Raw genomic sequence first — 461,373 nt, 5'->3', positions numbered from 1 at the left:
GTGGCTCCAACTGGACCGGGTGGTCGTAACCCTCACGGGGGATCTGGCGCCCGCGCTTGCGGAGGCCGTCGCCAGGACAACCAGCGCGGTATCCGCTGTGAGGGAACAGGCGTAGCGGCCATGCGTCTCTCCCGTAGACTAAACACGCCAGAATTCGGCAGCTTGAGACTGGGAGCATCTTCACGTGGCATCACTTATTGAAAAACTTCTCCGCACGGGTGACAAAAAAACCCTGAGGCAACTGCGGAACTATGCCGATTCCATTAATGCCCTTGAAAGCTCCTTCAAGACCTTCACCGACGCCGAACTGCGCGAGGAGACGGACAGGCTCCGCGCACGCCACCTCGACGGCGAAAAGCTGGACGACCTCCTGCCCGAGGCATTCGCCGCCGTCCGCGAAGCCTCTTCCCGCACCCTTGGCATGCGCCACTTCGACGTCCAGCTGATGGGCGGCGCCGCGCTCCACCTGGGCAACATCGCCGAGATGAAGACCGGTGAAGGCAAGACCCTGGTGGCCACCGCTCCGGCCTACCTCAACGCCCTCACCGGCAATGGCGTGCACGTCATCACCGTGAACGACTACCTCGCCGAATACCAGTCCGACCTCATGGGCCGCGTGTACCGCTTCCTGGGCCTGACCAGCGGCTGCATCCTCGCCAACCAGGATCCCGCCGTGCGCCGCGAGCAGTACGCGGCCGACATCACCTACGGCACCAATAACGAATTCGGCTTCGACTACCTGCGCGACAACATGGCGTGGGACAAGTCCGAGCTGGTCCAGCGCGGCCACAACTATGCCATCGTCGACGAAGTGGACTCCATCCTGATCGATGAGGCCCGCACGCCGCTCATCATCTCCGGTCCCGCCCAGGGCGACACCAACCGCTGGTACAGCGAGTTCGCCAAGGTGGTGCTGCGCCTCAAGCCCGAGACCGACTACGAGGTCGATGAAAAGAAGCGCACGGTGGGCGTCCTCGAGGCCGGCATCGAAAAGGTGGAGGACTACCTCGGCATCCACAACCTGTACGAGTCGGCCAACACCCCCCTCATCGGCTTCCTGAACAACGCCATCAAGGCCAAGGAACTCTTCAAGCGGGACAAGGACTACGTCATTCTCGATGGCGAAGTCCTGATCGTCGACGAGCACACCGGCCGCATCCTCGCCGGCCGCCGGTACAACGAGGGCATGCATCAGGCCATCGAAGCCAAAGAAGGCGTCGAGATCAAGGCCGAAAACCAGACGCTGGCCACCGTCACGCTGCAGAACTACTTCCGTATGTACGGCAAGCTTGCAGGCATGACCGGCACGGCCGAGACCGAAGCCGCCGAGTTCATGAGCACCTACAAGCTCGGCGTTGTCGCCATCCCCACCAACCGCGACATGACCCGCATCGACCAGGCGGACCTCGTCTACAAGAACGAAGCCGTCAAGTTCGATGCCGTCGTCAAGGACATCGCCGAACGGCACGAAAAGGGCCAGCCGGTCCTGGTCGGCACCACCAGCGTCGAGAAGAGCGAGTACCTGTCGCGGTTGCTGGCCAAGGAAGGCGTCCGGCACGAGGTCCTCAATGCCAAGAACCACGCCCGGGAAGCTGCGATCGTGGCCCAGGCGGGCCGCAAGGCTGCCGTCACCGTGGCCACGAACATGGCCGGCCGCGGTACCGACATCATGCTCGGCGGCAACGCGGAATTCACCGCCGTCGCGGAACTCGCGAAGCGCGGCCTGGATCCGGAGGAAAACTCCGTGGAATACGAAGCGGCCTGGCCCGAGGCTTTCGAGGCTGCCAAGCAGGCTGTCAAGGACGAGCATGAGGAAGTCCTCGACCTTGGCGGGCTGTACGTCCTCGGCACCGAACGGCACGAGTCCCGACGCATCGACAACCAGCTGCGTGGCCGGTCCGGCCGCCAGGGGGACCCGGGCGAATCACGGTTCTACCTGTCGCTGACCGACGACCTGATGCGCCTGTTCAACTCCGGCGCGGCCGAACGCCTGATGAACAGCTCCGTGCCCGACGACGTCGCGCTGGAATCCAAGCTGGTCTCCCGCGCCATCGCCTCGGCCCAGGGCCAGGTGGAGGGGCGCAACGCCGAACAGCGCAAGAACGTCCTGAAGTACGACGACGTCCTGAACCGCCAGCGCGAAGCCATCTACGGCGACCGTCGCCGCATCCTTGAGGGCGACGACCTCCACGAGAAGGTCCAGTTCTTCCTGGAGGACACCATCACAGCCTTCATCGATGAGGCGACTGCCGAAGGAACAGGCGACGACTGGGACTTCAATCTGCTGTGGTCGAACCTCAAGACCCTGTACCCGGTGAGTGTGACTCCGCGGGATCTCATCGACGAGGCCGGCGGCAAGTCGCGCATCACGGTGGACTTCCTCAAGGAAGAGATCCTCTCGGACGCCCGCCTGGTCTACCAGGCGCGTGAAGAGGCGATCGGCGCCGAGAGCATGCGTGAGCTCGAGCGCCGCGTGGTCCTGTCCGTGATTGGACGAAAGTGGCAGGAACACCTCTATGAGATGGATTATCTGAAGGAAGGCATCGGCCTTCGCGCGATGGCCCAACGCGATCCCCTGGTCGAGTACCAGCGCGAGGGCTTCATCATGTTCCAGGCCATGATGGAGGCCATCCGGGAGGAGAGCGTGGGCTTCCTGTTCAATCTCGACGTCGAGGTGACCCCGGCCGAAGACGTCGTGGTGGCCGACGCCGCCGGGGAGCACACAGAGCACCACGAGCCGCAGATCCGCGCCGCCGGACTGGAAGCCCCGGAGAAGCCCGCGCAGCTCCAGTACACCGCCCCCGGCGAGGACGGCGCTGCCCAGACCCGGGTCGAGGCCAAGACCTCGGGCCGCTCCGGCAACCCGGCCAAGGCCGCGGCGCAGGACGCCCCGCGCCGCGCGAACAAGAAAAAACGGCGCTAAGCCTGCCGGCCCACGAGCAACCTGCAGCAATGAAAGAGGACCGGAACTGTCGTTCCGGTCCTCTTTCGTTGCACGCTATCCTCCTTTCCTGTACCCCCCGCAGCTTGGATCAGCCGATCTCCAGCACGGTCACCCGCCAGAGGAGCTGGCTCCGTTCCAGCCGGAGCGCCACGGCCCGGACCCGCAGCTCATCGACCACCACGGCACTGGCCTCATAAACGTCCTCGGACACCTTGCAGGCCCGGACCGAGCGCACCGACGGGTTCCGGTGCAGCCGCCCGGCTGTGGGTGAGCTCCCGGACGCCACCCGCCGTGTCAGCGCCGCACGGTGCTGCAGGGCGGCGAGACAGCGCTCGTCGAGCCGCCGGGCGAGTTGCTGGGCCGGTCGGGTACCGGCCAGGACCTCGATCGCGGCCTGGACAGTGCCGCGGCAGATCGTGCAGATCTCCCGGCCCTCGTCCACGAGCTGCAGCGGCACACGACGGGGCCTTCGTGCCGGGGCCGTCGTGTGCTCGCTGGCCCGTGGCGGAGCGGCACCGGCGTCCACCACGCGGAGGGGCGGCCGGAGTGATGCTGGGGGTGCCGCAAGGGCGCGACTCCCGGGATGTGCGGTCATGACGGTTCCTTTGCTGGTGGGGGCTACTGGATTTTGGCTGAACTGTGGCATGTCGGTTGAAGGGTGGCGCTGCGGGGTTGTGGTGGCGGAGTCCGCGTCCTGGCGTCGGCCGTCACTCGCCGGCGGGAAGCTTGAGGACCTGGCCCGGACGCAGGAGGTGGGGGCTCTCGCCGATCACTGTGCGGTTGGCCTGGTAGAGCCGGGGCCATTCCCTTGCGATGTCGACGTCCGACGCCAGGGGCCCGAGCCGTGCCGCGGCCAGGCTCCAGAGAGAATCCCCCGGCCGGACGGTCACTTCGGCCACGGCCGTCGGCCGGTTCCTGGGGGCGGAGCTGCCGGGCCGCCAGGGTGCCGGGCTCCACTGCCGGAACCCGTGGCGTCCAGGGCGGAGTGATGTCAGGGCCCGTTCCGGAGCTTCCCAGCTCGGGAGTGGTCCCGGACTCCGGAAGGGGCGCGGGGGCGGCAAGGACCCGCAGGGGTCGGGGGAGAACCAGACCGTCGACAGCCGCCGTTGTCGGCGTCCAAAGTGCGGAGACAACCGGGCGGGGTACGGGATCCGGGCTCGGCGGTGTGGCGGCGGTGGCCAATGGTGCGGCGAGGAGCTGGAATCCGATGGCGGCGAAGGCGAGGCGGCGCATGAAAGCCGGGCTGAACCTGCCCGTCACCGTGGCGGCACCGGTTCTTCCGCTGCGCTCCAGCAGCGCCGAGGCCACCGCGACGGTGAGGGACATGGCCCACCACGTGATCACGATCAGGCCGGTCGTGTTGGCGGCGATCCCGAGCTGATCCTCGAACGACAAGGACTGCTGCCGCGCCGCGGAGGAGCGCCAGCGCTGCGCCAGGCTGCCCCCGGATCCCGCCAGGGACAGACCCAGCAACAGAATCACGACGGCCATGGTGGCGTCGGCCGCCGGAAAATACCGCGCCCCGGATTGCTCGGGTGCAGTCTGCCCACCGCCCATGATGCTCTCCTCCGCTTGATTTAATGGTGTGTGATACATTTTGATGCCATTTGATGTTGTTATTCGAGTGTGATCCTAACGATCACGATTTGTCTAGGCCCTTGCGGGAGGGTGTGGATTGACCCCGGATCATGCCGCGCCTACGCTGGCGCCATGCGTTGGGACGCCCTCTTCACGGACTTGGAGGCACAGTTGGCCGCCGGCGGTCGGCTGAATCTCGACGCGGAGATCGCGGAGCGGATGCGCGCCGAGGCATCGGGGGTGGAACTCGCGGACAGGCTCCGCGGATCGTTGGGCCTCCGGATCGGCGTCCACGTCTCGTCAGGGTCGGTGTTCGAGGGCACGCTGAGTCATGCAGGGAGCGAGGCGCTGGTCCTGCACGACGCGCGCCACCAGGTTTTGGTCCCCTACGCGGCCGCCGTCAGGTACGTGGGGCTCGCCCGCCTGGCCGTCGGGGAGCCCTCCAGGGTGCGACAGCGGCTCGGCCTCGCAAGCGCGCTGCGGGGCCTGGCGAGAGACCGCACGCGGCTGTCGGTCCTGGCAGTGCGCGGCGCCGGGGCGGAAACCACATTGCACGGGGTGATCGACAGGGTCGGGCGGGACCACCTGGACCTGGCCGTGACGGAGGACGGGGAGGACCGGCGGCCGTCCAACGTCCGCGGGATTGTCACGATTCCGCTTTCCGCCGTGGCGGCCCTCAGATCAGCCCGGAATGCGGAGGACTAGGGGTTCAGACCGTCTTCGACTTGGACTCGGCGATCATGCGGCTGGCTTCGGCGTAGCGTTCCTCGATGTATTGCTCGAGCATCTTTTCCTCCACACGCCACTGGCCTCGGCCGCCGACCTGGATGGCCTTGAGCTGGCCGCTGCGCACCAGCGCATAGGCGGCCGGAGCATTGATCTGGAGCTGCTCGGCAACATCTGCCAGGGTGAGGAATCGGGGCATGACTCCATTTTGCCACCGATGGGTTTGCCTGGTGTGGTTATCCACAATTTGCATGCGTTTGGCCGCGCATCTTCCCGACCGGGCCGGAAGACGTCACAATGATGTTTCCCGGCACCACTGGCCGGACGGTGACAACGAGGGGGCGGCGCATGAGCGTGGGCACGGTGACCGCCGGTGCGCGGCTGAAGAAACCGTCCTGGAAGGACCCCCGGCTGGTGGTTGGGATCCTGCTTGTGCTCGCCTCGATGGCGGGAGTCATCTCCCTGCTCGGGGCCGCCGACCAGACCATGGAGGCCTATGCCGCGCGGGAGTCGATCGCCGTCGGCGAGCAGTTGACGGAGGACAAGCTGCACCGGGTCAAGGTCCGTCTCGGCGACCTGGAGCAGCGTTACCTGACGCCGGAGGCCGGCCTGGCCGGGGGGCTGGTCGCCGTTCAACGGATCGGCAAGGACCAGCTGGTCCCGCGCGACAGCCTCGGTGAGCCCGACCTGCTCGACCGCAAGCCGGTGGCGGTCACCATTGACGAGGTCTTACCCGGCCAGGCCGTGGCGGGCTCGCGGGTGGACGTCTGGGTGGCCCTGCCCGACGCCCGCAACGGCTTTAGCCCACCCACCCTGCTGCTCCCGGGAGCGGAAATCGCCCAGATCACCGCCGGCAGCACCGCACTGGGGTCGGCACGGTCAACCGTCGTGCTGGTCCTGGTCAGCGACAGTCAAATGCCGCAGCTGCTGGGCGCTCAGGCCAACAAGGCCAAAATCTCGGTGGTCTGGAATCCCGGTGGCCCGTCCCGATGAGCATTCCGGTCGTGACGGTAGGTCATTCGAGGGACGACCTGGTCGGCGGGCTGGAGCGCCTCCATGGTCCGGTGTCCGTCGTCAGGCGATGCCGTGAGCTGGCGGAACTCCTCGCCGCCTGCCAGAGCGGTCTTGCTCGGGCAGCCGTCGTGGCCGAGGGAAGCCAGGAGCTGACGGCGTCGCTGGTGGACCGGCTGTCCGCGGTGGGGGTGGCGGTCCTGGCTCTGACGGACAGTCCGGAGGAGGCAGCCAGGTTGCGGGGGATAGGGGTGGCCGCCGAGCTGCCCGGTGTTGATGCCGCCGCCCTCGCCGGCAGCATTATGGGTGCCGTGGCGCAATTGGGCGGGGCTGTACAGCCGGCCCTGGGCGCGGACCTTGCCTTTGGCGCCGGAGCCGACTTCCGACCGGCCGGCGGCGGCCCCGGGCAGGGACCGCCGGACGCGGGAACGGGGCAGATCATTGCCGTCTGGGGTCCGGCCGGCTCGCCGGGCCGGACCCTCGTGGCCGCCAATATCGCCGGCGAACTGGCCGCCACGGGAAAGTCCGTGCTGCTGGTGGACGCGGACAGCTACGGTGCCAGTGTCGCGGGCGTACTGGGACTGCTGGACGAAACGGCCGGGCTGGCACAGGCCTGCAGGCTGGCGGATCAGGGCCTCCTGGATGGTGACGCGCTGCGCAGGGTCGCCACTCCGGTGGCGACCAAGGCAGGGACCTTCCTTGTGCTCACCGGGATCACCCGGGCGGACCGCTGGACCGAACTTCGCGCCGCCGCCCTCGGCCTCGTGCTGGACCGGGCCCGCGCGGTCGCCGACGTAACGGTCATCGACACCGGATTCTGTCTGGAAGCCGATGAGGAGCTGAGCTTCGATACGATGGCTCCACGCCGGAACGCCGCCACCTTGCGAAGCCTCGACGTAGCGGACACCGTATTTGCCGTCGGCGCCGCGGACTCCATCGGTGTGCCGCGGCTGGTCCGCGGCCTGGCCCAGCTGGAAGCCGCCGTCCCACAGGCGACGCCGCGGGTGGTGATGAACAAGGTCCGAACCGCGGCTGTGGGCCGCTCCCCGGAGCGTCAACTACGCGACGCATGGGATCGCTACGGGCCCGGAAGCACCCTGTCCGCTTTCCTTCCGGCGGATGCGGCGGCAGCTGACGCGGCGCTGCTGGCGGGCGCGTTGCTGCTCGAAGCGGCACCGGAATCCCCGCTCCGGAAAGCCATCGCGGCGTTGGTTTGTGCACCTGCCCAGCGAAAACCGAAATCCTCTGTCTTTTCTTCCACAGCAAAGCTCTGGTCAAAGAGTTAGGCTCGCCATAAGAGCCGCAATGATGCGGCCAGCAACTTTTTGATGGAGGCGTTTGTCGATGTCGTCTGGGTCCAGCGTGGAGGATCAACCCGTTTCGATCGGTGCCGGGGAAGGGTATCTCGGGGATTACTACGAGCACCTGGCCGAGGAGGATGCCCGGGCGTACGCGCCGGAGGTCCTGACAGCCAGGGCCGAGACACACCGGCAGGTCGCGGCCCAGCGGCAACCGGGTGCTCCCAACATCGTGGTCGTTGACGAACCCGACTGCAGCGTCGTCTACATCGTCACGGACGATATGCCGTTCCTGGTGGACTCCGTCAACGCGGAACTGGTCCGGCAGAAGTCGCCGATCCATCTGGTGATGCACCCGTTGTTCGTCGTCACGCGGAACGGCGCCACCGGTGAGCTGGTCAAGATTGCCCGCGTTCCCTCACACCTCGGTTTCTCCAGCGGCGATACTGCTGCGATGCCGAACCTCTCCCACCTGATTGCCGACGGTGACAACGCCTCGCACATGGAATCGTGGATCGCCGTCGAAATCGACCGGGCGGACGAGGCCAGGCATGCGGACCTCGTGGAAGGCCTCGGCCGCGTCCTGGGCGGAGTCCGTGCCGCCGTCGAGGACTGGCCGAAGATGCGGAATAAGGCGCAGGAGATCGCCCAGGACCTGGACAAAATCGCCAACCCCGCCCAGATCGTGGAACTGCGCCAGGCGCAGGATCTCCTGCGCTGGCTGGACGACGGGAACTTCACCTTCCTGGGCTACCGCGAATATGACCTCATCAACGAATCCGGCGAAGACGTCCTCGAACCGCGCGATGAGAGCGGCCTCGGGCTGCTGCGCAGTGGAACTGCCACGCCGCACCAGATCCAGCACCTCACCGAAACGGGGCGCAAGAAGGCGCGGGAAAAGCGCGCCCTCGTGATCACGAAGGCCAACTCCCGGTCCACCGTGCACCGCCCGGCTTACCTGGACTACATCGGCGTGAAGAGCTTCGATGCGGCCGGCAACGTCAATGGCGAGCGCCGCTTCATCGGGCTCTTTGCCACGACCGCGTATGCAGGCTCCGTCCGCGACATCCCGGTGGTCCGCGAGAAAGTGGCCGCGGTATTGAGCGATGCCGGCTTCCCGCCGGACTCCCACTCCGGCAAGGACCTGCTGGGCATCCTTGAAACTTACCCCCGCGACGAGCTGTTCCAGATTGAAATCCCGGACCTGGCCGCCATTGCCACCGGCATCCAGCGGCTGCAGGAGCGACGCCGGACCCGGCTGTTCCTCCGCCCGGACATCTACGGCAGGTTCATGTCCGCCCTCGTTTATCTCCCGCGGGACCGTTACACCACGAACGTGCGCCTGCGCATCGAAGAGGAACTACGGGAGACGTTCAATGCCGTGTCCATCGACTATGAGGCCCGGATGACCGAGTCCGCGCTGGCACGACTCTTCTTCCGCATCCGGCTCCCCAAGGGCGCCGACGTCAGCAACATCAGCAGCGACGAGCTGGAGAAGCGTCTTGTCCGGGCCGCACGCTCCTGGAGCGAAGGCATCTCCGAGGTCCTTCGTACCCGGGGCGGCGGTGCCGGGCTCGCTGCGGCTGCCGCAGGCGAAACGGCCGCCGGGCTCGAACCCGCTGCCGCAGGCGAAACGGCCGCCCAGGACTCCGCGGCCGGTGACGTCACCGCGAAGGAACTGGCCGCGATCTGGGCCGAGGCCTTCCCGGCCAGTTACCGGGTCGACTACGAAGTGGAGGATGCCCTGCAGGACATCGCCCGCTTCGAGAAGTACGGTGCGGCCGCCGAGCGGGCCGGCAAGGGCGTCCGGGAAGAGCCCGGCGTCCACGTATACCTTCCGGATGGCGCCGGCGCCACGCTGGAGGAAGACGCCCGGGTCAAGCTCTACATGCTGGAGCCCAAGAGCCTGAGCCAGATTCTGCCCTACTTCCACAACCTCGGCCTGGAGGTGCTGGACGAACGTCCCTTCGAGATCGAGACGGCAGACCAACGGGACTTCTTCCTGTACGACCTGGGCCTCAAGTACCCGGCCGGGGTGGACCCGCTGACCACGGGCCAACGGCTCGCCGAGGCGTTCGGGGCGGCCGTATCCGGGGCCGTGGAATCGGACAGCTTCGACCGCCTGGTGCTGCGCGAGGGCATGCACTGGCGGCAAGTCGTAGTGCTGCGTGCCTACGCGAAGTACATGCGTCAGATGGGCAATACGAACTCCTTTGAATTCATTTCGGATACCCTCTTGGGCAATCCGGAGGTCACCCGCGCGCTCAACGCCCTGTTCGCGGTCCGCTTCGACCCCTCGCTGGACGAAGCGGAACGCAGGACCGGGCAGGACGAGGTGCGGGCCGAACTGGACGCGGCGATCGATCAGGTTGCGACCCTCGACGCCGACCGGGTGTTGCGCACCTTCGCGAACCTGATCCAGGCCACGTTGAGGACGAACTACTACCAGAACAAGACCCACGTCAGCTTCAAACTGAATCCCGCCGTCATCGACGGCCTGCCGTTCCCCAGGCCGATGTTCGAGATCTGGGTCTACTCGCCACGGGTCGAGGGTGTGCACCTCCGCTTCGGCAAGGTGGCGCGCGGCGGGCTGCGCTGGTCGGACCGCCGCGAGGATTTCCGCACCGAAATCCTCGGCCTCGTCAAGGCACAGACGGTCAAGAACGCCGTCATCGTCCCAACCGGCGCCAAGGGCGGGTTCTACGCGAAGCAGCTGCCGGACCCGGCCATGGACCGGAGCGCCTGGATGGCCGAAGGGATCGAAAGCTACAAGACTTTCATCCGCGGCCTGCTGGACATAACGGACAACCTCATCACGACGCCGGACGGGGAGACGCTCGTTGCGCCGGCCGACGTCGTGCGCCACGACGACGACGATTCCTACCTTGTGGTCGCAGCAGACAAGGGCACGGCGTCGTTCTCGGACATCGCCAACGGACTGGCCGCCGAATACGGCTTCTGGCTCGGCGACGCCTTCGCATCCGGCGGCTCGGTCGGATACGACCACAAGGCCATGGGCATTACCGCCCGCGGCGCCTGGGAATCGGTCAAACGCCACTTCAGCGAGCTGGACCTCGACACCCAGTCCGAACCGTTCACCGTAGTAGGCGTCGGCGACATGTCAGGCGACGTTTTCGGCAACGGCATGCTCCTCTCCAAGCACATCCGCCTGCTCGCGGCCTTCGACCACCGGCACATCTTCCTCGATCCGACCCCGGACGAGGCGGCATCCTTCACGGAGCGCCAGCGGCTCTTCGAGCTTCCCCGCTCGTCCTGGGACGACTACGACAAGTCGCTCATCAGCGAAGGCGGCGGCGTGTTCGCACGCCAGGCCAAGTCGATTCCGGTCTCGGCACAGGTGCGCGAAGCGCTGGGGCTGCCGGACGGCACCACTCGGCTCAGCCCGCCGGAACTGCTCCGCGCGATCCTGCTCGCCCCGGCCGACCTGCTGTACAACGGCGGCATCGGCACCTACGTCAAGGCCAGCACCGAAACGAACGCCGAGGTCGGCGACAAGGCCAACGACGCCATCCGCGTCGACGGCCGGGAGCTGCGGGTCAAGGTTGTCGGCGAAGGCGGCAACCTGGGCATGACGCAACGCGGGCGCATCGAGGCGGCGCTGCAGGGCGTCATCCTCAACACCGATGCGATTGACAACTCGGCCGGTGTGGACTGCTCGGACCACGAGGTCAACATCAAGATCTTCGTGGACCGGATGGTGGCCGCGGGGAAGCTCGAGCCCGCCGAACGCTCAGGATTCCTGTCCTCCATGACTGACGAAGTCGGGCGGCTGGTGCTTGAGGACAACATCGACCAGAACATCCTGCTGCTCAACGACCGCATGCGGGTCTCCGAGTGGAGCCCCAGCTACGAGCGCCTGATGGACTGGCTCGAGAAGTCGGCTGACCTCAAGCGCGACCTGGAGGCACTGCCGACCACGGAGACGCTGAAGGAACGCCTCGAACAGGGCCAGGGACTGACCTCCCCGGAGCTGTCCGTGCTGGCGGCCTACGCCAAGATCGAGCTCACGACGGCGCTGCGCGACAGCACACTGGCCGACGATCCATGGTTCCGCGAGACGCTCCGGGCATACTTCCCGAAGCAGCTGCGGGAACGGTTCGACGCCGAACTGGACACCCACCCGCTGCGCCGGGAAATCATCGCGACCGTGGTGGCGAACGACATGATCAATATGGGCGGCATCACCTTCGCATTCCGTGCGATGGAGGAGACCTCGGCCACCGAGGCCGCCGTCGCGAAGGCGTTTGTGGCGCTCCGCGAGGTCTATGAACTGGACATCATGATCGGCGAGCTCAATGAGCTGCCGGCGTCCTTCCCGACCGAGCACTGGAGCACGGTCCACCTCGACATCCGCCGGCTCCTGGACCGGGCCGTGCGCTGGGTCCTGAGCCAGAGCAACGCGTCCCGGCCGATCGCCGAGACCGTCGCGGAGTTCAAGCCGCTGATGGACCCGATGCGCGCACGGCTCCTCGACTACCTGCGCGGCGATGACCGTGCCCGGGTGACCGCATGGCTGGAGAAGGCGCGCGGCTGGGAACTGCCCGAAGACCTCGCCCACCGCTGGGCGGAACTGTTCGAAAGCTTCGTGCTGCTGGATATCGCCAAGATTGTCCACGTCAGCGAGGAGCCCGTGGAGAACATCGCGCATGTCTACTACACCGTCTTCGACCGCTTCCACGCGGATTCCCTGCTGGAACGAATCACCAAGCTGCCCAGGAATGACCGCTGGCAGGCACTGGCGCGCGCGGCCCTGCGCGACGATCTGTACTCAACAGTGTCAGATATGACGATTGCCGTGCTCGAGACGACGCCTGCCGAAGCACCTGCCGAGGAACGGCTGACCCTGTGGGAGAGCCAGAATGCCGATCAGCTGGACCGGGCCAAGAGCATGTTCGACGAGGTCAATGCCCTCGAAGCCGATGACATGGCCTCCCTGTCGGTAGCATTGAGGCTCTTGAGGTCAATCGTTCGACGCTAAAGCACCCTGGTGCCGGCCGCGTCGCAAATGGAGGTGCTGTGGCAATCTTTACGGACCCTATCAGGGAGCATGCCGATTTCGGTCCGGGGGATGCCGAGTGGCTGCACCTCCTGGTCGGCGACTGGCAGATGGTCGCCGACCTGGCGTTCGCGGACCTGGCGCTTTGGTTCCCGCACCCCGAGTTCGGCTACGTCGCGCTCGCGCACGTCCGCCCCTCCACCACGCATACGGTGTTTCACGCCGACTTCGTGGGGGAGGGGATCCGGTCGGACCTGCAGCCGTTGGTCGACAAGGCCTGGGAGAGCCGCGCGATTGAGCGCTCCAACGAGACCAACTGGAGCAGCGACATGGCCTTGCGAGTTGAGGCCGTACCGATGGTCCGCAACGGCCGGACGCTCGCCATCGTCACGACGCATATGGATCTGTCCAGCTCCCGCATGCCATCCCGGCTGGAACTGACCTACCGGCAGTGCGCCTACGACCTGTTGCGGATGGGAACGCTGGGGCTGTGGCCCGACTTTGCCTCGCCCACGGGCTCCCGCCGGGGCGCGCCCCGGGTCGGTGACGGCCTCATCCGGCTCGACGCGGAGGGAATCGTCCAGTACGCCAGCCCTAATGGCGTGTCTGCCTTCCGGCGCCTCGGCGACGGCGAGTCCCTCGAGGGCCGGAGCCTGGCCGAGGTGACGGCGGGGCTCCTGAAGGACCGGCGCCTGGTCGATGAAACGCTGCCTCTGGTGGTCACGGGACGGATGCCGTGGCGCAGTGAAATCGAATCCCGCGGGGTCAGCCTCTCGCTTCGGGCGATCCCGCTGCGGGACGAGGAGCACCGGTTCGGGGCGCTGGTGCTGTGCCGCGACGTTTCGGAGCTGCGGCGGCGGGAGATGGAACTCGTCACCAAGGACGCCACGATCCGCGAGATCCACCACCGGGTCAAGAACAACCTGCAGACCGTGGCGGCGTTGCTGCGGATGCAGTCCCGCCGCATGGTCAGCGACGAGGCCAAGCAGGGGCTCGAGCAAGCCATGCGCCGGGTGGCGACGATCGCCCTGGTGCACGAAACCCTGTCCCAGGGCCTGACCCAGAGCGTGGATTTCGATGAGCTGATCGGGCGGCAGTTCCGTCTGTCCGCCGAGGTGGCGTCTCCGTCGCAGCAGGTAAAGACGCAGCGCTCCGGCCTGTTCGGCGAGCTGCCGAGCGACTTCGCCACCCCGCTGGCCCTCGTGATCAACGAGTTGGTGACCAACGCCGTCGAACACGGGCTGGAGGGACGCGCGGGCACCGTCTCACTGATCGCGGACCGCTCGGAAAGTGAGGACGGCGACGAACTCCTGACCGTGACCGTAGCAGACGACGGTGTGGGCATTCCCGAGACGCCCTACGTGGAAGGCCTGGGCCTGCAGATCGTCCGCACCCTCGTTACGAGCGAGCTTGGTGGAAGCATCCAGTGGACAGCACGGGACGGCGGCGGCACGGCCGTGCAGATCGTCCTGAGCTTGGCCACCAACTAGGCCGGGCGACAAGAAAAAACAGCAAGGGCCGCAGACCTGGGGTCTGCGGCCCTTGCTTCTGTCCCGCCCGCGGCGGGACCTCTGGCCCGAAGGCCGAAAAATTTAGGAGGCGCGGCGGGCGCGTGCTGCGCGGCGCTTCAGGGCACGGCGCTCGTCTTCGCTCATGCCGCCCCAGACGCCGGCATCCTGGCCGGACTCGAGGGCCCACTGCAGGCACGTGTCTACCACCGGGCAACGCCGGCATACGCTCTTGGCTTCTTCGATCTGCAGGAGGGCAGGGCCGGTGTTTCCTACCGGGAAGAACAGCTCCGGGTCCTTGTCAAGGCACGCTGCGCGGTTACGCCAATCCATGCTGATCAGTCACTCCATTCGTGGGAACACATCAAGGGGCTTTGTGAAATTATTCACTAGAGGCTTCATAAGAAAGGGGCCCTCTGGGGCCCCCTCGGTCATCTGAATTAAGCGTGTCATGTTAACGCTGTGTAAACAAGGGGTAATAGGCCTTGAAATGCCACGGAATCGTGAGCGATGCATCACATTGGCTGGCGGCGCCTTTACCGTTAGTCGACTATGTCCGGTACTGTGCCAGTGTGTCAAGACCCCCTGAGACCCCCCCCGCAGCTCCCGGACCAGGCGTTGACGGCCCGGAAGGCCCAGGCAGGCGGGGTGTCGAGCGGCCGGCTGGCATCGTTGTTCTGACGGTAATCGTGGCGCTGGAAGCCGCCGCCCTGCTTACTGCTGCCGGTTGGTACGGAAGCCAATTGCTGACCGGTGCCCCGGTTCTCTCTTTCTGGGGTGCGGTATTTACTTTGGGCCTGCTCCTCGCTTTTGCCGTGTGGCTCTTTGCCGTAGCCCGGTTCCTTTTCCGCGGGTACCGCTGGCCCCGGGCGGGTGCCCTCGTGGCCCAGCTGTTCGTCCTCACCATCGGCTTTCCCACCCTGACGGGCGGATACCCGCTGGCGGGCCTGGCCATGGTCGTGCCGGCGGCCGCGGCGATCGTGCTGCTGTTCGACAAACGGGTCATCGCCTTCGCTTCCAGGCTCGGCGGCTCACCTCCGGCCCTGTAGCCGGTTGCCGTTACTTCGCAGCATCCGGTGCGGCGCTGCCAGCAGCGGGGTCGGCCAGCTGCACGGCCAGGGGCTGTCCGTCCGAAATCAGCACAGCCCGTCCCGGCGGCGGGCTGGCCTCCAGTTCGAACCGGACCCCGAAGAGATCGCCATCCAGCAGGCTTCTGGGGCAGATCAGGATTCCTGTTCCCTGACGACGCGCGCACTGCGCGAGCGGGACGCGTTGCTGAAGCGCCGGACTGAAGCCGGCGGTCAGGACCACTGTCCAGCCGAGGCTGTTGAGTCCGAGCAGTTGACGGTTGGTGTCCTCGGACTGAAGATCGACGTCGTCGGCCAGCAGCACCGCCCCGGGATTTAAGGCGCCGGCGCGGGCCCTCGCGTGGAGGTCGGCCCAAAAGTCCGCCGGATCCGTGCCCGTGGCAGGCCGCAACCAGCCGCCCGCCGGGGAATTCAGAGCCGGCAGGGCTGCCAGCAGAGCCGTCTTGCCCGAGCCGGGACCGCCCAGAACGGCCAGGACGCTGCCCGCCCGGAGCGTGATCGAGACCGGTCCGAGCTCATCTCCTCCCACTCCGAAGCACAGGGGCACGTGCGCCCGCTGCTCCCGGATCCCGGGGGCAGTCTCTTCCCGGGCAGGTCTGCCCAGCCCGGCGAGCACTTCGGATACGCTGATCCGCTGCGGCAGTGCCTCGACCCTGAAGGGCGCCTGCAGCACAGGCGACCGGGGACGCGCCTGGAGTCCACGCGGCGGCGGTCCATAAAGCTGGGCTACGTGCACCAGCGCCGAGGTGGTCCCGAGGAAGGGGCCCAGGACGGCCACCCGGCCGGGAAGAAATTCCAGAGCGGGCAGACGCGGCCAGGCGATCCGTTCGTCATCGGAGCTTCCGGCGGGAAAGAAGATTCGGTTGGCAATGCCGCCGAAGATCCGTGACGTGGTCAGTTCCCGTTCGCCGGCGATCAGGACTGCGATCCCTGCCCTGGCGCCGTCGCGGACGATGTCCTGGAGCAGGTCTTCGCCGCGGGCCAGCGGGCCGGAGCGGAAGGCCGAGACCCAGTAGCCCCAGCCGCACACGGCCAGCACCAGCCGAGGGCGGGGAATGCCGGGCGCGCCCAGCCGGCGGATCATTTCGCCGGCCACGCGTTCCAGCACCCGGACCGCACGCCGCAGTTCGTGGGGGCCCGCGACGGCGCCCACCCGGGGTGACGCGACGGTCCGGCTGGATGAGCCGGCAGCATCGAGGATGTAGAGGTGCGTTTCGTGCTCCGCGGCCAGCAGCTGGTCCACCACCAGCGCCAGGGCCGCGTCAACGCCACCCGGGTCCGTGCCCGATAGCCCGCCGCCCGCCAGTGCGCTGCCCGAGACCGTGCCCGCTGCTCCGCCGACAAGTCCCAGGTGGCCGTGATCATCCGGGCGCCAGCACAGCTCGGCGAGACGCTGCTGTTCGGGCATGTCCAGCCACCCCAGCCGGACTGCGCTGGCGGCCGGTGTATCGACACCGGGATCCGCGGACGGAAACGGCAGCAAAGCAGGGAGCGTCCCCGCGACGGGCCGGCGGGGCAGGGTGCCGCAGCCCGCCGTCCACAACCTTCGCGTGACCCCGGCGAGTGCTGCCGCTTCCTGAGCCTGGGTCCGGGCGGCCTGCTCACTTGCCGCGCTGCCCTCCGCGGGTGGGCGGCAGAGCCGCTCTGCGGCTGTCAGTACAGTCACTGTTCGTCCGACGGGCGGGGACCGGTCCGGCGTGAGGGTAGCCGACTGGAACTCCTGCGGCGGTTCGGTCCCTTTGACCAGAAAGGCGCGGCCAGGCGTGGCGATCGGGATGTCCGCCGCGTGCGCCGAGTTCATCACGTCGATCGATTCCATCCCGGACTGGACCCGCAGGACGACGCGGCTTGTGACGTTTGCCCGGATGTCGGCGGTGATGGACCCCTGCGGACGCTGGGTGGCCATGATGAGGTGGAGTCCCAGGGACCGGCCGATGGCCGCGATCCTCATCAGCTCGGACAGGGCGCGCGGGGCTTCGTCCACCAGCATCCTGAATTCGTCGATGACGATGATGAGGTGGGGGAGGGCGGGAAGGTCCCGGTCCAGTGCACGGTATGCGATGAGATCGCGGGCCCGGGCGGACGCGAGCAGTTGTTCCCTGCGGCGGACCTCGGCCCGCAGCGAAACCAGGGTGCGGTCGATTTCCTGCAGCCCAAGGTCGCTGAGCATTCCCACGCAGTGCGGAAGCCCGGTCAGGGGGCCGAGCCCCGAACCGCCCTTGAAGTCCACGAACAGCAGGTTGATGCGGTCCGGCGGGTAGCTGGCAGCCAGGGCGGCGACCATCGTGCGGAGAAACTCAGACTTGCCCGAGCCGGTGGTGCCTGCCACCAGGAGGTGGGGGCCGTCCCGCTCGATGTCCAGGTGGACGGTTCCGTTCCTGCCCAGGCCGACCGGAACGGCCAACCCGGTGGTGTCCGCTGATGGTGACCAGCGGCGGGCGACCTCGGCGGAGCTGAGCGGCAGGATTCCGGCCAGGGCAACGACGGCGGTCATGGCGGCCTGCGGATCCGTGTGCGGGGTCCCGGCCGATCCCAGCCGGCGGCAGATGTTGTCAAATACCGGACTGGGGACAAGGTCAGGGAGGAAGGGGACAACATCGCGGCCGCGTGTCAGCCGGGCGGCCCGCCCTCCGAGGACAATGGCGTGGGTGTCCGGGGGACCGGCGTGGGGCACGCAAAGGATCACCTGCCAGCCATGGCTGGCCGCCTTGGCGCTCAGAGCGGCGGCCCCGGAGGCGTCAGGACGAGGCCCAGGGATGGGTCCGCCGGCAGAGCCGAGGATGATCAGCACGCCACGGTCGCACCCCGGACCGGGGCCGGCGCCCAGCCGGGCGGCGGTTCCGGACTCGTGGCAGGAAAGCGTCAGGCGGGGAAGGAACCGTGCGGCGAGAGGAAGGTATTCCGGGGGGCCGTGGACCAGGACATGCGTCCGGTGTGCGGCGGGATAGGCGGCGAGCTGCACGAGACAGGAGCGGACCAGCCCGGCAACTGCTGCGGGCGGCCCGAGGACCGAGGTGACCGCGGCGGCCGGGTCCAGCGTGAGCGGCATCAGACCCAGCGGGGGTGCGCGGAAAGCTGGATCCGCCGGTTCCGACCTGATGTTGGCCAGTTGCTCGGCAAGCCCGAGTCTCAGCCAGACGGCACCGGACTGAGCGACCTGCGGCCCGCAATCCGGCTCCGGCCGGGCGCTGCCGGCGCATAGCTCGGCCGCGGACGGCGCTGACCGCCGTCGTCGGTCCCTGTCCTTCCGCAGGGCCGCGCCGAGGGCCGCCTTCAGCCCCCGGCGTTGTTTCCGGCCCGCCACGGCCGGGATCAGGAGGGATGCCGCCGAGGCCAGGCTGAAGGCGAGGAACATCCACAAGCCGGTGGTGACAGCCAGGCCGACGCCGATGGCCAGGGGCAGGGCCGCCACCAGCAGGACGGTGGCGCGGCTGCCACCGGAGTGGGAGCTGATCACGGGGCTGCCAACGGGGAGCGGCTCGGCCACGCTGCGGCCCGCGGCGTCACACACCCCGGAGGACGCGGAATCACCGCCGAAGAGGAGGGACATCGTGGAATGGCCGCACCGGATGACCGATCCGGTGGTCACGACCGCCCGGTGCACGCGCTCGCCGTCGACCGTGGTTCCGTTGGCGCTGCGCAGGTCCTCAAGGGTCACCGCCGAGTCAGAGACGTCCAGTTCCGCGTGCTCACGGGACAGCTCGGCGTCGGGAAGGACGAGGTCCGTCCCGCTGCGCCCGATCCGGAACCGCCCGCGTCTTAGCGGGACGATGGTGCCGGCGCCGGGCCCGCTGTGCACGGCGAGGAAGAGTTGCGGAGCCGCCGGGCCGCCCCCGGCGGTCCCGTGGCCAGGGACCGCCCGGGCCGCCGCCGCGCCGTCGACCAGGACCGCGCCGTTCCGCAGCGGCGCGTCACCGGCGCGCAGGGTCCGGACGGGGATCCCGCCCACGCTCAGCTGACCCGTCCCGTAGCGGCGCGAGATGGCTTCCTGGAGGACCGTACCGGGGCACTCCGCGGGCACCTCGACGGCGAGTTCGATCGGGCCGGCCGGGAGCGTGGAACCTGGTGCCGGCAGCAGGGTGCAGTGCAAGATCACCGCGAAGAATCCTTTCTGGAGAGCGGGCTGTACTCCACGCTAGAAGCGGCATCGGGGCGACGATCCGGGGATTACGTGCCATGTGGATAAGACCTCCCGTCCGCGGTGCCGATCGAGCCTCGGGTAGGCTAGAGCAGCAGACAATGCGCAACATTGGGCTGCCCGCATTCGAACCAGGAGAGTTTGTGACCGCTGACCTCGTCATCGTAGGGTCGGGCTTCTTCGGCCTGACAATCGCAGAACAGGCCGCCACTGAGCTGGGCTTGAAGGTCGTTGTCCTCGACCGCCGCCACCACATCGGCGGCAATGCCTACAGCGAAAAGGAAGAACAGACCGGCATCGAGGTGCACCGCTACGGTGCGCACCTTTTCCACACGTCCAACGAGCGCGTGTGGGAGTACGTGAACCGGTTCACGACCTTCACCAACTACGTGCACAAGGTGTATGGCGTGCACAAGGGCGAGGTCTACTCGCTGCCCATCAACCTGGCGACCATCAACCAGTTCTTCCGGGCCAACCTCACCCCCGGGCAGGCGCGCGAGCTGATCAAGGAACAGTCCGGCGAACTGGCCGGGACGGATCCGCAGAACCTCAACGACAAGGGCATCCAGCTCATCGGCCGGCCGCTGTATGAGGCGTTCATCAAGCACTACACCGGCAAACAGTGGCAGACGGATCCCAAGGACCTGCCCGCCGGCATCATCTCCCGCCTCCCCGTGCGCTACAACTACGACAACAGGTACTTCAACGACAAGTACGAGGGCCTGCCGACCGGTGGCTACACGGCCTGGATCGAGAAGATGGCCGAACACCCGAACATCGAAGTCCGGTTGAACACCGACTTCTTCGACGAGTCGCACGAGTACAGCAAGGACAAGGTCGCCGGCAACATCCCCGTGATCTACACCGGGCCCGTGGACCGCTACTTCGACTACGCCGAGGGCGACCTCTCCTGGCGCACCATCGACTTCGAGGAGGAAGTGCTCGACGTCGGTGATTTCCAGGGAACGTCGGTGGTCAACTACAACGACGCCGACGTGCCCTACACCCGGATCATCGAGCCGCGCCACTTCCACCCGGAGCGCGACTACCAGAACGAGAAGACCGTCATCATGCGGGAATTCTCGCGGGCCGCGGAAAAAGGCGACGAGCCCTACTATCCGATCAATACGGCCACAGATCGGGAGCGCCTGCTCAAGTACCGTGACCTGGCGGCGGCCGAGCAGGATGTCCTCTTCGGCGGACGGCTCGGTACCTACAAATACCTGGATATGCACATGGCCATCGGCTCGGCCCTGACCATGTTCGACAATCAGATCCGCCCGCATTTCGAAAGCGGCGCCAAGCTGGAAAGCGGAGGAGTGGACGCATGAGCGCCGCAGAAGTAACCAACCCCTGGAAGACGATCCAGCGGGTCATCCTTCCCTCGGCGGACCAGCCGGACACCATCTCGCTCTACGCCGACGCCGGCAGCGCCAGCGGCATCCGGCTGCGGGAGAATGACGAACTGGCGCGCACCCCCAAGCTTCCCGAAGAGAAGCTGCAGATGCTCAGCTCGGGCGACCGCGAGGCGCACTTCGAGGACCTCCTCACGAGGCATTCCATGCGGGTCCGTTCCGGTGAACAGATCTCGTTCGGGACGTACTTCAACGCTTTTCCGGCGAGCTACTGGCGGCGCTGGACCTCGGTCCGGGACATCCGGCTCGTAGTCCGGACCAGCGGAACCGGCACTGTCACCGTCTACAAGTCGAACGCCCGCGGATCCATCCAGCGCGTTGACGGCAAACACGTCGACGGTGACACCACCTCGGTGTTCGAACTGTCCCTGAAGCCGTTCGGCGACGGCGGCTGGTACTGGTTCGATCTGGCGGCCGGTGCGGACGGACTCGTGCTTGAGAACGGCCAGTGGGAGACCGCCGGAGGACTCGGCGCCAGCGGCCAGGTGACGCTCGAAATCACCACCATGAACAAGCCCGACTTCTGCCTCAACAACGCCCGCATCCTGTCCGAAAATCCGGATGTCCTGGAAAACGTCCGGGAAATCCTGATCGTGGACCAGGGCACGCAGAAGGTCGAGGACCAGGAAGGCTTCGCGGAGGTCCGGGATGCCCTCGGCGGGAAGCTCCGGATCATCAACCAGGCCAACCTTGGCGGCTCCGGCGGCTTTGCCCGGGGCATGTACGAGGCAGTGGAAAACGGCAGCGACTACGTCCTGCTGCTGGACGACGACATCGTCGTGGAGCCCGAAAGCATCGTCCGGCTCGTCGGCTTCGCCGACCATTGCCGCAAGCCCACCATCGTGGGCGGCCACATGTTCGATCTCTACAACCGCAGCATCCTGCACACCTTCGGCGAAGTCGTCGACCCGTACCGGATTGTGCCGACCGCACCGCACGTCGACATGGAGGTCAGGCACGACTTCAGCGTCGCCAACCTGCGTCAGACGCCATGGCTGCACCGCCGCGTGGACGTGGACTACAACGGCTGGTGGATGTGCCTGATACCCACCAAGGTCATCAAGGAAATCGGCCTGTCGCTGCCGCTGTTCATCAAGTGGGACGACGCCGAATACGGGCTGCGCGCCCGCGAGGCCGGTTTTGCGACCGTGTCGATGCCCGGTGCGGCCGTGTGGCACGTGTCCTGGATCGATAAGGACGACCTCGTGGGGTGGCAGGCCTACTTCCACGAGCGCAACAGGCTCATCACCACGCTGATCCACAGCCCCTACCCCAAGGGCGGGCGCGTCCTGCGCGAATCCGTGCAGGCCGACGTCAAACACCTCGTGTCGATGCAGTACTTCACGGAGCACGGCCGGATCGAGGCCCTCCGCGACATCTTCGAGGGACCGCACGAGCTGCACCGGGTACTGGCCTCGAAGCTGCCCGAAATCAACGCGCTGAAATCCGAGTACCCGGATGCCCAGCTGAAAGACGACGTGGACGACTTCCCGGCGCCGAAACTGGGACGCGGCCCCATGGGCGGCACCGTCGTCGGCATGCCGCGCAAGAAAGACCTCATTCCGTGGGGCATCAAGACAGTGGCCCGACAGCTGATCAAAGCCCCGGGCCCGGACAGCGCCGTGCGCCCGCAGGGCTACCTGGCGCACCGGGACAACCGCTGGTTCAGGGTGGCGCACTACGACAGCGTCGTGGTGTCCAACGCCGAGGGCACGGGTGCGTCGTGGTACCAGCGCGACCCCAAAAAGCTTAAGTCGATGCTCACCGAAGCGACCCGGCTGCACCTGCGGCTGTTCCGCGAGTGGGACCGGCTGGCCGAGCAGTACCGGAGCGCGGTGGCCGATATCAGCTCCATCGAGTCCTGGAAGAAGACCTTCGAGGCGCATTCCAAGGATGGCAACTAGATGGCGGGTCCGGCCGACCAGCTGGTCAAGCCCGGAAGCGGGCGGGGTCTTCTCGACGTCTACGGTGACCGGTTCCTGCTGAAGCTGCTGGTGCGCAAGGAAATCAAGGTGCGCTACCGGGGCTCGGTGCTCGGGCTGCTCTGGTCCTACGTCAAGCCGCTCGTGCAGTTCCTGATCTACTTCGTGGCGCTGGGCATCTTCCTCAATCTCCAGCGGGGCACGCCGAACTACGCCATCTACCTGTTCGCCGGCATTGTCCTGGTGAATTTCTTCACCGAGTCGCTCTCAAACGCCACCCGCTCGGTCGTGGACAACCGTGACCTGATCCGGAAGATCTACCTGCCGCGGGAGCTGTTCCCGGTCTCCACGGTCTGGGTGTCGGCTGCCCATTTCCTGCCGCAGCTCCTGGTCCTGATCGGCGCCTGCCTCGTGGTGGGCTGGACGCCGTCGCTCCTGCAACTGGCGGCCGTGGTCCTGATCTTCTTCATGGTCGCGGTGCTCGCCACCGGCCTGGGCCTGATGTTCGGGGCGGTCAACGTCTACTTCCGCGATTCCGAGAACATCGTGGACATGATCGTCATGATCGTCACCTGGGCGTCCCCGGTCCTGTACGTCTGGTCGATGGTCGAACGGGTAATGGGGCCGTGGTACTGGCTCTACCAGCTGAACCCGATGACGGTCGCCGTTGAGGTCTTCCACTGGGCCTTCTGGGAACCGACCCTCAAGGCCGACCAGTTCGTGGCCGACACCATGCCCCCGGACCTGCTGACGCTCTGGCTCCCCGTCGCCATGCTCATAACGCTGGTGGTGCTGTTCCTGGGACAGCTGACGTTCCGCCGGCTCGCCGTCCACTTTGCACAGGAGCTCTGAGATGACAGCGCACGGCCACGTCGCGATCAGCTGCGAAAGCCTCCGGAAGCAGTTCGTCCTGCGGCACACCCGGTCCTTAAAGGAAGCCCTCGTGTGGCTCGTGAAGGGCCGCAAGGGGGACCTGTCCAAGAAATTCCTGGCCCTGAAGGACGTCTCCCTCGAGGTCAAGCAGGGCGAAACGGTCGCGCTGCTGGGGCTCAACGGCTCCGGCAAGTCGACCCTCCTGAAGCTGATCTCCGGCGTGCTGCAGCCCGACGGCGGGACCGTGCGGACCAGGGGCCGCGTCGCAGGCCTGATCGAGGTCGGTGCCGGCTTCCACCACGACCTCAGCGGCCGCGACAACGTCTACCTCAACGGCGCGATCCTCGGCATGAGCGAGAAGCAGATCGACGAGAAGTTCGACTCCATCGTGGAATTCTCCGAAATCGGGGAGTTCATCGATACGGAGGTGAAGTTCTACTCTTCGGGCATGTACCTGCGGCTGGCGTTCTCCATCGCGGTGCACACCGACCCCGAAGTCTTCCTCATCGACGAGATCCTGGCCGTGGGCGACGAGCCGTTCCAGCGGAAATGCATCGCCAAGATCAAGGAACTCTCAGACAAGGGCAAGACGCTGTTCGTCGTCAGCCACGACCTTGACCTGGTCGCCACCGTCTGCGAACGCGGCGTGCTCCTGGAGCACGGCGAGATCATCATGGACGGGGAAGTGCACGACGTCGTCGGCGAACTCCGGCGCAGGTCCGTCTCACTGTAACGGCGTGGCCGGTTCCACTCCGCGCGGTATCCGCTAGGCTAAGGCCGAAACGGGGACTGAGCCCCGTCCTTGGGGGAGGCGGGAGCAAAGATGGCAGCTGTGGGTCCGAGCGAGCGAGAAAACAGGCGGCGGAGGTTTGCCTGGCCGGTATCGCTGAGGTGGGTAACGAAAGCGGCGGCGATCACGGTCACGGCCGGCATCGTGGCGGCCAGCCTGGCGCAGGGCGCCGTGGCGGCCGACACCACGGACCCCTCACCGACGCGTCAGGCCACCGGCCAGCCGGCCGCGGTGACACCGGCGGCGGTGACACCGGCGGCGACGCAGCCGGCCCGCGTGCCCGGTCCGGCAGCGACGCCGACGGCGGTGGCGCCGACAACCGCCCCGCCGACATCCGCCCCGACGACGACCGCCGCGCCGACTGCCGGGCCCAGGACAACAACGCCCGCAGCACCTTCCGCCAAGACCACTCCGGCCGCGGCGACTCCGGCGCCCACCGCTTCTGCCGTGGCTGAAGCCGGGTTCGCCGTGCCCGGCGCCATCGGAGCCGAATACAAACGCCTGGGAGGCGCCCCCGGCGCCGTCGGGCCCGCAACCGCCGGCCAGGAGTGCGGGCTGACCGGGGGAGGCTGCCTGCAGACCTTCGCCAACGGCACGATCGTCTGGAGCGCCGGCACCGGAGCCCACCTGCTCGCCGGCGCCATCGAGACCGGCTGGCTGAAGTACGGCGGCTCGAAAAGCTACCTGGGCTACCCGCTCGCCGCTGCCGGTTGCGTCGGGACCGCGGCGGGCTCGGTCTGCCACCAGAAGTTCCAGCGCGGCAGCCTGTACAACGTCCCCGGCACCGGAACCTACCCGGTGTGGGGCGGTATGAACGCCACCTATGAATCCCTCGGCGGCATCAAGGGCTACCTCGGCTACCCCAAGGAAGCGGAGAAGTGCGGGGAGCCCGCAGCGGGCCACTGCATCCAGCACTTCCAGCGCGGCCTGATCTATTACGGCCCCGGCGGTACCTGGCAGATTTGGGGCGCCGTCGGCGCAGCCTACGACAACCTGGGCGGCCCGGGCAGCTATCTCGGCTACCCCACCGCCGCCGAGCAGTGCGGGCTTCCGGGCGGGGCGTGCCGCCAGACCTTCCAGCGGGGAGCCGTCTACTTCGCGCCCGGCGCCGGAACCTTCCCGGTCTGGGGCGCCATCAACGCAAAGTACGAGGCCCACGGCGGGAGCCGCGGCTACCTCGGCTACCCGACCGGCGCAGAGAAATGCGGACTGCGCGGCGGCGGCTGTTCCCAGTCCTTCCAGCGCGGCAACGTCTACTACGCGGCCGGAGCCGGCACCCAGGCCGTCTGGGGCGGCGTCGGACAGTTCTACTCGGCACGCAAGGCGCAAAACGGGGCCCTGGGGTACCCCACCACGGCCGAGGCGTGTAACGGGAGCGGCTACTGCAGCCAGTCCTTCCAGTACGGTGTCCTGCAGTGGATTCCCGGAACCGGGGTCCGGTACCGGATCAACACCGCGGCCTACTGCCCGGCCATCTCCACCGGCGCCGTCAAATACCGCACCGCCGACGCCTCACGGGTCACCTTCGCCATCGCCGACGAATACGGTTCCACCCGCATCAACTTCATCACCTGCGTCCGCCAGGCCGACGGCTCCTACGCGAAGGAATGGGGAGCGCTGGGCCACGCGGGGGAATCGGGCTTCGCCGGCCCCGGCGCCGCCACCGGACCGACCTGGCAGAAATACTCGCCCACGGGATCCTTCACCGTCACGGAAGCCTTCGGCCTCGGCAACCCGGGGACCAAGCTGGCCTACCGCCAGCTCAATGCCTACTCGCGCTGGGGCGGGCGACTGAACGGAAACTATAATAAGTATTTCGAGTCCAGCGCCGACGTCTTCCCCGACGAGAACATGTGGTACTTCGCCACACGGCCGTCCCACGACTACCGCCAGGGCGTCGTCATCAACTACAACCGGCCGCCGGATGCGCCGATCACGATGAATGCAGGGTTCGCCATCTTCCTGCACGGGAACAACCTCCCGACCTGGGGTTGCATCTCGCTCAACGACGGCGACCTCCTGCAGTACCTGCGGACCGCGAACCCCGGAGACCGCTTCGTCATGGGAGTCGCGTATGACATCTTCAACTAGCTCCCGGCGCCGCGCCGCCGCCGGCACCTGCCAGGTGGTGCTGCTCGGCAGCCTTTTCCTGGGCGCCTGCACGGCCGCGCCGGGCCCGGCCCCGGAGACAACAGCGGCCGCCCCGACGACGGCCCCGACGCCGACCGGGACGTCCGGTGTCGCCCCCGGCGGGGAGCCGCTCACGCACGACGGCCGCACGGTGCTGCCGTCGGCCGGGAACGACTGCACCCGCCCGGAAGTACCGGAAATCCAGCGCGTGCTCGGAGACACCGGCCGGGGCGCGCAGCCGGCCGAAGTGGCGGCGTCGTCGAAGGATGGACTCGCCCAGCTCGACTGCACCTTCGCGCTGTCACCGGTCGGGGCGGGGCAGGCCGCCGACCCGGGGAATTCCCTGATCGTGGCCACCACGACAGCCAAGGACCAGGCCGTGCTCGACCAGCTGGGACTGCCGCGGCTGATGATGGCGGCCGAACCCGTTCAAGGTTTGGGCAGCAAGGCCTGGTATTCGCTCAACAAGCTCACGGACACCACCGAGTACGTCCTCGAGGTGCTGGACGGCCTGACCGTCGTGCGGGTCACGCTGGCCCTGCCGGCGGACGCCCCGGCAGTTGATAATCCGAAGGACAAACTGGCCGCCCTGGCCCCGCTCGGCTGACCCGCAGGCATGACCCCTGCTAGCGGCAGGCGGTCACTTCATACAGCCGGGCTGGGCCGTCCGAGAGCACGAGCCGCACGGCGAGCGAGTTGTTGAGGTTCTGGAGGCCGGGGAACGGATGTTTTCCGAAGTGGACTTCGTTGGCGCCGAAGTCGAGGACGTACCGGACACCGGTGGCGGCCAGGGCCGCGCACACGGCCGGATCGTGGTCGGCGTCGCGCAGCTTCTGGTTCAGCGTCTCGACGTCGGCGGTGTTGGCGGTGAGGATGTGCTTTGCGGTGGTTTCCCGGTGCGCGAGGGCGTAGGCAAGCGCTCCTCCCGTCCATGGGTTGACGGCGATGGCGGCATCCTCCGGAACGATCTCATCCAGCCGGTCGATGACGCGCTGTTCCGCCGCCGTGACAAGCAGGGAGTGGTCCGTCACCCGGTACGCCTTCTGGGCCGAGCCGATTGCTGTCCTCATGGAGGGGACCTGCGCTCCAACAAACACCGCCACGAGCACGCCTCCAATAATCCCGAAGGCAATCCTGCCGCGGCTCCCGACCGGCCGGCGCGCCGTTCCGGCCCGCCGTGAGCCTGCCAGTCTGTCCGCCGTCCGCCGGAGCCAGACGGCAAGGGTATCGACCGCGACGGCGGCGAACGGCAGCGCAGTCAGCGGAAGAAGCGCGGCGATCCTGTTGCTGTCGTTGTACCAGACACCGGTCAGCGCGCTGCGGACATCGCCCTTCAGGGTGCCGGAGACGATGACGTAAAGCACCGCGGTGATGACAAAGCCGGCGAGCATCCACGTCCGGCCGCCGCGCCGCCAGCACAGGAACAGGCCCAGCAGCATCAGGACGCTGACGCCCGCCGCTGCCGGGCGGTCAACGGCGCCGTTCGTGAGAAGGTCCAGCACGGCCCCCCGCGGTGTCTGGGGCGGAGGCCAGAAGGCGGCATCCTCCGGAGGGCGGACAAGCGACCACAGCACATACAGGGCCGCGGCCCCGGCGGCCAGGCCGGACGTCGCGAGAATCCACTGCGTCCGGTGCCCGCGCCGCTGGTTCCCGGGCCCCAGATACGTCTGGACGTACGCCTGCAGGGCAATCGGCACGGCGAGAATCACGAGGGACATGAAACCGTTGGGATGGGCCAGGGCAAGTCCCGGGATGATCAGCACCGGCAGCACGAAGCGGGGCAGCGGCGGCCATTCCAGCTCGCGTGCGACCCGGAACAGCAACGCGACGCTGGCCAGGGCGGCCGGCAGCATGCTGATGGCCAGGAAGTTCGGGTACAGGACGCCGAAATCCAGGAGCAGGATCGGGAAGGCCGCGAACATCGCGGAGAGGATGCCGGCGGCGCCGACGGCGACGGGCCGGTTACCTGCCACCGTCCGGGTCAACAGCATGCAGCCCAGCGGCCATACGACGGCGGCGATCGCCATATTCAGGACGTTGACGGCCACCGCAATGGGAAGGCCGGTCAGTTGGATCAGGGCCGCGGCCAGGCCATGCCAGGCGGCGGGATAAAAATAGGGTGCCGCATCCCCGCTGGTCATTTTCGACATCGTCAACGAGGAGGCGCTGCCGGTGTCGAGGATGTACCGCACGCCGTTGAGGTGGAACACGTTGTCGAACGTCTGAGAGATGCTGTCCGGCGTCACGAAGGCCAGGGCCAACTCGATCAGGATCAGCCCGGCGCCCGCGGCGAAAGCAGCAGCAACCCAGCCGGCCGTCCGGGGCCGGCCATTCCCTGCCCGTGTTCCCGGCCGCGGCAGCAAGTCCGCGAAGGAACCGCGCAGGCTGGTGCCCTCCTTGGCGCGCCGGAACGCGAGGGACAGGGCGGACAGCAGGATACCGCCGACCAGGACGGCGGCCGCGGACCAGGGGAGGCCCGCAAACGGCATCAGGACGGCCAGCACGGACGCGATGGACACCGTGACGGGCGCGGCGAGGGCTGCGGCCGGCAGGCCCCGGAGGCCCAGGGACGCAGTGACCAGCCCGCCGGGCAGCAGGAGGAACAGGACCGCCGCGAGCACGAAGGGAAGGGTCTGCAGCCAGCTCAAGATTTTGGCCGCAGGGTAGGAACCGCGCGCCGCACCGGCGGCGCGTTCAATGCGGGCACGTCAGATGGTCTGGTCGAGAAGCCCCAGCAGGTAGGCCCCGTAGCCGCTCTTGACCAGGGGTTCAGCGCGCTGGCGCAGTTCATCGTCGGTCAGGAATCCCAGGCGCCAGGAGATTTCCTCGGGGGCCCCGATCTTCAGGCCCTGGCGGTTTTCCACGGTGCGGATGAAGTTGGAGGCGTCGCTCAGGTCGTCAAAGGTGCCTGTGTCCAGCCACGCGGTGCCGCGGGGGAGGATCTCGACGTGCAGCTTGCCCCGTTCCAGGTACGTGCGGTTGACGTCCGTGATTTCGAGTTCGCCGCGCGGAGACGGCTTGAGGTTCTTGGCGATGTCAATGACGTCGTTGTCGTAGAAGTACAGGCCGGGCACGGCGTAATGGCTGCGCGGCTTCTCCGGCTTCTCTTCGAGCGAGAGGGCCTTGCCGTCGTCGTCGAACTCGACCACACCGTACGCCTTGGGATCCCGGACCCAGTAGCCGAAGACGGCGCCGCCGTCGATGTTGGCGTGCCGGCGCAGCTGCGTGCCCATGCCCTGGCCATAGAAGATGTTGTCCCCGAGGACCAGCGCCACCGTCTCGTTGCCGATGTGCTCGGCCCCCAGGATGAATGCCTGGGCCAGGCCGTCAGGTGAAGGCTGCTGGATGTAGGTGAGGTTGACGCCGAACTGGGAACCATCACCCAGGAGCCGCTTGAACTGCTCCGCGTCATGGGGTGTGGTGATGATGAGGATGTCCCGGATCCCGGCCAGGATCAGGGTTGACAAGGGGTAATAGATCATGGGCTTGTCGTAAACGGGTACGAGCTGCTTGCTGATCCCATGGGTGATGGGGTGAAGCCGGGATCCAGTCCCGCCGGCCAAGATTATTCCACGCATGCGCCCAATCCTCCCGTACCCAGGCCCCGACAGCAAACCAGGGGCAGGGCGGCAGAGGGCCAGAGGGTAGAATTGTCGACTGGACCAACTGATGAAGGAAGCCCGGGCTTGAGCGCAGCTGTACTGACACCAAAAGCACTTCCGACCCCGGACATCGGGAGCCGGCTGGACCCTCGGCGGAACAGCCTGAACCTGATCAGGCTTGTCCTGGCGTTCTCGGTCCTGCTCGCCCACAGCTGGCATATCGTCGGAGACGGGGCGGGCTGGGGCTTCCGCGGGGAGAACCTCGGCGGCTGGGCGGTGGCCGGATTCTTCGGCATCAGCGGCTACCTCATCACGGCCAGCCGCTTCGGAAACAGGATCGGTCCGTACCTTGTCCATCGTGTCGCCCGGATCTTCCCGGCCTTCATCGTGTGCCTGCTGGTCATGGCCTTCGTGTTCGCCCCGGTGGCCTACCTCATCCAGCACGGTTCGCTGAGCGGCTTCCTGCAGACGCCGACGACGCCGCTGAACTCGGTCTTCGCGAACCTGTCGCTGCGGATTGTCAGCTACGACATCGCCGGAACCCCCGCCGGCGTGCCCTACCCCGGAGCCTGGAACGGTTCGCTCTGGACCCTCTATTTCGAGTTCCTGTGCTACCTGCTGGTGGGGCTGATGGGCTTCCTGCCGATCGTGAAGAAAACCCCGTGGCCGGTGATCGCCGCCTTTGCCGTCAGCGTTCTTGTGTGGGCCAATGTGGGCCTGATCAAGCCCTACCTGCAGTCGAACCTTGACTTTGAGCTCGCGGCCCGGCTCGTCCCGTTCTTCCTGGGCGGCGCCGTGGTGCAGGTCCTCAGCCACCGGATCGGCATCCACAAGATCGCCGGACCGGTTTCGCTCGCCATTGCCGCGCTGTCCATTTTCTTCGTGGACGGCTTCGGCGGACAGCTGGCCGCCCCATTCATCGCGTACGGCCTGCTGTGGATCTCCACCTGGCTGCCCCAGCCCGCCATCGTGGCCCGCCATGACATCTCTTATGGCGCCTACATCTACGCGTTTCCGGTCCAGCAGCTGCTGGCCGTTTTCGGTGCCTATCACTGGGGCGTCTGGTGGTTCACCCTGGCCGCGACCCTGTGCACCATACCGCTGGCTGCTGCCAGCTGGTTGTTCGTTGAGCGGCCGGTCATGCGGCGGGCCAGGAAGAGCTAGCGCTTCGGTCGGGGTCCGGAGATGCCGCGGACGCCGTCGGCGATGCCCTGCAACGCGTTGGCCAGGCGGACACGCCGGCCGGGGGCCAGGAGCGTGACGATGGCCAGATGCCGGTAGTCGGCCAGCAGTCCTTTCGCGGTCCACAGCGGAAACCGCCGGGCGTACTGCCGCGCAAGCAGCAGCCGGTTCCGGAACAGGTAGTAATACCGCCAGTCCGCGGCGGTGCGGATGCTCAGCGTCTTGTGACCGAGCGACAGTTCCTTGCCGAACATGCTGGCCGCGGACTGACTGCCCAGTGCATGGTTCAGGGAGGCATCGGCGGCGAGGACGGTCCGCAGGCCCTGGTCCTCGCAGCGGAGGTAGAACTCGCTGTCAACCCCGTCGATGAACAGGGTGCTTTGGAACAGGCCGAGCCGCTCGAGCACCGGGACGGGGATGAGCAGTCCGGACTGGATGGGCTCCCCGCCGAGTTGGATGCCGTCCAGGACCGGCCCGCGGCGGACCGGGAGCCCCCGCACGGAAGCCGGGGCGATCATGCCCACGGGCACTCCGGCATGCTGCGCGGCCGTTGCGGCGGAGAGCAGCGCGTCCACATACCCGGGGTCCAGCAGGGAATCCTGGTCCATGGTCAGGACGTAGTCGGGCTTCGGTCCGGCCGTGAGGGCCTTCTCGATGCCCGCGTTCAGCGCCGCGGCGATGCCGGAATTCTCGGGGAGCCGCTCAACGATGCAGCCCTGCTCCGCCAGCTCGGCCAGGATCCGGGCCGGATCCTGCGGGCTGCCGTCGTCGACGACGATGACCGAGTCGACCTGGGCCAGCAGCGCCGCGGTGTTCGCCAGCACACCGTCGGTGGGGTTGAAAAGGGAAACGACGGCGGCAGTGGAAGGCATGCTGGTATCCGTTCCCGTCAGGCAGGCTTGACGTCTGGCTGGGCGTCGATCCAGTTGGCGAGGCGGTCGATGCCCTGGGCCAGGTTGTATTGCGGAGTCCAGCCGAGGACGTCCTTGGCTGCCGTGATGTCGGCCCAGGCGTGGCGGACGTCGCCCTGGCGGTACTGTCCGGTGACGTGGGGCTCCGGTGCGTTGTAGTGCGCCGCGATCAGCTGCGCGGCCGTGCCGATGGTCTGGTACTCACCGGAGCCGATGTCCATCGGCTCGCCCTGGACAGTGGGGGAGACTGCGCCGGCGACGATCGCGGAGGCGACGTCGTCGATCAGGATGAAGTCGCGGCGGACCTCGCCGTCCTCATACAGCGGAATGGACTTGCCGCCCATGGCCATCCGGCAGAACAGGCTCATGATGCCGGTGTACGGGTTGATCAGGGACTGGCCGGGACCGTAGACGTTTTGCAGCCGCAGGATGACGGTCTCGACGCCGTAGGACTTCGCCCACGCCTGCAGGACGTGTTCCTGGGCGAGCTTGGTGGCACCGTAGACGCTGACCGGGGCCGGGAAGGTCTCCGAGGCTTTCATGGCCAGGGGGGTGGCGCCCGGGAAGTCCCACTGCGACTGGTCCAGGGTGGCACTGGTGCGCTGGCCCGGGTAGAACGGCTTGCCGCTGGAGTCGCTCCACGCGCCCTCGCCGTACACGGCGCGGCTGGAGGAGAGCACGATCCGGCGCGGCAGCTTGCCGTGGCGGTTGAGGCCATCGAGCAGCTGGGACGTGCCGACGACGTTGACGTGCGTGTGCCGCGTCGATTCCTCCAGTGACTGGCCCGTTCCGGTCTCGGCAGCCAGGTGGATGACGACGTCGGGGGTGACGTCCGCAAGGACGTTGTCCCAGGTCGCGGCTTCGGCCACGTCGGCCACGATGAGCTCGGCCCGGGCGTCGAGTTCGGCAGGCCGTTCGCCGGTGGCGTGGATCTGCGGGTGCAGGCTGTCCACCACCACGACGCGGTCGAAGGCGTCAGCCAGCGACGCGGAAATGGCGCAGCCGATGAAGCCGGCGCCGCCGGTGACCAGGACGGTCCCGCCGGGGCGGGCAGAGGTTACGGGAGAAGTCACGGCGGACCTTTCGTAGCGGGGAGGTTACTTGCCGAAGGTGTGGCGCACGAGCGCGCCGACGGCTGTGGAATTGCGGGCCAGGATGGCCTGGGGCAGCAGGGAGGCGGCGTGGGCGCGGGAGGTGAGCCTCAGCCGCGCGGAGCGGGCCGCCCGGTGCCAGCCGAGGTCCTCGGCCTGGGCGGCCGCGACGGCGAAGTACTCGCGTTCGCCGTCGAACCGTGAACCGTCGATCAGCTTTGACGAGGAGGCACTGTTGGAGTGCCGGCGGTACCGGAAGCAGACCGTCGGTTCAATCAGCAGCTGGTCACCCTTGTAGATCATGTCCATGATGAGCGCGAGGTCCTGGATGATGGGGAAACCGTCGCGGAAATCGACTTCGCGGATCTTGTCGGTGCGGAATGCCAGCGAAGGCCAGTACAGCCAGTCCCCGTGCATGAGGTTCGTCGCGATCGCCTCGCCCGAGATGAGCTGATGGCCGCCACCGCGGGGCCGGATGACCTTTTGCTTGACGGAGTCGACCAGGGTGGCGACAACCTGGCTCTTCTCGTCGATGACCTGCACGCCGGGCTGGATGATGGCAGCGTCCGGGAACCGCTTGTGCGCGGCCAGGATCGTGTCGACGTAGTTCGGCAGGAGGACGTCGTCGCAGCCGAGGATCACCAGGACTTCCTGGCTGGCCATGGACACGCACGTGCGGTAGTTCGCCGTGATGCCGGCGTTGACGTCCTTGCGGATGTACGTGACGCGTTCGTCCTGGATTCCGGCCATGTACTCGGAAATTTCAAGGCCGGGGTAGGCGTCGTCGACGACGGTCAGCAGCCAGTCCCCGTTCTCCTGGGCCAGGACACTTTCGACGGTTTCCTTCATGTAGCCGGGGTCGCCCCAGTAGGGGATGAAAATATCGAGGGGCATCTAGGAATCCGAGCTTTCAGTGGGACGGTCGGTGGTCGGTGCGGGGCAACCGGAACGGGGTTCCTTGCCGTCCGCGCTCAGGGCGGAAAGGCTGGCCCGGTGCTCCAGGGCTTCGAGCTGGGTCCGGAGAATCGCCACTTCCTCCGCGAGGGTCCGGGTTTCGTCCTCGACGACCGAGATCTCCCAGGACAGGTGCAGGCAGACACCGAGCAGCATCAGGATGCTCATGGCGAAGAGCAGGTTGGAGGGGACCTGCACGCCCACGTATTCGGCGACGATGTTCAGCAGCCGCGGAAAGGCGGCAAGGACCAGCGTGGCCACGCCGACAACGAGCCACAGCACGGCGTACTTCTCCCGAAGCTTTTTGCGCCGGAGCATCTCGATGACCAGGGCCACGATGACGAGCGCCAGCAGGAAGGCTGCGAAATTTCCCATCCCTAGGCTCCTGTGTGCTGGGTGGCAGGGACGGCAAGCTGGGTGGGTTTTCGGGTCAGGGCAAAGAGCAGCGCGAACACGGACCTTCCAAGGTAGATCGCGGCCTTGAGCGGGTTATGGCTCGGCTTGCCGCCCTGGCGGGCGCGCATTTCCACCGGCACCTGGGTGACGGTGCAGCCGGAGCGGATCGCGACGACGAGCGAGTCGATGGTGTCTCCGAGGTATTCGGCCGGATAGTGGTCCAGGTACTGGACGACGGCCCGCTCGTTGGCGGCCCGGAACCCGCTGGTGACATCGGTCAGCCGGGTCTTGGCAAGGGAGGAGATGACCTTGGCGAGCAGCTGCATGGCCCACTTGCGGGGTCCGGTGACCTTGTAGGCACCGCGGTCGGCGAAGCGGGCACCGATGGAGATGTCCGCGTGCTGCAGGCCTGCCAGTACCTCGTCAATGTTGCGGGGATCGTGCTGGCCGTCAGAGTCGACCTGGATCACCTGGACGTAGCCAAGGCGGCGGGCGTACTTGAAGCCGGCCCGCATCGCACCTCCGACGCCGAGGTTGAAGGGCAGGTTCAGGACGGTTGCGCCGGCGGCCGCGGCCTGCTCCGCCGTCGAGTCCGTGGAACCGTCGTTGACGACCAGCACGTCGTAGCGGGCGTTCGTGTCGAGGACCTCTCGCACCGTGCTGCCGACGACGTCGCCTTCATTCCAGGCAGGCATGATGACCAGAACGCGCGGTGAGGGTAGGGGTTCCATATTGTCCAAACTATATCAATTGCCTAAGGGTGCCCCGGTGGCAGCCGCCGTCCCGGGTCGCGCCGTCCACCGCGGTGGTCAACGCAGGCGCCGCTCCAGATCCGCAGGGATGCGTCCGGTGGTGCCGCGGAAGGCGTCCCTGAATCCGGCGGCGGCGGCCTTCAGGAGGCTTGCCCGTCCGGGGCTGAACGCGAACCGCAGCAGGTGCGCCTTGCATTCCTCGAGGAGGCGCCGCAGCACCCAGCGGGGGTCCTTCAAAAGATAGCGCCGGGTCAGCAACGTGCCGTTCCGGGCGATGTAGTAGACCCGGCTGGGCGAGTGGTAGTTGTAGGACATGTCGCGCCCCAGGATCTTCACCGGCCGCCCAAAGAGCCGTCCGGGCCGGCGCTGGCCCAGGTCGTGGGCAATGTCACAGCCCGGGCCGACGAGGACCGCGAGGCCCGCGGTGCGCGTGCGCATGGTGAATTCCGAGTCGACGCCGTCGATGAACAGGTCCTCTTCGAACGGCCCGACCTTTTCCACTGTAGTGCGCGGAATCAGGAAGCCGGACTGCATCGGATCGAAGGCGTGGACAAATTCGCCGTGCCCCTGCAGCACCGGGATGGGATGGCCGCTGTAGGAGGCCGCCGTGACGAATCCGACCGCGACCCCGCCCGACATGGCCCGGTCGAAGGCCGCCAGGCCCCGACGGACGTACTCGTCCGTGGGCTGGGAGTCCTGGTCCAGGGTGAGGAAGAAATCGGGATTCCACCGGGAGGTCGCGGCCGCGACGCCGGCGTTCAGGGCGGCGGCGATGCCGGTGTTCTCCGGCTGCCGGACGACCGTTGCGCCGGCGTCGGCCAATGCTGCCAGCACCTGGTCCGAACCGGCGGGGGACCCGTCGTCGACGACGACGACGTGGGAGACCTGCTCGAGGAGGGACCTGACGGTGCCCGTCAGGGACGGGTCCGGCCGGTAGGCGGCGACCACGGCCACGACTGTCCGGGTGGGGTCATTCAGCGTCAACGGATTCCTTGCTTTCTTTTTCGAGTAGCTTCGTCCCCGGGATCAGCAGGGTCAAAAAGAGAATAGCCTCGCTCAGGGCCATGCCCAGGGCGATGCCGGGGGCGTTGCCGCTGGCGCCCGCCCAGATCATGACGGCGACGCCGAAGGCGGCGGAGATGAGGGTCCAGCGCAGCACCAGGTTCTGCTGGCCTGCCGGGATCAGCAGGTTGCGGATGAACGGGGTGCTGGCGCTGAGGAAGAGGAAGGCGAGCCCGTAGTAGAAACACAGCTCGGTGGTTGCCTGGGCCTTGCCCGCGAACAGGAGGCCGCTGACGAACGGTCCGGCCGCCGTCAGGATCGCGGCGCCAAGGACGCCGAGGCCGGCGTGGGCCCAGATCGCGGCGAGGTGGCGGCGACGGCGCCCGGTCACGCCCCGTTCGATCGTCCAGCCCTGGAAAGCGTTGCCGAGTGCCACGACGGTGAACAGCCCGAAGCGGTAGAGCGTGTCGGCCGTCGCCAGGCTGCCGGAGGCCGCCGGCGCGGTGGTGGCCGTGGCGATCGGCGTGGGGGTGGACGCGTAGGCGTTGCCCGCCAGGCTGATGCCGGCGGTCCGGCCCTGGGCCGCAAGCTCCCGGAGGGTTCCGCGGAGGTCCCGGGGCACCCAGCTCCCGCCAGGGGAGAAGGCCCGGTGGAACATCATCAGGGACGCGACGCCGGTGGCCGCCATCAGGCCCGTGTAGTACCAGAGGTGGTTGCTGAGCAACAGCAGCGGGACCGCGAGGGCGGTGGCGATGAACCGCGGCATGGTGTCGTAGAGAGCCAGCAGCTTCGGCTGCCCCAGGCCGATGCAGAACCAGGCGGGAGACATCCCGGCGATGGCGACCGCCCAGGCCATCGCGACGGCCTGCCACCGGAACCCGGGGACGGCAACCAGCGCCGCCACCGCGGCGGCGGCCGGAAGGGTGACGGCAAGCAGGACCAGGCGGGTCCGGACGCTGCGCAGATAGACGGCGGCCCGCTCGGCGGCGCCGGCTGCCCGGGCTACGGCAACGGGCCCGTCAACGTTCCAACCCCACATCAGGACCGTGGCGGCAAAGGTGCCGATTGCCTGTCCCGAGATCACGCTGGAGATCCCTGCCCCGCCGACGACGTTTGCGACCACGGGGAGGAGCAGGAGGGGCGTTATCAAGGACAGCAGGGGCAAAACCGTGAACCCGGAAAGTCGAAGCAGTACGGTTTTCATGCGTGCTGGAATCCTTGGTTCAGTAACATCGTCCCCCGATCCTACGGGATTCCCGGGCCCTGACGGGGGTCGCCTAGGATGGTGCAGATGACCTGATCCGCCGTCGCCCCGGCGGAGCGCACCCGCCGACAACCAGAAACCCGAGGCCATGAAAGATCAGAACCAGCAGGCCGAAACGCCGCTCCGGGCCAGCATCTGCATGGCAACATACAACGGCTCGCAGTACGTCGGGGAGCAGCTCGAATCGATCCTGGCGCAGCTGGGTCCCGAGGACGAGATCGTGATCGTGGACGACGCTTCCACCGATGACACGGTGGCGCGGATCCGGCGCTTCGCCGACCCCAGGATCCGCCTGATCGCGGCCGGCGCCAACCAAGGCTACGTGCGGTCCTTCGAGCAGGCCGTCCTGGCCAGCCGGGGCGGCGCGATCTTCCTGGCCGACCAGGACGACGTCTGGGTGGAAGGGCGGCTGGAGGCCATGCTGGCGGCGCTGGAAACGCACGCGGTGGTGGCGAGCAACTTCGGTGTGCTTGGCGGCGGCGAGCGGCCCCGGATCCCGCGGCTCCGGGCGGCGGACAGCAGCCGCCACCGGGCGAACCTGTTTGGCATCCTGGTCGGCTACCGGGCCTATTACGGCTGCGGGATGGCCTTCCGCCGGGACGTCCTGGGCAGCTTCGCCCCGGTGCCCGGCTACCTCACCGAGTCCCACGACCTGTGGCTTGCCATCCTGGGCAACACCGGAGGGTCCATCGGGCATCTGGACCGCTCAACCCTGCTGCGGCGGCTGCATGACACGAACGCCACACCGCGCGGGTGGCGCTCGCTTCGCGTCATTCTGTCCGCCCGCGTGGTCCTGCTGCGCCTCATGCGCGAGGCCCGCCGGAGGCTCCGCGCGGCGGCCGGCTCCTAAGTTCCCGCCCGGACCCGACCGGCAAAGCTCCAGCGGATCAGAAGTAGGAAATATCCACGGTCCGCGTGGCCAGGCTGTTTGTCAGCTGCCAACTGTTTCCCCGCACGATGCCGACGGTCGTCAGCTTGTCGCCGTTCCAGTCGCCGGTGACGGGGCGGTCTGTGCCCACGCCGAAGGCGATGAAGTGCGACACAACAGGCGACGTGATGCGGTTGCTGAGCCACCACTCGCCATTGCGCCAGACGCCGATGCTGGCCCTTCCGTTGCCGTCCCAGTCGCCGATGATCGGCGTGTCCGACGGGATCCCGAAGCCGGTGAACTCGTTAACCACCGGCCGGTCGATGTTGTAGCTGACCTGGAAGCTGGAGTTCCGCCAGATGCCGATGCTGTCGCGGCCCGCGCCGCTCCAGTCGCCGACCAGCGGTTTGTCGGAGCCGACGCCGAAGGCCACAACCTTGGTGATAGCCATGGTGTTGAGGTCGTCGACCAGCCACCACATGCCATTGCGGAAGATGCCGATTCCGGCCCGGCCGTCCCCGTTCCAGTCGCCGACGACGGGCTGGTCACCCGGGTTGCCGTAGCCGAAGCAGCGCCGGGGGGCGAACGGCATCTGGAGGCACCAGAAGCCGTCCTTGAACCAGCCGGTGTAGGACCTGCCGTCACCGCCCCACTTGCCGGTGAGCAGTGTGGCACCCGGGATCAGGCCGATCGGATAGTTGTCCGGCGTGGAGGCGAGCCGCCGCAACTGGTCAATGGAGCCGTTGAAGACGTTCTGGTCGCCGGGGAACGTGGCTTTGACGGTCTGGGAGGCGTTGGCGTAGTCATTCGCGTACTGCCAGGCCGTGTACGTTGGCCAGCCGCCGGGCACCAGGGGCGAGTTGGTGTAGTAGGACGCGAGCCACAGCGGGTTGGTTTGGCTGAATTCGCTGGTGTTGCCCAGGCAGTCGCGCCAGAAGTAGTAGCTCGTGTAGATCATGGCCTGTTTGTTGGTCAGGCGGTAGACGGTCTGGGTGAAGTCCCGCACCCAGGTTGCGAGCTGTCCGGGCGTCTTGCCGTAGCACCGGTTCAGGCCCGCGTACGGGTTGTCCTCGATGTCCAGGACGGGCGGCATGGTGATGCCGTCCGCTGACCAGCCGCCGCCGTTGTTGACGAAATAGCTGGCCTGGGCTGCCCCGCTGGCACCATCCGGTCGGCCGAAGTGGTACGCACCGCGCAGCAGCCCGACAGCCGCCGCTCCGGAATATTGCGCACCGAAGCTGGCGCTCCGGTAGCCGGTCCCTTCGGTGGCCTTGATGTAGGCGAAGCGGGCGCCGTTGGCCTTGACGCTGGGCCAGTTCACGCTGCCCTGCCAGTTGCTGACATCGAGGCCGAGGGGCTGACCCCGGGTGGCGAAGGGCTGTTCTGAGACCCAGGGCTCCGTGGCCTGCGTGGCGTTCAGCTGCTCCGTCACGGCCTGGGCCGCGGAGCCGGACGCGGGGTTGAGCCCTGCCCTGCCCATGCGGGCCTCGCCCTGTTCGGGTGCGGCCGCCGTCGTTGCAGGAGCAGGTACCGGGGCCGTGCTGGCGGGCGCCCTGGGAACGGCAGCGGTGCCGGTCGGGGCGGGCGCCGCAGTCCGGGTGGGCGCAACGGGCGCAGTCGTGACGGGCGCGGACGTGGTGGCCGCCGGATCAGGAGTGCTGACCGCAGCGGCGGGTGACGGGGTGGGTTTGGTATCCGCGTAGGCGGGGTTTGCCAGGGCCAACGCCAGAACAAGGGGAAGGGAGAGAGCCGCCGTGGCGCGCAATCTGGAGGCGGTGGTTGTCATCACGATTACTCCGGACGGATCTGGACAGAGGCCACAATCACCCCCGTAGGTGGGTAAAGAGTACCCAATTGCCTTCAGTGTTACCAGTGGGGCCATTGGTGCGGAAGGTGTGCCGAGACGCCGAGGGGGAGGGTTTTCGCCAGCCGGTAAGCTGGCTTAATGCAGAAACTCCTCGTCACCGGCGGTGCCGGCTTCATCGGTTCCAATTTTGTCCACTACGTCCTGGAGAACACGGACCATCAGGTCACGGTCCTCGACAAGCTCACCTACGCCGGCAATGTGGAGTCCTTGACCGGCCTTCCCGAGGACCGCTTCCGGCTGGTCGAGGGCGACATCTGCGATGCCGGCGTCGTCGACGCGCTGGTCGCGGATGCGGACGTCGTGGTCCACTACGCCGCGGAATCCCATAACGACAACTCGCTGCACGATCCCCGGCCGTTCCTGGACACGAACATCATCGGCACCTACACGCTCATCGAGGCGGCCCGGAAGCACAACAAGCGCTTCCACCACATCTCCACCGACGAGGTCTACGGTGACCTCGAGCTGGACGATCCGGAACGCTTCACCGAGGAAACGCCGTACAACCCGTCCAGCCCGTACTCGTCCACCAAAGCGGGCTCGGACCTGCTGGTCCGCGCCTGGGTGCGTTCCTTCGGGCTGCAGGCGACCATCAGCAACTGCTCGAACAACTACGGCCCCTACCAGCACGTGGAGAAGTTCATCCCGCGCCAGATCACCAACGTGATCGACGGGATCCGCCCCAAGCTCTACGGCAAGGGCGAGAACGTCCGCGACTGGATCCACGCCAACGACCACTCCTCCGCCGTCCTGGCGATCATCGACAAGGGCCGGATCGGCGAGACCTACCTGATCGGCGCCGACGGCGAGAAGAACAACAAGGACGTCGTCGAACTGATCCTCAAGCACATGGGCCAGGCTCCCGACGCCTACGACCACGTCGTGGACCGGCCGGGCCACGACATGCGCTATGCCATCGATTCCACCAAGCTCCGCGACGAGCTCGGCTGGGAGCCCCGGTTCTCCAACTTCGACGCCGGCATCGAGGACACCATCGCCTGGTACCGGAACAACGAGGACTGGTGGCGCCCGCAGAAGGCCGCCACGGAAGCCAAGTACAAGGAACAGGGCCAGTAGATAATGTCGATCGAGTTCTCGAAGAAGCTCACCGCGCACCAGACCGCCATTCCCGGCGTCGTCCTCTACGACCTTCCGGTCCACGGCGACAACCGGGGCTGGTTTAAGGAGAACTGGCAGCGCGAAAAGATGGGGGCCCTCGGCCTGCCGGACTTCCGCCCGGTGCAGAACAACATCTCCTTCAACGAAAAGGCCGGGACCACCCGCGGGATCCACGCCGAACCGTGGGACAAGTTCATTTCGGTCGCCACCGGACGGATTTTCGGCGCCTGGGTTGACCTGCGCGAGGGCCCCTCGTTCGGCGCGGTCTTCACGGCCGAGCTGGATCCCAGCCAGGCCATCTTCATCCCCCGGGGCGTGGGCAATGCCTTCCAGACCCTCGAGGACAACACCGCCTACACCTACCTGGTCAACGACCACTGGTCCGCCGACGCGCAGGGCCAGTACACCTTCCTGAACCTGGCGGACGAGACAGCGGCGATCGCCTGGCCGATCCCGCTGGAGCAGGCCGAACTGTCCGACAAGGACAAGGCGCACCCCCGCCTGGCGGACGTGGTGCCGATGCCCGGCAAGAAGATCCTCGTGGTCGGCGCGGACGGCCAGCTCGGCAAGGCCCTGCGGAAACTGTACGACGGCGACGCTTCCGTCGAGTTCGCCGGCCGGAGTGAGTTCGACCTCGCCAGCGAGGATTCCTTCGCCGCGCGGAACTGGAAGAACTACTCCACGGTCATCAACGCGGCCGCCTACACCGCCGTGGACGCGGCGGAGACGCCAGAGGGCCGCGCCGCCGCCTGGGCCGTCAACGTCACCGCCGTGGCACGGCTGGCCCGCACCGCCGTCGAACATGACCTGACGCTTGTCCACGTTTCCTCGGACTACGTCTTCGACGGTACCCGCAGCGTGCATCCGGAATCCGAACCCGTCGCGCCGCTGGGCGTCTACGGCCAGACCAAGGCGGCGGGCGACGCCGTCGTCAGCGTGGTTCCCCGGCACTATATCGTGCGCACCAGCTGGGTCATCGGGGAGGGCAACAACTTCGTCCGGACCATGGCCTCGCTTGCCGAGCGCGGGATCGAACCGTCCGTCGTCGACGACCAGGTGGGCCGCCTGACCTTCACGGCGGACATCGCGGCCGCCATCCGGCACCTGCTGGAGAGCGGCGCGGAGTACGGCGTCTACAACCTGAGCAACGACGGCGAACCGCAGTCCTGGGCGGATATTGCCGCGGACGTCTACGAGCTCTCGGGCAAGCCGCGCGCCGCGGTGACCGGCGTCAGCACCGAGGAGTACTTCAAGGGCAAGGACGTCTCGCCGCGCCCGCTGAACAGCGGCCTGGACCTGAGCAAGATCAAGGCCACCGGGTTCCCGGTTCCCAGTGCCGCCGAGCGGCTGAACGAGTACCTCGGCTCCTAGCGGCCGCGGTCCTCGAAGCAGGCCATGCAAAGAGTCCGGCCCACCGCTTGCGGTGGGCCGGACTTTCTGTCGAGCTTGGCTACCGGCGGAAGCGCGCCGGGAGCCGGGCGAACGTCCGGCCCGGGTAGAGGTAGCCGAAGAGCATGGCGGCTGCCACGATCATCACGCCGGCGTAGGCCAAGGTCAGGACCTCCCAGGTGAACGGCGGCTGCCAGCCGGGAACGGTGATCATGGTCTGCCAGTTGCCGGAATCCGGAATGCCCACAACGTAGCGGCGGAGAACGTAGAGGAAGCCGTAAACGTGGGCCACGATGGCCGCCACCAGCAGCAGGCGTGCCAGCGCCTCCGAGGACCGGCCCAGCGGGAAGCGCCGGAACCGGAAGCACATGCCGGCGGCGATGACCGCGATCATGAACAGCGGCATGCTGTAGCGGCCCTGCCAGATGAAGCCAACACTGGACACTAGCGCTGCCTGCATGACGGCGGGCACCAGGACCAGCATCGCAAGGGCGACCAGGAAGGCCATGCGGAGGCGCCAGTGCCGGATCAGGAAGACCATCAGAAGAGTGAGGATCAGGAGCAGGTTCCAGAACATGAAGACGGCCTGGGGGAGGGAGGATTCGAGCCAGCCCATCACGCCGATGTACTGGGCCACGTAGTCGAAGCTGCGGTCCAGCATGGTCAGGAAGGCGTTGTAGGGCCGGATTTCCCCCGTCGCGTTCGAGATGCCCAGCGGCGCCTCGCCGGCCGACGGCGGCGCGTTGAGCATGAGCACGTTCCAGACCAGGCCAAGGGCCACACCCACGGCGGCCAGGGCGATCGCGATGACCACCGCCTTGTGGCGGAACAGGGCAGTGAAGTCCTTCCAGCGGTAACAGAGGCCGGCGACGATGAAGGCGCACAGCAGCCAGACCAGGGAGACGCTGCGGGTATTGGCCAGTGCCGCGCAGGAAACGGCCACCGCGATCACAGCGGGCCGGACCACCCTGAGCTGCCCGGAATTCTCTAGCACCACGAGGAAGCCGCAGAATGCGGCCATGGTGGCCGCGACTTCCAGCGAATTGGGGTTGATGCCGCTGGAGAGGAAGAAGACCATGGGTGTCATGGCGATGGCGGCGGCGACGATCGGCCACTTGGGGTGCCGGAGCCGGCTCAGCGCGGTGAATCCTGCGGCGTAGAATGCCGCCGAGATCAGGGCGCTGAGGATCCGCATGGCGAAGATGGCCGGGGCCCCGGACATGAACAGGCTCGGGAAGCCCACGACCCAGTAGTACATGGGGTTGTACAGCCCGGCTGACGTTACGCCGATGGTCAGGTAGTTGTCATCGGCCGCGACGGGCGGTGCGCAGCCGGCGGGCTTGTCCCGGAGGAACGTAAAGCAGGTCTGGGCCTGCAGGTTGGCGATGTAGGAAGGCACTTGTACGTGCACCCCGTGGCCGAACGAGGTTCCGGGAGCGGGCAGGATCTGTCCCCTCGCCACTGCCGCGGCCTTCACGGTGTGGACGGGCTCGTCGGGGTAGGCCATGAGCGGCGTGGCGAGGGACCAAAGCACCGTGATGGCCGAGAGCAGGAGGAAGATCCGCCAGAAGATCCGTGCCGCAGAGCGGGTACGTTGCGTCTGGTCCGCGGGGGTTCCCGGAATGATGCTGCTCATGGGGGCCTTTCGTGCTTCCTGCCGCCGTCCGAAGACGGTCTGGCGGCTCATCGGGCTGCCGTGATTTCTGCGACACGGCTGCTGGCCCGCTCCAGGGCGTCCTTGCTGGGGGCGGAGACCCCCGCGAAGTAGCTGGAGTTTCCCTGCCCGCCGTCGCCGAGGACGAACTCGCCCCAGGAGCGGACCAGCCGGGCCAGTGGCTCGTTCTGGTATTCGCTGCAGAAGGCCTGGTACGTCACGGTGGTGAGGCCGTAGCCGGAGTCCGGACTGTCCGGTGTCCGGAAGATGATGCTGCCGCCCGGGCCGGTGCTAACGGTGCCGGCAGCGATGGACAGGCCCAGGGTGTCGTCGTTGAGCCGGACGAAGCCCTGGCCAAAGTCCAGCAGGGCCGTGTCGAAGCGGGTCCCGATGGCGGCCTTGTCCATGAACGCGATCGCGCCGGCGGTGTCGTCGACCTCGTTGCCGAGGTCGGTGTAACGGGGGACCTCTTCGCCGGCCGTGGACTCCGGCCAGGTTTTCCCGGCCGCGTCTTCCCAGCCGCCGCGCTGGAGGTACGCCGTGGTGGCGACCGTCAGCGCAGACTCTTCGGCGGCCCGGAGCGGGACGATCTCCGTGTCCGGCAGGTCGGCTTCGGGGTTGAGGCGTTCGATCTCGGCGTCGTCCCAGGAGGTGACGTCGCCGGCGTAGATGGCGGCGAGGACGTCGGGGGAGAGCTTGAGGTTCTTGACCGAGGGCAGGTTGAAGGCGACGCCGACCGGAACGACGGCGACGGGCACCGAGAAGGCCCCGTCCGGGCCGCAGGACTGCCGGGCGGCCTCGGCGTCGGCGGCGCTCAACGGCTCGTCAATCGGGGCGAAGTGCGCCTGTCCGGTCTGCAGGGCCTTGACGCCGACGCCGGCCCCGTCGGGTGAGAAGCTCAGGGAGGTCTCCGGAAAGTCCTTGACCCAGCCGTTGCGCCAGGCGGCGATGGCCGCGCTCTGGATCCCGGTCCCGACGGCCGTGATGGAGCCACGGATCTGGCTCCCGTTGGAGGCCGGGGAGCAGGCAACCAATAGTGCGGAGGCTGCGGTGAGCGCCGCCAGGGACCTGATGCCGCGGTGTTTCAATGAAAAAGCCTTTCGGTCGCGGCGTCCGCCCGACTCGGCGACGCCAGCACACGGCGGACCCGGATCCGCCACAGATAAGACTACTTTGGGATTGCCAAAGCACCTGCCTGCGACAAACCGGGTGCCATGAGTTTTCCACACAGCGCCCTGTGACCTTGTACAACGCGGGACGCTCCCCTAGCTTTAACCCAATTGCCCTGCCTCGGCGACAGGGTGGCAGTCCTATCGGGGGCCCACATGGAGGCTGTACGCATTGTTGAGGACGAAGTCCGCGAGCTCATTCGACGCCGCGGGCTGGACCCGCTGCGTCAGGCCGGGGAAGTCCGGCGCCTCGTGGAGGCGGCCGTCAGCGACTACGACGAGCGTGCACTGCTGGCGCCCTTGCCCCCGATCGGCCCGCTGGAACCCGCCCGGCGGTTCGTCTTCGACGCCGTGGCCGGCTTCGGCGCCTTGCAGCCGCTGCTGGACGATCCCGGAATCGAAGAAGTCTGGCTCAACTCACCGCATGAGGTCTATGTGGCCCGCAACGGCGAATCGGAGCTCACCTCCATCTCCCTGACGGACCAGCAGGTCCGGGACCTGGTGGAGCGGATGCTCAAGAGTTCAGGGCGGCGCCTTGACCTGTCCTCGCCCTTCGTCGATGCCGCCCTTCCCGATGGATCCCGGCTCCACGTCGTCATTCCGGACATCACCCGGCGGCACTGGGCCGTCAACATCCGCAAGTTCATCGTCAAAGCCAGCAGGCTCGAACACCTGGTGGAGCTCGGAACCCTCACGCCGCAGGCCGCACGGTTTCTCGGAGCCGCGGTGGCCAGCGGCCTGAACATCCTGGTGTCCGGTGCCACTCAGGCAGGCAAGACCACCATGCTGAACTGCCTCGCCGCCGGGATCGGCACCCGTGAGCGGGTCATCACTGTGGAGGAAATCTTCGAACTGCAGTTTCCGCTCCGCGACGTTGTGGGCCTGCAGTGCCGGCAACCGAACCTGGAAGGGGAAGGCGAGATTCCCCTGCGCCGGCTCGTCAAGGAGGCCCTGCGCATGCGGCCGGACCGGCTGGTGGTAGGCGAAGTCCGGGAGGCCGAGAGCCTCGACATGCTCATTGCCTTGAACTCAGGTCTTCCCGGGATGTGCACGATCCACGCCAATTCAGCCCACGATGCCGTAACGAAACTGTGTACGCTTCCGTTGCTGGCCGGTGAGAACATCTCCAGCGCCTTCGTCGTTCCCACCGTGGCATCGTGCATCGACCTGGTGGTGCATTGCAGCAGGCACGCCAACGGTCGCAGGCAGGTGACCGAGATCCTGGCTCTCGGACGCAGAGTCGAAAACGGCATCATTGAATCCTCCATGGTGTTTGCCATGGCCAACGGACAGCTCCAGCCCAAAGCCAATTCCATGCCCGCGGTGGAGAAATTCGCCGGGTCCGGGTACGACGTCGCCGCCTTGCTGGAGCCGCGCTGATGGCGCCGCTGTTGGGCGTGGTCGCTGGCGCCGGGCTCTTGTTGATCTGGTGGTCCGCATGGGAGCAGCCACCAGGAATACAGCGTGCGCCGCGCGTCCGCAGGCTGGAGGACCTCTTGCTGACGGCGGGCATCGAAAAAGTCACCGGGCCGGGTCTGGTGGCAAGCTGTCTCGGCGTCGGAGCATTTACTACCATCGTCTTCTTCGCGCTGACCCGGTCCTGGCCGATCTCGGGTTGCTTCGGCTTGTTCGGCGCCTGGTTGCCGCTTGCCGTCGTTCGCTGGCGCGCCCGGAAACGAACTGCCGTCCTACGTCAGCTCTGGCCGGACGTCGTGGACCATCTGAGATCCGCCATCCGGGCGGGCCTGTCGTTGCCCGAGGCCCTCATCCAGCTCGGAGACAACGGCCCGCTGGAGCTCCGGCCCGTATTCCGCGACTTCGGTTCCGATTACCGTGCGGGAGGCCAGTTCGATCCGTCGCTGACCAGGCTGAAGGATCGGCTGGCCGACCCTGTGGCCGACAGAATTGTCGAGGCACTCCGGCTGACCCGCGAAGTGGGCGGCTCAGACCTGGGCCGCCTGTTGGGAACGCTCGCCGAATTCCTGCGGGAGAGTGCCCGCACACGCAGCGAATTGGAGGCCCGGCAGTCCTGGACAGTCAATGCGGCACGCCTCGCGGTGGCCGCGCCGTGGATCGTGCTCGTGTTGTTGGCCAGCAGGCCGGAAGCCGTCGCGGCGTACAACACGCCAACCGGGGCCGGTGTCCTGCTGGGCGGTCTCGCGGTCTCCCTCATCTCCTACGCGGTCATGCTGCGAATCGGGGCCCTTCCGGAAGACGAGAGGGTGCTGCGATGAGCGGGCTCATGGCCAGCGCCGCGGCCTGCGGGCTGGTCCTGGGCGCCGGACTCTGGCTCCTCCTCGGAAGGCTGCCGTTTCTGCGCCCCACCACGTTCACCGAGCGCATCGGGCCGCAGCTGAAGTCGCACAACCTGGAATCGAGGCTCCTGCGGCCGGCCCCGCGCAATGTCACGCCATTCGGCCCTCTTGGGCGGATTCTGCGACCTGTGCTCCGCGACGCACTCGCCTCCTTGGGCAAGATCAACCCCGGGACCTCGGCCTTGACGCGCCGGCTGGCCCGCGCCGGGACCACCAAGCCGCCAATCGACTTTCGGGCGGAGCAGCTGTTGTGGGGCGCGGCCGGCTTTGTGGTGGCTGTCGGCGCCGTGGTGCTGGCCGGCGCTTCCGGGCGGTTCAGCCCCGCCGCTGCGGTCGTGGTCGTCCTGGGCGGCGCCGGATCCGGTTACCTGCTGAGGGACTACGTGCTGTCCGTGCAGATCAGGAGACGGGAATCCCGCATGATGGCGGAATTCCCCAGCATCGCCGAACTCATGGCGCTCGCCGTCAGCGCGGGTGAGAGCGCCACCGGCGCACTGGACCGGGTCTGCCGCAGCGCGCGGGGCGAGTTGTCGAAGGAATTCACCCGGGTTCTCGCGGAAACCAGAGCGGGAACGCCGCTGGTCGACGCCTTGCAGGAGTTCTCAGCCCGGACGGATCTGGGACAGCTGATCCGTTTCGTGGACGGAATGATCGTGGCAGTCGAACGCGGTACCCCGCTGGCCGATGTGCTGAGGGCGCAGGCGCAGGACGTCAGGGACACCGCTAAACGCGAGCTGATGGAATCGGCCGGTAAAAAGGAAATCGGGATGATGGTGCCGCTGGTTTTTGGCGTATTGCCGCTCACTGTCGTCTTTGCCGTGTTCCCTGGTCTGGCTGCCATCAGCCTCGGACTGTAGGAGGAAAATGGCACACCAACGCAGCAGCACGGACCAGACAACAGCACGGACCAGACAACAGCAGGAACAGGAGCACGGCCAGCACAAGCTCCGGCTCCACACTCAAAGGGGACACAGTGAAACTCATCGGTATCCGCACGGCGTTGACGATCTTTATCTTGGGCACGCTCCTTCGGCGGCCCCCGGCCCCCGCTGGACGAAAATACCGCGGCCCGGACCACCATGAGCGCGGGGACGTGCCGGGTTGGGTGATGATCACCCTGATGTCGGCAGTCCTCGTCGCAGCACTGCTTGCCCTCGCGGGGCCGGCGCTCGAGGGACTGTTCAACCAGGCGATGGACAAGGTCGGGCAGTAGCAAGTGGCGGCGCCCGGCGAACGCTGGGGATGCCCCCGGCGGGACAACGTCCGGAAAGCCGGGGAACGGGGCGCGGCCGTGGTGGACTTCGTCCTCGTCGGCGGCCTGCTGACGCTGTTCTTTCTGGCCATCATCCAGCTCACCCTGGTCCTGCACGTCCGGAACACCCTGATCGACGCAGCAGCCTCCGGTGCCAGATACGGCACTCTCGCGGACCGCAGCGCCGCTGATGCCCGCGCCCGGACGGCACAGCTGATCAGTGTTGCGCTCAACCCCGGCTTCGCCAACGAGGTGAGCACCACCGAGACCATCTACCAGGGCGTCCCCACGCTGGAGGTAACCGTCCGTGCCCCGCTGCCGGTGATCGGTCTGATCGGACCGCGCGCAAGCCTGGAGGTGAAGGGGCATGCCGCCATCCGGCCCTGACAACGGCTCCGAGGACAACCGCGCCGAGGACGACGGCGCGGAGCAGGGAAGCGCGGTAGTGGAATTCACCTTTCTGTCACTGCTTCTGATGGTCCCGCTCGTCTACTTCATCATCACCGTCGGACAGATCCAGGCAGGGTCCTTCGCCGTGGTCGGCGCTGCCGACCAGGCCGCCAAGGTCTTCGTTGCCCAGCCGGACGCCGCGAGCGGCCGGGCCGCAGCGGAGCAGGCCGTCCTGCTGGCGCTCGCGGACTACGGGTATGAGCCGGCCAACGCCAGGCTGGACACGAGCTGCCAGCCGGCGGACTGCACGGCCGCCGGTTCTGCCGTCACCGCCACCGTCCAGCTCACCGTGCCCCTACCGTTTGTTCCGTTCAGCGAAGCCCTGCATCTCAACGCGAGCCAGCTCACCGCCTCGGCCACCCAGCTGGTCGGGCGCTTCCGGTGAGCCGGCGCGCCCCCGCCAGCGACGACGGCCAGATGATGGTGCTCATCATCGGCTACATCCTGCTCGCCCTGCTCCTCGCCACTGTCGTGATGGCAGCTTCCAGCGTCTACCTCGAACACAAAAAGCTGCTTTCACTGGCCGACGGCGCTTCCGTGGCCGCGGCGGACAGCTTCACCCTGGGCCAGCTCGGCAGCTCCGCGGGAACGCCCACCGCGGTGCTTGACGGGGGAAGGGTCCGCAGCGCCGCCGTCGACTACCTGGAGCGCAACGGTGCCTTCGCGCGGTTCAGCGATCTCGCCGTCGCGCCCGGAACGGGAACCCCGGACGGTGCCACCGCCGTCGTGACCCTGAGCGTCGCCGTCCACCCGCCGGTGGTCAACTTCCTGGTCCCGGACGGCATCCGGGTGGAAGCCAGTTCGACGGCGCGCTCGCGGCTGAGCCGCTAGGTACCAGTCCCGGCCTGCCCGCTTGGGCCGCAGCCCCGGGGCGGGCCGGATTGCGCGGATAGCGTAGGGTTAAAAAACCATGGCTAACATCGATTTTCCCGCAGAAATCCGCGCGCTGCGCGCCACCTACGTCTCCATCGAAAACGTTTCGAATGTCGAGGCGCTGAAGGAAGACATCGCGGAGCTGAGCGAGCGCGCGGGCGAACCCAACCTCTGGGACGATCCCGCAGCCGCCCAGGTGATCACCTCCCGGCTCTCGCACCGCCAGTCCGAACTGGCGCGCCTGGATTCCCTGGTCTCCCGGATCGACGACCTTGAGGTCCTCGTGGAGCTGGGCCAGGACGAGGACGACGCCGCCTCCATGGGCGAGGCCGCCACGGAGCTGGAATCGATCCGGAAAGCCCTGAAGGACCTCGAAGTGGTCACCCTGCTCTCCGGCGAATTCGACGTCCGCGAAGCCGTGGTCACCATCCGCGCCGGCGCCGGCGGCGTGGACGCCGCCGACTTCGCCGAAATGCTGATGCGGATGTACCTGCGCTGGGCCGAACGCCACGGCTACCCGACCACCATCATGGACACCTCCTACGCCGAAGAGGCCGGGCTCAAGTCCGCCACCTTTGAGGTCAAGGCGCCCTACGCCTACGGCACCCTGAGCGTCGAGGCCGGTACCCACCGCCTGGTCCGGATCAGCCCCTTCGACAACCAGGGCCGCCGCCAGACCTCCTTCGCCGCCGTCGAGGTCATCCCGCTGATCGAGCAGACGGACTCGATCGACATCCCGGACAACGAGATCCGCGTCGATGTGTTCCGCTCCTCCGGCCCGGGCGGCCAGTCGGTCAACACCACCGACTCCGCGGTGCGCCTGACGCACATCCCCACCGGCACCGTCGTGTCCATGCAGAACGAGAAATCCCAGCTGCAGAACCGCGCGGCGGCCCTCCGGGTGCTGCAGTCCCGCCTGCTGCTGCTCAAGAAGGAGCAGGAGGACGCCGAGAAGAAGGCCTTCGCCGGAGACGTGAAGGCTTCCTGGGGGGACCAGATGCGCTCCTACGTGCTCAACCCGTACCAGATGGTCAAGGACCTCCGCACCGAACACGAGGTGGGCAACACCTCCGCCGTGTTCGACGGCGAGATCGACGACTTCATCGACGCCGGCATCCGCTGGCGGACCGACAACCGGAACGCCGAGAAGTAGCCCGACGCCGGCAGCGGCCGGCCGCCCAGCTGGGAGTGTCCCGGCAATCCCGCGACACGCCCCGATGCTCCGGCCCAACCGCACTTGCCCGTGCGTATAGTCAAGAAGCCGGAGCTCTCTGCCTCCCCACCGAAAGCCCGCGCACCGGCAGCAGGACTGGCCACGAGCCACGCCCCGCAGGGTACTTAGGGCCATGATCCGATTCGAAAATGTCACCAAGGTCTATGACCAGAAGGCGCGTCCCGCGCTGGATTCGATCAACCTTGAGATCGACCGTGGCGAATTCGCCTTCCTGGTCGGAGCTTCAGGCTCCGGCAAGTCGACCTTCCTCCGGCTGGTCCTGAAGGAGGACCGCGCCTCCTCCGGCGCCGTCTACGTCGCCGGCCAGAACGTGGCGAAGATTTCCAGCTGGCGCGTGCCCCGGCTCCGCCGCGGGATCGGCGTCGTGTTCCAGGACTTCCGGCTTCTGCCGCAGAAGACCGTGTTCGCCAACGTCGCCTTCGCCATGCAGGTCATCGGCAAGAGCCGCAGCGTCATCCGCGACACAGTGCCCGAGGTCCTGAAGACCGTCGGCCTGGAGGGCAAGGAGAACCGGCTGCCCCACGAACTCTCCGGCGGCGAGCAGCAGCGCGTGGCAATCGCGCGCGCCGTCGTCAACCGCCCCGGAATCCTGCTGGCCGATGAGCCCACCGGAAACCTCGACCCCACCACCTCGATGGGCATCATGGGAGTGCTGGACAAGATCAACCAGAACGGCACCACCGTGGTGATGGCCACGCACGACGACGACATCGTCAACGAGATGCGCAAGCGCGTCGTCGAGCTGAAGAACGGCGTCGTGATCCGTGACGAGGCCAGGGCCCTCTACACGTCGATGATCCCGATCGTGGGACAGTCCCGCCGGCTGCGGGACGCCAGCGGCCGGGAAGACCCGCAGCCGGTCACCGCCTCCGTCGCGTCCAGACGCAGCGGCGCCACGAACATCCCTGTCGTAGGGGAGGGCCAGCTGTGAGGCTTGCATTCATCCTCGGCGAGATCGGCAGCGGCCTGCGCCGCAACCTGTCCATGGTGGTTTCCGTCATCCTGGTGACCTTCGTGTCCCTGACCTTCGTCGGCGCCGCCGGCATGCTGCAGCTGCAGATCAACCAGATGAAGGGCTACTGGTACGACAAGGTCCAGGTGGCGATCTTCCTCTGCAGTGACGGCTCGACGGCGGCCGGCTGCGCCACGGGCCCGGTCACCCCGGAGCAGCAGGACAACCTGCGCGCCCTGCTGGAGTCGCCCGCGGTGGCCCCGTACGTCAACGACTTCCAGTTCGAGTCCAAGGACGACGCCTACAAGCACTTCAAGGAACAGTTCTCCAATTCCCCGATCGTCGATTCCGTGACGCCGGACCAGCTGCCGGCGTCTTTCAGGATCAACATGAAGGACCCGGAGAAGTACCAGATCATCAGCGAGACCTTCTCCTCGCAGGCCGGCGTGGAGACTGTGATCGACCAGCGCCAGCTGCTTGAACGGCTGTTCTCAGCGATGAACGCCGCGTCACTCGTGGCAGTCAGCATCGCCGGCGTGATGATCGTCTGCGCGATCCTGCTGATCGCCACTACCATTCGGCTGTCCGCGTTCAGCCGCCGCCGCGAAACGGGCATCATGCGGCTCGTCGGTGCGTCCAAGATGGTGATCCAGCTGCCGTTCATCCTCGAGGGTGTGATCGCGGCCGTCATTGGTGCCGCCCTGGCCTCGGCGACGCTCTGGGCCGTGGCGCAGTTCTTCCTCGGCGACTACCTGTCCCAGCAATATCCGGACACCGCCTTCATCTCACCCGGGCAGACCCTGATCCTGGCCCCGGCCCTGATCGGAACAGGTGTCCTCCTGGCAGGCATCTCCTCTCTGCTCACCCTCCGCCGTTACCTCAGGGTCTAGCGTGCGCAACGAAACGGAATCGCACATGACACCGAAGGATCGACTGGAGCGGCGGTCCCGCCAGGCCGGAGCCCGGCCGGCCGGAGCCCGCAGCCGCATGATCAGTGCCGCGCTGGCGCTGATCCTCGCGGCGAGCCTCGGCACGGCGGCACCGGTGGCCTTCGCCGATGAACTCGAAGACCAGCAGGCGGCCCTCCAGGAGGAAGCCGCCAAGGTCCAGCACTCCCTCGAATTCGTGGACGCCCGCATCGCCCAGGCCGCGGGCGACCTGGTCCTCTACCAAGGCCAGCTTCCCGGTGCCCAGCAGGCCCTGCTCGATGCGCAGGGCCGGGTGGCCGGCGCCGTCCGGGAAGTCGAGGCCCTCGCGGCGCGGGTGGACCTCGCGCAGCAGAACAAGGCCAAGATCACCCAGCAGCTGGAGACCGACAAGCAAAAGATCGCGGACACCAAGAAGCTGATCGGGCAGATCGCTACCCAGGCCTACAAGTCCGGCGGCGTACCGTCCAACCTCTCGCTGTTCTTCGGCTCCAACAACGGCAGCCTCACGGACACGATCGACCTCGCCGACCAGGCGATGCGCAGCCAAAATGCGGCGATGGACAAACTCAGCCAGCAAAGCGCCACGAACACAAACGCCCAGGCCCGCCTCGAGGCCGTGGAAGCCGAAATCCAGGACCTGAAGGCCAAAGCCGACGCCGCGCTGGCGCGGGAGCAGGCCGCCCGCGACGAAGCCGAAGCAAAGAAGGCTGCGGTGGACAAGCTCATCGCGGACACCACCCGGCTCGACGCCGAACTGCAGGCCGCAAAGCCGGGCATCCAGAGCCAACTGGCCCAGGTCAAGGCCCAGCAGGACGCCGTCGCCGCCGAAATCGTCGAGCGCGACCGGAAACTTCGCGAGGCCTGGGAAGCCGAGCAGCGGCGTATTGCCGAAGCCGCAGCGGCGGCAGCCCGCGCCAAGGGCCAGGCAGTCCAGCCGTACGTCGCACCCGCCCAGGGTCCGCCGTCGGCGTTCGGGCTGCGGAGTCCCTTCTCGGGGACCCGGATCACCTCCGGCTTCGGCTGGCGCGCCACGCCGCCAGGCACCGTCGACTTCTACGGCCAGGGCGGCTACATGCACACCGGCATCGACTTCGGCGCCGCCTGCGGCACCCCTGTCTACGCGCCGGCGGCCGGCACCGTCTTCTCGGCCGGCTGGGCCAACGACGGCGGCGGCAACAACGTGAAGATCTCGCACGGCGTCGTCCAGGGCAATTCACTGACCACGATTTTCTACCACAACTCCAGCGTGGTGGTCTCCCGCGGGCAGCAGGTCAGCCAAGGCCAGCTCATCGCCTATTCCGGCACCACCGGAAACTCCACCGGCTGCCACTCGCACTTTGAGACCTGGCTGAACGGCCGGGCCGTAGATCCGATGAACCTGCTCTGATCCGCCGCAAGCGAAGCCTCGCGGTTTGTACCGCGGCTCTGCCGTAAACTGGAGGAAAGCCGCGCCGGAGTGGTGGCGGACCCACTGGCCCTTGGCGCGCAGCCGGCCTCAACACGAACCAGGAGTTCTACCGTGCCTAAAGAAAGTGGCCGTAAGGTAGTGGCCACCAACCGCAAGGCCCGGCACGACTACCACATCCTCGACACCTATGAGGCCGGGATCGCCCTGATGGGGACGGAAGTGAAGTCCCTCCGCGAAGGCCACGCCTCCATGGTCGACGGCTTCTGCACCTTCTACAACGACGAGCTGTGGATGGAGGGCATCCACATCCCCGAGTACCACCAGGGGAGCTGGACCAACCATGCCGCCCGGCGGCGTCGGAAGCTTCTGCTGCACCGCGACGAGCTGACCAAGATCTCGCACAAGATCCGCGAATCGGGCTTCACGATCGTTCCGCTCCAGCTGTACTTCCTGGACGGGCGCGCGAAGGTCGAAATCGGCGTCGCCCGCGGCAAGAAGGAATACGACAAGCGCCAGACGCTGCGCGAGCAGCAGGACAAACGCGAGGCCCTCCGCGTGATGCGCGAACGGAACCGCCGCTAGCGGGAATGATTCTGCGGCAGCGTGCGTTATGCTTGGTAGTCCGGGAAGGAACCGACGGGAATCCGCAAGGAGACTCCGAGGGGCTTGACCGGTTTGATAAAAAAATACGGGGATGATCGGTTTCGACGATGTTAGTCGCGACAGGTGAAGCGGGCCGAGGATGCAGAATTATCTCGTAAACGCTGTCTGCAAACCAATAAGTGCCGAATCAAAACGCACTGACTTCGCTCTCGCTGCCTAAGCAGTAAGACAGTCCGTCAGCCCGAGGTTGCTATTGCCCCGGATCCTGGCGTCATTTAGATAGCCACTGCTGTTTACCCCCGTCATCGGGGTGAACGGGACTCTTAGATGACTGGGCCCGGATCAGCCAGCTGTTTGCAGCGTGGCTGGGGCCGAGAAACTCCAACGCAAACTGCGCCCGGAGAAGCCCTGACAACACGACATCGGACGGGGGTTCAATTCCCCCCATCTCCACATGGGATCGCCGGCAACGGTGCTCCACCCCGTATGAGCCCGCAAGGGCTCGAACCAGAAAGGCCGGAAGCTTCTGCTTCCGGCCTTTCTGGTTTTTTGCGGCGTCTTCGTCCGGCGCTTTCGCAGTGGGCCGTCGTTGACCGGCCCGCTGGATCAGCGCTTCTTGATGTGCGCCACCGGGTCGGCGTGGGTGTCCGCGATGTTCTTGGACTTCTTGTCGGCCCGTTTTTCCTTGATCGTCTTGACCGGCTTCTTGGCCTGGTTCTGGTGTGGAGTTTTGTCAGGCATTGCGCCCTCCTAAGGCGGAGGGGCCGGGGTGGCCCCGTGCTCTTAAGTTACGCCTCAGGCACCGCGACGTCCACGATGCCCACGAAGCGGCTGCCCACGCCCTCGTACTCGCTGCGGACCAGCCCCGCGGCCACGCCGGGGACCTCGTAGGGGGCGTGATGGGCACAGCAGACGTAGGTGAATTCCGGCCACCACTTCTTCGGCCGGGCCGCCTCGGAGAACCCGCAGACAGCGCAGGTCAGCTGGACCCAGACCGGGCGTTTGCCCGTCCGGTTGGCTTTCGACTGCACCAGCCACTGCGGCGGGTGGTCCAGGAGTTCGCCGAGTTCGGCGTCGGAAAGGCGGGAAGGAATGCCGTGACGGTGCGCCATTTCCAGCGGAATATCGAGGATCTGGGCTGCTTCACGTCGGGTAACCATCCTTCAACTTTACGGGACTCGGGAACCCCGGCGCCCCGATGTTAGCGCGGTCACAGCGCGAGGCCGAGCGCGGCGGCCGCGAGTCCGGCCAACAGATTGACGGCGACATTGAGCCCGGCGGCGCGGTAGCGGGCCTCGCTGACCAGCCGCACCGTAGCGGTGGTCCAGGAACTGAACGTGGTCAGCCCACCCGCAAGGCCGGCGCTGAGCGCGGTGTGCCATTCCGGTGCCAGGCCCAGCAGGTCGGTCAGGCCGAGGGAGACGCCGATGAGAAAGGAGCCCACGATGTTCACCGTCAGGGTGGCCCAGGGCCAGTGCGGCCGCGGCCCGGGGCGGTGCGCAAACCAGGAGTCGACGGCGAACCGCAGCAGGGCGCCGGCCACCCCGAAGACGCCGACCAGCACCGCGGTGATCATTCAGGCACCGGCTTTGAGGTTGGCCAGCGCTTTGCCGGTCTTCCAGCCGGCGGCGGCGGCCCCAAGTCCCAGCACCAGCGAGAGCCCAAGATACGCGAGCCAGGTGCCGTGCAGCCCGCCCCGGAACTGCTGGTCCACCGAGAAGACCACCGCGGAGAACGTGGTGAAGGAACCCAGAAGCCCGGGTCCCAGACCGGCGCGGAGCCAGAAGGCCGTCCGGGGCCGCGCGATCCAGAGAGTGGTGAGGGTGGCGAGGACAAAGCTTCCGACGACGTTGATTCCCAGGGTGGTCCAGGGCACCGAGCCTGCCGTCTCAGGGAACGCGAGGCCCGCACCGTAGCGCAGTTCCGTTCCCAGCAGCCCGCCCGCCGCGACGGCAGCCCAGGCCCGCCAGTCCGGCAGGCGGGGGCGGTTTTCAGTCCTGGCCCCGCCCGGTGCGCCAAGCATTCAGCGCGCTTCGACGCTGCAGCCAGCGTGGGCAACCTCGCTGTGGACCCAGAGGGCCGAGGCAACCTCTTCGGCGAGGTCAACCTCGCGCCCGCCCGGACCGGGCCCGATCCGGACAACCAGGGCGCCGCCGAAGGGCCGTCGGCCGATGACCTCAATTGCCGCGTCCAGGTCGATTTCCTCGGCGGCAAGGTAGCGCAGGAGCTCCGGGTTCTCGTCGCTGATCCGGGTGATCCGGCCGGTGTGGCCGTCGTCGAGCTCATTCATCCGGTAGGCCGTGGGCATCAACACGGAGCCGTCAGCGGCGGGGATCGGGTCGCCGTGCGGGTCCCGGACCGGGTTGCCCAGTTTGGCGGCCATCCGCTCGATAAAGGTGTCCGAGACCGCGTGCTCCAGGAGTTCGGCCTCATCGTGGACCTCGTCCCAGCGGTAGCCGAGTTCCTGGACGAGGAAGGTCTCGATCAGCCGGTGACGGCGGACCATCAACAGGGCCAGCCGGACGCCGTCGGCCGTGAGCGTGATTGCGCTGTAGGGCTGGTGGTCCACCAGGCCCTGGTCCTTGAGCTTGCGGACCATCTCGGATACCGAGGAATTGGCGACCCCGAGCCGTTGTGCCAGCTGCGAGGAGGTGATGGGCTTGTCCTGCCACTCCGTGAAGGAGTAGATGACCTTGACGTAGTCCTCAATGGAGGAGGATGGCGGACTGGTCTTCACAGCCACAAGCCTACCGTCCGGCAGCCCGGGATCAGGCCCGGACGGCCCGCCAAGTCTGGGTCAGGTAGGGGAGCGGGAGCACCTCGTCGGGGGCGTGCCCCAGATGATCGTGCAGGTACCAGCCGAGGTTGGCCAGCACCTTGGCTCGCGTCGCCTCGCCGGCGGCGAGGTAGTAGCTCCGGGACTTTGCCAGTTCCAGGATGTCGGCAGGGGTCACCGGATCTTCCCAGCGCGTCAAATGGCTTTCGAGGCTGGTGAATTCCGGCCCCAGAGGCGGCTTGAAGTGGGGCTTGTGAACGTCGCCGGCATGCATGATCCGGGAGAGCCGGTGAACCCACGGCACGGAGGTGTCCAGCTGGTTCCAGATCAGCCCCAGGACGCCGTGCGGGCGAAGGATCCGGGCCGCCTCGGTGCTGGCCCGGAGCGGATCGCACCAGTGCCAGGCCTGCGCGACGGTCACCAGGTCGAACGCTGCCGCGTCCAGCCCGGTGTCTTCGGCGGTGCCTTCAATGGTGGCCACCCCCGGCAGCGTCTGCCGGAGCTGGTCCAGCATGTCGGCGGAAGGGTCGACGGCGACCGTGTGCAGACCGCGTTCGACCAGGAGGGCGGTGAACTTCCCGGTCCCCGCCCCGATGTCCGCTGCGTCGCCGGCGCCGGCGGGAATCAGCCAGTCGGCCGACTCGCCGGGATAGCCCGGCCGGACGCGCTCGTAGTGGGCGCCGCCGTCCTGGAAACTCTGCCCGAGCTCCTGCCGCCGTACGTGGTGCAGTTTGGGTCCGCCGTGCAGTTTGGGAGCATTCCCCAGTTTGGGGACACCGTGCAGTTTGGGAACACCGTGCAGTTTCACCTTTTGAATTTACCGCATGCGGACCTGCCCGCGTTTCCTGCCTTAGTCCACCACGGCGCACGGCGCGGCGCCGGCGGTACCCGGGGTGTTCGGTGCCCAGTGCGGGTAGCTGCGGGTGTCATTTGACGGGACCCAGCGCCCGGCGTCGACGACGTAGTCCCAGCCGAGGCCGGTCTGCCGCAGTTCCTGGATTCCGGCCAGGAGCCGTTGCGCGTCCTCGAGCCGCGAGCCGAGGCCGAAGCTGGCCCGCAGGGAACCGGAGGGCAGGCCCAGCCGCTTGAGCAGCGGGTGGGCGCAGAACCGGCCGTCGCGCAGGCCGATGCCGTGTTCGGCGGACAGGTACGCGGCCACCAGGCCGGCGTCGTAGCCTTCCACGGAGAAGTTGACGACGCCGATCGTGCCGGCGCCCTGGCCGCGGTCTTGAGCGTCGGTGTCCGCGAAGATCTGGTGCACGGTCACGCCGTCGATCCGCCGAAGGCCCTCGACGAGGAAGGAACGGATCGCGTTCTCGTGGGCGTGCCACTGGCTCTGGTCCAGGGCCGCGATCACCTGGGTGGCCCTGGCCAGGGTGGCGGCGCCCAGCACGTTGGGCGAGCCGCCCTCGTGCCGTGCCGGGCCGGTGGTCCAGCTGACGGTGTCGAGCCGTGCGTCGCTGACCGCACCGCCGCCGGCCAGGTGCGGGGTGCCGGCGTCCAGCCAGTCGGCCCGGCCCACCAGCACGCCGGCGCCGAACGGCGCGTAGAGCTTGTGGCCGGAAAAGGCGAGGTAGTCGACGCCGTCCGCGGAGATGTCAATGCGCCGGTGCGGGGCAAGCTGGGCGGCGTCCACGACGATCCGGGCGCCGTACTCGTGGGCCAGTGCGGCCAAGGCGCGGACCGGCAGGATCTCGCCGGTGACGTTGGAGGCGCCGGTCACGGCTAGCAGGCTGATGCCGCCGTCGGCCAGCTGCCCGCGCAGTTTCTCAAGGGTTTCCGCTATGGTCGGGGCGGCCACAACGCTGCGGTGCGGCACGGTCTGCCATGGCAGCAGGTTGGCGTGGTGTTCGATGTCGAGGTAAAGGACCTCGCCGGTGTGCCGGCCGTTTTCGATCGGCAGGCAGCCGGCCAGCAGGTTCAGCGAGTCGGTGGTGTTGCGGGTGAAGATCACAGAGTCATCCGCGCGGCCGCCGACAAACTCACGGACGATGTTGCGGGAGTTCTCGTAGACCGAGGTGCTGATCTGTGAGGCGTAGCCGGCGCCGCGGTGGACGCTGGCGTAGAACGGAAGGATCTCGTTCAGGTAGGCCGACACCACGGACAGGGCCGGGGCCGAGGCACCGTAGTCCAGGTTGGCGTAGCGGACGTGGCCGCCCTGGATCAACGGTGCCTGGATCTCCGCTCCGGTGACCGCGGCGAGCGGCCGGCCGGCAAGGGCGAAGCTGTCGGTCACGGCCGTCCCGGACGGAGAGGTGAAATTGGGGGTGGTGGGAAAAGTTGCAGTCGTCATGGGACCTCGCTCGAGAAAGGACCCCGTGCACCGGGGGTCCGCGCTTGCCGGGTCCATTCCGGACCGGCCAGGTCGTCACCCGGGGCACCCCACCGCGAATGGAGGGTTGCCGGCCAGCAAACCGGGGTTTAGCGCTGGCACTCGTGACCTGCTTCGAGCGTAAGACATCCCTGCTGCCGGGGAAAAGACGGGCAGGAATGTGAAGCGTTTTGTTACGGCCCGATTCGGCCTCCCGCTACAGCAGGTCGTCGAGGCCCGGATTGAGGCGCTTGAGGACCTCCGAGTGAAGGATGGAGTTGGTCGCCAGCGCGTTGCCGCCGAACGGCCCGTCCTCGCCCTCCAGGGAAGTGAAGCGGCCGCCGGCTTCCGTGACGATCGGCACCAGGGCTGCCATGTCGTACAAATTCAGTTCGGGCTCGCAGGCGATGTCGACGGCGCCCTCGGCCACCAGGCAGTACGACCAGAAGTCGCCGTAGGCGCGCGTGCGCCAGACTTCCTCGGTCAGGCCGATGAACTCGTCGAGGTTTCCGCGTTCCTTCCAGCCGCCCAGGCTCGAGTAGGACAGGGAGGCGTCGGAGAGCTCGGAAATGTTGGACACTTTCAGCCGGGTCGCGGAGGCGAGCGAGCGGCCGGTGTAGGCGCCGGCGCCCTTGGCCGCCCACCAGCGCTTGCCCAGTGCCGGGGCGCTAACGACGCCGACGACCGGCTCGCCCTCGTCCACGAGGGCGATCAGGGTGGCCCAGACGGGGACGCCCCGGACGAAGTTCTTGGTCCCGTCGATCGGGTCGATGATCCAGCGCCGGGAGCCGTGGCCGGAGCTGCCGAATTCCTCGCCCAGGACGGCGTCGCGCGGCCGGGAGCGGGACAGCTGGCCGCGGATGGCTTCCTCGGCGGACTTGTCGGCGTCGGTGACCGGAGTCAGGTCGGGCTTCGTTTCGATCCGAAGGTCGAGCGCCTTGAAGCGGCTCATGGTCTGGGAATCTACGGAATCTGCCAGTACATGGGCAAGGCGCAGGTCATCGTTATAGCTCGAAGCGGGTTGACTCATGGTTCCAAACTACCGCCAAAGCTGCCGCCCCGCCGGGAGGCCACGTCCCCGGTGGCCTAGGAAACGGTGCCGAGTTCCTTGACGTCCTGCGCTTCCATCCGCGGGTCCGTGCCCAGCAGGCGCCGCAGCGACATGAGCCGGGCCGGGCCCGACGGTCCCGCATGGCCTGCCGCCACCCAGGCATCGACCCCGCAGTTGACGGCGCTGGAGTCGTGCTTGCAGCCCCGCTCACAGGCGTCCGTGCCGGGCTCGAGGTCCGGGAAGGACCGCAGGATCCGGTCGGGATCCACATGGGCCAGGCCGAAGGATCGGATGCCGGGGGTGTCGATGATCCAGCTGCCGGCCGGTGCATCGTTGACCTTGAGCGCCAGCGCGGAGGAGGAGGTGTGCCGGCCCCGGCCGGTCACGGCGTTGACGCCTCCGGTGGCGCGTTCGGCCCCGGTCAGGGCATTGACCATGGTGGACTTGCCGACGCCGGAGTGGCCGAGCATGACGGTCACCTTCCCGTCGAGGTAGCCGCGCAGCTGGGACACCGCGTCCTTGTCCAGCCGGGCGGACAGCCCGTCGTCCGAGCGGGCGTCGATTCCAGAGGCGGCCGAATCCGCCGTCTTGCTGATGATGACCGGGAAGTCGAGGTGCTGGTAATTGGAGAGCAGCTCGGCGGGATCCTTGACGTCGGCTTTAGTCACCAGCAGCAGCGGCTCGATGCCGGCGTCGTACGCCGCCACGAGGGCGCGGTCGATGAACCCGGTCCGCGGCTCGGGATTGGCGGCCGCCACCACGATCACGAGCTGGTCGGCGTTGGCGACGACGGCGCGTTCGATCGGGTCGGTGTCGTCGGCACTGCGCCGCAGCAGCGTCCTGCGGTCCTGGATCTTCACGAGCCGGGCCAAGGTGTCCGGCTCCCCGGTGACATCACCCACGAGCGAGACGTAGTCGCCGGCCACCACGGGGTTGCGGCGCAGTTCGCGGGCGCGGGCGGCGATGATGGTGCGCTCAGTTCCGGCGCCTTCGTCGACGACGGCGGTGTAGCGGCCCCGGTCAACGGTGATGATCCGGCCGGTGACGGCGTCGTCATGGCTTGGGCGGTCTTTGGTGCGCGGCCGCGTGCCCTTCTTGTTGGGACGGATCCGGACGTCGGATTCGTCCCAGGAATCAGTGCTGCGGGCCACGGGCCGCATCCTTGTTCGAGGCGCCGGGCTCTGCAGGCGCTGCCGTGCCCGCGGCGGCGCTGCCCTGGGCCAGCATGGCTTCCCAGAGCCGGGGGAAGTCAGGCATTGTTTTGGCCGTGGTGGCGATGTCCTCGACCTCAACGCCGGGTACCGCCAGGCCCAGGATGGCCCCGGCTGTGGCCATCCGGTGGTCGGCATAGCTGTGGACGACGCCGCCGTGCAGTGCGGCCGGGCGGATGATGAGCCCGTCGCCGGTTTCCTCGGCGTCTCCGCCGAGGCGGTTGATCTCGGCCACGAGCGCGGCCAGCCGGTCCGTTTCGTGCCCGCGGAGGTGGGCAATGCCGCTGAGCCGGGACGGGCCCGTGGCCAGCGCACACAGGGCCGCGACGGTCGGCGCGAGCTCGCTGGTTTCGTCGAAATCGCCGCCCAGGATGGCCGGGCCTCCCGTGACGGTCAGCGTCCCGTCCTCGAGCGTGACGGTCGCTCCCATGGTGGTCAGGATGCTCCGCCAGAGGTCGCCCACCTGGGTGGTCTCGGCGGGCCAGTTTGGGATCCGCACGGTGCCGCCTGTTGCCAGAGCGGCCGCCAGGAACGGGCCGGCGTTGGAGAGGTCTTGTTCGATCCGGCGGTCGAAGGCGCGGATGCTGCCGGGGGAGACAACCCAGTGGTTGGGACGGGAGTCATCGACGTCGACTCCGACCGTGCGCAGCACCGCGACCGTCATGTTGATGTGGTCAAGGCTCGGCACGGATTTGCCGGGGTGTTCCACGCTCGCGTGTTCCAGGTGGAGCCCCTCGGCGAAGCGCGCGCCGGCCAGCAACAGGGCGGACACGAACTGGGAGGAGGCGCTGGCGTCGATGACGAGATGGCCGCCGCGCACGGTGCCCGTGCCCCGGACGGTGAACGGCAGGGACGAGGCCGCTCCGCCGTCCGGCCCCCGGACCTCAACGCCCAGGCCGGTCAGCGCCTCGATGATGGTTCCCATTGGCCGCTTGCGGGCGTGCGGGTCGCCGTCGAACAGCGTCCCGCCGCGGCGCAGGGCCGCCACCGCCGGGACGAAGCGCATGACGGTGCCCGCGAGGCCGCAGTCGATGCTTCCCGCGGACGCCGGCTCGTCCAGGCCGATCGGCGTGATCTCCAGGTCCGGGCCAAAGGTGCCGTCGCCGGGAACCTCGGTGATGGTGGCTCCGAGCTGGCGGAGCGCCTCGATCATCAGTGCCGAGTCACGCGAATGCAATGGAGCCCGCAGGCGCGAGGGGCCGTCCGCGAGGGCAGCGAGCACCAGGTACCTGTTGGTCAGGGACTTGGACCCCGGAACGGTGACTGTCGCGTCGACGGGCCGTCCGGCATGCGGGGCCCGCCAGTGCGGAGCCCCGTCGGCCGGAATGGGGTGAACAGCTGCTGTGGGGGTGGCGCCTGTCATTGCTCTCTTATGCTCCGGCCGTGTGGGGTACGGCCTTGCGGACGGCTTGGTCGGCCTTCTTCAGCTGCTTGCCCGTGGTCCTCTTCACGTCCGAGGCGAGGTGTCCGGCCGTTTTCCTGGCATCGGCTGCGAGGTGCTCCGCGCGCCAGGCCAGGCCGGGCTTTCCGTTTGTGTCGACGGAGGCGAGCAGGACGCCGCCGGTCAGTGTCACGTTCTTGAGCAGCTGCCTACGGCGGGAACCGCGGCCCTCCTTGGAGGAACTGTCCGCGCTGCGCCACTCGACGTAGCCGTTGAGGGCCGAGATCACGGCCAGCACAGTGGCGGCCAGGCGCGACCCCTTGCCCAGGGCGAGGCAGATTCCGGCGCCGACCTGGGTGCCGCCCAGAACCCGGGCGAGGACCTTCTCGTCGGTCTGGAAGGGCAGCGATGCGGCCGCGCGGCGCAGGAGGGGGGAAAGCTGTGTCGCAGTGGCGTCCGCGTTCTTCAGCTTGTCCATGCCGGCGAGGACGAAACTGGAGGCGAGCATGGGCCGGGCGAGAAAACGGACAAAGGACATGAATTTCCTCCTGGATGAACGAACCGCGGAATCGAAGCGGGAGAACCGGTTCTAGTCTTGCACTTTTGCGGAATATTTGCCTGTTGCGCGTGGTTGTGAATTGCAGGTTCCCGGGCGCATAGCGCGGCCGGATTTGGAGTGGCATCTGGCCCGGCAGAACGGGCCGGACAGCAGCATTCCAGAACAGCAGGAGTCCAGAACAGCAGCGGTGCAAAGAGGGCGACGCCGTAACGGCGGGGCTTGCCGCGGCGCGATGAAGGCATGGAGGGCGGAAATGTGTTGCTCGTGAAGGAAAGCGTAAAGCTGAAGGTGGGGCCCGGAAATCCCTGGGTCAAAGCGAAGCCTGTCCGCCGGGTTGAATCCCTGGACGCTGGTTCCGAAAGCCCGCGCCACGTGACAGTAGACTTGAAGGCAATGAGTTCCATGGATCCGGCCGTTGCGGCCACGCACGAGGTTGCCGGAAACGACGCCACGCCCAGCCCGACACCCTTAGCCAGCCCGGTTGGCGCGTCTCCTGACCCTGCCCAGGAGATGATCGTCGACGGGCAGCAGGTGGACACCACCACCGAAACGGGAGAAGAGCGCCGGGTCCGCTTCGAACGTGATGCCATGCAGTACGTGGACCAGCTGTATTCCGCCGCCATGAGGATGGCCCGAAACCCGGCAGACGCCGAGGACCTGGTCCAGGAGGCTTACACCAAGGCATTCTCGGCTTTCCACCAGTACAAGCCGGGAACCAACCTGAAGGCGTGGCTGTACCGCATCCTGACCAACACCTACATCAATCTTTACCGCAAACGGCAACGCGAGCCACTGCAGTCGAATTCGGACACGATCGAGGACTGGCAACTCGCCCGGGCAGAGTCGCACACCTCTGCGGGCCTGCGGTCGGCCGAGGCGGAAGCCCTGGACCATCTACCGGACACGGACGTGAAGCGGGCCCTGCAGGCAATTCCGGAGGAGTTCCGGCTGGCCGTCTACTTCGCCGACGTCGAGGGCTTCGCGTACAAGGAAATTTCAGACATCATGAACACCCCGATCGGGACTGTCATGTCCCGGCTGCACCGCGGCCGGAAGATGCTGCGCGACATGCTCGCCGATTACGCGGCCGAACGGGGATTCAAGGCGGCCGAACCCAAAGCAACAGCCGGAAGCGACAAACAGGAGAACAGGAAATGAGCGACTGCCAGGGACTGGGCGACTGCGACGACGCCCGGATGCAACGGATCTACGAGTATCTGGATGGGGCGCTCACACACGATGACATCGCAGAGATCAAGGACCACCTGGACGGCTGCCCGGAGTGCTTCGAGCAGTATGACCTCGAGTGTGTCATCCGCGTAATGGTGAAGCGTTCGTGCACCGAGGCTGCCCCAGAGAACCTGAAGAACGCGATTCTCGACCGGATCCACGCCAGCAACCCGGTAGAGGCCTGACCGCCAGGACCGCACAAAGCGAATGACCCCGGAATCCGTGAGGACTCCGGGGTCATTCGCTTTAAAGCTGTAATCCAAGCTTTTGCTTAGGCGTTGGGGCGCTTACCGTGGTTCGCGCCGCCACGCTTACGGTCACGACGTTTACGTGCACGTTTGCTCATAGCTGGCCTCCTTAATCTGGGTACTCAAAAGAGCTGCCCTCAAGTCTCCCACATCACGGGTTAAGCCGCGAACCGGGCCGACAATCACTACGGCTCAGCCCTCCAGCGAATTGCGGATGGAGATCCGCGCCTGGTCGAGTACGGTCTTGACCGTCTCCAGCGTCACCGGCGTGATCGGGCGGACGCTGCCGTGGCGGCGCAGTTCGATGCGGATGTCATCCCGGAAGGCCTGGACCAGCATCTCAGCTTCCCGCAGCCGGGCGTCCCCTTCCTGGGAGTAGCGGGGAACGGTCGCTGACCCCGCTACCGGTGAAGCGGAACGCGCGGCGGACCGGGCCGCCTCGGCCGTCGCAGCCAGGTCCGCCCGCAGGCCCTGCATGTTGACCCGGATGTCCTGCCGCAGGTTGTCGGCGAGCCGGCGGACCGAGGCGGAGATCTCGTTTTCGACGCCCGCAAGCTCGTCCCGCCGGCGGTTGAGTTCCACAAGCCCCGCCGGGGTGATGCTGTAGTTCGTCCTGCGGCCCTCGGCCTCAGTGGCGACGAGCCCCTCCTCCTCAAGTTTCCCGAGCCGGGGGTAGATCGTGCCGGCGCTGGGGGAGTAGGTGCCGCCGAAACGTTCGCTGAGTGCCTTGATCAGCTCGTAGCCGTGCTTGGGGCCGGACTCGAGCAGCGCGAGCAGATACAGCCGCAGGGCGCCGTGGGCAAAGACGGCGGGCATCAGCGTGCCTGTCCGGTATCGGCGGATGGCTGGCCGTGGAAGATGGAGGTCTTTCCGGAGACGGAGTTGGTCCGGACCAGCATGAGCTGGGTATCCGGGCCCGCGATCGTCTGAACGGTGCCGCCGGGCTGAATGTATTTCTGGTTGTCGATGATGACGGCACCGCTGGCGGATTTCGCCACGATGTCGACACCGACGTCGTGCGGGAGCCGGATGGTGACGTCGCCCGAGACGGAATTGGCCCCGAAGTCATGCGTGAAGCCGTGCAGGTCAAAGCTGAGGTCGCCGCTGACCGTGTTGGCCCGGATGTTGCTGAACTCGCCCGAGGCCGTGACTTCCCCGGAGACGCTCTTGGCCGTCAGAACGCCGCGGTGGTTGCGGGCGATCACTTCCCCGCTGACTGTGTTGACCGCGAGCTCACCGGAGGTGCCGTCGGCGAGGACCGAGCCGGAGACAGTACTGAGGCGGCTGTGGCCGCTGATACCTGACACCAGGCCGTCGCCGCTGACCGTGCCCGCTTCGACCTCGACGCCGGCGGGCAGGGCGATGCTGATGACGACGGCGTTGCTGCTGTTGTTGTTGACGGTCCCCATCAGGTTCTTGAACCAGCCCTGGGCCCCGTGCAGCTGGTGCCGTACCTCCAGCCGGCCGTTCACCAGCGAGACGGTGAGCGGGTCCCCGGAGATCTCAGAGACTTCGATTCGGGCCACGGCCTCCTCATGGGTCACGATGTCGAAGCGCCCCCGGACGATGCCGAGCTTAAGCGAGCGGACGCCGTCGACGTCGATGACCTGCGGGCCGGTGACGGTCCAGGTGTTCTCTTCCATGGTTCCTCCGGAGATAGGCTCTCTGTGCACAATTGCGATATATCGCGACTGTGAAACTCACGCTATATCGTCTCTCCGGTGCGGTCAAGATATATCGCGGCAGAGTTCCGGGGCCCGGCGAGGACGTGGGTCCGTCTATTCGGGTGCTTCGATCCGCAGCCACTGGAACCACCCTCGGTGCAGCACCAGCCATGCCATCAGGCCGTAGCCGGCCTGGCCCGGCGTACCGCCGTTCGCCGCGAGGTCCTGGCGCCACTGTTCGTGGTTCAGCAGCGGTGAGAAAGTGTCCACGTAGAGGTGCTTGCGGCGCGTGGTGACGTCGGCGAACGCCGTGTTGAGATCGCCCAGCCGGCGGTTCTGCGCGGGATCGAGCGTGGGCGGCGGCCCGACCACGAAGACCTCGATCTTGTTCTGCGAGGCCGAGTCCAGGATGTTCGCCAGGTTCAGCCGGCTGCGGGCCGTGGACAGGCCGAACTCGATGTCCCGGCTGGAGAGACCGATGACGAGGCGGTTCTCGTGGTGGGGGCCGAAGCGGCGTCCGGCCTCCTCAAGCCAGCGCGCGGCCAGCCCCTCGGTGCCTTCCTGCGGGCAGGGCAGGGAGTAGCTCTCCACCGCCACGCCGTCCTGCGGGGTACGGGCCAGCACCCGGCCCAGCCAGCCCAGCGCGCGGGGATCACCGAGCCCGGCCAGCAGCTCATCGCCAACGGCTGCGATCCGCAGCTTTCGATCTTCCACGACTACCTCTTCAGTCCACCGCGTCAATTAAACGGAACCAATTGAATACAGACGATTAAACAAAGCTGCCCGGCCGGAGTTGCGTTCTTCCATCTCCGGCCGGGCAGCTATGTACTTACTTTCGTGCGAACGCCTGCTTGAGCAGGGCGTCCTGCTCGGCCGCGTGCCGCTTCATCGATCCGGCCGCGGTGGACGCCGAGGCGGGACGGGAAACGAGGCGCACACGCCGGTCAATGGCGTCCGGCAGGTTGAGTCCCATGAACGGCCACGGACCCTGGTTGGCCGGCTCGTCCTGGGCCCAGACGACCTCAGCGTTCGGGTACTTGGCCAGCTCCGCGGCGATCTCGGCGGCGGGCAGCGGGTAGAGCTGCTCGACGCGGACGATCGCCGTGGTCTTGTCCTCGGTCTTCTGCCGGGTGGACAGCAGATCGTAGTACAGACGGCCGGAGACCAGCAGCACGCGTTCGACGGCGTCGGCCTGCAGCTGCTCGGAATCGGGGATCACCGTCTGGAAGGTGCCCTGGGTGAAGTCCTCCACGGAAGACGCTGCGGCCTTGAGGCGGAGCAGCTGCTTCGGCGTGAAGATGATGAGCGGCTTGCGCGGCCGGCTGTAGGCCTGGCGGCGCAACAGGTGGAAGTGCGAGGCCGCCGTGGTGGGGTTGGCGACGATCATGTTCTCTTCGGCGCACATCTGCAGGAAGCGTTCGATGCGGGCGGAGGAGTGATCCGGTCCCTGGCCTTCGTAGCCGTGCGGCAGCATCAGCACGAGCGAGGAACGCTGGCCCCACTTCTGCTCGGCCGAGGAGATGAATTCGTCGATGATGGTCTGTGCACCGTTGACGAAGTCGCCGAACTGGGCTTCCCAGAGGACGAGGGCGTCGGGGCGTTCCACCGAGTAGCCGTATTCGAAGCCCATGGCGGCGTATTCGGACAGCAGGGAGTCGTAGATCCAGAGCTTGGCCTGGTCCTCCGAGAGGTTGGCCAGGGGCAGCCACTCGTCGCCGGTGGCGCGGTCGTGGAAGACGGCGTGCCGCTGGACAAAGGTACCGCGGCGCGAGTCCTGTCCGGCGAGCCGGACGGGAACGCCCTCCATGATGAGCGAGCCGAACGCGGCAAGTTCACCGAAGCCCCAGTCAATGCCGCCCTCGCGGGACATCTGCTCACGCTTTTCGAGCAGCTGCTTGAGCTTGGCGTGGACGGTGAAGCCCTCAGGGATGTCGGTGTGGGCCTTGCCGATGCGGGCCAGCATTTCCGCGGAAATTGCCGTGGAGGCCGGTGCATTGATGCCGCTGTCCGACTGCTGCGCAATCGGGCGCTCGAGGTCCGAGATCGCGGCGGAATCCGCCGTGATGATCGGAATCGGCGAGGTCTGGGCCGCGTGCGTTTCGGCGAAGACCCGCTCGAGGCGTTCCTGGTAGTCGCGCAGCAGCTGCTCGGCTTCTTCCTCGGTGATGTCACCGCGGCCGATCAGGGATTCGGTGTAGAGCTTCCGGACCGAACGCTTGGCTTCGATCAGGTTGTACATCAGCGGCTGGGTCATCGAAGGGTCATCGCCCTCGTTGTGGCCACGGCGCCGGTAGCAGACCATGTCGATGACAACGTCCTTGTGGAAGCGCTGGCGGAACTCGTAGGCGAGCTGTCCGATCCGGACCACTGCCTCCGGGTCGTCGCCGTTCACGTGGAACACCGGGGCCTGGATCATCTTGGCGACGTCCGTGGAGTAGGTGGACGAGCGCGAGGAGGACGGTGCGGTGGTGAAGCCGACCTGGTTGTTGACCACGATGTGGATGGTGCCGCCGGTGCGGTAGCCGCGCAGCTGGGACAGGTTGAGCGTTTCCGCCACCACGCCCTGGCCGGCGAAGGCTGCGTCGCCGTGGACCATGATCGGCAGGACTGGGAATGCCTCGCCCTGGTCCAGGCGGTCCTGCTTGGCACGGACGATGCCTTCGAGGACCGAGTCCACCGCTTCGAGGTGGGACGGGTTGGCAGCGAGGTAGACCTTGGTCTCCTTGCCGTTGTCCGAGGTGAAGGTGCCTTCGGTGCCGAGGTGGTACTTCACGTCACCGGAGCCCTGCACGGAGCGCGGGTCCTGTGTGCCCTCGAATTCGCGGAAGACCTGCGCGTAGGTCTTGCCGGCGATGTTGGTGAGCACGTTGAGCCGGCCGCGGTGGGCCATGCCGATCGCCACTTCGTCGAGTTCGTCGTCGGCGGCGTCCGAGATGATGGCGTCCAGCAGCGGAATCAGGGACTCGCCGCCTTCGAGGGAGAAGCGCTTCTGGCCGACGAACTTCGTCTGCAGGAAGGTCTCGAACGCCTCGGCGGCGTTGAGCTTGGAGACGATGCGCAGCTGCTCGTCACGGCTTGGCTTGGAGTAGGGGTGCTCCAACTGGTCCTGGAACCACTTGCGCTCGGCAGGGTCCTGGATGTGCATGTACTCGATGCCGGTAGTGCGGCAGTAGGCGTCCCGGAGAACGCCGAGGATGTCGCGGAAGGCGAGCATCGGCTTGCCGCCGAAGCCGCCCGTGGGCCATTCGCGGTCCAGGTCCCACAGCGTGAGGCCATAGGTAAGGACGTCGAGGTCCGGGTGCTTGCGCTGGACGTACTCCAGCGGATCGGTGTCCGCCATCAGGTGCCCGCGGACGCGGTAGGAGTGGATGAGCTGCTGGATCCGGGCAACCTTGTTGATCTGGTCTGCCGGATCTACCTGCAGGTCCGGGCTCCAGCGCACGGGCTCGTACGGGATGCGGAGCGACTCGAAGATCTCGTCGTAGAAGTTCTGGCCACCGAGCAGGAGCTGGTGCACGAGCTTGAGGAACTCGCCGCTGCCGGCACCCTGGATGACGCGGTGGTCATAGGTGGAGGTCAGCGTGAGGACCTTGCTGATGGCGTTATGCGCGATGATCTTCTCGCTGGCGCCCTGGAATTCGGCCGGGTAGTCAAGGGCGCCGACGCCGATGATGGCGGCCTGGCCCTTGGACAGGCGCGGTACCGAGTGCACGGTGCCGATGCCGCCGGGGTTGGTCAGCGAGACCGTGGTGCCCGAGTGGTCGTCCGCGGTCAGCTTGCCGGCGCGGGCGCGCTTGATCAGGTCCTCGTAGGTGTGCCAGAACTCGGAGAAGTTGAGCGTCTCCGCCTTCTTGATGTTCGGCACCATGAGCAGGCGGGTGCCGTCGGGCTTAGGCATGTCGATGGCGATGCCGAAGTTCACGTGGGCGGGCTGGACGGCGACCGGCTTGCCGTCTACCTCGTCGTAGAACACGTTCATGGACGGGAACTGGGACAGGGCGCGGATGACGGCGTAGCCGATCAGGTGCGTGAAGGAGACCTTGCCGCCGCGGGCACGGGCGAGGTTGGAGTTGATGACCACGCGGTTGTCGATCAGCAGCTTCGCCGGGATGGCCCGCACGCTCGTGGCGGTCGGAACCTCCAGGCTGGTGATCATGTTGGTGGCGATGGCCTTGGCCGGGCCGCGCAGGACGGAGACGACGTCCTCTTCAGGCGCCGTCGGGGCCTTGACGTTCTTGGGGAGCTGGGCCGGGATCGGCGTGGTGCCGGGTCCGGCCTCGGGGGTCCGGGAGCGGTCGCGGGCGACCGTGGCAGGCGCCTTCGGGGCCGCAGCAGGAGCCGCCGCGGGGGCCGTGGCCGGGGCCGTGGCGGCAGGTGCCGCCGGCGCTGCCGCAGGAGGAGCTACTACGGGCATCTCACGGGTGGCCGGGTGCACGGCAGGCGATGCGCCCGAGGCCCCGTTGGAGGAAGAACCATCACCGGCGTCGAAGGATTCGAACAGCGGCCACCATTTGGCGTCCACGGAGTTCTTGTCCTGCTGATACCGCTCGTACAGTTCGTCAACGAGCCACTCGTTTCCGCCAAATTCCTCTGGTAGACGGTGGCTAGGCTGCTCTGGCACTTGAAATACGCCTCTTCCATGAGTTTGATTCCCACTGATTTCCACGGTGCCTTAGCACGACGGTGGACCAGTCTCCGCGTCCAGTGAACCCAGACCTTTGCCAGTCTAGTGACGATTCTTGCCAAACCGCCAATAAGGGTGACTCAAATCATGTGGTCATCGGAAACCTTCGCCGCGGCGTCCGGAACGGCGCCTCCGGGGGCGGCTTCTGCAGCCGCTCCACGGGCCGTCAACCTCGCCTAGAATCGCTCTGAGAACCCTAAGAGCACCGAGAATGCCTATCAAGGAGCAGCGTGCGATTCCTGAACGAGCCCACCACCGACCTGACGTATTCGGACATCTTCCTGGTTCCCTCCCGCTCCGATGTCACCTCGCGGCTGGACGTCGACCTCGCCGCGGACGACGGAACGGGCTCGACGATTCCCCTCGTCGCCGCGAATATGACGGCGGTCACCGGCAAGCGCATGGCCGAAACGATGGCCCGCCGCGGCGGGCTCGCCGTCCTGCCGCAGGACGTGCCGCTTGACGTGATCCGGGACGTCACTTCCTGGATCAAGGCCCGCGACACGGTACTCGAGACCCCGGTGACGCTCGCGCCCTCCGACACGGTCATCGATGCGTTGCACCTCATGGGCAAGCGGCCGCACGGCGCCGTGACAGTCGTCGATGACGCCGGTGCCGTAGTCGGGGTTGTCCGCGCTGCTGACTGCGACGGCCAGGACCGCTTTGCGTCCCTGGCGTCGGTGCTCCGGCACCAGCCGCTCGTGCTGGACGCGGCCCTCTTTGACGGCGCGTTCGACGGCGGGAGCGGCGTCGAACGCGCCGTCAAAGAGGCCGCGCTCCGCCGCGCGTTCGACGCGATGGACTCGGCCGGTACCGACTACGTGCCGGTGCAGCAGGGCGGCTCGCTCCGCGGTGTCCTGACCCGGAGGGGTGCCTTGCGCTCCACCCTGTACCGGCCGGTTCTGGACGACGCGGGCAGGCTCAAGGTTGCCGCCGCCGTCGGGATCAACGGTGATGTTGCAGGACGGGCCGCCGAACTTCTCGCCGCTGGCGTGAATGTGCTGGTCCTCGACACCGCGCACGGCCACCAGCAGAAGATGTTCGACGCGCTGGGCGCCGTCAAGGGCATCAACCCCGGCGTGCCGGTGGTAGCGGGCAACGTGGTCACCGCGGATGCGACCCGGGAGCTCATCCAGGCCGGGGCAGACATCGTGAAGGTCGGTGTGGGGCCCGGCGCCATGTGCACCACGCGGATGATGACGGCGGTAGGCCGTCCCCAGTTCTCCGCCGTCCTGGAATGTTCCGCGGCGGCACGTGCGGCCGGCGGCCGGGTTTGGGCCGACGGCGGTGTCCGCTACCCGCGTGACGTGGCCCTTGCCCTGGCGGCCGGGGCAAGCCAGGTCATGATCGGGTCCTGGTTCGCCGGCACGCACGAGAGCCCCGGGGACCTGCAGCTGGATGCCAGCGGCCGGCAGTTCAAGGAAAGCTTCGGCATGGCCTCGGCCCGGGCGGTCCAGAACCGCAACCAGCGCGAGGGTGCCTTCGAAAAGGACCGCAAGGCCTTGTTCGAGGAGGGCATCTCCACCTCACGCATGTTTGTGGACCCGGCCCGGCCCGGCGTCGAGGACCTGCTCGACATGATCACGGCAGGGCTTCGCAGTTCGATGAGCTATGCCGGCGCGGCGGACCTGGCCGCGTTCCGCGAGCGGGCCGTTGCCGGGATCCAGTCCGCCGCGGGCTACGAGGAGGGCCGCCCGGTCCCGCAAAGCTGGTGATCGCCGCCGCCGGTTGCGTGTCCGTCTGAGGCCCCGTCGCCGGGCGTCACCGAACGTCCGGCGGCAGGCGCTCCTGTAGACTGACATTCTTATGGACAGTAAATCTAGGTGCCGGCCTGGGGGCTGCCAGCGGAGAACGGAAACCGTTACCGCGCAGTCCACCCGCAGAGCCGGCAAACCCCGTTCACGCGCCCATCGCTCACCGGCAGCCCACGAGCCCGGAGCCTTTCAGGAAACAGGGTCAGCGCACGCCGACCGTCCTCCGCCGGGCCGATCCCACCAGCACGCCGCAGCGCCGGAAGCAGGCCGCTAGATGGAGTGGCTCCTGCTCGCAGCCGGCCTGCTGCTCATTCTCGGCACCGGCTTCTTCGTAGCCGTTGAGTTTTCCCTTGTCGCCCTGGACCAGGCCACCGTCCAGCGTGCCGTGGACAACGGCGATACTGCCGCCGCGCCGCTGCTCAAGTGCCTCAAATCCCTGTCCACCCAGCTCTCCAGCTGCCAGCTCGGCATAACCATGACCACGCTGCTCACCGGCTACGTCATGGAACCGTCGGTCGGAGCGCTGCTCGAGGGGCCCCTGACCGTACTTGGGTTCCCGGATGCTGCCGCAGCCTCGGTGTCCCTGGTGCTCGCGATGTCCCTGGCCACGCTGCTGTCGATGCTGATCGGCGAGCTGGTGCCAAAGAACATGGCCATCGCCTTGTCCTTTCCGATCGGCCGGGCCCTCGCGCGCCCGCAGCTGGTTTTCACCGCCATCTTCAAGCCCGCCATCGTGGTGCTCAACGGCTTCTCCAACAAGGTCCTTAACGTCTTCGGGCTCGAGGCCAAGGAAGAGATCTCGGGTGCCCGCACCCCGGCCGAATTGGCGTCCCTGGTGCGCCGTTCCGCGGCGATGGGAACCCTGGACCCCGGAACCGCCAACTTCGTGGCCCGAACCCTCAAATTCTCGTCCCAGACGGCCGCGGACGTCATGACGCCCCGCATCCGGGTGGAAACGATCGACGCGGACCAGCCTGTCACTGACATCGTGGAGGCCGCCAAACGCACGGGCTATTCGCGCTTTCCCGTCATCGGCGAGTCCTCCGACGACATCCGCGGCGTGGTCCACGTCAAGAAAGCCATCGCCGTTCCCTCGGGCAGGCGGGCCAACCTTGAAGCCGGTGCCATCATGACCGACGTGCTGCGCGTACCGGAAACCATCCACCTCGACGCACTGCTGGCCGAGCTGCGCGAAGGCAACCTGCAGCTGGCCGTGGTCCTCGACGAATACGGCGGAACCGCCGGCATCGCCACCCTGGAGGACCTGGTGGAGGAGATCGTCGGAGAAGTCGCGGATGAACATGACAAGGTCCGGCCCGGGCTGCTGCAGAGTGCCTCGGGGGACTGGTACTTCCCGGGACTGCTCCGGCCCGATGAGCTCTCCGAACAGATCCCCGGCCTCAGCGTGCCCGACGAAGCAGCCTACGAGACAGTGGGAGGCTACGTCATGAGCAAGCTGGGCCGCATCGCAACCGTCGGAGACACCGTCGACGTCGGCGTCGGATCCTTGAGCGTCACCCGCATGGACGGGCGACGGATCGACCGGATCTGCTTCAGGCCCGCCCGCGTCAGCGGCGGGGAGCATGGGGACAATCAAAAGTCCGGCCAGGTTGGTGCCGCATGAGCGACTGGGTAGGAATTCTCTGGCTCGTCGTCCTCCTGATCGGCAACGCCTTCTTCGTGGCCGCCGAGTTTGCGGTCATGTCCGCACGGCGGAGCCAGATCGAACCGCTCGCCGAGGCCGGGTCCAAGCGGGCCCAGACCACCCTGCGGGCAATGGAGAACGTCTCCCTGATGCTGGCCTGCGCCCAGCTCGGCATCACGGTCTGCTCGCTGCTCATCCTGCAGGTCGCGGAACCTGCCATCCACCACCTGATGGCGGTGCCGCTGGAAGCCGTGGGCATGCCGATGGAAATCGCCGACGTCGTTGCGTTTGGAGTCGCGCTGCTGGCCGTCACCTTCCTGCACGTCACGTTCGGCGAGATGGTGCCGAAGAACATTTCGGTTTCGGTCGCGGACAAGGCAGCCCTGCTGCTGGCCCCGCCGCTGATGTTCGTCGCCCGGGTGGTGAAGCCGGTCATCGTGGCCCTTAACTGGTCCGCGAACCACATCCTGAAGCTGATGCGGATCGAGCCGAAGGATGAGGTCACGTCCTCCTTCACGCTCGAGGAAGTCCAGTCGATCGTGCAGGAGTCCACGCGGCACGGCCTGGTGGACGACGACGCCGGGCTCATCACCGGCGCGCTGGAGTTTTCCGAGCACACGGCCTCCCGGGTGATGGTCCCGCTGGAGAAGCTCGTGATGCTCAAGGCGGCCACCACGCCGGTGGAGTTCGAGAAGGCCGTGAGCCGCACCGGGTTCTCGCGCTTTCCGATGCTGGACGAGGACGGCATGCTCTCCGGCTACCTGCACATCAAAGACGTGCTCTCGATCCCCGACGCGGCGTACGGCCAGCCGATCGCCGAAAGCCACATCCGGTCGCTGGCAAACCTGGCGATGGACGATGAGATCGAGAAGGCCATGTCCGTCATGCAACGTACAGGCTCGCACCTGGCCCGCGTGATCGGGCCGGACGGGAAGACCCAGGGCGTGTTGTTCCTCGAGGATGTCATTGAGGAACTCGTCGGGGAGATCCGCGACGCCACCCAGGCGACCGGCTACCGGAGGCTCGGACAGGACTAAGCATCTACGGGACGTAGCCCTAAATAGGAACCATTCCTATTTAGGGCTACACTTTTAGCTGTTGCTATTGCTCCTGATTCTCATTACCAGATCCGAGGTTTCCCCATGCGTCGTCCTGCCGCCCGTGCCCTAGTCACCGCTGTAGCCGGCCTCAGCGTGCTGCTGACAGCCTGCAGCCCGACGGCGGAGAGCACCCGGGCGAGTGCCGGTGACGGTGTCATCGAGGTCGTCGCCGCCACGAGCGTCTACGGCGACATTGTCGGCACCATCGGCGGCGACAGGGTGCGGGTCAACTCCATCATCGCGCGCACCAGCCAGGACCCGCACTCCTACGAAGCCACCACCCAGGACAAGCTCGCGGTGTCCAAGGCCGAACTGCTCGTGGAAAACGGCGGCGGCTACGACGACTTCATCCACAAGCTCGCGGACGATACCGGGCTGGACCACGCTAAGGTCCTGAACGCCGTCGAGCTTTCCGGGCTGGCTCCGGAGGAGGACGCCGGCGCCCACACCGAAACATCCGACGCCAGCGGCCATGCCCACGGCCACGAGGGCTTCAACGAGCACGTCTGGTACAGCCTGCCGGCAATGTCGCGGCTGGCCGACGCCGTCGCCGCTAAACTCGGCGAGCTGGATCCGGCCTCTGCCGGGACCTTCACATCCAATGCAGCATCCTTCAAGGAATCGCTCGCCGGTCTTGAAGCCAAGCTGGCCACCACCAAGGCCGCGGCAGGCCACGCGGCGGTCGCCGTCACTGAGCCCGTACCCTCGTACCTGCTGGCTGCTGCCGGTCTGGAAGACGAGACCCCCGCCGAGTACAAGGCTGCCATTGAATCCGGTTCGGACGTCCCGCCCGCAGTGATGAAGGCCGCCGTCGACCTTGTCCGCTCCGGCGGGGTCAGGCTGCTGGCGTACAACCCGCAGACCGAAGGCCCCCAGACGCTGGCGCTGAAGGAGGCCGCCGCGGCGGCAGGGGTTCCGGTGCTGGACTTCAGCGAGACCCTGCCGGACGGCAAGAGCTACCTCCAGTGGATGGCGGACAACGTCGACGGGATCAGCAAGGCGCTGGCCTAAGATTGTCGGGACAGCGTGAGCAGAACGACTTTGCGCAGAAATCGAGGAAATCCACGTTGACACCGGCAGTGAGCCTTCGCGGCGCCTCCCTCTCGTTCGGCAAACGGACACTGTGGGAAAACCTGGACCTGGACATCAACCCGGGTGAGTTCTTCGCCGTCCTCGGCCCCAACGGCAGCGGGAAGACCACCTTTCTCAAGGTGTTGCTTGGTCTGCAGGAGCTCACCTCCGGGACGGCGGTACTGGACGGACACCCGGTAGAACGGGGCAGCCGGCGGATCGGTTACATCCCGCAGCAGAAGTCCTTTGACCCGGACACGCCACTGCGCGCCCGCGACCTCGTGGGGCTCGGCATCGACGGCCACCGCTGGGGAGTCCGCCTCGGGGCTGCCGCGGCTAACCGCAAGATCGACCGGCTGCTCGAACTCGTCGGCGCCGAAGAGTATGCCAAAGTACCGGTCGGCCAGCTCTCGGGCGGCGAGCAGCAGCGGCTGCGGGTCGCCCAGGCCCTCGCCACGGACCCGAAGGTATTGCTCTGCGACGAGCCGCTGTTGTCCCTCGACCTCCAGCACCAGCAGGCCGTCAGCGGCCTGATCAATGACCAGTGCCGTGAGCAGGACAGCGCCGTGGTGTTCGTGACGCACGAGATCAACCCCATCGTGGATTACGTGGACACCGTGCTCTACCTGGCCGGCGGACGTTTCCGGGTTGGCCGGCCGGAGGACGTCATGACCACCGAGGTCCTTTCCGATCTCTACGACAGCCATGTCGAAGTGATCCACGCCAACGGCCGGATGGTCGTGGTCGGCGTCCCCGACGCCACCACGCACCACCACGAGGATGCGCACGCCGTGGCAGGGGAGGTGGGCTAGATGGACCTCGACAGCCTGCTCAACTCGATCTTCAACTTCGAAAACTACGGGGAATTGCTCGTGCTGGTCCAGAACTCGATCTGGGCCGGGGCTGTCCTGGGCCTGCTGGGCGGCCTGGTCGGGACCTTCGTGATGAAGCGGGACCTGGCGTTCGCGGTACACGGCATCTCCGAGCTCTCGTTCGCGGGCGCTGCCTTTGCCCTCCTGGTCGGCGTGGACGTGATGCTCGGTTCCCTCGCCGGGTCGGTCGTGGCGGCGCTGCTCCTGGGACTGATGGGCGTCCGTGCCCGGGACAAGAACTCGACCATCGGCGTGCTCATGCCCTTCGGACTGGGCCTGGGCATCCTGTTCCTGTCACTCTATGAAGGCCGGGCCGCCAACAAGTTCGGTCTGCTCACCGGACAGATCGTCTCCGTCGGAACCGTCCAGCTCCAGGTGCTGGCCGGTGCCGCCGTCGTCGTCATGCTTGCCCTGATTGCCATCTGGCGGCCGCTGACCTTCGCCAGTGTCGATCCCGACGTCGCCGCGGCCCGCGGGGTGCCGGTCCGGGCCCTCGCCCTCGGGTTCATGCTGCTGCTGGGCGTCAGCGTCGCGCTCTCCATCCAGATCGTCGGAGCGCTGCTGGTGCTCGCGCTGCTGATCACGCCCGCCGCCGCCGCGTTGCGGGTGACGTCCTCGCCCCGGCTGGTGGTGGCCCTCAGCGTGGTCTTCGCCGTAACCGCGACGGTGGGCGGCATCCTGCTGGCCCTCGGCGGCCGGCTCCCGATCAGCCCCTACGTGACCACCCTGTCGTTCCTGATCTATGTGGTCTGCCGGCTGGTCGGCGGAGTCCGGGCCAAGCGCGGCATCAACGGCCGCGTGCTGCGGAGCGAGCCGGTCCCGGTCTCCTAGCAGGCGGGGAAATTCCGCGGGCATGCCGCTACCTGTCCGTGCATTTGCGCCGTAGGGTGCAGCTATGGGGGTTCGAATCACGACGGCGGCGCGTCGGCTGCTGTTCCTCGCCGCGCTTTTGCTGGTATCGGTGCCGTCCGTGACGGCGTGCGTCCAGGAGGATATCCCGCCGGATCTGTCCAGCCGGGAGGCCTTCGCCCGCAGCGTCATGACCGCGGCAACCTCCGGCTCGGTGGAACAGGTCGAGAAACTGGTCCTCGATGACCGGCTCAACGTTGGGCCCGAGGCTCAGCAACTGGTCGAGTCCACCCGCGACTGGGCACCGGGTTCCTGGCAGCTCCTGCTCAGCAACGACTTCCCGGCAGTTGCCACCGTCGAGGCGTCGCGGAACGGCCTGTCTCCGACGGTCAGGTATCAGATCTCCTGGAGCCAGGGGCGTTGGGTATTGATCCTGGGCGAAACAAAGAACCCGCCGCCGGGAGGCGCCGGCCTCGGAATCGGCAAGGATCCCAATCCGAAAATCCTGCCGGACGAAGGGCAGGGCGACCCGGTGCCCATTCCCTCGACGGGTCAACTTTCACAGGGTTGTACCGATGCAGTGGACAGCTCGAGCAGCGGGAGCAGTGCCGGCACGGGCGGCGGCGCCGGGGCGCTGGCGTGTCGGCAGTTCACGTCAACGGCGGGCAACGCCCGCGGTCAGAACCTCTCCTGGCTGGCGTCCACGCCGCTTCACCTGAGTTTTGACCTGGTGAATGCATCGTTGACCATGGTGGTCCGGATGCCGTGCGGAGTCTTGAATGTCCCGGTGTCCGCCGATGCCTTTTCGCTGACACCCGTTCCGGGCGGCCTCGTGGAGTCCGCAGACGGCTGCACTGGTCCGGAGTCGGACCAACGAAGCTGGACCACGGCCTATTTCCGGGAGCCGCTGATCTACCGACTGGACCCTCAGACGTTGACCGTCACCAATGGGTCGGGCCAGATCAGGTTCACCAGGGACTGAGTTGCTTTGGAAGGGGAGGCTTGGCTATCCGGCGGTCTGCCTGGCCGTGCACTCCGGGCAAAGGCCGAAAATCTCCACGGTGTGCTCCACAGCCGTGAAGCCGTGCTCCTCGGCGATCCGCGCGGCCCACGCTTCCACGGCAGGCGCCTCGACTTCAACGGCCTTTCCGCAGTTGCGGCAGAGCAGGTGATGGTGATGCCCGGTAACGGCGCAACGCCGGTAAACGGCCTCACCGTCGGCATTCCGGAGCACGTCCACGAGTCCGTCGTCGGCAAGGGACTGCAGAATCCGGTAGGACGTGGCAAGCGAAACCGAGGTACCCCGCTCGTGCAGGATACGGTGAAGCTCCTGCGTGCTCACGAAGTCCGCCAGCTCGTCGAGGGCGGCTGACACTGCGAGGCGCTGCTTGGTGACGCGCTGCTCCTTGCCTGCCGGGGGAGCCGGGGCAGGGGTCCTGCTGCCGTCGGCGGGGGCGCCCTGGGACATTGAGGAACTCACTTCACTGTCGGTTTCGTTGGCTAGCTGGCAATGTCCAAGATTACCAGCCGGGGGTCGTGGACACCGCGACGCCGGATCCCTAGGCTGGCCCGATGAAGCTGACGAAATTCACTCATGCGTGTGTCCGCCTCGAAAAAGACAGCAAGGTCCTGGTGTTCGACCCGGGCAACCTCTCGGAGACGGACAAGGCGCTGGCTGGCGCGGACGCCGTGCTGATCACCCATGAGCATCCGGATCACATCGACGTCGAAGCCGTCGTTGCCGCCCTGCTGGGCGATGGCTCGTTGCAGCTCTTTGCGCCGGGCGGAGTGGCGGCGCAATTGCGCGAGAAGGCGCCCGACGCCGGGGCCCGGATCCATACCGTGGCGCCAGGGGAGACGTTCGACGCCGCGGGGTTCGCGATTCAGAGCTTCGGCGGCCAGCACGCCCTGATCCATCCCCAGATTCCAGTGGTGGCGAACGTCGGCTATCTGGTGGATTCCAATGTCTACCACCCGGGAGACTCCTTCGTCGTGCCCGACGGCGTCGGGGTCCAGACCCTGCTCGTGCCGATCCATGCGCCCTGGAACAAGGTGGGTGAGGTAGTGGACTTCGTGATCGGCGTCCGGGCGCCCCACGCGTTCCCAATTCATGACGGCCTGCTCAACGAGGGCGGACTGGGCCTCGTCGAGGGCCATGTCACGAGGATCGGGGCGAAGTACGGCACCGAATACCGGCACCTCTCCAGCGGGGACTCGGTGGAGGTCTAGGGCCTAGGCGGGCCACACGCCGGTCGCGAAGAACTCGCCGAGCGTGGCTTCGTGGGGGTCCGGGTCAAGCTTTTGGGACTGCAGCCACTCCGGGTTGTAGTAGTTGCCCGCATACCGGTCGCCGCCGTCGCAAAGCAAGGACACCACGCTGCCGCGGCGGCCCTCCGCGATCAACCCGGCGATGAGCTGCCATACGCCCCAGAGGTTCGTGCCGGTTGACGGGCCCGCGTGCAGCCCCGCATAGCGCTGAAGGTGCCGCATAGCCGCCACCGACGCCGCGTCCGGGACCTGGATCATGTGGTCGATCACGGCCGGGACGAAGCTTGGCTCCATTCGGGGCCGGCCGATGCCCTCGATCCGCGAGGGAAGTCCGGTGGCGTTCGAAGAAACCGCCCCGCCGTCGCGGCACTCCAGCCACGCCGGGTAGAACGCGGAGTTCTCCGGGTCGACGACGGCCAGCCTCGTGTCGTGCCGGTGGTAGCGGAGGTACCGGCCGATGGTTGCGCTGGTTCCGCCGGTCCCGGCGCCGACGACGATCCAGCTGGGAACCGGGTGCTCTTCGAGCGCGAGCTGCCCGAAGATCGACTCGGCGATGTTGTTGTTGCCGCGCCAGTCCGTGGCCCGCTCGGCATAGGTGAACTGGTCCATGTAGTGGCCGTTGCGGCTCCTGGCCAGGTCGGCGGCGGCCTCATAGACCTCGGATGGGTGGTCCACCAGCAGGCAGGAGCCGCCGAACTGTTCGATCAACGCAATCTTTTCCCGGCTTGTGGTCCGGGTCATGACGGCGACGAACGGCAGGCCCAGCAGCTGCGCGAAGTAGGCTTCCGAGACGGCCGTGCTGCCACTCGAGGCCTCAACGATCGTGGCGCCTTCCTTGATCCAGCCGTTGACCAGGCCGAAGAGGAACAGTGAGCGCGCCAGCCGGTGCTTGAGGCTGCCGGTCCGGTGGGCGGACTCGTCTTTCAGGTACAACTGGACGCCCCAGTGTTCCGGGAGCGGTACGGAGTACAGGTGGGTGTCGGCGGAGCGGTTGTTTTCGGCGTTGATCCGGCGGATGGCCTCGTCGGCCCAGGCCCGGTCCTGCATGGTCTCTCTGGTCACGGCACCAAGCCTACCGGCGGCCGCCAGATGCCAACGATGCCCTGAGGAATGCCCGGCCCGCATGGATAGAGTTGGCAGATGCAGACTCTTATGGACGCAGCTTCCCTGAAAGAGCGGCTGGACTGCGGCCGCCGCACCGTATTGCTGGACGTTCGCTGGGCCCTCGGCGATCCGCATGGACGCGAACACTATTTGAAGGAACACCTTCCCGGCGCAGTCTTCGTGGATCTGGCCACAGAATTGGCGGGCCCCGCGGACCCGGCCCGCGGCCGCCACCCGCTCCCGCCGCTGGAGCAATTCCTAGCGTCGGTCAGAGCCTGGGGCGTCCGTAACGGCGACGTCATCGTCGCGTACGACGATAGCGGCAACATGGCCGCAGCGCGGCTCTGGTGGATGCTCCGGAACGCCGGTCTCACGGACACCTATCTTCTCGACGGCGGACTGGCGGCCTGGCGCGCCGCCGGCTACGAGACGGAAACCGGCGAACAGCCGGCGGAGGCCGGGGACGTCGTTCTCTCGGACGGCGCCATGCCAGTGATCGACGCCGGGCAGGCGGCCTCCTGGGCCCAACAGGGCGTGCTGCTCGACGCCCGGGCCGGCGAACGTTTCCGCGGTGAGATCGAGCCTGTGGACCCGCGCGCCGGCCACATCCCGGGTGCGGTGAGTGCCCCCACTACCGGCAATCTCGGCGACGACGGCCGGTTCCTGCCGGCCGAACAGTTGCGGACCCGCTTCGCCAGCCTGGGCGTGCGGCCCGGCGTTCCCACTGCTGTCTATTGCGGGTCGGGTGTCACGGCCGCCCATGAAATCGCGGCACTCACCGTCGCGGGGTTCCCCGCCGCGCTCTACCCAGGATCCTTCTCGGAATGGTCCAACAATCCCTCGAATGAGGTCGTGACCGGGGCGGCACCTTATGCCGACGGCACCGCGGCGGACTAGATGCCTCCGGGCTGGGGAGCCGCCGGAGTTGGGGAACACCATCGAGCCGCGCACTGTTATGCCGCCGGCTGTACTGCGGGGCGTGGCCGTCTTCGTGTCTTTGCGCGGTGCCGGACTTCCTTCCGGTGGGAGTGGGCGGAGAGGTCGGGCGCATCCCCGGTCAGTGGCGTGCCGGGTAGGGGTGGCGCGGTGGAGTGGTAGCTGTGGCCGGTGGGGGTGGTGAGGACGATGGTGTGGCGCGGTCCGCGGCGTGGGCGGCTGGTCCAGCCGGGGATTTCTTTGGTGTGGTTGCAGGCTTCGCAGAGCCCGGCGCCGTTGGCTGCGGTGGTCTGCCCGCCGTCGGCCCAGGGGAGAACGTGGTCCATGTGGCGGATCGGTGCGTCGCAGTAGGGGGTGCGGCAGGTCTGGTCGCGGGTCTGGAGGAAGCGTCGGAGCCCGGTGGGGAAGAGCCGGGCGCGGGAGTCCCTCGCGACGAGGTCGCCGGTGCCGGGTGCGGTGTAGAGCCGCCGCAGCCAGGTCTGGGGGTTGCCCGAGCCGGGGCCGGAGCCGTCACCCTTGATCAGTTCGCGGGCCCAGCCGGCGGGGACGATGCCGTAGCCGGGAAGCCGTGCGGGTTCGGAGTCGCCCTGGAGGAGGGTGCGGTCGGTCAGAACGAGCTGGATTTTCGATGCCGCTGATCCCGCCTGCCTTGCCGGTGGTGCGTTCGACCAGGGCGTCCGCCATCAGCTGTCCGCGGCTACGTGGGTCCCCGCCGGCGCGTGCCGCGTCGGCGTGCCGGGACAGGGCGGCGTAGGCCGCGACGCCCTCCGCGACCGGCAGCAGCGCGGTCAGATAGGTCATGGTGTCCGGCGCGGGACGGAGGCTGACATGCCGGTCGGCGGCCGCATGCGCTGCCCGCTGGGTGACGGACCGCGGGTCCCGCCGGTATGCCGCGGCCCGGGCCGCGGCCACGATCGCGCGGTCGCCGGCGCCGGTGAAGGTTCCGGTGTCGGCGGCCAGTTCCTCGTCGACGGCGGCCCGGTCCGCCGCGGGCAGGCACGCTGTCTCGCGCACCAGAAGGGTGGCGCGCCATTCGTTGAACTGGCCGGTCTCGAGCGCGGCGAGGGTGTGCGGCATTTCGATCACGAGGGCCTTTGCTAGGCCCAGCAGCCGGCCGCCCTTAGCGGGGGATTCACGCCGGGCGAGCGCGATCTGCGCGGCGACGCCGGCACCCAGTTGGTTGGCGGGGATGCCTTGCGCGAGCCGGGCCCGGCGCTGGACCAGGTCCAGGGTGACCGCGATCCGGGCCTGCTCCGCGGACAAGGCGGACTTCCGGTCCTCGAGCTCGCGGAGCCGATCGATCAGCCCCGCAGCGGCCTCGGCGTAGTCGTCAGCGCAGACGGCGTCAAGGTTCGCGTCGGGACGGGAAGGGCTCAAGGTAGCAGGCCGCCGGGCGGCTTCGGTCACGGTCGCGCCGCGTCCAGCGGTGGCGAGTCCCGTGCCGCCGCCTGCTGCCCGAACCACTTCGGGCCTCCGATTGCCGTCCATGGTCATAGTTAATCAGGCACCTCAGACAAAAAGCGGCGTCGCCAGCCTGCGTCGGAATTGAAGCCGGAGTCGCCACGGGTCGGGAAGGAAAAGGCAGTCCGTTGCGGGCAGGCGGGTACCATCTTTGATGGTCGCGCCGCGTCCAGCGGTGGCGAGTCCCGTGCCGCCGCCTGCTGCCCGATCCACTTCGGGCCCCGGGCTGCCGTCCATGGTGACAGTTCATCAGGCACCTCTGACAAAAGAGATTCGGCCTCTGGGCTCATTAGGGATGGATGATGCCGCGTGGGAGGGGTCGATAGCCAAGGATGGCGACCCGCCCCGCGCCACCCGCCGCTTCGCATCTGACCGGGCGCTGAAAATTGGCCATGTTCCGGATACCGGGGGTAGCGTCGAGGCATGACTCCTGGAAGCCCCGTACCGCCGCCCCTCGCCAAGCCGCTGCCCACCGTCGACGCCCCGTCCGAGGCTTTCGTCGCCCCCCGCCTTGCCGCCGCCTATGGTGCCACTGCCACCGGCAGCGGTCTTGTTCCGTTGACCATCACGCGGCGCGCGCCGAAGGAAGACGACGTCGAGATCGCCATCGAGTTCTGCGGGCTGTGCCACTCCGACGTCCACGCCACCCGCGGTGAGTGGGGCACCCAGAACTACCCGCTGGTTCCCGGGCACGAGATAGTAGGCAGGGTGAGCCGTGTGGGTTCCGCCGTCGACGACTTCACGCCGGGGGAGCGGGTGGGCGTCGGCTGCATCGTCGATTCCTGCCGCGAGTGCGACAGCTGCCTGGACGGGCTGGAGCAGTACTGCGAAAACGGCATGGTCGGGACCTACGGCGCAAAGGACCGCCGCAACACGGACACCATCACTCAGGGCGGCTACGCCAGCTCCATCGTGGTGGACCGCCGCTACGTGTTGCGGGTCCCGGAAAGCCTTGACCCCGCCGCCGCGGCGCCGCTGCTTTGCGCCGGCGTCACCACTTTCTCGCCGCTGCGCCACTTCGAGGTCGAGGAGGGCGACGTCGTCGGCGTGGTCGGCCTGGGCGGGCTCGGGCACATGGCGGTCAAGCTCGCCAAGGCGATGGGCGCCGAGGTCAAGGTCTTCACCACCTCAGAGTCCAAGTTTGCCGCGGCCCGGGAACTCGGTGCCGACGACGTGATCTTGTCCGGCGACGCTGCCGCGATGGAGGCCGCGAACCGGAGCATCGACGTCATCATCGACACCGTGGCCGCGTCGCACGACCTGAACCCGTTTTTCCGCACCCTGCGCGTGGACGGGGCACTGTTCCAGCTCGGTCTGCCCTCGGAGGACATGCCCCCGGTGAACCCGGGCGCCCTGATCAGGCGCCGGATCGCGTACGCTGGATCGCTGATCGGCGGGATTGCCGAGACCCAGGAGATGCTGGACTTCTGCGCCGAACACGGCGTGGTGTCCGACGTCGAGGTGGTCCGGGCGGATCAGCTCAATGAGGCCTACGACCGCATGGTGGCCGGTGACGTGAAGTACCGTTTTGTACTGGACGCCAGCACCCTGGGGTCACCTTCGGAAAGGGCGGACGTATGAGCACTCTCTTCACCAAGATTATCAACGGTGAGATCCCGGGCCGGTTCGTCTGGCGCGAGGACGACGTGGTGGCGTTCCTGACCATGGGCCCGCTGGCCGACGGCCACACCCTCGTGGTGCCCACCGAGGAAGTGGACCGCTGGACGGACGCTCCTCCGGAGCTGCTGGCGCGGGTCATGGGGGTGGCCCAGAAAATCGGCGCCGTCCAGGTGGACGTCTTCGATGCCGCCCGCGCCGGGCTGATCGTGGCGGGCTACGAAATCAACCACCTCCACGTGCACGTCTGGCCGTCCAACACGATGGCGGACTTCGACTTCGGCTCCGCGGACCACCACCCCGAGCCCGCAAAGCTGGATGCCAACGCGGAGAAACTCCGCGAAGGCCTCCGCAAGGCGGGCCACGCGGAGCACGTACCGGACGCCTGAGGCGCCGCGCACGCCTTAGGAACCTGGGAGGCTAGACCGGCGCCAGCGCCTTATTAAGCACTGCCCGGATCCGCTTTTCCGAGACCGAATAAGCCGTGCCCAGTTCGACGGCGAACAGGCTCACCCGTAGCTCCTCGATCATCCAGCGGACCTGGGTTAATTCCGCCCCGGCCCGGCGGCCGGGCAGCAGGGCGGACACGGCGTCGTCGTAGTCGTCTTCCAGGGCCTGGACCGCCGCCATGTGCTGGGCATCGCGCTGCAAGTTGGTCGGAAGCTTCTCGAGGCGCTTCTCGATGGCTGCCAAATAGCGGGGCAGCTGACTGAGCTGGGCGTAGCCCGTGCGTGCCACAAAACCGGGATACACGAGCTGCTCGAGCTGGCTCTTGATGTCATTGAGGGCGCTGATCAGGGCCAGGCTCGTCGTGCCCTTGAGCTGCTTATCAATCCGCCGGGTGCTCGCCAGGATGCGCTCGACGACGGCGGTGACGGTAAAGACGGTGTCGATGAGCTCGGCGCGAACCCTTTCATAGAGGGCCTTGAATGAGGCCTCATCCCAGGGCAGCTCCGCGGGCGTCAGCTTGTCGATGGCGGCGAGGGCGCAATCCGCGATCAGGGCGGACACGGAACCGTGCGGGTTCTGGCTGAAGGTCAGCTTCTCGGTGTTGTTCAGGTGCTCCAGGACGTAACGGTCCGGCGGCGGGACCTTCAGGGCCAGCAGGCGGATGACGCCGCCGCGCATGGCCTGCTCCTGCTCGGAGCTGGTCTGGAAGAGCCGCAGGGCGACGGAGCTGCCAGCGTCGACGAGCGCGGGATAGCCCGTGACGGTGTGGCCCTTGACGGTGCCCTGGACCTGGCGCTGCACGGTACCGACAGTCCAGTCGGTGAGACCGGACTTCTCGGTGAACCCGGTGGAGCCGACGGCGTCTGCCCCGTTCGCCGCCACGGCTCGGCCGTCGGGCCCCGCGTTCCGGGACGGACCGGACGGTCCGCCTTTCCCGCCCGCTTGCGTCCCGGCCTTCGGTGCGGTGGTGCCCGGGGTGGCACCGAGCGACTCGGCGATCGCCCGACGGGTGGCCGGGGCCAGCCGCTCCTGCAGCGCCGAGAGGTCCTTGTCCTCGTCCAAGACCTTGCCGCGCGGGTCCACCACCCGGAAGCTGACCCGCAGGTGCGGTGGCACGGCGTCCCAGTTCCAGGAATGCGGCGGGATGACCTGGCCCCGGATCCGGCGGAGGACCAACTCCAGCGAGGGCTCCAGCTCATCGGTGGCCGGATCAAAGTCGGCCTCCAGCGCCGCCACGGCCTGGCGCGCCACATCCGGAGCGGGCACAAAGTTCTTGCGCACTTGTTTGGGCAGTGACTTGATCAGGGCTGTGACAAGCTCCACGCGCTGGCCCGGGATGAGCCAGCGGAAGGCGGCGTCGTCGAGCTGGTTCAGGAAGAGCACGGGAACCTCGGCGGTGACGCCGTCGGACGGGTTCGGCGGCGAGCCGGGGGCCACCGGGTGGAATTCGTACGTCAGGGGCAGCTCGAAGCCCTTGTGCAGCAGGGTCTGCGGGTAGGCCGAGTCGTCCAGGGCGTCGGCGTCTTCGCTGATCAGCAGCGCCTGGTCGAAGTCCAGCAGCGCAGGGTCCTGCTGGCGCGCTTCCTTCCACCACTTGTCGAAGTGCCGTTCGGAGACGACTTCCTTGCCGATCCGCGCGTCGTAGAACTCAAACAGCGCCTCGTCGTCCACCAGGATGTCCCGGCGCCGCATGCGCGCCTCGAGCTCCTCGATCTCATGGAGCAGGGCGCGGTTGCGGTGGAAGAACTTGTGGTGCGTCTGCCAGTCGCCTTCGACGAGTGCATGCCGGATGAAGAGCTCGCGGCTCAGCTCCGGATCCACCTTGCCGTAGTTGATGCGGCGGCTCGGAATGATCGGCACACCGTACAGGGTGACCTTCTCATGGGCCATCACCGAGCCCATCTTCTTGGACCAGTGCGGTTCGCTGTAGCTGCGCTTGACCAGGTCCGGCGCCACCTGCTCGACCCAGAGCGGATCGAACTTCGCAGCCACCCGGGCCCAAAGCCGGCTCGTCTCGACGAGTTCCGCGGACATCACGAACGTGGGGGACTTCTTGAACAAGGCCGAGCCGGGGAAGACCGCGAAGCGGGTGCCCCGGGCGCCGACGTACTCGCGCTTGCGTTCGTCGAGGATGCCGATGTGGCTCAGCAGGCCCGAGAGCAGGCTGATGTGGATGCTCTCATGCTTACCCACCGGATCGGCCAGCCGGGTGTTGTCCAGGCTGATGCCCAGCGGCCGGGCGAGCTGGCGCAGCTGGGCGAACAGGTCCTGCCACTCCCGGACGCGGAGATAGTTGATGAACTCGGTGCGGCAGAGCCTGCGGAACTGCGTCGAGGAGAGTTCCTGCTGCTTTTCCTGGATGTAGTTCCACAGGTTCAGGAAGCCGGTGAAGTCTGAGTTCTCGTCCCGGAAGCGCGCGTGCTTCTCCGCGGCGAGCTGCTGCTTGTCCGTCGGGCGCTCGCGGGGATCCTGGATGGTCAGGGCGGCCGCGAGAATCATGACTTCCCGGACACAGCCGCGCCGGCCGGACTCCACGATCATGCGGCCGAGCCTGGGGTCCACGGGGAGTTGGGCCAGCTGCTGCCCGACGGCGGTCAGTCCGCCACCGTTTCTTCCGGCAGCGGCGCCCGCCGGACGGCGGCCGGGGCGTCCGGCGTCGTCGTCCGCCTGTTCCTGCGGCCGGGCTGCGGTGAGGGCGCCGAGCTCGCGGAGGAGGGTGACGCCGTCGTTGATGGCGCGCGAGTCCGGCGGTTCCACGAACGGGAAGTTCTCGACGTCCTTGGGGCCGCGGGCCACGCCCATGGCGGTCATCTGCAGGATGACGGCGGCGAGGTTGGTGCGCAGGATCTCGGGATCGGTGTACAGCGGCCGGGACTCGAAGTCCTCCTCGGAGTAGAGCCGGATGGCGATCCCGTCCGACACACGGCCGCAACGGCCGGAGCGCTGGTTCGCCGACGCCTGGGACACCCGCTCGATCGGCAGCCGCTGGACCTTGGTCCGGTGCGAGTAGCGCGAGATGCGGGCGGTACCGGTGTCGATGACGTACTTGATGCCCGGGACCGTGAGCGAGGTTTCGGCGACGTTGGTGGCCAGCACAATGCGGCGTTTGTTGCCCGGGTGGAAGACCTTGTGCTGCTCCTGCAGGCTCAGCCGGGCGAAAAGCGGCAGCACCTCGGTGCCGGCGAGCCTCCGGTTGGACTGGATCCTGCCGTTGAGCGCCTCCGCCGCGTCCCGGATCTCCCGCTCGCCGGAGAAGAAGATCAGGATGTCGCCGGGGGCTTCCAGCGCGAGTTCGTCGACGGCGTCGCACACCGCGTCCAGCGGGTCGCGGTCTTCTTCGAGCTCGTCGTCGGAGGCGGGGATTCCCTCGTCGTCGGCCGCGGGCCCGGCGGCAGGCTGGGAGAGCGGCCGGTAGCGGACCTCGACCGGGTAGGTGCGCCCGGAGACCTCGATGATCGGCGAGGGTTCCTCGTCGCTGCCGAAGTGCTTGGCGAAACGCTGCGGGTCGATCGTCGCGGAGGTGATGATGATCTTCAGGTCCGGCCGCTGCGGCAGGATGCGCTTGAGATAGCCGAGGATGAAGTCGATGTTCAGGCTGCGCTCGTGCGCTTCGTCGATAATGATGGCGGCGTATTTGCGCAGCAGCTTGTCGCGCTGGATCTCGGCCAGCAGGATGCCGTCGGTCATGAGCTTGACCTTGGTGGACCGGCTGACCTCGCCGGTGAAGCGGACCTGGAATCCCACTTCCTGGCCGATTTCGACCCCGAGTTCCTCGGCAATGCGTTCGGCGACGGTGCGCGCCGCCAGCCGCCGCGGCTGGGTATGGCCGATCAGGCCGTTCTCGCCGAGGCCAAGCTCCAGGCACATCTTCGGGATCTGAGTGGTCTTACCGGAACCGGTCTCGCCGGCGATGATGGTGACCTGGTTGGCCGCGATGGCGGCCATCAGGTCCTCGCGGCGCTCGGAAACCGGCAGTTCGGCGGGGTAGGAAATATGCAGTGTCATGGCTGGGAACAGTCTACTGGGCTTGCCGACGGCGACAGTTGCCGTTCCGCCGGCAGGCCGGGCCCGCAACCCCCGGGAAACATAACGCTGCCCGGACCCAAGGGGCCGGGCAACTGGTGGCGGGGTCCGGACGGGCCGGACGATTTCGGGGGCGGCGCTCAGAAGATCCGCAGAGTGTAGTTGGTGCTGGGAAGGTCCAAAGCGGACCAGGGGTCCTCCGAGCGGACCGGGGGGATGTGGCCCCGGCCGTCGTTGCGGAGGACCGAAACGGTGGCTGCAAGGCCGGCGATGATGAGGATGATGAGGGCTATTCCGAGGAGTTCCATACCTCCATGGTTCTCTTGTCGGCCAGACAAAAAAAGTGGCAGAAATGCCCAAAAAGGTACAATTTCTGCCACTGTTTCTGTCAGAATGGAGTCATGATCAATTCAGTGGCGATGATCGTGGTCCCCAACTTCTCGGTCTTCGAGTTTGCAACCGCCTTTGAGGTTTTCGGCATCGACCGTTCGGCCCGCGGAAGCGGGGTCCCCGCGTTCGACTTCCGCGTCTGCACCCCGGAGCCCGGTGATGTCCCGCTCAAATCCGGGCTGACGATGCATGTGGGGCTGGGTCTCGAGGCCGCCGCCGACGCCGACCTGGTCATCATGACCCCCTACGGACGCGACGAGGACCTCTCCGAATCCGTGCTGGACGCCCTGCGTGCCGCGCACGCCCGCGGCGCATGGGTGATGTCGATTTGCTCCGGTGCCTTTGCCCTGGCCCGGGCGGGACTGCTGGACGGCCGCCGCTGCACCACCCACTGGCATTACTCCGAGGAGCTCGCCAGCCAGTACCCTGCAGCCCTCGTGGATGAAAACGTCCTCTATGTCGAGGACGGCCGGATCATCACAAGCGCGGGAACGGCCGCAGGCATCGACGCGTGCCTGCACCTGGTCCGGGTGGAATTCGGTGCGAACGTGGCGGCGAGCATTGCCCGGGACATGGTGGTTCCCCCGCACCGCGACGGCGGCCAGGCGCAGTTCATCGACCGGCCGATCCCGGCCTGCGGCTCCGAACCAATGGAGCAGCTGCTGCAGTGGATGGTCCGGCACCTGGAAGAGGATCATTCCGTCAACGAACTCGCCGCCCGGGTCCATATGTCGCCCCGGACCTTCGCCCGGCGATTCCGGTCGGAGACAGGTGCAACTCCCGCCGCCTGGTTGAACTCCCAGCGCGTCCTGCGGGCCCAGGAACTGCTGGAGACCACGGACCTCAACATCGACGAGGTAGCCCGGGAATCCGGCTTCGGTCACTCCGTGCTGCTGCGGCACCACTTCGCAAAGGTGCTGGACACCAGCCCGCAGTCCTACCGGCGCACCTTCCGGGGCCATCTGGTCGAGGCGGTTTAGGCCCCCGGATCCAGCAGGCTGCCCGACGGCGGCCGGCCGCCCGGCCGCCCGCCGGGTGCAGACGGCGTTGACTCCGCGGCCGCCCGGGCGTGGTCGACGAGTTCGCGCCACGGTCCGGTGACCGCCCGCTCGGGCAGGGTGGCGCGGCGCTGGCCGGCGCGGATGTTGTACAGGAAGCGGTCAGCCTGGTTCCCGGCGGCTTCCCGGGCGGTCTTGGAGGCTTCGTCCCAGGGGCACGCCTCAACGAGCGGCTGCCAGAGGTCCTTGTCCTCCGGGGGCGTCGCGAGCACGGACCAGGTCCGCTTCATTCCTGCGATGCCGCCACTGCGCTGGACGGTGATTTTCATGGAAACTTCCCATTTTCATGGAGCTGGGACTCTCAGAGCTTTACCTTCACAGTTTCCCACGCCGAGCGTACGGCGTCATGCTCTTTCGATTCGGCTCCGAAGAGTTCCGCGGCGGACGTTGCGGTGGACTTGGCGAACGCGCGGAAGGTCGCATTTGGCGCCAGCGCTCCGCCCGTCAGGGTCTCGTACCAGATCTGTGCCGGCGCATCCCAGGCGTTGCCGCCGAGGGCCGTGGCCACGAGGCAGAACGCGCGGTTGGGGATCCCCGAGTTGATGTGCACGCCGCCGTTGTCGGCACTGGTGCGGACGTAGTCGTCCATCGAGTCCGGCTGGGGATCCTTGCCGAGCACGTCGTCGTCGTACGCGGTGCCCGGTGCCTTCATGGAGCGCAGTGCCTTTCCCTGGACCTGATCCGTGAACAGACCCTCGCCGATCAGCCAGCTGGCCTCCGCCGTCGACTGTTTCCGCACATGCTGCTCAACCAGCGCTCCGAAAACGTCGGACAGGGACTCGTTGAGGGCGCCGGCCTGGTTCCGGTAGACCAGGCCGGCGGAGTACTGTGTCACGCCGTGGGCAAGCTCGTGGCCGATGACGCTGAGGGACTTCGTGAACCGCTCGAAGACCTGCCCGTCGCCGTCGCCGAAGACCATTTGCCGGCCGTCCCAGAAGGCGTTGTCGTACAACCGGCCAAAGTGCACGGTGGCGACGAGCGGAAGTCCCTGGCCGTCGATGGAGTTGCGGCCGAATGCCTCGGCGTAGAGCCGGTGGGTGTGCCCGAGACCGTCGTAGGCTTCATCCGCGGCGGGATCGCCGGTGGCTGGCTCGCCCTCTTTGCGCACCACGGAGCCGGGCAGCTGCTCCGAGAATTTCGCATCGTAGACCGTCCGATCGGGCGCCGCGGGCTTGAGCTCGCGCATGCCCGGCGGAGCAGCGGGGGCGGGGGCGGTGCGGGACGACTGAATGCTCTTGACATGGAGCAGTGCCTCCCGCGCGGCCCGGGCCGCCCCGGAGAATGCTGGTTCACGCTGCGCCGCCAGCCGGCGCAGCAGGTACGGAGGGATGATGGAGCAGTACATGTGAGACCCCTTTATGCTTCGCTGCCGATGCGAACAGCCTACGAGCGGGCTCCGACATTTGGCAGTGGCGGTCCCGGCGCGGCGCCCGGCCCTGTTCCGATCCGCTGGCCCGGACGTAGAATCGCGCATGGAAAAATTGCGGTATTCGGTGAAGATCAATGCTCCCGCCCCCGACGTGTGGTCCACGATGCTGGACGACGCCAGCTACCGGGAATGGACCAGCGTGTTCAACAGCGGTTCCTACTACGAGGGCGGTTGGGACAAGGGTGGCGAAATCCGCTTCCTGGGCCCGGACGACGACGGCAAGCTCGGCGGGATGATAGCGACCGTTGAGGAATGCAGGCCGCACGAGTTCATCTCTCTTCGCTACACCGGCCAGATCATCGACGGTACCGACGACACCAGGAGCGACGCGGCGAAGTCCTTCATAGGGACCCACGAAAGCTATGCCTTCAGGGAAGCGGACGGCGTAACCACCGTGGACGTGGAGCTTGACAGCGAGGATGAGTTCGTTGCCGAGTTCAACGCCGCCTGGCCCTTGGCCCTGGCCAGGCTCAAGAAAATCACGGAGTCCCGGAGCTAAGCCTTCTCTGGCGCCCGCGGGTCGAGGACGAACTGCTGCGCCATGGTCCACAGGTTGGTGGTGGTCCAGTAGATCAAGACCCCGATGGGGAAGATGATGCCGCCCGCGCCGAAGACGATCGGCAGGATGTAGAGCAACATCTTTTGCTGCATCGCAAATGGGCCGGGCAGGGGCTGATCGGACCAGTTCTTGGCCATGATGTGCTTCTGGGTGACGAATTGCGCTGCCGTCATGGCAAGGATCATCAGAATGGTCAACACCGTCACGCTGACGGGATTCCCGCCGCTTCCGTGGAGCAGGGAAGCGGACAGCGGGGCGCCGAAGATGCTCGACTCCTCGAACTGCACCACCTGCTCAGGGCTCATCGCCCCGAGGCCCTCGCCCCTGGCGGCAGCGGACGCAATGCCTGACAGCACCGTGAAGAGCGCGAAGAAGAACGGCACCTGGATCAGCAGGGGCAGGCACGCCGAGAACGGGTTGGTGCCGTGCTTCTTGTACAGGGCCATCTGTTCCTGGGCCATGGCCTGCCGCGACAGCGGATCGGATTGCCCCTTGTACTTGTCCTGCAGCTCCTTCAGGTCCGGCTGCAGCAGCCGCATGCGCCGTTGGGCCTTGAGCTGTTTCAGATAGACCGGAATCAGCGCGGCACGGATCACCAGCACCAGGCCGATGATGGCGAGGGTCCAGGTCCAGCCGTCGGCCGCCGGCATGCCGACGGCGTCCAGGGCGTCATGAAGTCCCACCATGATGGCGGACACCAGCCACCGGAACGGAAACAGCATCTCGTTAACCCAGTCCATACGGTCCCCCTCCGGCGGCCCGCGGCGCGGCCTTTCCACCAGTATGGGCAGTCAGGTACACACAAAAGAACCCCCAGGAATCCAGTGGATTCCAGGGGGTTCCTGGCTGTGCCCTCGATTGGAATCGAACCAACGACCTTCTGCTCCGGAGGCAGACGCTCTATCCCCTGAGCTACGAGGGCAATCAGGGGCCCTGCCGTTACCGGCGGGACGTCCTAGAGCTTAGCAGGAAGGAGGGCCCCAAGGGAAAATCGGCGCGTTCATGTCGCGTGGAGCGCCCTTCCCGAAGGCGGTTCAGTAGCCCGCGAAGGAATCCACGTGAACCCTGCGTGCGCCGGCCGCCCGCGCGGCGCCGCGGAGCGAGCGGACGCTGGCCGGCGAACCGGAAACCAGGACTGTCCGGTCGCCGATGTCCGGCACGAGCGCCTTCAGGGCCTCCCCGTCGATCCTGCCCCTCCCGGCATCCTGCATGAACGACGGCGGCGCCGAACCGTCCGCGAGACGGGCCAGGATCCGGGCGCCGGAGCGTTCCAGTTCCTCGGTGTAGGCGAGCTCCCCGGCGTTTTTGGCGAGATACAGCAGCACAACATCCCGCTCCCGTGCTGCCCCCGCGGCAAGCTGGGCCAGGAAGGGAGTGATGCCGATGCCGGCGGCAATCAACAGCACCGGCGACGCCGGATCCCGGGGGAGGACAAAATCCCCGCCCACGGTCGTCGCGGTGAGTTCGGCGCCGCGTTCCAGGGTCATGAGCGAATGCTTGGCGGAGGACAGCGGCTCGGCCGTTCCGACGCCGATCCTCAGCACCGGGGAGCCCGGCGCGCTGGTGAGGCTGAAGACCCGGCGGCGGCCCTTTCCGTCGTGCTTGCCGCCCGCCTTGTCAGTGGGCAGGTGCAGTTCGAGGTACTGGCCAGGGCTGAAGCGGACGGGACGTTCCGGCTGGAAGCTGAATTCCGTCGTCGTCGGGGTCAGCGGCCGGGAGCCCTCGAAGCGGAGCCGGACGCCGCCGCGCTGTCCCGCGGCGAAGGCCAGGGCGTTACCCACCAGCAACGCCAGCTCGGGGGAATTGGCGATGAAGCCCAGGTTATAAGGGATGGCGAAAAGCAGCCCGACGACGGCGCCAAGCGCCAGCTGCTGCCAGCGCCGCGGCGGCAGGGTGAGCGGCTCCGTGAGCATGAAACCGACGAAGAAGAGCACCGGCCGTTGGGCCAGCGGCTGCCACAGTGCCTCGCTGAGGGCAGCGCCGGACCGGATCAGCTCCAGCGCCACGATGGACACGGCGACCACGGTGAATACGGCCGCCATGAGCAGTTTTCGCACCCGGTACAGCACCAGCAGCACGCCCGGCAGCAGCAGCCACAACATGGCGGGGGTGGCCGCCCACCAGGTGGCGATGTTCAGTCCGGTCAGCCCGGTGATGAAGGCGCCGGCCGCCGCCGGATTGAAGATATGGCGGCCACGCCAGGCGAGCGCGTACTTGGAAGCGGAAGCGAGCACGCAGGCCAGCGCCACGCCGGCGAGGTCCAGCAGCTGGATCCCGGCGGAAAACTGCGTCGGCCAGAACAGGAAGTACAGCAGAAGGCCGGTGATCAGGGACGACTCGCTGTGCGGCTGCACCCGGAACAGCGCGGCCAGCACGCGGTTGGAGCCGTACGTCAGGGCGAGGCAGAGCGCCAAGTGAGCCAGCATCTCCGGCAGCCCGAAGGTCAGCCAGCCCAGCACGTTCAGCAGCATGCTGTAGGCGGCGAGCACGGCAAGGACCCAGAGCACCAGCCGGTACATCGTGAGCCGGCCCAGCGCGGTGTCCAGGCGCGAGCCGATGGGAGTCGAGATAACGGCGGTCATGAGAACAGCGCTCCTTCAAAATCGGCCGAATACTCCGCGTGTCCGTCCGAGTAGACGGTCAGCCAGGAAAACTCGAACTCCTCCCGCAGCCGGGCTCCCTCAACAAAAAACAGGGCCGTGGCCAGTGCATCTGCCAGCATCGCGGTGCCGGCCATGGCCCAGCTGGCCACAATGGTGTGCACCGGCGCTCCCGTGGTGCCGTCCAGGACGTGGTGCAGCCCGTCGCCCCAAGTGCGCCGGTTCGCCGCGGACGCGCACAGGGCGCCCGCGCCAAGCATCACGACGCCGATGGCGCGGGAAGCGTCATACGGATGTTCCAGGGCCACCTCAACCGGGGCGGTTCCGGGGTTCAGCAGGTCCCCGCTGGCGTCGATGAAGTGGTCGGTGATCCCGCTCGCGAGGAGCTCTGCGGAGAGCAGATCAGCCAGCTGGCCCTTCCCGGCGGCACCGACGTCGATCACGACGGCAGCCCGGGTGGTCAGTACCGTCCCGTCCCACTCCAGCGCGTCCTCCCAGTGGGGGGCGGCAAGCGGAGGCCCCTCAGGGCGCAGCGAATAACCGGCGCCGTAGCCGAGGTGCGCCAGGCTGCCGCCGATCAGCGGGGTCATGGCGCCCTTGCTGAGCCGGTACAGCGTCCCGTAGAGCGGGCCAAGGTCGGCGGCCCCGGCAGGGAATTCATAGCTGCCCGGCTGACTCGCTGCCCTGGCGACCAGCGAGTCCGGCCGGAAACGGGACCAGGCGGCGTCGTAATCCGCTACGACGCCAAGCAGCCGCCGGCGGTGCCCGTCGGCAATCGGGGAGGGCGTGGAAATCTGCCAACGGGTACCGATCCCGTCGAAACTGAAATCAGTCCAGCCCGGATGGGCCACCTGGCCTCCCTTACCGCCGGGCCGCCGGCCGGCTATGCGGCATCGGTCTTGATCTTTTCCACGGCCTGGTTGAAGCCGCCGCTGGTGAGCGAAGAACCGGCCACCTTGGAGACCTTGATCTCATCGAGTTTCTTGCCGACGATCTGCGCCTTGATGCCGCTGGCGAACTCGCCCTGGAACTTTTTGGTGTTCGGGTTGGAGGGATGCGGTGTGATTACGACGTCGGACACGGCCCCCCCGGCCAGTGTCAGCTGCACGCCGACAGTCTCCTGGCCGTTCGGTGACACGTAGTTGCCGTCGGCGGAGTAGGTGCCGTCCTTGTAGTTGCCGGCGGGGGCTGCGGCTGCCGCCGAAGTTGCGGGCTGGGTGGCGGGTGCGGGGGTGCCCTGCGCCCCGGGGGCGCAACCGGCGGCGGTCCCGGCCAAGGACAGGCCGGCGATGCCGACGAGGACGTTTTTGCGGAGGGAGGTATGCATGCCGCGACTCGTTTCGATAGTGGATCGGTGGGGCAGTAACTCAGGGGGTCGCCAGGTCCGGCCGGCTACAGACTTCCGCCGGCTACACCCAAGACAACGTTTCCTTCAGCGTAATGGTTCACCTTGGACGCAGACTTGGAAAACCTTGAAGTATTACCCCGCATGGCCGGGCCGTCTTCCCGGGCGCGAAATTCCGCCGGACTGCGGGCCGACGGTAGGCTAGAGCCGTGACCCCAGAAGAACTCTCCCTCGCCATTTCCGCCTGCCTGAAGGACGCCGTCGCCGCCGGTGAAATCGGGCTTTCCGCATCCGACGTCCCGGATGAGGTGCGCGTGGAGCGGCCGAAGAACAGGGACCACGGCGACTGGGCCACCAACATCGCCCTCCAGCTGGCCAAGGCCGCCGGCACAAACCCGCGGGAATTTGCCGCGGTCCTCAGCGCCCGGCTGAAGTCCATCGACGGCGTCTCGGCCGTCGATATCGCCGGCCCCGGATTCCTTAACATCACCGTGGACGCCGCCGCGGCCGGTGCTCTCGCCAGGGCGATCGTCGAGGCAGGACCGGCCTACGGCACCAACGCCGCGCTCGCAGGCCACACGGTCAACATGGAATTCGTCTCCGCCAACCCCACCGGGCCGCTGCACATCGGGCACACCCGCTGGGCCGCCCTGGGCGACTCGATCGCCCGCGTGCTCCGGGCCTCCGGCGCGGAGGTCACGGCCGAGTACTACGTCAACGACGCAGGCTCGCAGATGAACGTTTTTGCCCACTCGGTGCTGGCCCGGATGCACGGCCGCAGCGTCCCGGAGGGCGGCTACCCGGGCGAGTACATCGCGGATCTGGGCCATGAGGTCCTGACCCAGCACCCGGACATCCGCGAACTCACCGACGTGGCCGCGCTGCCGGTCATCCGGGGCGCCGCCTACAAGGCGCAGCTGCACGACATCAAGCAGACCCTCGCCGGGTTCGGCGTCGACTTCGATGTGTTCTTCTCCGAACAGGAACTCCACGACGCCGGAGCGATCGAAGATGCCGTGGCGCGGCTCCGCGAACAGGGCCACGTCTACGACGACGGCGGCGCCGTCTGGCTGCGCACCACGGACTTTGGGGACGACAAGGACCGGGTAATGATCCGCGCGAACGGGGAACCGACCTATTTCGCCGCCGACGCCGCCTATTACCTGTCCAAGAAGGACCGCGGCTACACCGAGAAGATCTACCTGCTCGGGGCCGACCACCACGGCTACATCCACCGGCTAAAGGCAATCGCAGCCGCAGCCGGCGACGACCCCGAGGTCAACATCGAGGTCCTGATCGGGCAGCTGGTCTCCGTCAACGGCGCCAAGCTGTCGAAGCGGGCCGGTAACATCATCGAGCTCAAGGACCTCATCTCCTGGCTGGGCAAGGACGCGGTCCGCTACTCGCTGGCGCGTTTCCCGGCCGACTCGCCGCTGACCCTGGACCCGGAGCTGCTCAAGAAGCACAGCAACGAGAACCCGGTCTTCTACGTCCAGTACGCCCACGCCCGGTCCCGCGGCACGGCCCGCAACGCGGTCGCGGCCGGCGTCGAGCGCCGTGTTGACGGCAGAGACAGCTTCGACGCCTCGCTGCTGGACCACGCGACGGAAAACGAGCTGCTGTCCTACCTCGGAAGCTACCCCTCGATTGTCGCCAAGGCCGCCGAACTCCGCGAGCCGCACCGGATCGCCCGCCACCTGGAAGTCATTGCCGGCGCCTACCACCGCTGGTACGACGCCTGCCGCGTGGCGCCGCAGGGCGAGGAGCCCATCACCGACGTGAACCGTACCCGGCTGTGGCTCAACGACGCCACCAGCCAGGTGCTGGCCAACGGACTCGACCTGCTGGGCGTCTCGGCGCCGGAACGGATGTGACTGTCATGACCGAAAACGCGCCAAACTCAGCCAGCGCCGCCTCCCCGCTGGCCCCCGAATGGCTCCAGGTCCCCGCGGACCTGAACGTGCTGCATGAGCCGCTGTGGGCCGCGGGTGTGGCACGGAACGACGACGGCGAACTCGCCCTCGACGGCATCCCGGTCAGCGAGCTCCAGCGCCAGTTCGGCACGCCCCTGTTCGTGATGAGCGAGAACGACTTCCGCGCCCGCGCCCGGGCCTTCAGCGACGCGTTCAATGACGCCTTTGCCGATATCTGCGGGGGAGTGGACGTCTACTACGCCGGGAAATCCTTTTTGTGCACCGCCGTGGTCCGCTGGGTGGAGGAGGAAGGGCTGCGCCTCGACACCGCTTCGGGCGGGGAACTTGCCGTGGCGGCGCGGGCCGGGATCCCCGGCGCCGACGTCGCGCTGCACGGGAACAACAAGTCCGACAGCGAGATCCACCGCGCCCTGGACATGAAACTGGGCCGGATCGTCGTGGACAGCCTGGCCGAACTCGACCGCGTGGCCAAGATCGCAAATGCCCGCGGCGAGACGGCGAAGGTCATGCTGCGGCTCACGCCCGGCGTGCACGCGCACACCCACGAGTTCATCGCCACTGCGCACGAGGACCAGAAGTTCGGCCTCTCCATGGCGCCGGACTCCACTGAGGTGGCCGGCCTGTCCGCGGCCGAAGAAGCCGTCGCGGCGGCCTCGGGGTACGGGAGCGTTGAGCTGCTGGGCCTGCACTGCCACATCGGCTCGCAGATCTTCGAGCCGGACGGCTTCGCCCTCGCGGCCGAGAAGCTGCTGGACTTCCTTGCCGCGATGCAGGCCAAGTACTCGATCGTGCTCCCGGAGCTGGACCTGGGCGGCGGCTACGGCATCGCCTACACGCCCGTGGATACCCCGCGCCCCGCCGCCGAGATTGCGCAGGCGATGGCCGCCGTCGTCCGCTCCAAGTGCGCAGAGCTCGGCATCAGCGCACCGCGGATTTCGATCGAACCGGGCCGCGCCATCGTGGGTAGCTCCACGTTCACGCTGTACGAAGTGGGCACCCTCAAGACCGTGCGGGTGGACGCCCCGGCCGCCGGAACAGCCGGAACAGTCGAAACCGCACCGGAAAACGTTACGTACCCGCGCCGGTATGTGTCAGTGGACGGCGGCATGAGCGACAACGCCCGCCCGGTGCTCTATGACGCGGATTATTCGGCAATTGTGGCCTCCCGCACCTCGGAGGCGGCTGCACAGCTGGCCCGCGTAGTGGGCAAACATTGCGAGAGCGGCGACATAGTTGTTAGAGATGTATATCTGCCCGAGGACGTGGCAGCCGGTGATCTGCTCGCTGTACCGGGGACCGGCGCCTACTGCTGGGCCCTGTCCAGCAACTACAACTATCTGGCCCGGCCGGGCGTTGTCGCTGTGCGCGATGGATCTGCCCGGCTCATTGTCCGCGGGGAAACCGAACAAGATCTGCTGAACCGCGACATGGGAGTCTGAATGACCGAATTGCGAACCCTGAAAGTAGCCCTGCTGGGCTGTGGCAACGTTGGGGCCCAGGTTGCGCGGATTCTCATTGACGACGCCGAGTCGCTGGCCTCCCGCACCGGGGCCCGGCTTGAGCTGAGCGGGATCGCCGTCCGCAACGTCGATGCCCCCCGCGACGTCGAACTGCCGCACGAACTGTTCACCGCCGACGCCGAGACTCTCGTCAAGGACGCCGACGTCGTGATCGAACTGATGGGCGGCATCGAGCCGGCCCGCAGCCTGATCCTCAGCGCCTTCCGTCACGGCGCCTGCGTGGTCACGGGCAACAAGGCCCTGCTCGCACTGGACGGCCCGACGCTGTACGAGGAAGCCGACAAGGCCGGCGTCCAGCTGTCCTACGAGGCTGCCGTGGCCGGGGCCATTCCCATCCTGCGCCCGATCCGGGACAGCCTGTCCGGTGACCGGATCACCCGCGTGCTGGGAATCGTCAACGGCACCACCAACTTCATCCTGGACCAGATGGACTCCACCGGGGCCCAGTTCGCCGATGCCCTCGCCGAGGCCCAGCGCCTCGGCTACGCGGAGGCCGACCCGACGGCCGACGTTGAAGGCCACGACGCCGCCGCCAAGGCCGCCATCCTCGCCTCGCTCTCCTTCCACACCCGCTTCGCGCTCGAGGACGTCTACTGCGAGGGCATCAGTTCAGTCAGCGCGGCGGACATCGCCGCCGCGAAGGACGCCGGGTTTGTGATCAAGCTGCTGGCGATCGCCGAGAAGCTCCCTGCCGCAGGCACGGACACAGATGGAAAGCCGGGCGTTTCCGTGCGCGTGCACCCCACGCTGCTGCCGCGCGAACACCCGCTCGCCGCCGTCCGCGGGGCGTTCAACGCCGTCTTCATCGAGGCAGAAAACGCCGGTGAACTCATGTTCTATGGCCAGGGTGCCGGCGGAACACCGACGGCATCGGCCGTGATGGGTGACCTCGTGTCCGCTGCCCGCAGGCTGGTCCTCGGCGGCCCCGGCCGGACCGAAACGACCACCGGCCACGTCCCGGCCCTGCCCATCGACGCCGCCATCACCAGCTACTACATCGGACTGGACGTCGCGGACCAGCCCGGCGTTTTGGCCAGGATCGCCCAGCTCTTCGCGGAGCACGGCGTCTCCATCGAAATCATGCGGCAGACCATCCACCGCGACGCAGACTCCAAGGTGGAGTCGGCGGAACTGCGGATCGTCACCCACCGCGCAAGCGAGGCTGCACTGGCAGCCACCGTCCAGGCCGTCAAGGGCCTGGACGTTATCAATTCCGTTACATCCGTACTGCGGGTAGAAGGAGTCTAAGTGGCTCACCAATGGCGCGGGGTCATCCGCGAATACGCCGAACGTCTGCCTGTCACCGAGGCCACGAAGGTGATCACCCTCGGCGAGGGCGGCACGCCGCTGGTCCACGCCCGGAAGCTCTCCGAGCTGACCGGCAGCGACGTCTACCTCAAGGTCGAGGGCATGAACCCCACCGGGTCCTTCAAGGACCGCGGCATGACCATGGCCATGACGGCGGCCGTCGCCTCCGGCGCCAAGGCCGTGGTGTGCGCCTCCACCGGAAACACCTCCGCTTCCGCGGCCGCGTACGCGACGGCCGCAGGACTGCAGTGCGCCGTGCTGGTGCCCGAGGGCAAGATCTCGCTGGGCAAACTGAGCCAGGCGATCGCGCACGGCGCCACGCTGCTGCAGGTCGACGGGAACTTCGACGACTGCCTCGACATCGCCCGCAAACTGGGGGAGTCCTACCCGGTGTTCCTGGTCAACTCGGTGAACCCCGCCCGGATCGAGGGGCAAAAGACCGGCGCGTTCGAAATCGTTGACTCCCTTGGCGATGCCCCCGACATCCACGTGCTCCCGGTAGGCAACGCCGGCAACATCAGCGCGTACTGGAAAGGCTACAAGGAGTACTCCGCGCCGTTCGAGTCGGCCACCGCCGGCACCCTGGCGCCGGTATCCACGAAGACCCCCATCATGTGGGGCTTCCAGGCCGCCGGCGCGGCACCTTTCGTCGCCGGCCACCCGATCACCGAGCCCGATACCATCGCCACGGCGATCCGGATCGGCAACCCGGCCTCCTGGGACACCGCAGTGGCCGCCCGGGACGAATCCAAGGGCCTGATCGAGGCCGTGACGGATGAGGAAATCCTCTCCGCCCACCGTTGGCTGTCCGCCCGTGAAGGCGTGTTCGTGGAACCCGGCTCTGCCGCCGGTGTGGCGGGGCTGATCAAGAAGCACGCCGCCGGCGAAGTCCCCGTCGGAAAGACCATCGTCATCACGGTCACCGGCCACGGCCTGAAGGATCCGCAGTGGGCCCTGCGCACCGAGGACGGCAGCGACGTTGAGCCGGTCAAGGTCTCCAATGACGTGGTCACCGTTGCCGCAGCCCTGGGACTGGAAGAAAAGTAGCCTTGGAAACCACCCTCACCGTCCCGGCCGAGTTCCCCGCCGACACTCCGGCAGTCCTGGCCGGCCAGCTGGTGACCGTGCGGGTGCCGGCCACCAGCGCCAACCTCGGCCCCGGCTACGACAGCCTGGGGCTGGCGCTTTCGCTGCATGACACCCTCACCGTGGAGACCCTGGCCAGCGGTGAGCTCGAGTTCGAACTCAGCGGCGAGGGTGCCGCAACGCTGCCGCGGGACGCGAGCCACCTCGTGGCTAAGGCCGTTACCGAGGCGCTGCACCGCCTGGGCTTCCGGCATGAGGGATTGCGGATCACGGCCGAGAACGTCAATCCGCACGGCCGCGGGCTGGGCTCGTCGGCCTCGGCCGTCGTCGCCGCCGTAACGGCGGCCAATGCGCTGGTTCCGGCGGCGTCCCGGCGCACCAAGGACTGGATCCTGCAGCTGACCAGCGAGATGGAGGGTCATCCGGACAACGTCGCACCGGCGATTTTCGGCGGACTGGCGCTGTCATGGCAGGACAGTGACCAGTACAGCAGCACCTGCGCGACCGTAGCGGCCTCGGTCATTCCGGTCGTAGCAGTGCCTGATTTTGAGCTGTCCACCGAAGCGGCCCGCGCGCTGCTTCCTGCCTCCGTAGGGCACCACGCCGCGGCCATGAACTCTGGCCGGGCGGCCCTCCTGATCCACGCGCTCACGCAAAAGCCCGAATTCCTGCTGCCCGGCACCGAGGACTACCTGCACCAGAGCTACCGGGCGCAGGCAATGCGGCCCAGTGCCGAGCTGATCGCAGTGCTGCGGCGCGCCGGCCACGCCGCCGTCGTGTCCGGAGCGGGACCCACCGTGCTGGTTCTTGCCAATGGCGAAGCGGAAGCCGGGAGGATCGTCGACCTCATCGGCTCCCATACGGCGGGCAACACGCCGGAAGTGGCCTGGCGTGTGATGAAGCTGGCCGTGGACGTCGAAGGTGCTAAAGTGGAAGTGCACCGGCAGTAATCACGCAGGCGGTAAATTCGGCAACTGTTTATAAGACCGCGATGTTGGCCTAGTTGTCTTTCTCATCTTTCACTGCGCAATATTTTCCGGTGCCACCTGCTTTTGGTCTGATGCAGGATTCAGCAGAAACTACCTCTGCCCCCTCAAGTGTCAGCCCGCCGTTCATTAATTTTCGAACGCGCCAGGTGTAAGCAACCACCCGGCCGTGCTGGCAGAAATCCATCCGGCAGGGCCGAAATCCCGGCTGCAGATCTGAACTGCAGCCCAGATCAAATCATCGCGTCCAGCTCCTAGTCTGGACGCCGTCGAGGGGGAAGGATCCTTCGTGACCGAAACCACTGAGCTGTCTTCAGCTGTGGAAACATCATCTTCTGCTGCCGGATCGTCAACGGCAGCACCCGCCAAGAGCAGTGGCCTCGCCGGCCTCAAGCTCGCCCAGCTGCAGGCACTTGCCAGCCAGCTGGGTATTTCCGGCGGATCCCGCATGCGCAAGGGTGATCTGGTCTCAGCCATTTCCGCCCACCGCGCAGGCACCCCGGTGAGCAAGGCTCCGGCCCGCGCCGCAGAAACGGCCAGCGACAACGGCAGCGTTGCCCAGGCAGCGGCCCCCGCCGCAGCCCCGGAAGCCGCTGCCGATTCCGAGGCCCCTGTCCAGGAAAACGCCCGGGCCCGAGGCCGTGGCCGCAGCCGCCGTGCAGGCAGCGACGGCGTCATCACGGCTCCTGCCGCCGAGGCTCCGGCTGCCGCAGCTCCCGCAGCCGAGGCCGCTCCTGCCGAGCAGGCAAGCGAAGGCAGCGACCGCACCCGCCAGCCGCGTACCCGTAACCGCCGCCGCGGCGAGTCCGCAGGACAGAGCACAGCGCAGTCCACAGCTCAGGCCCCCGGGCAGAACGCAGAGCAGCAGGCCGCAGGCCAGGGCTCCGTAGCAGTCGAGGCCCCGGCCGAGCAGCCTTCCGGCGATCAGCGCCAGGCCGAGCGGACGGAGCAGCGTTCCGAGCAGCGCCAGGCCGAGCGCACGGAGCAGCGCGCCGAACAGGGCAGCGACGACGGCCAGCGCCGCGACAATGCCCGCACCCGTGGGGGACGCGACAGCGCAGACACCCGCGAGACCGCAGGCAGCCGCGACACCGCCGGCCGCGACAACGCCCGCGACACCGATGACAGCGACGGCGGCAGCCGCCGCAACCGCCGCAACCGGCGCGACCGCAACGACCGCTCGGGTACGCAGGACAGCCGCGACGGCCGCGACAGCCGTGACAGCCGCGACAACACCTCCCGCAACGACCGCTTCCGCGACCGCAACGACCGCCGTCGGGGACGCGCCCAGGGACCGGACGTCGATGACGTCGAGGTCACCGAGGACGATGTCCTGCTGCCCGTCGCCGGTATCCTCGATGTGCTGGAGAACTACGCGTTCATCCGCACTTCCGGCTACCTGCCGGGCCCGAACGACGTATACGTGTCCCTCGCCCAGGTCAAGAAGTACAACCTGCGCAAGGGCGACGCCGTCGTTGGCGCCATCCGTGCACCCCGCGAAGGCGAGGACCGCAGCCAGCAGTCGGCCCGCCAGAAGTTCAACGCCCTGGTCCGCATCACCTCGGTCAACGGCAAGACCCCCGAGGAACTCAAGGACCGCGTCGAATTCGCGAAGCTTGTCCCGCTGTACCCCTCCGAGCGCCTGCGCCTCGAGACGGATCCCAAGAAGATCGGGCCCCGCGTCATCGACCTGGTTGCCCCGATCGGCAAGGGCCAGCGTGGCCTGATCGTCTCGCCGCCGAAGGCCGGCAAGACGCTCATCCTGCAGTCCATCGCAAACGCCATCACCACCAACAATCCTGAGGTCCACCTCATGATGGTGCTTGTTGACGAACGCCCCGAAGAAGTCACGGACATGCAGCGCACCGTCAAGGGTGAGGTCATTGCCTCCACCTTCGACCGTCCCGCCGACGACCACACCACGGTCGCCGAACTTTCCATCGAGCGCGCCAAGCGCCTCGTGGAGATGGGCATGGACGTCGTCGTGCTCCTCGACTCGATGACCCGCCTGGGCCGCGCCTACAACCTGGCAGCACCGGCCTCCGGCCGCATCCTGTCCGGTGGCGTGGATTCCGCAGCGCTGTACCCGCCCAAGCGCTTCTTCGGTGCCGCCCGCAACATCGAAAATGGCGGCTCACTCACCATCCTGGCAACCGCTCTCGTCGAGACCGGCTCCAAGATGGACGAGGTCATCTTCGAAGAGTTCAAGGGCACCGGCAACATGGAACTGCGCCTGTCCCGCCAGCTCGCGGACAAGCGCATCTTCCCGGCCGTGGACGTCAACGCGTCCGGTACCCGCCGCGAGGAAAACCTGCTTTCCCCCGAGGAAGTCAAGATCATGTGGAAGCTGCGCCGGGTCCTGTCCGGACTCGAAACGCAGCAGAGCCTTGAACTGCTGACCAACAAGATCCGGGAGACCCAGAGCAACGTCGAGTTCCTCATGCAGGTGCAGAAGACGACGCTTGGTGCGAAGTCCGATAACGACAAGTAGCTGGGTCCAAGGCGGGGTGCCGGAAATCTCGCGCGGTTAGCCGTGCGGGATTCCGCCCCCGCCTTCGCCGTTCGGTTTTTGCCGCCCCCGCCCCTACGCTGGGAGGCTTGCGATCTTCGATCGCTGGCCTCCCAGCTCCGGCAGGCCCGCAAGGGAGATGACGAGGGACCCGACCTGAGCATGCGAAGGTTGGGAGTCATCGATCGCACTCCCGGGGCGGCAGAAAACCGGACGGCTTCGCTGTTTGCCCACCTTCGCTGTCGCGTTACTAGACTTGAAAGAGTCGAAAGAGGTTTGAAAAATGTTTGAGTCCGTACAGGGGCTGTTGGATGAGCATGATGCTATCCAGGCGCAGCTTGGGGATCCTGCTGTTTATGCTGACCAGCGGCTGGCCCGGAAACTGGGGCGGCGTTCTGCTCAGCTGAACGGCATTGTCGAGGCCTACCATGCCTGGCATGGCATCGAGGATGACCTGGCGGCGGCCCGGGAGATGGCGGGGGAAGATCCGGAGTTTGCCGCGGAGGTGCCGGAGCTTGAGGCGGCGCTGGAAACGGCCGCGGCAAAGCTGCGCCGGCTGCTGATCCCGCGGGACCCGGACGATGCCCGCAACGTGATCCTCGAGGTCAAGGGCGGTGAGGGCGGCGACGAGGCGGCCCTGTTTGCCGCGGACCTGCTGCGGATGTACACCCGCTATGCCGAATCCCGCGGCTGGAAGACCGAGATGATCTCGGCCAACGAGTCGGACCTCGGCGGGTACAAGGACGTGCAGGTGGCCATCAAGGGCAGCTCGAACGACCCCGCCGAAGGCGTCTACGCGCGGCTTAAGTTCGAAGGCGGCGTGCACCGCGTGCAGCGCGTTCCGGTGACGGAATCCCAGGGCCGCATCCACACCTCGGCCGCGGGCGTGCTGGTGCTCCCCGAAGTGGACGAGCCCGAGGAACTCGAGATCAACCAGAACGATCTCAAGATCGATGTCTACCGTTCCTCGGGACCGGGCGGGCAGTCCGTCAACACCACCGACTCGGCCGTCCGCATCACCCACCTTCCCACCGGGATCGTGGTGGCGATGCAGAACGAGAAGTCGCAGTTGCAGAACCGTGAGGCGGGAATGCGCGTGCTGCGCGCCCGGATCCTGGCGCACCAGCAGGAGCAGATCGACGCCGAGAACTCGGCCCAGCGCAAGTCGCAGATCCGCACCATGGACCGCTCCGAGCGCATCCGCACCTACAACTACCCGGAGAACCGGATTGCCGATCACCGCACCGGTTACAAGGCCTACAACCTGGACCAGGTCATGAACGGTGACCTGGAACCGGTCATTCAATCGGCGATCGAACTGGACGAGCAGTCCCGGCTCGACGCCATCGGCGAATAAGCCCGCGGAAAGCGCAGCGGATGACTGAGGGCCCCGGGCCGAGCCTTGCCGAGGCGGTCCGCGCAGCAACTGCCGTGCTGGCTGCTGCCGGCGTGCCCAGTCCGCGGGTCGACGCCGAACTCCTGGCCGAGCACCTCCTCGGCGTCGGGCTGGGCCGGCTCCGTGCGCTGATGCTGGGCGACACCCCGGCACCCGAAGGCTACGCCGACCTCGTGGCCGAGCGCGCCCGGCGTATTCCGCTGCAGCACATCACCGGTGTGGCGCACTTCCGGTACCTGGAACTCGCCGTCGGCCCCGGCGTCTTCATTCCCCGCCCGGAGACCGAATCCGTGGTGCAGCTGGTGCTCGACTGGCTTAAAGCCGGCGACCGGCTGCCGGGGACGGCGCGCCCGAAGATCGTGGACCTGGGTACCGGTTCCGGTGCCATCGCCGGGTCGATCGCGCACGAACTGCCCGGCGCCGAGGTCTACGCGGTGGAGTTCAGCGAGTTTGCCCACGCCTGGGCCGCAAAGAACCTGCTGCCGCTCGGCGTCGTCCTGGTCCGTGGCGATCTGCGGGACGCCCTCCCGGAGCACAACGGCAGCTTCGACGTCGTCGTCTCCAACCCTCCGTACATTCCCGCCGAAGCCATCCCGAATGAACCGGAAGTGGCACTGCATGACCCGCCCGAAGCGCTGTACGGCGGGGGAGCGGACGGCATGGAACTTCCGACGGCGGCGGCGGCCTCAGCCGCGCGGCTCCTGGCTCCGGGGGGCTACTTTGTGATGGAACACGCGGAAGTCCAAGCGGCCTGGATAGCCGGCATGCTGGAGCGCACCGGACTGTGGACCGAGGTGGCCACGCACCTGGACCTTAACGGGAAGGAACGGGCCACGAGCGCGGTCCTGGCGCCCCGGGCCCCGGGGGACAGAGCAGCCCCGAAGTGATGAAAGAATAGGGCAGTGACGACTAGCTACGATTGCACGGCAGCTGAGCAGCGCGCCGCAGGACTTGAACACGCCCAGCGGGCCATCCGGGAACACAAGTGCGTGGTTTTCCCCACCGATACCGTGTATGGGATCGCCGCCGACGCTTTCTCACCCGTGGCCGTGACACTGCTCCTTGCGTCCAAGGGCCGGAGCCGGAAGATGCCGCCGCCCGTGCTGATCCCGCGCCTCAACGCCCTCGACGGACTCGCCACCGACGTCCCGGCGGAGGCCCGGCGCCTCGCCGAAGCCTTCTGGCCGGGCGGACTGACCCTGATTCTGCATGCCCAGCCCTCGCTGGATTGGGATCTCGGCGAGACCAGGGGCACCGTGGCGCTGCGGATCCCCGCCGACGACGTCGCCCAGGACCTCCTGACCATCACCGGACCGCTGGCCGTCTCCTCGGCCAACCGCACCGGACAGCCAGCAGCGCAGACCGCAGCCGAGGCCGAGGCGCAGCTCGCCGAGTCCGTCGAGGTTTACCTGGAAGACGGGCACCGGCCGTTGGAGGGTTCCGAAGCACTGCCTTCCACCATCATCGACGCCACCGCCACGCCGCTGCGCGTGGTCCGCCAGGGTGCCATCAGCCTGGAACGCCTGCGCGAAGTGGTCCCCGGACTGCTGGACGTCGACGGCAACACTGCGCCCGAGGCGGACACCGAGGTCCCGGACCGCGACACGGCAGGCTCCGGCGAACCAGCCGGTACGGCATGACCCTTCCGCGCCAGCACGTCCCCTTCCTCGAGGTGGACGCGACGCCCATGACCGTTGACGAACTGACGGACGTCCTCGACGGGTTCATCGCCGAGGGCGGTACGAGGACCATTGTGGGACACAACCTGCACAGCGTGACCCTGCTGCATTCCGATCCCGGATTCCGTTCCTTCTACGAGCAGAGCGATGTGGTGCTCATCGATGGCGCCCCGGTGCTGTGGCTCTGGGCCAAGAGCCTCGAAGGCGATGGCGCAAAGGAACGCTCGATGGATTACCGGTTGGGCTCCACGGACTGGATCCCCGCGCTGGCAAAGATCAAAGGGCTGGAGCGAATCGCCGTCATCGGTGCCGGCAGCCAGGCCAACGCGCAGGCCGTGGCGCGGCTTCAGGACGTTGTCCGCCACGCGCAGGTGGAGGGAATGCCTGGCGAGGGCTGGAACGACGAACTGGAAGCCCGGGCCGTCGCGTGGCTGGGGGAGCAGCGCCCGCAGCTGGTCCTGCTGGGACTCGGGATGCCGTTGCAGGAACATGTGCTCCAGCGCAACCGGGCCGCCCTGCCGCCGGCGGTCTACTGCACTGTGGGCGGAGCCATCGAACAGATCGCTGGAATCCAGAAACTGGCCCCGCGGTGGATCGGCCGGGTCGGCCTTGAGTGGGCCTGGCGACTTCTGCTGCACCCGAAGCGGGTGGCCTACCGGGTCTTCGGCGAACCCTGGGTGCTGATGGGACTGCTTGTCCGGCGGCAGCTGCGCCAGCGCCTGCGGGAACGCCGGCAGCGCTAGAACTTCTGGTCCTCCAGCGGTCCGAAGCCCTTGCCGCGGAGGCCGGTGGAAAAGGCCCGGAACCAGCCGGCCAGGCCGCGGAAATCACCGCGGCGCAGGAAATACCCGAGGTACCCGCCGACGTCGGCCACGAGGGACTTGACCCGGAAATAGCGGCGGATGAGGTATCCGCGGTTGCGGTAATAGTAGTAGCGCTTGAAGGCGGAATCCGGAACGATCACATGCCATCTGGCCCCGAAGACGTGCTTGGTCTCCGAAAATGCGTGCGGATGGGTGATGGCAGCCGTGGTCACAGTCCCGAAGCGGATGCCCGCCTTCCGCAGCCGGATCGTAAAATCCACTTCGTCGCCGCGGATGAAGAGGCGCATATCGGGCAGCCCGACCTTGAAGAAAACGTCCGAACGGATCAGGGCGCCGTTGAAGAAGTGTCCGTCGTCCGGGAGGAACCCGACCTTTTCCAACTCGGCCCGCTCATGCGTGACCTTGCCGTCCAGCCGGAAGAAGAAGGACAGCCGGTCGGGGTGCCCGGGGGCAACCACCAGCGGGACAACGGCGTCGAGGTCCCGGGCTTCAGCTTCACGGAGCAGCGTGGCGAGGCACTCCGCGTCGGCGGGTTCGGCGTCGTCGTCCATCATCCAGATCCAGTCAGCGCCGCTGGCCACCGCCTTCAGGACGGCGAGGGAGAAGCCGCCCGCCCCGCCAAGGTTCGCCTCGCTCCTGACATAGTCCACGTTGCCGTGTTCTTCGGCGACGTCCTTGGCGGGCGACGTGCCACTATCGACGAGGCAAATGGAGCGCACCGGAGCCGTCTGGTTGTTGATGGCGTTCAGCAGAACAGCCAGCTCGCGGGGACGGTCAAACGTCACGGCAGCAACTGCAACCGACTGGGTCATCGCGGGGGTCCTTTCAGCGGGCCGTGCGTGGTTTTCCCGCCGGCGATGGGCCGTGTGACGCGAAGACAGGTGGCCGTTGGCATTAGTATCTTGACTAGAGTCCACTGTAATACAGCCCTGTCAGGCACTACGCACTGCCTGCCCTGAGCACGGCGACGGAGAAGTTTCATTTACCGAAAGACAAATCCACGGCAAGTTGCGCCACCCCTCTCCCCATACCCGCTGCGGACACCGTGGCTGCGGAATGTGCAGCCGGGTGCCGCTTGCGCTGACGTCTTCGGGCAGGTGGCTTCCCCGTGATCATGTACCTGCTCATGATGCTGACAGCGGCGGTAGTTAGCTACGCGGCGACGTGGGGCGCCCGCATGGTCGGCAACAGGCTGGAGCTGTTCTCGCCCATCCGCAGCCGCGACATGCATTCCACCCCGATCTCCCGGCTCGGCGGCCTGGGCATCTTCGCCGGCATCCTGGTGGCCCTGCTCCTGGCGAGCAACTCGTTCTTCGTCAAGGACATCTTCCGGAACAACGACGGGCCGTGGGGGATCCTCGCCGGTGCCGCCCTGATTGTGCTGGTGGGGGTGGCCGACGATCTGCTGGACCTGCGGTGGTGGGTCAAGCTGATCGGCCAGAGCGCCGCCGCGCTGGTGGTGGCCACGTGGGGCGTTCGGATGACGATCATCCCCTTCATCCCCGAGCCGTTCGTGATCGAGAACCACGCCCTGAGCATCGTGCTGACCGCCGGGCTGATCGTGACGACCATGAATGCTTTCAACTTCATTGACGGGTTGGACGGCCTCGCCGCCGGCGTCGCGATCATCGGGGGAGCGGCGTTCTTCCTCACGGCCTACTGGGTGCACCGCAACTCAGACGTGCTGGACAAGTCCGATCTCGCGACGCTCCTGACCGCAGTGGTGGTGGGCAGCTGCGTGGGTTTCCTGCCGCACAACTGGTTTCCGTCGAAAATCTTCATGGGCGACTCCGGCGCCATGCTGATAGGCCTGCTCATGGCCTCTGCGGGCATCGTGTCCACGGGGCAGATCACCTCCGGCCTCTACGACCGCGCCAACGGCATCCCCACCATCATCCCCATCCTGTTGCCCTTCGCCGTGCTGTTCCTGCCGCTGCTGGACCTGTGCCTGGCGGTAGTTCGGCGCACCGCCCTGGGCCGCTCGCCCTGGTCGGCCGACCGCGGACACCTGCACCACAAGCTCCTCGACATCGGCTACTCGCACCGCGGGGCCGTGGTGCTGATGTACCTGTGGACGTGCATCCTCGCCTTCGGGGGACTGGCCTTCGCCATCTTCCCCTGGCAGATCGTGGTGGCCGTCGACGTGGCTGCCACCGCCGTCATGGCGGTCGTGACCGCCTGGCCGTACCTGCGCACGCTTCCCCCCGGCGCGCGTTCCGAATAATTTCTATCTCATGTAGAATTCATGTGCGGCTTCCCGCCGCACCGCTGACTCCTGCATTCCGCCCTGCCAGCACCAACCCTGCGACGATTGGGATCTCATGACCTCCAACGCCGGTTCCGGACGCACGTCCGGTAACGGACCCGTTGGCGTCTCGGGTCCCACTAAATCCCTGTGGCTGCGGCTCCTGGCCCTGAGCTCGGCGGCAGCCGGCGGCGGACTGCTGCTGGCAGGCGTGGCCGCACTCCTGATCGAAGGCATGCCGGCCGCGCTGTCCTGCCTGTTCGGCGGAGCCCTGGTGATGGCATTTTTTGCGATCAGCCTGCTGGTTGGCCACTACGCCGGCCGCAACAACCCGTCCGGCGCCATTGGCCTGTTCGTGGCTACCTATTTCATCAAGGTCGTCGGCTTTGCCGTGGTCCTTTTCGCAATCGGCGCCCCGGCATGGCTGAACGGGAAGTGGTTCCTGGGTGGCGCCGTCGTGGCCGTAGTGCTGTGGCAGGCCGCTGAGGTTTATGGCTTCAGCAAGGCCCGGCTTCAGATTTATAACGACCCCGAGAGCACAGAAGGCGGCACCAATGTTTAGCCGCAAAGACGGACGCAGGCCCATTAACAAGGCTGCCGCGACCCCCAAAACCACCGCCGGTGCCCCCGGTGTATCCGAGAACGGTAGGGACGGCGGATACAACGCCGGAATCGCCGTCTTTAGCTACATTGTTGGCGGAATCATCGTCTGGAGTTTGATAGGGTGGGGTCTGGATAATCTGTGGGGAACCCGCTGGATTGTGCTCGCAGGCGCCCTGCTTGGAGCCGCAGGAGGGTTCTATCTTTCTCATATGCACGGCCTCACCAGTTCGGCTAATTCGGCTGGCGGGGACAATGCTGCACGTGGCCCGTCCTCGGACGAGGATCAGTAATGCCAAATAATTTCACATGGGGAGATGCGGTCCGTTACGTCGCCGCTCCTCTACCAACGCCCAATGATGGACACTGCAGAGAGGAAACGCGTTGATCGCGCTTGCGCTCCCGGCCCAAGATTCAGGACCTTTTACGCCTCCTGGAATTGAAGAAATGCACCTGCCGGCAATCCTGCCGTGGGGGGCTGCCGACGGATTCTCCAAGCAGATGCTGCTGGTAATCCTGTCGGTCGTTATTATCGCCACATTCTTTCTGCTAGCTGCCCGTAAGCAGCAGCTTGTTCCCGGCAAACTGCAGTTCGCAGGCGAGATGGCCTATGGCTTCGTCCGCAACAGCATCGCCAAGGACATCATCGGCGGCAGGGACTTCATGAAGTACGTCCCGCTGCTGTTCAGCCTCTTCTTCTTCATCCTGGTGAACAACATCTACGGCGCGATCCCCGTGATCCAGCTGCCGAGCTTCTCGCACGTCGGCGGCGCCTACGTGCTGGCCGCGATCGTGTACGTCACCTGGATCGGCATCGGCATCAAGAAGAACGGACTCAAGTACTTCAAACTGGCCACCGTGCCGTCCGGAGTGCCGGTCTACATCCTCCCGATCGTTATCCCGATCGAGATCATCTCAAACTTCCTGGTCCGCCCCGTCACGCACAGCCTCCGTCTGTTCGCGACCATGCTGGCCGGCCACCTGATCGTGATGATCGCCGGTTCCGGCATCGAGTTCCTCGTCATGCAGGAGAACGTGCTCCTCAAGGGCACCTCGGTCCTCGTGCTCGCCGGTGCGATCGCCATGTACATGCTGGAAGCGCTGATCATGGCGCTCCAGGCCTACGTCTTCACCCTGCTGACCGCCATCTACATCGAAGGCGCTCTGCACGCGGACAGCCACTAGGCACCCACAAACTTCCCCTCGCGGGGATAGAGCAAACCAAACAACCTGCCACATAGATGGCATCTTGAAAGGAAAAAAATGGAAGGCAATCTCAACCTCGTAGGTTACGGTCTGTCCGCAATCGGCGGTGGTATCGGTGTTGGTCTCGTGTTCGCCGCTTACATCAACGGCGTCGCACGTCAGCCGGAGGCACAGCGTGTGCTTCAGCCGATCGCATTCCTCGGCCTCGCGCTGACTGAAGCCCTCGCCATCCTCGGCCTGGTCTTCGCTTTCGTTCTCTAGTTGCGAACTTCAGAACAAGCGAACATCCAGAACCGAGTAGATAGGACGGGTGAATTATGAATCAGACGATCATCTCAGCCGCCACTGAGGGCACTAACCCTCTGGTTCCCAATGTCTGGGAAATGGGCGTCGTCCTCGCCGGCTTTGCTGTCCTCATGTTCATCGTGGTCAAGTTCATTGTCCCGATGTTCGAGAAGACCTTCGCAGAGCGTGCCGAGGCCATCGAAGGCGGCATTGCCAAGGCTGAAAAGGCCCAGGCAGAGGCTTCCGCCGCACTCGAAGAGTACAAGCAGCAGCTCACTGATGCCCGTGCCGAGGCCAACCGCATCCGTGAGGAAGCACGTGCCGAAGGCGCCCAGATCCTCGCGGACCTGAAGGAAAAGGCGGCTGCAGAGTCTGCCCGTATCACCGCTCAGGCCCACACGGCGATCCAGGCCGAGCGTCAGGCGGCCGTTGTGTCGCTGCGCGCGGAGGTCGGTTCGCTGGCCACCACCCTGGCAGGCCGCATCGTCGAGGAGTCTCTCAGCGACGACGAGCGTTCCCGCCGTGTGGTTGACCGCTTCCTGGCAGATCTGGAGAACCAGAACGCAGGTGCAGCTAAGTAATGGCAGGTGTATCGAGCGAATCGCTGGCCGCAGCCCTGGCGTCCCTGGAAGCCAAGCTTCCGAACGCCTCGCTGCAGTTGGCTAAGGAACTCTTCGGAATCCTGGGAACGGTGGACAGCTCTGCTGGCTTGCGCCGCGCCCTGACTGATCCGTCCCGCAGCGGTGACGAAAAGTCGGCGCTGGTCAAGCGGCTCTTCGGCGGAAACGTCTCCGCGGATGCTGTGGAAATCGCGAGCGGACTGGCCGGCTCACGCTGGGCATCGGCACGGGATATCGGCGATGCACTCGAGACTCTTGCCGCTACGGTGGTCATCGCCGTTGCTGAAAACAAGTCTGCCGTCTCTGCCTCGGGAATCACCGGCCTGGAAGCGCTGGAGAACGATCTGTTCGCCTTCAGCCAGGCCGTGGAGTCCAACCACGAGGTGCAGCGTGCTCTGTCCGAGCCGCAAGCGAGCCCGGCAGCCAAGATAGCCCTCGCCGAAAAGCTCGTTCCCGGTGCAAGCGAGGAAGCAAAAGTCCTCATTGCACAGGCCGTTACTCAGCCCCGTGGCCTCAAGGTAACCAGGCTCGTGCGTCGTTTCGCCGAGCTGGCAGCCAAGCGGCAGCAGCGCTGGATTGCCGTTGTCAGCGTCACCCGTCCGCTGACGGAGGCACAGACCGGTCGCCTGCAGGCGGCGCTGAACGGCCTCTACGGGCGCGACCTTAAAATCAACATGAACGTTGACCCGGCACTGATCGGTGGCATCCGGATCCAGGTAGGTGACGAAGTGGTTGACGCTTCGGTCGCCGCCCGCCTGGGCCAGCTGCACCGTCAGCTTGTCGGCTAGCCGGACAAGCACAACTTAACTGATAGAAACCCCGGTCATCGTGAGCAACGATGATCACGAAAACAGGAGAGCAGGGACTGCAGATGGCCGAATTGACCATCAACGCCGACGACGTCCGTAATGCGTTGAACGAGTTCGCGGCGTCCTACGAACCCGGAAACGCAGAGCGCGTAGAGGTCGGCCGTGTAACAACCGCAGGTGACGGCATCGCCCGTGTTGAGGGCCTTCCCTCGGTCATGGCGAACGAACTGTTGCGCTTCGAAGACGGCACTCTGGGCCTGGCCCAGAACCTCGACGTCCGCGAGATCGGTGTCATCATCCTCGGTGACTTCACCGGGATCGAAGAAGGCCAGGAAGTCCACCGCACCGGCCAGGTTCTTTCCGTTCCGGTAGGCGACGCCTTCCTCGGCCGCGTGGTTGACCCGCTGGGCATGCCCATCGACGACCTCGGCGACATCAAGGCCGAAACCACCCGCGCCCTGGAACTCCAGGCGCCCGGCGTGACCCAGCGCAAGTCGGTTCACGAGCCGATGCAGACCGGTCTCAAGGCTATCGACGCCATGATCCCGATCGGCCGCGGCCAGCGTCAGCTGATCATCGGCGACCGCCAGACCGGCAAGTCGGCCATCGCGATCGACACGATCATCAACCAGAAGGCCAACTGGGCTTCCGGGGATGTCACCAAGCAGGTGCGCTGCATCTACGTGGCCATCGGCCAGAAGGCATCCACGATCGCTGCCATCCGCCAGACCCTCGAGGACAACGGCGCACTGGAATACACGACCATCGTGGCTTCCCCCGCATCGGACCCCGCAGGCTTCAAGTACCTGGCACCGTACGCCGGCTCGGCCATCGGCCAGCACTGGATGTACGGCGGCAAGCACGTCCTCATCGTCTTCGATGATCTCTCCAAGCAGGCCGAAGCCTACCGCGCCGTGTCGCTGCTGCTGCGCCGCCCGCCGGGACGCGAAGCCTACCCGGGCGACGTCTTCTACTTGCACTCCCGCCTGCTGGAGCGTTGTGCCAAGCTCTCCGACGAGCTCGGCGCAGGTTCGATGACCGGCCTGCCGCTCATCGAGACCAAGGCAAACGACGTTTCCGCCTACATCCCGACCAACGTGATCTCCATCACCGATGGCCAGATCTTCCTGCAGTCGGACCTCTTCAACGCCAACCAGCGCCCCGCTGTTGACGTGGGCGTGTCCGTCTCCCGCGTTGGTGGCGCCGCACAGGTCAAGTCCATGAAGAAGGTCTCCGGTACCTTGAAGCTGGAACTGGCCCAGTACCGCGACATGCAGGCTTTCGCAATGTTCGCGTCGGACCTCGACGCCGCATCGCGCCAGCAGCTGACCCGTGGTGCCCGCCTGATGGAACTGCTGAAGCAGGGCCAGTACTCGCCGTTCCCGATTGAGGACCAGGTCGTCTCCATCTGGGCCGGCACCAACGGCCACCTCGACGAGGTTCCGGTTGAAGACATCAACCGCTTCGAGACCGAGTTCCTGGAGCACCTCAAGCACAAGTCCTCCATCCTGACGACGCTGGCCCAGACCAACGTCATGGACGATGACACCGCAGAAGCACTGAAGACCGCGATCGTGGACTTCAAGAAGGGCTTCTTCGGCGAGGGAGACAGCTACCTGGTAGGTGCGGGGCACGAAGAGCACACCCCCATCGACGAGGCGCAGGTCGACCAGGAAAAAATCGTCAAGCAGAAGCGCTAGTTTCGCTGGCGGGGACTGCCGGAACCCTCGCGGGTTCCGGCAGTCCCGGCCACCGGGATCTTAGGAAAGGATAAGTATGGGAGCCCAGATTCGGGTCTACCGCCAGAAGATCAGCTCGACGACGTCGATGCGCAAGATCTTCAAGGCGATGGAACTGATCGCTACCTCGCGCATCGGCAAGGCCCGCGCACGCGTAGCGGCTTCACTGCCTTACGCGAACGCGATCACGCGTGCCGTTTCTGCTGTCGCAAGCCAGAGCGAAATCGACCACCCGCTCGTCACCGAGCCGGCGCAGATCCGTCGCGCCGCCGTCCTGGTTATCACCTCGGACCGCGGCCTGGCCGGATCGTACTCGGCAACCGTGCTCAAGCAGGCGGAAGGTCTCATCGAGCTGCTCCACGGGGAAGGCAAGGAAGTCAAGACCTATGTCATGGGCCGCAAGGCGCAGGCGTACTTCGACTTCCGGAACCGCCCCTACGAGCGCGCTTGGACCGGCAACACCGACGCACCCGTGTTCGAAACAGCCCAGGAAGTCGGCAGCGCACTGCTGGAAGATTTCGCGACGGCGTACGAAGAGGGCGGCGTCGACGAGATCCATGTCGTCTACACCCGCTTCAAGTCCATGGTGACGCAGGAGCCGACGGTTGTGCGTCTCCTCCCGCTCGAGGTTGTCGAAGAGCAGGCCGCGTCTGAATCGGACCTCCTGCCGCTCTACGAATTCGAGCCGGAGACGGAACAGGTTCTCGATGCCCTGCTGCCGCGTTACATCGAATCACGAATCTTCGCCGCAATGTTGCAGGCAGCAGCTTCCGAGCTCGCCGCCCGCCAGCGGGCCATGAAGTCCGCCGGCGACAACGCCACGGACCTCATCAAGAAGTACACGCGTCTGCGCAACACTGCCCGTCAGGCTGAAATTACGCAGGAGCTTTCCGAAATCGTTGCCGGTGCAGACGCGTTGAGCGCCTCCTAGCCAGCACGATCCGGACCCGGCTGTACCTGCACCAAAGAACAACAAACCCCCACGCCATCTACTGAGTGAAGTGAGAGAGATGACTGCCACTGCTACCGATCACGTAGCCGCAACGTCCGGTGCTACCGGCCGTATTGCACGTGTCATTGGCCCGGTTGTCGACGTCGAATTCCCGGCTGACGCAATCCCCTCGATTTACAACGCACTCACCACGGAGATTACTCTCAACGGTGAGACCAAGACCATCACGTTCGAAGTTGCGCTGCACCTCGGCGACAACCTCATCCGCGCCATCTCCCTGCAGGCCACCGACGGACTCGTCCGCGGCACCACTGTGGTTGACAGCGGCGGACCGATTACCGTTCCCGTCGGCGACGGCGTCAAGGGCCACATCTTCAACGTCCTGGGCCAGCCCCTCGACGTGGAGGAGTCGGAACTCCAGATCAGCGAACGCTGGCCGATCCACCGCAAGGCTCCCGCCTTCGCGACCCTCGAGGGCTCCACCGAGATGCTGGAGACCGGCATCAAGGTGATCGACCTTCTCACCCCGTACATCAAGGGTGGCAAGATCGGTCTGTTCGGTGGCGCCGGCGTCGGCAAGACCGTGCTGATCCAGGAAATGATCACCCGTGTTGCCCGCAACTTCGGCGGCACCTCGGTGTTCGCCGGTGTCGGCGAGCGTACGCGTGAAGGTAACGACCTCTGGGTCGAAATGGAAGAAGCCGGCGTCCTCAAAGACACCGCCCTTGTATTCGGCCAGATGGATGAGCCGCCGGGAACGCGACTGCGCGTGGCGCTGTCCGCCCTGACCATGGCGGAGTACTTCCGCGACGTGCAGAACCAGGACGTGCTGCTGTTCATCGACAACATCTTCCGGTTCACCCAGGCAGGTTCCGAGGTTTCCACCCTCCTCGGCCGTATGCCGTCGGCCGTGGGCTACCAGCCCAACCTGGCAGATGAGATGGGCCTCCTCCAGGAGCGCATCACCTCCACCAAGGGCCACTCCATCACCTCGATGCAGGCCATCTACGTCCCCGCAGATGACTACACCGACCCGGCCCCGGCCACGACCTTCGCACACCTCGACGCGACCACGGAACTTTCCCGTGAAATCGCTTCCCGTGGTCTGTACCCGGCCGTTGACCCGCTGACGTCGACGTCCCGCATCCTGGATCCGCAGTACATCGGTAACGACCACTACAACACGGCCGTCCGCGTGAAGCAGATCCTGCAGAAAAACAAGGAACTCCAGGACATCATCGCCATCCTCGGCGTTGACGAGCTCTCCGAAGAGGACAAGATCGTCGTGTCACGTGCACGCCGCATCCAGCAGTTCCTCTCGCAGAACACCTACACCGCCAAGCAGTTCACCGGCGTCGAAGGCTCCACCGTTTCCATCAAGGACACGGTCGAAGGCTTCACCGCGATCTGCGACGGCGATCTCGACCACATTGCCGAGCAGGCGTTCTTCAACATCGGCGGTCTGGATGACGTCGAGCGCCAGTGGGCCAAGATCCAGGAACAGACCAAGTAATATGGCTGAGCTTGAGGTTGAGATTGTCGCAGCGGACCACTTCGTGTGGTCCGGAGCGGCCAAGATGGTCAAGGCCCGCACCAGCGATGGTGAAATCGGAATCCTGCCCGGCCACTCGCCCCTGCTGGCGATTCTGGCCGAAGGTGAACTGGCAATCGAGCCGGTGTCCGGTAGCCGCATTGCTGTAGTCGTCGACGGCGGATTCTTCTCCGTCGACAACAACAGGGTGGTCATTGTTGCTGACAACGCCCAAATGGGCGACGCGGCTACTGCGGGGATCCGCTAGCACGACCTTGATGAACGTTACTGGTTTTCCGTTCATCGTCCTGGCAACTGTCTTTGCGTTGCTGGTCTTAGCACTGTGCCTTTCGGGGGTGCGCCGCTTCAATCTGCGGCGTGCCCTCGGCACGGTGGACGCCTCCATTTGCACGGCTGGAAACAGCTGGCAGATGGGGGTTTGTCGTTATCAGGACAACGACCTTGAGTGGTTCCGCCTCGCCTCCCTCAGCATGCGGCCCAAGCACACGTTCCGCCGCAGCTCGCTGGAGCTGCTGGGACGGCGCAAGCCGACGGAATCCGAACTCGTCAAGGTCCAACCCGATGCCGTGATAGTAGAACTCCGGTATGAGGGGCAGGAAGTCCTACTCGCGATGCGGTTCGACGCCTACACCGGGCTCTCCTCCTGGCTTGAGGCGGGACCGGTCATCGGCGTCGGCACCTGGCGCTAGCCCCGGTGGACTTTCTCGAAGACATCCGGCTGGTGGACGGCCCGGTCCTGTGGATCGCCTGGGCCGCGGGCGCCGCCGGGTTGGCCTATCTGCTCTGGTGGCGGGACGGTCTGTCCCGTTCCCGGCGAGTTCTCCGCGCCGCCGCCGCCGCCGTGCTTGCGGCCCTGCTCGCTGCCGCCCTCGTGGCCGGCGGGCACTGGCTGCTGATCTACGTCTTCTCGGCCTTCCCGGAGGTACTTCCGCTGGAGGTCCTGGCGTGGAGCGTTCCCGCCGTCGCCGCGCTGCTGCTCCTGATCCTGCGTCTCCGGCGGATCTGGGGAGCACCGCGCCCCGCGCACCCCTGGCGGAAGACCGCCGCCGCGACGGTGGCTGTGCTCGGCGTGGGAACGCTCTCCGCCGTCCAGATCAACGACTATTTCGGCCTGAACCACACCGTGAGCGACCTGACGGGGACGGCGGTGGCCCGGATCCAGCCGCTCGAGGACGGCCTGAAGCGGGCAGCGGGCGCCGCGCCCGGGGTCAGCCTGGCCGGCTGGTCGGCCCCGGCAGGCCTTCCGGATGGCGGTGAGCTGCGGAGGGCCACAATCCACGGCACGAACTCGGGCTTCCAAAGCCGCGAGGCGTACATCTACCTTCCGCCCGCGTACCAGGCGGCCCCGCGGCCGGCCCTGCCCGTGCTGGTGCTCTTTTCCGGACAGCCCGGGGCGCCGGCGGACTGGCTCACCGGAGGCGCGCTCCGCAGCCGGATGGACCGGTTCGCTGCAGCGCACCACGGCGTGGCGCCGGTGGTGGTCGTGGTCGATCCGAACGGTTCGGCCTCGGGCAACACGATGTGCCTAGACAGCAGGATTGCGCAGGCCGACACGTTCCTGTCCCAGGACGTCCCGGCGTGGATTGACCGGACGCTGGCCGTTGATCCGGACCGCCGCCAGTGGGCCGCCGGCGGGTTCTCCTTCGGAGGCACCTGCGCGGTGCAGATGGTCACCCGCCACCCGGAGATCTACCGTTCCGCACTGGCCTTCTCCAGTGAGAAGGAACCGGCCATCGCGAAGGAACGCGAGAAAACCATCGACGCCTCTTTCGGCGGCGACACGGAGGCCTTCGAGCGGCTGACGCCGTTGCGGCTGATGGCCGAGCGCCGCTTCGAGGGGCACGGCATCTACTTCGCCGCCGGTGTCCGGGACCCCGAGTTCATGGGCTATCTGGCCGTGCTGTCCGCCGCCGCGCGGGATGCCGGCTTCACCGTGGAGACCCGCAGCATCGAGAACGCGGGACATTCCTGGCTGGCGGCCTCCAGCGGCCTGCCCGGAGGCCTCGATTTCCTGGCCGCCCGGTGGGGTATCAGGCCGTGACGCCGGACGCAGCAGCCGGAGCGCAGCCGGCGACCGGGCAGGGCAGTACCTCGCCGCGGGGAGTGGTGCGGGAGTGGCTCGGCGGTGTCCTGGCCCATTTCCGGGCCATTCCGTTCACGCTCGCGGTGCTCGCCGTCTTCCTGGTCACCGGGGCGGTGACCGGCAGCTTCCTCTCCGGTCCACCGGAGCAGCTGCTGGACGTGGCCTCGGTCAGCGCCCCGGGCCTGAAAGCGGGCCACTGGTGGTCCCTGTTCAGCTCGATGTTCTTCGCGACCAACCTGCTGGCCTACTTTTCCGCGTCACTGATGATCCTCCTGCTGCTGGGCCTCGCCGAACGGCGGCTCGGCTCGAGGCGTGCGGCCGTGTTCTTCTTTGCCGGCCAGTTTGCCGCCATCACGCTGTTCCTGCTGTTCACCCAGCTCGCCCGGTATGCCGGCGATGGCTGGTTGGGCCTCATGGTGGACGCCCGTCTGATCGGTCCCTACGCGGCGGTCCTCGCCGCGTCCCTCGCCTCCAGCGGCCTGCTGCCCGCGCTCTGGCAGCGCCGGCTGCGGACCGCCGTCGTGTCCGGTTCGCTCCTGCTGGTGCTGTACGTGGGACACCCGGAAACCGTCGTCGGACTGGCAGGAGCGCTGGCCGGAATGGCGGCGGGCTGGTGGATCCAAGGCGACAAGGGCACGCTGCACCGGCACCGCTCCACCGGGCGTGAAACCCGCAACCTGCTGGCCCTCACCGTGGCGATCTTCGCGGTCGGGCCCATCCTCACCGCCGCGGTCCGCAGCCCCACCGGGCCGCTGGCACTGCTGCGGGACGTCGTCCTGAACCCGCTGCCCACGCTCAGCCAGCTGGAGCAGAACTGCGGCGGCACGATCGACGTCGGGTGCCTGGAGGTGGGCCGGGCTGGCTTCGCCGGGCCGCTGGGCCTTGCGCTGTCCGTGGTGCCGGTGGTGCTGCTGCTCATCTGCGCGGACGGCATGCGGCACGGCCGCCGGCTCGCCCTCCGCATTGCCGTGCTGGTACAACTCGCGGTGACGGCGATGGCAGCGGTCTATCTCACCCTGTTCGCCCGGATGCCGCACGGCCCCGGCGGCCGTCCGCATACCGCGGTGATGGGTTCCGGTTTCGTCCACGTGCTGCCTCTCGTGGCGGTTCCGCTGCTGCTGGTCGTGCTGCTGTGGGTCAACCGCCGGCAGTTCCGGGTGGAGACGACGCCGCGGGCCCGCCGTACGCTGGGCGCCGTGGTAGGCGGCACCTGGCTGGTGCTGGCGACCGGCTACACGGCGGCCTGGATTGCCGCCGGAGGGATGAGCCGCGACGGCGGACTGCAGGGCCTGGCCGCCGAACTGGCGCGGCAATACCTGCCGCTGCCTATTCCGGGGGGCTACAGCCGGGTCTTCGAGAACCGCAACCCCCTCGAGGCCTTCCTATTCGCCTACTCCGGCATCTTCTTCTGGATCGTCGCCCTGGCTGCCGTGTGGCTGGTCCTGCTTCGACGGCTGCACCGCACCGACGCCGGTGCGGGGGACCGCGACGTCGCCCGCAGCCTGATCCGGCAGGGTGGCGACTCCCTGTCCTGGATGGCGCTCTGGGAACCGAACAAGTACTGGTTCGCCCCGGAACGGCGCAGCGGGGTGGCATATCAGCAGCACGGCAATGTCGCACTGACCCTGGCCGGGCCGTTCGGCCCGGCGGCGCTCCACGAGGACGCCGCCGCAGGATTCCTGCGGTACTGCGCAGAGCACGCCCTGATCCCGTGCTTCTACTCCTGCACGGACGGGCTGTGGCCGACCTTTCAGTCGCGGGGCTTCCGCCGGGTGGCGGTGGCCCAGGAGACCAGGCTGGCCGTGCGCGAGCTCGAATTCAAGGGGAAAGAGTGGCAGAACGTCCGGACCGCCCTGAACCGCGCCGCCAAGACGGGCGTACAGGCGGTCTGGGGCCGCTACAGTGCCTTCCCGGCACCGCTGCGCGCCCAGCTGAGCGAGGTCTCGGAAGAATGGGCCGCGCAGAAGTCCGTCCCGGAAATGGGCTTCACCCTCGGGGGCATTGATGAACTCGAGGACGAAGACGTGCTGTGCTGCCTGGCGGTGGATGCGGAGGGCCAGGTGCTGGGCGTCACCAGCTGGCTGCCGGTGTTCGAGGACGGACGCCTGGTGAGCTGGACCCTGGACTTCATGCGGCGGCGCGGGGAGGCCTTCCCCGGCGTCATGGAGTTCCTGATCGCGTCGGCGGTGCAGGAGTTGCGGAGCTCGGTGGAGATCATCTCGCTCTCCGGGTCCCCGCTGGCCAAGGACGGTGCCGCCAGCAAGCCCGAGGGCCTGGCGGCCATCCTGGATGTGGTGGGCCGGGCGCTGGAACCGGTTTATGGATTCCGGTCCCTGGCGACCTTCAAATCGAGGTTTAAGCCGGAGTACCGGACGCTTTACCTTTATTACCAGGACCCGCTGCAGCTGCCCGCTATCGGGCGCGCCCTGAGCCGCGCCTATCTTCCTGGGCTCTCGGTGCGCCAGAGTGCGCGCCTGCTTCGGACGCTCGTCGGCTAATTGCCGAACAGCGCGATTGCGCGGGCTGCATTCCGGCCGCCTGGCGGGAATGCGTATTGGGGCCATACCGGTCAATGCCAAAGAAATGATCCCCGGCACTAATGCCGGGGATCATTTCTTGCGGAGGGTTGCCTCGGGCAACCCCCAACGGGTGACTAGACCAGCGTGACGCCGGTAGCCTGGGGGCCCTTGGCGCCCTGGCCGATTTCGAACTGAACGCGGGCGTTCTCGTCGAGGGTCTTGAAGCCACCGGTCTGGATCTCAGAGTAGTGAACGAAGACATCGCCGTCGGAGTCATCCGGGGTGATGAAGCCGAAGCCCTTTTCAGCGTTGAACCACTTCACGGTTCCCTGTGCCATTTGTTTCTCCTCATTGTGGATCTTGAATAAGGCCGGCACACTTCGCGCCGGTCTTGGTCACTCTGCGAGAAGAACCTTGGCTTTCGCACCGGGACACCCGGGCTTGGGCGGCAGGAGCTTCACGCTCGCAACATGTCTTGCGAGCATGAAAAAACACCTACACAAAGACTCGTATAAGAATTTCATGCCGGTTGCGTCTGGTCAACGGGCACGACGGACAATTCTCCAGATTTTGCCCAAAGAACGGATGAAACCTGCCGGAGCCGGCGAATGCAGCTATGGCCCGCCCGCGTCAGGAATGCGGGGCCAGCCATTGCCCGCCGCGCATTACTTTGCGAAGTCCGAGCCCGGCGTCGACCACCAGAACGTCGGCCCGCAGCCCGCGGCGCAGGCTGCCGACCTCTCCGGCGAGCCCAAGGACGGCCGCGGGAATGGCGCTGGCGGAGCGGACCGCATCCTCGAGCACCACCCCGGCCGCCACCGCACGGGAAACCACGGCCAGCAGCGTGGCCGTGCCGCCGGCCAGGGCGCCGGTGGCGTCCAGCGTGGCGACCCCGTTCCTGACGGTGACAGCGGCGGGGCCGAGCCGGAACGGGCCGTCGGGCAGGCCGGCGGCCGCCATCGAATCGGTGACAAGGGCGATGTTGCCCGCGCCCACGAGCTGGAACACGGTGGACACCATGAACGGGTCCAGGTGGGAGCCGTCGGCGATCAGCTCCACCACCGCCGCCCCGGACGCGGCGCTGCGCAGGCAGGCACCGACCGCTCCGGGAGTCCGGTGGTGCAGCGGAGGCATGGCGTTGAACAGATGCGTGACCGTGGGCCGTGCCCGAACGCCGTCGAACCCTGCCTCGAGCAGCCCCTCCCGCGCCGCTGCGAGCGAGGCGGAGGCCGTAGCCCCGTCGCAGTCCGTGTGCCCGAGCGAGGGGACTATGCCGTGCCGGGCGAGGAACGCGACCAGGGCCGCGGCGCCCGGAAGCTCCGGGGCATAGGTCATCGTGGCCAGGGTTCCGTGGCCGGCAGCCACCAGCTCGGCCAGGAGCCCGGAGTCCGGTTCCCGCAGGAAGGCCGGGTTCTGCGCGCCGCAGCGCAGCCGCGAGAGGAACGGGCCCTCCAGATGGATTCCGGCGAGCAGCCCCTCCGCGCTCAGCGCGGCGTGGACGCCGACCCCGCGCAGCAGGTCCTCCCGGGACGCGGTCACGAGGCTGGCCAGCAGGGTGGTGGTGCCGGACCGGTGCAGCAGATCAATGGCCCGGCGCGAGGCCGCCTCGGCTCCGGAGGGGAAATCGCCGCCGAACGCGCCGTGGCAGTGGAGGTCGACCAGTCCCGGCAGGATCAGGGACCCCGGCGGCAGCTTCTCCACCCGGGCGCCGGGTAATCTCCCGGGGTTGAACCGATCCGCCGGTCCGGCATAAACAATCCGTGCGCCGTCCACGGCGAGGACTGCATTCGCGGTGCGGACACCGTCGCTGACGATCGTGCCGTACAGGAGCCGGCGCCCGCCGGGCCGCGGCGGCGCGGCCGGGGCGGGGATCGTAGGGCTCATGGACCGAGTCTAGGACCGGCCCTGCCGTTCGGTCCTAGAAGAGCCGGGACTCGATGTCGTCAACGCCGCGCATGGCGTCATAGTCGAGGGTGATGCAGTCGATGCCGCGGTCCTTGGCGAGGACTTTGGCCTGCGGCTTGATCTGCTGGGCGGCGAAGATCCCGCGCACCGGGGCCAGCAGCGGGTCGCGGTTCAGCAGTTCCAGGTACCGGGTGAGCTGTTCGACGCCGTCGATGTCGCCCCGGCGTTTGAGCTCGATGGCCACGGTGGCGCCATCGGCGTCGCGGGCCAGGATGTCCACCGGTCCAATGGCGGTGAAGTACTCGCGGCGGATCAGGGAAAAGCCGGTGCCGAGAAGTTCGATCTGGTCGGCCAGCAGGCGTTGCAGGTCCGCCTCGACCCCGTCCTTGATCAGGCCCGGGTCCAGGCCCAGCTCGTGGGAGGTGTCGTGCAGCTGCTCATGGATGTTGATGATCAGCCGGTCATCGGTCTTGGCGGACTGGACGGTCCACTGCTCCACCACGCCGACTTCGACGTCGATCTCCTCCGGGGTGGAGACCCGCAGCGAGGCCGGGGGGCTCATCCAGTTCAGCGGCTTGTAGGATCCCCCGTCCGAGTGGACCAGGACGGAGCCGTCCGCCTTGACCAGCAGGAGGCGGGTGGCCAGTGGAAGATGGGCTTTGAGCCGGCCGACATAATCGACGGAGCACCGGGCTATGACTAAACGCACCCGGTCAACACTACCGTCTGAAGGGAGCGGGAGGCATCCTGACTGGGGCAGAATGGAAGCATGCCCCGTTCCAACCGACCCCGACGCGCCGTCTCCGGAAGAACAGGCTCCGGAAGAACAGGCGCCGGCAGGTCGGGCGCCGGAAAGCCGGCCGGGCAGGGAGCCAAGGGCGGGCCGCAGCCCGAGCTGGACCTGGAACGGGCACGCTCCGGATTCGCCCGGCGGGAGCGCGCACCGGACGGCGAATGGATGGTCCGGCCCATTACGGCCAGCCGGGCCGAGAAGAGCTATATCTGCCCGGGGTGCTTTACCGCCGTGCCGCCCGGAGTGGCGCACCTCGTGGTCTGGTCGCAGGACCATATCTTCGGCGAGGCCGCAGGGCTGGCCGAGCGCCGGCACTGGCATTCGAACTGCTGGACCTCGCGCAGCTACCGGTATCGCTAAGCTGGTCAGCATGACTCCTGAGCCCGCCGGTTTTGACCCGGCGTCGTACGTTTTCAGCCAGCCGTCCGCGTCGACGGCGATCCGCGCGTCCACCGTGCTTCCGGCCCACCGCGAAAACGTGGAGCTCCGCACCGCGGACGGCCACAAGCTGGTCGGCGAACTGGCACTGCCGGAATCCGGTGAGATCCGGGCGACCCTGATCACCCTGCACCCGCTGCCCACCCACGGCGGGTTCATGGATTCCCACGTCTACCGGAAGGCGTCCTACCGCCTTCCGGCCCTGGCCGGGATCGCCGTGCTCAGGTTCAACACCCGCGGCACCGTCTCGCCCCGGGGCACCAGCACGGGCGAATTCGAGGAGGGCATCGGCGAACGCCTCGACGTCGAGGCGGCCGTACGCTTCGCGGTGGACCGCGGGCTGCCGAACCGCTGGCTGGTGGGCTGGTCCTTCGGAACGGAGTTGGCCCTGATGTACGGTGCGACCGAACCGGTGGCTTCCGAGGTGGAGGGTGCCATCCTGCTTTCGCCGCCGCTGCACCGGGCCACCGACGTGCACCTCAAGGAATGGGCGGATGCCGGCAAGCCGCTGAAGGTGCTGGTGCCGGAGCATGACGACTACCTGCAGCCGGCCGCCGCGGCGGAGCGGTTCAGCCTGGTGCCGCAGGCCCGCGTCGTGGGGGTCGACGGCGCCAAGCATCTGTGGGTGGGGGAGAAGTACGCCGGCCGGGTCCTGAACGAAATCGTGGACGAGGTCCTTCCCGGCGGAGCCGGCAGCGCCGACGGAACGGCTGCCGGGCTGCCGCAGGAGTGGGACGGTCCGGTGGCGACGGCCCACGCCTGAGGGCAGGTCGAAAAGTGCGACGAAAAAGGACAGCCGCTGCGGGGATCCACGCAGCGGCTGTCCTTTTTCGTAGCGAAAAACGTCAGGGCAGCGTCAGTGGTTGTCCTGGCGGACGATGAAGATCTCCTTCACTAGCAGCATGATCGCGGCGGCGGTGGGGATCGCGATCAGGGCCCCGAGGACGCCGAGGACGCTGCCGCCGGCAATCACCGAGATGACGGCTACGGCTCCCGGGACGGCGACGGCCTTCTGCATGACGCGCGGCGAGATGAAATAGGCCTCGAACTGCAGGTAGGCAAAATAACAGATGGCGTAGACGACCGCCGTCTGCCAGCCGGCGGTCAATGCGATCAGGGTCACGATCACGCCCGCGATCATGCCCCCGACCAGCGGGATGAAGGCCAGCAGCGCCACGACAAACGCCAGCAGCACGGCAAACGGTACGCCGATGATCGTCATCACGATGAAGGCGAAGGTGGCATTCAGCAGGGCGACGACGGCCTGGCCGATCACGTAGTTGCCGACCGAGCCGGTGATCTCCTCGGAGAGTGCCTCGACCCGGGCGCGCCGGGACCGCGGCGCCAGCCGGTAGCCCCACTTCTTCATGGCGGGCAGCGCCGCCAGGAAGTAGAGGCTCAGGACCAGCACGATCAGCGCGCCGAACAACCCGTTCGCCACGGTGGAGCCGAAGCCCACGACGCCGCCGAAAATGCCGCCCATGGCCTCCGGGTCATTGACGAACTTTTCGAGTTCCTGGGTGATCCGGTCCCGCACGCCGAACTGGCTGTCCACAGTGCGGAAGAAGTCCGAATCGATGAAGTCCTGGATCCACCGGGGTGCCTGCTGCACGATCTGGGTCACCTGTTGGACGATCGTGGGGATGAGGGTGGCGAAGAACCCGGCCACCGCCAGGGTCAGCGTGGAGACGGCGAGCACGATGCCGGCGGCGCGGGGAACCTTGTTGCGTTCCAGCCAGCGAACCACCGGGTCGAGGCCGAGGGCAATGAACAGCGCCGCCACGATCCACAGCAGCAGCTGGGTGGTGTTGGAGCCGATCCAGTACAGGAGCAGCGCGGCGCCGACGCCGACGGTCCCCATGAACCCGACATACAGCGGGTGCTGGGACGACATGCGGGGTCCCGGGTTGCCGAAGCGGGTGCTGGTCTCAGTGTCCGGGGCGGGTTCCTCCAGCAGATCCGGCGGCATTTCGAACCGGAGCCGGGGCTGGGCGCCGGGGAGGGGCTGGCGCAGGCGGTGGGCCACGGTGCTCAGGACCCCGGCCAAAGCGGCCCGGCGGTCCGAAACCTGCCTCTGGGGTGCGCGTCCGTTTTTGTGTTTCACGGGGTCGGATTCTTGGCTTTCTTCCTGTCCTGCGGGGGACGAATCCGTATGTTCACTCACTGCGCTGAAAGCCCTTTATCTCTGGTTATCCCCTGTGGAGCCGCGGTCGCGGGCCGGATGTGATGATCAACGCAAACACTATCAGCAGGCTTGTTACCGCGCGGTTCTTCGGCGCCGCAGTCCCGGGGCGGAGGGCTTGACAAAAGCACCTGACCTGACTGATGGGTAACAAAATGGTTACCATTGAATCTAAGTGTCCGCTGATGATAGGTAATATTTTGCGTTTCAAGACTGCAGTTGCACTAGTGCTGCTCGGCCTCCTGACACTGCTGGCGGGAATCGGCCAGAAGACATTCTGGGCCCCGGCCGAGACGGTCACGGCCACCGCCCCCACTGATGCCGCGGCCGCGCCGCTGACCGTTTTCGACGAGAAGCTGCGCACGCGCCAGGGCGGCACGGTCAAGATCAACGTCAAGGGGGAGGGCAGCTTCCTGCTGGCCGCCGGCCGGCCGGACGACGTCGACGCGTGGGTCGGAGCGACGGCCCACAACACCGTTTCGGGAGTGTCCGACGACGGCAAGGCACTGCAGCTCACGCATACGGACGGTGAGGCCACCGCGCCCTCGCCGGCCGGGTCCGACCTCTGGGTCACCACGGAGAACGCCAGCGGCGAACTGAACTACTCGTGGACGCCGCCCGCGGACGGCGACTGGTCCCTTCTGCTCGCGACGGACGGCACCAAGCCGGCCCCCGCGTCGATCACCATGACGTTCCCGAATGACACCACGACCCCGTGGGCCATCCCGTTCATGGTGCTTGGCAGCCTGTTGATTCTTGGCGGCGGCGCCCTGCTGGTCCTGAAGCCCAAGCCGGGCGCCGGCAACGGCAAGGGCGGTGCGCTCGGCAACCTGCTCGGCCGCCGCCCGGGTGCCAAGTCAGCCGCGCGCCCCGCCGCCGGGGATACCACCGGCGCCGGCACGACCTCCGAGGTTCCGGCAGCCAAGCCGACCACCCCGGCCGAAAACAGCTCTGCCGGGAACAGCCTTGCCGGATGGCGCAGCGCGGGACACCGGTGGCGACGGTCCGGCGCAGTCGTGGCGGTGCTGACGGCTTCCGCCGTCGCCGTTACCGGCGTGGCCGCCCAGGCCAGCCAGACCCCGGCGCCGGCCCCCAGCACGTCGACGAGCGCCGCGCCCGCCGCGACCCCGCCGGCTGCCGAGCCGGCCGCCGATGCCCCGGTCCTCATCGATGCGCAGTTCCGCCGGATCCTGGAACAGGTTGCCGGTGCCGTCGATGCTGGCGACGCGGCGAAGGACGCCGCCAAGGTCGAGCCCCGCGTCGCGCAGGCCGAGCTCGAAGTCCGCACGCAGAACTACAAGATCCGTTCCCAGGTGGGCGCCTATGAGGCCCGGATGCCGGTGCGGGCCACCAAGCTCCTGACCACCGTTGTCACCAAGAAGCGCAGCTGGCCGCGCTCGGTCCTGGCCGTGACGCAGGGTGAGGGCAACGTCGTTCCGCAGTTGCTCACTCTGACGCAGGCGTCACCGCGCGAGAACTATAAGCTCGTCGCCACCACGCCGCTGCAGCCGGGCACCACGTTCCCGTCCATCCCCCGGGACGGCACCGAGACACTCGCCCCTGCCGACAAGACGGGGCTCCTCTACAGCGGTGAGGAAGCACTGGCGGGCCTGGGCGACCGGCTGACCAATGCCGAGTCTCCGTTCAAGGACAAGCTCGCGGAGGGACAGTCCTCCCCGTACATTGCGGACACGCTCGCCTACCAGGCGGATGTGGTCACCTCCGGCGTCAACGGCACCTTCGCCTTCACCCACAAGGTGGTGCCGGAAAGCATCGTCGTGTTCCGCGCCGCCGACGGCGGGGCCCTGGTCCTGGGCCGGCTGAACTTCTCGTTCGACGGCACGCCCAAGGCGGCCGGGGACAAGCTGACGATCGGCGACGACGCGGCAGCCCTGGCGGGCGGCAAGGAAACGAGCACCGGCATGGTCCTTAACTTCGCCGAGTCCATGGCCGTCTATGTTCCGCCGGCCGGGTCCGCCGATCCGATGAAGCTCGTGGCCGCCACCCGTGGCCTGGTCGGGGCAAGCTTCAAGTAGCCCCGCAGCAGCAGCAGCAGCAGCTTCCAGCGGCCCGGCCGCAGCGGTTCCGCCGCTGCCGCCGGGCCGTCGGCTTTTCCGCTGGTAGCGGTACCGCCCCTTTGTGGTGGCACCGGTCAGGGCCGCAGTGGTTAGAGTGGAGCTATGACTTCGCCAGCTTCCCGCCCGGTCCCGCCAGCTGCCGCCAACCCGCTTAACCTGCGGGGCGCCGTCGACCTGTCCGCCCTCAAGCAGCGGCCCCCCGCGCCGTCCGCCGCCGGACCAGGCACCCCCGGACCAGGCGCCCCCGGACCGGGCGCCCCGGGCCCGGAGGCCGGCGACGCCGAACGTCCGGCCCACCCGCTGCGGGTGGACGTCACCGAGGGCAACTTCCAGGAACTCGTGGAGCTCTCCGCCCAGGTTCCCGTGGTCATCGCGCTCTGGGCCAGCTACTCGCCGGGATCCGGCGAGCTGGTGGACGCCCTGGCCGAAATCGTGGACAGCTACGCCGGCCGGCTGGTGCTCGGCGCCGCGGACATCGAAGTCTTCCCGCAGCTTGCCCAGGCCTTCCAGGTGCAGGCCGTTCCGACCGCCGTCGCGGTGGTCAAGGGCCAGCCGGTGCCCCTGTTCCAGGGCGGCGCCGAGGAACAACAGATCCGGAGCCTGCTCGATGAACTGCTCAAGGTCGCCGCCGCCAACGGTGTGACCGGACGGATCGGCGCCGGCGGGCCGGGGGCGGACGAGGCTGAGGCTCCGCCGCTGCCGCCGCTGCACCAGAAGGCCTTCGACGCCATTGAAACCGGCGACTACGCCACGGCGGCCGCCGCGTACCGGCAGGCCCTGCTGGAGATGCCGGCCGACGCCGATGCCAAGGCCGGACTGGCCCAGGTGGAACTGATGGGCCGGCTCCAGCCGCTGTCCGCCGCGGACAGCGACGCCCTGCGGCGCCTGGCTGCCGACGAGCCGGACAACCTCGAGGCCCAGCTCAGCGTGGCCGATCTCGACGTCGCCGGCGGCCACGTCGAGGACGGCCTCGGCCGGATCGTCTCCTTCATCGGCAGGAACTTCGGGCCCGAGCGCGAGACGGCCAGGGTCCGCCTGCTGGAGCTGTTCGACGTCGTGGGCACCGGCGACGAGCGCGTCGCGAAGGCACGCCAGAATCTCGCCCGGGTGCTGTTCTAGTGGGGTCAGCCCTCTTCGCCCCGCTGGAACTGCGCGCCCTGCAGCTGCAGCACCGCGGCTGGGTGTCGCCGATGTGCCAGTACAGCTGCGGACCCGAGACCGGGGAAGGGGTGCCCAACGACTGGCATCTGATGCACCTGGGCTCCTTCGCCACCGGCGGGGCCGCCCTGATCCTGACCGAAGCCGCGGCGGTGAACGCCGCGGGCCGGATCAGCCCGCGGGATGCCGGCCTGTACAACGACGAGCAGGCCGCAGCGTGGGAGCGGATCACCGCGTTCGTGCACCGCCACGGGGCCGCGGGGACCAAGATCGGCACCCAGCTGGCGCATGCCGGGCGCAAGGCATCCTCCTATTGGCCCTTCTCCGGTAAGCACGGAACCGTCCCGGCCTCCGACGGCGGCTGGGACACCGCCGGGCCCGGTGCCGGTGCCTTCGACGGCTATGCACCACCCACGGCCATGACGCCGGAAGAGATTGACGGCGTGATCGCCGACTTTGCTGCCGCTGCGGTCCGCGCTGTCGACGCGGGCTTCGACACGATTGAAATCCACGGCGCCCACGGCTACCTTTTGCACCAGTTCCAGAGCCCGCTCGTCAACGACCGGACCGACGCCTGGGGCGGCACCGAGGAACGCCGCAACCGGCTGACCCTCGCCGTGGTGGACGCCGTCCGCAACGTCATTCCCGATTCCATGCCCCTGCTGCTGCGGATCTCGGCGTCGGACTGGGCCGAGGGGGGCATCGACGTCGAGGCCTCCGTGCGGATGGCCCGGTCTGCCGCGGAACACGGCGTGGACCTCGTGGACGTCTCCAGCGGCGGGGCCGTGGCGCACCAGCAGATCCCGGTGGGGCCCGGTTACCAGACCGGTTTCTCTGCCCGGATCCGGCGTGAAACCGGGATCCGCACCGGCACGGTCGGGCTGCTGACCTCGGCGGGCCAGGCCGAGCACGCCGTGGCCACCGGCCAGGCTGACGGGGTGTTCATCGCCCGGGCCGCGCTCCGGGATCCGCACTGGTGGCTGCGCGCCGCGTTTGAGCTGGGGCACGAGCTGGCCTGGCCACCGCAATATGAACGGGCCATCCCGCGCCACTCGTTCTAGCGAATCGGGGCGTAGCCCGTTGCGGCAACGACCGTGCGGAGTACGCCTTGCGGACGATCCGAAAGGCAACCGGCGGCAGTTAGTCTAACGACATGACTATTCAGCCACCGGACCCTTCTCCTTCCGGGAATCAGCCGCTGCCGCCGGTTCCCGCTCTCGCGCTCCGCGGGCTGGCCAAGCGCTTCGGCGACAAGATCGCCGTCGACGGCATCAGCCTTGATGTCCCTGCCGGATCCTTCTACGGGATTGTCGGACCCAACGGGGCGGGCAAGACGACGACGCTGTCGATGGCCACGGCGCTGCTGCGGCCGGACTTCGGGACCGCACACGTGCACGGTGTGGACGTCTGGCAGCGCCCCCTCGAGGCCAAGAAAATGCTGGGGATCCTGCCGGACGGCGTCCGTCTCTTTGACCGGCTGACCGGCGAACAGCTCGTCAGCTACGCGGGCCTGCTGCGCGGCATGGACAAGGAAGTGGTGGCCTCCCGGGTCTCTGAGCTGCTCTCCGCCCTGGACCTGGGCCAGGACGCGGGCACGCTCGTGGTGGACTACTCCGCCGGTATGACCAAGAAGATCGCGCTCGCCTCGGCGCTGATCCACGCCCCGCGGCTGCTGGTCCTCGATGAGCCCTTCGAGTCCGTGGACCCGGTCTCCGCGGCAAACATCCGCGAGATCCTGGACCGCTACGTCGCCTCCGGCGGCACCGTCATTGTCTCCAGCCACGTCATGGACCTCGTGCAGCGGATGTGCGACCACGTCGCCGTCGTGGCGGCGGGCCGCGTGCTCGCGGCCGGGACCGTGGACGAAGTCCGGGCCGGCGAGTCCCTGGAGGACCGCTTCGTCCAGCTGGTGGGCGGCCGCAACCACACGGAAGGGCTGGAATGGTTGCGCACCTTCTAAGGCTGAAGCTCACCCTGCTGCGCAACAGTGTCCGGCGCAGCCCGTGGCAGCTGGTGGGCCTCGGCATCGGCGCCCTGTACGCGCTCGGCCTGGTCGGACTCGCCATCTCCGGGCTGGTGTTCCTCCGCGGAGCCGACGCCGGGCTGGCCCAGACCGTCGTGGTGCTGGGCGGCGCGGCGGCGCTGCTGGGGTGGGCGGTTGTCCCGGTGGCTGCCGCGGCCGCGGACATGACGCTGGACCCTGCACGGTTCACCACCATGGCCGTGCCGATGCCCCAACTGCTGACGGGCCTGGCCCTGGGCGGGCTGATCGGCATCCCCGGCATCGCGACCTCGCTCGTGGCCCTGGCAACCGTCGCGACGTGGTCCCGGAGCGTCACTGCCGCGGGAGGAGCCCTCCTGGGCGCGGTCCTCGGCGTGCTGAGCTGCGTACTGCTGTCCAAGGTGGTCACCACGGCCACGGCCGGGCTGGCCAGCTCCCGCCGGTTCAAGGACGTCAGCTCCGTGGCCTTCCTGATCCCGTTGGTCCTGCTGGGCCCTATTCTGGCGGGGATCTCCGAGGGGATTGCCGGCTCCGGGGATTTCCTGCCCGAGCTTGCCGGTGCGCTGTCCTGGACGCCGGTCGGCGCGGCCTGGTCCCTTGGCGGTGAGCTGGCGGCTGGCGGCTACGGTGCTGCAGCCGTCAAGCTGGCCATTGCCCTTGCCACCCTCGCCGGCCTTGCTCTGTGCTGGAAGGTCCTGCTGCAGCGTGCCCTGGTCACCCCGCCGTACGCCGGCAGCTCCAAGAAGCGCGCCTCGGGACTGGGCCTCTTCGGGCTGTTCCCGGCGACCCCAACCGGCGCGGTGGCCGCGCGCTCCCTGATCTACTGGCTGCGGGACCCCCGCTATGCCGGCGCACTCGTCGTCGTTCCGCTTCTGCCGGTGCTCCTGCTGTTCCAGGCCGGTCAGACCGGCTCCTACGGCCTGCTCGTCTTTGTCGGGCCGCTGACGGCCTTCCTGTTGGCCTGGTCCATCTCTTCGGATGTTTCCTACGACAACACGGCCTTTGCCCTGCACCTTTCCACCGGCGTGCCCGGGGTTTCCGACCGCCTCGGCCGGGCACTGGCCTGCCTGCTGTTTGCGCTGCCGGTGGTGCTGGCCTTCAGCGTCCTCCCGTTCCTGTTCAGCGGGGACTGGGCCGGGCTGCCGGGATTGCTGGGGCTTTCCCTGGGAATCCTCTTCAGCGGCATGGGGCTCTCCTCGGTGGTCTCGGCGCGCTACACCGTGGCCGTTCCGCTCCCGGGGGACAGTCCCTTCAAGAAGCCGCCGGGGAACGTGGCGCAGACTCTGGCCGTGCAGTTTGGCGGCATGGGCGTGCTGCTGCTGCTCGTCGCGCCGGAAATCGCGCTGGTGGCCGCACAATTCATCACCGGCAGCGCCGTCCCCGGCTGGATCAATCTGGCCCTCGGCCCGGTCCTGGGCCTGGCGCTGTTCGTTGCCGGGGTGCGGCTGGGCGGGAAGTGGCTGGACGCGCGCGGGCCGGAGCTGCTGGCGCAGCTGGTCGTCAACCGGTGACCTGACCAGGACGGGCCGGAGTGGGATAGCCTGCCAGTAACGGCACGGCACCCGGCGCAGCAGCGGACACGAGGAGAAGGGCACGGAGATGGAAGTGGTTATCCTTCCCGGCAGCAAGGCAATTGCCGCGCTCGCCGCGGACGCCATCGAGGCGCTGCTGGAGCGCAAACCGGACGCCGTGCTGGGCCTGGCCACCGGCTCCTCGCCGCTGCCCGTCTACACCGAACTCGCCCGCCGGCACGAGCGGGACGGCCTGGACTTCAGCCGGGTCCGGGGATTCGCCCTCGACGAATATGTCGGGCTGCCGGCCGGGCACCCGGAGTCCTACCGTGAGGTCATCCGGCGCGAATTCACCGAGCAGGTGAACATCAGCCCGGCCAACGTGCACAGCCCGGACGGCGCGGCGGCCGACATCCCCGCGGCTTGCCGGGCCTACGAGGACGCGATCCGGGAGGCCGGGGGAGTGGACCTGCAGCTCCTCGGCGTCGGCACGGATGGCCACATCGGCTTCAACGAGCCGGGATCGTCCCTCGCCTCGCGGACCCGGATCAAGACGCTGATCGAGCAGACACGCCGGGACAACGCGCGGTTTTTCGGCAGCCTGGCGGAGGTACCCCACCACGTCGTCACCCAGGGGCTGGGAACCATCCTGGACGCCCGGCATGTGATCCTCATCGCCACCGGGGCGCAGAAGGCGCAGGCCGTCCGGGACCTGGTCGAAGGCCCCGTTGCCGCGATCTGTGCGGCCTCGGTGCTGCAGCTGCACCCGCACGCCACGGTCCTCGTGGACGAGGCCGCCGCCTCCTCGCTGCGGCTGGCCGACTATTACCGGCACAGCTATGACCACAAGCCGGACTGGCAGGGCCTGTAGCACACTGGCATCAGGATCCTGCCGCTGTCCTGTCGCAATCCGGTCCGTTCCAGCGGCTAAGATGGGTCCCATGACAAGCATGACCGATCCTCTCGAAAACGACCCGATGCGCGAGCTCTCCGGAGCCGGTACGTCGACGGCAACGATCGAGCGCGAGGAACTGCGCCAGGAAGTGGAACCGGGCGACCGGGAACGCTTCTCGCACTACGTGCGCAAGGAAAAGATCATGGAATCCGCACTGTCGGGCGAGCCCGTCATCGCCCTCTGCGGCAAAGTGTGGACGCCCGGCCGTGACCCGAAGAAGTTCCCCGTCTGCCCTGAATGCAAAGAGGTCTACGACGGCCTCCGCCCGGGCAAAGACGGCGGTTCCGGCGACAAATAGGCGGACCCCGCCGCAGGGTGGCGTAGCCCGCCGCCCTGTTCCCGTGGCGTGATCAAGCTGCCCGCCCCCGGCCGCGGGAAGCCCGCGGTCTGAACGTAATTTTCCGTGCGCTGACTGCCTACAGCGCCGTGCGTTCCACGGTGCCCGGGGCAGGCTCCCGGTTCTTGTTTTCCGGTTCATCCGAAAAAGATTGGTGTTTTTGTGCATATTTCGGTTTCTTCGGCAGCGGACGACGTACGCGGAATGGAGGGCCTGTAGATGACGGAGACACTTTTCGGCGGACCCACCCTTCCCCCCGCGTATCCCGAGCGGGCAGCCTGGGGCACCGCACCGAAGCTCCGTGCGTGGCAGCAGGAGGCGCTCGACAGCTACTTCAGCACGAACCCGAAAGACTTCCTCGCGGTTGCTACGCCGGGGGCCGGCAAGACGACCTTCGCGCTCCGGGTCGCAGCCATGCTGATCGAGTCCGGCGCCGTCAACCGCGTCACCATCGTGGCCCCGACCGACCACCTCAAGCGCCAGTGGGCGGACGCCGCAGCCAGGGTGGGGATCGCCATCGATCCGAACTTCAAGAACGCCGACGGCCAGCACGGCCGCGGCTTCATCGGCGTCGCGGTCACCTACGCGCAGGTGGCCAGCAAGCCGATGCTGCACCGCGCCAAAACCGAGGCGGCCCGGACACTTGTCATCCTCGACGAGATCCACCACGGCGGTGAGGCCCTGTCCTGGGGCGACGGACTCCGCGAGGCGTTCGAGCCTGCGGCCCGCCGGCTCTCCCTGACCGGCACGCCGTTCCGGTCCGACACCTCACCGATCCCGTTCGTGGAATACGTCCAGGACCGCGACGGCATCCGTCGGTCCAAGGCGGACTACACCTACGGCTACGGCAAGGCGCTCCGGGACCACGTGGTGCGTCCTGTCATGTTCATGGCGTACTCCGGGCAGATGCGCTGGCGCACCAGCGGCGGCGAGGAAATGGCCGCCTCGCTCGGCGAAGCGGCAGTCACCAAGGATGTCACCTCGCAGGCCTGGCGCACCGCGCTGAACCCCACGGGCGAATGGATCCCGGCAGTGCTGGCCGGAGCGGACAAACGGCTCAGCGAAGTGCGCCGCACCGTTCCCGACGCCGGCGGCCTGGTCATCGCCACGGACCACGACGACGCCCGCGCCTACGCCGGGCAGCTGAAACGCATCACCGGCGAGTCACCCACCGTCATCCTTTCCGACGATGCCAAGGCATCCAGCAAGATCGAGGAGTTCACTGCCAGCGAGAAGCGCTGGATGGTGGCCGTCCGGATGGTCTCCGAAGGTGTGGACGTTCCGCGCCTGTCCGTCGGGGTCTATGCAACCTCCACGTCCACGCCGCTGTTCTTCGCCCAGGCGGTGGGGCGCTTCGTGCGTGCCCGCAAGCGCGGCGAGACGGCGTCGGTGTTCCTGCCCTCCGTGCCGCAGCTGATGGCGCTGGCAAACTCGATGGAGGCGGAGCGGGACCACGCCCTGGACCGCCCGGAGAAGGAGGACGGCGACGGCCTCTTCAACCCGGAAGATTCGCTGCTGGACGAGGTGAACCGCGAGGAGAAAGCCTCCGACAGCCTCACCAAAGGCAAGTTCGAAGCCCTGGATTCGCAGGCTTCCTTTGACCGCGTTTTGTTCGACGGCGGCGAGTTCGGCACCGGGGGAGAGGTCGGCTCCGAGGACGAGCTCGATTTCCTCGGGATTCCCGGACTGCTCGACGCCGAACAGGTCGGCACGCTGCTGCGCCAGCGCCAGCACGAGCAGCTGAACCGCAAGAACCAGCGCGGCCCGCAGGCGGGGGCCGTACCCGCACCCGGTTCTGCTGCTGGCGCAGCGGTGCCGGACCACCGGCTGTTGATGGACCTCCGCACCGAACTGGCCAAGAACGTCGCGGCTTGGTCCGCCCGGACCGGCACGCCGCACGGCGTTGTCCACACCAAGCTCCGGACGGTCTGCGGCGGCCCGCCGGTGGCGCAGGCCAACGAGGAGCAGCTCCAGACGCGGCTGCGGAAGCTTCAGGACTGGTTCATCGGCCGGAAGTAGCCCGCCCGGGCTGCGCAGGTCAGGATGGAGTGATCAGGACGGAAAACAGAAAAGGACCGGAGTGAACCGGTCCTTTTCTGCGTACTGCGCGGCTTCTGCGTACTGCGCGGCGCCCGGGGGGCCGCTGCGTTACTGGCCGCCGGCGCCGCAGACCTCGTTGAGGGTCTGGCCGGCGGCGGTGTACGGGGCCTGCAGCTCCGCGAGCTTTCCGGCGTCGGGGGTCGGCTGCGCCGACTCATCGAGGTATTCGATGATCGAGTGCAGCGGAGCCTGCAGCTCCTCGGAGGCGGTTGCTTCGATCGGCCGGATGCGGTTGGCGAGTCGGATCATGCCAGCCTTGTCCGAGTTGGACGTCGGGCCGGCCCCCACGGACTGGATCCGGGCGCACGTCTCCTCATTGCTCAAGGGCGGGGCCGCGGAGCAGCCGGCGGCGCCGAGCAGGGCCCCGGCAGCGATGAGGACGGTGAGGGTCTTTTTCATGATGTACTCCGGGGTTTTGCGGGTCAGACGATACGTGCAGTTTTCGAGTCTACGGCCTCAGGCGACGTCGACGCCGCCGAGTTCCATCTCGGCGACGGCATCGTCAAGGTCCTCCGCGATGCCCACGGTCAGGCCGCGCAGGACAGTCACCGAGTAGCCGGCCTGGACGCCGTCCAGGGCGGTGGCCTTCACGCAGTGGTCGGTGGCGATCCCCACCACCACGACATCCTCGACGTCGTGGCTCTGCAGCCAGTCGTCGAGTCCGATTGCGTCCTCGCCGTCGGCGAAAGCACTGCCGGCTAACGCGTCGGCGCCTCCGGCGCTGCCGGCCTCGTCGTCTCCGGCAGTCTCCCCGCCTGTGGCGGGGTCCGCGCTGCCGGCCAACGGCATGGCGCCGGGCTTGCGGTCACCGGTGGGGACGGCGTCGTCGGGCGCCAGAAGCCCCTCGAAACCGGAGTAGGCGGCCGTGTACTGGCCCTTGCGGAAGTAGGCCTGGATGTATTCCGTGTCGAGATCCGGATGCAGCTCTGCCCCCCGCGTTCCGGCCACGCAGTGGCGCGGCCAGCTGTCCACGAAGTCCGGGTCCTCCGAGAAGTGCGGGCCGGGATCGATATGCCAGTCCTGGGTGGCAACAATATGGTCGAACTGGCCGTGGTGGGCGTCGACGTACTCGCTGATCTCGGCGGCCAGGTCCGCGCCGCCTTCGACGGCCAGCGGACCCCCTTCGCAGAAATCGTTCTGCACGTCAACGATGATCAGGGCGCGGGACATTCAGTACTCCTCGTAGATGGTGGGGATGGCTGGCTCGCCGCGCTGCAGCCGGTTGACCACGCCCGGAAGCTCCTTCATGGTGTCCGCGTGGCGGCGGCGGGCGCGCAGGACGCCTTCCGGGCCGGTCCAGCCGGGCAGGAGTTCGCCGTTCTTGATGAACTGCTGGAGCAGCGGACGGTCGTTCCCGTCGTCTTCCGGCCGGTGCCCGACGCCGACGATCTCCTGGGTCGCGGTGCCCCGTTCGTTCAGCTTGCGCAGTGCGTACTTGCGGCCGCCCTTGCTGGTCTTGTTCTTGGCGGCCTTGGCCACCGAAACGAAGCTGCCGTCGTCGTCCGTGCGGCTGACCAGTTTGTAGACCATGCTCGCCGTCGGCGCGCCGGACCCGGTCACGAGGGAGGTGCCCACGCCGTAGGAGTCCACCGGGGCGGACTGCAGCGCCGCGATGGCGAATTCGTCCAGGTCCGAGGTGACGATGATCCGGGTCCGCACATTCCCGAGCTCGTCCAGCAGCTGGCGGACCCACTGTGCCTGCGCCACGAGGTCGCCGGAGTCCAGGCGCACCGCGCCGAGCTTGTCCCCGGCGAGCTCGACGGCCGTGCGGACGGCGCCCTCGACGTCGTAGGTATCCACGAGCAGCGCGGTACCGGCGCCCATCGAGGCGATCTGCGCCTCGAAGGCCTCGCGTTCGGTGTCATGGAGGAGCGTGAAGGAGTGTGCGGCGGTGCCGACCGTCTTGAGGCCGTAGCGCAGCCCGGATTCAAGGTTGGAGGTGCTGTCGAAACCGGCGATGATGGCGGCGCGGGCCGCCGACACCGCGGACTCCTCGTGGGTCCGCCGTGAGCCCATTTCCACGCAGGGCCGGTTGCCGGCCGCCGTGACCATGCGCGACGCCGCCGAGGCAATCGCGCTGTCGTGGTTCAGGACGGACAGGATGTATGTCTCGAGGATGCAGGCCTCGGCAAATGTGGATTCGACGATCAGGATGGGGGAGTTCGGGAAGTACGCCTCTCCTTCCGCGTAGCCCCAGATGTCACCGGAGAAGGAGTAGCCGGCCAGGTAGTCCAGGGTTTCCTCGTTCACCACCTTGGTACGGCGCAGGAAGTCGAGCTCGGTATCGCCGAACCGGAAGTCAGCAATGCCTTCCAGCAGGCGCCCGGTGCCTCCCACGATCCCGTAGCGGCGGCCGTCCGGCAGCCGCCGGGCGAAGGCCTCGAACACTGACTTGCGGTGGGCGGCGCCGGAATGCAGCGCGGCCTGCAGCATGGTCAGTTCGTAGTGGTCGGTGTACAGGGACGTGCGGGGACGCTCCCAGCCAGCTGAGGTACTCACAAAATTCACTCTAGTGCGCATCCCCATAGAATGGACAGATGACCCTTAGCGTTGCGCTCGGCCCGGACACCCAGGCCGGCACCCAGACCGGAACAGCGGCGTCCACCGACGTCCTGTCGGCCCCGGACATCCCCTGGAACCTCGTGATCTGGAACGATCCGGTGAACCTGATGAGCTATGTGAGCTACGTCTTCCGTAGCTATTTCGGCTATTCGGAGTCCAAGGCGAACAAGCTCATGATGGAGGTCCACAAGAAGGGACGCTCCATCGTGGCGCACGGGAGCAAGGAACAGGTGGAGCAGCACGCGGTCGCCATGCACGGCTACGGGCTCTGGGCCACCGTGGAAAAGGCCAGCGGCGGCGACGGCGGAGCTGGGTCAGGCGGAGGATCGGGCAAGGGCAAGGGAAAACGTGGCTAAGGCATTCAAATACGGGCTCAAGGGCATCACCGGCTACCTGGAACCGGCTGAACGGGAACTGCTGCGCAGCCTCTTCGACGACGTCATGGCCATGCTGGAGCCGGAGGAACGCACCAACCAGGACCCCCTCGCGGCCATGGTGGGCCTGGACGCAGAGGCCCGTGAACCCTCGGACCGCGCCCTGCGCCGGCTGCTACCGAACGTCTCGAAGAACGACGACGACGCCTCGCTCGAGTTCCGCCGGCTCACCGAACGCTCACTGCGGGAAAGCAAGATCGGCGCGCTGAAGGCCGCCGCCCTGGGCCTGGACAAGGACGAGCTCCTGTTGACCCCGGCCGACGCCCGGCATTGGTCCACGGCGCTCAACGACGTCCGGCTGGTGCTCGCCGAACGCCTGGACATCCGTGACGACGCGGACGCTGAGCATGTCCACCTGATGCAGGACTGGTCCCAGGCCGAAGACGTGGAAAGCTACCTGGCCCTCGTCTACAACTTCACCACCTGGCTGCAGGAGTCCCTGGTCCAGGCCATGCTGCAGTCGATCGACACCCGCGGCTGACCGGAGCCTGCGGGAAGTGGAGTACCGGACCGGGTGTGACACATTAGACACGAGTTGCACGACACAATGTGATGGCCGCGCCCCGGGCTTACCCCTATCCTCGAATAATCATGACAACAGCTTCGAACACTGATCCCACGGCGGAAGCTGTTGCGGACTCCCCGGCGAGCAGCACCGCTACCAGCCAGCTGGCTTCGCGGCCCATCGGTGTTTTCGATTCAGGCGTCGGCGGGCTCACCGTAGCCCGCTCGATCATCGACCAGCTGCCGAACGAATCCATCCTGTACGTCGGCGACACCGCCCACGGCCCCTACGGCCCGCTGCCCATCGCCGAGGTCCGGGCCAACGCTCTGGGTGTGATGGACGAGCTGGTGGATTCCGGCGTCAAACTGCTGACCATCGCCTGCAACTCCGCGTCCGCCGCGGTGCTGCGGGACGCCCGGGAACGCTACACCGCCCGCTACGGGATCCCCGTGATCGAGGTGATCCAGCCGGCCGTGCGGCGTGCCGTCGCAGCCACCCGCAGCGGCCGTGTGGGCGTGATCGGCACCTCCGCCACCGTCGGTTCCCGCGCCTACGAGGACACCTTCGCGGCTGCTCCGGACCTCGCGATCACCTCCGTGGCCTGCCCGGCGTTCGTGCCGTATGTGGAGGCCGGCATCACCACCGGCCCGGAGCTGCTCGCGGTAGCCCGCGAGTACCTCGAGCCGCTGAGGGCCGCCGGAGTGGACACCGTGGTGCTCGGCTGCACCCACTACCCGCTCCTCACGGGCGTCATTTCTTTCGTTTTGGGGGACGACGTCACCCTGGTGTCGAGTGCCGAGGAGACCGCCAAGGATGTCTACCGCGCCCTGGCCTCCCGCGGCCTGGAACGGCAGGACGCCGCCGCACCCGAGCACAACTTCATCGCCACCGGGGACGCCGCACAGTTCGAGTCCCTCGCCCGGCGCTTCCTTGGCCCCGAGGTCCTCAGCGTCCGCCACGTGGACCACGTCGCGGCGCAGTACCCCACCGGAAGCCTGGCCAGGATTACGCCGGAGATGATCGCTGCCGCGCAGGCCGGCACGCGCCGGCCGCGGACCTCGAACTTCGTCACTTCTACCTCCCTCCCTTCCTCCCTGCGGGGCGCGGGCCTGTGAAGCTGACCATCGTGGGCTGCACCGGATCCTTTCCGGGCCCGGGCTCGCCGGCGTCGTGCTATCTGCTGACCGCCAACGACGGCGAGCGGAACTGGAAGATCGTCCTTGACCTCGGCAGCGGCGCCTTGGGCGCCATCCAGCGGTATACGGACCTGGAGGACATCGACGCGATCTTCCTCACCCACCTGCACCCGGACCACTGCATGGACCTGTGCGGGCTGCACGTAGCGGTGCGCTGGAAGCCGGGCGGCTGGGGCCGGGGCCGGATTCCGGTCTGGGGACCGGCCGCGACGGCGGACCGGATGGCCACCGCCTACGGCCTCGAACTGGACCCGGGCATGCACGAGGAGTTCGACTTCAGCAACTGGTCCGAGCGCAAACCCGTCTCCGTGGGTCCCTTCACGGTGACGCCCTACGCCGTGAACCACCCCGTCGAGGAGGCCTACGCGCTCCGCGTCGAGGTCACCGAACCGGCCAAGGACGGCAGCCCCGTCACCCGCGTGCTGAGCTATTCGGGTGACACAGACTCCTGCAGCGGGCTGGAGGACGCGGCCCGGGACGCGGACCTGTTCCTGTGCGAGGCAGCCTTCGAGGAGGGCCGCGACGACGGCATCAAGGACGTGCACCTGACCGGCAAGCGGGCGGGCGAGGCAGCGCTGGCCGCCGGTGCGCGACGCCTGCTCCTGACGCACATTCCGGTCTGGACGTCCCCCAGCACGGTCATGGCCGAGGCCAAGCCGGTCTTCGGGGGAGACGTCGCCGTGGCCGTCGCCGGAGTGCACTACACGATCTGAGCCGTACAGTAGCGCCGAGTCGATAAGCTAAGGGCATGACTTCCGAAGCACTTACCGCCCCCGTTCTCCGCGCCGATGGCCGCACCCCGGACCAGCTCCGGCCGATCAGCATCACCCGCGGCTGGTCCAAGCAGGCCGAAGGTTCGGCCCTGATCGAGTTCGGCAACACCCGGGTGCTGTGCACGGCCTCCCTGACCGAAGGCGTCCCGCGCTGGCTCAAGGGCGAGGGCCGCGGCTGGGTCACTGCCGAATATGCCATGCTGCCGCGCGCCACGAACACCCGCTCGGACCGCGAATCCGTCAAGGGCAAGATCGGCGGCCGCACCCATGAGATCTCCCGGCTGATCGGACGCTCGCTGCGCTCCATCATCGACACCAAGGCCCTGGGCGAGATCACCATTGTGCTGGACTGCGATGTCCTGCAGGCCGACGGCGGCACCCGCACGGCCGCCATCACCGGCGCCTACGTGGCCCTGGCCGAGGCCATCCGCTTCGCCCGCGAGAACAAGATGCTCGCCCGCAACGCCCAGCCGCTGGTCGACACCATCGCGGCCGTCTCCGTCGGCATCATCGACGGCATCCCGATGCTGGACCTGCCGTACGTCGAGGACGTCCGCGCCGAGACCGACATGAACGTGGTGGTCACGGGCTCCGGCAAGTTCGTCGAGGTCCAGGGCACCGCCGAAGGTGCCCCGTTCGACCGCGATGAGCTGAACAAGCTGCTGGACCTGGCCCTGCTGGGCACCGAACAGCTCGCCGCCATTCAGCGCGAAACCCTGGCCGAGGCCCCGTGACGGGGCGTCCCACGGGGGACAGCCCCGTACCTGAGCCGGTGCTGGTCCTCGCCACGCACAACAAGGGCAAGCTGCGCGAGCTCCGCGAACTGCTGCGCGGCCAGGTTCCCGGGCTCGACGTCGACACGCAGGTGGTGGATGCCGGCGCCGTCGGCGCGCCCGACGTCGTCGAGACCGGCGTGACCTTCGCCGAGAACTCCCTGCTGAAGGCCCGGGCCGTGGCGCAGGCGACCGGTCTCGTGGCGATCGCCGACGATTCCGGGCTTTCCGTGGACGTGCTGGGCGGCGCGCCGGGCATCTTTTCGGCCCGGTGGGCGGGCCGGCACGGGGACGACGCCGCGAATCTCCAGCTGCTGCTGGCCCAGCTGGCCGACGTGCCGGACGCCTACCGCGGTGCCGCGTTTGTCTGCGCCGCGGCGCTGGCCGTACCCGGCACCTCTCCGGAGGACGGACGCGAAGTCGTGGAGTACGGACAGCTGGAGGGGACGCTGCTGCGCGAACCCCGCGGCGCCGGCGGCTTCGGCTACGATCCGGTGCTCCAGCCGACCGGCCTTGACCGCAGCTGCGCGGAACTCAGCCCCGAGGAGAAGAACGCCATCAGCCACCGCGGCCACGCCTTCCGGGCCCTGCTCCCGGCCATCGTGGAAGCCCTGGCCGGACGGTAACGGCGCCCCGGCCCTGGAATTCCCGCCGCGGTCCCACATTAACAGAGGAAGGCGCCCCACTCAGTGGGGCGCCTTCCGCATTTTGCGCTTTAGGGGGTCTTGCGGTCTTCTTCGGGCTCGTGTTCTTCGATGAACTCTTCGACGACGTCCGTGCCGTACTTCTCAGCCTGGCGCTTGGCGATGAAGCCCCGGGCGACCTCGATGCCGATCGGGATGACCGAGACCAGCACGATCACGATGAAGATGATGTCCAGGTTTTCGCGCACCCACGGCACCCGGTCGCCGAGCAGGTAGCCCAGCAGGGTGACGCCGCCGCCCCAGAGCAGGGCCCCGATGACGTTGAACAGGAAGAACTTGCGCTTGTTCATCTGGGCTACGCCCACGATCACCGGGACAAAGGTCCGGATGATGGGGACGAAGCGGGCCAGGATCAGGGCCTTGCCGCCATGCTTCTCGAAGAAGGCATGGGCACTCTCGACGTTCTCACGCTTGAAGAGCCGGGAATCCGGCTTGTTGAAGATCGCCGGGCCCGCCTTGGAACCGATCAGGTAGCCGGCCTGGTTGCCGATGATGGCCGCGACGATGATCAGGGCCGAGAACGCCCAGATGTTGAACTTGATGGTGTCGGTCGCAACGAGGAGTCCGGCCGTGAACAGCATGGAGTCGCCCGGCAGGAAGAATCCGACGAGCAGGCCCGTTTCGGCGAAAATGATGCCGCAGACCAGCAGCACAACCCAAGGCGCGAGGGCCGGATCGGCCAGGAAGACCTGGGGGTTGAGCCAGTCGGGCAGGAAGGAGGCCAGGCGTGGCTGCACCGGGCCCGCACCGCCGATCGTGGACACGGCGAAGTCGCTGATAGCTAAAGGGTTCACCCGTTAAGGGTACTTGACGGCCGCCGTCGGACCTTGTGCCGGAATTGGCAGCAGGGGCGGCGTGCCGGAGGCGGTACGGGCGGGAGGAGAACCGGGCGGTAAAGTTTGGGGCGTGGGTTTGGACTTTACAGCGATCGATTTTGAGACCGCGAACGGCTTCCGCGGTTCACCGTGCGCCGTTGGCCTGACGAAAGTCCGCCGCGGCGTCGTGGTCGAGGAAGCCTCCTGGCTGATGCGGCCGCCGGAAAACCACGACCGCTTCGACCACCACAACGTCCGGATCCACGGCATCCGTCCGGACCAGGTCGCAGGCTTGCCCCGCTTCGGCGAACTGTTCCCGGAAATCGGTGCCTTCATCGGCGGGGACGTGCTCGCGGCTCACAACGCCGCCTTCGATCTCGGCGTCATCCGCTCCGGACTGGAAGTCTCCGGGCTGCCGGGTCCCGCCTACGACTACGTCTGCACGGTGATGCTGTCCCGGCGCTGCTACTCGCTGGTGTCCAACTCTTTGCCCTACGCGGCGGAGGAAGCCGGCGTCCCGCTGGTCAACCACCACGACGCCGCCGAGGACGCCCGCGCCTGCGCCGGAATCCTGATCGACATCGCCGCCCGGAACGGTGCCGGCAGCATCGCGGAACTCTACCTGTCCCTGGGCCTGACCGTGTCCCGCCAGCCCGCCTTCGACCCGTTGCGGGATCCGCTGTCCAAGGCCAGCCGGTCCGCCCTCGACGCGCTGGCGGCCGGACCAGGAGCGGGGCCCAGTTCGCCAGGTGCGGGCCGGCCGTTCCAGTCCGGCTGGCCGGACGAAGGGGCCAACCCGGTGCCGAACGCCCTCGCCGAGCCCGGCCACCCGCTGTTCGGCCAGACCGTGGTGTTTACCGGCGAACTGGGAATTTCCCGGCCCGAGGCCAAGGTCCGCTCCGCCGAGCTCGGCGCGCAGCCCGAGAGCCGGGTCACCGCCCGCACCACGGTCCTGGTGGTGGGCGACGGCTTCGTGGCTGCAGATTTGCGCTCCGGACGGCTCACCGGCAAAGCGCGGCGGGTGCTGGAGTTGCACGAGCGGGGCCAGCGGATCGAGGTCCTCTCCGAAGGCGAATTCCTGCAGATGGTCGGAGGCCATCTGGCCCCGGCAGCCGTCGCCTGACGCCGCCGTCGAAAGTGCCGCGACGGGTCACACGGCGCAACAATCATTTCGCCCGGCCGCGGCTGTACCTAGCCTTGGACGATGACCATCCCGAGCGGTACCTGGCGGAAAGTTTTCGCCTTCCCCAACCCGGTGAACGAGTACGCGGCGCGCGTCACGGCCGCGCTGGTGGTGGTGCTTGCCGTGGTCACCCTGTTGACCGGCTTCGGCTGGGGACTGGCCGTGATCGCCGTCGGCTTCTGGCTTCGGCTGCTGTTCGGCCCGCGGGTCTCGCCCCTGGCTGTGCTGTCGGTTAAGGTCCTGACGCCCCGGCTGAGGAAGAAGCGGCTGGTGCCCGGGCCGCCGAAGCGCTTCGCGCAGGGAATCGGCGCTGCCGTGTCCACCGCCGCCGCCATCCTGCTCGCCGCCGGCCTGGCGCCGGCCGCCTGGATCCTGCTGGCGGTCCTGATTGTGGCCGCCTCGCTCGAAGCCTTTGCCGGCTTCTGCCTCGGCTGCGTGATGTTCGGCTTCCTGCAGCGGCGCGGCCTGATCCCGGACGACGTGTGCGAGGCCTGCAACGACATCTCCCTGCGCGCTTAAGGTAAAGACGCGTCCTCAGTGCCCATATTCAACCCGTACAGCGTCGTTGTCGGGCAGGACCACCACGGGCCCGCTCCGCACGGTCCAGCCGTCGGGGAGGAAGAACAGGCGACCGCCGCTGACTGCCAGCAGGTGCAGCCCGTCGTAGCGGTAGAGCGGTTCGGCGTCAGTGCCGAGCTTTGTTTCGGTGACGGCTGGGGCGCTGATGGCCAGGGGGCTGGGGCTGTACAGTTCCACGCGCGGGAGTGCATCGAGGTTTTGCTCGATGTCCATCGCGGCGCGTCGTCCGACATCGTCGGCATGGTCCCCTGCGCCCCAGAGCAGCAGCAGTGTCACCAGCCCGAATATGAGCGCGCCCTGGCCGACGCGATGTCCGACGGAGAGAGCCTCCGGCTTGCCGGGATGCGCCAGCCAGTGCAACCTTGTGGCCCATGCGGCGAGCAATACGCCGGCGGCAACAACGTAGGGGGCGTACAGGACGGTCCGGCCGGGCTGGAGTGCCACCACCAGCAGCGCGCCGCCGGCCACCAGGACGCCGACGGCGGCCGCGGCGCCCGCTATTCGCCGCACGGCAGGTCTGTCCCCGGTCTCAATGCGGCCGCGCAGCCACTTTTCCAACCCCAGCACGCAGAGGCCGACGGCGAGGAGACAGACCAGCGGTGTGAACAGGTTGCCCACGCTGAAACGGACATAGTCCTGGTCGGAAAAGTCGAACAGGGCCACGTTTAGGCCCATGTACTTCGCTTGGGCGGCGGCCTGAGACCAGCCGAAGTAGGCCAGTACCGTGCTGATTACGGCGATCGGCGGTCCGATGGACGCGATAACGTCCAATAGGCGGGTCCTGCTAGCGCCCCCGGCGCCTGTGGCCTGCGTCACGGCACTCCTCCTGGCGCGGTTCGCTGCAGTGGCGGTGCAGTCCAGTGGCCGGCCAGCGCTTCGTCCTTTGGCCAGTAGAGGCGCATGGCCATCATGAACGGCCCGGCGGGGGCGGGCAGCCAGTTGGCTTCCAGGTCCGGGCCCGGGGAAGCACTCTGGATTATCAGGGTCAGGCCACCGTCGGGATCCCTAGCTAGCCGGGGCAGCATTGCCGAGTTGATCAGGTAGCGGTCCAGCGGATTGGCTACGAGCAGGCTTTGGGGCATGTTGTACATCGTCAGGGACCAGAATGCGTTCACCGGCGGCAGCCCGCCCGGGGCAAACCGCAGGGTGTACCGGTGGGCGCCGTCCAGCGGTTGGCCTTCGGCGTCGGTGCCGTAGATGGGGTACATGGCCTCGGCTTTAGAATTGCCGTAAATGCCCAGCTTCGCGGCGGTCATGCGATAGAGGTAGTTGTTCTGCAGGTACTCGCGGGTTCCGAACAGCTGTCCCGACGTCACCTCTCCGGCGTCCACTTGCTTCTTCAGGTCGGCGAAGTCCTGCCAGGCGTCCCGGATGCCCTGCCCGAGTCCTTCCCCGATGCCGGGGTCCAGCTTGTCGACGTCTAGGGTCTGCCCAGGGCCGATGCCGATCCGGGCGAAACGCTTCATTAGCTCCCCTTCTGTGGGGTGGGTGGGGCAGAACTGGAGGAGGAAGTTCAACAGGTTGAAGATTTCCAGGGAGCTCTTCTCCTCTTCCTGCGTCAGCGGCTTCGGGAAGTCGATGGGCGGTGCGGCCGGGGCCGAGGGTTGGCTGAGGAAGGCAGAGAGGGGCTGTGCCGTGTAGCCTGCCTGAATCTTTTGAACGTTGTCCAGGTCGTCCGGTTTGAACAGCTGGGTGCGGTAGACGGCGAGCATCAGCGCGGTTTCGGCGCGGATCACTTTGGTGACACCCTCGGGGGTTTCGCCCGTCCAGCCCGGTCCGGCGATCAGGAAGCTGCCGCCGTCGTTGCCCGTGACGCGGCTGCCGAGGTAGGCGAAGTTGTGCGTGTACAGATCGATCAGCTGGATGCTGAAATACCGTTCCTTCTCGATCTTGGGCACGGAGAGCACCATCGGTTCGGCGCGTAAGTCCAGGCCGATCATCGAATACGGCGTGTCCGAGTTCGGCGTTTGGACGGCCTTGTCCTCGGGTGTGTACACCCGGGGTATGTTCTTGAGCTGGTTCCAGGGCGCCTTGAACTCCGGGTTCCCGCGGTCCACGTAATAGGCGTACATGATGCGGTAGCCGTCCACCACCGGAAAACCGTAGACGTAGGCTTCCTTGGCGACGGCGCGCGCCTCGGCGGGACTGAGCCCGGATGGGGCCGACGGTGTTGAAGGTTGCGCGGTGTTCATGGGTTTCACCTCTTGGCACTACGCAGGGTGAAGGGGGCCGGTTACTTGTCTAACCGTGGAAGATGGGCCGGTCTTTGGTCACGACCGGCCGACCGATTTGATTTTGCGGCAGTATTTCCTCGCGCCGTGGGTCCGCCGTTTACGCGGATCATCAGGAGGTGGGAAGTCCTCGTCGTTTACATGGTACTCAGGGCACTTCCGGAAGTCAGGGCCCTCTGGCTGGGGCACCCGTGCTTATGCAGCAGCCTGCCTGGCGCGCGGGACGGATGGGCAGGGTGAGGACCGGGCAACGCCTGCACTGTTTCGGGACGCCGCCCGGGCGTAGTCTTGCCTGACCTTCTGCGCCAAGACCTGGCTGCTGTCCGTCGGGGGTACTGATGAATCTTGAGATCAGACTGCAGTTCTTTCAGGCTGCCGCTACGGTCCTGCCGTCCATATTTATCGCCTTTGCCCTCACCAGCCATTTCCTGGACCCCGTCAGCAGGCGGAACCTGAAGGTCCAGTTCGTTGGGTTGTCCGGAAGAACCGGCGTCGTCTCGGTAGCCATCATGATCACGGGCTTCATCGGCGCTGAGTTGCTGACCCTGATCGTCCTCGCGACGGACACGCCCACCTTTCCGGCATTTGTGGTGGTCATTTTCTATGTTTTTCTGTTTGCCTGGTTTGTCGGAATTCAGGCCTTGAATCCAATGTTCCAGGCCGCGGCTGCGGCGGCGGAAGAAGCCGCCCCGGATGAGAAAGCCAAAGCACAAGTGATCCGGGCATACCGGCGCTTCGGGAACGCGATCATCATGGGTTCGCTGGTCTTCCTTGCCGGCGCGGCGGTGGTCTTGTACGCGCTAAGAGCAGGTTGATCACAACAAACAGGACCACTGCCGGCGGCTGTGATACTTACTGGGGCTCGGCGGACATACCTGTAGCGGGTTTCTGCCAGGGCCACCGACCGGTCATTTCAAGCTCCAGCGTGAAACTGAGGAAGGTGCGGATCAGGACGATGAGCGCAAGGACACCCACCGATTCGAAAGTGGGGGTCACCGCGACGGTGCGGATAATATCGGCGGCGACCAGCAGTTCCAGGCCCAGGAGGATCGACCGGCCCAGACGTTCCCGGTAGCTCGTGTAGATTGTCCCATCCCGGCTGCGCAGCAAAGCCATGGCTGCCAGGAGCGTCGCCACGGCGGCTCCAATGACTATTGCGAGGACGCCGGCGGCGTCGACGGCCCTGCCAAAGCCGTCCATGACCGATTCAATCTCCATGGGGTTCCTTCCCTTCCGCCGCGCGCTTTTGCATCCACTTCAGGTAGGGGATGCACACGATCGTGCCTATGATCAGGTACAGGGCGATGACGGCCCCGAAGTGCAGTGACGGGAAGTTAGTGGTGGCGATTGCCAGGGCGATTCCGGGATGCCGGAGTGCGCTTGCGAGGGCCAGCACCCTTGCATCACCGGGGTCCGGGCCGGCCATGATGTGGCCGAAGGACAGTCCCAGCACCGTGAAGAGCATAAAGGCCACGACAGTGCTTGCCGTGAGGACCTGCACGAACTGGGGGAAAGCCACGACGAGAACAAACGCGACCGCGGCCAGCAGGACGATCTTTGCCGCAAGGGAGAACGGCTTCTCCACCCGCGCTGCAAGGCGGGGCAGGAAGGCGCGCACCAGCATGCCTGCCGCCAGTGGCAGCACCACGGCTGACAGAACCTGTCCCGCGACGGCTGCGAAGCCGATGTTGAACGGATTGTCGGTGAGGCCGCCCAGAAACACCACGAGTGCGGGGATGATAACGATCGAAAGTACGGAGACGGCCACCGTGAGCCCCAGCCCGTAGGAGGCGCGCCCGCCTGCGTCATGTTCTTTGCCCAGCAGGGTTGGCGGAACGGGCGACAGGGACAGAGCCACCAGCGCCACCAGCGCGACCTGCGGCGGAGCGATCACCAAAGCCAGGGCCAAAGCGATGAAGGGCATCACGATGAACATGGACACCAGTGAAATCACCAGCATTCGCGGACGGCGGATGACATAAAGGACATCATCGACGGTGGCCCGCAGGCCGAAGCCGAAGACGGTCAGCATGATGCTCCCCTGGAAGGCCAGGACCAGAATCCGCTGGGCATCCACGCTAGCCCCCGCATCCATGGAGGTCGGCACTCATCATTGGCTCCTGCCCGGGTTCCATGACTGGATAACCGGGAGTTTAGACCGTCGCAGGATTCGCGGCTACGGTCAGCCGGTTGCCCGTGAAAGCACGGACAACGGACCGCAAGACAGCATTCTGCCCCGAGCCGGGGATCGTACCTGCGGTACTTACCAACAGGCGGATCGTTGTGCTACGGTGACCGCAATATCCGTGGCTGGGGCCGGGTCGCCACAGGGCTTTCGGGGAGGGCCCGGAGCGGAGCAGACAATGGCCGAAGTGTCTCTTGGCCAAAATTTCACTACGGCGTCGAGCATGGCCTGGGTTCCCGGCGGCACCTTCCTGATGGGCTCCGACGACCACTATCCCGAGGAGGCACCCGCCCACCGGGTGACGGTCGGCGGGTTCTGGATGGACCGGCACGCGGTCACAAACCGCGAATTCTCCCGGTTCGTCGCCGAGACCGGTCACCTGACCGTAGCCGAACAGGCACCGGATCCGGCTGCCTACCCTGGCGCCCGGCCCGAGTTGTTGGTACCCGCGGGGTCGGTGTTCGTTCAGCCGGCTCAACGGGTGGACCTGGGTGACCCGTATAACTGGTGGACCTACGTGCCGGGAGCCGACTGGCGGAAGCCACGGGGGCCCGGCAGCCCGGTGCACCGGCTGGCAGACCACCCCGTGGTGCAGCTCGCCTGGGCCGACGTCGAGGCGTACGCGGGCTGGGCGGGAAAGTCGCTGCCCACCGAGGCCGAGTGGGAGTTCGCCGCCCGCGGCGGACTCGATGGTGCTACCTATGCCTGGGGCGAGGAGTTGACCCCCTCCGGCCGGTGGATGGCAAACACCTGGCAGGGCGAGTTCCCCATCGAGAACACTGAACAGGACGGGTACGCCGGCACCGCCCCGGTCGGCTCGTTCCCGGCCAACGGCTATGGCCTGCTGGACATGATCGGGAACGTCTGGGAATGGACCTCCGACTGGTACCAGGCACATGCCGAAACCTCGCATGCCTGCTGCACCCCGGCGTACCCGCAGGGTGGCGGACAAGACCGGAGCAGTGACCCGTCCGACCCCGCCCGGATTCCGCGCAAGGTGATGAAGGGCGGTTCGCACCTGTGCGCACCAAACTATTGCCGGCGCTATCGACCCGCGGCACGGATGCCGCAGGCTGTCGACACCGCTACCTCGCATCTGGGCTTTCGCTGCATCATCCGGACTTGAGAGTCCGCCACCGGCCAAGCTGTCTGGAAGGAATATCGATCATGAACAAAATTGTGGTCCTGTACCCCGAACCCGCCGACCGGGTGGCCTTCGAGGACTACTACGTCAACAAGCACCTTCCCCTGGCCGCCAGGCTGCCCGGACTGAAAGCCGCCCGATACTCATTCAGAGTGTCCGGCCTGGGGGATTCAGGCACCGGTTCCCCCTATTTCGCGGTGTTCGAGGGTGATTTCGCTACCCAGGCGGACATGGCCGCAGCCGTAGCCTCCCCCGAAGGCCAGGCCCTTTTAGCAGATGTCCCCAATTTCGCGACCGGAGGGGCGGTCGTCGTGAATTACCCGGTGGAAGCGCTGCTCGGGTAGAGCGGGTTGGACCCAAAACCTAGGAAGCATAGACATGAAAAATCAACAGCCAACGTCGGTCTCCCTTCCCGTGCCGGATCGCGGATACCGTGGATTCCTGCCCTACGATGCCAAGGATCCGGACTCGAAATTCGAGCCGATCCAACCCACGCAGCCGCCGCCCGGGGCCCCGAATGTGCTCATCGTCCTGCTGGACGATGTTGGTTTCGGCGCCTCGAGCGCCTTCGGCGGTCCCTGCGCGACTCCGACGGCCGAGCGCCTGGCAGCCGGCGGCCTGAAATACACGCGCTTCCACACCACAGCGCTGTGCTCACCGACGCGGGCGGCCCTGCTGTCCGGAAGGAACCACCACACGGTCGGGATGGGAGCCATCACCGAGACTGCGACGCCGGCGCCCGGCTACACCTCCTCGCGGCCCAACACGACGGTACCGCTGGCCGAGATCCTCCGGGTGGCCGGCTACTCGACCGCGCAGTTCGGCAAATGCCACGAGGTTCCCGCCTGGGAGACGAGCCCGGTGGGTCCCTTTGACCGGTGGCCCACCCGCTCGGGATTCGACTACTTCTACGGCTTTATCGGCGGCGAAACCAACCAGTGGTACCCGGCCGTCATAGAAGGGACCACTCCAGTGGAAGTCGGCCGGCCGGAGGACGGCTACCACTTCATGTCGGACATGACCGATAAAGCCATCACCTGGAGCCGCCAGCAGAAGTCGCTGGCCCCGGACCGGCCGTTCTTCATGTATTTCGCCCCCGGCGCGACCCACGCACCGCACCACGTGCCGGCGGACTGGATCGCCAAGCAGAAGGGACGCTTCGACAAGGGCTGGGACGCGGTCCGGAACGAAACGTTCGCGCGCCAGAAGGAACTCGGTGTGATTCCCGCCGAGGCGGTCCTCACCGACCGGCATGCCGAAATTCCAGCATGGGACGACATGCCGGCGGAGCTCAAGCCGGTCCTCGCACGCCAGATGGAGGTCTACGCGGCTTTCCTTGAATTCGCCGACCACCACGTGGGACGCCTGATCGATTCCCTGGAAGCGGACGGCCACCTGGACGACACGCTTGTCTATTACATCGTCGGAGACAACGGGGCTTCCGCGGAGGGCTCGCTTAACGGCACCTTCAACGAGATGACCTACTTCAATAAGGCCAGTGCACTGGAAACTCCCGAATTCCTGATCGACCATCTCGACAAATTCGGCGGCCCCGAGTCCTACAACCACTATGCTGTCGGCTGGGCGCACGCCATGGACACGCCCTATCAGTGGACAAAGCAGATCGCCTCGCACTTTGGCGGAACACGCAACGGCACCATCATTCACTGGCCCGGGGGCATCACGGCCCGCGGGGGGATCCGCCATCAGTTCCACCATGTAATCGACATTGCCGCCAGCGTCCTGGAGGTCATCGGACTGCCCGAACCTGACACAATCAACGGCATCACCCAGAAGCCCTTCGAAGGCATGTCAATGCGTTACTCCTTCGACGACGCAACGGCCGCTGACACGCACACCACCCAGTACTTCGAGATGATGGGCAACCGCGGCATCTACCACAACGGCTGGACCGCGGTGACCCACCACAGCAGCCCGTGGATGCCAGGCCAGCTGCCTGCCTTCGACGACGACGTATGGGAGCTCTACGACACCACCACTGACTGGACCCAGTCACACAACCTCGCCGGGGAGCAGCCGGACCGGCTCCACGAACTGCAGCGGCTCTGGCTCATCGAAGCGGTCCGCCACAATGTGCTGCCGCTCGATGACCGTGTCGTGGAGCGGGTGAATCCGGACATCGCGGGACGGCCCGAGCTCATCAAGGGCACTACCCAGCGGTTCTTCCGCGGCATGACAGGCCTGAACGAGCACTCAATCATCAACACCAAGAACAAGTCGCACACCGTTACCGCAGCTATCTCCGTCACGGAGTCCAATGCGAGCGGCGTCCTCATCGCCCAAGGCGGCCTGGGCGGCGGATGGGCGCTGTCCGTGGACGACGGGAAGCTGAATTACACGTACAACTTCCTTGGCCTGAACACCACGCACATCACCGCCACCGAACCGCTGAGTCAAGGGGGCCACGAGGTGCGCGCGCAATTCGCCTACGACGGCGGCGGCCTGGGCAAGGGCGCGGAGATCACGCTATATGTGGACGGCAACCAGACAGCCAACGGGCACATTGAGGCCACCCACCCGATCGCCTTCTCGGCGGACGAAACCGCCGATATCGGGGTCGATCACGGATCCCAGGTGTCCGACCGGTATTCGGACAGCGACAGCAGCTTCACCGGTGACATCGAATGGGTGCAGATCGACCTCGGCGATGACAGCCACGATCACCTCATCACCCCCGAAGACCGAATGCGGGTGGCGATGGCGAAGCAATAAGGCGCCGCCGGGTCAGGGCCCGGTGACCGCAGCCAGCCGCGACGCCATGCCCCGGATGACCTCCGGTGCTTCGAGCGCCTCCAGCCAGGCAGCCGGCAGGCATTGCTCGCCGTACAACGTGCCCAGGACGTTCCCGGCAATCGATGCCGTGGAATCGCTGTCCCCGCTGTGGTTAACCGCGAGGGCGATGGCCGCCCGGAAGTGTGCCTCCGGAGCGGCTGCCGGGGCCTCCGGCTGCCCCGCGGCCGGGGCTGCCGGAGCCGCTGCCGGACCGTCCGGAGCCGTGGCCAGCACCGCATAGAGTGCGACGGCGAGCGCCTCCTCGGCCACCCAGCCCTCGCCGAGTTCCCGGACCAGTTCCTCCGGGCCCAGCACGGGCCCGTCGGCGCTGAGCCGCAGGGCCGCCTTGAGCCGTGCCACGAGGTCCGGGTCGGGTCTTTCACCTTTGTGCAGGACAGCCTCATCGAGCCGGCCGAGCGCGTATTCGGCGGCCTCGCGCAAGCCGTTGCCCGAGGCCAGCGCCTGGATGATGAGGCTGAAGACACCGGAACTCTGCCGTGCCGCGGGATGGCCATGGGTCAGCGAGGCGGCGTCCGCGCTGAGCTTGTAGACGGCGTCGGCGGGAATGTAGGGAACCAGACCGAACGGGGCCGACCGCATTACGGTACCGCAGCCCTTGGAGTCCGGGTTGACCGGCCGGTAGAAGGTGCCCATTTCACCGGTGGCCAGGCCGCTCAGGCACGCGTTCCCGGGAGCGCGGCGGTGCTTGAGGACCTCGTGTGCGTCGATCCAGCGGGGAGGCTGGAACGGCGCCGCCTCCGGGACCGGCACGCCCTGGGTTGCCAGCCAGCGCAGGTAGGCGAGCCACAGGCACGCGTTCGTATCCGCACCGACGCCCGTGTTCGCCCATTCCAGGGCTTCCAGCAGTCCGTCCACGGTGTACAGCGTCAGCTGGGTGTCATCGGAAAAGTGGCTGCCGCCGTCGAGCGCGGAAAAATCCTGAAGTCCCGCGGGGCCGAACCTGCCGCGGATCGCGGAAATGTCCTCAAACTCCACCGCGTAGCCCAGGGAATCGCCCAGCGCACCGCCCAGCAGGCAGCCGTGGATCCGGGATGCGTGGGTCGGCGCGGGGATGGTCGCGGGGGTGCTGGCGGGTTCGCTGCTCATGGGTTCAAATTTACCCCGGCGGTGTGACCGTCCGGCACGGAGGTCCGGCGGGGGTACAGCGCCCTCGGGACCCTGCTCGTGGTCGTGGCGGGCCTCGGCGTTCCGCTGTTCTCGATTCCGGACTCGAACCCGCTCTCCGCCTCCCTGGCCGCGGGCCTGGCGCTCACCGCCGCGATGCTCGCCTTCGGCTACCTCTCCGGAGGCCACTTCAACCCGGCGGTCACGCTGGGCAATGCGATCGCCGGCCGCCTCCGCTTTCCGGAGGCCGCGGCCTATCTGGGCGCGCAACTCATCGGGGCGCTGCTCGGCGTCGTTGCACTGTTGGGCATTCTGCGCACCGTCCCAAGGATCAGCGACACCCGGGCAGCGTTCGACACCGTTGCTGCGGGATTCGGCGAGCAGTCCATCATCCAGGCGCCGATGGCCGGCGCGCTGCTCGTGGAGTTCCTGGGCACTGCCCTGCTCGTGGCCGTCTATCTGGGCACCACCTCTGACCGGAACCCGTCCCGGGCCGCCGCTCCGTTTGCCGTCGGTCTGACCATGGCCGTCCTGCTGCAGCTCGGCCAAACCATCGGCAACACCCCCTTCAACCCGGCCCGCGCCACGGCTTCGGCCCTGTTCGGCAACGCGGACGCGCTCGGCCAGCTGTGGCTCTTCTGGGTGGCCCCGATCGTCGGCGCGGTGCTCGCGGGCCTGGTGTACCGCGGCTTCACGCAGGGCACCCCGGTGCCGGCCGCGGTGGTTCAGGATGAAGATGAGGATGACCTCGACGCCGAGGATAAGCTCGACGCAGGGGACGACGAGGCGTCGGCCGGCGCTGCTCCGGCCCGGCCCGCGCGTCCGGTTACCGCGGAGCAGCCGCCCACCCCGGGCGGCGACGAGGCCCGGGACTTCTTTGACAGCAGCCGCGGACGGTAGCCCCGGGGCGGTGGCACAATACTGTCGGCGCCAGCCGATACCGTAGGAACATGCGGTTATTGCACACCTCGGACTGGCATTTGGGCCGGTCGTTCCACGGCGTCGGGATGCTTGACGCCCAGCGCGCGTTCATCGACCAGCTCGTCGCCTTCGTGCGGGACGAGTCGGTAGACGTCGTCCTCATTGCCGGCGACGTCTATGACCGTGCCCTGCCCGGCGTCGACGTGGTGGGCCTGCTCGACGACGCCCTTGTCCGGCTGACCGGTGCCGGTGCCCAGGTGGTTCTCACCAGCGGCAACCACGATTCCGCCATCCGGCTGGGCTTCGCTTCGAGGCTGCTGGAGCGCGGGGGAGTGCATTTGCGCACCCGGCTGGCAGATCTGGACACCCCCGTGCTGTTCCCGCTCGACGGCGGCGCCGGCAGCACCGCCGGTACGGACCCGGGCACCGGTCCGGTGCTCGCGGTCTACGGAATCCCCTGGCTGGAACCCCGGCTGGTCGCCGGACAGCTCGGCGTCGAAACCGCGAGCCACTTCGAGGTGACCAGGGCCGCCACGGCCCGGATCCGGACCGACCTCGCAGCCCGCACCGCCACCCGGACCGTCCACTCGGTGGTCCTGGCGCATACCTTCGCCAGCGGTGGCATCAGCTCCGACAGCGAACGGGACCTGAGCATCGGCGGCGTGGGCGCCGTCCCGTTGGATCTCTTCGACGGCTTCGGCTACACGGCCCTGGGCCACCTGCATGGCCGGCAGGAGCTGTCGTCCTCTGTGAGGTACTCCGGATCGCCGCTCGCGTACTCCTTTTCCGAGGCCAAGCACAAGAAGGGCAGCTGGCTCGTGGAGGTGGATGCCGCCGGAATCGGCGAGGTCCGCGAAGTGCTGTGGGAAGCGCCGCGAACCCTTGCCGTGCTGCGCGGAAAACTCGACGAGCTGCTCTCGGCCGAAGACTTCGCCTGGGCCGAAGGCGCTTATTGCCAGATCACGCTGACCGACGCCCAGCGCCCGGCGCAGGCCATGGACCGGCTGCGTGCCCGCTTCCCTGACACCCTAGTGCTGGGATTCGACCCAGACGGCACCGGCAACGCCGCCAAGGCCAGCTACAGCAGCCGGCTCGCCGAAGCCGACGACGATCTGTCCATCTGCTGCGGCTTCCTGGAACACGTCCGCGGCCGTAGCGCCGACGACGCCGAATCGGCCGTCCTTGCCGACGCCCTGGAAACTGTGCGCCTGGAAGGGGTGTCACTGTGAGGATCCACCGCCTCGAGATCTCGGCCTTCGGCCCCTTCGCCGGCACCGAACAGATCGACTTCGACCGCCTGAGTACGCACGGCCTGTTCCTCCTTAACGGCCCCACCGGTGCCGGCAAGACCAGCGTGCTGGACGCAATTTGCTTCGCTCTCTACGGCTCGGTTCCCGGCGCCCGCCAGGACGGCAAGCGGCTGCGCAGCGACCACGCCGCGGCGGCCGCCGAACCCCGCGTCACGTGCGAGTTTTCCGCCCGAGGCCGGCACTTCGAGGTGTCCCGCTCGCCCGCGTGGGACAAGCCGAGTGCCCGCGGAAAGAACGGATTCACCGTCCAGCAGGCCAACACAGTGCTGCGCGAGCGCGTCAATGGCGAGTGGATTGAAAAATCGGGGCGCAATGACGAGGCCGGTGCCGAGATCACCGAAGTCCTGGGCATGAACCGGGACCAGTTCACCCGCGTGGTCATGCTGCCCCAGGGCGACTTTGCCGCCTTCCTCCGGTCCAAGGCCTCTGACCGCCTTGAACTCCTCCAGAGCCTGTTCGGCACCCAGCGGTTCGAGGCCGTGGAGCAGGAGCTCGGACGCAGGGCGAAGGCCGCCGCCGCCGAGGTCGCCACCCTCAATCAGAAACTCGACGTCCTGCTGGCCCAGGCTGAAGCCGAAACGGATGCGCTGGAACTCGACATCTCGGACGCTCCCGACCGGACTGACGCCGAGGCGTTCCTGGCCTGGCTCGAGGGAACTGCGGCCGCCGTGGCGGAGGAACGGCAGACGGCCGGGCTGGAGGCGGAGCTGCTGCGGGCCGAACGCCTGTCCGCCCGGGACACCGCGACGGCACGCGCCGCCCGCCAGGCCAAACTGGCCGCCGCCGAACGCCGCCGCTCCGAGGCAGCGGCAGCCGCGCCCGAACTCGCGGCGAAGGGCCGGCAACTGGGCCTGCACCGCAAGGCCGAAGTGCTTGGCGGGCAGTTGCAGGCGGTGGACAGTGCCTTGACGGCCGAGGAACTTGCCGTGGCTGCCATGTCGGCAGCCACGGAAGAACTCCGAGCCGCGGCCCTCACCGACCCCGAACTTGCCGCGCTGGGGACCGGCCCTTCGGATTCGGCCCTCGATTTGTTCGCTGGAAAACCCGTTCCGGGCCGGGCCGACAGTTGCCCGGTGGACGGCGGAGCCCTGCGTTCGGCACTCCGGGGACTGCGGTCCCTAAGTGCGGTGCTCGAAGAGCGTTTGCCGGACGAAGCACGGCTTGCCGGGCTGCGGAGCCGCACCCTCCAGCTTCGCGGGACCGTGGCCCAGCTGGAAGCCGGGCGGACGTCCGGCGCAGCGGCCCTCACCGCTCTGCGGAACGAATCCGAGACGTTGCTCGCAGGGTTGCGCCCGCTCGAGGAGCTCGCCGCCGAGGTCCCGCTGCGGACCAAGGAGGCGGCCGCCGCTGAGGAACTCGTCGTCCTGGTCCGGCGCCACGCCGCAGCCCTGAAGGCCTGCGGCGTCGTGGAGCAACGCCACGGCAGCGCGCGGGAGCACTACCAGGACCGGCGCCAGCGCTGGCTGGACCTGCGTGAGGAAAGGCTCGCCAACGCTGCCGCCGAGTTGGCCGCGCAACTGCTGCCCGACGTCCCGTGCCCGGTCTGCGGCAGTCCCGAGCATCCCGTCCCCGCCCCGGCCGCGGCGTCCGCCCTGACCGTAGCCGAGGCCGAACAATCGGCGCAGCTCGAGTGCGAGGCGGCGGAGACGGTCCTCGCCGGGCTCGAGCGTGAACTGTCCGAGGCCCAGCAGGAGGTCGCCGTCCTGGCGGCGCAGGGCGGACACATCTCGCCCGCGGCTGCCGGCGCGGAGGCGACCCGGGCCAGGGAACGCGCCGCCGAAGCCCGCCGCGCGGCGGAGGAGCTTGCCGTCAACCGCGCCCGGCACGCCAAGCTGGAAGAGGAGATCGCCGGTGCCGAGCAGGCGCAGATGGATTCGGCGTCCCGCATCGCCCAGACGGAGTCCACGATCACCGAAGTACAGGACCAGGCCGACACCCTCGAGGAGGCACTCGACAAATTGCGTGCCGGGCACCCGGTCCTCGCCGGGCGGATGGCAGCGCTGGGCTCCACGACCGCCGTCCTGGAACGGGCCGAGGCGGCGCGGACCAGGCTGGAACAGGCCGGGACCCGCGCCGTTGACGCGCGGGATCAGTTGGAGAAGGCCCTTCCGGGCGCCGGCTTCGAGTCCGCTCAGGAGGCGCAGGCCGTGCTGCTTTGCGCAGCGGATGCGGCGGCGCTGGAAGCTGACGTCCGTGCCGGGCAGGACGAAGCCGCCCGGATCCAGGAGCTCTTCGCCAGCGAGGAGCTGGTGCTGGCAGCCCGGGAACTGGAAACAGAGGGACCCGTGGAGGAGACGGTCCTGGAGCAGCTCCGCGCGGCAGCGGCAACGGCGGAACGTTCGGCCCGCGAAGCGGCGCTCGCCGCGGGACTCGCGGAGAAATCCCGACGGACCCTGGGCAGGACCGCCGCCGACTTTGCACGGCTGGCGGCTGCCGGCAGGGAGCCCCGTGAACGGGCTGCGCTGCTGAATGCCGTCGCCGAGGCCGCGCGGGGCGGGGGAGAGAACACCTACCGCATGAGCCTGAACAGCTACGTGCTGGCAGCCCGGCTCGAACAGGTGGCAGTCGCCGCCTCCGAACGGCTGATCGGCATGAGCGACGGCCGCTACACCCTGCAGCACACGGACGCAAAGGCGGCCCGCGGGGCCAAATCCGGTCTGGGCCTGGAAGTAGTGGACGAATGGACCGGACAGCGCCGGGACACCGCGACGCTCTCCGGTGGAGAGTCATTCATGGCTTCGCTCGCCCTGGCCCTCGGCCTGGCGGACGTCGTGCAACAGGAGTCCGGCGGTGTGGACATCGAAACCCTCTTCGTCGACGAGGGATTCGGAAGCCTCGATGAACAGGCCCTGGAGCAGGTCATGGACGCCCTCGAGGGCCTCCGGGACGGCGGCAGAGTGGTGGGGCTCGTGAGCCACGTGGCGGAAATGAAACAGCGCATCGGCACCCAGCTGCAGGTGGTCAAGCAGCGTAACGGCTCAACCCTCCATATCTCCGACGACGCCCAGCTGTGAGGATCGCGGATGCGGTTATAATCGGATAGTTACCGGGTTGCGCGCATCGGGAGGAGGGACGATGCGCACCATTGAGCGAACCCGGAATCATGAATCCTTCAACGACTTCTCTGGCGCCCGTTTCGGCGCCCATCTCCCCGCAACCCGCCTCCCCGCGCCGGACCGGCCGCTTCGCCCGGCTGCCGCTGCTGGCAGGGCGGAGCTTCATCCCGCTGGGACTCTTTGCCCGGCTCCCTCTCGCCATGCTGACGGTCGGCGCCCTCACCCTGGTCACGGCCGTCACCGGCTCCTACGCCGTCGGCGGTGTGTCGGCCGGCGCCGTCGGCATCGGCTCCGCCCTGGGCGCGCCCATTCTGGGCGCGCTGGCGGACCGGCTGGGCCAGCGGCCGGTGCTGGTGTTTGCCGCGGTCTTCAACACTGTCGCGGTCACCGCCCTGATTCTTGCCGCCCACTTGATCCCAGCCGGACAGGACCTGGCCGGCGCCTGGCCCGTGCTGGCGGCCGCGTTTGTGGCCGGCGCGAGCTGCCCGCAAGTCGGCCCGCTGGCGCGGGTCCGTTGGATGGCCCTCACCTCCCGGGGCGGACGCGAAGCCAACACCGCGGACCTGGATACGGCCCTTTCGTACGAAGGCACCGCCGACGAACTGACCTTCGTGCTGGGCCCGGCGCTGGTGGGAATCATTGCCAGCCTCTTCGCACCCTGGCTGCCGCTGGCCCTTGCCGCAGCGCTGACCATCACCTTGGTACCGGCCTTCGCCGTGCACCCGACGCACCGTGCCGTGGTCCGGGCGCCGGCGCGGACCGCGGAAGCTGCGGCAGCGGAGAAACAACGCCGAAGTACTCTGCCTGCCGGTCAGCGGGCGGGATCGTTTGCCGCCGTCGCGCTGCCCGTGCTGGCCATGGTCTGCATGGGCACATTCTTCGGTTCCACGCAGACCTCGCTCAGTTCCTTCGCCGCGAGCTTTGCCACCTCCGAGCTGGCCGGGCTGCTGTACGCCGTGATGGGCCTGAGCTCGGCAGCGGCCGCCCTTTCGGTTGCCTACTGGCCGCAGCGGATCACGGTGAACGCCCGCTGGTTGGGCTGCTCGGCGCTGATGGCCGCCCTCGCGCTGCTGCTGTTGCTGCCGTCGACCGCGCTGCCCATGATCCTGGTGCTGCTGGTGCTGGGCCTGCCCGTCGGCCCGCTCATGGTCACTGTCTTCGCCATCGGCGGACTCGTGGCCCCGGCCGGCAAACTCGGCACGGTCATGACGGCCCTGGCCAGCGGCATCGTCGCCGGCACCGCCCTCGGATCCTCCATCGCCGGGCAGCTCGCGCAAAATCACGGCTACTCCACGGCCTTCCTTGTGCCGGTCTGTGCCGCCGTGGCGCTGTTCCTGCTGGGTGCCGCCGCCGTCGTCGTCCTCCACCGGAAGAAAACGACGCCCGCCCGCGTCTGACCGCCCGGGCAAGGCCCGGTCAGCCGAGCTGCATCTCGATCCGCGCGGCGCTCGCGGCCAGTGCCGCAGCCACGGTTTCTGGGTCCTGGGCGGCGCGGATGTACACGACGGCGAGGGCTGCCGGCCGTCCGCCCGGAACCCGGACCGGCACAGCCAGAGAGGAAACCCCCGCGATGACCTCATCGTGGCTGGCGGCGTAGCCCCGGCGCCGGGCTTCGGCGGCCTCGGCGCGGTACGGGATCCCGGGCGCAGCTTCGTGCCATTCCTGCTCGGAAAACGCCGACTGGATGGCGATGCCGGGCGCGCCGGCGCTGATCGGATGACGTGAGCCGGGATGCTGGACCACGGTGGCCCCCGTGTGCCGCGGGTCGACGGTGACCAGTGTGACGCATTCGGCGTGGTCCCAGACCACCACGAAGGCGCTCATGGTCAGCGCGTTGGCGAGCTGGGTCAGTTCCGGGAGCGCTGCCGTCTGCAGGTTGCGCGAAACCCCGCGGGCCAGCACGGCCAGGCCGGGACCGGGCTGGACCCGGCCGCCGTCGTCGCGTACAAGCAACGAGTGGTCCTCCAGCGTGCGGAGGATGCGGTAGGCGACGGAGCGGTGGACGCCCATGGCGTCGGCAAGTTCGGCAATGGTCAACGGCTGCTCGGCTTCGGCGAGGATTTCCAGGGCGCGGATCCCACGGGACAGCGTCTGGGAGGGGGAGGCCTGGGCGCTCGCGGCGGTCGGGGTCATGGGTCCATCCTAGGGGGAGGGGGTCGGGCGCTCCGGCTTACCGCAACGACCCTTGTGCTCGGGTACTCACTGCGCTAGCGTTCTGTATGGGAATTACGTGTTCGATTATAGAACAAGAGATTTGCGTTAGATACAGGCCCGCAACGAAGCACGGGGCCCACGAAACAATACGCAAGGGATCAACGATGATTGCCAAGCCCCGCACCGAGGCCGCTCCGGTTGTTCCGGGCCGCACCCCGGAACACCGCACCCCGGAACACCGCGCCCCGGAACACCGCACCCCGGAACACCGCGCCCACCACTTCCGCGGGAGCCTGGGCAGGTTCGCCACCGGCGTCGCGATCGTCACCTTCGACGGCGCCTCCAAGCGCCACGGCATCACCGTCAACTCCTTCACGTCGGTGTCGATGGATCCTCCGCTCGTGCTCGTCAGTATCGCCCGCACCGCCAAGGCGCACGACGAACTCGCCGGCCGGCCCTTCACGGTAAACATCCTCGGCGCCGAGCAGCGCCACCTGGCCCTGCACTTCGCCGGGCGGCCAGGCCCCGACCCGCTGTGGGTCGAAGGCGGGACCGCGCCTCGGCTGTCCAATGTGCTCGCCTACTTTGAATGCAAGCCCTGGGCGGCTTACGACGGCGGGGACCACACCCTGTACATCGGCGAAGTGGTGGACTTCAACTACCGCAACGGCGATGCCCTGGCCTTCGCCAACAGCACCTTCACCACCATTCCGGAGAGCCAGCTGGGGATGGAGGATCTGCTCTAAGACCGCACTTCTTCGACGACGCAGCTCACGACGATCACGACGACAGGAGAAACAACCATGGGTATCCGTACCGGCCAGCAGTATCTGGACAAGCTCAACGCGATGACGCCGCACGTGGTGATCGACGGCGGGGTGGTCAGCGAGAAAATCGCCGAGCACCCCGCCTTCCGCAACGTCGCCAGGTCCTACGCCAAGCTCTTCGACATGCAGCATGACCCCAAGTACCAGGAGGCACTGACGTATCCCTCGCCCAGCACCGGCGACCTCGTGAACGCCTCCTTTCTGGTGCCCAGGACCATTGAGGACCTGGAGCGCCGCCGCCGCGCCATCTCCACCTGGGCCGAGTCCTCCAACGGTTTCCTGGGCCGCTCGGGCGACTACATGAACTCCTCCCTCACCGCCCTAAGCACGGCGCAGAAATGGTTTGCCCAGGCCGATCCCAGGTTCGCGGAGAACATCCGCAACTACTATGAGTGGGCCCGCGAGAATGATGTTCTGGCCACGCACACGCTGATTCCACCGCAGGTCAACCGCTCGGTGCCCGGCTCCGAACAAATGGGCGGCCAGCTTTCGGCGCGGATCGTGGAGGAGCGCGAGGACGGCATCGTCATCCGCGGGGCCCGCATGCTCGCCACCATCGCACCGATCGCCGACGAGCTGCTGGTCTTCCCGTCCACCGTGCTCCGGGCATCGCCGGAGGACGCGCCGTACTCCTACGCCTTTGCCATCCCCAACGATGCGCCCGGCCTGCGCTATCTTTGCCGCACCTCGCTGTATAACGGCGGCAGCACGCATGACGAGCCGCTCGCCTCGCGCTACGAGGAGATGGACGCCGTCGCGATCTTCGACGACGTGTTCGTCCCGAACGACCGGATTTTCATGCTCGGCAACCCGCAGCTCTGCAACGGTTTCTATGCCGAGACCGGCGCCGGTGCGCTCATGACGCACCAGGTGGTCACCCGCACCATTGCCAAGAGTGAGTTCTTCCTCGGCCTGGCCTCCGAGCTGGCCGACTCGATCGGCATCGACGGCTTCCAGCACATCCAGGAGGACATCGCCGAACTCATCGTCGACGTCGAAATCGGACGGGCGCTGGTCCGCGCCTCCGAGGCCGACGCCCGGCTGAACGAGGCCGGTGTGATGCTGCCGAAGTGGTCCACCCTCAACGCCGCCCGCAACTGGTACCCGAAGATCGCCCAGCGCTTTCCGCAGATCATCCGGAAGTTCTCCGCCTCCGGCCTGATGGCGCTGCCGGGCGAGGCGGACGTCAACAGCGAGGCCCGGGCGGACATCGAGATGTATCTGCAGGGCAAAACCCTTACCGGTCCCGAGCGCGTCCGGCTCTTCAAGCTGGCCTTCGATGCCTCGATTTCGGGGTTCTCCGGCCGCCAGTCGCTCTATGAATACTTCTTTTTCGGTGACCCCGTCCGGATGGCGGCGGCAATGGTGAACAGCTATGACCGGGAGCCCGTCCGGGCCCGGGTCCGCGAACTGCTCGCCCGCGAAGAATGACGGTGTGTGCTTTATCACAGTGTTCATAGTATGATCCTGATACTAACTGACCGTTCGATCAGTAATCCAAGAGGCATTCAGTTATTCACCCGCACCCACCCGGGCAGTACCGCTGCCCCCAGCAACGGAGTTCCAATGACCGCAACTTCAACCGTCGATTCCGAGACGGGCCCCAGCAGCAAGCATGAGGAACGCAAGGTCCTCGCGGGGACGCTGGTCGGGACCACCATTGAGTGGTACGACTTCTTCATCTTCGCCCAGCTGACAGCAACGCTGCTGTCGCCGCTTTTCCTGGCGCCGCTGAATGCCTCCAACCCGGGCCTGGCGCAGATCCTGTCCTTCGGCCTTATCGGCATCAGCTTCCTGTTCCGCCCGCTCGGCGCCATCATCGCCGGCCACCTGGGCGACCGCCTCGGACGCAAGGCGATGCTGGTCTTCACCCTGATCATGATGGGTGCCGCCACGGCGCTGATCGGCATGCTGCCGACCTACGCCCAGATCGGCTTCTGGGCCCCGGTCCTGCTGATCCTCCTGCGCATTCTGCAGGGCTTCTCTGCCGGCGGCGAATGGGGCGGTGCGGCCCTGATGGCCGTGGAGCACGCTCCCAAGAGCAAGCGCGGCCTGTTCGGCGCCTACCCGCAGATCGGCGTTCCGGTCGGCATGATCCTGGCCACCGGCCTGCTCTTCTTCCTCAACTCCAACATGTCCAAGGAGGACTTTGCCGCCTGGGGCTGGCGGGTGCCGTTCCTGCTCTCCATCGTGCTGATCGTCGTCGGCTACCTGATCCGCCGGGCGGTTGCCGAGAGCCCGGTCTTCAAGGAGATGGCTGCCCGCAAGGAAGAAAGCAAGGCGCCCCTTGGCGAGCTCATCCGCAAGCACAAGAAGGCCGTCCTCTACTCGACGATGATCTTCATCGGCAACAACGCCGCCGGCTACCTGCTGATCGCGTTCTTCATCTCGTACGCCACCAAGTCCCTGAAAATGCCCACCCCGCAGATCCTGCTCGCCACCACGCTGGCGTCCTTCGGCTGGCTGATTTTCACCCTGGTCGGAGGCTGGCTCTCGGACAAGATCGGCCGGGTCAAGACGTTCCTGATCGGCTATGGCATCGTCTTCGCCTGGATGATCCCGATGTTCGCCCTGATCGACACCAAGGACATCGTGCTCTACGGCGTCGCGCTGTTCGTCCTCACCATCGGCCTGGGGCTGTCCTACGGCCCGATGTCCGCCATGTACGCCGAGATGTTCCCGGCCAACGTGCGCTACTCCGGTATTTCGATCGGCTACGCCTTCGGCGCCATCCTCGGCGGCGCCTTCGCGGCCACCATCGCGGAGGCCCTGCTGCAGAGCACCAAGTGGACCGGATCCATCGGTATCTACATCATGGTCCTCTGCGTCATCTCCGCCGTGGGCGTTCTCCTGGCCAAGGAAACCAAGGGCCGCCCGCTCGGCGTCAGCAGCCACCACTAGCCACGCTGCTGCGCCTCGAGGTGACGGACGACGTCGGCGTCCGTCACCTGCGGGAAAATTCGGTAGTAGCTGCCGACGGCGCGGAACTCGCCGGGGATAAAAAGGCTCAGGACGGCGTCGGCGGCGTCCTCCAGCGAGTTTTGCGCATACAGCGAGGCGACGGGAACCGCGACGACGATACTGGCGGCGCCGGCCCCGGTGACGGCTTCGACGGCGACCCGCATGGTGGCCCCGGTGGCCATGCCGTCGTCGGCCAAAATGACCGTCCTGCCGTGGATGTCCGGCCCAACCCCCGGGTACGCCTCTGCCCGGCGTTCCAGTTCAGCGCGTTCCCGGTGCTCCACCTCCGCCAGGGCCGCCGGCTGGATCCCTAGCTGCAGAAGCTGGTCCACGAACGGACGGTTCAGCACGCGCACCACCTGGCCGCCGGACCAGGCGAGCGCGCCAAAGGCTGTCTCGTCATGGCCGGGGATCCCGAGCTTGCGCACCTGCAGGGCGCCGAAGGCAAGCCCCAGAGCCTCAGCGGCGGCGGCGGTTACGGGCACGCCGCCCCGGGCCAGGCCGACCATGACGGCGTCCTGCCGGCCGCGGAACTGCCGGAGGGCATCGGCCAGCTGCCTGCCTGCCTGTACGCGGTCGGCGAAGCGCATGCCCATGGTCCCTCTTCCGCGGTCCGGGGCTGCAGCCCGGGCCGCCGTTAGGATCAGACGCCCAGGAAGCTGATGGCCCCCTGCTTGAAGGCGCGGCTGGTGATGGCGTTGGTGTGGTTGCGGCCCGGCAGCACCAGCTGCTCCACCATGGCCCCGGCCTTGCTGCCGAGCGCGGCGAGTTCCGGCAGCGAACCGGCCCGCTCGTCGTTTTCCCCGGCCACCAGCAGCACCGGCATGTGCGGCACGGCCTCGGCGGGATCGAACGGCTCGCCCTTAATGGCCTCCACGAGGGTCAGCAGCGCGAAGATGTTGTTGGACGGCAGCAGCATGGCCATCCTGAGCAGCCCCGCGGTTGATGCGTCCGCGATGGGCGTGCCATCGGCGAGGTAGCGCTGGGCGGCGATGAGATCGAACTCGGCCAGCGGGTCGGCGACGTTGGGACCGCCGAGGACCAACCGGTGGACCAACTCGTGCTGGGTCGCCCCGAATTCCCAGCCGAGCCGGGAGCCCAGGGAGTAACCGATCACGTCGAGCCCGCTGGTCGGGTCGCCGTCGCGCAGCGGCCGCGCGCCGGCGTCGAACGCGATCTGGAGCAGGTCCGCACGGATCCGGCTGGGGGAGTAGGAGTCCATGTCCTCCGGAGCACCGCTGCGGCCGTGTCCGGGCAGGTCCACGGTAATGACGCGGCGGCCGGCGTCGAGCAGGGCCGAAATCCAGCCGGAGTCTTCCCAGTTGAGCTTGGAGGAGGAGGAAAAGCCATGTAACAGCAGCACCGGACGCAGCCCGGCGTCGTCCTTGGGGTCGTGCACCGCCACGAACAGCTGCGGGTCGGTGCCCTCAACGGTGTGGGAGTGCTGCTCGCCGGTGTGTCTGCCGCTCATGGTGTCAGTCCTCATCAAGTACGGCGCTCAGGCGGACCCGGCGCGTCGGTGCCTCTTCCCGCGGGACGGTGCCCACGATGCCGGCGGTGTTGTCCGGCACCTCAAACACAATCAGTGGCTCACCGACATTGATCTTGTCGCCGGGGCCGCCGTGGATACGCACTACCTTACCTGCCTGCGGGCTGGGCAATTCAACCGCCGATTTGGTGGTTTCGACCTCCACAAGGGGCTGGTTGCGTTCCACCTGGTCGCCCGGTGAAACGAGCCATTCCAGCACGGTTGCCTCGATCAGTCCCTCGCCCAGGTCAGGGAGCGGAAAGGTAATTTCAGCCACGGCGGTACTCCAATACTCGCTGGATCCCGAAGAGGATCCTGTCAATGTTCGGGATGTATTCGTCTTCCAGATCGCCGGATGGGTACGGGACGTCGAAGCCGGTGATTCGCTCCACCGGCGCCTTGAGAGTGTCGAAGCAGCTCTGCGTGATCAGCTGCGCCACTTCGGCGCCGAGGCCGGAGGTCAGCGGGGCCTCGTGCACGACGACGGCGCGGCGAGTCTTGCGCACGGAGGAGGCCAGCGCCCCGGCGTCAATCGGCTTGAGCCAGCGCAGGTCCAGGACCTCGATGTCGATCCCGTCCTCGGCCGCAAGCTCGGCCACCTGCAGGCAGCGCGCCACCATAGCGCCCCAGGCCACAAGCGTAAGGTGGCGTCCTTCCCGCATCACCTTGGCGCCGGTGGGGGAACCGCCGTGTGCATCGTGCCTGGCGGCGTCTACCTCGCCCTTCTGCCAGTAGCGCGATTTCGGCTCCATAAAGATCACCGGGTCCGGCCGGGCGCAGGCGTACTTGAGCAGGTGGTAGGCCTCGTGCGGGTTGGACGGCGAGACGACTTTGAGGCCGGGGACATGCGCGAACAGCGCCTCGAGACTCTCGCCGTGGTGTTCGGGCGCGCGGATGCCGCCGAAGCTCGGGACCCGGAGCGTGATGGGCATCGGCAGCCTGCCCCGGCTCCGGTAGTTCATCCGCGCAATCTGGCAGACGATCTGGTTGATGGCCGGGTACGCGAAACCGTCGAACTGGACCTCGGGGATGGGGTGGAAGCCCGCCATCGCCAGGCCCACGGACATGCCGAGGATGCCGGACTCCGCCAGCGGGGTGTCGAAGACGCGCTGCTCGCCGTGTTTGGCCTGCAGCCCGTCGGTGATGCGGAAGACCCCGCCGAGCCGGCCGCAGTCCTCGCCGAAGATGACGGCCTTGGGGTTCCCGGCGAGAACCTCGTCGAGGGCGCGGTTCAGCGCCTGCTGCATGGACATCACGGTGGCGGCTGCGGGGCCTTCCCCGCTCGTGCCTGCGGCGGGCGCGCCTTCGAGAATCGAGTTAGACATGTTCGGACTCCTCGCGCCAGCTGGCGGCCTGGGCCTGCAGGGCCGGGGTGGTTTCCTGGAAGACCAGGTCAAACATTTCAGTTCCAGGCCGGGAGCCGAGAGCCTGGATGCCGGTGCGGATCTGCTCCTCTTCGGCCTTGGCCGCGGCCAGCGACTCTGCGAAGAACGCCTCGTCCGCGATTCCCTCGGCCAGCAGCCGCTGCCGGAGCCGCTCCAGCGGATCCACGCCGGCGCCGTCGCGCTCCTCGTCCAGGGAGCGGTAGCGCCCCGGGTCATCGGAAGTGGAGTGCGGGCCGCGCCGGTAGGTCATCGCCTCGATCAGCACAGGGCCGTTCCCGGCCCGGGCGTGCGCGAAGGCGCGGCGGGTCGCCTCGACGACGGCGATGACGTCGTCGCCGTCAATCTGCAGGGCAGGCATGCCGTAGCCCGCGGCGCGGGCGGCCACCGAGCCCCCAGCCACCTGGCGTTCGGTGGGGACCGAAATGGCCCAGCCGTTGTTCTGGACGAAGAACACCACGGGCGCCTTCATTACGGCGGCGAAGTTCATCGCCTCGTGCACGTCGCCCTGCGAGGAGGCGCCGTCGCCGAAGTACGTCAGGGCGACGCCGAGCCCGCCGCCGGCGGTGCCGGCGAGGGTCTGGCCGTGCGCCCAGCCGACGGCGTGCAGCACCGAACCGGCCACGACAGCCTGGATCGGGGCGAGCCGCGATGCCAGCGGGTCGTAGAGGCCGCCATGCCAGGTGGCCTTGTGCGTGGACATGTACGCGACCATGTCCACACCCATGGTCCGGGCAACGCCCATCTCCCGGTACGTCGGAAAGACGAAGTCACGGGTGGTGTCCACGGCGTAGCCGCTGCCCACTTGAGCAGCCTCCTGGCCGAACTCCGGGGCGTAACCGGGGATGATGCCCTGCCGCTGCCAGGCGATGGCCGAGGCGTCGAGGTGGCGGACAGCCACCATCAGCGAATAGAGCTCGCGAAGCTGGGCGGGCGTAAGTGGTCCGGCAGCATCGCCGGAAGCCACGGGGGGAAGTGTGTCCATGCCTGTGACCCTAGTCACCCGGGCGAGGGCGGGCAATCAGCGCGCAAAACGCTGACCAGACTGCACAAAATTGCCGGTACAGCCGGCGTAGCGCTTGACAATTTGTCCAGTTCGCCGGGGCGGGGCCGCGGCGCCGGCGGATTACTTGCGGGTCAGCCTGGCGCCGATCCAGCACGCAGCCGCGATCCCGGCGACCAGTGCCAGGGTGCTGAAGAGCTGGCGGCTGCTGTCCGGGTTGCTGAAGCCGACGGCGAAGATCAGCGCCAGGAGCACGAGCCCGAAGAGGGTCAGCCCGGGAAAACCCTTCATCCGCAGCGGCAGCACGGTCCCGTCACGGTCCGCGCGGCGCCGGAGGATCAGCTGGGATACCAGCGCCGTACCCCACACCACCAGGCAGGTGGAGCCGACGAGCTGGAACAGGGCCGGCAGGATCTGTTCCGGGAAGAGCAGCTCGAGCACGGCGGCGAGGAACCCGAAGGCCACCGAGACGCCGACGGCAACCGCGGGGACGCGGGCCCTGGTGAGCCGTGACAGGATGCGCGGGGCCTCGCCGCGCTCGGACAGTGAAAACACCATGCGGGAGGCGCCGTAAAGGTTGGCGTTCAGGGCCGAGAGCAACGCCACCACGGCCACCAGGGTGATGGCCGTACCCGCGCCCGGGATGCGGGCCATGTCGAGGACGCCCGCGAACGGGGATGCCAGTGCCTCAGAGGTAGACGGAAGGACGGCGGCAATGACGAAGACGGAGCCGATGTAGAAGACCAGGATCCGCCAGACCACGGTGCGGATCGCCTGGGCGACGCTGTGCTCGGGGTTCTCGGTCTCGGCGGCGGCCACGCTGACGATCTCGGTGCCGCCGAAGGCGAAAATCACGACGAAGAGGGCGGTGGCTATGCCGCCCAGCCCGGCGGGGGCGAAGTCGGAGGTGATGTTGGCCAGGCCGGGAGAGGCGACGTCCGGCAGCCAGCCCAGCAGCAGGGCGGCGCCGATGGCCAGGAAGATCACAATGGCGGCCACCTTGAGGATGGCAAACCAGAATTCGAACTCGCCGAAGTTCTTCACGCCGGCGAGGTTAATGGCGGTGAACACCACCATGAAGACCAGCGACAATGCCCAGACGGGGATTACCGGCCAGACGCTGAAAAGGAGCCCGGCGGCACCGAGGGCCTCCGCCGCGATGACGACGACGAGTTGCAGCCACCAGAGCCAGCCGACGGTGGCGCCGGCGGTCTGGCCCAGGGCCTTTTGCGCGTAGACGGAGAAGGCGCCGCTGTTCGGATGGGCGGCGGCCATCTCGCCGAGGGCCCACATGACGAGGATGATCAGCGTTCCGGCGACGAGGTAGGAGATCAGGACGGCCGGTCCGGCGGCCTGGACTCCCGCCCCGGAGCCGAGGAACAGGCCGGCGCCGATCGCGCTGCCGAGTCCCATCATGGTGAGCTGGCGGGGCTTCATGGTGTGGCCAAGTTCTTGGGCCGGGCGCTCCGCGGTGGACTTCATTGTCATACTGGCGAACCTTCTTGTGGTTTGGATCGGGGGGTCCTTATGGGACCTCTCGAATTTACCGCCTTTGCGACACTGCCCCAGCCCGTCGCGGATCCGGGGCGTGAGAGCATGGTGGCAGTTTGTTAGCCAAAACGGGCGTTGCGGCGGCTTTTTGTCGGCACGATGCCCCTTCAGGAGGAAGTTCCGCATGGACGTTGATGCTCTGGATGCGAAAATTGTCCGATTCTTCACGGATTCCCCGCGGGCTTCGGTCCTGGAGGCCTCACGGGTCCTGAACGTCGCCCGCGCCACCGTCCAGTCGCGGCTGGACCGGATGCAGGACCGCGGGGTGATCGGCTCCTGGGTCCCGCAGCCGGATCCGGCCCGCTTCGGCTTTCCCGTGGTCGCGTTCTGTTCCCTGACGATCAACCAGGACCTGGGGCACGACGCCGTCGTGGAGGCGCTGGCGGAAATCCCGGAGCTGATCGAGATCCACACCGTCTCCGGCAGCTCGGACCTGATGGCCCGCATCGCCGCCCGATCCAACCCGGACCTGCAGCGGGTGCTGGATGCCATGATCGCCACCCGGACGGTGCTGCGTTCCTCGTCGGTGATCGTACTCAACACCCATTTCCAGGGCCGCACGCTGCCGCTTCTGGAAGCCGCGGCCCGGGGCAAGAGCTACCAGGGCAAGGACTAAACGACGCTTAAGCCGCCCGGCAGGCCGGTCCGGCCGGTGAGCAGGAGCAGCAGGTCCCCGGCGGTCGGCAGCCGGGCGCCGATGGCTCCGGCCAGCTCCAGCGACGCCGAGATGGCCGGCCCCAGCGGCGCCGGCGTCGGAAGCCCCAGGGCGCGGGCCAGATCCAGGCCGTGGACGGCGAGTTCGAAGGTGCGCGTCGGGAGGTAGTCGACGAGCGTCATCGTTCCGGCCGGCGTGGCGAGAAGGGCATCGTCCGGAGTGCTCCGGACCACGGCGGTGATCCGTTGGACGAGTTCCTTGACGGCCCCGGCCGGGTCGGAGCCGAGGGCATCCCCGGTTTCGCGGCCGCGCTGCGCGATCGCCTCCGGCGACGTCCCGCCCCGGACGGTGAGGAAATAGGACACCGGGCCGTCCCGCCGCGGTCCGGACGCCGGTGCGGCCAGGTACGTTTCAACGGTTGTCAGGGCGCGGCTCGCATGGCCCGTCAGCCCGCGAACGTCCCAGTCGCCGAGGGCGGGTTTGGACCAGGCGTCTTCGGGCACCTGCCCGACCAGCACCAGGAACGCCTGGGCCGCCCCCAGGTAACCGGCCTCAACTGCGAGATTTTCCATAGCCTCGAGTTATACCGGCGCCCGAAGGAGCCCACAAGCCCTCCGGGCCTGACGAAGCCGGCCCCGGAGTGACACATTTTGCGCCCGGGCGGCAACGCCGTAGAATCAGTTCTAGTCAATTTGACTATAACTATCCGGCGGTTGGGCCGGAACTATCCGGGCAGGGTGGATCACCGTTTACACCACAGCAGCCAATGTTTCGGAGCGCCAGCTTGCGCCGCCGTCGCTGGCCATCTCCACGGTGATTTTCGCGCTCCGGCCGAGCGAGAGCTCCGGGCGCCCCACGCTCTGGATTCCGCTGGTCCGGCGCATCCGGGAGCCGTACAAGGGCCTCTGGGCCCTCCCCGGCGGACCGCTGACCCACGCCGAATCCCTGCAGGACGCCGCCTCCCGGAACCTCCGGGAGACCACAGGACTCGCGCCCAGCTACCTCGAACAGCTCTACGCCTTCGGCGGCCTGCACCGCTCGCCCACCCAGCGCGTCGTCTCGATCGTGTACTGGGCACTGGTCCAGCCGACCGAGGCGGCCCTCGCGGACGAATCCGAGAACGTGCGCTGGTTCCGGGCGGACCGGCTCGGCGAGCTGGCCTTCGACCACAACGCAATCGTCGACTACGCCCTGTGGCGGCTGCGCAACAAGATGGCCTACGGATCCATCGCCTACCACCTGCTCGGCGAGTATTTCACCCTGGCCCAGGTGCGGGAGGTCTACGAGGCGGTCCTGGACCGGGAACTGGACCCGGCGAACTTCCGCCGCCAGATCAAGGCCGCAACCGAGATTGAAGAAACCGACCAGTACCTGCAGGGCGGCAAACACCGGCCGCCCCGCCTCTACCGCTTTACCGGCCGCCCAGGCCTTGACCCAGACAACAGGAGCACACCATGAGCAGCGTCAACACGGCCATCCAGCTGATCACGCGCGAACAGGCCACCACCATGAGGGGGGCCACGGCCGCGTCCACCTGCAGCCCGGCGCTGGCCCGCGGCCCCTGGGACTACGACCTCGCCGAGGCGCTCGCCGGCGTACCGGCCTACGGACCGGGCGCCTCCAGCTCCGACGTCGCCCCCGCGGCCACACCCCGGCAGGGCCAGCTCCCCGAGGAGTACAAGCTGGCCGGCGACGTCGAGCTCGACGCCCGGATCCGCGCCGCCAAAGCGGCGCTGGGGGACCGCGCCGTCGTGCTGGGGCACTTCTACCAGCGCGACGAGGTGGTCGAATACGCCGACTTCGTGGGCGACTCCTTCCAACTGGCCAACGCCGCCCTGACCCGGCCCGATGCCGAAGCCATCATCTTCTGCGGCGTGCACTTCATGGCCGAAACCGCGGACATCCTGTCCCGGCCGGACCAGGCCGTGATCCTGCCCAACCTCGCCGCCGGCTGCTCGATGGCGGACATGGCCGACATCGACTCCGTCACCGAGTGCTGGGAACAGCTCGAGGAACTCTTCGGGACGGAGCCCGACGCCGAGGGGCGGGTCCCGGTCATCCCGGTCACCTACATGAACTCCTCCGCAGCCCTCAAGGGCTTCTGCGGCGAGCACGGCGGGATCGTCTGCACCTCCTCCAACGCCTCGACGGTGCTGGAGTGGGCCTTCGAGCGCGGCCAGCGGGTGCTGTTCTTCCCGGACCAGCACCTGGGCCGCAACACAGCGAAGGCGATGGGCGTGCCGCTGGAGCAGATGCCGATGTGGAACCCGCGCAAGGACCTTGGCGGCAACGACGAACAGGATCTGCTCGATTCCCGGGTGATCCTGTGGCACGGCTTCTGCTCGGTCCACAAGCGCTTCAACGTGGGCCAGATCGAGAAGGCCCGCGCCGAGTTCCCCGGCGTCAACGTCATCGTGCACCCTGAGTGCCCCATGGAGGTGGTGGACGCCGCCGATTCCGCCGGGTCTACCGATTTCATCAAGAAGGCCATCGCCGCCGCCACCGAACCCACCGCGTTTGCGATCGGCACCGAGATCAACATGGTGAACCGGCTGGCCGCGGAGTACCCGCAGCACACCATCTTCTGCCTGGACCCGGTCATCTGCCCCTGCTCCACGATGTACCGCATCCACCCGGGCTACCTCGCCTGGGTGCTGGAGGCCCTCGTCCGCGGTGAAGTGGTCAACCGCATCACCGTCGAGGACTCCGTCGCGGCCCCGGCCCGGGTCGCCCTGGAACGGATGCTGGCGGCGCGGCCATGACCAGGCGGCTGGTGGTGGTGGGCAGCGGCATCGCCGGGCTGTACGCCGCGCTGCTCGCCTGCGACGCGGCGGACGCCGAGGGGGCGGGCAGCTCCGCCGTCGAGGTGGTGCTCCTGAGCAAGGGGACCCTGGAACAAAGCAACACCTTCTATGCCCAGGGCGGCGTCTCGGCCGTGCTGTCGCCGGGGGAGGCCTTCCCGGGCGATTCCGTGGCGGCCCACATCGCCGACACGCTGGCGGCCGGAGCCGGGCTCAACGACCCGGAGGCCGTGCGGATCCTGTGTACCGAAGCGCTCCGCGACATCGCCGGGCTGCAGCGGTTCGGCGTGCAGTTTGACGCGGGTCCGGGCAGTGGGCCGGCGCTGGGGCTCGAGGCCGCGCACTCGGCGCCCCGTATCCTGCATGCCGGCGGCGACGCGACCGGCGCCTGCATCTCCCGGGCGCTGGTTGCCGCCGTCCTGGGGCGGGCCGCCGCGGGACGGCTCCGGGTGGAGACCGGTGCCTTCGTGACCGAATTGCTGACCCACCCGGAGTCCGGGCGCGTCACAGGCGTCGCCTACCTCGCCGGCGGGGAGGCCAAACAGCTCGCCGCGGATGCGGTGCTGCTTGCCACCGGCGGCGCCGGCCGGCTGTTTGGCCGGACCAGCAACCCCTCCGTCGCCACGGCGGACGGCCTCGCGCTGGCGTGGCGGGCGGGCGCCGCGGTGCGGGACCTCGAGTTCTTCCAGTTCCACCCCACCACCCTGGCCGCGGACGAGGTTCCGGGCGGACCTCCCGCACTGCTGATCTCCGAGGCGGTCCGCGGCGAGGGGGCGGTGCTGCTGGACGCCGCCGGCTACCGTTTCATGCCGGACTACCACCCGGACGCGGAACTGGCCCCGCGCGACGTCGTCTCCCGCAGCATCGCGCTGCACCTGGCCGCCACCGGCGCAGCGCCGGACAGCCCCGTCTACCTGGACGCCCGGGGCGTAGACGCAGCCCGCGGCCCGGGCTTCCTGGCCCGGCGCTTCCCCACCATCAGTGCGGCCACCCGCGCTGCAGGCTACGACTGGGCTGCGGAACTGCTGCCGGTCTCCCCGGCGGCGCACTACTGGATGGGCGGGGTCGCCACGGATTTCCGGGGACGCACGTCCGTCCCGGGGCTGTACGCCGCGGGCGAAGTGGCGTGCACCGGCGTGCAGGGCGCCAACCGGCTTGCCAGCAATTCACTGCTGGAGGGCCTCGTGTTCGGCCGCCGTGCCGTGGAAGCCTTCCTCGACGAGGCGGGCCCGGAGGCCGTCCCGGCGGCTGTACGCGCGGCTGTCGCCGGCACCAGGGACGAACTCCCCGCCGCTGAACCCGGCAAGTTGACGGTTCCGTTCAGCCGTGCCGCCCTCCGGCGCCTGATGACCGGCGCCGCAGGCGTGATGCGCACCGGATCCGAACTCGACGCCGCCGCGGTGCAGCTCGCGCAATGGGCGGCGACCCTTGCCGGGGAGCCCGGAACCGATTCCGACCAGACCGCCCACGAGGACCGGAACCTGCTGCTCGCCGCACAGCTGCTCGTGGCAGCGGCGCGGAAGCGGACCGTCTCCGTCGGCGCGCACTACCGCGCCGACAGCCCGGCCGGCGCCGCACACTCCGCGGTGCTGGTTGCCCCCGCCCGCTCCACCTCGACGGCCGGCAAGTCCGGCCACCGGCACGCTTCCGCATCCCGGCCCAAGCAAAGGATCTCGACATGACAGCACCCGCTGCCAGCGCAGCCACCGTAACCGCTGCGCGCCCCACCGCACCTCCCACCGCACGCCCGGCGCTCGCCGGCAGCCTGCCCGCCACCGCCGTCGACGCCGTGCTGCGCGCCGCCCTGGACGAGGATGCGCCCTATGGGGACATCACCTCGCAGACGCTGATCCCGGCGGAAGCCCGGGCAACAGCGGTGCTGGCCGCCCGGGTCCCCGGGGTGTTCAGCGGCGGAGAAGTCTTCGCTGCCGCCATGAAGCTGACCGATCCCGACGCCGTCGTCGACGTCCTTGTTCCGGACGGGGCTCCCTTCCCGGCCGGAACGCCACTCGCGCGGGTGCGCGGCAACGCCCGCGCCGTGCTGCTGGCCGAACGCGTCGCCCTGAATCTGGTGCAGCGGATGAGCGCCATTGCCACCAAGACGGCGGAGTTCGTGGCCCTCGTGGACGGCACCGGCGCCCGGATCACGGACACCCGGAAGACGACGCCCGGGCTGCGCGTGCTGGAACGCTACGCCGTGCGCTGCGGCGGGGGCGCGAACCACCGCTTCGGCCTGTCCGACGCCGTGCTCGCCAAGGACAACCACCTTGCGGTCCTCACCGGCGGAGATGCCGCAAAGCTCACGGCCGTCCTCCGGGACGCCCGGACGCGGCTGGGCCACACCACGCACTTCGAGGTGGAGGTGGACAGCATGGAGCAGATCGAACCCGTTCTCGCCGCCGGCGTGGACACCATCATGCTGGACAACTTCACCCTGGCGGAGCTTGCCGCCGGAGTGAAGCAGGTGGCCGGTCGCGCCCGCGTCGAGGCCAGCGGCAACGTCAACCTCGCCACCGTGGCCGGCATCGCCAGGACGGGGGTGGACGTCATCTCCATCGGCGCGCTCACCCACAGCGTCGCGGCGCTGGACCTCGGGCTCGACCTTGAACTCGAGACCGCTCCGTCCACGGAACTGCCGGCCGGCTGAGGCCCGACATGATTTTCCTGGATGCAGCCGCCACCACGCCGGTGCGCCGCGAGGTCCTCGAGGCCATGTGGCCGTACCTGACGGGGGAGTTCGGCAACCCCTCGAGCCACCACTCCCTCGGCGACGCCGCCGCCACGGCGCTCGCCGGAGCACGGGCGGCGACGGCGAAGGCCCTCGGCTGCCGGCCGGGCGAGATCACCTTCACCTCCGGCGGCACGGAAGCGGACAACCTCGCGGTGAAAGGCATCGCCCTGGCGCGCCGGGCCGCGGACCCGCGGCTGGACCGGGTTGTGATCAGCGCCGTCGAGCACCCCGCGGTAGAGGAATCGGCCCGCTACCTCGAACGGGTCCACGGGTTCGCCGTCGACGTGGTTCCGGTGGACACCTACGGCCGCGTCACGGAAGAGGCCCTCACCGCGGTCCTCCGGCCGGAGACGGCGCTGGTCAGCATCATGTACGCCAACAACGAGGTGGGCACGGTACAGCCCATCGCCCGGCTCGCCGCACTGGCCCGCGCGCAGGGGATCCCGTTCCATACTGACGCCGTCCAGGCCGCCGGCTGGCTGCCGCTCGACACCGCAGCCCTCGGCGTGGATGCGCTGAGCATCTCGGGCCACAAGCTGGGGGCACCGAAGGGAAACGGCGCCCTGTTCGTGCGCGGCCGGACCCGGCTGGAACCGGTGATCCACGGCGGCGGGCAGGAACGCGGACGCCGCTCGGGCACCGAAAACGTGGCAGGGGCCGTGGCCCTCGCCACCGCACTCACCCTGGCGGGGGGAACCAGGCCGGAACTCGCGGACCGCGTCGCAGCGCTGCGGGATGACTTCATCCGGAGCGTGCTGGCCGGTGTCCCCGGCGCGGTCCTGACCGGCCATCCGTCCGAACGGCTTCCCTCGGTGGCCTCGTTCTGCTTTCCGGGGACCAGCGGTGAATCGGTCCTGCTGGAACTTGAGCGCCAGGGGGTCATCTGCTCCAGCGGTTCCGCCTGTGCCGCGGGTTCGGACGGGCCGTCCCCGGTGCTGCTCGCCCTGGGGATCGAGCCCGCGGTCGCGCAGACCGCCGTCCGGTTCAGCTTCGATTCAACAGTGACGGCAGCCGAGCTGCAGGAAGCGGCGGCCGCGGTCCGCACCGCCGTCGGGAGCGTCCGGGCCCTCGGCCCAACTAGGGGCGCCTAGCGGTGCCGTGCCCGCCGGAAAATCCAGTGCCGCAGCAGCGTGAAGCGCACGGCCGTGGCGACCAACCCTGACAGCGTCGTGGTCCACAGCTCGTCGGCAACGGTGGCGTCCGGGTTAAGCCAGTGCAGGATGCCCAGGCTGCCGCCGGTCAGCAGCAGCGCCACGAGGATCACGATCAGTCCGTTGAGATGGTCGCGTTTCATCCGCTTCCGCTCGGTGATCTTGAAGGTCAGGCGCCGGTTCAGGGCAGTGTTCATCAGCGAGGTGAGGACAAGGGCCGCCGCGTTGGCCGGCTGGGCGCCAATCCAGGGCCGGAGGAAGGCATACAGGGCCAGGGACGTGATGGTGCAGACGATCCCGACGCCGGTGAACCTGATGAGTTGACGGACCAGGGGGTAGCGGAGGATCCCGCTGTGCCGGCGGCGGGCCGGAGGATGGACGACGGCGGGGGCAGGGGAGCGCTGCTCGAGCTGGGCATCCATCCGGTCAGTACAGTTCGCCGACCGGGATCTCCACGGCAAGCCGGTTGGAGGGCCCCGCCAGGGGGCACGCCCACGCCTCGTTGTAGGCGCAGGAGGGGCTGTACGCGAAGTTGAAGTCCACCACGAACTCGGCCTCCGGGCCGGAACCCTGTACGCCGTGGAAGGCGCCCTTGATGGTGTCCAACAGGTAGCGGCCTGCGCCGTAGCTGCCCCCGGACTGCCCTGCCGTGGCGTCGCGGAACGGCACGAAGATGCCGCCGCCGTAGCCCTTGAGCTTCCAGACTGCCAACTGGCCCATCTCCGGCAGGTCGAAAGTGCCCAGCCGGACGAAGCGGACCAGGCCGTCGGTGCCGGTCTCGACGTTCATCTCGCGCCCGGCGCCCTCGCTCGTCAGCGGGATATGGAACCGGTAGATCGGGTCGTAGTCTGCTGTCTTAAGCCCGTCGAAGCGCGACTTGGCCTCAGCGGTCAGCGGTGAGGCGGGGTGCGTGCCGAACATCCGGTCCCGCTCGTGACGCCAATAGGTATGAGCCTCGGCCGGATCCTCGGCAGCGAGCTTCCGCACGGTGGCGTATAGCGCAAAGGTCCGGAGCCGCCAGTCCGCGATGTCGAGGGCGGAGATGTCCGCCACGCTGTCCAGGTCCCCGGAATCCATTCCGTCAATACGCTGTTCCGCCATGCCCCCAGCGTAGCCTTCTTTCCGCACGGCCAGCTTAGGTCGCGGATTGCCGCGCGGACCCGCGGCCCCCGCGTCAGGTGCTCCGAAACACCGATCCGGAATCTCCGCACCGCCCCACGGACCGGACTACGCTGGCACCATGACTCGGACGGCTATCTCCTTGGGGATCCGGATCGCCGCGGCGCTGGCAGTCACCGCAGCGGCGCTTTCCGGCTGCAGCGGCAGTGGACAGGGCGCGCCGGCCTGGACCGCAGGCGGCAGCCCGGGCGCGAGCACGGCGGCGGCCGACCCGTCCCCGGGCACCGCCTCAGCCGGCGCGACGCCTGACGCCGCAGCGTCGGGAACCGCCTCCGGGACGGCCTCGGCGTCACCCGGGTCCACCGCTTCAGCCTGGAAAGTCTTCATGGATCCGGCCAAGAGCGTGAGCTTTGAACTTCCGCAGGACTGGATCGCGCAGTCCGTCCCGCCGGAGCAGGGAAGCCTGCCCGGTGCGCTCAAGATCGAGGTCAAGGACGCCGAGGGCGGCTACCTCGCCACCCTCCAGACGGGCCTCCCGTCCCGGCCGGTCCCGGACTGCCCGGGAGACGCCCTCAAACCGTACGTGGTGGTCAGCAGCGTTCCGGTCGAGCTGCCGCACCGCGGGGGCGAAGGCCTGATCGAGCCCCGTGTCGTGTTTCGGGTGATCCAGGGCTACAAGTTCTTCGGCTCCTACGGCATCACCAACATGGTGGGCGGAGCCGATGGAAAGTCGTGCGGCCTGCAGAACGTGGTCCGCGGATCCGAGGGCAAGGGCGACTACTCCTTCGGGGACCTGACAGTGCTGAAAGTGTTTGCCCCCGACGAGAGGGTGGCGCCGGCGAAGTCCTTCGACACCCTCGACCAGGCGGCGAAATACGTCAACCAAGGCGCGGAATTCGCCAACGTCCAGCGGATGCTAATGTCTCTGAAGGTCAAAAACTAAGACCGCTGCGCCCCGCACACCCACGGGAGAGCGACGGCGGCCGGCCTGCCGCCAATCCGTTGCAACCCACACCCCGGAGATACATGGAACGCTCTGTCGCCGCACGCCTGGCCTTCAAGACCGTGGCCGAGACCAAAGTCGCGCTGGCGGTCTCCGTGGCCCGCAATGCCGGATACAGCGGCTTCAAGGAATCGCTCTCCGTAACGGCCGGCGGCGAGGACGTCGCCCTGACGGAGCTCTCGGACCATCACGGCGGCCGGTTCCACTACATGGAGTTCGCCGAGCCCACTGAGGTGCTGGTGGAGTACGCCGCGACAGTCACCGGGTTCGCCCTGCCGGAAGAACCGAGGCTGATGGAGCTCATCCGCTACGTGCGGCCGAGCCGTTATGCCGAGTCGGACCGGCTGCTGCCGACGGCGTACGCGGAGTTCGGCGGGCTGGCCGGCGAGGAACTCCTGCACGCCGTGCGCAACTGGGTCTTCAGCGAACTGCGTTACGTGAGCGGGTCCTCCCGGGGGACCGACGGCGCCGTCGAGACGCTGCTGCACCGCCGCGGGGTGTGCCGGGACTACGCTCACCTGGCCATCGCGCTGCTCCGCTCCAAGAATGTTCCGGCTCGGCTCGCCGCGGTCTACGCTCCCGGACTGACCCCGATGGACTTCCACGCCGTCGCCGAGGCGCACATCAACGGCGCGTGGCAGATCATCGACCCCACCGGCTTGGCGCCGCGGGAAAGCATGCTCCGGATCACGGCCGGCCGGGATTCCTCGGACACGGCATTCCTGTCCACGGTGGGCGGCAGCCTGACCCTAAAGGAACTCAAAGTGACCGCCATTGTGAACGGCGAACTGCCGGAAGAGGATCCGGCGAGGCTCGTCGTTCTCCGCTAGGGGGCGATGCTAAGCCAGCACTCACCACACTCCCTAGTCCGGCCGGCCGAGTTCCTCCCACAGGAAGGCCAGGGTCGCGGCGCCGGCTTTCAGGATGTCCACGCGGACGCTCTCGTCACTGTCGTGCCAGTTGTCCTCCACAAGTCCCGTCCCGAAAAAGACCACGGGAACCTTCAGCGCGGAGGAGAGCAGGTCCGCGGGCCCGCCGCCGGCATTACCCATGCGCCCCACCTCCTGGGACTGGAAGCCTTTCGTCATTGCTGTGGAAAGACTGTCCAGCACCCGGCTGTCCGGAGTCCTGTAAAACTCCTGGGCGGTTTCGGTATCCAGAGACAGCTCGTAGGAATAGCCGTCGCTAATGGTTTCCTTCACCCAGCGCCGCACCTGATCTGCCACGTCCTGGACACTCTGGCCGGAGACAGTGCGGATGCTCAGGTCTGCGGAGGCCATGGACGGAACGGCTGCACGCTTTACGCCGATCGGGTCCCCGGCTGCCAGGGCAATGACTTCCAACGCCGGACGCTCCCACAGCCGTTCCAGGACCGTGTAGCCTTCCTCGCCTACGATGCTCCGGGTGTGGGAGCGCTCCAGCCAGTCCTGCGGGTCGAAGGGGAGTGCCGCCAGTTCTGCCCGGCGGCGCTGGGAGATTTCCTCGACGTCGTCGTAGAAGCCCGGGAACGTGATTCTCCCCTTTTGGTCGTGTAGCTGCGCGAGCAGCCGACTGAGCTCAAGGGCCGGATTGGGGGCCGCCCCGGACACCGCGCCGCTGTGAATGTCGGTAAACGGCCCGTAAACCTCAAGGTGTGCGCCGAGCATGCCGCGGATGCTGGTGCAGATGGCAGGATGCTCCGCACGCCACAACAGGGTGTCGGAAAACACCACCGCATCCGCATCAAGGCGGGCCCGGTGGGCCTGGAGGAGGTCTGCCAGGCCGGGGGAGCCCGCTTCTTCCTCCCCTTCGACAATCAGCTTGAGGTTCACGTCCGGTGCGGTGCGTCCCGTGGCATCCAGGTGCGCGCGGATTCCCCAGACATGCGCCATCACCTGGCCTTTGGCGTCCGAGCTTCCGCGGCCGTACAGCCTCCCATCACGGAGTACCGGGTCGAACGGGGAGGTCTGGTCCCAGTTCTCGTCCTTGACCGCGCGAACGTCATGGTGGCTGTAGATGAGAATGGTGGGCGCGCCCGGGGCTCCGGACCATTCCGCGAAGACCGCAGGGCCCTCGGCCCCCTCCCAGATTTCCGTGATCGGGAACCCGGCGCCCCGCAGCTCCCCGGCCAGCCAGTTGGCGGACCGGGTGAGGTGGTGTTTCCGCTCGGGGACGCCGGCCACCGACGGGATGCGGACCCACTCCGCGAGCCGGTCCAGGAGCAGGGGCGTGTGGGCGTCAAGGTACTCCCGTACGCTGTCGTCAGCATCCATTGGTGCTCCCGTCGGATCCGTCAGGTGGCTTGCAGCCGCCGGGACCGGCGGTGCGGAGCTTGGGCTGTGCCGCGGGTGCGGTCGACGGCGTCCAGCACCACCGCGGCCAGGCTCTGGCTGTTCATCATGGTCTCGCGTTGCCTTCTGGAGCCTGTGCCGCAGGAGAGAATCCGGGCGAGTTCCAGGGTCACCTGCTCCTCGTCGCCGGTGCTGGCGAGGGCCGGGCGGACATGCGTCAGGAGGGCCTGCACCGCTTCGGCGGCCGGGCACGGCAGGTTCAGGAGGGGATGCAGAAGCGTGCCGTCCACGCCGGACTCGCTGGCCTTCCACGCCGCCAGGCGCAGTTGCGCGGCGGAGAGGCGGGGCGCCGGAATGCCCACCCTCCAGTCCTGGGCCGCCCGTTCCACGAGTGCCCGCACAATGGCGGCAATGGCCGTGGCGTCGTCGGGGTCCATGCAGACGTCGGCGATGCGCACCTCAACCGTCGGATGATTGCGGGAGAGGCGTGCGTCAAAGTACACCATGCCCTCGTCAAGGAGTACGCCGGTAGCCAGCAGCAACTCAACGTAACGGCGGTACTCCCGTTCCGATCCGAACCGTTCGCTAGGTCCCGCCGTCGGCCATCGGTTCCACGCCTGATAGCGGAAGCTCGCGTAACCGCTGTCGCATCCCTGCCAGAACGGGGAGTTCGCGCTCAGCGCCAGCAGAACCGGCAACCAGACGCGGATCCGGTCCAGGACCGCTACGCCTTCCTCCCCGGAGATAACGCTGACGTGGACATGGAAGCCGCAAGTTAGCTGCTCCTTAAGTGTCAGCCCAAACCGGGCTGCCATCTCCAGGTAGCGCGGCTCCGGTAGGAGTGTTGGAGTTGCCGCAATGGGGCTGGTGGCCAGCGCCACCGCCCTGGCGCCCGCCGTCCGGGCAGCTTTGTCAGCCAGGGCCCGGCCCTCGCGGATGGCCGCCGCCAGTTCCTGCAAGGTGGAGCAAACAGGGCTGACTGCTTCAAGCTGCTCCTGCTTGACCTCCGGGGTCAGCGACGGGCCCGCGCCTGGCTCTGGGCTGCTCGCCCCGTGCCGCAGGGACAGTTCTGCGACGGGGGCCGGCCGCCCCGTTACGGGGTCGACGAGTAGGAATTCCTCTTCAACGCCGAAGGTTCGTTGAAGCCTGCCGTCCGGACGGGTTTCCGGTCTGTTCATTGAAAAATCCAAGGCACTTCCTCTGGGGAAAGGCCTCCGGCCAATGGTGCATGGACCGGCTGCCGCAAAGCAGAACAGCCCTCTTGCATGAGCCACAATCACCGGCCCGCTGGAATTGGTCAGGCTGCTGACTACCTCAGATTACCCACGAAGGCAGGGCCCGGGAAGAGCGATGCGGAAAGCGGTCCAAGCGCCAGGGACTCCGCGTGCGCCTCAGCGTGGGCCTCAGCGTGCGGCCACCGAGGCGCGCAGCTTTTCGGTCAGCCGCAGCAGCTCCTGCTGTTCGGCCCTGCTGAGGGCCGGCCCCACGAGTGCGGCGATGTCGCGGACATGTTCCCGGCCGATCTGCTTCTGGAGTTCCCAGCCGGCCTCCGTGAGCTTGATCAGCACCCCCCGCCCGTCGTTCGGGGCGGGCGTCCGTTCCACGTAGCCGCGCTTTTCGAGCCGTTCGACAAGCCGGCTCAGGCTGGACTGGCTCAGCAGCACGTGGTCGTTGAGCTCGTTCTGGCGCAGCCACCCGGACGGGCAACGGGACAGTGTGAACAGTACGTCATACTCGTTGACGGCGAGGCTCTTGAACGCGGGGCCCGCCTGCAGCCGGCGCATCACGGCCACCTGGGCGCGGAACAGGGATTCCCAGGTCTCCGCGGCCAGGCGCACCGGTGATTCTGTGGCCCTGGCGGACATTACGCTTCCTGATCTGCGGGTTCGCCGGCGGGCTGGCCTGCTGCCGCCAGGGACGCTGCGACGCGTCCGGCGTGGGTGGGCGGCTCCGGGACGTGGGCCGGGGTGAGGGCGGCGTATTCCTTCCGAAGGACCGGCAGCACCTCTTCGCCGAACAGGTCCAGCTGTTCCAACACGGTCTTCAGCGGCAGGCCGGCATGGTCGATCAGGAAGAGCTGGCGCTGGTAGTCGCCGAAGTACTCGCGGAAGGTGAGGGTCTTTTCGATGACTTCCTGCGGGCTGCCGACGGTCAGCGGGGTCTGCGAGGTGAAGTCCTCCAGCGAGGGGCCGTGGCCGTAGACCGGGGCGTTGTCGAAGTAGGGGCGGAACTCCTTGACGGCGTCCTGGGAGTTTTTCCGCATGAAGAACTGTCCGCCGAGGCCGACGATTGCCTGGTCTGCCTTGCCGTGCCCGTAGTGCTCATAGCGTTCGCGGTAGAGATTGATCAGCTGCTGGTAGTGCTCTTTGGGCCAGAAGATGTTGTTCGCGAAGAAGCCGTCGCCGTAGTAGGCAGCCACCTCCGCGATCTGGGGCGTGCGGATGGAGCCGTGCCACACGAAGGGGGCGACGCCGTCGAGCGGGCGCGGCGTCGAGGTAAAGTTCTGCAGCGGCGTGCGGAACTTGCCGGACCAGTTGACGGTGTCCTCGTCCCAGAGCCGGCGGAGCAGGCTGTAGTTCTCGATGGCAAGCTCAACGCCGTCCTGGATGTTCTTGCCGAACCAGGGGTAGACGGGGGCGGTGTTGCCACGGCCCAGGACCAGGTCCACGCGGCCGTCGGCTAGGTGCTGGAGCATCGCGAAGTCCTCGGCGATTTTCACCGGGTCATTAGTGGTGATCAGCGTCGTCGCCGTCGACAGGATGATGCGCTCGGTCTGGGCCGCGATGTACGCGAGCGTGGTGGTGGGGGAGGACGAGAAGAACGGGCGGTTATGGTGCTCGCCGATGGCGTAGACATCCATGCCGATTTCCTCGACCTTTTTGGCGATCGCCACGGATGCCTTGATGCGCTCGTGTTCGGTCGGGGTGCGGCCCGTGGTGGGGTCGGTAGTGATGTCGCTGACGCTGAATACGCCGATCTGCATGGTGTGCCTTTCCGTGGCCGGGGGATCCGGGAGCTGTTACTACTATAGCCGATTTATATGCGTTTGCATCTATCGATCGGTATAACGCCCGCTCCGGTTGAATATTCCCGCCGTTGCCACGGGTGGCCGGTGTCGTCCTCCAGGGGCCCGGGAGGGGCCAGCGGCGGCCGCTGCCCCGGTCCCTCCCGGGGCCAGCGGCGGCCGCTGCCCCGGTCCCTCCCGGCCTCCCGGCTCTGGGTTAGGCGAACCGCTCGGGTCGGAAGGTGGCCAGCATCGGGTGTTTGTTGCCGGTCAGTATCTCCCCGGCCAGCAGCTCGCCCGCGATGAGTCCGAGCGTTGCGCCGGAATGTGTGAAGGCGACAAAGCATCCGGGGACCTTCTCCAGCTCGCCCAGGACAGGCTCGCCGTCCCCGGGGATGGGCTTGTGGCCGATCTTCCAGGAGGCGGGCTTAAGCTCCGGGTTGCCGGCGAGAAGCTTTGAGGCCTCGTCAGCCAGCTCCTGGACAACCTCATCGGGGATCGAGAATGTTCCATCCGCGTGCCCGGTGATGTCGGCCTCGTACCAGTCGTGATCCAGGGCAAGCGTGTTTCCCGGGTTGGGCCGCATAGCCGCCCGCGGCGTGTTCAGCACGGCTTCGAGGTCGTGCTCGAGGGGTTTGGTGATCACCAGCATGGACACGGGCGAGCCGTTGGGGATCTCGACCCCCAGAGGTGCCACGACAGCCGGCGTTGCGGCGCCGCAGGCAACCAGGACGGCGTCGGCGTCGTGGACGGCCCCCGAGCCGAGCTCGACGCCCGTGGCCCGTCCGTCCGTAACCACGACGGAGGCTTTGCCGGCATTCAGGACGAGTTCGCCGCCGAGGCTGTGAAATTCTGCCATCAGGAAATCGACCAGGTCCGGGAGGCTGACCCAGCCCTCGCCCGGGTTGAAGACCGCATTTTCCGGGACGGCTGTGGCGTCCACGCCGGGCGTGGCCGCCGCGATGCGGTCCGCGGTGAGCAGCCTGGAGTCGTAGGCCCTGTTCCGCTCGTAGGCGGAACGGGCCTCCGTGGCGTCGGCCTGCCCGGCGGCATTCCACATGAGGCCGCCATCGAACCGGAGCCAGTCCCTGGCCGGGTCCGAGGCGAACAGGGTCCGGTAGCGGTCCACTCCGGCGATCCGGAGCTGGTGGTAGGGCGTGGACCGTTCACCTGCCGAATTCAGCCAGGACAGGGAGCGGCCGCTGGCCTCGCTGGCCAGGCCGCGCTCGGTGAGCAGCAGCACGGACGCGCCTGCGCGCAGCAGATGGACGGCCGTGGAAACGCCAAGGATACCGCCGCCGATGACGGCAACGCGCGGAACGGAAACTTCGGAGGACATAGAAACTCTCTTTCTGGGGGCGGGGCTCGGGGACGAAGACGTCAGGCGCCGGCGTGGATTTCTTCGATGATTTTCAGGACGTTGAGGGCTTCCGCGGGGTCTACGGGCAATGGCCCACGACCGCGGAGGGCCTCGGAGAGGAGCTGGTAGAACTGCGGGTAGCTGCCACGTTGGGCCGGGACGGGAGTGGTGGCGCCGTCGATGCCCAGTTCGCCCCACGCAGTTTCCGGTTCGAGGCCGTAGCCGGGATCGGTGGGCAGCATTCCGGCTGCGAGGGCAGGCTCCTGGAAGTCCAGGCCCCATTTGGTGTAGCCGGCGTCCGAGCCCAGGACATGGAATCTTCGCCCCACCTGGGCGGCCGCACCGTTCATCCACAGCCGGGACCGCACCCCGGACTCGTGGAGCAGGGAAACGAAGGCCTCCTGATCTGCGGCCCCACTGGCCGGATCACGCCGTGCGGTTTCTCCGTAGGTACCGGCCACCGGTCCGAATAGCCGGACGGCCTGGTCGATCAGGTGGGCGCCGAGGTCGTGGAGGATGCCACCTCCGTCCGCAACGGTGGCGGTATCGCGCCAATTGCCGAACCCCTCGGGCCGCCACCATTCAAAGCGTGATTCAAAGCTCGTGACCTCGCCCAGGGCGCCGTCATCGAGGAGTTTCTCGAGGGTCAGAAAGTCGGCGTCCCAGCGGCGGTTCTGGAAGACCGTCAGCTGCACGCCGGCGTCGGCTGCCAGCGAGATCAGCTCCTGCCCTTCGGCCGAGGTGGCCACGAACGGCTTGTCCACCACCACGTGCAGGCCACAGGCGATTGCCGCCGCGGCAAGGCCGAAGTGCGTTGCCGGCGGCGTTCCCAGGACCACAAGGTCCAGGTCGCCGGCCAGTCCGAACAGGACTTCCGGCGTCGGGACGATGCGGGCCCGCGGATGCCGGGACGCCGCGGCGGCGGCACGTTCCGGATCCGCCGTCACAATCACATCGAGGGAGTAGGCAGGGTCCGCCTCGATCAGCGGGGCGTGGAAGACCCGGCCCGAGATTCCGAAGCCCACGATTGCGGTACGGATGGGGGCCTCTGAAGCAGTCTGCATCAGAGCACCTCGGAGAGGAAACGCTGGAGGCGTTCGCTGCGGGGGTTGTCGAAGAGGTCTGCCGGGGACCCGGCTTCCACGACCTCGCCTTCGTCCATGAACACCACCTGGTCTGCGACGCGGCGGGCGAAGCCCATCTCGTGGGTGACGACCACCATAGTCATGCCCCGCTTGGCGAGCGATGCCATCAGGTTCAGGACGCCCTTGACCAGTTCGGGGTCCAGGGCGCTTGTGGCTTCGTCGAAGAGCATGACCTCGGGTTCCATGGCAAGGGCACGGGCGATGGCTACGCGCTGCTGCTGTCCGCCGGAGAGGTCACGCGGGCGGTGGTCTGCCCGTTCTGCGAGGCCCACCTCCGCGAGCCGTCGCCGGGCGCGTTCCGTGGCTTCGGCCTTTGGCATGCCTTTGACGCTCCACAGGGCGAGGGCGACGTTTTCCAGTGCCGTGTGGTCCGGAAAGAGGTTGAAGTGCTGGAAGACCATGCCGATCCGACGCCGAAGGACGTCCGGCTTGACCTGTAGGGCGCTTTCCCCGGCCAGGATCACGTTGCCGCTCTTGGGCTCGTGGAGCCTGTTGACGCCGCGCAGCAGGGTGGACTTTCCCGACCCTGAGGGCCCGATGATGCAGGTGGTGGTCCCCGGTGCAACGGTGACGCTGACCTTGCGGAGCACTTCGACGTCACCGAAGGCCATGGTGAGGTTCTTCAGCTCCAGGCTGGAACCGTTGAAGGTCTGGATGTCGGCGGTGCTGGTGCCGGCGTTGGTGCTCATGTGTTGCTCCCGGTGGTCAGCGGCGATGCCGCGTCGAGTTCCTTGACTTCGTTCAGGCCGCTGCTGGGGGCCGAGGGGCGCCGCTTGCCGGTACGGAAGCGGTTGTCGAAATGATTTACAAGGTGAGTCAGCGGCACGGTGATGACGAGGTAGAAGATGCCGGCCAGGACCAGCGGGGAGAGGTTGCCGGAGAGGACCGCCGCGTCCTGGCCCACGCGGAAGAGTTCGCGCTCGGAGACCAGCAGGCCCAGGAAGTAGACCAGCGAGGAGTCTTTGACGATGGCGATGAACTGGTTGACCAGAGCCGGGAGGACCCGCCGGATGCCCTGCGGAACTACCACCAGGGCCATGGACTTGGCATAGCTCATGCCCAGGGCGCGGCACGCTTCGCCCTGGCCCTTGTCCACGCTAAGGATGCCCGCCCGGAAGATCTCGCCGATATAGGCGCTGGCGATCAGGCTCAGGGCGATGATTCCGAGCGGGTAGGGCGAAGGCCCGAAGATCGACTGGCTCAACCGGGCGAAGCCCTGGCCGATCAGCAGGATGGTGAGGATGGCAGGGAGTCCGCGGAATAGGTCCGTGTAGATCCGGGCCGGGATGCGCAGCCATTTGGAGGGGGAGATCCCCATGATCGCGACAACCATGCCAAGGGCTACGCCGATGATTGTGGCGGCCACGGAGATGATGAGGGTGTTGAGCAGGCCAACGCCCAGGAGTTGGGGCAGGACTTCGGCCATTGCGCCGAAGTCGAAGAAAGTGCGGATGAGGGTGGTAAACCAGTCCATGGTTGCTCTCAGACGTAGTTAGCTGGTGGAACGCCGGGCGGACCGCGCGAGGTGGTCCGCCCGGCCGGAAGCCGGAAGGCTTACTTGCTGGGCGCCGGGGTTGCCGTCTGCTCGGCCTTAGGCAGGTACTGCTCGGGCATCGGGGATCCGGGGAACCACTTCTCGTAGAGCTTCTTCCAGGTGCCGTCTTCCATGGCTGCGGCCAGTCCCTTGTTGAGGGCTTCCCGGAAGGCGGTCTTGCCCTTGGCAACGGCGAACCCGGCCGGAGCATCGAAGGACGGGATGTCGGCGGCGCTCACCAGTCCGTACTGGTCCTGGTAGGCCTTGGCGGCCTCGTAATCCAGGAAATGCGCGTCCACGGAGCCGCTGTTGACGGCGGAGATGGCGGTGTTGTTGTCGGGAAAGCGCACCAGGCTTGCCGAGGTGAAGTTCTTGACCGCGTAGGCCTCCTGCAGCGTGCCCTGCACGACGCCGAGCCGCTTTCCGCCGAGCCCGTCGGCGTCGGCGATGCCGGAGGTCTTGGTGGTGATGACGGTCAGGTAGCCGGCCAGGTAGCCCTCGGAGAAGTCGACCGTCTGTTTGCGCTTGTCCGTGATGCCGATAGCGGCGACGCCGGCGTCGAACTGGCCGTTGGCGACGGCGGCGAGCAGACCGGAGAAGTCCTGGCCGGTGAAGACGACCTTGTCCACACCGGCGCGGTGGGCGACGTCCTTGAAGAGCTCCACGTCGAATCCGGTGAAGTTCCCCGCGGCGTCAGCGAAGGTGTACGGCTTGGAGTCGCCGAGGCTGGCAACGCGGATCGTTCCGGGCTCGATGAGGCCATAGGGATTCTCCGCCGGTGAGGACGAGGCGGAGGACGTGCCGCCGCAGCCGGACAAAGTTAGGACGGCGGCAACGGCAGCGGCGACGAGCACCCCGGGGCGCAGCTTGTTTCGTGTAATCACAGCGTTATTCCAATCGAGGAGGGACGAAGAGGGGCAGGTGGCCGGTGATACCGCCCAATCTGGAGAACCGTCGATGTGACTCTTGCCGAGTCCGGTCTCAGTCCTTAGGATTGAGACCGGACTCACACCGATGGATAGAAATGTAATCGAAGCCACATCGGGCGTCAAGGGTCCGCTAAGAAAGGTCGTAATGAACAGCGATGCCTCCAGGCGACGCGACATCACTGTCGCCGACGTCGCCAAAGCCGCCCAGGTTTCCAAAGCCCAGGCCGCCCGCGCCCTGGGCAATTACGGAGCCGTCAGCGATGACGTGCGGGAACGCGTGCTGGCTGCCGCCGAGGAGCTTCAGTACCGGCCCAACGAGCTTGCGCGCAGCATGAATACGGGAAAGTCGAACACCATCGGCGTGGTGGTCGGCGACATCGAGAACCCGCATTTCGGTCTGGCCACGCGGGGCATCACGGACACGGCCAAGAAGAGCGGCTTCAATGTCATCCTGATCAACACAGACGAGGACACGGCCGCGGAGGTCGACGCCGTCCGGGTCCTCCTGGACAAGCGTGTGGACGGCCTGATCGTGGCGCCCGCCTCGTCCGTGGAGACCGCACACCTACGCCATGTCCACGAGTCCGGCCGCCCGCTGGTGCTGCTGGACCGCAAGGCGCCGGGCCTGGCTGTGGATACCGTGGCCGTCGACATGGAGGGGATTTCCTACGAATCCACCAGCTACCTCATCGAGTCCGGGCACCGGCGGATCGCGTTCATCTCCACGCTCAAGACGGAGGACAACTACCGCGACGGCATGCCGCTGGAGTCCTCGCAGATCGCGGACCGCCGGGACGGTCTGGAAAGGGCCTTCGCGGAGGCAGGACTGGACCGGCCGAACGATCTGGTCCGGCTCAATGCCGGCGATGCCGAGTCGATCAAGAAGATTACCCGGGAGCTGTTGCAGCGCCCGGACCCGTCGACGGCGATCATCGCCTCGGACGGCCTGATAGGGCTCAGCGTCGTGGAGGCGATCCAAGAGCTGGGGCTGTCGATCCCGGAGGATGTCTCGTTCCTGATGTACGACGACTTTGCCTGGACCCGACTTACCACGCCCCCACTGACCGTCATCGCGCAGCCTGTCTATGACATGGGCGTCGCTGCCGCGGCGGCGCTGATCCGGCAGATCGAGGGCCGGAAAGCGTCGGCGGCACCGGAATTCACCGCCACGCTGATCCGGCGGGGCTCGGTGAGCGCGCCTCGCAGCTAGTGCGAGCCGGTCGGGAGGGGGAGCTCCTCGGATTCGGCGTCCCGGTCAGCGCCGGGTTCCGCGTCGTGCGGAGTGGCCTTGGCCCGCCGGCCACGGGAGGCGGCGGCCGGGACGGGCGGCGCGGCAGCCGCCTTCAGCAGCGCCCGCTTCTCCCGCCGGCCTTCCACCAGCCGGTAGAGCACGGGCACCAGCACCAGCGTCAGGGCGGTGGAGGACATCAGCCCGCCGATCACCACAATCGCGAGCGGCTGTGAGATGAAGCCGCCACCGCCGGTCAGGCCCAGCGCCATCGGCGTCAGCGCGAACACGGTGGCCAGGGCGGTCATCAGGATCGGCCGGAGCCGCTGCCGGGCACCATGGGTGATGGCCTCGGCCACGCTCATCCCCGGCTCGCCGTTCCGCGGCTGGCGGTACTGGTTGATGAGATCGATCAGGACAATCGCGTTGGTCACCACGATGCCCACGAGCATCAGCATGCCGATCAGCGACGGCAGGCCCAGCGGCACCCCGGTCACCAGCAGCAGGGCGATGGCCCCGGTGGCGGCGAACGGGACGGAGACCAGCAGGATCAGCGGCTGCACGAGGGACTTGAACGCGGCCACCATGATCACGTAGACAATCGCAATGGCCGCTAGCAGTGCCAGGCCCAGCTGGGCGAAGGACTCCGCCTGCTGCGTCGTCGCGCCGCCGATCGTGGCCGTGACGCCGGGCGGCAGTTCGACGGTTTTCAGCCGGGCCTGGACTTCGGTGCTCACCGCGCCGAGGTTGGAGCCCGACGGCGTGACAGAGACACGCGCGGTCCGCTGGCCGTTGCTGGCGGTGATGGACACGGGAACATCGACCTGCTCCACGGCGGCGATGCTGCTCAGCGGCACCGCTCCGGCCGCGGTGGGCAGCGGGATGTTCCGGACCGCACCGATGCTGGTGAAGCGGGTGCCTTCGCCGATCCGGACCGGGAAATCATTGGTGTCGATGCGGACGGTCCCGGCCGGGATCGGGCTGATGGTGGTGGCGAGCACGCCGGCCACCTGTTCCTCGGTCAGGCCCGCGGCGACCGCCTTGGCGCGGTCCACCTTCACCTGGACGACCGGCTGGCTGGCAGCCAGGTTGGTGGTGACCTCGCTGCTGCCGGGGACCCCGTCGAGGGCCTGGACCAGCGCATCGCTGGCCGCCCGGAGGTCGGAAGTGGTCGCGGCCTTGAGCGTGATGTCGACGGTCGAGGACGTCCCGAACCCGCCCTGCTGGGAGCCGACGGTGATCTTCCCGGCGTCGGGGACCTTGGCGAGCTCACGGCGGACGGTGTCCTGGAGCCTGGCCTGGTTGGCCTTTTCCTCGGTGACTACCGTGAAGCTGGAATTCGAGGCGCCAGCGGAGAGCAGCGCCGAGAAACCGCCCTGGGCGTTTCCGGTGGTGACCTGGACGTCCTTGATGCCGTCAATGTCCCGCAGCACGGTCTCGACTTCGACCGCTGCGGCACTGGCCTCGGCCAGGCTGGTGCCGGCCGGCAGGGCCTGCCGGACGGTCATGCTGTTCTCGCCGGAGCGTCCCAGCAGGTCCGTGGCCAGCAGCGGGGTCATCGCGGCGGTGCCCCCAAGCACCAGCACGGCGGCGATCAGCGTGACCACCGGGTGCTTCTGGGTCTTGCTGAGGACGGGAAGGTAGCCGCGCTGCAGCAGCGTGCGCTGCTCGGCCTCGTGGGCCTTGGCCGCAATCTCCCGCGCGGAGAATCCCTCGGCACCCGCCTTTTCGGCCGGGTTCCGCAGGAACCAGTACGCCAGGACCGGGACGATAGTGAGCGAGACCAGCAGCGAGGACAGCAGCGCGATAGTCACGGTGAGCGCGAAGGGGCGGAAGAGTTCCCCGGCGAGGCCGGCGACGAAGGCGATCGGCAGGAAGACGGCCACGGTGGTCAGGGTGGACGCCGTGATGGCTCCGGCGACCTCCCGGACGGAAGTCAGGATGGCGGTGATCTTCTGCTCGCCGTAGCTGAGGTGGCGCTTGATGTTCTCGATCACCACGATCGAGTCGTCAACGACCCGGCCGATCGCGATCGTGAGCGCTCCGAGGGTCAGGATGTTCAGCGAGTAGCCGGTGGCCGAGAGACCGATAAACGTGATCAGCAGGGACAGCGGGATGGACACCGCGGTCACCAGGGTGGAGCGGACCGACATCAGGAACAGCAGGATCACCGCGACGGCGAAGCCGAGCCCCAGCAGGCCCTCGGTGGTGAGGTCCTTGATCGATTTTTCGATGAACGGCGCCTGGTCGAAGATCGGCGTGAACGTGGCGTTGGAGCCGAGTTCGGCCTCAAGCTGGGGGATGGAGTCCTTCACCGCATGGGAGATGCCCACTGTGTCGCCCTCGGGCTTCTTGGTGACGGACAGGGCGAGGGTTTCCTTGCCGTTGGTGCGGGTGATCGAGGTACGGGCGTCCTCGGTAATGCTGACGTCCGCCACGCTGCCGATGGTGGCGGCGCTTTTGGTGCCGCCCAGCGGGAGGGCCTTGACCGCGTCGAGCGAGTCCACCGGACTGCCGATCTGAAGCGACAGGGTCTTGCCCTGTTCCTCGATGGTTCCGGCCGGGACCAAGGCCCCGTTGTTCCGGAGCGCATTGCCGATCGACGCCAGGGTCGCCCCGGACGCGGCCATTGCATCGGCGCGGGGGAGGATCCTGATGTGCTGGGTCGCGCCGCCGGTCACCTCGGCGGCGCGCACGCCGTCGAGCTTCTGCAGCCGGGGCACGCTGAGCCGGGCGAGGTCGGCGTTCAGTTCGCTGAGCGGCTTGTCGGAGGAGACGGCCAGGAACACGATCGGGAAATCGCTGATGCTGCCGGCGATGGCCTGCGGCTGGACGTCGTCCGGCAGCGAGCGTTTGGCGTTGGAGATGGCCCGGTCGATCTGGTTCCGGGCACGGTCGAGGTTCGAACCGTACGTGAACACCATGCTGATCTGGGAGACGCCGTTCCGCGAGGTGGACGACGTCGACTCCAGGCCCTCGACGCCGTTGAGCGCCGTCTCCAGCGGAGCGCTGACCTGTTTGTCAACGACTTCCGGCGACGCCCCCGGCATCGAGGTGATGACCGTGATCTGCGGAAACTCGATGGACGGGATGAGCTCCTGCTTGAGCGAGGTCATCGTGATCACGCCGAAGACCGACGCGAACACGGTGATCAGCGCGATCAGCGCCCGGTTGGCCAGGGATAGCGTTGCGAGCCGGAACATCTCATGGTCTCCTGGTGGGTCGACGGAGGTACTTCGAAGGGGGAGATCAAAGCGCTGGCGTGCCGCGACCCGGAGTGTGCGTCAGCTTCGGGCGGCGCTGACCGGTTCGAGCTGCAGGGCCTTGGCCGTCTCGGCTTCCAGCCGGGCGGCGAGCTCAGGGTTCTCGTTGAGCTTGACGCCGTAGCCGGGCATCATCTCCTTGAACTTGGACTGCCAGCCCTTGAAGTTCTTCGGGAAGGACTTCTGGAGCAGCTCGATCATGATCGGCACTGCGGTCGATGCGCCCGGGGATGCTCCGAGCAGGGCGCCGATGCTCCCGTCGCGTCCGGCGATGACCTCGGTGCCGAACTGCAGCACGCCCCCCTTCTTCGGATCCTTTTTGATGATCTGAACACGCTGGCCGGCCGTGATGAGTTCCCAGTCGCCGTCTTTTGCTTCCGGGTAGTACTCGCGCAGCGCCTCGACCTTGGCGCCGTGGCGCTTGGCGACTTCCTTCACCAGGTACGCGGTGAGGTCCATGTTGTCCTTGGCGACCGCCAGCATCGGAATGATGTTGGAGGGCCGGATGGACAGCGGCAGGTCCAGGTACGAGCCGTTCTTGAGGAAGTTCGTGGAGAAGCCGGCGTACGGGCCGAACAGCAGGGAACGCTTGCCGTTGACGTAGCGGGTGTCGAGGTGGGGAACGGACATCGGCGGGGCTCCGACGGACGCCTGGCCGTAGACCTTGGCGCTGTGCTGGGCCGCCAGGTTCTCGTCGGTGCAGCGGAAGAACTGTCCGGACACGGGGAAACCGCCGAAACCCTTGCTTTCCGGGATGCCGGAGGCCTGCAGCAGGTGCAGTGCGCCGCCGCCGGCCCCCACGAAGACGAACTTCGCGTGGATCGAGCCGTGCTCACCGGAACGCGGGTGCTTGAGCGCAAGGTCCCATCCGCCGTCGGAGGCGCGCTTGATTCCGGAGACGTCGTGGCCGTAGTTGATTTCCACGCCGTTCTTGCCCAGATACCCGGTCAGCTCACGGGTCAGGGCGCCGAAGTCGACGTCGGTCCCTTCCGCCGCCCGGGTTGCCGCGATGCGCTGTTTCGGGTCGCGGCCCTTGACGATCAGGGGGGCCCACTTGGCGATCTGGGCGTGGTCCTCGGAGTACTCCATGGAGCGGAACAGCGGGTTCGGTTTGAGCGCCTCGTAGCGGTTGCGCAGGAACTTGGCGTTGGCATCGCCGATCACGAAGCTCATGTGCGGGACCGTGTTGATGAAGCCCTTGGGCGAGCCGATCATCCCGTTGCTGACCAGATGGGACCAGAACTGGCGGGAGAGCTGGAACTGCTCGTTGATGAGAAGCGCCTTGCCGGGATCCACCGAGCCGTCTTTGGCTGCGGGGGAGTAGTTGAGCTCACACAGGGCGGCGTGCCCGGTTCCGGCGTTGTTCCACGGCCCGGAGCTTTCCAGACCCGGTTCGTCCAGCTTCTCGAACAAGGAGATGGTCCAGTCCGGCTCGAGCTGCTTCAGGAAAGCGCCCAGCGTGGCGCTCATGATGCCGCCGCCAATCAGGACGACGTCGGCATGTTGGGTCTTGGAAATGAAAGTCACAATCAGTCTCCGATAGCAGCGGGTCTGGCTGTCACAGAATATCCCGCAGTGCCTACTAACTGAAATTGGGTCCGTCCGTCAAGGCTTTAGTTCCACCTTGGTGAAAACTTCATTGAGGACCGGCGATGCCGGGTACTTGAGAACGCGGTCGGAAAGTGCCAGCGCGGAGATCGGAAAGGCAATCGGGACGGCGGGAACGGTCACCGCGATCTGCGCATTGATGGTCTGGTATTGCTCGGTGCGTTCCTTGCCGTCGGCCAGGCCGCGCGCCCGGGCAATCTTGGAGAAGACCTGGGGATCCTGATAGCCAAATTCGCCGGTCTTTTCCCCGAAGAGCGGACCCACGAAGTTGTCCGGGTCCGCGTAGGAACCGTTCCAGCCCAGCAGATGGAGGGCATGGTCGCCGGGGGAGGTGACCTTCTGCAGATACCCCTCGGACCAGTCCACCGGCACCGGCTTGATGTTCAGCCCGACGGCGATCAGTTGCCGGCTGATCTCCGCGTAGACCTTTTCCGGCGTCGGGAGGTAGGGACGGCTGACGTTCAGGGGGTAGTAGAACTTCAGTTCCTCGCCCAGATAGCCGGCCTCGGTGAGCAGCGCCTTGGCCTTCTCGGGGTCATGGCCCAGGGATGGGGCATTGGTGTTGAAGCCACTGAGCTTGGGCGGAACGAACTGGGTGGCCTGGGCGGTGTTGTCGATGAAGAACCGGCGGATCAGAGTGTCCTTGTCCAGGGCCATCTCGATCGCCTGCCGCACCTTGAGGTTCTGCAGGATGGGGACTTCCTGGTTCATGCCCAGGTACATCACGGAGAACGGGTCCCGCTGGATGATCTGCTGGCCGCGCTTGACCAGTTGGTCGAAGTTGCCCACCGTGACGGTGTCGTAGCCATCGATCTTGCCGTCCAGCAGGGCCTGCATCCGTGTCTGCGGCTGATCGTAGGTGACGAAATGGATGGTGCCGATCTGTCCCTTCTCGGCCCAGTAGTCCTTGTTGCTCGACAGCGTGACGTCACCGTCGTTCCAGGAGCTGAAGACGTAGGGACCTGTTCCCACCGGGTGCAGCCCATAGGCGGACACAGCCTGGCCGTCGCGGTTCTGGTTCAGGACGTCGGCGCTTTGTGTGGTGAGCGCCTGCGGCGAGGACATGGCGAAGGCCGGCAGGGTGAGGGCCTGCAAAAAGCCGGTGAAGGGCTGGGTGAGCTCGATCCGGACGTTGTCCTGCGCCAGCGCGGTACAGCCCTTGTAGATCGAGAGCGCGGCCTGGTCGGCATGCGCCTTGAAGACGCCCTTGAAGCTGGTGCCGGTGGCCTGCTGACGGAGCGCCTCGGGGAAATTGAACCAGCGGTCGAAGTTGCTGCAGACGGCTGCTGCGTCGAACGCGGATCCGTCGTGAAAGGTCACCTTGTCCCGGAGCTTGAACGTGTAGGCCCGGCCGTCATTGGCGGCTTGCCATTCGGTGGCGAGCAGCGGCGTGGGCTGGCCCGTTGTCTGGTCGACGCCGACCAGTCCCTCCAAAACCTGCCGGGTGATCCGGTAGGACTCAACGTCCGATACGAGGGCCGGATCGAGGCCGAGGGGCTGCGAGGCCGTGCCGAACGTGAACACGGCAGTGGGGTCGGCGCTGGCGGTGGCTGTTGCTGCCGTCGTCGGGGCCGGGCCGGGCGTCGGGGCGCCGGTGCAGGAGGCGAGCGGAAGCAGGAGCAGGACAGCCCCGATACCGGCTGAAATGCGGCGCCAGGCACTGCTGGCCACTGGACTGCTGGGCACTCGTGAATCACCTCGGGGGAAAGTGGATGGCCCGCCGGCTGCGGACCAGCCCCAGTCTAATTGACGGCCGGGTACCTCAGCTGTCGGACGGCCCCGGAGCAAAGAAGGGGGGAGTAATGAAGGGGCGCAAAAAGGCCGGGCGCAAGAGCCCTGCCGCAAAAGAAGGCCCGCACCTCTCGGTGCGGGCCTTCGTTTCTCCTAGTTGGTCCAGGGAGTCAGGCTGGAGCCGCAGCAGGAGCGCTTAGTGCTGCTTACTTGGGCATCAGAACCGAGTCGACCATGTAAACAGTGGCGTTGGCCGTCTTCACACCGCCGCAGATGACGCTGGCATCGTCCACCTTGAGGGCGTCCTTGGTGCCGGTGACCGTCACGGAACCGCCCTGGACCGTCTTGTGCGTACCGACGATCTTGTCCGGGGTGATCTGGCCGGGAACGACGTGGTAGGTCAGGATCTTGCTGAGCAGGGCATCGTCCGTCTTCAGCGTTTCGATCGTGGCGGCGTCGATCTTCTTGAAGGCGTCATCGACCGGGGCGAAGACCGTGAACTCACTGCCGTTCAGGGTGTCCACCAGGTTGACCTTGGGGTTGAGCTTGCCGGACACGGCCGCGGTCAGGGTGGTGAGGATCGGGTTGTTCGAGGCGGCCACGGCTACCGGGTCCAGAGCCATGCCGGAAACGGAGCCGGCACCACTGGGGACCTGGGCGGCGTAGGCCGCGCAGCCGGCGCCGACGAGGTCGGCGGCCGGGTCCATTGCTGCAGCGGAGGAGCTCATGGACGGCGACGGCGCCATGCTGGAGGCCGACGGCGTCGAAGCCGGAGCCGAGGAGGTGGAAGCCGTGGTGCTGGAACCGCCACAGGCAGTGAGGCTGAGCATTGCTGCAGCAGCGATACCTGCAACGGCGAAAGTGGTGCGCTTGATGGTCTGCATTTTGGTTTCTCCTTATTGTGCCGAGCGTTGCCTGCGGCGGAGTTTTCCGCTTTGGCCCTTTTCCGACTGGTTGGGCACCGACCCTTGGTTGGTGTCTCAATGGGTATTCGCGGGGTCGGAGGAATCGGATGGGTGCGGATTGAAAATGTTTTTTTCGGCCAAGCAAAAGAGCCCCGGTCCGAAGACCGGGGCTCTACATGTGTGCGCAAGGGGGGACTTGAACCCCCACGCCCGAAGGCACAGGAACCTAAATCCTGCGTGTCTGCCAATTTCACCACTCGCGCTCGGCGCCGCTGTCCTGGTGCGAGGACCATCGGCAGCGGATGCCAGCCTCCATTGTACATTTTGACTGCCCTGCCGGGGCCCGGTGGGGCCTAGACGTCCACTTTCAGGTCCCGGCGGAGCTTGGCAACGTGGCCGGTGGCGCGGACGTTGTACTGCGCCGCGGTCACCACGCCCTCCCCGTCGACGACGATCGTGGACCGGATGAGTCCTTCGTAGCTGCGGCCGTAGTTCTTCTTCTCGCCCCAGGCGGCGTACGCCTCGGCCACGGCGTGGTCCTCGTCGGAGAGCAGGGGGAAGTTAAGGCCCTCGGCGGCGGCGAATTTCGCAAGCTTGCCTACGGCGTCGGGGGAGATCCCCACCACCTCGTAGCCGGCGTGCTTCAGGGACGCGAGGGAGTCCCTGAAGTCGCAGGCCTGCTTCGTGCAGCCCGGGGTGGATGCTGCCGGGTAGAAGTAGATCACCGTGCTGCGGCCCCGGAAGTCCCGCAGGCTGATGTCCTCCCCGGCAGAATTCTTAAGGGTGAAGTCCGGCGCCGGGGCTCCGGGAATGAGTCGTTCAGGCAAGATATGTTCTCCTTCGCAGGGTGGGGTATCCCAGCCTAATGAGCCTTGGTGCGGGCGACGAATCCGGCGCTCGCTATACTCATTGGTATGCCTGATATGGATCGCTGGCCCACTGGGCGCCTATTGTCCACGGCTGCACGCCTTGTTGAACACTCCTGGAATGAAAAACTGGGGGCCATCGGGCTGACGCACGCCGGGGTCATCGCCATGGAAGTGCTCTCCGCCAACGGACCCATGACGCAGGCCCAACTGGCGCAACTGGTTCGTGTGCAAGCCCAAACAATGGGGAAGACGCTCAGCCGTCTGGAAGCGCACGGACACATCTCCCGGGAGCGCAGCACGTCCGACCGGCGCAGCCATGTAGTCACCCTGACGGACCGCGGACGCGAGGCCGTTGGTGCTGCCGCGGACATGGAGCGTTCCGTGCTTGCCGCAGCCTCGATTGACCCCGACGTCCTCCGGCAGGAACTGCAGGCGGTCGTCAAAGAGCTGGCCACGCGCATTTCCTCTCCCGAAGCCAAGGCCATGGTCGCGGCCGCTGATCCGGCCATAGGCGTCGAGGCCACCCAAATCAGCTGACGCAGAGGAACGCCCCCCGCCCGCCCCGTCTGTTCGCAGCAGCGTGGGGAAGCGGAGGGCGCCCGATGGCCTGAAGGCTGATGCCCTATTGCCCGGTATTACCGGCTGCCAGGTTTGGCGGGATCGTTCCCGGGCCCTTGTCCGACTTGTGTTCGCGTTCAGCGGCGCTGCGGGTGTCGCTGGCTGCAGTTCCGTCAGAATCCCCTGCCGCGTCCACCAGGCCGTTGGTCTGGTCAAAGGGATGCGTGGCCGCGCGGTCGGTCAGCGGTTCGGCCGTGCCGACGCCTGACCCCGAGGCCGTCCCGGCCGCCGGGAAGACACTTCCAGAGGTGCCTGTCGGTGGCAACTGCTCCGAACTCACGGCGCCCGTCCGGGGCGCCGCTCCCACGTCCTCGACGCGGACCGTGTCGTCGCTCTCCTTGCCGCGTGCGGCCGCCACACCGACTGCCGCGGCTGCGGCCAAGCCAACTCCGGCAGCGACCTTTCCTGACACCCCGGCCTTGCCGGAATCACCGCGGGAGGCGGCGGCGTCGTCGACTCCGGGCGTGCCCGCCGATCCCTCGGCACCTACATTTCCCCGCCAGGCGCCTGAAGCGTAGCCCTCATCCTCAATGAACTCCTTGAACCGTTCGAGGTCCTTTTCAGCCTGCCGCTCGACAACGTTGAGTTTGTCGCCGACACTTTCCACGAGGCCCTCGGGCTCATACTCGAGGCTCAGTGCGATGGAGGTTTGCGCGCCGCCGAGATCCTCGAAGGTTACCGAACCTGCGTTGGTGGCCCCGGAGGTCGCCGCCCAGGCCACCTTCCGGTCTGGGGTCTGCTCAAGGATCCTGGCCTCCCACTGCCGCCGGACGCCGGCGATTTCGGCAACCCACTCAAGGCGGTCGTCACTGAGTTGCTTGACGCTCTTGACCCCACCCATGAAATGCGGGAACTCCTCGAACTGTGTCCACTGGTTGTATGCCGTACTGACGGGCACGTTAACGAGGATGCGTTTTTCAACCTTGGTGCTCACAATGTCTCTCCTTTGAGTCGATCAATGTCCTGACGTACAGTTCTAATTCGTCAGTAGGCTTACTATAACTGCCTGATCGATGCGGAACCAGAACGGACAATGATCTGACGGCGGCTCCGCCCAGCGTGTCCCGCGTGTCCAGTCCCGGCCGGGGGGCGCTCCCGATAGGGTCGTTTCATGGACTCGCCGACGCCTCTGGAGCTGGAAGGGCAGCGCTCCATCAACGAGCTGCTCGACGAGCCAATCGGTGACCGTCCCATCCAGCTTGAGCTACCGATCCCGGGCCGCCTCCGGCCGACAGCCCGGCGGGTCGGCCGAGCAACCGTGACCCGCAGCCGGGGACGTTAGAAGCTTTCCTTGGCAAGGGCCGCGGCCTCGGGCGGCGTCCCGCGTCCGAGGCGGCCATCGAGGGCGACCCGCAACCTGGCCGCCGCCACCTGTAAACGCCGATCAGCGGCCTGCTCGCCGGCCCCGGACGCCGGGCGGGCCGAAGGCGCATATGCCCTGTTCCGTCCGGCGTCCTCGACGGACTGCCAAGCGAGATCGAGAAGTTCGAGCTCCTCGTCCCGGGCCAGCCCGCTCTGGGCCAGTACCGCAAGGGTGGCCAGGCCAAGGGACTTGGAATGCTGATCGTCCCGCAGGGCGTGGTCCAGGGCCCACTGTGTCCGCTTCCACCATTCAGAACGGTCGTCGGCGTCCGACTTTTGCAGCAGGGCGTTCGCGTCGGCGATGGTCCGCTGCCGCAGCGTGCGCCAGCTGATCGCCGCACCGATGACCGCGGCAACCACGACGGCGAGCGGACCCAGGGCGGCGAGGACCTCCCACCAGGCGGCCTGGACGGAAGCTGCGGGCGCGGGGAACGGGGACGGAGTCACGGCACCAGCCTAGGCCGCGGTTCCGCGTCAGCGGACTCTTTCCTGTCTGGGTCGTCCCATGGCCGCTGGAGCTAGCGAAAATCAAGGTTCGTGGAGAGCTGACCTGCGCAATCTACGCATTTTTGACAGATGGAGGAAGGTCCCGATGCGGTAGCATCCACCCGGGGGTGAATCGCCCCTGCATTCTTATTTGGGGGAGAACTTGAAAGCACGCACCACCCACCTTCTCGCTGTCGCAACACTGACCGGAATCCTGCTTGCCGGCACCGCATGCGGCGCCCCGCAGGCAGCCACCCAGCCCGTTACCACGGCGCCGACGGCGACAGCGACCGCGGAACCCTCGCCGACTGCCACGGCAACCACGACCGCTTCTGTGCCGGCTGCGACAGAGACGGCCGCACCCGCACCCGAGACGCCCAAAGCTGCTGGCCTGGAGACCTTCACGTTCCCGGACGGCCATGTCTCCTTCAGCCACCCGGCCGGCTGGACCGTGAAGGTCAAGCCGGGCCCCGCGCTGAATGCCGAAGCCCAGAAGACCTCGTTCGATGCGACCGTCTCGGATGCATCCGGCACGGAGCTGGCCCAGGTCCTCAGCGGTATGTATGGTGACGGCGCCTCCGGTCCGGCCAAGCGGACCATCCTGGACCACGCACCCGTGCCTGGGGTCACCGACATGAGCGGGGAAGCCACGGAGTTCGGCTTCGCCTATGACGAGTTCCCGGGAAGCACCGGCGGGCCCTACTACTTCATGGACGTCCGGAACGCCAGCGAATACCTGGCCACGATTGATTCCTCAGGCTCCAACCAAGTCCTCCTGCCCAACGGTGTCCTGATTGGTGCGGTCATCGTCGGCGAACGAGGGGTCCCGACCCCGGCTTTCAAGTCGCCCGACGCAGCGAAGGCCTGGATGGGCACCCAACAGTACGCCCAGCTCAAGGCGATGCTGCTGAGCCTAACCTACAAGTAGGATGCGGGCATGAGGCAAACCGCCCGAACGGCTGGAGCAGCGGCGCTCCTTCTCTGCGCCGTGTCCTCGTGTGAAGCAGTCCGGCCTTCGCCCGATCACGCGGGGAGCCCTGACTTGCTGGCAGGGGTAAGCCCCACCGTGCCCGCATCCTCGGTCGTATCCGGGCTGGCATGCGGAGCCCTACGGACTGACCGGACTGCATCGCCTGGAACTCCCAGCGTCGGTGAGGGCGGGCGCTGCCTGCAGGATGACCAGTGGTGGCCCTGCCGCCGGTTCCGAGGATTGTTTTCAAGATCGCGTGCCCGAGCTTGTGGCTGCGGAATTGCGGGTCGATCCACAGAGTGGAGAGCACCAGCAGGTCCCCGCCCATTTCCATAACGGCACTGGTCGCTAAGTCGGGCCGGTCCGTGGTCAGCAGGCCGCTGTCCGCTTTCCTTCAGTGGCACTGTAGCCTCGGGGTAAGAACAGCTTGGGGGAGCGAATGACCAGGAACTACGGAACGCGGTCCGGCCGGAGAGGGTGGACCGTGGCGATCGTCATCATCGTGGGCGCCCTCATCGCGGTACCCGCCGCCGCTGTCGGGCACTTCATGACCGGCCAGGCCGTTGGCCGGGTCACCGTGGTCACAGACGCCGACGGAAGAGAGCGCACCGTGTACTGGCGCGAGTATCCCGGCATCGCAGGAGTCGATCCCCAAAAGGTTCTCCAGGGTCCCGCGCCCGAGGTGGGGTACGCAGCCGGGCAGGACATGATCGCGGCGGTCAGGGCTGCCCTCACGGCGGAGCTCGGGCTGGGATGGACGCCGCCAACGGATGGACGGGACGATGTCGACCCGTTTGCCGACCGGATCCAGAATTACTTCGGAGGCAAATCACTCCTGACTGCCGTGAACGCTCCTCCCTCGCAGAGCACCAGCGTGCCCCGGGCCTGGGCGGACAAGCAGCGCGCGTTGGAAATCATCGGGACGGTCATCGCCAGGCACGGGTACTCGGCGCCTGCCATCGACACCTTCGACCAGTGGACTGATGAGCAGCGCGTGAGCGACCTTGGCGGCTCAACGCCTAAGGCACAGGTGATCGTGTCCGGGATGGCTCAGGGGCCCGCCGGCCAGTGGCTGTCGTTCACCTTCCAGGACCTTTCGAAGGACATTACGGGCCGCTTCAAGGAACGCCTCGCCCATCCTTCCCGGCCTGACTCGCAGCTGGACACTTTGAGCCTGAGTTATGGCGCTAACGGGCTCCTGCGGGACGCGGACCGGGAGAAGTTTAAGGAGCGGCTTGTACCCTTCGCCGGCCTGACGCCTCCGGCGCCACTGGAAACCTAGAGAGCAGCCGCTGGAGCCAGCCCGGCCACTACAAGCCCACACCAGCAGTGCGGACGCACCTGACACGCCCGGGATATTCACACACTTCGGCAAAATTGGTGCAAAACAAAACCCCGCCTTCACCGGCCGCTAAGCCTGTGAAGACGGGGTTTCTGTTGGTGCACCCCCGGGACTCGAACCCGGAACCCATTGATTAAGAGTCAATTGCTCTGCCAGTTGAGCTAGAGGTGCAGCTGTTGTTTTCGTTCATCGGGGGCTTTTTGTTTCCCTCGTTGTTCTCCGCAACGACATGAAACTCTACACGAGATTTGGTGGAGTGTGAAATCGGCGGGGGCGGCGGGCCTGGCCTCAGCCGGGGAGGTCCAAAACCAGCACGAAATCAGGGTTTTGGTTGTTGCTGAGAACCCACAAGCGGCCATCAGGAGCCAGTGAAACGTCCCGGATCCGGCCATAGGTCCGTGTGAAATAGCCCACAGGGTTGGCGGCGGATTCTCCGCGAAGCGGCACGGTCCAGACACGCTGCCCGCGGAGGGCGCCCAGGTACGCCGTGTTCCCGACGATTTCCAGCCCGCTGGGGGAGGAGTCTGCCGTTGACGGCCAGACGACCTTGGCGTCGAGGAAACCGGTCCGGCCCGGAGCGCCGGTAACCTCGGGCCAGCCGTAATTGCCGCCGGGCAGAATCAGGTTGAGCTCGTCGTCGACCGTGGGTCCGAATTCGCTGGACCAGAGCCGGCCGGCACTGTCCCATGCCAGTCCCTGGACGTTCCGGTGCCCGAAGCTGTAGACAGGGTTGTCTCCGAACGGGTTTCCCGGCGCCGGACGCCCCTCGGGGGTGAGCCGCAGGATCTTGCCGCCCAGCGCCTTCGGATCCTGCGGTTGCTCACGGCGTTGCGAATCGCCGGTCCCCACATAGAGGTACCCGTCCGGGCCGAAGCGGATCCTGCCGCCGTTGTGCGTGGAGGCTTTCGGGATCCCGGTGAAGATGACTTCGGCGGCGCCGAGCTGCATCCCGCTTCCGCTTTGGTCTACCCGCAGGCGCGCGATCCGGTTGTCCTGGGCAGCCGTGAAGTAGGCGTACAGGTAGCGGTCGGCGGCGAAGTTCGGGGAGAGGGCCAGTCCCAGCAGACCACCTTCGCCGCCGGGAACGACGTCGGGCACCTTGCCCAGCGTCCCGGCCGTGCCGGAACCGGCGCTGACGGTTCTCAGCAGGGCGCTGTCGCGTTCGGAAATGATGGCCGTGCCATCGGGCAGAAACACCGTGGACCATGGCACCTGCAGCCCTGCGTCGATCCGGGCGGCGACGGTCGGCGGACCTGCGGGGGCAGGCGCCGGGCTGTCGCCGGCAGGGCTCGTGCCTGCCGGTGTGCTGGCTGCCGGGACGTAGGGCGGCGGTCCGCTGTCTCCGCCGGCGGTGCAGGCGGAAAGAATGCCGGCAGAGAGGAGGATCGCAACGGCGGCCGCCGGTGCCCTCAAGACGTGCCTTGCAGCCATCGTCGTTTCTGTTTCCCCGCCTCTGCGGCCCGCACCGGTCCGGGTACCGGCGCTACAGCCGGGAGCGGCGGGGCGGCCGGAAACCGGCAGCTTCCGCGTGGGCTATTGACACGAACCAGACCTCGGCCACGGTCTCGTCGTAGGACGGGCTGCTTTCGTCGTGATAGATCATCGAGGAGGCATTGCCCTTGACGGTAAAGCCCTCGGGACCGCTGCCGTCGGCCGCGGGTGCCGCCGATCCCTCACCGTAGGGCTGGTCCTGGGCGAGGTGGCCGGACGGCTCCGTAGTGTGGGCCGCGAATCCCTCGGTGACGGCCGACGACGACGCCGACTGCAGCGTTTCAGCCTCCGTCAGGGGTTCCCGGGGTTCCCGGGGTTCCCGGGGTGCCGCGGGAGCAGCGGTCTCTTCCTTGAGGGCCGCAGCCTCTTCCTCCAGAACCGCAGCCTCTTCCTCCAGAACCGCAGCCTCGGCAGCGGCGGATTCCGCGCCGGGAAGGGTGGGGGCGTGCGTATCCGTGTATTCGCGATGATGCACGGGTGCGTTTTCGGCCGCGGGAGCATCCGCCCCTGCCGGTGTCGTGCGCCCGCCTTCAGTGGCATGCGCTCCGTGCGAGGGTTCGTGGTGGGCGGCGGCGTGCGGCTCGGCCGGTGCGGTTTCCGACCACTGGGTTTCCCACTCGGCCGGGGACTGGGCGGCGCCCCGCTCCTCTGGGGCGGTGCCCCGCTCCTCCGGTGTGGTTCTGGGCGCCACCGGCTCGGCGTTGCCGAATCCTGCGGCGGACGGTATGCCGGTGGTCCCGGCAGCCGCGGCCGACGCCGCGGCGCTACCGCCGGAGAGCGCGCCGTCGTGGGTTCCCCTGCTCGGCGGTGCCAGCGGCGACACGTCCGCGTCCGTCCCCGTGCCGGCGACGGTCCCCGCCCCGGTTTCCGTCCCCGCCCTGGCGTCCGAAGGGCCGGCTCCGCTACGGGAGTTTCGGTTCAACAGCCACCAGACGATGGCGACAATCGCCACGATGACGATGAGCCAGATAATCCAATCCATAGCAGAGCCCTTCTGTCCATAAGGCAAGGTTGCCGTTGCTTGACGGTACGTCCGCCCCGCGGCGGCTGTCCAGCCTCCCGGCGCCCGCCCTGTAGCCTCTCATCATGGATTTCAAGAGACTGCGGATTCTCCGGGAGCTCGCCGACCGCGGCACCGTCGGGGCCACCGCAGAAGCCATGAATGTGACGCCCTCAGCCGTCTCCCAGCAACTCAAAACCCTGCAGGAGGAACTGGGCGTTGTTCTGGTGGAGAAGTCCGGCAGAAGAGTGCGCCTGACCGAGGCGGGGCTGGCCATGGCCGCGGCCGCAGCCGAGGTGTCCACCGCCATGGCCCGCGCCGAGTCCACGATTGACACCTACCGGCTGGGGTGGCAGACGCACGTCAAGGCCGCCTTCTTCCCCAGCGCCGCGGAGATGTTCCTGCCCGGACTGCTGCACCGGGTCAAGGCGATCGACGGGCTGCACTTCGAGGCCCACTTCGAGGATCCGAACGTCGCCGGGTTCGCGGCGCTCACCGCCGACTATGACATCGTCCTGGCCCACAGTGTCGACGGGCCGGAGGTCTTCGCCCGGCTGGGCCTCGTCGTGGAGCCGTTGCTGGACGAACCGCTCGACGTCGCCATGCCGGCGGGCCATGTCCTCGCCGGCAAGGACACGCTCGGCGCCCAGGATGTGATCGGTTATCCCTGGATGGGCGTGCCCGAGGGCTTCCCCTTCGACACGGTCCTCCGGCAAATCGAGGTGCAGGCTGATTCGCCGGCGGTCCGCGCCCAGCTCTACCCCGATCTGCGCGTCCTGGAAGCGCTGGTCAGCGCCGGCCACGGGCTCAGCCTGCTGCCCCGCTACACCGCACTGAAGAACCAGGGCCGGGGCTTCGTTCTCCGCCCGCTCGCCGGCGTCAAGGCGAGCCGCAGCATCGTGGCCCTGGCACGCCCCGACGTCGCTGCCCGGACCACCATCCAGCAGGTGCTCTCGCTGCTGAAGGCGGAGGCGCGGGCCGTCGCGGAGGCCCCCGAACTGCTGGGCGCAGCCCGCCTCAGCTGACCCTCCGGCGGGGGCGCATTCCATCAGGCGAGACGATAGTCCACTATTTGATCGAAATATTCCCGGTTTTCGGCTTAATGCTCCCGTCCGGGTCGCTGCCCTCCCCGGGGGAGCCCTAGACTTTGAGCCATGAGTGAGGAAACCCAAACAGCGACAGACACCAAACCGGACATCAAACCCCGCAGCCGGGTCGTTACCGACGGAATCCACGCCGCGCCGGCGCGCGGGATGTTCCGGGCGGTCGGCATGGGCGATGACGACTTCGCCAAACCCCAGATCGGCGTCGCCAGTTCGTGGAATGAAATCACTCCCTGCAACCTTTCCCTTAACCGGCTCGCCCAGGGCGCCAAGGAAGGCGTCCACGCCGGCGGCGGATTCCCAATGCAGTTCGGGACCATCTCGGTTTCCGACGGCATCTCGATGGGCCACGAGGGCATGCACTTCTCCCTCGTTTCCCGTGAAGTGATCGCCGACTCCGTTGAGACCGTGATGCAGGCCGAGCGGATCGACGGTTCCGTGCTGCTGGCCGGTTGCGACAAATCGCTCCCCGGCATGCTGATGGCGGCGGCCCGGCTGGACCTGGCCAGCGTCTTCCTCTACGCCGGCTCGATCATGCCCGGCTGGGTCAAGCTCGAGGACGGCTCCGAAAAGGAAGTCACCCTGATCGATGCCTTCGAGGCCGTGGGCGCGTGCGCCGCCGGCAAGATGAGCCTCGGCGACCTTGACCGCATCGAACGCGCCATCTGCCCGGGCGAAGGCGCCTGCGGCGGCATGTACACGGCCAACACCATGGCCTGCATCGGCGAGGCCATGGGCATGTCCCTGCCGGGCTCGGCCGCCCCGCCCTCCGCGGACCGCCGGCGCGACGAGTTCGCCCGAAAGTCCGGCGAAGCCGTCGTCAACCTGCTGCGCCTCGGCATCACGTCCCGCGACATCATGACAAAGAAGGCGTTTGAAAACGCCATCGCCGTCACCATGGCCTTCGGCGGTTCCACCAACGCCGTGCTCCACCTGCTCGCCATCGCCCGTGAGGCCGAGGTCGAGCTGACCCTGGATGACTTCAACCGGATCGGCGACAAGATCCCGCACCTGGGCGACCTGAAGCCGTTCGGCCGCTACGTCATGACCGACGTCGACAAGATCGGCGGCGTTCCGGTCATCATGAAGGCACTGCTCGACGCCGGCCTGCTGCACGGGGACTGCCTCACCGTGACGGGCAAGACCGTCGCCGAGAACCTGTCCGCGATCAACCCGCCGGACCTGGACGGCAAGATCCTGCGCGCGCTGGACAACCCGATCCACAAGACCGGTGGCATCACCATCCTGCACGGCAGCATGGCGCCCGAGGGCGCCGTCGTGAAGAGCGCCGGTTTCGACGCCGACGTCTTCGAGGGCAGCGCACGTGTCTTCGAACGCGAACAGGGCGCCCTCGACGCGCTGGACCGGGGCGAAATCCACAAGGGCGACGTCGTCGTCATCCGCTACGAAGGCCCCAAGGGCGGCCCCGGCATGCGCGAGATGCTTGCCATCACCGGCGCCATCAAGGGTGCGGGCCTCGGCAAGGACGTGCTGCTGCTGACCGACGGACGCTTCTCCGGCGGAACCACCGGCCTGTGCATCGGCCACGTCGCCCCCGAAGCGGTCGACGGCGGCCCCATCGCCTTCGTCCAGGACGGCGACCGCATCCGCGTCGACATGGCGGCCCGCACGTTCGACCTCCTGGTCGACGAGGCGGAGCTCGAAGGACGCAAGGAGGGCTGGGAGCCGCTGCCGGCCAAGTTCACCAAGGGTGTGCTGGCCAAGTACGCCAAGCTCGTCCACAGCGCGTCCACCGGCGCCTACTGCGGGTGATTCCTACCCTGCGGGCACGGCGCGGGCGCCGTGCCCGCAGGGGCCCTCGGAATCCCCCTTATTAAGCCCTGCCGCCTAAGCGGCTTGGGCTCCGGGGAGCTAAGAGGATCAGTGGGTGGACAATGATGTCCAGATAGTGAGACACGGGCCGGGCTCGTTGACACCCGTCTCACTAAGAGGGAAAACTGAACGCATGACCGAGATCGTTACCAGCCGCGCTGCTGCAGATGCAGCCGTCGTCGTCCTTACCAAGCGCGTGGCTCCATAGCCCGACTGGTAACGAACCGTCACGCGCAACCCCTCGAAGAGCCGCCAGGCTGAGGGGTTTTTTTATTTCCGCACCACCAGCACCGCCCGCACCACGTAAGACCAGCATTCCCATGATCACAGAAGATCACCCCAGCAGATCCCCCAAAGGAAGAGTCCGATGAGCAAAGGATCGCCGATCAGCCCCTCGCTGATGGCCACGAAGTCCGCTGGAGCCCCCAAGGCTCCGGATCGCGTCGAACGTCCGGCTGACGCCGCCGTCGACATTGCTGCCGTCTCTCCTGTCCTTGGGCCGAACAACGTCGTACCCCCGACGGTGATGACCGGCTCGCAAGCAATTGTCCGCTCGCTCGAAGAACTCGGCGTGGACGATATTTTTGGTTTGCCCGGTGGCGCGATCCTGCCCACCTATGACCCCTTGATGGCTTCCCGAATGAACCACGTTCTGGTCCGTCACGAACAGGGAGCCGGCCACGCCGCGCAAGGCTACGCCATGGTCACCGGACGGGTGGGCGTGTGCATCGCCACCTCGGGCCCGGGTGCCACCAACCTCGTTACCGCCATCATGGACGCCCACATGGATTCCGTGCCGCTCGTGGCCATCACCGGCCAGGTCTCCAGCGGAGTGATCGGCACGGACGCGTTCCAGGAGGCGGACATCGTCGGCATCACCATGCCGATCACGAAGCACTCCTTCCTGGTCACGGACCCCAACGACATCCCGCACGTCATGGCCGAGGCCTTCCATCTTGCCTCGACCGGCCGCCCGGGCCCCGTGCTGGTGGATGTCGCCAAGGACGCCCAGCAGGGGCAGATGACCTTCTCCTGGCCGCCCAAGATCGACCTCCCCGGCTACCGTCCGGTGCTCCGCGGCCACAGCAAGCAGGTCCGCGAGGCCGCCCGGCTCATCGCGGCGGCCAGCAAGCCCGTGCTGTACGTGGGCGGCGGAGTCGTCAAGGCCCACGCCGCCGCGGAACTGCGCGAGCTTGCCGAGCTCTCCGGCGCTCCGGTGGTCACCACGCTGATGGCCCGCGGCGTCTTCCCGGACTCGCACCCGCAGCACGTCGGCATGCCTGGCATGCACGGCACCGTCTCGGCGGTCACGGCCCTGCAGCAGTCCGACCTGCTGATCACTCTCGGAGCGCGCTTCGATGACCGGGTGACCGGCATCCTGAAGTCCTTTGCCCCGAACGCCAAGGTCATCCACGCCGACATCGACCCGGCGGAAATCTCCAAGAACCGCACGGCCGACGTCCCGATCGTGGGCTCGGTCAAGGAGATCATCCCGGAACTCACCGAGGCCGTGCGCCTTCAGTTCGAGGCCTCCGGCACCCCGGACCTGACCACCTGGTGGGCCTTCCTGAACAATCTCAAGGAAACCTACCCGCTGGGCTGGACGGAACCCGAGGACGGCCTCAGCGCCCCGCAGCGCGTGATCGAACGCATCGGCGCCCTCACCGGCCCCGAAGGCGTGTACGTCGCGGGCGTGGGCCAGCACCAGATGTGGGCTTCGCAGTTCATCAAATACGAACGCCCGCACGCCTGGCTCAACTCCGGCGGAGCCGGCACCATGGGCTACGCCGTTCCGGCGGCCATGGGCGCCAAGGTCGGCGCCCCGGACCGGGTGGTCTGGGCGATCGACGGTGACGGCTGCTTCCAGATGACCAACCAGGAGCTGGCCACCTGCGCGATCAACAAGATCCCGATCAAGGTCGCCATCATCAACAACTCCTCGCTGGGCATGGTGCGGCAGTGGCAGACGCTGTTCTACGAGGGCCGGTATTCCAACACGGACCTCAACACCGGCCACGACACCGTCCGGATCCCGGACTTCGTCAAGCTCGCTGACGCCTACGGCTGCGCCGCGTTCCGCTGCGAACGCGACGAGGACATCGACGCCACCATCCAGAAGGCCCTGGCCATCAACGACCGCCCCGTGGTCATTGATTTCGTCGTGAGCCCCAACTCCATGGTGTGGCCGATGGTCCCCGCCGGAGTCAGCAACGACCAGATCCAGGTTGCCCGCAACATGACCCCGGAATGGGAAGAGGAGGACTGAACATGACCCGCCACACACTGTCCGTTCTGGTCGAAGACAAACCCGGTGTACTGACCCGCGTCGCCAGCCTCTTCGCCCGCCGCGCGTTCAACATCAATTCCCTGGCCGTCGGCCCCACGGAGGTCCCGGGCATGTCCCGGATGACCGTCGTCGTCGACGCCGACGGCGAGCTGATCGAGCAGGTCACGAAGCAGCTGAACAAGCTGATCAACGTGATCAAGATCGTTGAGCTCACCCCAGAATCTTCCGTACAGCGCGACCACATCCTGGTCAAGGTACGTGCGGATGCCGCAACACGCCTGCAGGTTACCCAGGCTGCAGACCTGTTCCGCGCTTCAGTGGTCGACGTCTCCACAGAGTCGGTCGTCATTGAGGCAACGGGCCACCCCGAAAAGCTCACGGCACTTCTCTCAGTGCTTGAGCCGTTCGGCATCCGCGAAATCGTGCAGTCCGGCACCTTGGCCGTCGGGCGGGGATCCCGCTCCATGAGTGACAGGGCCCTGCGCAGCGCGTAGGGCATCACGCACCACCTCCAGACAAACCAACACAAGAATCCACTTCAAAGGAGACACCCCAGTGACTGAAATGTTCTACGACGACGACGCCGACCTGTCGATCATCCAGGGCCGCACCGTCGCCGTCATCGGTTACGGCTCCCAGGGCCACGCCCACGCCCTCAGCCTGCGCGATTCCGGTGTTGACGTCCGCGTCGGCCTCAAGGCCGACTCGAAGTCCCGCGCCAAGGCCGAGGCCGAGGGCCTGCGCGTCCTCGACGTCGCCGCCGCCGTCGCCGAAGCCGACCTCATCATGGTCCTCACCCCGGACCAGGTCCAGCGCCACGTGTACGCCGAGGACATCGCCCCGAACCTGCAGCCCGGCGACGCCCTGTTCTTCGGACACGGCTTCAACATCCGCTACGGCTACATCCAGCCCCCGGCCGACGTCGACGTCGCCCTTGTTGCCCCCAAGGGCCCGGGCCACATTGTCCGCCGCGAGTTCGAAGCCGGCCGCGGCGTTCCGGATCTGATCGCCGTCGAGCAGAACCCGTCCGGCAAGGCCAAGGAACTGGCCCTGTCCTACGCCAAGGCCATCGGCGGCACCCGTGCGGGCGTCATCGAGACCACGTTCACCGAAGAAACCGAAACCGACCTCTTCGGCGAGCAGGCAGTCCTTTGCGGCGGCGCCTCGCAGCTGATCCAGTACGGCTTCGAGACCCTCACCGAGGCCGGCTACAAGCCCGAGGTTGCCTACTTCGAGGTGCTGCACGAGCTCAAGCTCATCGTCGACCTCATGGTCGAAGGCGGCATCGCCAAGCAGCGCTGGTCCGTCTCGGACACCGCCGAGTACGGCGACTACGTCTCCGGCCCGCGCGTCATCACCCCCGAGGTGAAGGAAAACATGAAGGCCGTCCTCAAGGACATCCAGGACGGCACCTTCGCCAAGCGCTTCATCGAGGACCAGGACGCCGGCGCCCCCGAGTTCAAGGCTCTCCGCCAGAAGGGTGAAGACCACCCGATCGAGGCCACCGGCCGCGAGCTGCGGAAGCTGTTCTCCTGGATCAAGAACGAAGACGACTACACCGAAGGCTCAGTGGCCCGCTAGGCACCGACCGGCAGGGAAGCCGGACACCATACCTGGGGTCCGGCTTCCCTGCGTTTCTGCACCAGACGTTTCACCAAAATCCCTGCCTGTTATACAAGAGAGTTAAAGAGGTCACCGGTGACAAGCACCAAACCTGTAGTACTCCTCGCTGAGGAACTTTCGCCCGCCACGATCGAGGCCCTTGGCCCGGACTTCGAAATCCGGCAGACCGACGGCGCCGACCGTTCCCAGCTGCTCTCTGCGATCGCCGACGTCGATGCGATCCTCGTCCGCTCCGCCACCCAGCTGGACGCCGAGGCCATCGCCGCCGCCAAAAACCTCAAGGTCATCGCCCGCGCCGGCGTCGGGCTCGACAACGTCGACATCAAGGCCGCCACCCAGGCCGGCGTCATGGTGGTCAACGCGCCGACCTCCAACATCGTCTCCGCCGCCGAACTCACCGTCGGCCACATCCTCAGCCTCGCCCGGCACATCCCGCAGGCCAGCGCCGCCCTCAAGGACGGCGAATGGAAGCGCTCCAAGTACACCGGCATCGAACTGTTCGAGAAGAAGGTCGGCATCATCGGCCTGGGCCGGATCGGCGCCCTCGTCGCCGCCCGCCTGAAGGGCTTTGACACCAAGATCCTCGCGTACGACCCCTACATCACCTCCGCCCGCGCCGCACAGCTCGGCGTGCAGCTGGTGACCCTGGACGAACTGCTCGCGCAGTCGGACTTCATCACCATCCACATGCCCAAGACGCCGGAGACCGTCGGCATGCTCGGCGCCGACGCCTTCAAGAAAATGAAGGACACGGCCTACGTCGTCAACGTCGCCCGCGGCGGCCTCGTCGACGAGGAAGCCCTCTACGCGGCCCTTGAAGCCGGCGACATCGCCGGAGCCGGCGTCGACGTCTTCGTCAAGGAGCCCAGCACCGACCTGCCGTTCTTCAAGATGGACAACGTCGTGGTGACCCCGCACCTCGGCGCCTCCACCGACGAGGCGCAGGAGAAGGCCGGCGTCTCGGTGGCCAAGTCCGTGCGCCTGGCCCTGGCCGGCGAACTGGTGCCCGACGCCGTCAACGTCGCCGGCGGTGTCATCGCCCCGGACGTCCGCCCCGGTATCCCGTTGATCGAGAAGCTGGGCCGCATTTTCACGGCCCTGACCCACGCCTCGCTCACCCAGTTCGACGTCGAGGTCGCCGGCGAAATCTCCTCGCTCGACGTCAAGGTGCTCGAACTCGCCGCTCTCAAGGGCATCTTCGCCGATGTGGTGACGGAGCAGGTCTCCTACGTCAACGCCCCGGTGATCGCCGAACAGCGCGGGATCAACGTCCGCCTCATCACGACGCCGGACACGGAGTCCTACCGCAACGTCCTGACGCTGCGCGGCGCCCTCAGCGACGGCAGCCAGATCTCCGTGGCCGGTACCCTGACCGGGCCCAAGCAGATCCAGAAACTGGTCGGCGTCAACGGCTACGAGGTGGAAATCCCGATCAGCGAACACCTCGTGGTGGTCGCCTACACCGACCGCCCCGGCGTGATCGGCACCATCGGCCACATCCTCGGCATGAACAACATCAACATCGCCGGCATGCAGGTTGCCCGCCAGACGGAAGGCGGCCAGGTGCTGGCCCTCCTGACCATCGACAGCTCCGTTCCGCAGCAGGTCCTTGACGCGATCAAGGCCGGAATCGGCGCTGACATGGTGCGCGAGGTCGATCTCGAGGACTGAGGTCCTCCGTTCGGGCGCCGGCGGCGGGTTGGACCGCCACCGGCGTCCGCGAAGGCATGGCCGGTCTGCGTACAATGGCTAGGTCCGATTTTTCGGATCCGGCCGGCAGTCCGGCCTTTACTTTTTGCACACCCGGCAGGGGACGCCTTCAATTCCGCACGGAATGAACTGCGGTGTGCGCACGCAATCCAGCTTTCAGGAGCCCAATGAACGCCGTCCAGAGGTTCATCAGAAGCCGAGTGCTTCTGCTGACCGCGTCCATTTTGATCGTGGCCATGTGCCTTTCGGTCCTCGTCCAGGGGCAGTCGCAGGCTGCGCTGAACCGGACGGTTGACCAGAACTCCCGAGGCCTTTACGACGTGCTCGTCCAGGCCAAGGCCGATGACAACGGCGGGCTGATGCAGCCCGAAATCGCCACCGGCCAGGGCGGCGTCAGCTTCGAGCAGCTGGACTCCATCCGCAAGCTGTCCGGCACGTCCGTGGCGGCCCCGATCAGCCTGGTCTCACGCGTGACCCAGAACCTGGAGTCCCCGCGCCTGGAAGCCACCGACTACCTCGGCTTCAACGCCGGACTGGCCGGCACCGCCGGAGATCCGACCGCCACAGACCCGAGCAAGTGGCCCGCCGCCGAGTCGGTCCTGTCCGACACCGCCAAGAAGTACCGCCTGACCGCCAGCGCCGTCAGCTCGGACGGGCAGTCGGAGCAGACACTGTTCAAGACGATGGCCGAAGGTTCCCTCGGCAAGGCCAAGCTCGTCGAAGAGCAGGTAGCAGGCGGCAGCAACGTCCGGATCGAGGGACCGGCGGGGGAGACCGGCATCAAGTTCCCGGCCCCGGCCGGAGGATCCGAGCACAACCTCTTCAACCTCTCGGTATCGCTGCCGCAGGCGCCGCAGGTGACCGAATCCGTCGTCGCCGTCGACCCCGTCTCCGAACGCGCCCTGCTCGGTACCGCGGGTGACTTCCTGGCCCCGCTGGAAAAGGCCCCGCCGGCGGACGCCCGCAACGCGGGAGCAATCGGGCGCCACTTCGAAAGCCTCTTCACCACCGGCATCGGCATGGACGAACTGAAGGAAGGCCCCGATTTCCTCGGCGTCAAGCTCAAATACTGGGCGCCGCTGATGACCCAGTACCAGCAGGCGAAGCGCAGCGGCCAGCTGACCGCCGACTCCCAGGCCATCCCGTTGATCGTCCGCTCCGGCACCACGCTTGACCTGAAGTACTCGGTCAAGATCGAGGAGATCGACGCGTCCGGCAACGTCACCAAGGACGTTGGCACCGTGACCCGATCGCTGGACAAGGACTACCTCCCGTTCGTCTCCAAATCCCCGTTCTCGCTGGCCTGGCCGGGCTCAACCGACCTGACGCAGCTGATGGGCGACACCGGCAGCTTCAGCCAGGGCCTCTACAACCCGGCCACCTGGAGCACCAACTTCGCTTCCGCCCCCAAATACACCGACGGCGATACTGCCGGCAACGGGGCCGTGGACAAGACCGCCAACCCGGGCGAATGGGTCACCGTGAACCGTCTTCCGGAGAAGGCAGCCAACGGCGACGCCGTCGACCAGACGCAGCGCGAACCGGTTGACGAACGGTCCTACCGGGAGAACCTCGAGACCGGCAAGAAGCTTGCCACGCCACTCGCCATGGTCTACGGCACCTTCGACGCGGACCAGGTCAAGGAGGCCGCCGGCGATGTCAACCGGCTGCCCCTGGGCGGCTACGATCCGACGCCGTTCACCCTGGCCAAGGACGCCGCGGGCAAGGACGTGCAGAACATCGAACTCAAGCCGTCCCTGAGCGCCACCGGCCTGGCCAGCCAGTCCGCCGGCGCCATCACCGACTACTACGGCCTGGCCGCCGCCCGCGGCTTCGAAGCGAACGCCAACGTGATCGATGCGGTGCGGGTCCGGGCGAAGGTGCCCGGCAGCTGGAAAGAGGCACAGCCCGAGGTCGAAAAGCTGGCCAACGAAATCCGTGACATGGGCCTGCAGGCCACCGTCGTCGCCGGTTCCGCCCGCGAGGACGCCAGCATCTTCGTTCCCGGATATTCCAAGGACGACGCCGGCAAGGAGTCCCCGCTCGGCAGCGTGCAGCAGTCCTGGGTCCGCCAGGACGCCGCCGACGCCGTGTCCGGATCGCTGACCGGCACCAACCTGACCCTGCTGTTCATCACCCTCTGCGGTGCGGCGCTTCTGACCGGTGCCTCGACCGTCAGCTACGTCCGCAAACGCCGCACCGAGGCCGGAATCCTCCGCGCCATGGGCTGGACCCAGCGCAGGATCCGTTCCTGGGTGCTGGCCGAGTTCGGCGTGGGCGCGGCCCTGCTGGCCGTCGCCGGCACCGTCCTCAGCCTGATCAGCTGGAACCTGGCAACAGCCATCGTCTCGGCCTCTGTCGTGGCGCTCTACGTGGGAGCGGCTTTCTTCGCCGCCCAGCAGCTGCGGCACCGTGAGGTCATCGACCAGGAACCGCAGCACGACGAACGCCTCATCGCCGTGGACTCGCCGCTCACCTTTGCCAACCGGCAGCTGAGCACCAACAAGTTCAACTCGATCTCGCTGGCCGTCGCGGTCGGCGTCTTCGGGGCGGCGGCCGGCGGACTGACAGCGCTGCTGATCGACATCCCTCGCGCCGCCGGAGCCAGCGCGCTGAGCGGGCTGGCCGCGGCCAGCATCGCCCTGCCGAGCATCGTCCTGGGAATCTCGGGCGTGGCCGTCGGACTGCTGCTGACCATGGTCACCGGCCGGTTCGAGCTGCAGGCCAAGCGCCAGTACCTCGGCACTCTGCAGGCGATGGGCTGGAACCCCGACATGCTCGGCCAGGTCCGGTTCTTCGAAAACGCCATGGTGGGTGCGGTCGCACTGCCGCTGGGCGTTGTCGGCGCCCTCGGCGTCGGGCTCCTCCTCGCCCCCTATGCCGCGCTCTGGGCCGCTGTCGCCGGGCTCGTGGCTGTACTCTGCTGGATTCCCATTGCAACGAAAGTGGTCCGATGAACAACGATCTGAACCTTGACCGGGCGGCTCACGACCGAATGACGGAGAGCACCCGCCGGGGCGCCCACCAGACCCGCGCCAACACGATCGTGAAGGCAGCAGACCACGCCACGCCGTTGGAACTGAGCAACATCACCATCCACTACGGTGGCGGCAAGGGCGGGGCCGAAGCCGTCAACGTGGTGGACGACTTCAACATGACGCTGCATGCCGGTGAGATGCACTGCATTGCCGGCCGCAGCGGCTCAGGCAAGACCAGCATCCTGACCGTCGGCGCGGGCCTGACCCTGCCGACGTCGGGCCGGGTCTTCTGGGAAGGTGACTCGCTCGAAAGCATGGGCGACGACGAGATCGCCGACCGCCGTCGGGCCCTGATCGGTTACGTCGACCAGGGCGGTGCCCTGATTGACGGGATGAGCGCCCTGGAGAACGTCCTGCTCCCGGCCGTTCCCGACGGCGAAGTGGACAAGCGCCGCGACATGGCCAAGGACCTGCTGGACCTCGTGGGACTGGGCCGGCGGATGCGCCACCGCCCGGCGCAGCTCTCCGGCGGTGAGCGCCAGCGCGTGGCGATCGCCCGGGCGCTGATCCTGGGCACCCGCGTGCTCGTGGTGGACGAACCGACGGCCAGCCTGGACCGCTCCGCGGCCAACCGCATCATCAGCATCCTCAAGGACACCACCTCGGACGGCATTGCCGTGCTCGTGGCTTCACATGACCACGAACTTGTCCGCCAGAGCGATACCTTGACGGAACTGATCTAGGTTTAAACAGTGACTTCAACCGAAAAGACCCCGTTCTACATCACCACGGCCATCAGCTACCCCAACGGCGTGCCGCACATCGGCCACGCCTACGAGGTCATTGCGACGGATGCGATGGCGCGCTTCAAGCGGCTGGACGGCTATGACGTCTTCTTCATGACGGGCACGGACGAGCACGGCCTCAAGATGCAGCAGACGGCGGAGAAGGAAGGCATTCCGGTCAAGGACCTCGCCGACCGCAACTCGGCCGCGTTCCGCCAGATGAGCGATGACCTGGGCATTTCGCTGAGCCGCTTCATCCGCACCACCGACCGGGACCACTACGAGGCCGCCAAGGCGCTCTGGGAGCGGATGGAAGCCAACGGCGACATCTACCTGTCCAAGTACGCCGGCTGGTACTCGGTCCGGGACGAGCGGTACTTCGTCGAGGACGAGACCGAGGTGCAGGCCGACGGGCTGCGCTACGCGTCCGAAACCGGCACCGAGGTCACCTGGACCGAAGAGGAAAGCTATTTCTTCAAGCTTGCCGCCTACCAGGACCGGCTGCTGGCGCACTACGCCGACAACCCGGACTTCGGTGCGCCGCACAACCGCTTCAACGAGGTCGTCAGCTTCGTCAAGGGCGGCCTGGAGGACCTGTCCATCAGCCGCACCTCCTTCAAATGGGGCGTCCCGGTCCCCGGCAACCCGGACCACGTCATGTACGTCTGGGTGGACGCGCTGACCAACTACCTGACCGGCGTCGGCTTCCCCGACACCGGATCCGAGGCCTTCCGGAAGTACTGGCCGGCCGACGTGCATGTGATCGGCAAGGACATCTCGCGCTTCCACGCGGTGTACTGGCCCGCCTTCCTGATGTCCGCCGGGCTGGAACTGCCCAGGCGCGTCATGATCCACGGCTTCCTGCACAACCAGGGCGTCAAGATGTCCAAATCGCTGGGCAACGTGGTGGCACCGGCTGACTGGGTTGCCCAGTACGGCCTGGACCAGGTCCGCTTCTTCCTGCTCCGCGAGGTCCCCTTCGGCGCCGACGGTTCCTACAGCCACGACGCAATCGTGGGCCGGATGAACGCCGACCTCGCCAACAACTTCGGCAACCTCGCCCAGCGTTCGCTGTCCATGGTGGCCAAAAACTGCGAGGGCCGCGTCCCCGTGCCGGCCGGGTTCACCGCCGAGGACGCCGCGCTGCTGGGCCAGGCCAACGGGCTGCTGGACATCTCCCGGGCCGCGTTCGAGAAGCAGGAGTTCAGCCGCGCCCTCGAGGCGATCTGGGGCGTCCTCGGCGACACCAACGCTTACTTCGCCGAGCAGGCCCCGTGGGTGCTGCGGAAGACCGACGTCGAACGCATGAACACGGTCCTCTACGTCACCCTCGAGGTCCTCCGGATCGTCGCGATCCTCGCCCAGCCGGTGATGCCGACGGCGGCGGCGGCGATCCTGCACACCCTTGGCCAGCCGGAGGGGGACGCTCGCGGGTTTGCCGCCATCGCCGAACCGATCGCGGCCGGCACGGCCCTGCCCGCACCCGCCCCGGTCTTCCCCAAGTACGAGGAACCCGCCGAGGCCTGATGCGCGCGGGGGCGCTGAGGGGTGTTCGGATAATGAGACGACTTGACCAGCATGTGGATGTCTTGGCTACGCTGAAAACATGAGCGCATCCACGATTGATCTGGCCGTTATTCCCGGCGACGGCATCGGCCCCGAGGTTACGGCCGAAGCCCTCAAGGTCCTTGAGAAGGCGGCCGCGGCCGAGGGGATCGTGCTGCAGCAGACCCATTACAAGCTTGGCGCACAGCACTGGCTCGAAACGGGGGAGACGCTGCCGGCGGAGACCCTTGCGGACCTCCGCACCCGCGACGCCATTCTGTTCGGCGCAGTGGGGGCGGCCCCCGGCGATACCCGGATCCCGTCCGGCATCATCGAGCGCGAACTGCTCCTGAAGCTGCGGTTCAGCCTGGACCACTTCGTCAACCTCCGGCCCTCGCGCCTGTACCCGGGCGTCGCCAGTCCGCTCGCCAACCCCGGAGAGATCGACTTCATCGTGGTCCGCGAAGGCACCGAAGGACCCTACGTCGGCAACGGCGGCACCCTGCGGGCCGGCACCCCGCACGAGGTGGCCACCGAGGTCTCGCTGAACACCGCCCACGGCGTGGAGCGCGTGGTCCGGGACGCCTTCCGCCGGGCCAACGACCGGCCGCGCAAGAAACTGACCCTCGTGCACAAGCACAATGTGCTGGTGTTCGCCGGGCACCTCTGGAAGCGCACCGTGGAGTCCGTGGCCGAGGAATTTCCCGAGGTCAGCCATGACTACCTGCACATCGACGCCGCCACGATCTTTATGGTCACGGACCCGGCCCGCTTTGACGTGATCGTCACGGACAACCTCTTCGGCGACATCATCACCGACCTCGCCGCCGCCGTGACCGGAGGCATCGGCCTCGCCGCGTCCGGCAACATCAACATGGAACGCACGGCGCCGTCCATGTTCGAACCGGTGCACGGTTCGGCACCGGACATCGCCGGGCAGCAGAAGGCCGACCCCACGGCAGCCATCCTGTCCGCAGCCCTGCTGCTGGACCACCTCGGCCACGCCGCCGCGGCCCGCAAGATCGAAGCGGCCGTGGTGGCCGACGTCGCGGGCCGGAACGGCGGATTCCGCAGCACCAGCGCCGTCGGCGACGCCATCGCCGCCGCCCTGTAGCGGCTCCAGGCCGGCCCAGCCGGAAGCCCCCGGGATCGGGCGTAAGCTAGTTTCGAATCACCAACATGCTGCCGTGGTCCGACGATGAACCACGTTCACACGCCAGGCAGCCGACCGTGGAGGAACCATGACTCAGACTGCCCATGGCGTCGAATTCACCCAGCAGCTTTCGGCAACCCCGAAGTCCGCTGAAGAACGTGCTGCCATCCTGGCGAACCCGGGTTTCGGCAACTATTTCACCGACCACACGGCGATCGTCGACTACAGCGTCGACGCTGAGGGCAAGGGTGGCTGGCACGACGCGCGCGTCGAGGCCTACGGTCCCATCTCGCTGGATCCGTCCGCCGCGGTGCTGCACTACGGCCAGGAAATCTTCGAAGGGCTCAAGGCCTACCGCCACGCAGACGGTTCGATCTGGACCTTCCGCCCGGAAGCCAACGCCGCCCGCCTGAACCGGTCCGCCCGTCGGCTGGCGCTCCCCGAGCTGCCGGAGGAATACTTCCTGGGCGCCATCCGCGAACTCGTCGCGGCGGACAAGGAATGGGTCCCCTCCGGCGACGGCGAAGCCCTGTACCTGCGTCCGTTCATGATCGCCACAGAGGCATTCCTGGGGGTCCGCGCCGCCCGTGAGGTGTCCTTCCGCGTCATCGCGTCCCCGGCCGGCAACTACTTCGGCGGCGAACTCAAGCCCGTCTCCATCTGGATCTCCCGCGAATACGCCCGCGCCGGCCGCGGCGGAACCGGCGCCGCCAAGTGCGGCGGCAACTACGCCGCCTCGCTCATCGCCCAGCAGGAGGCCGAAGCCCACGGCTGCAAGCAGGTCCTCTTCCTGGACCACTTCAATGACAACGCGGTCGAGGAACTCGGCGGCATGAACGTGTTCTTCGTGATGAAGGACGGCTCCCTGGTCACGCCCGCGCTGAGCGGAACCATCCTCGAGGGCGTCACCCGGATGTCCGTCATCCAGGTCGCCAAGGACATGGGCCGCGAAGTCGCCGAACGCAAGATCACCCTGGACGAATGGCGCGACGGCGTGGCCTCCGGCGACATCGCCGAAGTCTTCGCCTGCGGCACTGCCGCCGTCATCACCCCCATCGGCGTGCTCAAGGACGACACCGAATTCATCGGCTCCGAGGACGCGACCGCGGGGGAGACCACCATGGCCATCCGCGCGAAGCTCCTGGGCATCCAGACCGGCACGGTCGAGGACACGCACGGCTGGCTGACCCGCCTCGCCTAAGCCGGCAGCCCCTCAGCCAGGACACCACGTTCGACGGCGGCCCCGCACCAAAAGTGCGGGGCCGCCGTCGTGGTGTCCGGCCCGTGGCGACCGTCAGGCGTTTCCAGCCTCGTCTGACTGCCGGTTCGGTGGGAAGATGGGATGGTGATTCCGGATGACCCCCGCGCCATGGTGCGCAGCACAGAGCTGACCCGCTTCCGGCTGGCCCCGAACCCGGGGCCGATGAGCCTGCACGGGACCAACTCCTACGTGATTGCCGCCCCGGGCGCGGCCGGCACGGTGGTGGTTGATCCGGGCCCGTTGAACGAGCCGCACCTGCAGGAACTGGCCCAGGCCGGCGCCGTCGAGCTCATCCTGATTACGCACCGGCACGCGGACCATACGGCGGCCGCCGCCAGGTTCGCCGAACTCACGGGTGCGCCGGTGCGCGCCAAGGATCCCGCCCACTGCCACGGCGGGCCCCCGCTGCGCGACGGCGAGGTGATCCACGCCGCCGGGGCGGAGATCCGCGTCCTCGCGACGCCCGGCCATACCTCGGACTCGGTCTGCTTCCACCTCCCCGGCGACGGCGCCCGCGGCTCCGTCCTCACCGGTGACACCATCCTGGGCCTCGGCACCACGGTCCTGGACTACCCCGACGGCACCCTGGGCGACTACCTGACGTCACTGGACCGGCTGGAACAACTGGGCTCCGCGACCGTCCTCCCGGCCCACGGACCCATGCTGCCGGCATTGAACACGATCGTCCGCGCCTACCGGGACCACCGCGAAGACCGCCTCGCGCAGATCCGCTCGGCCCTCGAGGACCTTGGCTCCGGCGCCGAGGTGACCGAAGTGGCCGACGCCGTCTACGCCGCCGTCGATCCCGCCGTGCGGCCCGCCGCGGAACTCTCCGTGGCCGCCCAGTTGCATTACCTGCGTCTGGGCACTATCACGTCCTAACGAGACGGTACGCTTGGACCCATGCGTATCGCCCGGTTTGTAGTCGATTCTGATCCCCTCTACGGCATTGTTGAAGGTGAGCCCGGCAGTGAGGAAGTCACTGTCATCCACGGCGACCCCTTCTTCCACGGCGTGGAGCGAACTGCCGTTAAGCACAAACTCGAAGACGTGCGCCTGCTGGCCCCGATCATCCCGCGCAGCAAGGTGATTGGCGTCGGCCGGAATTTCGTCGAGCACGCCCACGAACTCGGCAACGAGGTCCCAAAGCAGCCGCTGCTGTTCCTGAAGCCGAACACCTCGGTGATCGGCCCCAACGATCCCATCATCCTGCCGGAGTTCTCCGAGGACGTATCCTTCGAAGCCGAGCTCTGCGTCGTGATTGGCCGGATCTGCAAGGACGTCCCCGAAGACCGCGTCGACGACGTCATCTTCGGCTACACCTGCGGCAACGACCTCACCGCCCGCGACGCCCAGAAGACCGACCTGCAGTGGGCACGGGCCAAGGGCTTCGACACCTCCGCGCCCCTGGGCCCGTGGATCGAGACCGAACTCGACACCGAAGACCTGCAGATCCAGGGCCGGCTCAACGGCGAACTGCGCCAGGACGGCAGCACCAGCCAGATGATCCGCGGCGTCCGCGAGCTGGTTTCCGTCGTCTCCCAGGCCTTCACCCTGCTGCCCGGGGACGTCATCATGACGGGCACCCCGGCGGGTGTCGGCCAGGTCCAGGCCGGTGACCGCTTCGAGGTGGAGATCGAGGGCATCGGCCGTCTGTCCAACCCGATCGTCCGCCGCTAGGCAGGGCCCGGAAAACCTGAATATGGGCGGCTGGCGAAAGTTCCCGCTGCGGTCACGAAGCCGCAACTCCTTCCTCTTCTATGCCCTCGGGTCCATCGGCACCTTCGCGATGGCGGCGCGGGCCGTGCACTGGCTCGGCGGCCCGCAGTGGCTGGGCCTGGCCTTTATCGGCGTCGGCCTGGCACTGGGCGTTTATTACCTCGGCCGGGCGCTGCTTGGCCTGCGGACCAGGCGCGGGGCGGGCCGCCGCTGAAGCCCGCCGGGCAGGCGGTAAAGTTGGAGGCACTATGACTACTCCTGCCGCGCCCGACGCCGTCTCCAGCACCGCCCCGTTGAATGTGACCACTGACGTGACCCGCGAGGTCACCGCCGAGACCCCGGTCCGGGTCCGGTTCTGCCCCTCGCCGACCGGCACCCCGCACGTCGGCCTGATCCGCACGGCCCTCTTCAACTGGGCCCACGCCCGCCACACCAAGGGCACGTTCGTGTTCCGGATCGAGGACACAGACGCGGCGCGCGACTCGGAGGAAAGCTACCAGCAGCTGCTCGAGGCCCTCAAATGGCTCGGCATCACCTGGGAAGAGGGCGTGGAAGTCGGCGGCCCCCATGAGCCGTACCGGCAGTCGCAGCGCCTGGACCTCTACAAGGACGTCGTCGCGAAGCTGATCGAGGCCGGTTACGCCTACGAGTGCTACTCGTCCCCGGAGGAAGTCGAGGCCCGCCACCGCGCCGCCGGCCGCGACCCCAAGCTCGGATACGACAACTTCGACCGCGAGCTCTCCGCGGAGCAGCTGGCCGCGTTCCAGGCCGAGGGCCGCAAGCCCGTGCTCCGCGTGCGCATGCCGGACGAGGACGTCACGTTCGCCGACATGGTCCGCGGCGACATCACGTTCAAGGCCGGCAGCATCCCGGACTACGTCATTGTCCGCGCGGACGGATCCCCGCTGTACACCCTGGTCAACCCTGTCGACGACGCCCTGATGGGCATCACCCACGTGCTCCGCGGCGAGGACTTGCTCTCCTCCACCCCGCGCCAGGTGGTGCTGATCCGGGCGCTGATGGACATCGGCGTCGCCAGCTACCTGCCGGTCTTCGGGCACCTGCCCTACGTCATGGGCGAGGGCAACAAGAAGCTCTCCAAGCGCGACCCGCAGTCCAACCTGTTCCTGCTCCGGGACCGCGGCTTCATCCCCGAGGGACTGCTCAACTACCTGTCCCTGCTGGGCTGGAGCCTCTCCGCCGACGAGGACATCTTCACCGTCGATCAGCTGATCGAGAACTTCGACGTCAACGACGTGCTCGCCAACCCGGCCCGCTTCGACATCAAGAAGGCCGAAGCCATTAACGGCACGCACATCCGGATGCTCGACGCCGACGATTTCCGCGGCCGGCTTGTCCCGTACCTCCGCACCGCCGGTCTCGTCGGGGAGAGCCTCACCGCGCGCCAGGAGGAGATCCTCGCCGAGGCGGCGCCGCTGATCCAGGAGCGCATCTCGCTGCTGGGCGAAGCCCCCGAGATGCTCGCCTTCCTATTCAAAAACGACGACGCGATCGACGTCGCGGACGACGCCCGCAAGGGGCTTCCGGCGAACCTCACCGAAGTGCTCGACGCCGCCCTGGCCGCCCTGGAACCGCTGGCCGACTGGAACGCCGAGACCATCCAGGCCGCCCTCAAGGAGGCGCTCGTGGAGGGCCTCGGCGTCAAGCCCCGGCTGGCCTTCGGCCCGGTCCGCACTGCAATCTCCGGCCGCCGGATCTCCCCGCCGCTGTTCGAATCCATGGTGATCCTGGGCAAGGACTCATCCTTGGCCCGCCTGCGGGCCTTCCGCGGCTGATGAACACCTCGGAGGCCGGGAGCGGCGTCCTGCCGCGGGGCCTGGGTGTGGTCCGTGGTGTCCTGTTCGACATCGACGACACCCTGGTGGACCTGGAATTCGCGATGACGGCCGCCCTGCGCGACGTCAGCGAGCATCTCCTGCCGGATCTGGACCAGGCCGGGTGGGAAAAATTCGGGCGGATCTTCACCCGCGAGACAACGCATTTCTATGACCGCTACCTCGCCGGGGAGCTGACCTTCAACGAACAGCGCCTGCTCCGCGGCCGGGCGGCCCTGGGGCACTTCGGCGTCGAACTGGAGGAGGGCGAGCAGTCCCACCATTGGGTCAGCTCCTACGCCAGCCGGCAGCATGGCTACATCCGGGCCTTCGATGACGTTTCGCCGCTGCTGGACGCCCTCGACGCGGCCGGCATCCCGTACGGGGCAGTGAGCAACAACGTGCAGGACTATCAGCGCGTCAAGCTCGACGCCGCCGGACTGGCGCGGATTGGCGTGCTCGTCGGGACGGATACAGTCGGCGTGCCGAAACCGGACCCGGCGATCTATCTCGAGGGAGTCCGCCGCCTCGGAATCGGCGCGGGCGAGACGCTCTACGTCGGCGACAACCGGCTCCTCGACGCGGAAGGCTCGACGGCGGCAGGACTGCTGGGCGTCTGGCTGAACCGCAGCGGGGCGCCGGCTCCGGACTACGCCGGACCCGAGGTCGGCTCGCTGCGGGAGCTCCGCGAACGGCTCAGGATGCTCCCGCCGGGGTGAGCTCGGCCACTTTCGGGCCGGATCGGGAAGCACGATTTGTGCGACGGAAAACTCTCGGGTAAAGTAATTACTCGTGCTGAGGCGCCGGGAGCGCGGGTTTGAACCTGCAAAACCGGCCCGAAAGTTCCATTGGGATATGGTGTAATTGGCAACACTACGGTTTCTGGTACCGTCATTCTAGGTTCGAGTCCTGGTATCCCAGCTCTGAAGAATCCGCGGATTTCCGCGGTGGATCAGGGGTTTCAAAGCGGCCCGGCCAATTTGAAACACTTGCTGAGTGTATGAAATAATCACTTAGCGCGAACGGCAGGAATGCCGTTCTGGAGAGTACACGGCCCCATCGTATAGCGGCCTAGTACGCTGCCCTCTCACGGCGGTAACGCGGGTTCGAATCCCGCTGGGGTCACAGATGAAACGGTCCCGGGCTAAGCCCGGGGCCGTTTTTCGTTGCCCGGATATTCCACCCGGACTGGCATGATGATGCTGTGAGTTCCGAAGAAACCCCCGGTGACCCCGGAAATCCAATACCGCCCGCACGGCCGGGAGGCGCTGTCCAGCTGCTGGAAGGCGTCCGCAGCGAGCTTGCCGGAACAGCCCTGCCCTTGGCCCTGCCCGACGCGGGGCGCGCCCGGCAGGACATCCGAAATGCTTTGGCGCAGCTGGAAGACTACATTCTGCCCCGGTACCGCAGCCTGGACGCGCCCCTGCTCGCCGTGGTGGGCGGCTCCACCGGCGCCGGGAAATCAACCCTCGTGAACGGGCTGGTGGGACACGCCGTCACCCGCGCCGGCGCCATCCGGCCCACGACGCGCCAACCGATCCTTCTGCACCACCCCCTGGACGCCGCCTGGTTCGAGGACCAACGGGTCCTGCCGAGCCTCAGCCGGATCCGCGGCACACTGGCGGGCGGACCCCTGCCCGCCAACCAGGCCGGTCCCACGCCGGACGCCGCCGCAATTTCCTCCCTGGTGCTGGTCTCCGACGGTGCCGTCCCGCAGGGGATCGCGTTGCTGGACGCTCCCGACGTCGACTCCATCTCGGATGACAACCGCAAACTGGCGGGCCAACTGCTCGCCGCCGCAGACCTGTGGGTGTTCGTCACCACGGCCAACCGCTACGCCGACGCCGTCCCCTGGCGGCTGCTCCTGGACGCCGCCTCGCGGGACATTCTGGTGGCCGTGGTGCTGGACCGCGTGCCCCCGGCCGCCGAGGCAGAGGTCCGCGCCGACCTCCAGGCCATGCTCAGCCGGGAGGGACTGGGTGAAGCCCGGCTCTTCGTGGTGCCCGAGGCGGCCCTGGACGCAATGGGCATGCTGCCGGCCGACGCCGTGGATCCGCTGCGGACCTGGCTCCGGGAGCTTGCCGCCGACGCGGCAGGCCGGGCCGGAATCGCCCGGCGGACACTCAACGGAACCGTCAAGGCCCTCGGCGCACGGGTCGAGGCGGTGGCGCAGGCCGCCCGGGCACAGCAGCATGCGGGCGAAGTCCTCGCGGCGGATGCCCGCGGGGCGTACCAGGACGCGGTGGGACGGATCCTCGAGGCAACCCGGGACGGGGCGCTGCTGCGCGGCGAAGTCCTGGCCCGCTGGCAGGACTTCGTCGGCACCGGCGAGTTCTTTCGGGCCATGGAGCAGAACATCGGCCGGTTCCGGGACCGGATGGGCGCCTTCTTCCGCGGCGAGCCTGCCCCGGCGGTCCGGGTCGAGACGGCGATCGAGACCGGGCTGCAGGCCGTCATCATCGATGAAGCCGCCAACGCCGCCGAGGACGTGGACCAGCGCTGGCGCTCCGACCCGGCCGGCAGGCAGCTGCTGGGCAGCGACGATCTCTCGGGCACCTCGGATGGCTTCGCCGACACGGTGGCCGCCGAAATCCGGGCCTGGCAGGGCAGCCTGATGGAGCTCATCCGGACCGAGGGCCAAGGCAAGCGCACCCAGGCCCGCTGGCTGTCGTTCGGCATCAACGGCCTTGGCGCGGCCCTGATGATCGTGGTGTTCTCGATGACCGCGGGGCTGACCGGGCTCGAAGTCGGCGTCGCCGGCGGCACCGCCGTCGTCGGGCAGCGGCTCCTCGAAGCGGTGTTTGGCGAGGACGCCGTCCGCAGGCTCGCCCGGACGGCGCGCGAGGATCTGCACCAACGCTGCCAGAAGTTGCTTCAGGACGAACAGCAGCGCTTCCTGTCCCGGCTGGACGCGCACCTGGGCGTGGACCCGGACGCCCTGAGCAGCCATGCCGCCGCGCTGCGCCGCCTGGCGGCTGACGCATGAACCGCGGCCCCGCCCGCGAGGCCTCCCAGCTGCAGCGGCGCCTCGAAGCGCTGAACGAGGCGCACGAGCTGGCCGGCGGCGCGCTTCCGGAAGAAACCCTGCAGCAAGCCCGCCAGGTCATCGAGCGGGCCGGCTCGCGGCGATCGTTATCGGCCGAGCACACCGTGGTGGGCTTCTTCGGGGCGACCGGCAGTGGAAAATCATCCCTCTTCAACGCGGTCAGCGGGGCGGAAATCGCGACGGCCGCCGCCCGCCGGCCTACCACTTCGGAACCTCTTGCCGGCATCTGGGGAGCCGACGGGAGCGAGCCGCTGCTGGACTGGCTCGACGTCCGGAACCGGCACCACGCGGTGCCGGTTCCTGGATTTGCTGACGAAAGCACCGGCCTGATCCTGCTGGACCTGCCGGATTTCGACTCGACCCGGGCAGCTAACCGGGAGATCGTGCAGCGGATGGTGGGACTCGTCGACGTTCTCGTCTGGGTGCTCGATCCACAGAAGTATGCCGACGCCGCGGTGCACAACGACTTCCTGGCGCCCCTTGCCTCCCACGGAGCAGTCACCCTGGTGGTGCTCAACCAGATCGACCGGCTGCCGGAGCGCGATGTGGCGCCGGTGCTGGAATCCCTGCAGGGCATCCTGGCGCGGGACGGACTCGGCAAGGTACAGGTCCTGGGCGCCTCCGCCATGACCGGCACTGGCGTCGACAAGGTCCGGGCGGCCATCCACCGCGTTGCGGTGCAGCGCCAGGCGCTTTCCCAGCGGCTGGCCGCGGATGTCACGCGCGCCTCGGCCTGGCTGGCGGAGGCCTCCGGCGAGGGGGAGCCGGCCGGGGTGAAGGCTGCTTCCCGGACCCGGCTCGCGGAGGAGCTGGCCATCGCAGCCAACGTCCCGTTGGTCGTGGACGCCGTGGTCCGTTCCTACCGGCAGGAAGCCACCCGCCGCACCGGCTGGCCGGTGACGCGCTGGCTGGTCCGGTTCCGGCCCGATCCGCTGAGACGGCTCAACCTGCGCCGCGACGGCGCCCGTCCGGACCTGAACCGGACCTCGCTGCCGCCGTCAGGGGCTCCGGAGCGGGCCCGCACCGACGCCGCTGTCCGGGAGTTCGCCGACGCCGCCTCCGACGGCGCCCCGGGGCCGTGGCGCGCCGTTCTCCGCGGCGCGGCCAGGGAAGGCCGGGAACAGCTCCCGGACGCCCTGGACCAGGCCATCGCGTCGACGGACCTGAAAGCCGGCAGGAGGTCCTGGTGGTGGACGGTCTTTAACGTCATCCAGTGGCTGGCGCTGCTGACGGCGTTGGGCGGGTTCGCGTGGCTGGGCGTCCTGGCCGCGCTGGGATATCTGCAGCTGCCCGTGCCCGATGTGCCCATGGTGGAAGGCTGGCCAGTCCCCACCGTGATGATCGCGGCCGGAGCCCTGTTGGGCATCGTCCTGGCGATTGCGGCGAAGTTCATTGCCGGAGCGGTCGCACGCGCCCGCGGCGCGGCGGCGAGGAGACGGCTCAGGGCCGCCGTGGACGCCGTCGCCGGAAAGCTGATCGTGGAACCGGTGGAGGCCGAAGTGAACCGGCTGCGTTCCTTCCGGAAGGCACTGCAGACAGCCGCACGCTAGCGGTAGTCCTAAGAGCCCAGACCGGTGGCGGCGTCGCGGACCTTGATCATGGTCCGCAGGTTCCGGGTGGTGGTGGAGGCCTTGTATTTCGGCTTCGAGGACAGCTTGCTGAACGGGCTGTCCAGCGTGCCGCCGGCGGGAGCGAGCCAGGCGATGGCTTCCGGCCCCAGCCGGGTCAGCTCCGTCCCGTCCAGGGCGGATCCGGCGTCGTAGAGTTCCGTGAGCGCGTGGTGATCCGAGGCGAGGGTCAGGTAGGTATGGGTTGAGGCGTCGTCGGGCGGGTAGGGGCAGGCCGCGACCAGCTCCGCGACGCGGTCCGCCTTCAGGACCACGACCCAGGCGTCATAGCCGAAGGTTTCGCGCAGGCAGGCCTCGAACTCGGTCTTCACCCCGGCGGGGTCAAGGTCACTCGCCAGCACGACGTTGCCGCTGGCAAGGAGCGTCTTGGTGCCGGAAAAGGGCCGGGACTTCAAGGCGTCCTTGAGCTCGGCCATCTTGATGTTGATCCCGCCCACGTTGATGCCGCGCAGGAACACCGCATAGCTGTTCATGCGGACAGCCTATGCGTTCGGCCGGACATTCCGTCCGGAACCCTCTGAACGGCGGTCAGTCGCCGGTCTTGCGCAGCGCTTCGGTCAGGACGCGGGCGGCATTGCAGACGACTTCGGCGTGAAGCCGCCCGGGCTGGCGGGTCAGGCGCTCGATCGGTCCGGAGATCGACACGGCGGCGATCACGCGGCCGGACGGGCCGCGGACCGGTGCGGACACGGAGGCGACCCCCGGCTCGCGTTCGCCGAGACTCTGTCCCCAGCCCCGGCGTCGGACTCCGGCCAAGACAGTGGGGGTGAAGCGGGCGGCCTGCAGCCCCTCCAGGAGGCGGTCATGGTCCTCCCAGGCCAGCAGCACCTGGGCGGCGGAGCCGGCCTTCATGGACAGCTGCGTCCCGACGGGGATGGTGTCGCGCAGCCCGATGGGGCGTTCGGCGGACGCGACGCAGACGCGCCAGTCGCCTTGGCGGCGGAAGATCTGGGCGCTCTCTCCTGTGGCGTCCCGAAGCTGCATGAGCACGGGACCCGCCGAGGCAATCAGGCGGTCCTCGCCGGCGGCGGACGCCAGCTCGACCAGGCGGCTGCCGAGGACGAACCTGCCCTGGATGTCCCGGCTGACGAGCCGGTGATGAACCAGTGCAAGGGCGAGCCGGTGCACCGTGGGCCGGGCCAGCCCCGTCGCAGCTACGAGCTGTGCGAGGGTGGTAGGTCCGGCCTCAAGTGCGTCAAGCACATGGGCCGCTTTATCGATGACACCGACTCCACTAGAATTGTCCATGTGATGATATTGCCGTCTCATTATCTGAGATGCAAGTCTGTCCGCTGGCGTTGCGCCGGGGACTGCTGATTGGCTGGACACAATCAGTCCACATCAGTAAACATTCGCCAATAAACATTGCAGTGAAGGGAGAAGGCCGTGGCAAAGACACTGGCCGAGAAAGTCTGGGATGCGCACGTGGTGCGCAAGGGGGACGGCGAAGGAGCCAACGCCCAGCCCGACCTTCTCTTCATTGACCTTCACCTGGTGCACGAGGTGACTTCCCCGCAGGCCTTCGAAGGACTGCGGCTCGCCGGCCGCCCCCTGCGCCGGCCGGACCTCACCATCGCCACCGAGGACCACAACACGCCCACGCTGGACATCGACAAGCCGATCGCCGACCTGACCAGCCGGACCCAGATCCAGACCCTCCGCAACAACTGCCAGGAGTTCGGTGTCCGCCTGCACTCCCTGGGCGACGCCGAGCAGGGGATCGTCCATGTGGTCGGGCCGCAGCTGGGCCTGACCCAGCCGGGCATGACCGTGGTCTGCGGTGACTCGCACACCTCCACGCACGGGGCGTTCGGCGCGCTGGCCATGGGCATCGGCACCTCCGAGGTGGAGCACGTCATGGCCACCCAGACGCTGTCCCTGAAGCCCTTCAAGACCATGGCCGTTAACGTCGAAGGCACCCTGCGGCCGGGTGTTTCCGCGAAGGACATCATCCTGGCCGTCATCGCCAAGATCGGCACCGGCGGGGGCCAGGGCTACGTGCTCGAATACCGCGGCTCCGCGATCCGCGCGCTGTCCATGGAAGCCCGGATGACCATCTGCAACATGTCCATCGAGGCCGGCGCCCGCGCCGGGCTCGTGGCGCCGGACCAGACCACGTACGACTACATGTACGGACGCCCGCACGCACCCCAGGGCGCGGACTGGGACGCCGCCGTCGAGTACTGGAACACTTTGCGCACCGACGACGACGCCACATTCGACGTCGAAGTGGACCTCGACGCCGACACCCTGGAACCGTTTGTGACCTGGGGGACCAATCCGGGCCAGGGCGTGTCGCTCTCCGCCAAGGTGCCCTCGCCGGAGGACTTCGGTGACGAGAACGCCAAGGCCGCGGCGGAACGCGCGCTCCAGTACATGGGACTCGAGGCCGGCACACCGATGAAGCAGATCCGCGTGGACACCGTCTTCCTGGGCTCCTGCACCAACTCCCGGATGGAGGACCTCCGCGCGGCAGCCGACGTCGTCCGAGGCCGCACCAAGGACCCGAACATTCGGATGCTCGTGGTTCCCGGCTCCGCCCGGGTGCGGCTCGAGGCCGAGGCCGAGGGCCTGGACAAGGTCTTCAAGGACTTCGGCGCCGAGTGGCGCTTCGCCGGCTGCTCCATGTGCCTGGGCATGAACCCGGACCAGCTCGAGGTGGGGGAGCGTTGCGCTTCCACGTCCAACCGCAACTTTGAGGGCCGGCAGGGCAAGGGCGGACGCACGCACCTGGTTTCCCCGGTAGTCGCCGCAGCCACGGCCGTGCGCGGCACCCTGAGCTCGCCGTCGGACCTGGATCCCGTTCCGGAGTCCGCCGCCCGTATCGACGCAGCGTAGCTGCCGACAGCCCCGATCCATACAGCCGAAGAAGGATCCGCCATGGAAAAGTTCACCACCCACACCGGGATCGGCGTCCCGCTGCGCCAGAGTAACGTCGACACGGACCAGATCATCCCGGCCGTCTACCTCAAGCGCATCACCCGCACCGGCTTCGAGGACGCCCTCTTCGCCGCGTGGCGCAAGGACCCGGCCTTCATCCTGAACCAGGAGCCGTTCAGCGCCGGATCCGTCCTGGTGGCCGGGCCCGACTTCGGGACCGGTTCGTCGCGCGAACACGCCGTGTGGGCGCTCAAGGACTACGGGTTCAAGACTGTGCTGTCCTCGCGGTTTGCGGACATCTTCCGCGGTAACTCCGGCAAGCAGGGCCTGCTGGCCGCCGAGCTGGCCCAGGATGACATTGAACTCATCTGGAAGGAGCTCGAAAACGCTCCGGGCACCCAGGTCACGGTGGACCTCGTCTCCAAGACCGTCCAGTGCGGCAACATCGTGGCGCCGTTCGAAATCGATGATTACACGCGCTGGCGCCTGCTCGAGGGCCTGGACGACATTGGGCTGACGCTCAAGCACGAATCCGATATCACCGCGTACGAGGCGACCCGGCCCGCCTTCATGCCCAAGACGTTGCCTGCCAAGCTTTCCTGATCCGCCGGGCCTGATGTGGCCGATCTGATCTGGCTGCTGGGGCCTGCGTGACCGGCCCCGTGGGCCCGCCGGATGAGTGTAGAAGTGCCGCCGCCAAGTTAGACGGCGGCACTTCTGTGCGTTAACGGCTCGTCATTTGGGGGCGCGCTGTTCTTTCAAGCGGCTGGCTGTGCTGCGGGGCGTGGGCGTTTTCGTGTCTTTGCCCGGTGCCGGAGTTCCCGTTGGTGGCTTCCGACGGCCGGTTGGGGCGGCGCTTGACGGCCGGCCGGACTGACGGCGAGGGTGGCGGCGAGGGCCGTGCCGGACGTACCTGTGGCGGTCAGACCCGTCCTGGTCAGACCTGTGCCGGGCTGGGGTGGTGCTGTGGAGTGGTAAGTGTGGCCGCTGGGCGTGGTGACTTCGAGAGTGTGTCTGTGTCCTAGTTCGTTGGCGCCGGCAGGTCCGGGTCTCGGTCTGCTGGTCCAGCCGGGGGTTTCTTTGGTGTGGTTGCAGGCTTCGCAGAGTCCGGCGCCGTTGGTCGTGGTGGTGGGTCCGCCGTCGGCCCAGGGGATGATGTGGTCCATGTGGCGGATCGGGGCGTCGCAGTAGGGGGTGCGGCAGGTCTCGTCCCGGGTCTGGAGGAAGCGGCGGAGCCCCGGCGGGAAGAGCCGGGCGCGGGAGTCCATCGCGACCAGGTCGCCGGTGCCTGGTGCGGTGTAGAGCCGCCGCAGCCAGATCTGCAGGTAGCGGTTGCCGGGGTCCGCGTCGGTGCCCCCGCCGTCCTCCGTGCCGGGACTCGAGCCGGCGGGCAGGCCGGAGCCGCCACCGGGCGCCGAGTCGGAGCCGCCACCCTTGATCAGTTCGCGGGCCCAGCCGGCGGGGACGATGCCGTAGCCGGGAAGCCGGGCGGGTTCGGAGTCGCCCTGGAGGAGGGTGCGGTCGGTCAGAACGAGCTGGATTTCGATGCCGCTGATCCCGCCTGCCTTGCCGGTGGTGCGTTCGACCAGGGCGTCGGCCATGAGCTGTCCGCGGCTACGTGGGTCCCCGGCGGCGCGGGCGGTGTCGGCGTGCCGGGACAGGGCGGTGTAGGCCGCGACGCCTTCGGCGACCGGCAGCAGGGCGGTCAGATAGGTCATGGTGTCCGGGGCGGGGCGGAGGCTGACGTGCCGGTCCGCGGCGGCATGCGCCGCCCGCTGGGTGACGGACCGCGGGTCCCGCCGATACGCCGCGGCGCGAGCCGCGGCCACGATCGCGCGGTCCCCGGCGCCGGTGAAGGTTCCGGTGTCGGCGGCGAGTTCCTCGTCGACGGCGGCCCGGCCCGCGGCGGGCAGGCACGCTGTCTCGCGCACCAGGAGGGTGGCGCGCCATTCGTTGAGCTGGCCGGTCTCCAGCGCGGCGAGGGTGTGCGGCATTTCGGTCACGAGGGCCTTGGCCAGCCCCAGCAGCCGCCCACCCTTCGCGGGGGATTCGCGCCGGGCGAGCGCGATCTGCGCCGCCACCCCGGTCCCGAGCTCGGCGACGGGCATACCGGCGGCCCGCTGGGCGCGGCGCTGGGCTAAGTCGAAGGCGACAGCATTCCGGGCCTGGCGGGCGGCCAGGGCGGACTTCAGGTCCTCCAGTTCGCGTGTTTCGTCGATGAGGGCGGCGGGGCTGTCCGGGGCAGGGAGGCCGGCCACGAACCGGACCAGGTCCGCGACCTTCACTGCGGTGAGCCCGCAGCCGCCGCAGAGGCCATCGCACGGGCCGGCAGCACCGCCGTCGTTGGCAGTGCACTCTCCTGACCGATGCACTTCGGGTTCCCGATTGCCGTCCATGAACCAAGTCTTCTACGGGGGTCTGACAGTTTAGGAACGCCGTGTGAGTGTACGGGGTGCTTTCACTGCAGGAGTGCTGCAGGTCAGCGCGCCAGTCCGCATCCGCCACTGAAGATTCGGCGGCCGCGCAAGCGAACTGCTCCCGGGCAGAGGCCAGCAGCGCCCCGGCATCGCTGCAGGTCAACGACATGCCGTGACCCCGTCCGCCGCTGTTCCGGCTAGGCCAACGGACCGCCGGTGAGTGCCGGCATCGCCGGGTCGAACCGAGCTACATTTCAGATCGGTAACGCAAGCTCCTATGCTTAGCAGGAGCCTTTCTAAGGATCTGGGGGCTAGTAGTCGTGAGGAAACCGGTAAATGAGTAGTGTTCTGACAATCCGCGGAGGCGTCCCGCTGACTGGCCGCGTCACCGTCCGCGGGGCCAAGAATCTTGTCCCCAAGGCGATGGTCGCCGCCCTGCTGGGCAATGAGCCGTCCGTGCTGCGCAACGTGCCTGAAATCAAGGACGTCGAGGTTGTCACCAGCCTGCTCCAGCTCCACGGTGTCACGGTCGAGAAGGACCCCGTAACGGGGGACCTGACCCTCGATCCCAAGGGTGCCAAAACGGCGTCGAGCACGGCCATAGACGCCCACGCCGGCGACTCCCGCATTCCGATCCTGCTGTGCGGTCCCTTGATCCACGCCATTGGCGAGGCCTTCATCCCGGACCTCGGCGGCTGCAAGATCGGTGACCGTCCGATCGACTACCACCTGAACGTTCTTCGTCAATTCGGCGCCGTCGTGGAAAAGCGCCCCGGCGGGATCCACATTTCGGCGCCCAACGGCCTCAAGGGTGCCAAGATCGCGCTGCCGTACCCCTCCGTTGGTGCCACGGAACAGGTGCTGCTCAGCGCCACCCGCGCCGAAGGCATCACCGAACTCTCGGGTGCCGCCACCGAGCCCGAGATCGTGGACCTCATCGCCGTGCTGCAGAAGATGGGCGCGATCATCAGCGTCCAAACGGACCGCACGATCCGGATCGAAGGCGTCCGTGACCTCGGCGGCTACAACCACCGCGCGCTCTCGGACCGCAACGAGTCCGCCTCCTGGGCATCCGCTGCCCTCGTCACCCGCGGCGATATCTTCGTCGAGGGCGCCACCCAGCGCGACATGATGACCTTCCTCAACACCTACCGCAAGGTCGGCGGCGGCATGGACATCCAGGACGACGGCATCCGCTTCTACCACCGCGGCGGCAAACTCAACCCACTGGTCCTTGAAACCGATGTGCACCCGGGCTTCATGACGGACTGGCAGCAGCCGCTGATCGTCGCCCTGACCCAGGCCGAAGGCGTCTCAATCGTCCACGAGACCGTCTATGAAAACCGGTTCGGCTTCACCGACGCGCTGATCCGGATGGGAGCCAACATCCAGGTGCACCGGGAATGCCTCGGCAGCGTGCCGTGCCGTTTCGGCCAGCGCAACTTCCTGCATTCGGCCGTCATCTCGGGGCCCACGCAGCTCTCCGGCACGGACATCGACGTCCCCGATCTGCGCGGCGGTTTCAGCCACCTGATCGCTGCCCTCGCGGCTACCGGCACCTCGCGGGTCACCGGAATCGACATCATCAACCGTGGCTATGAGCGCTTCACCGAAAAGCTTGCAGGGCTCGGCGCCGACTTCGACATCACTGCAGCCGAGTAGCGGCGACCGGTGAAGGAACCCGCAAAGAGCCGCATCACCTTCGTCATTGTCGCCGGCATCGTCCGGCCCGTGATGAATGTCCTGATGCGGAAAAAATGGGAAGGCATTGAGAAGCTCCCGGCAGGGGGCTTCATTGCCGCGCCCAACCACACCACTGAAATTGATCCGCTGGTGTTCGGCCACATGCTCTACAACCAGAAACGGATGCCGCACTTCCTCGCCAAGGCCGGGCTCTTCAAAGTCCCGGTCGTCGGCGCGGTGTTGCGCAACACCAAGCAAATCCCGGTGGAACGCTCGTCTTCGGGCGCGAACCGTGCGCTGCAGATTGCCAAAGAGGTGGTGGACGAGGGCGGCGCCATCATCATCTATCCCGAGGGCACACTGACCCGCGATCCGGAGATGTGGCCGATGCGGGGCCACACCGGCGCAGCACGGATGGCGCTTGAGAGCGGCATTCCTGTGGTGCCGATGGCCCATTGGGGAGCCCACGAGGTTTTCCCGCGCTACGCCAAACGCTTCACCATCTTTCCGCGGAAGACCTCACGCGTGATCGTCGGTGCACCGGTGGACCTCAGCGCCTTCACGGGACGTCCGCTGGATAAGGCAACGCTCTCCGAAGCGACGAACGTCATCATGGACGCGATCACGGAGCTGGTCGCCACACTTCGCGGAGAAAAGCCGCCGGCTGTACGCTGGGATCCGTCCGCGCACAACCAGTCCACGCATGGCCGCTTTATCCAACGCGGCGAGACCGGCCCGCACAAGCCCCTCCGTGACGGCGGCGCATCAAACGAGAATATTGGGGACAGCACCGAATGACGGTCAATCTTGAACGAGCAACATCTGCCAGCACCGTAGCCGTCCTGGGGGCCGGATCCTGGGGGACCACCTTCGCGAAGGTCGTCGCTGACGCAGCCATCGCGTCCGGTGTGGATCGCCGGATCCGCATCTGGGGCCGGCGCGCCGAAGTGGTGGAGCAGATCAACACCCTGCACAAGAACGAGCAATACCTCAAGGACATCGTCCTGCCGTCCAGCATCACCGCGTCGACCGACGTCGTGGAGGTCTTCGAAGGGGCCGAGCTGGTTATCCTCGCGGTCCCGGCGCAAACCCTGAGGCCGCAGCTGCGCGAATGGAAGCACCTCCTGCCCCCCGGAGCCTTCGTGGTGTCGCTCATGAAGGGGCTTGAGCTGCATTCCGACGCACGGATGAGCCAGGTTATCCGCGAGGAGCTGGATATTCCGGCCGACCGCGTAGCCGTGGTCTCGGGCCCCAATCTGGCCATGGAGATCGCCCGTGAAGAGCCTACGGCCTCCGTCGTCGCATGCTCCGATTCCGAGGCCGCCGGCTGGATCGCCCGCAGCTGCACGGCACCATACTTCCGCCCGTACACCACCACCGATGTGATCGGCGTCGAAATCGGCGGCATCGTCAAGAACGTGATCGCCCTGGCCGTCGGGATCTGCGAAGGCAAACGGATGGGTGACAACACCAAGGCATCCGTCATCACCCGCGGGCTGGCCGAGACCTCACGCCTTACACTCGCGCTGGGCGGGGAAGCCCGGACCATGGCAGGGCTCGCCGGACTGGGCGACCTCGTGGCAACATGCTCCTCCCCGCTGTCCCGGAACCACACCGCTGGCCGCTTGCTGGGCAAGGGCCTCACGCTCGAGCAGGTCACCGCCGAGATGAACCAGACGGCCGAAGGCATCAAGTCCAGCCAGGCGGTCCACGAGCTGGCCGGAAAGCTCGACGTCGAGATGCCGATCACCGCGGCCGTCGTCGCCGTGCTGGCCGGAAAACTGTCCGTCGACGAACTGGGTCCGCTGCTGCTGTCCCGGGACCTGAAACCCGAAGGCGATCACTGAAAGTGTCGGTAGAAAACGTGAGCGCAGAGGGCCGGGCCGTGCGGTCAAGGCCCCGCGTGGCAGTGCTGTTTGGCGGACGCTCCAGCGAACACGCAGTGAGCTGCGTCACCGCGGCGGGGGTCCTCGGCGCGATCGACCAGACAAAGTACGAGGTCATCCCCATCGGTATCGCCAAGACGGGCCAATGGGTCCTGGTTTCCGGCGACACCCGCGAATGGTCCCTGTCCGCGTCCTCGCTGCCGGAGGTCCCCACCTCGGAGCAGACCGTGGCACTGGCCGAGATCGGCGGAGAACATCAGCTGATTGTCGCTTCCCCGAACGAGGTACCCCAGGAACTGGGATCCGTGGACGTGGTTTTCCCGCTGCTGCACGGGCCGTTCGGCGAGGACGGGACCATCCAGGGATTGCTGGAGCTGTCTGACACGCGTTATGTCGGCGCCGGCGTGCTGGCTTCCGCCGTCGGAATGGACAAGCACTTCATGAAGGTGGTGTTCGAATCCGCCGGGCTTCGCGTGGGGCCCTACATTGCCGTTACAGACCGGCAGTGGCGCAACGATCCGGAGACGGTCCGCAAGCGCGTGGACCAGCTGGGCTTTCCTGTGTTCGTGAAGCCCGCCCGTGCCGGTTCCTCCATGGGCATCTCCAAGGTCGACTCCCTTGAGAGCCTGGACGCCGCGATCGAGGCGGCCCGCGAGCACGACCCGAAGCTCGTCATCGAGGCAGGCATCGTGGGGCGCGAGATCGAATGCGCGGTCCTGGAAGGCCGGGGGACCGAGGCTCCGCGGACGTCCATGCCCGGGGAAATCTCGGTCGCAGGCGGCGGCCACGAATTTTATGACTTCAACGCCAAATACGTGGAGGACGACGCCGCCGCGCTCAGCTGCCCGGCCGACCTCCCCGCCGAGGCCATCACCCGCGTCCGCGACCTTGCCGCCGTCGCGTTCGACGCCGTCGGCGCCGAAGGGCTCAGCCGGGTTGACTTCTTCTACACCCATGATGGCGAACTGATCATCAACGAGATCAACACCATGCCGGGTTTCACGCCCAAGAGCATGTACCCGCAGATGTGGAAGGCCTCTGGCCTGAGCTATGCGGAGCTGATCGACGAGCTGATTTACCTCGCACTGCACCGCAGGACCGGGCTGCGCTAGCACGCCTGTCTTTGTCCTTTTGAATCCACCTGTTGGGAAAGAACACATGGCCTTTGAAACCGAGCAGCAGACGTTAGACGAGAGGCGACGGCGGCCGCAGAAGGACCGGAAACGGCACACGGGCCGCAACGTCCTGCTGGGCTTCGTAGCGTTCTTCCTCGTCGCCGCCGCGGTGGCCGGCGTGTTCGCTTTCAACCTCGCCCAGAGCTTCGACTCCAAGGCGCAGAAGATCGACAACGCTTTCCCCGACGAATCGACCCGACCGGACAAGGTCGAGTCAGGTTCCGGACCGAGCGCCACCAATATGCTGCTGCTGGGAAGCGACAGCCGTGCGGCAGGAGTGGATGAAGCCGAAGCCGGCGTCCCGACCGACCAGCGGTCCGACACCATGATGTGGGTCCACATTCCCGCGGACCGGAAAAACATCTACATCATGTCCATTCTGCGCGACACCTGGGTCGATATCCCCGGGCGGGGCGAGTCCAAGATGAATTCCGCGATGGCCTTCGGCGGCATCCCCCTGACAGTTCAGACCCTGGAAAACATGTTCGACACCCGCCTGGACAACGTAGCCGTCATCGACTTCGAAGGATTCAAGGCCATGACTGACGCCCTGGGCGGCGTCGAAGTCAACGTTCCCGTAGCGTTCAATACCCGGCAGTTCTCATTCCCCGCCGGCAAGCAGGACCTTACAGGCGAGCAGGCGCTGGCGTTCGTGCGCGAACGCAAGGCATTCAGCGATGGTGACTACCAGCGGGTCAAGAACCAGCAGGTGTTCCTGAAGGCGATTTTGTCCCGGTTCCTGACCGCCGAGACCCTCACGAATCCGGCAACCCTCAGCAAGCTGGTTGACACGGTCTCACCGTACGTCAGCGTGGACTCGTCCCTGGACGCGGGAAAGGCCGCGGCCCTCGCCGTGGAACTCCGCGAGGTCAGGGCGTCCAATGTCACCAGCTTCACCCTGCCGACTCTGGGGATCGGGACCTCGGCCGACGGCCAGTCCATCGTCCTCCGGGATGACGCGGCGATCGCCGGAATCAAGGACGCCCTGAAAAACGGCACCCTCAGCACCTACCTGCAACAGTCCGGCGCGGCCTCGAAGCAATAAGGCCCCGGACGCCCGGTGGCGGAAGCTAACTGGTGGGCGGCAGGTTCTGCAACTCTTCCTGGCCCACACAGCCACGGTTCGACTTGATTTTTGCGGCTGAGGCGGCGAGATCCGCCAGCACCGTCGCCGAACTGATCTTGTCCGGGTCCAGCAGGATTTCGGTGGCGGGCTCGCGGCCGAAAGTGGTCAGGGTCCACACCGGGCTGCCTTCCTTGATGACCCAGTCGACGCCGTTCACGCTGACGCAACGGTCTGTGGTGGGTCCCGGGACGTTGACGCCGCAGCGCAGGATGACCAATGAAGGGTCCCCCCAGGCAGCCGTTCCCTGGCTGTTTGTCTTGCGCAGTTTGGCCTCGCCGATGGCGTCCGGCAAAGCGACCATCATGGGCGCGCAGGCCGCGTTGGCGCTGTCCTTCGCCGGCGTGACATCCACCACCGGCGCGCAGGCAGTAAGCGCCGCGCCGGAGACTGCACCAACCGCCAAAAGTCGTAGCAGGCGTGCGGAAACCGGGGTGTGGAACAGGTGCATTCCTCCAGCCTATCCCGGACACGCCGCGGTGCTTTGCGAAGGGCACTGTTGGGCGCTTAGGCGTCATCCAGTACCATGGGAGGATCGTGCATTCTGGGGCACTGCCGACAGCGAGGTCAGCTCTGGCCGGAATCTAGACACGGTTGGAACATCTCGCACAAGGGGGAGGCACTATCCATGACAGTTCGTAGCCGCATGGCGAATTCAGGGCGCGCCGGAATGCTGGCGCTGGCATTGGGATTGGCCCTCGCTGGACCTGTTAGCTCCGCCCACGCAACCGATTTCACGCTTCCTGAGGTGTTCACATTGGTGAGCCCCGAGCCGACACCGCCGGTTGATGGACCAGGTACGCCGCCCGTTGATGTTCCGGTCACCCCGCCGGTCGATGTTCCGGTCACGCCGCCGGTGGACCCGACCCCTGTGGACCCGACTCCCGTGGATCCGACACCGGTGGACCCTGCACCGGTCGAGCCAACAACGCCCGTGGACCCGGCTCCGCTCCCCACTGAGCCCGGCACCCCCGCTCCGCTGCCGCCCGCCCCGGAAGCTCCCGTTGCACCCGCCCCGGAAGCTCCCGCAGCCGTCGTGCCTCCGGTCGTCACCCCGAGCGTAATACCGGCGCCGCCGCGCGTAGTTGCTCCGGCCGCTGCGCCCGCCGGAATCGAAGAGACTGCCGCCGTGGCACCGGCGCCGGAGCCAACTCCAACACTGGAGCCGGCCCCCGCAGCGGTAGCCGCAGCGGCGGCACTGCCCCCCTCCATGATGAAGTCCGAAATCCAGGCAGCCGTGGCCGTTGCCACCGGCAGCCCGCTGGTGGTCCAGATGATCACGGTGCTGATCCTGCTGGGTGCCGGCGTGCTCTACTTCCGGTTCCTAGCCGGCAGAGCCCCCGTCATTGCCGCCAAGGGCAGCAAGTAGTCGATGCGAATGCACCAAGACGCAGGGAAAGAACAGGTCGGCGTCAGGATACCCGTTGATGCCCGCTTGCGGATCACACTTTTGACCCACTCGTATTGGCCTGAGCAGAGCCCGCCCCAGCGCCGTTGGACTGCCATGATCAAGGAATTTTCGCACGCAGGCTGGGAGATCGACGTCGTAACGCCAGTCGCGCATTATCCCTTCGGTCGGCGGGCGCTCCCGCGCCGAATGGCAGGACGGCCGTTTCAACTGCAGAAGGGGCAATTCACCGAGAAGATTCTCCGGGTCCCATACCTTCGCCACGGCAACTCGCGCGCTGCCCGCCTGGTGGACCAATGCTTTTCGGCGTTGCTCTCCGTCCCGGCGGGAATGCTTCTGCGCAAGCCCGACGTCGTCATTGTCACGGCACCGGGTCTGCCCTCCCTCGCAGCCGGTTACGTCCTCGCCACGCTGCGCAAAGTCCCGCTGATCGTCGAAATGCGCGACGCCTGGCCGGACCTCGCCCGCGACGCCCGCCTGGTCCAGGGGAGTGTCAAGAGCGTCGTGGAGCACGTCGTCGAGTTTGTGCAGCAGCGGGCGGACCTGGTCGTCACCGTGACCGAAGGATTTGCCGAAACCCTTCGCGCCCGCGGGGTCCGGAATGTGGCGACCGTCAGCAACGGGTTGCATCTGGACGCCATCCCGGTGCTGGACGCCCCCGATATGGAGCGCCCGGTCTTCGAGGCCCTTTACCTCGGAAACCACGGTGAGAGCCAGCGACTTGATGTTGCCATCCGCGCCAGCGCCCTCGTGGGTGACTCGATGCACCTGCACATGGTGGGCCACGGAACCCAAAGGCCCGCCCTGGAAAAGCTCGCGCGCGAATTGAAAGCTCCAGTGACCTTCCACGCCCCGCTTCACGGCGAGGCCATGATGGAGCGCTACGCCTCCGCGGACACCTGCATTGTTTCGTTGCGTGACGACTGGAAATCCTTCGAGACCACCGTTCCCTCCAAAACCTATGAGGTCCTGGCCGTGGGCCGTCACGTGACAGCCATGGTGCGCGGAGAAGCGGCACGGATCGTCACCGACGCCGAGGCCGGGGATATCGTGCCCAGCGACCCGGAGGCAATGGCCGCCCTTTGGCGCGAACTTGCCGCAGACCGGGGACGCCTCGTCCGCAATGGCGACAGCCGCCAGTGGGTCAAAGCGAACGCTGAATATGAGCAGTTGGCCGGCCGTTACATGGACCTCATTGCAGATCTTCTCGGCAAGGCACCCGTCAGTTCACAATGATCCAGGTTCTCAAAAATTTGCGGCTCGCCGCACACACGGTAGGGCAACACCTCACGGACGATCCGATGGTGTTGTTCCTTCAGCTCTCCCGCCGGCTCCCGGCCTCGCTGGTTCGTCCCCTTGCCCGGCTCGCCGGCACAGTGGCACGCCAAGACTCGACGGCGGTACCCGTACTGCTCGCGTCGCTCATCCGCGGAGACGACGACGACGTCCTCCGCCGCCTTCGCCTCGCCGCTGACCGGAACGTCGTGGGGGAGAAGGCCAGCAAGCTGGCGGACATCGCGCTGGTAGCCAACCGGCTGGAAATGTCCGATGCCTTTCTGTCCGCGGCCGGCAACTCGGCCGGGCTCAAGTCTGCGCGGGCCCGCAGGCTGTGGCACGACGGGCACCTGACGGGCGCCGTTGCGGTTCTCGACGGGGCCGGCCCGGCGGGACGGCGGCAGCGATCCCGGCTGGCCGGCGAGGCCGCATTGTTCACGGGCACGGCTCCTTCCCTGAGCCGGTGGGAATTCACCCCGGTTCCCGGACGCGTGCTGCACCTGTTGACCAACTCTCTGCCCCACACGGCGAGTGGCTATGCCCAGCGGTCCCACTCCATTATGGCCGCCCAGCAGGATGCAGGCTGGGAAGTGCTGGCAGTCACCCGGCTCGCGTACCCCGTGCAGGTAGGTAAGCTCCTCGCCCGGGCCAGCGACGTCGTAGACGGGGTCCACTACCGGCGGCTCCTTCCGTCGCGGCTGGCACCGACAATGGATGCGCGCCTGCAGCAGCAGGCCGAGGAATTACTGAAGGTGGCGCTTGAATTCAAGCCAAGCGTCCTGCACACCACCACGCACTTCGTCAACGGACTGGTGGTCCGGGTGGTGGCCGAGGCCCTGGGAATTCCGTGGGTGTACGAAGTCCGCGGACAATTGGCGGACACCTGGGCAGCCACCCGGGGACCCGAGGCCCGGGACAGCGAAAAGTACAGGCTGTTCCAGGAACGCGAAACCGAGGTCATGCGCGACGCGGACCTGGTGGTGACGCTGGGAGATGCCATGAAAGCCAACATCGTCGCGGCGGGCATCGATCCCCGGAAAATCCTCATTGCCCCGAACGCCGTCGGCGGTGCCTTCCTTGAGGAGCCGCAGGATACCGGCAGCGCGCGCCGTAAGCTCGGCCTGGCGGAAGCCGGCCTCTACATCGGCACCGTCAGCAGCCTCGTCGGGTACGAAGGGCTGGACGACCTTGTTCGCGCCTTCGCGATCCTCGCGCCCAAATTTCCGGACCTGCGCCTGCTGATCGTCGGGGACGGCGTGGCCGGGCCCGCACTTCGGGAGCAGGTCCGTGAGCTGGGACTGGCCGGGAAGGCCGTTTTCACCGGACGGGTGCCGCGTGATCTGACCCCGCTGTATCACCAGGCGCTGGACGTCTTTGTTGTTCCGCGGAAGGACCTGGACGTGACCCGGGCGGTGACCCCGCTCAAACCTGTCGAGGCTCTCGCGAGTGCCCGGCCGGTGGTTGGAAGCGACCTGCCCGCGCTTCGGGAGATAATAGACGACGGCGGCAACGGGCTTCTGGCTCCTGCCGACTCGCCACATGAACTTGCAGAGATGATCTCGGCGCTGCTCTCCGATCGGGGCCGCCGGGCATCGATGGGGCACGCCGGCCGTGCCGCAGTTCTGGCTGAGAGGACGTGGGCGGCCAACGCCCGCGCCCTGGCCACGCGTTACGCTGGGCTGCACCACGAAAATGAGGAGAACGAGTAGTGTCCGCAGATAGTGCGATAGACCCGGAGCCGGTGGCCGTCCAGCCCCTCTCCGTGGATATGCGGCGGCTGACCCGTGTCGGTTCGCGGCCTAGTTTCCTGGATTATCTCGTGCAGCTTTGGGATTTCCGGCAGTTCATTTTCTATGACGCCCGTGCCCGTGTTCAGAGCGGTACGCGCCGCGACCGCCTCGGCAGTGCCTGGTTGCTTCTCAATCCCATCTTCAATGGGCTGACCTACTACCTGATCTTCGGACTGCTGCTCAATACCAGCCGGGGTATCGAGAATTTCGTGGGTTACCTCGTGGTGGGAATCTTTGTGTTCCAGTTCAGCTCTGGTGCCATCACGTCCGGTGCGCGCTCCATCCGGAACAACAAGTCCGTGGTGCAAGCGTTCAACTTCCCGCGTGCCGCGCTACCCATCGGCGCGAACGTGAGGGAGCTGCTGGCCGCGGTGCCACTCATGCTGGCAATGCTGCTGATTGTGGTGGTTCTGCCGCCCGCCGAGGAAATCACCTGGCTTTGGATCCTGGTGGTGCCAGCCATCATGCTGCAGTTCCTGTTCAACCTTGGCGTGGGCCTCATCCTGGCCCGGATCATCTCCCGGGTCCATGACGTCACGCATCTGCTTCCTTTTGTCCTTCGCGCTTGGATGTACGGATCGGCAATCTTCTACACCTACGACCGCTTCGTCACTCATCCCGAGGTGCTGGCCGCCATCAAGCTTAATCCCTTGTTCAACGTGATCGACATCGTCCGGGACTGTGTCCTCTATGCCAGGGTGCCGCAGTGGCAGTCGTGGGCAATTCTTGCCGCCTGGGCTCTGGGCGCGCTTGCCATCGGCCTGGTCTATTTCTGGAAAGGGGAGGAGTCCTATGGACGCGGGTGAGCGGGAAATCTTTATCGAGGGACATCCCTGCGTGGTGGTCGACGCCGTCGAGATGCGGTACCGCGTGGCATCCAGTGCTGCAGTGGAAGTTGAAGCAAAACGGACTAAGCGCCGCTTCCTGCGCCGGGCAGCCGGCAAGCCGAACATGGTCATCGTGCAAGCCCTGAATAAGCTGTCACTCGTGGTTGAACGCGGCGAGTCCGTGGGCATCATTGGCAGGAACGGCTCCGGGAAGAGCACGCTGATGAAGATCATCAGCGGCCAGTCCAAACCATCAGGCGGAGCCGTGTACGCCTCCAGCACCCCCATCATGCTCGGCGTTAATGCCGCCCTGGTGCAGGACCTTTCCGGCGACCAGAACGTGATCCTCGGCTGCCTCGCCATGGGCATGAGCCGGGACGAGGTGGACGAAAAGTTCAACAGCATTGTAGAGCTGTCCGGGCTCGAAAAATCCATCCACCTGCCGATGAAGTCCTACTCGTCCGGCATGGCATCCCGCCTCCGCTTTGCCATCGCCGCAAGCGTCGATCCAGAAATTCTGCTGGTGGATGAGGCCCTCAACACCGGAGACGCCCAGTTTGCGGACCGCAGCAAGCTGCGGATGGATGAGCTTCGCGAACAAGCCGGCTGTGTCTTCCTGGTCAGCCACAGCCTGGACACGATCAAAGATATGTGCACCCGGGTAATCTGGCTGGACAAAGGCGACCTGATCATGGACGGCGAGCCGGACGAAGCCATCAAGGCCTACCAGGACTTCACCCGTCACCTCTCCAAAGGCAACAACATTTCAGCAACCAAAATCCTCGACGACGCCAAAGCCAACCTCGTGGCCACTGAGGTCCGTGGGCGGTCATCACGCCGGAGCCGAGGCTGATGCCGGTCCTGCGGGACATCAGGACGGGACTGTGGCACCTTCGCAATGGCGGACCCGCCCAATTCAGCACCTGGCGTTCGCGCCGCCGGACAGAGCTGGGCTTCGCCGCACCGCGCAACGTTCAGGGTGTTGAAGCCGACTGGACCGGACGGGGGCGCAAGAAGCGCCTCTCGCTGGCGCCGGCCGATCTGGCGTTGCCGCAACCGTCCGGCAGCGACGTGCGGGCCGCGGTGATCCTGGACGACTTCTCCGCGCTGGCTTTCGGCTACGAATGGACCACGAGCCCTGTCCACCCCCACACCTGGCGCAGCGATCTCGCAGCCGGAGAACTCGACCTGCTGTTCGTCGAGTCCGCCTGGGCCGGAAACGGCGGCCTGTGGCGCGGCAAGCTGACAGGTCCGAACGGACCCAGCGACGAGTTCCGGGAGCTCCTCGAATGGTGCCGGGAACAAGGGATCCCTACGGTTTTCTGGAACAAGGAAGACCCGCCACACTATGACGACTTCCTGCCGGCGGCCCGCCTCTTTGACCAGGTCTTCACCTCGGATTCCGGCCGCATCCCTCAGTACAGAGTGGATCTGGGGCACGAACGGATAGCTGTTCTTCCGTTCGCGGCCCAGCCTGCCGTCCACAACCCGGTGCGCCCCGCCCACGGCCGGCACAGCAGGGACGTCGCGTTTGCGGGGATGTACTTCGCCCACAAGTACCCCGAACGCCGCGCCCAGATGGACTACCTCCTCGGCGGCGCGCTCGATGCCTCCGCCAGGATGGAAACAGGGCTGGAGATCTTTTCCCGCCAGCTTGGCGGCAACGCCGAATACCAGTTCCCCGCTCCGCTGGACACGCGGGTGGTCGGGTCGCTGACCTATGCCCAGACGCTTTCCGCCTACAAGGCGTACAAGGTGTTCCTCAACGTCAATTCCGTCGTCGATTCACCGAGCATGTGCGCCCGCCGGATCTTTGAAATCTCGGCGTCGGGGACACCGGTTGTCACTGCGCCCAGCGAGGCGATGGGGAAGTTTTTCTCCGCGGCTGCAGTGCCGGTGGCTGCCACCCGCAAGGAAGCCGAGCACCTCACCCGGGCCCTGGTTTCCAACCCCGAACTCAACGACCGCACGGCGCACCTGGCCCAGCGCACCATCTGGACGACCCACACCTATGCTCACCGGGCCGACACCGTGCTGCAGCACGCGTTGCCGGGACGTGGCTCCGGCGTGACGCGGCCTACCATCTCGGTGCTGCTGCCCACCATCAGGCCCCAGAACCTCGAAAGCGTATTCCGGACCTTGGCAGAACAACGCGGAGTGGAGCCTGAACTGGTGCTGCTCACGCACGGATTCCAGCTTCCGGCGGAACGCCTGGCCGGACTTTGCGAGGAGTACGGACTCCGGAACGTCATGCTCCTCGAGGCGCCCCGGGACGTCTCTCTGGGGGAGTGCCTGAACAGGTGCGTGGCCGCTGCCAGCGGGCAGGTCCTCACCAAAATGGACGATGACGACCACTACGGGCCGCACTACCTGAGCGACCAGCTCCATGCCCTGTCCTATTCAGGCGCCGACATCGTGGGGAAGCAGGCCCATTACATGCACCTTGAGACGTCGAATGCGGCCATCCTGCGGTTCGCGGCCCGGGAACACCGGTATTCCGACTTCGTGATGGGGCCGACGATCATGGCCCGCAGGGACGTGTTCACCGACCACCCCTTCGCCAACGTTACGGTCGGTGAGGACACCGGGTTTCTGCGGGCAGCCCATGAGGCCGGTAAGATCATCTACTCGGCGGACCGCTTCAACTACTTCCAGGTCCGCACCGGTGATGGACACACCTGGCAGGTCGAGGATGCGGAATTGCTTGCCTCCGGAGACCTCAAATTCTATGGAAAGTTAAATGAACATGTTGACATCTAGGGCTGCCGAGACTGAGGCTTCGATCAAAACGGTCGCCGTCGTCGGACTCGGTTACATCGGACTGCCCACGGCGGCCATCCTCGCGACCAACGGGCTCGAGGTCATCGGCGTCGACCTCAATCCAAAGACGGTGGAAGCCATCAACAACGGCGATGTGCCGTTCGTGGAACCCGACCTGGGCATCCACGTCGCGGGGGCGGTCAGCCAGGGGAGGCTTCGGGCTCAGCTCGAAACCCCCAGCGCGGACGCCTACATCGTCGCCGTTCCGACGCCGTTCAAGGCCGACAAGTCAGCCGACATGTCATATATCGCTGCCGCGGCCCGGGCCATCGCCCCGCAGCTCAGCGGCGGTGAACTGTTGATCCTGGAATCGACGTCCCCGCCCGGAAGCACCCGCCGGCTTGCAGAGCTGATTCTGGGAATGCGCCCGGACCTCAGCCTTGATGGCCAGGACGGAAAGCCGGTACTGCTCGTGGCACACTGCCCCGAACGGGTACTGCCCGGCCGGATCATGATTGAACTTGTCACCAACGACCGGGTGGTAGGCGGCCTTACCACCGAGGCCGCCGAGGCCGCGGCTGCGCTTTACGCGGTTTTCTGCCAAGGCGAGATCCACCTGACAGACGCGGCAACCGCGGAGATGTCCAAACTGGTTGAGAACGCTTACCGCGACGTTAACATTGCCTTTGCGAACGAACTGTCGGTCATCAGCGACAGCCTGGACATTGATGTCTGGGAGCTTATCCGCCTGGCGAATCACCACCCCCGCGTCAACATCCTCCAGCCCGGCCCGGGAGTCGGCGGCCACTGCATCGCCGTCGACCCGTGGTTCATCGTGGCGGCGGATCCCGAAAACTCTGCCCTGATCCGGACGGCCCGCGAGGTCAACGACGGTAAGCCTGGTTACGTTGTTGACCAGATCCGGAAAGCCGTCAGCGACATCGACCGCCCTGTTATCGCCTGCCTCGGCCTTGCCTTCAAGGCCAACATCGACGACGTCCGCGAGTCCCCGGCCATGGAAATTGTCCGACGCGTCGCCACGCTGCATCCGGATGCCGACATCCGCGTCGCAGCACCGCACAAAAACAAGCTGCCCCAGGAACTCGCTGCTATCCCCAATATCCGGCTCGAGGAAACGGATGCTGCGATCGAGGCCGCCCAGGTGGTGGTGCTCCTGGTCGATCACGACAAGTTCCGTGAGATCGAGCCCGCCAGCCTGGAGGGCAAGCGGCTCATCGACACCCGAGGCTTCTGGCGCTGAGCGCGGCATCCCTGGACTTCGTTCCGGCGGTATGCAGAACATTGATACTCGGCAAGAAAGGCCTCGCGTAATTATGGACTTGACTGGCGCTGGAAGGTCCCGCTGGGGGCTGGCTCGCCGGCTCAAAAGTCTCGCTTACCGCGTCGGCAGCGGGATGCATCCGGCCGACAAGTTCCGACTGCAGCGCTTCGTTGTCGGCCGTCCGCAGAACCTGGGGCGACTGTCCGTGATCGTGCCTGCATTCAACGTCGAGCCCTACCTGGCTGACTGTCTTGCCAGCATCGTGTCCCAGAGCTACCCGTACCTGGAAATCATCGTTGTTGATGACGGTTCTTCCGATGGTTCGCGTGCAATCGTGGAGGACTTCGCCCGCCGCGACCGTAGAATCCGCATCCTCGCCGTCCCGCACGGCGGCAACGGCAGGGCACGCAATGCAGGCCTCGAACAAGCAACGGGCAAGTACATCGTGTTCGCGGATTCTGATGACATTGTGGCCGCCGACGCTTACCGGATCATGATCACGAAGCTGCACGAGACCTTCTCCGAATTCGTGGTCGGGGCGTCGGACCGGCTGGTGGGGCGCAAGAGAACCGGTGTGCGGATGATGGAGAAGCTCCATGCAGTCCCAAGGACCGGAATCGGCCTCACCGATTACCCTGAAATCATTTCGGATGTCTTCCTTTGGAACAAAATGTTCCGCAAGGATTTCTGGGATTCTGCGGTCGCGACCATACCCGAGGATGTCCTCTACGAGGATCAGGAGACCACGGCTCGGGCCTACGCAAGGGCCAATGCGTTCGACATCATTCCCGACGTTGTTTATAGCTGGCGTTTGCGCCAGGACGGCACCTCCATTACCCAGGGCAAGCACTCGATCCGCGACCTGGCGGACCGATTAGATGTTGTGAACTCGGTCAGCCAGCTGCTGCTGGCGGAGCGTGGGCCCGACGTGCTGATGCCGTGGTTCACGAGAGTCCTCGGCTCGGACCTCGTGCCGTACTTCGAGCAGGTGCCCTACGCGGATGGGGACTACTGGCACACCCTCCATGTCGGCCTGTCTCAAATCCTTGCCTCGGTGCAGAGCGTGGGCATGGAATTTGCCGCCGCCGTGATCAAGAACATTGGTCCGCACGAGCAGATTTTAGGTAGCTTGACGGCATTAGGAGCTCGTGCGGACCTCGAACATGCACTCATCCATCGCTCCGAAAACGGCACAGGATTTGAAACCCGGATACGGGACAACCGATTGATGGCTCGGCTTGAATATTTGGATCAGCTGAGCACGCCGTATCCGGATGAACTCTTGGAATTCCCCGCGTCAGCACTGACGCCTGTTTCCGACGTGAGCAGCCGGGGATGGTCTGACCGCAGTGCCCTGATGGTCAGCGGCCACTTCTACTTGCCCGGACTTGACTCTGCAATCTATCCCGGGAAAATCACTGTCCAGATAAAGGACGATGCAGGGAACCTCCGGAATGTCGACGTGGAACGTTGTGAGGATCCCCGGATAGATATGCTCAGCAACGATCCCTATGCCCGCCATTCCGCCGCCGCTTTCACCTGCAGCATCGAAGCTGACCTCCTCCCGGTCCGACGAACGACAACGGTTGAACTGGCAGTCCAGCTAGCCGTGGCCCAAGAAATTTATGAACACAGCCATGTTCTAAGCCTTCCTTCCAAGGGTTCCAGCGCCGTCCTAGCCGGCTCTGCAACCCCACGCCCCGTGGTTACGGATGTCGCATTCGATGAGCTCCGAGGGCAGTTCAGCATCAGTCTGAGGATCCCGCCGGCAATACCGTCAAGGGCGCAGGCACTGGACCTGGCTTTGGTCACGGCAAGAAACATTGTCCGCCCGATCTCGATCGACGAGAATGGCCCGGACTCCCGGATCTTTACCTTCTCCCTGAAGCAGGTCACCTGGGGCAAGGTGGCCGCTGCGCCATTTCCCGGTGCCTATACGCTCCGCTATGCCGACGGTGGCGAAGCCATCAGCCAATCGTCGCTGCCGGTCAAGGTCGACGATTCGCTTGCCAGCCAACTTCCCCTGGAACAGGGATTCCCCTCTGCAACAGTTACGGTGTTTCGGGCCCAGTCCGGAGCTGGCGCCGTTGGAATTGCACCTCCGCTGGAAAGCGGGGAGCGGGGTAAGTACAACCAGCGTCGGCTCCGAAATGAATATGTGCGGGCGGCGGGTTTCCATGCCCTTACTGAAGGCGTCTTGTTTGAAAGTTTCTCAGGCAAGACCTGCACTGACAGTCCGCGCGCCCTCTCAGACGCCCTGCACGAAAAGTCCCCGGAAGTGCCGATCTACTGGTCCATAAATGACTTTTCGGTCGAATATCCGACGTATGCCGTCCCCGTCCTTCGAGGCTCGCGGGAATGGTTCGCCAGGCTGAAGACCTCTGGGACAGTGGTCAACAACAACAATTTCCCGTTCTACTTCAAAAAATCCGAAGGACAACGATACGTCCAGACATGGCATGGAACGCCGCTGAAGAAACTAGCGCGGCACGCCCCCAACCGTCATCTCTCTGCGTCGTACCGGCGGACCATGGAACGGGAAGGGCAGATGTGGGACGTTCTTCTCGCCCAGAACGATTTCGCGTCAAAGATCCTACCTGAGGCGTTCGGCTACAACGGGAATGTTTTGACCGCAGGTTATCCGCGTAATGACGTCTTGGTTCGCCCGGGCAGGGAGAACACAGCAGAGCGGCTTCGACAAACGCTGGGGATAACTCAAGACAAGACTGTTGTCTTGTACGCCCCAACGTGGCGTGATGATGCCCGGGACGGATCACAGCGGCATCGCCTAGTGAGCCATTTGGACTTCTCGAGGGCGGGACGGAATCTCGGATCAAATTATGTTTTCCTGATTCGCGGGCACCACAACGTGGCCGGCGCCTCGTCCACGCAAGTTGGTGCGAACGTGATTGATGTCTCCCTGTATCCGGAAATCAACGATCTTATTTTGGTGTCGGACCTCCTGGTGACCGACTACTCCTCGATATCTTTCGATTACTGCGTCACGGGCAAGCCCATGTTCTTCCTCGTTCCCGATTTGAACCAGTACCGGGACGAGACCCGGGGTCTTTATCTGGACTGGGAAGCGATAGCCCCAGGACCGCTTTGCGCGGACACCGACCAGCTCTGTGCCGCGATATTGGCCGCCGGGGATGGATCGAGCGAAGAATCCTATCGACGATTCAAAGCGAACTACGCGGCACTGGACGACGGCGCGGCAACGGACAGGGTCCTAGCAACAATCTGGCCCTCGGCAGCAGCCCCAAGCCAATGGGACTGATCCGGGGCTCGTCTCGGCTGCTTGTCAAACCGGCCGGCGCGATCCCAAAGTCTGCATTTCCGGCACCGTAAACTTAGGCATGGACAGGGCCGACAGTGTGCCTGCTCGGCGGTTCGACAACATGGAGGAAATTGATGATTGGTTGGCAATTCGGTTATTGGGGCGGTCGCGAGTTCGAGAAACGCGGCAACTGGAAGATGGCTGCCTCCGTCTATCAGCGGCTGTGGGATCAGGGGGGGACCGGTAATGCCCGGGTTGCATACAAACTCGGCCACGCCTACTTCCGTCTGGAGGACCTCGCGCGCGCCAAGCAGTACATTTCGGCAGCGGTCGCGCTAAACCCGAAGGTCGCCAGTTGGCACTACCGTCTCGGGTTCATCAACGAGCGCGAGCGGATGTGGGCCGAAGCGCTGGAGTCATACACGCACGCCACCAATCTCGAACCCCAACGCGCCGAATGGTTCTACCGGAAGGCCCAGTGCGAACAGGCCTTGGGCGAAAAGTTGAGCGCACAGGAGTCGCTGCGCACTGCTGTGCGTCTGGACCCGAGTCAAGCGAAGTTCCACAAGGCACTGGGAAAGCAACTGGGGCAAGGCGCGGCCCGCTGGCAAGAAGTCGAGGCACTGGAGGATGGACTTGCCCTCCACCAGGACGATGCAGACTGGCTGGTGAAGCTCGCCCGCGCCTACTTTGAAATGGAGCGCTTTTCGGAGGCGTCGGAGCTGTACGAGCGCGCAGTTCGGCTGCGGCCCAAAGATGCCAGGCTGCTGTTCGCTACGGGACTCGCCCATGCGGGAACAATTGCCCCTACCGCGGCACAAGGATGGTTTAGCCGCGCTGTGTCTGCTGATCGGGAGCTGGAGGCGGGGCGCTTCGGGCATGGCGTCTTCTTTGAGGCCTTGAGGGACTGGGACAGTGCTGCCGCCGCATATCTGGAACAGCTCAAGGACAAGCCACTGGATGCCGAGCTGCACTACCGGCACGGCTTTGCCAGCGATCGCTGCTATAAATGGGCTGAAGCCGTTTCCGCATATGAGGCTGCTGTGGCCCTGAAGCCGGGTGAAGCATATTGGCACTACCGGCTCGGTTTTGCCCAAGAGCGACTTCACCACTACCAGGAAGCCGCAGACGCGTATGCGGAAGCGCTGCGCGTGAGTGACTCGCAGAAACCCTACTGGCAATTTCGGTTGGCATATGTCCTTCACGAGATGGGCCGATACGGGGAAGCTGTTGAATCCTATGTCGCGGCAGCAAGACTGGCACCGGTGGATCAAATTTTTGAAGACTCCGGTGAAGCAAACAGGACCGATGTCCATGAGAGGCTCCTGGTTTCGGTCAGGCAGTTGGCCGGAACAATCAAGAGCAAGTTGGACGCCAAGTCGTATTTCGATGTCGGAACCGATGCTGAGAAGCTTGGGGACTGGCCGGCGGCAGCCCAGCTTTATAGCCAAGCCGTTCTGCGGAGCAACGATCACCGATCAGGATGGTACAACCGGCTGGGTTTTGCCCTGGCCAAGGCCGGAGCGCTAGAAGAGGCGTGCGATGCCTTTCGGCAGAGCCGGATCTTCGCACGTCCGTATGGCGTAAGCGAGCAGAGCTATTCAAAGTCGGCCGCTGTGAAGACGGTCATCGAATACGTTGAGTACTACGAGAGCCTGCCGCTCGTAGCGAACACCATTTTGTATGAAAGCAACTTGGGGACGTCTATCGACTGCAACCCCCTGTCCATGTACGAAACAATCGTCGACGATCCAAAGTACTCCGGGTACGTCCATATTTGGACTGTGGCAAACGGGGAAGTGACACTACCTGCCAGCCTCTTGGGCAGGGAGAACGTCCGGATCGTAGTGAAGCAGTCGGACCTGTACCTGAAATACCTCGCGACCGCCGAATACCTCATCAACAACTCGACCTTTCCTTCCTACTTCGTTCGGAAAGACGGGCAGTCTTACCTGAATACCTGGCACGGGACACCGTTGAAGAAGATGGGCACGGACGTCGAAGGCTCTGCCCTTGAACATGCCAATGTGACTCGAAACCTGCTTCAGGCCACGCATCTTCTCAGCCCGAACGAGCACACGACTGATGTGCTCACCCGTGCGTTTGGCGTGGACGGGATCTTCACCGGGCGCGTCGCACTCACCGGTTATCCTCGGATCGATAAAACGCTTAACTCTTCGGCGGCGCACCGTGAGTCCGTCCTTAACGTGCTGGGTATTGACCCCGAAGGACGCAAGCCTGTCGTGCTGTACGCGCCTACCTGGCGGGGCAGCATGAACGCAAAGGTACTGGACTCAGAGGCGATGGCTCAAGACATCGAAGCGTTGGCTTCGGCATCTGATTTTCACCTGTTGGTACGTGCCCACCACTACACCGAGGACCTATTGGTTGGGAGCGACAAGCCAATAGCGGTCGTTCCGCGGAGCCTGACTACTAACGATCTACTTTCCGTCGTTGACGTCCTCATAACGGACTACTCAAGCGTCGTGTTCGACTTCATGGCGACTGGCCGGCCTGTGGTGCTGTACGCCCCGGACCAGGACGAGTATGCGGCCGAGCGTGGGCTGTACTTCGATATGGAAGGCCTTCCAGGTCCCGTCTGCAGCACTGTCGACGAAGTTCTGGCAGGGGTGCGCAACGGATTGGCTGCAGAGCAAAGGCATCCGGCATATGCGGCGAACCAGGCACGCTTCACACCTGCGGAAGACGGTCTGGCGGCAGATCGGGCCGTAGCGTTTTACTTCGAAAACGACGCACAGCACGACGTGATTCTCCCCAAGAAGGAAAGCTCGCTGCTCTTCAGGCACGGAATGAACCCGAACGGGATGACTGCTTCCCTGCTCAATCTGCTGGAAGCGCTTGATACTGACCGGCATACCCTGACACTCCTCATCGACGCGGCCGGGGTGTCGGACGACCCCCAGCGGCTGGCTGCGTTCAAGTCGCTTCCGGAAAACGTTCGCACCGTGGGTCGGGTGGGGCGACAGATTGCCAGCGTGGAGGAGCGTTGGATAATGTCAGCCTTTAAACGCTCAAACACCTTTTCCACCGACGAGCAAAGGCAGATATATTTCAATGCCTTCAACCGGGAATTCCGGCGTCTCTTTGGGAAGTCCGCGTTCGATGCCCTAGTGGAGTTTGACGGCTATTCTCCCTTCATGGCTTCGATCCTCCTTGGCGGCCGTAGCGACGCGAATACTAGCGATATATTCCTGCACAACGATATGCTGGCCGAGAACCAGTCAAAGTACCCCTACCTGCGTGAGATGTTTGCGCTCTACCGCGAGTTTGATGGGGTCATATCGGTGTCGGAGGCCCTGAGTGAGGTCAATGCCTCAAAGTTGTCGGACAGCTTCGACATTCCAAAGGAGAAGTTTGACTTCACCCCGAACGTCATTCTTCCAGGTAAAATCCTCGCTAAAGCGTCCGAATCGATTGTGTCTCCTGTAATTGAATGGATGACAGGTCCGGGCAAGGTCTTCACCATCAGTGCGCGGCTATCTCCTGAAAAGGATCATGCCAAGTTATTGCGGGCATTCAAAAAGATCGTTAACGAATCTCCTGATACGCGACTCGTGATGATAGGTGACGGCGTTCTGGCAGGGGAGCTGCGGAGGTTGACCCGTGATCTCGGGCTCGAAGAATCCGTTTTCTTGGCCGGAATGCAGGAGAATCCGTTCGCGATCCTGCGTAAGAGTGACTGCTTCATCCTGTCGTCCAACCACGAGGGCCAACCCATGGTTTTGCTTGAGGCCATGGTTCTGGGTATGTCGATCGTTGCCACGGATATTGACGGCTCCCGGGGCGTCCTCGCAGGCCCGGACGGAGATCACGGACTGCTCGTACCGAACTCGGTAGATGGGCTTGTTGCAGGCATGCGCGCTTATCTGGCCGGGGAAGTCCCTCCCGCCACGTTTGATGCCGAACAGTACGTGGCTGCTGCCCTGGCGAAGTTTGAGAGGGTTGTTGGAGCGGAAGTCGCACTCGCCCGATAGGGCGATACGAGAAGAGCGGCTAACGGATACTGCACCCGTTAGCCGCTCTTCTTTGTCCGGACTAGTTTCCCAGTTCGAGTATGCGGGAAAACACCGCTTCTGATGATCGCGGATTGTCCCAGGGATTGAACTCCTTCACCCACGCGGCATAAGGTTCCTGGTAGATACTCCGGGACTCTTTCAAGTTTCGAAGAACTTCGATCACGTCTTCACGGGTGCGGCACAGCGGACCGGGGGCCTTGTCGGCCAAGTCAAAATAGACTCCCCGGCCTGCTCCGGTGTAGAAATCCCAGTCCGGGACAAAGAAGACCAGGGGTTTTCCGGTGACGCTGAAGTCGAACATGATGGACGAATAATCCGTCACCAGGACGTCGGCTGCAGCCATGAGGCCAGACGGGTCGTTGAACGACGTTACGTCGATGACGCCGTCGGCTTCCACGTCATGGCCACGTCGAAGACTCACAGAATGACCGCGGAGCAGCACAACGAAGTCCGGGCCCAGCGCTTGGGCCATCGCTCCCGCTTGGATCAGGTCCGGTGAACCCGCGCTTTCTTCCCTCCACGTAGGTGCATAGAGCACAACTGTTTTCCCGGAAGGAATGTTCAGCGAGGCACGGACTTGTTGTCCGAGGTCGCTGCTGTCGAACAGCGCATCGTTTCGGGGATAGCCGGATTCCAGAATCTCTCCGGCGTAGGCGTACGCTCGCTTGAAGACTTCGGTGCTGTGCGGGTTCTGGGAAACCAGGAGGCTCCATTCGTTAGCGTCCCGTTCAATCTTCGCGACCCGGCCAGCTTTATCCCTTGCACCCGGCCGGTCCAATCCGAGGAGTTTTAGCGGGGTGCCATGCCACGTTTGCACCAGGACCTGTTCCGGGTGCCGCTGATACCGATCAGGCGCCCAGCAGTTTGTGATTACGTACTTGGATTCCGCGAGAGCCTTCCACGACTCTGTGCTGTTGCGCACAACCGGAATAGCATCTGCGGGCAGGGCAACTGACAGGTCGGCTACCCCAATGTAGAAGCGGGCATCCGGAAGCCGCCGCTTCGCCTCATTGAACAGAGCCAGCGGGCTGTCGGAGAAGTTCTTACCAAACCAGCTTTCAAAATAGAAACAATCGCTTCGCAGTGCGGCTCCATCACGACTTGCCGAACTGATCTTTCGCTGATTGAATTCACCGAGCTCGGATGGCGACAGCGGGGGACTGACATTAACATAGACTTCGTTCGCCGGAGAACGCTCCAACCGAACGTTTAGGCTGTCTGAGTAGTGAGTCTTATACAGCCGGGCAGCTAATGGCTTGGCAGGGCGCAGGCGGTCGTACGACTCGTCGTTGAACTGGACGCTGACCCTGTAACCGCCTGAGGGTACGGGAGCCGTGCCTGCTTCCAGCGGCCTAACCAGGGGAACTGAAAAGATAAAGCGGCCGGCCGTGTTGGTTACGAGTACCCCCGGGACGGTGGTTCGCTGTCCGTCCAGTGACAGCCCTACCGGCTTCGACTGCTCGCCCGCGTAGGATCCTGAGACGGTTAGGTGCGGGCTGGGAAGAGGGTAAAAATCGATGGACGTCGCCTCTATATTGTGCTGCGCGCGGTCCAAGCGAAGTACACCGCTCGGGCCGGTAGTCAGGACGAGCCCGTCTTCACGGTGGTCTGCCTGCAACGGGCCATTCGTCCAATGTACGAGTCGGCTTTTGTCGCCAGCCTGGACGTAGATTCTCCAGCTTTCCTGGGCGTCTGCTGCAAAGGCCGGCAGGTTCGCGGTGTTGAATGCAATCTCGACCCAATTGCCCTCGCGTTTAAAGTACGAGGCTTCAACCCCGCGCTCGGCATCATCTCTGAGGACTGCCACGTCGGGCGTGAAGCGCCCGCTGCACTTAACCCAGAGACGGAGTTCCTCGCCAACGAGCGACGCTGCGTGGGCAACAGCGATACGCTGGGCAACCTTGAATTGCAACCCGCTGGCGCTCCAACTAGGAACAACCTGGACGCCATTGTCGAAGCCGTTTGCTTCCAGCGCACCCGCCGAACCCCACCTGTATCGATGAGTCAATTTCGATTCGTGCGTCTGCCGGCCGTCTGATACGGCGACATGAGTGGTCAGCATGCTGCCCCGCGCAGTGGCCGCCGCCAGGTGACTGTCAAAGTCGAACACTGCCTCAAAGGCGCACGTTGAAGCGTCAAACGAAGTGTTTGAGCTACGCTCATTGGCCGCCGGCTCGATGCAAGGGCGGACAAGCGCTGTCGTCCGGCGACCTTTGTCGTCCTGCAGCCAGACCTGGACGTCCGTCGTTGCAGACTTCGACACCGGGGACAGCAGGTAGGCCCATAGTCTTACGGTGTAAGTCCGGGCGCCCGTCCAGGCAGCCGCGCGAAGCTCGGCCCTCGCGGGAAGGGCATCCTTTGTTTCTTCCTTGTTCATCTTAGGAAAGTTCGCCTTTGGTTAGGTTCCGTGGTTGTTCGCTTCCAAATTCTACCGTGGATCGATTTCGCACCGTGTGGCCGGAGGCCATTGCGTCCCTGCCGGCGCGAGCCCGGGTTGCTGCCTCCGAGGTGACTCGCACTGGACGTCGGTGGGTGATACGGCACGCAGGAGTGTGGCGGGCGTCGCGGCTTCGAGTATCAGCGGCCTGTGGGTAGTCTGTGGGAATGGCGCCTTGGGGCGGTTCGCATAGCCCGAAGCGGTACATCACGGCCTGGGTCGCCTCGACGGCAGTGGATCGGCGGGACCGCTGGGAAGAACGGCTGCATCCGCTGACTTACAGTCCTAGGAATTGTGAGTGGTAACTACGAGGAAGGACGTTATGACAACTGAATCTTCAAACGAGGCTTTACTTTCTCGGATGAGCAGAACCACTGAAGAGATGGTCGAGCTGATTCGTAGGCAAAACTCCATTATCGAGGCGCAGTCGAGGACATTAAGTGCCTTGCAGGCTCAGGCAGGGGAACACAGAGGAATGCTCGAGGTCTTGGGACGGATCGGGCTCCGGGACACCCTTGCCGATGCCAGGACAGTAATTCAGTCGAGGCAGCTGAGTATGATGGAAACGGTGAAGCAGGTAGCGGAGGGGAAATCCGTTGCGCGTTGGGGTGATGGCGAAATTAAGCTGATGCTTCAACCCGAGTTTGATTTGATGTACCAAAAGGCATTACCAGCACTTGCAGCGGAGCTCGAGGCCATGCTTACTTCCTATGATGAAAACTCATCGAAGATTATTCTGGCAATGCCTACGTTCTTTTCGAGTCGCCTCTGGATGGGTATATTTGCTGAAAATTGGCATCTTCTGAAGCCAATTCTTGAGGAATCCCAGTCCAAGTGGGGCAACACTCATGTTTCCCGGCCACTGTTTTTCCAGAGGCACGGCCACGAAGCTGTCGGGGCTTGGCGAAGCGTCTGGAGTAACAAACGGGTCTGCGTAATCGCGGGGAGGGGCTCCAAATTCGAACTCCTCCCGGAACTGTTCGATAACGTCGCGGACGTACGACGTATCGACTCGGAACCTGCCGATGCTTACGCCACGTTGCCCGAACTCAAGCAAAAGCTCAGGGCCATAGACGATGTCGACCTATTCCTTATAGCACTTGGGCCGTCTGGCACGGTCCTGGCAGGCCACCTGTCTTCCGAGGCAGGAGGCGCCCATCACGCGGTCGACATCGGGCACCTGGCATCAAGCTACCTGAACGTTTTCAAGGGGGGCAAAACGCCGGAACATTTGCCCACACGGGCAGTTCCTTAAAAAGACCCTTCATGGTCGGGGGAATTCGAGGCCGGGTCGCGAACCGACCGTATGGTATCTGTGGAGTGCGCGATAGAACCTGCCGCCGCGTCCGATGTACATGCAAATGCTCGGCTGGATACCCAGCCGAGCATTTGCGTGAGCTCCGTCAAGAAGCGCGAACTGTGGAGCGCGCTCAGCGCCGTCCTGCGCCGGGCCGCTATGCCGAAGGGCTAAGGCAGACCAACGGTAGCGAACTGCATGTTGTGGTCCGAAGGCATCGTTCCCACATAGTTGCCTAAAGCGTCGACCTTGGCGACGTTTTCGTAATAGGGAACCCGCATCTTGGACGTGAAAATGTAGTCGATGTAGGTTCCACTAGTTCCAGCGGCCCCCTGCCGGACGGCACGTTCAAAACCGTTCCAGCTGTTGATGCGCCGGTTCACAACTTTCTCAGCCGTCGCCGCGCTGCTCGGATACCAGCTCTTGTACGTATTACCCAAGGGATCCACTAATCCCTGGCCCGTGAGTACGTCGTAGGGGCCGTTGGACGGCTCCGTCCACTTATTGGAATTCATATCGCCGACGAGAACAACCGGCAGATTGCCCGAATTCCGGGCTTTAATGGTGTCCAGAACGGCTTGGGCCTGCCGCTTACGGAGGTCGTTGGCGGAAGCTTCCTTGCCGATCTCCAGGTGAGCGTCGGCAAAGAACAAGTGCTTACCCGTGGACAGTTGGACTACCTCCGCCCAGGCAACATAACGGGGGTTGGCCGCCGCAGAAGTGGCGGGGAGCATCTTCGAACCCGAACGCACTAGCTTGACAGTCTTCGAGTTGTAGAAGATCTTCGTCCCCGCCGAGGCGCCTTGATCGGCATACACGCAATTGGCGGGAAGCCGTGAATCGACACAGTTATTCCGGTTCGAGTTGGTCAGTTTGTACGCTGCACCCGCGGCCGTTAGGCGGTCGCGCAAATCTTCAAACTGGGTGTACCCGCCCGGTCGGGGATCGTTCAGCCATGTATGTGAGGCTTCCTGGATCCCAATGATGTCGGGCATTTTAGAAACGATTGTCTGTACTACGGCTCCTCGGCGATCCGCCCAGGTCTTCTCCTCCGGAAGCCCCTCTATGCAGGTCGCGCAACGGATGTTGAAAGATGCAACGGACAGCGGGCTGGCGATAGCTGGCAGTACAGGCACTGCCGCGGTCGTCGCCTTGACGACAGTTGAGTAGGATGTGATTGAGGCTCCGGTCGCCGAAAGCGCCCGGACCTGCGCGTAGTAAGGGGTTGCGGGTGACAAGCCACGCACCTCGCCTGAAGTAGTCGAGGCTGTCGCGTACGTCGGGGCACTCATGTCGGCTTTGCTGCTCAACGCCAGCCGATACTGGGGCGCGTTTGGCACCGCCCCCCAGGAGAAGGACAGGGTCGTGGTGCTTTGGATCGTGGATTTCAGGCCTGCCGGGGGAGCGGGTGGGGCCACTAGAGTTTTCGCCGTCACGGCGGCCGAATATGTCGTCAGGTCCGCGCCAGCAGAGTTGAGGGCCTTAATTTTGACATAGTAGGTCGTTGCCGGCGTCAGTCCTCCATAGCCCCCGGTGAGGCCGGACGCGATGTTGCGATAAAAGGGCGCGCTCATGTCGGACTTGGTGGAATACATGAGTCGGTATCCGACGGCCCCGGACACGGAGTTCCAGCCCATGGTCAAGTAAGTGGCGGTCGAAGAAACGGGCTTCAGGCCTGTGGGCGGCGCCGGCATCGGCGGGAGCGTCTTCGCCGTTACGGCGGCGGAGTATGCGGTGAGATCCCCGCCCGTCGAGTTCAGGGCCTTGATCTTGACGTAGTAAGTCGTCGCTGGGGTCAGCCCGCCATAGCCTCCGGTAAGACCGGACGCGATGTTTCGATAGAACGGCGTGCTCATGTCGGCCTTGGTGGAATACATGAGTCGGTATCCGACCGCGCCCGAGACGGAGTTCCAGGACATGCTCAGGTAAGTCGAGGATGTTTGCGAAGTCGACTTCAATCCCGTGGGCGGAGCCGGTGCGGCTACAGCGCTTTGCGAGCCCACCCCGAGCACAAGGGCTAGTGTCATGAGAATCGCTGCAGCGCCTAGCCCTGGGCGCCGTCCTTTTCGCAATCGCATCAACATGTGAAACCTTCCCTTGGTGCCTGAGTCGTGTCGAAACATGTACATCGTTACCGCTTCGTATATCTTGGAATGTGGGAACCGCTGCCCAGCCGCCTGCGCTCAGGTTAGATCTCAAGCAGCGCCTGGGCCGACGCTCCCGCACCAGGTACTATCGGCAGGCATTTTGATTTCGTAAGCCCCGGGGCAGTGCAGCAGCGCCCCTTCCGAGGCGCTGCTGACTTACCGTCAGATCGGACCGCTCTCGGCGGCACGCAATCAGTCGATCCGTGTCATCCCTGATCGGATAGGGACACCGTACAAGTGCATGTTCATGAGCATTGTTGCAGTGTTGACCGTTCGTGGTCCCACATCCGGATGATCCTTAATCTGATTATTTCGAGAATTGAAAAATGAAATCCGGTCCAGGAGCGGACCTATCAGAATGTCCGATATGTATACGAACTGCGGAGAAAAATCGGAACATATGACGGACCAGCGGCTGTAGGCGCCGGGAATAGCCGTGCAGCCTTCAACGACGGCGTGGGTCAGCTCTCGGAAAGCTTGTTGTTTCGAAGCAGGAAAGATGCCGCCTGTCGTGAAATGCGAATCGCGGTGGCGTTCCTCGTAGTACGCGTCAGAAACAACCGGATCCACCGCGACGCAGCGATAGCCACCCTTGATGGCGTGATAAAGAGCGCCGGTGCCACCCTTGGATACGCCATACAAAACGACCGAATCGTGGCCTATTTGGTGCTTTTTGGCCACGGAAGCCAAGAGTCGCTGGATTGCAGAAACGTTGTCCTGCAGATAAGACGTGTTCAGGTAGAAGGCGCCTGCAACCCCGCCCAGGTCTGCGATTCGAAGCACGGCCGTGTCACTCGGCAGATACTTCTGCACTGAGGGAAAGTTCTGCATGAAGTGACGCATGAGGCTTGTTGTATACATGTCCTCATGTATCGCGGAAAAGACGACAAAGAGGCGCTTGGGATTTACACCCGAAGCTGGCGGTGTGTAGGTGTAGACGACTCCGTCGTCAGTGATGCTGTATTCGCCGTCCTTAACCTTTGACCACAGGTCCCGAACAACGTCGTACTTTACTAGGCGGGTTGCATTTTCCTTCGTCAGGTAAGAATGAAATCCATGCTTCGTAAGACCGACCAGGGTAGATTTCGCTACCGGAATCTTTCGGGCTAAACGAATAAGGTTGGTGTCTTCGGCCTGATTTTCGGCTAATGACACATGCACAAATTTTGTATCGTCAGTCAATTGATTGACAACGACTTCCCATGGGGTATCGTAGGAGATCTTTATGACGGCATCACTCATGAAATTTCCATTTTCTAGATAGTCCGGCCGTCACGAGGAAGACGCCGCGGCACAAGGAACGCTAGCAGACGCCGACCGGATTAGGTCTTCGCCGACCGGCAGCGAAGCTTCCAGAAACTGCCCGTGCGCCTTCTGCTGGTAGTTGGAGATATTAAAGACTCGTTGTGGGACGCCGCCGTTGATGTAAGTGTTCAGGCCCTGAAGCAGGCCATCCAGTGAATTCTCAACGAGAAGGCCATATCCGTCTTGAAGGACGTACTTGGCGCCGATGATCTCTGTGGAGATTATGGGCTTTTTGAGCGTCAGGGCTTCCAGGAGCACCATCGGCTGTCCTTCATGATTGGAAGACAGCACGAAACAGTCCGCGCGAGCGAGGGCAGGGAAGGGATTGCTTCGCAGGCCGGCGAGAAAAACGCTGTCAGTCAGTTCGAGGTCAGCTATCAGCCGGTCGAGCGTCAGGCGGAGTGGTCCGTCCCCGAGAATCACCAAGCGACTTGTAGGACTAATCTTTCGAAACTCGTGGAACGCGCGGATCAGCTTTTCATGATCCTTTTCCGGGGACATCCTGCCCATCGTAATAAAAGTCTTGAAGTGCGGTGAGAACCAATCCAGAAGGTCTTCGTCCAGGTCACCGTCGGACAATTCGAGGGTTTTTGTGGGATTGATCTGGTTCACGGCGTGAACGAATTTGTGGTCTGCCAGAGACAGCAGGGACCCCAAATGCTCGCGATTTTCGTCGCTTATGACTTCAGATACTGAAACGAGCGCATCGTAGGAAGGATAAAGACGGAAAATTGCTTCTAAATGCGGGAATCTTCCCAACCATTCACTTCGCATGTCGTTGTGCAGATACGCGATGCGACGCGAAGGTTTAGGAGCGGCCGCCATTAGTGCTGTCCAGAAGGTGGAGTAGCCCTCGAATTCTATGGCGGACGTAAACTTATGGGCACCAAAAATGCGAGTGAATTCTCGGTCGAACGTTCGGCGATATATTTCCATCTGCGCTTCATTAGTCAGCACTCGATGCTTATTCAGTCGATCTACAATCCATTTTTCTTCCGGCGTGAACAGCTGCCGTCCCACCCTGCCGATCACTCTCACATGGGAGGGGAGCTCCTCGAACTTTTCGACCCGTTCCGGATGGGCAGCCGTGTCATCAACCGGTACCACTACGGTCACATCATATTTCTCTGGGTCGATGTGGTTCAGAAGGTTGAGAAGTGACGAAGTAATACCGTTCGGAATGAAGCTGTGATGGAAAAGAAGGGATTCTTTGGCCGGGGCCCCCTTCGATAGCTGATGCGAATCATCGCCGAAGAAAAAGAAGTCCACGGCTCGTGCGGATGCCCGGCCGTCTTCGCGAGGACAATATTCCGCGACCAGGTCCGCGTGCAGCTTGACTCGGTCGCCATCAAGTATCTGCTGGGCAACTGTCGAGACAAGATCGTCGATTGTGTTGGCCGTGGGTATGCCCATTGTGCTGGGATCGATGTAAAGACCACGTTCGCTCTGATACTCATCAAGATCGTACGTGTACATCGTGACGGGTTTGCCTGTAGGAAGGAAGTCGAAGACGATACTTGAGTAGTCGGTGATGAGGACGTCGACGACTGCGAGGAGTTCGTTTGTCTCTATGGAATCCGGAGCGATAGTCACACTCAAATTCGCTCCCGCCAGCAGCTCCTGCGTTCTGTGGTGAGCGCGGAAGATCACATTGCAGTTCAGTGCTGCCAGTCTTGCCAAGTCCGATGTAAGTTGTTCCGTATCGAAATGACTGGTACTCAGCCCTCCCCGCCAAGTGGGGGCGTACAGGACGACAGGGCGCGCGTCGGACTCATCGATTCCCAGGGCCCGCTTCACGCTGGTGCGAGTTTGCTCTGAGGCATTGAGAGTACGGTCGACTCGGGGGTAGCCCGTGATCGCAACGCTCCCCGACATCAACGTGTCCACGTCGTAGCGGCGCGTCAAGACGTCTGCAGTGAATTGGTTCGCCGCCAGCACGTGAGTCGCATGCAGGAAGTTACGCGCCACGTTCTTGTGCTCCAGGAAGCCGGTCCCGATGTCTTTGCCGAGGGTTTTCAGGGGAGTCCCGTGCCAAGTGTTCAGATAGTGCTGGCCGGGCCGGGCGGCGAAGTATGCCGGGAACGTGACGTTGTTAATCAGGTATTTCGCTGTGGCCAGATGGCGTCGGTACCCAGCACTATTGCGCCGGATGATGGCGACGTTGGGGTGCGTTTTGACGGTATGCGGGACAAAGGTCTTGTCATTGGCAACCCAAACGTGGAGATAATCATCAAACTCCTCACGCCGGCAAAGCTCTTCGAAGATAGCCAGGGGGTTACAGCTGATGGCATCGCCGTGGAAGCTTTCATAAAGAACGACGTTTTCTCTCAGCGGCAGACTTTCCCGCCAAGAGGTGTAGTACATGACGTCGAGGAGGCCTTTGTCTTTTCGGTAGCCTGTTGTATCCACCCCATGGGCATCATCAAATACCCTGCTCATACGGAAGCTTGCTGCTGCCGCCTTGAATTCATGAGCGAGCGTCAGGGCATTGCCGAGCCGGTAGTACCAATCCGAATGGACTTCGTTGCTGCGGTCGATGGCCGCTTGATATGCGGAAGCTGCTTGCTGAAACAGACCAAGTGACATGGCTCTCTCCGCCACAGCGATGCTGGCCTGCGGCGCCGGATTTCTCAAAGCAGCCTGCAGTGCGTCGTCGACATGCTTTTCCGCATAGTCGGACGCTGAGATTGGAGCTTCGATGGAGATTTCGCCGCTCCCAGCGAGCGCAGGTGCGGCCAGCAGGTGAGCCGCGCAAGCTTCCTCATAACGATGCAGGCGTTCGAGCACGAATCCGCGCCGGTAGGCCCAGTAAGCGGACGGCTTCGAACTTGACGCGAGACCAAAGGCATATGCCTCGGCAGCGTCAGCCCAACGCTCTAAGCGTTCATTCACGAAACCGCGGCGATAATGCCACGAAAGTTCGGTGGGGTCCATGGCGGTGGCTCTGCGGTACATGTCCGCGGAGGCCTCCCATTCATAGCATTTCTCAAGTGCCAGTGCCGCCCGGTAGGCGAGTGCAGCGTTGTGGGGCTGAATAGTGAGTTCTTCTACGTAAGCAGTTGCAGCACCCGGCCAATCTCCGAGCTGCTGGTAAAAGACCCCGACCCCAAGTGATGCGGCACCGAGCTTCTTGTCCAGTGCGACAGCCTTAGCGAACAGCGCCGGCGCCGTTTCCAAGTCTCCGGCCTGGAGTCTGCAGGAGGCCTCCTTGAAGTAGATCTCGGCTTTGCCAGGAGCCAGACGGTTGGCATGCCCGTAGGCCTCGGCTGCCTGTTCGAACCGGTTCATGGCTTCACATGCTTCTCCGAGCCGAAGTTGCCAGGCCGCGTCGGCACCATGAAGTCCGAGACCGGCTTCCAATGCTTGAATTTCTTGCCAGCGTTGCCCTGCGCGTTTGTGTTCGGCTGCTAGGGACGAGTGGTCAACTGCCGGGGCTGGATCGATGACCGCTGTGTGCGAAGGAGTTTGCTCGGGGACTTCCGGCGCCAGTTTGCCGCGGTGTGTTCCTGGCACGGCATTTCCCGCGTCAACTTGTGAAGAAGCCACGGCGCCGAGCAACGTCAGTAGATCCGGATTATCGCCGTCGGCGTCGGGCCCCCTGCTGTCGCGCACAAGAGTGAGGCACTCCCTCCACTGCTCATTTTCCGGCTCCAAGGAAAGAGCCTGCTCAAGAAGCAGTTGGGCTTCCTGGAATGCACCGAGTCGGAAATGCGCAAGGCCGTAGTGGAACACAACCGCACTATCTCCGTTATGCCCGTTGTGATAGAGATTTCTGTACCCGTCGAGTGCGGCTGGCCAGTCACCAACGCTTTCAAAATGGCGCGCGGCAGCGAATGCGGCTTCCCAGGTACTCATTCAATCTCCGTAGCATGTTCCAGCAATGACAGTTACTGGGTAGTTTGATCATTGTTGACCTGCCGTGTGGCGGGTCCGACCGGCCACACGGCAGCGATCTAGCGGTACGGCATGAATGCGCAGGGGCGCATTTATGCCGGTCGCAGGAAGACCGACTAGATGCTGGCGTTCGCGCGGACCAGATCGTCCGGGAAATCAACCTCGACGGCGTAGAATTCGCTGATGTCCACAGGGGTCCACTTGACGTCATCCTGCTTGATGGTCAATTCGATGGCGCCCTCGAAGTAGTCCTGGTCATCGACTTCAATGAGTCGCTTGAGGAGCTTCTTCTTGTCCTTCGAGCTGACATAGTTGATGCCAACCGCCTCGCCTTGGGCCACATCGGCCGGGACGCGCTTGGAGAGCTCCTGGATCTTGCCATCGGCATCGGTGGTGTACTTGACTTCCTCGTCGGAGACCGAGGAGACATCAACGGTGATGAATGACTCATCGCGCTTGATGTACGGGGCCAGCATTTCCAGAATGTCCGGGTCGAATACAACGTCGCCGTTCATCCACAGCACGCCGCCCTTGGCGGAGTTCCTGATGGCTTTCAAGAGGCTCTTGGACGTGTTGGTCTGGTCAAAATTCTCGTTGTACACGAAGGAGGCGTTGGGGACGTGTTCGAGAATCATCTCGAGCTTGAAGCCAACGGCGATGGTGAGGCGTAGCTTCTTGCCAAACTTGTTCTGCAGGTTCTGGACCTGCTGGTGCATGATGGTCCGGCCATCACTGAGTTCGGTCATGGGCTTCGGGTGCGGACGCGCGAGTCGCGTGCCCATTCCGGCAGCAAGAATTACGGCCTGGATTTTCATGTGTTTGTTCCTCTTCGACGAGCGATCCTGTTGGCGGGAGCGGCGAGCCGTGGCATCACTCAAGATCACCCCGGAACCGATTGCTCGGGCCACGGGGTGCTTCCCCCCGCCTCCAAGCATAACGGTTGCGCAACGAGGCGCCCAATAATGCTGGTCAGGGGCGTTAATACTGTGTTAAGTCTGCGTTGGCCAGCTCGGGAATGCCTTACCTTGGGGCGGAATGGTGCGGATCCGGGCCCATACGATAGCCCCGTCTCGCATGCCGTGGTGGGAATAGAGTCAAAACGGTTTGCGAAGGATCAAGTCGACGTTCTGGTCCAAGTCGCGTCCCAACCTTTCATCACGGTCCAGTCCCGGGCGGTTGCCGGCGAGTTCGAGGCTCAAGGCTGCCATCGACTGGGGAGTTTGTGTTCCCTCGTGGCGCACGCCTTCTGAGGATGAGTGGTCTATCAGGGTCGCCACTATCGACAGTGTTCCGTCTCCGTTGTCGAGGAGTTCCACAATTCTGGACTGTTGAGGATAGTCGATGAGTGATGCCGTAGTGATTTCCCAGAATCCGCCCTTTTCGTGTTTCCCTTCGTGAGGGGTAACCCGATGCTTGTGTATGTGGCCATTCATCCATGCGATCACGTTGGGAAAACGAGAGAGGAGATCCAGGACGGCTGACCGGTTCAGCGGCGGTGGGCTCCCATCGGACGAGGGCTCATCTTTGTCAAAGGAGGACAACGGATGGTGGCTGAATAGGACCACGAGACGATCTTGAACATCCGACTTTATTGGTTTTCCCTTCGCGTCGTAGGCGGTCCGGGACACGCGCCCTAGCTGTTCCTCCAGCCACTCAGCCTGCGGGGCATCGAGCACGGCTTTTATTCCCCCGTCGGGGCTCGCCGTGTTCAGCATGATCCCGAGTACGCCCGGCGAGATCTCAAATGTATAGTAGGGCGTCGTTTTAGCGCCTCGGCCGGAATCGGAGGGAACCGGGGTTCCATTCGCCGGTAAGGCATCAACGAATTCAGCCTTACTGAACGGGCGACGAAGCGTGGAGGCTCTCACCGTCCGCGACGGCATCGAATCGATGAGGCTTCGGCGGTCTGTCTCGCTGGAAGCCTCGACCTTCTTCCAGAAGTCCGATGTGTCCATGCCCCGAGGCAGCCGGATTGGCAGCCGATTGCCGATTCGGAGCGCATCCACGAACTTATCTTTCGGCGAATTGGACACAGCTCGACCGGATTCGTCGTGATTACCAAAGCCTATGTACCAGGGGAATTCTGCACCCTCCGCCAGTACCGGCTTGACAGCAGCGGCGAGGAGTCCGGGAACGGTGGGGTACCCATGGGAGGTTTTCCAGTTGTCCGGGGGGATCAACGAACTCTCCGGTTCAGGATGCCAGATGCTCTTGGACAGTTCGAGGGGAGCCGGGCCGTGATCCTGGACGCCCTGGTAGCCGCCGCCCGGGTGCGCCGTCACCGGAGTGCCCTCGAACGCGCCCATCGCCGCCGTCAGCTCACTGAGAGCGTAGGCGTTGGTCAGATCGCCCGTGGTTACGAGGCAATCGAGGGGGCGCTGACTAACGGGGCCGCGTCGGACATCGTTAAATTTCCGGATCGTTGCATCCAACACGTGAACGGTGAATAGGTCTTGCGGCCGAAATCTAGTCGAGCTGGGAAATTCTTCCGAGAAGTCAGAGTACTGCCAAAGAAAGATCAGCCTCCCGGGATTGGCTGCGTCGAGCACATGAGTGTCGGTGATGTGACCAAACGTGCACAGACCCGTACGTTCGCTATTTACAGTGCGGCTCCGGGAATGCAGCTCTTCGCGTACCAGTGTCTCGATTCCAGGTCCACGTGCGAGCCGCCGATACGGCAGACGCTGGACGCGCCGGGGGCCGAAGATGATAGAGGCGTCCAAGGTGGTCAGCGATGCACCTGACTGCAGTCTTGCGCCCGCAGGGCCGCCATCCTCCGACGGTCGGGCGGGAAACTCCTCGGCCGACCGCACGTCCGTTGATTCGGTCAGTCCCAGGATTGTGGCCCCGATGGCGCCACTGGATGCCCACCGGATGGCGTCCCGTCGTGATACTTGCATCTTGCTCCGCCGTCGCACTTGTCTATCTGGCCTTTCCTGTTCGCGCGGATCTGGCGCTTATCCGCCGGCGAACTCGCGGATCCGGGAACCGACCCCTACGAGTTCCTCGATCGCCGCCACGGTCCGGGCGGCCGCCTTGCCGTCGCCGTAGGGATTGACGGCGTTCGCCATGCCCGCAAAGTGGCCTTCATCATGCAGCAGCATGGTCACCTCGTTCACGATCCGGTCCTCGTCCGTTCCGATCAGCAGCACCGTGCCGGCGTCGACCGCTTCCGGCCGTTCGGTGTTCTCCCGCATCACGAGCACCGGCTTGCCCAGGCTGGGGGCTTCCTCCTGGACGCCACCGGAGTCAGTCAACACCACGTGGGCCACCGACAGGAGGCGGGTGAACTCGCCGTAGGCCAGCGGTTCCGTGACCAGCACGTTGGGCTTGCCCTCTACCGCCGGCAGCACGGCCTCGCGTACCACGGGGTTCTTGTGGACCGGAAGGACGATCATCAGATCTGGCTCGGCATCGGCGATCCGGGCCAGCGCCCGTCCGACGCCGCGCATCGCGTCGCCCTGGTTCTCGCGGCGGTGCGTGGTGACCAGCAGAATGCGCCGGCCGCCGGCGGCCAGTTCTTCGAGCCTGGGGTCCGTGAAGGGGAGCTGCTTGTCCACCGTGGCCAGGAGGGCGTCGATCACCGTGTTGCCGGTCACCACAATGTCCGCCGCGTTGATGCCCTCGGCGAGGAGATTGGCCCTGCTGGTGCTCGTGGGAGCCAGGTGCAGGCGGGTGATCTGGCTGGTGATCTTGCGGTTGGCCTCCTCCGGGAAGGGCGACAGCAGGTCTCCGCTGCGCAGGCCGGCCTCCACGTGCACCACGGGAATGCCGTGGTACAGGGCCGCGATGGCGGCGGCGGTGGATGTTGTGGTGTCGCCCTGGACGACGACGGCATCCGGCCTCGTGTGCGCGAAGAGTTTCTCCAGGCCGTCGATGGTGCGCGTCATGATGCCTGACAGGGACTGGCCCTGCTGCAGGATGGCCAGGTCATGGTCAGGGACAATGCCGAAAAGCTCGTTGACCTGGTCCAGCATCTCGCGGTGCTGGCCTGTGACCGTGACGATGCAGCGGAAATGCGGTGATTCCTGGAGGGCACTGACGATCGGAGCCATCTTGATGGCCTCGGGGCGGGTCCCGAAGATTGGCATGATGCTGAACATGGATTTCCCCCATAAGCGCGAGCGGTGGTTTGTAAGGAAGCTTCAGCCCAGCAGCAGCAGGGCAATAATCAGGGCGGGAACGCTGACCACCACGACGATGACTGCGAGCAGGGCCGCAAGGCGTTTGCGGCCGTAGGCCACTTCCTCGTCGTCGACGTCGAGCTCGGCGGCACGCTTGGCAGTCGCCTGGCGCTCGTCGGACAACGGAATCGGCTCCACGCCGGGGACCAGGAGTACGTCCGGGATTTCCCCGTGCAGCCGGCGGCGGCGCAGGTGCCGCGGTGCGGCGACGAGCGGGGGAGCGCCTTCGGCTGGGTTCTCCAAGGTCTCGTCCTCCTCGCCTTAATGGAACAGTTTCCGGGCTGACTGGTTCGGCCCGCTGCCATCAATTCTTACATTCCTGCCCGCTGATCCACGCATTCGGGCCTAAGGGAGGCGTCGATAAGCCCGCCGGTTTCGATGACAAACCGCCGCAGCCACTGCCCAGGACCAAGATCCGGGTGGGAGGCAACCATCTGGACGTCCGCCGTCGTGCACTGGCTTATCAGGCGGCCGGCGCGGGTCACATGGTAGCTGGAGGTGACCACGGTGACGGACTTCCAGCCGTTGAGCGCCACGAGCCGGGAAATGGCCTGCGCTTCGCCGCGGGTGTCCAGATCGGGCGGCCGGAAACAGACCAGCGACGGATTGGGAAATGCGGCCGAGCCGCAAGCGGCGTCGGCCACCCTGTTGCCGAAAGTGTCGGTGCGGGACAGCACCAGGATAGGGATGCCCAGGTCCTGCTGGATCCGCTGTGCCGCGGGCAATCGTTCCGAGGCCGCGCCGCCGAGCATGATGACGGCGTCCGTGCGGTGCACGCTGAGGGGATCGGTGTTCGCAAACAGTTGCACCGCCACAATCAGCCACAGCAAGAAGCCCCCGGCGGTGAAGGCAAGTGCCCTGCGGGTTGCGGTAGTCACCGCGGGGACGGAAGGAAGCACGGGCCTGAGTCTTTCACGCCCGATGGAACGGGCGAAACGGTGGGACGTTCCTGCGCCAAAACTGGCAAAGAATATGGCTTGCGGCCCTTGTGGAAGAAGTGACGAATGTGTGTGGGGTGACAGATGTGATTTGACGCCTATGCTATAGGCATCCCCGTAGTCCCACCCACAGGTCTAACCTTGGTCCCACCCCTAAGCGAGCAATCTTGCGAAAACTGAATGTAGCGGCAACTGTGATAGCCGCCGTGATTCTGGCAGCCGCGCTGCCGCAGGCAGCCTCTGCCGCGCCGCAGATTGCTGCCGGCGCCTCGCTGGCCGTGCCGTCGGTCACCGATCCGAACCCCGCACCGCCGGTTGACGACTTCGTCCGCCCCGAGCCTCCGGCCACCCGGGCCAAGTCCGAATACACCTACGTGAGCGCACCGCTTGCCGGGACTATGAAAACTACGCTGGTGACGGTCCAGCTCGCTGACAAGTCAGCGGCAGCAACCGATGCCGCCATTCCCATGGACGCTGCCAAAGCCTCCATTGGCGCCTCCAAGAATTACTGGCGGAGTGCGACCTCGGGCCGCGTGGACATCACCCTGGTCGAGACCCGGACGCTGCATAAATCCGCTGCCCGGTCCACGCAGTCGCCCGGCGCCATAGCCGACATCGTGACGGCCGAGCTCGGCTGGAAGCAGGACCCCTACACCGCCCTGGTGCTGTTCGTTCCCGGGGCGTACCTGAACAACGGTGCCGCCGGCATGACCTACAGCAACGGCAATATCGGCGGCAGGATCGTGATGCCGCAAAACAGCCGGCTGACTACCCCCGTCCTGGCCCATGAGTTCGGCCATGCGCTCGGCATGGACCACGCCAATAGCCTTCAGTGCGGCAGCGGGGTCTCGGACGTGGCAACCGGACCGTTCGCCGGCTTCGCCGACTCCACCTGCACCATCCGGCCCTACGGCGACAACGTGGACCTCATGGGCATTTCCCACTTTGACCACATGCCGGTTATCAGTGCCAGCTTCTGGGAAATGGGGCGGTTCGGCAACGGCGACGAAATCGCCAACCTTGGCACGGTCTCCTCGCCCCGGAACGTGACCCTCCGGCCTTGGGCCGGCAGCGGGGCGAACCGGGCCGCAAAATTCACCGACCCCAAGTCCGGGGAGGTCTATTACCTTGAACTTCGCGCACCGGTGGGCTACGACAGCGTGATCGCCCAGAACGGAAACCGGGGCGTGAAAATTACCCAGCAGGGCGGCGGCAACTCCTCCATCCTCCTGCCTCCGAACACCAGGCCCTTCGCCGGCTACTACAGCAACACCCAGGCGTGGCAGGCCGGCCAGACCTTCACCACCCACGCCGGCACCAAGGTCTCGATCACTTCGGTCAGCAACACCGCCGCCACCGTGACGATCCGCCCGCCGGGCGCTCCCGCCGTCGGCTACGCCGAGACGGTCGCCATCACCCGCACCGGGGACAAGGCGGTCCTCAACGTCGGCGGCTGGGCCTATGACAGCGCCAAGTCATCCGAATCCTCCCCGGTCCATGTTTACGTGACCACGCCTGCCGGCGTGCGGACCGGCTACGCCCTGACCGCGGACCAGCCGCGTGCGGACGTGAACAAGGTCATGGGAGTCACCGGCAACCACGGCTTCTCCCGCGCCTTCAACCTGACCGCCGCCGGCGTCTACCGGGTCTGTGTGTACGCCCTGGGCAGCGTGGAAACAACCGATCTGGGCTGCCGTTCCCTGACCCTCCAGGGCTCGGCACCGCCCGCCGGCTTCCTCGACTCGCTCAGCCTGGTCAAGGCCAATGGCGTCACCGTCCTCCGCGCCATCGGCTGGAGCTACGACCCCGGCACGCCGACGGCTTCCATCCCGGTCCACATCTACGTGACAGACCCGGCCGGCCGGACAACGTCCCGGGCGATCACGGCCAACAAGAGCCGGCCGGACGTGAGCCTGGTCATGGGCGTAACCGGCGGTCACGGCTTCAGCACGGACATCCCCGTAACAGCCGGCGGCCAGTACAAGGTCTGTGCCTACGGCCTGGCGGTCAGCCGCTTTACCCAGGGAAACAGCCTGCTGGGCTGTAAGACGGTAACGCCGCAGACCACGCCTGCACCGCTGGGCTATCTGGACAGTGCCGTTCCGAAGACCGACGCCAGGACGGCGACCGTGACCGTCAGCGGCTGGGCGCTGGACACCGGCACGCCAGCCGCGTCGATTCCGGTCCACCTCTACGTCACCGGACCGGACGGGACCACCAAGAGCTCCGCCCACACCGCGAACCAGGTCCGGGACGACGTGAACCAGGTCATGGGAAGCACCGGGAAACACGGATACCGGGTGGCAGTTCCCGTCCGTAAACCGGGCAGCTACCGCATCTGTGCCTACGGACTCGCGGTCAGTCCGTTCCCGCTGGGCAACAGCCTGCTGGGCTGCCAGACCGTGACGGTCACTGCGACTCCCGCGCCGGTGGGTTATCTCGACTCGGCCAGGGTCCAGCTTGGCGGGACCGGATCCGCAATCATCGCCAGCGGCTGGGGCCTCGATCCGGGTATGGCCGGGACCAGCATTCCGGTCCACCTCTACGTGACGTATCCGGACGGCACGACGAAGGGGACCGCGTACGTGGCCAACCGCGTCCGGGCGGACGTCAACAGCATCTTCCAGGTCCCGGGCAACCACGGCTACAAGGTGTCCATCCCGGTGGTGAAACGGGGAACGTATACCGTGTGCGCATGGGGACTGGGAGTGGCGGGCCTTTCGGCAGGAAATACCCAGTTCGGCTGCCTCCGGACCACGTACTGATAGTTGCCGGCAGTTCCATCGGCACAGCCCCCCGCGAACAGCGGCGGGCTGTGCCGCTGCTGTTATCGCTTAGTTCACCCCGGACCGCCCTTCTCTTTACCTGAGCCCCCTACTTTTCGGTGAGGGTACAAAAGTATCCTCTTCGTTTGGTGGGCTGAGGAGCCGGTACTGATGGGCGTCATCGGCAACATGCAAAGAGTCCTGGGCTCCTTCGTTCCGCAAAACCTCAAAGGCAGTGCGGAGGGCGAATGGACGGGCCGGGGCCGGAACCGGCAACTGCAGTTCACGCCCTACGAATCGGCCCGGTCCGGACCGCGCCGCGCGGACCTGACTGTGGGTGTAATCCTTGACGACTTCACGCGCACCTCATTTGCTTTCGAGTGGAACCTGCTCGAACTGCGCAAGGAGGGCTGGCGTGAACAGCTGGGCCAAACCGGCATCGACTTCCTGTTTGTGGAATCCGCGTGGAAGGGAAATTCCGGATCCTGGCAGTATCAGCTCACGGGCGCCAACGGTCCGGGCGCGGAGCTTGTCCGACTCGTGGCATGGTGCCGCGACCGCGGGATTCCGACCGTCTTCTGGAACAAGGAAGATCCTCCCCACTATGACGATTTCCTTCCCGCAGCCAAGTTGTTTGACTTCGTTTTCACGAGCGATTCGGACCGCATCCCCGACTACGTGAGGGATTTGGGCCATGCCAGCGTTGATACCCTTCCTTTCGCCGCGCAGCCCGCCATACACAACCCCGTCCGGCCAGACCGCGGCTGGCACTCGCGCGGCGTGGCTTTCGCGGGGATGTATTTTGCCCACAAGTACCCCCAAAGACGCGCCCAGATGGACATGCTCCTGGGCGCGGCGCTGGCCGAAACAGGAACGGGCGGCGGCAAGCTGGAGATATTCTCCCGCCAGCTGGGCGGCGACCGGAAGTACCAGTTCCCGGAGCCATTTGACGAACACGTCGTCGGCTCGCTGAGCTACCCCCAGATGCTGACCGCTTACCGCGCGTACAAGGCCTTCCTGAACGTCAACTCAGTGGTCGAATCGCCCAGCATGTGTGCCCGCCGGATATTTGAGATCACCGCCTCGGGGACACCCGTCGTCTCGGCGCCAAGTTCGGCGATTGCCCGGTTCTTCGAGGACGATGAGGTTCTGGTTGCCGCCGCCAAGACTGAGGCGGAAACCATGCTGCGGAAGCTGACGTCAAACGCAGACTTCAGTGAACGCCTGGTGCACAAAGGCCAGCGCCGGATCTGGGGAGCACATACCTACGCGCACCGGGCGGAAGCGGTTCTGCAGGCGGTCGCGCCCGAGCGCTTCCGTCCGGTCCAGCTCCCCTCCGTCAGTGCGCTGGTGAGCACCACCCGTCCGCACCGGTTGGGGCAGATTTTTGCGACCGCCGGGGGACAGGCCGGCGTGGATCTGGAACTCGTCGTGTTGACCCGCGGGTTCACCGCCGATGCAGGACAGCTGGCTGAACTGGCCCGCACGCACGGCGTGGCGAAGTACAAGGGCCTCGTCGCCCCGGCCGCCCTGACGCTCGGGGAGTGCCTCAACCTGTGCGTTGCAGCCTCCACCGGAGCCGTGCTGGCCGCGATGGACGACGCCGACTATTACGCGCCGAACTACCTCGTGGATTTGCTGCATGCCCTGAGCTACTCCGGGGCGGACGTGGTCGGGAAGCAGTCACACTACCTGCACCTAGCTTCCAAACGAGCCACCGTGCTCCGCGCCGCACACCGGGAGCACCGGTTCAGCCGTCGGGTGGTCGGCTCAACCATCACGGCACCCCGGGAGGTCTTCCAGACCCACCCCTTCGAGGCGCGCAGCCGGGGACACGACACCGCTTTCCTCATGTCCGTCACGGCTGCCAGGGGCTCCATTTACGCCGCCGACAGGTTCAACTACTGCCGGGTGCGCGTCGGGCCCGGGAGTGCCCGCGGCCCGGCGGACGGCGGCCACTCACGGCCAGGCGGGCTTCAAATTTTCGGAAATCCACGTGATCACATCACGCTTTGACAGGGGGCAATAGAGTGACGACTTTTCAGACCATCGCCGTTATTGGACTCGGGTACATCGGGCTGCCCACAGCCGCGATCCTGGCGACCAACGGACTCGACGTCATCGGCGTCGACGTCAACCAGCGGACAGTGGACGCAGTGAACGACGGGCGCGTCCCGTTTGTTGAGCCGGACCTGGGGGTCCACGTCGCGGGCGCAGTCAGCCAGGGCCGTCTCAAGGCGACCACGGGTACGCCTGCTGCCGATGCGTACATTGTTGCCGTTCCAACGCCTTTCAAGGCGGACAAGGGCGCTGACTTGAGCTATATCGAGGCGGCCGCACGCGGCATCGCGCCCGTGCTGCAGGGTGGCGAACTGATCATCCTGGAGTCGACGTCACCTCCTGGGGCTACCCGCCACTTGGGCGAGTACATTGTTTCGCTCCGGCCGGACTTGTCGCTGGACGGCGCCAACGGTAAGCCTGCTATTCTCCTGGCCCACTGCCCCGAGCGCGTACTTCCCGGAAGAGTCATGATCGAGCTCGTGACCAACGACAGAATTGTGGGAGGTATCACCCGCCGGGCGGCCGAGCTGGCGAAGGACTTGTATTCGGTGTTCTGCCAGGGCGAGATCCTGATCACCGACGACGTGACAGCGGAGATGGCCAAACTGGTCGAAAACTCCTACCGCGACGTCAATATTGCCTTCGCGAATGAGCTCTCCGTCATCAGTGACAGGTTGGGTATCAACGTCTGGGAACTCATCCGGCTGGCAAATCACCACCCGCGTGTTGACATCCTGCAGCCGGGGCCAGGCGTCGGCGGGCACTGCATCGCTGTGGATCCGTGGTTCATCGTGGCCGCGGCGCCGGCAGAGTCCCGGTTGATCAGGACAGCACGGACCGTCAACGACGAAAAGCCGAGCTGGGTGGTGCAGCAGGTCCTTGAGGCCTCCGCGAAGCTGGCCGGTGATTCCGAGATTGCTGTCCTTGGACTCGCGTTCAAGGCAAACATTGATGACCTGCGTGAGTCGCCCGCCATTGACATTGCCCACGCAATTGCCGAAGCGCTGCCGGCCACCCACATCAACGTGGCTGAGCCGCACATCGAGGCCTTGCCCGAACGCCTTCAGCGCAGGGACAACGTCCGGCTGATCGCTCTGGAGGAAGCCGTGGGCCGTTCGGCCCTGGTTGTTGTGCTGGTTGACCACGATGCCGTTCGCGCGCTGCCGCCCGAGGTCCTGGCGGGCAAGCTCCTCGTCGACACCAGGGGGGTCTTCAGCGCATGATCCCCCGGTTGCTTCAGACACTGCGCTCATCCTTCAAGAGCAAGGGTGTTCTTGCCATGGCCCTCTGCGGGGTCATCGCGGTCCTCGGCGGGTCTCTCTACCTTTATGGCCGGCATCCGGCATTCGGGGCGCTGTCCCTCACACTCCTCACCCTCATGGCAGTGACGGCCGTGTCGCAGCTGGTCAAGTTGCGGTGGGTGCAGGAAACCGAAGCCAGGAAGGCCCGCTCGCGCTTCCGCGAGCTGCGCGAGGCTTTGCGCGGACTTTCGACGCCGGCCCACCAGGCTTCGACGCCGGCCCGCCAGGTTCCGAAAACGGCAGCCGCCCCGGCGGAGAAGAAAAAGCCGGTTTCGCCGGCAACCCCGTCGCCCGGCCGAGCAATCGGTCGGTTGGCCGCCGCCGTCGAGGACGACCGGGACCGGCAAGCCAGAATCCTTAGCTACCTCGGCGTTCCTCCGGCTGCGCCGTGGGGCGGGCGGATTGTCTACGCGATTATGGGCCGGGAGCTCGACCGGTACCTGGGCGACACCCACGCACTTGAATTCCTGCGGCCCAGCACAATTGGCGCCCAAATCGCGAGCGGGAGCGGATCCGCCCTTGTCATCGATGACAGCGCCTTCACGTCCGGAATCTGGTTCGGAGCCGATTCCGCGGCGGGGACCCCGCTGGCAAATGAGATCCTCCCGGCGCTGGCCGAATGCCGGTCCCGGGGAATCCCTGTCTACTTCGTGAAAACCCGCCGGGAATCCGATATCTACACCCTGGATTTCGAAGCTGCCTCGGATGTTGTGTTCTCAGATCGTCCATCGCTGGACGAGTGGACCGAAGACTACACATTCGGCCTGCTCGCCTCCCTGGAAGCCTTTGCCAAGATGAAAAAGGGAGCACTCATTGGCACGCACTGACACCGACTCGTCCACGCGGACGATTCTGCTGTACGGAGACGTCGACCTCAACATCATCGACGGATCTGCCGTCTGGCTTGTCTCCATGGCTGAAGCCCTGTCCCGTACGGGTTCCGAGGTCTGCGTCCTGCTCAAGACGGCAGTCACGAAGACCCGGTTGCTGGATCGGATCGCGGACCTGCCAGGAGTGGAAATAGTCGAGGCTGATGTGACGGGCAACCTCGAAGCGATGCAGCCTCGGACCGCCGCGCAGCGAATGGCGCAACTGGATGCTGAAAGGCCGTTCGATGTGGTGATCGCCCGCGGCACCCAGGTGGCGGCGCACGTCGCGAACTCCGCGGCCCTGGGTCCGAAGTCGTGGCTCTACATTACGGACATCGCGCACCCGGGTTCCCGGCTTTCCGAAAAGGATCTTGCGATGCTCAGGCGGACGGTCGGACAATGCCGGCGTTTCTTCGTCCAGACGGAGGCCGCCCGCTCCTACGTGGAGGCGACCATTCCCGAGGCCGCCGGAAAGACCCTGGTCCTTGCGCCCATGGTGCCCGATGAGTACTTCGACCTGCGGGGGAGTTCCCCGACGGCCGGCAGGAAACTGAGCGCTGTCTACTCCGGCAAATTTGCCAAGAAGTGGCGCACCCTGGAGATGTGCTCGCTGCCCGCTATGGCCGGGGAGCACGGCCTCCCCCTAACCGTGACGATGATCGGGGACAAATTCCAGCACGATCCCCACGACCCGATGTGGTCGGCCTCGATGGAGGAGGCAATAGCTTCGCCGGGCATCGACTGGCTGGGCGGGATGTCCCGGGATGAAGCGGCAAAAGAGGTCAGCCGGCACGATGTCGGATTGAGCTGGCGGGATCGAAGCATGGACGCCAGCCTCGAAATTTCGACCAAGGTGCTCGAATACGCCGCCCTCGGCGTGCCGCCGATGGTGAACCGGAACGCGCAGCATCTCGAGCTTTTCGGCGTCGACTACCCGCTGTATGTCGACGACGACTCGACGGCCGGCGTCGTCAGCACTCTCCTCTCCGCCAGGGACGCACTGCCGGAGTTAAGGGAGGACGTGAGCAGGCGCGTCAGGTACTACTCCATCTCGGCAGCGGCGACGCGGTTGCAGGCCCACTTTGAACGGGCCGAGGGGGACTACCGCCGCACGCCCAGAGCCCGGCACAAGACGCGGGTCCTGATAGCCGGTCACGATCTCAAATTTGCGGGCGAGCTCGTTTCCGCCCTCGAAATGCGGGACGACATCGAACTCGCCTTTGACCACTGGGAGACGCTGCATCGCCATGACGTGCAGGAGTCCGAACGGCTTCGGGACTGGGCCGACGTCATCATCTGTGAATGGTGCGGACCAAACGCCGTGTGGTACTCGAACAACAAGCGGCGAAGACAAAAGCTCATCGTGCGCCTTCACATGTTCGAGCTCAACGGTCCCTGGCTGGGCAATGTGGCCGCGGAAAACATTGACACCCTGATCTGTGTCTCACAGCTCTATGTGGACCGCACCTTCGAAAGGACGGCGTGGACCGGTACCCCCTTCCGGGTCATTCCGAACGCCGTTGACCTTCTGGACCTCGGCCGGACCAAAGAACCGGGGCATCGCTTCCGTTTGGGACTGGTAGGCATCGTCCCGATGCGTAAACGGCTAGACAGAGCCCTCGACCTGCTGGAGGAACTACTGGAAGAGGACTCCAGATACACCCTGCATGTCCGGGGAAGAATGCCGTGGGAGTATCCCTACGAGTGGAAGAAACCGCTTCAACGGGAGGCCTACCTGGAAATTTTCGACCGGATCGGACGGTCCCCGGCCTTGCGGGATGCCGTGGTCTTCGAACCTTTCGGCCCGGACATGGCGGCGTGGATGCGCAAGATCGGCTACGTTTTGTCCCCCAGTTCGGACGAAAGCTTCCACCTCGCCCCCGCCGAGGGAATGGCCTCAGGTTCCGTACCACTGTTCTGGCGACGGCCCGGAGTGGACGAAATATTCAGCAGTCGATGGACCCGCGAAACCACGTCCCAAGTTCGGGCGTTCGTCTCCGCCCTGAACAATCTCCCGGAAGCCTATGAGCAGGAGTCCCGGGCTGCTGCGGAATACGCCCAACGCTTCGACATGCGGGCCACCGGCGAGCAATGGCTGGAGGAGATCCTCGCCGGTTAGGCCGGCCGTTGCATTTGACCCTCACCGGGGGCATTCTTTGCATAGGACGCGGTCTCAGCCAGCGAGCTAGGGATCGGCGATGGAACACGGATCAGAGACGCACCGGCGGCAGTACCCTATCGGCCTAGCCGGGCGAGCCCACCTTGTGCTGGTGGCGGCCATAGCACTGGCCATCGCGCTTGTGTCTGCTGGCTCTCCGGCGGCGGTTGGCGCAGACAGTCCCACTTTCCCGGTGGCTGGCTACTTCGTCCGGGCAAGCACAAGTGACGCCGATAATACCGGCAAGCTGACCGCCATCAAGGCGCTGGGGGGTGACACTGTCATCACCTTCGGGTCCAGATTGTCGCCCATCGGCCTTGCGAGTGTCCCCGCCGCATGCGTGATCGCCGCGGTTAATTGTGTCCAGTCCGTCACGGGCGGCGCGCTGCTCAACAGGGTGTTCCTTTATGCAGATTCAAGTCCATGGGGGGCTCCTGCCGTCAAATGCCCACGGGACCGGAGTATCACCAACAACAACAAGCTGTTCACCGTCCTGGTGCTGCCGGCACAGGGCTCCGGGTGCACCGCCGCTGACAGCCGCTACGACGTCGTGGTGGTGAGCGGCGGGACTGTGCCAGAGGCGAGCGCCACCGGATCGATGGCCAGGGTGGCCACTGCCCAGGCAGTGAAGTTCTTCGCCGGAATGCCGATTCCGGCCAACAGGGCCGATGCCGCCTACCTGCCGGATCTGTCGTATCAGAACACGTTCAGCCAGTTCACCGACCGGTACCTGCAATATCAGTCGGCGGTGAACGATGTGGCCGGCCTTGCCGGCTTCTACCTGTCCACGGAAATGCCCGTCAGCGACGGCCCAATATTTGACTCCGTCCTGACCGTCTACAGGATCCAGAACCAAGCTATCCGCCGAATCATGCCGACGCGCTCCGCCGTCGTCAGTCCGTACATCGACGCCCGAGCCGCCGCGGGAGGCCGGACCACGCCTGCCCAAGCCCAAGCTGCCGTTCGCAACATCGGTCTAACGGCAAGCGGGGTCCGGCTGAACATCGCCGTCCAGGACGGAATGGGTACCGGGAAGGGCGGGGCCTACTTCGGCAATGAAGTGAACTCAATGGTGGACAACTATGCCGCGGCCATTGTGGGATCCGGCACCTGGGGGAACAAATATCTGGCCCCGGTCCGGGACTACTTCCTGGCGGCAGCGGCCGGAGCGGCGGGCACCGGTGCCACGCTCTGGGCGAACATGGAAGGCATGGCGCCAGCCACCGGCGCGAACCCGTGCGACTCGAACACCCGGGGCCAAACCACCAAGGCCCGGCTGGACCGGCAACTGCAGCAACTGGGAAACGCCCCAGCCAAGGTCATTTCCTTCATGTGGGACTCCTACTACACATGCGCGGGTACCGGGGTTCCCCTCGCCCAGTCGATAGAGGGCGGCAAGGCCACGCCAGTGATTACGGATACGGACTTCAGCGCTGCGACAGGGTCCGTCCTCGTCACCGGATACAACCTCAGCGGGGCCAAGGTTCAGCTTAGGTGGACCACCGCGGCCGGGTTGGCCCAGGACAGGACCCTGGCCGCCGGGGCCTATAATCCGTTATTCGGCCAGCAGCGCGGGCTCAATCCCAGCCTTCAATCGGTCACTGTCAACGTGGGAGCCACATCGCTCGGCTCCGGCAAGTTCTACATGGTGAACGTGACGAATGCGTGGGGCGCAACAAATGACGCGTTTTATTCAAAGCAGGGCTGATGAGGGCGTGGCTGAACGGGCCTCCCAACGTGCGGCGTCCTCGGGGGCTCTGGCGTCGGTTGTCCGCGGTAGCGTAGGGCTGTGCCTGAATCGACTGCCCCTGAACCCTCCCTGCCGGAGCCGTCCGCACCGGACGCCGTCCTGACCGTGGCGGCCCTCTCCGAGTCCGAGCTCCTTGAGCGGATCTTCCCCCGGCTCAACCGGGGCCCTCGGGTCAACGCCGCGGTCCTGCTGGGGCCCGGGGACGACGCCGCGATCGTGGCTGCGCCGGACGGCCGCACGGTGATCAGCATCGATACCCAGGTGGAGGACCAGGACTTCCGGCTTGAGTGGAACAACGGCTACCGGACCAGCGGGTACGACGTCGGCTGGAAGGCCGCCGCGCAGAACCTCAGTGACATCAACGCCATGGGGGCCCGTGCCACCTCCCTGGTGGTGAGCCTCACGATGCCGCCCGCTACCGCCGTGTCCTGGGTGGAGGACTTCGCCGACGGACTGACAGCGGGCCTCCGCGGGCTCGGCGCCCCGGACTGCGCCGTGGCCGGCGGCGACCTGGGCCGGGGGCGGGAACTGGCGGTGAGCGTCGCCATCCTTGGCAGCCTGGACGGCGGGGACCCGGTACTGCGGTCCGGAGCGCGCCCGGGAGACACCCTGGCGCTGGCCGGAACCGTCGGCCGGGCCGCCGCCGGCCTTGCCCTGCTCGAGTCCGACATCCCCGTCCACACGCTGAGCGGGGAACAGCGGGCTCTGATAGACACCCAATGCCGGCCCCGGCCGCCGCTCGCCGCCGGGCCGCTGGCGCGGCGCGCCGGCGCCACGGCCATGATGGATATTTCCGACGGACTCGTCCGGGACGGCGGCCGGATGGCCGCCGCCAGCGGGGGAGTGCTCAACCTGGACCCCGACGCGCTGAAGGCGCTCGCCGTGCCCCTGCTGCCCGCCGCCGAACTGCTGGGCATCGAACCGCTCGACTGGGTCCTGGGCGGCGGGGAAGACCACGGACTGCTTGCCACATTCCCCGCAGGTCTTCAGCTGCCTCCCGGTTTCACTGCGATAGGCTCGGTAGAAGCCCCTGCACCAATGGACGGCACGGGCGTCAAGATCGCGGGCAGGGCCGCAGACGCTGTGGGATGGGATCACTTTGCAGACTAAGATTGCCGCCAACGCGCAAGCGATGAAGCGGTGGTTGGGCAAGGCAGAAACAACGCTAGGGAACCACAGCGACCGCCTGAACGCCATCAACATCTTCCCTGTCGCCGACGGCGACACGGGCACCAACCTCTACCTGACGGCCAGGGCCGCGGCGCACGCCGTGCAAGCCTCGGATCCGGCCTCGAGTCCGGGCCCCGATGCCGCCGCGCCGCCCACAGCCGCCATGCCGCTGGTCACCGGCGACCCGGCCCAGCACATCGCCGGGACGGGTCCGGCGCAGAACGACGTCGGCGCGGTTTTGGCCCAGGCCGGCAAGGCCGCCATGGAGCAGGCGCGCGGCAACTCCGGGACCCTGTTCGCCGTTTTCCTCTGCGCTGCTGCCGAGCCCCTCGCCGGCCACACCCGGCTCAGCGGACCACTGCTGGCCGCCGCCCTCAACCGCGCCCAAATCCGGGCCTGGTCCGCACTGAGCGACCCCGTGCCGGGTACCATGCTGTCCGTCATGGAAGCGGCTGCCCGCGCCGCCGCCGCCGTGGACTCCGCCCACGACGGCGACGACAGCAACCACACCCTCGGGCTGGCACTCGATGCGGCTGTGGAAGCGGCCCTTGCCGCGGTGGTGCGGACCGAGGACCAGCTCGACGCCCTGCAGGCCGCCCATGTGGTGGACGCCGGCGGGGTCGGGATGCTGTTGATCCTGGACTGCCTGCGGTCCGCCGTCCTCGGTGAAGAACTGCAGAGCGAACTCCTCGACGGTTTGCATGGCTATGACGTCCAGGACCCGCACATCCACGCTGGGATGCCCCGGGACGAGGGCGTGGAAGTGATGTGCACCATCACGCTCTCCCCGCTGGATGCCGCCATGATGCGCCAGCGCCTCGACGAGATGGGCGAGTCCGTCATCATGAGCCAGGTGGACCGTGCGGCCGACGCTTCCGGGCAGTACCGCTGGCGGGTCCATGTCCACGTTCCCGACGCCGAGCCGGCCGTGGCACTGATCCGTTCCCTGGGCGACCCCTCGGACCTGTCCGTCAGCGAGCTCGCCGTGCCGCGTGAATATGAGGACCGGGTCCCCGACGGACATGAACGCTGAACTGGACCTGGGCCTGGAGCGCCGGATCGGCAAGCGCTCCGCGGCGGTCATCGAGAAGCACTTGGGCATCACCACCGTAGGCGGCCTCCTGAACTACTTCCCGCGCCGCTACATGAGCCGCGGCGAGCTGACCCCGATCAGTGAAGTCCCGCTCGACGAGGACGTGACACTTATTGCCCGGGTACTCTCCAACAGCACCCGGTCCATGCGCGCGCGCCGCGGAACCCTGACCGACGTCGTGATCACCGACGACGCCGGGGGAGCCGGTGCCGCCGGCGCACACCGCCCGCCGGGGGCCGGCCTGCCGGGCACGCTCAAGGTGAGTTTCTTCAACGGCTTCCGGGCCAAGGCCGAACTCCAGCCCGGCCGGCGTGCCCTTTTCTCCGGCAAGGTCACGCGCTACGGCGGCTCGCTCGGACTGACCAACCCCGATTTCCAACTCCTCGACGAGGACCCGGAAACTCCCGGCATGGATCCGGAAAAGCTCGCAGCCATGCCCATCCCGGTGTATCCGGCCACCGCCAAGCTGACCAGCTGGTCCATCCAGAAAGTCATTTCGACGCTCCTGGACACCGCGGAGCTGGACGCCCTGGCGGACCCGCTGCCCGCGGACATTGCGGCGCGGGAGAAATTCCTGGCCGTCGCGGACGCCTACCGGCTCATCCACGCCCCGGAGACGCCCCCGGACTATTCGCGCGCCCGCGACCGGTTCCGCTACCAGGAAGCCCTGGTGCTCCAGTCCGCCCTGGCCCGTCGCCGGGCCCAGCTCGCCGCTGAGGAAGCCACCGCCAGGCGGCCAGTTGCGGGCGGCCTGCTGCCCGCCTTCGACCGCCAGCTGCCGTTCACGCTGACCGCCGGCCAGTCCGCCGTCGGCAAGACCCTGGCCGGGGAGCTGGCCCAGGACTCGCCAATGAACCGGCTGCTGCAGGGCGAGGTGGGTTCCGGCAAGACCATCGTGGCCCTGCGCGCCATGCTGCAGGTGGTGGACGCCGGCGGACAGGCCGCCCTGCTGGCCCCCACCGAGGTCCTCGCCGCGCAGCACTTCGACTCGATCCGGCGCACCCTCGGCCCGCTGTCCCGGGACGGACTGCTGGGCGGTTTTGGATCCGACGCCGTGCAGGTCACCTTGCTGACGGGGTCGATGCCGACCGCGGCGCGCAAGCAGGCGCTGCTGGATGCCGCCTCCGGAACGGCGGGGATAGTGATCGGCACGCACGCCCTGCTGAGCGACAACGTCTCCTTCTATGACCTGGGCCTGATCGTGGTGGACGAACAGCACCGCTTCGGGGTGGAACAACGCGACCTGCTCCGGTCCAAGGCCCGCAAGCCGCCGCACCTGCTGGTCATGACCGCCACCCCGATCCCGCGGACCGTGGCCATGACGGTGTTCGGCGACCTCGAAACCTCCGTGCTGGACGAGCTCCCGGCGGGACGCGCGCCGATCACCACCCACGTCGTCGGGCTCGCGGAAAACCCCGGCTGGGCCCGGCGCATCTGGTCCCGTTCCCGGGAGGAGATCGACGCCGGCCACCAGGTCTATGTTGTGTGCCCCAAGATCGGCAGCGACGACGACGGGGACTTCAGTCCCGGCGAAGCCGAGCCGTCCGACGCCGACCTCGAGGGGGACAACGGCTCCCGCGAGCTGGCGTCGGTGACCGGCGTCGTCGAACAGCTCCGGGATGAACCGGCGCTGGCCGGAGTTCCGGTCGCGCCGCTGCACGGCCGCCAGGACCCGGCGCTCAAGTCCGGGACCATGGCATCGTTCACGGCCAACGAGACCAAGCTGCTCGTCTCCACCACGGTGATCGAGGTCGGCGTCGACGTGCACAACGCCACCCTCATGGTCATCCTCGACGCGGACAGATTCGGCATCTCCCAGCTGCACCAGCTCCGCGGCCGGGTGGGCCGCGGCGGCCTGCCCGGCACCTGCCTCCTCGTCACCGCGCTCGAACCCGGCCATCCCAGCCGACGGCGGCTCGAGGCGGTTGCCGCCACGACCGACGGGTTCGAGCTTTCCCAGGAGGACCTCAAGCTGCGCCGCGAGGGCGACATCCTCGGCGCCTCCCAGTCCGGCGGCCGGTCCACCCTGAAGCTCCTGCGGGTGCTCGAGCACGAGGACATCATCGCCCGGGCACGGCAGGACGCCCAGCGGATCGTGGCAGCGGACCCGTCGCTTACCGCCAACCCAGCACTCGCCGAGGCGATCGACGAATACCTGAACCCCGAGAAGGAGGCGTTCCTTGAACGCGGCTAGCAGAATCCCCCCAGCCACGGCGGCCCGGCGGTGAGCCGCATCATCGCCGGCGCCGCGGGCGGCATGCCGCTGACCAGCGTCCCCGGATCCCTGACCCGGCCCACCACGGACCGCGTGAAGGAAGCTCTCTTTTCCCGCCTGGATGCCTTCGAGGTTGTGGCGGACGCCCGCGTCCTTGACCTGTACGCCGGCTCCGGTTCGCTCGGCGTGGAAAGCGCCAGCCGCGGCGCCGAAACCGTGGACCTCGTGGAATTCGACGCCAAAGCCAGCGAGGTCTGCCAGCGCAACGCGGACCTCGTCAACACGGTCGCGCGCCGCAAGGTGGTCTCCGTGCACCGCTCCAAGGTCGAATCGTTCCTGGACCGGACCCAGGACAGTGTCCGCTGGGACCTCATCTTCCTCGATCCGCCCTACCCGCTCGATGAACCGGCGCTGGCCGAGGTGCTGGCCAAGCTGCTCCCGCATCTTGCGGAGGGCGCCGTCGTCGTCGTGGAGCGCTCCGCGCGGACCCCCGAACCGTCCTGGCCGGAGGGCATGGAGCGGTTCGCGGAGCGGAAGTACGGCGAGACGCGGCTCTGGTTCGCCGAACCCAGTGTCGAGGAAGTCCCGGAAGCAGACGTCGCCGAGGCGCTCGACGAGCAGCCGGAGAACGGCAACTAGTCCGAGAGCTCGTCCAGGCCGACGCCGGCGAGTACTTTGGCGGGGTGGGGTCCGCGGGCGGTGAGCGCCGCGGTCCACGCTTCCGGCCACGGCCCCTGGGTCCCGGTCAGGATGATGTTGCCGGGATACCGGCCGCTGAACATGCCGGCCTCAGCGAACGCCGACACATCCGCCATGGCCCGGCGCAGCGCCGCCGCCTGGCTCCGGACCAGGGTCAGCCCGGGTTCATCGCCCACGTTGACGATCAGCACCCCGCGCGGGGTCAGCTTCGCCGCGGCCTCCCGGTAAAACTCCGTGCAGGCAAGATGCGCGGGCGCCTCGGGGCCGGAGAAAATGTCCAGGATTACGACGTCGAAGCGCAGTCCCGGAGGCAACTCGGCCAGGGCGTCCCGGGCGTCGCCGATCAGCGTGTGCAGCCGGGTGCCGTCGGGCAGGGGGAGCCGGTCCAGAACGAAGTCCAGCAGCTCCCGTTCCAGCTCAACGGCGTACTGCTCGGAGCCGGGCCGGGTGGCCTGGACGTAGCGGGCCAGCGTGAGGGCCCCGGCGCCAAGGTGGAGGGCTGTGACGGGTTCACCCCACGGCGCCGCGAGGTCCACCACATGCCCGATCCGGCGCAGGTATTCGTAGAAAATGTCCGTGGGGTCCGCCAGGTTCACATGGGACTGCTCGGCGCCGCCGATGCTGAGCACGAAGCCGCCCTCGGTGAATTGATCGGGCTCGATCGTGGCGTGCTGGCCGGTGGTCCGCAGGAAGCGCGACACCGCAGCAGGCGTATCGGCCACCTAGAGCCGGTCCCGCAGCGTGGAGATCCGCTCGGCGGCCTCCTGCAGGACGTCGATCCGCTTGCAGAAAGCGAACCGCAGCAGGCTGCGCGTGCGCTCGGCCCCTTCAGGGTGGCAGAAGACCGGCACCGGGATGGCGGCGACGCCGACGAGGGCCGGCAGCCGGCGGGCCAGGTCCACCGCGTCGGAAATGCCCAGCGGCGCGGTGTCCACGTTCACGAAGTACGTCCCCTGCGGGGTGAAGACGTCCAGTCCGGCCGCGCGGAGACCTTCGCTGAGGATGTCCCGCTTGAGCTGGAGGGTATCGGCGATTCCGGCATAGAACTCATCCGGCAGGCCGAGGCCGACGGCGATGGCGCCCTGGAACGGTGTGCCCGAGCTGTAGCTGAGGAACTGCTTGACCGTCCGGGCGGCGGCCACGAGATGCTCCGGGCCGCTCAGCCAGCCGATCTTCCACCCGGTGAAGGAGAACGTCTTCCCGGCCGAGGAAATGGTCAGCGTGCGCTCGGCCGCGCCGGGCAGCGTGGCCAGCGGGATGTGGCGGACGCCGAAGGTGAGGTGCTCGTAGACCTCGTCGGTGATGATGACGGCGTCGTATTTGGTGGCGAGTTCGACGACGCGTTCCAGCACCTCCCGCGGGAACACCGCTCCGGTCGGGTTGTGCGGGTTGTTGACCAGCACCACCTTGGTGCGGGTGTTGAAGGCCGCCTCGAGGGCAGCCAGGTCGGGCATGAAGTCCGGTGCCAGCAGCGGGGCCGTGACGTGGCGGGCGCCGGAGAGCCCGATGATGGCGCCGTAGGAGTCGTAGAACGGCTCGAAGGTGAGGACCTCGTCGCCGGGGCCCACGAGGGCGAGGAGTGAGGCGGCAATGGCCTCGGTGGCGCCGGTGGTGACGATGATTTCGGTCTGCGGGTCCGGGGTCAGGCCGTAGAACCGTTCCTGGTGGAGGGAGATCGCATCCCGGAGCTCCACGATGCCCTTGCCCGGGGCGTACTGGTTATAGCCGGCGGCGATCGCGGCCTGCGCCGCGGCCTTGATCTCCGCCGGCCCGTCCTCGTCCGGGAAGCCCTGTCCCAGGTTGATGGCGCCGGTTTGCAGGGCCAGGGTGGTCATTTCCTCGAAAATCGTTACGCCCAGGGTGCCCTCGGTGGAGAGCAGGTTGGCGCCGGTGGCAGCGCGCTGCCACGGGAACTGCTGGTGAGTTGCTGACATTCAGTCATGTTATCCCGCTCCGCGGCGCGGATACGGTAGGTTCGGAGCATGAGACGCGCCGTATGCCCGGGCTCCTTCGACCCCATCCACAATGGACACCTGGAAGTCATTGCCAGGGCCTCCGGCCTCTTCGACGAGGTCATCGTGGCGGTCTCCACGAACTACGCGAAGAAGTACCGCTTCAGCCTGGACGAGCGGATCGAGATGGCCAGGGAGACCCTCGCGTCGCTCCAGGGCATCGTGGTGGAGCCGGTGGGCGAGGGCCTGCTGGCCGATTACTGCCGCCAGCGGGGCGTGTCCGCCATCGTGAAGGGTCTGCGCTCCTCCTCGGACTTCGACTACGAGCTGCCGATGGCCACCATGAACCGGCAACTCACCGGCGTCGAAACGGTGTTCCTCCCGGCCGAAGCGCACTACCTGCATTTGTCGTCCACCCTGATCAAGGAAGTCTTCACCCTCGGCGGCAACGTCTCCGAGTTCGTGCCCCGTTCCGTGCTGAAACGGCTGCTCGCGGGCTAGCCTGTCCGGGATCCGGGGCACAAGGGGTAAGCTTGATCGGTACTCGGCGGCCTGCTGCCGGTTGCACGGCCCTCATGGGGGGCTGGCCTGCGGTGCAAACCGGAGTCCTGCCCGCCGGTTTGAGTCCGTCCGGAAGATCAGGCTAAGATGGTACGTCGGTCATATGTTCAACAGGAGTTCTCATTAAACGAGATGCTAGTTCGCCCTTGGCGTTCGACGTCAAGGACCTCGGGCGCAGCCCAGGAAGCATGCGGACGCTGACGGAACATGTACCCGCACCAGGTGATCTTGGTGTGGCACTCATTGGCGTGCAGGAAGGCTCGGATGTCGGGCTGGACCTGCGGCTGGAGGCCGTACACGAAGGAATTTTGGTATCAGGAACCGCAAACGTCGAAGTAACCGGCGAATGCGGCCGATGCCTGGATCCCCTTGCGTATGACCTCGAGGTCAATGTGCAAGAACTTTTCTTCTATGAGGATGCTGAATTCTCGGACGAAGAAGACGAAGAAGAGCAACGTCGAGTCGAGCACGATCTGATCGATCTTGAGCCGGTGTTGCGGGACGCAGTTGTAACCATGCTGCCGTTCCAGCCGGTGTGCCGGGAAGACTGCCAGGGCCTTTGCTCCGAATGTGGAGTGCGCCTGGAAGACGAGCCGGGGCATCACCACGAGGTCGTAGATCCTCGCTGGGCTGCCCTAGCTGACTTGGCTAAGCCTGACCGGCAAAACTGATTTGTAAGTGTTTTTCTAGAGAGAAATGAGTTAGCCGTGGCTGTCCCGAAGCGGAAAATGTCTCGCTCGAATACCCGCGCCCGCCGCTCCCAGTGGAAGGCGACTGCCCCCCACCTGGTGAAGACTGTCGAGAACGGCCAGGTCACGTACAGCCTGCCGCACCAGGCAAAGGTCGTTACCGACTCGGCTGGCACCGCGCTGTTCCTTGAATACAAGGGCCGCAAGGTCGCAGACGTCTAATCCGCCAACTGGCTGACAAAGATGTCTTCAACTGAAGAGCTTCTGAAGCGTCTCGGTGTCTCTATTGACGCCGGGACGCTTCGTCTTGCGCTCACACACCGTTCCTACGCCTACGAAAACGGCGGCATCCCCACCAATGAACGGCTTGAGTTCCTGGGGGACTCCATCCTGGGCTTCTCGGTCACGGATGCGCTGTACCGGGACAACCCGACGCTGCCCGAAGGGGACCTGGCCAAGCGCCGCTCCGCCGTCGTCAGCACCCGGGCCCTCGCGGGCATCGGCCGGAGCATCGGCCTCGGTGAGTACATCTACCTCGGGCAGGGCGAAAAGCTCACCGAAGGCAAGAACAAGGCGTCCATCCTGGCGGACACCATGGAGGCACTGATCGGTGCCACCTATGTCTCCAACGACATTGAAACGGCACGCCAGCTGGTCATGCGGCTGATCGGGCCGCTGCTCAAGGACGCAGCCGCGCTCGGCGCCGGCACCGACTGGAAGACGAGCATCCAGGAGCTCGCGGCAAGCCGCCAGCTCGGGACCATCAACTACGCCGTGGAGGGCTCCGGCCCGGACCACGCGCGGACGTTCGAGGCCGTGCTGCGGATCGGCGGCAACGACTACGGTACCGGCTCCGGCAATTCCAAAAAGGAAGCCGAGCAGGAAGCCGCCGCGGACGCCTGGCGCAGGCTTTCCGTCCCCGCGCAACCCTCTGCCGCAACGCCGCCGGAGCCGCAGCAGCTGCAGAACCAGACCGGCAGCTAGGGCACCTGCCGTGCCTGAACTGCCCGAGGTGGAAGTTGTCCGCCGCGGCCTCGTGAGCTGGGTCCGGGGCCGGACCATCACCTCCGTTGACGTGGTGGATCCGCGCTCCATCCGCCGGCACGCGCTCGGTCCCGAAGACTTCGCCGGCAACCTCGAAGGCGCCCGGGTGCTGGACGTGGTGCGCCGGGGGAAGTTCCTGTGGATGCCGCTCAGCGACACCGCAGGCACTCCCGCGGACGGCGCCCCCGGACCCGCGGCAGCCGGACTGTCCGGCCCCGCCGAGCCCGCCGTGGCGCTCATGGCCCACCTGGGCATGTCCGGGCAGCTCCTGATGCAGGACGCCGGCGTTCCCGACGAAAAGCACCTGAAGGTGCGGCTGCGCCTGAGCCCGGCCGACGGCATGCCGGAACAACTCCGCTTCGTGGACCAGCGCATTTTCGGCGGGCTGTTCCTCACTTCGCTGATCGCCACGGCCGACGGCGGTCCCGGCGGGCTTTCGGAAAGCCCGCTCCCGCTGATCGCCGAGGAAGCCTCGCACATCGCCCGGGACCCGCTGGACCCGTACTTCTCCTTCGACGATTTCTACCGCCGGCTGCGGGCCCGGAAGACCGGCCTCAAACGTGCGCTGCTGGACCAGGGCCTCGTCTCGGGCATCGGCAACATCTATGCGGACGAGTCCCTCTGGAAGGCCCGGCTGCATTACGCCCGCCCCACCGACACCCTCCGCCGGTCCGACGCCGCGCGGCTGCTGGACGCCGCCCGCGAAGTCATGACCGAGGCCTTGGCCGCCGGCGGAACGAGCTTCGATTCCCTCTACGTCAACGTCAACGGCGCCTCGGGCTACTTCGACAGGTCCCTCAACGCCTACGGACGCGGGGGGCAGGAATGCAAACGCTGCGCGGCCGCCGGCCTGGTGAGCCTGCTCAAGCGGGAACAGTTCATGAACCGGTCCTCCTACACCTGCCCCGTCTGCCAGCCCAGGCCCCGCAACGGCCGCTGGTAGACCGGCCGCCCGGCCGTCCCCCGGCCCGCAAATCCGCGGATCTGTCCGGCCCGCGCGGTAGATTGGGCAGGTAGATCCACGGCGCCGGCCGCACTGGAACGGCGCCGCCGTCATTGAAGGAGTTCCGAAGCACTTTGCACCTCAAGAGCCTGACCGTCCGGGGATTCAAGTCCTTCGCTTCGGCGACGACTTTCGAATTCGAACCAGGCGTCACCGCCGTGGTCGGCCCCAACGGTTCGGGCAAGTCCAATGTGGTGGACGCCCTGGCCTGGGTGATGGGGGAGCAAGGGGCCAAGACGCTCCGGGGCGGGAAAATGGAAGACGTCATCTTCGCCGGAACCTCCGGGCGCCCGCCGCTGGGCCGCGCCCACGTTTCCCTGACCATCGACAACAGCGACGGCGCCCTGCCGATCGACTACAGCGAAGTCACGATTTCCCGCACCCTGTTCCGGACCGGCGGCTCGGAGTACGCCATCAACGGGGCCGGCTGCCGGCTGCTGGACATCCAGGAGCTCCTCTCCGACTCCGGCCTGGGCCGGGAGATGCACGTCATCGTGGGCCAGGGTCAGCTCGACAAGGTCCTGCATGCCACGCCTGAAGACCGCCGCGGCTTCATCGAAGAGGCCGCGGGCATCCTCAAGCACCGGCGCCGGAAGGAAAAAACGGTCCGCAAGCTCGAGGCCATGCAGGCCAACCTGCAGCGGCTGAGCGACCTCACCGGTGAAATCCGCCGCCAGCTGACCCCGCTCGGCAAGCAGGCCGCGGTGGCCCGGCGTGCGCAGACCGTCCAGTTCGAAGTCCGCGACGCCCGCTCCCGCCTCCTCGCCGACGATCTCGTGCAGCTGCAGTCCGCGCTGGCGCAGGACGTCGCGGACGAGTCGGCCCTCAAGGCGCGCCGCGCCGTCGTCGAACGTGAGCTCCAACAGGGCCGGCAGCGCCAGGCCGGCCTGGAGCAGCTCGCCGCCCAGGCAACACCGAAGCTGAATGCCGCGCGGGACAACTGGTACCAGCTCTCGGCCGGACGGGAACGGCTGCGGTCCTTGGGGTCCCTGGCCGAGGAACGCCGCCGCCTGCTGGGAGCCGCCGACGCCGCCGTCCCGGACACCGGCCGGGACCCGGACCAGCTGGACCGGCAGGCCGCCCGGGTCCGCGAGGAACAAGCCGCCCTCGAACAACAGATCCTGGACCGGCGCGAAGCACTCGGCACCGCTGCCGCCGCCAAGCAGGAGGCGGAGAACGCGGCCGCCGCCGAGGACAAGAGGCTCGCGGCCCTGCTCCGTGCCGCCGCTGACCGGCGGGAGGGCCTGGCGAAACTCGCCGGGCAGGTCGGCGCGGCACGCTCCCGCGTCGAGTCTGCGCAGTCGGAACTCGGCCGGCTGCGCGAATCCCAGAAGGCCGGCGAGGAGCGCCGCCGGCAGGCCCAAAGCGAATTCACCGCGCTGGAATCCCAGGTGGCCGGGGTGGAAGACGGCGAGGAAACCCTGGACGCCGACTACGAGGCCGCCAGTGCGGCCCTCGACGCCGTCACCGAGGAAATTGAAACCCTGAAAGCGGCCGGACGTGAGGGCGAACGGGAACGTGGTGCGCTCGTGGCGCGCCGCGACGCCCTGCAGCTTGGCCTGAACCGCAAGGACGGCACCGGGCATGTGCTCGGTGCCGGGCTGCCCGGAGTCCTCGGAGCGCTCGCCGGAATGATCACGGTGGAGGCCGGTTTCGAGGCCGCGATCGCCGCCGCCCTCGGCGCGTCCTCGGACGCCGTCGTGGTGCAGGACGCGGCGTCCGCCGCCGCGGCGGTCCGGCGGCTGAAGGACGACGACGCCGGACGCGCGTCGCTGCTGCTCGCCGGGCCGGCGGAGGACCGCCCGCTCGCTGACGCGCACCCGGCCGACGCGGCACACGCCGGCGCCGCCTTGCCGGCCGGGGCGCGCTGGGCGTCGAGCCTGGTCACCGCCGGCTCCCCGGAGGCAGCCGGAGCCCTGCCGCTCTCCGCCCTGCTGGCAGGCATCGCCGTCGTGGACGATCTCGACGCCGCTGTGCAACTGATCACGGAGTGTCCCGGGCTGACGGCCGTCACCAGCGCCGGGGACGTCTTCACCGCCGTGACGGTCAGCGGCGGATCAACCAAGGCGCCATCGCTGCTCGAGGTCCAGGCCGCCGTCGACGACGCCGCCGCAAAGCTGGCCACGGTGACCGCCGCGCTGGAGCGGAACCGCTTTGCGCTGTCCGCCGCGCAGGCGCGGAAGGCCGAGGCGCAGGAACGCGCGGATGCCGCCCTGGACAAACTCCACGACTCGGACGCCCGGCTCGCGGCGGTGGCCGAACGGCTGGGCCACCTCAATTCCGTGCTGCGCAGCGCCGTCGGCGAAAGCGAACGGCTTACCGCCTCCCTGGCCATGGCCGAGGCGAACATCGCCAGCGAGCAGGAGTCCCTCGAAGCCGTGGCAGCCCGGCTGGCCGCCGCCCAGGAGGCGCCTGCCGAGGAGGAACCCTCTGCGGAACAGCGCGATGCGCTGGCGCTGGCCGCATCGCTGGCCCGCAACGCCGAAATGGAGGCGCGGCTTGCCCTGCGCAGCGGGGAGGAACAGCTCACCGCCACCCGCAACCGGGCGGCCGCGCTCGAACGAGCCGCCGCTACCGAACGCCGCGCCCGCGAGGAAGCCGCGGAACGTGCCCGGCGACGCCGGCTACAGGCCCAGCGTGCTGCTGCCGTCTCCGCCGCGGTGGAGCGGGTAATCCGCTACATCGATGTGTCCGTCGAGCTCGCCGGCCAGGAGCGCGACACCGCTGAAGAGCGGCGCGAACAGATGGACCGTGAACTGGCCGAGGTCCGCACCGGCAACGATGCCCTGGCCCGTGAGCTCGCGGAACTGACCGACTCCGTGCACCGCGACGAACTGGCCCGGGCGCAGCAGCGGCTCCGGATCGAGGCGCTGGAACTCAGGAGCGTGGAGGAACTCGGGCTCACCGCCGACCAGCTCGTGGCCGACTACGGCCCGGACCGGCCCGTGCCCCTGCCCGCGGAGGAATCCGCGGACAAATGGGCCGCCCTGCGCGCACCCGTGGACGAGGAGGGCCGCGAGCTAGCCGCAGGCAAGCCCTTCGTCCGGGAAGAGCAGGAGAAAAGACTCAAACGGGCCGAACGGGACCTCTCCGCCCTGGGCCGCGTCAATCCGCTGGCCCTGGAGGAGTTCGCCGCCCTGGAGGAACGCCACCAGTTCCTGAGCACCCAGCTGGAGGACCTCAAATCCAGCCGCAAGGATTTGCTGGACATCATCAAGGAAGTCGATGACCGCGTCCAGAAGGTCTTTGCCGAAGCTTTCGCGGACACCTCGGCGCAGTTCGTCCGCGTTTTCGCCCGGCTGTTCCCCGGCGGCGAGGGACGGCTGGTCCTCACCGACCCGTCGGACATGCTCACCACGGGCATCGAGGTGGAAGCCCGCCCGGCCGGCAAGAAGATCAAACGGCTCTCGCTGCTTTCCGGCGGTGAACGGTCGCTGACAGCCGTGGCCCTGCTCGTGGCGATCTTTAAGGCCCGGCCGTCGCCGTTCTATGTCATGGATGAGGTGGAGGCAGCCCTGGACGACACCAACCTGGGCCGGCTGATCACCATCTTCGAGGAACTGCGCGAATCCAGCCAGCTCATTGTCATCACGCACCAGAAACGCACGATGGAAGTCGCCGATGCGCTCTATGGCGTCACCATGCGCGGCGACGGCGTCTCCACCGTCATCAGCCAGCGCCTCGGCGCGGACGTCTGACCCCACTCTCTCCGGACGGTACACCAGCCGCCAGCGGCTCCACGGCCGCTTTCCCGTTTGTGAGAAGCTAGGGGAGTGAACGACATCCTCCCTATTATCCTGCCCATTCTCGCTGCCCTGGTGGTCCTAGGTGCGCTGATTCCGGTGCTTATGAAGACCCGGAAGAACATCACGAACTACCCGGGCACGCGTGACGAGAACGATCCCGTGGAGCCCGGCCAGCGGACCGGATCAACCCTGATCGCGGACCGGGCGGCGCCTGCGCGTGAGCGCGGAACGCCCCAGGAGACCGACCTTGAGGGCCTCGAAACGGTCGAGGTACCGGACGACGTCGCCGGCCTGGAAACCGTCCCGGTGGAGACGCCGCTGCCGGTGGCCGGCCGCTTGACCCGGTTGCGGGAACGGCTCGTCAAGTCCAACAACATCTTCGGCAAGGGCCTGCTGGCGCTGCTCTCCGCGGACAATATCGACGAGAACGTCTGGGACGAGGTGGAGGAGACCCTCCTGCTGGCCGACCTCGGCACCGAACCGACCATGCAGCTCGTGGACGCGCTCCGCGAGCGGGTAAAGGTCCTCGGCACGCGTTCCCCCGAAGAGGTCAAGGCCCTGCTGCGCGAGGAACTCATCAAGCTCGTCGATCCGACAATGGACCGCAGCCTGCGCGTCGAGCGGCAGGGCGACAAGCCCGCCGTCGTCCTGGTGGTCGGGGTTAACGGCGTCGGCAAGACCACCACGGTGGGCAAACTCGCCCGTGTGCTCGTGGCCGAGGACAAGGACGTGCTGCTGGGCGCCGCCGACACCTTCCGCGCCGCCGCCGCCGAGCAGCTGGCCACTTGGGGGCAGCGCGTCGGGGTCCCCACCGTCAAGTCCGACGTCCACGGGGCGGACCCGGCGTCGGTCGCCTATGAGGCGGTCAAGGCCGGCATCGACCAGGAAGTCGACGTCGTGATGATTGACACGGCCGGACGGTTGCAGAACAAGGTCGGCCTGATGGACGAGCTCAGCAAGGTCAAGCGCGTCATTGAAAAGCTTGCCGAAGTGGATGAAGTGCTGCTGGTCCTGGACGCCACGACGGGCCAGAACGGCCTGAACCAGGCCCGGGTGTTCGCCGAGGTTGTCAACATCACCGGAATCGTTCTGACAAAGCTGGACGGCACCGCCAAGGGCGGGATCGTCGTCGCCATCCAGAAGTCCCTTGGCGTCCCCGTCAAGCTCATCGGGCTCGGCGAGGGCGCGGACGACCTCGCGCCCTTCGACCCGGAGGCCTTCGTCGACGCCCTGTTGAACTAAGCCGTGGAACTGAGTTCTTAGGCGGCCCGGCAACACAAAAGTGCCTCCGTTCCCTGCCCGGGAAACGGAGGCACTTTTGCGTCGCGGGACGGTCATCCCCGGAAGGGGCCGCCGCCGCGGGGGAGTGTCAGTACGTGAAGTTCAGCACCGTCACGGTTCCGGCCGTGAGCTTGAAGTTCTGCGTGCCGGACTTGTACTGGAAGCCCGGCACCGTGGGGCGTTCGGCCAGTGGCGTCGGTTCCGACTTGGCCCCGTCGATCACCGTGCTGTCTTCAGCACCGTAGCTGGGTCCGCTGAGCTGGGTCATTGTGCCGGTCAGCGGCTTGCCCGGCAGGTTCAGCGTCACATCCGCCTGGGCGGCGGTCTCGGGGTTGTTCTGGTTGACCAGGACCACGGTTGTGCTGCCGTCTGCGTTCTGCAGGGCGTAGCTGTACATCAGCCCGCCGCCGGTTTTTTCCAGTTTCAGGAACTTTCCGCCTTCCAGCTCGGCGACCATTGAAATGCCGAAGAAGTTGGCACGGCCGGACATCTGGCCGTTGCCGTCCGGGTAGGCTCCGGCGCTGCAGATGGCGGACATGGGCGGGCCGCCCTTGCAGGTCTGCAAGGAGCTGTGGAACCCGATCCGGGTAATGCCGAGCTGCGCGGCGTTGAGCGCATAGTCGGCGGTCCAGAGGGCCGAGCCGTGCGTGCGGGACGTCTCATTCGAGCCCGGGCAGGCCGCGATCCCGGTTTCCGGCAGCCAGGTCTCGAGACCGGCTGCCTGGCCAACCTTGAGCGCGGACTGCTGGTAATCGGCGGCACGGTCATGCATCAGCGGGGTCATCAGGTTTGCCATGGTCGGGGAGCCGAGGGGGTCGCTGCCGTCACAGCTGTAGAGCGGGTAGTTGTGGAAGGTCAGGATCTTCTTTTGCGGAATGTCCGCGTCGACGAAGGGCTGCCACCACTTCTGGTCGTAGGCGCCCGGCCCGGAAATCGGCACGTTCGGTGCGACGGCGTAGATCGCGTTCGCGTAGTCCTTCAGTTCCCGGACATACTGTTCCAGGCTGTAGCCGTCGCTCTTTACGTCGTTGAAGACGAACCCGTTGGGCTCATTGCCGATGGTGATGCTGAGCAGCCGGTCACCGAAAATCTGCGAGGCATATTTGACCATGTCGGCCGCGCGGGCGGGGTTGTAGTGGCCCAGATCGACGGTGAGGCTGATGGTTGCATCGCCGGCCACGAGAAGCCTGTTGACCCTGGCCAGGTCGTCCGGTCCCACCGCCCTGACGGGGCGGGCCCTGTCGCCCTTGTAGCTGGACGGGACCGCCTCGCCGGTGGACGTCCAGAAGAAGCGGCGGTCCACGGCGTTGCCGCCGAAGCGCAGAACGGGCTGGTCGATTTCCTGCAGCAGCTTGACGATGGTCGGGTTGGTGTCGGCGAGGTCGGGATCGGCGAGGTCCGTGGCCTCAAGCGAAATTCCCGTCAGGCCCTTGTTCAGGGAGGTGCCCACCTGGTCCTTGGACACATTCACCTTGAGCGGTTCAACCGGTTCCAGCGGTGAACCGGCCGGCGGTCCGGCTTGGTCGTAATACGTCACGGCGGGCCCGATTTCCGGGGCCTCGCTGGTGCTGGTGGCGGCCGGAGTGGAGGCAGCGGGCTGCGGTGCCGGCGTCGGGGCGCCGAAAGTCAACGGGACGGCCACCGCGGCGGCTGCCACGACGGCGGCGAATGCGCCGGCCGCGATGAACCGGGAACGCCTCCTGTTGCCCGCCTGTGCGGCGTCAGAGCTCGAGGGGTCGGGGGTAGCCGAATTCCCAGGTGAATGGTCGATTGGCGCCATAAGGCAGTACCTCCGGAAGTTTTGACAAGTCCCGTCCAGCTTAGCCAAGGCCCGGGTCCCCGGCGGACCGGGGCGCGGCCCGGGGATCAGGGCTTCGCCGCCGCCTGTTCGCGGAGGGTTTCCCGGGCCAGCAGCCAGCCCGCCGCCGCCGCGACGAGAACGCCGCCGGTCACGCCGAAAGCCCAGCCGTAGCCCAGCCGGTCCGCCAGCAGCCCGGCGCAGACCGGACCGATGATCGCCCCGCTGTCCGCGGTCATCTGGAAGACGGCGAGGACGCGTCCGCCGGAGCGTTCATTGCCGACGACGTCGGCGATGGCGGCCTGCTGCGCGGGGCCGAGCAGCCCGGATCCGATGCCGGCGACGGCGGAGGCCACGAGGAACCAGGGCAGCTCGCGGGTGTATCCGATGGCTGCCGTGGCCGTGCCGGTGACCAACAGGCCGGCCAGCATCATCGGCTTCCGGCCCAGATTGTCCGCGAGCTTTCCCGAAACCGTCAGCGCCGCGGCGTTTCCGGCGGCGAAGACGGCCAGCGCCCAGCCGGCGGACTCCGGCCCGGCCCCCAGCGCCGCCACGGCGAACAACGGGACCGTGGCCATCCGAACGCCGAATGTGGCCCAGCCGTTGGCGAAGCTGGAGAACAGTGCCGCCCGGTAGGCGCTGTCCTGCAGGGCCTCGCGCAGTTCCATGGCCGGGCCCCCGCCGCCCTCCGGCCGGGAGGCGGCCGGAACGTGGCTGAGTTGGGTCTGTACTACGAGCGCCGCCAGGACCAGGGCCGCCGCGTAGGCGAGGAATGGGACGCGGAGGCCGAAGCCGGCGAGCAGGCCGCCCACAATCGGACCGCAGACGTTTCCGATCAGGAAAGCCGAGGCGTAGGCCCCGGAGACGCGGCCGCGGCTCTCCGGCGGGGCCAGCCGGATCACGAGCGCCATCGACGCCACCGTGAACATCACCGATCCCGCGCCGCCGAGGCCTCGGAAGACCAGCAATTGCCAGTAATCCTGGGCGAAGGCGCAGGCCGCCGTGGAGGCCGCCACGATCAGCAGGCCGGCCACATAGACCGGACGTTCTCCCAGCCGCACGATCAGGGCCCCGCCGGCGGGGGCGAACACCAGCCGCATGAAGGCGAAGATGCTGACGATCACCGCGGCGGCCGTGGCGCCGACGTCGAACGTCGTGGCGAACTGCGGGAGGACCGGCGCCACAAGACCGAAACCAAGCGCAATCAGGAACGCGGCTACCAGCATCACCTTGATGTCCCGCGGCAGCCCGGTACGGCCGGGGTGCCGGCCGGCGTCCTGGGGCGGGGACTCACCGGTGCGGCGCGGGGTCTTGCTCATAATGCTGTCGTCCTCGATCGGGGAGCGCGCGATGGCGGGAATGAAGGGCTGAAACATAACCGTAACAAGGCGGAGACGCACCATTTACTTCCGGGAGGTTCTTGTAACAACCCGGCAATGTAAATCCTCCGCCGGCGAAACACAGCCCAGCAAAAATCTTCTTAGAACGCAAAACGCGTTGGCAGGCGGAGCGATCCGCAAGATCAACCTAGATCGCATCTAAGCAAGGAGGACGTGCACCATGGAACTTACCGCAGGTCACGTATGGCTGATGGTGGCGGCGGCACTCGTGCTGTTCATGACACCAGGACTCGCATTTTTCTACGGCGGCATGACGCGCGCAAAGGCTGCACTGAACATGATGATGATGAGCTTCATCTCCATCGGCATGGTCGGTGTGGTGTGGGTGCTCTGGGGCGCCTCAATGAGCTCCGGCGAGGGCTTCCTGCAGATGGTGGGGAACCCGTTCGCCACCTTCGGCCTTGAGGGGATCACCACCCCGGACGGACTTATCAAGGTCGGCTACGCAGCCACCTTCGCCATCATCACGGTGGCACTGATCAGCGGCGCGATCGCTGACCGCGCCAAGTTCGGCGCGTGGACCGTGTTTGTTCCGGTCTGGGTGACGCTGGTCTACTGCCCGCTGGCCTACATGGTGTGGGGTGGCGGGCTCTTCGGCCCCGAAGGCGCCATCGGCCAGGCCCTCGGCCCTGCCATTGACTTCGCCGGCGGCACGGTTGTGCACATCAACGCCGGCGTCGCCGCGCTGATCCTCGTGCTGATCATCGGCAACCGCAAGGGCTTTGGCAAGGACCCGAACCACCGCCCGCACAACATCCCGTTCGTGATGCTCGGTGCGGCGATCCTGTGGTTCGGCTGGTTCGGCTTCAATGGTGGCGCGGCCACCACGGCGGAGCAGGGCGGCCTGATCTGGGTCAACACCCTGGCGGCCCCCGCAGCGGCGATGCTCGGCTGGCTCATCACGGAGCGCATCCGCGACGGACACCCGACGTCGCTCGGTGCCGCCTCCGGTGTGGTTGCCGGTCTCGTCGCCATCACCCCGGCTTGCGCCAACGTCAGCCCGGTCGGCGCACTGTGCCTCGGCCTCGTGGCAGGTGCGGCCTCCGCGCTCGCCGTCGGACTCAAGTTCCGCTGGGGCTTTGACGACTCGCTCGACGTCGTCGGCGTCCACCTCGTCTCGGGCATCATCGGCACCGTCGCGCTGGGCTTCATTGCCCTCCCCGTTGAGGGTGTCGGCGGCGGCCTCTTCTACGGCGGCGGCTTCACCCAGCTCTGGGCTCAGCTCGCCGTGGCCGGCATCGCCATCGCCTACTCGGCAATCCTGACCGCCCTGATCGCCCTGGCCATCCACAAGACGATGGGCTTCCGGGTTTCCCAGGAGCAGGAAGTTGTGGGCGTGGACCTCAGCCTGCACGCCGAGACGGCGTACGAATTCGGTGTCGGCGGCCATGGCGGGAGCTTCCAGCCGCTGCACGAGCTCATCACGGGCAAGCAGCAGGCCGAGGATGGCGCAACGGCGCCGGCCGGCCCGGCATCCGATGACAAGAAGACCGCAGCAGGCAAGGAAAGCGTGGGGGCATGAAACTGATCACAGCAATCGTCCGGCCGGAAAAGCTCGACGCCATCCGTGAAGGCCTTGAGGCCTACGGTGTCCAGGGCCTCACGGTCAGCGCGGCCAGCGGCTACGGCCGGCAGCGCGGCTACACCGAGGTGTACCGCGGAGCCGAGTACAACGTGGACCTGCTGCCCAAGATCCGGGTAGAGGTCCTGGCCACGGACGAACAGGCCGATGACATCCTCGATGTCATCATCGCCAGCTCGAACACCGGCCGGGCCGGGGACGGCAAGGTCTGGACGATGGATGTGTTCGAAGCCGTCCGGGTCCGCACCGGGGAACGCGGATCGGCCGCCATCTAAGAAAGCCAGGACAACAATAGTCCTGATAGGGAAGCGGGCCGGTTACCTGAAAAGGTAGCCGGCCCGCTTTTGCGTGCCCCGGTTTCGGTGCCGGTGTGGTTTCGATGCCGGTGTGGACTGCGTGCCCCGGCGGGGCTAAGCGGTCCAGCCCTCCGGACCGGATGACCCGGCGCGGTATTCCTCCAGCGGAACGCTGCCCCGGGCCCACGCCTTCAGCACGGGGTCGACGATGCGCCAGCAGTCTTCCGCCGTATCCGCCCGGACGGACAGCAGCGGATCGCCGGTGAGGACTCCTTCCAGGACTTCGCCGTACGGCAGCAGCTCGGAGGCGCTCAGCTCGGCCTGCAGCGTGACCCGGTCCAGGTCAAGGACATTGCCGGGGCCGTTGACATCGACGTCGAACTGCAGGGTGTCCGGTCCGAATCCGATCCGGAGCTGGTTGGGGGAGTCCACCCCCGTGAATCCCTTCGGCAGGTGCGGCACGGGCCGGAACGTCACCACGGCTTCCTTTCGTTTATCGCCCAGGGCCTTGCCCGAGCGCAGGATGAAGGGAACGCCCTGCCAGCGCCAGTTGTCGATTTCCACCTGGACCTCGGAGAGGGTCTCGGTGTTCCGGGACGGGTCCACGCCCTCTTCGTTTGCGTAATCCGGGACCTCGCGCCCGTCGATGGAACCTCCGGTGTACCGGGCGCGGCGGGTATTCTTCGCGTACGGCGCCTTGATGCTGCTGGCGCGCAACACCGTCGCCACGGCATCGCGGAGATCCCTTTCGTCCACGGACGCCGGGGGTTCAATGGCCAGCAACGCCATGATCTGGAGCAGGTGGCTCTGGATCATGTCACGGAGGGCGCCGGCGCCGTCGTAGTACCGGGCGCGGCCCTCCAGGGCGAGATCCTCGTCGAAAATGATCTCCACCTTTTCGATGTGCTCCCGGTTCCAGACGGGCTCGAGGAAAGTGTTCGCGAACCGCAGGCCCAGGATGTTCAACACCGTTGCCTTGCCCAGGAAGTGGTCAACCCGGTGGATGTGGTCCTCCGGGGCCAGGGTGGCCAGGACTTTGTTCAGGTGCCGGGCGGACTCCTGGTCGGAGCCGAACGGCTTCTCCATCACCAGCCGCGTCCCTGGCGGCACCTGCGCCGGTGCCAGGGCCTCGCACGCCAGCTGGCTGATCCGCGGCGGCAGGGCGAAGTACACGGCCACCGGGCCCGCGAGCTGCGCGAGGAGTCCGGCGAGCTGCCCCTCCGCGGTGACGTCCAGCTGGTGGTAGCTGGTGGTTTCGCGGATCCGCTTCAGTTCCGCCCGGCCGTACGCCTCCGCCTCGGAATCAGCGGCGCCAAATGACCCCTCGACGCGTTTCAGCCATTGTTCCGCGGTCCACGGGTCGGACCCCGCGCCCACTAGCGTCAGGCCTTCGGCGTGGCCGCGGGCCACCAGCCGGGCCAGTCCGGGCAGCAGCAGCCGCCCGGTCAGGTCGCCCGAGGCGCCGAGGATGAGCAGTGTTTTCACAGATGTTTGGCTGGTCACCCAGCCAGCATGCCATCTTGAAGGCGCGTCTTGGTACCCTAGATAGTCGAGTCCCGTTGTCGAGACGGTTCGTTCAGGCGAACATCAGTCGCGACGCTGGCGTGCCGTACCGGCCGCCATCCGTAGATCCACTGAAAGAAGTGCACGGCGCGTGTTCAATTCACTCTCTGACCGGTTGACAGCAACCTTCAAGAATCTCCGTGGCAAGGGCCGCCTGACCGAGGCGGATGTCGACGCCACGGTCCGCGAGATCCGGCGTGCCCTGCTGGACGCGGATGTTGCCGTGCCCGTGGTCCGCGAATTCACCGGACGCGTGCGGGAGCGTGCGCTTGGCGCCGAGGTCAACGCCGCACTGAACCCGGGCCAGCAGATCGTGAAGATCGTCAACGAGGAACTCGTCGAGATCCTCGGCGGCGAAACCCGCCGGATCCGCCTGGCCAAGACCGGTCCGACCATCATCATGCTCGCGGGCCTGCAGGGCGCCGGTAAGACCACCCTCGCCGGCAAGCTCTCCAAGTACCTCAAGGCCCAGGGCCACAGCCCGCTGCTCGTCGCGTCCGACCTGCAGCGCCCCAACGCCGTCAACCAGCTGCAGATCGTCGGCCAGCGCGCCGGGGTGCCGGTATTCGCCCCGCACCCGGGCGCCACCTCTGCCGAGCTGGAGCACCCCGCCGGCGACCCGGTCGCCGTCGCCCGCGCCGGGGTGGAGGAAGCGCGCCGGACGCTGCGCGACGTCGTGATCGTGGACACCGCCGGCCGCACCGGCATCGACGCCGACATGATGGAACAGGCCCGCCAGATCCGGCGGGCCATTGTCCCCAACGAAGTCCTGTTCGTGATCGACTCGATGATCGGCCAGGACGCCGTTAACACGGCGCTGGCCTTCGATGAAGGCGTCAACTTCACTGGCATCGTGCTTTCCAAGCTCGACGGCGACGCCCGCGGCGGCGCCGCCCTTTCGGTCGCTTCGGTGACCGGCAAGCCGGTCATGTTCGCGTCCACCGGCGAGGGCCTGGATGACTTCGAACTCTTCCACCCGGACCGCATGGCCTCGCGCATCCTCGACCTCGGTGACGTGCTCACCCTGATCGAGCAGGCCGAGAAGTCCTGGGACAAGGACGAGGCAGCCCGGATGGCGAAGAAGTTCGCCGACCAGGAAGACTTCACCCTGGACGACTTCCTGGCCCAGATGCAGCAGATCCGCAACATGGGCTCGATGAAGAAAATGCTCATGATGATGCCCGGCGCGCAGAACATCCGCCAGCAGCTGGAACAGTTCGATGAACGTGAAATCGACCGCGTCGAGGCCATCGTCCGGTCCATGACGCCGCACGAGCGGGTTGCACCCAAGATCATCAACGGCTCCCGCCGGGCCCGCATCGCCCGCGGCTCCGGCGTGCACGTGTCCGAGGTCAACGGCCTGCTGGAGCGGTTCGGCCAGGCCCAGAAGATGATGAAGAAGATGGCTGCCGGCGGCGGCATGCCGGGCATGCCCGGGATGCCGGGCGCGGGAGGCGGAGCACGCAAGGGCGCCAAGAGCGCGCCGAAGAAAAAGGCCCGCTCGGGCAATCCGGCCAAGGCCGCCCAGGAGCTCAAGGACGCCGAGGCCCGGCGTGCCGCGGGGCCCAAGGCGCTGCCCACGGGAGCCTCCTTCGGCCAGCAGGGCGCGGACTTCGATCCCTCCCAGCTGAACCTGCCCAAGGGGTTCGACAAGTTCCTCGGCGGCAGTAAGTAGGTTGCGGGCGCTATGTCGCCCGCGTTATTGACGGACCCGTGCCATAGGGTTGGATCATGTTCAAGCAGCGCGTAGTTTTCGTCCACGGGGCCGGCAGCTTCGGCGCCGCGGCGTGGCCGAAACAGCACGGGATGGCGCTGAACTATGACGCGTTGTTCCTGCGCCGGCATGGGTTTGACGCCGTCGCCGATCCGCTGGAATCAGATTTTGCGGCCGATGCTGCCATCCTGCTGGGCGCCCTGGCCGACGACGGCCGCGGCGAGGCCGGGGGACACGTCGTGGCGCACTCCCAGGGTGCCATCGCGGCCATGATGGCAGCTGTCGAGCGGCCGGACCTGGTGCAGTCACTGACCCTGGTGGAACCGGCCTGCCTCTCGCTGACCGCCGAACTCCCGGCGACTGCCGCGCACCGGGCCCTGATGCAGCCGCTCTTCGACGTCCGGCAGCACCTGGGCGACGACGACTTCCAGGCGGAATACATCCGCCGGGCTTTCGCCGTGTCGGGCCCTGCCGACGGCCCCGGTGCGCCCGCCCTGGGCCCGACGCCGGAACAACGGCGCGAGGCCCGGCGACTGAGGCTGCAGGCACCGCCATGGGAAGCGCCCCTGCAGATCGTCCCCGGCGTGCCCACCCTGGTCCTCACCGGCGGCTGGGAGCCGTTGTATGAGGAAATCGCCGGCTACTTGCGCGAGACCGGCGCCCTGCACCGCATTGCTGCGGGCGGGCACCGGCCCCAGGATTCCCGGGAGGGCGACCGGTACCTCCGGGCGTTCATCGCCGACGTCGGCCGGCGACGGCACGCCCGGGCCTCCTAGCTGGCCGCGGGTCCGCCAACGGAGGGCTCCGGCAGGTAGACCTTGCCGCCGGACGCAAGGAATTCGGTGCTCTTCACCCGCATTCCGGCAGCCAGCGCCGCAAGTGCAGCCTGCGAGTCCGCGGAGCCGTACTCGTCCCGGATGCCCTGGCTGATCCGCATGGAACAGAACTTGGGCCCGCACATGGAGCAGAAGTGCGCCGTCTTGGCCGGCTCTGCGGGCAGCGTCTCATCATGGAAGGATTCCGCCGTCACGGGGTCGAGCGACAGCGCGAACTGGTCCCGCCAGCGGAACTCAAACCGGGCCTTGGAGAGGGCATCGTCGCGTTCATGCGCGCCGGGGTGGCCCTTCGCCAGGTCGGCGGCATGGGCGGCGATCTTGTAGGTGATCACGCCGGTCTTCACGTCGTCCTTGTTGGGCAGTCCGAGGTGTTCCTTGGGGGTGACATAGCAGAGCATCGCGGTTCCGTAGCGGGCAATCTCGGTGGCGCCGATCGCCGAGGTGATGTGGTCATAGCCGGGAGCAATATCGGTGACCAGCGGCCCAAGCGTATAGAACGGAGCGCCCTTGCAGAGTTCCTGCTGGCGCTCCACGTTTTCCCGGACGAGGTGGAACGGCACATGCCCCGGGCCCTCCACCATGACCTGCACATCGAACTCCCACGCCCGCTGCGTCAACTCGGCCAGGGTGTCCAGCTCGGCGAACTGCGCCGCATCGTTGGCATCCGCCGTCGCGCCGGGCCGCAGCCCGTCACCGAGGGAAAAGGCGACGTCGTAGCGGGCGAAGATCTCGCACAGCTCATCGAAGTGCGTGTAGAGAAAGTTTTCCTGGTGGTGCGCCAGGCACCACCCGGCCATGATCGCGCCGCCGCGGGACACGATGCCGGTGACCCGGTTGGCCGTCAGCGGCACATAGCGCAGCAGCACCCCCGCGTGGATGGTCATGTAGTCCACACCCTGCTCGCACTGTTCGATCACGGTGTCCCGGAAGATCTCCCAGGTGAGGGCGTTGGCCTCCCCGTTGACCTTTTCCAGCGCCTGGTAGATGGGCACCGTGCCGATGGGCACGGGGGAGTTGCGGATGAGCCATTCCCGGGTGGTGTGGATGTCGTCGCCGGTGGAGAGATCCATGACGGTATCCGCGCCCCATTGCGTCGCCCACTGCAGCTTGTCGACTTCCTCCGCGATGGAACTGGTCACGGCGGAGTTTCCGATGTTGGCGTTGATCTTCACCAGGAAGGCCTTGCCGATGATCATCGGCTCGGATTCGGGATGGTTGACGTTGCTGGGGATGATGGCGCGGCCCGCGGCCACTTCGCTGCGGACCAGCTCGACGTCGCAGTTCTCGCGCAGCGCCACGAACCGCATCTCCTGGGTAATCACCCCGTCCCGGGCGTAACGCATCTGCGTCACCGTCCGGCCGTCGACGGCGCGGCGCGGTACCGGGCGGAGCCCCCGCCACTCGGCCGACGCCGCGCCCCGGCGCACCGCGGATTTGCCGTCGTCGAGCAGGTCCCTTCGCCGGCCGGCATAGGGTTCGGTGTCCGCCCGGGCCTCGATCCAGGGCGCCCGGAATGGTTCCAGGCCCCGCACCGGATCGCTTCCCGGGCCGGCGGTCCGGTAGATCCGGAACGGCGCGTTACTTGCACCGCCGGGGGAGTCCGCCAGGGCGATCTCGGTCACCGGAACGCGGATGCCGTGTTCTGCGTCCGTGGCGAACGCCAGGGAGTGGGCCTTCAGCGATTGGGTGGGGCCTGCGGGCTGGATCTGGACAGGGCTGTGCTGTGTCAACTGGGTATTCACGAAAATACTCACTTCCTTCGCCGGCATTACCCGGACAGGTTCAACGGTCGCAGGCTGCGTCAGCCCGATCTCAGCCCCTGCAGGGGCACCCGTGTGGTCGTAGACGAAGCTACCACAGGCCTCGGGGCGGGCTGTGTCATATGCGTCATCGGGCGGGACAGGCTTCTCCGGCGCGGCCCGATGGCGTCGCGGATTAGGCTGTATGGATGAGCAGCATCATCGAGTTCGGCGGCCCCGTCCTCACCGGACGGGACACGGAACACCGGGGCCTCTGGTCCGTCGACGGGCTCCTGACCTTCCACCGTCCGGCCGCGGCGCCGGACCTCGTGCTGGACGGCTGGGTCATCCCCGGACTGGTCGATGCGCACTGCCATATCGGCCTCGGCCCCGGCGGCGACGTCCCCGGCTCGGTGGCGGAGGCGCAGGCGCGCACCGACCGCGACGCCGGAACGTTGCTCGTGCGGGACGCCGGCGCCGTGCACGACACCCGGTGGCTGCAGCGCCGCGCCGACATGCCGCGCATCATCCGCTCGGGCCGGCACATCGCCAGGGCGCGGCGCTACCTTCGGGGCTTCGCCGTCGAAGTGGCCCCGGAGGATCTGGTCGAGGCGGTGCGCAAGCAGGCCCGGGCCGGTGACGGCTGGGTCAAGCTCGTGGGGGACTGGATCGACCGCGACGCCGGCGACCTCACCCCCAGCTTTCCGGCCCCCGTGCTCAAGGACGCCGTGCAGGCCGCCCACGACGAGGGCGCCCGGGTCACGGCGCACTGCTTCGCCGAAGACACCCTGGACAGCATGCTCGACGCCGGGATCGACTGCATTGAGCACGCCACCGGCCTGCTTCCACGGCACCTGCCGCGTTTCGTCGAGCAGGACATTCCGATCGTGCCCACCCTGATCAACATCGCAACCTTCCCCGACATCGCCGCGCAGGCGGAGGCAAAATACCCCCGCTACGCGGCCCACATGCGCTCGCTCTGGGAACGCCGCGCCGAGCGCGTTCTGGAAGCCTACGAGGCCGGCGTGGGCATCTACGCCGGAACCGATGCGGGCAGCGTCATCAAGCACGGGCGGATCGCCGACGAAATCCAGGCGCTGCACTCCGCCGGGCTTCCGGCCCGGGCAGCCCTCGACGCCGGCGCCTGGGCCGCCCGCGCTTGGCTGGGCGCGGACGCGATCAGCGAGGGGGCCAGCGCGGACGTCCTTGTCTGCGCCGAGGATCCACGGACGAACCTCGGCACGCTGCGGCAGCTCAGCCACATCGTGTTGCGGGGTGAAGTGATCCGCAGGGAACGTGGCGGGGAATCAGCTCCGCATTAGGAATAAATTGAAGCTTCAAGTAATTTAGTTCTATGTAAGGCCATCGAAGGTCGGTGGCCCCCGAAGCACCGGAGCGATCAAATGACTGCAGAAGCCAGCACGCAGGACCTTCTTCCCGCCGAACTCACTATGGGCACCGTGATGCTCAAAGTCGGCGACATGAAGCTCATGACGGACTACTACCAGCGTGCCCTCGGCCTCGACATCGTGGCCGAGCAGGACGGCGGGCTCTACCTCGGCCGGCGGCAGAAGCCGTTGGTCCACCTCGCCCCGGCGCCCGGGCTCGCTGTCCCATCCCGCGGAGAGGCCGGCCTCTTCCACACCGCACTGCTGTTCGATGACCAGCCGTCCCTGGCCGCCACCGTCGCCAGCGCGGCCCAGTATGAGCCGCAGTCCTTTACCGGCAGCGCGGACCACCTCGTCAGCGAGGCCTTCTACTTCAACGACCCCGAGGGCAACGGCATTGAGCTGTACTGGGACCGTCCCCGCGAAGCGTGGTCCTGGGAGGGGAAGAATGTTGTGATGGACAGCCTGGCCCTCCCGCCGCAGCGCTACCTCGAAAAGTTCCTCAACGAAGAATCCGTCACCGCGCAGCGTGAGGCGGAGGCCGGCGTCGGGCACGTCCACCTGCAGGTGGGGGATGTGCAGTCCGCGCAGGAGTTCTACGTCGGGACCCTCGGCTTCGAAAAGACCGCAGGCTGGCACGGCCAGGCACTCTTCGTCGCAGCCGGCGGCTACCACCACCACATGGCCATGAACGTGTGGAACAGCCGCGGCGCCGGCCCCCGCCGCGACACGCTGGGACTCGGGGAGGTGCTGATCGAAGTGCCCTCGGGCGACGACGTCGGAGCCCTGGCCGACCGCCTGAAAACCGCCGGTGTCCAGTCCCACCACACGGGCGCCGAACTGCGCTTCGAAGACCCGTGGCGCAACCGGATCCGCGTGGCAGTGCGCTGAGGGCGCACGGCGGTCCGGGGCGCCGCCGGCGCTGCCCGGCTGGGCTAGGCTGAAACCAGACTTTCCGCCGCGCCGTCAGCGCCGAGCCCTAAGGATGACCCATGGGATTCACCGAAATCTTTGTCTCCACCCACGATCAAGCCCTTAAGCGCGCGGCTGCACTTGAGGGCGGGGGAGCCGTGGCTCCCGGGGCGCTCCGGATCCAGGACATCAGCGACTTCGAAGTCGAGCGCCTCGGCGACCTGGCCGGGACGGCCGTGCACTCCGCCGGTGCCGATTACGAGCTTGCCATGGTGGACGTGGCCAGCGACTCCCTGCTCGGCGTCCCGCCCGCCATGGTCAGGGCACTTGCGGATCTGCTCAGCTATGAGACCGAGGGCGAAGCGGACGTCCTCGAGGATGTGGCCGGCAGCTGGGCCGCCGAAGAGGACATGCCCTTCGGTGCGGAGCAGGCCCTCGACTATGTCCGGAGGCTCGCGGAGCTGGCTGCCCGCGTCGACCCCGCCACCCGGACCGGACTGTACGTCTGGACCCGCTGACGCCTCGAGCCAAGCGTGACTCGGGCCACGGTCCGGGCTCGCCTCGGGCGGCGGCCACAGGCCGGCCATCGACCGGATTTACCAGCCGGCAGGGGGTCAAGTCGAAATCCCGGCGTTGATCTGGCACAATGAACAGGTACTCGATCTGCGTGGCCCCTCTCTCCGCGTCCGGATCTTGTCCTTTTAGAACCCCCTAGTACGGCCCGCCCCACGGGTGCAGAACGCCGGGCTCGACCCCGTTTCAGAAACAGGAGTGACCACAAAAGTGGCCGTAAAGATTCGCCTTAAGCGCTTCGGCAAGATGCGCGCACCGTACTACCGCATCGTCGTCATGGACGCACGCTCCAAGCGTGATGGCCGTGCCATCGAAGAGATCGGCAAGTACCACCCGACCGAAGAGCCCTCGTACATCGAGGTCGACACGGACCGCGCCCAGTACTGGCTCGGCGTCGGCGCACAGCCGTCCGAGCAGGTTGCCGCGATCCTCAAGATCACCGGTGACTGGCAGAAGTTCAAGGGTCTCCCGGGCCAGGAGGGCACCTTGAAGACCAAGGCTCCCAAGGCTGCCTTCGTTACCCCGGAAAAGGGTTCCGTGATCATCCCGGAAGCCATCACCAAGAAGGCCAAGAAGGACGACGCAGCCGAGGCCCCCGCCGACGCAGCAGCAGAGACCACCGAGGCTGAGTAACTTGCTGGCAGAAGCGCTCGAACACCTCGTCCGCGGGATCGTGGACAGTCCTGACGATGTCAAGGTCAGTGCGAAGAACAACCGCCGCGGGGACACCCTCGAAGTGCGCGTTCATCAGGACGACCTCGGACGGGTGATCGGCCGCCAGGGCCGCACGGCGCGCGCTTTGCGTACCGTGATCGCGGCACTGGCGGACGGCGAGCCGGTCAGGGTCGACGTCGTCGACACCGACCGCCGCCGGTAACGCTTTCAGCAATACTTGTCTTTTAGTCCGGCCCCTTCACCAGATAATGGTGGAGGGGCCGGACTGTTTTCCCCCAACTTTCGCCAGCAACCCCAATCCCGGAACAGAGGAACAGATGCAGCTTCAGGTGGCACGAATCGGTAAACCCCATGGCATCCGCGGTGAAGTGACCGTGCAGGTCCTGACCGACGCGCCCGGTGACCGCTTCGTTCCGGGCACCCAATTTGTGGTGGAACCCGCTTCGGCCGGTCCGCTGACCGTGGAGAGCGCCCGCTGGAACAAGGACATCCTGCTGCTCGCCTTCGAGGAGATCGAGACCCGCAACGACGCGGAGACCCTCCGTGGGGCCAAGCTGTTCATCGAGACCGAGGAACTCGACGAAGACGACGATGACGAGGGCTGGTACGAGCACGAGCTCGTCGGCCTGGACGTCCGCGTCGGCGACACGGTCGTCGGCAAGGTCTCAGGCCTGCATACCCTCCCGGTCCAGGACCTCATCGTGGTCACCTCGAACGAGGGCAAGGAGATCCTGGTCCCCTTCGTGGAGCAGATCGTTCCCGAGGTCAACGTCGGCGAGGGCTTTATCCTCGTCACGCCGCCCGCGGGACTCTTCGAGGTCAATGCCGACGAGGGAACCAAGCCTGAAACCGGCAGCGCCTCCGGAGACAAAGCCTAAATGAGAATCGACGTCGTCAGCATCTTCCCGGAGTACCTGGCACCCCTGGAACTCTCGCTGATCGGGAAGGCACGCCAGGACGGGCTGCTGCAGCTGAACGTCCACAATCTGCGCGACTTCACCACGGACCGCCACCGGACCGTTGACGACACGCCTTATGGCGGCGGCGCCGGCATGGTCATGAAGCCCGAACCCTGGGCCCAGGCTCTGGCTGCCGTGGCCGCGGCCCGGCCCGAAGCCGCCAGTGCGGACACCGAGGCGCCGGAAGCGGCGGCCAAGCCCGTCCTCATCGTCCCGTCCCCGGCCGGAGAGCGCTTCACCCAGGCCACAGCGCAGGAGCTGGCGGAGGAAGAGCAGCTGGTGTTCGCCTGCGGCCGCTACGAGGGCATCGACGAACGCGTGATGGAATGGGCGGCCGACCACTTCACCGTGCGCCCCATGAGCCTGGGGGACTACGTGCTCAACGGCGGCGAGGTGGCCGTGCTGGCCATGGTGGAGGCCATTGGGCGGCTGCTGCCCGGCGTCGTCGGCAACCCCGATTCCCTCGTGGAGGAATCCCACTCGGACGGGCTGCTGGAATACCCCGTCTACACCAAGCCCTCCAGCTGGCGGGACCGCGACGTTCCGGCGGTGCTGCTGAGCGGCAACCACGGCAAGATCGCCCAATGGCGCCGGCACGAGCAGTACCGGCGCACCGCCGAACGCCGTCCGGACCTCCTCGCGGAGTTCGACGCCGGCAAGCTGCCGCGCGCGGACCGGACGGCCTTCGCTGACCTCGGGTACGACGTCGTCGACGGCCGCCTCCGGCGCCGCCCCGACGCCGGCGCCGGGCGGAACTAACCGCGGGCTGGCATCCGGGGCTGAGGGATTGGCTCGAACGCCCCGCATGTGGCAAAATTAGTCCTTGTGCCTGCTGGGTACGAACCTGCCACAGGGGGATCGTTACCAACAGCCTGGTACCCCGGCACCGTCAATTCCTGACGGAGCCGGACTGAAAACTTTCGGCGGGAATTTCCGGGCTGCCTTCGTGCACCCGGGCTTGGCCGCCGTGACCCAACGTGAATGACCTGTGGCGTTCGCCAGGAGTGAATCAATGCATATCCTCGATTCCGTAGATGCAGCCTCGCTGCGCACCGATGTTCCGACGTTCCGCGCGGGTGACACCCTCAAGGTTCACGTGAACATCATCGAAGGCAAGAACTCCCGTGTCCAGGTATTCCAGGGCTTCGTCCTGGGCCGCCACGGCGATGGCCTCCGCGAAACCTTCACCGTCCGCAAGGTCTCCTTCGGCGTCGGCGTAGAGCGTACCTTCCCGGTGCACTCCCCGATCATCGACAAGATCGAGGTCGTCTCCAAGGGTGACGTGCGCCGCGCCAAGCTGTACTACATGCGCAATCTGCGTGGCAAGGCCGCAAAGATCAAGGAAAAGCGCGACTTCCAGACCGCAAAGTAAGCCTTCCAGGCTTCCACCGCGGGTCCACGGACCGTATTCGGCTTGTCGCCGGAGCATCCGCAACAGCGCCACAGGATACGGATCATGGACCAGACAAAACGCCAGCCAAGGAAACTCGGCTGGCGTTTTGCGTTGCTGGCGTTTGTCCTGGCAGTGGTGATCAGCGGAGTGATCCGTTCCCTGTGGCTGGACGTGTACTTCATACCCTCCGCCTCGATGGAGCCGCTGTTCCGCGAGGGCGACCGGATCGTGGTGTCCCGGACCGAGCTGCAGGCCGAGCCGATCCGGCGCGGAGACGTCGTCGTCTTCGACGGCCGCGGCACCTTCGCCCCGCTCAACAGCGGCAAGGGCCCGGTCCTCGACTTCCTTGCCGGGGCCGGGCACTGGCTCGGCCTGGCCGGCAGTGACAGCACCTACGTCAAACGCGTCATCGGGCTTCCCGGCGACGAGGTGGTGTGTTGCGACGCGTCCGGCCGGCTCACAGTCAACGGCCAGCCGCTTGCGGAACCATATCTGTATGCGGGGGACGCCCCCAGCGAGCAGCGGTTCAGCGCGGCCGTCCCGGCCGGGCGGCTGTGGCTGATGGGCGACCACCGCTCCATGTCGGCCGATTCGCGGAGCCTGCTGGGCGCTCCCGGCGGGGGAATGGTACCGCTGGACCGAGTGGTCGGCCGGCCGGTACAGATCGTCTGGCCGCTTGATAGATTTACAGCAGTAGGACGGCCCGCCGCGGCCGCGGACACCACAACGAACGGACAGTAGATGCCGGAAACCGGATCCCGGATTCCCGAGCCGCGGGGGCAGGACCAGCCCCGGGTCACCTCCTCAGCTATTCCCACAACGGAGCAGTTCAGGAGTCCTGAGTACCAGGGTGACCCTGAGGCCGGTGTGGCGCCGCAGCACCCAACGGCCGCGCTGCCGCATGCTTCTGCGGTCCAACCGTCTGCCCGGGGGGCCGAGGCGATTCACCCCGCCCAGGCGCCTGCGGGCGCGCCCGCCGAGGAGGCTGGCGAAGGTGCGTCCGTCCCCGCGTCCGCCGAGCGCCCCGCCGCCTCCGGCCCCGCGCACGCCGGTCCCGAGTCCAAGCGGGCCAGGCGGGCAAAGGCGAAAGAAGGCCGCAGCCAGCTCTTCCTGTGGCTCAAGGAAGTGGCCACCGTGGTGGTCGTCGCCATCGTGCTGTCCTTCCTGATCAAGACCTTCCTGTTCCGGGCGTTCTACATTCCGTCCGAGTCCATGGTCAACACGCTTGACGTGAATGATCGTATTTTCGTGAACCTCCTCGTCCCGGAGCCGTTCGCCCTCCAGCGCGGAGACGTCGTCGTTTTCAAGGACACCAAGGGCTGGCTGGCCCCCGCGGAAGAAAAGCCGGACGGGCCCTTCACCTGGGTGCAGGACGGGCTGACCTTCGTCGGCCTGCTGCCGGACAACTCCGAGCAACACCTGGTCAAACGGGTCATCGGGCTGCCCGGAGACCGCGTTGTCTGCTGCGACGCCGGCGGCCAGCTCACGGTCAACGGCACGCCTTTGGCCGAGAACTACATCAACGCCGCCGAAGCGCCGGTGGTCCACGAGTTTGACGTCGTCGTTCCCGCCGGCAAGGTCTGGGTCATGGGAGACAACCGCAACCACTCCGCCGACTCGCGCGCCCATCTGGACAGCGGAGGCGGCTTCGTGGACGTGGCCGACATCGAGGGCAAGGCGGCCGTCATTGCGTGGCCCCTGAACCGCATCACTGCCCTGGACAACTACCCGGGCGTCTTCCAGAATGTCCCCGCGCCGTCGGGCCAATAATGGCTGGCAGGTAAGAACCCATCATGTCTGAAGCACCAACCCTCGACTACGAACGCCGGTTCCGGAGCTCCGGCGCGCGGCTCGTCGCCGGCATCGATGAAGTGGGCCGCGGTGCCCTGGCCGGGCCGGTGAGCGTGGGGATCGCGGTCGTGGACCTAACGGACCAGAAGCTGCTGGCGGACGTACGGGACAGCAAGCTGCTCAAAGTGGCGGACCGGGAACGCCTCGTGCCGGTCGTCCGAAGCTGGAGCGTGGCTTCCGCTGTCGGGCATGCCTCGGCGGGCGAGATCGACTCTCTTGGAATCATCGGGGCGTTGCGGCTTGCCGGGACCCGGGCCTGGCTTTCGGTCCTGGCCGCCGGCGTGACCCCCGACGTCGTGCTGCTGGACGGCAGCCACAACTGGCTCTCCCCGGCGTCCCAGCCGTCACTGTTCGACGACGGCCCGGCGGAGCCCGGTTGCGACGCGCCGGTGCACACGCTCGTCAAGGCCGACATGCAATGCCTCAGCGTGGCCGCGGCCAGCATCATCGCCAAGGTGGAGCGCGACAATCAGATGTGCCAGCTGCACACGGAGTATCCCGCCTTCGGCTGGGATGAGAACAAGGGCTACGGCACCGCCGCGCACAAGGACGCGCTACGAGCCGCCGGGCCCACGCCGTACCACCGGGTCAGCTGGCAACTCCTCTAGCGTGCGGCCGTGGCGCGAGGCGGCTTCCGGATGGTGCAAGATGGAACCATGAGTGCCGAGGACCTTGAAAACTATGAAACCGACATGGAGCTCCAGCTCTACCGCGAATACCGCGACGTTGTCGGGTTGTTCAGCTACGTGGTCGAGACCGAACGGCGTTTCTATCTGGCCAACCACGTGGATCTGCAGGCCCGCAGCGCCGACGGCGAGGTCTACTTTGATCTGACCCTTCAGGACGCCTGGGTGTGGGACGTCTACCGTTCCGCCAGGTTCGTCAAGAGCGTCCGCGTCATAACGTTCAAGGACGTCAACGTCGAAGAACTCCCGCGCAGCGAGGAGCTGGCCCTGCCGAAGGTCGAGGATCTGGGAAACTGATTCCCCGATACGTCAGGCTGCCCGCGGGCTGACGTGTTCCCCCGCCGTTGGCCATTTCCCGGAGTTTCCCACATAGCGTCGGGAGCACCTGTGCCGGATCAGGATGCCGCCGCACGCTGGTCCTATGAGAGCAAAAGACCTGCTGGGCCGGCGCGGCGAGGAACTCGCGGCCGAGTACCTTGAAGCCCAGGGCATGCGGATCGTGGACCGCAACTGGCGCTGCCCCGAGGGCGAGATCGACATCGTCGCCCTGGACAACGACGCACTGGTCATCGCGGAGGTGAAGACCCGAAGATCCCTCGCCTACGGGCATCCGTTTGAAGCCGTCGGCGTGGACAAACTCGCCCGGCTGCACCGGCTGGCATCGGCCTGGTGCCGTGATCATGAGCTTCGGATGCCGTTGCGCCGGATCGATGTGGTGTCCGTGCTCGACGACGGCATCGGCAACCCGGCGGTGGAACACCTCAAGGGAGTGGGGTAGGTGGCGCTCGGCCGGTCCTATTCTGTAGCCCTCGTGGGACTCAACGGCTACATCGTCGAGGTCGAGGCCGACATCGGCCAGACCCTGCCGGCTTTCATCATTTTGGGCCTGCCGGATGCCTCGCTCAATGAGGCCAAGGAACGGATCCGCTCTGCGGCCCAGAATTCGGGAATTCCGCTGAGCCGCCGGAAAATTACGGCCAACCTCATCCCGGCATCACTGCCCAAGCGCGGTTCCGGATTCGACCTTGCCATCGCCATGGCGGCGCTGTTGGCTTCCAATGATGTCCGCTCCACCGGGCGCACCGTCTTCATTGCCGAGCTGGGCCTGGACGGCAGGCTGCGGCCGGTTCGGGGCGTTTTGCCCGCGGTCATGGCCGCTGTCCGGGCGGGATTCCCGGACGTCGTGGTGGCGAAAGCCAACGCCGCGGAAGCCGGACTGGTCCCGGGCGCGCGGGTGCAGGGGTACTCCACGCTGGCGCGTCTGGCGTTCGACTTCGGCGCAGACCCGCAGGATCTGGCCCTGGGCTTCGAACCTGACCCTGAGGACGATGACGGGGACGCCTGCCCGGACGGTGCTCCGGCCATGCCGCCGGACATGCGTGACGTCTCGGGCCAGTTGGAGGCCCGCCGGGCTCTGGAGGTCGCCGCGGCAGGCGCCCACCACCTCCTGTTGACGGGACCGCCAGGGGCAGGAAAAACGATGCTGGCCGAGCGTCTGCCGGGACTCCTGCCCGACCTCGGGGACACGGAAGCAATGGAAGTCACGGCCATCCACTCCCTCTGCGCGCTTACGTCCGCGTCCGTCCGGCTGCTGCGGCGGCCACCGTACGAGAACCCGCACCACACCGCGACGTCGGCCGCGATCATCGGCGGCGGATCAGGGCTGCCCCGGCCCGGGGCAGCGTCCCGGGCCCACCGCGGCGTATTGTTCCTCGACGAGGCTCCGGAATATGAGCGCCGGGTGCTCGATGCGCTCCGGCAGCCGCTGGAGAGCGGGGAGCTGGTGATCCACAGATCCGCGGGCACGGCGGCCTACCCCGCCCGATTCCAGCTGGTCCTCGCCGCCAACCCCTGTCCTTGCGGCAAGGCGTCCGGCAAGGGCGTGGACTGCACTTGCACGCCCACCATGCGGCGGCGCTATCTGTCGCGGCTGTCGGGTCCGCTGCTGGACCGGGTGGACATCCAGCTTGAAGTCGAGCGGGTGTCTCTGGCCGACTTCGGCCAACCCGGATCGGAGGAGGACACCGCCACGATCGCGGAGCGGGTCGCGGGTGCGAGGAAGTGCCAACTGGGGAGGCTGCTGCCGTTCGGATTCGAGACCAACGCCCAGGTCCCCGGCCGGCTGCTCAGGGGCGCCCTGCGGCTCGGGCCCCCGACCACGCGGATCCTGGACCATGCCTTGGAGCGCGGCGTACTCACAGCCCGCGGCTACGACCGCGTCCTTCGCTTGGCCTGGACGCTGGCTGACCTGGCCGGGCGGGACCTTCCCGGAGCCGACGACATCGGTCAGGCGCTCAACCTTCGACAGGCAGCTGCCACCGCCTAGCGGGTTTGGACTTTACCCCACATTCGCTTGCTCGGGGCGCACAGGTTTCGGGCGTAGTGATCAGCTTTGGAAAGGACACCATGATCGAGGCCGAACGGACAGCCAGGGCGGCATTGTCCCGACTGTTCGAGCCCCAGGACGCCGCCGGCCTGGCGCTGGTGCAGGTTGCCGGAGCGGAGGACGCACTGCGCATCGCTACGGGGGAACTGAACGCGGGTCTTGAGATCGAACAGGACATGTCCCGCGTGCTGGCCGACAACAGCACCGGGGCCGGCTGGACAGGACTGGCAACGGCCCGGATGCGCTGGGCTTCCCGTGTTCCCGACCTGGCTCCGGCGCGGGACCTTGCCACGATGCAACGGCTCGGCGGACGCATGATCATCCCCTCGGACGAACTCTGGCCGCGACAGCTGGCGGACCTCGGCCTGCAGGAACCGATCTGCCTCTGGTGGCGCGGCGCCGAGCGGCCACTGCCTCCAGCCGCCAAATCCATTGCCCTTGTGGGTTCGCGGGACAGCACCTCATATGGGTCGTCCGTCACCGGAGACCTCGCCTATTCGCTGGCCCAGCGGGGTTTCACGATTGTCTCGGGAGGGGCCTACGGCATCGATGCACATGCCCACCGGGCCGCCCTGGCCGGAAGCAGCGGCGGCGTTCCCACGATCGCCGTGATGGCCGGGGGAGTGGACCGGTTCTATCCGTCCGGCAACGAGGACCTGCTGCGGGCAGTGGCTGATCAGGGCGCGGTCCTGGCGGAAGTTCCGCCGGGTTCTGCGCCCACCCGGTACAGGTTCCTGCAGCGGAACAGGCTCATCGCTGCACTGGCATCCGTCACCGTCGTGGTCGAAGCCCGGTGGAGATCGGGTGCCCTCAACACGGCCCACCACGCCGAAACCCTCGGCCGGGCCGTCGGTGCCGTACCCGGATCGGTGCACAGCGCCAATTCGGCCGGTTGCCACCGGCTGCTCCGGGAAGGCGGTGCCGTCTGCGTCACCGACGCGGGGGAGATCGCAGAGCTCGCGTCCCCGAGCGGGGAATCGCTCCCGGAAACGAGGACGGGCAGGGCCGAAGTCCAGGACGGCCTGACGTTGGAGGATCTGATCCTCCTGGACGCCCTTCCCCTGCGGACCACCAGCACGGTCGAGAAGCTTGCGACGGTGGCGGGCCTGAGTGCGGACTCTGTCCGTGCCGGCCTCGGCCGGCTCGGGCTGTTGGGCCTGGCCGAGTTCCACGGCGGCGGCTGGAAGCGGTCGGGCAAGGCCGGGTGACAGACATGTCACCCCCGTCGCCGGCGGACGGGCGCGCCGGCGGCTCGCCGTAGGGTTCCTTGATTGCCCGGCGAATCCTGCGAGAGTAGGAGCGTGTCATCAAAGGAACTGCCGGCCGCGCTGGCCCTCGCCGCCGAGGACTTCGCCCGCTATCTGCGGTCCGAGCGCGGTCGTTCGGCCCACACCGTGCGCGCCTACCTGTCCGACGTCGGAAGCCTGCTGGGCTACGCGGCCTCGGAAGGCGTGGAGGATCTTCCCGGGCTGGAGCTCGGCATCCTGCGGCGTTGGCTCGGTGCCCAGAGCGAAGCGGGCCTGTCCCGCGCCACGTTGGGTCGGCGGTCCGCAACGGCCAGGGCCTTCACTGCCTGGGCCGTCCGGGAGGAGCGGATCGAGGCGGACCCGGCACTCCGGCTGAAAGCACCGAAGCGGGAGAAGTCGCTGCCCGGCGTGCTGCACCAGGGACAGGTGCTCCGGCTCGTGGAAGGCGCGGAATCCGCCGCAGCCGAGGGCGGTTTGCTGCCTTTGCGCGACCGGGCCATGGTGGAACTCTTGTACGCCACCGGTGTCCGGGTGGGAGAACTGGCCGGTTTGGACATCGATGACCTCGACCCCGACCGCCGGACCCTGCGTGTGATCGGCAAGGGTAACAAGGAACGCACCGTACCCTACGGCCTCCCCGCGGCCCTCGCGGTGGACGACTGGCTCCGCCGAGGCCGGCCCGCCCTCGCCACCGAGGCGTCGGGGCCCGCCTTGTTCCTTGGCGCGCGCGGCAAGCGCGTGGACCAGCGCCAGGTCCGCAGCGTCGTCCACGCTCTCTTGGAGGCCCTCGGAGACACTTCCGCAACCGGGCCGCACGCCCTGCGCCACTCGGCGGCCACACATCTGCTCGACGGCGGCGCGGACCTCCGGGCGGTGCAGGAGATCCTCGGCCACAGCAGCCTCGCCACCACACAGATCTACACCCATGTCTCGGTGGACCGGCTCCGGAAGAGCTATCTGCAGGCCCACCCACGCGCCTGAAGGCCAGCGAGCAGGACAAACCCGCACAGGCAGCCCGGGATCACTTCCCCAGGTTGTAGTGCTGCAATACGTGCGCGGCCGTCAGCACGCTGGGATAGACGGCGAACTCGTCGATGGAGCCGGCGAAGTAGTTGCTCGTAGGCCGCAACGGCCAGCTGTTCAGCTGATCTCCGCCGATCCGCCAGGATCCCCAGTAGGTCTGCGCCGCGGTCTGGGTGGGCAGTGCCCCGATCTGGGTTCCGTCGACGTAGAGCCGCATGCCGTCGCTGCCCTGGGTCGCCACCGCATGGTGCCAGGTTCCGTCGTTGTAGGGCCGAGCCGACGTGACCGTCCGCGTTCCGTTGACATACACGCCGTAGACCAGCGTGCCGGCGTTGGTCATGTAGAGGTTGCGATCGTAGTTGCTGCTGAGTCCGGGATTCGTGCCGTGCCGGTTCGGCTGGCCGCTGCCGAAGCCGAAGATCTTCCCGCCCTGGGTCGTGTTCGTCTTGAACCAGACTTCGGCGGTGTAGACGGTGGGCGCATTGCCGCGGTTCTGGCCGTAGGCGTAGGCGCTGGTGCCGTTGAACGTCGTCGACCGGCTGGGGTCGTTTGCGACCGCTCCCGTGTCGCCGGCGAAGGTTGGCCCGCCGTAGCTCAGCTCGAGATTGTTGCCCGGTGAGCTGTCGGCGCCCACCGTCGGTCCGGCGTTGTCCAGCCGCCAGTACGTGCTGGCACCGGCCCCCAGAACTGCAGCGGGGTAGGCGGCATTGGTCCTGGCCGTCGCGACGGTAACTGTCGCCGAGAGCGCGCTCGTGTTGGTGCCGTCCGTCGCCCGGACGCGGTAGGTGTACTGGGTTCCGGGTACGGCCGTCTTGTCGGTGAAGGACACCTGGCCGGTGGACCACCACAGTGAGCTGGCGGTGACGGTGCCCAGCGGAGTCGCCGAGCCGTTCCGGTACACGTTGTAGGTCAGCGCGGAATCATCGTTGTCCAGGCTCGCGCGCCACCGGACCTGGTTTTGCCCGGTGCTCAGGCTGGCCGCGCTGACGTTGGCGGGCGTCGAGGGCGCCGCGGTTCCCGGGCCGGGACCGAACCGTGTCAGACCCTGCTGGGCCCTGTTGTTCGCCATGGTGAATTCGCCGGCAACCCACAGCACGTCACCGGCGCCCGTGTTCGTGTGGGTCAGCGCCCGCGGGCCGATGCCTTCGCCGATGCCGTCGTCCGTGTCCGGGCTCCAGCCCAGGTGCGTTCGGTTGTCGGCGCGCTGCGCGCTCAGGTGCTGCCGCTCACCGTCAGCCATCATGTTCATGCCGGGGCAGTCGTGCAGGTGATGTCCGGCGTAGAGAACACCCTGGTAGACGTCGATCGCCTGGGTGGCGCCGAGGCAGGTGTCCCGCCAGACCTGGTCGTAGGTATCCAGGCTGAAGCGCGCCCGGCCGTCAAAGACGCCGCCGCCGGTGCCTTCGTTGCCGATGAAGAAGCTCTGCCCATCATTGACAATGCTCTTGGTGGCCGAGGTGCGCGGAATGAAGGTGGCGCCGTAGGCGCGCACGTTGGCGCCGGTGGTTGCGTCCACGACCGCGATCGACTGGGAGGCAACCCCATTCACTGTGGCGAAGTCGCCGCCGATGACGGCGACGTTGCGGCCGGCCGGAACGGTCAGCGCTCGGCCTGGCGCACTGGCCGCCGGGGCCCAGGGCAACAGCGCACCGGTGGTGTCCACCGCGGCGAAGCGGCTGCGGGCGGCCGTGCCGACGGTCTGGAAGTCGCCGCCGAAATAGACGGCCGTGTTCGTTGCCGCGATGGTCCGGACAGTGGCCGGGACTGTGGCCGGCCTGAAAGTAGTATCGACCGTGCACTGCGGGAGCCTGACCGCAGCGATCCGCGTCGTGGCGGCGCCGTTAATCGCTCCGAACTGGCCGCCGACGTAGAGCCGGGTGCCGTCCGGAGTCACTGCCAGCGCGCGCACGCTTGTCCCGGTGGCGCCCGTGACTGACAGGGCACAGGAGGTCGGGTTGCCCGTGTAGGCGTCGAAGGCCGCGAAGTTGACGGCATTTCGGGACTGCGCGTTGCCGGCCGCGGTGCCGGGAGGCCGGATCTGGGTAAAGGTTCCGCCGGCATAGACAACACCGTTCGACTGGGCCACGGCCCAGGCAGCGCCGTTGGTCTGCCAGGTCGGGAGTTCGCTGGCGGAAAACGCCAGCCCCGGCGAAAGCGCAAAAGCGGGCGTAACTGTCGCCGCTAGCGGTGCAAAGACAAGTGCGAGACCAGCCAGAATAGCCGGAATCCTAGGACGCATAGAGTTCCCCCTGCCCTCAACTGCTGCTTTGCTGTACGACCCCACTGATTAGATCAGCAATAATTGCGTGCGTGGACGGTTTCGCTTACTGGTATTGCCAGCGGTCCTACTTGTCTTTCCGCGACGAGTACTTGCTCCGCGGATGGCAGCCGGGTGATACAAGTACTCGCCCGTAGCGTCCGAGGTCTCATCGAGGGCTTGTAACCCGAACGCCCCACCAGCCGGCGCCGACGGCGCGCCGGGAAAGGCGCGCCGAATCTCACTGGCGTAATTAGGTGGGGTACGGCACAATGGGAACCACGCCCGGCGACTCTCAAGTGCCGCTTGAAGCACATCAGCCTCAAGTCCCCACCCAGAATCCGGGCGCTAACTTAATAGTCTGGCAGGATCACCGGCACCATGACGGACCCGCGCAACAGACAGACATCCAGGCAGAGGTCGTTGGGGAAGACGTACCTACAGCTATGGAGGATGGAATGTCTGTTGCACTGACCCGCGGTGTGTTGTTTGTTCACTCGGCCCCGACGGCCCTGTGCCCCCACGTGGAGTGGGCCATAGGATCCGTCGTGGACAAGCGAACAGACCTTGAGTGGACCGCTCAGCCAGCTGCGCCCGGAATGTTCCGGGCCGAGCTGTCGTGGACCGGAATCCCGGGCACGGGGGCTCAATTGGCATCTGCGCTCCGCGGCTGGGCGCATCTGCGCTACGAAGTCACAGAAGAACCCAGCCAGGGGGTTGATGGCGGCCGCTGGTCCCACACGCCCGAACTCGGCATCTTCCACGCCGTCACCGACGTGCACGGCAACATCATGGTCTCCGAGGACCGCATCCGCTACGCCTACGAATCCGGCGCCGGCGACCCCTCGGCGGTCTACCACGAGCTCTCCCTGGCCCTTGGCGAAGCCTGGGACGAGGAGCTCGAACCGTTCCGGCACGCAGCCGAAGGCGCCCCGGTGCGCTGGCTTCACCAGGTCGGCTAGAACTCCGGGACTAGAACGCCTGCGCGAACGGACAGCGCAAACCCTCCATAGTTACGCCAAATGACAGATGGCGGCAATGTTCCGAAAGAACATTGCCGCCATCTGTCATCTCAGCGCAAGAAGACGAGCTAGACGCTCCGCACCGCGATGACGGCGTTGTGGCCGCCGAAGCCGAAGGAGTTGCTCAGCGCCACGATGCTGCCGGAGGGTAGGTCGCGGGCCTTGGTGACGACGTCGAACGGGATCTCCGGATCCTGGTTCTCAAGGTTGATGGTCACCGGCGCCTTGCGTTCGTAGACCGCCAGGACGGTCAGGACGGCTTCCACCGCACCGGACGCACCCAGCAGGTGACCCATCTGGGACTTCGTGGCGGAGACAGCGACGCTTTCCACCTGCTGGCCCAGGGCCGACTTGAGGGCGGTGTACTCGGGCTTGTCGCCCACCGGTGTGGAGGTGGCGTGCGCGTTGACGTGCACCACGTCCTCGGCCTGGATGCGGCCGTCGAACATGGCAGCTTTGAGGGCGCGTGTGGCGCCCAGGCCCTGGGGGTCCGGGGCGGTGATGTGGTACGCGTCGGCGGTCACCGAGGTGCCGGCGAGCTCGGCATAGATACGGGCGCCGCGGGCCAGGGCGTGTTCCTCGGCCTCAAGCACCAGGGCGCCGGCGCCTTCACCCATGACGAAGCCGTCACGGTCACGGTCGTAGGGGCGCGAGGCGCGCTCCGGCTCGTCGTTGCGGCGGGAGAGCGCCTGCATGGAGGCGAACGCAGCGATCGGCATGGGGTGGATCGCGGCCTCGGCGCCGCCGCAGACGACGACGTCCGCCTTGCCCGAGCGGATCAGGTCCAGGCCCATGTGGACGGCCTCGGTGCCCGAGGCGCAGGCGGAAACGGGGGTGTGGGCGCCGGCGCGGGCGCCGAGGTCCAGGCTGACCGCTGCCGCGGGCCCGTTGGGCATCAGCATCGGCACGGTCATCGGCAGGACCCGGCGCGGGCCCTTTTCGCGCAGGGTGTCCCACGCATCCAGGAGGGTCCAGACGCCACCGATGCCGGTGGCGAAGGCCACTGCGAGGCGATCATGGTCGAACTCCGTGATGCCCGAGTCGGCCCAGGCCTCGCGGGAGGCGACGACGGCGAACTGCGTGGAGGGGTCCATGCGCTTGGCCTCGACCCGGCTAAGGACCTCCGTCGCGGGATTCGTGGCGCGCGCGGCGAATCGCACGGGAAGTTCGAACTTGGCCACCCAGTCGTCCTCGAGCGTGTGCGCGCCGGAGACGCCCTTCAGCGCGTTCTTCCACATCGTGGGGACATCGCCGCCAATGGGTGTGGTGGCACCCAGACCGGTAATGACTACTTTGCGTGCCATGGGATCACTCTCTGTCGGTGCGCCTGCCGGGTCGGGAACCTGTCGCCGGGGCCTGCGTGGGGAAATCGTCGGTGGTCTGCAGACGGGTGCTGCAGGAGGTGGTGCAAAGTGGTCCGGTCCGGGGTGCTGCTGCAGCGCCCCGGACCGGCCATGGGACTCAGCCGTTGCCGGCAGGAGCCAAAACGGTCAGGCTCAGGCCTGCGCGCTTGCGATGAAGCTAACGGCATCGCCGACGGTCTTGAGGTTCTTGACTTCCTCGTCCGGGATGCGCACGCCGAACTTCTCTTCAGCATTGACGACGATGGTCATCATGGAGATGGAGTCAATGTCCAGGTCTTCGGTGAAGGACTTGTCCATTTCGACGGCTTCCGTGGCCAGGCCGGTCTCTTCGTTGACGATTTCAGCCAGGCCGGCCAGGATCTCTTCGTTGCTAGCCATTGGTGGCTCCTTTTCTTGTAGTTGCCCTCCGCCGCCGGTGGTGCCGGCAGCCTAGGGCGGAAATGATTCAAACCGAGAATTCGGCTTGCTGGAGGAATCCGTGCTGTGGAAGAACGTATTCAGTTTGGGGGAGAGCGGTGGGCGCCTACGGAAGCACGATCACTTGGGCACCGAAGACCAGTCCGGCACCGAAGCCGATCTGCAGTGCAAGCCCGCCGCTCAGCTCAGGGTTTTCCTGAAGCAGGCGGTGGGTGGCCAGGGGGATGGAGGCGGCCGAGGTGTTGCCGGCCTCGGCGATGTCCCGGGCGATCGTGACCGTCTCGGGAAGTTTCAGTTTCTTGGCCATCTCGTCGATGATCCGCATGTTGGCCTGGTGCGGGATGAAGGCCACGAGTTCGTCGGACGTGATGCCGGCCGCATCCAGCGCCTGCTGTGCCACCTTCGCCATTTCCCAGACTGCCCAGCGGAAGACGGTCTGGCCGTCCTGGCGCAGCGTGGGCCACAGTGCGGCGTCAGTCACGGCGGCTTCTTCAGTGCTGAGGGAGCCGCCCCGCTTGCCCGTGAGGGAGAGTTCACGGATGTCCAGCATGGAGTGGGTCATGCCGATGGCGTCCCACTTGCTGCCGTCCGAGCCCCACACCGACGGTCCGATGCCGGGGATGTCCGACGGGCCGATCACGACGGCGCCGGCGCCGTCACCAAGCAGGAAGGAGATGGTGCGCTCGGTGTTGTCGATGACGTCGGAGAGCTTCTCGGCGCCGACCACCAGAACATAGTCGGCAGCGCCGGAGCGGACCAGGGCGTCACCCTGGGCGATGCCGTAGCAGTATCCGGCGCAGGCGGCCGAGATGTCGAAGGCCGGTGCCGGCGTGGCGCCCAGGCGGTCGGCGAGGCTGGCCGCGGCCGAGGGTGTGGCGTACGGGTGCGTCACGGTGGAGACGATGACGGCGCCGAGCTTGGAGGCGTCGATCCCGGCTTTCTCCAGGGCTTCGCGGGCAGCGCCTTCGGCCATGTCGATCACGCTGACATCGGCCGGGGCGCGGTGCCGGGTGATGATGCCCGTGCGCTGGCGGATCCACTCATCGGAGGAGTCGATCCACTGGCAGACGTCCTCGTTGGTGACAACCACGCTCGGCCGGTAGGCGCCGACTGACATGATGCGGGTGTTCTCGCGGAGGGGAGCCTGCTTCAAGGTGGGGACGCTCATGCCTGTCCTTCCAGTTCTGCGAATAGGGCCAGGGCGGCGGACAGGTCGTCCGGGGTCTTGACGGTTACGGTCTTCACTCCGGGCATGGCGCGCTTCGCCAGTCCGGCCAGGGTTCCGGCCGGGGCCAGCTCGATCAGGCCGGTCACGCCGCGCTGCACCAGCGTCTCCATGCACTGGTCCCAGCGGACCGGGCGGGACACCTGCGCAATCAGGCTGTCGACGGCGGCGTCCCCATCAGTGACCGCGGCGCCGTCGTAGTTGGACAGGAGGGGAACCTGCGGCTTCTGCGGCTTCAGCGAGGGCCGGAGAGCCTGCAGTGCCGCGACGGCCGGGGCCATGTGGGAGGTGTGGAACGCGCCGGCAACCTTCAGCGGAATAACCCGGGCCTTGGCCGGGGGATTTTCCGCGAGGGCCTTGAGCTGCTCCAGCGTGCCGGCGGCAACGACCTGACCGGCGCTGTTGATGTTCGCGGGGGTGGCGCCGCAGGCCTCGATCGCGGCCAGGACCTCCGCCGGGTCGCCGCCCACGACGGCGCTCATGCCGGTGGGGGTGGCCGCGGCGGCCGAGGCCATGCCGTTGGCGCGTTCGCGGACAAATGTCATGGCTTCGGTTTCGGTCAGGACCCCGGCCAGGGCGGAAGCCGTGATTTCTCCGACGGAGTGACCGGCGAGGATCACCGGCAGGGCGCTGAGCTCGACGTCGAACAGCGACTTGGCGGCCACGAGTCCGGCGGCGACGATGAGTGGCTGCGCGACGGCGGTGTCCTTGATGGTTTCCTCATCAGAGGTGGTGCCGTGGGCGACGAGGTCTATGCCGGCTACGTCGCTGAGCGCGGCCAGATGGCCTGCGACGGATGGCAGTTCCAGCCAGGGGGCCAGAAAACCAGGGGTCTGGGAGCCCTGTCCAGGGCAGACGATTGCAAGCACGTATCCAGCTTTCCAAATTACTGCGGAATCATTGGTGTTTTCATGCACCAAGCTCGCAGGGTCAGTTTGTAGGAAGTCTACAACGGGTCAGGAGTTGTTGCGGGATGGTTGGCGTTCCGTGGCGGGCTTGGGCGGGGCCGAGAGGCGGCCGACGACGAGGGCAGTCTGCAGCACGAAGGCCTCCCGCGGCAGGAGCGGGTCCCAGCCGGTAACGTCGCAAACCCGCTTGAGCCGGTAGCGCACAGTGTTGGCGTGGACGAAGAGTTCCCGGGCTGTGGCCTCGAGGGAGTGGCCCAACTCGAGATACGTCCCGAGGGTCTCCACCAGCCCGTTGGAGGCCGCCACCAGGGGTCGGTAGATGTTCTTCACCAGGGAGCGCCGTGCGGCGTCGTCCCCGGAGATCACCCGTTCCGGCAGAAGGTCGTCGGCGGCCACCGGACGCGGGGCCGAGGGCCATGCACGGGCCGCGGTCAGCCCGGCGAAGGCCGACTGCGCCGAACCGCTGGCCTCCAGCAGGGACCCGGCTTCTGCGCCGTAGACCACGGGGCCGGGGGCGAACAGTTCACTGAGTTTGAGGTAGGCGGTCTCCCGGTCGTGGACGCCGCCGAGGATCAGGATCAGCCGGTCACCCTGGATGCCCACCAGCGCATCCTCGGCGAAGCGGCCGGCCGTCCGGCGGAGCTCGCTGACGTAGCCGGCGCTCGGTTCGGACGGGGAATTGCCCACCATGACGGTGAAGCGCTCCTGCGCCTTCCAGCCCAGGGCCGCGATCCGGGACCGCAGGGCGTCGGTGTTCTCACCGCGCAGGATGGCGTCAACAATGAGCGCTTCCAGCCGGGTGTCCCAGGAACCGCGGGACTCCGCGGCGCGGGCATAGACATCCGCGGCGGCGAACGCGACTTCGCGGGAGTACCGCAGCACGGCCTCGCGCAGCGCGGCTTGATCGGCCTCCGGGGCAATCACAGGCGCCTGGTCCTCGACCACCTCGACCACGATCCGGATGAGCTGGAGGGCCTTCTGCAGGCTGATGGAACGGGTCAGTTCCGTCGGTGCGGTGCCGAACACATCGGACAGGATCCACGACGGCGAGCTGGGACGCTCGTACCAGGTGACGAACGCCGCGATGCCGTTCTGGGCCACCATGCCGAGGGCGGAACGCTCGTCCGAGTTCAGCCGGCTGTACCAGGGCAGTGACTTCTCCAGCTGGCGCAGCGTGGTGGTGGAGAGCTGGCCGACACTCGCCCGCAGCTTCTTCAGCGTCTCGGTTTTCTCCGGCGACATGGCCTTGGAGGCCGGCTTGCGTTTCGGGGGAGTGGTGATCGGCTCTGCCATGCATCGAGCATACGGTGCCCGCAGCCCAAGCTCCATTTGTGCAAAAGCTACAATGCGCCTTGGGCTAGATCACAGCCCTGAATCACAGTTAAACGACGACGGCGGCCCCCACCTTCCGGTGGGAGCCGCCGTCGAACGCTCGCTCTTGCGCTGAAGCGCGGTTAGGAGTCGCCGCCCGCGTTGCCGGTGGTTCCGGCGTTGACGTTGTGCAGCTTGTACTTCTCGATGGCCTGGGCCGGTGCCTGCGCGTCCACTTCACCGCGGCGGGCCAGCATCTCCAGGGAACGGACCACTACCGAGTGGATATCGTTCTTGAAGAAGCGGCGTGCCGCGGCCCGGGTGTCCGAGAAGCCGAAACCGTCCGCGCCGAGCGAGGCGAACTCGTTCGGGAGGAACTGGCGGATCTGGTCCGGTACGGCCTTCATGTAGTCCGTGACGGCCACGATCGGTCCGGTGGCGCCGGCGAGCTGCTGGGTGACGAACGGCACGCGGGCCGGCTGGCCTGGGTTGAGGAAAGCCTCTTCCTCGGCGGCCATCGCGTCGCGGCGCAGTTCGGACCAGGACGTCACAGACCAGACGTCCGCGGAGACGCCCCAGTCCTCAGCGAGGACGCGCTGGGCTTCGAGGGCCCAGGGTACGGACACACCGGAGGCAAGGATCTGCGTGCGGGGGCCGTCAACCTTGGCAGGCGCCAGCAGGTAGATGCCCTTGGTGATGCCCTCGACGTCGAGTTCCGCCGGTGCCGGCGGCTGCACGATCGGCTCGTTGTAGACCGTGATGTAGTACATCACGTTCCGCGACGGGTCGTTGTCGGCGGGGCCGGGGCCGTACATCCGGTTGAGGCCGTCGCGCATGATGACGCCGATCTCGTAGCCGTACGCCGGGTCGTAGGTGACGACGGCCGGGTTGGTGGCGGCGAGGATGGGGGAGTGGCCGTCAGCGTGCTGCAGGCCCTCGCCGGTCAGCGTGGTGCGGCCGGCGGTGGCGCCGATGATGAACCCGCGGGTCATCTGGTCCGCGGCGGCCCAGAAGGAATCGCCGGTGCGCTGGAAGCCGAACATCGAGTAGAACACGTAGACGGGGATCAGCGGTTCGCCGTGCGTGGCGTAGGACGTTCCGGCGGCGGTGAACGCCGCGACGGAGCCGGCCTCGTTGATGCCGGCGTGGACGATCTGCCCTGCGATGGACTCCTTGTACGCCAGGACCAGCTCGCGGTCCACGGACAGGTAGTTCTGGCCGTTCGGGTTGTAGATCTTCGCGGTCGGGAAGAAGGCATCCATGCCGAAGGTGCGGGCCTCGTCCGGGATGATCGGCACGATCCGCTTGCCGAACTCCTTGTCCCGCATCAGGTCTTTCAGGAGCCGGACGAACGCCATGGTGGTGGCTGCCTGCTGCTTGCCGGAGCCGCGGTTCGCGACCTCGTAGACCTTGTCCTCCGGGAGGGTGAGTTCGGTGTGCTTGGAGCGGCGTTCGGGGACGAAGCCGCCGAGTTCCTTGCGCCGCCCCATCAGGTACTGGATCTCCGCGGAGTCCATGCCCGGGTGATAGTACGGCGGCCGGTAGAGGTCCGCTTCGAGCTGCTCGTCCGTGATCGGGATGCGCAGGTGGTCGCGGAATGCCTTGAGGTCAGCGAGGGTGAGCTTCTTCATCTGGTGGGTCGCGTTGCGGCCCTCGAAGTGCGTGCCCAGGCCGTAGCCCTTGACCGTGTGGGCCAGGATCACCGTGGGCTTGCCCTTGAACTCGGTCGCGGCCTTGTACGCGGCGTAGACCTTGTTGTAGTCGTGCCCGCCGCGCTTGAGGTTCCAGATCTCGTCGTCGGACAGGTCCTGGACCATTTCCTTGGTCTGCGGTGTCTTGCCGAAGAAGTGCTCGCGGACGAACGCGCCGGACTCGGCCTTGTACGTCTGGTAGTCGCCGTCGACGGTCTCGTTCATGATCTTGACCAGCGAGCCGTCTTCGTCCTTGTCCAGGAGCTTGTCCCACTCGCGGCCCCAGACGACCTTGATGACGTTCCAGCCCGCGCCGCGGAAGAAGGCTTCAAGTTCCTGCATGATCTTGCCGTTGCCGCGCACCGGCCCGTCGAGGCGCTGGAGGTTGCAGTTAATGACGAAGTTGAGGTTGTCGAGCTTGTCGTTCGCGGCGAGCTGGAGCAGGCCGCGGGACTCGGGCTCGTCCATTTCGCCGTCGCCCAGGAACGCCCAGACCTGCTGGTCCGAGGTGTCCTTGATGCCGCGGTTGTGCAGATACCGGTTGGACTGGGCCTGGTAGATCGCGTTCATCGGGCCGATGCCCATCGAGACGGTCGGGAACTCCCAGAACTCCGGCATCAGGCGCGGGTGCGGGTAGGAGGAAAGGGCGTGCCCTTCCTTGGACTTCTCCTGGCGGAAGCCGTCCATGTCCTCTTCGGACAGGCGGCCTTCCATGAAGGCGCGTGCGTACATGCCCGGGGAGGCGTGGCCCTGGAAGAAGATCTGGTCCCCGCCGCCGGGGTGGTCCTTGCCGCGGAAGAAGTGGTTGAACCCGACTTCGTAGAGCGTCGCGGCGCCGGCGTAGGTGGAGATATGCCCGCCGACCCCGATATCCGGGCGCTGGGCCCGGTGCACCATGACCGCAGCATTCCAGCGGAGCCAGGCGCGGTACTTGCGCTCGATTTCCTCATCGCCGGGGAACGGTGCTTCCTGGTCCACGGGGATCGTGTTCACGTAGTCCGTGGTCGTGACCATCGGAACCCCGACGCTCTGCGCACCGGCCCGCTGGAGCAAAGCGCGCATGATGTACTGGGCACGCTCGGTGCCCTGATCCTGAATCAAGTCATCCAGGGACTCCAGCCATTCGGCGGTCTCTTCCGGATCACGATCAGGCAGCTGGTTTGTCAACCCGCTGAGGATATGGGAGGTATCTTCTCCTGCAGCCACGTCCAACCTCTCTTTGAGCGCATTCATCGGCACCCTCAGCTCCGGCAGGGTAACTGCCTGGCGTGAACGCGACGTGTGCGACATATCGGTTACAACAGCCCGGTCATGTGCGCCGGGCAAGGTCCAATCACAACTATCCCTGCCGGTGTCAGCGGGGAGTTCGCCCTCGCAGGCGTAGTCGTCATCAGCCACTCTAGTCGTGACAGCAGGCGGATGCGTAGCTGTCACGTGGGCGCCGCTCCTTATTTCCCGGGCATACTGGTTGTGTGACGAAGCGCCGCCCCGCGGCCTCCGGATCCTTCCGTGTGACGCAGAATATGGCGGATCGCGCAGCCAACAGCTTGAAGCGCAGGCGCAAAGGGTGTTGGCTTGGAGTAATGGAAATCACTAGGTTTGTAGAAATCACTGAGCATAGGAGTAACACGTGAGCGAGGCCGACGCCGCCACTTCGGTAAATGTGGCGGAAAAACTGGGTTTCAAAACCGGGGACCTGATTCAGGAATTCGGTTATGACGACGACGTCGACTTCGACTTGCGTGACGATATCGAAGACCTCACGGGCTCGGAACTCTTTGACGAGGACGACCATGAAGTAGTCGACGCCGCCATCCTTTGGTGGAGGGCCGGCGACGGCGACCTCGTTGACACCCTCGTCGATCCGCTGACCACCCTGACCGAGGGTGGCGTTATCTGGGTCCTGACCCCGAAGTCCGGCCGCCCGGGCTACGTCTCACCGGCTGACATCCAGGACGCGGCTCCCACCGCCGGTCTCCACGTCACCACTTCAGCGGGCGTGTCCAGGGACTGGAGCGCTACCCGGTTGGTTACGCGGAAGAACAAATGACTCAGTCCTTTGTAGCTGGCGGCGGAACCGTGCCCGCCGTTGGTGAGCCGGCCCCCGAATTCGAACTCCCGAACCAGTTCGGCGAACCCATCAGGCTCTCCGACCTCCGGGGCCGAAGTGTGGTCTTGGTGTTTTACCCTTTCGCGTTCTCCGGGATCTGCACGGGAGAGCTGTGCGAGCTGCAGGACAACCTGGGGCTCTTTAAGGACGCTAACGCCGTCTTGTTGGGTATTTCGGTGGACAGCAAGTACGCCCAGCGGGCCTACGCAGGTAAGGAAGGCTACGACTTCGACCTGCTCGCCGATTTCTGGCCGCACGGCTCGGTGGCCACACAGTACGGGGTCTTCGACGCCGAGAGCGGTATGGCAAAGCGTGGCACCTTCATCATTGATGAGGGCGGGGTAGTGCGCCACGTGGTGGTCAATCCTCGGGGCCAGGCAAGGGACTTCGCCCAATACCGTGCCGCCCTGGCGGGTCTCGTAGGGAGCTGAGCAGTTGCGGCAGCGGCGCCCCGGGATTGGCATGACAGGCTTCGCCAGTCTGCCGCCCGTCGCCGCCGCCGCGCCCGCGCGGGACGAGCTTGAGGTGTTGCAGGAGATCCATGGCATCCTTGCCGGCGACCGCTTCGCCGTGTTGACAGGCGCCGGCCTGAGCACCGACTCCGGAATACCCGATTACCGCGGGCCCGGTGCAGCCCCGCGGGCTCCGATGACGTACCAGGAATTCATTGGGGATGCCGAAAACCGCCAGCGATACTGGGCCCGCAACCACATCGGCTGGTCCCACCTGCGGCGGGCCGACCCCAATGGGGGCCATACCGCCGTCGCCCGGCTGGAAAAACGGGGTCTGCTCACCGGACTCATCACCCAAAACGTGGACCGTCTCCATGAGGACGCCGGCAGCGTCAATGTCGTGGACCTGCACGGCCGCTTCGACCGGGTGGTCTGCCTGGACTGCCATCGCCGCTACAGCCGCAGCCTCCTGGCCGGCGTGCTGGAGGAGCTCAACCCAGGTTTCCTGGACCGCGCAATGGCGGCCGGTGTAGTCGAGATGGCGCCGGACGCCGATGCCACCGTTGAGGACTCGGGCTTGATCGAAAGTTTTGTCGTGGCGCGGTGCCCGGCGTGCGCCGGAACGCTCAAGCCGGATTTCGTGTACTTCGGCGAAAACGTTCCGAAGGACCGGGTGGAACGCTCCTACGCAATGGTGGACGAAGCCGGGGCGCTGGTGGTGGCAGGCTCCTCCCTGACCGTGATGAGTGGGCTTCGCTTTGTCCGCCATGCCGCCAAGCAGGGCAAACCGGTGGTAATCATCAACAGGGGACAGACCCGCGGGGACAGCCTCGCCAGCATCAAGCTGGACGCCGGCGTCAGCGAGGCGCTGACCTGGCTCGCCGAGGAGCTCCCGCCGCTCTGAGCACCGGACCTGGACTGGGCCGCCGCTGTGGGCGGCCCCGGAGCCGCCGGGGGCGGCGGGCCGATTGGCGTTTTTCCTCAAAGTTCCGGTAGAGTAGCTGTTCGTTGGTTGAAGCGCTCAGGCGCCAAAACCGCGGTATTGGGTCTTTAGCTCAGCTGGTAGAGCGCCACGTTTACACCGTGGATGTCATCGGTTCGATCCCGGTAGGACCCACACATTGGATTACCCCGCTTTTCCGGCTTGGCTGCCCGGAACGGCGGGGTTTTTCGTTCCCTGCCCGGGTTCCATCGGAATCCGTTGGGGAATATCCCGCACAAGGGATCAAGTAACAGGCGGGTACGGTTCTCTGCAGTTACCGGACATCCCTAAAACCTCCCTGCGATCCCCGGATATCTGTCGCCGGATCTCAGCTCTACCCGATCGCCGTCCGGGCCGCCCGAGCCTGCGCTCGATCGCCAGGGAACTCGGAAGGTCCCCAAGCCGTAGACGATATCAACGACCGGCCCCGCGCCGTCCTCGAATGGGCCAGTGCAGAAAGCAAATTCGCTTCCCTGCAAGCGGCAGCTGCACCGCAACTCGCTTCGGTTTCCGCACCGACAAGGTCTCTGCCCACCCAGGTGCCGCGCGTCTCGCTGCCCGCAAATGGGGACAATCCTCAGAGCATATCCACCGCTCCGGCGGATAGGGGAGCTACCCCAACGGCTCCCCAATTCAGCCGTGGATAACCCGGATTGACCCCAACTGTGGACAGCTGTGAGCTGGGCTGCTCCGATATAACGCGGGAAGCTCGTCCCTAAGTCGCCTTCGGTTCTGCCTGCAGCAGCTGGCCTCGCTTAGCCACAATGCCGCCATTGTGGCTAAGCGATCCTCGAGTGCGACGGGTTCGTTGGCACGCGCTCGAGACAGCGTTGCCGGATCTGACCTTGGTCCCGCCCGAGCGGCTGGCTTCCACCAGGCCGGCGGTCTCGAGCGACCGGTAGGCGCGCGCGATTGTTCCCGGGACGATTCTAAGGTCTGCGGCCGGTTGCCGGATCGGTGGCAACCGGGGCCCGCCCGGCAGTCCACCGGACCGGATCAGCGAGGGCGATCTGCTCCCTGACCCGTCCGTACGGCGGGGTTGGGTCTGTGGAATCGAGAGCGATCATACCGAGGCTGCCTCCGCTTCTGCTGCTTGACGGTGGTCGGAGGGACTCGGCTCCAGACGGGCAACCCGCATGCCGAGGATCGCCGCGGTGAATGCAGCGCCTAATCCGGCGAGCAGGCCTCCGGCGCCTGGCAACATCAGTATGAGGCCGGCCGAGGACACCGCCGCCGGAGGATTTGCAGGTACTAAACAGAACGTTGAAGGAGGCAGAAATTGGATGGCCCGATCAGTAAAGTGACTGCATGGATGAAACGCCGCGATTCCGTTCACCGCGATGGTGGCCTTGGGCCGTCGCGATCCTCCTCGTGATCACCGCGACCATAACGTTTCTGGGGTATAAAAGGGGCGAGTGCGTTGACTACGCAATCGAGTCTGGCGCTACGAGCGTGTGTACTAGCGGCCCCGCGCTCAGCATGGATGGCACGTGGATTTTGGCGATGGTGAGCGTGGCCGCCGTCGTCTACTTCGCGCGGCGCCTCGTGCGTGTAGTTAGAGCCCGTAGGGACTAACCGGACACGGACAAGGTAACGAAGGCGCTGAAATAGCCCGGCCCACACCAAAGCCGAACGGTGCCGGCTAATCCTTTCGGCTGCGCCAGGTTTGTCCCAATAAGAAGGTAGTGATCGCCCCCACAATGGCGAGAACCGCAATGGCCACTAGTACGACGGTTCCCATCGTCCCCCTGTGACCACTATGCCGGCCCCGGACAAGGCAGCAATGTATAACCCGACCCGGAGTCTTTTGGACAGGCTTGAAGCGATGGATTCGCGCCCGGGCATCGCTGAGGGCGGATTGCTGGAAGTCATTGCGACAGGCGTTGTGGCTTCGGAATCTTCTTTTGCGGGCCTTCGCCAGAGCACGTGCAGGGTCAGCCCGAGTGGCGACCCGCGGTGGAAGTCCGGCCGCGCGCGAAGCCTTCAACAAGCTGATCGACCGCCTTCAAGCACATGCGTTGCGCTGTCTCGTCACCTGGCTCCCAGGTCCATTCCTGGTATTCCACATCGCCCGATACGAACACGTCATGGTCGAGGTTGTCGTACCAGACCTCCATCACCCTATGCGGGTCCGCCACCAAGGCGATCTGGGTGCGCCATCCACTGACGGCTTCGCGGCCGGCTTCCCAACCGTCATAGGAATGAGCCGCAACGATGGCCTTATTCCGAGCCACGGCGGAATCAATAGTCATACGAAGATCGACCAAGAATGTCGGCTGAACGGGCTGGGCTACGTGGCTGGTCTGGGACTAGCTGGCAGTGTTGATGCCGGTCGTTCTGCTTGGCGCGTGACTCGAAAAAACAACTGCCCTTGAGGGTGCGTTTCCCCCGATTTGTCCGCACTGGGTGGAGCGGTCGGCGTTGATCTGTCCCATGTCGGTGGCTTGATTAGAAGCTTGCACAGCCTCTGAGGTTGTGGCTCATCACAGTTTTGCCTCGGAGTGACTCTTCCCAGGTCCGGCGCCGGTCGTGCTGCGACCAGTCTTGCCCGTTCGAGAGGAAGGAGGTGGCCGCGTTGACTATCGTTGCGCAAACCCGCCCGTTCGTCATCGGCGTGGACTGTCACGCCCGCACTCGCACTTACGCCATCATCGAAGCCAGCACTAAGCGACAGGTCGCGTGCGAGCAGTTCCCGACCACCTCGGCCGGGATTTCACGTGCACTTGCCTGGGTAGGCCGACGGACGGACGGCGATATCGGGTGTCTGTGGGCTGTTGAGGGTATCGGCTCGTATGGGGCCCGTCTGGCCAGGGCAGTAACGGACGCGGTTACGATGTGGCCGAAGCTCCACGTATGAACGCCCGAGGCCGGCGGGGGCTGGGCAAATCGGACCCATTGGACGCCACGGCCATCGGAGCCGCTGTCCTTGGCTTGGAGGAGTCCCAACTCCGGGTTCCGCGACGGGATGAAGGAACCCGTGCCGGGCTCAGGGTCTGAGTGCGGCACGGGATCAGCTGACTCGGGAACGAACAATGAACGTAAATGCACTCATCGCCCTCCTCCGGGCACATGACCTTGGAGTCGACGCCCGTAAGCCTCTGGTTCCCGCGCAGATCGCTGCGATCACTAGATGGCGGGAACGGCAGGAGCAGATGGACCTAGCGATTGCGCGGGAGGAAGAGGTTCGGTTGGCGCGCCGCGCTCTCGAAGTGACCACTCAGCTGGCGGCTAATCAGAAGCGCATGACTGAGCTAATTCAGCAAACTCCCGCCGCCCCGCTGCTGGAAATGGTGGGCGCTGGCGCCGTTTCAGTCGCTGCCGTCCTGACGGCTTGGTCGCATCCAGGAAGGGTTAGCAGCGAAACTGCTTTCGCGTCACTGGCAGGGGTAAATCCCTTACCGGCCTCAAGCGGTAACACTGTCCGTCACAGGCTCAACAGGGGCGGTGATAGGCGCCTCAATCGTGCCTTGCACAACATCACCATGACCCGGATGGTTCACCATCCCGGAACGCGGGAGTACGTCGCTAAGCGTACCCAAGAAGGCCGCGGCTACCGCGAAATCCGACGATCCCTCAAGCGCTACCTAGCCCGAACCCTCTACCGTCAGCTCAACACCCTTTACGCCTCTATGGATCCAGCCCGCCCACGTGTTGCAGGGGCAGAGCCCAGCCAACTCGTCGGAGCATATCGTGATTCCGCGCCACGCCTAGGTCACATCGCTGCCCCAGCGTCCTAGCGCGATGATCGCCTCACGCAAGGCAAGCCCGCGATCGGTCAGCGCATAAGCCCGGGTGTTGTGCCGGAGGGGCAGACGGGACAGTACCCCGGCCGCTTCGAGCTCGCGCAGGCGGGTCGCGAGAATGTTCGTCGGCACTCCGAGGTCGCGCTGCAGATCGCCGTAGCGCTGCGGCCCATCGAGCAGCCGCTCCACGATGAGCAGGGCCCACCGTGCTCCAACCATATCGAGGGCCGCGGCGAGGTCGCTCACTCGGTCGGATCGGCGTCCGGTTTCATCCAAAACGGCGAGTAGTGGTAGCCGTCAGGGTCGTCGAACTGGCGCTGGTACATGAAGGGGTAGTCGTCGATATCACCGATCCGCCCGCCGGCGGCACCGGCGCGCTCGACGAGCTCATCGACCGCCTGACGGCTGCCGAGGTCGAACGAGACCGTGACCTTCGAGGGCGTCTCTGGTCCGCCGACCAGCTCCTCGGCCCCGCCGACGCTCGCATACATCTCGCGGCTGCCGAGCATGACGTACTGCTCGGGCGCGATCGCGAAACATGACACCTTGTGATCGGACATTTCTGGGTTGAGGGTCCAGCCCAGGGCGGTGTAGAAGGCGGTCGCGCGCTCGACGCTCTCGACCGGGCAGGTGATGAAAAGGCTCATGCGGCTCATACTTGCAAAATGCAAGTCTGACGTCAAGATCTCGGCCGCGCGGTCCGGAAATTGCAGGCGTGTAGGAGCACGTTCAGAGGTACAGGCGAGTAATAGGGATCAGACCGTGCGTTGGGCATTGGTGCAGAGAGGGATCGGTTCACGGGCGGTGCCATACCTAGCTTGGCGAGGAGTGGTTTGTCGCGCTCCGTTGGGACCAGCCAGAAATTGTCTCGAAACCCTAGTGTTTTGAGACGGAAGGGTTACGAGACACCGAGTTGAAAGTTCCCTCCAGGCTGGGAAATAGGGATTCAGGCGCCTGGCCTGGTGTCATGTCCGGGGCGCAAGGCGATCCACAGGGCGCATCGCCGGCAAATGTAGGCGGGTTCATTGCCGAGCGCGTGGAGTTTGTGGCGCTTCATTTGCCGTCCACAGCAGGAGCACCGGTTCGCGCTGTCAGAGTCCACGGTTTCTCAGCGCTTCCAGTATCTGATCGACGGTCGGAACGCCGTCCATGCCGCTTGGTGTGGGGTAGATCCGGCATGCCAGTTCAGTGGTTGGGGCTGCGCCGGGGAAGATGTCGGTGCCATCCACGGTGATTGTGGGCGATCCGGAAAAGGCCGTTCCTGCCGTGTCTGCGGGAGATTTGATGGGCCGCAGGCGGATGGTGAGGTCCTGGCGCCCCAGGGCGGTCAGGGCAGTTTCTATCTGGGCGAGTGCTCTTGCAGTGTTGGGGCAGTCATTGATGTGCAGCAGTTCGATCTTCATGTGCTCCTCGTCATGTAACCGGAGGTTCCGGTGGCTTGCCAGGGTGTGGCTCTTGATGGCTTATCGGGGGCTGAGGGACAGTTGCAGGGCGTGGAAGTCGAAGTGGAGTGTCGGGTAGGCGTAGACGTCGGTGAGTGTCATTGTCGGGGCGAAGAACGGATCCCACCGATCCGGGAATGGCATTGATCTTGCCAGGGACCTGGAACTCTCGCGTTCGAGTCTGCGGGAAATTGCACTTATGGTGTGGTCGAGTTTCCGGCGCATTCGCTGCTTGTTGTAGACGAGGGCAGCGCCGCGGGAGCCCCAGTAGTTCACGACATCGAAGGGCCGTGTCCCGGCATTCAGGACGGCGGCAAAGGCTTTGCCGGCTGGTTCGGGGAGCCGGCTGATGACATGGACCAGCGGAAGCAGGGCGCGGACGACCATGTAGCCGAAAACCATGTGGAAGAGCAGTTCCTCGTTGGTCCACCGGGTTCCGTTGCTGCGCCTGCGAAGATCGGCGTCCCCGGCGTTCGTCAGCCAGGCATCGAGGTCATGGCTGGCGCGGCTGTAGCCGGCCAGGATTTCCGCCTTGGTTGGTTCCATGTCGTGCCTTCCGCTCCTGACGCCTGGATTCTGCTGGTTTCCCCGGGGCTATTCAGATGACGGGGGATCGGCGTTCGATCAGGACGGTGTCGCGCCACTGACCACTCAGGGGACCATGGGGCATCCGGGCGATGCGCTGCCGGCGTCCCACGATGACGTAGCCGTTGGCAAGGTGGAGCCTGAGGCTGGCTTCGTTCTCGGGAAAGACGCTGGCCTGGATGGTCCAGATCCCGTCACTCTCTGTGGACTTGGCCAGGGCCCGCAGCAGCGCTGCTCCCACGCCGAGTCCTCGCGCTTCGGCCGCGACATAGACGGAGTGTTCCACCACTCCGGAGTAGACAGGGCGGGCGGAGACGGGAGAGACGGCGGCCCAGCCCCGGATCCTGCCTTCCCCGTCCTCGGCCACGAGCCGGTGGCCAGGCAGTCCCGAGTCGTTGAACGGTTCCCAGCTTGGCGCTTCCGCCTCAAAGGTCGCGTGACCGGTGTCGATGCCCTCCTGGTAGATCCGCCGGACCGCTGGCCAGTCCGAGCGGGCCATGCTCCGGAGCGTGACCGCGGAAGTCATAGGTTGGTGAGGATGCCGACGACGCCGTCCAGTGCGCCGGGGGCCAGGGAGAAGTAGGCCCAGGTGCCACGCTTTTCGCGGTGCAGCAGACCGGCTTCGACCAGGACTTTCAGGTGGTGGGACACCGTGGGCTGGCTCAGGTCCAGCGGGTCGGTCAGGTCGCACACGCAGGTGGCCCCGGAGGAGGCGGCCTTGATGATGGAGAGCAGCCTGAGCCGGTTCGGGTCGGCCAGTGCCTTGAAGACCAGGGCCTGTTGCTTCGCTTCCTCGGGACCGAGGGTGGGCGCGCCCGCTGGCGGGCAGCAGACTTCATCCGTGACGGGCTCAAGAACGGGCAGCAACTTCATGTACCCATTATGCGCCAATATCGATATTCATCAATGTACCGTCCTGCAACTGCGCCGGCTCGAGCCGGTGCGGTTGCAGTCTAGGAGCCGGCCTTTCCGGCTTCGTGGGGGAGCACGACGTCGTCAGCGGCGCGGCCTGCCCAGGGAAACAGGAGGATGAGGAGGCCCAGGCCCGCTGCCGCCCCGATGAGCTGGGCGATGATGAAGCCGGGCACGGAGCCCGGTGCGATGCCGGCAAAGGTGTCGCTGAAGATGCGGCCGACTGTCACGGCGGGGTTGGCGAAGGACGTCGAGGACGTGAACCAGTACGCGGCCCCGATGTAGGCGCCCACCGCCGGTGCGGCGAGGACGCCCCGTTTGGTGGCGGCCAGGGTGAAGATCAGCAGGATGAGCCCGGCGGTCGCCACAACCTCACCGAGCAGATGCCCGCCGCTGGCACGGTCCTTGCCGGAGATGGAGGTCCCCACCTCGAACATGGCGTTGGCCACGACACTGCCGCTGGTGGCGCCCACGGTTTGCGCGACCACATAGGCGCCCAGCTCCGGAAGGGCCAGCCCCGTGCCGCTGCGCCGGCCCAGGACCCAGTCGACGAGCGACACTACCGGGTTGAAGTGCGCCCCGCTAACCGGGCCGAAGATGAGGATCAGCACGGTCAGGCCCAGCACGGTGGCGGTGCTGTTCTGCAGCAGCTGCAGGCCGACGTCGTTCGGGGAGAGCTGCTGCGCGGCGATCCCCGAACCCACGACGATCATCACGAGCAGGCTCGTGCCAAGAAGTTCGGCGACGGCACGGCGCCACAGCAGCGGTTGGTTGGAAGTCATGGCACCAAGCTTGACCCAAGAAATTAACTCAGTCAAAATTGAGTCAATGAAAACTGATTCAGTGGATGCTTTCCGGGCGCGGGTTGCCAAGCACGCGGCCCTTGCCGATCCTGCGCGGCTGCGGATCGTCGATCTGCTGACGCTGGGGGACTTCTCTCCGACGGAACTGCAAGCCGAGTTGGGCATGCCCTCGAACCTGCTGTCCCACCATCTGCGCACCCTGGAGGGTGCGGGCCTGGCCACCCGCCACCGCTCCGAAGCCGACAGGCGCCGCAGCTACATCCGCCTCGCCGCCGGCGCCCTCGATGGCCTCGCGCCCGGGGTGGAGCACGGCGCCGGGCGTGTCCTGTTTGTTTGCACCCGCAACAGCGCCCGCTCCCAGCTGGCCGCCGCGCTCTGGCAACAGGTCAGCGACATCCCCTCAGCCTCTGCGGGAACGCACCCGGCCGAGCGCATCGCGCCGGGGGCCGTCGATGTTGCCCGGCGGCATGGACTGCAGCTCGCAAACAGCTCACCGCGGAGGCTGGATGAGGTCGCCGGGGACGGGGACTTCGTCGTGACCGTGTGTGACAACGCCCACGAGGAACTTACCGGCCTGGCCGGCGTCCACTGGTCCGTGCCGGATCCGCTGGGGATCAACACCGAGGAAGCCTTCGAGAACGCCTTCACCGACATCTCCCACCGCATCAATGGCCTCGCGCCCAGGATGCACGCTGCCTAACGCCAAACAAACGTCCAGCGCTCCTCCGGGCCGCGATAAAACGGACCTCGCGTAAATATTGACAACCATCAATCTATCGTCCGATACTCCATACATCGATCAACATCAATATTCAGTGGCGATGCAGGACGAGCCGGACGTGACAACCGCACCAAGACCGTTTCACCCATCACCTAACTGATTCCAGGAGAAAACCCGTGACCACCGAAACCGCCAAGAAGCCCTCCGTCCTGTTCGTCTGCGTCCACAACGCCGGCCGGTCCCAGATGGCGGCAGCGTTCCTCACCACCCTCGGCAAGGGCCAGATCGAGGTCCGCTCCGCAGGGTCCCAGCCGGCTGAGAAGATCAACCCGGCCGCCGTTGAGGCCATGGCCGAGGTCGGCATCGACATGTCCGCCGAGGTCCCCAAGGTCCTCACCACCGAAGCCGTCAAGGAATCCGACGTGGTGATCACCATGGGCTGCGGTGACGAATGCCCGTACTTCCCGGGCAAGCGCTACGAAGACTGGGTCCTGGAAGACCCGGCCGGCAAGGGCGTCGAATCCGTCCGCCCCATCCGCGATGAGATCAAGACCCGCATCCAGGGCCTGATCGACTCCCTGATCCCGGCCGCCAAGTAGCCCCGAACCCCTGGAGGAGCACGGCATGAGCAACGAACAGCTGATCATCATCGGGTCCGGCCCGGCAGGTTACACCGCCGCGATCTACGCCGCCCGTGCCGGCCTGGAACCGCTGGTGCTGGCCGGCTCGGTCACGGCCGGCGGCGCGCTGATGAACACCACCGAGGTGGAGAACTTCCCCGGCTTCCCGGGCGGCATCCAGGGCCCGGAGCTGATGGACGGCCTGCAGGAGCAGGCCGAGAAATTCGGCGCGAAGGTCGTGTTCGACGACGTCACCGAAGTCCGGCTTGCCGGTCACCTGAAGACCGTGGTCACCGGCGGCGGCGAAACCCACCAGGCCCCCGCGGTCATCCTGGCCACCGGCTCGGCTTACAAGGAACTCGGCCTGCCCGAAGAGAAAAAGTTCAGCGGCCACGGCGTCTCCTGGTGCGCCACCTGCGACGGGTTCTTCTTCCGCGAGCAGGACATCATCGTCGTCGGCGGCGGTGATTCGGCGATGGAGGAAGCCACCTTCCTGACCAGGTTCGCGAAGTCCGTCACCGTCGTCGTCCGCAAGGGCGAACTGCGCGCCTCCCGCATCATGGCCCAGCGCGCCAAGGACAACCCCAAGATCAGCTTCGCCTGGAACTCCGCCATCACCGCCATCCACGGCGACGGGAAGGTCACCGGCGTTACGCTCACCGACACCCGGAACGGGGAGACCCGGCAGCAGGCGGCCACCGGGATTTTCGTGGCCATCGGGCACGTGCCGCGCACCGAGCTCGTGGCCGGGCAGGTGGAGCTCGATGCCGAGGGCTACATCAAGGTCGACGCGCCGACCACGGTCACCAACCTGTCCGGCGTGTTCGCCTGCGGGGACGCCGTGGACCACCGCTACCGCCAGGCCATCACCGCCGCCGGCACTGGCTGCGCCGCGGCCCTGGACGCCGAACGCTACCTGGCCGCGTTAGAGGACGCGGACAGCATCGCCACCGCGCTGGTGGAAGAACCTATCCACGCCTAGACCCGGACCAGGGGAGGGGGTGAGCTGAATGACGAACGGATGCTGCGGCGACTCCGGTTGCTGCGAGGACGATCAGGACTGCTGCTAACCCCGACCCGGGCACCTGCCGGCCCCACACCGGCCGGCAGGGCCCACCGACCACAACCGCGTTACCACTACGGATGAAAGAGGACACCATGGAGTCAGCGAAGAACCTTCCCGTCGCCGTGATCGGTGCCGGCCCCGTGGGCCTGGCCGCCGCAGCCCACCTGCTCGAACGCGGCCTCGAGCCGCTGATCCTCGAAGCCGGGACCTCGGCGGGCGCCGCCATCGAGCAGTGGCGCCACATCCGGCTGTTCTCACCGTGGCGGTTCAACATCGACGCCGCCGCCGTCCGCCTCCTCGAAACCTCAAACTGGGAGTCACCCCGCCCCACGGCCCTGCCCTACGGCGGCGAACTCATCGACAACTACCTCGCACCGCTGGCTGAGCTCCCGGCCATCAGTTCACGGCTGCAGACCGGCGCCCGCGTCATCGCCGTCACCCGTGCAGGCCTGGACAAGACCCACATCAAGGGCCGCGACACCACCCCCTTCACGGTCCGGGTCGAACACTCGGACGGCGAAACCCGCGACCACACCGTCGCAGCGGTCATCGACGCCTCCGGCACGTGGTCCACCCGGAACCCGCTGGGCACCTCCGGGCTGGCCGCCATCGGCGAAGACACCGCAGCAGCCCGAATCTCCTCACCGCTGCCCGACGTCACCGGCAGAGACCGCGCAACCTTCGCCGGCCGCCGCGTGCTCGTGGTCGGCGCCGGACACTCCGCGGCCAACACCCTGATCAACCTCGCAGACCTCGCCAAAGACGCCCCGGACACCCGCATCCTTTGGGCCATCCGCGGCGACTCCGCCGCCAAGGTTTATGGCGGCGGCGACGCCGATGGGCTGCCCGCCCGCGGCCAGCTCGGCGCCCGGGTCCGCCGCCTCGTCGAGGCCGGCACCATCGAGCTGCATGCAGGGTTCGGCATCGCTGCCCTGAAAACCCTCGACTCCGGCGTGACCGTCGAAGCGGTCGACGGCCGCACCCTGGACGCCGACGTCGTGGTGCCCTGCACCGGGTTCCGCCCGGACCTGGACATCCTCCGCGAAGTCCGGCTCCACCTGGACCCAGCCGTCGAAGCACCGGTGGAACTCGGCCCGCTCGTCGACCCTGAATTCCACTCCTGCGGCACCGTCCCGCCGCACGGCGCGAAACTCCTCGCCCACCCGGAGAAGGACTTCTACATTGTTGGGATGAAGTCCTACGGCCGGGCACCGACCTTCCTGCTGGCCACCGGCTACGAGCAGGTCCGCTCCGTCGCCGCAGCCCTCGCCGGGGACCGCGAAGCCGCGGACACCGTGCACCTGGCACTCCCCGAAACCGGCGTCTGCTCCACCGACGCCGGCACCAGCTGCGACGTCCCCGTCCCGGCCGCAGGAGAGGCCGCCGCCTCGGCTGCGGCTGAGCCCGGGTGCTGCGCCACACCGGAACCGGTGCTGGTCGGCTTCCCGACCGGGCTGGCCCATGGCCGCTCCGGCAGCAACTGACCGACGGTAAACCCAACCATTGGAGTGCTGCCATGACCGAGAACCGTGAAACCAGCCTGGGCCTGCAGGACAACACCGAGGTCCTGCACCGGATCAGCGCCCGCCTCGGCGAAAGGTTCGCCGGGATCTTCGCCGCCGAAACCGTCGAACGCTACGTCTTCGAGTCCTACACGGCCCTGGCCCGGACCGCGAAAATCACCACCTACCTGCCCGCCACCACCGAGCACTTCGCCAGCGACAGGCTCAGCGCGCTGGCCAAGTCCAAGGGAGCAATCGCCTCCGAGGTGCCCGAAGTCCTGTTCGTCTGCGTGCAGAACGCGGGCCGGTCCCAGATGGCCGCCGCCCTGCTCACCGTCGAAGCCAAGGGCAGGATCCACGTCCGTTCAGCAGGCTCCCTGCCGGCCGCCGAACTCGATCCCGCCGTCGTGGCAGTCATGACCGAGATGGGCCTGGACCTGTCACAGAACTACCCCAAACCGCTCACCGATGACGTCGTGCGCGCCTCCGACGTCGTCATCACCATGGGCTGCGGGGACTCCTGCCCGATCTACCCCGGCAAACGCTACGAGGACTGTTACCTCCCGGACCCGGCCGACCAGCCCCTCGCCACGGTCCGGGAGATCCGCGACCAGATCCATGACCGGGTCAAAACCCTGGTCGACTCACTCACAAAGGAAACAACGCTCTCATGACCCAGAAACACCCTGCTGTCCTGTTCGTGTGCAGCAAGAACGGCGGCAAATCCCAGCTCGCCGCCGGCCTCATGCGCGACCTCGCAGGAGACGCCGTCACCGTCTACTCCGCAGGCACCAAACCGGCCAAGGACCTGAACCCGCAGGCCGTGGAGTCCCTGACCGAACTGGGCATCGACGTCACCGGCGAATACCCGAAACCGGTGACCGACGAGGTCCTGGACACGGTGGATGCCGTCGTCGTCCTGGGAACCGAAGCGAAGCTCGAGCCGCGCGAAGGTGTCCGTTTCGAGGTCTGGGAAACGGACGAGCCTTCCGAACGCGGCATCGAAGGCATGGAACGCATGCGCCTGGTCCGGGACGACATCAAGGCCCGCGTCCAGAAGCTGCACGCGGAGCTCACCGGGAAGTAACCATGCCCGCCCCTGCGGTATCCCGGACACTGGTCGCGGAGGGTGCACCACGCGGCGGCCTCGCCGCGCTGTGCATCACCCAGACCACCGCATGGGGCGTGCTCTACTACGCACTGCTCGCCGCCGTCCGGCCGATCAGCGAGGACACCGGCTGGGACCCGGCCCTGGTCACGGGGGCCTTTTCCGCCGGGCTGGTCGTATCCGCGGTCGCCGGAATCGCCGTTGGCCGACTCCTGGACAGGACGGGCCCCCGCAACCTGATGATCGGCGGATCCTTCATTGGTGTCCTCGGCCTGGCCACGGTCAGCGCGGCGCCGAACCTGCCCCTGTTCGCGGCCGCATGGCTGCTGGCCGGAACCGCGCAGGCCGCGGTGCTGTACCAACCGGCCTTCACCGTGATCAGCCGCTGGTACGGACCCGACCGGGTGCGGCCGCTGACGGTACTGACCCTCGTTGCCGGTTTTGCGTCCACGATTTTCGCCCCGCTCACCGCGGCCCTGTGCGCCGGGTTGGGCTGGCGGGGCGCCTTCCTCCTCCTCGCCGCCGTGCTGGCCTCGGTCACCATCCCGCTGCACGCCCGCTATCTGAACCGGACCTGGACGCACACGCTGCCCGGAACGCACGCGGCCGAGGACCGGGCGGGTGTGCGCTCCATCCTGCGCAGCGCCGAATTCCTCGGTCTGCAGGCACTCATGGTCCTGCTCTGCCTCGGCCTCTACACCGTGACGCTGAACATCATCCCCCTGCTGATGGAAAAAGGAACCGACTACACTCTGGCCGCCCTCGGCCTCGGACTCGTCGGAGCAGGCCAGGTTGCCGGGCGGCTGCTCTTCGCCGCAATCCCCGCTCATGCACGCATCCTGGTCATCACCGGAACCGCCAGCGGCGCCAGCCTTCTGCTCGCACTCCTGCCCGGACCTGCGCCCCTGCTCATCACCACCGGCATGCTCGCCGGAGCCGTCCGCGGCTGCCAGACCCTGCTGCAGGCCACCATCGTGGGTGACCGGTGGGCAACCAGCAGCATCGGCACCCTGCAAGGCATCTTCGCCGCGCCCCTGACCATCGTCACAGCCCTCGCCCCGGCCGCCGGCCCGGTCATAGCCGCCTGGCTTGGCAGCTATACGGCCATGGCCTACGCCATGGCGGCAGCCACCGGGCTCGCAGCGCTCACCGCTTTCGCCGTGAACCTCAACAGAGGTTCGCGTGTTTGATGAGGAATGGCCTGACGGGCCCGTCGTGCTCGGCGTCGGCTGGGACTGTTCAGAGCATCTAATCCGGACGGCGGTTGCCCTTGCAGGCGATCTGGGACAGCATCTCGTTTGCGCCTTCGTGGACCCCGCCAGCTACCTGACGGAATGGGAACCGGCAGTTCAACGGACTGTTCTTTCCCTGGACCCGGCCATCAATGACGAGGCCGACTTCCCGTTCAAGCAGCTGCAACGGAAGCTGGGATGCATCCTCGGGCAGCCGGGGGAGACTTGGTCCTTCCGCGTTCTCAACGGCGACGTCTCCAAAGCCCTTAGCCGCCTGGCCGAGAGCACCGGAGCATCACTGATCATCGTCGGCGCCGACCGGCCCGGGTCATTGGCGTGCGTGGACAGGACTCTCGAAGGATCCGTGTCCGCGTCACTGACCCACCAACAGCGGCACCCGGTCCTCATCATTCCCTAACCCCGCCAGCGGCCATGGACCAGGTCAGATATGCCGGTCAGCATAGGGCACTGTCATGGTGAAACGGATCCCGAACGCGGTTGCGGGGATTCGAGGCGCGCTCTCGCTGTGGAAAGCGGACGTTCAGTTTTTCAACTGCTCGGCCCCGCCCCTTGTTGCGAACTTGCGGCTGGTTAGGTGGTGTGACTCAGGCTCGGGCACGATGATCGGAACGATGCGTACCAGGACGACCATGGCGACCAGTTCGACGAGTGTCTGGGTGACGACGGCCAGCGGGGCGATGCTCAGAGCGGGCGGCAGGGCCAGGGCCAGGGGGAGGACGACGAGGGAGTTGCGGGTGGTCGCGGAGAACATGGCGGCCCGGGTGCTAGGGACGTCGAGGCGCGCGGCCAGTCCTGCGACTTTTCCTATGATGACGGCGATGATGACGAAGGCGACGTAGAGGGGGATAACGCGGGTGAGATTGAGGACCTGGGAGCCTACTGCTGCGATCTGGGATCCGATGACGACCGCGAGGGTGACCATCATCAGGGGCACCATGGCCCCGGCCATGATCTTTTCTATCGCTTGACCTGCACGGTGCCGGCGGGCGATGCCCTGCACGACGGCGGCCGAGGCCAGGGGCAGCACGATCAGCAGGAGGAATGCCTTGAGGAACGGTCCGGCGTCGATTACGTTCAGGACGTCACTGCCGGCGAAGAGGAACAGATAGACCGGGAGCAGGAGGATCTGCACCAACATCAGCAGCGGGGTCGCGGCGAGCAGGCGGGCGCTGGCGCCGCCGGCGATCCCGCTGAACACGATGACGTAGTCGATGCATGGGGTCAGCAGTACCAGCAGGACGCCGACCATCAGCCCGCGGTCGTCCGCGACGAAGCGGGAAAGCCCGAACACGACGGCGGGGATGATGATGAAGTTCGCGACGAGCACCGTGCCCAGGAAGCGTATGTCGCGGAATGCTTTGCCGACCTCGATAAGGGGGACGGCGAGGAACGTGGCGAACAGCAGCAGGATCAGCACCGGTTCGATGGAATGCTCCAGGGCGGGCGCGAGCTGCGGTGCAGCCAAACCGACCGCTGCGCCGGCTAGGATCGCGGCCATGTAGAGCAGGACCTGGTGGTCGTCCCACCAGCCGATAATGCGGTGCATGGTCACCGTGTTCCTTCGTTTTCTGTTGGCAGTGGGATAGCTTCTGCGGTGATGCAGGTGTCCTGCCTGGTGCCGAGGAGTGCGCATTCGGAGCGGCAGGAGCGTCCGCTGTCCGGACACGCGCCAACCCTGGTTACTGCGGCATCGAGCCGGTCCCGCAGGAGCTGCAGGTTCGCCAGGCGTTTGTCGACCTCGAGCAGCCTTTGCCGGAGCTTGGGGTGAAGAACCTCGCGCACCTGCGTGCAACTCTCACCCTCGATGAGGGTCAGAAGCTCGACAATTTCGGGCAGTGACATGTCCAGCTGTTTTGCGGCCTCGATGAACGACAGCTGGCCGAGCGCATCCTCGTCGTAGTCGCGGTACCCGTTAGTGCCCCGCTTCGCTGTGACCAGCCCTACCGACTCGTAATAGCGCAGCGTCGTCGCAGGGACCCCCGACGCTGTTGCCAGCTCTGAAATTCGCACGCTGTCTAGCGTAGACCTTCGAGTGCACTCGAAGGTCCAGTCCGTGCTGGCCTTTCTCTCAGGAGTGCCGGCGGTGAGGACTGTGGCAGCACCTGATGCGGGCCATATCGTTGATGCATGAGCGAGTCGGACGAGCACAACAAGCGTGTCGTTTCCATGCTGGTGGAGGCAATCAGCCGTGGGGACCTGGCAGTGTTTGACGAGGTTTATACCGCGGAGGCCGCCGCGAAAGCCCGTCAGTGGGTCAGGCCATTTCTGGAGTCTTTTCCCGATGTCAGGATGGACGTCGTCCAGATGGTCGCTGATGGCGATACCGTCGTTGCAAGGCTGCGCTGTTCAGGTACTCATCTTGGTCTCTGGCGCGGGCATGCCCCGACCGGCAGGCGCTTTGAGCGGGTGGACGAGGTGTACTTCTTTTCCTTCAAGGATGGGCTGATCAGTGGCAGTTGGGGCATCGAGGACAACCTGAAACGCTTCGGCCAACTCGGCCTCACCCTCTGGACGAGACGCCTCATATCCCTTGAGATACGAGGCGTCTCGTCCAGAGGAAAGCAACGGGCCCGTAAGGTTCTAGTTCCGGTGCCATCACATGGCTTTCCCAGCACCAGGCCATTCTCATAACTATGTCTCGAAGCCCTTTGGTGGAATCGGCATACTAATCATTAGTTACGAGACACACTCGGAGGCAGGCATGTCGAAACTTATTGGGTATGCACGCGTTTCGACACGGCAGCAGTCCACGGACCGGCAGCGGGCGGATCTCCTGGCCGCCGGCGTTCGACCCGATGACCTGTACATCGATTAGGGAGTCTCCGGAGCGCGTGCGTCGCGACCACAGTTCGATCGGGCATTCGACGCGCTCATCCAGGGTGGCACCCTTGTCATCGCGACTTTGGACCGGCTCGGCCGATCCACCCAAAACATGCTTGCCTTCGCGGATGAACTCCGCAGCAGAGGCGCTGGCCTGCGCGTGCTGAACCTGGGCGGAGGCGACGTCGACACCGCGACGCCGATGGGTTCAATGTTGTTCACGATCATGGCCGCTCTCGCGCAGATGGAATACGAAATCAAGCGCGAACGCGTCACGGATTCCATCGAATAGCGAAGAGAGGCGGGCATGAGTCTTGGCGGGCGGCCCCGTCGGGTTACCGATAGTCAGATTCGAACTGCTGTCCGATTGGTATTCATGGATAACCCGAATTGACCCCAGATATCGACAGAGGCCTAGCGGGTGGCGCGGGAGCTTTGCGCTGGTCTGAAGTAGTCGGTCAGGAATCCTGCCAGGATACTGGCCAGGATCACTAGGGCGGCCGGCTGGAGCGAGATCGGCCCCACGAAGTCGCGAATGTCGATTTTGAACAGAAGCATCAGAAGGACCGCGAGGAGAAGGTAGGCAATTGCCAAGGCTGTCCCGATGCTTGTGATGTTTCTTCCCAGCGTGCTCCGTTTCGCCTTCGGGAACTGCTTCGCATACTCATCTGCGGGGCCGAATTCTGCCGCCGCTGGGGTCCCTGTAGCTTCCTGATGGGCTTGCACATCGTCGAGCACATCCGTGATCTCGGATTCTGACAACCCACGAAGCCTCAGGTGGAAGGTCAGATTTCGCTTGTAACTCATGGCTGTTCCTGTCGGATTGTTCGGATTTTGGTGAGGGTCTGGCTCATCCGGTGCCAAGCTGCTGAGGTCCGGGCCAGCTCGTCGAGGCCTTGTTCAGTGATTGTGAACCGCTTGCGGCCCGGACCCGCTAGGTCGTGCTGCCAAGTGTGCTCAACAAAGCCGTGGTCTTCCAGTCGCTTCAGCAGTGGATATAAGGTTCCCCCCTTGATCCGTGCGAAGCCGTGCTGCCGAAGGATCTCGGCTAAGGCATAACCGTGACTTTCCCCATGACTGAGCACTGCGAGCACAGCCTGCGGTAGCGCCGCCCGAATCAGCTCCTGGTCAAGGTCGAGATCTTCCATATCTTGGATAGTGCCACTAACTATGTAGGTTGGCAACCAGCTAGTGAGTTATATGTCCCGTACGCAGCAAATTCCTGTGTTGCTGCTACATTCCGGGAAAACTGTTGCGACGATCGTTGGAAACCACCGATCAGCGACCGCTGCGGGTGGTCGCCGCTGCACAAGGCATCATCAACTCTGCCTTGGCCGTCACCAGGTTGTTGTGGCCCAACCCGCCAGCACGACCGCACGAAGAATCCCTTGGAGGGCCAAGCGGAACGGCAGCGACAGTGGACTTTGACCAGGGGTCGCACGCTGGGAAAGCTTCGGCGAGATCAATGAACAAACTTCTCCGCTTGGTGCCCGCAGGGTTAGAAACTCCTTAGAGCATTTCGACGAATACCTCGATGGCTTCCTCTTCGACATAAAGGAGGGGCGCCGCCCATACGTCATCATGGGCATGGTCGTGGCCCCTCGGGACTCGATAGACTTCGGCGGCCAGCCGCCCACATTTTGCGCCTCGTGGATAACCATTCGAAGGAGGTGTGGGTACTGGAAGAGTCGATCGCGATACAGCCTCTGGTCAACTAAGTTGAACGGATCGAAAGCATCGCGAAGGAGTGGCTCTACAAACACAACCGGGGCCGGTATGCATCTGCTCCTCCGAGGCCTGTCCCGATGCCGCCACCGGCTAGGACCGGTTCAATCGCCGCCCCAGCTACGACGTGGAACGCGAAGCAGTTACCTCCCCTTCCTCCTTTTCCAGACCGCTCCGGAGGCGGGTGACCTATCCCGATGGATGATTAAAGCCGCAACGACTAATCACTCAATATCCCCGGAATGTGGTGTAGCCGTGAGTTCGCGATTCCTGCAGAACCTCACTATGGGGGTGCCGGCATACCTCGGCCGAGAAACCTCGTCGTGCAGGCATAAGAACCTGTATGACGGGGTTTTTTGTTTGTGCAGTGGAGGGTGGGCCTCAGCGACGTCGAACATTTTTGTCGCACCCCCGGGCAGAATGTAGTCATGGAAGCCGTTCGGGATTTCCTCCCGTTCCAGGACACGGACAAGGCCGCAGGCCAGGTCCAGCATCGCGGCGTGGACGCCGGTGTTGCCGACGCCCTCGCGGCGCTCCAGGCGGCGAGTTCGACGGCGGTGGCGGACGCGGCGTTCTGGGGATTCCGGGCCGCGTCCGACTTCGCCGGCCGGGTGGAGGAACTCTCCCGGACCGTGGAGTATTTCCAGCTCGTCGCGGCCGCGGCCGTGAACCGTACCCGGCGGCAGGCCACGGCCGAAGCTGGAAACAGCCGGGGCGCCGGGACGCCGGGCTGGACTACCGGCTGGCAGGACACGTCCGCCGGTGGTGCCGGCGCCGGGATCTTGGGCGCTTCAACAGCTGCCGCCTCGGATGGTTCCCAGGCCGGGAGTGACGCCGAGGCCGTGGATGACGGGTACCGGAATACCGCGGAGTTCCTGCGGGCCCGGTTGCGGATCAGCGCCGCGGAAGCACGGCGCCGGCTCACCCTCGCGGCGGACCTGCTGCCACGGACCGGGCTCGGCGGCCAACAGCTGCTGCCGCCGGTCCGGGAGGAGCTCGGCGCCGCGGTCGCGTCCTCCGAGGTCGCGTCCCGGGCCGCGAGCATCATCACCGTCGCGCTGGACCGGGTCCGGCACGCCTGCGACGTCGAGACCTCGGCGCGGATGGAACATGCCCTGACCCGGACCGCGGCCGAAAACGACCCCGACTTCCTCGTCCGCGTCGCCCGGAGCTGGACCGACGCAATCGACCAGGACGGCGCCGAACCCTCCGAGGAACTGCTCCGCCAGCTCCAGGGCGCCTTCATCCGCAAACCCCGCCACGGCCTGCACCACCTGGAGATCTTCGCGACCGCCGAACAGTTCGAACACCTCCTCACCGTGATGAACACCGCCGCCAACCCGAGAACGAACGCCCCGACGCCCCGGCCGCCTCGCGGTTGGCGGGCGACTCCAACGAGCCCGACGCTGATGACACTGCCGCCGGAGACAGTGACGTTTCCCGGCAGGACCCTGACGCCGAAAAGGCCGCAGGCCACAGCCCTGCCAACGGCGGCTCCGCCTCAGGCCCTGCCACAGCCGCCGTTTCGGCTTCCACCGGTGTGGTGGCCGCAGCTGCTGCGGGTGGGAGCGTGTCTGCGGTTGCGGACGACCCTGCGGCTCCGGACGGCGACTGGGCTGCGCCCGCCACCCCTGTTGCCGGTTTCCCGGAAACGGACCCGCCCGCAGTCCTGGATCTCCGCACACGGCCGCAGAAACTGCTCGACGGCCTCGTCGGGGCGTGCAAGGCGGCCCTCGCCGCCAGGTCCCTGCCCGCCGCCGGCGGACTCCGCCCGCAGGTCATGGTCACCATCGACTACCGCGACCTCCTGGCCCGGCTCGGAGCCACCCCGCACGACCCGGCAGAGGCATACCCGGATCTTGGGCGGACCGCGGAACGCACCGGAACAATGCTGTTCAGCGGCCCCGTCACCGCCTCGACCGCCCGGAAGATCGCGTGCGACGCCGACATCATCCCGGTCGTGCTCGGCGGCGAGGGCAGGATCCTGGACATCGGCCGGAGCTCCAGGATCTTTCCGCCCCACATCCGCAAAGCCCTCACCGCCCGAGACCAGGGCTGCAGCTTCCCCGGCTGCACCATCCCGGCGCCCTGGTGCGAGGCCCACCACATCAGCTACTGGTCCCGCGGCGGCAGCACCGGAACCGACAACGGGACGCTGCTCTGTTCCCACCACCACCATCTGATCCACAAGGAACACTGGACCATCGAGCTCCGCACCGGAGTCCCGTGGTTCATCCCGCCCCCGCATCTGGACCCCCGCCAGCGACCCCGCCGCAACACCTACTTCCAGCCCGACGGCCACCCCCTAAGAGCCTGACGACCCGGCTCCGCGACGGGGTGGATCAGGTCACGACGAGGTCAGTCCATAAAGTCGTTGCCTCGTCCTACTGTGGCGGCATGGAACACGTGATGGTGAAATCGGGCCCGGACGGTAAGCCCTCGGCGGTTGTCCGCGGCGGCCGGGAATGGATTGTGGGAGCTGAACCCGTCCGCTGGTTCGAACGGGTGAGCTGGTGGGAAGCCGAGCGGAGGATGCCCAAGGGGCTGAGCCGTGTTGACGTGGAGGTGTGGCAGGTCCAGGCAACGCTGGGCAGGAACCGGGGTTCGGCGCTGACCACGATGGAACTCATCCGGGACGGGCTTGGCGGAGGCTGGCGGTTGCGGGAGGCTATCGTCGACGCCGCGTAGGATGCCGCACAATCGGGAGCCCACAGGGTGATCAGGCGGGCGGGCCCGGGCGGTTGCGCCTGATTCAGGCATTGGAAAAGCCTTCCACCGCGACTATTGGGGGATGCCGCGGTGGAAGGCTTAGAACGAATATACCGTGAAAACCGGCGAATGTTAAACGCACACCACGGGTTGTCTAGTGCTGAATTGCCCCACTCGATGGCGAAATAGGTCCGACTTTGCCTTAACCCGTTCGTAGGCTGGTTGATCCCGCTTCCGCCGCGTGCGCCGGGGTGCGGGCCGCGACCTAGGATGGCTTCATGACCGCCACGCCAAGCCGCCGCATTGCCCGAGTCCGCCCTCTTGCCCCCGTTTCAGGGGACGAGCATTTTTTCGTCGCGAACGGTGCACCGGACTTTGACAGTGCAGCGGGAAGGTTCTGGACGGTGATAGATTCCCCGTTCCCAGCTTCGCGGGCCAATGTTGGCAGCGCACCCCGCAAGGGTTGGGAAACAGGCACCACGGTGGACCAGGCGTCCTTCACCTTTCTGGCGCCGAGTACGCCGGCGAACGTCCTGGGCATGGCGCACAATACCGGCAGCGAGGGCCGCAACCTCCCGCCGCAGGCATTCCATAAGGCGGCGACCAGCGTCGTCGGTCCGGGAGACGCGATAGAGCTGCGCCCGGGCGTGGGCCACGTTGACCCGGAAGCGGAGCTGACGATTGTGGTCGGGAGCCGGGTCCGCGGACTCACGCTCGAGACTGCCCGTAGCGCAATTCTGGGCTTCACCATCGGAAACGACGTCTCGGCCAGAGACCTGCAAAAGTCTGATGAACTGTGGATCAGCGCCAAGAGCCAGGACACGTTCACCCCGGTGGGGCCGTGGATTGTGACGGACATGAATGATGACAACCTGGCCATCGGAATCAATCATAACGGTAAGGAGCTCAAAGCGGCCAGCTCCGCCGACCTGGGCTGGGGAGTGGACGAAATCCTGGTCTACCTGACGTCCTTCATGACGCTGCATCCCGGCGACCTGGTGCTCACCGGCTTCCCCGCCGAATGCGCCCGGATCCTTCCCGGAGACACAGTCGTTTGCCACGTTGAGGGCATCGGCCGGCTCAGCAACCCGGTGGTGGCCGTAGCCTGATTTCCGTCAGCAGACATTATGATGGTTAGTGTTCAGCTGAATGAACAGCCCTTGAATGACTGCTACCGAGCGCGATACCTATAAGGAGAATCATGGCCGATTCCCGAGTTTCCCGGACGACCTCTGACGGACTGGGAAGTGCCTCTCCCGCGCCGGCTGTCACCCGTGCTGCCGCCGTGCTGGAGGCCCTGGCTGCCTCTGCCACCGGACGCCTCACCCTGAGCGATCTGGCCAGGGAGCTGGGAATTCCCAAGTCGTCCACATCCAACCTCCTGCTTGCGCTGGAGGAGGCAAGGCTCATCAGCCGCCATGGTGCCGAGTTCACTCTTGGACGCAAGCTGGTCGAGCTCGGCGCGGCATACCTCAGCCGCCTTGACGAGGTGCAGGAGTTCTACCGGTTCTGTGAGCAGGCTCCCACCCTCTCGGGCGAAACGGTCCGGATCGCCATGCTGGACGGAACCAACGTCATTTACCTTGCCCGCTACGAGGGCCATCCCGCTGTTCGCCTCACGTCCAACATCGGCGACAAGATGCCCGTATCGCTCTGCGCCGTGGGCAAGGCGCTGCTGGCCCGGCTGCACGACCACGACGTCGCCGAGATGTTCCCGGACGACGCCGAACTGCCGGTGTTGACGCCGAAGTCGCTTCGCACCGGCGCTGAGCTCAAGGCCCAGCTTGCCGACATCCGGGATCAGGGCTACGCCTTCGAGGACGAGGAATCGACCACGGGCGTCGTCTGCCTGGCCGTTTCCGTGCCGACGCGCGGTGCGCACGGACCCAGCCTCGGGCTCTCGGTCACCGCGCTGAAGGCCACCTTCTCGCAAGAACAGGGCGCAATGATGGTCAAGGAACTGAAGGAGCTGGCCCGTTCCTTGGGCAATCCGATGGGGTAAGGCTGCCGCCGCCGGCCCCCGGGCGAAAAACATATCTGATTTATATTGGCTAATCGATCAGCCTGTTGTACGCTGTTCAACATGGTGATCGACTCCTCAGGGGGTTGTTGCTAACCCACCAGGCCAACGGGGGTCTGGAGTGTTCTTGAGGAGTGCTTGTGACAACTCGTACTAATACACCGCTCGCTGAAGCGGACGACGCCGTCGTTGATCCAGAACAGCTGCGAAGGGCAACTCTTGCCAGTTCTGTGGGCTCCGCTTTGGAGTACTACGACTTCTACATCTATGGGCTGGCGTCAGCCCTGATTTTCGGTCCGCTGTTCTTCAAGCCACTCGGCGACGACGGAGCCCTGATCGCATCGTTCGCCACATACGGCGTCGGATTCGCGGCCCGGCCGTTCGGCGGGGTGATCTTCGGCTACATCGGTGACAAGTTCGGCCGCAAGATGGTCCTCATCCTCACGATCGGCCTGATGGGAACCGCAAGCTTCGCCATCGGCCTTCTGCCCACCTTTGAACAGGCAGGAATGCTGGGCGCCGTCCTCCTCGTCACGCTGCGCATCCTGCAGGGACTCGGTGCCGGCGCGGAGCAGGCCGGCGCCACCACACTGATTTCAGAAGTCGCACCGCGCCGCCGTCGTGGTTTCTTCGCCTCGCTTCCCTTCGTCGGGATCCAGCTGGGCACCCTGCTCGGCGCCGGGACCTTTGCCCTGATCGCCATGGCTGACAAGGCCGTCCTCGAAGGCTGGCTGTGGCGGGTACCCTTCCTGTCGAGCGTGATCCTGATTGCGGTGGCCATCTTCATCCGGCTCCGGCTGAAGGAAACGCCCGTCTTCCAGGAACTTGAGAAGCACAAGAACGTGGTCAAGAACCCCATCGGGCAGCTCTGGAAGCACTCCAAGAAGAACGTGCTGATCGGCATCGGCCTGCGGATGGGCGAGAACGGCAATTCGTCGATCTATTCGGCCCTGCTCATCGCCTTCCTGGCATCAAAGGACGGGATCTTCCCGGGCGACAAGTTCATCGGCCCGGTTGGCCTGCTGATTGCCGCAGGTTTCGCCGCAATCATGGTGGTGACTTTCGGTGCCCTGTCGGACCGGTTCGGTCGCGTACCCGTCTACCGCTACGGTGCACTCTTCCAGGCGCTCTTCGCACTGCCGGCGTTCTATCTCGTGACGCTGGGCAATGTCACGCTCGTGTGGGTGGTCATGGTGGTGGGCATCGCCCTCGGGGTCCAGTCCATGCTTGGCCCGCAGTGCCCGCTCCTGCCTGAGCTCTTCGGCTCGCAGTACCGGTTCACCGGCGTGGCCATGAGCCGCGAACTCTCTGCCGTCCTGTCCGGCGGACTGGTTCCGCTGGTGGGCGCCGCGCTCCTGACCGCCACGGGTCACTCGTGGCTGGTGCTGGCGATTTACTCCCTGGTTCTTGCTCTCATCTCGTTTGTCACCACGTTCTTCACCCCTGAGACCGTGGGCCGCGACCTCCTCCTCACCGAGGACGCGAGCTAGGCGCTCCGGCGTCTGAGCCCGTTCCCGGCGGGACCCCAGGCCGTGGCCCCTTCCATCAAGGAAGGGGCCACGGCCTTTGGCGATGCGCAGGCCTTTTGGCGATGCGCAGGAAACGCGCGGCTCACGCAGAAGGCGGCCCCTCCATGTCGGAGAGGCCGCCTTTGCTGGTGCTGTTGGTGCTGCGGAAGAAGCTGCAGGGTCTAGTAGAAGTGGACCGTGTCCACGAGGTGGGGGAGTTCGCCGCCGTCGAGGAACGTCCGCAGGTTGCTGCAGAACCGCTCGGCGATCAGCCGGTTCTCGGCCGCGCTGAGGGCCGAGGTGTGCGGAGACACCATCACCTTCGGGTGGTTCCAAAGCGGGCTGTCCTGGGGGAGCGGCTCCACGGCAAACACATCGAGGCAGGCGTACGAGACCTGCCCGTTGTCGAGGGCCTCCAGCAGCGCCTCCTCGTCCACCACGGTGCCTCGGCCCACGTTCACAAAGACGGTTCCGGGCTTCATGGCCGCGAAGACTTCCCGGTTGAAGAGCCGTTCCGTGTACGGCGTGCCGGGCAGCGTGTTGACGACGGCGTCGGCCGAAGCCAACAGGCCGGCGAGGCCGTCGTTATCGGCGACTTGATCGATGCCCTCAATGGGCTCCACGGTCCTCTTGGTGCCGCTGACCTTCATGCCCAGCGCGCGGGCGATGCGTGCGGTTTCGAGCCCGATTTCGCCGAGGCCGGTGACCACCAGGCGGGAGCCGTTGACCAGGCGCGTGGGGGTGCGGAGCTCGGGCCAGATCCTGGCTGCCTGGTCCTGCGCGAGTTCCCCGCTGCGCTTGAAGCCGTTGAGGATGCCGAGGGCGGCGAACTCGGCGAGCGGCAGGGCATGGACGCCCGCGGACGTCGTCACCTGAAACTTCTCCAGCGTCGCGGCGTCCAGCCCCGATGCCTTGACGGCTCCGCCGGCACCGGCGGCCATGGCATGGATCCAGCGTAGGTGCGGGTTGCTGCCGGCGACCCGGGCGAGACCCGCCGGGCTTTCATTGGGGAAACCATAGAGGACATCTGCGGCGTTGAGCATGTCCCAGTAGCGCTCCTCCTGCTCCGGGGTCCGGCGGAAGTCCGGATCTCCGGAGTGGTCGGCCGGAAAGCGCTCCGGCGGAAGGAGGTCCGGCTCGTAGCGGACGGTAACGGAAGGATCTACTGCGCGGATGCGCTCCACAAGCTCAGCTTCGAGCGGGACCGCGATCGCGACTGTGGTTTTAGTCGTCATAGTGTTCATCATACTGAATGGAGGCTAGGATATTGAACAGATTTCAAGGAACCACCACGACGAAGTGAGGCGAAATGCATATGGACCGGAAGGAAGCCGGCTTTGTGGGCCTGGGGCTCATGGGCTCTCCGATGGCAGCAAACCTGCTCAGGGCGGGCTGGTCCGTCAGCGCCTGGAACCGTTCGGCGGCAGCTCTTGATGCGTTCGAAGCCCTCGGAGGCGGCACCGCGGCCGAGGTGGAAGGGCTGCGAGACAAGCCGGTCATCATCTTCATGCTCCCGGACCTCTCCTACATCGAGGACGCCAGCGCGGCTCTCCTGGCGAGCTGGTCAGCGAATCCACCGGCTGCCGGCACCGCCGTCGTGGTCATGAGCAGCGTCTCGCCGGCCGCGGTGAAGGAGTTCGGCGCCCGGGTGGATGCTGCGAGCGGCGGAAACGCCGTCGTCGTGGATGCTCCGGTGAGCGGCGGCACGAAAGGCGCCGTCGACGGCACCCTGGCCATCATGGCCGGCGCCAGCGAAGCGGACTTCCAACGGCTGTTGCCGCTCTTCGGAGCGATGGGAACCACGGTACGGCGGCTGGGGCCGCTGGGGTCGGGGTCCCTCGCCAAGGCATGCAACCAGCTCATCGTGGGGACCACGACGGCGGCGCTCGCCGAGGCCGCGGAGCTCGCCGAACGGTCGGGTCTGGACGTCGCCGCCCTGTACGAGGTGCTCGCGGGCGGCCTGGCCGGAAGCAGGGTCCTGGACGTCGTGGGGCCGCGTCTCGCGGCCAAGGACTACGCCCCCACCGGCCCGGCCAAGTTCATGCACAAGGACCTTTCCTTTGTGCTCGAAAGCGCGGCCGCCGTGAATGCCGCCGTGCCGATGACGGCGGCCGGCGTCGAACTCTATGCGGAGCTGAAGCGCCAGGGCCTGGGGGACCAGGACCTGGCCGTCGTTCGGCAAACCATTGCGAATCTCAGCGACAACGGGGCATCCCAGCCACTACATAGCAGCCACGACCAAGTGAGGATCAGCGAACGATGAGCGGACTTTTTGACCTGACGGGGCGCGTATCCCTGGTCACCGGCTCCAGCCGGGGGATCGGCAACGCCCTGGCCCGGGCCCTCGCCGACGCGGGGGCCACAGTGGTGCTCAATGGCATCAACGCGGAACGGCTGAAGGCCGCCGAAACCGCCATGGCTGCGGACTACCCGGCCGGCCGGGTGCACAGCTGCGCCTTCGACGTCACCAGCGACGCCGAGGCGGCCCGCGGCGTGGCCTGGGTGGAAGAAAACGTGGGCCCGCTGGAGATCCTGGTGAACAACGCCGGCATCCAGCACCGCGTCTCCATGCTGGAGCTGGACGTCGCGGACTGGGAGCGGGTGATCTCCACGGACCTGACCAGCGCGTTCCTTGTGGGCCGTGAAGCGGCCCGGCGCATGATTCCGCGCGGCCGCGGCAAGATCATCAACATCTGCTCGGTCCAGACCGACCTCGCCCGGCCCACCATCGCCCCCTACGTTGCGGCCAAGGGCGGCCTGCGGAACCTGACCCGGGCCATGACGGCGGAGTGGGCGGCCTCCGGCCTGCAGATCAACGGGATCGCACCGGGCTACATCCACACCGAGATGACCCAGAACCTCGTGGACGATGAGCAGTTCAACTCCTGGATCCTGGGCCGGACGCCCGCGCACCGGTGGGGCACGGTGCAGGACCTGGCCGGCCCGGCCGTGTGGCTCGCGTCCGATGGCTCGAATTTCGTGAACGGCCAGACCATCTTCATCGACGGTGGAATGACGGTGGTGGTGTGATGCGCGGCGGCACCGAACTGCCGGCTCCGGGACTGCCGGCCAGGGAAGTGCCGGCTCCGGAACTGCCGGCCTCGACGGCGGCGGTAGTGGCCCACGCAGCGGGGGATCTCCGGATCGAGGACATCCCGGTGCCCGCACCGGCGGCCGGCGAAGCGGTTGTCGAAGTGGCGTTCGGCGGCATCTGCGGCTCGGACCTGCACTACTGGCTGCACGGCGCGGCGGGTGAATCGGTCCTCAAGGCGCCGTTGGTCCTGGGCCACGAGATCGTAGGAACGGTGCTGCTGTCGGCCGCGGACGGAACCGGGCCGGCGGCCGGCACCGCCGTCGCCGTCCATCCCGCCACGCCGGGACCGGGAACCGCCCGGTATCCCGAAGACCGTCCCAACCTTTCACCCGGCTGCACGTACCTGGGCAGCGCCGCACGCTTCCCCCACACGGATGGCGCCTTCAGCCGGTACGCCGTGCTGCCGGCCCGGATGCTCCGCCCCCTGCCTGCTGGCCTTCCGCTCCGGACCGCCGCCCTGGTTGAACCGGCCAGCGTGGCCTGGCACGCCGTCGCGCGGGCGGGAGACGTAACCGGAAAGACGGCCCTGGTGATCGGCTGCGGCCCTATCGGCTCCTTGGCCGTTGCAGTCCTCAAACGCGCGGGGGCGCGGCGGATCGTGGCTGTGGACATGCACGCCAAGCCGCTGGAAATAGCCAAGGCCGTGGGTGCCGACGAGGTCCTGACGGGCGACGATGCCGACGCCATTGCGGCGGTGGAGGCAGACATCGTGATCGAGTCCTCCGGAAGCCATTACGGCCTGGCTTCGGCCATCAAGGGGGCGGTCCGCGGCGGCAAGGTGGTGATGGTGGGGCTCCTGCCATCGGGCCCGCAGCCTGTCCTGATCTCGCTGGCGATCACCCGAGAGCTGGAGCTCCTGGGTTCATTCCGCTTCAACGACGAAATAGATGAGGTCATTCGTGCGCTTGCTGACGGATCGCTGGCCGTGGATCCCGTGGTGACCCACACTTTTCCCCTGGACCAGGGGTTGGAAGCCTTCGAGGTGGCCAGGAACTCGGCCGGGTCCGGCAAGGTGCTGCTCGACTTCAGGCCCGGGCGTTAGCGGTGCTGCAGCGGCACGAACACCCGGGGCTGGTTCTTCCAGCTGGGCTCCATCTCCGAGATGGTCTCGCGCATGATCCGGTTCGACGCCTCCCACGCCGCAGTAGCATTTCCGGCGGCAATCGCTTCGGCCACGTCCACATGCCACTGCAGGGCCGTTGCCCGGGGGTGGTCCGGCATCAGGCCGTGCACGGTGCGCCCCGTCAGGGTTTCGGCCACCTGGCCCACCATGTTGGCGAACATCTCGTTGCCGGAACCGGTGAGCAGCAGCGAATGGAAGTGGATGTCCAGCTCCAGGAATCGCGGCACATCGCCGGCCCGGCCGGCGTCGCGCATGGCGTGCGAGACCTGCACGAGTTCACGCCGCAGCTCCTCGGGGGCATTGACCGCTGCCAGCTCCGCGGCCACGGGTTCGACGGCGGCGCGCAGCTCGGCGAGCGAGCGCAGCTGGCCTCCGCGTCCCTCGCCGGCAAGCCGCCAGCGGATGACGAGGGGATCAAAGGGGTTCCAGCGGTTGGCCGGCAGGACCCGGATCCCGACGCGTTTGGTGGTTTCGACCAGGCCCAGGGACTGCAGGACGCGGACGGCCTCCCGGACGACGGAGCGGGAGACTTTGAGTTCATTTTCGAGCTGCTCGGCCAGCATGACATGACCCGCCGGGAGTTCACCCGCGACGATGCGGGCGCCCAGATGTTCGATGGCACGGTGGTGGAGGCTGGTTGGCATAGTCGTAAGCATAATGCGGTGCCCGCCCCCGCCGCGGACGTGCAGTCCAGCGGGCGCCGGAATCATAGACTGTTTGTGACGCGCCGTTATTCCGCCACGTGGGCACTGCTTTCCCGTAGCCCGCGGAAATACATATGGTTTATGGACAGCCACTGTTCCCAAAAGCGTGTTCCGCATGAAGTGCGGAACGATCTGCACTCGTTGCACAGAAATGAATTGGAGTTTTGATGTCAGCACACATCGGTGTCACCGGCCTTGCGGTGATGGGGGCCAACCTCGCCCGCAACCTGGCCCGGAACGGCTTCACCGTTGCCCTGCACAACCGGTCCGTCGAGAAGACCGACACGCTCCTGGCCAAGCACGGCCAGGACGGCGACTTCGTCCGCACGGAGACCCTCCAGGAACTCGTTGATTCCCTTGAGAAACCCCGCCGTGTGCTGATCATGGTCAAGGCCGGCAAGCCGGTCGACTCCGTGATCGAACAGCTCGAGCCGCTGCTGGAGGCGGGCGATATCATCATCGACGCCGGCAACTCGCACTACGAGGACACCCGCCGCCGTGAAGCCGCGCTCGCGAAGAAGGACCTGCACTTCGTCGGCATCGGCGTCTCCGGCGGCGAGGAAGGAGCCCTTAACGGCCCCTCGATCATGCCGGGCGGTTCCAAGGAGTCCTACGCGGCCCTCGGCCCGCTGCTGGAAAAGATTGCCGCGCACGTCGACGGCAAGCCCTGCTGCGCCTGGATCGGCACCGACGGTGCAGGCCACTTCGTCAAGATGGTCCACAACGGCATCGAGTACGCGGACATGCAGGTCATCGGTGAGGCCTTCGACCTGCTCCGTTCCGGCGCCGGCATTGAACCGGCCGAGCAGGCGAAGATCTTCGAGGAGTGGAACAAGGGCGAGCTCGCCTCCTTCCTGATCGAGATCTCCGCCGAGGTCCTCGGACACGTCGACGGCAAGACTGGCAAGCCGTTCGTCGACGTCGTCGTGGACGCCGCCGGGCAGAAGGGCACCGGCCGCTGGACGGTTATCTCCGCCCTCGAGCTCGGCTCCCCGACGTCGGGCATCGCCGAATCCGTCTTCGCCCGCGCCCTGTCCTCCCAGGCCGAGCAGCGCAAGCTGGCCCAGGAACTCCTCGCTGGCGAAGAACTTCCCGTCGAGGTCCCCGAGACGTTCGTCGAGGATGTCCGCCAGGCGCTCTACGCCTCCAAGCTGGTCTCCTACGCGCAGGGGCTGGACATGCTCACCTCCGCGGCGACGGAGTACGGCTGGGACCTGAGGCTGGACGAGATCGCCTCGCTCTGGCGCGGCGGCTGCATCATCCGCGCCGAGCTGCTCAAGGAAATCACCAACGCGTACGCCGCGGAGGAGAAGCCGGCCAACCTGCTCTTCGCCCCGGCCTTCACCAAGGCGATCGCCGAGGTCCTCCCGGCCTGGCGCCGGGTGGTCTCCACGGCGGTCCAGCTCGGCATCCCGGTGCCGGTCTTCTCCTCCTCGCTGGCCTACTACGACGGCCTGCGCCGCAAGCGCCTTCCGGCCGCCGTGATCCAGGGCCAGCGTGACCTCTTCGGCGCCCACACCTACGGCCGTGTCGATGCCGAGGGCACCTTCCACACGCTCTGGGGCGAAGACAAGTCCGAGATCGAGGCAGTGGACACGCACTAGTCCCAGCCGCCGTCATCAACGGCCGGCGCTTCCCGCTACTCTGGGGGCGCCGGCCGTTCGTGTTTCCGGCCGCACCCTGCCCAAGGAAGTCAGCGCCCAAGGAGTTCAGCCCATGCCCCAGCCCGTAGCGTTTGTCACCGGTGCGTCCACGGGGATCGGTTTTGCGACCTCCATCAAGCTCGCCGCATCCGGCTTCACGGTCTATGCCGGGGCGCGCCGGGTCGAGAGGATGGAGCCGCTCAAGGCCCACGGCGTCAACGTCGTCGCCCTCGACGTGACGGATGAGGGCTCGATGAGCGGGGCCGTCGCCGCGGTGATTGCGGCGCACGGGCGGATCGACGTGCTGGTCAACAACGCCGGCTACGGTTCCTACGGCTCGCTGGAGGACGTTGAACCGGACGAAGGACGGCGCCAGTTCGATGTCAATGTCTTCGGCCTGGCCCGGATGACGCAGCTCGCGATTCCCGGCATGCGGGCCGCGGGCCGGGGCAGGATCATCAATGTCTCCTCCATGGGCGGCAAGATGTATGAACCGCTCGGCGCCTGGTACCACGCCACGAAGTTCGCCGTCGAGGGGCTCAGCGATTCCCTCCGGATGGAACTCAAACCCCACGGCATCGATGTGTCCATCATCGAGCCGGGCGGCACCCGGTCCGAGTGGGGAGCCATTTCCTCGGAGGGCCTGCTGGCCCGTTCCGGGAACGGGCCGTACGCGGCGCAGGCCAAGGTCATGGCGGCGGCGCTGGCCACAACCGACAAAGCCGGGCTGTCCTCGCCTCCCGAGGCAGTGGCCGACGCGATTGTGCACGCCGCCACCGCGGCACGGCCCAGGACCCGCTATCCGGTGGGCGGGAGCGCGCGGGCCCTGCTGCTGTTGCGCCGCCTGCTGCCGGACCGCGTGTTCGACGGTGTGATCTGGACCATCTATAAGCGGTTCCCCGGGTAGCGGCCCGGGGAAGCCCTGCGGCTGCTAGATGTGGTAGTCGATGAGGTACTCGGCCGGGTCGACGGCGGGCTTGGTCTCGCGCAGCGCATCGCGGTGGCGCCAGACGGCGGGCACGCCCGTGACAATCGATTCGGCGGGGGCATCCTTGACCACGACGGCGTTGGCACCCACGGCGCTGTCCCGGCCGATGGTGATCGGTCCCAGGACCTTGGCCCCTGCGCCGATCACCACGCGGTCCTCGATGGTGGGGTGCCGCTTGACCTTCGCCAGGGAGCGCCCGCCGAGGGTCACACCGTGGTAGATCATGACGTCCTCGCCGATCTCGGCGGTCTCGCCGATCACGACTCCCATGCCATGGTCAATGAAGAAGCGCCGGCCGATGGTTGCCCCCGGATGGATCTCGATTCCGGTGAGGAAGCGGGCCAGCTGGGAGACCAGCCGCGCCGGGAAGCGCAGGGCGGGGTTCTGCCACATCCGGTGCGTCAGGCGGTGGAACCAGATCGCGTGCAGGCCGGAGTAGGCAAAGAAATTCTCAAAAGAACCTCGCGCCGCCGGGTCGTGTGACCGGGCGGCGTCGAGGTCTTCCTTAAGTCTTGCGAAAAAGCTCACAAAGACCTTTCTACGGGAATCGTGGAAGGGCGAGCCGGGACTCAGCCGCGGATGTCGTCGTAAAGCACGGTGGAGATGTAGCGCTCCCCGAAATCGCAGACGACGGCAACGATGAGCTTACCGGCGTTCTCCGGGCGCTTGGCGAGCTCCAGGGCTCCCCAGACGATGGCGCCGGACGAGATGCCGCCCAGGATGCCTTCCTGCACGCCGAGCTCGCGTGCGACGCGGACGGAGTCCTCCAGGGTGGCGTCCAGGACCTCGTCGTAGACGTTGGTGTCAAGGATCTCCGGAATGAAGTTGGCGCCGATGCCCTGGATCTTGTGCGGACCCGGGGCCCCGCCGTTCAGGATCGCGGAATCCTTCGGTTCGACCGCGACGATCTGGACGTCAGGGTTGCGCTCCTTCAGGACCTGGCCGACGCCCGTGACGGTTCCGCCGGTGCCGATGCCGGCGACGAAGATGTCCACCTTGCCGTCGGTGTCCGACCAGATTTCCTCCGCCGTGGTGGTGCGGTGGATCTCGGGGTTGGCCTCATTGGCGAACTGCTGGGCCCAGATGGAGTTCTCCGTGTTGGCGACGATTTCCTGGGCCTTGTCCACTGCGCCCCGCATACCTTCGGAGCCGGGGGTCAGCACGATCTCGGCACCGAAGGCGCGCAACATGACCCGGCGCTCGGTGGACATGGTCTCCGGCATCGTCAGGATGACTTTGTAGCCGCGGGCCGCACCCACCATGGCCAGGGCGATGCCGGTGTTGCCGGAGGTGCCTTCGACGATGGTGCCGCCGGGCTTGAGCGCACCCGACTTTTCGGCGGCATCAACGATGGCGACGCCGATGCGGTCCTTGACGCTGTTGGCGGGATTGTAGAACTCCAGCTTGACGGCAACCGTGGCGTCCAGCCCTTCGGTGAGCCGGTTCAACCGGACCAGCGGGGTGCCGCCAACCAGCTGGGTAACATCGTCATAGATCCGTGCCATGGGTATGTGTGCCTATCTGAAGAAGGGGAATACTGAGGTCAGCCTAACGAGGGCCCGCCGGGGCTAGCTAAGCATTAAGCCATGCAGAGTAATATTTCCTGGCCTTGGCGAGCTTCGGGTTGATGATCACCTGGCAGTAGCCCTGTTCCGGGTACTTGGCGTAGAAGTCCTGGTGCATGGCTTCGGCCACGTGGAACTTCGACGCCCGGGTCACCTCGGTCACGATGGGGTGGGCCCACAGCTCCTGGTTGCGCTCGATCGCTTCCTCAAAGAGGATCTTCTCTTCGGTCGTCTCGTAGAACATCGAGGAGCGGTACTGGGTCCCGACGTCGTAGCCCTGGCGGTTGAGCGTGGTGGGGTCGTGAAGAGCGAAGAACATGTCCAGAATGATCTCCGCCGGAATCACATCCTCGTCGAACGTCACCGCCACCACCTCTGCATGTCCCGTGGTTCCGGAGCACACGGAGTAGTAGTCGGGGTAGCGGTCATGGCCTCCGGTGTAGCCCGAAACGACGGCGCTGACACCCTTGGTTTTCTGGTAGACGGCGTCGAGGCACCAGAAGCAGCCTCCGCCGAGGACAAAAGTTCTCATGCACTCTTCAATGGTTGAAGCCCCCCGATGATTCCCGGGCCCGGGGTTCTGGGACGCCGATAGGGTAAAAATGGGGTATGGAACCTGTAAACACCGACGTTTCAGACGGCTCTGCCAAAGGCATGAACACTGACAGCACCACCGGAGGCGGGGCGGACCAGGCCTCCGGGCCGCCGACGCTGGGCATGATCCTGCTGGCCGTGGAAGAGCTCTGGCCTGAATCGCTTGCCGAGGAGTGGGACGAGGTGGGCCTTGTGGCGGGCCATCCGTCGGCCCCCGTGAGCAGGATCCTCTTCGCCGTCGATCCGACCCTCGACGTCATCGAAGAGGCCGTGGAGTGGGGTGCGGGGCTGTTGATCACGCACCATCCGCTGCTGCTCAAGGGCGTGACGTCGGTCGCGGCGACCACTGCCAAGGGCAGGGCTGTGCACCGGCTGATTGAGTCGGGCACCGGGCTCCTGACCGTGCACACCAACGGCGATTCCGCCGTCGGGGGCGTGTCCGATGTCCTCGCCGATGCGCTCGGCCTGCAGAACGTTGCCCCGCTGACCCCGGCGGCGGCCGGCCTGCCGGAAGAGGGGATCGGACGGGTCGGAGACCTCGAAGAGGTCCTCACCCTCGGCGACTTTGCCGCCCGGGTCTTTGGCATTCTGCCGGCGGTTGCCGGCGGCGTTCGGGTGTCCGGGGACCGGGACGGCCTGGTCCGGCGAGTCGCCGTCTGCGGCGGGGCCGGTGACTCCCTCTTCGGCGAGGTGCGCGCGAGCAACGCCGACGTCTATCTGACGGCCGACCTGCGGCACCATCCGGCGTCGGAAGCCCGTGAGGCCGCTGTCAACGATCGGCCCTACCTGATCGACGTTTCGCACTTCGCCAGCGAGTGGCTGTGGCTGCCCGCTGCCGCGGAGGCCCTCGGCAATGTCCTCAACGACCAGGGGCACGACGTTGAGATCCGGGTCAGCACTACCAACAGCGACCCGTGGGACTTCATTCTGACTCCGGGCTAAGCCTGGCGTGCGAGGGGCCCCGGGTGAGCGTAGCGAGGCTGGGGAGCACGCTAGGCGCTAGAGTCTAGGGAGCGCCGGTAAGGTGCCCGGCTAAACGCCGGAAGGGAACAAGCGGAGGTAATAGTGGCCCAGGCAGCACCGGCGGAACAGTTGAAGTTGCTCGAATTGCAGGGACTTGATGCCAAACTCAAGTCCTTGTCCAACCGCCGCCGAAGCCTTGAAAGCGACTCCCGGATCACTGACCTCGAGGCTGCCCTTGGTGTGGCCAACGGGGAACTCGGTGCCGCGAAAGTGGCCGTCCACGATGCCGAGCTCGAGCTCAAGCGCGCCGAAGCCGACGTGGAACAGGTGGCTTCCCGGATCGGACGCGATGAGGCGAGGCTGAACAGCGGCACCGGCCTGTCCAAGGATCTCGTGGCCCTGCAGAAGGACCTCGTCTCCCTCAACAAGCGCCGCTCAGACCTCGAAGATGTGGAGCTCGAGGTCCTCGAGCGCCTGGACACCCTCCGCCTCCGCCAGGCCACGCAGCAGCAGATCGTCAATGACATTCAAGGATCCTTCGGCGTCATCCGCGCCGAACTGGACGAGCAGCTGGCCGAGATCGCCGCGGAGGCCACGGTGGTGCGCGGCAAGCGTGCCGAATTCGCCGAAGGACTGGACGCCGGGCTGCTCGCGGTCTACGAGAAGACCCTCGCCAAGCGCGGCGTCGGCGCCGCCCGGCTCTTCCACGGCACTTCGGAAGGCTCCGGCATGCACCTGAGCCCGGGCGACCTGGCCGAGATCAAGGCCGCAGCCGAGGACGACATCGTGTTCTGCCCGGATTCCGGCTGCATCCTGGTCCGCTCCGCCGAGTGGGCCTGACCACCGCTTTCCCCGCCCCCAATTGACTCGCGGCAGGGGCCGTTCAGTGCGCCCAGAACCCCTGCTGCGAGCTAGTTGGGCAGGATGATGTTGAGGGTGTGCGGCTTCCGGGCCGTGCCCTCGACGAGTTCCGCGGTCCATTTCTCGGCCGCCGCCCTCTGCAGCTGAACGGGCGTCGCCGGAGCCTTGCCCCTGCGCGTCAGCAGGTGCCGTGCCAGCTCCCCGCGGGTGTGCTTGGCGAAGTGGCTGACCACCTTGCGGACCCCGTTGACCTCGGTGAACACGTTGACCGCGACAGTCTGCGGCGCCGGGGGAGCCCACGCCGCCGCGTAGGTGCTGGAACGGCAGTCGACCAACAGCTCACCCTCCGCGGCGGCCAGCAGCGCCTCGTTCAGTTGCGGCTTCCAGAACGACGCGAGCCGTCCGACGTCGGGAAGCGCGGTGCCCATTGAGAGCCGGTACGCGGGTACGCGGTCCCCGAAGCGGATGGCGCCCCAGAGTGCGGAAACCACCAGGACCGACGCCTCCGCCTTCTTCCGCTGCACCGGAGTCAGGGAGTCATAGCCCAGCGCGTCGTAGAGCACCCCGGAATAGACCTGATGGGCCGGCGCCGCGGGTTCGGCGTGCAGCCGGGTGTTGCGTTCGACGTCGGCGCGCAGGGAGGCGCCGACGCCCAGGAGGGCGAGGGCGTCCTCGTGGGCGCTGACCGTGCCGAGGGCGTCGAGCACTTTTGCCCGGTAAGTGTTGAGTTCGGGGAAGCTCAGGGAGGCCCAGTCGACGGCGTCTCCACCCTTGGCGGGGGTCTTGCCTTCGGAGGGCGGCAGCAAAATCAGCACCGCCCAATCCTACCGGCGCCTGCTAGGCAGCCTTCACCGGGGAAGCCTGGGTGGAGGCGGCCTGCGCGGCCTGGGCGGCCTGGTTTTCGCGCGACAGGAAGGCGGACAGCTCGCCGATGGTACTCATCAACGGTGCCGGGAAGACCACTGTGGAGTTGTTGTCCACTGCGATTTCCACCAACGACTGGAGGTTGCGCAGCTGCAGCGCCAGGGGGTGTGCCATCATCGTGTCCGAAGCCTGGCCCAGCGCCGTAGCGGCGATGGACTCGCCTTCGGCGGCGATGATCTTGGCCCTTTTCTCCCGCTCGGCCTCCGCTTGCTTGGCCATCGCCCTCTTCATGCCGTCGGGAAGCTGGATGTCCTTGAGCTCGACGAGCGTCACTTCGACGCCCCACTCCAGCGTGAGGGCGTCCAGGATTTCGCGGATATCGCTGTTGATGCGCTGCGTCTCGGACAGTGTCTGGTCGAGGCTGTGACGGCCGACCACTTTCCGCAGCGTGGTCTGGGCGATCTGGTTGATCGCGGCGGACACGTTCTCGATCGCGACCACGGATTTCACCGCATCAACCACACGGTAGTAGGCCACCGCCGAGATGTCGACGCTCACGTTGTCCTGGGTGATGATGCCCTGCGACTGGATCGGCATGGTCACGATCCGAAGGCTGACGAGGTGAAGCCTGTCAATCACGGGGATGATGAAGCGCAGGCCCGGCATCCGCACGCCGACCACCCGGCCGAGCCGGAACAGCACGCCCTGTTCGTACTGCCGCACAATCCGGATCGACATCCTGGCCAGCACGAGCACCAGAACCACGATGACGATCAGCACAATGATGGCGGTGAGGTCCATCGGATCACTTCCCTTGCGCACCAAAACCGGAAAGCGGGCTGCCCCGGTCTTGCTTCCATTCTCCCACCGGAGCACCTGTTTGGCCCCGGTGATGGCCGCTCTCCGGGGACCGTAGAATGGACAGCGGATGGGTTGACCAGGCGGCCGCGCGTCACGCAAGTGGCTCGAGGAACGTCCGGGCTCCGCAGAGCAGGGTGGTGGGTAACGCCCACTCGGGGTAACCCGCAGGCCAGTGCCACAGAGAACAGACCGCCTGCGTGCCGTGGGTGCTTGCACACGCGGCGGGGCAGGTAAGGGTGAAACGGTGGTGTAAGAGACCACCAGCTTCCCGGGTGACCGGGAAGGCTAGGTAAACCCCACCCGGAGCAAGGCCAGACAGGGCACGTTTGAGGGCTGCTCGCCCGAGTGTCCGGGTAGGCCGCTGGAGGGCGTCGGCAACGGCGTCCGTAGATGGATGGTCGCTACTCCCGCGCTGGCAACGGCGCGGGAACACAGAACCCGGCGTATCGGTCAACCCATCCACCCCAACGACGTTCGGTGCCCGTGGAGTCATCCTTCTGCGATTGAATCGAGGTGGGAGGAGTGTTGGGGTAAAGTTATCGGCGCAGACTGTGGCGCAGCGTTCACGGCGCTCCTCACCACATTTGAGTTTAGCCCCCGTATGGAATCCAGCCGGATTGGACGGCCCGCACCGCACCAGCGAAGGTGAGGATGGCGGAGAACGCTGGTCACCAGTCGCCGGTAGAATCTAAAGACTACAACTAGCAAAAATGGGGAAAAGATATCGTGATACCTGGCCTTGAGGTGCGCCGCGAAACTGACCGACTTAATCGTGCAGGAACCCTCGCAGCGCGAGAAAAAGACGTAGCGAAAGCGCGAGAGCTTTTTGCCGAAGCGTTGGGCAAGGACATCTATGCATGCCAGGACGACTGGGATCTCCTGAATGAGTCGACCCGTGCATTCCGGGCGCGCGTGCAGCTAAGGAACCTGCTTCGTCTTCGCTTGGTTCCCATGACCCGTGCGGCCAAGGCTTTCAACGCAGAGTATGTGATGCCCGAGGATTGGAAGCCGAAGGTGTTCGTCTACTGGGGGCAGGGTTTCGAGAACGCCCCAGAGATTGTTAAATTCTGCCATGCGGAACTTCTTCGCCTTCACGATGCCGACGACATCGTGGTCCTCACCGACGAGAACTTATCCGACTGGGTGGAGCTGCCAGCAGACCTGCGGGAAATGCTGGGCGAGAATCGAACCGCGTTCTCGGATGTGCTGAGGTTCGAGCTGCTCGCCAAATATGGTGGTATCTGGATCGATGCCACGTGCCTTCCCACGGTACGCCTCGTGGATCACTTTGACGAGCTGGTCGGCCAGGCAGGCTTCTTCGCCTTTGAGACGAAGGAGAAAACCATTTCCAGCTGGTTCCTCGCGAGCCGTCCTGATAACTACCTAACCCATCTCGTCAGGGACTCAATGAGGCTTTACTGGCGAGTGTTTGACCGGCCCGTGACGTACTTCTATCTCCACTTTATTTTCCAACTTTTGCATACGATGGATAACCGATCGGACAGGATCTGGGCCAAAGTACCAAGACCGAAATACGATCCGCGGACTTTCGGCCGTGTTCTCAAACGTCGGGCAGATGAAGTCGACGCCGAAAAGATCGTGGGTGCCAGTATTGTGCATAAGTTGTCGTACAAGCGAGACCCCTCGGAAGTGGGGCCGGGTACAGTGTTCCACGAGCTAATCCATGGCTCATTTTTGAGGCGCTAGTCTGAGCAGTGGCTTGAATGATATCCCGGAGACGTCGAGGGGTCGTCGAGTCCTGGGTATGTTTCGACGGAGATGGGCAACCGCGCCTGTCCGACAGGCCCGGTGCGATGGCCGGCCGGTGCAACACCTCTCTGTTTACCTAAATATGCAGACGCTTGGCTGGCTATTTCGCAGCCGAGCGTCTGCACGGGCAGCCTTTGAAGCGGAGGTGCCACCACAAGGAGGTTAACTTCCCTTTTCGCATGCCTTAGGTACTTTCCTCCGGCGCCGTTGCGCTCATCGGCTCGCCTTGCTGTAGTCGGGGTACTTGAAGTTGGGGTAGTCCGGCTCCAGGACGGTCATGTTCCAGTACGCGGACTTCTTGACTGTGCTTGCGTCGGGCTTGTAGTACGGCTTGGACAGAGAGAGGTGCGGGCGCTCCCAGGCCGTGTGCATGCGGACGACCTTCGCCGGGGTCCCTACGGCTATGCAGTTGTTCGGGATTTCGCCCTTCACCAAGGAACCCGCGCCAATTACTGATCCATCCCCAACAGTCGCTCCGCCGAGGAGGACTGACCCGTTGGAGAGCCAAACATGGTTGCCAATCACCACAGGCTTTGATGGGTTAACCCGTTCACCGGACCTGACATCGAAGATGGCGTGCGCGTCATCGGTACGGACCTGGCAGCCGACGGCGAACATGCAGTCATTGCCAACTGTCAGCGTTTGCCCCTCAACACATGTCATGCTGACGCTTTGTGTAGCCGTCACGTCGTCTCCGATAATTACGGTGGAGTCTTGGCCGATGCGTATGTATGCCGCGAAATTCCCGTTCTTGTGACCTCCGATCCGGCCCACTCCGTTGTCGCAGTCGAAGCTGAAGTGCACCCTGCGCAAGTTTGCAGTCTCAGCGACTTCGAGGGTGTTGTTGGATCCCCTGAACTCAACCGTGACGTCACGGCCACCCGTGCCGGAGTAAATGATGGTGTTGCCTTTGTCGTCCCGGTAGGGTGCCAGCGCGGTGATAGTCATGCTTCCGATGATACCGACGGGTAGTGGCCCCTATCGCCACCACGTCGTGCTGTCCATGCGGCTGCTTTAGCAGTAAGCCAGAGCGATGGCGGACGTCCGGGGATCCAGCCTAGCGGCCCTCCCGGCGCCCATGTGAGTCATTTCACGCTTCGCCGGCTACTTGGCGGACCGAGCGCCGACCTAGAATAGATAGCGAACGTAGAAGTTCTGCCACCGGGTCTGCGTTCGCAGCCGGTGGTTTTTCTTTGCGGCACATGCGGGCGCCGGGGTGGACCGAATCCCCGGCGACGCCCAGGTTCCGGATAACGTCCGGCGGCCGACTTCCACATACGAGGACGTATGTGGCGGATTCTAGGAAGGTAGTTCTGTGAGCCAGACGTCAGATTCTTGTCTTGATACGTGGATGGGCCGTGAGGCGCTCGCCGAGGCCATGATCCCGGTGATCGGCCGGCTGTACCGCGAGAACAACGTGGTGACCTCCATCCACGGCCGCAGCCTCATTAACAAGTCCACCATGAACATCCTCAAGGCGCACCGTTTCGCCCGCCGGATGAGCAAGGAAGAGCTGCGCCTCGAAGAGACCGCCCCGCTGCTGGACGCGCTGACCAAGCTGGAACTCGGCGCGGCAGCCATCGACATCGCGCGCCTCACCGAGAAGTACCGTGCCGAGGGCGACGGCGTCAGCCTGGATGAGTTCCTCCGTGAGGAACTGGCCGACGTTGTCGGCAAGCGCGGCGGCGACGACCGCACCAGCACCGACGTCGTCCTCTACGGCTTCGGCCGCATCGGCCGGCTCCTGGCCCGCCTCCTGATCGAAAAGGCCGGTGGCGGCCACGGCCTGCGGCTGCGCGCCATCGTGGTCCGCCGCGGCTCGGACAATGACCTGGCCAAGCGTGCCAGCCTGCTGCGCCGCGACTCGGTCCATGGCTCCTTCGAAGGCACCATCAAGGTAGACCTCGAGAACGACACGATCACCGCCAACGGCGTGCAGATCCAGGTCATCTACTCGGACAATCCCGCCACGGTCGACTACTCGGCCTACGGCATCCGCGACGCCCTGGTGGTCGACAACACCGGCCGCTGGCGCGATGCGGAGGGCCTGTCCCAGCACCTGCAGAGCAAGGGCGTTTCCCGCGTGCTCCTCACGGCTCCGGGCAAGGGCGACTTGAAGAACATCGTCCACGGCATCAACCAGGCGACGATCGCTGACTCCGACAAGATCGTTTCCGCGGCTTCCTGCACCACCAACGCCATCACCCCGGTCCTGAAGGCGATCAATGACCGTTACGGTGTGGTGCACGGCCACGTCGAGACCGTCCACTCCTTCACCAACGACCAGAACCTGATCGACAACTTCCACAAGGGCGACCGCCGCGGGCGGTCCGCCGCGCTGAACATGGTCATCACCGAGACGGGTGCCGCAAAGGCCGTGGCGAAGGCCCTGCCCGAGCTCCTCGGCAAACTTACGGGCAGCTCCATCCGCGTCCCCACCCCGGACGTGTCCCTGGCCATCCTCAACCTCAGCCTGGAAAACGGCACCACCAAGGATGAGGTCAACGACTACCTGCGGGAGATGTCGCTGCACTCGGAGCTGCGCAAGCAGATCGACTACATCGATTCCCCCGAAGTTGTCTCCACTGACTTCGTCGGCTCCCGCCGCGCGGGCATCGTCGACGGCCTGGCCACGATCTCGAACGACAAGAACCTCGTCCTCTACGTCTGGTACGACAACGAGTTCGGCTACAGCTGCCAGGTAGTCCGCGTCATGGAGGAAATGGCCGGCGTGAACCCGCCGTCGTTCCCCGCCAAGGATGCGGCCTCGATCCTGGCGGCCGCGGGTCTGCCGGCCGAGGTCTGACACCACGGCACGCCCCTGACCGGGACGTTTTGTTCCTTTCCCGGCCGATCCTCTGGAATCGGCCGGGAAAGGCCCCCACAATGGAGCCATGGAACAGAACTCGGCTGTGGACCACGAAACCACCCTTGAACGTGCCCTGGACATCGCCCGCCGGAACGCCAAGGAAGCAAAGCGGCTCTTCGACGATGCCCTTGCCAAACGGGACGCCGGCGAGATCGACGACGCAAGGGTCAAGCAGCTCGAGGAGCTGATGATCATTGCCAACGAAGACCTGCTGCGGGTGACCAAGGAGCAGTAGACCCGCGGAACGTACGGCTCCTGCGGGGCGGCCACTCGGCCTCCACACTGTGGACAACGCAGGAAGCATCTTCTCCCTGCCCTAGGCTTCTGGCATGCAGCAGGAAAGCCCCGCTTTGAACCGCAGCGGCCGGGTCCGGTCGTGACGCTCACGTGGGCGGAGTTCCGCCGGGCGCGTCGCCGTTCCCGTCTGGCGTGGGCGATCCTGGCCACCGGGGTGTCCGTTGTCATTGGAGGACTGGCCTGGTTTTTCGCGGTCGGCCAGTTCGCTGCCGTGGGGCCGCCGGCCAACGGGCCCCGCGAGGCGCCGGTACTCGCCCAAGGCTGGATGAAAGCCGTGCCCTCCGTCCGCGCTGTCCCGCCCGGAGCTGCGGCTGCCTTGCTGGACACGCTGACGGTCAAGGGACGGGCCGCGATGGGCAATTATGACCGGGCGGCATTCGGCCAGGCGTGGCTGGACGTGGACCGGAACGGCTGCGATACCCGCAACGACATCCTCCGCCGGGACCTCGCGGACGTTGCCTTCACCGAAGCCTCAAGCTGCCGGGTGGCCGGAGGATCCTTCGAGGAACCCTATACCGGGCGGAAGATCTCCTTCCGCCGGGGCGCCGACAGCAGCAAAGCCGTGCAGATCGACCACGTCGTGGCACTCGGGGATGCCTGGCAGAAAGGGGCGCAACAGCTAACCGCGGAACAGCGCCAACACCTGGCAAACGATCCGCTGAACCTCATCGCCGTTGACGGGCCGGCGAACCAGGACAAGAGCGCGTCCGACGCCGCCACCTGGCTCCCGCCGAACAAAAACTTCCGCTGCCACTATGTCGCCCGGCAGATCTCGGTCAAGGCCGCCTACCGGCTTTGGGTCACGCCGGCGGAGAAGGACGCGATGAAACGCGTCCTGGGATCCTGCCCGCAACAGCAGACGATTGTCCCGCACCGGGTCCAGGCCGTCCGCTGAGGACCCGGAGGGACGGGGATGAGGGGTTGACGGTACCCGGTTGACGTGCTCCGTAGACTGCAGCAATGGACATTGTGCGATACGTGACGCCGTTGCTTGGCAAGTCGCAAGGAGAAAACCGCTTCCGGCTCATGCCAACGGACGACTACAAGGACTCGGCGGCCACCGCCACAGTGAAGGTGACCGCGGCGCACTTCGCGAGCGTCGCGTACACCTGGTCAGACGGAGAGAGCCCGCAGGAAGGTCTGTTGCTGCTGGCCGGCGGCTCGTCCGATGCGGAGCCGGCCACCGCGGTGTGGCTGGACTCGTGGCACACGGGCCGGGCGCTGATGCAGTTCTCCGGGACCGTGGGCGCGGACGGCGTCCTCCGGCTCAACGGCTCCTACGCGGCGCCGAGCGGACCGGACTGGGGCTGGCAGATCCACATCCACCCGGGTGAAGGCCGGGGCGGTCGCATCACCATGCACAACGTCGTCCCGGGTGAGGACCCCTACCAGGTGGTGGAGCTGGTACTCGAACGGTAGGGTACCGGCATGGACATCATCCTGGTACCCGGATTCTGGTTGGATGCCTCCTCGTGGGAGGAGGTCACCCCGCCGCTCGTTGCGGCCGGGCATGCGGTCCACCCGCTCACCCTGCCGGGCCTGGAGTCAGTCGATGCGCCGCGCGCCGGCATCGGACTGCGCACGCACATCGACGCAGTCGTAGCGAAGATCGATTCCTTCGACGCTCCGGTGGTCCTCGTCGGTCATTCGGGCGGGGGAGCGATTATCCATGGCGCCGTCGACGCCCGTCCGGACCGGGTGGCCCGGGCAATCTACGTGGACAGCGGCCCGCTCGGGGACGGCGGCGTGATCAACGATGAACTTCCCGACGACGGCGACGACGTTCCGCTGCCGCCTTGGGACCTTTTCGACGACGAGGACCTCGTGGACCTGAGTGCGGAACTGCGGGCCATGTTCCGGGCCCGCGCGATCCCGCAGCCAAAAGGAGTGGCCCAGGACCAGCAGCATCTGACGGACGAGCGCCGCTTCCAGGTCCCTGCCACCGTGATCGCCTGTGAGTTTCCGTCCTCGATGCTGACCGAGATGATTGAGGCCGGCCACCCGTATGTGGCCGAACTCGGGCGGATGAGAGCCGTCGATTACGTGGACCTGCCCACCGGCCACTGGCCGCAGTTCACGAAGCCCGCTGAGCTGGGCGCCGCGATCCAGGCCGCCGTCGGCCGCGCTTCGGCGAGCTAGCCGGCCGGGTCACTCAAGCCGGGTTCGTCAGTGCCCGAACGGATCCGGGTCCACGCCCGGCATCCAGGTCAGGCCGGGGACGCCCCAGCCGCTTTTCTTGGCCTGCTTCATGGCCTTGCGCGCGTACCGGTCGATCAGCCGGTTGACGTAGAGCTTGCCATCGAGGTGGTCGTATTCGTGCTGGATCACCCGGGCGAACCATCCCGTGGCCTCGAAGTCCACGGGGTTCCCGTCGCCGTCGAAGCCCTGCACGCGGGCCCATTCGGCGCGCTTGAGCGGGTACTGTCCACCGGGAAAAGACAGGCAGCCTTCCTCTTCCTCGTCCGGGTCCGGCAGTGCCCCGGAGACCTTGGAGAGGGTCAGCACGGGGTTGACGAGGACGCCGGACGGCGGCGCGCCGTCGTCGTTGGCGTACCTGTAGACGAAGAGCCGCTTGCCCACCCCGACCTGCGGTGCGGCCAGGCCCACGCCGTTGGCGGCATCGTTGGTCTCGAACATGTCCGCGATCAAGGTGCGGAGCTCGTCGTCGAAGACGTCCACTTCCGCTGCCCGGCGGTGCAGAACGGGCTCGCCCCAGATCGTGATTGGCAGAACGGTCATCTCAGCTGTTTCCTCGAATGCTTCTTGGCGGGTGCGTGGGGACGCTCAGCCGGCGATGGTGCGGCCGACGACGTCGCGCATGATTTCGTTGGTGCCGCCGAAAATCGTCAGCAGCCGGGCGGCGAGAAAGGCCTGGGCTACGGGGTATTCCATGATGTAGCCGTAGCCGCCGTGCAGTTGGAGGCAGCGGTCGGTGATCGACTTGGCGCGCTCGGAGGCCCACAGTTTGGCGCGGGCGGCGGCGGCGGCGTCGAGCTCTCCGGCGTTGAAAGCCAGGATTGCCTGGTCCACGTAGGCTTCGGTGACCTCGACCTCGGTGAGGATGTCCGCTAGTTCAAAGCGGGTGTTCTGGAAGTCGATAATCCGCTCGCCGAACGCGTTGCGTTCCTTCGTGTAGCCGACGGTCGCCTCGTAGATGGCGCGGACGACGGCGGAACTTGCGGTGGCGATCGCGAGCCGGCCCTGGGGGAGCTGTTCGGCGGCGTACTGCAGGCCCTTGCCCTCCTCGCCCACCAAATCGGCGTGCGGGACGCGGACGTTGTCGAAAAACAGTTCGGCCGTGTCCGAGGCCTTGAGGCCCATCTTGTCCAGCTGCCTGCCGGTGTTGTAGCCCTCGCCCTTGCGGACCAGGAATAGGGAGAAGGAGTCGTGCTTTCCCCGCCCGGAGCTGCCGTCGGTGCGGGCCAGGACCAGGGACGCGTCGCCGGAGATGCCGTTTCCGATGAAGGTCTTCTGGCCGCTGACCAGCCAGTCGTCGCCGTCGCGGACGGCTTTGGTGCGGATGCCGCGCAGATCCGAGCCGGCGCCGGGCTCGGTCCACGCGACTGAGGTCACAATTTCGCCGGACGCCATGCCCGGCAGCCAGCGGCCCTTCAGGTCATCGGAGCCGTAGGCCAGCAGGTGGGGGAGGACCATGTCATCGTGCAGGTGGAAGGCGAGGCCCACCGCGAGGTGGTTGCTCCTGGCGAACTCCTCGTCCAGCACGGCCCGGAAGCGGTAGTCGTCCATGCCCATGCCGCCGAACTCTTCAGGCACTGCCAGGCCCAGCAGGCCCTGCTCGCCGGCCGCCGTCCACAGCTCCCGGGACATCATGTGATCCTGGTCCCATTGTGCGTAGTGCGGGGCGATGGCGCGCGCATTGAATTCCGCCGCCATCTCACGGAACATCTCGTGGTCTTCTTCAAAGAGCGTGCGCTTCATTGCAGTCCTTCCGTTGACAGGTCCTTGGACGACGCTGGACAGACAACAAAGGCCGCACCGGATATCCGGTACGGCCTTCGTCTAAGGTCGGACAATCATGCCGTCCTTCATGAGGGTGAGCGACGGGGGTTGAACCCGCGACCTCCTGGACCACAACCAGGCGCTCTGCCAACTGAGCTACGCCCACCATGTGCCCCGCCATGCCGTCCGGTTGAACCGGCTGGCTGAAAAGGCAACGACAAATAGCTTACCTGCTGTTCGGGGGTGCTTTCGCCACTTTTCGGGTTTTTGGCAAAAAATTCCGCAAAACGTGGCGCAGATTACCCCGGGGCTACTCCGCCGGGGCAGCCTCCGGCGTCTCCATGACCTTTTTGGCGATCTGCTGCGCCGTGGCGCTGTCCGGTCCGGGGGCCGGCACGAAGACGGCCTCTCGGTAGTAGCGCAGTTCGTCGATGGAGTCCTTGATGTCGCCGAGGGCGCGGTGGCCGCCCAACTTGGCGGGGGACTGGAAGTAGGCCCGCGCGAACCAGCGACGCGAGAGCTCCTTGATGGTGCTCACGTCGATGACCCGGTAGTGCAGGTGTTCCACCAGCTCCGGCATGTCCCGGACCAGGAAGACGCGGTCGGTTCCCACCGAGTTGCCGCCCAGCGGTGCCTTCTTGGGATCCGGCACCCACTTCTTGATGTAGTCCAGGACGATGGCCTGGGCTTCCGCCATGGTCTTGCCGTGCGGCAGCTCCGCCAGCAACCCGGACCGGGTATGCATATCGCGCACAAAATCCCCCATCTGGGCCAGCGCGGCGTCGTCCGGCTTGATGACGACGTCGACGCCTTCGCCCAGGATGTTGAGCTCGGAGTCGGTCACCAGGGCGGCCACTTCGATGAGGGCATCGTTCTTGGTGTCCAGGCCGGTCATTTCGCAGTCGATCCAGACGATGCGTTCGTTAGTTATAGGCACGCGCCCAGCCTACCGTTTCGTCGTCCCAGAGCTGTCCGGTGCTAGGATTTCGGGTACGCGGCCGTCGAACTTTTTCGTCATCGCGGCGTGCCCCCGGGCCGGGTCACCCGGCCGCCTGCGGGCGGATTCAAGCCCCACGACAGATTGGACGATCCTGAGATGACGGCGCCTGTACCTGCGACGGGGACTGTGGTCGAAGGTACGTCCTCCTCGGCAGTTTTGGCTGATGTGGACAACGCCCGATCCCCGCTGCTGGCAGGGTTCGTCGGATCAATGTTTATGGCGATCGGCTCGCTCGGCGTCGGCTGGCTCGCGCCGGCCTCCGAACTGCGCAGGGTCCCGTTGTTCATCTGGATGCGCACCGAAGCCTTTGGCGTCGGCCTCTGCATTGTCCTCCTGGCCGTCGGAGGGATGCTGCTGGTCCGTTCCTGGCTCCGGCTGGGTCAGCGCGTGCGTGTCTGGGGCGCCGACGCCCGGAAGGCGACCCTCCAGGCGGTGGTGGTCTGGGGGCTGCCGCTGATGTTCTCCGTGCCGCTGTTCAGCCGGGACGTCTACGCCTATATCGGCCAGGGCCGCCTGATGGTGGAGGGCTTCAACCCCTACGAAAATGGCATTTCAGCGCTGTCCAACTACTTCCAGCTCGGCGCTGACAAGATGTGGACCGAGGCGCCCGTTCCGTACGGCCAGCTCTTCCTCTGGATCGAGCAGTTCGTTGTCTGGTCCACGAACGTGCATCCGGAAGGCAGCATCATGCTGTTCCGGCTCGCCGCGCTGGTAGGAATCATCCTGTGCGTGATCTACGTCCCCAAGCTTGCCGAGCTTCATGGCGTCAACCCGCACCGCGCGCTGTGGCTAACGGCGGCCAACCCGCTGTTCCTCATCAATTTCATCGCCAGCGTCCACAACGATGCGCTGATGATCGGGCTGGCCCTCGCGGGCCTGTATTACTGTGCCACCCGCCGGGTGATCCTCGGACTCGTGCTCGTCACACTGTCGATCTCGGTCAAGCCGATCACGATCGTGTTCCTGCCCTTTATCGGCCTGCTCTGGGCCGGCAAGAACGCCAGCTGGCCGCGAAAATTCGTGTACTGGGCGCTCACGGCCGGGATCAGCCTGGCGCTGCTCTACGCGATGAGCCTGATCAACGGTTTCGGCTTCGGCTGGATCAACGGGCTGTCCGCCCCGGGCAGCATCTGGATCTGGTACGCCCCGATCGGCCTGCTCGGCCTCGTCGTCGCCTCGATCTCCAATGCCTTCGGCCTCGACGGCTGGGGGCTCGCCAAGTGGGTGTACGACGCCGGCAAGCTGCTTGCGGTGGGGATCGTCGCCTGGCAGATTTTCCGCGGTGACCACGACCGTCTGATGCGACGCCTGACGCTGGCGTTCGCCGCCGTCGTCGTCCTGGCCCCGATGATCCAGTCCTGGTACGTCGTCTGGCTGATTCCGCTGTTCGCCGTCACCGGCATCCGCGACGACTGGCAGGTCAAGGCGCTGTACTTCATCGTCTCCTTCTTCATGGTGTACGCGATCTCGGACCAGCTGGAAGTGTTCCCCTACCTGCAGACGGCCGACCTCGGCTTGGCCCTCGCGCTGGCCCGCAACGCGGCGGCTATTATCGCGCTGCTGTTCGCGCTGTACCTGATCTTCCTCGACCCGAAGACCAAGATGTTGTTCAGCAAGCCGGAGGAGCCGGTCACCACCCGGCCGGTCATCTAGACCCGTACGCCCGGACTCAGCGCGGCAGTTTCCGGAGTGCTTCGGCGGTGGAGAGCGGACTGAGCCCGGAGCGGTGCCGTTCCACGAATGTTCGGACCCAGTCCGGATCTGTAGCGGAATAGTCCCGCAGCGCCCAGCCGATCGCCTTCCGGATGAAGAACTCCTGATCGCCGAGATTGGCCTCGATCACGTCTCCGAGCAGGGCCGTGTCGGTGGCGGACTTGGCGCCGAGCTGCGCCGTGATCGAGGCCCGGCGGATCCAGAAGTCGCCGTCCGTGCTCCAGCGGCGCAGCAGGGCCGCCATCTCCGGCCGGTGGGCCAGCAGCAGTGCCCGCAGCCGGTGCGACACGCCGTCCACCAGATCCCACCAGGCGCCGCTGCGGATGATTTCCTCATACACCGGCAGCATGCTGAATTCACCCGCCGCGAAGCGGAGCCCGGTCAGGTCGATGGCGGCATACCGTTCCTCGCGCCAGTCGGCGCTGCGCCAGAGCTCCTGCACAGTCGAGATCAGCTCTTCCAGCGACGCTGGCGGAAGCTCCCTGGCGGCGGTCGTCACGATCCGGCGGACCGCCGGAACGCGCACGCCCAGCGAAGGCATCTCCGATTTCATGTACGCCTGCGCTCCGGCGGCCCGGGCAGGATCGGCCTCGGTCCGCAGCTCGGAACGGATAGCGGCGATCAGTTCAGCGTTGGCCATGAGGCAACTTTAGCCACGGCCCCGGGGGCTCTAGAGTTGGAGCCATGTCCATGATCAAGACTCCCGCCGAAATTGCCCTGATGCGCGCGGCGGGCAGGGTGGTTGCCAGCACGCTTGCTAAAGTCCGGGATGCCGCCGCGGTCGGGGTTTCCCTGAAGGAACTCGACACCGTGGCCGCGGCGTCGATCGCCGAGGCGGGCGCAACCCCTGCCTTCCTGAACTACAAGCCGCGCTGGGCGTCAGTGCCGTTCCCCGGGGTCATCTGCACCAGCGTCAATGACGCCGTCGTGCACGGCATACCCAACGACTACAGGCTCAAGGACAGCGACCTGCTGAGCGTCGACTGCGGCGCGTTCCTTGACGGCTGGTGCGGCGACGCCGCCATCAGCTTCATTGTGGGGACGCCGGACCCGGCGGACCAGGAGTTGATCGACGCCACCGACGCCGCCCTGGCCCGGGGCATCGACGCTGCCAGGATCGGGAACAAGATGGGCGACCTGGGCTACGCAATTGGCGGGGCGGCACGCCGTGGAGGCTACGGCCTCCTGGCCGACCACGGCGGCCACGGGATCGGCAAAACCATGCACGCCGAGCCGGACGTCCCCAATGATGGCCGCCCGGGCCGCGGCATCAAGCTGACCGAGGGCCTGGTCATCGCGATCGAGCCAATGCTGATCCTCGGGGGCAATGATGACTATTTCCACGACGACGACGAATGGACCCTCCGCTCGGCCAACGGGCGCCGCGCGGCGCACAGCGAGCACACCGTGGCGGTCACGGCCGACGGCCCGGTCATCCTGACCCTGCCTTAGGCGGGGTAGCGGAGGTACTGGGTCCGCCGCGGGGTTCATCTTTAGCGGCGGCCGCTGCTCCTGATCCGCTGCCGGTGGGCGGCGAGCCGGAGCTGGATGATGCGCGCGGCGCCGGCGATGGCCACCAGCACTCCGCCCCCGACGGCGGCGATGAACAGGGCGATGCCCAGCGCGACAGCTCCTTGCAGGCCAAAGAATTTCACCTGGACGTAGTCCTGGTTCTGCAGGATGAACGCGATCAGCAGGATCAGCACCACCAGGGCGCTTGCGACGGCAACCCAGACCATTCCCGCGCGGGTGACTCGGCGTGGTTCCGGATCGACGGAGTCGGATCGCTCCGTCCGGGCCGTGCCGACCGGGCCATCCTTCGCGGCCACGCTGTCCGTGTACGGTGCTGTCGCAGGTTCGGTCGCCATGTCCGGGTCCGTCCCGGTGGATGAAGCCTGGTCGGCGTATCCGTCCCCGGCGTAGCCGGAGGTGCCGGCAGTGCGCGGCTGCTGCGCGGAGGTCGTCTCGTTGGGGTCGAACTCTCGGGGTGTCTGGGTCATGGCGGCCGTACCTTTCACGAGTCGTCCCGCCGGGCGGGAAGAGCGGCTCGACGCCGATGCGGCGTCCGTTCTGGCGGCGGAGGCCGGGTTCTTCCGGTCACTGCCTGTCAAATCAATAGTAAGCCTACTGATGATGATCAGGCGCATCCCAGCGGATCCTGCCGCTGTTGGCAGCGCCGATGCGGCGGTATAACGTCGCTTTCAGGGATGCCCGACGGAGGGGGTGCGGCCGTGACCATTATTGACAATGCCGTCTACGTGGACGGTCTCCGGACCGCTGACCCGGAAAATTTGGACGAGACGTACTTCGTCCTACGGCAACGCCAGGGCATGGCTTGGATCGGGCTCTACCGGCCGGATGCGGAGGAGCTGCGTTCGGTCGCTGAGGAATTCGACCTCAACCATCTGGCCGTCGAGGATGCCCTCGCCGGCCACCAGCGAGCAAAGTTGGAGCACTACGGCGAGACCCTGTTTCTGGTGCTGCGCCCGGCCCGCTATCTGGATGATCTGGAGAAGGTCGAGTTCGGCGAAATCCACGTCTTCACCGGTGCGGATTTTGTGGTGACAGTCCGCCGCGCCGAATCTCCCGACCTGGGCCGGGTCCGGCGACGGATGGAGTCCGACCCCGGCTTCCTGGCACTCGGGCCGGACGCCGTGCTCTACGCGATTCTCGACCAGGTGGTGGACGAGTACGAGCCGGTGGCCGCCGGACTCGAGAACGATGTCGACGAAATTGAAGACGATCTCTTTGCTGCTGACCCCGGGGTGTCCCGCCGGATCTACGAGCTTTCGCGGCAAGTCATCATGTTCCAGCGGGCGACGGCGCCACTGACCGCCATCCTGCAGACCTTGATGGCGGAGTCGCGGAACCGTCATCCGGGGCCTGAGTTGCAGGACCACTTCCGGGATGTCCTGGACCACGTGCTGCGCCTCAGCGAGCGGATCACCGCCTTCCGCGCCCTGCTCCAGAATGCCCTGGCAGTCAATGCGGCACTCGTTGCCCAGCGGCAGAACGACGAGATGCGGCTGCTGACTGAATCGAGCTATTCCCAGAACGAACAGGTCAAGAGGATATCCTCATGGGCGGCAATCCTATTCGCACCAACCTTGATCGGCACGATTTATGGAATGAACTTCCGCTCGATGCCTGAACTCGACTGGGTCTTTGGCTACCCGATGGCCTTGGGCCTGATGGTGGGGATGGGCCTTGCGCTGTTCTGGACGTTCAAGCACAACAAATGGATCTAGGGTTCCGGCCCTCGCCTGCGGCGCTTGAGCGAAAAAATTAAGTGCCCGCCGGTGGTGAGGAACCGGCGGGCTATGCAGTTGTCTATTCAGTTGACCCGTGCAGCAAGTCTGTGGTTCCTCAACCGTTTTCTGCGCACGGCGCGAGCTGCTAAGTGATGGTCAGTTCGCGCTCACTCCCTGCCAAAAATAAAACTCCGCAGCTTGCAACAATAACGCTAGTTCCTGAACCCTTGGAAAAGCTGGGAAGTCGACCGGGCAGCGCTGTTGAGTTCCGATGGGATGCCACCGCCGGTCCGTGGCGGCGGACGGCGCGCATCGGCAGTTGAGCGCTGACAGGGCGCCGATGAAGATCCTCCAGAAACACGAAGCGGCCCTGACTTTGCGTTTCCGCAGGCCAGAGCCGCTTTTCTTGGTGCCCCAGGAGGGAATCGAACCCCCGACCGGCGGATTAGAAGGCCGCTGCTCTATCCCCTGAGCTACTGGGGCATCAGCGTCCGCCCGGTCGCTGCCGGGCTACGCCTCAAAAAGTTTACAGTGCGTTGCGCCCGAACGTGGGCAGGGACAAGGTGGGCCGGTTGTCCGGCATGGCCGAACTGGTCCCCAACACCCTCCCCGGGCCGTAGTTTTCCACATGGCGTTCTCGGGACCTCCCCGCTGGGCGGCGCCTGTCCGAAGCTGGAAGAGCCTGCTTAGGCACGACGATTCGAGACAGGACAGAAGAATGAGTGACAACATCACCGTCCGTGGCTTCGTCGCCACGGAGATCAAAAGCTCGACCACGCCCGGGGGTGTGGCTACGGCGAATTTCCGTTTGGGGTCCACCGACCGGCGGTTCGACCGCAACGCCAACGCGTGGATCGACGGGAACACGAACTGGTTCACTGTGCAGGGCTACCGACAGTTGGCGGGAAACATGGGCTGCAGCATCAAGAAGGGACAGCGAGTCATCGTCGTTGGCCGGCTGAAAATGCGCAGCTGGGAAAAGGACGGCCGCGTTCATTACGTGGCAGAGATCGATGCCGAATCCGTTGGGCACGATCTGATGTGGGGCTCGGCGAACTACATTCGCACGGCCGGTGCAGGTGGGCAGGGAACCGCCGCCTCCTCGGCTGGGGCGGTCGGCGACGACGAGCCCCACAGCGAAGATCCGGATGAGGGTGCGGACGGGGATCGCGATGACGCCCACACGATCTTCATCGACGACGCGACCGGTGAGGTGGAGGAGGTCGACGAGCAGACCGGCGAACTGAAGGGAGCCGCAGCCTGATTCCAGTGGTCTCGTGCCAGAATTGCCGGGTGAAGCAGGCGACGACAGGCAAAGGGGTGAGGCCAGGGACGTCGGAAGGACTGAGCTGGCGGCAGAGCGGTGCCAGCCCTGGACGGTGGCGCCTGGCGTTGCCAGGGGTTCTGGCACTGTCGCTGCTGCTAACGGTCGCCTGCTCGGAAGGCGCTGGCGTCGGTGGCAGTCGGATCGATTCGGTGCCCCCGTCCGCTTCCCCGGTAGTGGCGCCCCCGGCAGTGGCGCCGGTCCAGGCCGCAGGGGCGTCTACCGCCAAAGCGCCAGTTCCCGCAGTCAGCATGGCGGCGACGGCGGCTGTCGCCACTGCACGGGCAAACCTGGAGAACGCCCTGCGTCGTGCTTTCGCCGGCGGAAAGCCCGGCGCGCAACAAGTGCGGGACGATCTGGTCGCCGCCGGGTTCGCCGCCGCGGACGTACAAGTCACGGCGGGCCGCACTCCCACGGGCCTGGAGGCCGACGCTGTCGAGGTCGGCGTGGAGCAGGGCGGCGACTGCTTGATCGCGCAGGTACGTAGCGGCGAGGTGAGCGTCACCGTCCTTCCGGTGTTGGCGGATGGACGGTGCCTGGTGGGCGCAGCGGGGCCGTAAATGTGAGTTATCCGGGCCAAGCCACTAGATTTGTAGGCATGGCGGAATTTATCTACACAATGACCAAGGCCCGTAAGGCTGTTGGCGAAAAACTTATCCTCGACGACGTCAGCATGTCCTTCTTCCCTGGGGCAAAAATTGGCGTCGTTGGCCCGAATGGTGCCGGTAAATCCACCATTCTCAAGATCATGGCAGGCCTGGACACTCCTTCAAACGGAGAAGCCCGGCTCAGCCCCGGCTACACGGTGGGCATCCTGCTGCAGGAGCCGCCGCTGAACGAAGACAAAACCGTCCTCGGCAACGTCCAGGAAGGCGTCGGCGAGATCTACTCGAAGATCCAGCGCTTCAACGAGATCTCCGAGGAGATGGCCAGCCCGGACGCTGACTATGACGTGCTCCTCGAGGAGATGGGCCAGCTGCAGGAAGCGATCGACGCCGCCGACGCCTGGGACCTCGACTCCCAGCTCGAGCAGGCCATGGACGCCCTCCGCTGCCCGCCGCCCGAGTCTGACGTTACGCTGCTCTCCGGCGGTGAGCGCCGCCGCGTTGCGCTCTGCAAGCTCCTGCTCCAGAAGCCGGACCTGCTGCTCCTCGACGAGCCCACCAACCACCTTGACGCCGAGAGCGTGCTGTGGCTTGAGCAGCACCTGTCCAGCTACGCCGGCGCGGTCCTGGCCGTAACCCACGACCGGTACTTCCTCGATCACGTGGCCGAGTGGATCGCCGAAGTGGACCGCGGACACCTGTACCCCTACGAGGGCAACTACTCCACGTACCTCGAGAAGAAGCGCGCCCGCCTGGAAGTCCAGGGCAAGAAGGACGCCAAGCAGGCAAAGCGCCTCACCGAAGAACTCGAATGGGTCCGCTCCAACGCCAAGGGCCGCCAGACCAAGTCCAAGGCCCGCCTGGCGCGCTACGAGGAAATGGCTGCCGAGGCAGACCGGACCCGGAAGCTCGACTTCGAAGAGATCCAGATCCCGCCGGGCCCGCGCCTGGGCGGCCTGGTGCTGGAAGCGAAGAACCTGCAAAAGGGCTTCGAGGACCGCACCCTGATCGACGGATTGTCCTTCACGCTGCCCCGCAACGGCATCGTCGGCGTCATCGGCCCCAACGGCGTCGGTAAGACCACCCTGTTCAAGACCATCGTCGGGCTGGAGCCCCTCGACGGCGGCGAGCTGAAAATCGGCGACTCCGTCAAGATCTCCTACGCCGACCAGAGCCGTGGCGGCATCGACCCGAACAAGACCCTGTGGGAGGTCGTTTCCGACGGCCTTGACTACATCCAGGTCGGGCACGTCGAGATGCCGTCCCGCGCCTACGTGGCCGCTTTCGGCTTCAAGGGCCCGGACCAGCAGAAGAAGGCCGGGGTGCTCTCCGGTGGTGAGCGCAACCGCCTGAACCTGGCCCTGACGCTCAAGCAGGGCGGCAACCTGCTGCTCCTCGATGAGCCCACTAACGACCTCGACGTTGAGACGCTCAGCAGCCTCGAAAACGCCCTGCTCGAATTCCCGGGCTGCGCCGTCGTTGTCTCGCACGACCGCTGGTTCCTGGACCGGGTCGCGACCCACATCCTCGCCTACGAAGGCGACGAGGAGAACCCCTCGAAGTGGTACTGGTTCGAGGGCAACTTCGAGTCCTACGAGGAGAACAAGGTCGAGCGGCTCGGCCCCGATGCGGCCAAGCCGCACCGCGTCACCCACCGGCGCCTCACCCGCGACTAAGCTCCGCAAGACCCAGCAAGCAAAAATGGCCGGCTCCCATCGGGGGAGCCGGCCGTTTGCGTCTCCGGCGCTTGTTAGCGCGCCGGAGAACGGGTGCTTTAGCCTCGGTCAGCCTTCCGCATCTGGTGTTGCAGCACCTTGGTCTGCACGGCGCCCTTGACCTTGTTCTTCAAATCGGTGGGGACCCGGATCATACCCTCCTGGGCCACGGTGGCCACGTGCCGGCCGTCGCGGCTGAAGATCTTGCCGGTGGCCAGGCCCCGGGCTCCCTGCGCGCTGGGGGATTCCTGGACGTACAGCAGCCACTCGTCCACCCGCACGGGACGGTGCCACCACATGGCGTGGTCCAGGCTGGCCACGGACATCCCCGGCGTGATCCAGCTCAGCCCGTGCTGGCGCAGGATGGACTCCAGGATTGTGTAGTCACTGGCGTAGGCCAGGGCGGCGCGGTGCAAACCCGGATCGTCCGGCATGGGACCGAAGGTCTTCATCCAGACCGCGTTGCGCGGTTCCTTCTGGCCCTTGGCCGAGACGTACAGCGCGGGATCGACGTGCCTGACGTCGAACGGGCGCTCATAGGCCCAGTGCCGGGCCACGGGGTGGTCGTACTTGCCGAGCAGGTCGGCGGTGCTGGGCAGGGACTCGGGGTCCGGGATACCCGCCGGCATTTCGGACTCGTGCTCGAGACCCTCGTCCTCCGTCTGGAACGAGGCGATCATCGACAGGATGGGCATGCCCTCCTGGTAGGCGTGGACACGGCGCGCCGAGAAGGAGCGGCCGTCCCGCAGCCGCTGCACACCGAAGGTGATCGGCTTGTTCGCGTCACCCGGTCGGAGGAAATAGCCGTGCATGGAATGCACGCTGCGGCCGTCGGGTACGGTGCGGCTTCCGGCGATCAGGGACTGCGCCAGGACCTGGCCGCCGAAGACGCGCTGCCGGGGCTGCTGCTGCGAGGGGCCCATGAAAATGTCTTCATCGGTCCGGGCGCCCTCGAGCTCGCCGAGGTTCAGGAGTTGGAGGAGCGAGGAGGTGGGGTCCTGGGTTGGCAGCCCCTGCAATTCGGCTTCGGCTTCAGTCATGGTTTGACTCTAGACGTCACCCCGGCACCGCTCAAAAGAGGCACAACCGGTAGAGTCCATATTGTGTCTGACGTCCTAACCCAGCCCCTGCAGTTCACCGATCCCCGAGACCTTGCGGACCTGCGCACCTTCGCCACCCGCGCCAAGTCCATCGACGACGGCGCCATCCGGTTCCAGGCCTCCGGCCCGGTGCTCGCCGCCTACGTTTGCGTGCTGCGGCCCCGGCTGCTGGGGGAAGCCACCCCGACCATCCTGGGGCTCCGGACCATGGCCCTGGCGCAGCCTGCCGAGACCGACGTGACCGTGCCGCTGTCGGCAGTGCTGGACCGGCTGGCGCGGGCGGGGGAGAACGACGTCGAACTGCCGCTGCCGCCGGTGCACGTCACCGAGTCGTGGGCGGGGGTCGGCGCACCCCGTGGCGGCTGGGAGCTTCTTGGCACCCTGCAGGATGCGGAGCTGCGGCAGTTCGCCGAGGCCGGCATCACCGAGGTGGCCGCCATCATGCCGGCTAAGCCCGGCGCGCTGATCGTCAACAATGCCCGCGCCGCGGTCTGGGGCAGGGAACTTCCCGGGGCCGGCGGACTGCCCGCCGGTGCCGCCTTCGCGGCGCTGACCCTGGGATTCCTGGCTGACGGGGAGCAGCAGCTTTACCGTGCCGGCCGCTGGTTCCGGGTCAGCGGCACCCGTGGCCACGTGCTGGCCCGGACCGGGTCCGGGGTCTAGTTCGGCGGCCGGATCAGGCTTCCGACGGGCTGTTCACCATGGAGAGGGCAGCGCGCTCCATATAGTCCCAGAGGGTTCCCTCATACAGCGGCGGGAGCTCCAAGGCGTCCACGGCGATGCGCATGTGATGCAGCCAGCGTTCCTTGGCCTCCGGTGTGACACGGAAGGGCTGGTGCCGCATCCGCAGGCGCGGATGCCCGCGTTCCTCGCCGTACGTCGTCGGACCGCCCCAATACTGCTCAAGGAACATCAGGAAGCGGCGCTTGGCCGGAATGAGGTCCTCTTCCGGGTACATCGGCCGCAACAGCGGATCCGTCGCGACGCCGTCGTAGAACACATCAATCAGCTTCACGAACGTCTCATGGCCGCCCACGGCGTCGTAGAAGTTATCCGTGTACCCGGGCTGGGTGAACGGGTCGTTCTGTATCAGCTGCCTGGGCTGCCGGGGTTCGCCGGCAATCGGGATCGTCATATTATTCTCCGGCTTTCTGCTGGGGAGCCGCCCCGGCCTCGGAAGCGTCCGCCGGTTCCTCGGCGGGAGGGACGTAGGTGCCTTGGGAGCGGTTGCCGACGCGCAGGATCTCGCCGTTGCGCAGGTACCAGATGGTTCCGTCCTCGGCGCGTACCCGGGTGATGCGCAGCCCCATGGCCTCGACCTCGCCGACGACTTCGGACGTTTCAATGATGTCACCGATGCCGTACTGGTCTTCGATGGTGATGAAAATGCCGGCCAGGAAGTCGCGGATCAGTTGCTGGGCACCGAAGCCGATCGCCACGCCGAGGATGCCGACGCTGGTCAGCAGCGGCGCGATGTCCACGTTCAGGTTCTTGAGCACGTACATGATGGTGATGACCGCTACCAGGACGCTGATGACGCTGTTGAGCAGCGAGCCGATGGTGTTCGCGCGCTGGACCCGGCGCTCGTGGTCCAGGGCGCGGAGCGCGGGTGCCACCCAGCGGAAGTGCGGCTTCTTGAAGAAGGTGGTTCCGGCGGCGACGCGTTTGGTGATCCCGGCGATCACGAACGTCGCCACCAGCCACACGGCGACGCCCACCCCGATGCTGATGAGGACTCCGGGCAGGTTGATGGCCGAGATATCCGGAGGGGTGATGGGGGTGGTCGTAGAGAGGCCGTACATTGTTTGGGGGTGCTCCTTGCTGCTGCGCTGATGCGCTCTGCTGCCGGGCGGTGTTCGCCGGGCGCATAACACTCTGTTCTCTTTCAACATTAGCGCCGTAGCGTAGCCGCATGCGCATTCTGGTCCTTGGCGGCACAGCCTTCCTGTCCGCGGAAATAGCCCGGCAGGCCCTCGAGGCCGGGCACGATGTCACCTGCCTTGCCCGGGGGACGGCTGGAGCGCCGCCGGCCGGGACGCGGTGGTTGCAGGTTGACCGCTCACTGGGGAAAGCAGCCTATGCGGAGGCAGTGGACAGCGCCGGGTGGGACGCCGTCGTCGAGGTCTCCCGGGACCCCGGGCAGGCGCGCGAGGCCCTTGAGGCCCTCGCCGGGTCCGCCCGGCACTGGACCTTCATCTCCAGTTGCTCCGTCTACGCGGACCACTCGGTTCCCGGCGCAGCGGAGGACGCCGAGGTGCTGCCCCCGCTGGCTGCCGGCGCGGGCCTGACAATGGACAACTACGGCGAAGCCAAGTCCGCCATCGAACACGTGACCCGGGAACTGGCCGGGCACAAGGCCCACATCTGCCGCGCCGGACTGATCGGCGGGCCCGGGGACAGTTCCGACCGCTATGGCTACTGGCCGGCCCGCTTCGCCCGGAACCAGGAACCGGTGCTGGTCCCGGACATCCCGTCGGACCCCACCCAGGTGATAGACGTCCGGGACCTCGCTGCCTGGGTCCTGGCCGCGGCCGGGCTGGGGGTCACCGGCGCGCTGAACGCCGTGGGCGAGATCGTGCCCTTTGCCGCCTACCTCGAAGAAGCCCGGGAACTCACCGACGGGGAAGCGGAAGTGGTGGCCGTCCCGGGCGAATGGCTGGCAGAGCACGGCGCCAATTGCTGGGCCGGACCGGACTCGCTGCCGCTCTGGTTGCCGCCCGGCCAGGATGGATTTATGGCACGGAGCAACGAGGCCGCCCGGGCGGCCGGGCTGCAACTACGCCCGTGGATGGATACCGTACGGGACACCCTGGCGGACGAACGCGGGCGCGGGCTTGGCCGGGAACGCAAAGCCGGGCTCAGCCCGGAGACCGAGCGCCGGCTTCTGCGCGAGTACCGGGCCGAGCCCGGCTGACAGCTCAGTCCCCGGGGTTCCGGACCTCAACGCTGGGCTCGTGCAGCACCGGGAAGTTGACGCTGCGGGCTATGAAGCAGAGCTTGTTCGCTTCGGCGTGCAGTTCCTCGAGCAGGCCGGCGTCGGGCAACTGCCCGGGCGCCGGAGCGGCGACCGTCACCCGGGGCTTGAGCGTGACGGACTCGAACTGGCCGCTTCCGTCCCGGTTGGTCCGCATCAGCCCGTCGGCGTGGTCCTCGTAGGCACTCACCACCACGCCGTGCTTCGCGGCCACATGCAGGAAGGACAACATGTGGCATTGCGAGAGCGCGGCCAGGAGCAACTGCTCCGGGTTGTAGCGGGTCCGGTCCCCATGGAAGCTCGGATCCGCGGAACCCCGGAGCACCGGGAGCCCCGGGATCTCGACGTCGTGGTCCCGGGAATAGCCACGGTACGACGCCGTCCCCTCGCCAAGGTTTCCGGTCCAGCGGACCGTCAGGGCGTAGCGGTGCTCGTCGAGGCTCATGCGTCGACGTCGGCCTGGCGGGCCCGCAGCGCACGCGCCACGCCGTCGCGGTTCTCCAGCATCATCCGCCGCAGCGCCGCGCTGTCCTCCGGCAGGGAGGCGAGGAACTCGTCGGTCCGGTCGACGGTGGCCTGGGTGGTCAGCTGCGCCGGGTAGAGCCCGACGACGATCTGCTGCGCCAGGGCGTGGGTGCGCTCCTTGACGATGCCGGGAACGGCCTCGAAATACTTCTCCGCGTAGGGCTCCAGCAGGGCAGTGTCCAGCACCCGGGTGAAGCCGTTCACGGCGGAGCCCTGCAGGGCGTTGGACAGCTCGCCCTTGACCACGATCGACTCCCAGGCGGCCGCCTTGGCCTCGGGGGTGGGGATGGCTGCCTTGGCCAGCGCCGCGGCGTTCTGCCCTGTGGCGGTGTTGTCGCGCGCCAGCTCGGCGTCGATCTGCTCCTGGCCGGCGCGGCCGCCAACCACGAGGGACGCGATCAACTCCCAGCGCAGGTCCTGGTCCACGGCGAGGCCGTCGAGGGCGCGGGAACCGTCCAGCACCCCGGCGACGTTGTCCAGCTGTGCTGCGCTGCGGGCGTGCAGGGCGTAGGACTTTACGAACTGCAGCTGCGCGTCGGAGCCCGCGGGGACGCTGGAGGCGAGCTCCCAGAGCCGGTCCGCGGCTGCGGAAGCGGTGGCCTCCTTGTGGGCCTCGGCCACGTAGAAGTTCAGCGTGGTGGCCAGCTGGCGGAGCTGGACCAGGATCACCGAGGAATCGGATTCCTCGGCGATGTTGGCGAGGATCAGGTTCACGTAGCCGCGGGCCGGGGTTTCGCCGTCCCGGGCCGCGTCCCAGGCCGAGCCCCAGACCAGGGTGCGGGGGAGGCTCTGGCTGAAGTCCTTCAGGTGCGCCGTGGCCGTCGCGAGCGACTTCGGGTCCAGCCGGACCTTGGCGTAGGCGAGGTCGTCATCGTTGAGCAGGATCAGGTCCGGCTGGGCGAGACCGGCCAGGGCCGGGACCTCCGTGCGTTCGCCGTCGACGTCGAGCTCCTCGCGGTGGACTCGCTCGAGTTTCCCGGCGGCGGTGAGGTTATAGAAGCCGACCGCGAGGCGGTGCGGGCGGATGGTGGGCTGGTCTTCGGTGGCGGACTGCAGGATCGCGAAGGAGGAAATCGTGGCGTCCTCACCCACGGACAGCTCCGGCTGGAGCGTGTTCACGCCGGCGGTCTCCAGCCAGAGCCGGCCCCACTCGTCGAGGTCACGGCCGCTGGCCTTCTCGAGTTCGGCCAGTAGGTCGCTCAGCTCGGTGTTCTGCCAGGCGTGCTTGCTGAAGTACTCCCGGACGCCGGCCATGAACTCTTCCGGGCCCACCCAGGCAACCAGCTGACGCAGCACCGACGCGCCCTTGGCATAGGTGATGCCGTCGAAATTCACCTCGACGTCCTGCAGGTCGTTGATCTCGGCAAAGATCGGGTGCGTCGTGGGCAGCTGGTCCTGGCGGTAGGCCCAGGACTTCTCCACCGAGGCGAAGGTGGTCCAGGCGGAGTCGAACGTCGTGTTCTCCACCGCGGCCAGGTGGGACATGTACTCGGCGAAGGACTCATTCAGCCAGAGGTCGTTCCACCAGCGCATCGTCACGAGGTCCCCGAACCACATGTGCGCCAGCTCGTGCAGCACCGTGATGGCGCGCCGCTCCACCTGCGCGTCGGGGACCTTGCTGCGGAAGATGTAGCCCTCGAGGATGGTGACGGCCCCGGCGTTTTCCATCGCGCCGGCGTTGAACTCGGGCACGAAGAGCTGGTCGTACTTCTCGAACGGGTAGGGGCAGCCGAACTGCGCCTCGAAGAATTCGAAGCCCTGGCGGGTGAGCTCGAAGATGTTGTCCGCGTCCAGGTACTGCATCAGGGATTTGCGGGCAAAAATGCCCAGCGGCGTGACCTTACCCTCGGCCGAGGTGACCTCGCTGCGGACGGACTGGTACGGCCCGGCGATCAGGGCGGTGACGTAGGAGGAGAGCGGCGGCGTGGGGGGAAACTCCCAGACGGAGCGTGCGCCGCCGTCCTCGCCGGGAATCGTCTCGACCGGCGGCGGCGTGGGGGAGTTGGACACCAGGTCCCAGTGCGAGGGTGCGGTGACGGTAAAGGTGAAGCTCGCCTTGAGGTCGGGCTGCTCGAAGACGGCAAACATGCGGCGGGAATCCGGGACCTCGAACTGGGTGTAGAGGTAGACCTCGTTGTCCACCGGATCCACGAAGCGGTGCAGCCCCTCGCCGGTGTTCATGTACGGGGCCTCCGCCACCACCAGCAGCTCGTTCGCGGCGGCCAGGTCCGGCAGCTGGATCCGGATGCCGTCCGAGACTTCGGCCGGATCCAGCTCTTGGCCGTTGAGGGTCACGCTGTGGACGGCAGAGGTCACGGCGTCGATGAAGGTCGAGGACCCCGGCTTGGCCGTGAACTTCACGGCGGTGGTGGAGCCGAAGACCTTGTCACCGCGGGTCAGGTCCAGGCTGACCTCGTAGGACTCGACGGCGATCAGTTCGGCGCGTTCGCGTGCTTCGGCGCGCGTCAGGTTCATACCGGGCAAAGTGGGGCCTCCAGAAGTATCGGCGTTGACGTGAAATTATTCTTTCACGCTAGCGGCCCATGGCAAGTTGCCCGGATCACATGTCTGCCCGTACATGCCTGTCCGGCCGCAGCCGGGGGTAGCGTGGGGGTATGGGAAAGCTTCGGGATTCTGTCGATGCCAGGGCCCTGCGGTTCGCATTGGGGTTCCCGGTAATGCTCGCCGCCGGGTTCGTGGTCTGTGCCTTCCTGATCCGGGCCGACCTGCCCGAGCCGCTCGCCATCCGCTGGGCTGAGGACGGCGCTACCGATTTCGCGCCCTTCGGCGCGGTGGTGGGAGTCGGCGCCACGCTGATCGTGCTGATCGGCTGGGCCGCGCTGGTGCAGGCCGCCCCGCTGTCCCGCCCGGCAGTGATGCGGCGGATCATGATGGGCGCGGGCCTGTCGATCAGCCTCTTCGTCACCACCGTTCTTGCCGCCGTCCTCGTCGGCCAGCTTGGCCTGGCGGACGCGAGGGAGTCCAGGGTCGACGTCGCCGTGCTGGCGATGGGCAGCGGCGCGGCAGTGGGCCTTGGTTTTGTGATGGGGTTCGTCTTTAAGGCAGACGAGCGCTGGTCCACTGACGATGACCGGGCCATGGAGGCGGCGCTGCAACGCGAGCTGGATCCCGACCTCGCACAGGATGCCGTGAGCCTGTGGGTGCACGCCCGCAGCTCCGTCTTCGTGATGCTCGGGATCGCCTCCGTGCTTCCGGCCGCTCTGCTCACCATCGCCGTGCCGTGGCTGGCGGCGGTCCTCGTGGTCCTGGGCCTGCTCGCCGCGGCCTTCCTGGTCGCCCGCGTGCGGGTGGACCGGAGCGGTCTGCGCGTCTTTGCCGCCGGCTTCCTGCGGGTCATGGACGTGCCCGCTGCGGCCATCGAAGCCGCCACCCCGAAGGATGTGAAGGCCGCCGACTATGGAGGCTGGGGCTACCGGAGCACCGGCGGCACCACGGCGCTGTTGGTCAGCAGCGGCCCGGCAGTCGTCGTCGACCGATCCGACGGGCGGAAACTGGCGGTCAGCGGCGGCAGCGCCGCTTCCGCGGACCACGTGGCCCAGGTGCTCTCCCGGGTGGCCGATCGGGCGCGCCACGGCGGCGGAACCCCAGCGCCGTGACCACGGAGCCTGAACCCAAGGTGCCGGACCCCAGAGCCGGAATATCAGAGCCGGAAAATCAGAGCCGTGACCGCATTATGAAGACGCTCCGGTGTCCCCGACGCAGCCTGCCTCCGGCGCCCGAGTAGGCTAGGGACCAGCCCCAGACCCGCCCGGCAGCTCCGGTGCCCCACTGTCCTGCCGCCAACTGAACGGATACGCCGTGACCCCAACTGATCTCCCGCGCGTGCACATCGCAACAGACCACGCCGGCATGGAACTCAGCGCCCACCTGGTCAGCCACCTCGGCGCCAGCGGCTACGACGTCGTGGACCATGGGCCGACGGCCTACGACGCGCAGGATGACTACCCGTCGTTCTGCATCAACGCGGCGCTCGCCGTCGTGGCGGACCAGGAGGCGGGCACCCATGCCCTCGGCATCGTGCTGGGCGGATCCGGCAACGGCGAGCAGATCGCCGCGAACAAGGTCAAAGGCGTGCGGGCAGCGCTGGCCTGGAACCTCTCCACCGCGAAACTCGCGCGCGAGCACAACGACGCGAACGTCGTCGCCGTCGGCGGCCGCCAGCATTCCGTCGAGGAGGCCACGGCCATTATCGAAGCGTTCCTGGCCGAGCCCTTCAGCAATGACGAGCGCCATGTCCGCCGGATCGGCAAGATCGCCGCTTACGAGCGCACCGGCGAGGTCATCGAGTAGTGCCGGAAGGCCATTCCGTCCACCGGCTGGCCCGCCAGTTCGGGGACGTCTTCTCCGGAGAGCGGCTCGTGGTGTCGAGCCCGCAGGGAAGGTTCGTGCAGGGCGCGGCGCTGCTGGACGGCTCCGTGCTGACCGCCGCCGTGGCCCACGGCAAGCACCTGTTCCTGGCGTTCGAGCACGGCCTGCTGCTCCACGTCCACCTTGGCCTCTACGGCGCGTGGAACTTCGGCGGCGATGCGACGTTCCGCGGCGCCTCCAGCATCGGTGCGCCCCGCAAGGTGGGGGAGCGGGAACTGTACGACGACGAGGCGGAAGCAACCGCCGGCCTCCGGACTGAGAGCTACACCGGTCCGCCCGACCCGGTGGGTGCCGTGCGCGTCCGGCTGGCCGGTTCCCATGGCTGGGCAGACCTCCGCGGAGCCACTACGTGCGAAGTGCTCACTGTGGCGGAGGGCGAAGCCGTGACGGCCCGGCTGGGCCCGGACCCGCTCCGGAACCGTTCCGGGGACAGGGACCTCTTCGTCGCCGGGGTTCAGGCCCGGAGGACGCCCCTGGCCGTGTTGCTGATGGACCAGAAGGTGATCGCCGGCGTCGGCAACGTCTACCGCGCCGAACTCCTCTTCCGGCAACGCCTCGACCCCTGGCTGGCGGGGAAGGCGCTGTCCGCCGACGCCGCCGGCCGGCTCTGGGACGACACCGTGACCATGATGTCCGACGGCGTCCGCGACGGCCGGATCATCACCACGCCACCTCGCTATTGGAGCAGTTATGCGGGCCGTGATGGGAACGGCGCGGGAGCTGCGGAACAGGCGCGCGACCTGCCGACGCCGGAGGAAGCCCACTTTGTCTACCGGAGGCAGGGCCTCGCTTGCCGGAACTGCGGAACCCCCGTGGCACTCACGGATCTCGCCGCCCGCAAACTCTACTGGTGCCCCGCCTGCCAGCAGGCCTGAAGACTCGTCGTCAGCACCTTGCCGGTGGCGGCAAAAAAGCCTTGACCTGCCCCCCGCTTTGATGGGAGCCTGAAAAAGTTGTAAGCCAGCTTACTAAAGGCGGCACTTATGAAGGCAATGACATACCGGGGACCGTACAAGGTCCGGGTAGAAGAAAAAGCCATTCCAAAGATTGAACATCCCAACGACGCCATTGTGCGGGTCTCGACAGGGGCGATCTGCGGCTCGGATCTCCACCTTTACCACGGGATGATGCCGGATACGCGGGTGGGCATGACCTTCGGACACGAATTCGTGGGAACCGTCCATGAAGTAGGCGGCTCCGTTGAGAACGTCAAGGTGGGGGACCGGGTCATGGTGCCCTTCAACATCTACTGCGGCTCCTGCTACTTCTGCGCGCGCGGCCTGTATTCCAACTGCCACAACGTAAACCCGAACGCGACGGCGGTGGGCGGCATCTACGGCTACTCCCACACCTGCGGGGGTTACGACGGCGGCCAGGCCGAGTTCGTCCGGGTTCCGTTCGCGGACGTGGGCCCCTCCCTGATCCCCGAGTGGATGGAGGAAGAGGACGCGGTGTTGCTCACCGACGCGCTGCCCACGGGCTACTTCGGTGCCCAGCTCGGCGATATCACCGAGGGCGATACCGTGGTGGTTTTCGGCGCCGGCCCGGTGGGACTGTTCGCCGCCAAGTCCTCCTGGCTAATGGGTGCCGGGCGGGTGATCGTGATCGACCATCTGGAGTACCGGCTGGAAAAGGCCAGAAGCTTCGCCCATGCCGAGACCTTCAACTTCACCGAATACGACGACATCGTGGTGCACCTGAAAAAGGCGACGGAGTATCTCGGTGCCGACGTCGTGATCGACGCGGTGGGGGCAGAGGCCGACGGCAACTTTTTGCAGCACGTCAGCGCCTCGAATCTCAAACTCCAGGGAGGGTCGCCGGTGGCGCTGAATTGGGCCATCGACTCGGTCCGGAAGTGCGGCACTGTCTCCGTAGTGGGCGCTTATGGGCCGCTGTTTAGCGCGGTGAAGTTCGGGGACGCCCTGAACAAGGGCCTTACGCTGCGGATGAACCAGTGCCCGGTGAAGCGACAGTGGCCCCGCCTGTTTGAGCATGTCCGCAACGGCTACCTGAAACCGAGTGACATTGTGACGCACCGGATCCCGCTGGAGCACATAGCCGAGGGCTATCACATCTTCTCAGCCAAGCTGGATAACTGCATCAAACCGCTCGTCGTTCCCAGCGCCGGCTGACAAGGAGGAATAATCATGCCCTACACCGCAGACAAGCCCAAGTTACGGGAATCGATCGAGGATCTCCGCGCCCGTATCCCCGGATGGGGCGTTGACTCCGACCCGAAGGACAGGCCCTCGGTCCCGAGGGAGCGCACCGATCTCGAGACCGGGGCGCGCTGGGAATTTCCGGAGCGGCAGGAAGAAAAGTGGCCGCGGGAACGCTCCATCGAACACAAATTCCTCACTCCCGTATTCGGCACCTCCACCCCGCCCAAGGGCCTCTCCGGGGCCATCCGAAAGTACGCCTACAAATACAGCGAAGGGCGTGCCGCGCACTGGCTGATTCTGATCCTGGGGGACAGGGTGGACGCCTGGGAAAGCCACCTCCGCTCCCTCGCGACCCTGCGCCCGGACAACCCGGTCACGGAAACCGGCGTGCTCAGCGAGTTCTCCCGGCATGGCGTAGGCTCCCGGTTCGGGAAGAAACGCGCCGACCTCAACCACCAGTGGATCGACCCGCTCGTCGTCGCCGCCCCGTGGCTGCTGGCCGGGGCCGGTGTGGCCGCCGTCGTCAAAGCCCTGGGCCGGCGCAAGGCCTGGACGGACACAAAAAAGCCCCTCGAAGAGGGGCTGTCGTTTTGTGCCTAGAGGGCCGTGCTGTGGAGGGGACGACGGGAATCGAACCCGCGTAATCAGTTTGGAAGACTGAGGCTTTACCATTAAGCTACGTCCCCGGGATCTTGCCTGTACTGCTGTTCCTGTTGTACCAGCGGCAAACTTCCGGGCGGCTGTTGAAGCCGGATACAACTAAACCTAATTCAGGGCCCCAGTGTCAAATGTGCAAATCCCCACAGGATGACCGTAGACTGTTCTGTGCACTTACGGGGTGTAGCTCAGCTTGGCTAGAGCACCTGCTTTGGGAGCAGGAAGTCGCAGGTTCAAATCCTGTCACCCCGACTCTGCTGGAACCGCCAGACCTTGGCGTTGCAGAACCCCACCCCCTAAAACCAGGAGTACTTAGACTGTGAAGAGCGCTGTCGAGAACCTCACCCCCACGCGGGTCAAGCTCAATGTTGAGGTCCCCTTTGAGGAATTGAAGCCCAGCATCGCAGAGGCATACAAGACTGTTGCTTCGCAGATCCAGGTCCCCGGGTTCCGCAAGGGCAAGGTCCCCTCCAAGCTCATTGACCAGCGCGTCGGCCGCGGCTACGTGCTGGAGACTGCCATCAACGAGGGCCTCAACGGCTGGTACCAGGCTGCCGTGCAGGAAACCGGCATCCGCCCGCTGAGCCGTCCCGAGGTTGAGATCACCGAGGTTCCGGACCCCTCCGCCACGGACGGTGAACTGAAGTTCCACGCCGAGGTTGATGTCCGCCCCGAGATCGAGCTGCCGGACTACGCCGGCATCAAGGTTGAGGTTGCCGCCGCGGAGTCCTCCGACGCCGACGTCGACACCGCCCTGGATGAACTCCGCGGCCGCTTCGGCACGCTGAAGTCCGTCGACCGCCCGGCGGCCGACAAGGACTTCCTCACCATCGACATCGCCGCGACCATCGACGGCGCCGAGGTTGACTCCGCATCCGGCCTGTCCTACCAGGTCGGCGCCGGCACCATGCTCGAAGGCCTCGACGAAGCCGTCACCGGCCTGAGCGCCGACGAAGACGCCATCTTCGACACCACCCTCGTCGGCGGCGACCACGCCGGTGAGTCCGCGCAGGTCAAGGTTGTCGTCAAGTCCGTCAAGGAGCGCGAACTGCCCGAGGCCGACGATGACTTCGCCCAGCTGGCTTCCGAGTTCGACACCCTCGCGGAGCTCCGCGAAGACCTGGCCAAGCAGGCCTCCGAATCCAAGGTTGTCGAGCAGGGCGTAGAAGCCCGCGACAAGGTCCTGGACAAGCTCGTTGAACTCATCGAGGTTCCGGTTCCGGATTCCGTGGTCGAAGAGCAGCTGGAGCAGCACTTCAACGCCGAGAACGCCCACGGTGAAGGCGAGCACGACACCGAGGAGCACCGCGCCGAGGTCAGGGCCAACACCGCACGCTCCTTCCAGAACGAGATCATCCTCGACGCCATCGCGGAAAAGGAAGAAGTCAACGTCAGCCAGAACGAGCTGATCGACTACATCGTCACCACGGCCAGCCAGTACGGCATGGATCCGAACCAGTTCGCCCAGATCATCGATCAGAGCGGCCAGGTCCCCATGATGGTTTCCGAGGTCCGCCGCCGCAAGGCGCTGGCGGTTGTCCTGGGCCAGGCCGAGGTCACCGACTCCGAGGGCAACAAGGTTGACCTCAGCGACTTCGTCCGTCCCGGCGGCGAAGAGGCTCCGGTCGAGGCTGCCGCCGAGACCGAGGCCGAGGAAGCTGCTTCCGAAGAGGCAGCAACCGAGACCATCAAGAACGACGACCCGGCAGCAGTGAAGTTCTAACACTTCCTGATCCCGAAGTCCCAGCCCGCACCCCCGGATCTTTGCTCCGGGGGTGCGGCTTTAAGCCGGTGATGAACCCTCCCGGGGAATCGTGCGCCGTCAGCGAACAGCCCGGCGCCTGCGAACAAAGCGGGCGTGAAAACGGTTAGTGTCGCTGTAGGAAAGTTCAGTGATGCCGTCAAGTGGCGTCACCGTCGCCAGCGAGAGGTAAGTACATATGTCACAGCAAGCAGGGGCACCCCGGATGGCTACTGTCGATCCGGCAGCCCAGGATAACTACATTTACAACCGCCTGCTGAAGGAGCGCATCATCTGGCTCGGCTCCGAGGTCCGTGACGAGAACGCCAACGCGATCTGCTCCCAGCTGCTGCTCCTCTCGGCGGAAAACCCCGAAAAGGACATCTACCTTTACATCAACTCACCCGGCGGCTCGGTCACCGCAGGCATGGCCATCTACGACACCATGCAGTTCATCCCGAACGACGTCGTCACCGTTGCCACCGGCCTCGCCGCCTCGATGGGGCAGTTCCTGCTCTCCTCGGGCACCAAGGGCAAGCGCTACGCCACCCCCAATGCCCGCATCCTGATGCACCAGCCGTCCGGCGGCATCGGCGGCACGGCCTCGGACATCAAGATCCAGGCCGAGCTGATCCTGCACATGAAGAAGGTCATGGCGGAACTGACCGCAGACCAGACCGGCCAGACGGTCGAGACCATCCTCAAGGACAACGACCGCGACAAGTGGTTCACCGCAAAGGACGCCCTCGACTACGGCTTCTTCGACAAGATCGCCGCGCACGCGGGATCCGTGGCCGGCGGCGGCGGAACCAACGCCAACGGCAACGGTGCTGCCGCTGGCAGCGATTCCGCCACCGAGAACTGATCGGCACGTAGACAGCAATGAATTCAGGAGCAATGAACATGAACTACAACTTCGGTTCGACTGCCGGTAACCTGCCGAGCAGCCGCTACGTGCTGCCGCAGTTCGAAGAGCGCACCCCCTACGGCTTCAAGCGCCAGGACCCGTACACCAAGCTGTTCGAGGACCGCATCATCTTCCTCGGCGTCCAGGTTGACGACGCTTCGGCCGACGACGTGATGGCCCAGTTGCTGGTGCTCGAGTCCACCGACCCGGACCGCGACATCACGCTGTACATCAACTCCCCGGGCGGCTCCTTCACCGCCATGACCGCGATCTACGACACCATGACGTACATCCGCCCGGAGATCCAGACCGTCTGCCTCGGCCAGGCCGCCAGCGCCGCCGCAGTGCTCCTGGCAGCCGGAACGCCGGGCAAGCGACTGGCCCTGCCGAACGCCCGCGTGCTGATCCACCAGCCTTCGTTGTCCGGCGGACAGGGCGGGCAGGCCTCCGACCTGGAGATCCAGGCTGCCGAGGTCATGCGGATGCGGTCCTGGCTCGAAGACACCCTGGCCAAGCACTCCGGCCGGACCCCGGAGCAGGTCAACAACGACATCGAGCGGGACAAGATCCTGACGGCCGCCGAGGCAATGCAGTACGGCCTGATCGACCAGGTGCTTGATTCCCGTAAAATCAAGCCCCAGGCAATCAGCAGGTAGCAGCCCGGCTGGCAACACCCGGTTACCGGCGCCGGTGCGGTTCATTCATAATGGCCGCACCGGCGCCGGCTTTCCACCCAACAGGCCCTAAAGTGACCTAGAGTGGAACATGTCACAGGCACCAGCAAGATACTAAAGGGGTTCACATATGGCTCGGATTGGCGAGAGCACGGATCTGCTGAAGTGTTCTTTCTGCGGGAAGAGCCAGAAGCAGGTCCGGAAGCTCATTGCCGGGCCCGGCGTCTACATCTGCGATGAGTGCATTGAACTCTGCAACGAGATCATTGAAGAAGAACTCGCAGAAGTCGCCGATCTTGGCAGCTTCGAGCTGCCCAAGCCCCGCGAAATCTTTGATTTCCTGCAGGAATACGTCATCGGCCAGGAACCCGCCAAGCGTTCGCTGGCGGTGGCCGTCTACAACCACTACAAGCGCATCCAGGCCGGGCACGCGCCGAAGAGCGGCAGCCTTGCCGAAGGCGGTCACCACGACGACGTCGAGATCGCCAAGTCGAACATCCTCCTGATAGGCCCCACGGGCTGCGGCAAGACCTATCTTGCCCAGACCCTGGCCCGCCGCCTCAACGTCCCTTTCGCCGTCGCCGACGCGACGGCCCTCACCGAGGCCGGCTACGTCGGCGAGGACGTCGAAAACATCCTCCTGAAGCTCATCCAGGCCGCCGACTATGACGTCAAGAAGGCCGAACAGGGCATCATCTACATCGACGAGATCGACAAGATCTCGCGGAAGAGCGAAAACCCCTCCATCACCCGCGATGTCTCGGGCGAGGGAGTGCAGCAGGCGCTGCTGAAGATCCTGGAGGGCACCGTCGCCTCCGTGCCGCCGCAGGGCGGACGCAAGCACCCGCACCAGGAATTCATTCAGATCGACACCACGAACGTGCTGTTCATCGTCGCCGGTGCCTTTGCCGGGCTCGAGGAGATCATCGGTTCACGTTCGGGGCGCAAGGGCATCGGCTTCGGCGCCCCGCTCAATGAGGCCAAGAACAACGCGGACTCCTACGGCGAGGTCATGCCCGAGGACCTGCTGAAGTTCGGCCTCATTCCGGAATTCATCGGTCGGCTTCCGGTGATCACCACGGTCTCCAACCTGGACCGGTCGGCACTGATCCAGATCCTGTCCACGCCCAAGAACGCCCTCGTGAAGCAGTACCAGAAGATGTTCCAGCTTGACGGCGTCGAACTGGTCTTCGATGACGAGGCGCTCAACACCATCGCAGACCAGGCCCTCGAGCGCGGCACCGGCGCACGTGGTCTCCGGGCCATCATCGAGGAAGTCCTGCTGCCGGTGATGTTCGACCTGCCCAGCCGGGACGACATCGCCACCGTCATCATTACCGAAGAGGTCGTCTCCCAGAAGGCCCAGCCGACGATGATTCCGCACGACGTCAAACGGCGTAAATCCGCCTGACCCGGAATAAAAACGCCGCACCGGTCGCTGTCACCTACGACGCGCCCGGTGCGCTTTTTCCCCGCAGACTTCCTCAAGGAGAACACCTGTGCCTGAAACCACGAGCAACAAAGCAGATTTCTGGTTTGATCCGATGTGCCCCTTCGCCTGGGTCACGTCCCGCTGGATCGGCGAGGTGGAGGACGTCCGCGACATCACCACCGAGTGGCACGTGATGAGCCTCGCCGTACTCAACGAGGGCCGCGATGAGCTCCCGGAGCAATACAAAGAGTTCATGGCCAAGGCCTGGGCGCCTGTCCGGGTCATTGTGGCCGCCGCCGAAAAGCACGGCGCCGAATACATCAAGCCGCTCTACGACGCCATGGGCACCAAGATCCACAACGAGGGCAACGCGGACATCGCCGAAGTGATCTCCAAGTCCCTCGCCGAGGCCGGCCTTCCGGCGGAACTCGCCGCCGCGGGCCAGAGCGATGAATTCGACCAGCAGCTCCGTGCCAGCCACGACGCCGGCATCTCCCTGGTCGGCCAGGACGTCGGCACGCCGGTCGTTGCCTTCAACGGCACCGCCTTCTTCGGCCCCGTCCTGACGCGCATTCCGCGCGGCGAGGAAGCCGGCCGGATCTGGGACGCAACCGTGACCCTGGCATCCTTCCCGTACTTCTTTGAGATCAAGCGCAGCCGCAACGAAAGCCCGGTTTTCAACTAGGCCAGCCGACACCTTCGGGTCGCCGGGCCGGCGCCCAGGGAGCCCCGGGAAAACTACTCCGATGTAGTTTTCCCGGGGCTCTTGTGCTGCGGAAACCGCCGGACAACAATAGAGATTACCCACTTCGAAAGAAGCGGGACGCAGGAACCAAAGATTCAGTGACAATCATCCGACGCAGCCTTCGGCAAAGTCAGATGATGGCTACTAGTGACGAAGTAGGAAGACCTGAAAATCTGAGGATCCCGCCAGATTGTCTAAGACGTCACGTGACAATCGAAAAGTCGAAGCCCCACCAACGGCAAAACGCTGATGGGGCTTCCCCTTTGCCCCAAAAGAGTCTGAGCAAGAGTTAGCCCCCGGGACAGCGCAGTCAGGGTGTACTGATGAGCAGCGAGCCGATTGCGGATTATGCACTGCTTTCCGACTGCTGCTCCGCGGCGCTCGTGAGTGCCGCAGGCTCCGTGGACTGGCTCTGCTTCCCGCGCTTCGACAGCCCCTCCGTGTTCGGCCGGATCCTCGGCCCCGAGGCGGGATTCTGGCTGGTCCGTCCCGCCGGCCGCCACTCCTCCACGCGTCGCTACCTCGGGCCCACGATGGTCCTCGAAACCACCCACACGGCCCCCGGCGGGCGCCTCACGGTCACCGACGCCCTGGTGCTCGGTGACGGCAAGAGGGGCCACGACCTCGGCGCGGATTCCCCGGGTACGCTGCTGCGTCAGGTTGTGTGTACGGAAGGATCCGTCGACGTCGAGGTCGTCCTCAGCGCGCGGCCGGACTACGGGCTGGCCCGGCCGCTGATGAGCCCGGCGGAGGGCGGGATCCTGTTCCGGGCGGGGGACTCCGCGCTGTTCTTCTCCACCCCGGTGCCCTTCGAACTCACCGGTGACAACGCGCTGGCACGGGTGAGCCTCCGCGCGGGAGACGGCCTTGGCTTCGCGCTCCACTTCCAGGCGCGCGGGAACGGGAAGCCGGTGTTCTGGAGCCAGGCGGACATCGCGCGGCGGCTGGAGGACACCGTGCAGGGCTGGACGAGCTGGTCCGAGATGCACCAGAACTACCAGGGCCCGTGGCAGGAACTGGTAGCTGCCAGCGGACGGATCCTCCAGGCGCTGAGCTACTACCCGACCGGGGCCATCGTGGCCGCACCGACGACGTCCCTGCCGGAAGTGGCGGGCGGTACACGCAACTGGGACTACCGCTACAGCTGGATCCGGGACGCGAGCATGACCCTGCAAGCGCTCTGGGTGGCGGCCTGCCCGGACGAGGCGGGGAAGTTCTTCCAGTTCCTGTCCACCGCGGCGGCGGCCCAGCTTGCCGGCGGCGAGGAGCTGCAGATCATGTTCGGCGTCGGCGGCGAACGCGAGCTGCCCGAACGCGAACTGACCCACCTGCCCGGCTGGCGCGGCAGTTCGCCGGTGCGCGTGGGCAACGGCGCCTGGAACCAGCGCCAGCTCGATGTCTACGGTGAACTGCTCGACGCCGCCGCCACGCTGCCGGAATATCTCGCGGAGCTGGAACCGGAGACCCGGGGGTTCCTCACCAATGCCGCCGACGCCGCGGCCGCCCGCTGGCGGGACGCCGACCACGGCATCTGGGAGGTCCGCGGCGAACGGCGGCACTACCTGCACTCGAAGCTTCTGTGCTGGGTTGCCGTCGACCGGGCCATCAGCCTGGCCGGGCTCCTGCAGGCAGAGGACAAGGTCCCGGCCTGGACAGAGACAAGGGACCGGATTGCGGCGTCCATCCGGTCCGAGGGATGGAATGACGCCGCCAAGGCCTACACCCAGTCCTACGGCTCCGCGGACCTGGACGCCTCGGCGCTGATGCTCTCCATTGTGGGCTTCCTCCCGCCCGACGACCCGGGAATCCTCGCCACGATCGAGGCCATCGAACAGCGGCTCACCGACTCCCGGGGCCTCGTTTACCGCTACCGGTCCGAGGACGGTATTCCGGGGGAGGAGGGCACCTTCCTGCTCTGCACGTTCTGGCTGGCCCATGCCCTGGCCCTCGCCGGGCGCACCGAACGCGCCCGGGCCGTCTTTGAACGGGCCGCCGCGTTCGCCACGGATCTCGGCCTGCTGGCCGAAGAAGTGGCCCCGGACAGCGGCGAGCTCCTGGGTAACTTTCCGCAGGCGTTCAGCCACATCGGACTCGTCAACGCCGCCTGGGCCATCAGCGAAGCCGAGGCCCGGAGCGGCCGGGAGTAAGGCCGTAAACGGCCGAGGGCTCCGGCCAGGTTTCCCTGGCCGGAGCCCTCGTCAGTTCCGGGACCCTGCCCCGCCGGAGCGGCGCAGGTGTTACGCCTGCGCGGGCGCCTCGGGGGCCGCCAGCACCACGTCGCTCACGGTCAACTCGCCCTCACCGGCCACCAGCTCCAGCTCCCGGGCGTTGGCCGCGGCCTTCAGGTCGGCGAGGCCGGCCTTCAGCTGGGTGATGAGGGATTCCGAGGCCGTGATGGTCGCGGACAGTACCTCGGTGCGCTGCTTGACCTTGGCCTCGGACTTGACCTTGCGGATGCCGCTCAGCGCGGTCCCCACCGTCGACAGCAGGGTGGTGTCGCCGTCGATCTCGACCGCGGACGGCCACGGCGCGCGGTGTACTGACCCGGCACGCCACCAGCTCCAGACCTCCTCGGTGGCGAAGGGCAGGAAGGGGGCAAACAGGCGCAGCAGCGTGTCGAGGCTGGTCGCGAGCGCTGCCAGCACGGATGCCTGCTGGGCTTCACCGGCCGCACCGTACGCGCGGTCCTTGATCAGTTCCACGTAGTCGTCCGTGAAGTGCCAGAAGAAACTCTCGGTGATCTGCAGGGCCCGGGCGTAGTCGTAGTTCTCGAACGCCTTGGTGGCCTGCCGGACAACGTCCGACAGCTGGGCCAGCACGGCCCGGTCCAGGGGGTTGCTGAGCACCGACAGCTCGCCGGAGACCACGGAGTCCTCCGTGGCCCCAAGGTTCAGCACGAACTTGGAGGCGTTGAGGAGCTTGATCGCCAGGCGGCGGCCAATCTTCATCTGCGCGATCTCGTAGGCGGTGTCCGCGCCGAGCTTCGCGGAGGCGGCCCAGTAACGCACAGCGTCGGAGCCGAATTCCTCCAGCACATCGGTCGGAACAATCACGTTGCCCTTGGACTTGGACATCTTCTTGCGGTCCGGGTCCAGGATCCAGCCGGAGATCGCGGCGTGCTTCCACGGCGCGACGTGCTGCAGGGCATCGGCGCGCACGGCGGAGGAAAACAGCCAGGTCCGGATGATGTCGTGCCCCTGCGGGCGGACATCGAAGGGGAAGACCTTGGCGAAGAGCGCCTCGTCGGTGCTCCAGCCGCCCACGATCTGCGGCGTCAGCGAGGACGTGGCCCACGTGTCGAGCACGTCGGCGTCGCCGGTGAAACCGCCCGGGAGGCCGCGCTGGGCCTCCTCGTAGCCGGGCGCCGCGTCCGCGGCGGGGTCCACGGGCAGCTGCGCGTCGGTCGGGACGATCGGCGCGGCGAAGTCCGGGTTGCCGTCGGCGTCCAGCGGGTACCAGACGGGCACGGGCACGCCGAAGAAACGCTGGCGGGAGACCAGCCAGTCGCCGTTCAGGCCGGAGATCCAGTTCTCGTAGCGTGAGCGCATGAACGCCGGGTGGAATTCGATCTCGGATCCGCGGGCGATGAGGCGCTCCCGGCGGTCCGTGTCGCGGCCGCCGTTGCGGATGTACCACTGGCGGGATGTGACCACTTCGAGGGGCTTGTCGCCCTTTTCGAAGAAGTTCACCGGGTGCATCATCTTCTTCGGCTCGCCGTCGAGGAGGTCGGCGGCGGCGAGGAGTTCCACCACGCCTTCCTTGGCGCTGAAGACCGTCTTGCCGGCGATCGCCTGGAAGCTGGCACGGCCTGCTTCGGTGGTGATCCACTCGGGGGTCTCGCCGATGATGCGTCCGTCGCGGCCGACGATGGCGCGGGTGGGCAGCTGCAGCTCGCGCCACCAGGTGACGTCAGTCAGGTCACCGAAGGTGCAGACCATGGCGATGCCGGAGCCCTTGTCCGCCTTGGCGAGGGGGTGGGCCCTGACCTCCACCTCGACGCCGAACAGGGGAGAGGTGACCTTCTTGCCGAACAGCGGCTGGTACCGTTCGTCGTCGGGATTCGCCACGAGGGCGGCGCAGGCGGCCAGCAGCTCCGGGCGGGTGGTCTCGATGTAGATCTTGTCGCCGTCTTCAGTGAAGAACGGGTAGCGGTAGTAGGCTCCGGCCACCTCGCGGTCCTCGAGCTCGGCCTGGGCCACCGCCGTGCGGAACGTGACGTCCCACAGGGTGGGCGCCTCGGCCATGTAGGCGTCGCCGGCGGCGAGGTTCGCCAGGAAGCCGCGCTGGGAGATGGCGCGGGACTTGTCATCGATGGTGCGGTACGTCAGGTCCCAGTCCACGGACAGGCCAAGGGTCTGGAAGAGGTTCTCGAAGACCTTCTCGTCCTCGACGGCCAGCTCCTCGCACAGCTCGATGAAGTTCCGGCGCGAGACGACGTCGAAGTCGCGCTGGTTCTTGGCGGGCTCCGCCGGCGGGCGGTAGCCGGCGTCGTAGGCCACCGTGGGGTCGCAACGCACGCCGTAGTAGTTCTGGACCCGGCGCTCGGTGGGCAGGCCGTTGTCGTCCCAGCCCATCGGGTAGAACACGTTCTTGCCGGTCATGCGCTGGTAGCGGGCCAGGACGTCGGTCTGGGTGTAGGAGAACATGTGCCCGACGTGCAGGGAGCCCGACGCCGTGGGTGGGGGAGTGTCGATCGAGTAGACCTGCTCCCGGGTGGTGTCCGGGTTGAACTTGTAGGTCCCTTCATCAAGCCAGCGCTTGGTCAGGGCGTCTTCCAGCCCCTCCAGGGCGGGCTTGTCCGGAACGTTGATGGGGGCAGTGGTGGGCGTGTCTGTACCCTGAGTGTCTTCAGCCATGGAGCAATTGTTTCACTAACTTCCACACCCTTCCGAACCGGCGGCGGATCAGGCGGGGAAGCGGTACCGGCAGAAACCTGAAGTAACATGCGCAAATGGAGAAATCGGCCGGACGTTTTGCGATTAAGCGGGTCTATGAGGACCCCGCGGACGACGACGGCTGCCGGGTCCTGGTGGACCGGCTCTGGCCGCGCGGGGTCACCAAGGAACTGGCGCAGCTGGAGCTGTGGCTCAAGGAGGTGGCGCCGTCGCCTCCGCTGCGGAAGGAGTTCGCGCACATGCAGGAGCGCTTCGCGGATTTCCGGGCCGCCTATGAAGCCGAGCTGGAGGCGAACCCGGCCGTGCAGATCCTGCAGCAGCTCGCGGCGGAACAGGGGAAGGTGACGCTGCTCTTCGGCGCCAGGGACCCGGAGACCAACCACGCCCGTGTGCTGATGGAGTTCCTGCAGCGCTGAGCCCGGCAGCGGGAGCCCGGCCTTCCCGTTAGGGTGGTGCCATGACTGAGGAAATCCAAAACAAAGCAGCAGTTGTCACCGGAGCCAGCACCGGAATCGGCGAAGCCACCGTCCGTGCCCTGCGGTCCGAAGGCTGGACGGTTTTTGCCGTAGCCCGCCGCGCGGACCGGCTGGAGGCGCTCGCCGCCGAAACCGGAGCGGTAGCACTTCCGGCCGACGTGACCGAGGACGACGACGTCGCACGGGTCCTGAGTGAGGTGACCCGGGCGGGCGGTATCGACACGCTGATCAACGTGGCCGGCGGCGCCCGCGGTGCCGACAAAGTGGGCGAGGCCAAGACCGACGACTGGGACTGGATGTACCAGGTCAACGTGGTCGGCACGATGAAACTGACCCGGGCGTTCCTGCCGATGCTGCGCGCCTGCGGGGAAGGAACGGTCCTGAACCTGACCTCGACGGCCGGACTGTCCGCCTACGAGGGTGGCGGCGGCTACAACGCCGCCAAGTTCGCCCAGCATGCCCTCACCGGCGCGCTGCGGCTCGAGGAGGCCGAGCACAACGTCCGGGTGATCGAGGTTGCCCCCGGCCTGGTGCAGACGGAGGAGTTTGCGCTGAACCGCCTCGGAGGCAACCCCGATGCCGCCGCCAAGGTCTACGCCGGCGTCGAGAAGCCACTCACCGCGGCGGACGTCGCCGACGTCGTCCGTTACGCCGTGGTGGCCCCGCACCACGTCAACCTGGACCAGATTGTGATCCGCCCGGTGGCGCAGGCCGCCAACTACAAGCTGATCCGCAAGGGCTGAGCCGGCCCCGGAGCTGGGCTCAGCCGGCCCCGGAGCTGGGCTCAGCCGCCGGGCGGGACGGAAATGGTGGCCAGAACGGCCGCGTGGTCGGTCCCGGCCACGGCCTGCACGGAATAGCCGCTGCTGCGCAGCTGCGGACTCGTCACGATGTGGTCGATCACCACGCCGGGCAGCAACTGGCCATCCTTGGGCCAGGTTGGCGTGAGGCGGGCCCGTGCCGCGACCCCCACGTCCACGAGCCCACCGGAACCGGCTGCGCCATCAGGGCCGCCGGACAATAACTCGCGGAACTCGGCGTGGTCGAAGGTGGCATTGAAATCGCCCAGCAGCAGCAGGTTGCCGGGCCGGGCGGCGAGGCTGCCCACCGCGGCGAGGTCGCTGCGCCAGCGCGCGGCCAGCCCCTCGACCGGAGCCTGGGCGTGCACGTTCGTCACGGCCAGCGGCACCGGCTGCCCGCCCGCGTCCAGGCTCAGCTGCAAGGTCGGCATGGGGAAGGCCGTGCCTTCCAGTGAGTCAATCGCGACCAGCGGACCGGCGGCATACACGCCGCCGCCGGCCGCGCCGGTCAACGGGTGGCTGATCCGGTACGGCAGCAGCGCGTCCAGCCCCGCGGCGTCCAGCCGCCGCTCCATGTCCGGGGAGAGCTCCTGGAGAGCCAGCAACCCGATGGCGTTCTCGCGGACCAGCCGGACTACGCCGGCCGCATCTGCCTGGCCCAGTTTGGCATTGAGGCTCATCACGTTCAGTTCCGCCGCCGGAGCTCCGGGGGACGCACCGGGACGTTGGTCCGAACGTGCCGCGCCGGGCCGGTCCAGCAGCCGATCCGGGGGGAACAGCCAGATGAGCTGGAGGGCAAGGAGCCCGGCGGCCGGGAGTACTGCCCAGGGGCGGCGGCTCGGCAGGGCCAACAGCAGGGCGGCCGCGGCGGGGAACACGAGCCAAGGCGTGAAGGCCACCAGCTGCACCACCGGCGTCGGCCACGGCGACGGGACCGCGCGGAAGAACGACAGCACCGCCACCGGAACGGCCACCAGGACCGACGACAGGTGCCAGCTGCGGCGCGCACGGCTGCTCATCACCGGGCGGCCCGGCCGGGGCACATTCATGGCACGAGTCTAAGCAGTCGGCGCCGCGGCGTCGCCGGTGATGTGACCGGAGGCTGATGTGACCGGAGAGACCGGAACGCCGAACGTTTACCATCCCGTGGTGCGCCGGCCAGACCGGGGTGGCCGGCCGTTGGCCGCGGAACGGCACCGTGGCAGGCGCAACTGCACACCACCAGAGTGGAGACTCTTTCCCATGCGAACCCCGACGACGCTTGGCGCTGCCGTACTCAGCGCAGCCCTGCTCCTCGCCACCTCTACCCAGGCCCAGGCCGCCGATACGAACCCCAACGGCGCAGGCAACCATTTCGACCTTGAAGCCCACCGCGGCGGACTCGGCCTGACCGTCGAATCCACCCTCGCGTCCTTCGCCAAGGGCCTCGAGACCGGCGTGTCCACCCTGGAACTTGACCTCCAGATCACCAAGGACGGCCGCGAAGTCATCACGCACGACCGCAAGATCAGCGACAAGAAGTGCCTCGACACGGCGCCGGTCACGCCCAACGACCCGCAGTTTCCCTATGTGGGCAAGTACGTCAAGGACCTGACCTTCGAACAGGTCCGTAGCCTCGACTGCGGTACGCTCACCCAGCCGCAGTTCCCGGGCCAGACGGCTTCTCCCGGCGCCAGGATGCCGACCCTGGCCGAGGTCTTTGCGCTTGCCGACGCGCACCGCGCCAGCCAGGTGAAGTTCAACATTGAAACGAAGGTCGAAGCCGGCGCACCGGCGGAAACCGCCCCGCGCGAGCAGTTTATCGACGTCGCCCTCCGGGAAATCAACGCCGCCCAGATGCAGAGCCGCGTCTCCATCCAGAGCTTCGACTGGGGCTCCCTGCGCCTCGTCCAGCAGCGGGATCCGCAGATCCGCACCGTGGCCCTGACCAACAAGGATTTCCTCCAGGCCGGGCAGCCGGGCAGCTCCCCGTGGCTGGGCGGGATTGACGCCGACGACTTCGGCGGCGACCTCATCGCCGCAGCGTCCTCCCTCGGTTTCGACGCCGTCTCACCCGTGCACGGGACTCCGCAGAACGGCAAAGTTACCGACCCCGGCTACGTCCCCTACGTCACCGCGGACATGGTGGCGCGTGCCCACGCTGCCGGGATGCAGGTCATCCCCTGGACCGTCGATGACCAGGCCACCATGCGGGCGCTGATCAATACCGGCGTCGACGGGATCATCACCGACTACCCGGACCGGCTCCGCGAGGTTCTGGCCGACGCCGGCATGAAGCTTCCGCACGGCTTCTAGCCGCAGCCCGGGGCGCTCAGCCGCCGTTCCTGCGTTCTGCTGCCCGGCCTACCGCGCTGGGCAGTGAAACGCAGGGACTTCTCCGGTAACATCGTCGTATCAGCTTTGACCCGGCCATCACCGGCGAGCTTCCGGAAGAACGCCCAACGCAGCAGCACGCGCCGGGCCGGTAGAACCGGACGGGTAAGCCCGTCACAGCAGTAATGAGCGGCCAACGCCGGAGCAGCTTCTTTGTAAAAGGGAGCAATGCCGGTGGCGGTAAGTGAGGTGGTACCGCGGTACCGGTGCTGGAAACAGTGCACGGGCCGTCCTCGCATCCTGAATGATCCTTTGTTCACCAGCTCAAGCCAGGATGTCGAGATGACTTATTACCCGAAGGCCTCCGCCGCGCTCTCCGGCGCAGGCGCCCACTCCGTTGCTTCGAACACCTCCGGCGTGTCCGCCTCCGTGAAGTTCCCGGAGATCGAAGAGCGCATCCTCAAGTACTGGGATGCGGACGGCACCTTCCAGGCCAGCATCGACCAGCGGGACGCGGGTAAAGACGGATCCAACGAATTCGTCTTCTACGACGGCCCGCCCTTCGCCAACGGCCTGCCGCACTACGGCCACCTGCTGACCGGCTACGCCAAGGACCTCGTCGGCCGGTACCAGACCCAGCGCGGCCGCCGCGTCGAGCGCCGCTTCGGCTGGGATACGCACGGGCTGCCCGCTGAGCTTGAAGCCATGAAGCAGCTGGGCATGACGGACAAGACCCAGATCGAGGCCATGGGCATCGACAAGTTCAACGACGCCTGCCGCGCGTCCGTGATGAAGTACGCCGACGAGTGGCAGAGCTACGTCACCCGTCAGGCCCGCTGGGTGGACTTCGACAACGACTACAAGACGCTCAACGTGGAGTACATGGAGTCGGTGCTCTGGGCCTTCAAGCAGCTGCACGAAAAGGGCCTCACCTACAACGGCTACCGCGTGCTGCCGTACTGCTGGAAGGACGAGACGCCGCTGTCCAACCATGAACTGCGGATGGACGACGACGTCTACAAGAACCGCCAGGACCAGACCGTGACGGTGACGTTCCCGATCACGGCGGGGGAGTCGGAGCTGTCCCGGCAGCTCGCCGGAGTGCAGGCGCTCGCCTGGACCACGACGCCCTGGACGCTGCCCACCAATGCGGCGCTCGCCGTCGGGCCGGCCATCACGTACGTGGTCCTGCCAGCAGGACCCAACGGCGTCAAGGCCGCCTCCGCCGACGCACCCGTCACGGGCAGCTTCCTGCTGGCCGCCGAACTGCTCGGCACCTACGCCAAGGATCTCGGCTACGGGGACGGCGCGGAGGGCGCCGCCGCGGCCGAAGCCGCGGTCACCTCCAGCCACACCGGCGCCGAACTCGAGGGCCTGCAGTACGAGCCCCTCTGGGACTACTTCGCCGACAACGAGAAGTACGGCAACCAGAACGCCTGGCGCTTCCTGGTGGCCGATTACGTCACCACCACCGACGGTACCGGCCTGGTCCATCAGTCTCCCGCCTACGGTGAAGACGACCAGCAGGTCTGTGAAGCAGCCGGCATCCCCGTGGTCCTCTCCGTGGACGAGGGCGCCAAGTTCCTGCCGCTGTTCGGCCACGGCCCGCTGGCCGAGATCGCCGGCCTGCAGGTCTTCGAGGCCAACAAGCCCATCACCCAGGTGCTCCGCGCCCAGGGCCGACTGGTCCGCCAGGCCAGCTACGAGCACAGCTACCCGCACTGCTGGCGCTGCCGCAACCCGCTGATCTACCGCGCCGTGTCCTCCTGGTACGTCGAGGTCACCAAGTTCAAGGACCGCATGTCCGAACTGAACCAGGAAATCAACTGGATCCCGGGCAACGTCAAGGAAGGCCAGTTCGGCAAGTGGCTCGCCAACGCCCGTGACTGGTCCATCAGCCGCAACCGGTACTGGGGCAGCCCCATCCCGGTGTGGCAGTCCAGCGACCCGGACTACCCCCGCACGGACGTCTACGGCTCGCTGGCCGAGATCGAAGCCGACTTCGGCCGCCTGCCGCTGAACAAGTCCGGCGAGGTTGACCTGCACCGGCCCTTCATCGACGAACTGACCCGCCCGAACCCGGACGACCCCCGCACCCCGGCGGAAGGCCAGTCCGTGATGCGCCGCGTCGAGGACGTCCTGGACGTCTGGTTCGACTCCGGCTCGATGCCATACGGCCAGGTCCACTATCCGTTCCAGAACGAGGAATGGTTCGACACCCACAACCCGGCGGACTTCATCGTCGAGTACATCGGCCAGACCCGCGGCTGGTTCTACATGCTGCACATCCTCTCCACTGCACTATTCGACCGGCCGGCCTTCCGGAACGTCATCAGCCACGGCATCGTCCTCGGCTCGGACGGGCAGAAGATGTCCAAGAGCCTGCGCAACTATCCGGACGTCTCCGAGGTCCTGGACCGCGACGGCTCCGACGCGATGCGCTGGTTCCTGATGTCCAGCCCGATCCTGCGCGGCGGCAACCTCGTGGTCACCGAGCAGGGCATCCGCGACGGCGTCCGGCAGGTCATCCTGCCGCTGTGGAATGTCTACAGCTTCTTCACGCTGTACACGAACGCTGCAAACGGCGGTAGTGGCTATGACGCGACGCTGCGCTACGACGGCTACACCGACACCCTGGACCGGTACCTGATGGCCAACACCGGCGAGCTGGTCCGGAACATGACCGTGCAGCTGGACAGCTACGACATCTCCGGCGCCTGCGACGAACTCCGCAGCTATCTGGACATGCTCACCAACTGGTACGTCCGCCGCAGCCGCCAGCGCTTCTTCGACGAGAACGCAGACGCCTTCGACGCGCTCTACACCGCGCTGGAGACCGTCAGCCGCGTCGCGGCCTCGCTGCTGCCGCTGGTCTCCGAGGAGATCTGGCGCGGCCTCACCGGCGGGCGCTCCGTGCACCTGGCCGACTGGCCGGACGCGGGACTGTTCCCGGCCAACCCGGACCTCGTCGAGGCCATGGACCGGGTCCAGCAGATCTGCTCCACCGGCTCCTCGCTGCGCAAGGCCGCAAACCTGCGCGTGCGCCTGCCCCTGCAGGAGCTCACCGTCGTGGCGCCCGGCGCGGGTGCGCTGGACGGCTTCGCCGCCGTCGTCGCCGATGAACTGAACCTGCGCTCGGTCCGCCTGCTCGACGCCGACAGCGCCTCCCCGGAGGAGTTCGGCATCGAGCAGAAGCTCGTGGTGAACGCCCGGGCCGCGGGGCCGCGCCTGGGCAAAAACGTCCAGCAGGCCATCAAAGGCTCCAAGTCCGGCGACTGGTCCGTGGACGAGGCCGGCGTGGTCACCGCGGGCGGCCTCGTGCTCGAGCCGCAGGAATACACCCTGGAAACCGTCGTGGCGGAAGCCGCGGAAGGCGAAGGATCCCGCGCCGCGGCCGTCCTGCCCGGCGGCGGCTTCGTGGTCCTCAACACCGAGGTCACCCCGGAGCTGGAGGCCGAGGGCCTGGCGCGCGACATGGTCCGCGCCATCCAGCAGGCCCGCAAGGACGCCGGACTTAATGTCAGCGACCGGATCCGCACCATCATCCAGGCCCCCAAGGATGTCTTTGACGCCGTCCGGGCCTACGAGCAGCTCCTGACCACCGAAACGCTGACCGTTGAACTCGATCTCGGTTCCTCGGGCCCCGACACCGAACTGCAGATCACCGTCGAAAAAGTAAAGGCCAACTAAGCCATGACCGACGAATTCTCCGTAGAAAGCGTTTACGCCGAGCTGCTGGGCCGCGCCCCGGAAAACAAGATGGAACCGCGGCTGGCGCCGCTGCACCGGGCCATGGACATTCTGGGGGAGCCGAACAAGGCCTTCCCGATCATCCACGTCACCGGCACCAACGGGAAAACCTCGACCGCCCGGATGATCGAGGCCGGGCTGCGCGCCCACGGCCTGAGCACCGGACGGTACACGAGCCCGCACCTGTCCAAGGTCACGGAGCGGATCAGCATCGACGGCGCCCCGGTCCCGGATGAGACGTTCGTCCGGATCTGGGACGAGATCCGCCCGTACCTGGAAATCGTGGATGGCGAGCTCGAGGCCGACGGCCAGCCCCGCCTGACCTACTTCGAGTGCCTGACCATCCTGGGCTTCGCGGTCTTCGCCGACCAGCCCGTCAACGTGGCCGTGATCGAGGTGGGCCTCGGCGGCATCACCGACGCGACCAACGTCGGCGACGGCCAGGTCTTCGTCGTCACGCCGATCTCGCTGGACCACACGGACCTCCTGGGTGACACCACGGAGGAGATCGCGTACGAGAAGGCCGGAATCATCAAGCCGGGCGGTTACCTCGTCAGCGCCGCGCAGCCGATGGACGCGGCCCAGGTCCTGCTGGAAAAGGCCAAGGAAGTCAACGTCCCCTTCCGCTTCGAAGGGGTCGAGTTCGGCGTCGAATCCCGGACCGTCGCCGTCGGCGGCCAGGTGGTGACCATCCAGGGCATCGCCGGCCGGTACGAGGAACTGCAGGTGCCGCTGCACGGCGCGCACCAGGCCGAGAACGCCGCCGTCGCGATCGCCGCGCTGGAGGCGTTCTTCGGCGGCGAGAAGCCGCTCGACGCCGAGATCGTGCAGGAAGCCTTCGCCACGGTCACGTCGCCCGGACGGCTGGAGGTGGTGCGCACGGCCCCGACCATCATCGTGGACGCGGCGCACAACCCCGCAGGGATCCGGGTCTCCGCCGAGGCCATCCATGAGGCCTTCAGCTTCACGAAGCTCGTGGTGGTGGTCGGCGTCCTGGCGGACAAGGACGCCGAGGAAATCCTGCGGCAGCTCAAGGAGTCCCTGGGCGACCTCGCCGCCGAATACTGCTTCACCCAGTCCAACTCGCCGCGCGCCGTGCCGGCCGAGGACCTCGCCGAAATCGCCCTGGACCTGGGCTTCGTCGAGGACAACCTCCACGTTGCCGCCAAGCTCGACGACGCCCTGGAATGGGCCGTGGAACGCGCCGAAACCAACGATGACCTGGCCGGCGGCGTCCTCGTCACCGGCTCCATCACGCTCGTGGCGGAAGCCAGGATCCTGCTCGGAAAGGCGGACGCCTAAGCGATGGCACGTCTCACCAAGGCCCAGCGCGAGTGGCGCCCGGGCATGCCCAAGAAACGCCGCTCCACCAAGGTCATGTTCGCCTCCACGGTGCTGCTGCTGGAAGCCTTCGTGGTGCTCTTCGGCACGCTCGCGGTCTTCGGCCTCCGCCGCAACGAATTTCCGCCGGCCCTGATCTTCGCCGTGGGGATCGGGCTGTGCCTCGTGTTCATCTTCACGTGCGCCGTGCTCTCCAAACCGTGGGGCGTGGGCCTGGGCTGGATCCTGCAGCTCGTGCTGATCCTGAGCGGAATCGTGGAGCCCACGATGTATGTGGTGGGCCTGCTCTTCGCAATTTCCTGGTGGTACGGCATCCGGACCGGCATCCGGATTGACCGCGAGGCCGCCAAGCGGGAACGCGACCAGGCCGCCTGGGATGCGGCCCACCCGGCCGGCAGCGATCCCGAAACCGGCGCCCAGAACCCGTAGCCCCAAACCCGTAGACTAGACCCGAACCCCACCCCAACACATTGGAGCAGTTGTGAGCATTGAGCGCACCCTCGTCCTGATCAAGCCCGACGGCGTCGCCCGCCAGCTGAGCGGCAACATTCTTGCCCGGATCGAAGCCAAGGGCTACACCCTGGCCGAGCTCAAGAAGGTCGACGCAAGCCGCGAGCTGCTGGAGCAGCACTACGAGGAGCACCTCGGCAAGCCCTTCTACGAGCCGCTTGTCGAGTTCATGCTCAGCGGCCCCGTCGTCGCCGCGATCTTCGAGGGCCACCGCGTGATCGAGGGCTTCCGCTCGCTCGCCGGCACCACGGACCCGACGACGGCGGCCCCCGGCACCATCCGCGGCGACTTCGGCCGCGACTGGGGCCTGAAGGTGCAGCAGAACCTGGTCCACGGTTCCGACTCGGTGGAGTCCGCCGAGCGTGAGATCAAGATCTGGTTCCAGGACTAACCTCCCGGCACCGGGTGACAGGTACCGAGATGACAGCAAAGGCCAATGTTCGCGACGAACATTGGTCTTTGCTGTTATCTCGCGGGAGTTAAACCGCTCCTAGTAGCCGGAGGTCCCGATGAAGACCTGGATGAAGGCGAAGAAGATCGTTGCAATCACGGCGACGTAGAGCAGCGCCGTGACGATCCAGCCCGAGTCACCGATGATCCGGGCGGGGCCGGCCGGGAGGCGGATCACGCCGTGGGACACGTTCCGGACGGTGACCCAGACGAACAGAGGAATCATGGCGGCCCAGACGATCATGCAGAACGGGCACAGGATGTGGATGGAATACAGGGCCTGGGACCAGAGCCACACCACGAAGGCAAAGCCCAGGGTCACGCCGGCCTGCAGCCCGAGCCAGTACCAGCGGGCAAACCTGGCGCCGGCCAGGATGCCCATGGCGGTGGTGATGGTGACGGCGAAGGCCACGATGCCGATGAACATGTTGGGGAAGCCGAACGCTGAACTCTGCGGCGTCTGCATGACCTGTCCGCAGGAAATCCACGGATTCACATCGCAGACGGTGACGTGGCCGGGGTCCTTGAGGACCTCGAGTTTCTCCAGCACGAGGATTCCGGAGGCCAGCCAGCCGACGACGCCGGTGATCAGCAGGAGCCACGCGAACGGACGGTCACGGGTCATCGGAGGCAGCGGCCGGTCTGCGGCGGACGGGCTGGTGCTTTGCCGCTGCGCGGCTGCCTCGCCGGTGTCGCTGGAGATGCTGGGCATGGAATGAAAGTCCTTTGGGTCGAGGTGCTTCTGGGCCGATTCTATCGCCGGAGGCTGAACGAAGCCCGGGAAGCGCGGTGCCTTCTCCTTTGATTCGGTTCCGGGGGCGTGCCGGATGCCTGTCCTAAGACTGCTTTGACGGCTCCTGTGAGACAATGATCGTGGCTGGAACCCGATCCACATCCGGGTCCCGGTCCGGCGATTTTGTTCCCAAGACCGCCAATGATGAGCAGGGAGCCACGGATCCTCTGATTCCGGCTGTCCCGCAATGCCATTGGACGGCACCTGGTTGTGACGGAAGATCAACGGGTTTCAGAACATTCTTGCCGGCCCTCCAGGGCTGCCGCACCCCACTGCCGGTGCGAACCTGAGGGTATCCAATTGACTTCTGTCAATGCCCGCGGGTGTTGACAAATAATTGCCCCAACGGGCGCCGGATGTGGGGGCGCCCAAGGGCAGGAGTATTCCTACATATGGATAAGAACCAGGTTATAGCCGGTAATGAAGAACTGGTCGTTGCGGAAGAAGCAGTAACGACGGACGAAACAGCAGAAGAGGCAGCCGCGGCGGCAGTACCGCCGAAGCGGCCCGTTCGAACCCGCCGCAAGGCCCTCCCGAAGGCTGACACGGAGCCCGCCGCGGACGCCGTGGTCCCGGCCGAGGCAACTGAAGCCCCGGCGGGCGACGCCACTCCCGTTGAACCCAAGGCCAAGGCCCCCGTCCGCCGGACCCGCGCCCGCAAAGTCGTCGGGGCACCCGAGCCCCTGCCGGCCTTCGCCGACGAGGCCGAGGCTCCCGCCGTCGAGGCTCCCGTAGCCCCCGCCGCCGAGAAGCCCGTCCGGCGCCGGGCCAGCCGGGCCAAGGCCGCCGCGCCGGTGGCCGAAGCAGAGCCGGCACCGGAGGCCCCCGCCGCCGCAATGCCCGCCGCCGAAACGCCGTCCGCGGAGACGCCCGCCGCGGACGCAGCACCCGCAGCAGCAGCGCCCGCCGAAATCCCCGCGTCCGAGAAAACCCCGGCCGCACAAACCGCCGCGGCGGAAGAAACTCCGGCCGCGGGAACCTCCGCGCCCGAAGAAACCCCCGCCGTGGAAACGCCCGAGGAGCCCGCCGCCGCCGCCCGCTCCGCGGCCTCCTCGCTCTTCCTTGAGCCGGGGGCCGTCACGTCGATGATCTTCCAGGCCCCCGACCTGACCGCCGTCGTCCGCCCGGTGCCGGCCGCGGTCGCTGCCGCGCCCGAAGAGGCGGAAGAGGAAGAAGGCGAAGAGGGCGAGGACGCCGGCAGCCGCCGGCGTCGCCGCAGCCGCGGCCGGCGGGGACGCAGCCGCACCGGCGAAGCGGAGACCGATTTGGAAGAGTCCGCCGAGGACGCAGACGAAGGCACCGAGGCCACCCTTGAGGACGGTGTGACCTCGCGCCGTCGCCGCCGCCGCCGCCGTGGCGACCAGGACCTCGAGCTCACCGGCGGGGGAGACGACGATCCGCCCAACACGGTGACCCGGGTCCGTGCTCCGCGGGCGATCAGCGAAGCGCCGGTTAACAACCGCGTCACCTCCGTGAAGGGCTCCACCCGGCTCGAGGCCAAGAAGCAGCGCCGCCGCGAATCCCGCGACACCGGCCGCCGCCGCACCGTCATCACCGAGGCCGAGTTCCTGGCGCGCCGTGAGTCCGTGGACCGCCAGATGATCGTCCGCCAGCGCGACGACAGAATCCAGATCGGCGTCCTCGAAGACGGGGTCCTGGCCGAGCACTTCGTATCCAAGACCCAGCAGGATTCCCTGATCGGCAACGTCTACCTGGGCAAGGTCCAGAACGTGCTGCCGTCCATGGAAGCCGCCTTCGTGGACATCGGGCGCGGCCGCAACGCTGTGCTCTACGCCGGTGAAGTCAACTGGGAAGCCGTCAACCTTGAGGGCAAGCAGCGCCGGATCGAGAACGCGTTGAAGTCCGGCGACTCCGTGCTGGTCCAGGTCACCAAGGACCCGGTCGGCCACAAGGGCGCCCGCCTCACCAGCCAGATCTCCCTGCCCGGCCGCTACCTGGTGTACGTGCCCGGTGGATCCATGACCGGCATCTCCCGCAAGCTGCCCGACGTCGAACGCAACCGCCTCAAGCGGATCCTCAAGGACCGCCTGCCGGAAAACGCCGGTGTGATTGTCCGCACCGCGGCCGAGGGCGCGTCCGAGGAAGAGCTGACCCACGACATCAACCGGCTCCGCGCGCAGTGGGAAGGCATCGAGAGCCAGTCGACGTCGACCAAGATCCTGGCCCCCGAGCTGCTCTACGGCGAACCTGACCTGACCATCAAGGTGGTCCGCGACGTCTTCAACGAGGACTTCTCCAAGCTGATCGTCTCCGGCGAGGAAGCCTGGGACACCATCGAGGCCTACGTCACCTACGTGGCTCCGGACCTTGTTGGCCGGCTCGAGAAGTGGACCAAGGACACGGACATCTTCGCGGCCTGGCGGATCGACGAGCAGATCCACAAGGCACTGGACCGCAAGGTTTTCCTGCCGTCCGGCGGATCCCTGGTGATCGACCGCACCGAAGCCATGACCGTGGTGGACGTCAACACCGGCAAATTCACCGGCAGCGGCGGCAACCTCGAGGAAACCGTCACCAAGAACAACCTGGAAGCGGCCGAGGAAGTCGTCCGGCAGCTCCGGCTCCGCGACATCGGCGGCATCATCGTGATCGACTTCATCGACATGGTGCTGGAGTCAAACCGCGACCTCGTGCTGCGCCGCATGGTGGAGTGCCTCGGCCGTGACCGGACCAAGCACCAGGTGGCCGAAGTGACCTCGCTCGGGCTGGTACAGATGACCCGCAAGCGGATGGGTACCGGGCTGCTGGAAGTCTTTGGCGAGCAGTGCGAAACCTGCGCCGGCCGCGGCATCGTCACGCACGACGAGCCCGTGGAGCACCGCCGCGCCAACGTCGTCGCCGCGGAACACCACGTCCCGCGGACCGAGAACCAGCCCGCTGCCCGCACGGAGCGCAAGGGCCGCCGCCGCGGCAAGGGAGCTCAGGGCGGGCCGGAGTCCGCTCCGTCGGCACCGGCAGCCCTCCACCCCGAGCCCACCGAGGCCGAGCGCCACGCCAAGGCGGAGGCCACCCGGGCTGCCCTGGCGAACATCGCCGCCGCCGCGCACGCTGCCCACCTGCACGAGGGGGAAGCGGCAACCGCGCACGACGCCGGCACCCGCCAGGCGGAGACCCGCCAGGCCGTCGTCGAGACGGCCCGGCAGCTGGCCGCCACTGAGGAAGCAGCCGGACGTCCCGCTGCTGTGCTGACCTTCGGCGGCGAGCAGGTGGTGCTGCCGTACGTCGAGCACGCCGACGAGGGGACCGCACCCGCACTGACCCTTGACCTGCTGACGGAGGCTTTCGCCCACCTTGGCGACGCCGAGGAGAGCAAGCCCGCCGCCGGGCAGGTGTCCACGAGCTCGGCGCCGGCCGAGGCGCAGGCTCAGGCATCGGAGCCAGCGCAGGCTCAGGCGCCGGCGAGGGCCGACGTCGAAACTGGTACCTCCCGGGGCCGCCGCGTGCGCCGCAACCGGAGCGCCAGCCGCGCCCAGGGTGCAGCCAACGAGACGTCCATTGAACACCGCGAGGCAGCCGAGCAGCGTGCCGCAACGGCCGCGGCCGGAGCCGTGCACGAGGCAAAGGCGCCCTCCCCGGACCAGGCAGCGGCAAAGCCGGCCGCGTCGAACGAACCGATCATCCTCGGTGTCGGCGTGCCGGCGTCGGAGCTGTAGCCCCGGAGCCCCACCAAAATAATCCAGTATGGCCGCGGGTGCGGTCCGGACCCGGCGTAGCAATTCGCCGAGGTTCGGGCCGCACCCGCCGTCCGTTAAGCAGTGCGGCTAGGCTGGAGCACTGACACGGGGTGCCGCGCAACGAGCCGGCTGAGATCCAGACCCGTTGAACCTGTCCGGTTAGCACCGGCGAAGGGATGTCTCTCGTGGCAACAGCTGTCCTTCCATCCGCATTTCTGCCCCCCGCTCCGCGCACCGCCCCGCCACGGATTCCCCGGGTGCTGGCCATCGCCGGTTCCGACCCGTCCGGCGGCGCGGGCATCCAGGCGGACCTGAAAAGCATTGCCGCCCATGGCGGGTACGGCATGGCCGCGATCACCGCCCTCACGGCCCAGAACACCCGCGGCGTCCAGGCCGTCCATGTTCCACCGGCCGCCTTCCTGACGGCCCAGCTGGACGCCGTGAGCGCGGACATCGGCATCGACGCCGTCAAAATCGGCATGCTCGGCGACGCCTCCGTGATCGATGCCGTCCGACGCTGGCTGGAGCAGGCCCGTCCCGGCATCGTCGTCCTGGACCCCGTCATGGTGGCCACCAGCGGGGACCGGCTGCTCGCCGAGACAGCCGAGGCCGCCCTGCACGCGCTTCTTCCCCTCGCGGACCTCGTCACGCCCAACCTCGCGGAACTCGCCCTGCTGCTCCGGGAGCCGGTCGCGGCCGACTGGGCCGAGGCCCTGGCTCAGGGCAAACGGCTCGCCGCCCAGACCGGCACCACGGTCCTGGTGAAGGGCGGTCATCTCGACGGCGGCGCCGGCAGCGAATCCGGCGCGGGCAGTGAGGCCGGCGCGGGCAGTGAGGCCGGCGGCGGCTGCCCGGATGCGCTCGTCAACACCGGGGGATTGCTGGGCCAGGAGACAGTCGTGGTGCAGGGCCGACGCGTTCCCACAAGCAACAGCCACGGCACCGGATGCTCGCTGTCCTCGGCGCTGGCAACAGTGCAGGCCCGCGTGGGGGACTGGGAAGCCGCGCTGCGCGAGGTCAAGCCCTGGCTCGAAGGTGCGCTGCGCGACTCGGAGCACCTGGATGTCGGCACCGGCAACGGCCCGGTGCACCATTTCCACCACGTCCAGCACCTGACCGCGGGCCACCGCCTCGATCAGGGTCCCGCGGACACCCGGGTTCCGGCCAAGGGCGAGTTCGTCGCTGCCCTCGGGGCGGGCGCGGCGCAGGACCTCGACGAGATCTACGGCCTGGACTTCATTCGGGGGCTGGCGGACGGCACGCTCCCCGAGCGGGAGTTCGCCTACTATCTGGCCCAGGACGCCCTCTACCTCAATGGCTACTCGCGGGTGCTGGCGCGGGCGGCCGCACTCGCACCCTCCGAAGCCGAACAGCTCTTCTGGGCCCGCTCCGCGCAGCAGTGCCTGGAAGTCGAATCCGAGCTGCACCGGAGCTGGCTCAGCACCCGGACCGTGGAGGGAACTCTCGGCCCGGTGACGAAGTCCTATGTGGACCACCTGCTGGCGTCCTCCGTCGCCGGCAGCTACGGGGTGCTGGTCGCGGCCGCCCTGCCGTGCTTCTGGCTCTACGCCGAGGTCGGCGCGGAACTCCACGGGAAGTTTCTGGCGGCCGGCGCCGCCGCAGCGCACCCCTACGCCGACTGGCTGCGGACCTATGCCGACGAGGACTTCGCCGCGGCCACGCGGCAGGCCATCGGCATCACGGATGACGCGGCGCGCCGCGCCTCGGCCGGCGAACGGGACGCCATGGAGCTGGCTTTCCGGCAGTCGGCCCGTTACGAAGTCGCCTTCTTCGACGCGCCGAGACTGCATGCTTGACCGGCGGGGGCCCGGCCAGCCTGTACGATGGTGGGGCACGGTTCCGGAAGTCGTTGCAGGATCGCTCTGTTCTTGATGGAGTGAAGTCCACCACGCATGGCCCGCCGGAGCCAGCCTCGTTTGCGGCCGAAGGCAAAATTAGCGTAGTCTAGATCTTCGGTGCTTACGCCAACACTTGGGTTATGACCTTGAGGACAATCCGATTTCGGATTTGACCACGGGATAGCTCATGGGTTCCCCCGGGAAACCCACCGGCGTTGAGGCACAGCGTGAGCCAGCCAAACAACTTGGACCAGGTTCCGCACGCAAATCTAGTAATAAACGTCGAGAGAAGTGAGTTCCCCAGTGGTGTACGCGATTGTCCGCGCAGGCGGCCGCCAAGAGAAGGTTTCCGTTGGAGACTTCGTTACCCTGAACCGCGTCCCCGGTGGAGCCGGCAGCACCTTTGAGTTGCCCGCACTGCTCCTGGTAGACGGTGACAAGATCACCTCTGCTGCTGCGGACCTGGCCAAGGTAACGGTTACGGCTGAGATCCTCGAAGACCTTCGTGGTCCGAAGATCGTCATCCAGAAGTTCAAGAACAAGACCGGTTACAAGAAGCGCCAGGGTCACCGTCAGGAATTGACCAAGGTCAAGATCACCGGTATCAAGTAACTCTTCGTTACTGTTCAGGTTCCAGCAGATTCCCCAGAATTTTTGAAGGCAGGCATTTCAAATGGCACATAAAAAAGGCGCGAGTTCCACTCGCAACGGTCGTGACTCCAACGCCCAGTACCTCGGCGTGAAGCGCTTCGGTGGCCAGGTCGTTTCCGCAGGCGAGATCATCGTCCGCCAGCGCGGCACCCACTTCCACCCGGGCGCCGGCGTTGGCCGTGGCGGGGACGACACCCTGTTCGCCCTGACCCCCGGTGCAGTCGAGTTCGGCACCCGCCGTGGTCGTCGCGTTGTGAACATCGTGGCTGCTGCAGCTGCAGAGTAACAACAAGTTCTAAATCGGTGGAGCGGGCCATTTGGTCCGCTCCACCGGTGTTTTTCCGCATTACAATCATCTTGGGCCCCATTGCGGGTCCAGGGAACAGCACTGAGGAGATCCACGTGGCGAGCTTTGTAGACCGGGTAGTACTGCACGTATCCGGCGGTACCGGCGGCCACGGCTGTGTCTCCGTCCACCGCGAGAAGTTCAAGCCACTGGGCGGTCCCGACGGCGGCAACGGCGGCAACGGCGGCGACGTCATCCTCCGTGTTGACCCGCAGACCACCACCCTGCTCGACTACCACCACGCCCCGCACCGGCACGCCACCAACGGCGGACCCGGCATGGGCGACTGGCGCGGCGGCAAGAACGGCGAAACCCTCATCCTCCCGGTGCCCGAGGGCACCGTGGTGAAGTCCAAGGACGGCAAGGTCCTCGCCGACCTCGTGGGCGAAGGCGCCGAATACATCGCGGCCGCCGGCGGCATCGGCGGCCTCGGCAACGCCTCGCTCTCCTCCCAGAAGCGACGCGCCCCCGGCTTCGCGCTGCTGGGTATCGAAGGCGAATCCAGCGACGTCGTCCTGGAGCTGAAGTCCATCGCGGACATCGCCCTGGTCGGCTTCCCCTCCGCCGGCAAGTCCAGCCTGATCGCCGCGATGTCGGCTGCCCGGCCGAAGATCGCCGACTACCCGTTCACCACCCTGATCCCGAACCTCGGCGTCGTCCAGGCCGGCGACGTCCGCTTCACCATCGCCGACGTCCCGGGCCTGATTGAAGGTGCCAGCGAAGGCAAGGGACTGGGCCACTACTTCCTGCGCCACGTCGAGCGCTGCGCCGCCCTCGTGCACGTGCTGGACTGCGGAACGCTTGAATCGGACCGCGACCCGCTCTCCGACCTCGCGGTCATCGAAGCCGAACTCGAGAAGTACGCGGTGGACATGAGCTTCGCCGGATCCGACGGCGAAGTCGTGCCGCTGAACCACCGTCCCCGCCTGGTGGCCCTGAACAAGGTGGACCTGCCCGACGGCAAGGACATGGCCGAGTTCGTCCGCCCGGAACTCGAGTCCCGCGGCTACAAGGTCTTCGAGATCTCCGCCACGAGCCACGAGGGACTCCGCCAGCTCGGCTTTGCCATGGCTGAAATCGTTCAGGCCGCCCGCGACGAGCTCGCCGCGGCCCCGCCCAAGGTCCACGCCCCGGTCCTCAAGCCCCGTGCCGTCAACGAATCCGGTTTCAAGATCCGCCGCGAAGAGAAGAACCTGGAACCACTCTTCCGCGTGCTCGGCGACAAGCCCGTGCGCTGGGTGAAGCAGACCGACTTCACCAACGAGGAAGCCATCGGCTACCTCGCGGACCGCCTCGCCAAGCTCGGCGTCGAAAATGAACTGTTCAAGCAGGGCGCCAAGCCCGGCGACACGGTGGTCATTGGCGAGGACGACGGCGTCGTCTTCGACTGGGAGCCCACCATGATGGCCGGCGCCGAACTGCTGGCCTCCCCGCGCGGCACCGACGTGCGTTTCGCCGACATCGGCGACCGCCCCACCCGTGGGCAGAAGCGCGACGAGCAGGTCGAACGCCGCGAGGCCAAGGCCGCCGCCCGCGCCGAGCTCGAAGCCGAGCGCAAGGCCGGCATCTGGACTGAATCCGTCAGCGGACGCCGGGCCGTCAAGCCGGTCAAGGAGAGTGGACTGGGCACAGCAGATGACGAGTAAAACCGTCATCGTGCCCGGTGCGGCCGGCAGTGTTGAACCTCCGGTTCCGGTGGGATCGGCGCCGGCCCATTCAGCCACGGCCATAACCACGCCGGCCCTTTCCGTCCCGCACCACGCCGCACCGGACCGCTCCGCGCTCTCCGGCGCCCGCCGGATCGTGGTCAAGGTCGGTTCTTCCTCCCTGACCAGCATCAAGGGCGGCATCTCGGAGGAGGCACTGACCGGTCTCGCCGATGCGCTGGCGCACAAGCGGAACGAAGGCGCCGAGATCATCCTGGTGTCCTCCGGTGCCATCGCCGCCGGACTGGCCCCGCTCGGGCTCGAGAAGCGTCCCCGCGACCTCGCCACCCAGCAGGCCGCCGCGAGCGTGGGCCAGGGCCTGCTGATGGCCCGTTACACGCACGCCTTTGGTGCCCACGGCGTCACCGTCAGCCAGGTGCTCCTGACCGCCGAAGACTTCATGCGCCGCAGCCAACACACCAACGCCTTCCGCGCCCTGGACCGGCTGCTGAACCTCGGCGTCGTGCCGGTGGTCAACGAAAACGACACCGTCGCCACGCACGAGATCCGCTTTGGCGACAACGACAGGCTGGCGGCCCTCGTGGCGCACCTGGTCCGCGCCGACGCCCTGGTGCTGCTCTCCGACGTCGACTCCCTCTACGACGGGCCGCCCTCGCACGGCGCCCAGCGGATCCCGCACGTCACGGGCCCGCACGACCTCGACGGCGTCTCCATCGGCAGCACCGGCAAGGCCGGCGTCGGGACCGGGGGAATGGTCACCAAGGTGGAAGCGGCGATGATCGCCGCCGGCTCCGGAATCCACGCCCTCGTCACATCCACCGGAAACGCCGCCGCCGCTCTGGCCGGAGAGGACGTGGGGACCTGGTTCTCGGTCAACGGCTCCCGGAAGCCCATCCGGCTGCTGTGGCTGGCGCACCTGGCGTCCGTGGAAGGCAGCCTTGTGCTCGACGACGGCGCCGTCCGGGCCGTGCGCGACCGCCGCACCTCGCTGCTGCCGGCCGGCATCACCGCCGTCCGCGGCTCCTTTGAAGCCGGTGACGCGGTGGAGATGGTCTCGGCGGACGGCATCGTGATCGCCCGCGGGCTGGTCAACTACGCCTCGGACGAGCTGCCCCAGATGCTGGGCCGGTCCACCAAGGAACTCGGCAAGGCCCTCGGCCGCGGATATGACCGCGTCGTTGTTCATGTTGACGACCTGGTGCTGGTCTAAGCCTGCCGCTCGCCTAAACTGGTGGCATGACTGAGGCCCTGACTCCCCGCTCTGCCGTGCTCGCCGACAAGCTGATTGCCGACGGTCTGATCCCTGCGGATGGGCCGTCGCAAGGCGTCCGCGCCACCCCGGCTTCCCCGGAGGCCGCGGAAGCACCCGGGGAAGCCGACGTGGAGGCCGCCGTCCACGCCATTGCCGACCGCTCCCGCCACGCCGCCCGCCGGATGGCCGGCGCGAACCGCGCCTGGAAGGACCGGGGCCTGCGGGCGATTGCCGCCGCGCTGCTCGAGGGCAGCCGCCAGATCCTCAGCGCCAACGCTAAGGACGTTTCCGCGGGACGGGCCAACGGCACGTCCGCGGCCATGCTGGACCGGCTCACGCTCACGGACGCCCGGATCAAAGCCCTGGCCGGCGCCCTGGAAAACCTCGCCACGCTTCCCGATCCGGTGGGGAACGTGGTGCGCGGCCAGACCCTCCCCAACGGGCTGCGGCTGCGCCAGATCAACGTGCCGATGGGCGTCGTCGCCGCCATCTACGAGGCGCGGCCCAACGTCACCGTTGACATCGCCGGGCTGGGCCTCAAGAGCGGCAACGCCGTCATCCTGCGCGGCGGGACCGCCGCTGCCGCCACGAACGCCGCCCTGGTCACCATCCTCCGCGACGCGCTGGAGTCAGTGGGCCTGCCCGCCGACGCCGTGCAGACCGTGGACCAGTACGGCCGCGAAGGCGCAAACGTCCTGATGCGTGCCCGCGGCCGGGTGGATGTCCTGATACCCCGCGGCGGCCGCGACCTGATCCAGTCCGTCGTGAGGAACGCCGCGGTGCCGGTCATCGAGACGGGGGAGGGCAACGTCCACATCTTCCTCGACGCCTCCGCCAACGAGGAGATGGCCGTGGAAATCCTGCTGAACGCCAAGACCCAGCGTCCCAGCGTCTGCAACACCGTGGAAACCCTGCTGGTCCACTCCGGCTCCACCGTGCTGCCCGCCGTCGCCGCCGCCCTGCGCGCCGCCGGCGTGACCCTGCATACGGACGAGCGGGTCCGTGCGGCGCTGCCGGCGTCCGTCGAGTCCGTCCCCGCGACCGAGGAGGACTGGGCCACCGAGTACATGGACCTGGACCTCGCCGTGGCCATGGTGGACAGCCTGGAGGACGCCGTCCGGCACATCCGCACCTGGTCGACCGGGCATACTGAGGCCATCCTGACCAACGACCTCGCCAACGCCGAGCGGTTCATCGCCGAGGTCGATTCGGCCGCCGTGATCGTGAATGCCTCCACACGGTTCACCGACGGCGGTGAACTGGGCCTGGGCGCCGAGGTGGGCATCTCGACCCAGAAGCTGCACGCCCGGGGCCCGATGGGACTCACTGAACTGACCACCACGAAGTGGATCGTCCAGGGCGAGGGCCAGATCAGGGCCTAGCAACGCTGTAACATGGAACAGAAGTCCGGAACGGCGGGGTCAACCGCCGTCGAAAAATCTTGAAGTCACTAGGGGAGAACATGCTGTCGCAGCAGATCGCCACAATTGTCGCCGCCGCCGGCGAATCCGGCCACGAGGAACTCGCGCCGCTCTGGGCCGAGCCGTGGGTCTTCGGGGTCTCGATTTTCGCGATCCTCCTCCTCATGATGTTCATCACGCTGTCCTACTCCAACTTGGGCAGGCGCCACGAGGCCGTCGAGGAGCACTCGGATCCGCACCGCCAGCACCCGAACAAGCACGATCACGGCCAGGGCCACTAATATTTCCGCCACCATGAAGCAGCACGGCGCGAAGCGCCGCGTGCGTCTAGGGGTAATGGGCGGCACATTCGACCCCATCCACCACGGACACCTTGTCGCAGCCAGTGAGGTTGCGGCGGAGTTCGATCTGGACGAAGTGGTGTTTGTGCCCACCGGCCAGCCGTGGCAAAAGATGAGCAAGAAGGTCAGCGAGGCGGAGCACCGGTACCTCATGACCGTCATCGCCACGGCCTCTAACCCCCGGTTCACCGTCAGCCGGGTGGACGTGGACCGGCCGGGGCCGACCTACACCATTGACACGCTGCGTGACCTGCGCACCCTGCGGCCCGACGCCGATCTGTTCTTCATCACCGGCGCGGACGCCCTGGCCCAGATCCTGTCCTGGAAAGACATCGACGAGCTCTGGTCCCTGGCGCACTTTGTCGGGGTCACCCGGCCCGGACACGTGCTGGACGGCATGGGACGCAAGGACGTCAGCCTGCTCGAAGTCCCGGCCATGGCAATCTCCTCCACGGACTGCCGCGCCCGCGTGGCTGCCGGCAACCCCGTCTGGTACCTCGTGCCCGACGGTGTGGTCCAGTACATCGCGAAGTACGGACTGTACGACGGCGACCCTGACCCCGTGGACCACGCATCGGGAATTGAAGCAGAGAACGAAGCGGCCCGGTACATGCGGTCCGCCGAAATAAGCCAACCAGCCAGCACTGAGTGAGTTTGGAATGAGTCAGGAACAGCCACCCGTCCGCAGCCGCCGCGAATTGCGACAGGCTCGGGATGAACGCCTGGAAGCGGGCCAGGAGTCCGGTACCGCGGCTCCCGGCGCGGTTGGTCCTGCCTCAAACCCGGCGGCCCCGAAGGCTGCGGCCGCCAAGCCGGCAGCCCAGGCGGATCCGGGCGAACCCACCGCCGCAGAAATCACCGGACGCAGCCGACGGGTGGCTGACGGGCCGGTAGATTCCGTGCGCACGCCGGCCGGGACCCAACGGTCCTCGCAGGTCCGCGCGCGGGACCGGGCTGCGCTCCGCACAATCAAGGAACTGGCCGAAAAAGAAGGCCAGCTCGCAGCCGGCGGTCCGCCCACCCGGCGCCAGTTGAGGCTTCTGCAGCTGGCGGCGGAAACCGCCCCGGCCACGTCGGCCAACCTGATCGTTCCCGCGTCGCCGCGGACCCGCGCCAACCCGGTGGTGGGCCAGCCGGGCGCCAAGCCGGGGGCGAAGCCCGCCGGCACCTCTGCTCCCGGCAAGGGCCCGGCACCGAAGGACCCGGCAGCCAAGGTATCGGCCCCCGGTAAGGACTCCAAGGAAAACGCCGCCGGCAAGGCCGCTCCGGCTCCCGCCAGCGGCCCGAAGGGAACCGCCCCGGGCCCGGACACCGGCGCTCCCGGCCCCGGCGGCCAGCTGCCCGACGGGATGACCGTCGAGCAGGCCCTCGCCGCCCGCGAACTGCTGGCCCAGCAGGCGCACAACCAGCTGGCCAAGATGGAACACATCGCGGCCAACGACCCCGACGCCGTCGATCCTGACGTCCTGGCCGAGCAGATCGCGCTGGCCGAACGGGCCGCGGTGCTGAACCGGCGTGCCGCCGCGAAGCAGAAGCTGGCCGAACAAAACAACCCGCCTGCGCCGCCGCGGAATGACCCCTCGACCGCGAGCAACCTGGCCATGGTCACCCCTTTGGAATTTGAGCAAGTCCCCGGCGTGGAGCGGCCTGTCATGAAGCGCCCTGCCACGTCGTACGTTCCGGTCGTCACCAACCCGGGCCCCCGGGTGGAAGACCCCCGGAAGTCCGGCAGCCGCCGTCCCGGGTCGTCCCGGCAACGCTCGGTTCCGGCGACCGGCCGTGCCGGTGTGCTTGCCCGCGCCGAAGCCGCCGCCAAGGGCCCCGCCACGCGCACCAGTCCCGCGGTGCGGCCCGCCGTGGCGCCGGAGTCGGAAGAAGAGTTCGCCGGGAGGACCCCGGTGGCTGCAAACTCCGCCTATGGCCTCGATCCCCTCGACGCGGCCACGGCCGGCCTCGATCGGGCCCGCCGCCTCCGAATGCTGCAGCTGGGCGTGCTGGCCCTGGGTATCCTCGCCCTGATCGCCGGCATCACGCTGATCATCACCGGCCTCGCCGGCTAGTGCCGGTCCTCGCCCGGAACGTCAGCCCTATTTCGTATCAAAGCTTTTCCACCCCAAAGATTTCACCCAACAAGGAGTCCCGTGACTGCAACAGAATCATCCATCGCCACAGCCCGCCACGCAGCCCGCGCTGCCTCGGAGAAACTCGCCGATGACATCGTGGCGCTGGACGTCAGCGAGCGGCTGGCCCTGGCCGACGTCTTCCTGATTGCCTCGGCGCCCTCCGAGCGCCAGGTCAACGCGATCGTGGACGGCATCGAGGAAGAGCTCACCAAGTTCGGCCTCAAGCCGACCCGCCGTGAAGGACGCTCCGGCGGACGCTGGGTCCTGCTGGACTACTCGGACATCGTCATCCACGTCCAGCACGAGGAAGACCGGGTGTTCTACGCACTCGAGCGCCTGTGGAAGGACTGCCCCGTGGTGGACCTCCAGCTGGGTGAGGACGCATCCGCCAAGGCCGCCGTCGCCTCCGACTCGGAGTAATGCCGCTGCTGAGCATCCAGCCGAAAAGCGCGAATATGCCCGATTTGGAATTTTCCGAAAGGCTGTTCTAAGATATTTGAGTTGCTTCGGAGAGATCCGGACAAAGTACCGGAGCCGGAAGCGCAAGCCGACGGGGCCGGAGCAACGAAAATTCGGGGCTGTGGCGCAGCTGGTAGCGCACCTGCATGGCATGCAGGGGGTCAGGGGTTCGAGTCCCCTCAGCTCCACCGGATTATCCGCCGGAATCGAAAGATTCCGGCGGATTTTTTTGTCCCGGAACCCGGACGTTTCCGGCAGTACCGCGCTTTGCCTACTTGCGGGCGCGCCGATTCGCGTCAGCGGCAAATGTGGTTTAAGATAATCAGGTTGCTTCCGGGAAGACGGTATCTTCCCAGCAAGTTTCGGGGCTGTGGCGCAGCTGGTAGCGCACCTGCATGGCATGCAGGGGGTCAGGGGTTCGAGTCCCCTCAGCTCCACCGAAGAGGTCCCGCTCACTGAGCGGGACCTCCTTTGTTTAACGGGTCGCACCCCACCTGTTCCTCCTCCGAGTAGAGGGAGTAGGTGGAGCCCGGCAACTTCAAGTGCTCCCGAGGCGAATACAGGTAGCAGCTACTCGTGCATATCAATGCTTTGACCAATAGGATCAGGCCTAGATGAACTGCGGCCGGAAGCAGGGGTCGACATGCGCGATCAAAATATCTCCCTCCGAGCGACGACAGCCCTCGACTTAGGTCCAAAATGGCGGTTGTTTCGGCGGATCCGTGCCGCCACGATCGCCCTGGCGCTGACCGGCCCGATGATAGTAGGTTTTGCCCCGGCTGCCTCGGCCGTGACCTGCGACCGCTCCACCGCACCGCCGACAAACTCGTTCCCGGGCAAAGTCATCGCGGCGTCGAATTTCGAGTCCGGGAAGCTCAAAGGATTCAAAGCCACCACGCAGGGCAACGGTTCCGTCAAGGTCGCTTCAACGTCTTCCCACTCCGGAGCCTGCGCCGCGTTCCTGCACGCGACCACCGCCAACAATTCCATCGCCTACATGCAAGCGGCCCTGCCCGGTAAAACAACCGAGGTCTATGCAGACGGCTGGTTCAACATCACTAAAGCCGGGGTGGCCGGAAACAACGTCCCCTTCTTCCGCTTCTTCAGCAGCAGCGAACGCGTCATAGACCTGTTTCGAGATAATGCCAGCGGTGCTGTGGTGCTGCGGGTAACGGCCCCTAACGGGACATTCAGTTACACCACCCTGGTGCCCAACGCGGCGCTGGGTACTTGGCACCACGTGGCCATGCACATCGTGGCCAACGGTACCGCGACTGGCGTGCAAGTTTGGTACAACGAACAGTCCGTCCACGCCAGCAAGTCGGTCAGAATCGGCGCTAAATCATTGACGGCCGTTCAACTCGGCGCTGAGCATGATACGCAGATGGGTGACACGTACGCGGACGACGTGATCGTCAAGGCCATCAAGTAAGACTCCCTTCAGCCCCCGCCGCGGCGCGGCTCGCTCCGGGGGAACTAATATTGGGACGTGAACCAGACCCTTCCCCCGTGCCCCGAATGTTCCAGTGAATACACCTATGAGTTGGGGGCGCTCCTGGTTTGCCCCGAGTGCGCGCACGAATGGTCCGCCGCCGCGCCGTCCGCAACCGATGACGCACCGAAGGTCATCAAGGACGCGGTCGGCAAGGTCCTCGCGGATGGCGACACCGTCACAGTCATCAAGGACCTGAAGATCAAGGGCAGCTCCACCGTCATCAAGGTCGGCACCAAAGTCCGTGGCATCCGCCTCGTCGACGGCGTGGGCGGCCACGACATCGACTGCAAGGTGGACGGCGTCGGCCCCATGCAGCTCAAATCCAGCGTCGTCAAGAAGATCTAGCCAGGGGAGCAGTCGATCAGCCCACAACAGGCTGTCAGCCCAGAACAGGCCAACAGCGGAGAGCAGACCATCAGTGGGGAGCAAGTGCAGCCCGTCGACGTCGTGGTGATCGGCGCGGGGCAGGCGGGGCTTTCGGCCTCCTACCACCTGCAGCGCCGCGGCTTCGTCCCGCCGGGAACCGCCGCGGCGGGGGAACCGGGGGAGCCGGCGCGGACCTTTGTGATGCTCGACGCCGAAGATGGCCCCGGCGGTGCCTGGCGCCACCGCTGGCGGAGCCTGCGCATGGCGACAGTGAACGGCATCAGCGACCTCCCCGGTATCCCGCAGCCCGCAGTTGATGCGGAGGAGCCGAGTTCAAGCTTCCTGACGCGCTACTTCGGCGGCTACGAGGAGCAGCTCGGGCTGTCTGTCCTGCGGCCGGTCAAGGTGCAGTTCGTCCGGCGCGAGGACGGCCGCCCCGACGGCCGGCTGACGATCTCCACCTCCCGGGGCAGCTGGTCCGCCCGGGCCGTGATCAACGCCACGGGCACCTGGACCCGGCCGTTCTGGCCCATCTACCCCGGCCGGGCCGGCTTCCGGGGGCGTCAACTGCATGTCGCGGACTACGTCTCGGCTGAAGAGTTCCGCGGCCTGCACGTGATCGTGGTGGGCGGCGGGATTTCGGCCGTCGGCCTGCTGGACGAGATCTCGCAGCTCACCACCACTACCTGGTTTACGCGCCGCGAGCCGGTGTGGCGGGACGCCGAGTTCGACCGGCAGGCCGGGCACGACGCCGTCGCGCTCGTCGAGGAGCGCGTCCGCCAGGGCCTGCCGCCGCAGAGCGTCGTCTCGGTAACCGGGCTAATCAGGACCCCTGCCCTGCGGGCCGCGGCCGCGCGGGGCGTGTTGGACCGGCATCCGATGTTCACGGCGATCGAACCCGGGGGCGTCCGGCTGGCCGACGGCGGGTTCCTCGCCGCCGACGTCATTCTCTGGGCCACCGGATTCCGGGCCGAACTTGACCACCTCGCCCCGCTGCACCTGCGGGGCCCCGGCGGAGGTATCGCGATGGACGGCACCCGGGTGGCCGCGGAGCCGCGGGTGCACCTGATCGGTTACGGCCCGTCCTCATCCACCATCGGGGCCAACCGGGCCGGCCGGGCCGCCGTGACCGGGATCCTCAGGATGTTCGCGGAGCAGGATAAGTTGGACACTGGCCCTGAACCATCGGGCCTCTCAAGACCCAGGCCTGAGCAGAAGGCCCAGGTTTGAAGAGAACCAGGCCTGAACAGACAAGGTGGCAGCTCGCGCGTGGCGGACAACAATCTCGATTCGCTCTTTTCCCGGTTGCGGAGGTTCCCGGACGTTGAGGCGGCCAACCTCCAGGCCTGGGACGCCACCGACCGGCTTCTGCTGGAGACGGCGGCCGGATTGCCGAACCCCGGCGGCCGGATTGCCGTGGTGGGGGACCGGTACGGCGCACTGACCCTCGGCGCGCTGGCCCTGGAGGCCCTCGGCGGACACGCCGGAGCCGGGCCGGTCCGGGTCCACCAGGACCTCATCACCGGCGAACGTGCCCTGCGCAACAACGCTGACGCCGCAGGCATCCCGGCCGGCTTCGAACAGCTTCCGCTCGGAGCGGCCCTCCTGGAGGGGGCCGCCGTCGTGCTTCTGCAGCTGCCCAAGTCGCTGGCCGAGCTGGAGGAAATCGCCGACGCCGTGGCCCGGTACGCCGCGCCCGACGTCGTGCTGCTGGCAGGCGGCCGGGTCAAGCACATGAGCCTGGGCATGAACGCGGTCCTGGAGCGGTACTTCAACGAGGTCCAGCCCCAGCTTGCCCGGCAGAAATCACGGATCCTGCTGGCCGGCAGTCCCAAACCAGTTGCCGCCGCGCCGCCTTTCCCGGTCAGTGAGGAGAACGCGGAACTGGGGCTGGCGGTGTGTGCCCACGGCGCCGTCTTCGCCGGGACCGGGCTGGACATCGGCACGCGGTTCCTGCTGGACTTCCTGCCGCAGATGCCGGCCGCCGGCCACGCCGTCGATCTCGGCTGCGGCACCGGGATCCTCGCAGCCAAGTACGCGCAGGCCAACCCCGGCGCCCGGGTCACCGCCACCGACCAGTCCGCCGCCGCCGTCGCGTCCGCCCGGGCCACCGCCGAGGCCAACGGCCTCGGCCAGCAGATCGAGGCGCTCCAGGACGACGCCATGGATTCGCTGCCCGCCGGAAGCGCCGACCTCATCCTGCTGAACCCGCCCTTCCACGTCGGTGCCGCCGTCCACGCCGGTGCCGGCATCAAGCTCATCGAGGCCGCGGGGCGTGTGCTGGCGCCGGGCGGGGAACTGTGGACGGTGTTCAACAGCCACCTGCACTACCGGCCGGCGCTCGAACGCCTGGTCGGGCCCACCCGGGAGGTCGGGCGGAACCCGAAATTCACGGTCACGGCGAGCACCCGGAAAACCGCCGCGGAATGAAACGGCAGGTCAGTGGGCGGGCAACGGCGCGTAACGTACGATTCTGAGATAAGCAGTACGTAGCCGAAGACGTTTAGGGGAATCAGTGACTGAGATCCGCCAGCCATCGCCAAGGCGCGGAACCAACCTGCCCCGGATGGGCGACTTCAACCTCACCGTCATCCTCGACGCCATCCGCCGCACGCCCGGGGGCCTGAGCCGCGTGGAGCTCGCGCAGATCGTCGGGCTGTCCCCACAGACAATCTCCAACATCTCCCGCCGCCTGCTGGACCAGAGCCTGATCGTCGAGGCCGGAAAAGAGGGCACCGGACCCGGCAAACCCCGGACCATGCTCCGGCTCAACCCCGCCGGCATGTACGCCGTGGGCGTCCACCTAGACCCTGCCGTGCTGACGTTCGTGCTGCTGGACCTGGTGGGGGCCGTGGTCAAACACTCCCGGGTCACCACGCCGTCCGGGTCGGACCCGGGAGCCGTCATTGACACCATTGCCGCCGAGATCCAACGGCTGATCGACGACTCGGGCGTGGTCCGTGCGAAGATCGCCGGCCTGGGCGTGGCATCGCCGGGCCCGATCGACCTCGAGGAAGGCACGGTCGTCGACCCGCCGCTCCTGCTTGGCTGGCACCGCGTCCCGCTGCGGGATGCCCTGGCCCAGGCCACCGGCTTGTCCACCCTGGTGGACAAGGACGTGACCAGCGCCGCCGTCGCCGAAACCTGGGCCGGCGGGCCGAGCGGTGCCGGCAGCTTCGTGTTCATGTACATGGGAACGGGTATCGGCTGCGGCATCGTCCTCAACGACGAAGTGGTGCGCGGCACCTCCGGAAACGCGGGCGAGATCGGACATATCATCGTGGACCCCGACGGTCCGCCCTGCGATTGCGGCAAGCGGGGCTGCGTGAAGTCCTCGTGCATCCCGCAGGTGCTGGTGGCCCAGGCCGAAGCCGCCGGAATACTCGATGGCTCACGTACGGACAAAGGCGCCCCGGCGGTCCAGGAGGGCTTTGACGCCCTCTGCGCGGCGGCCTATGCCGGGAATGCCGATGCCGTGGAAATCCTCGAAAAATCCGCCGTGCTCGTTGCCCGGGCCGTTTCGGTAATCACCAACACGCTGGACGTGGACAGGGTGGTCTTCGGCGGCCCGTTCTGGAGCTGCCTCTCCGAGTCCTACCTGGCCATCATTCCCGGACTCATCGAAGAGGCCAGCGACACCCGGAAGATCCACGCCATCGAGGTGGTCGGCACCGGAGTCGGCGAAGACGTCGGAGCAGTCGGCGCCGCGTGCCTCGTCCTCGAGCACACCCTCGCGCCGCGGTCCCAACGGCTCCTGCTGGAAGGGTAGACCCGGCCAAGTCCTGCGGGCCGGGTTCCCGCAACGCCTCAGTCGATGTCTTCCAGAATGGTGCCGAACGGGATGGTCTCATCCAGGTGCGCTTGATGGTCGTGCGGATGGAACACCACCCGGACGCCGTGGGACTTGTCCGCGGCGGACTGCATCAGCACGGGCCGGACCGTGTTGATGAAGCTGTCGCTCTTGCCGACGAGATACTGCTGGTAGCTGGCTGGAAGCTGAATCATGGCAAAAGAATAGACCCGCACCGCCCCGTTGGGGAGGGAGTGCTCTCTCTTGAGCGCTGCAACACTGACTGAAACCGTGATATTTGTGGGTCGTTCGCGACGCGGTTCAAGGAAAATGGGCCCTTCGGGGCTGGCGGAGAGGCTCGAACGGCCGCAAGGGTGTCGGCGGGTTGAGTCGGCAGATGCTCTACCCGCCCCGGGTTGCGGTGCCAGTGCGAACAATGTCCGCGCGCTATCTGTCGGAGGATGAGGGGGTTCAGTGCCGACCGTTTGTTCCGGCGGGGAGCCTGCGATCCATCGCCAGGGAGCTCGGACGATCAGTTTCGACTTCCGGCCGTGAGATGGCCCGGAACCCTCCAGGTACCAGGCGGTATCATCCCTTCGTGCCCCCTCAAATGTAGACAGCTGAAGTGTTAGCCGGATTTTGCCAGATCGTGGGCGAAGAGTCGCCTGCGCGGATGAAGCGCTTTCATATCCGAAGGCGACGGCGTCTAATGTCCGGCGGCCCTCACGGACGCTGTGTTTTTCCAGCCACGGCAAGCCCAGAGAAGCTGTGATTGTGGAACAAAAGAGGATCGGCTTTAGCGCTCATGCCGAGGCCGAGTACCCGGGCAAGGACGAAATCGTGGTCGCCGACGCGAGTGACGGTTTCGATCTGGCATTCCAAGGATGCAACCGAACCAGTGACCAGCGGGGCCCCGAATTCCCCTTGAGTCCAGAAGTGATCGTCGAAGCGGTCTGCTGTCTTTTTGCCGAGTTTGCGGCAGAACTGTGTCTGGGTTGATGCCAGGGTGCTGATCCCGAGCACGGTGGCCTTGTTCAGCTGTGGCCAGCTCGTGGACTCGTGTCCGACGAAGAAACCGACAAGGCAAGGTTCAAGGGAAATGAAGACGAATGATCCTACGATCATGGCGGCGCGTTCTCCGGTGAGTTCGGGCTGGCCGGCGACGACGGTGACGCTGGTGGGCACCTTGGACATCACGTCCCGGACATGTGTGGGGTCGATGGTGCTGATTTGTTCGGTGACGATGGTCATGGTGCCTCCTTTGGCTACCGGCGCTGCCGTGTGTAATAGAGCTGTTCGGGGTCGATCCACACTTCGTATCCGTCGACTTTGTCGATGAGCACGCGGGACTCGACGCCTTCCGGGGACAGCCAGAGCATTCTCGAGTCCGGGGTTGCGGCGTCGACCCGCGCGGTTCTGACGTAGGTGCCGTGGTGGCGGATTTCTACCGTTGCTGCCGGGAGGCGGAACCAGTCATCGACCCGGAAACAGCGCGCTGTTTGGGGTTTCAGGGTCCTGTGTTCGGCGGGGAGGGACCCGGCAGCGGGCTGCGCTGTGGTTTCACTCATGGCGGTTCCTCGGTTGTGGGGGCGGGATACGGTCTGTGGGTCGGTGCCACCGGCGGCGTATACCTTGGCCGGTGGCACCTGAGACATGGGGTTGGCGTGTTAGGGCCGCTCTTTGCCGTTTAGGCGACGGGTTGGGTTTCTGTAAGCGGGGCGGGTGTCTGTGCCTTCTTGCCGGCGTTGGTGAGAAGGCTTGCGGTGTATTCGGAGAGCCAGCCGAGGCCGGCGCCGGCGATCAGGGCCAGGCAGGTTCCGGCGGCATCGAAGGTGGTGCCAAAGTACGCCGCACATCCGGCGAATGCTCCGGGGATGAAGCCCAGCACAAACCAGCGTGCCTGGACGCACATGGCGAAGGCGGCGACGGCGACGGCGATGCCGAGAGCGCCCGGGATGGGGAGGTTCGCCGCTCCCCAGACGATGGCTGCGCCCCACAGCACGCCGGAGAGGTTGGCGGGGATGGTCTTGAGCAGTCCGGCGCGTTTGCCGCCGGCGGCGAAGAAGCATGCCCAGGAGAGGAAGCCGACCCAGGTGATGAGTCCGAAGGGAGTGCTGAGTTGGGTCCAGAGGCCGGCGAGGATGCCGGCGGTGATTCCGATGGTGACGAGGGGCTTCATTGGTGTGTTCCTTAGGGTCAAAATGGCGTCATTGTCTTTTTGAAAGGAAAGCTGGGGCCGTGTATGTACTGGGGCGTGCAAAGAGCCGCCGAATGGGCGAGCCGGTGGTGCGGGGGATGAGTTTGAGTACGGCCCCGGCCAGAGGCCGGGGCCGTGGCGGCGCTCGTTAGAGGTGGGTCAGGGCGAGATCGGGTGCGGTTTCCGGGGTGGCCGGGCTGTGCTCGGCCGGTTCGCGGTGGAATTCGCCGTTTTTCATGACGGCGGTGATCTTGGTGATGTCCTGCAGGATGGTGATGTCTTCGAGCGGGTTGCCGTCGACCAGGATCAGGTCGGCGTAGAAGCCGGGCAGGACCTTCCCGAGTTCGTCGGGCTTTTGGAAGAGTTCCCCGCCGAGTGCGGTGGCGGCGATGATGGCTTCCATTTCGGTGTAACCGAAGAGCTTGACGAAGTGGTCCAGGTCGCGGGCGTAAGTGCCGCGGGGTGTCCAGGCGAAGCCGTAGTCTCCGCCGGGCAGCACGCGGATGCCGCGGCGGCGCATCTCCTGGATGGCTTTGCAGGCGATTTCGAGTTCGCGGGCGTAGCCGGCTTTTTCGGCGGCTTCGTGGGAGTAGCCGAAGGCGGCGGCGTCGTTGAGGGTGGCGACGATCCAGTTGATGGCCGGGGCGACGAAGACGCGGTCTTTGGCGGCCTCGAGCATGTCCATGCCTTCGTCGTCGATGTAGGAGGCGTGGTAGATCATGTCCACGCCGGTCTTCAGGGAGATGATGACGGAGTCGCGGCTGCGGGCGTGGGTGCAGACGCGGACGTGGCGGCGGTGTGCCTCGTCGACGGCGACCTGGAGTTCTTCTTCGGTGATGTAGGTGTCGGTGGCTGCCTTGGACCCGGTGATTTCCTCGCCGGAGATGCTGAGTTTGATCTGGTCCACGCCCAGGCCGATGGTTTCGCGGACGACCTTGCGCATTTCTTCGACGCCGTCGGCGATCTGGGTGATGCCGGGGACGAGGTCCCCGGCGGTGGTGGCGATTTCCTGGCCGTTGGCCAGGTAGCGGGGGCCGGGGATGTCGCCGGAGTTGATGGCGTTGCGGACCACGACGTCGAGGCGCTTCTTGGCGCTGGCGGCGCCGAAGCACATCGTGTAGCCGTAGTCGATGTAGGTTTTGGCGGACTGCACGGTGTGGAGCAGGTGTTCCTCGACCTGCATGGTTTCCAGGCCGTTGAGGTCCCCGTCGTTCCAGGTGAAGTGGGTGTGTGCATCGCACAGGCCCGACATCAGGGTCTGGCCGCGGCCGTCGATGACCTTGACGCCTTCGCGGGGCAGGTTCCCCGAGCCGGCGCGGACGTCGGTGATGCGCTCATCGGCGATTAGCACTTCGCCCAGGAAGGGCTGGGCTCCGGTGCTGTCGAGGATGTTGACGTTGGTGAAGAGGGTTTTCGACATGACTTCGTTGTCCTTATCTTGAGATGGAGGCGGTGGAGCGGTTGTTAGGGGGCTTTGCGGATTTGCATGGTGATGCTCTGCTGCCGGCGGGACTGGCAGCCCGGGCTGGCGTTGCTGCACGCGCAGGTCTTCTTTGTCGCCGGCGTGAGGGTTGTGCTGGTGAGGAAGTCGAGGACGGCGGCGGTGACGAAGTCGGGCGCCTCGGGTACTGTCCAGTGGCCGGTTCCCGGTGCGACCAGGAGTTCGGCGCTACCCAGCTCGGCGGCCATGGCCTCGTTGGAGGCCGGGGTGCTGACTTTGTCCTCGCTGCCGGTGAGGAGCAGGACCTTGGACCGGATGGCGGTCAGGTCCGGGCTGGTCGCGGCGGCGAGGGCTTCGCAGGCTTGGGCGTACGCTTCCGGGTCCTGGCCGAGGAGCAGTTCGCGGATGAAGGGCCGGACGAGCGGGTTCCCGATCGCTGCGTGGTCGGCGGTGGCGGCGTTGGCGACGGTGTCGGCTATGGCGGCCATGCCTTTTTCCCTTACGAGGGCGGCGCGTGCCCGGGTGGCGTCCTTCGCGGCCTGGGTCTGTTCGCGGACCGGGCCGAGCAGGACGACTTCCCGGACCAGGTCCGGGCGTGTCGACGCCAGCTGCTGGACGATGAGGGTTCCCATCGAGTGCCCGACGAGGTGCGCCCGTCCGGAGGCGGTTTGGGATTCGATGAGCACGGCCAGTTCGGCGGTCAGGGATTCGAGGGTCAGTTCCCCGGCCCGGGGTGAGCGTCCGTGTCCGGCGAAGTCGTAGCGGGTGACCCGGAACCGTTCGGCCAGCGAGGCGACGAGGGGTTCGTAGAAGCTGGTGGTGCCGCCCAGGCCGTGGACCAGGACGACGTCGGGCCCGGCGCCGGTGGTTTCGACGAAGAGCTGTTTCGTGCCGACGGCCGTCAGGCCGGGGGCGATGGTTGCGGTGCTCATCGTCCTTCTCCGATCCGGTTGGTCAGGGTGCCGAGCTTGCTGATAGTGATTTCGACGACGTCTCCGGTGGTCAGGAACCGGGGCGGCGTGAAGCCGATGCCGACGCCGACCGGGGTGCCGGTGGCGATGATGTCGCCGGGCTGGAGCGTGATGCCGGCGCTGATGGTTTCGATGATGGTGGGGATGTCGAAGATCAGGTCGGCCGTGGTTGCCTTCTGCCGGGTTTCGCCGTTGACGGTGCAGAGAAGGTCCAGCGGGCCGTCTCCGACCTCGTCGCGGGTGACGGCCCAGGGGCCCATGGGCGCGTGGGTGTCCAGGCTCTTGCCGAGGAACCACTGCTTGTGGTCTTTCTGCAGGTCGCGGGCGGTGACGTCGTTGATGATGGTGTAGCCCCAGACGTGGTCCAGCGCATCGGCCGGGCTGATGCCGCGGCCGCCCCTGCCGATGATGACCCCGAGCTCGGCTTCGTAGTCGAGTTCGGAGGTGACTCCGGTGTGCGGGTCGATGTCGGCGCCGGTGCCAATCACGGTGGAGGGGGCCTTGGTGAACACGACCGGGTAGTCCGGCTGGTGGCTGGCGCTGGCCGTGGCGTCGTACCCGGAGTTCGCGAATTCTTTGGCGTGTTCGACGTAGTTGCGGCCCACACAGAAGATGTTGCGGCGGGGGAGCGGGATCGGGGCGAGCAGTTCAACGTCGGCGATGTCGATGGCCGACCCGGTGGCGGCGGCGATCTGCGCCGTGGCCTCATCCCAGTTGTCGATGAGTGAAAGCAGATCCTGCGAGCCGGGAACGGCGGTCACGGTCGAGGCGTCCTCGCTGAGGACGCCGGTCTGCTGGGTGCCCTGGTGGCTGAA

General features: G+C 66.6%; 410 protein-coding genes, 12 tRNA genes, 2 other RNA genes, 4 pseudogenes and 3 riboswitches (2 of these 431 running past the window's edge). Of the genes and pseudogenes, 267 read left to right on the top strand and 161 right to left on the bottom strand.

Annotated features, from left to right (window positions below):
• On the top strand, positions 1-115 hold the 3' portion of the coding sequence (locus tag OM977_RS13845) for a winged helix-turn-helix domain-containing protein (RefSeq protein WP_264354504.1). 1,136 nt of this gene lie to the left of the window's left edge; only the last 115 of its 1,251 coding nucleotides appear in the window; its start codon lies beyond the left edge, outside the window; the stop codon is at positions 113-115.
• Between the two features lie 69 nt (positions 116-184).
• Complete coding sequence (secA, locus tag OM977_RS13840) at positions 185-2,923, top strand: preprotein translocase subunit SecA (protein WP_264354503.1); 2,739 nt, start codon at positions 185-187, stop codon at positions 2,921-2,923.
• 109 nt (positions 2,924-3,032) lie between these two features.
• Here secA and OM977_RS13835 read toward each other — a convergent pair whose 3' ends face one another.
• Together OM977_RS13835 and OM977_RS13830 are read right to left on the bottom strand one after the other, a co-directional pair.
• Positions 3,033-3,539, bottom strand: coding sequence for an Rv3235 family protein (locus OM977_RS13835; RefSeq protein WP_264354502.1), 507 nt, complete (start codon positions 3,537-3,539; stop codon positions 3,033-3,035).
• 112 nt (positions 3,540-3,651) lie between these two features.
• Entirely contained in the window at positions 3,652-3,843 is a 192-nt protein-coding gene (locus OM977_RS13830; RefSeq protein ID WP_264354501.1) for a LysM peptidoglycan-binding domain-containing protein, read from the bottom strand.
• A 332-nt stretch (positions 3,844-4,175) separates the two neighbouring features.
• Here OM977_RS13830 and OM977_RS13825 point away from each other — a divergent pair, with 332 nt between their 5' ends.
• Both OM977_RS13825 and OM977_RS13820 read left to right on the top strand, forming a co-directional pair.
• Positions 4,176-4,325, top strand: a complete 150-nt coding sequence (locus OM977_RS13825) for a hypothetical protein (protein ID WP_264354500.1) — start codon at positions 4,176-4,178, stop codon at positions 4,323-4,325.
• A 329-nt stretch (positions 4,326-4,654) separates the two neighbouring features.
• Positions 4,655-5,227, top strand: coding sequence for a hypothetical protein (locus tag OM977_RS13820; protein WP_264354499.1), 573 nt, complete (start codon positions 4,655-4,657; stop codon positions 5,225-5,227).
• 4 nt (positions 5,228-5,231) lie between these two features.
• Here the strand turns inward: OM977_RS13820 and OM977_RS13815 are convergent, their stop codons facing one another.
• Entirely contained in the window at positions 5,232-5,447 is a 216-nt protein-coding gene (locus OM977_RS13815; protein ID WP_264354498.1) for a helix-turn-helix domain-containing protein, read from the bottom strand.
• Between the two features lie 149 nt (positions 5,448-5,596).
• Here OM977_RS13815 and OM977_RS13810 point away from each other — a divergent pair, with 149 nt between their 5' ends.
• From OM977_RS13810 to OM977_RS13795, 4 genes are read left to right on the top strand one after another with little or no spacing between them, the layout of a single operon-like run.
• Positions 5,597-6,241 carry a hypothetical protein gene (locus tag OM977_RS13810; protein ID WP_264354497.1) on the top strand — a complete coding sequence of 215 codons (645 nt, stop codon included), beginning with the start codon at positions 5,597-5,599 and terminating at the stop codon, positions 6,239-6,241.
• Positions 6,238-7,545 (top strand): AAA family ATPase, encoded by a 1,308-nt coding sequence (locus OM977_RS13805; protein ID WP_264354496.1) that lies wholly within the window; start codon positions 6,238-6,240, stop codon positions 7,543-7,545. Before OM977_RS13810 ends, OM977_RS13805 begins: the two co-directional genes overlap by 4 nt.
• Before the next feature lie 58 nt (positions 7,546-7,603).
• Entirely contained in the window at positions 7,604-12,556 is a 4,953-nt protein-coding gene (locus OM977_RS13800) for an NAD-glutamate dehydrogenase (RefSeq protein ID WP_264354495.1), read from the top strand.
• 38 nt (positions 12,557-12,594) lie between these two features.
• The gene (locus OM977_RS13795) at positions 12,595-14,064 is read left to right on the top strand and encodes a sensor histidine kinase (RefSeq protein ID WP_264354494.1); all 1,470 of its coding nucleotides are present in this window, start codon (positions 12,595-12,597) and stop codon (positions 14,062-14,064) included.
• 102 nt (positions 14,065-14,166) lie between these two features.
• On the opposite strand, the gene OM977_RS13790 is transcribed toward OM977_RS13795, so the two are convergent.
• Positions 14,167-14,415 carry a WhiB family transcriptional regulator gene (locus tag OM977_RS13790; RefSeq protein ID WP_003804966.1) on the bottom strand — a complete coding sequence of 83 codons (249 nt, stop codon included), beginning with the start codon at positions 14,413-14,415 and terminating at the stop codon, positions 14,167-14,169.
• 239 nt (positions 14,416-14,654) lie between these two features.
• On the opposite strand from OM977_RS13790, the gene OM977_RS13785 reads away from it, so the two are divergent.
• Positions 14,655-15,131, top strand: coding sequence for a hypothetical protein (locus OM977_RS13785; RefSeq protein ID WP_442960655.1), 477 nt, complete (start codon positions 14,655-14,657; stop codon positions 15,129-15,131).
• A gap of 10 nt (positions 15,132-15,141) precedes the next feature.
• Here OM977_RS13785 and OM977_RS13780 read toward each other — a convergent pair whose 3' ends face one another.
• Positions 15,142-19,266 (bottom strand): FtsK/SpoIIIE domain-containing protein, encoded by a 4,125-nt coding sequence (locus tag OM977_RS13780; protein ID WP_264354493.1) that lies wholly within the window; start codon positions 19,264-19,266, stop codon positions 15,142-15,144.
• A gap of 185 nt (positions 19,267-19,451) precedes the next feature.
• On the opposite strand from OM977_RS13780, the gene glf reads away from it, so the two are divergent.
• The 4 genes from glf to OM977_RS13760 are packed head-to-tail and all read left to right on the top strand — an operon-like array spanning position 19,452 to position 24,251.
• Positions 19,452-20,639 (top strand): UDP-galactopyranose mutase, encoded by a 1,188-nt coding sequence (glf, locus tag OM977_RS13775; protein WP_264354492.1) that lies wholly within the window; start codon positions 19,452-19,454, stop codon positions 20,637-20,639.
• Positions 20,636-22,627, top strand: a complete 1,992-nt coding sequence (locus OM977_RS13770) for a glycosyltransferase (RefSeq protein WP_264354491.1) — start codon at positions 20,636-20,638, stop codon at positions 22,625-22,627. The genes glf and OM977_RS13770 overlap by 4 nt, the downstream gene beginning before the upstream one ends.
• Entirely contained in the window at positions 22,628-23,497 is an 870-nt protein-coding gene (locus tag OM977_RS13765; protein WP_264354490.1) for an ABC transporter permease, read from the top strand. It abuts the gene before it with no gap.
• Position 23,498: 1 nt separating this feature from the next.
• A complete protein-coding gene (locus OM977_RS13760; RefSeq protein ID WP_264354489.1) occupies positions 23,499-24,251 on the top strand; it encodes an ABC transporter ATP-binding protein in 753 nt (250 codons plus the stop codon).
• Between the two features lie 263 nt (positions 24,252-24,514).
• Here the strand turns inward: OM977_RS13760 and OM977_RS13755 are convergent, their stop codons facing one another.
• Positions 24,515-24,745, bottom strand: a complete 231-nt coding sequence (locus OM977_RS13755; protein WP_264354488.1) for a hypothetical protein — start codon at positions 24,743-24,745, stop codon at positions 24,515-24,517.
• Between the two features lie 10 nt (positions 24,746-24,755).
• Between OM977_RS13755 and OM977_RS13750 the strand changes: the two genes are divergently transcribed.
• Both OM977_RS13750 and OM977_RS13745 read left to right on the top strand, forming a co-directional pair.
• On the top strand, positions 24,756-26,399 hold the full coding sequence (locus OM977_RS13750) for a L,D-transpeptidase family protein (RefSeq protein WP_264354487.1): 1,644 nt from the start codon (positions 24,756-24,758) through the stop codon (positions 26,397-26,399).
• Positions 26,383-27,045 carry a hypothetical protein gene (locus tag OM977_RS13745; protein ID WP_264354486.1) on the top strand — a complete coding sequence of 221 codons (663 nt, stop codon included), beginning with the start codon at positions 26,383-26,385 and terminating at the stop codon, positions 27,043-27,045. Before OM977_RS13750 ends, OM977_RS13745 begins: the two co-directional genes overlap by 17 nt.
• A gap of 19 nt (positions 27,046-27,064) precedes the next feature.
• On the opposite strand, the gene OM977_RS13740 is transcribed toward OM977_RS13745, so the two are convergent.
• Together OM977_RS13740 and rfbA are read right to left on the bottom strand one after the other, a co-directional pair.
• Complete coding sequence (locus OM977_RS13740; RefSeq protein WP_264354485.1) at positions 27,065-29,086, bottom strand: DUF6541 family protein; 2,022 nt, start codon at positions 29,084-29,086, stop codon at positions 27,065-27,067.
• Between the two features lie 60 nt (positions 29,087-29,146).
• Positions 29,147-30,016, bottom strand: coding sequence for a glucose-1-phosphate thymidylyltransferase RfbA (gene rfbA / locus OM977_RS13735; protein ID WP_264354484.1), 870 nt, complete (start codon positions 30,014-30,016; stop codon positions 29,147-29,149).
• Positions 30,017-30,124: 108 nt separating this feature from the next.
• On the opposite strand from rfbA, the gene OM977_RS13730 reads away from it, so the two are divergent.
• On the top strand, positions 30,125-31,204 hold the full coding sequence (locus tag OM977_RS13730; RefSeq protein ID WP_264354483.1) for an acyltransferase family protein: 1,080 nt from the start codon (positions 30,125-30,127) through the stop codon (positions 31,202-31,204).
• Here OM977_RS13730 and OM977_RS13725 read toward each other — a convergent pair.
• From OM977_RS13725 to OM977_RS13695, 7 genes are all read right to left on the bottom strand, one after another.
• The gene (locus OM977_RS13725; protein WP_264354482.1) at positions 31,201-32,094 is read right to left on the bottom strand and encodes a glycosyltransferase; all 894 of its coding nucleotides are present in this window, start codon (positions 32,092-32,094) and stop codon (positions 31,201-31,203) included. The two genes, OM977_RS13730 and OM977_RS13725, sit on opposite strands and share 4 nt — an antisense overlap.
• Before the next feature lie 17 nt (positions 32,095-32,111).
• Positions 32,112-33,206, bottom strand: coding sequence for an NAD-dependent epimerase/dehydratase family protein (locus OM977_RS13720; RefSeq protein ID WP_264354481.1), 1,095 nt, complete (start codon positions 33,204-33,206; stop codon positions 32,112-32,114).
• A 24-nt stretch (positions 33,207-33,230) separates the two neighbouring features.
• Positions 33,231-34,118 (bottom strand): glycosyltransferase family 2 protein, encoded by an 888-nt coding sequence (locus tag OM977_RS13715; RefSeq protein WP_264354480.1) that lies wholly within the window; start codon positions 34,116-34,118, stop codon positions 33,231-33,233.
• Positions 34,119-34,553, bottom strand: a complete 435-nt coding sequence (locus tag OM977_RS13710; RefSeq protein WP_264354479.1) for a DUF2304 domain-containing protein — start codon at positions 34,551-34,553, stop codon at positions 34,119-34,121.
• Between the two features lie 2 nt (positions 34,554-34,555).
• Positions 34,556-35,305 carry a glycosyltransferase family 2 protein gene (locus tag OM977_RS13705; RefSeq protein ID WP_264354478.1) on the bottom strand — a complete coding sequence of 250 codons (750 nt, stop codon included), beginning with the start codon at positions 35,303-35,305 and terminating at the stop codon, positions 34,556-34,558.
• A gap of 78 nt (positions 35,306-35,383) precedes the next feature.
• Positions 35,384-36,310, bottom strand: a complete 927-nt coding sequence (locus OM977_RS13700; RefSeq protein ID WP_264354477.1) for a glycosyltransferase — start codon at positions 36,308-36,310, stop codon at positions 35,384-35,386.
• On the bottom strand, positions 36,297-37,532 hold the full coding sequence (locus OM977_RS13695) for a polysaccharide biosynthesis protein (RefSeq protein ID WP_264354476.1): 1,236 nt from the start codon (positions 37,530-37,532) through the stop codon (positions 36,297-36,299). The genes OM977_RS13700 and OM977_RS13695 overlap by 14 nt, the downstream gene beginning before the upstream one ends.
• A gap of 148 nt (positions 37,533-37,680) precedes the next feature.
• On the opposite strand from OM977_RS13695, the gene OM977_RS13690 reads away from it, so the two are divergent.
• On the top strand, positions 37,681-38,442 hold the full coding sequence (locus OM977_RS13690) for a glycosyltransferase (RefSeq protein WP_264354475.1): 762 nt from the start codon (positions 37,681-37,683) through the stop codon (positions 38,440-38,442).
• Between the two features lie 37 nt (positions 38,443-38,479).
• On the opposite strand, the gene OM977_RS13685 is transcribed toward OM977_RS13690, so the two are convergent.
• Positions 38,480-40,246, bottom strand: coding sequence for a GH25 family lysozyme (locus OM977_RS13685; RefSeq protein WP_264357425.1), 1,767 nt, complete (start codon positions 40,244-40,246; stop codon positions 38,480-38,482).
• 159 nt (positions 40,247-40,405) lie between these two features.
• Between OM977_RS13685 and rfbB the strand changes: the two genes are divergently transcribed.
• Both rfbB and OM977_RS13675 read left to right on the top strand, forming a co-directional pair.
• The gene (gene rfbB, locus OM977_RS13680; protein ID WP_264354474.1) at positions 40,406-41,404 is read left to right on the top strand and encodes a dTDP-glucose 4,6-dehydratase; all 999 of its coding nucleotides are present in this window, start codon (positions 40,406-40,408) and stop codon (positions 41,402-41,404) included.
• 3 nt (positions 41,405-41,407) lie between these two features.
• Positions 41,408-42,817, top strand: a complete 1,410-nt coding sequence (locus OM977_RS13675) for a bifunctional dTDP-4-dehydrorhamnose 3,5-epimerase family protein/NAD(P)-dependent oxidoreductase (protein ID WP_264354473.1) — start codon at positions 41,408-41,410, stop codon at positions 42,815-42,817.
• Positions 42,818-42,896: 79 nt separating this feature from the next.
• Here OM977_RS13675 and OM977_RS13670 read toward each other — a convergent pair whose 3' ends face one another.
• Both OM977_RS13670 and OM977_RS13665 read right to left on the bottom strand, forming a co-directional pair.
• The gene (locus OM977_RS13670; RefSeq protein ID WP_264354472.1) at positions 42,897-44,471 is read right to left on the bottom strand and encodes a DUF2142 domain-containing protein; all 1,575 of its coding nucleotides are present in this window, start codon (positions 44,469-44,471) and stop codon (positions 42,897-42,899) included.
• A gap of 47 nt (positions 44,472-44,518) precedes the next feature.
• On the bottom strand, positions 44,519-45,577 hold the full coding sequence (locus tag OM977_RS13665; protein WP_264354471.1) for a substrate-binding domain-containing protein: 1,059 nt from the start codon (positions 45,575-45,577) through the stop codon (positions 44,519-44,521).
• A gap of 237 nt (positions 45,578-45,814) precedes the next feature.
• Between OM977_RS13665 and OM977_RS13660 the strand changes: the two genes are divergently transcribed.
• The 13 genes from OM977_RS13660 to ssrA all read left to right on the top strand — a co-directional run bounded on the left by OM977_RS13660 (position 45,815) and on the right by ssrA (position 56,130).
• The gene (locus OM977_RS13660) at positions 45,815-47,038 is read left to right on the top strand and encodes a CpaF family protein (protein ID WP_264354470.1); all 1,224 of its coding nucleotides are present in this window, start codon (positions 45,815-45,817) and stop codon (positions 47,036-47,038) included.
• Positions 47,038-47,892, top strand: a complete 855-nt coding sequence (locus OM977_RS13655; RefSeq protein WP_264354469.1) for a type II secretion system F family protein — start codon at positions 47,038-47,040, stop codon at positions 47,890-47,892. The genes OM977_RS13660 and OM977_RS13655 overlap by 1 nt, the downstream gene beginning before the upstream one ends.
• Entirely contained in the window at positions 47,889-48,830 is a 942-nt protein-coding gene (locus OM977_RS13650) for a type II secretion system F family protein (RefSeq protein WP_264354468.1), read from the top strand. Before OM977_RS13655 ends, OM977_RS13650 begins: the two co-directional genes overlap by 4 nt.
• A gap of 158 nt (positions 48,831-48,988) precedes the next feature.
• Complete coding sequence (locus OM977_RS13645; protein WP_264357424.1) at positions 48,989-49,186, top strand: hypothetical protein; 198 nt, start codon at positions 48,989-48,991, stop codon at positions 49,184-49,186.
• A 3-nt stretch (positions 49,187-49,189) separates the two neighbouring features.
• Entirely contained in the window at positions 49,190-49,612 is a 423-nt protein-coding gene (locus OM977_RS13640) for a TadE family protein (RefSeq protein WP_264354467.1), read from the top strand.
• Complete coding sequence (locus OM977_RS13635) at positions 49,593-50,060, top strand: hypothetical protein (protein ID WP_264354466.1); 468 nt, start codon at positions 49,593-49,595, stop codon at positions 50,058-50,060. Before OM977_RS13640 ends, OM977_RS13635 begins: the two co-directional genes overlap by 20 nt.
• A complete protein-coding gene (locus tag OM977_RS13630) occupies positions 50,057-50,506 on the top strand; it encodes a pilus assembly protein TadG-related protein (protein WP_333473977.1) in 450 nt (149 codons plus the stop codon). Before OM977_RS13635 ends, OM977_RS13630 begins: the two co-directional genes overlap by 4 nt.
• Before the next feature lie 79 nt (positions 50,507-50,585).
• Positions 50,586-51,701, top strand: coding sequence for a peptide chain release factor 2 (gene prfB / locus OM977_RS13625; RefSeq protein WP_264354465.1), 1,116 nt, complete (start codon positions 50,586-50,588; stop codon positions 51,699-51,701).
• A gap of 193 nt (positions 51,702-51,894) precedes the next feature.
• Positions 51,895-52,713, top strand: coding sequence for a cell division ATP-binding protein FtsE (ftsE, locus tag OM977_RS13620; RefSeq protein WP_264354464.1), 819 nt, complete (start codon positions 51,895-51,897; stop codon positions 52,711-52,713).
• Complete coding sequence (gene ftsX / locus OM977_RS13615; RefSeq protein WP_264354463.1) at positions 52,710-53,624, top strand: permease-like cell division protein FtsX; 915 nt, start codon at positions 52,710-52,712, stop codon at positions 53,622-53,624. The genes ftsE and ftsX overlap by 4 nt, the downstream gene beginning before the upstream one ends.
• A 97-nt stretch (positions 53,625-53,721) precedes the next feature.
• A complete protein-coding gene (locus OM977_RS13610) occupies positions 53,722-55,050 on the top strand; it encodes a peptidoglycan DD-metalloendopeptidase family protein (protein WP_264357422.1) in 1,329 nt (442 codons plus the stop codon).
• Between the two features lie 132 nt (positions 55,051-55,182).
• Entirely contained in the window at positions 55,183-55,653 is a 471-nt protein-coding gene (gene smpB, locus OM977_RS13605) for an SsrA-binding protein SmpB (protein WP_024367797.1), read from the top strand.
• A 108-nt stretch (positions 55,654-55,761) separates the two neighbouring features.
• Positions 55,762-56,130: a transfer-messenger RNA gene (gene ssrA / locus OM977_RS13600) on the top strand.
• 150 nt (positions 56,131-56,280) lie between these two features.
• Here ssrA and OM977_RS13595 read toward each other — a convergent pair.
• From OM977_RS13595 to OM977_RS13545, 11 genes are all read right to left on the bottom strand, one after another.
• Positions 56,281-56,415, bottom strand: coding sequence for a hypothetical protein (locus tag OM977_RS13595; protein WP_264354462.1), 135 nt, complete (start codon positions 56,413-56,415; stop codon positions 56,281-56,283).
• A gap of 47 nt (positions 56,416-56,462) precedes the next feature.
• The gene (locus tag OM977_RS13590) at positions 56,463-56,834 is read right to left on the bottom strand and encodes a hypothetical protein (protein WP_264354461.1); all 372 of its coding nucleotides are present in this window, start codon (positions 56,832-56,834) and stop codon (positions 56,463-56,465) included.
• Between the two features lie 50 nt (positions 56,835-56,884).
• On the bottom strand, positions 56,885-57,250 hold the full coding sequence (locus tag OM977_RS13585) for a fluoride efflux transporter FluC (RefSeq protein ID WP_264354460.1): 366 nt from the start codon (positions 57,248-57,250) through the stop codon (positions 56,885-56,887).
• Positions 57,251-57,697 (bottom strand): fluoride efflux transporter FluC, encoded by a 447-nt coding sequence (locus OM977_RS13580; protein WP_264354459.1) that lies wholly within the window; start codon positions 57,695-57,697, stop codon positions 57,251-57,253.
• A complete protein-coding gene (locus OM977_RS13575; RefSeq protein ID WP_264354458.1) occupies positions 57,698-58,411 on the bottom strand; it encodes a metal-dependent transcriptional regulator in 714 nt (237 codons plus the stop codon).
• A 31-nt stretch (positions 58,412-58,442) separates the two neighbouring features.
• The gene (locus OM977_RS13570; protein WP_442960732.1) at positions 58,443-59,216 is read right to left on the bottom strand and encodes a class I SAM-dependent methyltransferase; all 774 of its coding nucleotides are present in this window, start codon (positions 59,214-59,216) and stop codon (positions 58,443-58,445) included.
• A gap of 84 nt (positions 59,217-59,300) precedes the next feature.
• A complete protein-coding gene (locus tag OM977_RS13565; RefSeq protein WP_264354457.1) occupies positions 59,301-60,743 on the bottom strand; it encodes an aminotransferase class V-fold PLP-dependent enzyme in 1,443 nt (480 codons plus the stop codon).
• A gap of 35 nt (positions 60,744-60,778) precedes the next feature.
• Positions 60,779-60,892, bottom strand: a riboswitch (SAM riboswitch).
• Positions 60,893-60,978: 86 nt separating this feature from the next.
• Positions 60,979-61,791 carry a histidinol-phosphatase gene (hisN, locus tag OM977_RS13560; protein ID WP_264354456.1) on the bottom strand — a complete coding sequence of 271 codons (813 nt, stop codon included), beginning with the start codon at positions 61,789-61,791 and terminating at the stop codon, positions 60,979-60,981.
• 56 nt (positions 61,792-61,847) lie between these two features.
• Complete coding sequence (gene rsgA, locus OM977_RS13555) at positions 61,848-62,963, bottom strand: ribosome small subunit-dependent GTPase A (RefSeq protein WP_264354455.1); 1,116 nt, start codon at positions 62,961-62,963, stop codon at positions 61,848-61,850.
• The gene (gene aroA / locus OM977_RS13550) at positions 62,947-64,386 is read right to left on the bottom strand and encodes a 3-phosphoshikimate 1-carboxyvinyltransferase (RefSeq protein WP_264354454.1); all 1,440 of its coding nucleotides are present in this window, start codon (positions 64,384-64,386) and stop codon (positions 62,947-62,949) included. Before aroA ends, rsgA begins: the two co-directional genes overlap by 17 nt.
• A 7-nt stretch (positions 64,387-64,393) precedes the next feature.
• Positions 64,394-64,942: a DoxX family protein gene (locus OM977_RS13545; protein WP_264354453.1), complete on the bottom strand. Its 549-nt coding sequence runs from the start codon at positions 64,940-64,942 to the stop codon at positions 64,394-64,396.
• A 414-nt stretch (positions 64,943-65,356) separates the two neighbouring features.
• Between OM977_RS13545 and OM977_RS13540 the strand changes: the two genes are divergently transcribed.
• On the top strand, positions 65,357-66,121 hold the full coding sequence (locus OM977_RS13540; RefSeq protein ID WP_270103028.1) for a sigma-70 family RNA polymerase sigma factor: 765 nt from the start codon (positions 65,357-65,359) through the stop codon (positions 66,119-66,121).
• Entirely contained in the window at positions 66,118-66,378 is a 261-nt protein-coding gene (rsrA, locus tag OM977_RS13535) for a mycothiol system anti-sigma-R factor (RefSeq protein ID WP_264354452.1), read from the top strand. The genes OM977_RS13540 and rsrA overlap by 4 nt, the downstream gene beginning before the upstream one ends.
• 86 nt (positions 66,379-66,464) lie before the next feature.
• Here the strand turns inward: rsrA and OM977_RS19765 are convergent, their stop codons facing one another.
• The 5 genes from OM977_RS19765 to OM977_RS13515 form a co-directional block, all read right to left on the bottom strand.
• Positions 66,465-66,539, bottom strand: a complete 75-nt coding sequence (locus OM977_RS19765) for a 50S ribosomal protein bL37 (protein ID WP_104061284.1) — start codon at positions 66,537-66,539, stop codon at positions 66,465-66,467.
• Between the two features lie 94 nt (positions 66,540-66,633).
• A complete protein-coding gene (locus OM977_RS13530) occupies positions 66,634-67,257 on the bottom strand; it encodes a PadR family transcriptional regulator (protein ID WP_264354451.1) in 624 nt (207 codons plus the stop codon).
• The gene (locus OM977_RS13525; protein ID WP_264354450.1) at positions 67,257-68,084 is read right to left on the bottom strand and encodes a DUF4097 family beta strand repeat-containing protein; all 828 of its coding nucleotides are present in this window, start codon (positions 68,082-68,084) and stop codon (positions 67,257-67,259) included. The genes OM977_RS13530 and OM977_RS13525 overlap by 1 nt, the downstream gene beginning before the upstream one ends.
• 135 nt (positions 68,085-68,219) lie before the next feature.
• A complete protein-coding gene (locus OM977_RS13520; protein WP_264354449.1) occupies positions 68,220-68,819 on the bottom strand; it encodes a GDSL-type esterase/lipase family protein in 600 nt (199 codons plus the stop codon).
• 115 nt (positions 68,820-68,934) lie between these two features.
• Entirely contained in the window at positions 68,935-72,726 is a 3,792-nt protein-coding gene (locus tag OM977_RS13515; protein WP_264354448.1) for a multifunctional oxoglutarate decarboxylase/oxoglutarate dehydrogenase thiamine pyrophosphate-binding subunit/dihydrolipoyllysine-residue succinyltransferase subunit, read from the bottom strand.
• A 293-nt stretch (positions 72,727-73,019) separates the two neighbouring features.
• Between OM977_RS13515 and OM977_RS13510 the strand changes: the two genes are divergently transcribed.
• From OM977_RS13510 to OM977_RS13480, 7 genes are all read left to right on the top strand, one after another.
• Positions 73,020-74,504 (top strand): GuaB1 family IMP dehydrogenase-related protein, encoded by a 1,485-nt coding sequence (locus OM977_RS13510; protein WP_264354447.1) that lies wholly within the window; start codon positions 73,020-73,022, stop codon positions 74,502-74,504.
• A 313-nt stretch (positions 74,505-74,817) separates the two neighbouring features.
• The gene (locus OM977_RS13505) at positions 74,818-76,167 is read left to right on the top strand and encodes a hemolysin family protein (RefSeq protein ID WP_264354446.1); all 1,350 of its coding nucleotides are present in this window, start codon (positions 74,818-74,820) and stop codon (positions 76,165-76,167) included.
• A complete protein-coding gene (locus OM977_RS13500) occupies positions 76,164-77,225 on the top strand; it encodes a hemolysin family protein (protein ID WP_264354445.1) in 1,062 nt (353 codons plus the stop codon). The genes OM977_RS13505 and OM977_RS13500 overlap by 4 nt, the downstream gene beginning before the upstream one ends.
• Positions 77,226-77,330: 105 nt before the next feature.
• Positions 77,331-78,299: a metal ABC transporter solute-binding protein, Zn/Mn family gene (locus OM977_RS13495; RefSeq protein WP_264354444.1), complete on the top strand. Its 969-nt coding sequence runs from the start codon at positions 77,331-77,333 to the stop codon at positions 78,297-78,299.
• Between the two features lie 68 nt (positions 78,300-78,367).
• Positions 78,368-79,171 carry a metal ABC transporter ATP-binding protein gene (locus OM977_RS13490; RefSeq protein WP_264354443.1) on the top strand — a complete coding sequence of 268 codons (804 nt, stop codon included), beginning with the start codon at positions 78,368-78,370 and terminating at the stop codon, positions 79,169-79,171.
• Positions 79,172-80,062: a metal ABC transporter permease gene (locus OM977_RS13485; protein ID WP_264354442.1), complete on the top strand. Its 891-nt coding sequence runs from the start codon at positions 79,172-79,174 to the stop codon at positions 80,060-80,062.
• Between the two features lie 64 nt (positions 80,063-80,126).
• Positions 80,127-81,062 carry a hypothetical protein gene (locus tag OM977_RS13480; RefSeq protein ID WP_264354441.1) on the top strand — a complete coding sequence of 312 codons (936 nt, stop codon included), beginning with the start codon at positions 80,127-80,129 and terminating at the stop codon, positions 81,060-81,062.
• 24 nt (positions 81,063-81,086) lie between these two features.
• Here OM977_RS13480 and OM977_RS13475 read toward each other — a convergent pair whose 3' ends face one another.
• Positions 81,087-81,548, bottom strand: a complete 462-nt coding sequence (locus OM977_RS13475) for a Fur family transcriptional regulator (protein ID WP_264357419.1) — start codon at positions 81,546-81,548, stop codon at positions 81,087-81,089.
• 104 nt (positions 81,549-81,652) lie between these two features.
• On the opposite strand from OM977_RS13475, the gene OM977_RS13470 reads away from it, so the two are divergent.
• Positions 81,653-82,309 carry an MBL fold metallo-hydrolase gene (locus OM977_RS13470; protein ID WP_264354440.1) on the top strand — a complete coding sequence of 219 codons (657 nt, stop codon included), beginning with the start codon at positions 81,653-81,655 and terminating at the stop codon, positions 82,307-82,309.
• 3 nt (positions 82,310-82,312) lie between these two features.
• On the opposite strand, the gene OM977_RS13465 is transcribed toward OM977_RS13470, so the two are convergent.
• Positions 82,313-83,395, bottom strand: a complete 1,083-nt coding sequence (locus tag OM977_RS13465) for a PLP-dependent cysteine synthase family protein (RefSeq protein WP_264357418.1) — start codon at positions 83,393-83,395, stop codon at positions 82,313-82,315.
• A gap of 93 nt (positions 83,396-83,488) precedes the next feature.
• On the opposite strand from OM977_RS13465, the gene OM977_RS13460 reads away from it, so the two are divergent.
• Positions 83,489-84,349: a sulfurtransferase gene (locus tag OM977_RS13460; protein ID WP_264354439.1), complete on the top strand. Its 861-nt coding sequence runs from the start codon at positions 83,489-83,491 to the stop codon at positions 84,347-84,349.
• 56 nt (positions 84,350-84,405) lie between these two features.
• On the opposite strand, the pseudogene OM977_RS13455 reads toward OM977_RS13460, so the two are convergent.
• Positions 84,406-85,876: pseudogene (locus OM977_RS13455) on the bottom strand (HNH endonuclease).
• A gap of 396 nt (positions 85,877-86,272) precedes the next feature.
• On the opposite strand from OM977_RS13455, the gene OM977_RS13450 reads away from it, so the two are divergent.
• Both OM977_RS13450 and OM977_RS13445 read left to right on the top strand, forming a co-directional pair.
• Positions 86,273-87,430, top strand: a complete 1,158-nt coding sequence (locus OM977_RS13450) for an NAD(P)-dependent alcohol dehydrogenase (RefSeq protein ID WP_264354438.1) — start codon at positions 86,273-86,275, stop codon at positions 87,428-87,430.
• Positions 87,427-87,855 (top strand): HIT family protein, encoded by a 429-nt coding sequence (locus OM977_RS13445; protein ID WP_264354437.1) that lies wholly within the window; start codon positions 87,427-87,429, stop codon positions 87,853-87,855. The genes OM977_RS13450 and OM977_RS13445 overlap by 4 nt, the downstream gene beginning before the upstream one ends.
• 31 nt (positions 87,856-87,886) lie before the next feature.
• Here OM977_RS13445 and hrpA read toward each other — a convergent pair whose 3' ends face one another.
• A complete protein-coding gene (hrpA, locus tag OM977_RS13440) occupies positions 87,887-91,921 on the bottom strand; it encodes an ATP-dependent RNA helicase HrpA (RefSeq protein ID WP_264354436.1) in 4,035 nt (1,344 codons plus the stop codon).
• A 158-nt stretch (positions 91,922-92,079) separates the two neighbouring features.
• Entirely contained in the window at positions 92,080-92,247 is a 168-nt protein-coding gene (locus tag OM977_RS13435) for a hypothetical protein (RefSeq protein WP_264354435.1), read from the bottom strand.
• Between the two features lie 93 nt (positions 92,248-92,340).
• Here OM977_RS13435 and OM977_RS13430 point away from each other — a divergent pair, with 93 nt between their 5' ends.
• Positions 92,341-93,309, top strand: coding sequence for a GlxA family transcriptional regulator (locus OM977_RS13430; RefSeq protein WP_264354434.1), 969 nt, complete (start codon positions 92,341-92,343; stop codon positions 93,307-93,309).
• Here OM977_RS13430 and OM977_RS13425 read toward each other — a convergent pair.
• On the bottom strand, positions 93,306-93,656 hold the full coding sequence (locus OM977_RS13425) for a protealysin inhibitor emfourin (RefSeq protein WP_264354433.1): 351 nt from the start codon (positions 93,654-93,656) through the stop codon (positions 93,306-93,308). The genes OM977_RS13430 and OM977_RS13425 overlap by 4 nt on opposite strands.
• A 32-nt stretch (positions 93,657-93,688) precedes the next feature.
• The gene (locus tag OM977_RS13420; RefSeq protein ID WP_264354432.1) at positions 93,689-94,732 is read right to left on the bottom strand and encodes a M4 family metallopeptidase; all 1,044 of its coding nucleotides are present in this window, start codon (positions 94,730-94,732) and stop codon (positions 93,689-93,691) included.
• A 127-nt stretch (positions 94,733-94,859) separates the two neighbouring features.
• Between OM977_RS13420 and OM977_RS13415 the strand changes: the two genes are divergently transcribed.
• Positions 94,860-95,315, top strand: a complete 456-nt coding sequence (locus OM977_RS13415) for an SRPBCC family protein (RefSeq protein ID WP_264354431.1) — start codon at positions 94,860-94,862, stop codon at positions 95,313-95,315.
• On the opposite strand, the gene yidC is transcribed toward OM977_RS13415, so the two are convergent.
• The 5 genes from yidC to OM977_RS13390 form a co-directional block, all read right to left on the bottom strand.
• Positions 95,312-96,115 carry a membrane protein insertase YidC gene (gene yidC, locus OM977_RS13410; protein ID WP_264354430.1) on the bottom strand — a complete coding sequence of 268 codons (804 nt, stop codon included), beginning with the start codon at positions 96,113-96,115 and terminating at the stop codon, positions 95,312-95,314. The genes OM977_RS13415 and yidC overlap by 4 nt on opposite strands.
• Positions 96,116-96,224: 109 nt before the next feature.
• Positions 96,225-96,297 (bottom strand) — tRNA-Arg (locus tag OM977_RS13405).
• Positions 96,298-96,409: 112 nt separating this feature from the next.
• A complete protein-coding gene (locus OM977_RS13400; RefSeq protein WP_264354429.1) occupies positions 96,410-97,957 on the bottom strand; it encodes an FAD-dependent oxidoreductase in 1,548 nt (515 codons plus the stop codon).
• Positions 97,954-98,826, bottom strand: a complete 873-nt coding sequence (locus tag OM977_RS13395) for an FAD:protein FMN transferase (protein WP_264354428.1) — start codon at positions 98,824-98,826, stop codon at positions 97,954-97,956. Before OM977_RS13395 ends, OM977_RS13400 begins: the two co-directional genes overlap by 4 nt.
• 32 nt (positions 98,827-98,858) lie before the next feature.
• Positions 98,859-99,302: an FMN-binding protein gene (locus OM977_RS13390; protein ID WP_264354427.1), complete on the bottom strand. Its 444-nt coding sequence runs from the start codon at positions 99,300-99,302 to the stop codon at positions 98,859-98,861.
• 227 nt (positions 99,303-99,529) lie between these two features.
• Between OM977_RS13390 and argS the strand changes: the two genes are divergently transcribed.
• The 10 genes from argS (at position 99,530) to OM977_RS13340 (ending at position 112,481) form a co-directional block, all read left to right on the top strand.
• Positions 99,530-101,194: an arginine--tRNA ligase gene (argS, locus tag OM977_RS13385; RefSeq protein ID WP_264354426.1), complete on the top strand. Its 1,665-nt coding sequence runs from the start codon at positions 99,530-99,532 to the stop codon at positions 101,192-101,194.
• Positions 101,195-101,199: 5 nt separating this feature from the next.
• A complete protein-coding gene (lysA, locus tag OM977_RS13380; protein WP_264354425.1) occupies positions 101,200-102,693 on the top strand; it encodes a diaminopimelate decarboxylase in 1,494 nt (497 codons plus the stop codon).
• Positions 102,694-104,022: a homoserine dehydrogenase gene (locus OM977_RS13375; RefSeq protein WP_264354424.1), complete on the top strand. Its 1,329-nt coding sequence runs from the start codon at positions 102,694-102,696 to the stop codon at positions 104,020-104,022.
• Positions 104,023-105,129, top strand: a complete 1,107-nt coding sequence (gene thrC / locus OM977_RS13370; protein ID WP_264354423.1) for a threonine synthase — start codon at positions 104,023-104,025, stop codon at positions 105,127-105,129.
• A gap of 2 nt (positions 105,130-105,131) precedes the next feature.
• The gene (gene thrB, locus OM977_RS13365; protein ID WP_264354422.1) at positions 105,132-106,118 is read left to right on the top strand and encodes a homoserine kinase; all 987 of its coding nucleotides are present in this window, start codon (positions 105,132-105,134) and stop codon (positions 106,116-106,118) included.
• A gap of 325 nt (positions 106,119-106,443) precedes the next feature.
• The gene (rho, locus tag OM977_RS13360) at positions 106,444-108,645 is read left to right on the top strand and encodes a transcription termination factor Rho (RefSeq protein WP_264354421.1); all 2,202 of its coding nucleotides are present in this window, start codon (positions 106,444-106,446) and stop codon (positions 108,643-108,645) included.
• Between the two features lie 301 nt (positions 108,646-108,946).
• On the top strand, positions 108,947-110,020 hold the full coding sequence (gene prfA, locus OM977_RS13355) for a peptide chain release factor 1 (RefSeq protein WP_264354420.1): 1,074 nt from the start codon (positions 108,947-108,949) through the stop codon (positions 110,018-110,020).
• Between the two features lie 20 nt (positions 110,021-110,040).
• Positions 110,041-110,946: a peptide chain release factor N(5)-glutamine methyltransferase gene (gene prmC / locus OM977_RS13350; protein WP_264354419.1), complete on the top strand. Its 906-nt coding sequence runs from the start codon at positions 110,041-110,043 to the stop codon at positions 110,944-110,946.
• A gap of 15 nt (positions 110,947-110,961) precedes the next feature.
• Positions 110,962-111,699, top strand: a complete 738-nt coding sequence (locus tag OM977_RS13345) for an L-threonylcarbamoyladenylate synthase (RefSeq protein WP_264354418.1) — start codon at positions 110,962-110,964, stop codon at positions 111,697-111,699.
• Positions 111,696-112,481, top strand: coding sequence for a WecB/TagA/CpsF family glycosyltransferase (locus OM977_RS13340; protein ID WP_264354417.1), 786 nt, complete (start codon positions 111,696-111,698; stop codon positions 112,479-112,481). Before OM977_RS13345 ends, OM977_RS13340 begins: the two co-directional genes overlap by 4 nt.
• Here OM977_RS13340 and OM977_RS13335 read toward each other — a convergent pair.
• Positions 112,478-113,374 (bottom strand): glycosyltransferase, encoded by an 897-nt coding sequence (locus OM977_RS13335; protein ID WP_264354416.1) that lies wholly within the window; start codon positions 113,372-113,374, stop codon positions 112,478-112,480. The genes OM977_RS13340 and OM977_RS13335 overlap by 4 nt on opposite strands.
• 296 nt (positions 113,375-113,670) lie before the next feature.
• Here OM977_RS13335 and OM977_RS13330 point away from each other — a divergent pair, with 296 nt between their 5' ends.
• The 14 genes from OM977_RS13330 (at position 113,671) to OM977_RS13265 (ending at position 127,151) form a co-directional block, all read left to right on the top strand.
• Complete coding sequence (locus OM977_RS13330; RefSeq protein ID WP_264354415.1) at positions 113,671-114,786, top strand: MraY family glycosyltransferase; 1,116 nt, start codon at positions 113,671-113,673, stop codon at positions 114,784-114,786.
• A gap of 97 nt (positions 114,787-114,883) precedes the next feature.
• Complete coding sequence (locus OM977_RS13325; protein ID WP_264354414.1) at positions 114,884-115,369, top strand: hypothetical protein; 486 nt, start codon at positions 114,884-114,886, stop codon at positions 115,367-115,369.
• A complete protein-coding gene (locus OM977_RS13320; RefSeq protein WP_264354413.1) occupies positions 115,362-115,700 on the top strand; it encodes a hypothetical protein in 339 nt (112 codons plus the stop codon). The genes OM977_RS13325 and OM977_RS13320 overlap by 8 nt, the downstream gene beginning before the upstream one ends.
• Positions 115,701-115,791: 91 nt before the next feature.
• Positions 115,792-116,592, top strand: coding sequence for a F0F1 ATP synthase subunit A (gene atpB / locus OM977_RS13315; protein ID WP_264354412.1), 801 nt, complete (start codon positions 115,792-115,794; stop codon positions 116,590-116,592).
• Positions 116,593-116,670: 78 nt separating this feature from the next.
• On the top strand, positions 116,671-116,874 hold the full coding sequence (gene atpE / locus OM977_RS13310) for an ATP synthase F0 subunit C (RefSeq protein ID WP_009356484.1): 204 nt from the start codon (positions 116,671-116,673) through the stop codon (positions 116,872-116,874).
• A 56-nt stretch (positions 116,875-116,930) separates the two neighbouring features.
• Positions 116,931-117,479: a F0F1 ATP synthase subunit B gene (locus tag OM977_RS13305; RefSeq protein WP_264354411.1), complete on the top strand. Its 549-nt coding sequence runs from the start codon at positions 116,931-116,933 to the stop codon at positions 117,477-117,479.
• The gene (locus tag OM977_RS13300; protein ID WP_264354410.1) at positions 117,479-118,306 is read left to right on the top strand and encodes a F0F1 ATP synthase subunit delta; all 828 of its coding nucleotides are present in this window, start codon (positions 117,479-117,481) and stop codon (positions 118,304-118,306) included. The genes OM977_RS13305 and OM977_RS13300 overlap by 1 nt, the downstream gene beginning before the upstream one ends.
• Positions 118,307-118,389: 83 nt before the next feature.
• Complete coding sequence (atpA, locus tag OM977_RS13295; protein WP_264357417.1) at positions 118,390-120,027, top strand: F0F1 ATP synthase subunit alpha; 1,638 nt, start codon at positions 118,390-118,392, stop codon at positions 120,025-120,027.
• A 76-nt stretch (positions 120,028-120,103) separates the two neighbouring features.
• Positions 120,104-120,997 carry a F0F1 ATP synthase subunit gamma gene (locus OM977_RS13290; RefSeq protein WP_264354409.1) on the top strand — a complete coding sequence of 298 codons (894 nt, stop codon included), beginning with the start codon at positions 120,104-120,106 and terminating at the stop codon, positions 120,995-120,997.
• 79 nt (positions 120,998-121,076) lie between these two features.
• Positions 121,077-122,531 (top strand): F0F1 ATP synthase subunit beta, encoded by a 1,455-nt coding sequence (gene atpD, locus OM977_RS13285; RefSeq protein WP_264354408.1) that lies wholly within the window; start codon positions 121,077-121,079, stop codon positions 122,529-122,531.
• A gap of 1 nt (position 122,532) precedes the next feature.
• Positions 122,533-122,817 (top strand): F0F1 ATP synthase subunit epsilon, encoded by a 285-nt coding sequence (locus tag OM977_RS13280; protein WP_264354407.1) that lies wholly within the window; start codon positions 122,533-122,535, stop codon positions 122,815-122,817.
• A gap of 10 nt (positions 122,818-122,827) precedes the next feature.
• Positions 122,828-123,259, top strand: a complete 432-nt coding sequence (locus tag OM977_RS13275; protein WP_264354406.1) for a DUF2550 domain-containing protein — start codon at positions 122,828-122,830, stop codon at positions 123,257-123,259.
• Between the two features lie 5 nt (positions 123,260-123,264).
• Complete coding sequence (locus tag OM977_RS13270) at positions 123,265-124,611, top strand: alpha/beta hydrolase (RefSeq protein ID WP_264354405.1); 1,347 nt, start codon at positions 123,265-123,267, stop codon at positions 124,609-124,611.
• A 62-nt stretch (positions 124,612-124,673) separates the two neighbouring features.
• Positions 124,674-127,151 carry a bifunctional lysylphosphatidylglycerol flippase/synthetase MprF gene (locus OM977_RS13265; RefSeq protein ID WP_264357416.1) on the top strand — a complete coding sequence of 826 codons (2,478 nt, stop codon included), beginning with the start codon at positions 124,674-124,676 and terminating at the stop codon, positions 127,149-127,151.
• Positions 127,152-127,306: 155 nt separating this feature from the next.
• Here OM977_RS13265 and OM977_RS13260 read toward each other — a convergent pair whose 3' ends face one another.
• The 3 genes from OM977_RS13260 to nucS all read right to left on the bottom strand — a co-directional run bounded on the left by OM977_RS13260 (position 127,307) and on the right by nucS (position 129,786).
• Positions 127,307-127,510 carry a cold-shock protein gene (locus OM977_RS13260; protein WP_024365900.1) on the bottom strand — a complete coding sequence of 68 codons (204 nt, stop codon included), beginning with the start codon at positions 127,508-127,510 and terminating at the stop codon, positions 127,307-127,309.
• A 292-nt stretch (positions 127,511-127,802) separates the two neighbouring features.
• Positions 127,803-129,056: an N-acetylglucosamine-6-phosphate deacetylase gene (locus tag OM977_RS13255; RefSeq protein ID WP_264354404.1), complete on the bottom strand. Its 1,254-nt coding sequence runs from the start codon at positions 129,054-129,056 to the stop codon at positions 127,803-127,805.
• Positions 129,057-129,090: 34 nt separating this feature from the next.
• Positions 129,091-129,786 carry an endonuclease NucS gene (gene nucS / locus OM977_RS13250; RefSeq protein WP_264354403.1) on the bottom strand — a complete coding sequence of 232 codons (696 nt, stop codon included), beginning with the start codon at positions 129,784-129,786 and terminating at the stop codon, positions 129,091-129,093.
• A gap of 60 nt (positions 129,787-129,846) precedes the next feature.
• Here nucS and OM977_RS13245 point away from each other — a divergent pair, with 60 nt between their 5' ends.
• Entirely contained in the window at positions 129,847-130,230 is a 384-nt protein-coding gene (locus OM977_RS13245) for a DUF5102 domain-containing protein (RefSeq protein WP_264354402.1), read from the top strand.
• Positions 130,231-130,240: 10 nt separating this feature from the next.
• Complete coding sequence (locus OM977_RS13240; RefSeq protein ID WP_264354401.1) at positions 130,241-131,071, top strand: alpha/beta hydrolase; 831 nt, start codon at positions 130,241-130,243, stop codon at positions 131,069-131,071.
• A gap of 93 nt (positions 131,072-131,164) precedes the next feature.
• Here OM977_RS13240 and OM977_RS13235 read toward each other — a convergent pair whose 3' ends face one another.
• Positions 131,165-132,355 carry an AI-2E family transporter gene (locus OM977_RS13235; protein WP_264357415.1) on the bottom strand — a complete coding sequence of 397 codons (1,191 nt, stop codon included), beginning with the start codon at positions 132,353-132,355 and terminating at the stop codon, positions 131,165-131,167.
• 320 nt (positions 132,356-132,675) lie between these two features.
• Here OM977_RS13235 and OM977_RS13230 point away from each other — a divergent pair, with 320 nt between their 5' ends.
• The 8 genes from OM977_RS13230 to OM977_RS13195 all read left to right on the top strand — a co-directional run bounded on the left by OM977_RS13230 (position 132,676) and on the right by OM977_RS13195 (position 142,550).
• On the top strand, positions 132,676-134,526 hold the full coding sequence (locus tag OM977_RS13230) for a hypothetical protein (protein WP_264354400.1): 1,851 nt from the start codon (positions 132,676-132,678) through the stop codon (positions 134,524-134,526).
• Between the two features lie 144 nt (positions 134,527-134,670).
• Positions 134,671-135,687 carry a tetratricopeptide repeat protein gene (locus OM977_RS13225; RefSeq protein ID WP_264354399.1) on the top strand — a complete coding sequence of 339 codons (1,017 nt, stop codon included), beginning with the start codon at positions 134,671-134,673 and terminating at the stop codon, positions 135,685-135,687.
• Complete coding sequence (locus tag OM977_RS13220) at positions 135,687-136,787, top strand: NADH:flavin oxidoreductase/NADH oxidase (protein WP_264354398.1); 1,101 nt, start codon at positions 135,687-135,689, stop codon at positions 136,785-136,787. Before OM977_RS13225 ends, OM977_RS13220 begins: the two co-directional genes overlap by 1 nt.
• A 92-nt stretch (positions 136,788-136,879) precedes the next feature.
• Positions 136,880-137,686, top strand: coding sequence for an ABC transporter ATP-binding protein (locus tag OM977_RS13215; RefSeq protein WP_264354397.1), 807 nt, complete (start codon positions 136,880-136,882; stop codon positions 137,684-137,686).
• Positions 137,668-139,239: a transporter gene (locus OM977_RS13210; protein WP_264354396.1), complete on the top strand. Its 1,572-nt coding sequence runs from the start codon at positions 137,668-137,670 to the stop codon at positions 139,237-139,239. Before OM977_RS13215 ends, OM977_RS13210 begins: the two co-directional genes overlap by 19 nt.
• Before the next feature lie 88 nt (positions 139,240-139,327).
• On the top strand, positions 139,328-140,110 hold the full coding sequence (gene nagB, locus OM977_RS13205; RefSeq protein ID WP_264354395.1) for a glucosamine-6-phosphate deaminase: 783 nt from the start codon (positions 139,328-139,330) through the stop codon (positions 140,108-140,110).
• 70 nt (positions 140,111-140,180) lie between these two features.
• Complete coding sequence (locus OM977_RS13200; protein ID WP_442960654.1) at positions 140,181-140,492, top strand: DUF3039 domain-containing protein; 312 nt, start codon at positions 140,181-140,183, stop codon at positions 140,490-140,492.
• Positions 140,493-140,750: 258 nt separating this feature from the next.
• The gene (locus OM977_RS13195) at positions 140,751-142,550 is read left to right on the top strand and encodes a DEAD/DEAH box helicase (RefSeq protein ID WP_264354393.1); all 1,800 of its coding nucleotides are present in this window, start codon (positions 140,751-140,753) and stop codon (positions 142,548-142,550) included.
• Positions 142,551-142,679: 129 nt separating this feature from the next.
• Here OM977_RS13195 and OM977_RS13190 read toward each other — a convergent pair whose 3' ends face one another.
• Genes OM977_RS13190 through OM977_RS13180 form a run of 3 tightly spaced genes read right to left on the bottom strand, consistent with a single transcriptional unit; the run spans position 142,680 to position 145,151 of the window.
• Entirely contained in the window at positions 142,680-143,030 is a 351-nt protein-coding gene (locus OM977_RS13190; RefSeq protein ID WP_264354392.1) for a hypothetical protein, read from the bottom strand.
• 57 nt (positions 143,031-143,087) lie between these two features.
• On the bottom strand, positions 143,088-143,801 hold the full coding sequence (locus tag OM977_RS13185; RefSeq protein WP_264354391.1) for an isochorismatase family protein: 714 nt from the start codon (positions 143,799-143,801) through the stop codon (positions 143,088-143,090).
• Positions 143,802-145,151 carry a nicotinate phosphoribosyltransferase gene (locus tag OM977_RS13180; protein WP_442960653.1) on the bottom strand — a complete coding sequence of 450 codons (1,350 nt, stop codon included), beginning with the start codon at positions 145,149-145,151 and terminating at the stop codon, positions 143,802-143,804.
• A 17-nt stretch (positions 145,152-145,168) separates the two neighbouring features.
• Between OM977_RS13180 and clpS the strand changes: the two genes are divergently transcribed.
• The 6 genes from clpS to rdgB all read left to right on the top strand — a co-directional run bounded on the left by clpS (position 145,169) and on the right by rdgB (position 149,500).
• Positions 145,169-145,549: an ATP-dependent Clp protease adapter ClpS gene (clpS, locus tag OM977_RS13175; protein ID WP_264354389.1), complete on the top strand. Its 381-nt coding sequence runs from the start codon at positions 145,169-145,171 to the stop codon at positions 145,547-145,549.
• A complete protein-coding gene (locus OM977_RS13170; protein ID WP_264354388.1) occupies positions 145,542-146,108 on the top strand; it encodes a DUF2017 domain-containing protein in 567 nt (188 codons plus the stop codon). Before clpS ends, OM977_RS13170 begins: the two co-directional genes overlap by 8 nt.
• A 71-nt stretch (positions 146,109-146,179) precedes the next feature.
• Entirely contained in the window at positions 146,180-147,247 is a 1,068-nt protein-coding gene (gene murI, locus OM977_RS13165) for a glutamate racemase (protein WP_442960652.1), read from the top strand.
• Positions 147,244-148,041, top strand: coding sequence for an MBL fold metallo-hydrolase (locus OM977_RS13160; RefSeq protein WP_264354386.1), 798 nt, complete (start codon positions 147,244-147,246; stop codon positions 148,039-148,041). Before murI ends, OM977_RS13160 begins: the two co-directional genes overlap by 4 nt.
• Positions 148,042-148,076: 35 nt before the next feature.
• The gene (gene rph / locus OM977_RS13155; RefSeq protein ID WP_264354385.1) at positions 148,077-148,835 is read left to right on the top strand and encodes a ribonuclease PH; all 759 of its coding nucleotides are present in this window, start codon (positions 148,077-148,079) and stop codon (positions 148,833-148,835) included.
• Positions 148,832-149,500, top strand: coding sequence for an RdgB/HAM1 family non-canonical purine NTP pyrophosphatase (gene rdgB, locus OM977_RS13150; protein WP_264354384.1), 669 nt, complete (start codon positions 148,832-148,834; stop codon positions 149,498-149,500). The genes rph and rdgB overlap by 4 nt, the downstream gene beginning before the upstream one ends.
• An 89-nt stretch (positions 149,501-149,589) precedes the next feature.
• Here the strand turns inward: rdgB and OM977_RS13145 are convergent, their stop codons facing one another.
• Positions 149,590-150,357: a VTT domain-containing protein gene (locus tag OM977_RS13145; RefSeq protein WP_264357414.1), complete on the bottom strand. Its 768-nt coding sequence runs from the start codon at positions 150,355-150,357 to the stop codon at positions 149,590-149,592.
• A 127-nt stretch (positions 150,358-150,484) separates the two neighbouring features.
• Between OM977_RS13145 and OM977_RS13140 the strand changes: the two genes are divergently transcribed.
• Both OM977_RS13140 and OM977_RS13135 read left to right on the top strand, forming a co-directional pair.
• Complete coding sequence (locus tag OM977_RS13140) at positions 150,485-151,516, top strand: exonuclease domain-containing protein (RefSeq protein ID WP_264354383.1); 1,032 nt, start codon at positions 150,485-150,487, stop codon at positions 151,514-151,516.
• A gap of 81 nt (positions 151,517-151,597) precedes the next feature.
• Positions 151,598-152,095 (top strand): DUF4395 domain-containing protein, encoded by a 498-nt coding sequence (locus OM977_RS13135; protein WP_264354382.1) that lies wholly within the window; start codon positions 151,598-151,600, stop codon positions 152,093-152,095.
• Between the two features lie 15 nt (positions 152,096-152,110).
• On the opposite strand, the gene OM977_RS13130 is transcribed toward OM977_RS13135, so the two are convergent.
• Both OM977_RS13130 and OM977_RS13125 read right to left on the bottom strand, forming a co-directional pair.
• Positions 152,111-152,971 (bottom strand): hypothetical protein, encoded by an 861-nt coding sequence (locus OM977_RS13130; protein ID WP_264354381.1) that lies wholly within the window; start codon positions 152,969-152,971, stop codon positions 152,111-152,113.
• Positions 152,968-154,347: a DUF1254 domain-containing protein gene (locus OM977_RS13125; RefSeq protein WP_264354380.1), complete on the bottom strand. Its 1,380-nt coding sequence runs from the start codon at positions 154,345-154,347 to the stop codon at positions 152,968-152,970. The genes OM977_RS13130 and OM977_RS13125 overlap by 4 nt, the downstream gene beginning before the upstream one ends.
• 377 nt (positions 154,348-154,724) lie before the next feature.
• On the opposite strand from OM977_RS13125, the gene OM977_RS13120 reads away from it, so the two are divergent.
• Positions 154,725-155,201 (top strand): hypothetical protein, encoded by a 477-nt coding sequence (locus OM977_RS13120; protein WP_264354379.1) that lies wholly within the window; start codon positions 154,725-154,727, stop codon positions 155,199-155,201.
• A gap of 37 nt (positions 155,202-155,238) precedes the next feature.
• Here OM977_RS13120 and OM977_RS13115 read toward each other — a convergent pair whose 3' ends face one another.
• Positions 155,239-155,604 (bottom strand): DUF1622 domain-containing protein, encoded by a 366-nt coding sequence (locus tag OM977_RS13115; RefSeq protein ID WP_264354378.1) that lies wholly within the window; start codon positions 155,602-155,604, stop codon positions 155,239-155,241.
• Positions 155,594-156,493 carry a bile acid:sodium symporter family protein gene (locus OM977_RS13110; protein ID WP_264354377.1) on the bottom strand — a complete coding sequence of 300 codons (900 nt, stop codon included), beginning with the start codon at positions 156,491-156,493 and terminating at the stop codon, positions 155,594-155,596. Before OM977_RS13110 ends, OM977_RS13115 begins: the two co-directional genes overlap by 11 nt.
• 301 nt (positions 156,494-156,794) lie before the next feature.
• Here OM977_RS13110 and OM977_RS13105 point away from each other — a divergent pair, with 301 nt between their 5' ends.
• The 3 genes from OM977_RS13105 to OM977_RS13095 are packed head-to-tail and all read left to right on the top strand — an operon-like array spanning position 156,795 to position 160,448.
• The gene (locus OM977_RS13105; RefSeq protein ID WP_264354376.1) at positions 156,795-157,697 is read left to right on the top strand and encodes a formylglycine-generating enzyme family protein; all 903 of its coding nucleotides are present in this window, start codon (positions 156,795-156,797) and stop codon (positions 157,695-157,697) included.
• Between the two features lie 41 nt (positions 157,698-157,738).
• Positions 157,739-158,059 carry an EthD family reductase gene (locus tag OM977_RS13100; RefSeq protein WP_264354375.1) on the top strand — a complete coding sequence of 107 codons (321 nt, stop codon included), beginning with the start codon at positions 157,739-157,741 and terminating at the stop codon, positions 158,057-158,059.
• A gap of 34 nt (positions 158,060-158,093) precedes the next feature.
• A complete protein-coding gene (locus OM977_RS13095) occupies positions 158,094-160,448 on the top strand; it encodes an arylsulfatase (RefSeq protein ID WP_264354374.1) in 2,355 nt (784 codons plus the stop codon).
• Between the two features lie 12 nt (positions 160,449-160,460).
• On the opposite strand, the gene OM977_RS13090 is transcribed toward OM977_RS13095, so the two are convergent.
• Positions 160,461-161,615: an ADP-ribosylglycohydrolase family protein gene (locus OM977_RS13090; RefSeq protein ID WP_264354373.1), complete on the bottom strand. Its 1,155-nt coding sequence runs from the start codon at positions 161,613-161,615 to the stop codon at positions 160,461-160,463.
• An 84-nt stretch (positions 161,616-161,699) separates the two neighbouring features.
• Here OM977_RS13090 and OM977_RS13085 point away from each other — a divergent pair, with 84 nt between their 5' ends.
• The 4 genes from OM977_RS13085 (at position 161,700) to OM977_RS13070 (ending at position 168,317) form a co-directional block, all read left to right on the top strand.
• The gene (locus OM977_RS13085) at positions 161,700-162,533 is read left to right on the top strand and encodes an MIP/aquaporin family protein (RefSeq protein ID WP_442960651.1); all 834 of its coding nucleotides are present in this window, start codon (positions 161,700-161,702) and stop codon (positions 162,531-162,533) included.
• 50 nt (positions 162,534-162,583) lie between these two features.
• Positions 162,584-163,783 (top strand): exonuclease SbcCD subunit D, encoded by a 1,200-nt coding sequence (locus tag OM977_RS13080; protein ID WP_264354372.1) that lies wholly within the window; start codon positions 162,584-162,586, stop codon positions 163,781-163,783.
• Complete coding sequence (locus OM977_RS13075; protein ID WP_264354371.1) at positions 163,780-166,878, top strand: AAA family ATPase; 3,099 nt, start codon at positions 163,780-163,782, stop codon at positions 166,876-166,878. The genes OM977_RS13080 and OM977_RS13075 overlap by 4 nt, the downstream gene beginning before the upstream one ends.
• Before the next feature lie 89 nt (positions 166,879-166,967).
• The gene (locus OM977_RS13070; protein ID WP_264354370.1) at positions 166,968-168,317 is read left to right on the top strand and encodes an MFS transporter; all 1,350 of its coding nucleotides are present in this window, start codon (positions 166,968-166,970) and stop codon (positions 168,315-168,317) included.
• 19 nt (positions 168,318-168,336) lie between these two features.
• Here the strand turns inward: OM977_RS13070 and OM977_RS13065 are convergent, their stop codons facing one another.
• Both OM977_RS13065 and OM977_RS19760 read right to left on the bottom strand, forming a co-directional pair.
• Entirely contained in the window at positions 168,337-169,053 is a 717-nt protein-coding gene (locus OM977_RS13065) for an IclR family transcriptional regulator (protein ID WP_264354369.1), read from the bottom strand.
• Positions 169,054-169,232: 179 nt separating this feature from the next.
• Positions 169,233-169,328: a hypothetical protein gene (locus tag OM977_RS19760; protein WP_442960650.1), complete on the bottom strand. Its 96-nt coding sequence runs from the start codon at positions 169,326-169,328 to the stop codon at positions 169,233-169,235.
• 39 nt (positions 169,329-169,367) lie between these two features.
• On the opposite strand from OM977_RS19760, the gene OM977_RS13060 reads away from it, so the two are divergent.
• The 3 genes from OM977_RS13060 to OM977_RS13050 all read left to right on the top strand — a co-directional run bounded on the left by OM977_RS13060 (position 169,368) and on the right by OM977_RS13050 (position 172,802).
• Positions 169,368-169,820, top strand: coding sequence for a flavin reductase family protein (locus tag OM977_RS13060; protein WP_442960731.1), 453 nt, complete (start codon positions 169,368-169,370; stop codon positions 169,818-169,820).
• 57 nt (positions 169,821-169,877) lie between these two features.
• The gene (hpaB, locus tag OM977_RS13055) at positions 169,878-171,332 is read left to right on the top strand and encodes a 4-hydroxyphenylacetate 3-monooxygenase, oxygenase component (protein ID WP_264354367.1); all 1,455 of its coding nucleotides are present in this window, start codon (positions 169,878-169,880) and stop codon (positions 171,330-171,332) included.
• A gap of 135 nt (positions 171,333-171,467) precedes the next feature.
• Positions 171,468-172,802 (top strand): MFS transporter, encoded by a 1,335-nt coding sequence (locus OM977_RS13050; protein ID WP_264354366.1) that lies wholly within the window; start codon positions 171,468-171,470, stop codon positions 172,800-172,802.
• Here the strand turns inward: OM977_RS13050 and OM977_RS13045 are convergent.
• The 6 genes from OM977_RS13045 to OM977_RS13020 all read right to left on the bottom strand — a co-directional run bounded on the left by OM977_RS13045 (position 172,799) and on the right by OM977_RS13020 (position 178,263).
• A complete protein-coding gene (locus OM977_RS13045) occupies positions 172,799-173,458 on the bottom strand; it encodes a phosphoribosyltransferase (RefSeq protein WP_264354365.1) in 660 nt (219 codons plus the stop codon). The genes OM977_RS13050 and OM977_RS13045 overlap by 4 nt on opposite strands.
• Before the next feature lie 47 nt (positions 173,459-173,505).
• Positions 173,506-174,333, bottom strand: a complete 828-nt coding sequence (locus OM977_RS13040; protein WP_264354364.1) for an alpha/beta fold hydrolase — start codon at positions 174,331-174,333, stop codon at positions 173,506-173,508.
• Between the two features lie 4 nt (positions 174,334-174,337).
• The gene (locus OM977_RS13035; RefSeq protein ID WP_264354363.1) at positions 174,338-174,667 is read right to left on the bottom strand and encodes a biotin/lipoyl-containing protein; all 330 of its coding nucleotides are present in this window, start codon (positions 174,665-174,667) and stop codon (positions 174,338-174,340) included.
• Complete coding sequence (locus OM977_RS13030; protein WP_442960649.1) at positions 174,660-175,715, bottom strand: alpha-ketoacid dehydrogenase subunit beta; 1,056 nt, start codon at positions 175,713-175,715, stop codon at positions 174,660-174,662. The genes OM977_RS13035 and OM977_RS13030 overlap by 8 nt, the downstream gene beginning before the upstream one ends.
• Positions 175,708-176,757 (bottom strand): thiamine pyrophosphate-dependent enzyme, encoded by a 1,050-nt coding sequence (locus OM977_RS13025; protein ID WP_264354362.1) that lies wholly within the window; start codon positions 176,755-176,757, stop codon positions 175,708-175,710. The genes OM977_RS13030 and OM977_RS13025 overlap by 8 nt, the downstream gene beginning before the upstream one ends.
• Positions 176,758-176,898: 141 nt before the next feature.
• Positions 176,899-178,263, bottom strand: a complete 1,365-nt coding sequence (locus tag OM977_RS13020) for an amino acid permease (protein ID WP_264354361.1) — start codon at positions 178,261-178,263, stop codon at positions 176,899-176,901.
• Between the two features lie 187 nt (positions 178,264-178,450).
• Here OM977_RS13020 and OM977_RS13015 point away from each other — a divergent pair, with 187 nt between their 5' ends.
• Positions 178,451-178,942 (top strand): Lrp/AsnC family transcriptional regulator, encoded by a 492-nt coding sequence (locus tag OM977_RS13015; RefSeq protein ID WP_264354360.1) that lies wholly within the window; start codon positions 178,451-178,453, stop codon positions 178,940-178,942.
• On the opposite strand, the gene OM977_RS13010 is transcribed toward OM977_RS13015, so the two are convergent.
• Entirely contained in the window at positions 178,939-179,553 is a 615-nt protein-coding gene (locus tag OM977_RS13010) for a maleylpyruvate isomerase N-terminal domain-containing protein (protein WP_264354359.1), read from the bottom strand. The genes OM977_RS13015 and OM977_RS13010 overlap by 4 nt on opposite strands.
• 169 nt (positions 179,554-179,722) lie before the next feature.
• On the opposite strand from OM977_RS13010, the gene OM977_RS13005 reads away from it, so the two are divergent.
• Genes OM977_RS13005 through OM977_RS12985 form a run of 5 tightly spaced genes read left to right on the top strand, consistent with a single transcriptional unit; the run spans position 179,723 to position 185,604 of the window.
• Positions 179,723-180,439, top strand: a complete 717-nt coding sequence (locus tag OM977_RS13005; protein ID WP_264357412.1) for an NUDIX hydrolase — start codon at positions 179,723-179,725, stop codon at positions 180,437-180,439.
• Positions 180,436-181,743 carry a quinolinate synthase NadA gene (gene nadA, locus OM977_RS13000; RefSeq protein ID WP_264354358.1) on the top strand — a complete coding sequence of 436 codons (1,308 nt, stop codon included), beginning with the start codon at positions 180,436-180,438 and terminating at the stop codon, positions 181,741-181,743. The genes OM977_RS13005 and nadA overlap by 4 nt, the downstream gene beginning before the upstream one ends.
• Positions 181,740-183,464 carry an L-aspartate oxidase gene (gene nadB / locus OM977_RS12995; RefSeq protein WP_264354357.1) on the top strand — a complete coding sequence of 575 codons (1,725 nt, stop codon included), beginning with the start codon at positions 181,740-181,742 and terminating at the stop codon, positions 183,462-183,464. The genes nadA and nadB overlap by 4 nt, the downstream gene beginning before the upstream one ends.
• Positions 183,461-184,429 carry a carboxylating nicotinate-nucleotide diphosphorylase gene (gene nadC / locus OM977_RS12990; RefSeq protein ID WP_264354356.1) on the top strand — a complete coding sequence of 323 codons (969 nt, stop codon included), beginning with the start codon at positions 183,461-183,463 and terminating at the stop codon, positions 184,427-184,429. The genes nadB and nadC overlap by 4 nt, the downstream gene beginning before the upstream one ends.
• A gap of 8 nt (positions 184,430-184,437) precedes the next feature.
• Positions 184,438-185,604 carry a cysteine desulfurase family protein gene (locus tag OM977_RS12985; RefSeq protein ID WP_264354355.1) on the top strand — a complete coding sequence of 389 codons (1,167 nt, stop codon included), beginning with the start codon at positions 184,438-184,440 and terminating at the stop codon, positions 185,602-185,604.
• On the opposite strand, the gene OM977_RS12980 is transcribed toward OM977_RS12985, so the two are convergent.
• Positions 185,601-186,086, bottom strand: a complete 486-nt coding sequence (locus OM977_RS12980; RefSeq protein ID WP_264354354.1) for a GtrA family protein — start codon at positions 186,084-186,086, stop codon at positions 185,601-185,603. The two genes, OM977_RS12985 and OM977_RS12980, sit on opposite strands and share 4 nt — an antisense overlap.
• Positions 186,087-186,090: 4 nt before the next feature.
• A complete protein-coding gene (locus OM977_RS12975; protein WP_264354353.1) occupies positions 186,091-186,765 on the bottom strand; it encodes a DUF1684 domain-containing protein in 675 nt (224 codons plus the stop codon).
• Positions 186,766-186,904: 139 nt separating this feature from the next.
• On the opposite strand from OM977_RS12975, the gene OM977_RS12970 reads away from it, so the two are divergent.
• Positions 186,905-187,726, top strand: coding sequence for a hypothetical protein (locus tag OM977_RS12970; protein ID WP_264354352.1), 822 nt, complete (start codon positions 186,905-186,907; stop codon positions 187,724-187,726).
• 83 nt (positions 187,727-187,809) lie between these two features.
• A complete protein-coding gene (locus OM977_RS12965; RefSeq protein WP_264354351.1) occupies positions 187,810-188,616 on the top strand; it encodes a transglutaminase-like domain-containing protein in 807 nt (268 codons plus the stop codon).
• Positions 188,617-188,649: 33 nt separating this feature from the next.
• On the opposite strand, the gene OM977_RS12960 is transcribed toward OM977_RS12965, so the two are convergent.
• The 9 genes from OM977_RS12960 to OM977_RS12920 all read right to left on the bottom strand — a co-directional run bounded on the left by OM977_RS12960 (position 188,650) and on the right by OM977_RS12920 (position 197,980).
• Positions 188,650-190,038: a M20/M25/M40 family metallo-hydrolase gene (locus OM977_RS12960; RefSeq protein WP_264354350.1), complete on the bottom strand. Its 1,389-nt coding sequence runs from the start codon at positions 190,036-190,038 to the stop codon at positions 188,650-188,652.
• A 20-nt stretch (positions 190,039-190,058) separates the two neighbouring features.
• Entirely contained in the window at positions 190,059-191,234 is a 1,176-nt protein-coding gene (locus tag OM977_RS12955; protein WP_264354349.1) for a glutamate--cysteine ligase 2, read from the bottom strand.
• Positions 191,235-191,459: 225 nt separating this feature from the next.
• On the bottom strand, positions 191,460-191,921 hold the full coding sequence (locus OM977_RS12950; protein ID WP_264354348.1) for a MarR family winged helix-turn-helix transcriptional regulator: 462 nt from the start codon (positions 191,919-191,921) through the stop codon (positions 191,460-191,462).
• Positions 191,921-193,039 (bottom strand): LLM class flavin-dependent oxidoreductase, encoded by a 1,119-nt coding sequence (locus tag OM977_RS12945; protein ID WP_264354347.1) that lies wholly within the window; start codon positions 193,037-193,039, stop codon positions 191,921-191,923. Before OM977_RS12945 ends, OM977_RS12950 begins: the two co-directional genes overlap by 1 nt.
• A gap of 238 nt (positions 193,040-193,277) precedes the next feature.
• A complete protein-coding gene (locus OM977_RS12940; RefSeq protein WP_264354346.1) occupies positions 193,278-194,399 on the bottom strand; it encodes an NAD(P)/FAD-dependent oxidoreductase in 1,122 nt (373 codons plus the stop codon).
• Positions 194,400-194,440: 41 nt separating this feature from the next.
• Entirely contained in the window at positions 194,441-195,484 is a 1,044-nt protein-coding gene (locus OM977_RS12935) for a Gfo/Idh/MocA family protein (protein WP_264354345.1), read from the bottom strand.
• Positions 195,484-196,254 carry an amino acid ABC transporter ATP-binding protein gene (locus OM977_RS12930; RefSeq protein ID WP_264354344.1) on the bottom strand — a complete coding sequence of 257 codons (771 nt, stop codon included), beginning with the start codon at positions 196,252-196,254 and terminating at the stop codon, positions 195,484-195,486. Before OM977_RS12930 ends, OM977_RS12935 begins: the two co-directional genes overlap by 1 nt.
• Positions 196,251-197,039 (bottom strand): amino acid ABC transporter permease, encoded by a 789-nt coding sequence (locus tag OM977_RS12925; protein WP_264354343.1) that lies wholly within the window; start codon positions 197,037-197,039, stop codon positions 196,251-196,253. The genes OM977_RS12930 and OM977_RS12925 overlap by 4 nt, the downstream gene beginning before the upstream one ends.
• Before the next feature lie 80 nt (positions 197,040-197,119).
• A complete protein-coding gene (locus OM977_RS12920) occupies positions 197,120-197,980 on the bottom strand; it encodes an ABC transporter substrate-binding protein (protein ID WP_442960730.1) in 861 nt (286 codons plus the stop codon).
• A gap of 193 nt (positions 197,981-198,173) precedes the next feature.
• On the opposite strand from OM977_RS12920, the gene OM977_RS12915 reads away from it, so the two are divergent.
• A complete protein-coding gene (locus OM977_RS12915) occupies positions 198,174-199,238 on the top strand; it encodes a LacI family DNA-binding transcriptional regulator (protein ID WP_264354342.1) in 1,065 nt (354 codons plus the stop codon).
• Here OM977_RS12915 and OM977_RS12910 read toward each other — a convergent pair.
• From OM977_RS12910 to bcp, 6 genes are all read right to left on the bottom strand, one after another.
• The gene (locus OM977_RS12910; protein ID WP_264354341.1) at positions 199,235-202,459 is read right to left on the bottom strand and encodes an efflux RND transporter permease subunit; all 3,225 of its coding nucleotides are present in this window, start codon (positions 202,457-202,459) and stop codon (positions 199,235-199,237) included. The genes OM977_RS12915 and OM977_RS12910 overlap by 4 nt on opposite strands.
• An 81-nt stretch (positions 202,460-202,540) precedes the next feature.
• On the bottom strand, positions 202,541-204,046 hold the full coding sequence (locus tag OM977_RS12905; RefSeq protein WP_264354340.1) for a malate:quinone oxidoreductase: 1,506 nt from the start codon (positions 204,044-204,046) through the stop codon (positions 202,541-202,543).
• Positions 204,047-204,124: 78 nt separating this feature from the next.
• The gene (locus OM977_RS12900; RefSeq protein WP_264357410.1) at positions 204,125-205,798 is read right to left on the bottom strand and encodes an ABC transporter substrate-binding protein; all 1,674 of its coding nucleotides are present in this window, start codon (positions 205,796-205,798) and stop codon (positions 204,125-204,127) included.
• A gap of 266 nt (positions 205,799-206,064) precedes the next feature.
• Positions 206,065-206,742, bottom strand: coding sequence for a fasciclin domain-containing protein (locus tag OM977_RS12895; RefSeq protein WP_264354339.1), 678 nt, complete (start codon positions 206,740-206,742; stop codon positions 206,065-206,067).
• Positions 206,743-206,944: 202 nt separating this feature from the next.
• Positions 206,945-207,026 (bottom strand) — tRNA-Leu (locus OM977_RS12890).
• Positions 207,027-207,116: 90 nt separating this feature from the next.
• The gene (gene bcp, locus OM977_RS12885) at positions 207,117-207,590 is read right to left on the bottom strand and encodes a thioredoxin-dependent thiol peroxidase (RefSeq protein ID WP_264354338.1); all 474 of its coding nucleotides are present in this window, start codon (positions 207,588-207,590) and stop codon (positions 207,117-207,119) included.
• 96 nt (positions 207,591-207,686) lie between these two features.
• Here bcp and OM977_RS12880 point away from each other — a divergent pair, with 96 nt between their 5' ends.
• A complete protein-coding gene (locus OM977_RS12880; protein ID WP_264357409.1) occupies positions 207,687-208,169 on the top strand; it encodes a MarR family winged helix-turn-helix transcriptional regulator in 483 nt (160 codons plus the stop codon).
• 85 nt (positions 208,170-208,254) lie between these two features.
• On the opposite strand, the gene OM977_RS12875 is transcribed toward OM977_RS12880, so the two are convergent.
• On the bottom strand, positions 208,255-209,184 hold the full coding sequence (locus tag OM977_RS12875; protein ID WP_264354337.1) for an SRPBCC family protein: 930 nt from the start codon (positions 209,182-209,184) through the stop codon (positions 208,255-208,257).
• 177 nt (positions 209,185-209,361) lie between these two features.
• Here OM977_RS12875 and OM977_RS12870 point away from each other — a divergent pair, with 177 nt between their 5' ends.
• Positions 209,362-209,532 carry a hypothetical protein gene (locus OM977_RS12870; RefSeq protein WP_264354336.1) on the top strand — a complete coding sequence of 57 codons (171 nt, stop codon included), beginning with the start codon at positions 209,362-209,364 and terminating at the stop codon, positions 209,530-209,532.
• Here OM977_RS12870 and OM977_RS12865 read toward each other — a convergent pair.
• Positions 209,529-210,059 carry a hypothetical protein gene (locus OM977_RS12865; RefSeq protein WP_264354335.1) on the bottom strand — a complete coding sequence of 177 codons (531 nt, stop codon included), beginning with the start codon at positions 210,057-210,059 and terminating at the stop codon, positions 209,529-209,531. The genes OM977_RS12870 and OM977_RS12865 overlap by 4 nt on opposite strands.
• A gap of 202 nt (positions 210,060-210,261) precedes the next feature.
• Here OM977_RS12865 and OM977_RS12860 point away from each other — a divergent pair, with 202 nt between their 5' ends.
• Both OM977_RS12860 and OM977_RS12855 read left to right on the top strand, forming a co-directional pair.
• Positions 210,262-211,026: a hypothetical protein gene (locus OM977_RS12860; RefSeq protein ID WP_264354334.1), complete on the top strand. Its 765-nt coding sequence runs from the start codon at positions 210,262-210,264 to the stop codon at positions 211,024-211,026.
• Between the two features lie 481 nt (positions 211,027-211,507).
• Positions 211,508-212,350 carry a hypothetical protein gene (locus OM977_RS12855; protein ID WP_264354333.1) on the top strand — a complete coding sequence of 281 codons (843 nt, stop codon included), beginning with the start codon at positions 211,508-211,510 and terminating at the stop codon, positions 212,348-212,350.
• 156 nt (positions 212,351-212,506) lie between these two features.
• Here OM977_RS12855 and OM977_RS12850 read toward each other — a convergent pair.
• From OM977_RS12850 to OM977_RS12840, 3 genes are all read right to left on the bottom strand, one after another.
• Positions 212,507-212,581 (bottom strand) — tRNA-Lys (locus OM977_RS12850).
• A 117-nt stretch (positions 212,582-212,698) separates the two neighbouring features.
• On the bottom strand, positions 212,699-213,841 hold the full coding sequence (locus OM977_RS12845) for a PQQ-dependent sugar dehydrogenase (protein WP_264354332.1): 1,143 nt from the start codon (positions 213,839-213,841) through the stop codon (positions 212,699-212,701).
• A gap of 52 nt (positions 213,842-213,893) precedes the next feature.
• Positions 213,894-214,883 carry a sunset domain-containing protein gene (locus OM977_RS12840; protein ID WP_264354331.1) on the bottom strand — a complete coding sequence of 330 codons (990 nt, stop codon included), beginning with the start codon at positions 214,881-214,883 and terminating at the stop codon, positions 213,894-213,896.
• Positions 214,884-214,987: 104 nt separating this feature from the next.
• Here OM977_RS12840 and OM977_RS12835 point away from each other — a divergent pair, with 104 nt between their 5' ends.
• The 20 genes from OM977_RS12835 (at position 214,988) to OM977_RS12740 (ending at position 239,329) form a co-directional block, all read left to right on the top strand.
• Positions 214,988-215,926 carry a LysR family transcriptional regulator gene (locus tag OM977_RS12835; protein ID WP_264354330.1) on the top strand — a complete coding sequence of 313 codons (939 nt, stop codon included), beginning with the start codon at positions 214,988-214,990 and terminating at the stop codon, positions 215,924-215,926.
• Positions 215,927-216,055: 129 nt separating this feature from the next.
• Positions 216,056-217,777, top strand: coding sequence for a dihydroxy-acid dehydratase (gene ilvD, locus OM977_RS12830; RefSeq protein ID WP_264354329.1), 1,722 nt, complete (start codon positions 216,056-216,058; stop codon positions 217,775-217,777).
• Between the two features lie 427 nt (positions 217,778-218,204).
• Entirely contained in the window at positions 218,205-220,103 is a 1,899-nt protein-coding gene (locus tag OM977_RS12825; RefSeq protein WP_264354328.1) for an acetolactate synthase large subunit, read from the top strand.
• Positions 220,104-220,105: 2 nt separating this feature from the next.
• Positions 220,106-220,618 carry an acetolactate synthase small subunit gene (gene ilvN / locus OM977_RS12820; protein WP_264354327.1) on the top strand — a complete coding sequence of 171 codons (513 nt, stop codon included), beginning with the start codon at positions 220,106-220,108 and terminating at the stop codon, positions 220,616-220,618.
• Positions 220,619-220,679: 61 nt separating this feature from the next.
• Positions 220,680-221,705 carry a ketol-acid reductoisomerase gene (gene ilvC, locus OM977_RS12815; RefSeq protein WP_264354326.1) on the top strand — a complete coding sequence of 342 codons (1,026 nt, stop codon included), beginning with the start codon at positions 220,680-220,682 and terminating at the stop codon, positions 221,703-221,705.
• A gap of 117 nt (positions 221,706-221,822) precedes the next feature.
• Positions 221,823-223,418 carry a phosphoglycerate dehydrogenase gene (gene serA / locus OM977_RS12810; protein ID WP_264354325.1) on the top strand — a complete coding sequence of 532 codons (1,596 nt, stop codon included), beginning with the start codon at positions 221,823-221,825 and terminating at the stop codon, positions 223,416-223,418.
• 206 nt (positions 223,419-223,624) lie between these two features.
• A complete protein-coding gene (locus OM977_RS12805; RefSeq protein ID WP_264354324.1) occupies positions 223,625-226,414 on the top strand; it encodes an ABC transporter permease in 2,790 nt (929 codons plus the stop codon).
• Positions 226,411-227,178: an ABC transporter ATP-binding protein gene (locus OM977_RS12800; RefSeq protein ID WP_442960648.1), complete on the top strand. Its 768-nt coding sequence runs from the start codon at positions 226,411-226,413 to the stop codon at positions 227,176-227,178. The genes OM977_RS12805 and OM977_RS12800 overlap by 4 nt, the downstream gene beginning before the upstream one ends.
• A 9-nt stretch (positions 227,179-227,187) precedes the next feature.
• The gene (metG, locus tag OM977_RS12795; protein WP_264354323.1) at positions 227,188-228,747 is read left to right on the top strand and encodes a methionine--tRNA ligase; all 1,560 of its coding nucleotides are present in this window, start codon (positions 227,188-227,190) and stop codon (positions 228,745-228,747) included.
• A gap of 79 nt (positions 228,748-228,826) precedes the next feature.
• Positions 228,827-229,879 carry a 3-isopropylmalate dehydrogenase gene (locus OM977_RS12790; RefSeq protein ID WP_264354322.1) on the top strand — a complete coding sequence of 351 codons (1,053 nt, stop codon included), beginning with the start codon at positions 228,827-228,829 and terminating at the stop codon, positions 229,877-229,879.
• Between the two features lie 127 nt (positions 229,880-230,006).
• Complete coding sequence (locus tag OM977_RS12785; RefSeq protein WP_264354321.1) at positions 230,007-231,119, top strand: branched-chain amino acid aminotransferase; 1,113 nt, start codon at positions 230,007-230,009, stop codon at positions 231,117-231,119.
• 141 nt (positions 231,120-231,260) lie between these two features.
• Positions 231,261-232,061 (top strand): MBL fold metallo-hydrolase, encoded by an 801-nt coding sequence (locus OM977_RS12780; RefSeq protein WP_264354320.1) that lies wholly within the window; start codon positions 231,261-231,263, stop codon positions 232,059-232,061.
• A gap of 21 nt (positions 232,062-232,082) precedes the next feature.
• Positions 232,083-232,859, top strand: a complete 777-nt coding sequence (locus tag OM977_RS12775; RefSeq protein WP_264354319.1) for a fumarylacetoacetate hydrolase family protein — start codon at positions 232,083-232,085, stop codon at positions 232,857-232,859.
• A gap of 22 nt (positions 232,860-232,881) precedes the next feature.
• Complete coding sequence (locus OM977_RS12770; RefSeq protein WP_264354318.1) at positions 232,882-233,112, top strand: hypothetical protein; 231 nt, start codon at positions 232,882-232,884, stop codon at positions 233,110-233,112.
• Between the two features lie 34 nt (positions 233,113-233,146).
• The gene (gene gltX / locus OM977_RS12765; protein ID WP_264354317.1) at positions 233,147-234,694 is read left to right on the top strand and encodes a glutamate--tRNA ligase; all 1,548 of its coding nucleotides are present in this window, start codon (positions 233,147-233,149) and stop codon (positions 234,692-234,694) included.
• Entirely contained in the window at positions 234,694-235,452 is a 759-nt protein-coding gene (locus OM977_RS12760; RefSeq protein ID WP_264354316.1) for an HAD family hydrolase, read from the top strand. Before gltX ends, OM977_RS12760 begins: the two co-directional genes overlap by 1 nt.
• 130 nt (positions 235,453-235,582) lie before the next feature.
• Positions 235,583-235,654, top strand: a tRNA-Gln gene (locus OM977_RS12755).
• A gap of 131 nt (positions 235,655-235,785) precedes the next feature.
• Positions 235,786-235,858, top strand: a tRNA-Glu gene (locus tag OM977_RS12750).
• A gap of 79 nt (positions 235,859-235,937) precedes the next feature.
• A complete protein-coding gene (locus tag OM977_RS12745) occupies positions 235,938-237,719 on the top strand; it encodes a dynamin family protein (RefSeq protein ID WP_442960647.1) in 1,782 nt (593 codons plus the stop codon).
• The gene (locus tag OM977_RS12740) at positions 237,716-239,329 is read left to right on the top strand and encodes a GTPase (protein WP_264354315.1); all 1,614 of its coding nucleotides are present in this window, start codon (positions 237,716-237,718) and stop codon (positions 239,327-239,329) included. Before OM977_RS12745 ends, OM977_RS12740 begins: the two co-directional genes overlap by 4 nt.
• 8 nt (positions 239,330-239,337) lie before the next feature.
• Here OM977_RS12740 and OM977_RS12735 read toward each other — a convergent pair whose 3' ends face one another.
• A complete protein-coding gene (locus OM977_RS12735; protein ID WP_264354314.1) occupies positions 239,338-239,880 on the bottom strand; it encodes a DUF1697 domain-containing protein in 543 nt (180 codons plus the stop codon).
• 55 nt (positions 239,881-239,935) lie between these two features.
• Positions 239,936-240,655 carry an IclR family transcriptional regulator gene (locus OM977_RS12730; RefSeq protein WP_264354313.1) on the bottom strand — a complete coding sequence of 240 codons (720 nt, stop codon included), beginning with the start codon at positions 240,653-240,655 and terminating at the stop codon, positions 239,936-239,938.
• Positions 240,656-240,793: 138 nt separating this feature from the next.
• Here OM977_RS12730 and leuC point away from each other — a divergent pair, with 138 nt between their 5' ends.
• Positions 240,794-242,245 (top strand): 3-isopropylmalate dehydratase large subunit, encoded by a 1,452-nt coding sequence (leuC, locus tag OM977_RS12725; RefSeq protein WP_264354312.1) that lies wholly within the window; start codon positions 240,794-240,796, stop codon positions 242,243-242,245.
• A 42-nt stretch (positions 242,246-242,287) separates the two neighbouring features.
• Entirely contained in the window at positions 242,288-242,890 is a 603-nt protein-coding gene (leuD, locus tag OM977_RS12720; RefSeq protein WP_264354311.1) for a 3-isopropylmalate dehydratase small subunit, read from the top strand.
• Between the two features lie 155 nt (positions 242,891-243,045).
• On the opposite strand, the gene OM977_RS12715 is transcribed toward leuD, so the two are convergent.
• A complete protein-coding gene (locus OM977_RS12715; protein WP_264354310.1) occupies positions 243,046-244,683 on the bottom strand; it encodes an HNH endonuclease in 1,638 nt (545 codons plus the stop codon).
• A 357-nt stretch (positions 244,684-245,040) separates the two neighbouring features.
• Between OM977_RS12715 and murA the strand changes: the two genes are divergently transcribed.
• Genes murA through OM977_RS12690 form a run of 5 tightly spaced genes read left to right on the top strand, consistent with a single transcriptional unit; the run spans position 245,041 to position 250,493 of the window.
• Positions 245,041-246,366, top strand: a complete 1,326-nt coding sequence (gene murA, locus OM977_RS12710; protein WP_264354309.1) for a UDP-N-acetylglucosamine 1-carboxyvinyltransferase — start codon at positions 245,041-245,043, stop codon at positions 246,364-246,366.
• Between the two features lie 9 nt (positions 246,367-246,375).
• Positions 246,376-247,185 (top strand): lysophospholipid acyltransferase family protein, encoded by an 810-nt coding sequence (locus OM977_RS12705; RefSeq protein ID WP_264354308.1) that lies wholly within the window; start codon positions 246,376-246,378, stop codon positions 247,183-247,185.
• Positions 247,182-248,234, top strand: a complete 1,053-nt coding sequence (locus OM977_RS12700; RefSeq protein ID WP_264354307.1) for an NAD(P)H-dependent glycerol-3-phosphate dehydrogenase — start codon at positions 247,182-247,184, stop codon at positions 248,232-248,234. Before OM977_RS12705 ends, OM977_RS12700 begins: the two co-directional genes overlap by 4 nt.
• A 2-nt stretch (positions 248,235-248,236) precedes the next feature.
• Complete coding sequence (locus OM977_RS12695; protein WP_264354306.1) at positions 248,237-249,385, top strand: D-alanine--D-alanine ligase family protein; 1,149 nt, start codon at positions 248,237-248,239, stop codon at positions 249,383-249,385.
• A gap of 46 nt (positions 249,386-249,431) precedes the next feature.
• Positions 249,432-250,493, top strand: coding sequence for an LCP family protein (locus OM977_RS12690; RefSeq protein ID WP_264354305.1), 1,062 nt, complete (start codon positions 249,432-249,434; stop codon positions 250,491-250,493).
• Positions 250,494-250,518: 25 nt separating this feature from the next.
• Here OM977_RS12690 and OM977_RS12685 read toward each other — a convergent pair whose 3' ends face one another.
• Positions 250,519-251,022: a DUF3515 domain-containing protein gene (locus OM977_RS12685; RefSeq protein ID WP_264354304.1), complete on the bottom strand. Its 504-nt coding sequence runs from the start codon at positions 251,020-251,022 to the stop codon at positions 250,519-250,521.
• 177 nt (positions 251,023-251,199) lie between these two features.
• On the opposite strand from OM977_RS12685, the gene OM977_RS12680 reads away from it, so the two are divergent.
• From OM977_RS12680 to OM977_RS12640, 9 genes are all read left to right on the top strand, one after another.
• Positions 251,200-251,940, top strand: a complete 741-nt coding sequence (locus tag OM977_RS12680; protein ID WP_264354303.1) for a hypothetical protein — start codon at positions 251,200-251,202, stop codon at positions 251,938-251,940.
• A gap of 135 nt (positions 251,941-252,075) precedes the next feature.
• The gene (locus tag OM977_RS12675; protein WP_264354302.1) at positions 252,076-253,215 is read left to right on the top strand and encodes a glycosyltransferase family 4 protein; all 1,140 of its coding nucleotides are present in this window, start codon (positions 252,076-252,078) and stop codon (positions 253,213-253,215) included.
• A 65-nt stretch (positions 253,216-253,280) separates the two neighbouring features.
• Positions 253,281-254,963, top strand: a complete 1,683-nt coding sequence (locus OM977_RS12670) for a glycosyltransferase family 4 protein (RefSeq protein ID WP_264354301.1) — start codon at positions 253,281-253,283, stop codon at positions 254,961-254,963.
• A complete protein-coding gene (locus OM977_RS12665; protein WP_264354300.1) occupies positions 254,963-255,850 on the top strand; it encodes an ABC transporter permease in 888 nt (295 codons plus the stop codon). Before OM977_RS12670 ends, OM977_RS12665 begins: the two co-directional genes overlap by 1 nt.
• Positions 255,837-256,724: an ABC transporter ATP-binding protein gene (locus OM977_RS12660; RefSeq protein WP_264354299.1), complete on the top strand. Its 888-nt coding sequence runs from the start codon at positions 255,837-255,839 to the stop codon at positions 256,722-256,724. Before OM977_RS12665 ends, OM977_RS12660 begins: the two co-directional genes overlap by 14 nt.
• Positions 256,724-258,631 (top strand): glycosyltransferase family protein, encoded by a 1,908-nt coding sequence (locus OM977_RS12655; RefSeq protein ID WP_264354298.1) that lies wholly within the window; start codon positions 256,724-256,726, stop codon positions 258,629-258,631. The genes OM977_RS12660 and OM977_RS12655 overlap by 1 nt, the downstream gene beginning before the upstream one ends.
• Positions 258,612-259,892: a UDP-N-acetyl-D-mannosamine dehydrogenase gene (gene wecC / locus OM977_RS12650; protein WP_264354297.1), complete on the top strand. Its 1,281-nt coding sequence runs from the start codon at positions 258,612-258,614 to the stop codon at positions 259,890-259,892. The genes OM977_RS12655 and wecC (OM977_RS12650) overlap by 20 nt, the downstream gene beginning before the upstream one ends.
• A gap of 73 nt (positions 259,893-259,965) precedes the next feature.
• Positions 259,966-263,193 carry a bifunctional glycosyltransferase/CDP-glycerol:glycerophosphate glycerophosphotransferase gene (locus tag OM977_RS12645; protein WP_264354296.1) on the top strand — a complete coding sequence of 1,076 codons (3,228 nt, stop codon included), beginning with the start codon at positions 259,966-259,968 and terminating at the stop codon, positions 263,191-263,193.
• 134 nt (positions 263,194-263,327) lie between these two features.
• The gene (locus OM977_RS12640; protein WP_264354295.1) at positions 263,328-267,188 is read left to right on the top strand and encodes a CDP-glycerol glycerophosphotransferase family protein; all 3,861 of its coding nucleotides are present in this window, start codon (positions 263,328-263,330) and stop codon (positions 267,186-267,188) included.
• Between the two features lie 61 nt (positions 267,189-267,249).
• Here OM977_RS12640 and OM977_RS12635 read toward each other — a convergent pair whose 3' ends face one another.
• Positions 267,250-269,607, bottom strand: a complete 2,358-nt coding sequence (locus OM977_RS12635) for a CDP-glycerol glycerophosphotransferase family protein (protein ID WP_264354294.1) — start codon at positions 269,605-269,607, stop codon at positions 267,250-267,252.
• Positions 269,608-269,989: 382 nt separating this feature from the next.
• Here OM977_RS12635 and OM977_RS12630 point away from each other — a divergent pair, with 382 nt between their 5' ends.
• Complete coding sequence (locus OM977_RS12630; protein WP_264354293.1) at positions 269,990-270,922, top strand: GT-D fold domain-containing glycosyltransferase; 933 nt, start codon at positions 269,990-269,992, stop codon at positions 270,920-270,922.
• 212 nt (positions 270,923-271,134) lie between these two features.
• Here OM977_RS12630 and OM977_RS12625 read toward each other — a convergent pair whose 3' ends face one another.
• The 8 genes from OM977_RS12625 to OM977_RS12590 form a co-directional block, all read right to left on the bottom strand.
• Positions 271,135-272,841 (bottom strand): fibronectin type III domain-containing protein, encoded by a 1,707-nt coding sequence (locus OM977_RS12625; RefSeq protein ID WP_442960646.1) that lies wholly within the window; start codon positions 272,839-272,841, stop codon positions 271,135-271,137.
• A gap of 462 nt (positions 272,842-273,303) precedes the next feature.
• The gene (locus tag OM977_RS12620; RefSeq protein ID WP_264354291.1) at positions 273,304-274,353 is read right to left on the bottom strand and encodes an XcbB/CpsF family capsular polysaccharide biosynthesis protein; all 1,050 of its coding nucleotides are present in this window, start codon (positions 274,351-274,353) and stop codon (positions 273,304-273,306) included.
• 30 nt (positions 274,354-274,383) lie between these two features.
• Entirely contained in the window at positions 274,384-278,271 is a 3,888-nt protein-coding gene (locus OM977_RS12615; protein ID WP_264354290.1) for a CDP-glycerol glycerophosphotransferase family protein, read from the bottom strand.
• Positions 278,272-278,426: 155 nt separating this feature from the next.
• Positions 278,427-279,125, bottom strand: coding sequence for a phosphocholine cytidylyltransferase family protein (locus OM977_RS12610; protein WP_264354289.1), 699 nt, complete (start codon positions 279,123-279,125; stop codon positions 278,427-278,429).
• A 279-nt stretch (positions 279,126-279,404) separates the two neighbouring features.
• Positions 279,405-281,033 carry a TIGR03767 family metallophosphoesterase gene (locus OM977_RS12605; protein WP_264354288.1) on the bottom strand — a complete coding sequence of 543 codons (1,629 nt, stop codon included), beginning with the start codon at positions 281,031-281,033 and terminating at the stop codon, positions 279,405-279,407.
• A gap of 234 nt (positions 281,034-281,267) precedes the next feature.
• Positions 281,268-282,413, bottom strand: a complete 1,146-nt coding sequence (gene wecB, locus OM977_RS12600; RefSeq protein ID WP_264354287.1) for a non-hydrolyzing UDP-N-acetylglucosamine 2-epimerase — start codon at positions 282,411-282,413, stop codon at positions 281,268-281,270.
• 42 nt (positions 282,414-282,455) lie between these two features.
• Entirely contained in the window at positions 282,456-282,737 is a 282-nt protein-coding gene (locus OM977_RS12595) for a hypothetical protein (RefSeq protein WP_264354286.1), read from the bottom strand.
• Positions 282,738-282,805: 68 nt separating this feature from the next.
• Positions 282,806-283,372 carry a YdcF family protein gene (locus tag OM977_RS12590; RefSeq protein ID WP_264354285.1) on the bottom strand — a complete coding sequence of 189 codons (567 nt, stop codon included), beginning with the start codon at positions 283,370-283,372 and terminating at the stop codon, positions 282,806-282,808.
• A 227-nt stretch (positions 283,373-283,599) separates the two neighbouring features.
• Between OM977_RS12590 and OM977_RS12585 the strand changes: the two genes are divergently transcribed.
• The 10 genes from OM977_RS12585 (at position 283,600) to rsmD (ending at position 299,453) form a co-directional block, all read left to right on the top strand.
• Positions 283,600-286,197, top strand: coding sequence for a hypothetical protein (locus tag OM977_RS12585; protein ID WP_264354284.1), 2,598 nt, complete (start codon positions 283,600-283,602; stop codon positions 286,195-286,197).
• 171 nt (positions 286,198-286,368) lie between these two features.
• Positions 286,369-288,213, top strand: coding sequence for a glycosyltransferase family protein (locus tag OM977_RS12580; RefSeq protein WP_264354283.1), 1,845 nt, complete (start codon positions 286,369-286,371; stop codon positions 288,211-288,213).
• A 14-nt stretch (positions 288,214-288,227) separates the two neighbouring features.
• Positions 288,228-289,481: a UDP-N-acetyl-D-mannosamine dehydrogenase gene (gene wecC, locus OM977_RS12575; protein WP_264354282.1), complete on the top strand. Its 1,254-nt coding sequence runs from the start codon at positions 288,228-288,230 to the stop codon at positions 289,479-289,481.
• Between the two features lie 8 nt (positions 289,482-289,489).
• Positions 289,490-290,386: a hypothetical protein gene (locus tag OM977_RS12570; RefSeq protein ID WP_264354281.1), complete on the top strand. Its 897-nt coding sequence runs from the start codon at positions 289,490-289,492 to the stop codon at positions 290,384-290,386.
• The gene (locus OM977_RS12565; protein ID WP_264354280.1) at positions 290,373-292,547 is read left to right on the top strand and encodes a glycosyl transferase; all 2,175 of its coding nucleotides are present in this window, start codon (positions 290,373-290,375) and stop codon (positions 292,545-292,547) included. Before OM977_RS12570 ends, OM977_RS12565 begins: the two co-directional genes overlap by 14 nt.
• 79 nt (positions 292,548-292,626) lie before the next feature.
• Positions 292,627-294,294 carry a hypothetical protein gene (locus tag OM977_RS12560; protein WP_264354279.1) on the top strand — a complete coding sequence of 556 codons (1,668 nt, stop codon included), beginning with the start codon at positions 292,627-292,629 and terminating at the stop codon, positions 294,292-294,294.
• 141 nt (positions 294,295-294,435) lie between these two features.
• Positions 294,436-295,446 (top strand): thiamine-phosphate kinase, encoded by a 1,011-nt coding sequence (thiL, locus tag OM977_RS12555; protein ID WP_264357406.1) that lies wholly within the window; start codon positions 294,436-294,438, stop codon positions 295,444-295,446.
• A gap of 22 nt (positions 295,447-295,468) precedes the next feature.
• Positions 295,469-296,539, top strand: a complete 1,071-nt coding sequence (locus tag OM977_RS12550; RefSeq protein WP_264357405.1) for a DAK2 domain-containing protein — start codon at positions 295,469-295,471, stop codon at positions 296,537-296,539.
• Positions 296,529-298,793: an ATP-dependent DNA helicase RecG gene (locus OM977_RS12545; RefSeq protein ID WP_264354278.1), complete on the top strand. Its 2,265-nt coding sequence runs from the start codon at positions 296,529-296,531 to the stop codon at positions 298,791-298,793. Before OM977_RS12550 ends, OM977_RS12545 begins: the two co-directional genes overlap by 11 nt.
• Positions 298,794-298,823: 30 nt before the next feature.
• Positions 298,824-299,453: a 16S rRNA (guanine(966)-N(2))-methyltransferase RsmD gene (gene rsmD / locus OM977_RS12540; protein WP_264354277.1), complete on the top strand. Its 630-nt coding sequence runs from the start codon at positions 298,824-298,826 to the stop codon at positions 299,451-299,453.
• On the opposite strand, the gene OM977_RS12535 is transcribed toward rsmD, so the two are convergent.
• Positions 299,450-300,235: a spermidine synthase gene (locus OM977_RS12535; protein WP_264354276.1), complete on the bottom strand. Its 786-nt coding sequence runs from the start codon at positions 300,233-300,235 to the stop codon at positions 299,450-299,452. The two genes, rsmD and OM977_RS12535, sit on opposite strands and share 4 nt — an antisense overlap.
• A complete protein-coding gene (locus tag OM977_RS12530; protein WP_264354275.1) occupies positions 300,236-301,447 on the bottom strand; it encodes an aminotransferase class I/II-fold pyridoxal phosphate-dependent enzyme in 1,212 nt (403 codons plus the stop codon).
• Between the two features lie 48 nt (positions 301,448-301,495).
• On the opposite strand from OM977_RS12530, the gene coaD reads away from it, so the two are divergent.
• The 7 genes from coaD to ftsY all read left to right on the top strand — a co-directional run bounded on the left by coaD (position 301,496) and on the right by ftsY (position 309,750).
• Positions 301,496-301,966 (top strand): pantetheine-phosphate adenylyltransferase, encoded by a 471-nt coding sequence (gene coaD / locus OM977_RS12525; protein ID WP_264354274.1) that lies wholly within the window; start codon positions 301,496-301,498, stop codon positions 301,964-301,966.
• 206 nt (positions 301,967-302,172) lie between these two features.
• Positions 302,173-302,697 (top strand): YceD family protein, encoded by a 525-nt coding sequence (locus OM977_RS12520; RefSeq protein WP_264354273.1) that lies wholly within the window; start codon positions 302,173-302,175, stop codon positions 302,695-302,697.
• A gap of 36 nt (positions 302,698-302,733) precedes the next feature.
• A complete protein-coding gene (gene rpmF, locus OM977_RS12515; protein ID WP_009356569.1) occupies positions 302,734-302,937 on the top strand; it encodes a 50S ribosomal protein L32 in 204 nt (67 codons plus the stop codon).
• Positions 302,938-302,958: 21 nt separating this feature from the next.
• Positions 302,959-303,699: a ribonuclease III gene (gene rnc, locus OM977_RS12510; protein WP_264354272.1), complete on the top strand. Its 741-nt coding sequence runs from the start codon at positions 302,959-302,961 to the stop codon at positions 303,697-303,699.
• A gap of 10 nt (positions 303,700-303,709) precedes the next feature.
• The gene (mutM, locus tag OM977_RS12505) at positions 303,710-304,702 is read left to right on the top strand and encodes a bifunctional DNA-formamidopyrimidine glycosylase/DNA-(apurinic or apyrimidinic site) lyase (protein ID WP_264354271.1); all 993 of its coding nucleotides are present in this window, start codon (positions 303,710-303,712) and stop codon (positions 304,700-304,702) included.
• 134 nt (positions 304,703-304,836) lie between these two features.
• A complete protein-coding gene (gene smc, locus OM977_RS12500) occupies positions 304,837-308,460 on the top strand; it encodes a chromosome segregation protein SMC (RefSeq protein ID WP_264354270.1) in 3,624 nt (1,207 codons plus the stop codon).
• A gap of 75 nt (positions 308,461-308,535) precedes the next feature.
• Positions 308,536-309,750 (top strand): signal recognition particle-docking protein FtsY, encoded by a 1,215-nt coding sequence (ftsY, locus tag OM977_RS12495; RefSeq protein WP_264354269.1) that lies wholly within the window; start codon positions 308,536-308,538, stop codon positions 309,748-309,750.
• Positions 309,751-309,877: 127 nt separating this feature from the next.
• On the opposite strand, the gene OM977_RS12490 is transcribed toward ftsY, so the two are convergent.
• Both OM977_RS12490 and OM977_RS12485 read right to left on the bottom strand, forming a co-directional pair.
• Positions 309,878-311,569: a hypothetical protein gene (locus OM977_RS12490; RefSeq protein WP_264354268.1), complete on the bottom strand. Its 1,692-nt coding sequence runs from the start codon at positions 311,567-311,569 to the stop codon at positions 309,878-309,880.
• Between the two features lie 86 nt (positions 311,570-311,655).
• Positions 311,656-312,906, bottom strand: coding sequence for an MFS transporter (locus OM977_RS12485; RefSeq protein WP_264354267.1), 1,251 nt, complete (start codon positions 312,904-312,906; stop codon positions 311,656-311,658).
• 241 nt (positions 312,907-313,147) lie between these two features.
• On the opposite strand from OM977_RS12485, the gene OM977_RS12480 reads away from it, so the two are divergent.
• Both OM977_RS12480 and OM977_RS12475 read left to right on the top strand, forming a co-directional pair.
• Positions 313,148-314,509 carry an ammonium transporter gene (locus OM977_RS12480; protein WP_264354266.1) on the top strand — a complete coding sequence of 454 codons (1,362 nt, stop codon included), beginning with the start codon at positions 313,148-313,150 and terminating at the stop codon, positions 314,507-314,509.
• Positions 314,506-314,844, top strand: coding sequence for a P-II family nitrogen regulator (locus tag OM977_RS12475; protein WP_264354265.1), 339 nt, complete (start codon positions 314,506-314,508; stop codon positions 314,842-314,844). The genes OM977_RS12480 and OM977_RS12475 overlap by 4 nt, the downstream gene beginning before the upstream one ends.
• 135 nt (positions 314,845-314,979) lie before the next feature.
• Here the strand turns inward: OM977_RS12475 and OM977_RS12470 are convergent, their stop codons facing one another.
• Positions 314,980-316,368 carry a glucose-6-phosphate dehydrogenase gene (locus tag OM977_RS12470; protein WP_264354264.1) on the bottom strand — a complete coding sequence of 463 codons (1,389 nt, stop codon included), beginning with the start codon at positions 316,366-316,368 and terminating at the stop codon, positions 314,980-314,982.
• A 151-nt stretch (positions 316,369-316,519) separates the two neighbouring features.
• On the opposite strand from OM977_RS12470, the gene ffh reads away from it, so the two are divergent.
• Positions 316,520-318,103: a signal recognition particle protein gene (gene ffh / locus OM977_RS12465; RefSeq protein WP_264354263.1), complete on the top strand. Its 1,584-nt coding sequence runs from the start codon at positions 316,520-316,522 to the stop codon at positions 318,101-318,103.
• Between the two features lie 56 nt (positions 318,104-318,159).
• Positions 318,160-318,918 (top strand): alpha/beta fold hydrolase, encoded by a 759-nt coding sequence (locus tag OM977_RS12460; protein WP_264354262.1) that lies wholly within the window; start codon positions 318,160-318,162, stop codon positions 318,916-318,918.
• On the opposite strand, the gene thiC is transcribed toward OM977_RS12460, so the two are convergent.
• A complete protein-coding gene (thiC, locus tag OM977_RS12455; protein ID WP_270102990.1) occupies positions 318,915-320,720 on the bottom strand; it encodes a phosphomethylpyrimidine synthase ThiC in 1,806 nt (601 codons plus the stop codon). The genes OM977_RS12460 and thiC overlap by 4 nt on opposite strands.
• A riboswitch (TPP riboswitch) is annotated at positions 320,716-320,823 on the bottom strand. It overlaps the preceding gene by 5 nt.
• A gap of 103 nt (positions 320,824-320,926) precedes the next feature.
• Between thiC and OM977_RS12450 the strand changes: the two genes are divergently transcribed.
• The 16 genes from OM977_RS12450 (at position 320,927) to OM977_RS12375 (ending at position 333,768) form a co-directional block, all read left to right on the top strand.
• Positions 320,927-322,039, top strand: a complete 1,113-nt coding sequence (locus OM977_RS12450) for an amidohydrolase family protein (protein ID WP_264354261.1) — start codon at positions 320,927-320,929, stop codon at positions 322,037-322,039.
• Between the two features lie 81 nt (positions 322,040-322,120).
• Positions 322,121-322,996, top strand: coding sequence for a VOC family protein (locus OM977_RS12445; RefSeq protein ID WP_264354260.1), 876 nt, complete (start codon positions 322,121-322,123; stop codon positions 322,994-322,996).
• Between the two features lie 101 nt (positions 322,997-323,097).
• Positions 323,098-323,535, top strand: coding sequence for a hypothetical protein (locus tag OM977_RS12440; protein WP_264354259.1), 438 nt, complete (start codon positions 323,098-323,100; stop codon positions 323,533-323,535).
• Positions 323,536-323,800: 265 nt separating this feature from the next.
• Entirely contained in the window at positions 323,801-324,223 is a 423-nt protein-coding gene (gene rpsP / locus OM977_RS12435; protein WP_104175432.1) for a 30S ribosomal protein S16, read from the top strand.
• Position 324,224: 1 nt separating this feature from the next.
• Positions 324,225-324,467, top strand: a complete 243-nt coding sequence (locus OM977_RS12430) for an RNA-binding protein (RefSeq protein ID WP_264354258.1) — start codon at positions 324,225-324,227, stop codon at positions 324,465-324,467.
• A gap of 115 nt (positions 324,468-324,582) precedes the next feature.
• Positions 324,583-325,143 (top strand): ribosome maturation factor RimM, encoded by a 561-nt coding sequence (gene rimM, locus OM977_RS12425; RefSeq protein ID WP_264354257.1) that lies wholly within the window; start codon positions 324,583-324,585, stop codon positions 325,141-325,143.
• Complete coding sequence (gene trmD / locus OM977_RS12420) at positions 325,144-325,983, top strand: tRNA (guanosine(37)-N1)-methyltransferase TrmD (RefSeq protein WP_264354256.1); 840 nt, start codon at positions 325,144-325,146, stop codon at positions 325,981-325,983.
• Between the two features lie 253 nt (positions 325,984-326,236).
• Complete coding sequence (gene rplS, locus OM977_RS12415) at positions 326,237-326,596, top strand: 50S ribosomal protein L19 (RefSeq protein WP_264354255.1); 360 nt, start codon at positions 326,237-326,239, stop codon at positions 326,594-326,596.
• An 84-nt stretch (positions 326,597-326,680) separates the two neighbouring features.
• Entirely contained in the window at positions 326,681-327,358 is a 678-nt protein-coding gene (gene lepB, locus OM977_RS12410; RefSeq protein ID WP_264354254.1) for a signal peptidase I, read from the top strand.
• The gene (gene lepB / locus OM977_RS12405; protein ID WP_264354253.1) at positions 327,359-328,387 is read left to right on the top strand and encodes a signal peptidase I; all 1,029 of its coding nucleotides are present in this window, start codon (positions 327,359-327,361) and stop codon (positions 328,385-328,387) included.
• A 23-nt stretch (positions 328,388-328,410) separates the two neighbouring features.
• The gene (locus tag OM977_RS12400; protein WP_264354252.1) at positions 328,411-329,076 is read left to right on the top strand and encodes a ribonuclease HII; all 666 of its coding nucleotides are present in this window, start codon (positions 328,411-328,413) and stop codon (positions 329,074-329,076) included.
• Positions 329,077-329,124: 48 nt separating this feature from the next.
• On the top strand, positions 329,125-329,451 hold the full coding sequence (locus OM977_RS12395; RefSeq protein ID WP_018773443.1) for a DUF2469 domain-containing protein: 327 nt from the start codon (positions 329,125-329,127) through the stop codon (positions 329,449-329,451).
• Positions 329,452-329,575: 124 nt separating this feature from the next.
• Positions 329,576-329,932 (top strand): YraN family protein, encoded by a 357-nt coding sequence (locus OM977_RS12390; RefSeq protein WP_264354251.1) that lies wholly within the window; start codon positions 329,576-329,578, stop codon positions 329,930-329,932.
• Complete coding sequence (locus tag OM977_RS12385; RefSeq protein ID WP_264354250.1) at positions 329,933-331,480, top strand: YifB family Mg chelatase-like AAA ATPase; 1,548 nt, start codon at positions 329,933-329,935, stop codon at positions 331,478-331,480. It begins immediately after the preceding gene.
• Positions 331,481-331,560: 80 nt separating this feature from the next.
• Positions 331,561-332,748, top strand: coding sequence for a DNA-processing protein DprA (gene dprA / locus OM977_RS12380; protein WP_264357403.1), 1,188 nt, complete (start codon positions 331,561-331,563; stop codon positions 332,746-332,748).
• A gap of 93 nt (positions 332,749-332,841) precedes the next feature.
• Positions 332,842-333,768: a tyrosine recombinase XerC gene (locus OM977_RS12375; RefSeq protein WP_264354249.1), complete on the top strand. Its 927-nt coding sequence runs from the start codon at positions 332,842-332,844 to the stop codon at positions 333,766-333,768.
• A gap of 40 nt (positions 333,769-333,808) precedes the next feature.
• Here the strand turns inward: OM977_RS12375 and OM977_RS12370 are convergent, their stop codons facing one another.
• Positions 333,809-336,049: a LamG-like jellyroll fold domain-containing protein gene (locus tag OM977_RS12370; protein WP_264354248.1), complete on the bottom strand. Its 2,241-nt coding sequence runs from the start codon at positions 336,047-336,049 to the stop codon at positions 333,809-333,811.
• A 476-nt stretch (positions 336,050-336,525) separates the two neighbouring features.
• Between OM977_RS12370 and OM977_RS12365 the strand changes: the two genes are divergently transcribed.
• Positions 336,526-337,029: a DUF3145 domain-containing protein gene (locus tag OM977_RS12365; protein ID WP_264354247.1), complete on the top strand. Its 504-nt coding sequence runs from the start codon at positions 336,526-336,528 to the stop codon at positions 337,027-337,029.
• Positions 337,030-337,157: 128 nt separating this feature from the next.
• Here OM977_RS12365 and fabF read toward each other — a convergent pair whose 3' ends face one another.
• The 6 genes from fabF to aceE form a co-directional block, all read right to left on the bottom strand.
• Positions 337,158-338,393, bottom strand: coding sequence for a beta-ketoacyl-ACP synthase II (gene fabF / locus OM977_RS12360; RefSeq protein ID WP_264354246.1), 1,236 nt, complete (start codon positions 338,391-338,393; stop codon positions 337,158-337,160).
• A gap of 192 nt (positions 338,394-338,585) precedes the next feature.
• On the bottom strand, positions 338,586-338,831 hold the full coding sequence (locus OM977_RS12355) for an acyl carrier protein (RefSeq protein WP_056426718.1): 246 nt from the start codon (positions 338,829-338,831) through the stop codon (positions 338,586-338,588).
• A gap of 145 nt (positions 338,832-338,976) precedes the next feature.
• The gene (locus OM977_RS12350) at positions 338,977-340,038 is read right to left on the bottom strand and encodes a beta-ketoacyl-ACP synthase III (protein ID WP_264354245.1); all 1,062 of its coding nucleotides are present in this window, start codon (positions 340,036-340,038) and stop codon (positions 338,977-338,979) included.
• Positions 340,035-340,964, bottom strand: a complete 930-nt coding sequence (locus tag OM977_RS12345) for an ACP S-malonyltransferase (protein ID WP_264354244.1) — start codon at positions 340,962-340,964, stop codon at positions 340,035-340,037. Before OM977_RS12345 ends, OM977_RS12350 begins: the two co-directional genes overlap by 4 nt.
• 87 nt (positions 340,965-341,051) lie before the next feature.
• Positions 341,052-342,296, bottom strand: a complete 1,245-nt coding sequence (locus OM977_RS12340; RefSeq protein WP_264354243.1) for a PucR family transcriptional regulator — start codon at positions 342,294-342,296, stop codon at positions 341,052-341,054.
• Positions 342,297-342,457: 161 nt separating this feature from the next.
• The gene (aceE, locus tag OM977_RS12335; RefSeq protein ID WP_264354242.1) at positions 342,458-345,238 is read right to left on the bottom strand and encodes a pyruvate dehydrogenase (acetyl-transferring), homodimeric type; all 2,781 of its coding nucleotides are present in this window, start codon (positions 345,236-345,238) and stop codon (positions 342,458-342,460) included.
• Between the two features lie 397 nt (positions 345,239-345,635).
• Between aceE and OM977_RS12330 the strand changes: the two genes are divergently transcribed.
• The 4 genes from OM977_RS12330 (at position 345,636) to OM977_RS12315 (ending at position 347,684) form a co-directional block, all read left to right on the top strand.
• The gene (locus tag OM977_RS12330) at positions 345,636-346,055 is read left to right on the top strand and encodes a DUF3052 domain-containing protein (protein ID WP_264354241.1); all 420 of its coding nucleotides are present in this window, start codon (positions 345,636-345,638) and stop codon (positions 346,053-346,055) included.
• Positions 346,052-346,546 carry a peroxiredoxin gene (locus tag OM977_RS12325; protein ID WP_264354240.1) on the top strand — a complete coding sequence of 165 codons (495 nt, stop codon included), beginning with the start codon at positions 346,052-346,054 and terminating at the stop codon, positions 346,544-346,546. The genes OM977_RS12330 and OM977_RS12325 overlap by 4 nt, the downstream gene beginning before the upstream one ends.
• Before the next feature lie 31 nt (positions 346,547-346,577).
• Positions 346,578-347,471 carry an NAD-dependent protein deacetylase gene (locus OM977_RS12320; RefSeq protein ID WP_442960645.1) on the top strand — a complete coding sequence of 298 codons (894 nt, stop codon included), beginning with the start codon at positions 346,578-346,580 and terminating at the stop codon, positions 347,469-347,471.
• Positions 347,472-347,611: 140 nt separating this feature from the next.
• Positions 347,612-347,684 (top strand) — tRNA-Val (locus tag OM977_RS12315).
• A 580-nt stretch (positions 347,685-348,264) separates the two neighbouring features.
• Here the strand turns inward: OM977_RS12315 and OM977_RS19755 are convergent.
• Positions 348,265-348,513, bottom strand: coding sequence for a hypothetical protein (locus OM977_RS19755; RefSeq protein ID WP_442960644.1), 249 nt, complete (start codon positions 348,511-348,513; stop codon positions 348,265-348,267).
• A 970-nt stretch (positions 348,514-349,483) separates the two neighbouring features.
• Positions 349,484-349,801 carry a hypothetical protein gene (locus tag OM977_RS12310; RefSeq protein ID WP_264354238.1) on the bottom strand — a complete coding sequence of 106 codons (318 nt, stop codon included), beginning with the start codon at positions 349,799-349,801 and terminating at the stop codon, positions 349,484-349,486.
• Positions 349,802-350,124: 323 nt separating this feature from the next.
• On the opposite strand from OM977_RS12310, the pseudogene OM977_RS12305 reads away from it, so the two are divergent.
• Positions 350,125-351,166 (top strand): annotated as a pseudogene (locus tag OM977_RS12305) (IS110 family transposase); the annotation flags it as partial.
• Positions 351,167-351,256: 90 nt separating this feature from the next.
• Here the strand turns inward: OM977_RS12305 and OM977_RS12300 are convergent.
• From OM977_RS12300 to OM977_RS12270, 7 genes are all read right to left on the bottom strand, one after another.
• Positions 351,257-351,538 carry a winged helix-turn-helix transcriptional regulator gene (locus OM977_RS12300; protein ID WP_264354237.1) on the bottom strand — a complete coding sequence of 94 codons (282 nt, stop codon included), beginning with the start codon at positions 351,536-351,538 and terminating at the stop codon, positions 351,257-351,259.
• Positions 351,535-351,939 (bottom strand): VOC family protein, encoded by a 405-nt coding sequence (locus OM977_RS12295; protein WP_264354236.1) that lies wholly within the window; start codon positions 351,937-351,939, stop codon positions 351,535-351,537. The genes OM977_RS12300 and OM977_RS12295 overlap by 4 nt, the downstream gene beginning before the upstream one ends.
• Positions 351,940-352,383: 444 nt before the next feature.
• Positions 352,384-352,695: a thioredoxin family protein gene (locus OM977_RS12290; RefSeq protein WP_264354235.1), complete on the bottom strand. Its 312-nt coding sequence runs from the start codon at positions 352,693-352,695 to the stop codon at positions 352,384-352,386.
• A 60-nt stretch (positions 352,696-352,755) separates the two neighbouring features.
• A complete protein-coding gene (locus tag OM977_RS12285) occupies positions 352,756-353,280 on the bottom strand; it encodes a DinB family protein (protein ID WP_264354234.1) in 525 nt (174 codons plus the stop codon).
• A gap of 52 nt (positions 353,281-353,332) precedes the next feature.
• Positions 353,333-353,845 carry a GNAT family N-acetyltransferase gene (locus tag OM977_RS12280; RefSeq protein WP_264354233.1) on the bottom strand — a complete coding sequence of 171 codons (513 nt, stop codon included), beginning with the start codon at positions 353,843-353,845 and terminating at the stop codon, positions 353,333-353,335.
• Positions 353,842-354,192: an ArsR/SmtB family transcription factor gene (locus OM977_RS12275; protein WP_264354232.1), complete on the bottom strand. Its 351-nt coding sequence runs from the start codon at positions 354,190-354,192 to the stop codon at positions 353,842-353,844. The genes OM977_RS12280 and OM977_RS12275 overlap by 4 nt, the downstream gene beginning before the upstream one ends.
• A gap of 80 nt (positions 354,193-354,272) precedes the next feature.
• The gene (locus OM977_RS12270) at positions 354,273-355,013 is read right to left on the bottom strand and encodes an aquaporin (RefSeq protein WP_264354231.1); all 741 of its coding nucleotides are present in this window, start codon (positions 355,011-355,013) and stop codon (positions 354,273-354,275) included.
• Positions 355,014-355,059: 46 nt separating this feature from the next.
• On the opposite strand from OM977_RS12270, the gene OM977_RS12265 reads away from it, so the two are divergent.
• The 8 genes from OM977_RS12265 to OM977_RS12230 all read left to right on the top strand — a co-directional run bounded on the left by OM977_RS12265 (position 355,060) and on the right by OM977_RS12230 (position 361,701).
• Complete coding sequence (locus tag OM977_RS12265; protein ID WP_264354230.1) at positions 355,060-355,734, top strand: arsenate reductase/protein-tyrosine-phosphatase family protein; 675 nt, start codon at positions 355,060-355,062, stop codon at positions 355,732-355,734.
• Positions 355,735-355,931: 197 nt separating this feature from the next.
• The gene (locus OM977_RS12260) at positions 355,932-356,354 is read left to right on the top strand and encodes an arsenate reductase ArsC (protein ID WP_264354229.1); all 423 of its coding nucleotides are present in this window, start codon (positions 355,932-355,934) and stop codon (positions 356,352-356,354) included.
• A 25-nt stretch (positions 356,355-356,379) separates the two neighbouring features.
• Complete coding sequence (gene trxB / locus OM977_RS12255; RefSeq protein WP_264354228.1) at positions 356,380-357,357, top strand: thioredoxin-disulfide reductase; 978 nt, start codon at positions 356,380-356,382, stop codon at positions 357,355-357,357.
• Between the two features lie 176 nt (positions 357,358-357,533).
• Entirely contained in the window at positions 357,534-358,925 is a 1,392-nt protein-coding gene (locus tag OM977_RS12250; RefSeq protein ID WP_264354227.1) for an NAD(P)-binding domain-containing protein, read from the top strand.
• Positions 358,926-358,957: 32 nt separating this feature from the next.
• Positions 358,958-359,617: an arsenate reductase ArsC gene (locus tag OM977_RS12245; protein WP_264354226.1), complete on the top strand. Its 660-nt coding sequence runs from the start codon at positions 358,958-358,960 to the stop codon at positions 359,615-359,617.
• Positions 359,614-360,030 carry an arsenate-mycothiol transferase ArsC gene (locus tag OM977_RS12240; RefSeq protein WP_264354225.1) on the top strand — a complete coding sequence of 139 codons (417 nt, stop codon included), beginning with the start codon at positions 359,614-359,616 and terminating at the stop codon, positions 360,028-360,030. The genes OM977_RS12245 and OM977_RS12240 overlap by 4 nt, the downstream gene beginning before the upstream one ends.
• A gap of 2 nt (positions 360,031-360,032) precedes the next feature.
• Positions 360,033-361,241, top strand: coding sequence for an MFS transporter (locus tag OM977_RS12235; RefSeq protein ID WP_264354224.1), 1,209 nt, complete (start codon positions 360,033-360,035; stop codon positions 361,239-361,241).
• A complete protein-coding gene (locus OM977_RS12230; RefSeq protein ID WP_264354223.1) occupies positions 361,234-361,701 on the top strand; it encodes a universal stress protein in 468 nt (155 codons plus the stop codon). The genes OM977_RS12235 and OM977_RS12230 overlap by 8 nt, the downstream gene beginning before the upstream one ends.
• Positions 361,702-361,824: 123 nt before the next feature.
• Here OM977_RS12230 and OM977_RS12225 read toward each other — a convergent pair whose 3' ends face one another.
• Both OM977_RS12225 and OM977_RS12220 read right to left on the bottom strand, forming a co-directional pair.
• Positions 361,825-362,850: an arsenic resistance protein gene (locus tag OM977_RS12225; protein WP_264354222.1), complete on the bottom strand. Its 1,026-nt coding sequence runs from the start codon at positions 362,848-362,850 to the stop codon at positions 361,825-361,827.
• Positions 362,851-362,852: 2 nt separating this feature from the next.
• Positions 362,853-363,314 carry a MerR family transcriptional regulator gene (locus tag OM977_RS12220; protein WP_264354221.1) on the bottom strand — a complete coding sequence of 154 codons (462 nt, stop codon included), beginning with the start codon at positions 363,312-363,314 and terminating at the stop codon, positions 362,853-362,855.
• Between the two features lie 117 nt (positions 363,315-363,431).
• Here OM977_RS12220 and OM977_RS12215 point away from each other — a divergent pair, with 117 nt between their 5' ends.
• Positions 363,432-363,935, top strand: coding sequence for an ester cyclase (locus OM977_RS12215; RefSeq protein WP_264354220.1), 504 nt, complete (start codon positions 363,432-363,434; stop codon positions 363,933-363,935).
• Positions 363,936-364,005: 70 nt separating this feature from the next.
• A pseudogene (locus tag OM977_RS12210) lies at positions 364,006-364,497 on the top strand (recombinase family protein); the annotation flags it as partial.
• Between the two features lie 41 nt (positions 364,498-364,538).
• Here OM977_RS12210 and OM977_RS12205 read toward each other — a convergent pair.
• Positions 364,539-364,931 carry a hypothetical protein gene (locus OM977_RS12205; RefSeq protein WP_264354219.1) on the bottom strand — a complete coding sequence of 131 codons (393 nt, stop codon included), beginning with the start codon at positions 364,929-364,931 and terminating at the stop codon, positions 364,539-364,541.
• Positions 364,928-365,272 (bottom strand): PadR family transcriptional regulator, encoded by a 345-nt coding sequence (locus OM977_RS12200; protein ID WP_264354218.1) that lies wholly within the window; start codon positions 365,270-365,272, stop codon positions 364,928-364,930. The genes OM977_RS12205 and OM977_RS12200 overlap by 4 nt, the downstream gene beginning before the upstream one ends.
• Before the next feature lie 1,134 nt (positions 365,273-366,406).
• On the opposite strand from OM977_RS12200, the pseudogene OM977_RS19750 reads away from it, so the two are divergent.
• From OM977_RS19750 to OM977_RS12170, 5 genes and pseudogenes are all read left to right on the top strand, one after another.
• A pseudogene (locus tag OM977_RS19750) lies at positions 366,407-368,155 on the top strand (DUF222 domain-containing protein); the annotation flags it as partial.
• Positions 368,156-368,246: 91 nt separating this feature from the next.
• Entirely contained in the window at positions 368,247-368,537 is a 291-nt protein-coding gene (locus tag OM977_RS12185; RefSeq protein WP_264354216.1) for a hypothetical protein, read from the top strand.
• Between the two features lie 299 nt (positions 368,538-368,836).
• Positions 368,837-369,667, top strand: a complete 831-nt coding sequence (locus OM977_RS12180; RefSeq protein ID WP_264354215.1) for a fumarylacetoacetate hydrolase family protein — start codon at positions 368,837-368,839, stop codon at positions 369,665-369,667.
• Between the two features lie 92 nt (positions 369,668-369,759).
• Positions 369,760-370,560, top strand: coding sequence for an IclR family transcriptional regulator (locus tag OM977_RS12175; RefSeq protein WP_264354214.1), 801 nt, complete (start codon positions 369,760-369,762; stop codon positions 370,558-370,560).
• Positions 370,561-370,712: 152 nt separating this feature from the next.
• The gene (locus OM977_RS12170; protein WP_442960643.1) at positions 370,713-372,068 is read left to right on the top strand and encodes an MFS transporter; all 1,356 of its coding nucleotides are present in this window, start codon (positions 370,713-370,715) and stop codon (positions 372,066-372,068) included.
• Between the two features lie 200 nt (positions 372,069-372,268).
• Here the strand turns inward: OM977_RS12170 and OM977_RS12165 are convergent, their stop codons facing one another.
• Positions 372,269-373,333, bottom strand: coding sequence for a D-2-hydroxyacid dehydrogenase (locus OM977_RS12165; RefSeq protein WP_333473976.1), 1,065 nt, complete (start codon positions 373,331-373,333; stop codon positions 372,269-372,271).
• Positions 373,334-373,401: 68 nt separating this feature from the next.
• Here OM977_RS12165 and OM977_RS12160 point away from each other — a divergent pair, with 68 nt between their 5' ends.
• From OM977_RS12160 to OM977_RS12150, 3 genes are read left to right on the top strand one after another with little or no spacing between them, the layout of a single operon-like run.
• Positions 373,402-374,349 carry an NAD(P)-dependent oxidoreductase gene (locus OM977_RS12160; protein WP_264354211.1) on the top strand — a complete coding sequence of 316 codons (948 nt, stop codon included), beginning with the start codon at positions 373,402-373,404 and terminating at the stop codon, positions 374,347-374,349.
• Entirely contained in the window at positions 374,346-375,116 is a 771-nt protein-coding gene (locus OM977_RS12155) for an SDR family oxidoreductase (protein WP_264354210.1), read from the top strand. Before OM977_RS12160 ends, OM977_RS12155 begins: the two co-directional genes overlap by 4 nt.
• Positions 375,116-376,222, top strand: a complete 1,107-nt coding sequence (locus OM977_RS12150) for an L-idonate 5-dehydrogenase (protein ID WP_264354209.1) — start codon at positions 375,116-375,118, stop codon at positions 376,220-376,222. The genes OM977_RS12155 and OM977_RS12150 overlap by 1 nt, the downstream gene beginning before the upstream one ends.
• Here the strand turns inward: OM977_RS12150 and OM977_RS12145 are convergent.
• A complete protein-coding gene (locus tag OM977_RS12145; RefSeq protein WP_264354208.1) occupies positions 376,219-376,947 on the bottom strand; it encodes a FadR/GntR family transcriptional regulator in 729 nt (242 codons plus the stop codon). The two genes, OM977_RS12150 and OM977_RS12145, sit on opposite strands and share 4 nt — an antisense overlap.
• A 227-nt stretch (positions 376,948-377,174) precedes the next feature.
• On the opposite strand from OM977_RS12145, the gene gndA reads away from it, so the two are divergent.
• Both gndA and OM977_RS12135 read left to right on the top strand, forming a co-directional pair.
• A complete protein-coding gene (gndA, locus tag OM977_RS12140) occupies positions 377,175-378,611 on the top strand; it encodes an NADP-dependent phosphogluconate dehydrogenase (protein WP_264354207.1) in 1,437 nt (478 codons plus the stop codon).
• A gap of 112 nt (positions 378,612-378,723) precedes the next feature.
• Positions 378,724-379,557 carry an oxidoreductase gene (locus tag OM977_RS12135; protein WP_264354206.1) on the top strand — a complete coding sequence of 278 codons (834 nt, stop codon included), beginning with the start codon at positions 378,724-378,726 and terminating at the stop codon, positions 379,555-379,557.
• A 24-nt stretch (positions 379,558-379,581) separates the two neighbouring features.
• On the opposite strand, the gene epsC is transcribed toward OM977_RS12135, so the two are convergent.
• From epsC to msrA, 3 genes are all read right to left on the bottom strand, one after another.
• Positions 379,582-380,166: a serine O-acetyltransferase EpsC gene (epsC, locus tag OM977_RS12130; protein ID WP_264354205.1), complete on the bottom strand. Its 585-nt coding sequence runs from the start codon at positions 380,164-380,166 to the stop codon at positions 379,582-379,584.
• Positions 380,167-380,207: 41 nt separating this feature from the next.
• Complete coding sequence (cysK, locus tag OM977_RS12125; RefSeq protein ID WP_264354204.1) at positions 380,208-381,143, bottom strand: cysteine synthase A; 936 nt, start codon at positions 381,141-381,143, stop codon at positions 380,208-380,210.
• 67 nt (positions 381,144-381,210) lie between these two features.
• Positions 381,211-381,735, bottom strand: a complete 525-nt coding sequence (msrA, locus tag OM977_RS12120; RefSeq protein WP_264354203.1) for a peptide-methionine (S)-S-oxide reductase MsrA — start codon at positions 381,733-381,735, stop codon at positions 381,211-381,213.
• A gap of 77 nt (positions 381,736-381,812) precedes the next feature.
• On the opposite strand from msrA, the gene OM977_RS12115 reads away from it, so the two are divergent.
• On the top strand, positions 381,813-382,739 hold the full coding sequence (locus OM977_RS12115) for a Nif3-like dinuclear metal center hexameric protein (RefSeq protein WP_442960642.1): 927 nt from the start codon (positions 381,813-381,815) through the stop codon (positions 382,737-382,739).
• A gap of 123 nt (positions 382,740-382,862) precedes the next feature.
• Positions 382,863-383,600 carry a zinc ribbon domain-containing protein gene (locus OM977_RS12110; protein ID WP_264354202.1) on the top strand — a complete coding sequence of 246 codons (738 nt, stop codon included), beginning with the start codon at positions 382,863-382,865 and terminating at the stop codon, positions 383,598-383,600.
• Positions 383,601-383,671: 71 nt separating this feature from the next.
• Here OM977_RS12110 and OM977_RS12105 read toward each other — a convergent pair whose 3' ends face one another.
• Both OM977_RS12105 and OM977_RS12100 read right to left on the bottom strand, forming a co-directional pair.
• A complete protein-coding gene (locus OM977_RS12105) occupies positions 383,672-384,436 on the bottom strand; it encodes a YaaA family protein (protein WP_264354201.1) in 765 nt (254 codons plus the stop codon).
• Between the two features lie 22 nt (positions 384,437-384,458).
• Positions 384,459-385,286 (bottom strand): slipin family protein, encoded by an 828-nt coding sequence (locus tag OM977_RS12100; RefSeq protein ID WP_264354200.1) that lies wholly within the window; start codon positions 385,284-385,286, stop codon positions 384,459-384,461.
• 128 nt (positions 385,287-385,414) lie between these two features.
• Here OM977_RS12100 and rnpB point away from each other — a divergent pair.
• Together rnpB and OM977_RS12090 are read left to right on the top strand one after the other, a co-directional pair.
• Positions 385,415-385,808: RNase P RNA component class A (gene rnpB / locus OM977_RS12095), an RNA gene on the top strand.
• Between the two features lie 264 nt (positions 385,809-386,072).
• Entirely contained in the window at positions 386,073-387,053 is a 981-nt protein-coding gene (locus OM977_RS12090; protein WP_264354199.1) for a capsular polysaccharide synthesis protein, read from the top strand.
• Between the two features lie 276 nt (positions 387,054-387,329).
• On the opposite strand, the gene OM977_RS12085 is transcribed toward OM977_RS12090, so the two are convergent.
• Positions 387,330-388,064, bottom strand: a complete 735-nt coding sequence (locus OM977_RS12085) for an acyltransferase (protein ID WP_264354198.1) — start codon at positions 388,062-388,064, stop codon at positions 387,330-387,332.
• Positions 388,065-388,467: 403 nt separating this feature from the next.
• Between OM977_RS12085 and OM977_RS12080 the strand changes: the two genes are divergently transcribed.
• From OM977_RS12080 to OM977_RS12060, 5 genes are all read left to right on the top strand, one after another.
• Positions 388,468-389,922, top strand: a complete 1,455-nt coding sequence (locus OM977_RS12080; RefSeq protein WP_264354197.1) for a glyceraldehyde-3-phosphate dehydrogenase — start codon at positions 388,468-388,470, stop codon at positions 389,920-389,922.
• 88 nt (positions 389,923-390,010) lie between these two features.
• On the top strand, positions 390,011-390,220 hold the full coding sequence (locus OM977_RS12075; protein ID WP_264354196.1) for a hypothetical protein: 210 nt from the start codon (positions 390,011-390,013) through the stop codon (positions 390,218-390,220).
• Between the two features lie 141 nt (positions 390,221-390,361).
• Positions 390,362-391,177 (top strand): HNH endonuclease family protein, encoded by an 816-nt coding sequence (locus OM977_RS12070; RefSeq protein WP_264354195.1) that lies wholly within the window; start codon positions 390,362-390,364, stop codon positions 391,175-391,177.
• Positions 391,178-391,242: 65 nt separating this feature from the next.
• Positions 391,243-391,701: a DUF1579 family protein gene (locus tag OM977_RS12065; protein ID WP_264354194.1), complete on the top strand. Its 459-nt coding sequence runs from the start codon at positions 391,243-391,245 to the stop codon at positions 391,699-391,701.
• 9 nt (positions 391,702-391,710) lie between these two features.
• Positions 391,711-392,421 carry an alpha/beta fold hydrolase gene (locus OM977_RS12060; RefSeq protein WP_264354193.1) on the top strand — a complete coding sequence of 237 codons (711 nt, stop codon included), beginning with the start codon at positions 391,711-391,713 and terminating at the stop codon, positions 392,419-392,421.
• Between the two features lie 27 nt (positions 392,422-392,448).
• On the opposite strand, the gene def is transcribed toward OM977_RS12060, so the two are convergent.
• The 4 genes from def to orn form a co-directional block, all read right to left on the bottom strand.
• Entirely contained in the window at positions 392,449-393,021 is a 573-nt protein-coding gene (gene def, locus OM977_RS12055) for a peptide deformylase (RefSeq protein ID WP_264354192.1), read from the bottom strand.
• 45 nt (positions 393,022-393,066) lie between these two features.
• A complete protein-coding gene (locus OM977_RS12050; protein WP_264354191.1) occupies positions 393,067-394,221 on the bottom strand; it encodes an acyl-CoA dehydrogenase family protein in 1,155 nt (384 codons plus the stop codon).
• A gap of 114 nt (positions 394,222-394,335) precedes the next feature.
• A tRNA-His gene (locus OM977_RS12045) sits at positions 394,336-394,408 on the bottom strand.
• Positions 394,409-394,552: 144 nt separating this feature from the next.
• Positions 394,553-395,137, bottom strand: coding sequence for an oligoribonuclease (gene orn, locus OM977_RS12040; protein ID WP_264357401.1), 585 nt, complete (start codon positions 395,135-395,137; stop codon positions 394,553-394,555).
• 201 nt (positions 395,138-395,338) lie between these two features.
• Here orn and mptB point away from each other — a divergent pair, with 201 nt between their 5' ends.
• Complete coding sequence (gene mptB / locus OM977_RS12035; RefSeq protein ID WP_264354190.1) at positions 395,339-396,895, top strand: polyprenol phosphomannose-dependent alpha 1,6 mannosyltransferase MptB; 1,557 nt, start codon at positions 395,339-395,341, stop codon at positions 396,893-396,895.
• Between the two features lie 16 nt (positions 396,896-396,911).
• Here mptB and OM977_RS12030 read toward each other — a convergent pair whose 3' ends face one another.
• Positions 396,912-397,595 (bottom strand): DNA alkylation repair protein, encoded by a 684-nt coding sequence (locus OM977_RS12030; RefSeq protein WP_264354189.1) that lies wholly within the window; start codon positions 397,593-397,595, stop codon positions 396,912-396,914.
• Positions 397,596-397,639: 44 nt separating this feature from the next.
• Between OM977_RS12030 and map the strand changes: the two genes are divergently transcribed.
• Positions 397,640-398,407 carry a type I methionyl aminopeptidase gene (gene map / locus OM977_RS12025; RefSeq protein ID WP_264354188.1) on the top strand — a complete coding sequence of 256 codons (768 nt, stop codon included), beginning with the start codon at positions 397,640-397,642 and terminating at the stop codon, positions 398,405-398,407.
• Between the two features lie 41 nt (positions 398,408-398,448).
• On the opposite strand, the gene OM977_RS12020 is transcribed toward map, so the two are convergent.
• Entirely contained in the window at positions 398,449-398,955 is a 507-nt protein-coding gene (locus OM977_RS12020) for a LapA family protein (RefSeq protein ID WP_264354187.1), read from the bottom strand.
• Between the two features lie 231 nt (positions 398,956-399,186).
• Between OM977_RS12020 and OM977_RS12015 the strand changes: the two genes are divergently transcribed.
• On the top strand, positions 399,187-400,203 hold the full coding sequence (locus OM977_RS12015) for a magnesium and cobalt transport protein CorA (RefSeq protein WP_264354186.1): 1,017 nt from the start codon (positions 399,187-399,189) through the stop codon (positions 400,201-400,203).
• Between the two features lie 410 nt (positions 400,204-400,613).
• Here the strand turns inward: OM977_RS12015 and OM977_RS12010 are convergent.
• A tRNA-Arg gene (locus tag OM977_RS12010) sits at positions 400,614-400,689 on the bottom strand.
• Between the two features lie 235 nt (positions 400,690-400,924).
• On the opposite strand from OM977_RS12010, the gene OM977_RS12005 reads away from it, so the two are divergent.
• The 3 genes from OM977_RS12005 (at position 400,925) to ettA (ending at position 403,811) form a co-directional block, all read left to right on the top strand.
• Entirely contained in the window at positions 400,925-401,470 is a 546-nt protein-coding gene (locus OM977_RS12005; RefSeq protein WP_264354185.1) for a single-stranded DNA-binding protein, read from the top strand.
• Between the two features lie 212 nt (positions 401,471-401,682).
• On the top strand, positions 401,683-402,090 hold the full coding sequence (locus OM977_RS12000) for a DUF6993 domain-containing protein (RefSeq protein WP_264354184.1): 408 nt from the start codon (positions 401,683-401,685) through the stop codon (positions 402,088-402,090).
• A gap of 38 nt (positions 402,091-402,128) precedes the next feature.
• Positions 402,129-403,811 carry an energy-dependent translational throttle protein EttA gene (ettA, locus tag OM977_RS11995; protein ID WP_264354183.1) on the top strand — a complete coding sequence of 561 codons (1,683 nt, stop codon included), beginning with the start codon at positions 402,129-402,131 and terminating at the stop codon, positions 403,809-403,811.
• Between the two features lie 98 nt (positions 403,812-403,909).
• On the opposite strand, the gene OM977_RS11990 is transcribed toward ettA, so the two are convergent.
• Positions 403,910-404,890, bottom strand: coding sequence for an acyl-CoA thioesterase (locus OM977_RS11990; RefSeq protein ID WP_264354182.1), 981 nt, complete (start codon positions 404,888-404,890; stop codon positions 403,910-403,912).
• A gap of 63 nt (positions 404,891-404,953) precedes the next feature.
• On the opposite strand from OM977_RS11990, the gene OM977_RS11985 reads away from it, so the two are divergent.
• The gene (locus OM977_RS11985; protein WP_264354181.1) at positions 404,954-405,613 is read left to right on the top strand and encodes a hypothetical protein; all 660 of its coding nucleotides are present in this window, start codon (positions 404,954-404,956) and stop codon (positions 405,611-405,613) included.
• Between the two features lie 13 nt (positions 405,614-405,626).
• Here OM977_RS11985 and OM977_RS11980 read toward each other — a convergent pair whose 3' ends face one another.
• Complete coding sequence (locus OM977_RS11980) at positions 405,627-406,085, bottom strand: globin (RefSeq protein ID WP_264354180.1); 459 nt, start codon at positions 406,083-406,085, stop codon at positions 405,627-405,629.
• 1 nt (position 406,086) lies between these two features.
• Positions 406,087-406,752: a mechanosensitive ion channel family protein gene (locus OM977_RS11975; protein ID WP_264354179.1), complete on the bottom strand. Its 666-nt coding sequence runs from the start codon at positions 406,750-406,752 to the stop codon at positions 406,087-406,089.
• A gap of 110 nt (positions 406,753-406,862) precedes the next feature.
• Here OM977_RS11975 and OM977_RS11970 point away from each other — a divergent pair, with 110 nt between their 5' ends.
• The gene (locus tag OM977_RS11970) at positions 406,863-407,864 is read left to right on the top strand and encodes an NAD-dependent epimerase/dehydratase family protein (RefSeq protein WP_264354178.1); all 1,002 of its coding nucleotides are present in this window, start codon (positions 406,863-406,865) and stop codon (positions 407,862-407,864) included.
• Positions 407,865-407,868: 4 nt separating this feature from the next.
• On the opposite strand, the gene OM977_RS11965 is transcribed toward OM977_RS11970, so the two are convergent.
• Entirely contained in the window at positions 407,869-408,369 is a 501-nt protein-coding gene (locus tag OM977_RS11965; protein WP_264354177.1) for an OsmC family protein, read from the bottom strand.
• Positions 408,366-410,924 carry an aminopeptidase N gene (gene pepN / locus OM977_RS11960; protein ID WP_264354176.1) on the bottom strand — a complete coding sequence of 853 codons (2,559 nt, stop codon included), beginning with the start codon at positions 410,922-410,924 and terminating at the stop codon, positions 408,366-408,368. The genes OM977_RS11965 and pepN overlap by 4 nt, the downstream gene beginning before the upstream one ends.
• Before the next feature lie 140 nt (positions 410,925-411,064).
• Between pepN and OM977_RS11955 the strand changes: the two genes are divergently transcribed.
• From OM977_RS11955 to OM977_RS11935, 5 genes are all read left to right on the top strand, one after another.
• Positions 411,065-412,066: a hypothetical protein gene (locus tag OM977_RS11955; RefSeq protein WP_264354175.1), complete on the top strand. Its 1,002-nt coding sequence runs from the start codon at positions 411,065-411,067 to the stop codon at positions 412,064-412,066.
• 253 nt (positions 412,067-412,319) lie between these two features.
• Complete coding sequence (locus OM977_RS11950) at positions 412,320-412,760, top strand: ribose-5-phosphate isomerase (protein WP_264357400.1); 441 nt, start codon at positions 412,320-412,322, stop codon at positions 412,758-412,760.
• On the top strand, positions 412,760-413,713 hold the full coding sequence (locus tag OM977_RS11945) for an Fpg/Nei family DNA glycosylase (protein ID WP_264354174.1): 954 nt from the start codon (positions 412,760-412,762) through the stop codon (positions 413,711-413,713). Before OM977_RS11950 ends, OM977_RS11945 begins: the two co-directional genes overlap by 1 nt.
• A gap of 108 nt (positions 413,714-413,821) precedes the next feature.
• A complete protein-coding gene (locus OM977_RS11940; RefSeq protein ID WP_264354173.1) occupies positions 413,822-414,970 on the top strand; it encodes a zinc-dependent alcohol dehydrogenase in 1,149 nt (382 codons plus the stop codon).
• 15 nt (positions 414,971-414,985) lie between these two features.
• Entirely contained in the window at positions 414,986-415,600 is a 615-nt protein-coding gene (locus OM977_RS11935; protein WP_264354172.1) for a hypothetical protein, read from the top strand.
• Positions 415,601-415,612: 12 nt separating this feature from the next.
• Here OM977_RS11935 and OM977_RS11930 read toward each other — a convergent pair.
• A tRNA-Gly gene (locus OM977_RS11930) sits at positions 415,613-415,686 on the bottom strand.
• Between the two features lie 148 nt (positions 415,687-415,834).
• On the opposite strand from OM977_RS11930, the gene OM977_RS11925 reads away from it, so the two are divergent.
• From OM977_RS11925 to OM977_RS11895, 7 genes are all read left to right on the top strand, one after another.
• A tRNA-Pro gene (locus OM977_RS11925) sits at positions 415,835-415,909 on the top strand.
• 67 nt (positions 415,910-415,976) lie between these two features.
• A complete protein-coding gene (tig, locus tag OM977_RS11920; RefSeq protein ID WP_264354171.1) occupies positions 415,977-417,380 on the top strand; it encodes a trigger factor in 1,404 nt (467 codons plus the stop codon).
• Positions 417,381-417,624: 244 nt separating this feature from the next.
• Positions 417,625-418,263 carry an ATP-dependent Clp protease proteolytic subunit gene (locus tag OM977_RS11915; RefSeq protein ID WP_264357399.1) on the top strand — a complete coding sequence of 213 codons (639 nt, stop codon included), beginning with the start codon at positions 417,625-417,627 and terminating at the stop codon, positions 418,261-418,263.
• Between the two features lie 38 nt (positions 418,264-418,301).
• A complete protein-coding gene (locus tag OM977_RS11910) occupies positions 418,302-418,961 on the top strand; it encodes an ATP-dependent Clp protease proteolytic subunit (RefSeq protein WP_264357398.1) in 660 nt (219 codons plus the stop codon).
• A 148-nt stretch (positions 418,962-419,109) separates the two neighbouring features.
• A complete protein-coding gene (gene clpX / locus OM977_RS11905; RefSeq protein ID WP_264354170.1) occupies positions 419,110-420,390 on the top strand; it encodes an ATP-dependent Clp protease ATP-binding subunit ClpX in 1,281 nt (426 codons plus the stop codon).
• Between the two features lie 88 nt (positions 420,391-420,478).
• Positions 420,479-421,096 carry a mycothiol-dependent nitroreductase Rv2466c family protein gene (locus tag OM977_RS11900; protein ID WP_270102974.1) on the top strand — a complete coding sequence of 206 codons (618 nt, stop codon included), beginning with the start codon at positions 420,479-420,481 and terminating at the stop codon, positions 421,094-421,096.
• A 383-nt stretch (positions 421,097-421,479) separates the two neighbouring features.
• Positions 421,480-423,303: a glycoside hydrolase family 15 protein gene (locus OM977_RS11895; protein WP_264354169.1), complete on the top strand. Its 1,824-nt coding sequence runs from the start codon at positions 421,480-421,482 to the stop codon at positions 423,301-423,303.
• Positions 423,304-423,393: 90 nt separating this feature from the next.
• Here OM977_RS11895 and valS read toward each other — a convergent pair whose 3' ends face one another.
• The gene (gene valS / locus OM977_RS11890) at positions 423,394-426,012 is read right to left on the bottom strand and encodes a valine--tRNA ligase (protein WP_264354168.1); all 2,619 of its coding nucleotides are present in this window, start codon (positions 426,010-426,012) and stop codon (positions 423,394-423,396) included.
• Positions 426,013-426,107: 95 nt separating this feature from the next.
• On the opposite strand from valS, the gene OM977_RS11885 reads away from it, so the two are divergent.
• Positions 426,108-426,467, top strand: coding sequence for a DUF488 domain-containing protein (locus OM977_RS11885; protein WP_264354167.1), 360 nt, complete (start codon positions 426,108-426,110; stop codon positions 426,465-426,467).
• Between the two features lie 41 nt (positions 426,468-426,508).
• Entirely contained in the window at positions 426,509-427,270 is a 762-nt protein-coding gene (locus OM977_RS11880; protein WP_264354166.1) for an SDR family oxidoreductase, read from the top strand.
• A gap of 41 nt (positions 427,271-427,311) precedes the next feature.
• On the opposite strand, the gene OM977_RS11875 is transcribed toward OM977_RS11880, so the two are convergent.
• Entirely contained in the window at positions 427,312-428,376 is a 1,065-nt protein-coding gene (locus OM977_RS11875) for an endonuclease/exonuclease/phosphatase family protein (protein ID WP_264354165.1), read from the bottom strand.
• A gap of 193 nt (positions 428,377-428,569) precedes the next feature.
• Here OM977_RS11875 and OM977_RS11870 point away from each other — a divergent pair, with 193 nt between their 5' ends.
• The 5 genes from OM977_RS11870 (at position 428,570) to ndk (ending at position 435,632) form a co-directional block, all read left to right on the top strand.
• A complete protein-coding gene (locus OM977_RS11870; RefSeq protein ID WP_264354164.1) occupies positions 428,570-429,622 on the top strand; it encodes a glycerophosphodiester phosphodiesterase family protein in 1,053 nt (350 codons plus the stop codon).
• 360 nt (positions 429,623-429,982) lie between these two features.
• On the top strand, positions 429,983-433,330 hold the full coding sequence (ileS, locus tag OM977_RS11865; RefSeq protein ID WP_264354163.1) for an isoleucine--tRNA ligase: 3,348 nt from the start codon (positions 429,983-429,985) through the stop codon (positions 433,328-433,330).
• A gap of 3 nt (positions 433,331-433,333) precedes the next feature.
• Positions 433,334-434,692, top strand: coding sequence for a bifunctional folylpolyglutamate synthase/dihydrofolate synthase (locus tag OM977_RS11860; protein WP_264354162.1), 1,359 nt, complete (start codon positions 433,334-433,336; stop codon positions 434,690-434,692).
• A 3-nt stretch (positions 434,693-434,695) separates the two neighbouring features.
• Positions 434,696-435,160, top strand: a complete 465-nt coding sequence (locus OM977_RS11855) for a DUF4233 domain-containing protein (RefSeq protein WP_264354161.1) — start codon at positions 434,696-434,698, stop codon at positions 435,158-435,160.
• Positions 435,161-435,212: 52 nt separating this feature from the next.
• Positions 435,213-435,632, top strand: a complete 420-nt coding sequence (gene ndk / locus OM977_RS11850) for a nucleoside-diphosphate kinase (RefSeq protein ID WP_264354160.1) — start codon at positions 435,213-435,215, stop codon at positions 435,630-435,632.
• Between the two features lie 99 nt (positions 435,633-435,731).
• Here ndk and OM977_RS11845 read toward each other — a convergent pair whose 3' ends face one another.
• A complete protein-coding gene (locus OM977_RS11845) occupies positions 435,732-436,403 on the bottom strand; it encodes a vitamin K epoxide reductase family protein (protein ID WP_264354159.1) in 672 nt (223 codons plus the stop codon).
• Positions 436,404-436,876: 473 nt separating this feature from the next.
• Here OM977_RS11845 and OM977_RS11840 point away from each other — a divergent pair, with 473 nt between their 5' ends.
• The 18 genes from OM977_RS11840 (at position 436,877) to OM977_RS11755 (ending at position 455,928) form a co-directional block, all read left to right on the top strand.
• Positions 436,877-440,158: an Rne/Rng family ribonuclease gene (locus OM977_RS11840; protein ID WP_264354158.1), complete on the top strand. Its 3,282-nt coding sequence runs from the start codon at positions 436,877-436,879 to the stop codon at positions 440,156-440,158.
• 117 nt (positions 440,159-440,275) lie between these two features.
• Positions 440,276-440,373, top strand: a riboswitch (TPP riboswitch).
• Positions 440,356-441,996, top strand: a complete 1,641-nt coding sequence (locus OM977_RS11835) for a bifunctional hydroxymethylpyrimidine kinase/phosphomethylpyrimidine kinase (protein ID WP_264354157.1) — start codon at positions 440,356-440,358, stop codon at positions 441,994-441,996. Its footprint overlaps the riboswitch before it by 18 nt.
• 345 nt (positions 441,997-442,341) lie before the next feature.
• On the top strand, positions 442,342-442,650 hold the full coding sequence (rplU, locus tag OM977_RS11830; RefSeq protein WP_264357396.1) for a 50S ribosomal protein L21: 309 nt from the start codon (positions 442,342-442,344) through the stop codon (positions 442,648-442,650).
• 61 nt (positions 442,651-442,711) lie between these two features.
• Complete coding sequence (gene rpmA / locus OM977_RS11825) at positions 442,712-442,975, top strand: 50S ribosomal protein L27 (RefSeq protein WP_009372867.1); 264 nt, start codon at positions 442,712-442,714, stop codon at positions 442,973-442,975.
• Between the two features lie 116 nt (positions 442,976-443,091).
• Positions 443,092-444,681, top strand: a complete 1,590-nt coding sequence (gene obgE / locus OM977_RS11820; RefSeq protein ID WP_264354156.1) for a GTPase ObgE — start codon at positions 443,092-443,094, stop codon at positions 444,679-444,681.
• A complete protein-coding gene (proB, locus tag OM977_RS11815) occupies positions 444,671-445,912 on the top strand; it encodes a glutamate 5-kinase (protein WP_264354155.1) in 1,242 nt (413 codons plus the stop codon). The genes obgE and proB overlap by 11 nt, the downstream gene beginning before the upstream one ends.
• A 26-nt stretch (positions 445,913-445,938) precedes the next feature.
• A complete protein-coding gene (locus OM977_RS11810) occupies positions 445,939-447,336 on the top strand; it encodes a glutamate-5-semialdehyde dehydrogenase (protein WP_264354154.1) in 1,398 nt (465 codons plus the stop codon).
• Between the two features lie 80 nt (positions 447,337-447,416).
• On the top strand, positions 447,417-447,656 hold the full coding sequence (locus OM977_RS11805) for a hypothetical protein (protein WP_264354153.1): 240 nt from the start codon (positions 447,417-447,419) through the stop codon (positions 447,654-447,656).
• Between the two features lie 55 nt (positions 447,657-447,711).
• Complete coding sequence (gene nadD / locus OM977_RS11800) at positions 447,712-448,368, top strand: nicotinate-nucleotide adenylyltransferase (protein ID WP_264354152.1); 657 nt, start codon at positions 447,712-447,714, stop codon at positions 448,366-448,368.
• 7 nt (positions 448,369-448,375) lie between these two features.
• Entirely contained in the window at positions 448,376-449,776 is a 1,401-nt protein-coding gene (locus tag OM977_RS11795; protein WP_264354151.1) for a hypothetical protein, read from the top strand.
• Between the two features lie 81 nt (positions 449,777-449,857).
• Positions 449,858-450,259 (top strand): ribosome silencing factor, encoded by a 402-nt coding sequence (rsfS, locus tag OM977_RS11790; protein WP_264354150.1) that lies wholly within the window; start codon positions 449,858-449,860, stop codon positions 450,257-450,259.
• Between the two features lie 154 nt (positions 450,260-450,413).
• A tRNA-Ala gene (locus OM977_RS11785) sits at positions 450,414-450,486 on the top strand.
• Between the two features lie 176 nt (positions 450,487-450,662).
• Positions 450,663-450,735 (top strand) — tRNA-Ala (locus OM977_RS11780).
• A gap of 206 nt (positions 450,736-450,941) precedes the next feature.
• On the top strand, positions 450,942-451,730 hold the full coding sequence (locus OM977_RS11775) for a LamG domain-containing protein (RefSeq protein ID WP_264354149.1): 789 nt from the start codon (positions 450,942-450,944) through the stop codon (positions 451,728-451,730).
• A gap of 57 nt (positions 451,731-451,787) precedes the next feature.
• A complete protein-coding gene (locus tag OM977_RS11770; protein WP_264354148.1) occupies positions 451,788-452,138 on the top strand; it encodes a zinc ribbon domain-containing protein YjdM in 351 nt (116 codons plus the stop codon).
• Positions 452,139-452,222: 84 nt separating this feature from the next.
• A complete protein-coding gene (locus OM977_RS11765) occupies positions 452,223-453,389 on the top strand; it encodes an NAD(P)/FAD-dependent oxidoreductase (RefSeq protein WP_264354147.1) in 1,167 nt (388 codons plus the stop codon).
• 39 nt (positions 453,390-453,428) lie between these two features.
• Positions 453,429-454,589: a class I SAM-dependent methyltransferase gene (locus OM977_RS11760; RefSeq protein WP_264354146.1), complete on the top strand. Its 1,161-nt coding sequence runs from the start codon at positions 453,429-453,431 to the stop codon at positions 454,587-454,589.
• Positions 454,590-454,725: 136 nt separating this feature from the next.
• Positions 454,726-455,928 (top strand): ROK family transcriptional regulator, encoded by a 1,203-nt coding sequence (locus OM977_RS11755; RefSeq protein WP_264357395.1) that lies wholly within the window; start codon positions 454,726-454,728, stop codon positions 455,926-455,928.
• A gap of 38 nt (positions 455,929-455,966) precedes the next feature.
• Here the strand turns inward: OM977_RS11755 and OM977_RS11750 are convergent, their stop codons facing one another.
• The 7 genes from OM977_RS11750 to OM977_RS11720 form a co-directional block, all read right to left on the bottom strand.
• On the bottom strand, positions 455,967-456,164 hold the full coding sequence (locus tag OM977_RS11750; RefSeq protein ID WP_264354145.1) for a hypothetical protein: 198 nt from the start codon (positions 456,162-456,164) through the stop codon (positions 455,967-455,969).
• Between the two features lie 508 nt (positions 456,165-456,672).
• Positions 456,673-457,200, bottom strand: coding sequence for a flavin reductase family protein (locus OM977_RS11745; RefSeq protein WP_264354144.1), 528 nt, complete (start codon positions 457,198-457,200; stop codon positions 456,673-456,675).
• 14 nt (positions 457,201-457,214) lie between these two features.
• Positions 457,215-457,517: a hypothetical protein gene (locus OM977_RS11740; RefSeq protein WP_264354143.1), complete on the bottom strand. Its 303-nt coding sequence runs from the start codon at positions 457,515-457,517 to the stop codon at positions 457,215-457,217.
• Between the two features lie 119 nt (positions 457,518-457,636).
• Positions 457,637-458,128: a DUF1097 domain-containing protein gene (locus OM977_RS11735; RefSeq protein WP_264354142.1), complete on the bottom strand. Its 492-nt coding sequence runs from the start codon at positions 458,126-458,128 to the stop codon at positions 457,637-457,639.
• Positions 458,129-458,294: 166 nt separating this feature from the next.
• Positions 458,295-459,566, bottom strand: coding sequence for a metal-dependent hydrolase family protein (locus OM977_RS11730; RefSeq protein ID WP_264354141.1), 1,272 nt, complete (start codon positions 459,564-459,566; stop codon positions 458,295-458,297).
• 44 nt (positions 459,567-459,610) lie between these two features.
• Complete coding sequence (locus OM977_RS11725) at positions 459,611-460,519, bottom strand: alpha/beta fold hydrolase (protein WP_264354140.1); 909 nt, start codon at positions 460,517-460,519, stop codon at positions 459,611-459,613.
• On the bottom strand, positions 460,516-461,373 hold the 3' portion of the coding sequence (locus OM977_RS11720) for a fumarylacetoacetate hydrolase family protein (protein ID WP_264354139.1). The gene runs 15 nt beyond the window's last position; only the last 858 of its 873 coding nucleotides appear in the window; its start codon lies off the right edge, out of view; it ends in the stop codon at positions 460,516-460,518. The genes OM977_RS11725 and OM977_RS11720 overlap by 4 nt, the downstream gene beginning before the upstream one ends.

The sequence above is a fragment of the Pseudarthrobacter sp. MM222 genome (assembly GCF_947090775.1).
Lineage (GTDB): Bacteria > Actinomycetota > Actinomycetes > Actinomycetales > Micrococcaceae > Arthrobacter.
This window is presented reverse-complemented; position numbering and strand designations above follow the sequence as displayed.

Excerpts from the sequence above, each read along its gene's own strand:
- OM977_RS13835 (WP_264354502.1), bottom strand. The coding sequence starts at position 3,539 with ATGACCGCACATCCCGGGAGTCGCGCCCTTGCGGCACCCCCAGCATCA.
- OM977_RS13825 (WP_264354500.1), top strand. The coding sequence starts at position 4,176 with ATGAAAGCCGGGCTGAACCTGCCCGTCACCGTGGCGGCACCGGTTCTT.
- OM977_RS13820 (WP_264354499.1), top strand. The coding sequence starts at position 4,655 with ATGCGTTGGGACGCCCTCTTCACGGACTTGGAGGCACAGTTGGCCGCC.
- OM977_RS13815 (WP_264354498.1), bottom strand. The coding sequence starts at position 5,447 with ATGCCCCGATTCCTCACCCTGGCAGATGTTGCCGAGCAGCTCCAGATC.
- OM977_RS13810 (WP_264354497.1), top strand. The coding sequence starts at position 5,597 with ATGAGCGTGGGCACGGTGACCGCCGGTGCGCGGCTGAAGAAACCGTCC.
- OM977_RS13805 (WP_264354496.1), top strand. The coding sequence starts at position 6,238 with ATGAGCATTCCGGTCGTGACGGTAGGTCATTCGAGGGACGACCTGGTC.
- OM977_RS13800 (WP_264354495.1), top strand. The coding sequence starts at position 7,604 with ATGTCGTCTGGGTCCAGCGTGGAGGATCAACCCGTTTCGATCGGTGCC.
- OM977_RS13790 (WP_003804966.1), bottom strand. The coding sequence starts at position 14,415 with ATGGATTGGCGTAACCGCGCAGCGTGCCTTGACAAGGACCCGGAGCTG.
- OM977_RS13770 (WP_264354491.1), top strand. The coding sequence starts at position 20,636 with ATGAGCGCCGCAGAAGTAACCAACCCCTGGAAGACGATCCAGCGGGTC.
- OM977_RS13765 (WP_264354490.1), top strand. The coding sequence starts at position 22,628 with ATGGCGGGTCCGGCCGACCAGCTGGTCAAGCCCGGAAGCGGGCGGGGT.
- OM977_RS13760 (WP_264354489.1), top strand. The coding sequence starts at position 23,499 with ATGACAGCGCACGGCCACGTCGCGATCAGCTGCGAAAGCCTCCGGAAG.
- OM977_RS13745 (WP_264354486.1), top strand. The coding sequence starts at position 26,383 with ATGACATCTTCAACTAGCTCCCGGCGCCGCGCCGCCGCCGGCACCTGC.
- rfbA (WP_264354484.1), bottom strand. The coding sequence starts at position 30,016 with ATGCGTGGAATAATCTTGGCCGGCGGGACTGGATCCCGGCTTCACCCC.
- OM977_RS13725 (WP_264354482.1), bottom strand. The coding sequence starts at position 32,094 with ATGCCTTCCACTGCCGCCGTCGTTTCCCTTTTCAACCCCACCGACGGT.
- OM977_RS13715 (WP_264354480.1), bottom strand. The coding sequence starts at position 34,118 with ATGCCCCTCGATATTTTCATCCCCTACTGGGGCGACCCCGGCTACATG.
- OM977_RS13710 (WP_264354479.1), bottom strand. The coding sequence starts at position 34,553 with ATGGGAAATTTCGCAGCCTTCCTGCTGGCGCTCGTCATCGTGGCCCTG.
- OM977_RS13705 (WP_264354478.1), bottom strand. The coding sequence starts at position 35,305 with ATGGAACCCCTACCCTCACCGCGCGTTCTGGTCATCATGCCTGCCTGG.
- OM977_RS13695 (WP_264354476.1), bottom strand. The coding sequence starts at position 37,532 with ATGAAAACCGTACTGCTTCGACTTTCCGGGTTCACGGTTTTGCCCCTG.
- OM977_RS13690 (WP_264354475.1), top strand. The coding sequence starts at position 37,681 with ATGAAAGATCAGAACCAGCAGGCCGAAACGCCGCTCCGGGCCAGCATC.
- OM977_RS13685 (WP_264357425.1), bottom strand. The coding sequence starts at position 40,246 with ATGACAACCACCGCCTCCAGATTGCGCGCCACGGCGGCTCTCTCCCTT.
- rfbB (WP_264354474.1), top strand. The coding sequence starts at position 40,406 with ATGCAGAAACTCCTCGTCACCGGCGGTGCCGGCTTCATCGGTTCCAAT.
- OM977_RS13675 (WP_264354473.1), top strand. The coding sequence starts at position 41,408 with ATGTCGATCGAGTTCTCGAAGAAGCTCACCGCGCACCAGACCGCCATT.
- OM977_RS13670 (WP_264354472.1), bottom strand. The coding sequence starts at position 44,471 with ATGAGCAGCATCATTCCGGGAACCCCCGCGGACCAGACGCAACGTACC.
- OM977_RS13660 (WP_264354470.1), top strand. The coding sequence starts at position 45,815 with ATGGAGGCTGTACGCATTGTTGAGGACGAAGTCCGCGAGCTCATTCGA.
- OM977_RS13655 (WP_264354469.1), top strand. The coding sequence starts at position 47,038 with ATGGCGCCGCTGTTGGGCGTGGTCGCTGGCGCCGGGCTCTTGTTGATC.
- OM977_RS13650 (WP_264354468.1), top strand. The coding sequence starts at position 47,889 with ATGAGCGGGCTCATGGCCAGCGCCGCGGCCTGCGGGCTGGTCCTGGGC.
- OM977_RS13635 (WP_264354466.1), top strand. The coding sequence starts at position 49,593 with ATGCCGCCATCCGGCCCTGACAACGGCTCCGAGGACAACCGCGCCGAG.
- prfB (WP_264354465.1), top strand. The coding sequence starts at position 50,586 with ATGGCTAACATCGATTTTCCCGCAGAAATCCGCGCGCTGCGCGCCACC.
- ftsE (WP_264354464.1), top strand. The coding sequence starts at position 51,895 with ATGATCCGATTCGAAAATGTCACCAAGGTCTATGACCAGAAGGCGCGT.
- OM977_RS13610 (WP_264357422.1), top strand. The coding sequence starts at position 53,722 with ATGATCAGTGCCGCGCTGGCGCTGATCCTCGCGGCGAGCCTCGGCACG.
- OM977_RS13595 (WP_264354462.1), bottom strand. The coding sequence starts at position 56,415 with ATGCCTGACAAAACTCCACACCAGAACCAGGCCAAGAAGCCGGTCAAG.
- OM977_RS13590 (WP_264354461.1), bottom strand. The coding sequence starts at position 56,834 with ATGGTTACCCGACGTGAAGCAGCCCAGATCCTCGATATTCCGCTGGAA.
- OM977_RS13585 (WP_264354460.1), bottom strand. The coding sequence starts at position 57,250 with ATGATCACCGCGGTGCTGGTCGGCGTCTTCGGGGTGGCCGGCGCCCTG.
- OM977_RS13580 (WP_264354459.1), bottom strand. The coding sequence starts at position 57,697 with ATGCTTGGCGCACCGGGCGGGGCCAGGACTGAAAACCGCCCCCGCCTG.
- OM977_RS13565 (WP_264354457.1), bottom strand. The coding sequence starts at position 60,743 with ATGACGACTGCAACTTTTCCCACCACCCCCAATTTCACCTCTCCGTCC.
- hisN (WP_264354456.1), bottom strand. The coding sequence starts at position 61,791 with ATGAGTCAACCCGCTTCGAGCTATAACGATGACCTGCGCCTTGCCCAT.
- aroA (WP_264354454.1), bottom strand. The coding sequence starts at position 64,386 with ATGACAGGCGCCACCCCCACAGCAGCTGTTCACCCCATTCCGGCCGAC.
- OM977_RS13545 (WP_264354453.1), bottom strand. The coding sequence starts at position 64,942 with ATGTCCTTTGTCCGTTTTCTCGCCCGGCCCATGCTCGCCTCCAGTTTC.
- OM977_RS13540 (WP_270103028.1), top strand. The coding sequence starts at position 65,357 with ATGAGTTCCATGGATCCGGCCGTTGCGGCCACGCACGAGGTTGCCGGA.
- rsrA (WP_264354452.1), top strand. The coding sequence starts at position 66,118 with ATGAGCGACTGCCAGGGACTGGGCGACTGCGACGACGCCCGGATGCAA.
- OM977_RS13530 (WP_264354451.1), bottom strand. The coding sequence starts at position 67,257 with ATGCCCGCCGTCTTTGCCCACGGCGCCCTGCGGCTGTATCTGCTCGCG.
- OM977_RS13525 (WP_264354450.1), bottom strand. The coding sequence starts at position 68,084 with ATGGAAGAGAACACCTGGACCGTCACCGGCCCGCAGGTCATCGACGTC.
- OM977_RS13505 (WP_264354446.1), top strand. The coding sequence starts at position 74,818 with ATGGAGTGGCTCCTGCTCGCAGCCGGCCTGCTGCTCATTCTCGGCACC.
- OM977_RS13500 (WP_264354445.1), top strand. The coding sequence starts at position 76,164 with ATGAGCGACTGGGTAGGAATTCTCTGGCTCGTCGTCCTCCTGATCGGC.
- OM977_RS13495 (WP_264354444.1), top strand. The coding sequence starts at position 77,331 with ATGCGTCGTCCTGCCGCCCGTGCCCTAGTCACCGCTGTAGCCGGCCTC.
- OM977_RS13485 (WP_264354442.1), top strand. The coding sequence starts at position 79,172 with ATGGACCTCGACAGCCTGCTCAACTCGATCTTCAACTTCGAAAACTAC.
- OM977_RS13480 (WP_264354441.1), top strand. The coding sequence starts at position 80,127 with ATGGGGGTTCGAATCACGACGGCGGCGCGTCGGCTGCTGTTCCTCGCC.
- OM977_RS13475 (WP_264357419.1), bottom strand. The coding sequence starts at position 81,548 with ATGTCCCAGGGCGCCCCCGCCGACGGCAGCAGGACCCCTGCCCCGGCT.
- OM977_RS13470 (WP_264354440.1), top strand. The coding sequence starts at position 81,653 with ATGAAGCTGACGAAATTCACTCATGCGTGTGTCCGCCTCGAAAAAGAC.
- OM977_RS13465 (WP_264357418.1), bottom strand. The coding sequence starts at position 83,395 with ATGCAGGACCGGGCCTGGGCCGACGAGGCCATCCGCCGGATCAACGCC.
- OM977_RS13460 (WP_264354439.1), top strand. The coding sequence starts at position 83,489 with ATGCAGACTCTTATGGACGCAGCTTCCCTGAAAGAGCGGCTGGACTGC.
- OM977_RS13450 (WP_264354438.1), top strand. The coding sequence starts at position 86,273 with ATGACTCCTGGAAGCCCCGTACCGCCGCCCCTCGCCAAGCCGCTGCCC.
- OM977_RS13445 (WP_264354437.1), top strand. The coding sequence starts at position 87,427 with ATGAGCACTCTCTTCACCAAGATTATCAACGGTGAGATCCCGGGCCGG.
- hrpA (WP_264354436.1), bottom strand. The coding sequence starts at position 91,921 with ATGACACTGCATATTTCCTACCCCGCCGAACTGCCGGTTTCCGAGCGC.
- OM977_RS13435 (WP_264354435.1), bottom strand. The coding sequence starts at position 92,247 with ATGGAACTCCTCGGAATAGCCCTCATCATCCTCATCATCGCCGGCCTT.
- OM977_RS13430 (WP_264354434.1), top strand. The coding sequence starts at position 92,341 with ATGATCAATTCAGTGGCGATGATCGTGGTCCCCAACTTCTCGGTCTTC.
- OM977_RS13425 (WP_264354433.1), bottom strand. The coding sequence starts at position 93,656 with ATGAAAATCACCGTCCAGCGCAGTGGCGGCATCGCAGGAATGAAGCGG.
- OM977_RS13420 (WP_264354432.1), bottom strand. The coding sequence starts at position 94,732 with ATGTACTGCTCCATCATCCCTCCGTACCTGCTGCGCCGGCTGGCGGCG.
- OM977_RS13415 (WP_264354431.1), top strand. The coding sequence starts at position 94,860 with ATGGAAAAATTGCGGTATTCGGTGAAGATCAATGCTCCCGCCCCCGAC.
- yidC (WP_264354430.1), bottom strand. The coding sequence starts at position 96,115 with ATGGACTGGGTTAACGAGATGCTGTTTCCGTTCCGGTGGCTGGTGTCC.
- OM977_RS13400 (WP_264354429.1), bottom strand. The coding sequence starts at position 97,957 with ATGACCGCCGTTATCTCGACTCCCATCGGCTCGCGCCTGGACACCGCG.
- OM977_RS13390 (WP_264354427.1), bottom strand. The coding sequence starts at position 99,302 with ATGCATACCTCCCTCCGCAAAAACGTCCTCGTCGGCATCGCCGGCCTG.
- lysA (WP_264354425.1), top strand. The coding sequence starts at position 101,200 with ATGACCGAAAACGCGCCAAACTCAGCCAGCGCCGCCTCCCCGCTGGCC.
- OM977_RS13375 (WP_264354424.1), top strand. The coding sequence starts at position 102,694 with ATGACCGAATTGCGAACCCTGAAAGTAGCCCTGCTGGGCTGTGGCAAC.
- prfA (WP_264354420.1), top strand. The coding sequence starts at position 108,947 with ATGTTTGAGTCCGTACAGGGGCTGTTGGATGAGCATGATGCTATCCAG.
- prmC (WP_264354419.1), top strand. The coding sequence starts at position 110,041 with ATGACTGAGGGCCCCGGGCCGAGCCTTGCCGAGGCGGTCCGCGCAGCA.
- OM977_RS13340 (WP_264354417.1), top strand. The coding sequence starts at position 111,696 with ATGACCCTTCCGCGCCAGCACGTCCCCTTCCTCGAGGTGGACGCGACG.
- OM977_RS13335 (WP_264354416.1), bottom strand. The coding sequence starts at position 113,374 with ATGACCCAGTCGGTTGCAGTTGCTGCCGTGACGTTTGACCGTCCCCGC.
- OM977_RS13325 (WP_264354414.1), top strand. The coding sequence starts at position 114,884 with ATGACCTCCAACGCCGGTTCCGGACGCACGTCCGGTAACGGACCCGTT.
- OM977_RS13320 (WP_264354413.1), top strand. The coding sequence starts at position 115,362 with ATGTTTAGCCGCAAAGACGGACGCAGGCCCATTAACAAGGCTGCCGCG.
- atpE (WP_009356484.1), top strand. The coding sequence starts at position 116,671 with ATGGAAGGCAATCTCAACCTCGTAGGTTACGGTCTGTCCGCAATCGGC.
- OM977_RS13305 (WP_264354411.1), top strand. The coding sequence starts at position 116,931 with ATGAATCAGACGATCATCTCAGCCGCCACTGAGGGCACTAACCCTCTG.
- OM977_RS13300 (WP_264354410.1), top strand. The coding sequence starts at position 117,479 with ATGGCAGGTGTATCGAGCGAATCGCTGGCCGCAGCCCTGGCGTCCCTG.
- atpA (WP_264357417.1), top strand. The coding sequence starts at position 118,390 with ATGGCCGAATTGACCATCAACGCCGACGACGTCCGTAATGCGTTGAAC.
- OM977_RS13290 (WP_264354409.1), top strand. The coding sequence starts at position 120,104 with ATGGGAGCCCAGATTCGGGTCTACCGCCAGAAGATCAGCTCGACGACG.
- atpD (WP_264354408.1), top strand. The coding sequence starts at position 121,077 with ATGACTGCCACTGCTACCGATCACGTAGCCGCAACGTCCGGTGCTACC.
- OM977_RS13280 (WP_264354407.1), top strand. The coding sequence starts at position 122,533 with ATGGCTGAGCTTGAGGTTGAGATTGTCGCAGCGGACCACTTCGTGTGG.
- OM977_RS13275 (WP_264354406.1), top strand. The coding sequence starts at position 122,828 with ATGAACGTTACTGGTTTTCCGTTCATCGTCCTGGCAACTGTCTTTGCG.
- OM977_RS13260 (WP_024365900.1), bottom strand. The coding sequence starts at position 127,510 with ATGGCACAGGGAACCGTGAAGTGGTTCAACGCTGAAAAGGGCTTCGGC.
- OM977_RS13255 (WP_264354404.1), bottom strand. The coding sequence starts at position 129,056 with ATGAGCCCTACGATCCCCGCCCCGGCCGCGCCGCCGCGGCCCGGCGGG.
- OM977_RS13245 (WP_264354402.1), top strand. The coding sequence starts at position 129,847 with ATGCCCCGTTCCAACCGACCCCGACGCGCCGTCTCCGGAAGAACAGGC.
- OM977_RS13240 (WP_264354401.1), top strand. The coding sequence starts at position 130,241 with ATGACTCCTGAGCCCGCCGGTTTTGACCCGGCGTCGTACGTTTTCAGC.
- OM977_RS13230 (WP_264354400.1), top strand. The coding sequence starts at position 132,676 with ATGATAGGTAATATTTTGCGTTTCAAGACTGCAGTTGCACTAGTGCTG.
- OM977_RS13225 (WP_264354399.1), top strand. The coding sequence starts at position 134,671 with ATGACTTCGCCAGCTTCCCGCCCGGTCCCGCCAGCTGCCGCCAACCCG.
- OM977_RS13215 (WP_264354397.1), top strand. The coding sequence starts at position 136,880 with ATGACTATTCAGCCACCGGACCCTTCTCCTTCCGGGAATCAGCCGCTG.
- OM977_RS13210 (WP_264354396.1), top strand. The coding sequence starts at position 137,668 with ATGGTTGCGCACCTTCTAAGGCTGAAGCTCACCCTGCTGCGCAACAGT.
- nagB (WP_264354395.1), top strand. The coding sequence starts at position 139,328 with ATGGAAGTGGTTATCCTTCCCGGCAGCAAGGCAATTGCCGCGCTCGCC.
- OM977_RS13200 (WP_442960654.1), top strand. The coding sequence starts at position 140,181 with ATGACAAGCATGACCGATCCTCTCGAAAACGACCCGATGCGCGAGCTC.
- OM977_RS13195 (WP_264354393.1), top strand. The coding sequence starts at position 140,751 with ATGACGGAGACACTTTTCGGCGGACCCACCCTTCCCCCCGCGTATCCC.
- OM977_RS13190 (WP_264354392.1), bottom strand. The coding sequence starts at position 143,030 with ATGAAAAAGACCCTCACCGTCCTCATCGCTGCCGGGGCCCTGCTCGGC.
- OM977_RS13185 (WP_264354391.1), bottom strand. The coding sequence starts at position 143,801 with ATGTCCCGCGCCCTGATCATCGTTGACGTGCAGAACGATTTCTGCGAA.
- OM977_RS13180 (WP_442960653.1), bottom strand. The coding sequence starts at position 145,151 with ATGCGCACTAGAGTGAATTTTGTGAGTACCTCAGCTGGCTGGGAGCGT.
- clpS (WP_264354389.1), top strand. The coding sequence starts at position 145,169 with ATGACCCTTAGCGTTGCGCTCGGCCCGGACACCCAGGCCGGCACCCAG.
- murI (WP_442960652.1), top strand. The coding sequence starts at position 146,180 with ATGGCCGCGCCCCGGGCTTACCCCTATCCTCGAATAATCATGACAACA.
- rph (WP_264354385.1), top strand. The coding sequence starts at position 148,077 with ATGACTTCCGAAGCACTTACCGCCCCCGTTCTCCGCGCCGATGGCCGC.
- OM977_RS13135 (WP_264354382.1), top strand. The coding sequence starts at position 151,598 with ATGACCATCCCGAGCGGTACCTGGCGGAAAGTTTTCGCCTTCCCCAAC.
- OM977_RS13125 (WP_264354380.1), bottom strand. The coding sequence starts at position 154,347 with ATGAACACCGCGCAACCTTCAACACCGTCGGCCCCATCCGGGCTCAGT.
- OM977_RS13120 (WP_264354379.1), top strand. The coding sequence starts at position 154,725 with ATGAATCTTGAGATCAGACTGCAGTTCTTTCAGGCTGCCGCTACGGTC.
- OM977_RS13115 (WP_264354378.1), bottom strand. The coding sequence starts at position 155,604 with ATGGAGATTGAATCGGTCATGGACGGCTTTGGCAGGGCCGTCGACGCC.
- OM977_RS13105 (WP_264354376.1), top strand. The coding sequence starts at position 156,795 with ATGGCCTGGGTTCCCGGCGGCACCTTCCTGATGGGCTCCGACGACCAC.
- OM977_RS13100 (WP_264354375.1), top strand. The coding sequence starts at position 157,739 with ATGAACAAAATTGTGGTCCTGTACCCCGAACCCGCCGACCGGGTGGCC.
- OM977_RS13095 (WP_264354374.1), top strand. The coding sequence starts at position 158,094 with ATGAAAAATCAACAGCCAACGTCGGTCTCCCTTCCCGTGCCGGATCGC.
- OM977_RS13090 (WP_264354373.1), bottom strand. The coding sequence starts at position 161,615 with ATGAGCAGCGAACCCGCCAGCACCCCCGCGACCATCCCCGCGCCGACC.
- OM977_RS13080 (WP_264354372.1), top strand. The coding sequence starts at position 162,584 with ATGCGGTTATTGCACACCTCGGACTGGCATTTGGGCCGGTCGTTCCAC.
- OM977_RS13070 (WP_264354370.1), top strand. The coding sequence starts at position 166,968 with ATGAATCCTTCAACGACTTCTCTGGCGCCCGTTTCGGCGCCCATCTCC.
- OM977_RS13065 (WP_264354369.1), bottom strand. The coding sequence starts at position 169,053 with ATGACCCCGACCGCCGCGAGCGCCCAGGCCTCCCCCTCCCAGACGCTG.
- hpaB (WP_264354367.1), top strand. The coding sequence starts at position 169,878 with ATGGGTATCCGTACCGGCCAGCAGTATCTGGACAAGCTCAACGCGATG.
- OM977_RS13050 (WP_264354366.1), top strand. The coding sequence starts at position 171,468 with ATGACCGCAACTTCAACCGTCGATTCCGAGACGGGCCCCAGCAGCAAG.
- OM977_RS13045 (WP_264354365.1), bottom strand. The coding sequence starts at position 173,458 with ATGGGCATGCGCTTCGCCGACCGCGTACAGGCAGGCAGGCAGCTGGCC.
- OM977_RS13040 (WP_264354364.1), bottom strand. The coding sequence starts at position 174,333 with ATGAGCGGCAGACACACCGGCGAGCAGCACTCCCACACCGTTGAGGGC.
- OM977_RS13030 (WP_442960649.1), bottom strand. The coding sequence starts at position 175,715 with ATGTCTAACTCGATTCTCGAAGGCGCGCCCGCCGCAGGCACGAGCGGG.
- OM977_RS13025 (WP_264354362.1), bottom strand. The coding sequence starts at position 176,757 with ATGGACACACTTCCCCCCGTGGCTTCCGGCGATGCTGCCGGACCACTT.
- OM977_RS13020 (WP_264354361.1), bottom strand. The coding sequence starts at position 178,263 with ATGACAATGAAGTCCACCGCGGAGCGCCCGGCCCAAGAACTTGGCCAC.
- OM977_RS13015 (WP_264354360.1), top strand. The coding sequence starts at position 178,451 with ATGGACGTTGATGCTCTGGATGCGAAAATTGTCCGATTCTTCACGGAT.
- OM977_RS13010 (WP_264354359.1), bottom strand. The coding sequence starts at position 179,553 with ATGGAAAATCTCGCAGTTGAGGCCGGTTACCTGGGGGCGGCCCAGGCG.
- nadA (WP_264354358.1), top strand. The coding sequence starts at position 180,436 with ATGAGCAGCGTCAACACGGCCATCCAGCTGATCACGCGCGAACAGGCC.
- nadB (WP_264354357.1), top strand. The coding sequence starts at position 181,740 with ATGACCAGGCGGCTGGTGGTGGTGGGCAGCGGCATCGCCGGGCTGTAC.
- nadC (WP_264354356.1), top strand. The coding sequence starts at position 183,461 with ATGACAGCACCCGCTGCCAGCGCAGCCACCGTAACCGCTGCGCGCCCC.
- OM977_RS12985 (WP_264354355.1), top strand. The coding sequence starts at position 184,438 with ATGATTTTCCTGGATGCAGCCGCCACCACGCCGGTGCGCCGCGAGGTC.
- OM977_RS12980 (WP_264354354.1), bottom strand. The coding sequence starts at position 186,086 with ATGGATGCCCAGCTCGAGCAGCGCTCCCCTGCCCCCGCCGTCGTCCAT.
- OM977_RS12975 (WP_264354353.1), bottom strand. The coding sequence starts at position 186,765 with ATGGCGGAACAGCGTATTGACGGAATGGATTCCGGGGACCTGGACAGC.
- OM977_RS12970 (WP_264354352.1), top strand. The coding sequence starts at position 186,905 with ATGACTCGGACGGCTATCTCCTTGGGGATCCGGATCGCCGCGGCGCTG.
- OM977_RS12965 (WP_264354351.1), top strand. The coding sequence starts at position 187,810 with ATGGAACGCTCTGTCGCCGCACGCCTGGCCTTCAAGACCGTGGCCGAG.
- OM977_RS12960 (WP_264354350.1), bottom strand. The coding sequence starts at position 190,038 with ATGGATGCTGACGACAGCGTACGGGAGTACCTTGACGCCCACACGCCC.
- OM977_RS12955 (WP_264354349.1), bottom strand. The coding sequence starts at position 191,234 with ATGAACAGACCGGAAACCCGTCCGGACGGCAGGCTTCAACGAACCTTC.
- OM977_RS12950 (WP_264354348.1), bottom strand. The coding sequence starts at position 191,921 with ATGTCCGCCAGGGCCACAGAATCACCGGTGCGCCTGGCCGCGGAGACC.
- OM977_RS12945 (WP_264354347.1), bottom strand. The coding sequence starts at position 193,039 with ATGCAGATCGGCGTATTCAGCGTCAGCGACATCACTACCGACCCCACC.
- OM977_RS12940 (WP_264354346.1), bottom strand. The coding sequence starts at position 194,399 with ATGTCCTCCGAAGTTTCCGTTCCGCGCGTTGCCGTCATCGGCGGCGGT.
- OM977_RS12935 (WP_264354345.1), bottom strand. The coding sequence starts at position 195,484 with ATGCAGACTGCTTCAGAGGCCCCCATCCGTACCGCAATCGTGGGCTTC.
- OM977_RS12930 (WP_264354344.1), bottom strand. The coding sequence starts at position 196,254 with ATGAGCACCAACGCCGGCACCAGCACCGCCGACATCCAGACCTTCAAC.
- OM977_RS12925 (WP_264354343.1), bottom strand. The coding sequence starts at position 197,039 with ATGGACTGGTTTACCACCCTCATCCGCACTTTCTTCGACTTCGGCGCA.
- OM977_RS12915 (WP_264354342.1), top strand. The coding sequence starts at position 198,174 with ATGAACAGCGATGCCTCCAGGCGACGCGACATCACTGTCGCCGACGTC.
- OM977_RS12910 (WP_264354341.1), bottom strand. The coding sequence starts at position 202,459 with ATGTTCCGGCTCGCAACGCTATCCCTGGCCAACCGGGCGCTGATCGCG.
- OM977_RS12895 (WP_264354339.1), bottom strand. The coding sequence starts at position 206,742 with ATGCAGACCATCAAGCGCACCACTTTCGCCGTTGCAGGTATCGCTGCT.
- OM977_RS12880 (WP_264357409.1), top strand. The coding sequence starts at position 207,687 with ATGGATCGCTGGCCCACTGGGCGCCTATTGTCCACGGCTGCACGCCTT.
- OM977_RS12870 (WP_264354336.1), top strand. The coding sequence starts at position 209,362 with ATGGACTCGCCGACGCCTCTGGAGCTGGAAGGGCAGCGCTCCATCAAC.
- OM977_RS12855 (WP_264354333.1), top strand. The coding sequence starts at position 211,508 with ATGACCAGGAACTACGGAACGCGGTCCGGCCGGAGAGGGTGGACCGTG.
- OM977_RS12845 (WP_264354332.1), bottom strand. The coding sequence starts at position 213,841 with ATGGCTGCAAGGCACGTCTTGAGGGCACCGGCGGCCGCCGTTGCGATC.
- OM977_RS12840 (WP_264354331.1), bottom strand. The coding sequence starts at position 214,883 with ATGGATTGGATTATCTGGCTCATCGTCATCGTGGCGATTGTCGCCATC.
- OM977_RS12835 (WP_264354330.1), top strand. The coding sequence starts at position 214,988 with ATGGATTTCAAGAGACTGCGGATTCTCCGGGAGCTCGCCGACCGCGGC.
- ilvD (WP_264354329.1), top strand. The coding sequence starts at position 216,056 with ATGAGTGAGGAAACCCAAACAGCGACAGACACCAAACCGGACATCAAA.
- OM977_RS12825 (WP_264354328.1), top strand. The coding sequence starts at position 218,205 with ATGAGCAAAGGATCGCCGATCAGCCCCTCGCTGATGGCCACGAAGTCC.
- ilvN (WP_264354327.1), top strand. The coding sequence starts at position 220,106 with ATGACCCGCCACACACTGTCCGTTCTGGTCGAAGACAAACCCGGTGTA.
- OM977_RS12805 (WP_264354324.1), top strand. The coding sequence starts at position 223,625 with ATGAACGCCGTCCAGAGGTTCATCAGAAGCCGAGTGCTTCTGCTGACC.
- OM977_RS12800 (WP_442960648.1), top strand. The coding sequence starts at position 226,411 with ATGAACAACGATCTGAACCTTGACCGGGCGGCTCACGACCGAATGACG.
- OM977_RS12790 (WP_264354322.1), top strand. The coding sequence starts at position 228,827 with ATGAGCGCATCCACGATTGATCTGGCCGTTATTCCCGGCGACGGCATC.
- OM977_RS12785 (WP_264354321.1), top strand. The coding sequence starts at position 230,007 with ATGACTCAGACTGCCCATGGCGTCGAATTCACCCAGCAGCTTTCGGCA.
- OM977_RS12780 (WP_264354320.1), top strand. The coding sequence starts at position 231,261 with ATGGTGATTCCGGATGACCCCCGCGCCATGGTGCGCAGCACAGAGCTG.
- OM977_RS12775 (WP_264354319.1), top strand. The coding sequence starts at position 232,083 with ATGCGTATCGCCCGGTTTGTAGTCGATTCTGATCCCCTCTACGGCATT.
- OM977_RS12770 (WP_264354318.1), top strand. The coding sequence starts at position 232,882 with ATGGGCGGCTGGCGAAAGTTCCCGCTGCGGTCACGAAGCCGCAACTCC.
- gltX (WP_264354317.1), top strand. The coding sequence starts at position 233,147 with ATGACTACTCCTGCCGCGCCCGACGCCGTCTCCAGCACCGCCCCGTTG.
- OM977_RS12760 (WP_264354316.1), top strand. The coding sequence starts at position 234,694 with ATGAACACCTCGGAGGCCGGGAGCGGCGTCCTGCCGCGGGGCCTGGGT.
- OM977_RS12740 (WP_264354315.1), top strand. The coding sequence starts at position 237,716 with ATGAACCGCGGCCCCGCCCGCGAGGCCTCCCAGCTGCAGCGGCGCCTC.
- OM977_RS12735 (WP_264354314.1), bottom strand. The coding sequence starts at position 239,880 with ATGAACAGCTATGCGGTGTTCCTGCGCGGCATCAACGTGGGCGGGATC.
- OM977_RS12730 (WP_264354313.1), bottom strand. The coding sequence starts at position 240,655 with ATGGACAATTCTAGTGGAGTCGGTGTCATCGATAAAGCGGCCCATGTG.
- leuD (WP_264354311.1), top strand. The coding sequence starts at position 242,288 with ATGGAAAAGTTCACCACCCACACCGGGATCGGCGTCCCGCTGCGCCAG.
- OM977_RS12715 (WP_264354310.1), bottom strand. The coding sequence starts at position 244,683 with ATGGACGGCAATCGGGAACCCGAAGTGCATCGGTCAGGAGAGTGCACT.
- murA (WP_264354309.1), top strand. The coding sequence starts at position 245,041 with ATGAGTAGTGTTCTGACAATCCGCGGAGGCGTCCCGCTGACTGGCCGC.
- OM977_RS12700 (WP_264354307.1), top strand. The coding sequence starts at position 247,182 with ATGACGGTCAATCTTGAACGAGCAACATCTGCCAGCACCGTAGCCGTC.
- OM977_RS12690 (WP_264354305.1), top strand. The coding sequence starts at position 249,432 with ATGGCCTTTGAAACCGAGCAGCAGACGTTAGACGAGAGGCGACGGCGG.
- OM977_RS12685 (WP_264354304.1), bottom strand. The coding sequence starts at position 251,022 with ATGCACCTGTTCCACACCCCGGTTTCCGCACGCCTGCTACGACTTTTG.
- OM977_RS12680 (WP_264354303.1), top strand. The coding sequence starts at position 251,200 with ATGACAGTTCGTAGCCGCATGGCGAATTCAGGGCGCGCCGGAATGCTG.
- OM977_RS12675 (WP_264354302.1), top strand. The coding sequence starts at position 252,076 with ATGATCAAGGAATTTTCGCACGCAGGCTGGGAGATCGACGTCGTAACG.
- OM977_RS12670 (WP_264354301.1), top strand. The coding sequence starts at position 253,281 with ATGGTGTTGTTCCTTCAGCTCTCCCGCCGGCTCCCGGCCTCGCTGGTT.
- OM977_RS12660 (WP_264354299.1), top strand. The coding sequence starts at position 255,837 with ATGGACGCGGGTGAGCGGGAAATCTTTATCGAGGGACATCCCTGCGTG.
- OM977_RS12655 (WP_264354298.1), top strand. The coding sequence starts at position 256,724 with ATGCCGGTCCTGCGGGACATCAGGACGGGACTGTGGCACCTTCGCAAT.
- wecC (WP_264354297.1), top strand. The coding sequence starts at position 258,612 with ATGAACATGTTGACATCTAGGGCTGCCGAGACTGAGGCTTCGATCAAA.
- OM977_RS12645 (WP_264354296.1), top strand. The coding sequence starts at position 259,966 with ATGGACTTGACTGGCGCTGGAAGGTCCCGCTGGGGGCTGGCTCGCCGG.
- OM977_RS12640 (WP_264354295.1), top strand. The coding sequence starts at position 263,328 with ATGATTGGTTGGCAATTCGGTTATTGGGGCGGTCGCGAGTTCGAGAAA.
- OM977_RS12635 (WP_264354294.1), bottom strand. The coding sequence starts at position 269,607 with ATGAACAAGGAAGAAACAAAGGATGCCCTTCCCGCGAGGGCCGAGCTT.
- OM977_RS12630 (WP_264354293.1), top strand. The coding sequence starts at position 269,990 with ATGACAACTGAATCTTCAAACGAGGCTTTACTTTCTCGGATGAGCAGA.
- OM977_RS12625 (WP_442960646.1), bottom strand. The coding sequence starts at position 272,841 with ATGTATTCCACCAAGGCCGACATGAGCACGCCGTTCTATCGAAACATC.
- OM977_RS12620 (WP_264354291.1), bottom strand. The coding sequence starts at position 274,353 with ATGAGTGATGCCGTCATAAAGATCTCCTACGATACCCCATGGGAAGTC.
- OM977_RS12615 (WP_264354290.1), bottom strand. The coding sequence starts at position 278,271 with ATGAGTACCTGGGAAGCCGCATTCGCTGCCGCGCGCCATTTTGAAAGC.
- OM977_RS12610 (WP_264354289.1), bottom strand. The coding sequence starts at position 279,125 with ATGAAAATCCAGGCCGTAATTCTTGCTGCCGGAATGGGCACGCGACTC.
- wecB (WP_264354287.1), bottom strand. The coding sequence starts at position 282,413 with ATGTTCAGCATCATGCCAATCTTCGGGACCCGCCCCGAGGCCATCAAG.
- OM977_RS12580 (WP_264354283.1), top strand. The coding sequence starts at position 286,369 with ATGGGCGTCATCGGCAACATGCAAAGAGTCCTGGGCTCCTTCGTTCCG.
- OM977_RS12560 (WP_264354279.1), top strand. The coding sequence starts at position 292,627 with ATGGAACACGGATCAGAGACGCACCGGCGGCAGTACCCTATCGGCCTA.
- OM977_RS12550 (WP_264357405.1), top strand. The coding sequence starts at position 295,469 with ATGAAGCGGTGGTTGGGCAAGGCAGAAACAACGCTAGGGAACCACAGC.
- OM977_RS12545 (WP_264354278.1), top strand. The coding sequence starts at position 296,529 with ATGAACGCTGAACTGGACCTGGGCCTGGAGCGCCGGATCGGCAAGCGC.
- OM977_RS12530 (WP_264354275.1), bottom strand. The coding sequence starts at position 301,447 with ATGTCAGCAACTCACCAGCAGTTCCCGTGGCAGCGCGCTGCCACCGGC.
- coaD (WP_264354274.1), top strand. The coding sequence starts at position 301,496 with ATGAGACGCGCCGTATGCCCGGGCTCCTTCGACCCCATCCACAATGGA.
- rnc (WP_264354272.1), top strand. The coding sequence starts at position 302,959 with ATGTCTTCAACTGAAGAGCTTCTGAAGCGTCTCGGTGTCTCTATTGAC.
- OM977_RS12490 (WP_264354268.1), bottom strand. The coding sequence starts at position 311,569 with ATGGCGCCAATCGACCATTCACCTGGGAATTCGGCTACCCCCGACCCC.
- OM977_RS12485 (WP_264354267.1), bottom strand. The coding sequence starts at position 312,906 with ATGAGCAAGACCCCGCGCCGCACCGGTGAGTCCCCGCCCCAGGACGCC.
- OM977_RS12480 (WP_264354266.1), top strand. The coding sequence starts at position 313,148 with ATGGAACTTACCGCAGGTCACGTATGGCTGATGGTGGCGGCGGCACTC.
- OM977_RS12475 (WP_264354265.1), top strand. The coding sequence starts at position 314,506 with ATGAAACTGATCACAGCAATCGTCCGGCCGGAAAAGCTCGACGCCATC.
- OM977_RS12460 (WP_264354262.1), top strand. The coding sequence starts at position 318,160 with ATGTTCAAGCAGCGCGTAGTTTTCGTCCACGGGGCCGGCAGCTTCGGC.
- OM977_RS12450 (WP_264354261.1), top strand. The coding sequence starts at position 320,927 with ATGAGCAGCATCATCGAGTTCGGCGGCCCCGTCCTCACCGGACGGGAC.
- OM977_RS12445 (WP_264354260.1), top strand. The coding sequence starts at position 322,121 with ATGACTGCAGAAGCCAGCACGCAGGACCTTCTTCCCGCCGAACTCACT.
- OM977_RS12440 (WP_264354259.1), top strand. The coding sequence starts at position 323,098 with ATGGGATTCACCGAAATCTTTGTCTCCACCCACGATCAAGCCCTTAAG.
- rimM (WP_264354257.1), top strand. The coding sequence starts at position 324,583 with ATGCAGCTTCAGGTGGCACGAATCGGTAAACCCCATGGCATCCGCGGT.
- trmD (WP_264354256.1), top strand. The coding sequence starts at position 325,144 with ATGAGAATCGACGTCGTCAGCATCTTCCCGGAGTACCTGGCACCCCTG.
- rplS (WP_264354255.1), top strand. The coding sequence starts at position 326,237 with ATGCATATCCTCGATTCCGTAGATGCAGCCTCGCTGCGCACCGATGTT.
- lepB (WP_264354254.1), top strand. The coding sequence starts at position 326,681 with ATGGACCAGACAAAACGCCAGCCAAGGAAACTCGGCTGGCGTTTTGCG.
- lepB (WP_264354253.1), top strand. The coding sequence starts at position 327,359 with ATGCCGGAAACCGGATCCCGGATTCCCGAGCCGCGGGGGCAGGACCAG.
- OM977_RS12400 (WP_264354252.1), top strand. The coding sequence starts at position 328,411 with ATGTCTGAAGCACCAACCCTCGACTACGAACGCCGGTTCCGGAGCTCC.
- OM977_RS12395 (WP_018773443.1), top strand. The coding sequence starts at position 329,125 with ATGAGTGCCGAGGACCTTGAAAACTATGAAACCGACATGGAGCTCCAG.
- OM977_RS12390 (WP_264354251.1), top strand. The coding sequence starts at position 329,576 with ATGAGAGCAAAAGACCTGCTGGGCCGGCGCGGCGAGGAACTCGCGGCC.
- dprA (WP_264357403.1), top strand. The coding sequence starts at position 331,561 with ATGATCGAGGCCGAACGGACAGCCAGGGCGGCATTGTCCCGACTGTTC.
- OM977_RS12370 (WP_264354248.1), bottom strand. The coding sequence starts at position 336,049 with ATGCGTCCTAGGATTCCGGCTATTCTGGCTGGTCTCGCACTTGTCTTT.
- OM977_RS12365 (WP_264354247.1), top strand. The coding sequence starts at position 336,526 with ATGTCTGTTGCACTGACCCGCGGTGTGTTGTTTGTTCACTCGGCCCCG.
- fabF (WP_264354246.1), bottom strand. The coding sequence starts at position 338,393 with ATGGCACGCAAAGTAGTCATTACCGGTCTGGGTGCCACCACACCCATT.
- OM977_RS12355 (WP_056426718.1), bottom strand. The coding sequence starts at position 338,831 with ATGGCTAGCAACGAAGAGATCCTGGCCGGCCTGGCTGAAATCGTCAAC.
- OM977_RS12350 (WP_264354245.1), bottom strand. The coding sequence starts at position 340,038 with ATGAGCGTCCCCACCTTGAAGCAGGCTCCCCTCCGCGAGAACACCCGC.
- OM977_RS12340 (WP_264354243.1), bottom strand. The coding sequence starts at position 342,296 with ATGGCAGAGCCGATCACCACTCCCCCGAAACGCAAGCCGGCCTCCAAG.
- aceE (WP_264354242.1), bottom strand. The coding sequence starts at position 345,238 with ATGAATGCGCTCAAAGAGAGGTTGGACGTGGCTGCAGGAGAAGATACC.
- OM977_RS12325 (WP_264354240.1), top strand. The coding sequence starts at position 346,052 with ATGACTCAGTCCTTTGTAGCTGGCGGCGGAACCGTGCCCGCCGTTGGT.
- OM977_RS12320 (WP_442960645.1), top strand. The coding sequence starts at position 346,578 with ATGACAGGCTTCGCCAGTCTGCCGCCCGTCGCCGCCGCCGCGCCCGCG.
- OM977_RS12310 (WP_264354238.1), bottom strand. The coding sequence starts at position 349,801 with ATGACTATTGATTCCGCCGTGGCTCGGAATAAGGCCATCGTTGCGGCT.
- OM977_RS12295 (WP_264354236.1), bottom strand. The coding sequence starts at position 351,939 with ATGAGCCTTTTCATCACCTGCCCGGTCGAGAGCGTCGAGCGCGCGACC.
- OM977_RS12290 (WP_264354235.1), bottom strand. The coding sequence starts at position 352,695 with ATGAAGATCGAACTGCTGCACATCAATGACTGCCCCAACACTGCAAGA.
- OM977_RS12285 (WP_264354234.1), bottom strand. The coding sequence starts at position 353,280 with ATGGAACCAACCAAGGCGGAAATCCTGGCCGGCTACAGCCGCGCCAGC.
- OM977_RS12280 (WP_264354233.1), bottom strand. The coding sequence starts at position 353,845 with ATGACTTCCGCGGTCACGCTCCGGAGCATGGCCCGCTCGGACTGGCCA.
- OM977_RS12275 (WP_264354232.1), bottom strand. The coding sequence starts at position 354,192 with ATGAAGTTGCTGCCCGTTCTTGAGCCCGTCACGGATGAAGTCTGCTGC.
- OM977_RS12270 (WP_264354231.1), bottom strand. The coding sequence starts at position 355,013 with ATGACTTCCAACCAACCGCTGCTGTGGCGCCGTGCCGTCGCCGAACTT.
- OM977_RS12265 (WP_264354230.1), top strand. The coding sequence starts at position 355,060 with ATGAAAACTGATTCAGTGGATGCTTTCCGGGCGCGGGTTGCCAAGCAC.
- trxB (WP_264354228.1), top strand. The coding sequence starts at position 356,380 with ATGAGCAACGAACAGCTGATCATCATCGGGTCCGGCCCGGCAGGTTAC.
- OM977_RS12250 (WP_264354227.1), top strand. The coding sequence starts at position 357,534 with ATGGAGTCAGCGAAGAACCTTCCCGTCGCCGTGATCGGTGCCGGCCCC.
- OM977_RS12245 (WP_264354226.1), top strand. The coding sequence starts at position 358,958 with ATGACCGAGAACCGTGAAACCAGCCTGGGCCTGCAGGACAACACCGAG.
- OM977_RS12240 (WP_264354225.1), top strand. The coding sequence starts at position 359,614 with ATGACCCAGAAACACCCTGCTGTCCTGTTCGTGTGCAGCAAGAACGGC.
- OM977_RS12235 (WP_264354224.1), top strand. The coding sequence starts at position 360,033 with ATGCCCGCCCCTGCGGTATCCCGGACACTGGTCGCGGAGGGTGCACCA.
- OM977_RS12225 (WP_264354222.1), bottom strand. The coding sequence starts at position 362,850 with ATGCACCGCATTATCGGCTGGTGGGACGACCACCAGGTCCTGCTCTAC.
- OM977_RS12215 (WP_264354220.1), top strand. The coding sequence starts at position 363,432 with ATGAGCGAGTCGGACGAGCACAACAAGCGTGTCGTTTCCATGCTGGTG.
- OM977_RS12205 (WP_264354219.1), bottom strand. The coding sequence starts at position 364,931 with ATGAGTTACAAGCGAAATCTGACCTTCCACCTGAGGCTTCGTGGGTTG.
- OM977_RS12200 (WP_264354218.1), bottom strand. The coding sequence starts at position 365,272 with ATGGAAGATCTCGACCTTGACCAGGAGCTGATTCGGGCGGCGCTACCG.
- OM977_RS12185 (WP_264354216.1), top strand. The coding sequence starts at position 368,247 with ATGGAACACGTGATGGTGAAATCGGGCCCGGACGGTAAGCCCTCGGCG.
- OM977_RS12180 (WP_264354215.1), top strand. The coding sequence starts at position 368,837 with ATGACCGCCACGCCAAGCCGCCGCATTGCCCGAGTCCGCCCTCTTGCC.
- OM977_RS12175 (WP_264354214.1), top strand. The coding sequence starts at position 369,760 with ATGGCCGATTCCCGAGTTTCCCGGACGACCTCTGACGGACTGGGAAGT.
- OM977_RS12165 (WP_333473976.1), bottom strand. The coding sequence starts at position 373,333 with ATGATGAACACTATGACGACTAAAACCACAGTCGCGATCGCGGTCCCG.
- OM977_RS12160 (WP_264354211.1), top strand. The coding sequence starts at position 373,402 with ATGGACCGGAAGGAAGCCGGCTTTGTGGGCCTGGGGCTCATGGGCTCT.
- OM977_RS12155 (WP_264354210.1), top strand. The coding sequence starts at position 374,346 with ATGAGCGGACTTTTTGACCTGACGGGGCGCGTATCCCTGGTCACCGGC.
- OM977_RS12150 (WP_264354209.1), top strand. The coding sequence starts at position 375,116 with ATGCGCGGCGGCACCGAACTGCCGGCTCCGGGACTGCCGGCCAGGGAA.
- OM977_RS12145 (WP_264354208.1), bottom strand. The coding sequence starts at position 376,947 with ATGCCAACCAGCCTCCACCACCGTGCCATCGAACATCTGGGCGCCCGC.
- gndA (WP_264354207.1), top strand. The coding sequence starts at position 377,175 with ATGTCAGCACACATCGGTGTCACCGGCCTTGCGGTGATGGGGGCCAAC.
- OM977_RS12135 (WP_264354206.1), top strand. The coding sequence starts at position 378,724 with ATGCCCCAGCCCGTAGCGTTTGTCACCGGTGCGTCCACGGGGATCGGT.
- cysK (WP_264354204.1), bottom strand. The coding sequence starts at position 381,143 with ATGGCACGGATCTATGACGATGTTACCCAGCTGGTTGGCGGCACCCCG.
- msrA (WP_264354203.1), bottom strand. The coding sequence starts at position 381,735 with ATGAGAACTTTTGTCCTCGGCGGAGGCTGCTTCTGGTGCCTCGACGCC.
- OM977_RS12115 (WP_442960642.1), top strand. The coding sequence starts at position 381,813 with ATGGAACCTGTAAACACCGACGTTTCAGACGGCTCTGCCAAAGGCATG.
- OM977_RS12100 (WP_264354200.1), bottom strand. The coding sequence starts at position 385,286 with ATGGACCTCACCGCCATCATTGTGCTGATCGTCATCGTGGTTCTGGTG.
- OM977_RS12085 (WP_264354198.1), bottom strand. The coding sequence starts at position 388,064 with ATGACTATCACCGCGCTGGCACCCTACCGGGACGACAAAGGCAACACC.
- OM977_RS12080 (WP_264354197.1), top strand. The coding sequence starts at position 388,468 with ATGGGCCGTGAGGCGCTCGCCGAGGCCATGATCCCGGTGATCGGCCGG.
- OM977_RS12075 (WP_264354196.1), top strand. The coding sequence starts at position 390,011 with ATGGAACAGAACTCGGCTGTGGACCACGAAACCACCCTTGAACGTGCC.
- OM977_RS12065 (WP_264354194.1), top strand. The coding sequence starts at position 391,243 with ATGGACATTGTGCGATACGTGACGCCGTTGCTTGGCAAGTCGCAAGGA.
- OM977_RS12060 (WP_264354193.1), top strand. The coding sequence starts at position 391,711 with ATGGACATCATCCTGGTACCCGGATTCTGGTTGGATGCCTCCTCGTGG.
- def (WP_264354192.1), bottom strand. The coding sequence starts at position 393,021 with ATGACCGTTCTGCCAATCACGATCTGGGGCGAGCCCGTTCTGCACCGC.
- OM977_RS12050 (WP_264354191.1), bottom strand. The coding sequence starts at position 394,221 with ATGAAGCGCACGCTCTTTGAAGAAGACCACGAGATGTTCCGTGAGATG.
- orn (WP_264357401.1), bottom strand. The coding sequence starts at position 395,137 with ATGACCGGCCTGGACACCAAGAACGATGCCCTCATCGAAGTGGCCGCC.
- mptB (WP_264354190.1), top strand. The coding sequence starts at position 395,339 with ATGACGGCGCCTGTACCTGCGACGGGGACTGTGGTCGAAGGTACGTCC.
- OM977_RS12030 (WP_264354189.1), bottom strand. The coding sequence starts at position 397,595 with ATGGCCAACGCTGAACTGATCGCCGCTATCCGTTCCGAGCTGCGGACC.
- map (WP_264354188.1), top strand. The coding sequence starts at position 397,640 with ATGTCCATGATCAAGACTCCCGCCGAAATTGCCCTGATGCGCGCGGCG.
- OM977_RS12020 (WP_264354187.1), bottom strand. The coding sequence starts at position 398,955 with ATGACCCAGACACCCCGAGAGTTCGACCCCAACGAGACGACCTCCGCG.
- OM977_RS12005 (WP_264354185.1), top strand. The coding sequence starts at position 400,925 with ATGAGTGACAACATCACCGTCCGTGGCTTCGTCGCCACGGAGATCAAA.
- ettA (WP_264354183.1), top strand. The coding sequence starts at position 402,129 with ATGGCGGAATTTATCTACACAATGACCAAGGCCCGTAAGGCTGTTGGC.
- OM977_RS11990 (WP_264354182.1), bottom strand. The coding sequence starts at position 404,890 with ATGACTGAAGCCGAAGCCGAATTGCAGGGGCTGCCAACCCAGGACCCC.
- OM977_RS11980 (WP_264354180.1), bottom strand. The coding sequence starts at position 406,085 with ATGACGATCCCGATTGCCGGCGAACCCCGGCAGCCCAGGCAGCTGATA.
- OM977_RS11975 (WP_264354179.1), bottom strand. The coding sequence starts at position 406,752 with ATGTACGGCCTCTCTACGACCACCCCCATCACCCCTCCGGATATCTCG.
- OM977_RS11970 (WP_264354178.1), top strand. The coding sequence starts at position 406,863 with ATGCGCATTCTGGTCCTTGGCGGCACAGCCTTCCTGTCCGCGGAAATA.
- OM977_RS11965 (WP_264354177.1), bottom strand. The coding sequence starts at position 408,369 with ATGAGCCTCGACGAGCACCGCTACGCCCTGACGGTCCGCTGGACCGGA.
- pepN (WP_264354176.1), bottom strand. The coding sequence starts at position 410,924 with ATGAACCTGACGCGCGCCGAAGCACGCGAACGCGCCGAACTGATCGCC.
- OM977_RS11955 (WP_264354175.1), top strand. The coding sequence starts at position 411,065 with ATGGGAAAGCTTCGGGATTCTGTCGATGCCAGGGCCCTGCGGTTCGCA.
- OM977_RS11950 (WP_264357400.1), top strand. The coding sequence starts at position 412,320 with ATGGAACTCAGCGCCCACCTGGTCAGCCACCTCGGCGCCAGCGGCTAC.
- OM977_RS11940 (WP_264354173.1), top strand. The coding sequence starts at position 413,822 with ATGAAGGCAATGACATACCGGGGACCGTACAAGGTCCGGGTAGAAGAA.
- OM977_RS11935 (WP_264354172.1), top strand. The coding sequence starts at position 414,986 with ATGCCCTACACCGCAGACAAGCCCAAGTTACGGGAATCGATCGAGGAT.
- OM977_RS11915 (WP_264357399.1), top strand. The coding sequence starts at position 417,625 with ATGGCTACTGTCGATCCGGCAGCCCAGGATAACTACATTTACAACCGC.
- OM977_RS11910 (WP_264357398.1), top strand. The coding sequence starts at position 418,302 with ATGAACTACAACTTCGGTTCGACTGCCGGTAACCTGCCGAGCAGCCGC.
- clpX (WP_264354170.1), top strand. The coding sequence starts at position 419,110 with ATGGCTCGGATTGGCGAGAGCACGGATCTGCTGAAGTGTTCTTTCTGC.
- OM977_RS11895 (WP_264354169.1), top strand. The coding sequence starts at position 421,480 with ATGAGCAGCGAGCCGATTGCGGATTATGCACTGCTTTCCGACTGCTGC.
- valS (WP_264354168.1), bottom strand. The coding sequence starts at position 426,012 with ATGGCTGAAGACACTCAGGGTACAGACACGCCCACCACTGCCCCCATC.
- OM977_RS11885 (WP_264354167.1), top strand. The coding sequence starts at position 426,108 with ATGGAGAAATCGGCCGGACGTTTTGCGATTAAGCGGGTCTATGAGGAC.
- OM977_RS11880 (WP_264354166.1), top strand. The coding sequence starts at position 426,509 with ATGACTGAGGAAATCCAAAACAAAGCAGCAGTTGTCACCGGAGCCAGC.
- OM977_RS11875 (WP_264354165.1), bottom strand. The coding sequence starts at position 428,376 with ATGAATGTGCCCCGGCCGGGCCGCCCGGTGATGAGCAGCCGTGCGCGC.
- OM977_RS11870 (WP_264354164.1), top strand. The coding sequence starts at position 428,570 with ATGCGAACCCCGACGACGCTTGGCGCTGCCGTACTCAGCGCAGCCCTG.
- ileS (WP_264354163.1), top strand. The coding sequence starts at position 429,983 with ATGACTTATTACCCGAAGGCCTCCGCCGCGCTCTCCGGCGCAGGCGCC.
- OM977_RS11860 (WP_264354162.1), top strand. The coding sequence starts at position 433,334 with ATGACCGACGAATTCTCCGTAGAAAGCGTTTACGCCGAGCTGCTGGGC.
- OM977_RS11855 (WP_264354161.1), top strand. The coding sequence starts at position 434,696 with ATGGCACGTCTCACCAAGGCCCAGCGCGAGTGGCGCCCGGGCATGCCC.
- OM977_RS11845 (WP_264354159.1), bottom strand. The coding sequence starts at position 436,403 with ATGCCCAGCATCTCCAGCGACACCGGCGAGGCAGCCGCGCAGCGGCAA.
- OM977_RS11840 (WP_264354158.1), top strand. The coding sequence starts at position 436,877 with ATGGATAAGAACCAGGTTATAGCCGGTAATGAAGAACTGGTCGTTGCG.
- OM977_RS11835 (WP_264354157.1), top strand. The coding sequence starts at position 440,356 with ATGTCTCTCGTGGCAACAGCTGTCCTTCCATCCGCATTTCTGCCCCCC.
- rpmA (WP_009372867.1), top strand. The coding sequence starts at position 442,712 with ATGGCACATAAAAAAGGCGCGAGTTCCACTCGCAACGGTCGTGACTCC.
- proB (WP_264354155.1), top strand. The coding sequence starts at position 444,671 with ATGACGAGTAAAACCGTCATCGTGCCCGGTGCGGCCGGCAGTGTTGAA.
- OM977_RS11810 (WP_264354154.1), top strand. The coding sequence starts at position 445,939 with ATGACTGAGGCCCTGACTCCCCGCTCTGCCGTGCTCGCCGACAAGCTG.
- OM977_RS11805 (WP_264354153.1), top strand. The coding sequence starts at position 447,417 with ATGCTGTCGCAGCAGATCGCCACAATTGTCGCCGCCGCCGGCGAATCC.
- nadD (WP_264354152.1), top strand. The coding sequence starts at position 447,712 with ATGGGCGGCACATTCGACCCCATCCACCACGGACACCTTGTCGCAGCC.
- OM977_RS11795 (WP_264354151.1), top strand. The coding sequence starts at position 448,376 with ATGAGTCAGGAACAGCCACCCGTCCGCAGCCGCCGCGAATTGCGACAG.
- OM977_RS11775 (WP_264354149.1), top strand. The coding sequence starts at position 450,942 with ATGCGCGATCAAAATATCTCCCTCCGAGCGACGACAGCCCTCGACTTA.
- OM977_RS11755 (WP_264357395.1), top strand. The coding sequence starts at position 454,726 with ATGGGCGACTTCAACCTCACCGTCATCCTCGACGCCATCCGCCGCACG.
- OM977_RS11750 (WP_264354145.1), bottom strand. The coding sequence starts at position 456,164 with ATGATTCAGCTTCCAGCCAGCTACCAGCAGTATCTCGTCGGCAAGAGC.
- OM977_RS11745 (WP_264354144.1), bottom strand. The coding sequence starts at position 457,200 with ATGACCATCGTCACCGAACAAATCAGCACCATCGACCCCACACATGTC.
- OM977_RS11740 (WP_264354143.1), bottom strand. The coding sequence starts at position 457,517 with ATGAGTGAAACCACAGCGCAGCCCGCTGCCGGGTCCCTCCCCGCCGAA.
- OM977_RS11735 (WP_264354142.1), bottom strand. The coding sequence starts at position 458,128 with ATGAAGCCCCTCGTCACCATCGGAATCACCGCCGGCATCCTCGCCGGC.
- OM977_RS11730 (WP_264354141.1), bottom strand. The coding sequence starts at position 459,566 with ATGTCGAAAACCCTCTTCACCAACGTCAACATCCTCGACAGCACCGGA.
- OM977_RS11725 (WP_264354140.1), bottom strand. The coding sequence starts at position 460,519 with ATGAGCACCGCAACCATCGCCCCCGGCCTGACGGCCGTCGGCACGAAA.